Genomic DNA, 457,963 nt, shown 5'->3' with positions numbered 1-457,963 from the left:
CGGGAACTTCTCGGTCTTCGCCAACCACGTCACGATCATCCCGGCGATCAAGGCCATCCTCGACTCCCCCGACCTGCGGCTCGACGGCTTCATCGGCCCGGGCCACGTCTCGACGGTGATCGGCTGCCGGCCGTACGAGTTCATCGCGCGCGACTACGGCAAGCCCGTGGTCGTCGCCGGCTTCGAGCCGCTGGACATCCTGCAGTCGATCTACATGCTGATGGTGCAGCTGTCCGAGAAGCGGTCGGAAGTCGAGAACCAGTACTCGCGGGTCGTGCCGTGGAACGGGAACATGGTCGCGCTGAAGGCGATCAACGAGGTCATGGAGCTGCGGCCGTACTTCGAGTGGCGCGGCCTCGGGTTCATCTCGCACTCGGCGATGGCCGTCCGCGAGAAGTACGCGTCCTTCGACGCCGAGCGGATCTTCGAGATCCCCGGCCTGCGCGTCGCCGACCCGAAGGCGTGCCAGTGCGGCGAGGTGCTCAAGGGCGTGCTGAAACCGTGGGAGTGCAAGGTGTTCGGCACCGCGTGCACGCCGGAGACGCCGATCGGGACGTGCATGGTCTCGCCGGAAGGCGCCTGCGCGGCGTACTACAACTTCGGGCGGTTCAGCCGCACGCGCGTGCGGGAGGCGAGCCGGCATGAGCACGTCTGAGCGGCGCTCGACGATCCCGGTGCCGATGACGACGTCCGACCGCGAGCAGCAGGTGCTCGACCGGATCGACCGCGCCCGCCGCCGGCGCGCGAAGGTCCGTGAGGAGCGCATCACGCTGTCGCACGGCGCGGGCGGCAAGGCGACGCAGACGCTGATCGAGGCCGTCTTCCTCGACGCGTTCCGCAACCCGCTGCTGGAGCCCCTGGAAGACGCGGCGACGCTGGCCATCGGCGACGCCCGCCTCGCCCTGACGACGGATTCGTACGTCGTCTCGCCGCTGTTCTTCCCCGGCGGCAACATCGGTGACCTGGCGATCAACGGCACGGTGAACGACCTGGCCGTCTCCGGCGCGCGGCCGCTGTACCTGACCGCGGGGTTCATCCTCGAAGAGGGTTTCCCGGTCGAGGACCTGCTGAAGATCGTCGAGTCGATGAAGGCGGCGGCGCTCACGGCCGACGTCCAGATCGTCACCGGTGACACGAAGGTCGTCCAGCGCGGGAAGGCCGACGGCGTTTACATCAACACAGCGGGGGTCGGCGTGCTCACGCGCACCGGCCTCGGGGTGGCCACCGTGAGGCCCGGAGACGCCGTCCTCGTCTCCGGGCCGATCGGCGACCACGGCGTCACGATCATGCTGGCCCGCGGCGAGCTCGACATCGACGCCGACCTGGAGTCCGACACCGCGCCGGTGCACGACCTGGTCGCCGGCCTGTTGGCCGCGGTCCCGGGCGTGCGCGCGATGCGGGACGCGACCCGGGGCGGCGTCGCGACGATCCTCAACGAGATCGCCAAGGCGGCGGATGTCGCGGTGGTCGTCGACGAGAAGGCCGTCCCGGTCCGCACCGAGGTGCGCGGCGCGTCCGAGCTGCTCGGCATCGACCCGCTGTACGTCGCGTGCGAAGGCCGGATCGTGGTCGTCGTCGACGGCGCCCAGGCGTCGGACGCGCTGGCCGCGTTGCGCGCCCACCCGCTGGGCGCGGACGCGGCGATCATCGGGCGCGTCGCCGACGACCCGCCGGGCCTGGTGCTGCTGAACACCGCGTTCGGCGGCACCCGGATCGTGGACCTGCTGGTCGGCGACCCATTGCCGAGGATCTGCTGAATGCACGAAATGTCGATCACGCAGTCGGTCGTCGACGCGATCGTCGCCAAGCTGGGCGACACGACGGTGACCGGCGTGCGGCTGGAGATCGGGCGGCTGTCCGGCGTGGTGCCGGACAGCGTCCGCTTCTGCTTCGACGTCCTGTGCAGCGGGACGTCGCTCGACGGCGCCCGGCTGGAGATCGACGAGCCGTCCGGGCGGGCGCGGTGCCGCGACTGCGGCGCCGAGTTCACCCTGGACGACTTCATCCTGCTCTGCCCGTGCACCAGCGCGAACGTCGAAGTGCTGGCCGGGCGCGAACTGCGCATCACATCGGTAGAGGTGGTCTGAAATGTGCGACACCTGCGGCTGTTCCGACACCACTGACGTCCGGCTCACCGACCAGAGCCACACCGTGGTGCTGGAGCAGGACATCCTGGCGAAGAACGACGACCTCGCGGCCCACAACCGCACGCACCTGCAGGCGTCGGACGTCTTCGCGATCAACCTGATGAGTTCGCCGGGCGCCGGGAAGACGACGCTGCTGGAGCGCACCATCTCTTTCCTGGACACGCCGTGCGCGGTGGTCGAAGGCGATCAGGAGACGCTGCTCGACGCCGAGCGCATCAAGGCCACGGGCGCGCCGGTCGTCCAGATCAACACCGGCGCCGGCTGCCACCTGGACGCGTCGATGCTGCACCGGGCGCTGCACTCGCTGTCGCCCGCGCGGGGGTCGATGCTGTTCATCGAGAACGTCGGCAACCTGGTCTGCCCGGCGTTGTTCGACCTCGGCGAGGCGGCGCGCGTGGTGATCCTCTCGGTGACCGAGGGGCCGGGCAAGCCGCTGAAGTACCCGCACATGTTCGCCGCGACGGACCTGGTGTTGCTGAACAAGGTCGACCTGCTGCCGTACGTCGACTTCGACGTCGACGAGTTCACGCGCGATACGCGGCGGGTGAACCCGACGGCGTCGATTCTCCAGGTCAGCGCCACCCGCGGCGACGGCCTCACCGAGTGGTACGACTGGCTACGGCGACCTGGCCGAGGCTGATCCCGCCGTCGTTGGCCGGCACCTGCCGGTGGGTCAGCACGCGGAAGCCCAGCTGTTCCAGCTGTTCCACGGTCCGATCGAGCAGCAAGACGTTCTGGAACACCCCACCGGACAGCGCGACGGTGGTGCTGTGCTCGCGGAACCGGTCGCAGGTCCGGGCGATGACGTCGGCGACGCCGTTGTGGAACCGCGCGGCCCTCACCGCCTTGGTGCCGGGATCGTCCAGCAGAGCGGCGATGAGGTCTTCACCGTGAACGACGTCGTCGATGCGCGCCCGGTAGGCGGACGTTTCGGCCGGATCGGCCAGCTGTTCCAGCTCGATGGCGGCCTGGCCCTCGTAGTTGACGGTGTCCCGGACGCCGAGCAACGCGGCGGCCGCGTCGAAAAGGCGTCCCGCGCTGGACGTCAGCGGTGAGTTGAGGCCGCTGCGGATGAGCTTCACGACGTCTTCTCGCGCCGGCCGTCCGAGCGTGTCCACATAGGACGCGGCCATCCGCCAGGGCTGCCGGATGGCTTGCGCCCCACCGGGCATCGCCACTTGCTGCAGGTGCGTCAGCCGCTGGTAGGTCGTCAGATCGGCGAGGAGGAACTCCCCGCCCCAGATGGTGCCGTCGGGCCCGTACCCGGTGCCGTCGAAGGCGACGCCGAGCACGGGCCCGTCTTCGCCGTTGTCGGCCAGGCAGGAAGCGATGTGGGCGTGGTGGTGCTGGACGCCCAGCAGCTCGACGTCCTGTTCGAGGGCGTATTTCGTGGACAGGTATTCGGGGTGCAGGTCGTGCGCGACGAGCACCGGATCGACGGCGAAGAGCCGTTCGAAGTGCGTGATGCCTTCGGTGAAGGACTTGAGCGTCTCGTAGTTCTCGAGGTCGCCGATGTGGTGCGAGAGAAAAGCGTGCCGTCCCTTGGCGAGGCAGAAGGTGTTCTTGAGTTCGGCGCCACAGCCGAGGAGGTGCTGCTTCGCGGGCCGTTTCAGGGTGACCGGCTCGGGCGCATAACCGCGTGAACGCCGTTGCAGCTGCTCCCGGTTGCGCACGATCCGCACCACGGAGTCGTCGGTCCGGATGTGAATGGGGCGATCGTGGGTGAGCACAGCGTCGGCGATGGAGTCCAGCCGCTTGAGTTCTTCATCGCGGTAGACGATGGGCTCATCGGAGACGTTGGCGCTGGTCAGCACGATCGGCCCGGTCTCTTGGAGCAGGAGATGGTGCAGCGGGGTATAGGGCAGCATGACCCCGATCCGCCGATTCCCCGGCGCGACAGCCTGTGCCAGCTCCCCCCACTTGGGCAGCAGGACAATAGGCCTTTGCCGACCAGTCAACGCCGTTTCCGCGGCCTCGCTCACCTCGGCGAGTTCCCTGGCCTGCCCCAAATCGGCGACCATCACGGCAAAGGGCTTGTCCTCCCGATGTTTCCTCGCACGCAGCTTCCGAGCCGCCTCTTCATGCCGAGCGCCGACAGCGAGGTGATAACCCCCAAGCCCCTTCACAGCCAGAACGGCACCTTGCGCCAGTGCCGCGGCAGCTTTCTGGATCGCGTCACCGCCCCCGGGCTCGAACCGCAAAATGGGCCCACAAACCGGACAACAGACGGGCTGGGCGTGAAACCGCCGGTCGCCGGGGTCTTCGTACTCCCGCTTGCACTCGGCGCACATCTCGAACCCGGCCATGGTCGTGAACGGCCGGTCGTAGGGAACCCCGGTGACAATGGTGAACCGGGGTCCGCAGTTGGTGCAGTTGATGAACGGGTACCGGTAGCGCCGATCAGCCGGATCCCCCACCTCACGCAGGCAGTCTTCGCAGGTGGCAGAGTCGGCGGAGATCAGCGTGTCGGCAACACCCCCACCCGGGCTCTCGACGATGACGAACCCGACGTCACCCTTCGTCGCGATTTCCCGGACCTGCACCTCGTCGACAACAGCAAGTGGCGGCGCTTCGACCTTGAGCGCCGCCAGAAAAGCCTCGACGGCCTCCCCTTCGACCTCGGCGAAAACCCCGCAAACGTCGTTTCCGACAAAGCCGGAAAGCTCGAGCCGCGAGGCGAGCTGGTGCACGAAGGGCCGAAACCCCACCCCCTGCACAACCCCGAACACCCGGACGGCCACCCGCACGCGCTCAGTCTGCGCCTGCACCGGACCATTCGGCCAGCGCCGGGAGGTCCGGCTGCTGCCGCAGGGCGTCGAGCACCACGTTCACCGCCGCTCGCAGCGGCGACCCGCGGCGCACCGCCGCCACGATCGTGCGGTTCACCGGCGTTGTCAGCTCCCGCGTCGCCACCCGATAGCGCCGGTCCACCGCCAGGCCCGGGAGCAGGGCGATCGAGAGCCCGGCCTCGACGTGCTGCAGCGTCATCAGGTAGTTGGCGAAGCGGCACACCACCCGCGGCTCGAAACCGGACTCGCGGCACAGGCGCAGCGTCAGGTTCGCCATGTACGACTGCGGGACGTCCAGCGCCCACGGCTCGTCCGCGAACGCCGCCAAGGAGACGGGCGGGCCTCCCGAGGCCGTCACCAGCACGATCGGGTCGGTGGCCAGCGGGACGATGTCCAGGTCCGGGCCCAGGGGCAGCTCGACGAAGTCCGTCGTCGTGATGATCACGTCCGCGTCGCCGCCGCGCAGGGCGGGGATGCTCTCGTGCGGTTCCAGCTCCAGGAGCTCGACGTCCAGGTGCGGGTACGTCGCCGCGAGCCGAGTCACCGCCGGGACCGCCATCGTGTGGATCGCGCTCTGGAACGCGCCCAGCCGCACCAGGCCGACCGGCTCGTCGCCGAGGCCGCGCAGCTCCGCCTCGACCGTGTCCATGTGGTCGAGGATCGCCCGCGCGCGCCGCGCCAGCATCAGGCCCGCGGGCGTCAGCCGGACCCGGCGGCCGGTGCGTTCCAGCAGCTGGGTGCGGGTTTCCGCTTCGAGCACGGCCAGCTGCTGCGACACGCTCGACGCGCTGAGGTTCGCGTCCTGCGCGACCGCGCGGACCGTGCCCAGGGTGTCGAGCCGGCTCAGCAGCCGCAGGCGCCACGGGTTCAACATCAGCCCATTGTTGTTCGGCTGAGCCGAACAGGACAGCCGGAATTGTGAGATGGACGTGACGCTCGGACCGGACTTACCGTCGAGAGCATGGCTGCTCCGACTTACGAGACCACCTCCGCAGACGCCTTCTGGGCCGACGCCGACAAGCACCTGGTCCGCTACGGCGGCGCCTTCACCCACGAGATCATCGACCACGCCGAAGGCAGCTTCGTCTTCACCGAAGACGGCCGCCGGATCCTCGACTTCACCTCCGGCCAGATGAGCGCGATCCTCGGGCACTCGCACCCGGAGATCGTCGACACCGTCCGGCGGCAGGTCGGGAAGCTCGACCACCTGTTCAGCGGCATGCTGAGCCGCCCGGTCGTCGACCTCGCGCGCCGCCTCGCCGAGACGCTCCCGGCGCCGCTGGAGAAGGCCCTCCTCCTGACGACCGGGGCCGAGTCCAACGAGGCCGCGATCCGGCTGGCCAAGCTCGTCACCGGCAAGCACGAGATCGTCTCGTTCGCCCGGTCGTGGCACGGCATGACGCAGGCCGCGGCGAGCGCCACCTACAGCGCCGGCCGCAAGGGGTACGGCCCGGCCGCGCCCGGCAACTTCGCCATCCCGGCGCCCAACCGCTACCGGCCGGACTTCACCGGCACCGACGGCGAACTGGACTGGCGGCGGCAGCTCGACTTCGGCTTCGAGATGATCGACGCGCAGTCGGTCGGCAGCCTGGCCGCGTGCCTCGTCGAGCCGATCCTCAGCTCCGGCGGCATCATCGAGCCACCGCCGGGCTACTTCGCCGCGCTGCGGGAAAAGTGCCGCGAGCGCGGCATGCTGCTGATCGTCGACGAGGCCCAGACCGGCCTCTGCCGCACCGGCAACTGGTACGCCTTCGAGCGCGACGGCGTCGTCCCCGACATCCTCACGCTCTCCAAGACGCTCGGCGCCGGCCTGCCGCTGGCCGCGGTGCTGACCAGCGCCGAGATCGAGCAGGAGGCGCACGACCGCGGGTTCCTGTTCTTCACCACGCACGTCGCCGACCCGCTGCCCGCCGCCGTCGGCAACACCGTGCTCGACGTCCTGACCCGCGACCGCCTCGACGAGCGCGCGCTGCAGCTGGGCGGCCTGCTCCGGCACGGCCTCGAGCGCATCGCGCACCGGCACGAGGTCGTCGGCGACATCCGTGGCCGCGGGCTGCTGGCCGGGCTGGAACTGGTCGTGGACCGCGAAACCAAGCGCAGCTCGGACGAACTGGGCGCGCGCGTCACCAGCCGCTGCCTCGAACTGGGGCTGCACATGAACATCGTGCAGCTGCCCGGCATGGGCGGGGTGTTCCGGATCGCCCCGCCGCTGACGGCGTCCGAAGAGGAGATCTCCCTCGGCCTGGCCATCCTCGACGAGGCGATCGGAGACGCCGTCAAGACGCTTTGACCGGCCTGAAGAGGTTGACCAGCGTGCCGTCCGGGTCGCGGAGGAGCAGCGACCGGTTGCCCCAGGGCATCGTCGTGGGCTCGGTGACGAACTCGATCTCGCCCTGCTTGAGCCGGGCGTACTCGGCGTCGACGTCGTCGACGAGGAACTCGATGATCGCGCTGTGGTTGTCGGCCGGCCGCGCCGAGCCCGGGCTGAAGATCCCGACCGTCCGCGTGCTGCCGATGGCGAGGGTGAACGCCGGCGTCGCGACCTCGGCGAAGTCGGGCGTGGCCCAGGTGGCCGGCAGGCCGGTGACGTGCTCGTAGAAGCCGACGAGCCGGGCGACGTCGTCGGTGATGATGCGCAGCGAGGCGATCTGTGTGGTCATGCCGACGACGTTAGGACCGATACCGGACAGGATCCGCCCGGTATAGGACGCGGTATGAGAAAGGCCTCCTTGCCGGCCCGGGGAGCCGGCAAGGAGGCCTCTTTCAGGACAGCGTCAGAAGCCCGCCGTCACCCTGGTGAAGTCCCAGTCGTTCTGCGCGATGCCGCTGCACGCCGCCTGCACACCGCCACCGGGGCAACCGCGGTCGCGGTTGACCGACCAGAACGCCAGGCGGCCGATCTTGTTCGTCTTGGCCCAGTTCGTGATCTGGGTCCACGTCGAAAGATCGGTCAGCTCCTGCTGGTCGGACAGGCCGTTCATGCCCGAGATGCCGAGGTGGTTGTACGCCGTGGCGTCGTTCCACCCGAACGTCGACTTCAGCTTGTCCCGCAAGCCGTTCGCCGCGCCGGTCGTGCTGGCGTACATGTTGGCGCCGCCGCCGAAGTCGAACGGCATGATCGTGTAGATGTCGACCCCGGCGCCCAGCGCCTTCGACTGGTCGATGAGCCGGTTGCCGTAGTAGTTCGGGCCGGTCGTCGAGGTGCCGAAGGTCAGGATCGTCTGGATCCCGGGGTTGTTCTGCTTCACGATCTTCAGCGCGTTCAGGATGCGGTCCTGCACGGCCTCGTTCTCGAACTCGTCGGAGTTCTCGATGTCGATGTCGATCGCCTTGAGGCCGTACGCGTTGATGACCTGCTGGTAGGCGCCGGCCAGCGCGGCCGGCGTCGAGCAGTTCGGGCCGAGCTTGTTGCCGCTCCAGCCGCCGAACGACGGCACGACCTGGCCACCCGCCGCCTTGATCTGCGCGATCGCGGTGGCGTCCGCGCTGCCGCTCAGCGGACGGCTGCTGTCCCACGCCGGGTTGCAGCCACCGGAGGCGTTGACGAACGCCATGGTGAACCACTTGACGCCGGTCGCGTTCATCACCGTCTGCGGGTTCGGCGGGTTGCCCCAGCCCATGTAGAGGTACGGCGCGCCGCGGCCACCCGGCTGGTTCGGGGGCGTGGTGGTCGGCGGCGGTGTCGTCGTGGGCGGGGTGGTGGGCGTGGTCGTCGGGGTGGTGCCCCCGGCCGTGCACGCGCCGCCGTTGAGCTTGCAGTTCGCCGGAGCGGAGTACGCGCCCGAGTACGTCACGTTGAACCCGAAGCTCGCGCTACCGCCGTTGCCGACGTTGCCGTTCCACGTGTTCTTGACCGTGACGTGCTGGCCGGCCGCCGTGTAGCTGCCGTCCCAGAGCGACGCGATCTTCGCGCCGCCCGGCAGGTCGAACTCCACCGTCCAGGTCGGCAACGTCGAGCCCGAGCCGTTGGCGATCGTGTACTTGCCCTCGTAGCCGGTGCCCCAGTCGGAGCCCTTCGCGAAGGTCGCGCTCACGCCGCCCGCCGCGTTCGCCGGAGCGATCACGAACACGGCACCGACCGTGGCGGCCGCGGCCGCCAGCCCGAGTGCGGACAACCAGCGGCTTCTCACGAGAGGCCGTTCTTCATGGCGGTGATCAGCTCGCCGTTGCCGGTGTCACCGGTCAGCTCCCAGAAGAAGGCGCCGCCGAGGCCCTGCTGCTTGGCGTAGGACATCTTGCCGCCGATGGTCGCCGGGGTGTCGTAGCTCCACCAGTTGCTGCCGCACTTGGCGTACGCGGTGCCGGCGAACGTGCCGGTCGACGGGCAGCTGTTCTTCAGGACCTTGTAGTCCTCGATGCCCGCCTCGTACGTGCCGGGCGCGGCGCCGGTCGCGGTGCCACCCGGGGTGCTCTGCGTGACGCCGGTCCAGCCGCGGCCGTAGAACCCGATGCCCAGCAACAGCTTGCTCGACGGGACGCCCTTGCTCTTCAGCTTCTGGATCGCGGCGTCGGAGTAGAAGCCCGGCGTCGGGATGCCCGTGAAGTTGGTGAGCGGCGAGTGCGGCGCCGTCGGACCCTGCGGCGCCCAGGCGCCGAAGTAGTCGTAGGTCATGACGTTGAACCAGTCGACGGACGCCGCGGCACCGGCGTAGTCGGCGACGTCGAGCTTGCCGCCGTTGCTGCCGTCCGCCGAGATGGCCGAGGTGACCAGGAACGACGAGCCGAACTTCGACCGCAGCGCGGACAGCAGGTTCTTGTAGGCCGCGGCACCACTGGTGTCACAGCTCAGGCCGCAGGCGTTGGGGTACTCCCAGTCGATGTCGATGCCGTCCCAGATGTCGGCCCAGCGCGGGTCCTTCAGCAGGTTGTAGCAGGACTGCGCGAACGCGGCGGCGTTCTGCGCGGCCTGGCCGAAGCCACCGGAGTACGTCCAGCCGCCGAACGACCAGATCACCTTGAGCCCGGGGTGCAGCTTCTTCAGCTTGCGCAGCTGGTTGAAGTTGCCGGCCACCGGCTGGTCCCAGGTGTCGGCGACGCCGTCGACACTGCCCGCGGCGTCGTAGGTCTTCTGGTAGTCGGCGTACGGGTCGTCGTTGGCCGTGCACTGGCCGTTCTTGACGTTGCCGAACGAGTAGTTGATGTGGGTCAGCTTGCTCGCCGAACCCGAGGTCTCGATGTTCTTGACGTGGTAGTTGCGCCCGTAGACGCCCCACTGCACGAAGTAGCCGACGTTCTTCAGGCCACCGGGCGGAGGCGGCGTGGTCGTCGTCGGCGGGGTCGTCGTCGGCGGGGTCGTCGTCGGCGGCGTGGTCGGCGTGGTCGGCGTCGTGGTCGGCTGCGTCGGGGTCGTCGGCGTGGTGGTCGGGGTGCCACCGCCGGCGTCACAGGAGCCGCCGTTCAGCTTGCAGTTCGCCGGCGCCGAGTAGGTGCCGGAGTAGCTGACGTTGAAGCCGAAGCTGACGCTCGCGCCGTTGCCGACGTTGCCGTTCCAGGTGTTCTTGACGGTGACGTGCTGGCCGGCCGCGGTGTAGCTGCCGTCCCAGAGCGACGCGATCTTCGCGCCGGACGGGAGGTCGAACTCGACCGTCCACGCGGCCAGCGTCGAGCCGGAGCCGTTGGCGATCGTGTACTTGCCTTCGTAGCCGGTGCTCCAGTCGGAGCCCTTGGTGAAACTGGCGCCGACACCGCCGGCCGCGCTGGCCGGCACGGTGACCAGGCCGACCGCGATCGCGCCGACCGCGGTGAACAGACCGAGGAGGTGCCATCTCTTTCTGGACATTCGTCTCCCTTGACGCAGGTGCTTTGTGCGACGTTCCGGGCACGGCGTTCACGAACACCACCGACGGGGTCCAGTTGGTGTTTTTGTGCCGTTTGCGAAGACGGTACGTGGTCCAGACCAATTAGGGAAGCACGAGTACGGAGAGTGCCGAAGGGCGGCTGAACGGCTTAAACCTGTGATCGGCGTTGCCGGTTCGGTGGTCCAGTCCAGTTACGCAAAGCAGCTTTCGCACCATCGACATCCGCACGCACGGGCCACGCCACTCGGGATCGATTCCGAACCCGGGCACGCGCTCGCGACACGACTTCCCCACTGCGGGACAAGAAGAAAACCCGGTGCGCTGCGGCGGCGGGTGAACCATCGAAGTGCACGGACACACAAAAGAGCCCCCTCTTGCGAGGGGGCTCTAGTGCTGTCTCAACCAGACGTGCGCCCGAAGGGATTCGAACCCCTGACCTTCTGATCCGTAGTCAGATGCTCTATCCAGCTGAGCTACGGGCGCGTGTTCAGTTGTAACCTAGCACCCGGCGAACCGAGTACCAGCGGAGGCTCCGGGATTTGAACCCGGGAGGGGGGGTTACCCCCAACCGCATTAGCAGTGCGGCGCCATAGACCAGACTAGGCGAAGCCTCCTGGGCCCAACGACCACTGCTCAGATAGGTTACACACCCCCCGAACCCCCTCGGTAACCACCCCCCGTCACGCCCGGCGCAGCAGCCTGAGCAGGCGTGGAGATCGTCCGCCGAGGCCTTCCGCCTCGAACGTCGCGATGCCGACGCGCGGGAGTTCGCGCACGCCCGGGTAGACCAGATAGCGCGGGACCCAGCGCGGCTGGAACTTGGCGTTGAACTTGTAGAGCGTCTCGATCTGGATCCAGCGCGAGAAGAAGTGCAGCACCTTCGCCGCCGTCTTGGCGACCGGGCCGGCGCCGATGCGCTGGCCCTGCTCCATCAACGCCCGGAACGCCGCGAAGTTCAGCGACACCTGGCCGACGCCGTGGCGGGCCGCCGACAGCAGCAGTTCCGAGATCATCAGCTCGTTGACGCCGTTGTCGGCCGTGCGGTCGCGGCGCATGACGTCCAGCGACAGGCCCGTCGGTCCCCACGGGACGAACTGGAGGACGCCGCGCACCCGGCCGCCCTGCTCGGCCGTCACCAGGACCGATCCCCGGTCGCCCATGCGACCCAGCGCCATCGAGAAGCCGCGCTCGGTGTCCGTGCCGCGCCAGTTGGCGGCCAGCACCTCCAGCTCGGCCAGCTCGCCGGGGCGCAGGTCTTCCGTGCGCCGGACCAGGACCTTGTAGCCCGCGCGCTTCGTGCGGGCCGCCGCCTGGCGGACGCCGCGCATGACGCGGCCGTCCAGCGTGAAGCCGTCGACGTCGACGACCGCCTCGTCGCCGATCTCCAGGACCTCCAGGCCGAAGCGGGCCCAGACCGTCGCGCCCAGCTCCGAGACGCCCATCGCCGCCGGGACCCAGCCGCCCGTGCGGCAGACCTCCAGGTACTCCTCGATCGCGCCCGGCCACGCCTCGTGGTCGCCCAGCGGGTCGGCCGAGCAGAGCGCGACGCCGGCGATCACGCGGTAGGTGACCGCCGCCTTGCCCGTGCGGGAGAACACCGCGAACTTGTCGCGACGCAGCGCGAAGTAGCCCAGTGAGTCACGCTCGCCGTGCTCGTCGAGCAGCTTGCGCAGGCGGTCGACCTCGTCGTCGGTCAGCCGCGGCGCAGGCTCGGCCGAGCGCAGCAGGAAGTACGCCGACACCAGGACGGCCGCGATGCCGAACAGCAGGCCGACGGCCGCCGTCAGGTCCTCCAGCCACATGCCGCGGAACACCGCCGGCCCGCTGACGCCGACCAGCGCCAGCGCCGACTCCGCCAGCCGGTCCGGGAAGCTCATCGGCTCCAGGACCGCGTGCGAAGCGACCGACAGCAGGATGAGGTTGAGCACGAACCCGGCCAGCGCGAGCTCGACGAAGCTCCGCACCGCGCGCCAGCGCCCGACCACCGGATCCGGCTTCGCGACGAAGTACTTCCTGGTCGCGATCAGGCCGACCAGCAGCACCACCGCCACCAGGCCGGCGCCGAAGACGTGCTTGAGCCCGATGTGCGACACCGTGAGCAGCACCGTCGCGCCGACCGCCAGCTGCCACGCGCGCCGCTTGCGCCGTCGCAGCCCGGCGGCGAGCAGCACCAGCAGGACCCCCGTGACCAGCGCGACGGTCGCCGCGGCGACCGTCGCCTCCTGCGGCAGCTCCAGCCACTCCGACAGGTGCCCGCGCAGGTTCCGGCGCCCGGCCGGGACCAGGACCGCGACGAGCGTCATCAGTCCGGCCAACCGGGTCACCCAGGTGATCACCCCCACGGAAGTGGCCCCCGCCACCCGCCAGGTGGTCTGCGCGCGAGTCCCCGTCACCACCTGTACAACCCGTTGTGGACGATCATGCTTCCCCCATCTACCCCCCGGCGAGCTCCACGAACGGCGCCAGCGCCGCCGGGTTGGCCAGCGCGTCGCGGCTGACCGCCCGGTCAGGGGCCACACCGGCGAGGATCTTCTTGACCGGTACCTCACACTTCTTACCGTTCAAGGTACGAGGTATCTCGGAAACCACTACGAACCGATCGGGTACATGGCGCGGTGACAAGGCGCTACGGAGCTCTTTCCGCAGCGTGGGCTCGATGTCGTCGATCTCGACGCCGCTGGAGAGCACGACGAAGCAGAGCAGCTGGCCGTCCTCGTTGCCGGCCGCCGAGGTGTCCACGACCAGCGAGTCCGCGATCTCGTCGTAGCCCTCGACGACCCGGTAGAACTCCGCCGTGCCCATCCGGACGCCGCCGCGGTTGAGCGTCGAGTCGCTGCGGCCGTAGATGACCGCCGAGCCGCGGTTGGTGATCCGGATCCAGTCGCCGTGGCGCCACAGCCCCGGGTACATCTCGAAGTACGCCTCACGCAGCCGCGAGCCGTCCGGGTCGTTCCAGAAGAACACCGGCATCGACGGCATCGGCTTGGTGATGACCAGCTCGCCGACCTCTTCGACGACGGCGTTGCCGGCCTCGTCGAAGGCGTTGACCGCGGCCCCGAGCGCCGGGCAGGACAGCTCCCCCAGCCACACCGGGACGTCGGGCGCCGACGCGACGAACGCCGCGCACAGGTCGGTGCCGCCGGAGACCGAGCAGATCTGCACCCGCCCGCCGACCTCGTTCACGATCCACCGGAAGCCCTCGACGCTCAGCGGCGCGCCGGTGGAGCCGAGCGCGCGCAACGCCGTGAGGTCGTAACGCTCGGCGGGCTTGACGCCGGCCTTCAGGCAGCTCTGGATGAACGGCGCCGACGTGCCGAAGTACGTGACGCGGTGCTGCTCGGCCAGGTGCCAGAGCGCGTTGAGGTCCGGGTAGCCGGGGTTGCCGTCGTAGAGCACGATCGTCGTGCCGACGAGCAGGCCGGAGACGAGGAAGTTCCACATCATCCAGCCGGTGGTGCTGAACCAGAAGAACCGGTCGCCGGGGCCGAGGTCGGTCTGCAGGGCGAGGGCCTTGAGGTGCTCCAGCGTGATGCCGCCGTGGCCGTGGACGATGCCCTTCGGCAGGCCGGTGGTGCCCGAGGAGTAGAGCACCCACAGCGGGTGCGCGAACTCGACCGGCTCGAACACCAGCGGCGCGCCCTCGTGCTTCGCGAGCAGCTCGGCCCAGTCGTGCGTGCCTTCCAGCCGGCCGTCACCGACGTACTCGACGAGTACGGTCGCGGCCAGCGAAGGCAGCTTCTCCCGCAGATCGGCCACCGTGGTGCGGATGTCGAACTGACGGCCGCCGTACGCGTAGGCGTTGACGGCGAAGAACAGCTTCGGCTCGATCTGCACGAACCGGTCCGCGACGGCGCGGACGCCGAAGTCGGGCGAGCACGACGACCAGATCGCGCCGATGCTCGCCGCGGCGAGGAACGCGACCAGCGTCTGCGGGCAGTTCGGCGCCAGCGCGACGACGCGGTCGCCCTTGCCGACACCCAGTTCGACGAACGCCGCCCGCGCCGCGGCGACCTGCGCGCGAAGGTCGCCGTACGTCAGCTGATCCGCGAAGCCGTCTTCGCGGTGGAAGATCACCGCGGTCTCTTCGTCGCCCTTCGCGGCGCCGGCGACGCCGGGGGTGAGCGCGTGCTCGGCGTAGTTCAGCGTGCCGCCCGCGAACCAGACGGCGTCCGGCATCCCGCCGGAGAGCACCTCACCCGGCTGGTCGTGCCAGCGGACGCCGAGGAAGTCCGCGACCGCGGCCCAGAAGTCCGGTCCGCGCTCGACGGAGAACTCCCAGAGCGACTGGTAGTCGTCCACCTCGACGCCGCGTTCGGCGCCCAGCCACCGGCGGAACGCCTCGATCTTGGTGTCGGCAACGTGGCCCGGCTCGGGGCGCCACAGGACTTCGGGAGCGTCGGCGGTGTGCGTCACGCCCCGAGCCTAATCCCTCTGATCAGGAAGTCACCGTGGTCGGAACCGACATGGGACGGACACCAGGGGTGGTGCCGGCCCACACCTACCGCAGGTGGGCGTCGAACCAGTTGAGCGTGCGCTGCCAGGCCTCCGCGGCGGCGCCGGGGTCGGCGTCGAAGCGGTGGTTGGCGCCCGGGTAGTGGACGACGTTGGTGGCGACCTTCGCCGACGCGGCCGCGTCACGCAGGCGCTCGACCTCCGCGCCGCCCGCCTCGTCGCCGGAGTCGCCGTACATGCCGAGCCACGGGCTGGTGAGCTTGCCGGCGATCTCGACCAGCGCGGGCAGCTCCACGGCCTGCTGGCCGCCGACGCTGACCGCGGCGCCCAGCTTCCGGTGCGAGGCGACGACGAGCGCCGCCGTGCCGCCGAGGTCGAAGCCCATCACGCCGAGGAGGTCGCCCTGGACGCCGCGTTCGACGAGCCAGGCGAGTGTGATGTCCGTCGCGTCGAGCAGGTCCTGCTGGGTGAGGGGCTGCCCGTCGAGGTGCGGCGTGACGGTCAGCCAGCCCTCCGTGGCCAGGCTGGCCAGCAGCAGCTTCACGCCGTCGGTGACGCCGTCCGCTTCGTGCAGCACGACCAGGCCGCCGCGTAGCGCGCCTTCGGGTTCCGCGAAGGTGAGGCGGCGGCTGGGGCCGTCGGTGCGCTGGTAGTCCACGGTGCTGGTCGACGTCATTGCGTAACTCAATCACCTCGGGGTGAACAGAAGGAACCCCGAGGTCCCGCCAGAAGGGAGTCGCGGGACGGCGGCCGGGAAAGATACGGTGGACGGGCCGTCCCGCCGATTACCAGGAGCGCCGAAGATGTCGTCCGTGTCCCCGCGTGCCGATCTCGAATCGTTGCCGAAATACGTCCCTGGCCGGACGATCCAAGGCGCGATCAAGCTGGCGAGCAACGAGGTGCCCGGCGGCGCGCTGCCGAGCGTCGCGGCGGCGATCGCCGAGGCCGCGGCCGGTATCAACCGTTACCCGGACACCGGCTCGCAGCTGCTGCGCGAGCGGCTGGCGCGCGACCTGGGCGTGCCGATCGAGCGCGTCGCCATCGGCTGCGGCTCGGTTTCGCTGTGCCAGCAGACGATCCAGGCCCTCTGCGCGCCCGGCGACGAGGTCATCTTCCCCTGGCGCTCGTTCGAGGCGTACCCGATCGTCACGCAGGTCGCGAACGCCGTCTCGGTGAAGGTGCCGATCACCGAGGGCCAGGAGGTCGACCTCGACGCCATGCGCGCGGCGATCACCGACCGGACGCGCGTGGTCTTCGTCTGCAACCCGAACAACCCCACCGGGACGGCCATCCGCCGCGCCGAGCTGGAGCGGTTCATGGACGCCGTCCCCGAGCGCGTGCTGATCGTGCTCGACGAGGCGTACAAGGAGTTCGTCACCGACCCCGAGGTCCCGGACGGCGTCGAGTACACGCACGACCGGCCGAACGTCATGGTGCTGCGCACGTTCTCGAAGGCGTACGGCCTCGCCGGCCTCCGCGTCGGTTACGCCGTCGCGCCGGAGGCGATCGCGGACGCGCTGCGGCAGGTGTACGTGGCGTTCTCGGTGAACATGCTGGCCCAGGTGGCTGCGCTGGCGTCGCTCGACGCGGCGGACGAGCTGCTGGACCGGTGCAAGGACATCGTCGCCGAGCGCGGCCGGGTCCGGGACGCGCTGATCGCGGCCGGCTACCAGGTGCCGGAGACGCAGGCGAACTTCGTCTGGCTGCCGCTGGGTGCGCAGGCGGTGCCGTTCGCCGAGCACGCGCTGGACCGCAAGCTGATCGTGCGGCCGTTCGCGGGTGACGGCGTGCGCGTGACGATCGGGACGCCCGAGGAGAACGACCTGTTCCTGGCGGCGGCGCGCGAGTTCAGCCGCTGAGCTGCTTGACGACCAGCTGGATCACGGCCGCCGTGCCGACCACGACGATCACGCCGCGCAGCACCGCCGGCGGCAGCTTCCGGCCGATCTTCGCGCCGAGGAAGCCGCCGGCGGTGGAGCCGATCGCCAGCCAGAGCACGACGGGCCAGCTGATCGGCGCGACGAACGCGTAGATCAGCCCGGCGATGACGTTGACCACGGCAGCCAGGACGTTCTTCACGCCGTTGAGCTTCTGCAGCGGTTCCGACAGCAGCATCCCCATGACGGCCATCAGCATCACGCCCTGCGCGGCGGTGAAGTAACCGCCGTAGATGCCGATCAGGAAGATGAAGAACATCAGCAACGGGCCGGGTTTGTGCTCGGCGCCGTTCTCCTCGCGGCGCTTCGCGACCCACTTCGAGACGCGCGGCTGCACGATCACGAGGACCACGGCCAGCCCGACGAGGATCGGGACGACGGCCTCGAAGGCGTCCTTCGGCAGCGACAGCAGCAGGATCGTGCCGCCGATCGCGCCGAGGAACGACGCGACGGCGAACTTCGCGGTCTGCCGCCAGTAGCCCTTGAGCTCGTGCCGGTAACCCCAGGCACCGCTGAGGGTGCCGGGGGCGAGCCCGATCGCGTTGGAGGTCGTCGCCGTCACCGGCGGGTACCCCAGCGCGACCAGCACCGGGAACGTCACGAGCGTCCCCGACCCGACCACGGCGTTGATGGTCCCGGCCCAGATCCCGGCGACCAGGACGATCGCCGCGTGCCACCACGTCATGAAGCACTCACGTGCGGAGCCTAAGCAAGGTGACCGGGTCGCGCGACGCAGATGTGTCTGGTCAGACAGTCACGGCGTGGTCACTCAGGCGCGAAGACGCAGAACTCGTTGCCCTCCGGGTCGGCCAGGATGTCCCACCGGATGTCGTCGTCCTCCTCTCGCACCACGGTCGCGCCCAGGGCCAGCAGCTCCGCGCGGTCGCCCACGACGTCCAGGTGCATGCGGTTCTTGACCGTCTTCGGCTCGGTCACCGGGTTGAGCCAGATCAACGGCCCCTGGCCGGCGGGGTCGGCGATCGGGATCGGGTCGGTCGGCGGCCGCTCCGCCGCGGAGGCGTGGCGGACGTAGCCGATCGCCGAGCACCACCAGTCCGCCAGGGCCTGGTGGTCGTTCGCGTCGAGCGCGAGGTCCTTGAACCGTGCGGTCATGCCGCTTCCTCTTCCGGTACGTGAGCGGGGACGACCGAGGAGACCACGCGCCGGCCCAGCGCGCCGTACAGGCCGCGCCCGGCCTCGCCGGCCGGCAGCCACGCTCGACCGCGCGCCCGCCGACGTCACGACGACCTCCCAGGCCCGGGCAGGCCGACGTCGACGCGGTGGCCGTCCGGTTCCTCGACCGGTGGCGGTGCCGCCCGCGACACCGCCCAGCCCCGCGCCCACGCTTCCCACGTCTCGATGACGGACATGTCCGTGATCATGGCAGCCACCCCCGACAATTCCCGGCGTGCGGCAGGATGGGCCCGTGGGCGAGGACACCGAGCAGGTCTGGAGCGCGACCGTCGACCACCTGCGGGCGATGATCGACTCCGGCGAGCTGGCGCCGGGGTCGCGGCTGCCCGCCGAGCGCGTGCTGTGCGAGGAGCTGGGCATCAGCCGCGGGTCGTTGCGGCAGGCGCTGCGCGTGCTCGACTCCATCGGGTACGTCCAGATCCGCGCCGGTTCCGGCACCTACGTCGCCGAGGCGCGGGACCAGCCGCTGAGCACCTGGTTCACCGAGCACGACCAGCTCGTCGAGAAGCTGTTCGACCTGCGCGCGACCGTCGAGCCGACGCTCGCCGACCGGCTCGCGCGCCACGCCACGGCGAAGGTCGTGAGCCGCCTCGAGGACAACGTCGCCGAGATGGCGCGGGCCGCCGAAGACGGCGACATGCTGCGCGTGATCGCCACCGACGCCGAGTTCCACCGGGTCATCGCGCAGAACGCGGGCAACGACGACGTCGCCGGCCTGCTGCGGTCGGTACTGGCGCTGGTCGGCGAGGAGCGGCGGGCGGCGCTGCGGCTGCCGGGGCAGATCCGCAAGGCCGTCGACGACCACCGCGCGATCCTCGACGCGATCCGCCGCGCGGACCCGGCCGAGGCCCGCGAACGAACCCTCAAGCACCTGGTCGACGCGAAAACCTACGCGCACGACTACGCCGCGCACCCCGAAGAGCGCTAGCCTTTTCACAATGTTGTGAAACTTCTGGGGGTCATGATGGAGAAGGTCCACTTCACCGAAGAAAAGGCCACCATGCTGGCCACCCTCTACGGCCGCGCGCTCGACAGCCGCGAGGCCGACCCGGTGCTCGGCGACCACGCCGCCGACGAAGCCGTCCGCCAGATCGACTACGACTTCGCGAAGCTCGGCATGACCCGCGACGCCGCCGTGTCCGTCGTGCTGCGGGCGAAGCCGATCGACGACTGGGCCGCGGAGTACCTGGCCGCGCACCCGGACGCGATCGTGCTGCACCTCGGCTGCGGCATGGACACGCGGTTCCAGCGCCTGGCCCCGCCGGAGACCGTGCACTGGTACGACGTCGACTACCCCGAGGTCGTCGCCCTGCGCGAGAAGCTCTACGCGGCGGCGCCGAACCACACGAACATCGGCACGTCGGTCGTCGACTTCGGCTGGCTCGACCAGGTGCCGTCGGACCGGCCGGCACTGATCGTCGCCGAGGGCCTGACCATGTACCTGACGGCCGACGAGGGCACGGAGCTGGTCCGGCGGCTGGTCGCGAAGTTCCCGTCCGGCCAGCTGATCTGCGACCTGTTCAGCAAGCTGGGGATCAAGGCGCAGAAGCTCAACACGCCGGTCCGCAAGTCGGGCGCGACGCTGATCTGGGGCGTCGACAACCCACGCGAGCTGGAGCGCTACGGCCTGACGTACGTGTCCTCTTTGGACGCCGGGCACTGGACGACGCCGGCGGTCATGGCCCGGGTGCGACCGGTCACGCGGCTGCAGCTGCGGATGCTGAAGCTCGTCCCGCCGCTGGCGAAGATGGCGCACATCGCGCGGTACCGCTTCTAACGCGACTCGACCACCCGCGCGACGAACTTGTGCACCTTCTCCTCGAGCCGCGCGAGACGTTCGTCCAGCGTGAGCGTCTCGACCGGCTGGGGCACGTCGGACTTCAGCTCGCCGCGCACGTACTGGCAGCACCCGAGGTTGCCGCAGGCGTAGATGCCCAGCGTGTTGCCCTCGCGGCCGAGCTTCCCGGCGCGCTTGCCGGAGAACAGCGTGACGTCGGCCAGGCCGTGGGTCGTGGTGCAGAAGCCGCAGGTGTTGCTGCGCAGCCGTGACTTCGGCGACGGCGCGGCCCGCAGCGCGAGGCCGACGACCTCGCCGTCGTACGGCAGCACGAGGTAGGCGCGGCCGGGCGCCTTCGGGTCGCGCCAGCCGAGGAACTCGCGCCGGTCCCACGGGATTTCCTCGGGCCGGGCGGGCAGCGTGACGCCCTTGGCCTCGCCGCGGGTGCAGTTGACGAACGAGGCCCGGATCTCCTCCGGGCCGAGTGGCTCCATGATCGGCACGGTAACCGGCCGCCGAGGGGCGTGGCCACGCCTTTTCCCGGCGCACGCCATACGATCAACGCCGTGCGCGAGAACGCCGGGAGGTTTCGGGTCGTCCTGCGCACCAGCCTGGGCTTCGCCGGGCTGGGGCTCGGCTCCAGCGTCGCCGGCTCCGGTGTGGTCGCGTTGCTCCTGCTGCTGCAGGGCCTGCCCAACGACGTCGGCGACCGCGGCTGGATCCTCGGGATCGTCGCGGCCGGGATCGTCGCCGTTTCGCTGCTCGTCGGGACACTGTGGACGGCCTGGCTGCAGCGGCGCACGGCGATCTGGTTCGTGCTCGGCCGCCCGCCCGCCGAAAGCGAGGCCCGGCGGGCGCTGCGGCTGCCGGTCGACATGGCCGTGGTCAGCGGCACGCTCTGGCTGATCGGCACCACCGTCCTCGGCGTGCTCGCCGGGGTGCTCGGCTCGGCGGCGGACGCGGCCGCGATGGCCACGACCATCGGGCTCGGTGGCCTCACCACCGTCGGGCTCACCTACCTGGCCGCCGAGTGGGTGGCGCGGCCGGTGATGACGATCGCGCTGCACGTCGTCCCGCCGCGCGGGTCGCTGCCGGTGACCGTGCTGACGCGGCTGATCGTCACGTGGGCGCTGACCTGCGGGGTGCCGCTCGTCGGCGTGCTGCTCGTCGCGACGCCGCCGGACTTCGGCTCGGGCGACCACACCGCCAGCCTGATCATGCTGTCGGTGATCGGCCTGGTCGTCGGCGCGCTCGGCACGGCGCTGCTGGCCCGGGCCGTCGCCGCGCCGTTGCACCGGCTGCGCGTGGCGCTCGACAAGATCGCCCGCGGCGACAACGAGGTCGTCGTCGACGTCGACGACTCCAGCGAGATCGGCCTGCTCCAGACGTCGGTGAACCAGCTCGCCTCCGGGCTGCGGGAGCAGGCGCGGATGCGGGACCTGTTCGGCAGGCACGTCGGCGCCGAGGTCGCCCGGCACGCGCTGGAGTACGGCGCCTCGCTGTCGGGCGACGTCCGCGAGGTGACGGCGTTGTTCGTCGACGTCGTCGACTCGACCGCGCTCGCCTACCGGACGCCGCCGGAGGAGCTGGTCGGGAAGCTGAACCGGCTGTTCGCCGCCGTCGTCACCGCGGTGAACGCCCGCGGCGGGCTGGTCAACAAGTTCCAGGGGGACGCCGCGCTGTGCGTCTTCGGCGCGCCGACGCGGCTCTCGGACGCGCCGACCGCCGCCCTGGCCGCGGCCCGGGCGATCCGGGACGCGGTGCGCGAGACGGGCGAGCTCGACCTCGGCATCGGCGTCTCCAGCGGCCCGGTGTTCGCCGGGCAGCTCGGCAGCAGCAGCCGGTTCGAGTACACCGTGATCGGCGACGCCGTGAACGAGGCCGCGCGGCTCACCGAGCTGGCCAAGGCGGTGCCGTCACGGATCCTCGCGAGCGACGCTGCCGTGTCCGGCGCGCTGCGCGGCGAGCGCGCGTTCTGGACCGAGCACGGCGCGCTGGAGCTGCGCGGCCGCCAGGAGCCGACGCCGACCTGGACAGCCGGCCCGGAACCTCAGGACGGCTGACCCAGCTCCGGCCAGCGCAAGACCGTCGAACCCCAGGTCAGGCCCGCGCCGAACGCACTGAGCAGGACGCGGTTGCCGGGCGCGAGGGTGCCGTCGCGCCGGGCGTCGTCCAGCGCGAGCGGGATGGACGCGGCGCTGGTGTTGCCGACGCGGTCGATGTTGGCCACCACGGCGTCGGCGGGCATGCCGAGCTGCTTCGCCGTCGCCTGGAGGATCCGGATGTTGGCCTGGTGCCCGACGAAGCGGTCGACGTCGCCGACCATCCAGCCCGCGCGCTCCAGGACCGTCCGAGACGACTCGGCCATCCGCGCGCAGGCGTGCCGGAACACCGCGGTGCCCTGCATCGCGAGGAAGCGGTCGCCCGGGTCGTCCGACAGCCGGCGCCGCGAGCCGCCGGCCTCGACCCACAGCAGGTCGGCGTGCTCACCCTCGCTGTGCAGGTCGAACGGCCCGAACGCGCCGGGCTCGTCGGCGTCACCGGCGCGCAGGACGACCGCGCCGGCGCCGTCGCCGAAGATCGGGACGGTGGTGCGGTCCTCCGGGTCGATGAGCGTGGTGAAGGTGTCGGCGCCGATCACGAGCACGCGCTCGGCGATGCCGCCCGCGATGAACCCGGCCGCGGTGGCCAGCGCGTAGACGAAACCGCTGCACACGGCGTTGACGTCGAAGGCCGCGGCGGTGCCGAGCCCGAGCCGGGCGGCCACCTGCGGCGCGCTGGCCGGGCAGGGCTGGTCGGGCGTGGCGGTGGCGAGCACGACCACGTCGGCGCCGCCGTCGGTGGAGGCCAGCGCCTTGCGGCCCGCGCCGACGGCGAGGTCCACAGTGGACTCACCGGGCCCGGCGACGCGGCGCTCGCGGATTCCCGTGCGAGTGCGGATCCACTCGTCCGAGGTGTCGAGCCGGGCGGCGATCTCGTGGTTGGCCAGGACTTTCGTCGGCAGCCACGAGCCGAGTCCGGTCAACACGGCGGCAGGTGCGGGCACGGGAGAGCCTCCCCACGCCGGCGGGTTGGCGGAGAATCCGGCTGGTCTTCCACTTGTATGGGCTACCCCCTGGTAGACCGGTCAGTTGTGTTCGATGTCACTGAAAAAGTTGTTTCATCTTACCTGTGTACGGAGTAGTGAGCACGGTCACGAGCGAGTGAGGCGCCCGATAACTCCCGGCGGATCGTCGGTGCTCCCGGTTAGCCTGCTGGAGTGCAGACACCCGACCTCGACCAGCTGGACATCGCCATCCTCGCCTGCCTGCAGGCGGACGCCCGCACCATCGCCGAGACGATCGGCGCGAAGGTCGGCCTCTCGGCCGCGGCGGTGCAACGGCGGATCAAGCGGCTGCGCGAGGCGGGCGTCATCGAGCGCGAGGTGGCGGTGCTCTCGCCGCGGGCGCTCGGGCTCAGCATGACGTTCGTGGTCATGGTCGAGATGGAGCGGGAGAACCTCGCGGTCCTGGACGCCTTCCGCCGTCAGGTCCTCGGCGACGACTGCGTCCAGCAGTGCTACTACGTCACCGGCAACGCCGACTTCGTGCTGATCGTGACGTGCCCGGACATGGCGGGCTTCGAGGCCTTCACCCGGCGGATGTTCTTCGACAACCCGAACGTCCGGCACTTCACCACGAGCGTGGCGATGGACCGCGTGAAAGTGGGCCTCAACCTGCCACTCGGCCCGTAGGCGGGCGCCGCGGGCCGATATCCTGGAGCGCTGTCCACCTGGGGGGAAGCGTGCTTCGGAACCGTCGGATCTTCCTGGTCGCGACCCTGATCGACGCGCTCGGCAGCGGGCTCTGGGGTCCGTTCGCCCTGCTCTTCCTGGTGCACGCCCAGGGCCTCACCCTGCTCGACGCGGGCACGTCGCTCAGCACCGGCGCCCTGCTCGCGCTCGTCACCGGGCCGGCCGCCGGCGCCGCCATGGACCGGTTCGGCCCGCGCGCCCTGCTCATCACCGGCAACGTGGTGCGCATCGGTGCCTTCTGCGCCTACCCCCTCGTGCACAGCAGCTGGCAGGTGATCGTCGTGACGGTCGTCGCCGGGGTCGGCGACCGGCTCTTCTGGACGTGCAACGCGCCGATGACCGCCCGGCTCACCGAGGGCCGGGACACCGACCGCGTGCTCGCCACCCAGACCGCCGGCCGGTTCGCCGGCGCGGGGATCGGCGCCGGCGCGATCGCCGTGCTGCCCGCGATCACCAGCCCGTGGACCTTCCACCTGCTCGCCTACGTCAACGCGGCCAGCTTCGCCGTCGCCGCCGTCCTGATCCGGCTGCTGCCGTCACTTTCACGTGAAAGCGACCACCTGGGCGCGGCGGCACTTTCACGTGAAAGTGCCGCTCCGGGCAGCTGGCGCGCGGTGCTCGGCGACCGGCCGTTCACGGGCTTCTGCGTCACCCACATGGCTTTCACGCTCGCCAGCGCGAGCAAGTTCGCGGTGCTGCCGCTCGTCGTCCACGACCTGCTGCACGGTCCACAGTGGATCGCCGGGACGGCCATCGCGCTCGGCACCGTGGTCGTGGTGGCGGGGCAGCGCCCGATCGTCGCGCTGCTGGCCGGCCACAGCCGGACGGCCGGGCTGATCGGCGCCGCGACGATCTTCGCGGCCTGCTTCGGGTTGCTGATTCCCCTGGAAGCGGTTTCCCTGCCGGTGGCCACCGGCTTGATCCTCTTCACGAGCCTCGGCTTCTCGATCGCGGAGGCGATGTTCGGCCCGACCGGGACCGCGGCGGCGGCCGCGGCCGCTCCCCCGGGCGCCGAGGGACGCGCGAGTTCGATCTTCCAGCTCTCCTGGGGCCTGCCGGTGGCGCTCGCGCCCGGCCTGCTGTCCGCTCTGCTCAGCATCGGCAACGCCCTGACGTGGTCGGTACTGGCCCTGACCTGCGCGGCAGCCGTTCCAGCCCTGCTCGTACTGCGGAAGAAGCTGCCGATCGCACTGCGCGAACCGTCACCATCCGTCGCCGCCTGAGCGCAAGGGGTATGTGCCCGGCGTTACACCACAATGGACGGATGCAACCGATCAAGTGAACGTGAAGGTTTCTTCGTCATGACCGTCGGCCCTGGTCATCTCCTTGGCGAACAGTTCGCGCCGCGCGAACCGAAGCGAGACTCCAGGAGGGCCCGTGCACACCGAAGCCGTACACCAGAGCCAGTTCGTGGTGCTGAACGAGAGCACCACGCCCGTCCTGTCGCGCCTCTCCTACCACGCCGAGGAGCCGTTCGCGGTCACCGTGGCGTTCCGGACCGAGCGCGGCCGGTGGATCGAGTGGACGTTCGCCCGTGAGCTGCTCGTCGAAGGCCTGGACGAGCCGGCCGGCCTGGGCGACGTCCGCGTCCGCCCGGACCTGTCCGTGGACGAAGACTTCCTGACCCTCGAAATCGAGTCACCGGACGGCTATGCGTCGTTCGAGCTGGAGATCGAGGACGTCCGCACGTTCCTCGACGCGTCCTACGAGCTGGTGCCGCTCGGCGAAGAGGCCGCGTACTTCGACGTCGACGGGCTGATCGAGGAGATCAGCAACGTCTGACCCGCAAACCTCCCATTCCCGCGGCGAGGAACGGAAGGGCGGGTTTCGGGCGCGCTGGAGGCGCCCGAAACCCGCCCTTTCGCCGTTACCGGGGGAGGATCAGCCGAGGCGGAGCGTGGTGCCGGTCGCCGAGAGCGCGGCACCGATGGGGAAGAAGTACGTCACGGTCGTGTTGCCGCCGGACAGGATGCCCTGCGCCGAGTTGCCGGCGATGAAGCCGCCGCCCGAGTCACCCGCGGCCGAGCGGACGTTGGTCGCGGTCATGCCGTTGACCGTGCCTTCGGCGTAGCGGACGCTCTGGTTCTTGGCGCCGACCGTGCCGCAGGTCCAGCCGGTGGTCGAGCCGGCCTTGCAGACCGAGGTGCCGGTCGCCGCGTTCGACGAGCCGCGCACCGCGGTGCCGTTGTTCATCTGGCCGACCGGGGTCCAGCTGCTGTTCGTCCGGACCGAGGCGTAGTCGCTGCCCGGGAACCGGTAGGTGCCCCACGAGCCGAGCGCGGCGCCGTTGGACCCGGTCAGGGCGCCGCCGCCGGTGAGCGCGGCGCAGTGCCCGGCGGTGAGGAAGCCGGTGGTCGTCGAGAACCCGACCGAGCAGCGCGACGAGCCGCCGATGTAGTAGGCGTCACCACCCCGGATGTTGGCGTACAGCGACGGCTTCGCGGCCGTCTGGAGAACCGTCACCGCCGCCTTGTCCACACCGGACCGCGTGAGGAACGCGTCGGCCGCGCTCGTGTGTCCCTGCAGCACGGTCAGCGTGACGCGGTTGGTGGTGGAGTCCACGCCCCAGCCGGTGATCGACGCGGGCGCCGCCTTGTCGGCCGCGTTCAGGGTGTCCACAGTGGAGTCGAGCTGCCGGGAGCTGAACTTCACGAGCTCGGCCTCGGCGCCGGCTTCGCGGATCTTGCCGAGCAGCGCGGCGTTCGTCGTCTCGACGTGCGCCTTGCCCGTGGTGGCGTTGTAGGTGACGCCGCCGAGCGCGTCGCCGAGGGTCGCGGAAACGGCCGCGGAGACCTTGTTCGCGACGTCCTCGCTCTTCAGCCGGGCCACCGCCTGGTCGTGGGTCAGGCCGAGGTCGCGCTGCATCGCGGGCACGATGTCGGGGTTCAGCAGGTCCTGGCCGGACGCGGGAACGGCGATCGCGGCGAGCGCGCCCGTCGTCATCACGGCAACGGCAGCGGCACCGAAGAGTCTGGCGATCTTCATGCTTCTCCCTAGAGGTGGTTACGCGCGGCTCCCCACCGGCCACGCAGCGGAACTCCCCGGCAGAGCGTCCCCGTTATGGGCGTTACGGTGCAATCCGGGCACCCGGCGAATGGGTATACGCATTCCCCTCGGCCGTATCCGCTGCTCCAAGCGGCCTCAAGTGCGGAGCGTCACCCGGTCGGACAGGTCCGTAAGTAGGGTTTCCGTGCACTACTTTCCGTAGCCGACGCGATTCACCGAACGTGGTAAGCGCTGCCGGAACGGCTGAGACGCCGACGTTTCGCTCGCGCGGCGCCCGGGGAGCGGCGTTTCCCTCGGAAACCCGGTGACAGCCGGTAGGCGGACGTGCGTGTCCGGTGTCGGCCACCTATTCGGTGAAAGGTTTACGGACGGGTTGAGCGCTGCTTAGGCTCCCGCGCACAGCCCCCGGTGTGCGTCGAGGAGGTCAAATGTGGCTGACCGCGCCCCGCCCCACCTCCGTCTCCGTCCGGTCCGGACGGGCGCGGCTGACCGGCCGTGACACCGAGCTCGACGCCATCGTCGACGTCCTGCGGCTGCGCCCGGCCGCCGTGTTGATCGAAGGCGAGCCCGGGATGGGCCGCACCCGGCTGCTCACCGAGATCGCGCGGCGCCCCGAGTTCGACGGCGGCCGCGTGCTCACCGGGACCTGCCAGCCGCTGCGCGAACCCTTTCCCTACGGCCCGATCCTGGAGGCGCTGCGCTCCGCGGGCGACGCGCCGCTCGGCCCGCTCAGCCCGGTCGCCGGCGTGCTGCGGCCGTTGCTGCCCGAACTCGCGGAAGCGCTTCCTCCGCAGCCAGAGCCACTGGCCGACCCGGTCGCCGAACGCCACCGCGTGTTCCGCGCGGTGCGGGAGCTGCTGACCGCGTGCGGGCCCGCGCTCGTGCTGCTCGACGACCTGCAGTGGGCCGACGAGGACACCCTCGACCTGCTGCGGTTCCTCGCCGCGTCGATGCCGCCGGAGCTGGCCGTGGTCGCCGCGTCCCGCACCGGACCCGGCGCCCGCCCCGGCGCGCCGCTCCGGACCGGGGCGGCGGTGCACTCCGCGCGCGTCGCGCTGGGCGCGCTCGACGTCCCCGCGGTGCGCGCGCTCGCCGTCGAAATCCTCGACCTCCCGCGCGTCACCGACGACTTCGCCGCGAAGCTGCACGAGTGCACGGCCGGGATCCCGTTCGTCGTCGAGGAAACCCTGCGGGCCCTGCGCGACGCGGCCGAACGGCTGCCGGTCGGCGAAGTCCTCTCCGACCGGTTGCTGGAGAACCTCGAAGTGCCGGTGCTGCTGCGGGAAGCCGTCACCGAACGGCTTTCCGGGCTGCCCGGGCCGGCGGTGCGGCTGGCCGGCGCGGCCGCGGTGCTCGGCGTCGGCGCCGAAGCCGGGGTGCTCGGCGAGCTGGCCGGGCTGGCCGGCGACGACCTGCGCGCGGCGTTGCTCGCCACGCTGTCCGCCGGGGTGCTCGGCGAAGTCGGCGACAGCAAGTACGGCTTCCGGCACCCCTTGGCGCGCAAGGCCGTCTACGACACGGTGAGCGGACCCGAGCGCGCGCTGCTGCACGCGCAGGCGATCCGCGTGCTCGCCGCGCAGCCGGCACCCCCGCTCACGTTGCTGGCGCGGCACTCCCGCGCGGCGGGGCGCGTCGACCAGTGGCGCCACTACGCCGAAGCCGCGGCCGACGAGGCGATCGCCCGCGGCGAGACGTCGCGCGCGATCGACCTCCTGCAGTCGGTGCTCGCCGAACCCGGCCCGGCGCAGTCCGACGTCGGGCGGGTAGCGGGCAAGCTGAGCCAGGTCGCGCTGCGCGGGTTCCGCCCGGACGTCATCGGCACGCTGGAGCACGTCCTCGAAGAGGTGACGCTGCCGCCGTCGGTGCGCGGGTCGATCCGGCTGAGCCTCGGGATGCTGCTGGTCCGCACGATCGGGCAGCTGGGCCGCGGCCGGCTGGAGGTCGAGCGGGCGGTCGGCGAACTCGTCGACCGGCCCGACCTCGCCGCGCGCGGGATCACCCTGCTCGCCCAGCCGATCGACGGCCTGACGCCGTTGTCCTGGCACGAGGCCTGGCGCGCTCGCGCGGGCGAGGTCTACGACCGGCTCGACGACCCCGAGCTGCGGCTGGCGCTGACCGCCGACCGGATCGCGGCCGCGTCCCACGTCGGCGATCCTGCGTCGTGGGCGGAGTTCGAGGCGCTGTCGGACACCGTCGGCACGGTCGCCGAGCGCGTCCAGCTGGCCCGGCTGTGGTGCAACCTCGCCGACGGGCAGGCCTGGGCCGGCTACCTCGACCGCGCGCAGCGGCTGGTGACCGAAGGCGTCCGGCGCGCGACCGACGCGGGCGCGTTGTACGCGATCGGCCTGATCCAGGGCACCCGCGTCCGGCTGGACTGGGTGCGCGGGCAGTGGAGCGGGCTCGCCGAAACGGCCGAGCAGCTGCGCGACAGCTATCCGGAGCTGGGCCCGATCGTCATGGAGTCGTCACTGGTGCTGGGCGGGCTCGCCGCCGTGCGCGGGGAGTTCGCGACCGCGGCGCGGCACCTGACCGCGGCGAGCGTGCACGCGCCGGACCAGGGCCCGATCCCGGTGGTGCTGTCCGCCGCCGGCGTGCTGATCGGCGTCCGGCTGGCGACCGACGACGTCGACGGCGCGTGCGCGGTGGCCGACACCGCGATCGCCGCGGCCGGGCGCAAGGGCGTCTGGATCTGGGCGGCCGCGCTGGTCCCGGCGGCGGCCCAGGCGTACGCGCGGGCCGGGCGCTGGCCCGAGGCCGACAGCGTGGTGGAAGCGTTTGCGCGCGGCATCGAGGGCCGGGACGCGCCGGTGGCGACGGCCGCGCTGGTGGCCGGCCGGGCCGTGCTGCTCGAAGCACGCGGCAAGCACCTGGCCGCGGCGACGCTGTTCGACGAAGCCACCTCGGGCTACGGGGCGTTGCCGATGCCCTACCCGGCGACGGCCATGCGCGAGCGGGCCGCGCTGTGCCGGCTCGCCGCGGGCAACCGCGACGCCGTCGACGAGCTGTCCGCCGCGGCCGAGGCGTACGAGCACCTCGGCGCCACCCGCGACGCCGGACGCTGCCGCCACCAGCTACGTGAGCACGGCGCGTGGGCGCCTTCACAGCGTGGACGTCGTGGTTACGGCAGCGAGCTGTCGCCGCGGGAACGCGAGGTCGCGCGGATGCTCGCCGAAGGCCGGACGAACCGGGAGATCGCGGACGGGCTGTTCCTGTCGCCGCGGACGGTCGAGCAGCACGTCGCGAAGGTGCTGCGGAAGCTCGGCGCGCGGTCCCGGACCGACGTCGCGAACAAGATGCCGGCCGACGTCACGACCGCACCTGCGGGGTGATCGCCGCGGACGTACCGTGACCCGGTGACAGAAGAGGCACTTCCCGCGTGGCGCCGCCGGACCGCCGGTGAGACGCGCTGGCCCGCGATGGGCGTCGTCGTGGCCACGCTCGTGCTGCAGGTCGCCCTGCCCGACGACATGGCGCTGCACCCGCAGTGGCTCCTGCCCGCCGTCTCCGCGCTGCTCGTCGTCGCGCTGCTGCTGGTCAACCCGGGCCGGATGACGGAGTTCAGCGCGGTCGAACGGGTCGTCTCGCTGCTGCTCGTCGCCGCCGTGACGGCGGTGAACGCCGGGTCCGCGATCACGCTCGTCTACAGCATCGCGACCGGCACCATCGGCGACCGCGCCGGTGCCGTGCTCGTCACCGGCGGGATCGTCTACTGGACGAACATCGTCGCCTTCTCCCTCTGGTACTGGGAGTTCGACCGCGGCGGCCCCGGCAAGCGGGCTGCAGGCCGGGCGCCGTACCCCGACCTGCAGTTCCCGCAGATGGCCGACCCGGACCTGGCGCACCAGGACTGGGAACCGTCCTACCTGGACTACCTCTACTTCTCGTTCACCAACGCGGCCGCCTTCAGCCCCACCGACGTCATGCCCCTGCGGATCTGGGCGAAGATGACGATGATGCTGCAGGCCGCCATCTCACTCGTCCTCGCGGTGATGGTCGTCGCGTGGGCGATCAACAACCTGAAGTGACCGCTCGGTACCGGCTCAGTGGCGCGAGATGGTGAAGCTCTGGCCGTCCGAGCCGATGGCGCCCGGGGTCCAGGTGTTCGTGCCGCGGTCGTCGGCGCTCAGGCCGGACGGGCTGGTCGAGGCCAGGTTCGTCCCGTTGAACTTGACGCCGGTGAACTTGATGCCGCCGGAGATCGTCGGGTAGGAGTCGGTCGGGGACTCGATGATCGCCTCCGCCGACGCGTGCTTCGAGGTCAGCGACTTCGTGGTGGTCTTGGTCCAGCCCTTGGTGGAGTCGGTGAGGTCCAGCTTGTAGGTGTTGGTCGCGGTCCGCGTCACCGTCGCGGTGATCTTGTCGCCCGCGCCGACCGACACCGAGTAGTACACCGGCGCGGCCGGGTACATCTCGTACCAGGCCGAGTACACCGGGCGGCCGCTGGAGCAGTCCGTCTCGACGCCGGTCTGCTCCACTGTGGACGATCCGTCGCCGTCGATGCCGACCCACGGGGCGAACAGGTCGTTGCCGGAGCGGCAGGTCACGGTCGGTTCGGTCCAGCTCGCCGTGGCCGTGGTGAAGCTGCCGAAGCTGACGTAGCCGCCCCAGTTGCCCCCGGCGAACTGGTGCCCGTGGAAGTGAGACCCGTACTCGACCGCCGCGTGTGCCGGGCCGGCCATCGCCAGGCCGGCGGCCGCGGCGGCGGCGACCGTGAGCACGCGGACGGCACGAGAAGAAGCGATTCTGGTCATGACGGAGACTCCGTTCACAGGGTGGGGACCCGGGAAAACCGTGTGACCAGTGTTGAATCCGCGACAACCGGAAGGTAGCTACTTTCGAAGGGTCTTCACATTCCGGGAACGAATCACGATATTTGCCGTATTTGCTCCCGAATGGACGAAAAGACCCGTGAAGGCCTCCGCGGGGGAAGAGGCCTTCACGGGTCCCATGCTGCTCACCAACCGCCCGGTCAGGTGAGCGGGGTCACTGGACCGCCTGCGCCTTCGCCGCGTCGACGAACTTCGTCGTGTACGTCTTCGAAAGGTCGATCTTGTCCTTCTTCGGCTTGACGTTGCTGGACGAATCACCCAGCACCTTCAGCACGTTCTGCGCGCCCGCCGGGTCCATCCGGCCGTCCGCGGTGAACATCGGCAGACTGTCCTCGAGCGACTTCACGTAGAGCGCCTTGTCCCCGCCGGCGAACGACGGCGGCATGATCGCCGCCACCTCTTCCGGCGAGTGCTTCGAAAGCCAATTCAGCGACGCGACGTACGCGTTGGCCAGTTTCTGCACGACGTCGGGATAACGCTCGACAATGGTGCAGCTCATGTACAACGAGCTCGCCGGGTACAAACCGCCCAAAGCGGCCTTGGTGCCCTCGATCGTGCGCATGTCGTAAAGCACCTTGGCCTGGCCCGTGTTCGTGAGCTGCGCGATCGTCGGGTCGGTCGTCATCCCGGCGTCGATCGTGCCCTGGTTCAGCGCGGTGATGAACGTCTGCCCGGCGCCCGCCTTGTACGGCGTGTAGTCCTTCGAGCTGACACCGCCGCGCTGCGCGAGGGCCTTGGTCAGGAAGTCCGTCGACGAACCGAGCGACGTCACGCCGAGGGTGCGTCCCTTGAAGTCCTTGCCCGACTTGATCTCGCCCGCCTTGGCCGCGGCGACCATCTCCGCCTCGCCCGGCACGTTGGCGAACTGCACGACGCTCTGCATGCACTGCTCCTTGGCCTGCAGGTCGATCGTGTGGTCGTAGAACCCGACCACCCCCTGCACCTCACCGGCCAGCAGCGACGTCTCCGCGTTGGCGCCCGACGGCTGGTCGAACAGCTCGACGTCGATGCCCTGCTTCTTGTACTCGCCCAGCTGTTGCGCGAGCTGCGCCGGCAGGTAGATCACCTTGGACAGGCCGCCGACCATGATCTTGATGTGCGGCTGCCCGCCGTCGCCGAAGTCGATCGAGCGCGAGTCGCGGCACGCCGTGACCCCGCCGACGGTGACGGCCAGCGCGGCCGTGATCGCGAGTGTCCTCTTGAGACGCATGTCAGATCCCCTGCGCCGCGGAGCTGACGTTCGGCCGCCAGCGCAGCAAGCGACCTTCCAGAGTGCCGATGCCCCATTCGGCCAGCAGCGCGACGACGGTGATGATCAGCATCCCGGCGTAGACCCCGGCGGTGTCGAACGTGCCCTGCGCGTTGCTGATCAGGAAGCCCATGCCGGCCTTGGCGCCGGTGTACTCGCCGACGACCGCGCCGATCAGCGCGAACCCGAAGGCGACGTGCAGCGACGAGAGGATCCAGGACGTCGCGCTCGGCAGCACGATCGACTTCAGCACCTGGCCGCGCGTCGCACCGAGGATGCGGGCGTTGTCGATCAGGTTGCGGTCCACTTCGCGGGCGCCGGTGAAGGCGTTGAAGAACACCGCGAAGAACACCAGCACGACGACGGTCGCGACCTTCGACGACAGCCCGAGGCCGAACCAGATCACGAACAGCGCCGCGAGCACGATGCGGGGCAGGGCGTTGGCCGCCTTGATGAACGGCGCGAGAACCTGCGCGAGGTACTCACTGCGGCCCAGGACGACGCCGAGCACGACCCCGGCGATCGCACCGATCACGAAGCCCAGCAAGGCTTCCTCGACGGTGGTGAAGATGTTGTACCAGATGGACCCGAAGTCGGTGCCGGTGCTGAACCACTCGACCAGCCGCTGCCAGATGTTCGACGGCTTCGAGTAGAAGAACGGGTCGATCCAGTACGTCGCCGTCAGCTCCCAGCTGCCCAGCCAGACGACGACGATCGCCAGGCGCAGCAGCCAGATGTTGCGCTTGCGGCGCGCGGAGGCCTGCTTCGCGCGGGCCATGATGTCCTGCTCGGTCTCCAGAACCGGCAGCGGAGCGGCGGACGGGGCCGCCGGCGTCTCAAGCGACACTGGTCGCTCCCTTCTCGCGGGCCTTGTCGACCTCGCTGCGCAGCGATTCCCAGATGTCGGCGTAGAGCTTGCGGAAGTCCTCGGTGAGGCGCAGGTCCTCGACCTTCCGCGGCCGCTCCAGGGGGATCTCGAAGACGTCCTTGACGGTGGCCGGCGAGGACGTCAGCACGACGACCTTGTCCGACAGCGCGATCGCCTCGTCGAGGTCGTGCGTCACGAAGATCACCGCGGCACCGGAACCGGACCACAGCCGCAGCAGCTCGTCCTGCATGAGCGCGCGGGTCTGCACGTCCAGCGCCGAGAACGGCTCGTCCATCAGCAGGATCTTCGGCTTGGTGACGAGCGTTTGGGCCAGCGCGACGCGCTTGCGCATGCCGCCGGAGAGCTGGTGCGGGTAGTACTTCTCGAACCCGGCGAGCCCGACGCGGCCGATCCAGTCGACGGCCTGCGCGCGGGCCTCGGCCTTCGGCACGCCCCGGAAGCGCGGCCCGGACGCGACGTTGTCCAGCACCGAGCGCCACGGCATCACGGCGTCGGTCTGGAACATGTAGCCGACACCGTCCGGAATGGACTTCACGTCGGTGCCGTTCACCTGCACCCGCCCGGCGGACGGCGGCTGGAGCCCGGACACCAGCGAGAGCGTCGTCGACTTGCCGCAGCCGGTGGGGCCGACGACGGCGACGAACTCGCCGGGCTGGACGGTCATGGTCAGGTCGCGGACGGCCGTGTGCACGGAACCGGACCCGCTCGGGAACCGCTTGGTGGCTCCGGTGAGTTCGATCAGTGGGGGAACCATGGGGAGTGACTCCTTCGTCACGTGGTGCCTGTCACGTTGGAAGGCACGTTAAATACGCGTGGCGCCCAGGTGAAGCTTGTCGACGTTCTGCGTGCGAGCTGCGCGTTATGCATGTTTTGCTCATTTAGCGCACCCCCGTGAGCTGGGGGTATGTTCCCAGCCATGCCAAAGTGGGCGCTCTTCCCGCGGATGCGGTTCAGCAGGCAGGTGCTGCTGCTGCAGATCGGCGTGGTCGTCCTCGTCGTCGGGCTGGGTGTCGCGCTGGTCAGCGTCCTGCTGAGCCGCACGCTCACCGACCAGTACGGCCGCCGCGCGCTGGCCATCGCGAAGTCCGTGGCCGCCGACCCGGTGGTCGTCGCGAACGCGGCCGCGAAGCTCCCCGGCGGCCCGCTCGAGGACCGCGTCCTGGCGGTGACCGAGGTCAACGACGCGTTGTTCGTGGTGATCACCGACGACCAGGGCATCCGGCTCGCCCACCCGACGACGAGCCTGATCGGCCAGCGGGTGAGCACGTCCCCGGAGCTGGCGCTGGCCGGGCAGGACGAGATCAGCGCGGTGCAGAGCGGCACGCTCGGGCTGTCGGTCCGCAGCAAGACGCCGATCTGGCAGGGGCGGCGCGTGGTCGGCGAGGTGAGCGTCGGCTTCGAGGTCGGCGACCCGACCGGCGACTTCAACCGGCTGCTCGTCATCACGCTGCTGTTCGCCGGCGGCGCGCTGCTGCTCGGCGCGGGCGCGTCCGCGCTGCTCAACCGGCGCCTGCGGCGCGTCACCCACGGCCTCGAGCCGCACGAACTCACCGAGCTGCTCTACGAACGCGAAGCCGTGCTGCACGGGATCGGCGAAGGCGTGCTGGCCGTCGACGACGCGAACCGCGTCTCCGTCCGCAACGACGAGGCCGAGCGCCTGCTCGGCACGCAGCTCCCGATCGGCGCGGCGCTGGCCGAGCTGGAGCTGTCCCCGCGGCTGCACAAGGCCGTCGGTGAGGGCCGGCCGGTGGACAACCTGCTGGCCGTGGCCGGGAACCGCGTGCTGGTGATCAACTCCCGCGCGGTGCGGCTGGACGACCGGCCGATCGGCACCGTGCTGACCTTCCGCGACCGCACCGACCTCGACACGCTCACCCGCGAGCTGGACGGCATCCGCGCCCTGTCCGACGGCCTGCGCGCGCAGCGGCACGAGTTCGCGAACCGGCTGCACACGCTCTACGGGCTGCTCCAGCTCGGCCACCACACCGAAGCCGTCGAGTACCTGCAGACGCTCACGGACTCGCCGTCGGCGCACCCGACCGAGCTGGGCGACGCCGTCGCCGACCCGTACCTGCAGGCGCTGCTGGTCGCGAAAACCGAGCAGGCACAGGAAAAGGGCCTCACGCTCAAGCTCGCCGACGACACCTGGGTGCCGACGACGGTGACCGACCCGATCGCCGCGAACACCGTGATCGGCAACCTCGTCGACAACGCGCTGCACGCCGCGCGGATGGGACCGCGCCGCCCGGCGACCGTCGAGATCGGCCTGCTCACCGACGGCGCGACGCTCCATGTGTCCGTTGTGGACAGTGGCCCCGGCGTGCCGGCCGACCTGCGCCGGACGTTGTTCGACGAAGGCGTCTCGACGAAGATCGCGCCCGGGCACGGACTCGGGCTCGCCTTGGCCCGCCAGGCCGCGCGGGCGCGCGGCGGCGACGTCTGGCTCGCCGACCCCGGCGAAGGCGAGACCGGCGCCCTGTTCGTCGCCAAACTGCCCGGAATGCTGACGGAGGACGGATGATCCGCACGCTCATCGTGGACGACGACTTCCGGGTCGCCGGCGTGCACGCCGGGTTCGTCGAGGAGGTCGCGGGCTTCGCGGTGGTCGGCACCGCGCACACCGCGGCCGAGGCCCGGGCCCGGGTGCGCGAGCTGACGCCGGACCTGGTGCTGCTCGACGTCTACCTGCCCGACGAGTCCGGCCTCGCCGTGCTGCCGGAGCTGCAGACGGACACGATCGTCCTGTCCGCGGCGACCGACAGCGCGTCGGTGGCCGCGGCGATCCGGGCCGGCGCGCTGAACTACCTGATCAAGCCGTTCACCACGCGGCAGCTGGCCGAGCGGCTGACGTCGTACGCGCGCTTCCGCGGCCTGCTCGCCGACGGGCGCACCCTGGCCCAGGACGACGTCGACCGCGCGTACCGGGTGCTGCACGACCAGGACCGGACGTCCGCGCCGAAGGGCCAGTCGACGGCGACGTCCCGGCTGGTTTCGGAGCAGCTGCGGCGCGCGGGACGTCCGCTGTCGGCGGCGGAAGTCGCCGGTGAGCTGGGTATGGCGCGCGCGACGGCGCAGCGGTACCTGACGGCGCTGGCGGAGTCGGGCACGGTCCAGATGCGGCTGCGCTACGGCGCCACCGGCCGCCCGGAGCACGAATACCGCTGGTCCGGCGCCTGACTCAGCGCCCGGAGCGGTACTGGTACTGCTGCATCACGCTTTCCGCCGCGTCGACCCACTCCTGGACCGCGTTCGTGCTCGGCGGCGGGGTCGTCGCCGACGGCAGGTCGACGCGCGGCACGTCGGTGTCGTCCGCCGACGGCTTCTTCGGCTGGGCCTTCGCCTGCACCTGAACCTGCTTCGACGCCGGCTTCGACGCGGGCACCGGCACGTAGACGGTCGTCGGCGCCGGGACGACGACCGGGGGCTGCGGCTGGGGCAACGGCTGGGGCTGGGGCAGCGGCGCCGGGGCGGCCGCGACGGCGGGCCGCGGGTCGACCTGGGCGACGTCGTCCGCCGGTGCCGGCGCGAAGAGCCCGCCGCTCAGCAGTCCGCCGGCGACCCAGCCGACCGCGACGAGCAGCACCGCGGCGCCGCCGCCGAGCCACGTGCGGGCGCGGCGGCGGATCACCACGGACTTCGGGCGCAGGTCCTGGTCGCACACCGGCGGCCGGGTGTAGATCGGCTCGGTGAGCTCGGGCAGCTCGTCGTCGGTGCGGCGGCGCCGGGGCAGGCTGGCCGCGACGATGCCGGTGCGATCCGGCAGTTCCACCGCGGCGCGGTCACTGGACGGACGGGTCGCAACGCTCGGTGCGGTGCGCGGCATCGGGGACCTCCGGTACGGGGCTCACGGACCCCACGCATTCTGGACCATTTCGGACGGCCTTGTCAGAAACGCAACTCCATTGAGTGAAGCGTTCCGGAGCGGAGCAGGCCGGGAAGAGTGATCCACAGTGGCGCAGGTCCGCCGTCCCGGACCAGAGCGTTCGCCCGAAAGGCGCAGTAGCGAAAAGAGTTTCAGCTTTTCAGCTGTTTCAGGCCGAGCCGCGCGAGGACCGCGAGCGGCCGCTGGTAAGCGGAGCCGAGGACACGCGGGATGGCGTCGATCACGTAGGCGTCCGGTCCAATGAGGATCCGCGCCGACTTCCGCTCGATCCCCCGCAGGATCGTCAGCGCGGCCTTCTCCGGTGTGGTCTGCGCGATCCGGTCGAAGCCCACCGCGGCCTTCTCCTGATCGCCGTCGCCGCCTCGCGAGTTGCGCACGATGTTGGTTTTGATCCCACCCGGGTGCACGCAGCTGACCGCGACCGGGTGCCGCGCGATCAGCATTTCTTCGCGCAGTGCTTCGGTGAATCCGCGGACCGCGAACTTCGCCGCGTTGTACGCGCTCTGCGTCGGCACGCCGACGAAGCCGAACACGCTGGAAATGTTCACGACGTGCCCCTCGCCGGAGGCGATCAGGTGCGGCAGGAACGCCTTCGTGCCATTCACGACGCCGCCGAGGTTGACGCCCATCAGCCAGTCGTAGTCCTCGAACGCCATCTCCTCGACGGTCGCGCCGAGCGCGACACCGGCGTTGTTCACGACGACGTTCACACGCCCGAAGTCACGCACGACCTCGTCGGCGTGCGAGAGCACGGCGGCCCGGTCGGCGACGTCGAGCGGGTAGGCCCGCGCGTTCTCCCCGGCCAGCTTCGCCGTCTCCTCCGCGTTCGCGGCGTTGACGTCGGAGAGGGCCACCCGCGCGCCCCGCCGCGCGAACTCCAGCGCCGTCGCCCGGCCGATCCCCGACCCCGCCCCGGTGATCACCACGACCTTGTCCGCGAACTGCTTCATCGGCCCTCCCGCCCGTTAGGTGTTACTCCCGAGTTACGGATACTAGCGGCTGTGAGCTTGCTGTGGGTGTGCTGAAAGTGTCGGTGTGACGTCCTAAGGTGATCTGGTCGTGCCGGGGGCGACGGACGAGGAGGCGATGCACGTGCGGCGGCCCGCCGTTCTGCTGTCCCTCGCCGCCGTCCTGCTGCTCGGCGCGGTTTTTGTCGTGGTCGGCGTCGCCCGGCGGCCGCAGTCCGCGGACGCGACGACCCCGGCTCTCGACGCCACCCCGGCGTCGACGGCGGACCTGCCCGCGGTGTCCAGCCCGGCCGTCGGCGCGTTGTTCGTCGACGGCGCGCACTACTGCACCGCGAGCGTCATCCACAGCAGGCAGGGTGACGTGCTGCTGACCGCGGCCCACTGCATCCACGACGGCGAGGGCGGCGACTACGTCACCGGCGTCACCTTCGCGCCCGCCTACCACGACGGCCTCGCGCCCTTCGGCTACTGGACGGTGACCGACGAGCTCGTCGCCCCGGGCTGGACCGAGTCGTCGGACCCGGACCTCGACGTCGGCTTCGCCACCGCGCACCAAGAGGGCACCACGAAGACCCTGGAGAGCCTGGTCGGCGCGAACACCCTGGCCACCGGCAGCGCGTTCGAGCAGCCGATCACCCTGACCGGCTACCCGGACGACTCCGAGACCCCGGCCGTCTGCCGGAACACCACCAGCCGCCAGGACACCTTCCAGCTCAAGGTGGACTGCGCGGGCTTCCCGACCGGCACCAGCGGCGGGCCATGGGTGGTCGGCGAGGACCCGAAAACCCGGCTGGGCACGGTCATCGGCGTCATCGGCGGTTTCGAGTACGGCGGCGACGACCCGGACACGTCGTACTCGAGCTACTTCGACACGGACGTCCAAGGGCTCTACCGGCAGACGGACTCCCGCGCCTGACCCGGCATGATGCGCGTATGAGCGACCCCGTCGACGTACCCATCACCGGCGAGCCGATCCGGCTCGGCCAGTTCCTCAAACTCGCCGGCCTCGCCGAGGACGGCTCCCACGCGAAGGACCTGATCGACGCCGAGGAGGTCACGGTCAACGGCGAAGTGGAGACCCGCCGCGGCCGCCAGCTGACGAACGGCGACGTCGTGGCCGTCGGCCCCGACCGCGGCAAGGTCATCCTGGTCCACTAACCGACGTTGGTCAGCGGCGGCAATCCGAGCGACGCGGCGAGGCCGTCCAGTTCGCGCCGCACCGGGCCGGCCAGCGGGACGCCCAGCGCCCGGCACTGCTCGAGGTGCTGGGCCTCGCGCCAGCCGGGGTAGCGGATCGGGGCGCCGCCCTCCCAGCCGAGCATGCTGCCGAACAGCGCGCTCGCCGCGCGGTAGAAGCCGTCGGCGCTGCGCAGCGTCGTCGGCGCGATGGCCATCACCAGCAGGCCGGTGTCGTGTTCGTGGTCGGCGACGCCGGAAAGCACCCCGGCGAGGACCTCGACGAGCAGAGTGAACCCGGCGGCGGCCTCCTGCCCGGGGTGGTCCATGTCGAAGACGAACTCGGGGTACGCGCCACCGGGCGCGGCCATCCCCAGCGGGTTCATCGGCTGGCCGGGCTCCCCGCCCGCCGCCAGCACCAGCCCGATCATCGCGTGCGGCAACGCCCGCGCGGCGTGGTGCCCGGCCCGGCCGAACGGCCCGACCCCGCGCAGCGAGACGAGCCCGACGCCGAAGCGCCCGGCCCGCGTCACCGCGCGGTCCATCGCGTCGCCGACGGCCCAGAGGCCGGACGCGCGCCGGTAGTCGAGCAGCGCGGCGGCCCCGCGGTCGGCGATCATCAACGGCTCGGCGCGCGGCACGACGTGGCCGTTCTTCAGCAACGGCAGGTGGGTCCGGGTCAGCTCGGCGACGCCGGTGGCCGGCGATCCGGTCAGATCGCCGTGGCAGAGCGCTTCGGCCGCGATGCGGGCCCGCGCTTCGGGGAAACCGTGGGCGGCGAAGACGTGTGCCACGAGGGTGACCAGCTCGTCGGCCCGCACGCGGGGCCAAGCCTGTTCCGGGATCGGGGTTGCGGGTCGTTCTTCGAGAATGCCGGATTCGGGGCGGGTGGAGCGGAAGGGACGCGGTCTGAGGGGCACTACCCCGACATTGCCCAAGCGCAGGCAGCAGCGTCAACGAGGTCGGCGACAGCCAACCCGACCGTGTGATCCGGACCTCCGCAGCGTCGTACCCTGGACGGCATGTGCCGAAACATCACCACCCTGCGGGGACTCCAGCCGTCCGCGACGGACGAGGAGATCGAGGCCGCGGCCCGCCAGTACGTCCGCAAGGTGACGGGCGTGCAGTCCTTGTCGGACGCCACGCGCGAGCCGTTCGAGGCGGCCGTCGCGGAGATCACCGAGATCACCACGAGGCTGCTGGAGCAGCTGCCCGAACGCCGTCAGCCGCCGGCGACCGTGCCGCCGCTGCGCCGCCCCGAGGTGCGCGCCCGGATCGCCGCGAAGCAGCTGCGCCAGCCCTGAGCCGTACCGGAACTGTCGGTGGGGGCCGTTAGGGTGCCCGCATGAGCGGACAGGCGTTGGTGCTGGGTGGCGGCGGGGTCGCCGGGATCGCGTGGACGACGGGGTTGCTGGCCGGGCTCGCGGGTCACGGGCAGGACCTCACCGGCGCGGACCTGATCGTCGGCACGTCGGCGGGCGCGACGGTCGCCGCGCAGGTCACCAGCGGCGTCGCGCTGGCGGACCTGCTCGCGCGCCAGGCCGACCCGGCGCGGCAGACCCCGGAGATCCCGGCCGAGATCGACATGGAGAAGTTCGTCGCGGACTTCGGCGCCGCGTTCGAGGACGCCGGCTCACCCGCCGAGGTGCGGCAGCGCGTCGGCGAGCTGGCGCTGAGCGCCGAAACGGTGTCCGAAGCGGACCGCCGCGCGGTGATCGCCGCCCGCCTGCCGTCCCACGACTGGCCGGAGCAGCGCATCATCCTGGTGGCGGTCGACGCGGAAACGGGCGAGCCACGGCAGTTCGACCGCGCTTCAGGCGTCAGCCTGGTGGACGCGGTGGCGGCGAGCTGCGCGGTCCCGGGCATCTGGCCCCCGACCACGATCGAGGGCCGCCGCTACATCGACGGCGGCGTCCGTTCCGGCGAGAACGCGGACTACGCGGCGGGCGCCACCCGCGTCACGGTGGTCGCGCCGATGGGCCTGGAATCGCCGTTGCCCGGCGAGAAGGCCCTGCTCACCGTGCTGGAGGACCTGCGAAAGGCGGGCGCGGAGATCGCGGTGATCAGCCCGGACGAAGCCTCGGTCGCGGCGATCGGCCAGAACCCGCTGGACCCGTCGACCCGCACCCCGGCCGCGGAGGCGGGCCACGCCCAGGGCGCGGCTTTGACGCTCACCTGGAGCTAGGCCGCGGACGACGCCCATGACCCCGAGCACGTCCGGGACACGGCTGAGGTTGCCGCGAAAGGCCGTCGGCTACCCTCGTGACCAGAGGTAGCGTGTCCGAGCGGCCGAAGGATCATGTCTTGAAAACATGCGAGGGGGCAACCTCTCCGTGGGTTCGAATCCCACCGCTACCGCAAGCAGACCGGGTGCGCGGCTGACGCGAAACCGCGTCAGCCCTCCACCTGGGTCAGGTGGTCCAGCACCCGGCCGAACGCCGCGGCGATCGTCGCCTGTTCCTCGGGGCTCAGCAGGTCGATCAGGTGCTCGCGCACGCCCTCGACGTGTGTCGGGGCCGCGGACTCCAGCAGCCGCACGCCGTCGTCGGTCAGCTCCGTGATGACGCCGCGCTTGTCCTCCGGGTCGCGGACCCGGCGGACCATCCCCGCGTCCTCGAGGCGGCCGACCTGGTGGGACAGCCGGCTCTTCGTCGAGCCCATCAAGACGGCCAGCTCGGACATCCGCATCCGGCGTTCCGGCTGGATCTCCAGGCAGACGAGCACCTCGTAGTCGGTCAGCGAGACGTCGTGCCGGTCGGCCAGCTCGCGGTGCAGCCGCTGCCGCAACCGCAACGTCGCGACGATGTAGGAGCGCCACGCATCAGACTCGGCTTCGTCCAACCACCGCACAGGCCGCTCCTCGGTCATAAGGCAGCGTAGAACGTTGATCAAGGGACCGCGCGGTCCGAGTCCGAGTTGTCTGCGGGTAAAAATACCGTTGCAACATCGCCCGAAGGTGGGGTTACGAAAAGGTTGAGACTCGGCCGAAAAAGGCGCATTCTGCTTGTCGGCGGATGGTTGGCCGAGGTATAGGCGCGACGACGGCGACGTGCCGGCCCGGCTCCCCGCCAGAGAGGTCAGGTGGTTGCGTGACGGGTGATTCTCGCGGTTGACCGCCAGCTGCGTCCCCGCGACCGGAACGGACACCTACCGGGTCGGTCGTGATCGAGGCGAACCAGCCTCACTGCGAACAGCACCGTGCGGGCTTCCTGCGTTCACGCATTCGGCGTCGATCGGGCCTGTGTCAGGCCGCGATCTCAGCAATCGTGGCGACAGCGCCTGAACGCCGGTCCGTTCGCGGCCAACCGCTCTGTAGAGACAAACCTCGGTACAAGTCCTGGGCGTGGCCGCGAAGGCCGCGCCCAGGACCATGTCCGGCTACGATCTGCCGCGTGAGATTCGACGACGACGCGGGCTTGGACGCTTCCGAGGTCCAGGACATGCGCGGCAGCGGTGGTGGCGGCGGCGGGATCGGTGGCCGCGTGGCGCTCGGCGGTGGTGGGCTCGGTGTGGTCGGGCTGATCATCTACTTCGTGATCTCGCAGCTCGGCGGGATCAGCCCGGGGGCGGTGAACCTGGGCAGCGGCGGCGGGCTCGGCAGCGTCGGCTCCGGGCAGCAGGTCGACAACTCCCAGCTCGCGAGCACCTGCAAGACCGGCGCGGACGCGAACAAGAACCACGACTGCGCCATCGTCGCGATCGTCAACTCCGTCCAGGACTACTGGGCGCAGCAGTTCGCGCGCTCCGGCTCGACCTACCGGAAGGCGCCGACGAACTTCTTCAACGGCGGCGTCCGCACCGGGTGCGGCAGCGCCACCTCGGACACCGGGCCGTTCTACTGCCCGGCCGACTCCAAGGTCTACATCGACCTGAGCTTCTTCAACGAGCTGAAGACGCGCTTCGGCGCGCAGGGCGGCCAGTTCACCGAGGCGTACGTGCTCGCCCACGAGTACGGCCACCACGTGCAGAACCTGCTCGGCACGTCGAAGAAGGGCACCGGCACCGGCCCGACGTCGGGCTCGGTCCGGCTAGAGCTGCAGGCCGACTGCTACGCCGGCGTCTGGGGCAACCACGCGACGACGACGCCGACCGACACCGGCAAGCCGCTGATCCTCGACATCACGCAGGACGACATCGCGTCCGCGCTGGACACGGCGTCCCGGATCGGCGACGACTACATCCAGACCAAGCTCGGCGGCGGCCAGGTGGACAGCTCGCAGTTCACCCACGGCACGTCCGCGCAGCGCAAGAAGTGGTTCACCACCGGCTTCCAGACCGGTGACCCGGCCCGCTGCGACACCTTCGGCGCCAGCAACCTGGGCTAAGACACGACAGAAGGGGCCGTCCCGGGAGTTCGGGACGGCCCCTTCTGTCTGTCCTCAGGCGGTCAGCGCGTGCGGGTCACCGGCGACAGCGTGCGCGGAGAAGTTCCGCTGCCCGCTGCGTTCGGCGGCCTTCTGCTTGACGTTCTTCGCCTTGCCCGGCTTGACGCCGTTGATGCTCTCGGTGCTCGTCGCGTAGACGCCGAGGGCCCAGGCGACGCCGTCCGCGTTGCGGTCCAGCGCGACGCGGTCGATGTTGCCCAGGTTGTCGCAGGCCTGGTGGTAGCACGGGTCGAACGCGATGCCCGCCGTGCCGCCCCACTTCGCCGCCTGCGCCGGGGTCTTCAGGACCTCGGCGCCGGTGTCCAGGCCACCGGCCGGGATGCCGACGGCGATGAACTCGCCGTAGTCCGAGCGGCCGGTGAAGTCGGTGCCCTCGAGGGACACGCCCCGCGCGGCCTGCAGGTAGTCGACGAGGGTCTTCTCGATCTGCGCCGAGCCGTACGGGCCGGGGCCCGCGCCGACGCCGTCGGAGTCGTCACCGTCGTACGCGAAGTACCCGGCGTTCGGCGAGCCGATCATGTCGAAGTTCAGGTACAGCGCGATGTCGAGCTGCTGCTCGAAGCTCAGCGAGTCAACGTAGTAGGTCGAGCCGATCAGGCCGAACTCCTCCGCGCTCCAGAAGCCGAAGCGGACGGCGTTGTTGACCTTCGGGCTGCTCCCCAGCTGCAGCGCCGTCTCGAGCAGGGTCGCCGAGCCGGAGCCGTTGTCGTTGATGCCGGGGCCGGCCGGGACGCTGTCGAGGTGCGACCCGAGCATCACGACGTTGTCCTTGCGCCCGGACTTGGTCTCGGCGATGACGTTGTAGCTGGTCCGCGCCTCCTGGAAGGCGCGAAGCTCCAGCGTCACGGGCTGGCCGGCCAGGGTGGCCAGCTGCGCGCCCGCGGCCGCGGTCACGCCGCCGGTCGGGATCTTCGCGCCGGCCGGGTCCCCGAGCGTCCCGTTGAGGTCGCCGTCGGTGTTGTTGTAGACGATGGCGCCGATCGCGCCCGCCGCCGCGGCGGTGGCCTGCTTCTGCGCGAACGAGCAGCCGCCGCGCTTGATCAGCGCGATCTTGCCGGCGACGTCGGCGGTGTAGTCGGTCGCCTCGCAGCCGCTGGTGTCGTCGACCGCGACGACCGAGAGGGGCGCGGTGATGCCGCCGACCGGGGTCGACGGGGTGTACTCCATCGCGATGACCGGCACGTTCGCGCCGCCGGCGGTGAGCTTCTCGGCCAGCGTTTGCGAGAACGTGAAGGGGAACTCCTGGCGGGTCACCTGGAAGCCGGCCGCCTCGAGCTTGGTGGCGATGTACTCGGCGGACTTCTTGTGGCCGTCGGTGCTCGCCGCCCGGTTCCCGCCGTTGGTGTCGGCGATGCGCTGCAGCGCGATCAGGTGGCGGTTGACGCCGTCGACGCCGACCTTCTTGACGAGCTGTTTCGCCAGGGCAGGGCCGTCGGGGACCGTGTTCGCGGCGGCGGCCGGGGTGAGGCCGAGCGCGAGTGTCGCGCAGGCGGCCAGGGCCACCGGCGGGACGAATCTCTTTCGGAAGAGTGACATGGTTGCTCACTTTTGTGCGATATGGGAGGTACGTCAATGCGTCATTCGGCGGGACTCTCCCCCACCGGTATACGGTCGACGCATGTACGCGATCACCATCCGTGAACCAGGTGACCCGGACGTCCTCGAGTGGACGGAGATCGCGGATCCGCGGCCCGGACCCGGCGAAGTCCTCCTCGACGTCGCGGCGAGCGCGGTCAACCGGGCCGATCTGCTGCAGCGGCAGGGGCACTACCCCCCGCCGCCCGGCGCCAGCGAGACGATCGGCCTGGAGTGCTCGGGCACGATCGCCGAACTCGGTGAAGACGTCGAAGGGTGGAACATCGGCGACGAGGTCTGCGCGTTGCTCGCCGGTGGCGGTTACGCGCAGAAGGTCGTCGTCCCGGCCGGGCAGCTGCTGCCGGTGCCGGGCGAGGTCGACCTGATCGCCGCGGCCGGGCTGCCCGAGGTGGCCTGCACGGTGTGGGCGAACGTCGTGATGCACGCGAAGCTCACCGAGGGCGAGGTGCTGCTGGTCCACGGCGGCGCCGGCGGCATCGGCACGCACGCGATCCAGGTGGGCAAGGCGCTCGGCGCGACCGTCGTGGTCACCGCGGGCTCGGCGGAGCGGCTCGAAAGCTGCCGCCAGCTCGGCGCCGACCTCACGATCAACTACAAGGAAGAGGACTTCGTCGAGGTGCTCCGCAAGGAGACCGGCGGCGCCGACGTCATCCTCGACAACATGGGCGCGTCCTACCTGGGCCGCAACGTCGACGCCCTGAAGTCCGACGGGCGGCTCGTGATCATCGGCATGCAGGGCGGGGTGAAGGGCGAGCTGAACGTCGGCGCCATGCTCGGGAAGCGCGCCGAGGTGTTCGCCGCGGGGCTGCGGTTCCGGCCGCTGGACCAGAAGGCGGCGATCGTCGCCGACGTCCGGGAACGCCTGTGGCCGCTGGTTTCCGAAGGCGCCGTCAAGCCGATCGTCGGCCAGGTCATCCCGATGTCCGAAGCCGCGTCCGCGCACCGCGCGATGGAAGAGGGCAGCGTGTTCGGGAAGATCCTGCTGACCGCGACGTCTTAGCGCAGTTCTTCGAGGACCCGGACGAGCTGGTTGATCTCGAAGACGTTGGAGTAGTGGGCGAGCCCGATCCGCACGGCGCCGCCCACTTCTCCGACGCCGAGTGACGCGAAGACGCCGGCCGCGCCGTCGTCGGCGAACGCGCACAACCCTTGCGACGCAAGGTATTCGGCGACTTCGGGCGACTTCTTGCCGGCGACGGCGAAGGCGAGCGCGGGGATCCGGCGCATGGCGTTGCCGATGACCATGATGTGCCGCAGCGTCAGCAGTTCGGTGGACAGCTGCGCGAGCAGCCCGGCGTGGTAGGACTTCGCCGAGCCGAGCGAGGTGACGAGGCGCTCGCGCCGCGACCCGGAGGCCGCGTCGTCGAGGCCCGCGAGGTAGTCGATGGACGCGATCAGCCCGGCCAGCAGCGGGTAGGCGTGCGGGCCCAGTTCGAGCCGGGCCGCCCCGCGCGCACCCGGGTCGAGCGAGACGGACGAGATGCGTTCGATCAGTTCGGGGTCGCGGAACACCAGCGCACCCACCGAAGGGCCGCCCCAGGCCTGCGCGGACACGACCATGACGTCGGCGCCGAGGGCGTTGATGTCCAGCGGCAGGAACGGCGCGGCGTACGTGGCGTCGACGACGACGAGCGCGCCGACGCGCTTGGCGAACTCGATGATCGTCGGGACGTCCGGGCGGGTGCCGACCGAGCCGGACGCGAGTGTGACCGCGACGGCCTTGGTGCGCGCCGAAACGAGCTGCTCGTACTGCCACGCGGGCAGCTCGCACGTCTCGATGTCGATCTCGCCCCAGCGCACGACGGCGCCGACGCGCTTCGCGGCGCGCTGCCACGGCGCGAGGTTGGCCTGTTCGTCGAGCCGGGAGACGACGACCTCGTCGCCGATCGTCCAGCGTTCGGCGAGAGCGTCGCAGAGGCGGCGCAGCATCACCGGCGAACTGGGTCCGAGCACGACGGCGGCCGGGTCGGCACCGACCAGGTCGGCCACGGCCCTGCGGGCCGCGGTCACGATGCTTTCCGCGCGCTGTGAGGCCGGAAACGCTCCACCCGGCCCCGACACCGGGGCGCGCATCGCCGTCGAAACGGCCGAAGCGACCTGTTCCGGGACCAGCATTCCGGCGGCGCCGTCGAAGTGGATCCAGCCGTCACCCAGCGCGGGAAAGAGCCCACGGATACGAGCGACGTCGAACGCCATGGGGACACCGTACGGACGTGCGGTTTCGCCGTGCGTCCGGGGTTGGGTGGAGAGCCACCGGAACGCCGGAATGCCGCTACGCTCGGAGACGGACACCCCTCGGGTGTCGCAGAGCGTGTTGATGGCAAGCCAGGATGGAGCACATGACCGAGCCGAACTTCCGGGAATCGGGCACAGCGGGTGACGCCGGCCACGAATCTTCACCCCACGTGGTGGTAGTCGGACCGGACGGCTCTCCCCTCGAGGGCGCGGAGCACGCCGAGGCGGTGGGCGAGCTCATCGAAGAGCCGGCGAAGGTGATGCGGATCGGCACGATGATCAAGCAGCTCCTGGAGGAGGTCCGCGCCGCCCCGCTCGACGACGCGTCCCGCACGCGGGTGCGCGAGATCCACCAGACGTCGGTGAAGGAGCTGTCGAACTCGCTGGCGCCGGAGCTGCGCGACGAGCTGGAGCGCCTGGTCCACCCGTTCGCCGACGACTCGACGCCGTCGGACGCGGAGCTGCGGATCGCCCAGGCCCAGCTGGTCGGCTGGCTCGAGGGCTTGTTCAGCGGGATACAGACCGCGCTGTTCGCCCAGCAGATGGCGGCGCGGGTCCAGCTGGAGCAGATGCGCCGGGGCCTGCCGGCGGGTCCGTCGGCCACTGGCGGCAGCCTCGGTGTGCCGGGTGTCGAAGGGCACGGGCCCGGGATTTCGGGGACCGGGCAGTACCTCTAGGACTTGCGCCGGGGTTGTCCACAGTCTCACGGCCCTGTGGACAACCCCTGTGGACAACTCAGCGCAAGCTGCGGAAGAACGCCCGGATGTCGCCGATCAGCGCGTCCGGCTCCTCCAGCCCGGGGAAGTGACCGCCACGCGGGAACTCCGTCCAGCGGACGATCTTGTCCGTCCGCTCCGCCAGCGTCCGGATCGGCAGGCCGATGTCGTCCGGGAAGACGCCGAAGCCCGTCGGGACCGTGTTCGGCGGCGGCGGGGAGCCCCACGGCGCGGCCAAGGCCGCGTACAGCCGCGCCGAGGAGTTAGCCGTGCCGGTGAACCAGTAGATCGAGACGTCCGCCAGCAGGTCGTCGCGGTCGATGAGGTCTTCCGAAGTGTTCGAGAACGCGCGGAACTTCTCCGCGATCCACGCCAGCTGGCCCGCCGGCGAGTCGGTCAAGCCGTACGCCAGCGTTTGCGGCTTGGTCGACTGGATCATCGCGTAACCCGTGCCCAGGTACGAGAACTTCAGCCCCTTCTCCAGCGAGCGCCGGGCCGCCGCGAGCTCGTCGCCGGTCAGGCCCTCGAGGGCGGCCTCGCTCCGGACCACCGCCGACGGCAGCGTCGTCACGTGGATCCCCACGACCCGCTCGGGGAACTGCACCGCCAGTTCGCGTGAGATGGACGCGCCCCAATCACCGCCGTGGGCGCCGAACTTCTCGTAACCGAGGCGGGTCATCAGTTCCGCGAACGCCCGGGCGATCCGGTCCGGCCCCCAGTCCGCCTCCGGCGTCGGGCCGGAGAAGCCGTAACCCGGGATCGACGGCACCACCACGTGCAACGCGTCCGCGGGGTCACCGCCGTACGCCCGCGGATCGGTCAGCGGCCCGATCACGTCGAGGAATTCGACGACCGAGCCCGGCCAGCCGTGCGTGAGCAACACCGGCGTCGCACCCGGTTCCGGCGACTCCACGTGCAGGAAGTGCACGGTCGTCCCGTCGATGGCCGTCGTGAACTGCGGGAAGCCGTTGAGCCGCTCCTCCTGCGCGCGCCAGTCGAACTCCAGCCGCCAGTACTCGGCCAGCTCACGCACGTAGTCGACGGGCGCCCCGAGCCGCCACCCGGTGCCGGCGGGCTGGTCGGGCCAGCGGGTGTTCGCGAGCCGCGCCCGAAGGTCGTCGATCTCGGCTTGCGGGATGTCGATGCGGAACGGGGTGATCGTCATGCGGAAAACGCTAAGGGCGATCGAGGACAGTTGCGGTCCTCGATCGCCCCTGGCTCGGAGATCAGTCGAACTCGACGCCCCACCGCTGGTTGGCGGCGTACTGGCAGTCCCAGAGGACGAGCCTGGTGCCGTCGTCACCGCCGCCACCGATGGTGCTCAGGCAGCGGCCCGAGCCGGTGTTCTCGATCTGCCCGTCCGGCCGCTGGAACCACCGCTGGGAGTTGTTGTTGTAGCAATCCCACAGCTGGATCGGGGTGTTTCCGGCGGTCGCGCCGTTGGTGACGTCCATGCACCGGCTCTTCATCCGGATCGTGCCGTCCGCCTGCAGCTGGACCTGCTGGGCTCCGCTCCCGCTGCAGGTGAACAGCTGGATCGCCGTGCCGTTCGCGTCGACGTTCTGGTTGACGTCCACGCACTTGCCGAGCACGCCGACCAGCCGGCCCTTGTGCGGGTACAGCCGCTGGACCGTCCACACCCGGTTCGGCGAACCCGTGCAGGGCTGGATCGCCACCGAAGTCGCGCCCTGGGTGGAGTCCAGGCACTTGCCGGACTTCGGGTTGACCAGGCTGCCGTCCGCCCGCAGCTGCCAGAACTGCGCGGGATCACCCGTGCACTGGTACGACCACACCGGCGTCCCGTCCGCGATGGCGCCGCCCTTGACGTCGAGGCAGCGGCCGAGCGCCCGGATGCTGCCGTCCTTCGCCAGCGTCCAGGTGTCGGAGAGGGAGATCACGCAGCCGACCGTCCCGACGGTCGCCTGGTCGGCCACGACACGGCCGGTGACGTTGAGGCAACTGCCGTTGCCGTCGGTCAGCTGGCCGAAAGCCGCGTTGCGTTCGCTGGGCGTCCAGATCTGCTGGGCCTGGCCGTTGCAGTCCTGGAGCGTGACCGCGGCGCCGTTGGTCGATCCGGCGGCCGAAGCGCACCGGCCCGCGCCCAGGTTGAAGATGCGGCCGTCGGCGAAGACCTGCCACTCCTGGGTCGCCGAGGCCACGCACGCGACCGCGACCACCGCGGTGCCGGCGGTGGTGCCGCTGTTCTGGGTGTCCGCGCACTGCCCGAGCACGTGCAGCGCCAGATCACCGGTGGTCCACTGCTGTCCCGGCCCCGACGTGCACGACGACATGTTGACGACCGTGTTGTTCGGTGTGCCGCCGTTGAGGTTCAGGCAGGCACCGCCGACGCCGGTGATCGGACCGCTGCCGGCGATCCGGTTCGACCGCACCCGCAGGTTCCGGAACTTGACCTGGTCACCCGTTCCCTGCCCGTCGAGGCTCACCATGGTGCGCCGGGCGAACCCGGCGGGCGCGGTGTACTCGTTGACCTTTGTGCCGTTGAGCAGCACCGTGATCTTGGGGCCGGAGAGCGTGACCTCGAACGTGTTCCATTCGCCGACGGGCTTCGCGGCGGTCGTGGTCGGCGCCTTGAGGCCCTTGACGGCACCGGTGGCGTCCGTGCCCGTCGCCGCGGTCGGACCGATCACGATCTTCGCGGCGGCCGGGGCCCCCGCGATGCGCGACAACCCGACGTTGATCGCCGACTGCGAGTTCGCGCCGACGGCCTTCCAGTCCAGCCGGAGCGAGTAGTCGTTGTCGAAGAGGTCCGCGGGGTTCCACGGACCACCCGCGCCGGCGACCGTGCCGAACTCACAGCCGTCCTGAACGGCGGAGGTCGTGCCCCACCGCGCCAGCGACGTCTCGGCGCGGCCGTCCAGCAGCGGGAGGAATCCCGGCTCGTCCGCGGGGGTGACGCAGTTGCCCGCGGCCGTGGCCGCCGCGCCGCCGACGAAGTAACCGGCGACGTCAGCCGTCAGTTCGACCTTGCCGTTCTCGGTCGTGGCGGTGAGCTTGCCGCTCGAGCCCAACGGCACGAGCGCGCTCGCCGCCGCGGTCTGTCCCTGATCGGCCTGCAACGCCGGGAAGTTGGCCCAGCCGGTTTCCGGGGCGAAGAACGAAACTCCCGTGGGCAGCACCTTGTCCGCGGCGGCCGCCGTGACGAGGACGCCCGTGGCGTTCGACGGCACCCCGGCGATCCCGCCGACCTGAGCGGTCACCGGGACCCCGCGGTCGACGGGCGCGACGGCGACGCCGGTCCCGGCGCGCGTGTCGAGAACCCGGGCGGTACCGGCGGCCGGGACGAACTTCGCCCCGGTACCCGACGCGAACCAGCCCTGCAGGTCGACCGCGAGGTGGGTGAGACCGGCCGAGTTCCGCACGCGGATCTTGCCGTCGTCACCGATCCGGACGATCGCCAGGTTGGACCGGCGCTGCCCGACGTTGAGGTACAGGCTGCTGGTGTCCGGGGTGTAGCTCTGCGGGTACGCCGCGATGCTCGCCGGCGCGGTCGCCGCCATCGCGGTCAGGTTGACGGCGACGGCTGTCGCGTTCGTCGGAACACCGGCGGTGCCCCGCACCTGGATCGCGTACTCCTCGGCGGCGCCCAGCGCGCGCGGGTGCGCGCTCGCCGAGTCGCGTGTGTCGAGGAGCCGCGCACCGCCGCTCTTCGCGGTGTACAGACCCGGACCGTCCGAGCTGAAGTAACCGGCGAAGTCGACCGTCACCCCCGGCGTGCCGACGGTGTTGCGGATCCGCACCGCGCCGTCACCACCCAGCGGGACGACGACCGTCAGCGCCGCCTGCCTGCTCGTGTAGACGGGGAACCGGATCGGCTGCGCGGCGCCGGGGTTCTCGGCGGTGAACTGCAGCTCGGTCGGGCCGTCGGTCAGCCCGGCGGTGACGGTGAGCACGACCGCTTTCGCCCCGGCGGGAGCGCCGGGGACGGTCAGGGCGAACGTCTCCCCCGCGGTGAAGCGGCGCTGGTGGCCGCCGACCGCGGTGTTCGTGTCCAGGATCCGGACGGGGTTCGTCAGCGGGTTGTAGCCGGTCTGAGTCGGCGCGGCCGCGGCGCCCGGCGAGCCGAGCGCGAGGATCCCGACTCCCCAGTCGTTGGCCGCACCGCCCGGCACGGCCTTCGCGTTGGTCTTCAGGAGATATTCGAGCTGCGAGGCATCCAGCTGGAGGTTGGCGCCCTTGAACAGCGCCGCCGCCCCGGCGACGTGCGCCGCGGCCGCGGACGTCCCGCCGAACCCGGCCGGGCCGGAAGTGAACGTCGAAACCTGGTCGAACCCGGTGATGTCCGGCTTCACCCGGCCGTCGACGGTCGGGCCGTGACTGCTGTAGTCCTCGAGCACGCCGGAGTTCGGCTTGGTCGCGCCGACCGCGATCGCGTAGGGCGAGCTGGCCGGTTCGGCGATGCTGCCGGCGGGCGTCGGCCACTGCAGCGCGCCCCCGCCCAGCTTGGTCACGTAGAGGTCGAACGGCGTCGTGAACGGGGCGTTGTTGTTCTTGATCCAGATGTAGAAGGTGCCCGCGGAGCCGGTGTTGTTGGTGAACGACGTCTCCTCGACCGGTGCGGCCCCGCCGGTCGTGTCCCGCTGCGAAATCGTCGACCGGGCCAGGACGTGGGGATCGTTCACCCCGGTCGGGGCGATCGCCTGGTCGGTGACGTAGACGTCGAGGTCCTTCGTCGTGAGCGGCCAAGCGTCCCAGCGGAGGGTGACCGTCGCGGACTGTCCCGCGGGCAGTGCGAAGTTGTTGACCTCGGAAGCCCCGCTGAACTCGACCCAGCCGTTGCCGCCGCTGCGGTCGGCCGCCTGGCCGGCGAAGTGGAGCTTGCCGTAGTTGCCGGCCGCCGTCGACCAGAGGATCCCGGCCTGCCGAGACCGCTGGACGACCTGGGCCGGACTGTTCACATCCGGTCCGGTGCCATCACCGCGACCGGCACCCGGCACGGTGATCGCGGCGCTGATGACCTGGACCCCCTGCTGCTGCAACCAGTCGGCCGCAGGCGCGAAGCCCATGTCGTCCTGCACGCAGGACAGGTACAGCTGAGCGTCCGGCGCCATGTCGTGGACGACCTCGGCGACGTTGACGCCGTGGGTGTCGTCGACGGTCGCGTCGAGGCAGTTCGAACCGTTGGTGACCAGCTGGGTCCCGGTCGGCAGCTCACCGGCGGCCTGAGCGTCGGCGAGCCCGCCGAAACCGACGTCGAGGATCCCGATCTTGGTCCCGGCACCCTTGTAGCCGGCCTGGATCCAGGCGTCCGCACCGGACGGGCCGACGCCCTCGGAGGTGATGCTCGCGGGCAGGACGCGCGTCGGGCGTTTCACCTCGTGCACGCCGGGCTGATCGCCCAGGGCATCGATCTCGTCCTCCGGAACGGCGGCGCGAACCTGTCCTGTTTGGACAGCGGAGACGGTCCCGCCGACGTTCTTGACGGCCTGGCGCAACACGGTCTCGTTGTCGCCGCGGACGTAGAGGAGCACGTGGCCGGCCTTGTCCTTGGCCACCCGCTCCTTCGGTCTCGCCTTGGCCACCGACTCCGCAACGGGCGCATCCCCCGGAGCCGCCGCGTCGGCCGGCAACGTGAGACAGCTCACCGCCAGGGCTGTGGTGGCGGCAAGGATCGCCGCACGTCGCAAGATTTTCATTCGTTTCACACCAATCGAAAAAGGTCAGTTGCCCGGACGAGCGAATTCTTGGAATTCGGAGAAGAACTGACAGTCCACCCACTCGTCATAGAGAATTTCCGTCTCGAGTCGATCATTGAACAGCTCCACGAGAAACTCGGGGACACTTCCCGAGAATTCTCCCCATCCGGCACCATGCTTGTCGCAGTACAACACGACTTCGACATCCGGATCCGCAACGCCCGGCGCACGCCAAAAGTAGACGTGCTGGTCGCCGTGCCCCCAAGCGACGAGACCCGACTTCTCCGGGTGAAAATTATACGGAAATTCTTCGAAGTTCACCTGCCTCGCGTAACGGAGAGTCTCTCCAACCGATTTGAGGGTACCCATGAACATGGTCGAGGTTTGAACACTCTGAACCGGGTTGTAGAAGTTAATCCAATCACCGAAGGATCCCGCCGGGAATCGACTCGAGATTGCTTTCACGCCTAGGGGCACCGCGACTCCCAACTGCCCTTCGACATGCTCCCAGGTCAGCGCCGGCACCACCAATTCCTTTCGCCACTTCAGCAGTTCAACGAGTTGCTCAACAGGTTGTCCTTGGATCATTTCCCTCTTTCACGTTGTAGATCTGCACGTAACACTCGAAGCCGCCACTGCCGTACGCGGCGGCGTCGATCCGCCAGGGCACCGGATCCGATCCCTTGTACAGCACGCGGACCATGTAGAAAACACTTTGCGGCGCGCCGCTCTGCCGACCCGACGAAGTGTTGTTGCCGACGGCGTCCCTGGTACCGGTTTCAATCGAGTGGAGCATGTCTCTGATGTTGACCAGCTCGAACTGCGGAACGATATTCTCCTGGCCGTTGCTACCCCAGAAAATGGAAGCAATGATGTGCCCGCGGTGCATGCCACGCTCCCAACCGAACGGCTTGGTCGGCCGTCCCGTCCGGTTCCGGGTCTCCGTGAGACAGACCGAGCCGCCAGTCGCCCGCATGCCCTTGGTGCCGTCACCCAATTCCGCAGGCTCCATCGGTAAGTACTCCGGCTTGTTCGGCTCCATGTCGAGGCTGTCGCAGAACGTCTGGAAGTCGGCGTTGTCGGCAACAGGCGGCCGCCCAGTGCCGGGGGAACCTTGCTCCTGGGGTGCCTCGGTTGTCTCGTTGGCGTCCTCGTAGTAGTCACCCGTGGGATCCTCGACCGTCGTTGCGGGAGTCGTCGCGTTCGTGGCGTCGACCAAGTCCGCGACAGTGGCGCCAGGTGGCAACTGGTGGGCAGGGCGGATGGCATTGACCAACCAGGGAGGTGGCGGGGGCGGACTCGGGCGGACCGGACGGTGCGTCGATGTACCTCCGCTGGGACGACCACCTGGGCGTCCTCCGGGTCGGGGTCCGACAACCGACGGCCCTCGACTCGAACCGTTCGAACCTCGGACTTCTTGATGATGCCAAGCGCTATCGGTGGCGTCGTAGTGCCCGCAGTTGTAACAAATGGCCGAACACCGGTCTTTGATGCAATCCCGTCCGTCCGACATGGAACCCGGACATGCACCTGCACCGAAGAGGTCACCCACGATGTCCCCGAAAATCCCGAAGAACCATCCTCCCGCGGCCCCACCGATGATCGAGCACACGGGATTGTGGCCGCTCGGGTCGGTGTTCCCGACCGCGTCACCGTTGCCGTACGTGTAGCGGTTCGTCGCCGCCGATGGGTCCGGCGAAAGGTTCCAGTCGTCGCGGCTGACGAAGCCGCCCCGGTTCGGGTCGTACCAGCGGGCCGTCATGTTGACCAAGCCCGTGTCCGGTGTTGTCCAGTCCCCCTGGTAGCCCAGGTTCGACGTCTCACCCGACGACGACGTCACCGTGCCGAACGGGTCGTACGTGCGCTGGCCGTCGACCACCGCGCCCAGGTAGCGGCCCTCCACGTCTCCGTGGCGGTCGGCGAAAAGCGTTTTCCCGCCGGCCGCTCCCTTGTCGCCCAGCGCCGTCCCGTCCGGGAGGCGGGAGACCTTTCGCGTGCCGTCGGTCACCGTCTCGTTCGAGAGGCCGTCGTACGTCAGTGCCGTGCCGTTGCGGTTCACCACCCGGTCGTTGCTGTCGTACTGGTTCGTCGTCGTGCCCTCGCGGACCAAGCGATCGAAGGCGTCGAACCCGTTGGTCGTCGTCACGCTGCCGCGTGTGACCGACTGCAGCGTGCCGCGCTTCCGGTACGCGTACGTCGCGCCGCCGCCGGAGAGCAGCTGGTTGCGCTCGTTGTACGTGTATGCCGAGCCGTTGACCGACGTGCGGTTCCCGGCGTCGTCCCAGCCGTAGGTCGTGGTCTGGGACCCGGCCGTCCAGCTCGTCAGTCGGCCTGCTCCGTCGTAGCCGTAGCTGTTCGCCGTGGTGGCGCCCACCGAGCGCGTCGACGTCTTGGTCGTGACCTTGTCGTCGTTGTCGTACCCGTAGGTGTCGCCCAGCAAGACCCGCGAGCCGACGTCGGTGAGCTGGGTCAGGCTGTCGGATGACAGCCGGCCCAGGTTGTCGTAGCCGCTGGTGCGCATGATCCGGCCCGCGACCGCGCGGTCCTGGGTGACGGACAACCGGCCCACGGCGTCGTACTTGTAGTCCGTCGTGCGGCCGGTGAGCGGGTCCGCGGTCGACGACAGCCGGCCGGCGCCGTCGTAGGTGAACGTCGTGTTGCCGGCGGCGTCCGACCGCGTGGCCAGCGTGCCGTCACCGTTGTAGGTGTAGACGGCCGTGCCGGACGCGCCCTGGGACGTCCGCAGGTTGCCGCGGTCGTCGTAGCGGTAGTTCGTGTCACCGCCCGGGCTGCCGATCTTCGTCAGCCGTCCGGCCGAGTCGTAGCCGTAGGTCCGGTCGGTGGTGGCGTTCTCCGCGCCGGCCCCGTGTTCCGCGGCCAGCCGGTCCTGCTCGTCGTAGTCGCGGGTGCGGGTGACCCCGCCGGGCGCGGTGAGCTTCGCCGCACGGCCGGCCGCGTCGTACGACGTCGTCCAGGTGTGGTCCGCCGGCGCGGTCGCCCCGGCGACCGACGGCTCGACCACCGAATCCGGCATCCCCCACGGCGTGTAGGTGTAGTCGGTCGCGTGCCCGTTGCCGTCGATGAAGTGGCTCCGGTTGCCGAGCCGGTCGTAGCCCGTCCACGTCGTGATCGACTTGGCCGAGTCGACCTTTTCGACCTGCTTCACGAGCCGGTTGAGGAAGTCGTACCCGTAGTCGACGGTCCGTCCCTCGGGCGACTTCGTGTGCAGCACGTTGCCGTTGCCGTCGTAGTCGACGGTCGAGGCCCGCTGCTGCTGCCCGCCGAAGACCTGCGCCGACCCCGTCATCCGACCGGCGAGGTCGTACGTGTTCGTGCTGGTCAGGCCGGTCGCGTCGGTCGTACTCGCCTCGCGGCCGGCGTTGTCGTACCCGTACGTGACGGTCCGGTTCGTCGCGTCGGTCGAGCTGACCGGTTCGTCGGCGCCGTTGTACGCGGCGGTGCTGACGAAGTTCTGCGGCGACGTCGTCGACGTGACGTTCCCGGCGTCGTCGTAGCCGGTCTTGGCGGTGTAGTAGACCGGCTGACCGTCGTAGCGTTCGACCTGCGACGCGGTGATCTGCCGGCCGAAGTCGTCGTAGGTGAACTCCTGCCGCGCGCCGGCCGGATCGGTCGTGCTCGTCAGTTCGCCGTTGCCGTCGTAGCTGTTCTTCGCCACCGACGGCGTGTCGCCGACCTGCGGCAACGTCGTGGTCAGCACGTTGCCGTACGGGTCGTAGGTGCTGGCCGTCACGTGGTTGAGCGGGTCCGTGACGGTCAGGGCGTTGCCCGCGTAGTCGTACTCGGTGCGGGTGGTGGGCACGATCGGCGTCGTGGTGCCCGGCGGCGTGTACGCCGGGAGCGTGCCCGACGTCGCCCGGCCCATGCTGTCGCGTTCGGTCGTGGTGACGTTGCCGGACGCGTCCTTCGACTGTGTCACCTCACCGAAGGTGTTGCGCCCCAGCACCGAGCTCGTCGTCACCCCGGTGGTCTGGACACCGTTGACCCAGACGTCCACCGCGGGGTTGATCACCGAGACCTGCTGGCCCGTGGCGTCGTAGGTGTACTGCGTCTCGACCTGGCGCCGGTCCGACGTCTTGATCGCGAGACCGCGTTCGTCGTACGTGGTCGTCGACGAGAGGATCAGCCCGGACGCCGCGGTGGTGTCCTCTCGGCTGACCTGCCCGTCCGGGGCGTAGGTGTAGTCGGTCGTTTCCACCCGGGACGGGTCGGCCGCACCGGTCGCGGACATCCGGGTGACGTTCCCGGCGCCGTCCCGGACGAACGTCGCCTTCCGCTTCAACGCGTCCGGGTCCACTGTGGACTCGCTGACGTAACCCGCGGCGTCGTAGCTGCTGGCCGTCTTCCGGCCGCCCGCCGTGACGTCCAGGCTCACGTTGCCGGCCGGGTCGTACGTCCGCTCGTCGAGGACGACGTCCCGGGCCGGGCCGGTCGGCGGCCGGTAGTTCTCCAGCGTGGCCTTCCACAGCAGGCCGTCGCCGTAGTAGCTGTAGCGGGTGGAGCGGTCCATCGCGTCCTGGACGCGCTCGAGCCGTCCGGCCGGGTCGTAGCTGCGGTTCTCGACCCGCAGGATCCCGGGCTGCCCCGGCTTCGACGGATCGGCGCCGATCCCGTCGGTGACGCGCGACAGGAGCCGGTGCTGGTCGTCGTACTGGTCGGTCCACTTGACCCCGAGCACGTCGGTGGTGACGAGCTTCAGCAGGTCGGCGGAGTACTCGTAGGTCACCACCCCGCCGTCGGGGTACGAGACGCCGACCTGGTGGTCGAACTTGTCGTAGCTGAACACCGACTTCCGCGCGACGTCACCGCCGGTCGCATCGGTGACCTCGATCTGCAGGAGGTTGCCGTCGCCGTCGTAGGTGTTCGCCGTCACCGGCGTGTGCGTGACACCGGTGACCGGGTTGACGACGCCCGGCGCGGTCACCTTGGCGATCCGGGACTGCGGGGTGTACTCGAACGAAGTCGTGCCGTAGTTCGCACCGCCGGCGTTCCCCAGTCTCTGGGACGTCTTCCGGCCGATGCCGTCGTAAGCGAACGTCGTGACCAGGCCCTTGACGTCCGTGCCGGAGTAAAGGTCGCCGTTCGCGAGGTAGCTGTTGCGCGCGACCTGCCCGCGGCGATCGGTCACCTGGAGCAGCACCCCGGCCGGCACCTTGCCGTTGTTGTCCGCCGCGGCCTCGTTGCCCTGCGCGTAGACGCTGACCTCGGTCGGCGCGACCGTCTGCCCCGCCGGGATCGGGAACGTCGTGGTGGTCAGCCTGCCGGCCGTGTCGTAGGCGTAGGACGTCCGGTAGCGGGTGTCGGTCGCGCTCGACGACCGCGCGTCCGAGCTGGTCGCCGGTTTGTCCGCCCGTGGATCGAGCGGAGACGTCCCGGAGACGTAGGTGAAGTACGCGGTGTTGCAGCTGTCCACGGCCCGGCACGTCTTGCGGCTGAGCACGTTGCCGCGGTCGTCGGTCGTCTGCTCGACCCGGCCACCGGCCTCGTCCACGGTGGCTCGGACGAAGCCCTTTTCGTTGTACTCCCAGGACTTCGAGAATCCACTGTGGAGCGTCGAGGTGAGGCGGCCGCCCTGGTCGGCGTCGAACTTGTACGTCCAGTCGGGGTAGGGGCCGTGCAGCGTGACCGTCCGGTCCGCGTTGACGCGCACCGGCGCGTCGAGCGTCCAGTTGCGGCCGTCGTGGTCGGTCAGCGTCTTGACCCGGTCCGCGCGATCGTCGTAGGTGAGCTTCGCGAAGCTGCGGCTGTCCTGCGGGAGCGTGATGCCGGTCAGCTCGTCGACCGCCTGCGCGGCGTCGAAGTGCTGCTTGACCGCGAACGGGCTCAGCGTGTGCTGGTAGAGCGCGACTTCGTCGATCGCACCGGCGAAGTAGAAGTCGCCGCCGTTGGTGGACGGGTAGTTCTTGCCGACCCCGCCACCGACCGACAGTTTGCCGAGGGATCCCTGGTCGACGATGCCCGCGATCGTGCCGACGGCGGCGCCGTCGAGGTACAGGGTCTGGGTGTTCACTTCGGACGTCAGGACGGCGTGGTGCCAGGTGTTGTCGTTGACCTTGGCCGTGCTGACGACCTGGCTCGGACCCGTCACGTTCCGCGCGGTGAAGCCCCCGTAGAGGGAACCGTCGACGCCGACGTACAGCACCGGCCGCGCCTTGAGCGAAGTGGTGCCGGGGAAGGCCTCGTCGGCGTAACCGAGCAGCGTGCCGCTCGCGCTCGTCTTGAACCAGAGCTCCGCCGACGCGGACATGTTCTGCGACAGCAGGTCGTCCGGCAGCTTGAGGTAGCTGGCCATGCCGTCGAACACCGCGGCGGTGTCGCCGGTCCCGGCGAGCGCGCCGCCGGCGCCGAAGCCCAGGCCGTTCTGGGGCGCCGCGTCCGCACCCGGCGTCCGCGCCGCGACGTTCGCCGCGCTCGCACCGCTTTCCTCGTCGAGCCGCCAGTAGCCGCGCGGGCCGTCGTCGAGCACCGAGCTCCGGTAGTGCGAGCCGGTGGCGCGCCCGTAGTTCGTGCAGTTCGGCGCGGGTCCAGGGGCGCAGACGCTGGTCAGCGTGTCGCCGACGTAGGTGTAGGTCCAGCTCAGCGGCGCGTCCCCGGTCTTCGGCGCCGGCGTCTGCACCTGGGTCACGTGCGCCCCGGTCCAGGTGATGGTCAGCTTCCGGTGGGAGACGTCGTTGACGATCCCGTCGACCCGCCCGTTCGCGTCGTGCGTGAGGGTCTCGGTCAGGCCCGCCGGGTCGGTGATCGTGATCAGCTTGCCCGCGTTGTCGAACAGCCACCTGGTGCCGCTGACGTCGCGCAGGGTGTAGTAGCCCGTGCCGCTGTCGTAGACCAGGTCGACGTTCTGCCCCATCGGCGGTGCGAACGTGCCGTCCGGGTTGCGGCCGAAGCGGGCCTGCCTGCCGTTCGGGTAGGTCAGCAGGACATCGGTGACGACGTTCTGCGCGGAGCGGTTCGGCACCAGGCGCGTGTCGAGCCGGGACGCCCAGCCGACGCCGAACGCGGTGTCGCGCCGCGGGTCGAGGCTGTTGTACGTCCGGGTGATGGTGAGATCCGGTCCCACGGTGGCGACGCTCGCGTCGGTCACGACCGTGGAGTAGTTCCCGATCTGCGGGTCGAGGCCGGGGCCGTTCACCGTGTCCGGGCTGCCGGCCAGGTGTGAGGTGATCTCCGGCTGCGGCACCCGCGTGGTCAGGGCGAGCTTGGCCGCCCAGTCCGGTGACGGGCTGACCGTGTCGTGCGTCTTGATGCCCCAGTAGTAGGTCTTGCTCCAGGCCAGCGTGCCCGGCGGCGGCGTCCAGCTTTCCGGGCCCCAGCCCGATTCGGTGCAGTTCTGGGTCAGCGCGACGTCGGTGCAGATCCGGAAGAGGAACTTGAAGCCCTTGTTGGGCCAGCCGTCGTCGTCGACCGCGCGCGCGAACAGCGTCGGGGTAAGGGATTCGACGATGCCGCCGTTCCCCGGTTGCTGGTAGTTCGACCCCGGTGGCACGTTTTCGACCTTCAGCGGCGCCTGGCCGTAGGGGACGCCGTACACCGCGTTGAAGTCCTGGTTGGCCGGTGTCCACATGGTCAGGTTCAGGTCGTACGCGCCCGGCGTCAACGCGGTCAACGGCACCGTGATCGTGGTCTGCGCGCCTGGCGGCACCGCGGCCGCGGGTGCGACGCCCTGCGACGTCTTGACGACCGTGCCGCCCTGCTTGACGACGTAGCCCAAGCGGTACCCGACCCCGGCCGGCCAGGTCGAAGACCCCATGTTCGTCACGCGGGCGGTGAACGTGCCCTCGCGGTTGTTGGTGGGCAGCAGGACGTCGGTCAGCTCGTAGGTGGCGCCTTCGGGCGAGTAGCTGACGTCGATGTAGGGCTGGTTGACCGTATCCGCCGAGGCGAAGCGCTTGAACGCCGCGCTGTCACCTTCGTTGGTCGCCCGCAACGTGAAGCCGTTGCCGAGGGTCTGGCCGTGCGACCACTGCGCCGGCACCTCCTGCGGCAGCTGGAACCCGGCCCAGTACTGCCCGGAGCAACTCGGGCCCGTCAACGCGGGGATCTGCGTGGTGGCCAGGGCCCGGCCCGCGGCCGCGCCGGGCCAGGTCGTCTCGCGCCCCCAACCCTGAGTGGCCTCGAACAGCGTCGCCGGCCTGGCCTGGCACGAGTACGTGGCGAGCACGTTCACCGTCGCGCCGAGGATGTACTGGTTGCGCAGCCGGTTCAGTGCGTCGGTGAAGTGCAGGTAGGAGCGGGAAATCGTGGCACCACCGTTCGGCGAGCCCACTTCCAGCAGATCTTCCGTGGAGTGGTTCGCCGTGGTGCCGGAACGCACGTAGGTGTCGTCGGTGTCGCTGGAGAACTTGCCCAGGGTCGGGTCGACGACCACGGGGAAGACGCGCGCGGAATCGTGGAGCCAAGCCGGATCGACGTCGACCTGCAGGGTCCACGTCCGCGCGTCGACCTGGGAAAGCCCGTAGCTCACGCCGTCGCTGCGCATGCCTTGGCCGGTGGCCGGGTCGATCTTCGCGTCGGTCATGAACCCGGCGGGGACGGTCGCGCGGATCGCGCCGGCGGCGTCGGTCAGTTCGACCGCCCGTCCCGCGAGCCGGGGCTGCAGGCCGCCGGTGTGCAGGGTGAACGAGTAGCGCGTCTGCGCCCGTGCCGAGTGCAGGACGAGCTCTTCCTCGAGGCCGCCCGCGGTGGCCGTCAGCCGGAGGTCGGTGTCCGGCCGGACCGCCGGGTAGGTGACGGCGTCACCGTGCACCTGGCCTGCGGCCGGAGCCGCGTCTCGCAGGGCGTACCCGAGCGACAGCCCGTCGACCCCGAACGTCGCCACCGGGTCGGTGGCCGCGGAGGTGGCGAAACTGACGTCCGCGGCACTCGTCTTCGGCCGGATCCGCCCATCCGGCCCGGCGACCAGGTTCAGGTCGGCCCGCTGCCAGCTGCCGTCCGGCCGCCGGACGTTCGACGGCCCGCTGTGGACCCGAAGGGTCCGGGTGCCGTCCGGGTTGTCGAACGTTTCGGTGTTTTCCGTGCGGTCCTGCGGTCTTTCGACCGCCTTCGGATCGATCGAAGGCCGGTCGTTGCGCTGCACCACGGCCGGCTTGACGTGCTGCCGAGCGGCCATGGCGGCCGTCTGGGCGGGCGGCACGGCCCGTTCGTCCGCCACGGCACCAGGAGGCCGCGGGGTGTCCCTCGGTGACAGGGCCGGGTTGCCGTCGTCGCCGACGCCCGCTCCCGTGCCTGCGCGCTGCGCGGGGGAATCGAGTGACGCCCCGGCCGGCAACGGCGCACCGGGCTTGGCGTACTCCACCGCCGAGCCCGCGACGGGAAGCAGAATCACCAGGACAAGCGCGAAAATCGACCAAATCCGCGCAGAACTCAGCGCGCGTGAACGCACCACGAAGACGCCCCCTCGGACCACACCAAACGCAGCCGTCCCCCGACGCCAAGCGGAGACGCTATGCAAGAGTTGATCAGGAGGTCAATCTTCTTGACGCGGAGTTAACTCGAATGTTGTAACTCAGAGACAAGTCGACCTTACTCCGAGTGGTCTAGCGTCGGGGGCAGACCGTCAGCTCGCCCGCAGGAAGGGCGCGGTCGCAGTCGAACCGGCCGCGCAGCCGCGTCGCGACGTCCGGCGGGAGGCGGTCGACCGCCAGCCAAGAGGACTGGACCACCAGGTACTCGGCGGCGGTCCGCTCGATGCACGCCAGGTTCTCCCGGTAGCTCTCCAGGCCGCGCACCGCCGGGACGTAGGTACCGCGCTGCACGAACACCGGCGCCGGGTACCGGCAGTCGGCCGGGTTGCCGAAGAAGTACGCCATGTCGCCGAACGCCAGGTAGAGCACGGTGGCATCCGGGCCGATCCGCGCCCGGACCGGTTCGAACAGCCGCTCGTCGAGCCGCGCGGCCGCCACCCGTCCGGAATTCGTGTAGTCGGCGTGGATCGCGTCGAACGAGTAGGGCGCGCTCGGCCACACGGGCACGACGAGTACGGCGACCGCGCCGAGCACCGCCACCACCGGCCGGGTCCGCCGTCGATCCAGGAGCCCGATCAGCGCCACGGCGACCACCGACGCGACCAGCGCCGCGTAGACGACCGTCCCGTGCCCGAGGCGCCACTCCGTCGTCGCAGCCGAAACGATCGGCGCGCCGATCCCGAGCGCGACCGTCAGCAGCACGAGCGCGCGGGGCGGGCCGCCGTGCTCGGCGGACCAGCGCGCCACGGCGAGCCCCCACAGCGCCGCGGCGAACGGGACCAGCGCCGCGAGGTGGTACTGGAACCACTGCCCTTGGATCACCACAGCCGCCAGCACCACGCCCACGGCGACCGCCGGCAGGACAAGCCACGCCACGCGGGCACGACGTACCGTCGCCAGCCGCGCCAGCACCACGATGCTCACCGGGAGAAGCGCCAGCATCGGGACGGCCAACGCCTCGTTCAGCACGGTCCCGGCCAGTGCTCGCGCATCGCTCCACAGCAGGCCCCGGCTGAGCGGGCTCCCGCCGTTGAGGCTGGACAGCTCGCCGAACCACCGCCATTCCCGCGGCTCGACCAGCACGGTCAGGCCGAACAGGCCGAGACAGATCGGCAGGCCGAACGCGCCGGTCAGCAGCGCGCGCCGCCGGTCGAGGACGGCGAGCGCGCCGAGCGCCACCAGCGCGGTCGGCACCGTCGTGTACTTGACCAGCACAGTCAACGCCAGCAGCACGCCTCCGGCCGTGGCCGCGAGCAGTGGCCGGCGGATCCGGAGCGCAGCCCCGACGGCGCCGGCCGCGAACACCGCGGCCAGCCACTCCGGCTGCAGGAAGTCCCAGTTCGGGGCCAACGCGAGTGCGAGCCCCGTCATCGCGGCGACCGCCGTCGCCTCACCGGCCGGGCGGCACCGCGCCAGACCCGCACGCAACAGCACCGTCACCAGCAGCACGACGAGCAGGGCCAGCACCCGCACGACCGCTTCCCGCACGGGGATCGGCAGCGAACTGCCGACGTCCCCCAAGGCCAGCACCACCCGGTAGGCCATCGGCCGGTGCACGAAGACCTCGGCCGGCGAGAAGCCCGCGCGACCGGCCGTCTCGAGCGTGCCGAGGACGAACCGGACGTCGTGGTCGAGCCCGGTCCAGGCGATGGTCAGGGCGAGCGGGACCAGGAGCAACAGTCCCCAGGGAAGCAGCGCCCGGCGGGACCCGGTGGGCGCCGCGACGTCGTTTCGGCTCAGTTGCTCACCTCGGGCCGCGCGGTGAGGGACTCCTCCAGCCGCGCCAGCCGCTCTTCGTACTTCGAGATCGCCGACAGCCGCGCCCGGATCCTGGCGTGCTCGGCGCGAACCTGGTCGGCTTCGTCCGGCGCGTACTCGAGCTTGTCCGCCGGCCGGGCGGCCGAGCCCGGCCGCTCGACGGCCGCGACCCGCGCGTCGAGGGCCGCGAGGTGCGGCGCCAGGCGGCGCTGCTCGTCGTACAGCCACTTCACGTGACCATCGAGTTCTTTGGTGCACTTCTCGACGTCTTGGCGCAGTGCCGCGATGTCCCCGTGGAGCGCGTCGAGCTCGGGCCGGATCCGGTCGAGGGCGATGTTCTCGATCCGCGGCCGCACCTTCGCGACCACCGGCCGACCGACCGCCCGAGCGAGCTCTTTCGCCCGTGAGAGCGCCCCCTGCAAATCACTCACTGCACAATCTCGATTCTTCCGGAGTCACGCCAGGCACTCAGCAGCCGGGATTCCGCGTCGAGGCGGTGCTCGGCCGTCACGCCGACCTTGCTGCCCCAAGCGTGCTCGAAGTCGGTCTGGTCGGGTCGTTCGATGATCGACACGCCGGTGAGCCGCACCACCGCGTCGGGGAACAGCTCCTTGCACAGGTAGGTCACGAGGGTGCCTGTCGTGGCCCACACGTGCTGGTCCGTCGAGAGCCCGAGCAAGCGCGAAAGCGGCTGTACGAACCGCCGGTTGGAGATCGGCACGAACCCGAGGTCGGCGGGCCACCAGTCGGGCAGGGTCTCCGGCTCCCAGAAGAGCCGGCCCGGCTCCGCGAGCAAGTAGAGGCGCGAGGTGTAATCGGCGAAGGTGTACGGGGAGACGATGACCCCGCGGTGGACCACCACGACGTCGGTGCGGGTGCCGTAGGCCGGCTCGGCGTCCGGCTCGTCCAGCGCGAACGTCGTCATCCGGAAGACCAGGTCGCTGCCGTCGATCAGCGCGGCGCGCTCGGCGTCGGGTGCCATCGGCGCGTTCCCCACGACGGCGATGGTGCCGGCCTGCTGGCCTCGAGCGTAGGAAAGCAGCAGTTCTCGAAGCATGTGACCCGTATCACTCTCACCGAGCCGTCCGGACGTCTCATCTTTGAACTGAGTCCGATTCATTGCTTCCTCACCGACATGTCCGGAGCTGCCGACCCCGCCAGTAACCGGGCCGCCGTCAGGCGGCAGTTGAGCAGACGGACAATAGCCGACAGACCACCGTCGTCACCCGGAAGGGGTGCACTGTGACCGCGCTGGCCATCGTCCCGGCTAGGGGCGGCTCCGTCGGGCTGCCGGGCAAGAACCTGGCGCTCTTCCAGGGCCGTCCGCTGGTAGCGCACACGGTGCACACCGCCGTCGCGGCCGGGATCGCGGACGTCGTCGTCACGACCGACGACGCCGAGATCGCCGCCGCCGCGGCCGCCGAAGGCGCCCGGACCGTCGAACGCCCGGCCCGCCTCGCGGACTCGGCCAGCAGGACCCTCCCGGCGGTCCTCCACGCCCTCGACGCCCTCGACGTCCCGGACTCGACCCTGGTCCTGCTGCTCCAGCCCACGTCGCCGCTGCGGACGGCGGGCGACATCGCCGAGAGCCTCGACATCCACGCCGACCGGCCCACCGGCTCCGTCGTGCAGATGTGCCGGACGGCCGAGCACCACCCGCTGAAGGTGTGCCTGGAGACGCCGGACGGCGGCATCGCGCCGGTGCGGGACTGGTCCGACCTCGAGGCGCCACGGCAGACGCTGCCCGTTGTACTGCGCCCGACCGGCGGGATCTACCTGGTGCGGGCCGGGGACCTGCGGACGCACGAGCGGTTCTTCATCCCCGAGGTGCGACCGCAGTTCGTGCCGGTCGAACGTGCGATCGACATCGACTCCGCGGCCGACCTCGTGCTGGCCGAGGAACGGGCGGCCGCCCGCCGCTGACTCAGCGGTCGACGAAGGCCTTGTACAGCGAAGGCCGCCAGATCTCGTCGCCTTCGAGCAGTTCGACGATGCGCCGGTGGGCACCCGGTTCGCCGAACGCGGTGTCGGGCTCGCAGCGGCCCATCGCCCGGGCTTCGGCGATCCCGGCCGAGACGGCGTCCGCGGTCGGCTCGACCGTCAGCACGCTGGGCGCGACCGCGCGGTTGCGCTGCCGCGTACCGACGGTGACCGACGGCGTGCCCAGCACCGGCGCCTCCCGGACGCCGGCGCTCGAGTTCCCCAGCACGACCGCCGCGTTCTTCATCAGGGTGACGAAGTATTCGAAGCGCATCGACGGCAGCCGCACGAACCGCGGGCCGGCGAGGCGGTCGAGCTCGCTGCGGATTTCGCGGCAGCCCTCGTCGTTGTTCGGGTCGATGACGACCCAGTTGCCCTCGGCGAGGACCGCGTCGACCACGGCGGCCGCGTTCCGCCGGTTGAGGTCGCGTTCGGTGGTGACCGGGTGCAGCGCGAGCAACCCGTAGTCGGTGAACGGGATCTCGTAGTGCCGTCGCACCTCGTCGAGGTCGGGCAGCCGCGCGGACGTCAGGACGTCCACCTCGGGGCTGCCGACGACGAAGATCCGATCCTCTTCCTCGCCGAGTTGCAGCAGCCGCCGGCGGGCTTGCTCGTTGGCGACCAGGTGCACGTGGGCGTGCTTCGACAGCGAGTGCCGGATGACGTCGTCGATGGTGCCGCTGACCTCGCCACCTTCGATGTGCACGACCCGGACGTTGGCCAGGGACCCGACGATCGCGCCCGCAAGCGCCTCGACGCGGTCGCCGTGCACGACGATCGCGGCGGGCTGCTCCTCGTGCACCAGCCGGGCCAGCGCCTGGACGGTGTTCGCGAGCACGAGCGCCATCGGCTCGTCTTCGATCTGGTTCGGGATCAGGTGCAGCCGCTCCAGCCCGGCCAGCTCGATCTCGCGCACGGTGTAGCCGTAGCTGCGCAGCATGTGCATGCCCGTGACGACGATCCGGGCCGACAGCACCGAGCTCTTCTGCACGGCGAGCATGACGTCCCGGAGCTTCCCGAAGTCGGCGCGGGTCCCGGTGAGGAACAGGACCTCACGCCGCCCGGGCTCAGCCAAGGTCCGCCCAGCTCACCTGCGTGTTCGCGGGGAGCGCCCGCGTCGCGACCCGGCCGAGCAGGCTCTCGAAGTCCTTGGCCTTGATCTCGCCGGTGCCGGGCCGCTTGACCCAGATGTTCTCGGTGCTGAGCGACTCGCCTTCGGCGACGTCCTTCGTGGTGACCACGCAGGCGTAGGCGAAGTCGATCGTCGGCTGCTCCTCGGCGAGGATCTGCTTCGAGCCACCGCGCGCCGCGTGGATCAGCCGCGAGCCCACCACGAGCTCCTTGAACTCGGCCGGGGTCGAGGACACCGGGATGTCCGGACCCGGCCAGCTCATGTCGGACGTGAAGTGCCGCTCCAGCACCGAGGCGCCGAGCGCGACCGCGCCCAAGCAGGGGTAGATGGTGGTGGTGTGGTCGGAAAGCCCGAGTTCGGCGTCCGGGAACGCGGCGTGCAGCTCGGCGAGCGCGCCGAGGCGGACCTGCTCCGGCGGCGTCGGGTAGAGCGAAGTGCAGTGCAGCAGCGCGAACCCGACCCCGGCCGCGCGCAGGATCTCGACGGCGGGGGTGATGGACGCGACATCGTTCATCCCGGTCGACAGGATGACCGGCTTGCCGTACGAGGCGACGTGCCGGATCAGCGGGTAGTTGTTGCACTCCCCCGAGCCGATCTTGAAGCCGGCGACGTCCAGCTCGGCCAGCCTGTCCGCGGCCGCGCGGGAGAACGGCGTCGACAGGAAGACCAGCCCGCGCTCCTCGGCGTGCACCTTGATCTCGCGCTCGTCCTCGGCGGTGAGCGCGACCCGGTTCATCATGTCCCAGATCGGCTCGTCGGCGTTGCCGGGCACGACGTCGTTCGGGATCATCTCGTCGTCGACCACGTGGGTCTGGATCTTGACGACCTGGACGCCGGCGTCCGCGGCGTCGTCGACCATCTTGTGGGCCTTCTTGGGGTCACCCTCGTGGTTTATGCCGATCTCGGCGATCACGAGAGGCGGGTGGTCGGCACCGACCGGGTGCTCGCCGAGCATGAACATGAAAACCTCCGGGTCGCTGCGTGGCTGCGGTCCGTCCACGACCTTAGCCCGTGCCGTACCGGACCCCGGCGGCCCGACCCGAGTGCCCTACCAATGGGCCCGCTCATCCCATCGGTACCCTCGTCCACGTGCATGCCACCAGCACGGTTCAGGCCGCGGACTCACCCGTAGCGACGTCGGCACCGCCGAGGTCGGACAGCAAGACGTTCGCGCGAGCCATAGCCGACATCAAGGCCGGTTTCTCCGCCCGCGAGCTGTGGGGTCACCTCGGCTGGCAGGACATCAAGCAGCGCTACCGCCGGTCGGTGATCGGGCCCTTCTGGATCACGATCAGCCAAGCGGTCATCGCGCTCGGGCTCGGGCTGCTGTACTCGCAGCTGTTCCACTCGCCCATCGAGGTGTTCCTGCCCTACCTGAGCACCGGGTTCATCCTCTGGGGCTTCATCAGCGGCTGCCTGGCCGAGGGCATGGAGACGTTCATCGCCAACGAGGGGATGATCAAGCAGCTCCCGGCGCCGCTGAGCGTCTACATGCTGCGCACCGTGTGGCGCCAGACGCTGCTGCTCGCGCACAACATGATCGTCTACGTGGTCATCCTCGTGATCTTCTTCAGCGCGCTGGACGGCCCGTATTCACTGGGTTCCCCGGACGGCCTCTGCCACAACGGCCTCTACTGCCACCCGGGCCTGAGCTGGAACATCCTGCTGGCCATCCCCGGCTTCCTCCTGCTGGCGCTGAACGCGGCCTGGGTGACGCTGCTGCTGGGCATCATCTCGACCCGCTTCCGCGACATCCCGCAGGTCATCAACTCGCTGATCCAGCTGCTGTTCTACGGCACGCCGATCGTGTGGCCGGTCGACCAGCTGCTCGCCGGCGGCTCGCGGGCGGGTGTGGCCCAATGGGTGCTGCCGATCATCCAGCTGAACCCGCTGTACCACTTCATGCAGGTGGTCCGCGCACCGCTGCTCGGCCAGTCGTTCACGGCGGGCAACTGGATCGTGGTCGGCTCCATCACCATCGTCGGCTGGGCGCTCGCGCTCGTCGCGATGCGCAATTACCGTGCCCGCGTCTCCTACTGGGTGTGACACATGGTCTCCATTGATGTTCAGAACGCTTTCGTCGACTTCCCGATCTTCGACGCGAAGACCCGGTCGATGAAGAAGCGCGTCCTCGGCAAGGTCGGCGGCAAGATCGGCACCGACACCAAGGTGCCGATCATCGAGGCCCTCCACGACGTGACCCTCAACCTCCGCGAGGGCGACCGCGTCGGCCTGGTCGGCCACAACGGCGCGGGCAAGTCCACGCTGCTGCGGCTGCTCGCCGGGATCTACGAGCCCACCCGCGGCTCGTCGCGGATCACCGGCAAGATCGCGCCGGTCTTCGACCTCGGCATCGGCATGGACCCGGAGATCTCCGGCGAAGAGAACATCATCATCCGCGGCCTCTTCCTCGGGATGACGGCCAAGGAGATGGAGAAGCGGGTCGACGACATCGCCGAGTTCACCGAACTCGGCGACTACCTGCAGATGCCGCTGCGGACGTACTCCACAGGCATGCGCGTGCGGCTGGCGCTCGGCGTCGTCACCTCGATCGACCCCGAGATCCTGATCCTCGACGAGGGCATCGGCGCGGTCGACGCGGCGTTCCTCAACAAGGCACGCGACCGCCTCAAGGACCTGGTGAAGCGCTCGGGCATCCTGGTGTTCGCCAGCCACTCGGACGAGTTCCTGTTCGAGCTGTGCGACTCGGCCCTCTGGATGGACGAGGGGCACCTCAAGCAGCAGGGTTCGCTGCGGGACGTCCTCACCGGGTACAAGGGCCGCGACCCGTTCATGGACATGAGCCAGGAAACGCTGCAGCGCCTGGGCATCGAGCCGGTGGCGACGACGAACGGCGGGGAATGATGGCCAGCGAGACCCAGCAGCTGCCCGACGGCGCGGTCGTCGGCGTGGTCGTCACGCGGCACCGGCGCGAGCTGCTCGCGGACTCGCTGAAGGTCATCGCGGCCCAGACCCGCCCCGTCGACCACCTGGTCGTCGTCGACAACGGGCCGGACAACTCGGCCCGCGAGGTCGTCGAGAACTACCCGCTGCCGCACACGTACCTGCCGTCGCACCGGAACCTCGGTGGCGCCGGCGGGTTCGCGCTGGGCATGCTGCACGCGCTCTCGCTGGGCGCGGAGTGGGTCTGGCTGGCCGACGACGACGGCCGCCCGGCCGACGAGAACGTGCTGGCGATCCTGCTGGAGGAAGCGGAAAAGCGGGGCCTGGCCGAGATTTCCCCGGTGGTGTCGAACATCGACGCGCCGGAGAAGCTCGCGTTCCCGCTGCGCCGCGGCCTGACGTGGAAGCGGTCGCAGTCCGAGCTGGGCGTCGACTTCCTGCCGGGCATCGCGTCCCTGATGAACGGCGCCCTGTTCCGGGCGTCCACTTTGGACGTCGTCGGCGTGCCGGACCTGCGCCTGTTCTTCCGCGGCGACGAGGTCGAGCTGCACCGGCGGCTCGCCCGCTCGGGCCTGCCGTTCGGCACGTCGCTCAAGACGAAGTACCTGCACCCGGACGGCTCGGACGAGTTCAAGCCGATGCTGGGCGGCAAGTTCCACGCCCAGGACCCGGAGAACGAGGTCAAGCGCTACTACACGTACCGCAACCGCGGCTACCTGCTGTCCCAGCCGGGAATGCGCAAGATCGGCGCGCTGGAGGTGCTTCGCTTCGGCCTGTACTTCGTGGGCGTGAAGCGCGACCCGAAGGCGTTCCTGGCGTGGCTGAAGCTGGTCCGCCAGGGCCGGGCGGAGAAGTTCTACCGCTACTAGCTTTCAGCCGCGGTATGCGCCTTCGATCGGCACGGGCTCGGCTTCGGTCCGGACGTCGGTGAGCTCGGCGGCCGGCACGGTCTGGCGCCACACGCGGTAGTCCACCTCGACGAGCCCGAGGTCGCGGGCGAGCAGGTAGTCCTCGTCGACCAGGTGCAGGTCGGCGCTGTCCCGCCCGCGGCCGAGGACCTCGAAGGTGCCGCCGCGCCACCGGCACAGCGTCCGCACGAACGTCAGGTCGTCCAGTTCGACCTGCTCGACGACCTTCATCCGGAAGCCGTAGGTCTCGGTGAAGTCGGCCGGCGGCGCTGCACCCGGCAACGGGTGCAGCACGACCCGGCCGGCGCCGGCGAACTCGGCGTCGAAGTCGCTCCCGCGGTACCGGGCGGTGTAGCCGCGGCGCACCAACGGCGGTAGCGGCACGGGCGGCGGGAAGAACGCGGCTTCGCCGAAACCGTCCTTCTGGTCGGGGATCCAGCCGACCTTCCGGCTGTGGTACTGCGCCAGCCGCACGTCGCCTTCGTCGCGGCGGACGACCAGTTCCGCACCGGCCGGGATCTCGATGAGCCGCAGGACGTACTCGGGCAACGGGTGGTCGACCCCGGGGAAGTACCCGGTGCCGAGGAACGGCGGCGGGTACACCCGCGCCACCCCCAGCTCGGCCGCGATCTCCCGGTCCGACGAGCCGTAGGAGGTGCGGAACGGAAAGGTGTGGCCGGCCGCGAACTTGAGCAGGTAGAGGGCGTCGAGCGAGCCCCAGCCCGGGATCTTGGCCAGCCCGTAGTTCCGGAGAGCGGCGGCGGCATCGAGCTCGGCGACGTCCTCGGCGCGCCCGGCGAACCCCTGGATCCGGTGCGGTTCGAAGCGCCCGGGGACGATGACGTTCCCCAGGTAGAGCCCGACGAGCCCGGGCTTGACCGGCAGCTGGACGACGGTGCCGCCCGCGAGACCGGCGGGAGCGTCAGGACTCATCGGTTTCCTTCTGTCGTCGGATGGTCGGTGCGAACCTCATGGATGTCAGTCACCATGTGCTTCGGCACCAAGGCCTCGTAAGTGAACCGGTCCATCTGCTGGAAATGCACGTCGGGGTGTTCTTCCGGCTTGGCCCAGGTATCGGCGAGCCAGTGACCGTCGCCTTTTCCCACCACGCCGATGAAGAACTCGCCGTCCTCTTCGCTGTAGACCTCGAACCGGTGATCGAGAAAGGTGCCGTACGTGCGCACCGTGTACCACTCGTCCAGGTCCGCGATCGCCACTTCCTGGTCAGGAACCCCTTCGCGTCGCAGCATCACCCGGTCCGGAGGCCGCTCCGACACCGAAAAGACCGAACCCCGGTACACCCCGGACACCCGGGGGGAGATCCTCCTCGTCTCAGGCACCCGCCCCTCCTCGTCCACGTACGTCGAACCACCCTCGTCCGTCCAAGTACACCCCGGCCAAGGATTCCGTCCCGTCCGCGTGCACGAAGTACATCTCGGCACGGCCGCCGTAATCCGCCCGGGTGTGCAGCCATTCCGGTACGCCTCCGCCGGTGTAGCCCGTGCCGAGGAACGGTGGATCCCACGGGCGCGGCGCCGACTGTCCGGACAGGACCTGCATGTCGTGTGCGGACCCGGGATCCGTGCCGCCGTAGCTGATCTCCATCGCACCCGCGTCACGAGAAGCGGGGAACCTGAGCTGGTAGGCGTGGGGCGCATTGGCTTCGATCGGTGTCCACCCCGCCCCTTGGTCATCGAGCGCCAGCTTCGTCCGGAACTCCGCGGGCGTTCCGTACTGTGCGGTGTCGCTGCCCCGAGCGACGGAACCACCGACCTGCGCGGGGTCGAACACCTTGGTGTCGCCGGTGCTCAGCTCCACGTACCTGGTCTTGTTTTCCAACGTGGCTTCGCCCATTTCGGGCTTCACGACTTTCGTCATGATCTCGCCCGGGTTCGCGTGCAGCTCGTTGCGCACCGCGACGATCTCCGCGCGCTGGGCCGGGGTCAGGTTCGCCGTCGGTTGCAGGGTCATCGCCAGGTGGCGGTCCGGGTCGTAGCCCAATCTGCTTGCCGCGCCGCGGATCTGGTCGTCGGTGGACGTCGGGCGCGTTTGCATCGAGTCGCGGGTGTACTGGCCGCGCAGCTCGTCGTCGGTGGCGTGGTGGCCCTGGTTGTTGTGCATGCCGCCGGGATCGTCCGGCGGGTGGGGCGGGTTCGCACCGGGCGGTGGGGTTCCGCCGCCACCCGAACCGGCCGCCGCGGTCTTCTCCGCGGGCGCGTCGACGCGCTTGCCTGCGGCGGTCATCGTGTCCGCCGCGTTCGCCTCGGTGGTCTGGTAGTGCTCGCGGACCGCCTTGGTGCGGGTGCCGGCGTCCTCGACCGCCTTGCCCGCGCGGGTGACGTGCTCTTTGGCCGCCGAGACGGTGGTGTTGAGCGTGCCGGTCATCGTGGACCCGACCAGGCCCATCGACTGGGCGCCGAAGTTCGCGCCGGAGACGGTCCGGCCGACCGCGTGCACCTTGTCCTTCGTCCGGCCGAGGTGGCCTTCCATGGTGCCCAGGGACTCCGTGTGCAGGGCGTACCCGCCGCCGTGGCCGCCACCCGCCGTCGGACGTGGCTCGGTGGGGTGCGGGCTCGACGGCTCGTGGTGCGCCGGCGAGACGTCCGGGGTGTGGTGCGGCGTGCTCGTGTGGTGCGGGGTGCTGGTGTGGTGGGTCGCCATCACGCCTCCGCCGGCTGCTGGGTGTCGTACGGCTTGGCGGCCTGATACGCGCCTGTCGCGAGCCCGCCGACCGTGGAGAACCGGTCCAGGCCCGTGGTGAGCTTCTCCATGGCTTCGAGGAGCTTGGCCAGCCGGCCGCCCTGGCGCCCGAAGCCTTCGAGGAGCTTGCTGATCTTGCCGGCGATCTTCGACGCCGTCGCCGCGGCGCGGGCCGACGCGACCCCGCAGAACGCGGCGATCGAGCCGCCGAAGGTGCAGACCGCCGAGGCCGCCGCGATCAGCGCGTCCCGGATCAGCTCGGCGATCACCGACGAGATCAGCCCGAAGACGATGCCGCGCAACGTCGTGACGAGCATGCCGGAGATACCGGCCACCGCGGCCGTCCCGTCGAGCGTCTTGCCGAGCGACTCCAGCTCCTCGGCCATCTTCGTGAGGCTGTCGCGGTAGGCGTCGGCGGCCTGGCCGGTCCATTCGGCGACGCTGCGCAGGTCGTCCCGGTGTTCCTGGGCGAGCGTGTGCATCTCGGCCGCGGCGGACTTGAGCTGGTCGACGTTCGCGTTGATCTCGTCGGGGTTGCCGAGCAGGGCGTCCAGCGGCTCGCGCAGGAAGCTGATGTGCTCCAGCAGCCAGCCGACGCCGGCGTTGAGGACGGCGCCGAGCGGGTCGATGGCGGCGCCGACGGTGTCGACGACCGCGCCGGCCGCGCTGATGGAGACGTCGAGGACGCGCTGGCCCTCGGACTCCGAGTCGGCGGTGACGGAGTCGACGAGCCCGGCGTAGGTGTCGAAGACACCGGCCCCGGAAGTGGCGGTGGTCATGTCCGAAGTCCCCTCAGTCGCGGCGCATGATCGCGGAGCCGCCGAAGTCGTCATCGTCGTCGCGCGGCGGGCGCGTCGGACGGCGTGGCGGCGGCGGTGGCGTTTCCGGCTCTTCGTGCTGCCAGAGCTGTCGTTCCCGGATCGGATCGGGCGCCGGTGGCTCCTCGGGTTCCTCCGGCGGGACGTAGCCGGTGACCATGTGCATGGCCTCGGAGTCCCCGCCCAGCGGCGCGAACGCGGCCGCGACGTTGACGGCGGCGTCGCGCTGCGCCTTGCGGGCGAGCTTGAGGATCTCCTCGGCGAGCAGGGCCCCGGACTTGCCGGCGATCGCGGAGTCGGTGAGCCGCAAGTCGGTCAGCGAACCGTTGGGCGCGACCCCGACGTGGATCGTCCCGTCGGGCGAAGCGACGGTCGTGCCGGCGGCCTCGAGCCCGACGCGAAACTCTTCGGCCTTCTCGCGGACGTCGGCGATCTTCGTCTCGAAGTTCGCCAGCCATTCCTCAGGTGTCATCCCGGCCTCCCCGCAGTCCGACGCGCGGGGAAGGTTACTGGTTCCGTGACCAGCGTGGACGCAAAACGCCCCGCACCAGGTGCGGGGCGTTTCGCGTCGCTGTTATTCGCCGATGACCGGCGGGGCCGTGCGCATGTCGGTGCCGAAGACCTCGTCGGGGTCGCCCTCGACCAGGTACGTCGGGCGCGAGTGCTCCGTGTCCTCGTCGCCCTCGCCCTTCTGGCCGCGGCCCATGCCGCCCGCGCCCATCCCGCCGCGGCCCGCTGCGCCGCTGCCCGAGCCGAGGCCACCCATGCCGCGCCCCGCGGCCGCTTCGGCCGCGCCGATGCCACCCGGCCGGGCCGCACCCGAGGCGGCGCCCGCCCCGGTCGCGCTGCCGGAGCCCGAGCCACCGGGGCCGAAGCCGGAACCACCCCGGCCACCGCCGCCCGCGCCTCCGCCGAGCTTGGAGTTGTAGGCCTCGTCGCCGCCGAAGCCGCCACCCATGCCGCCGCCCATCGGCATCGGGCTCATCGGCATGCCACCCATGGACGTGTTCGCGTTGCCGGCCGACCCGGTGGGCACCCCGCCGGGCTGGAACCCGGACGGCGTGGTCGTGCCGGCGGGCAGGATCCCGGAACCGGTGGTCGAGCCGGGCCCGGAGAAGTGCGGCGTGACGTTGGGGCCGGGGACGTTGCCGCCGGTGAAGTTGCTGCCGGTCGAGTTGTTGCCGGTGGAGTTGTTGCCGTTGCTGCCGCCCGGCGTGTTCACCGAGCCGGAGCCGGGCATGTTGACGCCGGAGGGGTTGTTGATCCCGTCCTTGTCGCCACCGCCGGTCGGGTCACCGGTGCCGCCCCCGGTGCTGAAGCTGGGCGGCGGCGCGAAGGCGGGCTGCTTCGACGCGGCCTCGTAGAGGTTCTTGTCGTAGGTCGACATCACGCTGGCCGCCTGGTCGTGCGCCGCCTGGCTGTCCTTCTGCTTCTGCAACGACTTGTCGACGTTGTCCGGCAGGCTGAACGGGTTGGACGTCGCCCAGTTCTTCATCTCGTCGGTCCAGCTGAACGGGATGGGGGCGGGCATCGAGTTCTTGGCCGTGGAGGCGGCCTGGCCTTGGTCGTAGATGGTCTCCGAGGCCAGCTTCGCGTTCTGCGAGTTGGCGTCGGACCACTTGCCGAGACTGGTGAAGTAGGACTGCGCGTTCTCCGCGGCAGGCCCTTCCCACATCCCCTTCGACGAGTTGACCGCGGTGTTCATCGACGTGGCGAACTTGTCGAAAACCTGGTGGACCTGGTGGTACGCGGTCGAGACGTCGGAGACCTGCTCGACGTTCAGGTTGCTCTGCAGGTACGCCTGGAGCTGAGTGTGGTCGCTGCCCTTGTAGTCCGCGTTCGGCGCGTTCAGGCCGGAGACGTAGTCGACGTCGCGGCCCTTCGTGGCCTCCGCGACGTTCTTGTCGCCCATCTCCTGGGACTGGTTCTTGGCCTGCTGCTGGGCGATCCACTGCTGGAGCGGCCCGAAGAGCCAGTTGCCGGGGTCGACGCCTTCGTCGGCCTTCTGCTGGAGGTAGGCATCCCGGTCGGCGGGCGCCATGTCCTGGACCTGCTGCGGCGTCTTGTCCGGCGTCTTGGGCGCCGGAGGCTGCTGTCGCGTGCTCATCTGGGTCCCCTATCCCTTCGGCAACCGCGGCTCGACGATCTTCGTGGCCACGTCCTCGGCGAGCTGGCAGGCCCTCTCGACCGTGTTGACCGACGTGACGTTCACGTCCACTCGCGCCTTGTCCCCAACGCCGAGAGCGACCGTGCAGCCGAGCGGCGCGGTGCTGGACGCCTCTTTGGCCTTGCGGCCGTTCACCTGGAGGTCCTTGATGCCACCACCGGTGTCGACGACCGCGTCGAGCGGGACGTCGTCGCGGATGGCGGCGGTGATGGTCATGCCTTCTTCGCTCGCCGTGGTGGTCTTGTTCTCATAACCGCAGGTCCGCGCTCCGCCGAGCTTTTTCTCCTCGGCGTCGCCGAACGTGCTGTACGGGCTGACGTCGGCAGCCGTCAGCAAGGTGCACGGTTCAAGAGCGGTAGTCGTGGCGCTGCCGGGGTCCGCGGTGCTCGAACTGCCGGAGGTCGGCGCGGCCGACTCCGAATTCGCCGGCGTGGCCGTGCCGTTCTGGGCGCTGGTGCAGCCGGTCAGCAGGAAGGCGCCCGCGACGACGGGCAACGCAGCGCGTGCGAGGAGTTTCATCATTCCCTACGGCTTGGACTTCAGGCTGTCGAGAGCGGTGTTCTCAGCCTCGGTGTACTGACCCGCGGCCCGGGCCAGTGCCTCGTCGGCCTGCTTGGCCACCTCGCGGAGCTGGGACAGCGCGACGCCGGCCGAACCTTCCGCGTCCGCCGCACCCTTCTGGTCGTGACTCGCGACGGTGTGACCGTACGGGTGGTTCCCCAGCTGCGGCGTCTGGTTCAGGACCACGACGTCCTTGTCCAAGTGGCGCAGGTCGGTGACCAGGTCGTTCAGCGCGTCACGGATCGGCTTCACGCCTTCGGGGGTGATCTTGAAACCGCCGCCCTTGGCGGCGTCCACCAGCTTCTGGGTCTCCGCGGTGACGCCCTTGATCGCCTCGCTCATGCTGCCCGAGGAGAGCGGGTTGACTATGTCCGCGAACGAGCCGCCACCGCCGCCGTCGGCTATCAACATCGCTGTTCCACCCCGTATCGCTTCGCCCGTGCGTGTGCACCCGGGAGTCTACTAGCCGGGTACCCTGCGCAACTGCCGTTCACCGATCTTCACCTGTGACGCGTGGCCGCCGCCGGAGGTTCCGCAAGGGTCAGAACTGGCCTTCGAGCTGGGCGTACAGCTGCTGGGCCAGGCGGGCGTTGTCGGCCGGGGCGTAGGTGATCCAGCGCTGGCCGTCGTCGGATCGGCGGGAGGACATCAGCCAGCGGCCCTGTTCCGTGTCGAACCAGGCCAGCGGGGGGAACGTGCCGCCGCGGGTCTGGGCGGTGAACTGGCCGATGCGCTTCTTCGGCTCCTGGAAGACGCGCTCGATCATCCGGACCTGCGGGCCGCCGGCGCCGCTATGCGAGCGTGGGCCGCTGACGCCGGCGAAGGGGTCGTACGCGTCGTCGCGACGCTGCTGGCGGGGCTGCTCGGCCGGGCGGGAGATGGTGACCGACTGGCCGGGCGCGGCCGGGGTCAGCGGCAGCAGGTCGACGATCGCCGGGACGATGCCCGTCGGGCGGACCTCCTCGAAGACGATGAGGTTCTCGTCCTGCTTCGCGAGCACGGCGAACTGGCCGTCGGAGGCGACGCGGGCGAAGAGCTGCTTGCCGCCCAGCTCGGCGACCGCGCTGATGGTCAGGCTGCCGCGGACGAAGGTGGCCAGCGCCAGCTCGGCGTCCGCGTCGAGGCGGCCGCGCTGCCACAGCCCGCGCCCGGTGAGGTCGCGGACGACGGCGTCGCGGATCATCCCCCGCTGCTCGACGGTCGTGCCGACGTGCGGGACCTCGAACGGCGTCGGCGCGCGGCCGAGACCGAGGCGTTCGACCAGGATGTCCACCGCCGCCAGCGACAGCGAGAACGTGTGTGGCATCGCTTGCATCTCCCCCGCGGGTTTCAGATCTCCGGGAAACGGTAGTCCACCGCACACGATGACCGCAGCCGGACGCCGAAGCCGCTGCGCCCTCAGCGAACTCGCTTGCCGCGCGAAGATCGCCGCTGGTCCGATGGGTGCATGGCTGACCAGAAACCCGCACTCGTGCTGCACCTCGCCACCGGTGGCGAGCCGCTGCTGTTCGCACTGACCGCCGAAGAATCCGGGAAGCTGGCGGGCAAGCTCCCCCAGCTGGTGAAGTCCGCCGCGGTGGACACGGTGACCACCAAGAACGACGCCGAGGTGACGATCAACTTCGCCCACGTCGCCGCCGCCTACATCGACGATCTCAACCGGAAGACCAACATCTTCGGCATGCACACCTGACGCACGAAGGCCGCCTCACGACGCATCGTGAGACGGCCTTCGGGACACCTGGGTCAGAGCTTGTACAGGCGCTTCCAGTTCTCACGCGAGGTGAGTTCCGGCATGGCGCGCTTGTACTGCTCCTGCACTCCCGCGCCTTCCTTGCGCAGCCGCTGGACGACCTTCGCGCCGCGCTTGGCCAGGTCGAACATCTTGACCTTGTCGTAGGAGCGGACGCGGACGCCTTCCTGGTTCGCGTCGGTGACGACCGCCGTGTCGAACAGGGCGATGTGCCACCAGTTCGCCTCGTCGATCGGCACCGCGCCGAGCCCGAAGCGGCTGCGGCCGAGCACCCGGTCGAGCACGCGCTTGATCAGCACCAGGCGCTGCATGCTGGGCCGCGGCGCGCTGTTGATGATGCCGATGTCGTTGGACGCGATCCCCGGGACGTCGGTGGCCTTGTGGCGCTTGGTCTCCGGGTACTGGTCGCGGATCCGGCGGATCTCCTTCATCGCCTCCACGCCACCGTCGCGCAGGACCTCAGGGCCTTCGAGGAAGTCCTCCACGGCCTTGATCAGCGTCGCGGACAGGCCGTACTGCATGCCCAGCAGGTATCGCACGAGCTGGGCGAGCAGGACGCGGGAGAGGAGGTTCAGGTTGAACGGGGAGTGCAGGGCGGCGGTGATGATGGAGTTGCGCAGGTTGAAGTAGCGGTGCCACTCGTCCCAGTCCTTCATGTGGAAGTCCGCGTGCCACACCCCCGCACCCGGCAGCGTCACGGTGGGGAAGCCGTGGGCGCGGGCGCGGTAGGAGTACTCGGCGTCGTCCCATTGGAAGAAGAACGGCATCGGATACCCGGTGGCCTGCACGACCTCATACGGGATCAGGCAGGACCACCAGCCGTTGTAGCCGGCGTCGAGACGGCGTTCCTGCCGGTTCGGCTTCAACGTCTCCTCGTCCACCCCGAGCAGGTCCGCGGTGGTCAGCGAATGCTCGACCGGCTGGCCGGGTTCGAGGGTGTTCAACCGGGCGTATTCGGCGCCGACGTGGAGCTGGTTGGGGTGGAACAGGTTGAGCATCTGCCCGCCGACGATGATCGGGTTGGCGGCGCGGTTGGAGAACGCCGTCATCCGGATCACCAGGTCCGGCTCCAGCAGGACGTCGTCGTCCATGAACAGGACGTTGGCGTGGGCGGTGGCGGTGTGCCCGGCGACCTCGTAGAGGCCGCGGGTGAACCCGCCGGCGCCACCGAGGTTGGGTTGCTTGATGTAGTGCAGCTTCTCCCCGAGGTCCTTGACGACCTGGTCGAACCCGTCGCGGGATTCGACCAGGTCGGTGCCCTGGTCGGCGACGTAGATCGCGTCGAGGGTGTCGAGGGAGGAGACGTCGGCGGCGAGGGCCTGCAGGTTCTTCAGGCAGTCATCGGCGCGGTTCATGGTGCAGATGGTGACCGCGGTGGGGCGGATCGTTTCGGGGGCTTCGACGGTCCAGCGGACCTGCTCCACCCGCAGGGTCTGGCCGCCTTCGGTTTCCAGGTCGAGCCACAGCGCGCCACCGTCGTAGAACTTGTCCAGCTTCCCGGTCAACGCGACCTTGTGCTGGGTGACGTCGGTGACCTGCTCGGCCTCGATGACCCGCGGTTCACCTTCGACGTCGGAGGCACCCATGGACAGCAGCCCGGTGCCGGTGACGACCGCCTCGACCGACACCTCGGTCACGGTCGTCCAGCGCTGCCAGTAGGACGCCGGGAACCGCCCGAAGTACGTGTTGCCCGAGACCTTGGAGGCCGGCTCGAGGCTGATCGCCGCACGCTCCCGCACGGCCGAGCCCCACTCGAGCTCGGCGTAGAGGTCCTTGCTGACGATCGGCGCCGGGCCGGCGTAGAGCCCACGCTGCGCCGTCAGGCGACCCTGCGGAGTGTGCTCGGTGAACCGCGTCTCGGCGGCCGCGCCGGCAGTGGTGGTCGGCGCCGGGGTAGCTGTTTTACCGGGCATGAAGTTCCTCAGTTCTCCTCAGTCGACGGCTCGCGGAAGACGACCCACTTGAGCATCACGAAATTGATCACGGTGGCGGTGGCCTGCGACACGGCCCAGCACAGGGTGTGCTGCCACGCGGACTCCGGCAGCACCTGCAGCATCAGCTGGTTCACCCCGACCGCGACGAAGAACGTCACGGTGTAGAGCAGGACGAACGAGCCGACCTGCGTCTTCCCGTCGCGCCGCCCGCCGGAGAAGGTGAACTTGCGGTTCAGGAAGAACGCCGTGGTCGTGCCCACGATGAAACTGATAGCGCGCGCGATGTCGACCCACGGTGAAGCGGCCATCCCGGCCACCTGGGTCAGCAGCGTGTACGTACCCAGGTCGATCAGGGCGCAGAAGCCACCGATCAGGGCGAAGCGGATCAGCTGCCCGAGCAGTCCGATGGAGGACGGCTGCGCAGCTGCGATGTCGGCTTGCGGATCGGTCGCCACCACTGCATTACCTCGTTGCCTGAGTCATGGTCACCCGCGCGGGCGCTTGTGCCTTGATGCGCAAAGTGTAGAAGCGAGCACTTCAGGGTCACGTTCCGGGCATCGTTCGGCGTGGCTACTCCATCCATGCCCCCGCCGCCACCCTCAACGGAGACGCTGCGCGTCGCGCGTTTTAATGTACGGGTGACCCCAGGACTCGACACACAGCGTCGCACGCTCACGGGCTGGGCGCGGACGGCACCGACCACCGCCGACGTGCTGAGCACCGCAGACGTCGAAGTCATCGCGCGGGCCGTGACCCAGGCCGGTGAGCGCGGTGTCATCGCCCGCGGCCTCGGCCGCTCCTACGGCGACCCGGCGCAGAACGCGGGCGGCCTCGTCATCGACATGACGGCCCTGAACCGGATCCACTCGATCGACCCGGACAGCGCGCTCGTCGACCTCGACGCCGGCGTGAGCCTGGACCAGCTGATGCGCGAGGCGCTGCCGTACGGCCTGTGGGTCCCGGTGCTGCCGGGCACGCGCCAGGTGACGATCGGCGGCGCGATCGCCAACGACATCCACGGCAAGAACCACCACAGCGCGGGCAGCTTCGGCAACCACGTCGTGTCGATGGACCTGGTGACCGCGGACGGCAAGGTCCGCACGCTGACGCCGGAGGGCCCGGACGCCGAGCTGTTCTGGGCGACCGTGGCGGGCATCGGCCTGACCGGGATCATCGTCCGGGCCAAGATCCGGATGACCAAGACGGAGACGGCGTACTTCCTCGCCGACAACGAGCGCACGAACAACCTCGACGAGACGCTGGAGCTGGTCAGCAACGGCTCCGACGACAAGTACACGTACTCCTCGGCGTGGTTCGACACGATCTCCACCGGCTCGAAGCTGGGCCGCGCCGCCTTCGGCCGCGGCTCGCTCGCCAAGCTCGACGAACTGCCGCCGAAGCTGCGCGCGAACCCGCTGAAGTTCGACGCTCCGCAGCTCGCGACGCTGCCGGACGTCTTCCCGAACGGCCTGGCGAACAAGCTGACCTTCGGCACGATCGGCGAGCTGTACTACCGGAAGACGCCGAAGGAAGCCCACGGCGTCATCCAGAACCTGACCGCCTTCTACCACCCGCTGGACATGTTCGGCGAGTGGAACCGGGCCTACGGCTCCAAGGGTTTCCTGCAGTACCAGTTCTCGACGCCGCTGGGCGCGGCCGAGCCGCTCGAGAAGATCGTCAAGAAGATCGCCGAGTCGGGGCACGTCTCCTTCCTCAACGTGTTCAAGCGGATGGGTGAGGGCAACGCGGCGCCGCTGTCGTTCCCGCACCCCGGCTGGATGGTCTGCGTCGACTTCCCGATCAAGGACGGGCTCAGCCGGTTCTGCCAGGAGCTCGACGACGACGTCCTCGAACTCGGCGGGCGGTTGTACACCGCGAAGGACTCGCGCACCTCGCCCGAGACGTTCGCGAAGATGTACCCGCGGCTCGAAGAGTGGCGCAAGGTTCGCGCCGCCGTGGACCCCGAAGGCGTTTTCGCCTCTGACATGAGCCGGAGGCTCGCACTGTGATCGACGCCGTTGGCAACCCCCAGTCCCTGCTGCTGCTCGGCGGCACCTCCGACATCGCACTGGCGATCGCGGAGAAGTACCTGGCCGAGAAGCCGCTGCGGGTCGTGCTCGCGGCCCGGCCGTCGCCCCGGCTCGACGCGGCCGCGCAGCGCCTGAAGGACAAGGGCGCCGAGGTCGCGACCGTCGACTTCGACGCGAAGGACCTGGCGTCGCACCCGGGCGTGCTGGACAAGGCGTTCGAAGGCGGCGACATCGACGTCGCGGTCGTGGCGTTCGGCCTGCTCGGCGACGCCGAGGAGCTCTGGCAGGACCACGCGAAGGCCGTCGAGCTGGCGACCGTGAACTACTCGGCCGCGGTGTCGGTCGGCGTCGCGCTGTCGGAGAAGCTCAAGGTCCAGGGCCACGGCACGGTGATCGCGCTGTCGTCGGTGGCCGGTGAGCGCGTCCGGCGGTCCAACTTCGTCTACGGCTCGACCAAGGCCGGTTTCGACGGCTTCTACCTGGGCCTCGGCGAGGCCCTCGCGCCGCACGGCGCGAAGGTGACCGTCGTCCGCCCGGGCCACGTCAAGACGAAGATGACCGAGGGCATGAAGGACGCCCCGCTGGCGCAGACGGCCGAGCAGGTCGCTGACATCGCCGTGTCGGCCGCTCGCGCCGGCAAGGACCTGGTGTGGGCACCGGCGCCGTTCCGGCTGGTGATGTCGGCGCTGCGGCACGTCCCGCGGCCGATCTTCCGCAAGCTCCCCATCTGAGATCTCTCCTGGGGCCTCCACCCGCGGGTGGAGCCGGATTTCCATCCGGGCCCGACCCGCGAGCCGATGTGTCGTGACTCCCGTCGAAACAGACTGTCGTCATGACGAACACCTCGAGTGACCGCGCCCGGCTGACGATGCTCCTGCGCGACGTCGCGCTCCCGATGGCCCTGTTCTACGTCCTGCGCTCCTTCGACGTCGACGCGCTGTGGGCGCTGCTGGTCAGCGCGCTGCCGCCGGCGATCCGCTCCGGGTACGTCCTGGTGCGGCACCGCCGGATCGACCCGATCGGCGCGTTCGTGCTGGCCGTGCTCGTGGTCAACGGCGCGGTGGCGCTGATCTCCGGCGACCCGCGGCTGCTGCTGGTCCGCAGCGCCTGGGTCGGGCTGCTGCTGGGCGGGCTGATGCTGGGGAGCCTGGTCGTCGGACGGCGGCCGTTCCTGTTCCGGGCGATCTGCACGCTCCAGCCGGCCCGCGCCGCCGAACTCGAGGCCGGCTGGGCCGCCGACGAGGGCTTCCGGCAGCCGTGGCGCACGGTGACCCTCTGGTGGGGCGTGGGCGGCGTGCTGCTCGGCTGTGCCGTCGTGCTGATGGCGTTCACCCTGCCGGTCGACGTCGTGCCGTTCCTGGACACCGCGCTGACCGTCGGCTGCCTGCTGCTCGGCGTGAAGCTCACCCGGAAGCGGTTGATCGCCGGCATCAACCGGACGGTGGATGCGTAGGAGCCAGGTCGACGATGGCCCCGGTTCGGCCCGGCCGCGAAGCTCGGGGCATGGGGAAATCGCTCGTCGCGCTGTTCTGCGACATCGCCGCGCCGGTCGGCGGGTACTACCTGCTGCGGGCGTTCGACGTCGCGCCGATCTGGGCGCTGGCGTTCAGCGGCCTCCCGCCGGCGCTGCGGATGCTGTACCTGGCGCTGCGGCACCGGCGGGTCGACGGCATGGGCTTGTTCGTGCTGTTCGTCGTCGCGATCGGGCTGGTGACGTCGCTGCTGACCGGCGACGCGCGGCTGCAGCTGGTCCGGAGCGCGTGGTTCAGCATCCTGTTCAGCGTCTGGATGCTGGCGAGCCTGTGGGTGGGCCGCCGCCCGACGACGTACCAGGCCGTGCTGGCGCTGATTCCCCACCGCGCCGACACGCTGGAGGCGCGGTGGGCGGACACGCCGTCGTTCCGCCGGGTCTGGCGCGTGCTGACGGTGGTCTGGGGCGTCGGCGGGCTGGTGCACAGCGGGCTGAGCGTGGCGCTGGCGTACACGTTCCCGGTGGACAGCGTGCCCGGGCTCGATACGGTGCTGTCGATCGCGAGTTTCGTGGTGCTCCAGGTGGTCACCCAGGTGCTGCTCGCGCGGGAGGGCACGATGAACCGGATGTGGGCGCGCCGATGATCGAGATCCCGCCACCCGGCGAGTACCGGCTCGCCCCGGCGCGGTGCCGGGTCGGCGTGTCCGGCACGCACCTGTTCGGCATGTCGACGGTGACCGGCGAGTTCCCGCTGGCCGGCGGCACGGTGCTCGTCGGCGACCCGGTCACGGCGTCGCTGGTGACGGCGGAGATCGACGCGACGGGCCTCGCGACCGGCGACCGGCTGCGCGACACCGAACTGCAGTCCCGCCGCTTCCTGCACGGCCGCGAGCACCCGGTGATCACGTTCACCGAGGGCCACCCCCGCCAGGACGGCACGCGCTGGCTGCTGGACGGCATCGTGACGGTCCGCGGGACGGCGGGCCGAGTCCAGTGCGAGATCGACGCGGTCACATTGACACCGGACGGCTTCACGGCCCGCGCGGCAACGGTCGTCGACCGCTTCGCGTTCGGCCTCACGTACGGCAAGCGCATGGGCGGCCGCGAGTTCACGCTCACCCTCGACGTCACCGCGCTGCGGAGCTGACTCCCGGAGCGGGCCCCACCCACGCCCTCCTCCAGGGGGGCGTGCCCAGTTCCAGTCTATCGGCGCCGGGCGGTGAAACCGGCTTCAAAGCCGCCGGCGGGCCGAGTTGTCCACATCTGCCGTCGCTTGTGGACAAACGCCGGCAGGTCAGCTTCCGGGGGCCGGCGCGGGCATCAGGTAGAGGTTCTGCCGGCCCATCCACGGCGAGTCGATGCGCCAGCTCGCCAGCGCTGTCGACGGCGGGGCGTGGCGGGTCGTCGCCAGGACCAGCTGCGGGCTGATCGGGGCGACGCTGTGGTCGAAGTTGTGGAAGTTGGCCTCGAGCAGCGCGCGGCCCAGCTCGCCGCTGCGGCGTTTCGTCTCGGCGATCGCCGGGTCGACCGCGCCGCGGTCGGAGAACTCGTCCACCAGCTCGCAGTCGCACGCGTACGCCAGCGCGCCGACCTCGCCCGCCGTCTCGACCGTGCGGCCGTGGGCGATCGCCGCCAGTTCCTGGCCGATCTCGCGGTACTCCGTCGTCGACGCGTGGTTGCTGGTGATCGGCGCGAACTGGCGCGGGACGCCCGGCAGCACGTACACCGCGACGCTCGCGGCGAGCACCGCGCCGGCGCCGGTCCAGGCGGCCTGCTTCGCCCGGTGCGGCGCCGCCGTGACGCAGGCGCCCAGGAAGATCGTCGCGCCGATGATGCTCGGCGCGTAGTACCAGTGGTACGGCGGGACGCCCAGCTGGCTGTAGGCGAGGTAGTGCAACGCGCCCGCGACGGCGAGCATCGCGAACGGCCTCAGGCGGCGGGCCGTCGCCGAGCCACGGCGGAGCTGGACCAGCCAGAGCAGCCCGACCAGGCCGCCGAGCAGCAGCGGCAGGAACGACAGCGTGGCCGCGGCCGGGAAGTTGCGCCAGTAGAGGAGCGGGCCGTTGGTGAAGCTGAACGGGCCCCACGACTGCTGGCTGATCTTGATGACCAGCGTGTCCGGCACGGCCGAGCCGAGCACCAGCCAGCTGAAGCCGAACCACGGGAGCGTCACGGCGAGGGCGCCGAAGACCGTCCGCCAGATGCCGTCCCAGAACTCGCGGCGGGCCAGGAACACCACGAGCGCGATGAGCAGCAGGTCGATCCGGACCAGCGCGAGCAGCCCGATCACGAGCCCCAGCCGGCCCGGCCGGCGCTCCCCCGCGTAGACGAGCGTCCAGACGACGCCGGTGGCGCCGAGCGCCACCTCCAGGCCGACCGACGACAGCAGCAGCGGGTTGACCAGCAGCAAGGCGAACGTCAGGGGCGCGAACGCCGGCGGCAGGCCGGCGCGCCCGGCCAGCCGGCGCAGCCCGAGCACGAGCCCCACCTGCGCGGCGACGAACACGATCCCGGCGGCCACCACGGCGTCGCGCACGACGAACGTGACCGCGGCGAGGGCCAGCACGTTGAGCGGGGACGTCGCGGTGTTCGCCGTGCCCTGCTCGATCAGGCCCCAGTGCGCGTGGAAGGCGAGGTTCTTGGCGTAGGACAGCGTGATGTACGTGTCATCGATCAGATGGCGGCTGACCAGGGCGAACACCACGGCGGACGCCACCGCGGCACCCGCCGGGAGGATCCACGGACGGGTGACGGGCCGGGCCACCGGCAGCGCACCGGTGGCCTCGTCGAGTTCTGCGGAGGCGCTTCGCATCACGAACACCGTACTCTGCTCGTGACGCGAACGTGATCTGACCGGTATCAAGTGACACCAGAGCCGTCACTTTCACGGCGAAAGTGACGGCTCTGGGGTGGGTCAGATACCGGCTCCGGAGCCGTTCGTGCCGTTGGTGCTGCCGTTGAGGTTGCCCGGGTTGGTGTTGCCCGGGTTGGTGTTGCCGGAGTTGCCGCCGCCGCGGTTGCCGAAGCCGCCGCGGCCGTCCACGCCCGGGCCGGCGCCGGGGCCGGGGCCGGAGTACTGGCGGTGGATGCCCGGACGGCCGTCGCGGGGGCCGCCGCCGTGGCTCGTGGCCGCCGCGATCCCGCCGACGATGCCGCCGCCGATCAGGAGCCCGAGGATCCCGACGACGACGAGCTGGGTGGCGCGGTGCCCGACGAACCGGCGGAACCCGCCGGACTGCCGTGGTGCGGCCGCCGCCGTGGGGGCGCCCCAGGCGCCGTAGCCCGGGCCGGGAGCGCCGTAGGCCTGCCCGGGGCCGGGCTGGTTGAGCTGAGGGGTGGGCGGGCCCTGCTGGCCGTGGGCGGCGGTCTGGTCGGCCGCCGGAGCAGCGCCGGGCTGGGCCGCTGCACCGGGCTGGCCGGGCGCGGCCGTGGACGGTGGCCCAGCGGACGGCAGCGTCATGGTCGGCTGCCCGGATGACGGCTGCCCGGTGGCCGGTTGCCCAGCCGCCGGTTGCGCGGCGGACGGCTGCACGGCAGTCGGTTGCTCGGCTCCCGGCTGTCCGGCCGCAGACGCGGCGGAAGGCTGCACGGCGGTGGGCTGCTCGGCTGCCGGTTGCCCGGTCGCAGACGCGGCGGAAGGCTGCACAGCAGTCGGTTGCTCGGCCCCCGGCTGCCCGGCTGCAGCCGCGGCGGACGGCTGCGAGGCTGCGGGTTGCCCGGGCTGAGCCGTGGCCGGTTGCTCAGCCGCGCCGGCCTGGGCCGTGGGCTGTTCGGCGGCCGGTTGCTCCGCGCCCGCGTTCGGCGGGACCTGGTTCGGGTCGCGCGGCTGGTCGGTCATGGTCGCTCCTGTGGTCTACGGGGACGAGCGCGCTGCCCGCCCCCACCACCTCAGGGTGACCCCGTCAGCTGTGCTGAACCTGAAGCCAACCTGTCGATCGGCCATGAGACTTCACAGGTAGAACGACAGGAACAGCGTGGCCACCCAGGTCAGGCCGAGCACCTGGAGCACGCGGTCCTTGAGCGCGATCTCCTCGGGCTCGCCCGCGATGCCGCCGTCGACGTCCACCGCGTAGCGCAGCACCGCCACCACGAACGGCACCATCGAGATCAGCGCCCACACCGAGTTGTGCTCGGTCTGGCGGATCTCGAACGCCCACAGGCAGTACGACATGATCAGGATCGCCGCCGACGTCGCCCAGACGAACCGCAGGTAGCTGGCCGAGTACTTCTTCAGCGACGACCGGATCTTCGCCCCGGTGCGCTCGAACAGCATGATCTCCGCGTAGCGCTTGCCGGCCACCATGAACAGCGAGCCGAACGCCGTGACCAGCAGGAACCACTGCGAGAGCGCCAGGCCGCCCGCGACGCCACCGGCGATCGAGCGCATCAGGAAGCCCGAGCCGACGATGGCCAGGTCGACCACCGGCTGGTGCTTGAGGCCGAAGCAGTAGCCGAGCTGGACGGCTTCGTAGACCGCCAGCACGACCGCCAGCTGCCAGCTGGCGAGGAACGAGACGCCGAGGCCGGCGAGGAAGAACACGACCGCGGACCCGTACGCGACGGGCACCGGCACGATCCCGGCCGCGATCGGCCGGTTCCGCTTGGTCGGGTGCGCCTTGTCGGCCTCGACGTCGACCGCGTCGTTGATGAGGTAGACCGAGCTCGCCACCAGCGAGAAGGCCACGAAGGCGACGATCGCGTCGAGCAGCAGGCCCGTGCGGTCGGTCGATTTCGAGAAGGCGAAGAACGGCGCCGCGAAGACCAGCACGTTCTTCACCCACTGGCGCGGACGTGCGGTCTTGATCACGCCGCCGACCAGGCCGAACGGGCCGCGTGTCGCGGTCCCCGCTGTCGTCTCCGCCGTCACCGGTGTCTCCGGTGCCTCAGGAGTCACGGCCGCTTCGTCGCTGTTGCGCTGCTCGGTCGTCTCGCTCATGGGTTCTTCTTCAGCTTCCGTCGTATCAGACCACCGACGAGCCCCCCGAGGGCCGCACCGGCCAGAACGTCTGTCGGATAGTGAACGCCGAGCACGAGCCGCGAGGCGAGCATCGGCGGTACCAGGGCGGGCACCAGGTTACGCCCGGTCAATCCGGAGTAGAGCACCGCCGCCGCCGTCGTGGACGTCGCGTGCGACGACGGGAAGCTCAGCTTGCTCGGCGTGCCGACCAGAACCTCCACGCTCGGGTGGTCCGGACGCGGCCGCCTGACCACGCGTTTCACCGCGATCGACGCCGCGTGGGCGCCGACGACGCCCGCCGACGCGATCAGCCAGTCCTTGCGCCGCTTCTTGTCGACCGCGGCACCGATCAGGCCGATGCTGAACCAGCCGATGGCGTGCTCACCGAAGTGCGACATGCCGCGCGCGGCTTTCACCGAAACGTCACTCTTCAGAAAGCCCTGCGCCTTCGAGAGGACGGCGACCTCGCCCTTCGGGGCGCCCTTCTCAAGCATCGAGGGACCCGTCGAGCGGTGCGCCGTCGGTCAGGTGCGGGGCGATCTTGTTGTCGAACGCCGAGAGCGCCGACCCGATGGCCATGTGCATGTCGAGGTACTTGTACGTGCCCAGCCGGCCGCCGAACAGGACGTTCTTCTCGCGCGCCTCGGTCTTCGCCAGCTCGCGGTAGGCCTCGAGCTTCTCGCGGTTGTCCGGGGTGTTGATCGGGTAGTACGGCTCGTCCTCTTCCTTCGCGAAGCGGGAGAACTCGCGGAAGATGACCGTCTTGTCCTTGGGGTAGTCCCGCTCCGGGTGGAAGTGCCGGAACTCGATGATCCGGGTGTAGGGCACTTCCTGGTCGTTGTAGTTGACGACCGGGGCGCCCTGGAAGTCACCGGTCTCGGCGACCTCGGACTCGAAGTCGACGGTGCGCCAGGTGAACCGGCCCGCCGAGTAGCCGAAGTAGCGGTCCAGCGGCCCGGTGTAGACGGTCGGGGTGCCCGCCGGGATGTGCTCGCGGACGTCGAAGTAGTCGACGTTCAGCCGGATGTCGATGTTCTCGTGCTCGGCCATCTTCTCGAGCCACGCGGTGTACCCGTTGACGGGCAGGCCCTCATAGGTGTCGTTGAAGTACCGGTTGTCGTAGGTGTAGCGGACCGGCAGGCGCGTGATGATGTTCGCGCCGAGGTTCTTGGGGTCGTTCTCCCACTGCTTCGCGGTGTACCCGCGGATGAACGCCTCGTAGAGGGGCCGGCCGACCAGCGAGATGGCCTTCTCCTCGAGGTTCTCCGCCGTGTCGGTCTCGAACTCGGACGACTGCTTGGCGATGAGCTCGCGGGCCTCGTCCGGGGTGTGCGCCTTGCCGAAGAACTGGTTGATCAGCGCCAGGTTCATCGGGAACGAGTAGACCTGGTCCTTGACCCGGGCGAAGACGCGGTGCTGGTAGCCGGTGAACTCGGTGAACCGGTTCACGTACTCCCACACGCGCTTGTTCGACGTGTGGAACAGGTGCGCACCGTACTTGTGCACCTCGATGCCGGTCTCGGGCTCGGCCTCCGAGTAGGCGTTGCCGCCGATGTGGCTGCGCCGCTCGAGGATGAGGACCTTCTTGCCCAGCTCGGCCGCGGCCCGTTCGGCGACGGTCAGGCCGAAGAATCCGGACCCGACGACGACGAGGTCGTAACCTGCGAAATCGGCTTCAGTAATCTTGGCGGGGTTCGTGTGCGCGCTCACGGGCGTCGAGGGTACGCAGGTCGGTATCCCGGCCCGCACCCGACTATCACATTTCGGCCTACGACACACCTGGAAAGCAGTGCCTGCACCCGAGGACTTCTGGAGCTACTTCGCCGCCGTGGCCACCTACGTGGCCGTGCTGGCGGTCCCCGGCGGCGTCGTCGGGTGGGCCGCCGGCCTGCGCGGCTGGGCCCTCGCGGGCCTCGCGCCGCTGCTCAGCTACGCCATCACCGGCCTGGCCGGACCCTGGCTGGCGATCGCCCACGTGCCGTACGGCCCGCTCAGCGTCGCCGCGTGCACGCTGCTGCTCGCGGCCGTGCTGTACGGCCTGCGCCGGCTGGCCGTGGCCCGGGGGTGGATGACGCCGGGCGCCGAGGAGCCGCACCAGGCGTGGACCCGCCGGGCGCACCTCGCCGTCGCCGGCTGCGTCGGGATCGCGACGGCGGTGTCGATCGCCGTGGTGGTGTCCGGGCGCGGCGGCACGACCGCCGTCTTCCAGCGCTGGGACACCGTCTTCCACGCCAACGGCATCCGCTACATCGCCGACACCGGCGACGGCTCGCTGACCGGCATGGGCACCCTCAACTGGTACCCCGACGGCTCGTTCTACCCGAACGCCTACCACCTGGTCGGCGCGCTGGTCTACCAGCTGTCCGGGACGTCGATCCCGGTCACGCTGAACGCCGTCACGATGCCGATCGCCGGGCTGTTCGCGCTGGCCATGGTCGCGCTGGTGCGCCAGCTCGGCGGCCGCGCGGTGTTCGCGGGCTGCGCCGCGCTGGTCGCCGGCGGCGCCACCACCGGCGCGTACGAGTCGGTGTCGAGCGGGCTGCTGCCGTTCGCGCTGGGCATCGTCCTGACGCCGCTGGCCGCGGTCGCGCTGCAGCGGTTCGTCGTCCGGCCGGGCGTCGACACCGGCGCGGTGCTGGCCCTGAGCGCGGCGGGGCTGCTCGCCGCGCACTCGAGCGCGTTGTTCGGCGCGATCCTGTTCGCGTTGCCGCTGGTCGTGCAGCGCTGGTACCGGGCGGTGCGCGGCCGCCGCGTCGACGGCGTCCCCGACGGCAAGGCCGCCTGGCGCGTCGCGGGCGGCGACGTCCTGAAGATGATCCCGGTGATGGCCGGGGCGGGCCTGCTGGCCGCGCCGCACATCCTGGGCGCGATCACCTTCACGTCCGGGTCGTACCCGTACCACCCGTGGGGCTCGCACATGGCGGTGTGGAAGGCCCTGGCCATGCTGGCGACGTTCAAGCAGGTGCTGCCGGTGCCGCAGATCTGGCTCACGGTGTTCCTGGCGTTCGGCGCGCTCACGCTGGTGGCGCTGCGGCGGCTGCGCTGGGTGATGCTCTCGGCACTGGGCCTGTCGGCGCTGTTCGTCGTCGTCGCGTGCTTCGGCGGCGAAGACTGGGTGATCTCGCTCTCGCGGCCGTGGTGGAACGACCGGTTCCGGCTGATGGCGCTGGCGGCGATCCCGATGTGCCTGATCGCGGCGCACGGCATGAGCGAGGCCCAGCGGTGGCTGGCGAAGCTCGCCGACGGACGCGCCTGGGTGCGCGCGCGGCCGTGGCTGACCGGCCGGGTCGGGCTGGCGACGGCGGTGCTGATCGTGGTCGCGATGGGCGTGCTGACCGGCGGGTTCTACCGCGCGGCCAACGCCAAGACGGTGTCGCTGCTCTACTACAACGGCCTGCCCGGCGAGGTGGTCCCGCCGGTCAGCCAGGACGAGATCGACGCGATGGACCGGCTGGGCACGCTGGGCATCCCCGGCGACCAGAAGGTGCTCAACGACCGCCTCGACGGCACGGCCTGGATGTACGCGCTGACCGGCGTGCACCCGGTGGCCGCGCACTACGACGCCGGCGCGGTGAACCCCGACGCCGTCTACCTGGCGGCGCACTTCCGCGACTACGACACCGACCCCCGGGTCCGCGCGGTGGCGCGGCAGCTCAACGTGCACTACGTGCTGGTCGGCAGCGGCACGATCCGCCGGGACACGCCCATCTCGCCGGGCCTGCAGAAGCTGGACGGGCTGGACTTCGTGAGCGTCGTCTACCGGAACCCGGGCGCCGTCATCTACCGGATCACCAAGTAGACAAAGCCCTCGTGGCCGCGGCGCCCCGTGCCGCGGCCACGAGGGCCTCCCGTCCCCCAACCACCCCCGGGGTGATCCTTGACGTCTGCTCTGAAGGACGCCTGAGGGACGGCAATCGGTTTCCCGGCTACCCGGATGTCACCCGTTCGGCCCAGCGTGCAGCTCCGGCAGGACGTCGCTCGCCACCTGCTCCAGCACGGCTTCGTGGCCTTCGTACGGCGACGACGACCGCGGCCAGTGCGAGATGACGTCGGTGAAGCCCAGCTCGCCCGCGCGCCCGGCCGCGTCGCGGAACGCCTCCACGCTGCTCAGCGAGAACACCGGGCACGAGTCCAGGCTGAGGTGACGCTGGATGCCCGCCCGCTCCCGGCCGACGGCGTCGAGGCGCTCGTCGAAGACCTCGGTCAGTTCCTTGATCCCGCGCCACCAGGCGTCGACGGTCTCGCCGCCCTTGCCGGTGGTCACCCAGCCCGCGCCGAACCGGGCCGCGAGCGTCATCGTGCGCGGGCCGTTGGCCGCGACCACGAACGGCAGCCGCGGCCGCTGGACGGTGCCCGGCAGGTTCCGGGCGCCGCGGGCCTTGTAGTACTCGCCGTCGAAGTCGAACTTGTCGGTCATCAGCAGCCCGTCGAGCGACTCGACGAACTCCGTGAAGCGGTCGACGCGCTGCTTGGTCGTCAGCTCCGGCGCGGCGAGCACCTCGCCGTCGTAGTGCCGGTGGTCGACACCCGCGCCGACGCCGAGGACGAACCGGCCGTCGGAGACGTCGTCGAGGGTGGTCAGCTCGCGCGTGAACGGCACGGGGTGCCGCGCGACCGGCGACGCCACGAAGGTGCCGAGCCGGATGCGGGAGGTCACCATCGCCGCCGCGGTCAGGGTCGGGATCGCGGAGAACCACGGGCCGTCGACCAGGTTGCGCCAGCCCAGGTGGTCGTACGTCCACGCGTGGTCGAAGCCGTACTCCTCGGCCGCCCGCCACTTCGGCTCGGCGGCCCACCAACGATCTTCCGGGAGAATCACGATGCCTACTCGCACAGTGCGGAACGTAACAGTGAAGCGAAGCTTTTCCGTTGAGGGTGGCGGTGGGGAGGAAGGTCGGAAGTTATAGGCAACCACCGACATTCGCGCAGACGGGCGGAACCTCACCCGGACGTGTCAGGGACAATGACGGGGTGGAGAGACCCCTTCTGATCGCGTCCGACGTCGACGGCACCCTGCTCGGCCCGTCCGAAGCCCTCAGCGAGCGCACGATCGCGACCGTGCGCCGGGTGATCGAGGCCGGCGTGCCGTTCGTACTGGCCAGCGGCCGGCCGCCGCGCTGGATCGCGCCGATCGCGCGGCCGCTCGAGCTGACCGGGTACGCGGTGTGCGCCAACGGCGCCGTGCTCTACGACTGCGGCACCGAGGAGATCGTCGAGGTCCACGGCCTGCTCGAACCGTCGCTGCTGCACGACATCGCGAGCGCGCTGGACAAGGCGCTGCCCGGCTGCCGGCTGGCCTCGGAGCGCGTCGCTGTCGGCGCGGTGGACCACGACATGCGCAACTTCGTGATCGAGCCGGACTACCACAACCCGTGGGGCGACAACGAAGGCCGCACCGGGCCGCGCGCCGAGGTGCTCGGGCACCCGGCGATCAAGCTGCTGGTCAGCCACCGCGGCATGACGTCCGAGGAGATGGCCGAAGCCGTGAACTCGCTGTTCGACCGCGAGGTCGACGCCACCTACTCGTCGTCCGGCGGGCTGGTCGAGATCGCCGCCCACGGCATCACCAAGGCGACCGGCCTCGCCGACGTCGCCGCGCGGTTCGAGGTCCCGGCCGACCGGGTGATCGCCTTCGGCGACATGCCCAACGACCTCGAGATGCTCAGCTGGGCCGGCCACGGCGTGGCGATGGAGAACGGCCACCCGGCGGTGCTCGGCGTGGCCGACGAGGTCACCGGCCCGGCCGGGGACGACGGCGTCGCGCAGGTCCTCGAGCGCTGGTTCTGAGGCGTCAGGAGCGGTTGTCGAGCTCGGCCGCTTCTTCCGGCGTGGGCGCGGTCCCGCCCAGGTGGGCGGGCAGCCACCAGCGTTCCTCGTCGGACGCGGGGCGGTCCGGGTAGTCGGCCTGGGCGCGGTCGACGAGCGCGCTCATCCGGTCGCGCAGCTCCTTCGTCACGACGTCCCAGTCGTCGCCCTTCGCCGGGTGCATCGGCTCGCCGATGAGGATCGAGACCGGCACGTGCCGGCGCGTCAGGTCCTTCGGCCGGCCCTTCGTCCAGAGCCGCTGGGTGCCCCACAGCGCCATCGGCACGACCGGGACGTTCGCCGCCGCGGCCATCCGGACGGCGCCCGACTTGATCTCCTTGACGGTGAACGACCGGCTGATGGTCGCCTCCGGGAAGACGCCGACGACCTCGCCGTCCTTCAGCTTCTGGAGGGCCTCGCGGTAGGAGGCGATGCCCGCGGCGCGGTCGACGGGGATGTGGTGCATCCCGCGCATCAACGGCCCGGCGATCTTGTTGTCGAAGATCTCCTGCTTCGCCATGAACCGCGTCAGCCGCTTGGCCGGGCGCGCGCCGAGGCCGCAGAAGATGAAGTCCAGGTAGCTCACGTGGTTGCACGCGATGACCGCGCCGCCGGTGCGCGGGATGTGCTCCGCGCCCTCGATCCGGATGCGGTTGTCCAGTACCCGGAACATCGTCCGGGCCGCCGCGATCACGGGCGGGTACACGAAGTCAGCCATCCTGTCAGGTTACGGGACCGTAGGTTGGGGCCGTGGGTTCAGCGGGGAAGAACACAAACCGGGCGAACCTCACGCCGCCCGCACGCCGGCCCGCCGGCCGGGCACGGCGAGCACCAGGGCCAGCAGCAGCGTGAACAGCGCGACGGACTGGTGCTTGACGCCTTCGATGCCGTCGCCGAGCGCCGCCATGCCGAACTGCGTCACCGAGACGACCAGCAGGAAAGCCAGCACGACGCCCAGCGCGGCCCGGCGCTGACGCCACGCCCGGGCCGCCACCAGGAGCCACAGCGGCACCAGCGCGAACAGCCCGAGCGGCGCGATCAGCCGGGTCAGCCACGACACGACCGGCACCCGGTGCTCCTGCGCGTGCGGCGCGAAGCCCGCCGACTCGTCGAAGCTGCCGAGGTAGTCCGGCCGCGCGGTGAGCTGGTCGGTCGCGGCGCGGTTCAGCACCCCGAGCGTCCGGCCGGGGTGGCTCGCGAAGTAGGCGATGACGTTCGCGCGGTCCATCCGGTCGCGGTAGGCCGGGTAGAGCGGGTCGATCCGCGCCGGGTGCGGGTGCCACCAGCCGTTGCCCGCGTACTGCGCGAACGACGGCGGCAGCCCGAGGTCCGCCAGGTCGGCCTGGGTGTCGTGCCGGCCGTCGACGATGTTCAGGAAGATCGTGTTGAACATGTTGATCTCGCGCGAGTCGTCGCCGGGCAGTTCGGCGAGCGTGCCCTCGGGGGTGACGGCGGGCTCGACGCTCAGCTGCGCGGCGAGCGTCACGGCTCCGAGCGCGCCGATGACCAGCACCGCCGCCGCCCAGCGCCGGGCCCCGCGCAGCGTGCCCGGGCGGACCAGCAGGATCGCGACCACCAGGATCGGCAGGATGGTCAGCGTCTGGACCTTGGCGTTGACCGCCAGGACGCCACCGGCGAGCGTCACGGCCATGCCCGCGTAGCTCCACCGGCCGTCCCGCGCGGTGAGCAGCAGGCCGCCGGCGATCAGCAGCAGCCCGAGGAAGGCCGCGCCTTCACCGAGCACCGCCGCGAAGTACCCGAAGAACGCCGAATCGGCGACGACCAGCAGCAGCCCGGCCGCCACGGCGAGGCGCGCCCGCCGGCCGTAGGGCAGGCCGAGCACGATCGCGGCGACGGCCGCGGCGGCGATCAGGCTGCTGAGCAGGCCGAGGACGACCAGGCTCAGCGTCGCGTGGAAGCCGAAGAGGCCGCCGAGCCGGACGGCCAGGTCGGCCAGCCAGCTCTGCGTCAGCAGGTAGGTGGGCCGGCACGGCGCCGCGCCGGGCGGGGCGCTGTAGGCGAGGTGGATGAACGGCTCGGGCCCGCCGTGCCAGGTGATGCCGGCGCCGCAGAGCACGCGCAGGCCGTCGCCGTTGTTGGACATCGCGATCGGGCGCGGCACCAGGAACCGCACCACGAACAGGGTGAACGACGCCGCGAAGACCCCGATCCCGAGCGCGGCCTCGGAGGTCAGCCGCTGCTTCGGGACGTCGAGTTTCACGAAGGACAGGGTACGTAGCGGAAGTCCGGATCCTTGTCGAGGTCGTCGACCACGGACTTCGCCTGCTCGACCCGCGGGTAGACGGAGACCCAGTACGGCGTGCCGACCCGGCGGAACGTCGCGACCTCGTACTGGCCCGCGTAGACGGGGTCGATGGTGCAGTGCTGGCTGTCGGCGTAACCGCCGTCGGCGGGCACGGCGACGGTCGGCCGGCGGCCGTTGACGACGTAGTCGTAGTCCGTGGCGTACCCGCCGTCGTGCGTTCCGTCCCGCGCGATGTGGTCGTCGGTGCGGCCGAGGACGTCGACGATGAGCAGCTGCCCGCCGCGGGCCGAGAGCGCGCCGGGCGCGGCGGCGCTGACCACGGACCCCGGCGGCAGGTACGTGCCCAGCCAGCCGCCGATCTCGGTGAGCTCGGTGCCGTAGGTGTGCCAGTCGCGCACCCGGCCGAGCATCTCGGGGCTGAACACCGAGACGAGCACGGCGATCCCGGCCAGGCCGCAGGCGGTCACCGGGACCAGCCGGGTGCCGGCGGGCCAGGCGCGCGGCCGGGGTGACGGCTTCCCGTCGACGTCCGCCGTCAGCACGCCGTACGCCGCGACGGACCCGACCGAGAGCAGGGGCGGCACCGCGGCCAGCAGCCGCCACGACGGCCCCGCGTCGCCGCCCGACAGGACGGCCGCGGCGGCGAGGCCCGCCGTCATGGCGAACATCAGCCAGATCAGCGCCCGGGACTCCAGCGCGGCACCGGCCGCGCGACGCAGCAGCAGCGCGACCGCGGCGACCAGCGCGAGCAGCAGAAAACCCTGGTGCACCAAGGCGAACCCGGACAGGTACGGCCAGCCGCCCGCCACCTGCGCGCCGAACGGGCCGCCGAGTTTCGCGGCCAGCGGCGCGGGGACGTAGTGCTGGTAGAACGTCAGCCGCCAGGCCAGCCGGGGGATGAGGAACACGAGCGCGCCCAGCGTGTAGCCCGCGGGCGCCCACCAGCTGTGCTGCTTCTTCACGGCGGCACCGGCCAGCCAGAGACCGCCGAGGACGCCGACCACCAGGCCGGTCGGGCTGGTCATCACCGCGAACGCGACGAGCACCCCGGCCACGACCGGGCGGCGCGCGGCGAGCGAGTAGCAGACGGCGAGGACGAGGAGCACGAACAACGGCACCTCGGAGCCGGACGGCCCGTAGACGGCCAGCCCGCCGGCGGCCGCCGTCAGCACCGCGGCGGCGACCCCGATCGCCGGCCGCGGCTCGGTGCCCTCCGGCGTCGCGGCCGCGACCACCCGGTTGACGAGGAAGTAGGAAAGCAACACACAACCGAGGGCCGAGAGAACTCCGAACACGACGGCGGTGGTTTGCACGTCGGCGCCGAATGCGGCGCGCGGAAGGGCGATCAGCACCAGCCAGAAGAAGTTCGTATAACCCTCGACGCGTTCACCGGGGTTGAAGACCGGGCCGTTGCCGTCGGCGATGTTCATCGCGTACCGGAACGAAACGAGCGCGTCTTCCGTGACGGTCGCGAACAACAGCTGGTGCAGCAGCGAGAGACCCAGCGTGAGGGTGAGGACGACCCCGCGCAGCCCACGGTCGGTGCCCAGCCGGCCCCAGGTCAGCACCACGATCGCGGCGAGCACCAGCCACGCCACCACGACCGCGTAGACCACCCGGCCCCCTCACCTCGTCGCCCTGCCGGCCCCGCCAGGTTATCGGGCATCGGGAGGCGAACCCCGGGCCAATATAACCCGATCGGGTGGCAATTCCGACGATTCCCGCGACGCCTTCGAAATCACGCGCAAAAGCCCTGATCAGGGCCGTCCCCCGGGCTGTCCGGCCGGCCGTTGTCGGCTTAGTCTCCAGCGTGCTCTCCGTCTGCGTTGCCATTGCCGTCATCGCCGTCCCGGGCCTCCTGACCGGGTACGCGGCGGGCGTGCGCGGCTGGGCCCTGGCCGGGCTGACGCCGTTGCTGAGCTACGCCGTCGGCGGGCTGACCGGACCGTGGACCGCGGCGGCAGGCCTGTCGTTCACCCCGCTGACCTACGCCGTGTCGACCGTCGTGTTCGTCGCGATCGCTTCCGGGGTCCGGAAACTGACCGTGCGCCGCCGGCCGCCGGAGCCTGGACCGGGGCTGTGGGCGCGGCGCGGGCACCTCGCGGTGGGGGCGTGCCTGCTGTTCGCGGCGGTGATCGGCGGTTACGCGACGCTGCTCGGCCTGGGGCACCTCGGCGCGCTGCCGCAGGGGTTCGACGCGGTGTACCACGGCAACGCCGTCCGCTACATCGCCGACACCGGCGACGGCGGCCTGTTCGGCACCGGCCACGTGAACTGGTACGGCGACGCGGCACCGGTGTTCTACCCCAACGCCTACCACCTGCTGGCGGCCGTGACGTACCGGCTGAGCGGCGCGTCGATCCCGGAGGTGCTGGACGCGAACACCGTGCTGCTGCCGGGTTTGCTGGCGCTGTCACTGGTGACGCTGGTGCGTGAGTTCCGCGGCCGCGCGGTGCTGGCCGGCGCCGTCGCGCTGACGGCGGTGGCGCCGGTGATGGGCGTCTACGAGTCGATGGACCGCGGCCCGCTGCTGCCGTTCGCGCTGGGGCTGACGCTGACGCCGTTGAGCGCGGTCGCGCTGCGCCGGTACCTGGAGCGGGTCGCGCCGGACACCGGGCTGGTGCTGCTGCTGGCCGCGGTCGGGCTGCTGTGCGTCCACTCGTCGACGTTGTTCGGCGGGATCCTGTTCGCCGGCCCGCTGCTGGTCCAGCGCTGGCTCGGCGGGTGGCGCCGGATCGGCCGCGACCTGCTGGCCCTGCTGCCGATCGCGGTGGTGGCGCTGCTGGTGGCGTGGCTGCAGCTGTTCGGGGCGCTGGGCCTGGCCAACAGCGCGGTGCCGTACTACGGCTGGCCGAGCGAGTGGCGCGCGTCGACGGCGCTGGGCGCGCTGCTCGGGTTCCAGCACCAGGAGCCGCACCCGCAGATCTGGCTGTCGGTGGCGTTGTTCCTGGGCATCGTGTTCTTCGCCCGCGCGGGGGCGCTGCGCTGGATCGGCCTGACGGCGGCGGTGACGGGCCTGGCGTACATGGCGGTGGCGTCGTCGAACGCCCCGCTGGTGATGGCGCTGTCGCGGCCGTGGTGGGACGACCCGTACCGGTTCTTCGCGATGGCGGCGGTCCCCCTGTGCGTCCTGGCGGCGCACGGCTTGGCGGAGACGCAGGCGTGGCTGTCTTCGCGGTTCTCGCGGATACCGGCGGTCGCCGTGGCGGTGGTGGTGCTGCTGGGGTTCGTCCTGCTGTCGAACGGCCTGTACTTCCGGTCCAACGGCGCCCGGGTGGCCGCGGGCTACCAGGCCGCGGACGCGGCGAAGCTGCGGGTGACGCCGGGCGAGGCGGCGGCGATGGAGGAGCTCGGCAAGCTGGCCAAGCCGGGTGAGTGGGCGATGAACGACCGCTTCGACGGGACGGCGTGGACGTACGCGCTCTCGGGCGTCCGCACGGTGGCGGCGCACTACGACGAGACGCTCCCGCCGTCGGACGCCCTGCTGCTGGCCGACCGGTTCCGCGACTACGAGACGGACCCGGCGGTGCGGGCGGCGGTGCGGCGGTTGAACGTGCGCTGGGTGATCTTGGGGAAGCCGTCCACGGAGCCGGGCAAGCCGTACCAGCCGGGGCTGATCGGGCTGGCCGGGGAGCCGTTCCTGCAGGAGGTCTGGCGTGACTCGGACGCGGTGATTTATCGACTCCGGCCCTGAAGTTGTCCACAGGTACACAAGTGCCTGTGGACAACTTGGGTACAGGCCTGTGAGTAGCTGCCCGATCGTGCGGAAATCGGGGTGGAATGCTGTGACAGCACCGGAAAGCCCGCTTGCGTCACGGTGACGAAAGGCCCCAGTTACGGCTTCGAAGAAGGCTCCCGCGGGCTAGTTGTCCACAGGCCAAGAGCGAATCGGCAGGTCAGGCGGCTGCGGGGGTCTTGCCGCGCAGCGAGCGGGCCGCGAGGGCCGCGCCGCCCGCCGTCAGCAGGTCCGCGACCGTGAACATCACCCGGGAAGCCACCGCGAACGCCGTGGCCTGGCCGACCGTCAGGCCGCTCGCCGTGAGGACCGCGACCTGGGCCACTTCGCGGACGCCGACGCCGCTGGGCAGGATGAACGCGAACGTGCCCACCGTCATCGCCACGGCCATCGCGCCGACGCAGAGGATGAAGCCGCTGATGCCGGGGGTACCCACCGAGTTCGCCAGGAGCCACAGGTGGACGCCCTGCAGGCACCACGCCGCCGTCGAGGCGCCGAAGACCTTGCCGACGACCTTCCAGGTCAGCGGCTGCTGCAGCGGCGGCCGGCGCAGCACACGCAGCACCAGCGACGTGCCCCACGTCAGGATCTTCGGGTGCAGCATCGCCAGGCCGACCGGGATCAGCACGAACAGCCACAGCGCGCGCGGGCTGTTGCTGAACACCGCCGGCGCCGCCAGCAGCGACACGACCAGCGCCGACACGATGCCGACGCCGAGCTGGATCAGTGAACCGGTGAAGATGCGGGCGCGGGCCAGGCCGGCCTTGCGGCCCAGCTCCATCTGCAGCAGGTACGCCCAGACCGAGCCGGGCACGTACTTGCCGAGCGAGCCGACCAGGCAGATCTGCGCGCCGCGGGCGTAGCCGATTGGCTTGCCCAGGTCGTCGACCATCACCTGCCAGCCCCAGGTGGACACCATGATCGCCGCGACCAGGGCCACCAGGCTCAGCAGCGACGACTGCCAGGCCACGTCGTGCAGGGTGCGCCAGAACTCACCCCAGTTCGCCGCGAGCTGCTTGGCCGCGAAGCCGATGACCAGCAGCATCGCGACCCACCTGACGACGTCGAGGATCTTCGCCTTGGTGGACTTCGGCTGCTTTTTGGCAGCCGGCGTCTCCCACTCCGGCGACTCCAGTGTCGTCATCGACGCATCTCCTCAGGTCTGAGGCTTATTCTGGTCAGGCCGCCGCGGCCCGCCCGCATGGTGCTGATCACCGCAGAAGTCATGCGGCGGCCGACGGCTGAATAAGCCTCATTGCACGGTGACCAGGCGGCTGAACTCGGCCAGCAGATCGTAACCGTCCCAGACCGCCGAGAACGTCAGGGCCGAGCCGAACGGCACGATCCGGTCGACTCCGCGACCGGCCAGTTCGTACGCGAACGCCGTCAGCTCTTCCGTGGTAAAGCCGAACTGGCCGACCGTCTGGTCCTTGCGGAGGACGGTCGGGACCAAATCGGACAGAGACGCGACCCGCGCGTTCGCGAACGTGCCGGCGCCGAGCCACTCGCGCGGCATGGTCGCCGGGTCGGTCAGCTCCAGCGTGGCCAGCCCGTTGCCCGCGAAGGAGATGTCCTTGACCAGGCCGTCGACCGCCGCGCCGTACGCCGAGACGCGCTTCTGGACCGCCATCGCCGGCTCGGTGACGTGCTGCTTCGTCACGAGCACCTGCGCCAGCAGCGTGCGGAACTCCTGGCCCGCGACGCGGGCGCCGTCTTCGTCGCCGACCCAGAACACCGCGCGCGGTGACGAGCAGGCGGCCTGGTCGAACCAGTACGAGTCGTTGTAGAAGCCTTCGGCGGCCGCGCGGCGTTCCGCTTCGGACGCCCGCTGCCAGCCCGCCACCGACGCGACGGCGAACGACGAGCGGTCCGGGAACGTCAGGTCACGCGCGTGCGGCGCGAGCGGATACTTGCGCAGTGCGGCGACCGAACCGTCGCCGCCCCAGATGACGCGCAGGTCGGCGGCCAGCGACAGGGCGCCGCTCACCTCGTCGCTGCGGTCGTAGGTGACCATCCGCTGGGTGGCGGTGATCGCCGCCGCCGTAGCCGGGTCCACTTCGGACAGTGCGGCGTTCAGCGCCTCCAGCACCGCTTCCGCGGCCCCGGCCGAGCGCGACGACACCCGCACGACGTTGTGGTTGCCCGCCAGCGCGGACAGCGCCCACGAGTAGACGAAGATCGTGTCGACGTTCGCCGGCGGCACGTGGAACACGAGCCCGCGCGGGAACCGCAGTGCGCCACCCTTGGTGTCCAAAGTGGACAACGCCTTGGCGATCTCGCCCTTGCGCAGGAAGAACCCGAGCGACGCCAGCTCCGGGAACCGGCGCGCGGTGGCCGGCGCCAGCAGCTTGCGGGCGAACTTCGTGACGAACTCGACGACCCGCGGGTCACCGACGCGCAACCGGCCACCGGGCGGCTCGGCGCGCAGCTCGCCGACCAGGTCGGTCACGGAAACCGCGTCGGCCAACGGAAAACGCTGGGTAAGGGTGCTCACGCCGCCGCTCCCGAGAACGTGTCGGAGCAGCCGCGGGCCTCGGCCTTCGGCAGCCGCCCGAGGACGGAGAAGTGCTTGCCCGGCCAGTCGCCGTCGTCGATCCCGTTGTAGACGCCGAGGTCCTCGGTGAGCAGCACGTGCCCGGGGTAGGACCGCGGCAGCGTCGAGACGACCTCGATCACGCCCGGCTCCCCCACCGGCTGCTCTTCCCACGTCTCCGGGTCGCGGATCACGACGTCGGCGAAGTCCGGGCAGTACAGCGAGTTGCCGGACGGGCCTTCGAGGAACACGGTGCCGATCTGCTCGATCATCCCGTAGTAGTTGTGGATCCGGGTGAGCCCGGTGTCCTCCTTGAACCGGCGCCGGAACTCGGTGTTGTCGACCGCGCGGTCGATCAGCTTCTTCCAGCCACCGGAGTGGACGAGGATGCCGTTGGAGAGGTCGAGCCGGTGCTCCCGGGCGACCTCGTAGAGGTACTGCCAGACCATGAACGTGAAGCCGAAGATCAGGAACGGCTTGCCGCCGTACTCGGCCAGGAACTTCTTGACGGCTTCGACGTCCGGCTTGTCGTTTTCGTCGAGCACGTACGTGTGCTTGCGGCCGAAGTTCGCCATGCCCAGCACGCCCGCGCCGCGCGCGGAGAACGAGCGGCGGTTCTTGATGATGCCGATGGTGTCGACCATCAGCATCGGCAGCCGCTCGCCGCCGAGGACCTCCTGCAGGGTCGCGCCCAGCTGCTTGGTCTGCGCGCCCGCCGCTTCCTTGTCGAGGTAGATCCGCGACGCGCCGGCGCCGGTGGTGCCGGACGAGGTGAGGGTCTTGAACACCTCACTGTCCGGAACGGACTTCAGGTCGTGCGTCTTGAACATCCGCACCGGCAGCCACGGCAGGTCGGCGATCGACGCAAACTGGGCGCTCGGCGCGATTCCGAGCGACGAGAGGATCCGTTCGTAGCCCTCGGAATTCGCCCGGTGGTGTGCGGTCAGGGCGGCGAGTTCGGGCAGCAGCAACGCCTCCCGGTCAGCCTGCGACCGAGTGAACACACTCATACCTTCGCCTCCAACGACCGGTAGTCGATCTTGCCGCTGGCCAGCAGCGGCACGGTGTCGATCGGGCGCACGTCGAACCCGCTCGTGTGCAGGTGCAGCCGCTCGGACAGCGCCTTCGACGCGTCCTTGCAGATGTCCTTGCCGACGCCCTCGGCGAACAGCACGACCTTGTCGCCGGCGGGCACCGCCGCCACGACGTCGATCCCGACCGCCGCGGTGCGGACGGCCTGCTCGAGATCGTCGAGGCTGACGCGGTTGCCGAAGACCTTGCCGATGCGCTTGAGCCGGCCGGTGATGAACAGGAACCCGTCTTGGTCCAGGTACCCGAGGTCACCGGTGGCGAGCACGCCGCCGCATTCGTCACCCTTGGCCAGGCCGGACTCGTCGTCCGCGTAACCCAGCATCACATTGGGCCCACGGTAGACGACCTCACCGACAATTTTCGGGTGCGTGGTCTCCGACCCGTCGTCGCGGCGGACGGCGAACCGGCCGCCCGGCAGCGCCGGCCCGGCGGAACCGAGCTTTTCGGCCAGCCGCTCGGCGGGCACCGTCGTCATCCGCGGGGCCGCCTCGGTCTGGCCGTACATCACGTACATCCGGCCGCCGACGGCGATCATCTTGTCGTTGAACTCGGTGATCAGGTCGTCGCGCAGCTTCCCGCCGGCCTGCGTCAGGGTGCGCAGCGTCGGGTACTTCGCGGGGTCGAACTTGAGCCGCCGCAGCATTTCGTAGTGGTACGGGACGCCCGAGAGGGACGTCACGCCGTGGGTGTTCACCGCGTCCCAGAAGCCGCGGCCGAGCACGCCGGACGGCTCGATCACGACGGTCGCGTCGCGCACCAGGTGCGAGTTCAGCACCGACAGGCCGTAGCTGTAGTGCAGCGGCAGGCAGGTGGGCGCGACCTCGTCGGCGTCGATGTGGAGCACCTGCGCGATGGCGTCGGCGTTCGACAGGATCGCCTGGCGCGAGAGCCGGACGAGCTTCGGGTTGCCGGTGGACCCGCTGGTCGGGAGCAGCACGGCGAGGTCTGGGTGCGGCGCGACGCCGTCGGCCGACGAGCGGATCCAGTCGTCGCCGCGGGTCGTGTAGCCCGCGGGCGCGTCACCCGAAGCGGACAGCACGGCGGCCGGGCGGAAGCGTTCGACGAGCCCGGCGAGCACGTCCACGTCCAGCGCCGGGTCGATCAGCGCGATCGCGCGACCGGACTCGAACGCGCCCAGGTAGGTCAGCACGCTCGGCAGGTCGACGGACATCCGCGCGAACACCACGCCGACGGGCAGTTCCGCCAGGGCTTCCATCCGGCGGCCGACCTCGGCCGACAGTTCCGCACCCGCCAGCGTGCGGCCCCCGGCCACGTCCACCAGCCGAGCTCCCGCACCCAACAGCGTCACAACACCAAGCCTCCGTCGACGCCCAGCACCTGGCCGGTGATGAAGGACGCATCATCGCTTACCAGGAACCGGATCGCGTTCGCCACGTCTTCCGCCCGGCCGAGCCGCCCGAGCGGCGTCTTGCCGGCGTTCTCGGCCTTCGCGTCCTCGCTCAGGCCGGCGGTCAGGTCGGTTTCGATCACGCCGGGCGCGACCGCGTTGACCCGGATGCCGGACCGGCCGAGCTCCTTCGCCGCCGATCGCGCGATGTTCGCCACCGCCGCTTTCGACGCCGCGTACACCGTCTGGCCGGCACTTCCGTACACACCGACTATCGAGGCCAGAACCACGATCGAGCCGGTTTTCTTGCGCATCATCGCCCGCGCGGCCGCCTGCACGGTGTGCAGCGTGCCGGCGACGTTCGTGCTCAGCGTCGTGTCGACGAGCTCTTCGCGGATCATCCCGAGGAGCGCGTCCTCCATGATCCCGGCGTTCGCCACGACGATGTCGAGCCGGCCGTGCTCCTTCGCGACGCCCCTGACCAGCGAAGACACCGCCTTCGCGTCGGTGACGTCGAGCGCGAGCCCGGCCGCCGCGCCCGCGGCCGAAGCCGCTTCCTTGGCGCGGGCCTCGTCGCGGCCGGTGAGCACCACCGTCGCGCCCGCCGCGGCGAGCGCGCGGACGGTGGCCAGGCCGATCCCCCGCGTCCCGCCCGTGACGAGCGCGACGCGACCGGACAGGGACTCGTCAGTCATTCTTCGACTGGAGCTCGGTGACCATGTCCACGGCGACCTTGAAGCTCGACATGTCGATGACCTGGTCGGTGTCGAACTCGACGTCGAACTCGTCCTCGATGGCCGCGACCAGCGCCATGTGGCCGACCGAGTCCCACGCCTCGAGGTCGCGGTACTTCAGGTTCTCGACGTCCACGTCGCCGTCCAGGTCCAGCGCCTCGACGAAGACCTCGCGCAGCTTGGGGGCCACTTCAGACATGCTCACGACTCCTAGTGCTCTTCGCGCGGGCGGGCGTCCCACGCCTTTACCAAGGTAGAGAGGTCTCCGGGCAGGGTGGCGTCCGGGAGACCTTCCTTACCCTTCAGCCAGGGCCCGAGCGCCTCGATGGTCGCCTCGTCGAGGCCGCGGCGGGACAGGCCCACCACGTTGACGCCGGTGACCCGGGCCGGGTTGCCGACGGCGATGGTGAACGCGCCGATCTCGCGGCGGACCGCGGAGCCCATCCCGACCATCGCGCCGGGGCCGATCACGACCTTCTGGTGCAGCACGGCGCCCATGCCGAGGTTCGCGCCGTCCCAGATGTGGCAGTGGCCGCCGGTGACCACGTTGGACGCGATGGTCACGGCGTCGCCGACCAGGCAGTCGTGCGCGATGTGGGAGCCGCGCAGGTAGTAGCCGTCGCTGCCGAGCGTCGTCGTGCGCCAGGTGCCCTGGTGGACGCTCGCGTACTCGCGGATCTTGTTGCGGCTGCCGATGACGACGCCGTGGCCGTCGTGATCCGGGTCACCGGTCGGCGCGGTGTCCCAGGCGGCCGGGTGGGGGCGGCCGCGGTCCTCGCCGGGCGTGCCGATCGTCACGTGCGGGCCGATCCAGTTGCCGTCCCCGATCCGCGCCGGCCCGGCGATCACCGTGAACGGGCCGATCACGTTGTCGTCCCCGAGTTCGACGCCTTCGCCGAGGACGACGGTCGGGTGGATGCGGTTGGCCACGGGTCGGGTGTCCGTTCGTCGGCGGCTGGGTACTGGGCGTGCTACCGCGCCCGGTAACGTGTGGCCCGCGTTCATGCAGGGCGGCCGGGCGCAGAACCGGCGGCTCACTGTACCGGACGCGTCGAAATCGCCTGCCGAGAGAGACTGCCCATGATCCCCATCACCGTGGTCGACGTCCGCGACGCGGAGGACCTCGTCGTCGAGGTCCTGCGTTCCGGCGCCATCGCACAGGGACCGATGGTCAAGCGCTTCGAAGACGCCTTCGCGGCGGTCTCCGGGACGAAGCACGCGATCGCGGTCAACAACGGGACGACGGCACTGGTCGCCGCGCTCCAGGTCCTCGACCTGAAGCCGGGCGACGAGGTCGTCACGTCGCCGTTCACCTTCGTCGCGACGCTCAACGCGATCCTCGAGGCCGGCGCGACCGTCCGCTTCGCCGACATCCGGCGCGACGACTTCGCGATCGACCCCGACGCCGTCGTCAAGGCCGTCACCGACCGCACCAAGGTGCTCATGCCCGTGCACCTCTACGGCCAGACCGCGGACATGGGCAAGCTCGCCCCGCTCGCGGCCGAGCGCGGGCTGACGGTGATCGAGGACTCCGCGCAGGCCGTCGGCGCGTCCTTCGAGGGCAAGCAGGCCGGCTCGTTCGGCATCGGCTGCTTCTCGCTGTACGCGACGAAGAACATCACCACCGCCGAGGGCGGCGTCATCACGACGGACGACGACGCGCTGGCCGACAAGCTGCGGGTGCTGCGCAACCAGGGCATGCGGGCCCGGTACCAGTACGAGGTCGCCGGCCACAACTACCGGATGACCGACCTGCACGCCGCCGTCGGCATCCCGCAGCTGGCGAAGCTCGACCAGCTGACCGCCGCCCGCCAGGCGAACGCCAAGCGGCTCTCGGAGGGCCTCGCGGGCACGCCGGGCCTCGACGTCCCGCAGGTGCTGCCGGGCCGTGAGCACGTGTGGCACCAGTACACCGTGCTGGTCGGGCCGCACGCGTTCCTCTCGCGCGACGAGCTGGCCGCGGCGCTCACCGAGCGCGGCATCGGCAACGGCATCTACTACCCCAAGATCGTCTTCGACTACGACTGCTACCGCGGCCACGACCTGATCCCGGGCGCGCGCGTCGAAGACTTCCCGGTCGCGAAGTCGGTCGCCGACCAGGCGCTTTCGCTGCCGGTGCACCCGCACCTGACCGAGTCCCAGCTGGACACCATCATCGAAACCGTTCGCGAGGTACTGGGCGCATGACGCATCGGATCGCTGTTGTCGGGACGGGGAACATGGGTTCCCTGCACTCGCGCGTGCTCGCCGCCAACGAACGCGTGGAGCTGGTCCGCGTGATCGATCCGCGCGAAGAGGCCGGCAAGGCCGTCGCCGAGCGGTACGAGACGAAGTGGACGCCGGAGATCGGCTCACTGTCCGATGTGGACGCCGTCGTGCTCGCCTCGGCCACCGAGGTGCACTACGACCTGGCGCAGGAGATCCTCGGCCAGGGCAAGCCGATGCTGGTCGAAAAGCCGGTGTGCAACAGCTACGAGAAGTCGCAGGAGATCGTGGCGCTGTCGAAGAAGCAGGGCGTCGCGCTGATGTGCGGGCTGCTCGAGCGCTACAACCCGGCGGTGATGACCGCGCGGGCGCTGGTGCAGGAGCCGATCCACCTGATGGCCCGCCGCCACGGCCCGTACGCGCCGCGCATCAAGACCGGCGTCGCGTGGGACCTGCTGGTGCACGACGTCGACCTGGCGATCCAGTTCTTCGGCGGCGCGACGCCGGCGCGCGTGACGTCCGGCGCGGGCTACTTCCACCCGCAGTCGGTCGAGGGCGCCGAGGACACCATCGAGACGGTGCTGTCGTTCCCGACGGGCCTGGCCACGGTGTCGGCGTCCCGCTTGGGGCAGAAGAAGGTCCGGTCGCTGGTGGTGTCCGAACTGGACCGCCTGATCGAGATCGACCTGCTGCGCCGCGACGTCACCATCTACCGCCACATCTCGCACGACTCGGTCACCCCGGACGGCCTCGGCTACCGCCAGCAGACGGTCATCGAGATCCCGGAGCTGATCACCGCGCGGGAACCGCTGGCCACCCAGCTGGACCGCTTCTGCGACCTGCTGGAGGGCAAGATCGACGCCGACACCGAGCGCGACCTGATCCTGCCGTCGCACCACGTCGTCGAGCAGGTCCTCACCCAGGCCGCCGCCTGACGCTCCCCGGGGCCGCGTTGGCCGCTCCCGCCGCCGTGTTGGCCACTCCGGCCAGCACGGCGGTGGACAGCTGAGTTGTCCACGGCTGCATTGCGCTGGCGACCGCCGATGTGCACATGACCGTTCCGTATTCGCACTGGGCCAAGTTCTGTGCAGCCGCGGGCCGTGGCGTGCCCTCACCTGCTTCGACCAGGCGTTGATGGGACTCGGCGACCGGCAGGCCCGTGCATTTGTCGCGAAGATCGATCTCCGTCTCGCCGCCTGCGACGACCACCGAGGCACCCGGGTCGCCGAATCGTTGCTCTGCCTCAGATCCGGTAAGGCCGAGTCGCCACAGGAGGATGGCTCGTGATCCGGGCCCGCAAGGACGTGTTCACGGCCCCGGACAGACTTCTACAGAAGATCGAGGACGCGTTTCGAAGACGGCTTCGCTCAGTGCCTGACCGGAACCGCCAACACGGTGAGGTGGGCTACTTGGTGAGCCGGCTTCCCTTGCTGTCGTAGGCGATCAGCGGTGTCAGCGAAGCCGAGTCCGGGACCGCGACCGGGTCGAACCAGAAGATGACCACGTTCGGGTCCTTGCTCCACTTCGCCACGTTCGCCTGGATCGTCTTGCCGTGGACCGTCGTGGTGATGCTCGCGGCCGCGCCGGCGAAGTAGCCGAAGACCGGGATGGTCTGGTCCTGCAGGACCTCGCCGCCGTCGGTGGCGTGGAAGCCGAACGAGCGGTCGGAGCCGCGGAACTCGTTGGTGGCCAGGACCGGCTCCAGGTTCCCGCCGTCGCGGAATCCGGCGACCAGTCCGAAGTGGATGTCCGGCAGGATCTGCGGCTCGTCGACCGCCTTGGCGAAGATCACGATCTCCCCGGCCGCGGTGCGGATACCGGTGCCGACGACCTCGCCGAGCGGCTCGGCCGGGGGCGGCCCGGCGGTCGTCGGCGGCGGGACCGACGACGTCGGCGCGGGCGGGGCCGGCGGCTGCGCGACCGGCGCGGGCGCGGGCTGCCGCAGCTGGACGGCGAACACGACCACCAGCACGACGACGGCTGCGGCGGCGAGCCCGCCGGTGGTCGTCAGCACGCGGCGGCGACGCCGCAGGCGCGTGCCGTCGGCCATGATCCGGCTCAGGTCCGGCTCGGCGAAGGGCTCGGACGACGGCCGCCGGAGGGCGGCGCGGAAGTCGTCGAGGTCGTTCATCGCCCGCTCCCTCCGATCAGCGTGTCTTCGGTGCCCGCTTCGATCCGCAGCTTGGCCAGCGCCCGCGAATTCGTGCTCTTCACGGTACCCAGCGAAACGCCCAGTTCGCGCGCCACGTCGGCTTCGGGCAGGTCGAAGAAGTGCCGCAGCACGACGACGGCGCGCTCGCGGGCGGTCAGCGTCTTGAGCACCGCCGTGAGCCATTCCCGCTGGGTGACGGCCTGGTCGACGTCGACGCGGTCCGGCCGCTCGGGCATCTCCTCGGTGGCGTACTCGCGGATCGGGCGCCGCCAGCCGTCGATGACGTGGTTCATCAGGACGGTCCGGGCGTAGCCGTAGGCGTCCTTGTGGCGGACCCGCGACCACGCCGCGTACGTGCGGGTGAAGGCCGTCTGGGCGGCGTCTTCGGCCTGGTGCCGATCGCCCGTGAGCAGGAACGCGGCGTGCGTGAGGCGAGCCGAGGACGCGCGCACGAAGTCCGCGAACTCGTCGTCACCGCGCGCCATGCGTCACCCCTCTCGCCCCCCCAGCGACGGCCGGGCCCCGGAAAGGTTGCGCGGGCGCGTCTCAACCTTTCCGACCCTACGCCCGTAGTCACCGGCGGACGATCTTGCCGATCCGGGAGGAACCCGTGAAGAACCGCCTCGTCATCGCCGGTACCGTGGTCGCCGCTTGCGGCGCGCTGGTGGTTCCCGGCCTCCTGACCAGCGCGAACGCCGAGACGCCGCCGGCCGCTCCGGTGGCCGCCGCACCGGCCGCGCCCGCCGCGCCGGTTTCGCCGCCGCCGACCCGGGACGCCGCACCCGAGCACGAGGTGCTGGGCGACGTCATCGGCACGGGCCGCCGGGACAGCTCCGGCGAGCTGGTCTTCTACGGCGCCAAACTGCAGGAGCCGCAGTTGCCGAACACGACGTTCGGCATCATGGGCGGCATCCGCGACGCCGCGGGCGGCCTGCAGGACGTCATCGTCGCCAACGAGTTCGCGGGCAGCGACAAGGCCCCGGGCTTCCACGCGGTGACCGGCGGCGCGAACCTGGACGGCCACGACGTGCCGAGCTTCGGCTACTACGCCGGCCCGGCCGCGAAGATCACCGCCGCCGGCAACGTGGTCGCGCACCAGGCGAAGTGGAGCGCCGACCCGAACGTGGTGGTGTTCTGGTTCGACTCGGCCGCCGACCCGGGCCGCCTGCGCGCCTACGACGCCGCGGGCAACAACCTGCCGGCGGGCCACACCGGCGCCGGCCACGGCTGAAACGTTGCGTAACCGATATCCTGCGCTCGGTGACCGAGCGCTAGATTATCGTCCGTGCGCTTCGTAGGGGGAATCTTCGCCGCCGCATGCATGCTGACCTGCGTCACAGCGTGCACGGACGGCTCCACGACGGCGGCGCCGGCGACCACGCCGGCGCCGCTGTCATCCACTTCGGTGAGCAAGCCGAAGACCACGGCTCCGACCTTCACGCCGGCGGCCTCACCGGCCAAGCTGAGCGCGGCGTGCCCGTTCCTCGGCTCGGACGAGCTCATCAAGGCGATCGGCCACTCCGTCAGCGGCGGCGCGAAGGAGACTGAGCCGCTTCAGACGAAGGTCGGCACGGCGCTCGTGTGCGAATACGGCGGCGGCCAGACCGCTTCCTTGTTCGTCGGCCCGGACACCTCGGTGGCCCGGTTCGTCGCGGGGGTGAAGTCGGGGTGCAAGAACCCGGTGACGCTGCCGGGCACCGGTGAAGCCGCGCTGCACTGCGAGTCGACGGGTCAGGACGGCGGCACCGAACTGGCGGTCGCGAAGCACAGCCAGGGTGAGCTGCGGACCGCCGAGCTGAACCTCTACGTCTCGGTCGGCGAGGACACCTACGCCACCCTCGGAAAGCTCCTGGCGGACCGGCTCTAGGGGCGCTGGGCTCGCCGGGTGGTGAGTGCGTTCAGGTCGATGGTCAACGCGTGGCCGCCGAAGTCGAGCTCGGCGATGCCGGACTGTTCACCGAAGTTCTCGTAGTCCTCGTCGACCAGCCGGTAGGTGATCATGCTGATCGGCGGGTCGAGGTCGACGATCCAGTAGTGCTCGATCCCAGCTTCCGCGTACTCGGAGAACTTCGTGACCTGGTCGGTCCGCCTGGTGCCCTCGGACAGCACCTCGATCACCAGCTGCACATCAGCGACATCGAGCCGAGCCGGGTTCGTCGCCACCAGGGCGGCCGGGGCCACCAGCACATCGGGCACCCGGACGGTCAGCGGTGCCTCGGCGATGACTGCTTCGACTTCGCTCAGCGCACAGTACTCATCGGGGAGCTGCTCATTGATCAAGTAGCCCAGCCGGTTGACGGCTCGCTGGTGGAGGAACAATGGACGCGGCGACACGACAAGAACGCCTTCGACCGCTTCGACCTGGTGCTCCGGGGTTTCCGGCAGATCGATCCAGTCTTCAAGGGACAAGAGGTGGTGAGGCCACTCCATGACACTCATCGCCTTCTCCTCGCCGCAGTCACTGGACGTCATTTCGCACGTCAGCCTGCCGGAAAGCTACTGCTCCGAGTAGTCGCCCGATGGGGCTCCCCAGCCCGAAGTGTTCTGCCCGTGTGACTCCGCGATCTCGCGGCGGCGGGCGTTGTCCGCCCGGACACGGTCCACTTCGGACTGGATGTACTCCTCGTCGTAGCGCTGGAAGACCCGGGCCGGGTTGCCCGCGACCAGCGTGCGCGGCGGGACGTCCTTGGCCACCACCGAGTTCGGCTGGACCGTGGCGAAGTCGCCGATCGTCACGCCCGCCATGATGACCACCAGGCCGCCGATGAAACAGCCCTTGCCGATCTTCACCGGCTTGCGCTCGATCAGGTCGCTGCCCGAATGGTTCTGCAGCGTCATGTTGGCGAGCCAGCTGGAGTGCGTGAAGATCAGCGTGTTCAGCCCGATGCTGGTGTGCTCGCCGATCTCCAGGCCGCCGCTCGCGTCGAGCGCCGCGCCTTCGCCGACCCAGCAGTGGTCGCCCATCTTGAGGTTCTCGGGGCTGATGATCTTGACGCGCTCGCGGACGCGGCACGTCGAGGGCAGCCCGTAGAACTGCGCCCGCTCGGCGTCGTTCATGTACTGCGAGACGAGCTCGGTCAGGATCTGCGGGCGCAGCCGGTGGCTGCGCTCGTCATCGAAGAACATGGGCGTCCGACACCAGTTTCTCGAAGGTCCGCAGGTGCTCCTCGGCGACGACGTCGAGGCCGAAGTTCGACCGCACCATCTCGCTCGCCCGCTGCGCGATCTGCGCGCGCCGCTCGGGGTCGTCGAGCAGCTCGATCACCGTCGAGGCCACGGCTTCGGCGTCGTCCGGGCGCACCAGCAGGACGTTCTCGCCGTTGCGCAGCTCGATGCCCGGGTAGTTGTCCTCGGTGACCGACGCGATCGTCGCGGTGCCGGACAGCATCGCCTCCAGCGACGCCGTGCCGCAGCCGCCGTTGAGGTCGTGCGTCACGATGTCCGCCGCCGCGAAGTACGCCGGGACGTCCTCCTTCGGCACCGCGCCGGTGACGACCAGCGCCTCGGAGACGCCCAGTTCGGCGGCCCGCTTCAGGAACGCGTCGTGGTAGACGCGGCCGACGACGACCACCCGCACGCCAGGATGTTTGTCCAAAATGGACGGCAGGGCCTCGATGAGCGGCAGCCGGTTGCGCAGCGGGATGACGTGCCCGAGCGAGACGATCAGCGGCGCGTCGCCGATTTCGTGCTCCGCGCGGACGTCCTTCGTCACCGGCTTCGCGAAGTGGCCGGTGTCGACCGCGATCGGGAAGTACTCGGAGTTCGCGTCGCTGGTGCCGTAGCGCTCGACGCAGTAGTCGACGCCGAGCTTGTCGAGGATGACGTACCGCGGCCGGATGTAGCGCAGGATCGGCCGCACGAGCACCGCGTCGAGCACCCGGAACACGCCGCCGTACAGCTTGTTGTCGCTGATCAGCAGGGTGTGGATGGTCAGCAGCGCCGGGATGTGCCGCCGCCGCGCGTAGATCCCGGCCAGCCACGACAGGTCGAAGAACTGGCCGTGCAGGTGGATCGCGTCCGGCTTGAACTCGTCGAGCAGCTTCCACAGCCGCCGCCAGTTGCCCGGCCGCACCGACGCGAAGCTCATGTCGAAGTCGATCGACAGGCCGACCTGCGGCATCTTCGTCGACGGGAGGCGCACCACGCGGTAGCCGTCGCGCTCCTCCTCGGCCGGCGCGTCGGCGTAGGCGGCCGTGATCGCCAGGACCTGGTGGCCCTCCTCGACGAACTGCGCCGCGAGCGAGGCCGACATGTGCGCGCTCCCGCCCACCCGGGGCGGGAAGAAGTTGTTGACCACCGCGATGCGCATCGCACGTCCTCGGGCAGGGCCCGCGGCGGCACTCACTCGGAGTCCTTGACCAGCTGTCGCATGCCTTCTTCGACAGTGATCCGCGGCTCCCAGCCGAGCACGTCGCGGGCGCGGGTGATGTCGGCGGCGCGCCGCGAAACCAGCACGTCACGCTCGTTGAACAGCGGCTCGACGTCGACGCCGACGGCCTCGATCAGGATCTTGGCCAGCGCCGCGATCGAGGTGTCGATGCCGGTGCCGATGTTGATCGGCAGGTTCGCCTGCTCGGACTCCAGCGCGGCGACGACGGCCCGCGCCAGGTCGGTGACGTGCACGAAGTCCATCGACTGGTCGCCGCGGCCGTCGATGATCGGCGGCTGGCCGGCGCGCAGGCGCTGGATGAAGTGGTTGATCACCGAGGTGTAGTACGCCTCGATCTTCTGGCCGGGGCCGTACACGTTGAAGAAGCGCAACGCGTTCCAGGACAGGCCCTTCTGGCGCTCGTAGAAGCCGAGCATGTCCTCGCCGGCGCGCTTCGAGATGCAGTACGGCGTGAGCGGCTTGAGCTCGTCGTCCTCGTGCATCGGCAGCCGCTTCGGCTCGCCGTAGACCGACGCCGTCGACGCGAACACCAGGCGCTCGACGCCTTCGTCGGCGGCCGCGGCGAACACGTTGTGGTTGCCGGTCATGTTGATGTCGAACGACTCGTGCGGGTCGGCGATCGACTTGTTGATCGAGACCGTGGCGAAGTGGATGACGTGCGTGCAGCCGCGCATGGCCTCGCGCACCGCGCCGCCGTAGCGGACGTCCTTCTCTACCAGCTCGACCTTGCCGGTGGCGACGAACTCGTTGACGCGGGCGCGGTCGCCGCGGGTCATGTTGTCGAAGATGCGGACGGTGTAGCCGCCCTCGATGAGCAAGGGGATTACGTGTGCGGCGATGAAACCACCGGCCCCCGTGAACAGGACCTTCTTGTCGGACACCAAATTCTCCTCGGTCGGTGGCTTCAGGACAGGGACTGCACGGCGGCGCGCACGACCTCGCCGACGCGGGCCACTTCGGCGTCCGTCAGGTTGGCGTGCATGGGGATGGCGAGCTGACGCGCGAACGCGTCGGCCGACACGGGCAGCGGGGTCTGGGGGCCGTAGATCGGCTGGAGGTGGGAAGCGTAGGTGCCGAAGTTGCACTGGACGCCCTGCTCGCGGATGCGCAGGGCCAGCCGGTCGCGGCTGATCTCCGGCGCGACCGTGAGCAGGTAGGCCTGCCACGGGTGCTCGCGGTCGGGCAGCTCGACGGGGACGGTCAGCGCCCCTGTGCTCGCCACGTCATCAAAGGCCTCGTGGTAGCGCTTCGCCACCGAGCGGCGGGCGGCGAGGAGGTCGGGCAGGCGGTCGAGCTGGACGTTCATGATCGCGGCCTGGACGTCCGACATGCGGAAGTTGTAGCCGAGCTCGTGGAACTCCGGGATCGGCAGCGTGGTGGAGCCTTCGCGGCTGATCGCCGGTTCGATGCCGTACGTGTGGAGCTTGCGGGCGTGCGCGATGAGGTCTTCGCGGTCGGAGACCAGCGCGCCGCCTTCGCCCGCGGTGATGCCCTTGCGGCCGTGGAAGGAGAACGCGGCCAGGTCGGCGAGGCTGCCGGCCGGGCGCGTCTTGTACGTCGCGCCGGCGGCGCACGCGGCGTCCTCGAACAGCCAGAGGCCGTGCTTGTCGGCGATCGCGCGGTACTCGTCGAAGTCGCCCGGCTGGCCCGCGACGTCGACGGCGAGGATGCCGACCGTGCGCGGGGTGATCAGGGTTTCGATGTGCGCCGGGTCGGCGCTGAAGACGTCCGGGCGGATGTCGGCGAAGACCGGCTTCGCGCCGGCCTGGACGACGGCGTGGCCGGTCGCCGGGAAGGTGTAGTCGCCGACGATCACCTCGTCGCCCGGCTGGACGCCGAGCACCTTGAGACCGAGGAACAGCGCCGACCCGCAGTTCGCGGTGGTCAGCGCGTGCGCGGTGCCGGTGACCTGCGCGAACCGTTCCTCGAACCGGCGGCACGCGGGACCGGCCCCGGCCAGCCAGCCGGAGCGGAAGACTTCGGCGACGGCGGCGAGCTCTTCCTCGCCGACGGTCGGCTGACCTAGGGCAATGCTGTCGGGCGACATACCTCTCCCATTGCGTGGGGACCCGGCGAAGTGTATATACGTACGCTCAGCTGATTCACAGGCCCACGCCGAACCCCTCTTTCGAGTGACCCCCACCACGAGCCTGACCACGTCCTACGCTGGGCGCATGCGATTCGGGGTCCTGGGGGCCGTCACCGCGTGGCACCCGGACGGCGCACCAGCGGCGGTGGGCGGTCCGCGCTCGCGCGCGCTGCTGGCCCTGCTCGCCCTCGAAGCCGGGCGCTTCGTCCCGGCCGAGCGGCTGATCGACGGGATGTACGGCGAGGAGCCGCCGGACGGCGCGGCGAACGCCCTCCAGTCCCAGGTGTCACGGCTGCGGACGGCGTTGAAGGACCTGGCGCCGGTCGAGTTCACCGCCGCGGGCTACCGCTTGGTCGTCGAACCGGACGAAGTGGACGTCCACCGCTTCGAGCGGCTCGCACGCGAAGGCCGCGCGCTGCTGAAGGCCGGCTCGCCCGCCGCGGACGTCCTGGGCGAGGCCCTGGCGCTGTGGCGCGGACCCGCGTTCAGCGACCTGGCGGACGCGCCGTTCGCCGCCGCCCAGGCCGCCCGGCTCGACGAGCTGCGGGCCGAGGCGGCCGACGACCACGTCGAGGCCCGGCTGGCTCTGGGCCAAGCCGAAGACGTCCTCGCCGGCCTGCGCGAGACCGTCGCCGAGCGGCCCCTGCGGGAACGGCCGCGCGCGCAGCTCGTCCGGGCGCTGCACGCCGCGGGCCGGTCCGCCGACGCGCTGGCCGCGTTCGAGGACGCCCGCCGCACCCTGGCCGACGAGCTGGGCGCCGACCCCGGCGCGGAGCTCGCCGAAGCGCACCTCGCGGTGCTTCGCGGCGAAACCGAGAAGCCGGCGATCTCGGCGCTGCCCGCGCAGCTGACCAGCTTCGTCGGCCGTGACGACGAGCTGCGGCAGGTCTCGGAGCTGCTGGCGCGCGCCCGGCTCGTGACGCTCACCGGGCCCGGCGGCACCGGCAAGACACGCCTGGCCGTCGAGGTCGCGGCGACCGAGACGGGCCCGGTCGCCTTCGCCGAGCTGGCGCCGCACGGGCCCGCGGACGTCGTCGGCGCGGTGCTGACCGCGCTGGGCCTGCGGGACACCCCGCTGCGGCAACGCGAAGCTCAGGACCCAGCCGACCGGCTGATCGCGGCGCTGCGCGACCGCACGACGCTGCTGGTGCTCGACAACTGCGAGCACGTCGTCGACGTCGCGGCCCGGCTGGCCGGGCGGCTGCTCAGCGCGTGCCCCGGCCTGCGGGTGCTGGCCACCAGCCGCGAGCCGCTCGGCATCACCGGCGAGCAGCTGGCGCCGGTGCCGCGCCTGGCCGTGCCGCCGCCCGGGACGTCCGCCGCGCGAGCGGGCGAGTTCGCGGCGATCCGGCTGTTCGCCGACCGCGCGGCCGCGAGCGATCCCGCGTTCGCCGTCGACGAGTCGACGATCGGCGACGTCCAGCACATCTGCGCGGCGCTCGACGGCCTGCCGCTGGCCCTGGAGCTGGCCGCGGCCCGCGTCCGGCTGCTGCCGGCCGGCGAGATCGCGGCCCGGCTCGACGACCGGTTCCGGCTGCTCGCGCGCGGCAGCCGCACGGCCGAGCAGCGGCACCGGTCGCTGCGCGGCGTCGTCGAATGGAGCTGGGACCTGCTCGACGACGAGGAGCGGGAACTCGCGCGGCGGCTGACGGTGTTCCCCGGTGGCGCGACCGTCGCCGCGGCCGCCGAGGTGTGCGGCGCGGACGTCGACCTGCTGCCGGAGCTGGCCGACAAGTCGCTGGTCGAGGCCGTCGGCGGGCGGTTCCGGATGCTGGAGACGATCCGCGCGTTCTGCGCGGAGAAGCTCGACGAAGCGGGCGAGACGGACGCCCTGCACCGCGCGCACGCCGAGTACTTCCTGCGGTTCGCCGAGGAAGCCGACCCGATGCTGCGGACGGCGGCGCAGCTGGAGTGGCTGGCGCGCATCGACGCCGACTACGACAACATCCTCGCGGCCCTGCGCTGGGCGGCCGAGGCGGACGTCGTGATCGCGTTGCGCATGGTCACGCCGCTGGCGATGTACTGGTGGATGCGCGGCCGGCGGTTCGAGGGCGCGGTGGTGTCGCTGGAGGTCGTCAAGCGCTGCGGGCCGGAGGTGCGGGCGGAGTACCTCGAGGAGTTCCTGCTCTGCCTGCTCACCGCGCTGGCCGGCATGCCGAACGAGGAGGCGCTCGCGCCGCACGTGTCGATGGCGCAGCGGTACGCCCGGGACTCGATGTGGATGCCGCGGCACCCGATGCTGATCATGGTGCTGGCGGTGGTGGTCGGACCGCCCGCCGACGACGCGGAGCTGTACGGGCGCGGCGAGGCGATGCTGGCGCACGGCGACGCGTGGAGCTGGGCGCTGGTGCCGACCGGGCTCGGCCTGCGGTCGATGATGACCGGCGACCTCCGCCAGGCCGAGGAGGGCCTGCGCGAAGGCGCCGTGCAGTTCCGGGCGCTGGGCGAGCGGTGGGGCCTGTCGATGGCGCTGGACCACCTTTCCCAGCTGCTGAGCTGGCGGGGCGAGCACGCCGAGGCGCTGGTGAAGATGGACGAGTCGCTGGCCCTGATGCACGAACTGGGTGCGACGGACGACGTCGCGGACCTGATCACGCGCCGCGCCTGGACCCGGGTGCTGCAGGGCGACCACGACGGCGCGCGGGCGGACTACGAGCTGGCCGCGTCGACCGCCCGCCGCTCGGGCATGCCGGAGTCCCGGGCGGCGGCCTACGTCGGCCTGGCCGACCTGTCCCGCCTGGCCGGCGACCTGACCACGGCACGCGCCTTCTGCGAACGCGCGCTGGCGGAGTGCGAAGGCGGGTCGTTCGCGGCGGAGACGGCCCACGCGCGCGCGTTGATCTCGCTGGGCTGGCTGGCGCTGACGGAAGGCCGGGTCTCCGACGCGGCCGAGTCGCACCGGAAGGCGCTGCTGCTGGGCCGGCACTGGCACGCGGGCGACGTCGTGGCGTTCGCGCTGGAGGGCCTGGCCGGTGCGGCGACCCACCCGGACCAGGCGGCGGTGCTGCTGGGCGCCGCGGCGGCGGTCCGCGGCACGGCGATCAGCGGCGACCCGGACGCCTCGGCCGTCCGGGCCCGGGTGCGGGAGTCGTTGGGAGCGGCCGGTTTCGAGCGGGCCTACGGCACCGGGCTGGGGATGAGCGCGCAGAAGGCGCTCACGACGGCCGGGCTGGCGGACTGACCAGCGGGACCGCGTACCGGTCCCCCGACTTCACCATCGCCAGCAACGGCTTCGTCAGCACGCTCAGCACCCGCGCGGCCCACTGGCGGCCGTTGCGCCGGGCGATGTCCGGGCCGAACCGGTCCATCAACGCCACCAGCCCCGGCAACGTCCGCACGAACAACGTCACCTCTTCGATCAACCCGGCGGAGTTCAGCCGCAGCAACGCGGCCTCTTCGATCGGCTCGCCGCCGATGCGTGCGGTGTAGACGACCACGCGGGTCCGGTCGTCACCGACGTCCGTGTGGAAGCGGATCTCCGTCAGGTGGGTGTACGCCACCTCGATCAGCGCTCGCAGCTCCGCGTGCCCGGTGAAACGCACCCGCGAAGTCAGCGGTGAGTGCAGCACCGCGTCCGGGGCGAACGCCGTCATCGCCAAGTCGGCATCGCCGGTTTCCGCCGCGAGCCGGTACGTCTCGGTGCTCATCGCTCCCCCTTGGTCAGCGTGGCCAGGCCGCGCCACAGCAGGTCCACCGTCAGCGCCACGACCTCGTCGCGCGGGACTTCGCGGTGGCGCCACCACCACGTCGCCACCGCGTTCAGCGCGCTCTTGCTCGCGTCCGCCAGGACCTCGTCGGCCAGCTCGCGCGGGATGCGGGCGGTCAGGTCGAGGCTCGGGATGCCGCGGAACAACGCCGTCAGGTTGGCCGTCGCCCGGTCCTGGCCCGCCCGGTGCGTCGCCGCGACCGCCGGGTCCGACGGCGGCTCCGCGAAGATCATCCGCCAGCCGCGCTCGTGGGTTTCGATCCACGCGAAGATCGCCGACACGCGGCTGCGCAGCAACACTTCCGGGTCATCCGAGAGCGGCAGCTCGGCCCAGCCGGCCAGCAGATCGTCCACTTCGGACTCCAGCAGGGCCGCGTACAACTGGGCCTTCGCCGGGAAGTGGTCGTAGAGCACCGGCGTGCTGATTCCGGCCGCTGCCGCGACTTCGCGCATGCCGGCCGCGGCGTAGCCGGCCGAGGCGAACACCTCGGCGGCCGCGGCGACGATCAGCTCGCGCCGCGCTTCCCGGGTCAACCGCTTACCTGACATCGGTTAGGTACATTACCTGACGGACGTTAGGTAACGCCAGGGGGCGGCGCGTACGAGGGACTCGCGTAGCCTGGTCGATCGTGCGCAACGTGGTGGTCGTCGGGGGCGGGATCGTCGGTCTGGCTGTGGCCTGGGAGCTGACCAGGCGCGGGCTGGACGTCACCGTGCTGGAGAAGGAGCCGCGGTGGGCAGCGCACCAGACCGGGCACAACTCGAACGTCGTCCACGCCGGGCTCTACTACAAGCCCGGCTCCTTCAAGGCGCGGATGTCCGTCGCCGGCAACCGGTCCATCATGGACTTCGCGCGGCAGTACGGCGTGCCGGTCGAGGTGTGCGGGAAGCTCGTCGTCGCCACCGACGAGAAAGAGATCCCCGCGCTCGACACACTCGCCGAGCGGGCCGAGGCCAACGGCGTCCCGGCCAAGAAGATCTCGCCCGCCGAAGCGCGGGAGTACGAGCCCGAGGTGTCCTGCGTCGCCGCGCTGCGCGTCGAGTCGACCGGGATCATCGACTTCCCCGCGGTCTGCGCGGCGCTCGTGCGGCTGCTCGACGAAGCCGGCGTCGACCTCCGGCTGAACAGCCCCGCGATGGCCATCCGGGCCGGCGCGAACGGCGGCGTCGAGGTCGCGACCGGGTCCGACGTCATCGTCGCGGACGGGCTCGTCAACTGCGCCGGCCTGCACTCCGACCGCGTCGCGCGGCTGGCCGGGCTGACGCCGTCGGCGAAGATCGTGCCGTTCCGCGGTGAGTACTACGAGCTCAAGCCCGAACGCCGCGGCCTGGTCAAGGGCCTGATCTACCCGGTGCCGGACCCGACGCTGCCGTTCCTCGGCGTGCACCTGACCCGGATGCTCGACGGCAGCGTGCACGCCGGCCCCAACGCCGTGCTCGCGCTGCGCCGCGAGGGCTACCGCTGGGCCGACTTCTCCGCCAAGGACGTCGCCGAGGTCGCGGCCTTCCCCGGCGTCTGGCGGCTCGCGAAGAAGTACGCGTTGCCGACCGGGCTCGACGAGGTGCGGCGCTCGTTCTCGAAGAAGCGCTTCGCCGCCAGCCTCGCCCGGCTCGTCCCGGCCGTCACCGAGGACGACATCGTCCGCCACGGCTCGGGCGTCCGCGCGCAGGCGATGCGCCGCGACGGCTCGCTCGTCGACGACTTCCTCATCGAGACCGCGCGCGACCAGGTGCACGTCCTGAACGCGCCGTCGCCGGCCGCGACGAGCGCGCTGGAGATCGCGCGCCACATCGCGGACCAGGTCTCGGCCTGAGGTTCAGCCCGGCAGGTTCGCCGTCACCAGCGGCAGGCCCTGCTTGACGACGTCGCACGTCTTGGTGTCGTCGCCGATGAACCCGCTGACCACCTGCACCGACGACGTGTCCGTGATCGGCAGGGTCGCGCCGCAGGTCGCGCGCAGGCCGCCCATGTTCGGGAAGACGCCCCACTTCTTGCCGCCGACGTCGACGGTCTCGGTCGGCTGGACGTCCTGCGTGCCCGGCCATTCGGCCACCGGGGTGCTGGGGCCGACCCAGACCTCGAACGCCTTCTGGCCGTCGTCGCCGTCGGTGTCGTCCCACAGGCAGTAGGACGAGTTCGGCACCACGGTCGAGACGGTCTTCTCGCCGCTCGGCGAGATGTTCTTCAGCTGCGCCAGCTGTTCCGGCTTCATCAGCGTGCACGGGTCGACCGACAGCAGCGGTCCGCCCGGCTCGGGCTTCGCCGACGTCGACGGCGTGATCGAGGGCGCGTCCTGGCCGCCCGGCAGGTGCGAAGCGACCTGGGGGATCGCCGGTTTCGCCAGCGCGCAGGACTTGGCCAGGTCCGTGCCGGAGACGCTGACGTAGGCGAACGACTTCTCGCCCAGCACGGTGTAGAGCGAGCAGTCGCCGGCCAGGATCGACGCGTACTGCGTCCAGCTGAAGCCGCCGATCCGCTCCGGCGAGGACTTCGGGACGGCGCCGGCGAGGTACTCGTCGATGCTGATGTCCACCGCCATGCCGACGTTCAGCACCGACGACATCTCGGCGTCGTCCTTCGAGTTCCAGAGGCACATGGCCGCTTGGTTCCGCGATTTGTCGCTCGGCACCGACCGGCCCGCACCCTGGTAGCCGAGGGCGTCGACCTGCTCCGGGGTCAGCAGCGAACAAGCGTCGACGACCTTGGTCACCGGCCCCTGGCCCGGCACCGGCGACGCCGACCCGCCGACCGTCACCGTGCAGCCGGTCACCACGACCGCGGCCGCGATGGCCGCCACGGCCTGCCACTTCATGCGCATGCGTCCTCCCGTTCGGCCCGGACCTTACTGGGCCGAACGGGTGCGCACCTGGCATAACCCCAAATCAGCGGGGCGTGAGGACTTCCTTGCCGCCGACGAACGGGCGCAGCGCCTCGGGCACGCGCACGGAGCCGTCTTCCTGCTGGTGGTTCTCGACGATCGCGACGATCCAGCGGGTGGTGGCCAGCGTGCCGTTGAGCGTCGCGGCGATCAGCGGCTTGCCGTTCTCGCCGCGGTAGCGGACCGAGAGGCGGCGGGCCTGGAACGTCGTGCAGTTGGACGTCGAGGTCAGCTCGCGGTAGGCCTCCTGGCTCGGGACCCACGCCTCGCAGTCGAACTTGCGGTGCGCGGACGTGCCGAGGTCGCCGGTGGCGGTGTCGATGACCCGGTAGGGCACCTCGATCTTCGCCAGCATCTGCTCTTCCCAGTCCAGCAGCCGCGCGTGCTCGGCCTCGGCGTCCGCCGGCTTGGTGTAGACGAACATCTCGACCTTGTCGAACTGGTGCACGCGGATGATGCCGCGAGTGTCCTTGCCGTACGAGCCGGCCTCGCGGCGGTAGCAGGACGACCAGCCCGCGTAGCGCTTCGCGTCGTCGTTCAGGTCGAGGATCTCGTCGGCGTGGAAGCCGGCGAGCGGCACCTCCGACGTGCCGACGAGGTACAGGTCGTCGTCCTGGAGGTGGTAGATCTCGCTCGAGTGCTGACCGAGGAAGCCGGTGCCGGCCATGATCTCCGGGCGCACCAGCGACGGCGTGATCATCGGCGTGAAGCCGTTTTCGAGCGCCTGCGCGATGGCCATGTTGAGCAGGCCGAGCTGCAGCTGCGCGCCGACGCCGGTGAGGAAGTAGAACCGCGAGCCCGACACCTTCGCGCCACGCTCCATGTCGACGCCGCCGAGCGCTTCGAGCAGCTCGAGGTGGTCGCGCGGGGTGAAGCCGAGCTTCGTGGGCTCACCGACGTGCTTGACGACGGCGAAGTCGTCCTCGCCGCCGATCGGCGCGTCCGGGTGCACCAGGTTCGGCACGGTGCGGAAGAGCTGGTCGAACTCCTCCGACGACGTGTTCTGCTCCGCCTCGGCCGCCTTCACCTGGGCGGCGAGCTCCTTGGCCGTGGCCAGCAGCTGCTGCTTCTCCTCCGGCGGCGCCTTCGGGATCTGCTTGCCCAGGATCTTCTGCTCGTTGCGCAGCTTGTCCGCGGCCGCGATCGAAGAGCGGCGCCGGGAGTCGAGGGAGAGCAGCTTGTCGACCACTCCTTCGTCCTCGCCACGGGCGCGCTGCGACGCGCGCACGGCTTCCGGGTCATCGCGCAGAGTCCTGGGGTCAATCACGAAGACAGAGAGTAGTCCGTACAGACTGTGCGCCCGTCAGCGGTTGTCCCGACAGTCTGATCGTTGAAGCTCGGTTCGCGGGCTCCCCATACTCCAAGGAGACCCCGAGGAGGCGCCCCGATGACCGACGAGCTGCTCGCCCGCCACCGCGCTGTGATGCCGTCCTGGATGTCGCTGCTCTACGAGGAGCCGATCGAGATCGTGCACGCGCACGACCGGCGGATGACCGACTCGCAGGGCCGCACCTACCTCGACTTCTTCGCCGGCGTGCTGACGAACTCGATGGGCTACGACGTCGCCGAGATCGGTGACGCGGTCCGCAAGCAGCTCGACACCGGCATCCTGCACACCTCGACGCTGTACCTGATCCGCTCGCAGGTCGAGCTGGCCGAGCGGATCGCTTCGCTGTCCGGCATCCCGGACGCCAAGGTCTTCTTCACGAACTCCGGCAGCGAAGCCAACGACACGGCGTTGATGCTGGCGACGCAGTTCCGGCGCAGCAACCAGGTGCTGGCGATGCGGAACTCCTACCACGGCCGGTCCTTCGGGACGGTCGCGATCACCGGCAACCGCGGCTGGTCGGCGTCGGCGCTGAGCCCGGTCAAGGTCAACTACGTCCACGGCGGCTACCGCTACCGCAGCCCCTTCCGCGACCTGTCCGACGCGGCCTACATCGACGCCTGCGTCGCCGACCTGGTCGACGTCCTCGACACGGCGACCGCGGGCGACGTCGCCTGCCTGATCGCCGAGCCGATCCAGGGCGTCGGCGGGTTCAGCCTCCCGCCGGACGGCCTGTTCCGCGCCATGAAGGAGGTCCTCGACTCCTACGGCGTGCTGTTCATCTCGGACGAGGTCCAGACGGGCTGGGGCCGCACGGGCGAGCACTTCTGGGGCATCGACGCGCACGGCGTGACGCCGGACATGATGACGTTCGCGAAGGGCCTGGGCAACGGCCTCGCGGTCGGCGGCGTGGTCGCCCGCGGCGACGTGCTGGACTGTTTCCAGGCCCAGTCGTTCTCGACGTTCGGCGGCAACCCGGTCTCGATGGCCGGCGCGACGGCGGTGCTGGACTACATCAAGGACCACGACCTGCAGGCGAACTGCGCGGCCCGAGGCCGTCAGCTGCTCTCGGGGTTGCGGGCGGCTTCGTCACCGCTGGTGGCGGAGGTCCGCGGCAAGGGCTTGATGATCGGCATCGAGCTGATCAAGCCGGGCACGACCGAGCCCTTCGTCGCCGCGGCGGCCCGGATGCTGGAGGAGACGAAGAAGCGCGGCCTGCTGATCGGCAAGGGCGGCCTGCACGGAAACGTCCTGCGGCTCGGCCCGCCGATGACGTTGACGGCGGAGGAAGCCCAGGAGGGCCTGGACATCCTGGTGGACGCCTTGGCAGCCACCCAGACAGCGCTCGCCTGACCTGAGCAGCCCCCGATTCCAGCCTAGCGAGCACCCCCGACAACCCGGGGTCGGGAAAAGCCGTGAAGGCCTCCTTACCGGCTCTTATGGCCGGTAAGGAGGCCTTCACGGCTTTCGGGCGAGCGGAACTGTCGGCCCGTCCCGGTAGCGTGGAAATCGGGGGCTGCTCAGCTCCGGATGAAGCGCACCACGTGCTCGGCCAGCTCCTCGCCCGCGTCTTCCTGCAGGAAATGGCCCGCCCCGGCGATCACCGGGTGCGTCAGCCCCTGCGCGCCCTTCAACGACGCCTGCAGCACCGGGGCCAAGCCGCCCGTGATCGGGTCGCCGTCGGAGAAGGCCACCAGGAACGGGAGCTGCAGTTCGGTCAGGACCTCCCACGCGGCGCGGTTCGCCGCGGATGCCGGGTTGTCCGGGCGGAACGGGACCAGGCCCGGCATCGCCCGGGGCGCGGCCTTGTACATCTCGTTCGGGAACGGCGCGTCGTACGCCGCGCGCACCTCGTTCGACAGGGACGACTTGCAGCCGGACTGGACGAAGCGCGAGACGTCCAGCACCTGGGCCTTCTCGACGGCTTCGCGGAACGCGTGCCACACCGGCGGCATGTCGTGGTCGCCGGTCGGGAGGCCCGTGTTGGACGCCACGACGCGCGCGAACCGTGACGGGTGCTCGGCGACCAGGCGGAGGCCGATCAGGCCGCCCCAGTCCTGGCCGACGAGGGTGACGTCGTGCAGGTCGAGGGCGTCGAAGGCGAACCCGCGCATCCACTCGACGTGCCGGGCGTAGGTGTGGTCGACCATGTCGCCGGGCTTGTCGGACCGGCCGAAACCGACCAGGTCCGGCGCGATGGCGCGCAGCCCGGCGGCCGCCAGCACCGGCAGCATCTTGCGGTAGAGGTACGACCAGCTGGGCTCGCCGTGCAGCAGCAGCACCGGCGGGCCGTCCGCGGGGCCGGCCTCGACGTAACCCACTCTTATGACGCCGCCGTGCGGGTCGTCGAGCTCGACGTACCGCGGCTCGAAGGGGAAGTCGGGCAGGTCCGTGAACCGGTCGTCCGGTGTCCTCAGCAGGCGCACGAACTCCACGCTAGTGGGAACAAGAGAGCCGGGCCACGGACGTGGCCCGGCTCACCTGGATGCGCGAAAGGTCAGGAGATGCCGACCGCCACCACGAGACCAAGCCCGATGTGCGCGGCCGCGACGACGATGCTGACCGGGGCGAACTTCTCGCTCTCGATGGTCGACGCCACGTCGATGCGGGTCGCCCACTCCAGCAGCCGGACGGCGATCACCTGGACGGCGATCCCGAGCAGGCCGTAGACCAGCGAGGTGATGAGGCCCTCGGTGAGGTCGCTCGCCGAGTTGAAGATCGCCACGACGACGATGAACGCCATCGAGAGCAACCCGGACGCGGTCACGATCACCGCGTTCGGCAGGCCCTGCGTGACCAGCTTCGACAGCTTGCCGGGCGTGGTCCAGTCGATGGCGTAGAAGCCGGCGAACATCAGCAGCAGGCCGATGACGCCGTAGAGCAGGATCGCGCCGATCCCCCGCACGAGGTCGGAGCCGAACGTGTCGGACAGCGCAAGGGTCGTGTTCACGAGTTGTCTCCCAGAGAAAAGAGCTGATCAGCAGCGGTGTTGTATCACGACTCGGGGATGCGATGTGGGACGAATGCGGCACCGTCGTCGGTGACCAGGCCGCCGGTCTCCCGGATGCCCAGCCCCGCGGAGCTGTCGCCGACGATCCACGCGCCGAGCGCCGGCCGGTAGCCGTCGAACTCGGGCAGCGGGTCGAACGCCTGGTAGACGAAGCCTTCGGCGCCGTAGACGCCGTCGGTCTGGGTCTCGTAGCCGGGGGCGACGATCTGGACGTTCGCGCCCTCGCGGCCCAGTTTCGGCTTGCGCACGTACTCGGTGAGCAGGCCGGGGTCGTCGGCGAACGCGGGCAGCAGGTTCGGGTGGCCCGGGTAGTTCTCCCACAGGATCGCCAGCAGCGTCTTGTTGGAGAGGATCATCTTCCAGAGCGGCTCGACCCACAGCGTCCGCGGCAGCGACTCGACGGCGTTGCGGCCGAACTCCTCGTCGACCAGCCACTCCCACGGGTACAGCTTCAGCACGGTCGCCATCTGCTGCTCTTCGAGGTCGACGAACCGCTTGAGCACCGGGTCCCAGCCGACCTCTTCGATCGCCAGGCCCACGGTGTCGAGGCCGGCCTCGGCCGCCGTCTCCTGCAGGTACGCCGTGGTGACGTTGTCCTCGCCGCTCGGGTCGGCAGCCGACCAGGTGAAGTGCAGCTCGTTCGACGGCAGCTTCTCCTGCAGCGACGACCACCGCTCGACGAGCTTCTCGTGGATCGAGTTCCACTGGTCGTCGTCCGGGAAGACGTCGGTCTTCCAGTGCCACTGCAGCAGCGACGCCTCCAGCAGCGTGGTCGGCGTGTCCGCGTTGTACTCGAGCAGCTTCGCGGGCGAGCGGCCGTCGTAGCGCAGGTCGAACCGGCCGTAGACGTGCGGGTCCTGCCGCTTCCACGACTCGGCGATGTGCGGCCAGACCCACTCCGGGATGCCGAACCGCTGGTAGCCCTCGGTCGTCACGACGTTGTCGACGGCTTCCAGGCACATCGAGTGCAGCAGTTCGACGTCGGCTTCGAGCGAGAGCACCTCGTCCATCTCGAAGACGTAGTGCACGGACTCGTCCCAGTACGGCCGCACGCGGCCGCTGCTGTCACGGGCCGGCGTGCCGTAGACGAGCCCCTGCTCCTCGACGATCCGCTGCCAGTCGCGCCGCGGCTCACGCCGGTCCCGGTACACCTAGGATCCCCCGCTCTTGCCGCTGCCGCCGGTCCCGCCGGTGCTGCCGCTCTTGCCGCTGATGCCGAAGCCGCCGCGCTGGACGGACTTGCCCGACTTGGTGTTGACGTTGGTGCGCGACGACGGCGCGTCGAAGGAACCGCCGGACACGCGCTGCCCGATGGTGCCGGAGCCGCCGTAGTTGTAGCGGTAGCTGTTGTAACCGCCCCCGCCGATCGGCAGGAACAGGAAGCCACCGCTGGAGTACCCGCCGTGACTGGTCACGTAGTTCTCGTCGCAGTTGTCGTCGCCCTGGACGATGCCGTTCGAGTCGGTGCAGACGGCGGTGACGTCACCGGCCGGCTTCGCGACCGAGTAGAACGTCGCGACCAGGCCGACGAGCCCGACCGTGACGCCGCTGCCGATGAGGATCTTGCGCCGGGTGGCCGCCTTGGCGTCCGCCTGACGGGCCAGTTCCTCGTCGCGTTCTTCCTGGGCGACCGCCTGCTGGCGGGCCCGCTGTTCGGCGAGCGAAGGCTCGCGCCGTTGCGTGCTGGAGTCCTGGAACCTCATGGAACCGCGCTTCGGCGGCTCCGGGGGCGGCTGGTCCCCAGTGTTGTTGTCCTGCGTCATATACGCTCCGTAATCACCGGCCACCACGAAACCGTGACCACCCTAACCACCCGGATCGCGCACGTCGCGCGCGACGCGGGCATCATGGACTGCGATGTCTTCCAGCGCCGATCGGTTCCCTACCGCCACGCAGACGCTGCGCACCCGCGTCGTGATGGGCGGGATCTTCGCGGGCGCGCTCATCGCGCTCGCCCTCAGTGTCGTCTTCTCTTGGAGCGACGGCATCGCAGGCGGGGCCGGCGGTGGGGCCGGCAAGCTGTCGGCGGCCGCCGAAGAGGCCTTCCACTCGCCCCCTGGAAGCTGCCTGACCTGGGACAACCCGGATGCGAGCGACGCGCGCAAGGTCGTCTGCACCCAGCCACATCTGTTCGAAGTGACCACGCTCGTCGACATCGGCGCCCAGTTCCCGGAGGGCGCGCCGACCCCGACGCTGGACCAGTGGCAGCAGATCGCGCAGCAGAAGTGCACCGCCGACGTGAAGCCGTACCTCGGGCACAACCTCGATCCGTACGGAAAGCTCACGACGAACCTGCTGCGCCCGACGGCGTCGCAGTGGGACGACGGCGACCGCCAGCTGCGCTGCGGCCTGCAGTGGGCCGGCCCCGGCGGCAAGCTGCTGCCGACCACCAGCCCGGCGAAGGAGCAGGACCAGTCGCTGGTCTTCGAGCCCGGCGCCTGCCTCGGGCTGCTCGGCAAGGGCGTCGGCGACCCGGTCGAGTGCACGAAGCCGCACTCCTACGAGATCATCGCGACCCTCGACCTCAAGTCGAAGTTCAAGGACGGCTACCCGAAGCAGGACGACCAGAAGACCTGGCTCGACACCGAGTGCACCAAGTCGGCCGCGGACTACACCGGCGGCGCCGACCTCGACGCCAAGCACCTCATCCTGACCTGGGACCTGCGGGAGCAGGAGAGCTGGGACGCCGGCTCGAGCAAGGTCAACTGCAAGGTGGCGGCGAAGCTCCCCGACGGCAGCGGCCTGCAGGCCGTGACCGGCAGCATCAAGGCCGCGCCGGCGGGCACCGACGGCGGCCAGCCGGGTGACGGCCCGCCCGCCGACGGCCCGCCGTCCGACGGCGGTGGCGGCCCGGAGACGTCGAGCTCCGCGCCCCCGAGCTCGAGCGCGCCGCCGACCTCGAAGCAGAACGGCTGATGCCCGTCGAGATGAGCCGGGAGCGGTTCGAGGAGCTGGTCTCGGAGGCCCTGGACGAGGTACCCGCGGAGTTCGCGAAGGCGATGGACAACGTCGTCGTGCTGGTGGAGGAGTTCAACGACGAGGCGCCGGACATCCTCGGGCTCTACCACGGGATCGCGCTGACCGAGCGGACGTCGTCGTACGGCGGGGTGCTGCCCGACCGGATCTCGATCTACCGGCAGCCGATCCTGTCGATGTGCGAGGACGAGGACGAGGTCGTCGAGGAAGTCCTCATCACGGTCGTGCACGAACTGGGTCACCACTTCGGCATCGACGACGCCCGGCTCCACGAGCTCGGCTGGGGCTGACCCGCACCGCCTCGCCGGATGACGAATCGGCCTCAGCCGGGGCGCTTCCGCACCAGGATCCGCGAATGTGAGCTGGAATGTCTCATCACCCAGGTGGTGGGAGGCTGATATGCGCACCGTGGACCCCGGGACCGGCACCGACGCCGGTCCCGACTACGAAGAGATTTCGGCCGAACCCGGCGAGGTCGCGGCCCCCGCGCCGCCGTCGCGCCGGTTGCTGGTGCTCTGCGCCGTGGCCGGGTTCGTGCTGGGTGGCGGCGTGCTCGGCCTGCTCTGGGGGCTGTCCGGGGTGCACGCCGGGGCGCTGGACGACGCCCTCGCGGCGTGCCAGGCACTCGACCGCGTCGGCGACCTGCCCGACACGAGCCGTGACACCCAGCCGGCGCTGACGCCCGGGCTCACGCCCGAACGACTCCACCGGGTCACCGCCGCCCGCGAGCTCTCGGCGGCGGCCGCCCAGGTCAACGAGAACTACCAGCCGCTGGCCGACCACATCGACGGGGTCAGCCGGATGGTGCTGAGCCTGCACTTCAACGACATCTCCGGCCAGCGGCACCTGGTACAGGCGCGGGAGATCTGCGCCCGCATCTAGCGGCTCAGGACGGGTGGACCGTCTTCACCGCGAGCTGGTTGCCCGGGATCTTCGTGCTGGCGCAGCCGGTGCCCGGGGCCGGCACGAAGTTCGACGCCGTCTCCTGCGGCAGGTAGATCCGCAGGCCCTTGACCTCGGTCGGCTGGCAGGTGGCGGAGTCGAAGTTCCGCACGTTGACGAACTGGATGTCGGCCGCCGCGCTCTGGCCAGGGTTCAGCTTGACCGCGTTGCCCTTGGTGCCCTCGCGGAAGGCGTCCTTGCCGACCTGGTGCCCGTCGGTCCCGCCCACGTAGGAGACCCCGGGGAAGCCCTGGATCTCGCACGGCTTGCCGCTGGCGTTCGTGATGACCAGCGACCGGTACAGCGAGCCGGCGCCGGCGTCACCCTGGCCGAGCGCGAGCTTGACGTCCCCGGACTTGCAGAGGCCGTTGTCCACCGGCGCGGCGGTCGGCGACGTGGCCGGCGCCGGGTTGCTGGTGCTCGGCGTCGCCGTGGGGGCCGTCGAGGAGGTGGCGGACTCGGACGTCGAGGGGGTCGAGCTGCTCGCCGCCGGCGTCGTCCCGCCACCGCCGCAGGCGGAAAGCGCGAGGACGCCCGCCGACGCCGCGACGACCGGGAACAACCGTGAAAGCCTCGTGCGAACCATGTCACTCGCCTCCCTGGTACTGGGTGCTACTGGTGGGTGGACGCACGGGCACCCCACCAGGTTGTTTCCCGCCCGTGAATCACTCACGAACCCTATGCGGATCTTGTCCGAAGTACCCGGCGATGACCTGCGCCAACCCGCCGAACTCACCCGGGCGTGTCAGGGCGGGATGTCAGAGCGGCGTGTCGACCCAGGTGAGGCAGAACCACTGCGCGTCCGGCCGCGCCTGCAGCTCGACGATGCCCGTGTTCGGGATCAGGGCCGCGTTGGCGACGTCGGCGTGGACGTTGGGCGCCAGCCACTCGGCGCCGAGGCGGATCGCGCCACCGTGGCTGACCAGGGCGACGACGCCGTCCGGGTCGGCCTGCTCGTGCTTGGCGCGCAGGCGGCCGACGGCGTCGAGCATCCGGGTGCGGACGCTCGTGCCGTTCTCGCCGCCCGGCAGCGCCGGTTCGAGCTCGCCGAGCGTCCACTTCTTCACGGTGTCCATGTACGTCCGGATCGACGCGTGGTCGGTGGCGCCCTCCAGATCGCCGGCGCCGACCTCGTGCACGCCGTCGACGACCTGGACGTCCAGCCCGAACTGCGCGGCCAGCGGCGCGGCGGTCTGCTGGGCGCGGGTCGCCCGCGACGCGTACACCGCGACCAGCGGTTCCTCGGCCAGCTGGCCCGCGAGCGCCGCGGCCTGCGACTGCCCCAGCTCGGTCAGCGGCGGCCCGGGCAGGGCGGTGTCCAGCGCGCCGCGGACGTTCCCGTCGGTCTGGCCGTGGCGGATGAGCAGCAGCCTCACGCCAGGTCCCCCTTGCGGACGGCGTCGGCCCACCCGGCCGCGTCGACGAAGTCGTCGTTGCCGAAGCCCGGCTCGAGCGTGGTCCGGGTGCCGTCGGCCCGCGGGTGCGAGCCGAGGAACCGCAGGTTGCGGCAGTGCCGGCGCAACGCCGTGAGCGCGTCGAGGATCCGCGGCTCGGCCACGTGGCCCTCGAAGTCGATGAAGAAGCGGTACTCGCCGAAGTTGCTGCGCGTCGGCCGGGCGTCGAGGCGGGTCAGGTTGATCCCGCGGTCGGCCAGCGCGGTGAGCAGCTCGGCCAGCGTGCCGGTGCGGTTCACGGCCGCGGCCACCACCGACGTCCGGTCGGCGCCGGTCGGCTCGGGCAGGTCGCCCGGCGGGCGGACCAGCAGGAACCGGGTCGCCGCGTCGGTGACGTCGGCGACCTCGGTGGCCAGCACCTCGAGGTCGTAGTGCTCGACGGCGACGGGCGCGCAGACCGCGGCGTCGAAGTCGCCCTGGAGCACGCCGACCGCGGCCGCCGCCGTCGAGGACGCCGCCACCGGCTTCGCGTCCGGCAGGTTCGCCTCCAGCCAGTCACGGACCTGGGCGAGCGCGTGCGGGTGGCTGGCGACGGTCCGTATCTCGCGGTCACCCGGCCGGGTGAGCACGCTGAAGTGGACCGGCAGGATCGCTTCGGCGATCGCGACCAGCGGCGTCGACTCGCTGAGCGCGTCGAGGGTCGTGGGCACCACACCTTCGACGGAGTTCTCGATGGGGACGCACGCGGCGTCCGCCTGGCCCGTGCGGACGGCCGTCATCGCCAGCCGGACGGTCTCGACGGGAATCAGTTCCTCGCCGCCGGCGAGGACCCGCGCGGCCTGCTCGGTGAAGGTCCCCTGGGGGCCGAAGTATGCGATCCGTGACACAACACCCAGGTTACGGGGCCCGGGCGTGGCCACATTCACTCGGACAGCCGGTACGTGACCCGGTTACGCCGGGTGGCGTTTTTTGCGATGCTGGACGGGTGACCGCCGACTCGGGCACGCACGCCGGCCACGAGGGCGCCCACCCGCCGGTTTCCCCTCGGTCCCCGGAGCTGGTGCTGTGCGCCGTCGATGAACCGCTCGCCACCGCCTGGACCACCGCCACCCGCACGCTGGGCGGCCGGATCCGGGTGCACCGCGGGTCGGTGCTCGACGTCCTCGCCCAGGCCGTGGTCAGCCCGGCCAACTCCTACGGCCGGATGCGCGGCGGCATCGACGCCGTCTACGCGCGGGCGTTCCCCGGCGTGGAGCAGTCCGTCCGCAGCGCCGTGCTGGCGTTTCACGGCGGTGAGCTGCCGATCGGCGAGGCCGTGATCGTGCCGACGGGCGAGGCCGAGCCGGCCTGGCTGATCAGCGCGCCGACCATGCGGGAGCCCGGCGAGGTGCTGCCCGCCGACACCGTGCACCCCTACCTGGCGGCCCGCGCGGTCTTCCTGAAGTGGCGCGACGGCGTGCTCGACGACGGCCCGGTGCGCGAAGCCGTCGAGACGATCGCGATGCCCGGGCTCGGCACCGGCATCGGTGGCGTGGACCCCGCGACGTGCGCGCGTCAGGTCGCCGCCGCGTGGGACGACGTCTTCCGTCACTCCAGGTGAACACCACCCGGTGGGGTGGACATCACAGCGCGATCGGCGGCCGCAAGCCCTACCGTTGATGGACGCAGGTGAACGTCCGCCAGTGCAGGCGACGGCCGGAGGAGTGTGCGATGACCCGGGTCCGCGAACTCAGCCCCTATGTCGAGCTGCACCGGGAACAGTGGAAAGAACTGCGAAGTTCGACGCCGTTGCCGTTGACGGCGGAAGAGCTGCTGCGCCTGCGCGGCCTCGGTGAGCAGGTCGACCTGGCCGAGGTGGCCGACGTCTACCTCCCGCTCTCCCGCCTGATCAACCTGCAGGTCGCCGCGCGTCAGCGGCTCTACGAAGCGACCACGACGTTCCTCGGTGACGACTCCCGCGGCACGAAGGTCCCGTACGTCATCGGCATCGCCGGGAGCGTGGCGGTCGGCAAGTCGACCACCGCCCGCGTCCTGCGCACGCTGCTCGCCCGCTGGCCGGACCACCCGCGCGTCGACCTCGTCACCACCGACGGGTTCCTCTACCCCGGCGCCGAGCTGCAGCGCCGCGGGATCATGCACCGCAAGGGCTTCCCGGAGAGCTACGACCGCCGCGCGCTGCTGCGGTTCGTCACCGAGGTCAAGTCGGGCGCCGAGCGCGTCGCCGCGCCGGTGTACTCGCACCTCGCCTACGACATCCTGGCCGGCGAGGAGCAGGTCGTGCAGCGGCCGGACATCCTCATCCTCGAGGGCCTGAACGTGCTGCAGCCCGGCCCGCGGCTGACGGTGTCGGACCTGTTCGACTTCTCGATCTACGTCGACGCGCACACCGACGACATCCAGCGCTGGTACGTCGAGCGGTTCCTGAAGCTGCGGCACACGGCGTTCGCGGACCCGGCGTCGCACTTCCACCACTTCGCCGGCCTGCCCGACGACGAGGCCCGCGCCGAGGCGCGGCACCTGTGGCACTCCATCAACGAGCCCAACCTGATGGAGAACATCAAGCCGACCCGCCCCCGGGCGACGCTGGTGCTGCGCAAGGACGCCGACCACACCATCAACCGGGTGCGGCTCCGCAAACTCTGACGCTGTCACCGCGACCGTTCACCCACATGTCGTCTTTTCCACTGTGGGCGAACGGCCGGGCACGCGTGGTGGCTCTCAGCTCACGTTTGTCGGCCGATCGGCCGAGGCGACCCCCGCAGCCGTAACCGGTTGGCCGATACCGGCAACCGGTTCCGAAAGCGACCCTGAAGGAGTCAGGAAAACGGCTCTGAGCTGGGGAGGAGGCCCGCGATGTTCACGATGATCCTCACGTGGGTCGGTGCGGTGCTCGGTCTGGCCCTGCTGATCGCGATGGCCGCCGGGGCGTTCGTCGTCGACTTCGACGACAAGCTCCAGGAGCGGCACCACCGCACCAAGCCCGTCGAACCGGCGGGCCCCCTCCCCTGACTCACGCCAGCTCGGCCAGGGCCTCCAGGTAACCGTCGGCGTCGTACTCGAGCTCTTCCGATTCGAGCAGGGTGCCCGCCAGCGCGTCGATCAGCCGGTCGAAGATCTCGACGCGGTCGAGCTCGCCCTCCTGCAGGCGCTGCACGGCCTGCCAGGCCTCGACGGGCTCGTCGTCCCACAGCTGGTCGACGACGGTCGCGCGCAGCACCAGGCGCTCTTCTTCCTCGTCCTCGTCCGCCTCGGCGATGACGAGCGCGCGCCGCTGCTCGGGGTCGCCGGGGTCGAGGTCGACCTCCTCGTCGCCGATCTCCGCCGTCAGCGACGGTACGGCGAACATCCGGCGTTCCAGCGCGTCGGCCAGCTCGGACGGCGACAGGTCGCCGACGTCGCCGAAGTAGCGCTCGAGCGGGGAGTCGTCCTCGTCGTTGTACTCGCCCAGGTACTCGGCGACGGCCTCTTCGAGCGCCGCCGTCGCGGTCTCGGTCAGGCCGTCGCGCCCGGCCGCCCACTGCGCCCAGGCCAGCACCACCGGCTCGACGGCTTCCTCGTGCTCGGCGTCGAGCTCGTACTCCTCGCCCAGCAGGCCCTCGAGGAACCGCGCGAGCTTCTCCGGGCCGACGCGCAGCGGGTTCGCCGGGTCGGTGCGCAGGCCGTGCTCCAGCAGCAGGCCACCGATCGCGCGTGCCGATCCGGCCTCTTCGCCGCTCGCCACGACGAACTGCTCGACGACGGCGGCCCGCTCGGTGCCGGACCACTCGGCCACCTCGGGCACGAGCGACGGCTCCGGCAGCGCGCGGCACCAGGTGAGCGCGACGGCGTGGAAGCGCGCGTAGTCCTCGCTGACGTCGGCCTCGTCGAGGTGGTCGGTCGTGTCGAGGCCGTCGGCGATCATGCGGTGCGCGTCGGCGGGGTCGACCGCTTCCAGCACGACCAGCTCGGGGTCGGCCTCGGCCTGTTCCCGCATCTCCTTGAGGACCTCGCCGGGCTGGTCGATCACGACGAGGTCGCGCACCCGGCCGCCCTCGGTGAAGTCCAGCAGCGCGAGCAGGCCGTGCACCTGGTCGCCGTGGCCGAACACGATCAGCAGGGACGACTCGTCGCCGTAGACGTCGCCGGTGCGCCAGCACTCGCCCGCGGTGACGCGGCCCAGCCCGCCGGCCCACGGCGGCGCGGGGATGCCGCGGCCGAGGACGGTCTCCAGGCCGGCGTCGGCGGCCTTGCGCTCGACGTCGGTCTCCGCCACGACGGCCAGCGCGGCCAGCAGCGCGGCCGCGCCCGGCGTGATCTTGCGCTGCGCGAAGGCGATCAGCTCCAGGCCGAGCGGCTCTTCGCCGTCTTCGAGCGGGACGTCGTGGAACTGGCCGAGCACCTCGGAGGCGAGCAGTTCGACGTCCACCGGCGCCGGGTCGGCGCCCATCGCCGAAAAGTCGTTCAGGACGTCCTTGAACAGACCGGTCACGCTGTGCGTGACGGGTTGGGGGGCCTTCTTGCGGGCGCGACTCACCGGGCTCATGAGGTCATGTTTTCATGCACGCTCGGCGAGCAGGTCGCGGTGGCCCTGGCGCGGGTCCCACCGGCCGCTCGACGGGGAGGCGCCGAGCCGGACGGCGGAACAGGGCCACCGCGACATCACTGGCCAGAAGCGGTGTGACCGCCTTGGCGGGCTCGATGCCGGCGATGCACGTGCAAACCGGTTCAGCCGGTCAACGAGCCGCGCGCGGCGAGGTTACGGCTTTCGGCAGGGCGATGCGCGCGGCGCGGATTTCCGTGATCAGCCGCGTTTTCCGCTTGTGGGTTTCCACCAGCGTGCCGAGGTAAGCGGTGAATTCGTCCGGGGTCCCGGCGCGTTTGTGCAAGGTGCGCAACAGCTTCAGCCGGCGCGCGGCCTCCTGGTAGGACTGCGGGTCCTTGCGCTCGATGAGCTCGTCGACCGCCGCGCGGAACACCGGGATCGTCTCGGCCGGGTGCTCGGCCGACCGCAGCTCGGCCAGGTCGAGCCTGACCTGCGGCGATGCCTCGAACCGGACGCAGGCGCGCCAGGCCTCGTCGGGCCGGCCGTCCTCGAGCAGGACGCGCGCCAGCTCGTCGGCGCGCTCGACGCCGTCGGCGGCCAGCTCGCGCAGGCGGGCCAGCGCGGCCCGCCGCTGGACCGGCCACTTCCCTGCGTCCGTCGCGGCTTCGCGCAGCGCGGTGTAGGTCTCGCGGCCGGGCCGCTCGTCGAACTCCTTGCGGCGGCGCGAAACGTCGTCGTCCTCTTCGGGCTCTTGGGGTGGCGGCGGCTGGAGGTGCTTGTGCGGGGTGAGCGCGCGGGCGGCGTGCGCGATGGCCTCGCTGTGCCGGCCCGCGGCCCGCAGCACGCGCACGATCTTGAGGCTGACGTCGACGCGCGGCGGCTTGGCCGACAGGATCGCGACCAGCCCGTCGACGTCGCCGAGCACCTCGGCCAGCTGTTCCTGCAACCGCTCGGCCACGTCGCGCCGGTGGCCGGGCCCGCTCGCGGCGAGTACGTCGTCCACAGTGGACTTGATCCGGCGGAGGCCGGGTTCGCCCAGCGCCGTCGCGAACTCGGCGAGGTCGATCACCGGGCGGCCGGGGCCGTCGAACTCGACCTCGAGGATCCAGTCGGCCAGCTTCTCCGGGTCCGGCGGCCGGGCGGTGCACGCGCGGGCGTAGATCTCGACGGCCCGGTCCAGCCGGTCGCCGAGGTCGCCGGGGTGGTCACCGGCCTGCTCGTACATCGCGCTGATGTCGTCGACCGTGCGGCGGGCCAGCGGCGCGAGGTCGGCGCGGCTGCCGGCGTCGAGCATCCGCCGCAGGGTGTCGAGGACCGCGCCGACTTTCGCGGTGTATTCGACGTTCCCGTCGGACACCGCGGTGTCCAGGAGCCGGTGCGCCTCGCTGACGTCACCGGATTGGGTCGCGGCCCGCAGTTCGAGTGAATGGCGTAGCTCAGGGTCACGCTCGGCCTGGGCGTGCAACAGGTCCGCCAGCGTCTCCGCGTCCAAAGTGCGCAGGTAGGGGCGAAGATCCGAGGGGGGACTCACGCGCACCAGTCTGCCCCACGGTGACAAGGTGGCGTGTGGGCCAACCGCGTGCTCTTTTCGGAGTAGCCGATGACGTTCGGTGAGCGCCTCATCGGCGTCGCAGGCCTTCGAACACGGCTTTCATCGGCCACGGCTCGGGTTCCCGCGGCACCGGTGACCGTGTGTGGCGGGGCCGCGGGATCGCCGTGTGAGCCGCCGGGTGGATCGTCGGCACCATGATCGGCACGACCGGCACCGGCACCCGCGCCACCAGCCGCCGGACGACGAGCAGCAGGAGCACGGCGCCGAGCAGGATCCCGGTGCTCGCCGCGAGCGCGCCGGCGAGGGTCCGGCGGCCGTCGTCGAGGGTCAGCTGCACGGCGTACTGGCTCTGCCGGGTGTAGAGCTGGCCGAGCTGCAGCGAGACGGTGTAGGCGGCGCCGCGCCACGTGGATTCGGGGATGGGCAACGGTTCGGCGGCCGCGAGCGCGTCTTCGGCGGCGGCCAGCCTGCTCCAGTCGGCGCTGCGGGTGACGGCCTCGTAGGCCTCCCGGCCGGTCTCGGTGAGCTGCCCGGAGACCTGCGCGAGCTCGGCCCGGTAGGCGGCGACGGCCAGGACGAACGACCGCCGCGTCACGTCGTCGAGCCCCGCCAGCGCGAGGGAATCGGCGCGGTACATGCCTTCGGCCACGGAGAGCAGCTGGATCGCGGTGGTCTGCTGGTACCCGGATTCCGCGTCCGGCGCGCGGCGCGCGTAGTCGCGGAGCCCGGCGATCGCGGTGTCGATCCGCTGGGTGAAAATCGCGTACGCCGAGGACCGGTGGTCGGGCGTCGCCATCGCGGCCGCCCGCTGGCCCTGCAGGGAGACCACAGCCCGAGCCGTCCGATCGGCCGCGGCGGCCGTGTCCATCGCCTGCTCACGCGTCCGGACCGCTTGGTGGACCAGGAAACCCGCGATCACCAAAGCGACGACGACGAGAGCTGACCCGGGGATGAACGCGATGCCCAGCATGCGTCCACGCACGGATCGCAGGTACTTCAAGTACGTTCCCTTCCCAGCACCTGGCCCCGCAACCATCCCGACGGTGGTCAACCTATTGAGTGAGAGATTCACCGGTCAACGCCAGTCCGCCATACGGCCGTTAGCGGTCCGTGACCGCCCGAGGACAATCACCCCGGTGACCTTCGACGACGTGACCCAGCGCCTCCGCGACTTCGCGGCCGCCCGCTCTTGGGAGCCGTTCCACACCCCGAAGAACCTGGCGATGGCCTTGTCGGGCGAGGTGGGCGAGCTGACCTCGCTGTTCCAGTGGCTGACACCGGAGGAATCCGACGCGTGGCGCACGGATCCCGCGCTGGAGAAGAACGTCCTGGACGAGATCGCCGACGTCACGCTGTACCTGCTCCAGCTGGCGGACCGCCTGGGCATCGACCTCACGGAGGCGGCGCACGCGAAGATCGACCGCAACGAGCTGCGCTTCCCGCCGCCCTCGCCGAGCTAACCCCAGAAGATCCCGTTGGGATTGCGATCGATCTCGGCCAGCAACGGCGGCGGCGTACTGGCGACCGGCGCGTCCGGGTAGGTCAGCCACTTGCCGTTGCGATCGGCCCAGCGCACCGACCAGATCCCGTGCTCGTCGAGACGCAACTGCGCGATCTTCTGTTCGGTCCACTCAGGCCCGGCTTCCGGCGACCAGGGCGCGCGGCACTCCAGGATCGTGACCGTCCGGCCCCGGGTCCGGCACTCGACCCGGACCTGGTCCAGGACCCGCTCGGGTACCCGCTGAGCGCACCACCGTTCGATCTGCCGCAGGGCCAGTTCCGGAATCGCCGCCATGGACCCAGTGAACCCGACCCCGACTCAGAGCACGGCGACGACCTCGTCGTAGGTCTGGCCGGGAGCACACCCATCGGTCCGCACGACGACACAGCCGGGCCGCAACGGGAGGTAGGCCGCGAGCTGGTCGTGGATCCGCGCCACGACCGCGGCCCCACCCCGCCCCTGGACGACGTCGTCGACGCCACTGTTCGTCCCGCTCGCCACCCGCGCGGCGAACCGCTCCAGCGCAATGGGCTTTTCGGCGGTCAGCACGATTTCCCGGTACTCGCCCCCGGCCCGCGCGGCGGCGGCCTCGAAGGCCTCGACGTCACTGACGCGCGTGGCGAACTGCGGCATGACGACGTCGTGCCCGGTCCGCAGGTGCGCCTCCGCCATGGCGACGGTGAGCACCTGCGCGGCCTTGAACGTCTCGAAGAAGGTGTCCCGCCACCCACCGATCAGGCAGACAAGGCGATCGGTGTCGAGGTTCAGCACCCCCGGCCGCAGCTCGGCGTACCGCTTCGCGATCGTCGACTTCCCGATCCCGGACGGCCCGTTCAAGTGGATCAGTCTCGGCACCGGACCGAGGCTACCGAGTTTCCGGCTCCGTGAGCCACCAGCCACCGAGCAGGGCGCCGACGCCCAGCACAGCCAGCACGATCCCACCGGCCAACGCCTCGCCGCCGAACATCGCGATGACGACGATGAACATCAGCAGCAGTCCGACGCCCATCAGGACCCGTCCGCCGAGCCGCTTTCCCTGGACCGCCACGATCGGACGCGCCACCGGCGGCGGCTCGAACCCGAGCGCGACCGGCGCTTCCCGGACACCGAGCACCGCGACGCCCAGTTCACCGGCCCGCCCCAGCCGGGGCTCGTTCGACGCGACAGTCGTGTCCGCCACCAGGTGCGTGACGCTCCCCGTCAGCTTCTTCGCGAGCTGGACGCCTTCCGCGAGCACGCGGGCCCGCAGCTGGTCGGCCGCCGCGGTCGTGCCGAGCACGAGCACCCGCGTCGGCTTCCCGGCCGCCGTGGGTTGCAGGTCGCGGACGGTTTCCGCGACCCCGAGCGCCGTCGCGACCTGACGCAGTTCGCGTGCCTCCGCCGCGGTCACCACGCCGTCCCCTTCCGCGACCGCCCGCAACGCCGTCACGAACCGCTCGTGCGTCGCGCGCACGCTCTCGCCGTCCCAGCCCGCTTCGTCCGCCAGGGCGGCCAAGGCCGACACCTCGGTCGGCGACAGGTGCTGGTCGGCGACGACGCCGGCGAGCAGGTCCAGGTACGCGTCCTCGCCGGTCCGAGCGGCGACGACCCGCTCGACGGCTTCGGCCATCCAGCCCGGCTCGGCCGCCGGGACGTCTTCCCGTGGCCGCAACGGGCCCGCGGCGAACGTCGGCAGCGTGGGCAGCACCGGCCGCGCCGCGAAGGTGAAGCCGTGCCGTCCGAACAGGCCGGTCGCCAGCTGCGCGACGGTCCGCGCGCCGCTCAACGCGGACGGCCCGGGCCGCGGCACCCCGAACGCGGGAGCCACCGTCGCGAGCCGGTAGTTGGGCAGCCGGACGGCGGACCGCGCGGCCGTCAGCACCTCGACGCCCGGCAGCACCGGCACCCGGGCGCCGAGCCGCGCGGCCTCGCTGCCCAGGAACGCCGCGAGGAACGGCAGGTCGTGGGCCACGACGACGCTGCCGCGGCACAGGTTGAGCAGTGACCCCAGCACGGCGCCGAACGACGGCGCGGCGTCCAGCTCTTCCCGCGTGATGCCGTGCAGGACGACCGGGCCGGGCGGTACGCCGGGCCCCGGGTTCACCAGCGTCGTCAGCTCGCCGGCGAGCACGCCGTCGGCGCGGACCCGCACCGCGGCCAGCTCGACCACGCGCCCGGGGCGCAGGCCGGTCGTCCGGATCTCGAGGGCGGTGAAGTCGATGCCCTGCGCGGGGTAGCCGCCGGCCCCGAGCAGCGGGAGGGATTCGATCACGTCCGCCAGGTCGCTCGACCACGCGCCGTTGTGACGGTTTTTCGCGACGAAAAGGGTGTTCGTGACGCGATCGTGACGGTTACATTCCGCCGGATAACGACTGGTGGTCGATCACGGTCCGCGGCGTAACAACGGCGGGAGATTTCCCGAGTACACCGTCGGCACGTCGCGTCGAAGAGCAAGGAAATCCGTCATGAAGCGCCTACCGAATTGGCTGAAGATCGTCCTGGCCGCTTTCGGCGTCCTGTTCGTGCTCGGCGCCGTCTTCGGGAAGGCGCCCGAGCCGAAGCTCACGGCCGCCGCACCCACGACCACGGCTCCCACCAGCACGACCAGCGCGACGCCGACCCCCACGCCGGTCGCCGTGACCTACACGGTGGAGACCGTGACGGACGGCGCGAACGTGGTGGTGAACGGCAGCGACGGCACCCGGAAAACGGTGCGCGTGCTCGGTGTCATCGCCCCCGTCACCACCGTCGGCTGTTACGCGGCGGAATCGTTGGCCTGGGCCGCGACGACCCTTTCCGGGAAAACCGTCCAGCTCGGCGCGGAAACCGTCGACGGCATCACCGTGACGCTGGCCGGCGGGCAGGATTACGCGACACTGGCGCTCCAGAACGGCTATCTCAAGTACGCGACGAGTGCCGCGGCGCCGGCTCTGGCCGCCGCCGAAAACGCGGCGCACCAGGCCGTCAGCGGACTGTGGGCGGCGCCGTGCAACGGCACCATCGACGTCCCGGCGCCGACCCCCACACCGAGCCCGACGCCGATCCCGCAGCCGCCGGCCCCGGTGACCACCAAGGCGGCCCCGAAGCCGCCGCCTGCGCCGGTGACCACCGAAGACGCACCGGCGCCGGAGCAGGATTCCGCCGCGTACTACAAGAACTGCACCGCCGCCAAGGCCGCCGGCGCCACACCGCTGTACCGCGGTGAGCCCGGCTACCGGGCCGCGCTCGACCGTGACGGCGACGGCGTGGCCTGCGAACGGTGATCTAGCCTGGGCCGATGACCACCGCCGACGGATTGCTCGGGCGGCTCGCGGGGCTCGACCGGGGGCGCCTGGCGACGGTGCTGGCCCACCGGCCGGACGTGCTCGGGGAGCCGTGGCCGCGGCGGCTGGACGTCGTCGCCGCCCGGCTCGGCACCGCCGCCTCCCTGAACGAGGCCCTGCTCGGGTTGCCGACGCCGCACGCGCAGGTCGTGCGCGCCCTGCAGCTCTGTCACGCGCTGGGCACCGGACCCGCGTCGACCGACGACGTCGCGCGGCTGCTCGGCACCGATCCCGCCGTCGCCGAGTCCTTTGTGGACGAACTGGCGGACCGGGCGCTGGTCTGGCGCGAGCCCGGCGGCGTCACGCTGCCGGAGCTGCTGCACCGGACGAACTTCCGGGCGGACGGCCTCGGCGAACCGGCCGCGCACCTGCTCGGCGAGCTCGGCACGACGCGGCTCGCGCAGCTGTCGCGGGCCGTCGGCCTGCCGGACGACGTGCGGCGAACCGAGCTGCTGAGCGGTCTCGTGGAGTTCTTCCGGGACGCCGACGGCCTGCGTGAGCTGGCCGGCACCGCGCCGGAGCCCGTTCAGAAACTGTTGCGGGACATGGCCGACGGCGTTCCCGAGATCAACGCCGTGACGCCGCTGCCGGGCACGCCGGAGGCCTGGGCGTTCGAGCGCGGCTTCCTGTTCGGGACGTACTACGGCAGCGCCGCCATGCCCGTCGAGGTGTCGCTGGCCCTGCGCGGCCCGGACCACCCCCTGCCCTTCACGCCGGTGGAGCCCGAAACCCCCGTCGTCCACATCGGAGCCGAGTCGGCCGAAGCCGCGTCGTCGGCCGCCGCGTTGCGGCTGCTCGACCGCGTCTCGGCGGTGCTCGAGCTCGCCGCCGCCGAGCCGTTTCCGCTGCTCAAGGACGGCACGATCGGGTCGCGGCTGATCAAGAAGGTGGCCAAGGAGGTCCGCGCGACGCCCGAGGAGATCGAGCTGGCCATCGACCTCGCCGTGCAGACCGGGCTGCTGCTGGCCGAGGAGCCCAACCCGCCGCGCCGGGGCCAGAAGGCGCCGCCGCCCACGCTCGAACCGGACCCCGACGTCGTCCGCCCCGGCCCGGCGCTGCTCCACCGCCTGCTGCTGACGACCTGGTGGGAGCCCGCGCCGCCGGTGGAAGGCCCGGGCCACGGCGCGCAGGTGCGACGGCTGGTCGTGCGGTTGCTGGCCCGGCTGGCACCCGGCACCGGGATCACCGACGTCGACGCGCTGACGCGGCTCGCCGAGTGGCACGCGCCGATGGTGGCGGCCGAGGACTTCGCCGGGCACGTGCAGGCCGCGCTCGCCGAGGGCGAGCTGCTCGGCGCCGTCGCGCACGGCGCCGTCACCAAGGCCGGGCGCGCGCTGCTCGACCCGGGCAAGCTCGTGGCCGTCACCGAAGAACTGGTGGCCCACGCCCGCACGACGGCGTTGTTCGGCACCGACCTGACCGCGATCGTGCCCGGCTCCCCCGACGCCCGCCTCGCCGCGCAGCTGGACCGCGCCGCCGATCGCGAGACCCAGGGCACGGCGACGAGCTGGCGGTTCTCGCCGTCGACCGTCCGGCGGGCCTTCGACCAGGGCGCGACGGCGGCCGAGCTGCTCGGCGAACTGGGGGCGATCGCCGGCGGCGAGCTGCCGCAACCGTTGGTGTACCTGGTCAACGACGTCGCGCGGCGGCACGGCGAGGCGCAGGTGTTCGACGTCGCGAGCGTCGTCACCGGCGAACCCGCGGTGCTCGCCGAGATCGCCGCGCACCGCAAGCTCGTGAAACTCGGCCTGCGCTCAGTGGCCCCGACGGTGTTGACGTCCACAGTGGACGCCTTACGCACGCTCGAAGCGTTGCGCGAAGCCGGTTACGCGCCGACGCACCACGCCGCCGACGGGAGCATCGTGCTGCCGGCGCGGGAGCAGGGCGAGCCGAAGGTCGCCATCCGCGATCCCGAAGCCGCCGACCGGAAGCCCGACCCGCTGGACCACGCGGACCGGCTGCTGGCGGCCCCACCGAGCGGCCCGAGCCTGCTGCGCGGACAGCTCGCGCGGGCGATGAGCGACCGCTACGCGGGGCGGCTCACACCGAAGCAGCAGCAACTCTGCTGGCAGCTCGAAGCCGGCATCCCGGTGGACGTCGTCTACCGCGCGGACGGCGCCGAGCCCGCGCGGCTCGTCATCGCGTACCCGGAGCTGGACGACGACGTCCTCGACGTCTGGTCCCTCCACGATCGCGCCTACCGCCGGCTCGAGCTGGCGCGGATCGATCTGGCTTAGGCCTCGACGGCGGTGAGCTTCGCGAAGGCCACGACGTTGTCGAGGTAGTTCCCGCTCGACCGGTCGAACGCACCGCCGCAGGTGATGAGCCGCAGCTCGGGCTCGGTCGTGTCGCCGTAGACCTCGTCGGTGGGGAAGTCGGCCTTGGCGTAGCGGTCGACGCGGTAGACGGTGAAGACCGCCGTCCGGCCGTCGGTGCGGCCCACCCGCACCAGTTCGCCGGAGCGCAGGTCCTTCAGCTTGCTGAACGCGCCGGGCACGTGCTTGTAGTCGACGTGCGCGGCCAGCACCGCCGGCCCGACTTCGCCGGGCGACGGCGCTCCGGTGAACCAGCCGACGGTCGTCGCGTCGGGCGGGACCTGCAGCTCACCGCCGGGCGTGAGCCCGAGATCGGCGATCGACCCGGCGCGCACCCCGATCGCCGGGATGCTCAGCGACGCCGGTTTCGCCGCCGGGAGCCCGCCGTGCGGCGGGGTGGTCGTGGTGCCGGCGCTCCCCGCGGCGCTCGTGTAGGGCGGCGACGGCGGCGGCGCGACCTCGTCCGTCGCCGGTGAGGAGAAGGCCAGGACGAGTGCCACGACCACGACCACGCCGAGCGCGGCGGCCACCGCCGCGATCGCCGGCCACAGCGGCGGGTGCGGCCGCCTCAACTCGCGCGCCGGCGCAGGTAGAGCACCATCCCGCCGGACGTCGCCGCGGCCAGCAGCGCGCCGCTGAGCAGGAGGAACCCGGGGGTGCCCTCGTCGGGCTCGCCGCCGCCGGTGGCCACGCCGCCGACCGGCTTGACCTTGACCTGGCCGCCCGTCGTGGCCTTCTTGGTGGTCGTCGGCTTCGGGGTGGTGTGGGTCTTCGTCGAGGTCGACGAGGACGGCTTCGGCTGCTCGGTCGTCGGCGCGGTGGTGTCCGTCACCGGGCGGTGCGGCAGGTCTTCACAGGCCTTGCCGTCGTTGTCTTTTCCGTCCAGGCCGTTGGGGTCGGACGGGTCCTGGTCGTAGACGGCCTGCGCCTCCTCCTGGTATCGGAAGTCCGAGCAGTTCAGGTGGTCGACCGCGAGCGGCGTCGCGAGCTGCGCGGAGGCGAGGGAGACGGGGCCGAGGAGAGCGAGCCCGGCGACGGCTGCGGCCGTCGTCAGGGCACGACGAAATAAGGACAACGGAAGTCCTTCCGGGGAAGAATCGGAGTCGAACACGGCTCTGGCGCCGCGATGCGTGGTTAATATCGCGGCCACGTCGAGGCCGTTACGGACATTTCCGAAATTCGTACGGTTGCCGGTAAACGCCAGCACCCAACCAAAATCCGGGCGCCTCGTGATTCTTCGCCGGATTGATGATCGAATCGCGTTGACCAGCGTTTTCGGCCGTCCGGAAATTCGTTGTAATACGTACCGGTCGGAATGTCGGACGATCTCCGTCACCTCTTCGAGCGAATTGGCCGCCGACCCCGTAACCTGGGGGTATGCCGATCCAGGTACTGCTCGTCGACGACCACGAACTGGTCCGACGAGGGCTCCGCGACCTCCTCGGCGACGAGCCCGACATCGAGGTCGTCGCCGAAGCGGGCAGCGTCGAAGAGGCGCTGGCGGTCGCGATGCACGTCGAGCCGGAGGTCGCGGTGGTCGACGTCCGCCTCGGCGACGGCGACGGCATCACGCTCTGCCGCGAGCTGCGGTCGAAACCGAACCCGCCGGCGTGCCTGATGCTCACGGCGTTCGACGACGAAGAGGCCATGGTCGGCGCGATCATGGCCGGCGCGGCGGGCTACCTGCTGAAACAGGTGCGCGGGCAGGACGTGGTGAACGCGGTCCGCGAGGTCGCGGCCGGCCGGTCACTGCTGGACCCGGTGAGCACCGCGCGGGTGCTGGACAAGATGCGCCACCCGCCGACGGACGAGCTGGCCGCGCTGACCGAGCGCGAGCGGGACGTGCTCGAGCTGATCGGCCAGGGCCTGTCGAACCGGGAGATCGCGGAGCGGCTGTTCCTCGCCGAGAAGACGGTCAAGAACTACGTCACGTCGGTGCTGGCGAAGCTCGGCATGCAGCGCCGCACGCAGGCCGCCGCCTGGGTCGCGCGCCGGGAGAAGTAACCCGCCGCAGCCGGACTGTCCGCAAGCCGCCGTTCGCTGCGTACTTTTCACGGCCGTGTCACCGTGCGCCACGTCAAGCGGGGTTTGCGCACTCCGGATTCACTCGAACGTGAGTCGAATATATGTTCGAGAATTCGATAAGATCCTTCCTGAGGACGCGGGAAGGAGGCTTGGATGACCCGAGAAGGGTGAGGCCGAGTCTTGTCGGTCGTGTGTGCCGGTTTCAGTCGAGTGGCAGGTCGAACGCGACGAGCGTGCCGAGGCTGGGCGAGGAGTTCAGGAAGAACTTCCCGCCCGCGGCGTCCGCGCGTTCGGCGAGGTGGCGCAGGCCACGGGTGGCGACACCTTGGGGGACCCCGGAACCGTTGTCCCGGACGCGGAGCTTCACGCCGTGCGAGTCCCGGGCCAGGGTGACGCGGGTTTCGCTCGCACCCGAGTGTCTGACCACATTGGACAGTGCTTCACGCAGGGCGGCCCGGATGTGGTCGGCCCGTTCGGCGGGGACGTCGGCGAACTCACCCGACAGCTCCAGGGTCGGCGGGTAGCCGAGCAGCTCCCCCGCGATACGGACCTCGCCGCGCGCCGATTCGGCAAGATCGGCAGGCGTGCCGGTGTCGTGGCGAGGTTCCGCGGACCGCAGCGCGCGCACGGTCCCGCGGATCTCCTCGATGGTCTGGTCGAGCTGGTCGATCGCGTCGGACAGGCGAACACCGTCGGCCTGGGCGAACCGCTTGCGCATGTTGCGCCGCACCCGGTCGAGCTGCATCCCGGCACCGTAGAGCCGTTGGACGATGACGTCGTGGAGCTCGCGAGCAATCCGCTCTCGCTCCTCGTACAGCGCGACGCGGTGGCGAGCATTGGCGCCCTCGGCAAGCGCAAGCACGACCCCGGCCTGCGCGGCAAACGCGACGAGCATTTCGACGGTCCCCGCGGAGAAGGGCTCACGCCCTTGCTTCCGGTAGACGGTGAGAGCGCCGAGAACCCGCCCCCCAGACCCAAAGGGAGCGGCGGCGAAGGGCCCATAGCCGTGAAGCTCGGCCGGGACGTAGGGCGCGGTCCGCGGATCGACGGTGAAGTCATCGCTGGCGATGGGCTCACCACCCCGAGCCACCCGCCCGGCCGCGGAGTCGGCGGAGAGCGAAAGCCCACGAAGCGACTCACCGACGACCGGAGCAACGCCACCGCTGTCAGCGGCTGATCCCGGTTCGCTGGTGGGGGCGCCTGGTACCGGCGCGTCTTGCACCGTCGAGCCTGGCTGCGGAGCGCCTAGCGCTGATACGTCTGGCGCCGCGAGGGTGTCGCGAGCTGAGGTGTCCGGCCTGTCCGCGCGCACAGCCCCGGGGTCGCCTTCCGACTCTGAAGACTCGGGCGTCGCGTCGGCATTGCTGACCGCGGCTTCGCGTGGCTCGTCGGTCGGCGCGGCGAGCTCGCTCGGGTGCGGCGTTGCGTAGTGCGCGGCCTCCACGACGACGCGGCCGTCGTCGGCGCTGACCATGGCCAGGCCCAGGTCGGCGTCGGCGAGTTCGGCAGCGCGGGCGACGACCGTGTCCAGCACCGCGCCCGGGTCGTCGCCGGACAGGGCGGTGCTGGTGATCTCGGTGGCGGCGGACAGTGCCCGCGCGGCAAGCGTCGGATCCATGAGTTCCGTCATTATCGCGCGGCGTGGCGGCAGCGCGGCAAGGACACAGCGGGAATCGATCACGTCACCCTCGCCACCGGCACTCGCGTGACGACCCGGCCGTCCCGGACCTCGAGCACCACGTCCGCGTGTTCGGCCTCGTCGGCGCGGTGGGTCACGTGCACCACGGTCCGCCCCGCGAGCATCACACGCAGCTGTTCCCGCACGGCGCGCGCGGTCGGCTCGTCGAGGTGCGCGGTGGGCTCGTCGAGCAGGACGAGCCCCGCCGAAGACGCCCCGAGCAAGGCCCGCGCCAGTGCGACGCGCTGCGCCTGCCCACCGGAAAGCCCACTGCCCCCACTGCCGAGCACGGTCTCCGGCCCGACATCGTCGAGCGCGGCCTGGTGCAAGGCTTCCCGCAGTTCGTCCGCGGTGGCGGTCGGCCGCGCCAGCCGAAGGTTCTCGCCCACGGTGGTGGCGGCCAGCATCGGCTCCTGCGGCGCCCAGGCGACACCATCGGGCACGTTGACCACGCCTCGCGAAGGCGAGAGAAAGCCGAGAAGCGCGGCAACCAGCGTCGACTTGCCGGCCCCACTGGGCCCAACGACGGCGGCATAGGTCCCGGGAGCAAGAGCCAGATCAACCCCACGAAGCACGACGGGCCCATCCGGCCACCCGAGGTCAGCCCCACAAAGTTCGACGGACGGCCGCTCGCCACCCCCGAACTCACCCTGGTGCAACCCGGCGACCCGAGACCGAACGGCACCCTCAACGTCAACGGGTCGATGCTCGGCCGCAGTCGCGAGCGGTCCCACCAACTCGGCCTGAGGCTGAGCGGCGCCAACACTCTGCCCGGCGGCCCGGCGCAACCCACCGGCTGCCACGTCGACCCGAGGCTGAACGCCATCCCCGAAGTCGGCCGGTCGCTGCTCGGCAACAGCCGCGAGAGATCCCGCCGATTTGGCCCGAGACCCAGCGGCACCTACGACATCAGCCGGTCCCTGCTTGGTTGGTCGGCGCAACCCGGCGACCGCCACTTCGGCCGGAGGCCGAGTGACATCCTCGATATCGGCCGGGCGCTGTCCGGCCTGGCGTGGCCCTGCGGCCACCAACCCGACTCGCGGCCGAGCCGAGCCCGCTGGGCGCGGCTTGGTTGGCGTCAAGCTGGTGTGACCGGCCGTGGTTGGGATGTCGGCTAGGCGGTCGCGGGCCTGCTTCAGCGTGTCCCAGTGCTGGGCCACCGGTGGTAGCAGCGCCAGCACCTCCGCCAGCGCCAACGGCACCAGCGCCAGCAGCGGCGCCAGCACCGGGTCGAGACGGCCGGCCGCGACCGCCTGTGACGCGAACGCCGTGCTCATGATCGCCGCCGTGCCACAGGCCAATGTCACCAAGGCTTCCGCCGCGCCGGCTCCGAATGCCTGGCGGCGGGCCTGGGTCACCAGCCGGGTATCCGCCTCGGCCAGGGCGCGGCGGTGCTCCGCCGCGCGGCCGAAGGCTAGTAGTTCGGCTGCCGCGTCGAAGAGCACCAAGACCCGGGTAGCGACGTCGCGGCGGCCGGTCGCCAAGGCTGACGTTGCTCGGCGTTCGACTCGCAAGGCGACCAGTGGGGCGCACAACCCCAGGGCGACCGCCGCCGCAAGGGTCCAGCCTGCGGCGGGAAGGACCCACGCCTCCACGGCGATGGCTCCGGCCGCGACCAGTGCGACCACCAGTGGCGGCGACACCACCCGGGGCAGCAGGTCGCGCACCGTGTCGACGTCGGCGACCAAACGCTGCTGGCCTTCGCCCGCGCGCAGACTCCGGGCCGGGCCGAGGCGGACCAGGGACTTCCACAGCCTCACCCGGAGACGGCCCGCGATGCGGAACGCGGCGTCGTGCGTGACCAGGCGTTCCACGTACCTAAGACCGGCTCGGCCCAGGCCGAACGCGCGGACGCCGACCACCGCGACCGTCAGCGTCAGGATCGGTGGCTGCTGGGACGCCTTGGCGATCAGCCAGCCGGACGTCGCGGTCAGCGCGACGCCGGCCAGCAGGGCTACCGCTCCCAGGAAGGCGCCGCCGAAGAGACGTCCGTCCAGGAGGGCACGCCAGGGCAGGCGCGAACCAGAAGAGTCCAACGTGGACGCGTCAGAAACAACGGGCGAGACTGTCGACATATCGACCGCCGCCGTCCGTTCGTGGGCCGCGATGATCGCCGCGGCTCCGTGGTCGACGGCGCGCTGCACCGCGTCCAGCACCAGGCGCGCGCTGGCCTCGTCGAGGTGGGCCGTCGGCTCGTCCAGCAGGAGGAGCCACGCGCCATCGCGGACCCGCAGCAGTGCCCGCGCCACCGCGACGCGCTGTCGTTGGCCGAGGGAAAGCTTCGCCACCGGACGGTCCGCCAGCCCGGCCAGGCCGAGTTCGGCGAGGACGACGTCCGAGCCGACCTCTTCGCGGACCGTGCCGCCGGTGAACACCGGCGACTGTGGCACCCACGCGACCTGCTCCCGCCAGCGCGCGAGGTCGGCGTCGGCGAGGTTCGTCGTGCCGATGGTGATGCTTCCGTCGTGCGCGGGGACGAAGCCGAGGAGCGCCGAGAGCGTCGTCGACTTGCCGCCGCCGCTGGGGGCGCGCAACCAGACCGTCTCGCCGGGGCGGATCGCGAACGTCTCGCCGTCCGGGGCGAAACCGTCGCGCCGCGCCACCCGCAGAGCGGAAACCCGCAGGTCACGGCCGTCGATAAGTGCACTTCCGTTGGAAGGCGCGGGCACCGCCAGCAGGTCGACGACCCGGCGGACCGCTTCGATGCCGTCCTCGCTGGCGTGGAACGCCGCGCCGACCGCGCGCAGCGGCTGGTAGCACTCCGGCGCCAGGATCAGCACGCCCAGCCCGATGGCCAGCGGCAGGTGGCCGCCCGCGAGGCGGACGCCGATCACCACCGCGACGAGCGCGACCGACAGCGTCGCGATCAGTTCGAGCACGAACGCCGAGGAGAAGGCGACCTTCAACGTCTTGAGCGTCGCGCGGCGGTGGCGTTCGGAGAGCTTCCGGACCGTCTCGGCCTGGGCGTCCGCGCGGCGGAACGCGGTCAGCACCGGCAGCACGCGCACCAGCTCGAGGAGCCGCTCGGACATCCGGTGCGTCGCGTCCGTGGCGCCGGCGACGCGGCCGGCGGTGAACTTGCCGACCAGGATCGCGAACATCGGCAGCAGCGGCACGGTCAGCGCGACGATCACGCCCGACGGCCAGTCGGCGAACAGGATCGCCGCACCGGCGCCGAGCGGGACGACGGCCGCCGTCACCAGCGCTGGCAGGTACTCGCGGAAGTACGCGTCGAGCGCGTCGAGACCGCGGGTCGTCAACGCCGTCAGCTCGCCGTGGCCGCGGCGGGCGATCCACTCCGGGCCGAGGCGCAACGCGTGGTCGACGGCTTTCGCGCGCAGTTCGCGTTGCGCCGTCGCGGCCGCGCGGGCGGCGACCGTGCGCACCGCCCAGCCGGTCAGTGCGCGCGTCGCGACGAGCGCGAGCAGCGCGGCCAGCTGGGCGGTGCGTCCCCCGGACCCCGCTCCGACGATCGCCGCGAGGACGTCGGCGAGCAGGAATGCCTGGGCCACCAGCGCGGCGGCGTTGAAGAACGCGAGGAACCCCACCAGGGCCAACGCTCGGCGCACGGCCGGCACGAGGGCCGGCAGTGCGCCGAGCGGGCCCTTTCCCGGCCGCGCCGAGTCCACTGTGGACTCCGAGGCGGAATGGGGAGCGCGCCCGGGAAGCTGCGTCATGGTGCGTGGACCGCCGGGATGTGCTGGGTGCCGATGCGCTTGCGGAACACCCAGTACGTCCAGCCCTGGTAGATCAGCACGGCGGGGGCGCCGAAGACGGCGACCCAGGTCATCACCGTCAGCGTGTACGGGCTCGACGCCGTGTCGGCGATGGTCAGCGTGTTGGCGGCGTCGAGCGTCGAGGGCAGGACGTTCGGGAATAGCGAGCCGAACATCGTGACGGCGGCCCCGGCGATGACGACGCCGAGCGCGGCGAACGCCTGGCCGTCGCGGTCGGCGCGCAGCTTCAGCCAGGCGACGACGGCGGCGAGAGCACTGATCCCAAACGCGAGCAGTGTCCACAGCGTGCCTTCGCGCCACTGGACGACAGCCAGAAACGCGACGACCGGCACCATCGCGAGCGGCAACATGCGCAGCGCCAAGGTGCGGGCACGTTCCCGCAGGTCACCGGTGGTTTTGAGGGCGAGGAACGCGGCGCCGTGGGTGATCGAGAAGGCGGCGACGGCGACCGCGCCGAGCAGGGTGTCCCAGCGGAACGCGGCGAACGCGGAGCCGACGCGGTTGCCTTCGGCGTCGAGGGGCAGGCCGAGGACGGTCGTCGCGAGGATCAGCCCGACGCCGAGCGGTGGGATCCACGAGCCGGCCACGATCACGCGGTCCCACGCGCGGCGCCAGCGGTCGGAGTCGACCTTGCCGCGGTACTCGAAGGCGACGCCGCGCCCGATGAGGGCGAGCAGCAGGAGGAGAAGCGGCAGGTAGGCGGCGGAAAACAGGCTGGCGTACCACCCGGGGAAGGCGGCGAACATCGCCCCGCCGGCGACGATCACCCAGACCTCGTTGCCGTCCCAGACGGGCCCGATGGTGTTGACCATGACGCGGCGCTCGGTGTTGTCGCGCGCGAGCACGGGCAGCAGCATGCCGACGCCGAAGTCGAAGCCTTCGAGGAACAGGTAGCCGGCCCAGAAGAAGGCGATGACGCAGAACCAGATCGTCGGGAGGGTCATCGGACGCCGCCTAGCACGCCGGCCCGACGTTCGGCCGTGACCGAGCCTCGATCGCCGTGAGTTATCCACAAGTGGTCGAGTTGTCCACAGATTTGCTGTGGGTAACCCGTGAGAGTGACCAAGCCGATACGCTGGGTTCGGGGACGCCCCCCGGGACGGGTGGGGGCTGCGTTGCGGGAGGTTGGGCCCGCAGCAGGGGGTTTTGCCTGGTCAGCGGACTGGGGGTGGGTCAGGGTGCTCATCGTCGCCGCCTCAGTAGGCGAACGCGAGCGTGTCGCCCGGTTCGTTGTCGTCGTCTTGCTTCTTCGGGGGCATCACCGCGTCGACGCCGCCGCGGATGTACTTGCGCATCAGGTACAGCTCCACCACGCCCAGCACGGCGTACACCGTGGTCAGGGCGATGAGGGACGTCCAGACCTCGCCCGTCGACAACCGCGAGACCGCCTGGGCCGTGAACATCCAGACGCCGTCGACGCCCGACGGGTTCGGGGCCACCACGAACGGCTGACGGCCCATCTCCGTGAAGATCCAGCCCGCGCTGTTGCCCAGGAACGGGGTGGCTACGCCGGCCAGGACCAGCCACGGGAACCAGCGTGAGCCGGGGATTCGGTCGCGGCGGGTCAGCCACAGGGCCAGCAGGCCGATGCCCGCCGACACCGCGCCGAAGCCGATCATCATGCGGAAGCCCCAGTACGTCACCGGGAGGTTCGGGACGTAGTCGATCGGCTTTCCCGCGAGCGAACCCAGGTCCGGGTCGTCCGGGTAGTTCGTGCCGTACTTCGCCTGGTACTCCCCGATCAGGTCCTCGACGCCCTTGACCTCGGTCTTGAAGTCGTTGTGCGCCAAGAACGAGAGCAGCGCCGGCACGTTGAACGTCTTGACGTCTTCGCAGTTCGAGCCCGCGACGTCGCCGATCGCGATGATCGAGAAGCTCGCCGGTTGTTCCGTGTGGCACAACGCTTCCGCCGACGCCATCTTCATCGGCTGCTGCTCGAACATCAGCTTGCCCTGTGTGTCGCCGGTGACCGCGAGGACGGCGAACGCGGCGATACCGACCCAGCCGCCCAGGCGCAGCGACGACCGCCACACCTCAGCGTGGTCGCCGCGGCGCCAGAGGTGCCAGCCGGCGATGCCGACCAGGAAGGCCGCCGCCACCGAGAACGCGCCGGCCAGCGTGTGCGGGATCGCGGCCAGCGCCGTGTTGTTCGTCAGCACCGCCCAGATCGAGTTCATCGTCGGCTTGCCGTTCTCGAACGTGACGCCGACCGGGTGCTGCATCCACGAGTTCGCGGCCAGGATGAAGTACGCCGAAGCCATCGTGGCCAGCGAAAACGCCCACGCGCACGCCAGGTGCACCTTCTTCGGCAGCCGGTCCCAGCCGAAGATCCACAGGCCCAGGAACGTCGACTCGACGAAGAACGCGAGGAGCCCTTCCATGGCCAGCGGCGCGCCGAAGACGTCGCCGACGAAGCGGGAGTACGCGCTCCACGTCATCCCGAACTGGAACTCCTGCACGATGCCGGTCACCACGCCCATGGCGAAGTTGACCAGCAGCAGCTTGCCCCAGAACTTCGTCATCTTCAGGTGCCGCAGCTCGCCGGTGCGGACCCAGCGGGTCTGCATCGCCGCGACCAGGATCGACAGCCCGATGGTCAACGGGACCATCAGGAAGTGGTAGACGGTGGTGATGCCGAACTGCCACCGCGCTAGCTCAAGGACCTCCACGTAGCCCAGCGTGCTCCGGGCCCGGCGGCGCGACCAGTTCAACTGGTCCCGATGTGCCCAGGACCAACGTCCTGGGTGACTACATCCGGTCGAGTGCCGCCCGCGCTTCCTCGGCGACGGCCCGCCGCGGGCCGGTGTCGCCGAGGTCGAGCACGTGCTTCAGCGCCAGCGCGTACGCCGTGTCGAACGCCTCGTCCGCGTCGACCGGGATGTCCGGGCGGACGCCGGTGCCTTCCCAGTTGTCGCCGGTCACCGGGTGGAAACCGCGCGCGATCGAGACGGTCACGTCGAGGTGGGTGTCCACTTTGAACTGGTTGCGCGGGTGGGCGCCGCCCCGGGTCGCCGTGCCGACCGTCTTCGCGCGGCCCAGCCGCTGCAGCGAGAAGCTGACGTCCTCGCCGCCGGAGAACGTGTCCGGCCCGGTCAGCACCCACACCGGCTTGCCCGCGCCGAACAACGTGCCCGGCACGTACGGCCAGGTCCACATCTCGCTGGTCTTGCTGCCTTCGCGCTCGTAGATGCTCAGGTAGTGCGTCGGCTCGTCGACGAGGTAGCTGATCAGCATCGCGACCGTGCGCGGGTCGCCGCCGCGGTTGCGGCGGACGTCGAGCAGCAGCGCGTCGGTGCCGGAGAGCAGCGTCATCGCCCCCGCGACCGCGTCCCGCACGATCTCCGCCGGGTAGAACATCGTCGTGTCGAGGTAGCCGACGTTGCCCGCGAGCCGCCTCGCGGCCGCGAGGCCGTAGCCCGAGAGCTGGGCTTCGAGCCGGTACGCCTCCATGTCGAAGGCTTCGCCGTCGCCCTCGGCGTCCGGGACCGGGTCGACGTGGTGGCGCAGCCGCACGTGCTTGTCGCCGTTCACCGACTGCAGATCCACTGTGACGACCGTCGCGAACTCGACGTCGTCGAGGTCCGCGTACGCGCCTTCGTCGAGACGCCGGCGAAGCACCTCCGCCAGCTTCGCCGCGACGTCCGGGAAGACGTAGTGCGCGTCCAGCCGGCGGATGACCTCGTTGACCTGCGCAGTACGCGCTTCCGTCCCCATGACCGCAACCTACCGCAGGCCACAACCGGAAATTCGGCGTGCCGAAGAAAATTGTGCGACCGACCGCGATGACAAATTCATGGGTACCGATTCGGCAATTTCGCAGAAGCCATCAGCTTGCGACCCGCTGAACCGCCCCTTTATCGTTGCAGCGAAAGGGGCGAGAAATACTCATGACTACCGCGATGGTGGCGTTGATCAGCGCGTTCGGCCTGGTCCTCGCCGTGGAGCTGCCGGACAAGACGCTGGTCGCGACCTTGGTGCTGACCACCCGTTTCCGGGGCTGGCCGGTATTCGCCGGGGTGTGCGCCGCGTTCGCCGTGCAATGCGTCATCGCGGTCGCGTTCGGCAGTGTGTTGACGCTGTTGCCGGACGTCGTGCTTTCCCTGGTCGTCGCCACGATGTTCGGTCTCGGCTCTTTCATGCTCCTTCGCGAGGGATTCAGTGACGCGGACGAAGCGGGCGAAGACGCTTCGCGCACGGGCCCCTCGCCGGCGACCTTCTGGCGCTCCGCGCTGACGTCGTTCGGCGTGCTCTTCGCCGCCGAGTGGGGTGACGCCTCGCAGCTCGCGACGGCGAGCCTCGCCGCCCGGATCGGCAACCCGATCGCGGTCGGCGTCGGCTCGTTCGCCGCGCTCGTCGTGGTGGCCGGGCTCGCGGTGTTCATCGGCGGCAAGATCCGCGGCAAGATCCGGCCGAAGCTGATCCAGCGCGTCGCCGGGTTCGCGTTCGCCGGGTTCGCGGCGTTCGCCCTGCTCCAGCTGGCCTTCTGACCTGGACGTACGAGTTCTTCACAGGATCACGCGGTAACCTTTCGGGAACGAAAGGGTGAGGGCAAGGTGAACACCACCTTGCCCTTCTCCATGCCCTTCTCCATGCCTCGACCAGCAGGAGACCGCAGGTGACCGCTCCGAAGCCGCAGACCGCCGTCTCGCCGCTGCACGGCAGGCTCGCGCTGGGCGGCATCGGCCTGGCCGTGGCCATCTCGATCGACCTGCACCTGCGCCTGTCCGGCCAGGTCAGCCCGATCTGGCAGACGCTGTCGGAGTACGTCTACGGCAAGCTCGGCGGCTCGTCGGCCGCGCCGCTGTTCAGCGCGATGTGCCTGGCGCTGGCCCTCGGCTCGGTCGCGCTGCTCACCGGCATCGCCAAGGCGCGCCGCCCGGGCACCACCGCCGTCTGCGCGCTGCTCGGCGTCTGGTCGGCCGGGCTGCTGGTGTGCGGGCTCGTGCCCGTCGACCCGGACGGCGAAGCGCGTTCGCTGTCCGGACAGGTGCACAACATCGCCGCGCTGACGGCGTTCGTCGCGCTGCCCGCGGCCGCGTTCGTGCTGACCCGCAGGGGCCGCGAGCGCTGCCCGTGGGAGCCGCGCCGCACCACGATCCGGCGCCTGGCCACGGCGAGCTTCGCCAGTGTCGGCGTCGTGCTCGGCGGCTTCGTCGTCACGCTGGTCGTCGGCCCGGCGCACCAGGAGGTCACGCTCGGGTTGTTCGAGCGGCTCCTGTTCACCGTCGACGTCGCGCTGCTGCTGAGCATGGTCCGGCCGCTCGTGGCCGCGTCGCGGCGCTAGTTCGACTCCCCCGGCCCGACCAGGATCGGCTCGATGCCGTGCCCGGTCAGCCACCACGACTCGTACGCCGGATCCGGCCAGACGGACAGCTCGGCGCCGTTGTCGAACGTCAGCGCGAGACTGCCGGACCGCAGCCGGACGGCCGTCACCGTGTGGCCGAACAGGTCGAGCACGGGCGCCAGCGCGGCCCCGGTCGCCGGTCTGAGGTCGTGGCAGCGGCCGTCGGCGTCACGCAGCCGGAACGACGTCTCGACGACGAGTTCGGCGTCGACGCGCGGCTCGTCGTCCTCCGGCTCGTCGACGAGTTCGAGACGCACCTGGAAGTCGAACGCGGTCCGGCGGACCGCGCAGCCGACGAGCTCTTCGGGAATCTTCACCGCACCCCCGGCCGGGTCACGGCGGCTCCCCGCTGAGCCGCCTCTGACACCACGAGATCACATCCCGGCGCCGATGCGCCAACTACGCGTCCGTTCGGAGCACCTCGGTCAGCCGGGCGGCGGCCGCGACGACCTGTGGCCCGACCTCGGCGGCCTTGAGGGGTTCGAGGGAGACGACGCCGACGCTCGCCCGCAGCCCGGGCACCCCGCGCACCGGCGCGGCGACGCCGGACGCGCCCGCTTCCAGCTCACCGGCCGACGTCACCCAGCCGTCGCCACCGGGGCGCAGGGTCATCGCCTTGCCGGCCGCGCCCGAGTTGAGCGCGTGCCGGCTGCCGACGCGGTAGGCGACGTGGAAACTCGTCCAGGACGGCTCCACGACGGCCACCGCAAGCGCTTGCGCCCCCTGTTCGACCGACAGGTGCGCGGTCGCGCCGACCTTCTCGGCCAGCTCGCGCAGCACCGGGCCGGCCGCGTCCCGCAGCTGCGGCAGGACCTGCCCGGCCAGCCGGAGCAGGCCGACGCCGAGCCGGACCTTGGTGCCGTCGCGCCAGACCAGCCCGCGCTCGGACAGCGGCACGAGCAGCCGGTAGACGGCCGCGCGGCTGGCCCCGATGGACACGGCCAGCTCGGAGATGGTCGCCGCGTCGCCGCCGGCGTCGGCCACCGCTTGCAGCAGCGCCAAGCCCCGGTCGAGCGTCAGCGACCCCTCCCGGCCGGTCACAGCAAGCCGAGTTCGCCCATGTCGGCGACCGGCTCGTCGAACGAGGCCGCCGCGTACGACGCGAAGAGCTCTCGCACGGCCTTCGCGGCCGGCTCGGGCAGCGCGCGGGCCTCGTCGGCCAGCGCCTGGCCGTCGGTCTCCTCCAGGGCCGCCCGGACGTCCCCGCCGGACAGGCTGCGCGCGGACGCCACGAGCAGGTTGAGGAAGCCGTGGTGGACGAAGCCGGTGCCGGGGTCGGCGTGCCGGACCGCGCGGTGCAGGCTGTTCGTCGCCTTGAACGAGGCACCGGCGGACCCGCTGACGACGGCCAGGAAGTCCGCCACCTCGTCGACGCTCGGGAAGTTCTCACCCGCCTTGCCGCCGCAGCGGATCTTGGGCCAGCTGCCGTGCTCGATCACCTTGCGGACACCCTCGAGCCAGCCGACGCCGCGCCGCGGCTCGACGACCCGGATGACGTCCTCGGGGACGAACTCCGAGACGCGTTCCAGCCACACCTCGTCGACGTCCGACGGTGCCGGCATCTCGACCATCCGCAACGCGAGCAGCTCACTGCGCGACTCGACGATGGAGATCGCCTTCGGCACGCCGCCGAGCCCGGTGTCGATGATCAAGGAAAGCGGCAGCGGCTGCTTCGGCTTGATCTTGATCAACTCGGTGATCAGCTCGGGCAGACGGGACGCCTGGCAGAGAAAAACCCCCAGTACACCCGCGTGTTCGGACTCCCGGCTCGCGAAGTGCGCGCGCAGGGCTTCGGGCATGGCCGCATCGCCCGGCGGGAACAGCGCCGAGTCGTCGACGAGCCTCGCGAACAGGGGAGGGATCCCACGGGGGCCGGGGGGCGTGAGTTCCACAGCGCTTGACACGAATGACACGCTAGTAGCGTACGACATGAGGACAAAATCGTTCGCACAACGGACACGTCAGGAGGGGACATCGATGCCTTACTACCGGCGAGTAGGCGAGATCCCGCACAAGCGGCACACGGCCTTCCGCAAGCCGGACGGCGGGCTCTACGCCGAGGAGCTGATGGGCGTCGAAGGCTTCTCCGCCGACTCCGCGCTGCTCTACCACCGCGGGCTGCCGACGGCGATCGTCGACGCCGTGGCCGTCGAGGAGGATCGCGGGACGCTCACCCCGAACCACCCGCTCAAGCCGCGGGCCTACAAGACCGGCGAGCTCAAGTTCGGTGGTGACGCCGACGCGGTGACCGGCAGGCGGCGGCTGTTCGGCAACGCCGACGTCTCGATCGGGTTCGTCACGGCGACCGCGCCCAGCCCGCTGTACCGCAACGCGGCCGGCGACGAGCTGTTCTACGTCCAGGGCGGCTCCGCGACCGTCGAGACGATCTACGGCAGCCTCGAGATCGGCGACGGCGACTACCTGGTCATCCCGACGTCCTGCACCTACCGCGTCCTCCCCCACGGCGAGGTCGGCCTCTTCACGCTGGAGGCGCGCGGGCACATCGGGCCACCGAAGCGCTACCTGTCCGCGAAGGGCCAGTTCCTGGAGCACTCGCCGTACTGCGAGCGCGACGTCCGCGGGCCCAGCGAGCCGCTGCTGGCCGACGGCGAGGACGTCGAGGTGCTCGTGCGCCACCGCGCCGGGCTGACCCGCTACACGTACGCGACGCACCCCTTCGACGTCGTCGGCTGGGACGGCTGCCTGTACCCGTGGGTGTTCAACATCGACGACTTCGAGCCCATCACCGGCCGCGTGCACCAGCCGCCGCCCGTGCACCAGACGTTCGAGGGCCCGAACTTCGTCGTCTGCTCCTTCTGCCCGCGGAAGGTCGACTACCACCAGGACTCGATCCCGGTGCCGTACAACCACGCGAACGTCGACTCCGACGAGCTGATGTTCTACGTGCGCGGCAACTACGAGGCCCGCAAGGGCTCGGGGATCGGCGTCGGCTCGCTGTCGCTGCACCCGTCCGGTTTCACGCACGGCCCGCAGCCGGGCGCGGCGGAGGCGTCGATCGGCGCGGAGTTCTTCGACGAGACCGCCGTCATGGTCGACACTTTCGCCCCACTGGAACTGGGCGAAGCCGCCGACGCGTCCGAAGACCCCGGTTACGCGTGGACGTGGTCGCGCCGCGGCCCCAAGGGTTAGTCAAGTTTCGGCAACGCGCCCCCGGCGCTCCCCCGCCGACCGGATAATGGACTTTCCGGTCGGCGGAGGGGGCAATTTCGATGATCAATTCCCAGCCAGCGCGAAGAAAGCGGAAAATTCTTCCCTTCATCGCCGCGATTGTGGTTGCCGCGGGGTTGATCATCGGGATCCGGGCCTGGACCAGTAGCTCGGACGACACGGCCGACGCGCCGAAGTGCACCGGCTCGGACGCGATCGCGTTGCACGTCGCGTCGTCGCCGGAAAAGGTCGGCATCGTCCAGGAAGCCGCGAAGGCCTACTCCGGGCGGTCGGTGGCCGGGCATTGTGTCGACGTCGTCGTGCAGTCGAAGTCCTCGGGTGTCGCGATGCAGGCGCTGGCCAACGGCTGGAACGAAGCCACCGACGGCCCGCGCCCCGACGTCTGGACGCCGGCCGCGAGCGGCTGGGTCAACCTCCTGCGCGTCAACGCCAAGGGCGACAGCGCGTCGATCGTGCCGGACGGCGACACGCAGTCGGTCGCGAACTCGCCGCTGACCATCGCGATGCCGAAGCCGATGGCCGAGGCGCTCGGCTGGCCGGGCAAGCCGATCGGCTGGAAGGACCTGGCCGCGCTGGCCACGGACCCGGCGGGCTGGGCGAAGTTCGGGCACCCGGAGTGGGGCAAGTTCCGGCTGGGCAAGACGAACCCGAACATCTCCACGGCCGGCCTGAACGCCACGATCGGCGCGTACTACGCCGCGACCGGGACGTCGTCGGACCTCACCGCCGCCGCGCTCGAGAAGCCCCAGGCGAAGCAGTTCGTCACGAACATCGAGCAGGCGATCGTGCACTACGGCGACAACACGCTGACGTTCCTGACGAACCTGCAGAAGGCCGACGACAAGGGCGCGGCGCTGTCGTACATCTCGGCGGTGACCGTCGAGGAGAGCTCGCTGATCGGCTACAACCAGGGCAACCCGACGAACGACCCGGCCAAGGTCGGCCAGCACGCGCCGCCGAAGGTGCCGATCGTCGCGATCTACCCGTCGGACGGCACGCTCAACTCCGACCACCCGTTCGTCACGCTGAACTGGACCGACCCGGCGCGCAAGCAGATCGCCACGGACTTCCTCGGCTACCTGCGCGGGCCGGAGACGCAGCAGAAGTTCGCCGCGCTGGGGTTCCGCTCCTTCGACGGCAAGCCGGGCCCGCAGGTGACCACGGCCAACGGCGCGCAGCCGGACGCGAAGATCACCTTCCTGCAGCCGCCGTCGCCGTCGGTGCTCTCGAAGCTGCTGACGACGTGGACGGAGCTGCGCAAGAAGGCGAACGTGCTGCTGGTCGTGGACGTTTCCGGCTCGATGGGTGACGAGGTCAAGGGCACCGGCAAGAGCAAGATCGACCTGGCCAAGCAGGCCGCGATCGACGCGCTCGGCCAGTTCGTGCCGCGCGACCAGGTCGGGCTCTGGCAGTTCTCGACGCAGCTCGACGGCGACCGGGACTACCAGGAGCTGCTCCCGGTGCAGGCGCTCGGGAACAGCGGCAAGGAAACGCTGGCGCAGCGGCTGAGCGGGCTGACGCCGCAGGCGGGCACGGGGCTGTACGACTCGTCGCTGGCCGCCTACGAGTACATGAAGGCACACCTCGACCCGGCCGCGATCAACGCCGTGGTCGTGCTCACCGACGGCCGCAACGAGGACTCCGGCGGCGTCGACCTCGACCACCTGCTGCCGCAGCTGCGGCCCGAGGGCAACGCGGAGACGGTCCGGCTGTTCACCATCGCCTACGGCGGCGACGCCGACCAGGACGTGCTCAAGCAGATCGCCGAGTCGACCGAGGGGTCGGAATACGATTCGTCCAAACCGGACTCGATCAACCAGGTCTTCACGTCCGTGATCTCGAACTTCTGATGAGATTCGTCCGCGAGCTGGCCGAACCGTGGGGGCTGCTGCTCGGCGCCACTTCGGCCGGCGTGGCGTGGGCCGTGCAGCTGCCGGTGGTCGCCGCGCTCGGCGTCGGCGTCGCGGTACTGGCCGCCCGGGCCGGCGTCGCGCTCGCAACCCGCGAGAAGGAGCCTCAGCCGCGCGAAGCACGGGTCCTGGACGTCACGCCGGGGTCGGCGGAGGCCAACTGGCTGCAACGCGCCGAGCACGCCGCCGACGGGTTCGCTTCGCTGAGCGCCTCCCTCGGCGCGGGCCCGCTGGCCGACCGCGTGGCGGACATGGAACCGGTGGTCCGCGAGACACTGTCGACGCTGGAACGGTTGGCGGGCCGCGCCTCGGCGACGGGAAAGGCGCTGTCCCGCGTCGACCTCGAGGGCGTCGCGCGGGAAAAGCGCCGGCTGCAAGGGGAGTTGAAGTCGGCCCACGAGGACGTCCGGAGTGACCTGGAGTCGGCGTTGAGCGCGGTCCAGGCCCAGGCGGACGTCCACGCGCGGTTGTCGGGAGCGCGGGACAAGCTGCTGGCGCAGCTGCAGTCGGGCGCGCTGGGCCTGGACAGCCTGGTGGCACGGGTAGCGGAACTGACGGCGGCGACGACGGACTTCGCCGTGGACACGGGCGCGGTCCGCGAGCTGAGCGACCAGCTGGAGGGAATCCGCCAGGGAGTCCTGGAGACGGAACAGGCAACGCGCCGATCACTGGGCTGACCCGGATTTTGCCGCCTGCCCCGCCTAAGAGGGTCCAGACATCCCCCACCACTCCCAGGGGGGCGACCCCGGGACCAGTCTATCGGCGCCGGCTGACCGGAAGGCCGGAAATCGTTCTGGCCCACGGAGTTGTCCACAACCTGCGCCGGGTGTGGACAACTACGGCAGCCGTGTGAAACCGCGGTTGCGGTGCCCGGGACGGTGACGGTCTGCTCGGCCGGCGCGGTCACGATCGAGTCGATGAGCTTGTCGCCCACGCGAGGCGCGTGAACCTTCGCGATCGCGGTGAGTTGCGCCGCCCGGCCTTGGCGATCCCGGTGGGGCCGCCGCAACGGGAGAGGATCTCCGGCACGTCCGGTGGCTGACCCGCGAGCCGATGGCGTGGTCGAGGGCGTAGTGAATGCCGGTGAGCGGGCCGCGGATCCGGTTGGCGATGCGGCGCATCGCCAACCCGGCAGCGGCACCCACGCCACGACGGGACCTGCCTGGTGGTGGCGGCCGTGTTCCCAGTCTATCGGCGCCGACCGACCGGAAGGCCGGAAATCGTTCTGGCCCACGGAGTTGTCCACAACCGACGCCGGGTGTGGACAACTGTGGCAGCCGGGTGAGACCGCCGCCGAGCAGGCCCCGCGTGCTTGACCGGATCACCCGCTGGTGTGAACTTCCGTCCCATGAAGGCAGAGTCGCGAAGTCAGTGGGTCCTGGACGCGAAGGGCGTCGACGACGAGCCCGTGCCGCCGTCGGTGCTGGCCGAGTGGCGGCGTTACCAGCGGAACTCGTGGGCCGCGCGGCGCCGGCACTCCGTGGTCGAGATGTCGAGCCTGGTCGTCACCGCCACGATCCCCGTGCTGGCGGCCTTCGCCATCGACGCGCGGCTCATCGCCGCCGTCGGGTCGCTCGCGGTGCTGATCAACGGCGTCCGGGCGCTGGGCGGCTACAAGGAGAACTGGACCAGCCGGACGCGGGCGCGGTACGCGATCGAGAAGGAGATCGCGCTCTTCGCCGCCCACCACGGCACCTACGCCACCTCCGGTGCGGCCGCCGTCCTGGTGGAGACCGTCGAGGAGATCTGCGCCGGGGAGCGCGACGGCTGGGTCGCGCTCCGGCTGTCGTACGGCAGCTCCCGGGCGGCGAAGACGACCTAGCCGGCCCAGCTCGGCCGCCACGTCGTGGCGGCCCGGGCGCCCGGGCGCAGGTGCGCGCGCAGCCGGGCCAGCGCGGGGTGCGCGTTGTCGGCCCGCCAGATCAGCGAGTGCGGGTAGACCGGCGTCGGGTCTTCGAGCGGGACGCGGCGCAGGTCGAGGCCGGGCGGCCACGACAGCCGGATCTCCGCGCCGACCAGGGTGGCGACGTCGGGGGCGTCGGCGATGGTTTCGAGGAGGACCTCGGTGCCGAAGTTCGGGCCGAGCGCGTCGATCGAGAGGCCGAACGCGGTGGCCAGCTCGGCGTAGTAGGCGGTCCATTCGGCGCCGGGCACCAGGCCGGGCATCCAGATCCGGTGCCCGGCCAGCTGGTCGAGCCGCAGGACGGTGGCGTCCGCCAGCGGGTGCGCGGGGCCGGTGAGCAGCTGGAGCGGCTCGTCGAGGACCAGGGTCGCCTCGACGCCGTCGGGCAGCTCCCGGACGGCCACCGCGCGGAACGACGCGTCGATCGAACCGTCCCGGACCGCCGCGACCGCCGCGTCGGCGTCGGACAACGTCGCGACTTCGAGGGCGACGTCCGGGTGCGCGCGGTGGAAGCCGCGCAGCAGCGTCGCCGTCCCCAGCCGCCGGCCGATGACGTCGACGCGCAGCGCGCGGCGGCCGGACCGCACGGAAGCCACCGCCCGCGCCTCGGCGAGCAGCAGCTCGCGGGCGTGCGGCAGGAACGCCTCGCCGTCGCCGGTCAGCCGGGCGCCGCGCGCGGTGCGCGTGAACAGCCGCACACCAAGGGTTTTCTCCAGCGCGGCGATGCGTTTGGAGACGGCCTGCTGGGTGACCGCGAGGTCGGTCGCGGCGTCCTGGAAGCGGCCCGCGTCCGCGGCGGCGACGAACGTGCGCACGGCATCGAGGTCCACGACAGCCGACTCTAGAACCACAACGCGCCGTTGTGGCTCGCCGCCACGGCGGTTGTTTGCCCCGCGGACGTCTTCTTCGCTTTGCTCTCCGGGTGATGCGCAGGCGGTCGCTGGGACCGCGGTTCAGATGGCTGTGGACGGCTTACGCCGTCAGCACGCTCGGCACGTGGCTCGGGTTCGGCGCCTTTCCCCTGCTGGCGATCCTCGTGCTCCACAGCGGGCCGACGGCGGTTTCGGTGCTGGCCGCCGTCGGGCCCGCGGTGGGGGCGCTCGTGGCGGTGCCGCTGGGGCCGTGGATCGAGTTCCGGCCGAAGCGGCCGGTCATGGTGCTGATGGACGTGGTCCGGTTCGCGGCCCTGATGACCGTGCCGGTGGCCTACGCGCTCGGCTGGCTCGGTTTCACGCAGCTGCTTCTCGTGTCGGTCATCGTCGCCTCCGCCGACATCGCCTTCACCGCGGCGAGCGGCGCTTTCCTGAAGGCGCTGGTGCCGCCGGAAGACCTGCTCGTCGCGAACGGGCGGTTCGAGTCGACGACCTGGACGGCCACCGCGCTCGGCCCGCCACTCGGCGGCGCCGCGTTCGGGCTGCTCGGGCCGGTGACGACGGTGGTCGCCAACGCCGTCAGCTTCCTGCTTTCGGCGCTGGGGATCCGGGCGATCGGCGGGACGGAACCGCCACCCGCGCGCACGGCTTCGCGGCTGCGGGCGAGCGATCTGGCCGCGGGGTGGCGCTTCCTGCTGACGCACCCGGGCCTGCGGCCGCTGCTCCTCAACACGTTGCTGTTCAACGGCCTGATCATGGGGACCGAGCCGCTGCTGGCCGTGCTCATGCTCGGGCAGCTCGGGTTCACGCCGTGGCAGTACGGGCTCGCGTTCGCGGTGCCGTGCCTCGGCGGGCTCGTCGGCTCGCGGCTGACCCCGCGGCTCGTCGCGCGGTTCGGCCGGCACAAGGTGCTGTGGACGTCCGGGGTACTGCGCGCGTTCTGGCTGCTCGGGCTGGCTTTCCTGCCCGCGGGCCCCGGCGGGCTCGCCTTCGTGATGGCCATCGAGTTCGGCCTGATCTTCTTCTGCAGCGTCTACAACCCGGTCCTGGCCACCTACCGGCTCGACCAGATCCCCGCCGACCGCGTCGCGCGGGCGCTGTCGGCGTGGTCGGTCAGCACCCGGGCGAGCATCGCGGCGATGACCGCGCTCTGGGGTGTGCTCGCCGGCGTCATGGGCCCGCGCGTCGCGATCGGCGTCGCCGGCGTGCTGATCCTGGCGACGCCGTTCCTGCTGCCCCGCCGCGACCGCACGCCCGCTCAGCCGAGCCGGACCGTCCCCAGCACCGGGTAGCCGGGGACGCCGGTGGCGGCCCGGCCCGGGCGCGGGACGCCGGCGATCCACAGCCGGCCGGTCGTCGCGACGTTCGCGGCCATCGACGCGTCGACGTCGCGCAGCCGGAACGGGACGACCCGGCCGTCGGCGAGCATCGTCAGGCCGCTCACCCGGGCGGAGCCGTGCGCGCTCATCCGCACCGGGCCGTCCAGCACCGCGCGCAGCTCGGTCCAGTGCTCCGCCGGCTGCGGCCGGAGGTAGCCGACCGAGCGCGTCAGCACGGCGATCGCGCCCGCCAGCGCGACCACCGCGAACCCGGTGGCCGTCGAGACGGCGAACCCGGTCAGCCGGTCGTCCGCCGGGAAGTCGAGCCGCACCCAGGTCGCGAACCCGGCCAGGGCCAGCAGGAACGCGGCGGCTTCCCACAGCTCGCGGGCGAGCCGGCGCCGGTGCGCGGCGAGCACAGGGTCGAGCCGCGGCGAGCCGGACCACGCCGTGGGCGCGACGGCGACCGCGCCCGCGGGCGGCGCGTCGTGGATCCGGGCGCGGCGAACGCGCACGACGCCGGGGAAGCCCACGAACACCTTCGGGCCCGAGCCCAGCAGCCACACCCGCCGGTGCCCGGCCAGCAGCAGCCGGTACGCCTCGGTGAGCCGGATCCGCAGCCAGCGGCCGTCCGGCAGCCGGACGCCGACCGTCCGGCCGACGGCGACCAGGCCGTCCGCGGTGATGTCGACCGGCCGGAACGGCACGCGCTTCAGCCGCGTCTCGGGCACCCAGGCGCGGCCGCGGTAGATCCAGAACAGCTCGAAGACGCCGAAGAGCGCGACGATGGACACGGGCAGCGCGATGCCTGTCCCGGTGAAGAACTGGGTGACGCCGAGGAACACGAACGGCAGGCCGACCAGCCGCTGGTTCGCGGTGCTCCGGCCGATCCGGTCGAGGTACTCGCCGAAGATCGGCACCGCACCGGACGGCATGGCGGGGTCGAACTCGAACGCGCGCACGCGTTCGGGAACCGGGACGATCTGCACGCTGGGCCCCCACCGTGTCGGCACTGGTCACCGACCCTTTCGGTAAAGCGGTCATCGGCGTTACCGGATGCTCCGTTCAGCGGAGCGGCTCGTGACCGCCGCCGCGAACGAGCGACTACCCAGACCGGCGGATTCAGGTTAGGCTCACCTAAGTAGGAGGTGAGCCGTGACCGAAGCACCGACATCCATCCGCCGCCCGCCGGCCCCGAACCCCGCCGAGCGCGCGAAGACGATCGCGACTCGCAACGGCCCGGCGTCGCTGATGCCCACCTGCGAACGCGCCGGGCTGGAGTCCGAGCGCGTCGTCCCGGTCCTGCACCACGTGCACCACAGCGGCAGCGTGAGCGTGCTGCTGCCCGACGAGCACCCGATGGTCCGCGCGAGCAAGGAAACCCAGCGTGGCGAGCTGGCCGTGATGGTCGAGCTCGCCGACCAGGCGCCGGTCGAGCTGCGCGAGCCGATCCGCGGCCTGCTCTGGATCACCGGCTGGCTGCGGCCGCTGTCGCCGGTCTCGGCCCGCGCGCGGGCGGTGGCGATCGCCGAAAGCCGGCCGGACGAGCGGCTCCTCGACGTCGGCCACGGCCTGACGCTGCTGCGGCTCACTCCCGCGTCACTCGTGCTCGCCGACGCCGAAGGCACGCACTCGCTGCGGCCGCACATGTTCAGCGCCGCGCCGCCGGACCCGTTCCACGACTACGAGGCCCAGTGGCTGCGGCACCTGGAAAGCGACCACTCCGACGTCGTCGAGCAGCTGGCCAAGCACCTGCCCGCGGACCTGCGCGGCGGCCGGATCCGCCCGCTCGGGCTGGACCGGTTCGGCCTGCGGCTGCGCGTCGAGTCCGACGCCGGCGACCACGACGTGCGGCTGGCGTTCTCGAAGTCCGTGGACAGCCCGCCGCAGCTCGCGGTGGAGCTGCGACGGCTCGTCGGCTGCCCGTTCCTGCGGGGCGCGTCAGGCTAGTTCGGCGGGGAAGCCGCCCTTCGCGAGCGGGCCCCAGCTCTCGATCGTCACGCGGATGATGCTCTTGCCCTGCTTGACCATGGCTTCGCGGTATTCGTCCCAGTCCGGGTGTTCGCCCGAAATGCTGCGGAAGTAGTCGACGAGCGGCTCGACCGAGTCCGGGATGTCCAGCACCTCGGCGGTGCCGTTGAGCTGAACCCACCGGTCGTTCCACTCGTCGGACAGGATGCAGGCCGACACCTGCGGGTTCCGCTTGATGTTCACGATCTTCGCGCGCTTCGGGTAGGTCGAGATGACTAGCCGGCCCTCGGCGTCGACGCCGCAGGTGACGGGCGAGAGCTGCGCGCCGCCGTCGGCCTTCGTCGTCAGCAGGATCGCGCGGTGGCGAGTGGACAGGAACTCGACCAGCTCGGCGCGGTCGACGGTCTCGTTGGTGGCGATAGTCCTGGGCATACGTCGAAGGTAGCGTGCGCGCATGACCTTCACCGCGCGATCGTGGCTGGCCCCGGCCCGCCCGGACTTCCCGGACGCGATCGAGGACCCGCGCGAGCGCAAGGCGATCAAGATCGAGCTGCTGATCGTCTTCGGGATCACGCTGGGCCTGTCCGGGGTGCGCAGCCTGCTGTCCCTTGTGGACTCCCTGCTGCAGCCCGCACCGCTGGCGCAGCAGCAGGTGCAGCTCAACGTGCCGCAGGCCGCGGCGAGCCTGATCGACCTGCTCAAGCAGCTGCTCTCGGCCGCGCAGCTGGTCGGCTGGGGCGCGCTCGGGCTGTACCTGCTGTGGCGCGCGGGCGTGAAGATCACCCAGGTGGGGCTGGACCGCCGCTCCCCCGGCCGCGACGCGCTGCTGACCGTCGCGCTCGCCGCCGTCATCGGGATTCCCGGGCTGGCGCTGTACTTCATCTCCTACCACCTCGGCTTCAGCCTGGCGGTGCAACCGTCCACTTTGAACGACACGTGGTGGCGGCCGATCTCGCTGACGCTCTCGGCGTTCGGCAACGCCTTCGCCGAGGAAGTGCTGGTGATCGGGTACCTGCTGACCCGGCTGCGCCAGCTCGGCGTCCGCGAGAACAACGCGCTGTTCGGCGCGGCCGTGCTGCGCGGGTCGTACCACCTCTACCAAGGCTTCGGCGGGTTCGTCGGCAACCTGATCATGGGCCTGGTGTTCGGGCGGCTCTGGCAGAAGACCAACCGCCTGTGGCCGCTCGTCGCCGCGCACACGCTGTTCGACTTCGTGTCCTTCGTCGGGTATGCCCTGCTGAAGGGTCACGTTTCCTGGTTGCCTTGACTAAGCTCGGGTGGTGATCGACGAAACGACACCTCCCCGGGTGGACAGCGAAGTCGGACCTCTGCGCGCGGTGCTGCTGCACCGGCCCGGCAACGAGCTCAAAAGGCTGACGCCCCGCAACAACGACCAGCTCCTGTTCGACTCGATCCCCTGGGTCGACCGGGCCCAGGCGGAGCACGACGCGTTCGCCGAAGTGCTGCGCGGCCGCGACGTCGAAGTCCTGCTGCTGGCCGACGCGCTCCGCACGGCCCTCGAGGACACCCGCGCGCACGCGTCGGGCGTCCACGCGGCGGTCGACGACCGGCGTCTCGGCGGCGACCTGGCCGACTCACTGCGGTCGCACCTTTCGGGCGTCGACGCGGCCGGCCTCGCCGAGGTGCTGATGGCCGGGATGACGTTCGAGGAGCTGCCGTCGGCCGAAGGCGCGTCGCTGGTGCGGATGATGAACCACCCGCACGACTTCGCCGTCGACCCGCTGCCGAACCTGCTGTTCACGCGCGACTCGTCGGCGTGGATCGGCGACCGGGTGGCGATCTCGTCGCTGACCATGCCCGCACGGCGTCGCGAAACGGCCGTGCTGGACCTGATCTACGCCTACCACCCGTACTTCCGGCACGCCGCCCGCGCGTACGGCGCGCATTCGGCGCCCATCGAGGGCGGCGACGTCATGCTGCTGGCGCCGGGCGTGCTCGCCATCGGCGTCGGCGAGCGCACGACCGCGGCCGGCGCCGAGTCGCTGGCCCGCTCGGTGTTCGCCGACGGCATCGCGCACACCGTGCTGGCGGTGCCGATCGAGCAGTCCCGCGCGACCATGCACCTGGACACGGTCTGCACGATGGTCGACGCCGACGCGGTGGTGATGTACCCGCTGGCCCGCGACTCACTGATGGCGTTCACCATCCGCCCGACCGGCGACGGCGGCGTCAAGGTGGCCGGCCCGACGCCCTTCCTGGCCGCCGCGGCCGAGGCGATGGAGATCGACCGGCTGCGCGTCATCGACACCGGCCTCGACCCGGTCACGGCCGAGCGCGAGCAGTGGGACGACGGCAACAACACGCTGGCCCTGGCGCCGGGCGTGGTCGTCGGCTACGAACGGAACGTCGAGACGAACGAGCGTCTCGAGGCGGCCGGCATCGAGGTACTGCCGATCGCCGGGTCCGAGCTGGGCTCCGGCCGGGGTGGCCCGCGCTGCATGTCCTGCCCGGTGCGCCGCGACCCTCTGTGAATGAAAGTAAGCCTTCCCTAAATGGCGTCGACAATTTAGGGAAGGCTTACCAAAATTAGGTTCGTCTTTCTTTAGGAATGGTAACCTAATAGGGGATAGATCACCACTCTGAAGTGGCATTGAATCGCATTCTGACGTACCGTAAGAGGCATGGCCCTCATCAACAAGAAAGAACCGCGCTCCAAGTTCTACGAACTGCTGCAGGCGCAGATCCACAACGAGTTCAACGCGTCCCAGCAGTACATCGCGCTCGCGGTGTGGTTCGACGCCGAGGACCTGCCGCAGCTGGCGAAGCACTTCTACAAGCAGTCGGTCGAAGAGCGCAACCACGCGATGGCGCTCGTGCAGTTCATGCTCGACCGCGACCACCACGTCGACATCCCCGGCACCGGGGAGGTGCGCAACGACTTCTCCGGCGTCACCGAGCTCATCGAGCTCGCGCTTGAGCAGGAGAAGGAGGTCGCCACCGACATCTCCACGATGGCCAGGGCGGCGCGCGCCGAAGAGGACTACATCAGCGAGCAGTTCACGCAGTGGTTCCTCAAGGAGCAGGTCGAAGAGATCTCGCAGATGAACACGCTGCTGACGATCGTCAAGCGCGCGAACGGCAACCTGTTCGAGGTCGAGGCGCACCTGCACCGCGAATCCGTCGGCGACGCCGGCGCGGACGCGCAGATGCCGCCGGTGGCCGGCGGGGCGCTCTAGAAGACTTCCCACCACGAAGACCGGAAAACCCGGGCTCTCCCCCTGTGGACAGCCCGGGTTTTCCGTGTGCGGCGCCGGTCAGCCGGCGCAGTCCTGGTTGAGGCTCATCAGACTGGTCTGCACGACCCCGGTGTCGTCGAGCCGGAAGTGGTACTCCGAAGTGCTGCGGGCCGGGGCGACGATGCCGCCCGGCTCGGTTTTGGCCTCGGGGTAGGTGGCGAGCACCTGCTCCTTCGTGGACCCGGCGCCGACGCCCTCGGCGGTGTGCGCCGCCTGTTCCGGCGTGACGACGGTGAGCCCGACGGCCTTCGAGATGACGACGGTCGCCGCAGCCGGCACTCCGCTGCCCTGCGCCGTGTACGTGGAGCAGCTCGCGCCGGCCTGCTCGTCGCTGAACGTGACCCCCTGGGCCGTCAGCTCGGCCTCGGACATCCCCAGCTTGAGGGCGCCGAAGCCGTCCGAGGCGAGCAGTGGCCCGCTCAGGACGGCCGGGAGCTTCGAAGGCGGCTGGGCCGACGACGGCGGCACCGTCCGCGAGGGCGATGACCCCGCCGGCGGGGAGACGTCGATGTCCTGCGTGCTGGTCGGCTCGGGGGCCGGCGGCTGGGGCTGCCGGCCGGGCGTGAGGTTCTCCGGTGGTTTGACGCTGATCGAGGCGCCGTCGGCGGACATCACCGCGGTGCCTTCGTCCGTGTGGAGCCGCACCACGGTGAGCCCCCCGGCCACGAACACCACGGCGGCCGCGACGCCGACCGCGGTCAGCGCACCTTGACGACGGTGGCGACGGCGGCGCGCACCGACGACGATGACCGTGCCGGCGTCGGGTGGCGGGGGCAAGTCGAGCCGCTCATCGGCGAACAGGGCGCGCAGGCGCTGCTCCAGTTCGTCCTCGGAGATGTTCAACCCGCGTCACTCCCTTCGCCGTCGGCCGCCTTCAGTTTCATCCGCAGCGACGCGATCGCCTTGCTGGCCTGGCTCTTGACGGTGCCCTGCGTGACACCGAGCGCACCGGCGATCTCCGCTTCCGAGAGACCTTCGTAGTAACGCAGCACCATCACGGCGCGTTGCCGCGGCGGCAGCGTTCGTAACGCGCGCCACAGCGGCTCGTGCTCGAACGGGTCGTCCGGAACGTGCGGATCGGTGTCCGGCAGGTCGGCCACCAGGTTCTCGCGGCGCGTGCGGCGCCACCGGCTGACGTGCGCGTTCGCCATCGAGCGGCGGACGTAGGCCAGCGGGTCGCCGGTCTTCTCGTGCACGTAGGTCCAGCGTGAACCCATCTTCTCGAGCACGGTCTGGACCAGGTCCGCCGCGTCGTGCGGGTTGCCGGTCAGCGCGTGGCCGTAGCGCAGCAACCCCGGCAGCACGGCCTGCACGAAGTCCCCGAAGTCGGCGAGCTCACCCGGCAACGTCGCGGCCCTCCCTCGGCCTGCGCTGGTCACCCAGGTATCTCCCCCGGTGAAGACGGGTGCCGCAGCGGTCACCGTATCGCCTCCCATCGGGGTCGGGTAGCCAGAAGCCGAGTCACCTTCCTCCCCAACACGCATCACAACCCCCTCAGGTTGCCCGCGTCCCCGCACGAATGTCGGAGACGCTCTGACGTGCTCCGCGTCAGCGGAGCGCGAGCGACTCCGGCAGCCGGAAGCCGCCGTCCGCCACTTCGGTGAACTCGTGGACGTCCACGACGGCGGCACGCGGGATCGGGCCGTACACGTGCGGGAACCAGACCCCGGCCGGATGCGGCGGCTCGCCGTCCTCCCAGCGGACCGGGACGCCCAGCTTCGCCGGGTCGATCTCGAGCAGCACCAGGTCGGTCCGGCCCTGGTAGAGCGCGTTGGCCGGCAGGTGCGCCGTGCCGAAGTCGGAGCAGTGGATGAACCCGACGTCATCCAGCGACGGCGCCCGGTATTCACCGCCCTCGACGGCCTCGGCCCAGTCGGCCGCCCCGCAGATGTGGAGTATCACGCGGAGAATGGTCCCACCAGCGCGATCCGGCGGCGGTGTCTCGTGCGCCACATAATGCCTGGTTGAACGCTCATCGAGCATGTGGGAGAGCACCCGGTGAAACCGGCAGTCCGGTGCCGGATGACGAAGGGCCGCCCCGTGTGGGACGGCCCTTTCGTGGCTTTCGTGGCTCTCGGTCAGCGCAGGGTGAGCTGACGGCCGATCAGGCCGTCACGCGCCCGCCGCTCGGCGGCGTTCAGCGGCTCGGCGTCGAGGGACTTGAGCGCCGTGTCGAGACGGGCGCCCAGGGCGTCCTTCGCGTCCGCCCACTCGCGGGCGTGGGCCTCGGAGTCGAGGTCCCAGACCGGGACGAGCAGGCCGTGCGCCCGGAACGAACCCGCGTAGCGCGAGCCCTCACCGAGGCCCAGTTCACCGGCCGCGGACAGCCGCGCCAGGGCCTGGAGAAGCAGGTTCTCCGACTCCGGACGGACCCAGCGCAGGTGCGCCTTCTCGCCGGCGAGCACCCAGTAGGCGCCGAAGCCGAGCCGCTCGGTCGGCATGATCGCGGCGTTGGCGCGCTCGAGGGACACCGCGACGTCACCGGTGGCGTCCGCGTCCTCGGGCAGCCACCACGCGAAGTCGCTGTGCAGCGCGACGTCGAGCTCGGCGCCCGGGGTCAGCAGGTCCTGCAGCCGGGTGTGCTCGTCGGCCTCCGGCGGGGTGGTGGTGTCCGGCACGCCGAGGACGTCGCCCTCCTTGGCGTCCAGCAGCCACTTCAGCGAGCGGCCGAGGTCGCGGCTGATGTCGGAGGACCGGGTCTGCACCTGCAGGCCGAGGTAGCGCTCACCGTCGGAACGGACGAACGCGGCCGCGGCCATCGGCAGCACGGTGGCGATGGTGACGTCCCCGCCGTCGGCGAGGGTGAGTTTCGCCGTCGCGGACGGCACGAACTCACGCAGCGCGATCAGCTCGGGCTCCGCCGCCAGCCCTTCGAACGGCTGCCCGACGAAGACGTCGCGCACCTTCGGCTTGCGGTCCGACGCCTGCTTGGGACCCTTCTTGCGCGCGCCCTTGCCCACGGCTGCCTCCTCTGGCTCGGCCTGGAACGCTATCGAAGGGTTAGTCTCGCGACGTGTTCGACCCCCGCGATCCTGACTTCCTCGAAGACCCGTACCCCGCCTTCGCCGCTCTCCGCGCACAGGGCGACGTCCATTTCCACGAGGAGCTCGGCCTGGCGTTGGCGATGTCGCACGCCGCGTCGTCGGCCGTGTTGCGCCACCGCGGGCTGGGCCGGATCTGGCAGGACGCCCAGCCGCTCGAGCGGTTCGCCTCGTTCAACCTGCTGCACCGCAACTCCCTGCTGGAGAACGAGCCGCCGGCCCACACGCGGCTGCGCCGCCTGATCGCGGGCGCGTTCGGCCGCGGCCACGTGCAGCGCCTGCGCCCGATGGTCGCGACGCTCGCCGCCAAGATGGTCGACGACCTGGCCGCGGCCATCGCCACCGACGGCAGCGCGGATCTGCTGGAGCACCTCGCCCAGCCGCTGCCGGTCGCGGTGATCGCCGAGCTGCTCGGCGTCCCGGGCACCGACGGGCCGCGGATGGTGCAGCTGTCCAACGCGATCGTGAAGATGTACGAGTACGACCTGCCCGAAGAGGGCCGCGACGCCGCCGAGCAGGCCGCCGGCGAGTTCGTCTCGTACGTCCGCTCAGTCGCGGCTTCCCGGGCCGCCGCGCCCGGTGACGACATCATCAGTGACCTCCTGCGAAGTGAGTTGACGCCCGACGAGCTGGTCGCGACGGCGGTGCTGCTGCTGATGGCCGGCCACGAGGCGACGGTCAACGTGCTCGGCAACGGCATCACAGCCCTCCTCACCCATCGGGACCAATGGGATCGGCTGTTGGCGACGCCGACGCTGCTCGATCCGTGCGTCGAGGAGCTGATCCGGTTCGACGCACCCCTGCAGCTGTTCGAGCGGACGGCGACCGAGGACGTCTCGATCTCCGGCTTCGAGGTGAAGCGCGGCCAGAAGATCGGTGCGCTGCTGGGCGCCGCGGCTCGCGACCCGAAGGTGTTCGAGGAGCCGGACCGCCTCGACATCGGCCGGACCCCGAACGCGCACCTCGGCTTCGGCATGGGGATTCACTACTGCGTGGGCGCTCCTCTCGCTCGGGTGGAGATCGCGGCGGCGCTGACCGCGTTGACGGAAAAGTTGCCGGGGCTGCGGCTGGTGGAGGCGCCGCCGCGACGGCCGGAGTTCGTGATCCGCGGGTTGCGGGAGTTGCGGGTCACGGCCTGAGCTACGGACGCGGGGCTGGCGCTGGGTGAGCCGCATTGCGAGGGCCGCGGTAATTGGGCCCCGGGGGGCTCGTGTTGCCCGCGTCGCCAGTCCAGCCGATGGCTGACCTGCTGCGGTGGTCGCCATGGTCGGGGGCGTGAGCCGCGGCCTGCGTGGGCGGTCGTTGTAGCCAGGGTTGGGAGGCCCGCGGCCCGCGGGGCGAACACGGCGGCTCAGCTGAAAGACCCCCCGGCCTGTGTGGGCGGTCGCCGTAGCGGGTCGGAAACGCCTGCGGGGCGAATGCGGTGGCTCGGCTGGAGGAACCTTTGGCCTGCGTGGAGAGTCGCCGTCGTGGGGTGGGTGAGCCGCGGCAGGTGGGCGTGGGTGGCGGGTCATGGGGTGAGTCCTGCGAACAGGTCTGTCTCCAGCTCCGGGCCCGGAGCTGGGTGGGCTCGGTGGTAGTCCTCGAAGGGCCAGGTCTCTCGCTCGATTTCGCGGGAGTGGCTGAAGAACGGGTGCGCCGGGTCGACCTGGGTGGTGTGGGCCAGGAGTGCACGGTCTCGGGTTGCGAAGTGCTTCTCGCAGCGGATTTGGGTGGTGATCGGCAGCTTGTCCTCGGGCGGTAGTTCGTCCAGGACCGGGCCCATGGCCGATGTGAGGCCTGCAGCGAGGGTGGCTTTGTGGATGGCCTCGAACCACGCTCGGCTCAGGGTTGCTTGGTAGTACAGCTTTTGCGGTTGCCACGGGTTGCCGGGGTAGCGGGTGGGGTCGGCGGCCGCGGTGAGTGCCTCGATCGTCGCCTCGTGGGTGCGGATGTGGTCCGGGTGGGGGTAGCCGCCCGTTTCGTCGTACGTGATCACCACGTGCGGGCGGAACTTCCGGATCAGTGCGACCAGTGGGGCGGCCGCCTCTTCCAGTGGCAGGGCAGCGAACGAGCCTTCGGGTGGTGGCTCACCTTCGGCTGGAAGGCCGGAGTCCGTGTGGCCCAGGAACTGCTGGCGGACGCCCAGGATCTCGGCCGCCGCGGCCATTTCCCGGCGGCGGATGGCCGGGAGGTCGGCGTGGGTTTCGGGGGTGTCGAGGGCTGGGTTGAGGACGTCGCCGCGTTCGCCGCCGGTGCACGTTGCTACCAGGACGTCGACGCCTTCGGCGGCGTAGCGGGCGAGGGTTGCCGCGCCTTTGCTGGACTCGTCGTCGGGGTGGGCGTGGACGCTCAGGAGGCGGAAGGTCATGCCAGGCTCCTCTTCGGGCTTGAGGACTTCGGGAAGAACGCTGCGGGGACGAGGGTCAAGGCCGACAACGCCAAGGCCCACGTGAAGGTGGTGCCGAACGCCGTGGGGGCGGCGGTTCCGGCCAGTTCGTGGTGGAGGATCGCCGCCAGGAGCGCGGTGCCCAGGGAGCCGCCGATGCGGTTGACCACGTTGAACGCGCTCGCCGCTCGGGGGATGCGGGATCGCTCCAAGGAGCCGTAAAGCGTGGTCATGCCTGGGGTTGTCGCCGCGCCCAGGCCCGCGCCGCGGATCAGGAGGGACACGGTCAGCAGGACGCCGCCGGGAGACGAACCCAGCTGCGTGAACGCGATCGTGCCCAGCAGGGACAACGTGATCCCGGCCAGCATCATCGTGCGGGGGCCGAACCGGGCCAGCAGGCGGCCACCCATGAGCAGCACCGCTGCCGATCCCACCGCCTGGGGAGCCAGGAGCAGGGCCGCCTGCAACGCGCTCGCGTGGTCCACCTGCTGGTAGTACAGCGGGAGCAGCAACATCGAGCTGTACAGCGACGCGCCCAGCAGGAACGTGCTTGCGCTGGCGACCGCGAAACCCTTGTCCCGGAACAACTTCAGGTCCAGCACCGCCGATCGGGCCCGGGCCGCGTGGACGCCGTACGCGAGCAGCAACGCCGCTCCGGCGACCGCGGCTACGACGACGCCTTCGGCCAGGCCGTACACGAACGCGCCCAGACCCGGGGACAGCAGCGCGATCCCCCGGACGTCGAGTGGTTCGCGCACGCCACCCGGTTCCGGGGCCGGGAGCAGGCGGCGGGCGAACAAGAACGTCGCCACGCCCAGCGGGACGATGCCGAAGAACATCCAGCGCCAGCCGAAGCCGGCGACGAGGGCGCCGCCGAGCATCGGGCCGAGGGCCGGGGCGACCGTGGCCGGCAGCGTGATCACGCCGATCATCCGCCCCAGCGCCGGGCCCGCTTCCTGCGCGAACACCGCCTGGCCGACCGGCTGCATCAGGCCGCCGCCCAGGCCATGGAGCACCCGGAATCCGATCAGCGCGGGTGCCGACCACGCGAAGCCGCACAGCAGCGTGCCCGCTGTGAAGAGCGCGACCGCGGTCAGCCAGACCGCGCGGCCGCCGAACCGGTCGGTCAGCCAGCCCGACAGCGGGATCGCCGCCGAAGCCGCCAGCAGGTACGCACTGGCGACCCACTGCACGGTCGTCAGCGGGCTGCGCAGATCACGGGCGATCGAGTCGATCCCGACGGTCACGATCGTGGCGTCCAGGATCGACAGCACCGCGCCCATGATCAGCACACCGCCGAGGCGCCAGAGCGCCTTGTCCGGCCGGACTGCCGTGGTCATGCCCACCCCCCATTCGCTAGGTCCGACCTCAGATTAGGTCGAACCCACTCGATGGGTCAAGCACAAGTTTGGGTCCGACCCAGTAGAGTGACGGCATGAGCGAGGGACTCCGGGCCCAGAAGAAGCACGAGACCAGGAGGAACATCTCCGACGTCGCGACCGGCCTGTTCATCCGGAACGGCTTCGAGGACGTGACGATCGCGGAGATCGCCGCCGAGGCGCGGGTGGCCAAGATGACCGTGACGAACCACTTCCCGCGCAAGGAGGACCTGGTCTTCGACATCCGTGCGGACTTCGCGACTTGGCCCGCGTCACTGATCCACGACAGCGCCTTCCACGACACGCGCGAGATCTACTTCGAGGCCCTGGGCGCCGAACACGCGCTCGTCGGCTTTTCGGGCCGGGGGTTCGCGCGGATGATCAAGGAGAGCCAGGTCCTGACGAACGCGCTGCACGAGATGCACCGCGAGCGCGAGGAGGCGCTCACGCACCTCCTGATCGGCCGGCACCCCGAGCGGGAGCTCGGGCCGGTGCTGGCCGCCGCGCACCTCGCGACCGTGCTGCGGGTGCTCTTCCAGGAGGTCTTCGACCGGACGCTCGAAGACGAGCCCGCGAAGCAGATCGCCGCCGCCGTGTGGCCCCTCGCCGGACAGGCCTTCGACCAGCTGGAGCCGGTCTTCGGGACCTACTAGCGCGCCGCGCCGGCCGGGCGCTTGGTCCGCAGCTCGGGCTCGGGCGCGCCGTCGACCTTCAGCACGCGCAGCTCGCGCACGCCCATCGCGTCCGACGGCGCCAGCAACGCCGTGAACCGCCGCACGACCAGCGCCGTCACGACCGCGAGCGCGGCCGCCGCGAGGTCGGTCAGCGCGACCAGGACGACGCTGTCCGCCATCGACTGCACGTCGGTGCGGAAGCGCCAGACGATCGTCACGCCCAGCATGATCCAGTTCAGCAGCCAGGCACCCCACCAGACGAGCACCTGGCGGGACGGCTTCGGCCGGACGTCACGCGCGCGGCCCAGCACCGCGTGCTCCAGCTCGCCGACGATCGACAGCGCCATCGGCAGGTTCGCGATCGGCACCAGGATGCCGACCAGCACCTGCCACACCGGGCGCGGCGGGTCGTCGCCCGAGGCGTCCGCGGCCGCGTGCCGGGCGACCAGCAGCCACCAGACCGACAGCCCCGCCGGCAGCAGCGCGAGGATCGAGGCGAGCAGGCCCGCGGTGAGCACGAAGCCGTCGGAGAACGCGACGACCGAGCGGGTCAGCGCGGAGTCGCGGCCCTGGACGAGCAGCACGTACCGCCAGACCTCGGCGCTGGCGGCGACCACCGTGAGCACCGAGAACGCGAAGAGGATGCCGACCAGGCTGCGGCTGAGCACCCGCACGCGGTCGATCGGGCGGACGGCGTCGGAGGCCGTGCCCGGGACCGACGTTGGCCGGCGCCAGACCAGGTTCGGGAAGCCCCAGCGCGGCGGCACCGGGTAGGACGGCGGGCCGTAGTAGCGCTCGGGGGCCACCGCCCGACGGCGCGGCCAGGCACCGGGCGGCGGGGTGGCCACCCAGCGCAGCTTCGGCCGGTGGACCGGACGGCGGTGGTACGGGTACGGCTCCGGGTGCGCGGCCAGCGCCCGGCCCTGCAGCTGCTGCGGGTTCGGCGGCGGCACGGCCGGACGCGGCCAGTACCCGGGTGGGTACGGCTGTCCCGCCGGAGGCTGACCCGGGTGCAAGGCTAGATCACTTCGGGATCGATGCCGGGGTGCTCGCCGACCATCGGCCGCCCTTCGCGGTGCCACGCGCCCATGCCGCCGGCGACGTTCACCGCGTCCCAGCCGCTCTGGTTCAGCCACGCTGTGGCGCGGGCGGACCGGCCGCCGCTGCGGCAGATCACGTGGATCGGCTGGTCGTCGGGCAGGTCGGTCAGCTCGCCGACGCGGGCCGGGAGCTCCCCCATCGGGATGTGCACGGCGCCGGGCGCGTGCCCGGCGGCCCACTCGTCGTCCTCGCGGACGTCAAGCAGCACGAGACCGTCTTGGGGCAGGTCGCGGACCTCGGCGGTCGGCAGTTCAGCGGGGCTCACCACGTTGACCATGCTGCCATGTCAGGGCGTTGCCCGCGTGTGAGGTGTGCGTACGAACGGTCCGTTCGCGACGGAACAGGCACGAACGGACCGTTCGTGCCGGAAAGCGCACCCGGATCCGGGTGCCGGAACCCGGATCTCGCGTGATCAGAGACGGATCTCGCGTGATTGGGGGCGGATCTCGCGTGATTGGCGGGGCGACAGGGCGAAGGGGGCCTTCCGCACGCCCGTGCGGAAGGCCCCCTTCGTGACGTGGAGCTAGTGCGAGACGGCTTTTTCGGCGCCCGCGCCCGTCAAGGCCCGGACCTCCATCTCGGCGTACTTCTTCTTGTTGTGCTCCTTCGACAGGACCGTGCCCAGCCAGCCGAGGAAGAACGCGATCGGGATCGAGAACAGTCCCGGGTTGTCGAGCGGGAACCAGTGGAAGTCGACGCCCTGGATCATCGACGCGCTCTTGCCCGTCTTGGCGTCCACCGGCTTCCCGGAGACCGCCGGCGAGAACACGATCAGCACGATCGTCACCAGCAGGCCGCCGTAGATCGACCACAGCGCGCCCTGGGTGTTGAACCGCTTCCAGAACAGCGAGTAGAGGATCGTCGGCAGGTTCGCCGACGCCGCCACCGCGAACGCCAGGGCCACGAGGAACGCCACGTTCTGCGTCTTCGCCAGGATGCCGCCGACGATCGCGACCGCGCCGATCACCAGCGCGGTGATCCGCGCGACGCGCACCTCCGAGCCCGGCGACGGCTTGCCCCGCTTCACCACGCTGGCGTAGACGTCGTGCGCGAAGGACGCCGACGCCGTGATCGTCAGGCCCGCGACGACCGCGAGGATCGTGGCGAACGCGACCGCGGAGATGAACCCGAGCAGCACCGGGCCGCCCAGCTCCAGCGCCAGCAGCGGCGCCGCGGAGTTCGTCGTGCCCGGGGCCTTCGCGATCTTCTCCGGCCCGACGATCGCGCCGGCGCCGTAGCCCAGCACCAGCGTGAACAGGTAGAAGATGCCGATCAGCACGATGGCCCAGACCACCGAGCGCCGGGCGTCCTTGGCCGTGGGGACCGTGTAGAAGCGCATCAGGACGTGCGGCAGGCCGGCGGTGCCCAGCACCAGCGCGACGCCGAGCGACAGGAAGTCCAGCTTGGTCGTGCCGGTCTTGCCGTACTGCTTGCCCGGGTCGAGCAGCGCCGCGCCGCCCTTGCCGCCCTTGTCGACGGCGGCCTGGAACAGGTCGGACAGGTTGAAGCCGTACTTCCCCAGCACCCACAGCGTCATCGCGAACGCGCCGACGATCAGCAGCGCGGCCTTGATGATCTGCACCCAGGTGGTGCCCTTCATGCCGCCGATCAAGACGTACAGGATCATGATCACGCCGACCACGGCGATCACCAGGTCCTGCCCGAGCTCGCTGTCGATCCCGAGCAGCAGGTTGACCAGACCACCCGCGCCCGCCATCTGCGCGAGCAGGTAGAAGAACGAAACGGCCAGCGTCGAGACGGCCGCCGCGGCGCGCACCGGACGTTGTTTCATCCGGAACGCGAGCACGTCGCCCATCGTGAACTTGCCGGTGTTGCGCAGCAGTTCCGCGACCAGCAGCAGCGCGACGAGCCAAGCGACCAGGAAGCCGATCGAATAGAGGAAGCCGTCGTAGCCGTTGACCGCGATCGCGCCCGCGATGCCGAGGAACGACGCCGCCGAAAGATAGTCGCCGGAAATCGCGATGCCGTTCTGCGGGCCGGTGAACGCTCGCCCGGCGGCGTAGTAGTCGGACGCCGTCTTGGTGTTGCGGCTGGCCCGGAACACGATCACCAGCGTGATCGCGACGAAGACCAGGAAGATGATGATGTTGAGGGTGGAGTTGGAACCCTCCACGCCCGCGGCGAGGTTCATCGGCCGGGGTCTCCTTCGATGCTCGCGCGGATCTCGTCGGCCACCGGGTCGAGCTTCCGGTTGGCGTAGCGCACGTACAGCCCCGTGATGACGAACGTCGACACGAACTGCAGCAGGCCGAAGACCAGCCCGACGGTGATGTTGCCGGACAACCTGGTGCTCATGAACCCGTGCGCGTAGTCGGCGAGCAGGACGTAGAGCAGGTACCAGAGCAGGAACAACGCCGTCATCGGGAACACGAAGACGCGCAACCGCCGGCGCAGGCCGGTGAACTCGGGGCTTTCCTGGATCCTCTCCCACTCGGTCTGCGACTCCGCGCCACCGACGTCTTCCTCGGTGCTGCTCACAGAAGATCTCCACCTTTCCCGTTTTTTCGTACTGTCCGTACTGTTTGAAGCCAACGGACCGTAAAGAGTTAACGGCGTGGTTGGTAAGCCCCCAATCGGGCGCTTGACCTTCTGTAGAAAAACCGCTTGAGATTCGTGTGGGATGTCCGTTTAGCGGACGGGTGATCACTCGATCGGGTAATGCGTTCTCACGGCGAGTCAGCGAATTACTTGCGGTGCCGTCCCCGACCGGCGACCCGGGTCTTCTCCTCGGCTTGACCGAATCGGGCGACAGCGCGGTCGTGCATGAAGCCGAGCGGGTCCGGAGCGTGTAGGCGCAGCATGATGTCGTGCACGTGGTCCGGGCGGCCGTAGCCCGTGACGCGGCTGACGAGGTACGTCGTGACGAACGCGACCGGCACGGTGATCAGCGCCGGCTGGGTGGCGAACCACGGCGCCCAGCCCCCGGTGTAGCCGCTCACGATGTTGACGACCAGCGCGGCCAGCACCAGGCCGCCGCCGACGAACATCCCGGCCAGCGCACCGGGCCAGGACAGCTTGCGCCACCAGATGCCCAGTACCAGCAACGGGCTGAACGTCGACGCCGCGAGCGCGAACGTCATCCCCACCGACAGCGAGAGGTCCTCCGGCCGCAACAGCACGGCCAGGGCGACCGGGAACAGCGCGACCAGCACGGTCGCCACGCGGAAGTCGCGCACCCGGCCGGGCAGCAGGTCCGTCGACACCACGCCGGCCACGCTCACCAGCAGCCCGGACGTGCTGGACAGGAACGCCGCGAACGCGCCGGCCGCGGTGACCGCGCCGAGGATCTGGCCGCTGACGCCCGGCAGCATCGCCGAGGGCAGCCGCAGGATCGCCGCGTCCGTCTTGCCGGTGACCAGCAGCTCCGGCACGTACATCCGGGACAACGCGCCCAGCAGCGTCGGGAACAGGTAGAACAGGCCGAGCAGCAGCAGGACGTGCACGGTGGTCCGGCGCGCGGCCTTGCCGTCGGGGTTGGTGTAGAAGCGGACCAGCACGTGCGGCAGGCCCATGGTGCCGAGGAACGTCGCGAACATCAGCGAGTACGTCTGGAGCAGGTCGGTCAGGCTGCCCGACCCCGGGTGCAGCCAGTTCCCGTTGTCGGCGACGGCGTCGGCGACCACCGGCACCGGCGTGCCGGCCAGGAACTTCAGCTTGGTGCCTTCGGCGACCGTGTGCGGGGCCAGCGGGGTCCAGTGCGTCGGCCCGGCGGCCGGGCCGTTGTCCGCGAAGCCGTACGCGTAGAGGAACGTGTCGGAGGTGACGTGCAGGGTGACGTCGGTCTGGACGTCGACCGTGGTGTCGGTGGTGAACACCGGCGGGGCGGCCGTGCCGAGCGGGCGGAAGCCGTCCGGGCCGCCGCCGGAGAAGAACACCATGCACAGCACGAACGCGGGCACCGAGATCGCGAACAGCTTGAGCCAGTACTGGAACGCCTGGACGACGGTGATCGCCCGCATCCCGCCGGCGATCACGTTGAACGCCACCAGGACCATCACGACGACGGCGCCCGCCCAGGCCGGCACCGGCAGGATCGTCGCGAGCGTCAACCCGGCGCCCTGCAGCTGCGGGACCATGTAGAGGATCCCGATGAACACGACGAACGCCGTGGAGAACCGGCGCAGGCCGATCGAGCCGAGCCGCATCTCGAGGAAGTCCGGCAGCGTGTACGCGCCGGAGCGCCGCAGCGGCGCGGCGACGAAGAGCATCAGCGCGAGGTAACCGGCGGTGAAGCCGATCGGGAACCACAGCGCGTCGGCGCCCTCCTTGAGCACGATGCCGGCGATGCCGAGGAACGACGCCGCGGACAGGTACTCACCGGAGATGGCGGCCGCGTTGCGCCGCGACCGCACGGTGCGCCGCGCGACCAGGAAGTCGTGCGTGCTCGTGGCGGACCGCGAAGAGCGGTGACCGAGGTAGAACGTCACCACGGCGACCAGCACGATGCCGGTCAACGCCCACGGGTTCAGCTGCACGGAGGAATCCTCGCACGGGGAGGCGCGAAACTAGTTTTCGATCATGTCCACGAAGGCGCGCTCGTTGCGCTCGGCCAGCCGGTTGTACCAGAGGCCGACGCCGAACAGGAACGGGAACGGCAGCACGCCGAGGATCAGCCACGCCACCGGGATGCCGGCCAGGCTCAGCCGGGAGAACCCGGGGAGCAGGTAGAACAGCACCGGCAGCGAGCCGAACACCACGACCACCAGCAGGGACAGCAGCAACGCCGTCCGCAGCTGCACCTTCACCAAGTGGTCACGGACGAGCAGCTTCCCCCAGCTGGTCTGTTCCTCCAGCTCGACGCGGGCCCGCAGGGTGCCGGCGCCGCGCTTCGGGTCGCTGAGGATCACGCGTTCACGCTTGGGTTTCGCGTGCTGTTCGTGCTTCGCCGGCTCGTCCGGCGCGGGTGGCAACGGCTCGACGACGGCCTGCTCGGTCGGCTGCGGCAGCGGCCGCTGCGGGCGCCGGCCGAGCGTCGGATCGGGCTCGCGCACGCCGTTCGCGCGGCGGTCGTAGAAGTCTTCGGTCATGACCGGTCCCGGCTCAGCCGTTCCGGCCCGAACCGACCAGCCGGTCCTTCAGGGCCCGGGTGTGCCGCCGGCTGACCGGCAGCACCTTCTCCTCGTTGCCGATCACGACCTGGTAGCCGCCCTGGCCCATCCGCAGCTCGGTGATGAGCGGCAGCGCGACCAGGAACGACCGGTGGATCCGGACGAACCCGGCCTTCTCCCAGCGCTCCTCGAGCTGCGCCAGCGGGATGCGGACCAGGTGGCTGCCTTCGGTGGTGAACAGCCGCGCGTAGTCGCCCTGGGCCTCGACCCAGCGGACCGAGGAGCGCGGGATGAGCTTGGTGGTGCCGGCCAGCTCGACCGGGATGACTTCGTCGTCGTTCTTGACGCCGGGCTCGCCGCCGACGGCACCGGCGGCCGGCGCCGCGGCCGAGGCCAGCTTTTCGATGACGCGCGTGATCGCGCGGTCGAGGCGGTCCTGCTGGTACGGCTTGAGCACGTAGTCGAGCGCGCCGAGGTCGAAGGCGTTGACGGCCTCTTCGGCGTGCCCGGTGACGAACACCAGCGCGGGCGAGGGCCGGAGCGCGGCGAACACCCGCGACATCTCCATCCCGGACAACCCGGGCATGTCGATGTCCGCGAAGACGGCGTCGACGATCGGCAGGCCGCGCTCCTTGCGCTCGCGTAGCCTCGGGTCGTCGGTCGACAGCAGCCTCAGTGCCTCCGACGCGTCGATCGCCGGGAACACCTTCGCCACGTGCGGGCTGTTGCGCAGGCAGTGGACGAGTTCGTCCAGACCTCGAGGCTCGTCGTCCACAGCCAGGACCACGAGCTTCCGGGTGTCATCGTGAGCACTCACAGTGAAACGCATCCTGCCCATTGCCGAGTGCAATGTCCAGCCCCCGTCCGCCTGAAGTGAGAGGCTTATTCTGGTCAGGCCGCCGCGCCCCGCCTGCACGCCGCAGCTGCTCAGGGCAGCCATGCGGCGGCCGACGGCTGAATAAGCCTCTTAGGAGACCCGCGGACGGCAGCGCCGCCCGCGGGTCCCTCGTCTCAATGCACGAAGGTGAACCAGTTGAGGTTCACGAAGTCGGCGGGCTGGCCGCTCGTGAACGTCATGTACACGTTGTGCACGCCCGTCACGGCGCTGGTGTTCGCCGGCACCGTCCGCCAGGTCTGCCAACCGCCCGTGCTGCCGACAGCGAAGCTCCCGACCAGTGCGTTGGACAAGCTGTCCAGCCGGACTTCCACCAATCCGCTGACCCCGTTCGCGGCACCGGACGCCACGCGCGCCTGGAAGTTCGTCGCCGCGCTGCTCCCGAAGTCGACGCCCGGGTAGAGCGCCCAGTCGCCGTTGCCGGCCGGGCCGATGTTCTGGCCGCCGCCGGTGTCGGTGGTCGTCTGCTTGGCCAGGCCGTTCTGCTGGCTGTACGACTCGGCCTGGATGGTGCTGTACGCGCTGCTCCCACCGGACGGCGGCGTCGTGGTCGTGGTCGGCGGGGTCGTCGGGGTGGTGGTGCCGCCACCGCCGGAGCCGCGGGTGCTCACGGTGACGTAGTCGACGACCATCGGGTGTCCCGGCACGATCCCCGCGCCCGGCGTCGTGGTGCCGGAGTTGTTGTTGGGGAACGCGCCGCCGATGGCGACGTTCAGCAGCACGAAGTAGCCGGCGTGGCTCGTCATGTTGGCCCAGGTCGTGGCGTCGACCTGGTTCTGGCTGACCGAGTGGAACTGCTGCCCGTCGACGAACCAGCGGAACACCTGCGGGCTGACGCTCGCGTCCCATTCGAAGCGGTAGGTGTGGAAGCCGGCCTGGCAGGTCGCGCCCGGGCAGGCCCGGTTGTTGACGATGCCGGTGGTCTCGTTGCACGGGCCGCCGGGGTTGACGCCGCAGTGCATGACGCCCCAGACGGAGTTGATCCCGTTGACGTTCTCCATGATGTCGAACTCGCCGATGGCGGGCCAGTTCCACCAGTTGCCGCGGTAGGGCCCGCCGAGCGCCCAGAAGGCCGGCCAGTAGCCGAGCGCGGCGGCGCCGGTGACGTTGGGCATCTGGATGCGGCTCTCGATCCGCATCACCCCGCCCGCCGGCGGCTTGAAGTCGGTGCGCTGGGTTTCGATCCGCCCGGACGTCCAGTTGCCCGCGCCGTCGCGCAAGGGCGTGATGCGGAGGTTGCCGGAGCCGTCGAGCGCGAGGTTGGACGTGCTCGACGTGTAGTTCTGGATCTCACCCGTGCCCCAGTTGCCGGGGCCGCCGGGGTAGGCGTGGCCGGTGTCGATGATCCAGTTCGAACCGGATGGCAGGGCGCCGGAGCCGCCGGTGAAGTCGTCGGCGAACACCGTCGTCCAGCCGGACTCCGGTGGCGGGATGGACGCCGACGCGGGCAAGGTGAGCGGGATGGCGATGAGCGCGGCGCCGGCCAGGGCGCCGAGGGCCAACCGTGTCGAGGTGCGGGAGAGGTGGGGCATCGGGGGCGACCTCCTCGTCGAACCGGATTTGTTGCGGGTCACAACAAAGCCCGTGACGAGGAGACCTCCCCGGGCGGAGTGATCGCCAGGGGCGTTACGAAGCAAGAGTGATACAGGTCACAAAGTCTGCCCTGAAGTACTCGAAACGGACAGTTCCAACAGGGCCGATCCGACGACGCCGAGAGCGTCCTCGACCCCCGGCAGCGAGCGCAGGTGCGGTGTCCGGGCGACGTCGTTGACCACCGTGAGCGCGGCTTGGACCCGCACGCGCGCCGGGTCCGCGCCGAGGTCCGGGTGGACGTCGAGCAGCAGCCGGACCCACGCCTCGACGTACTCGCGCTGGGTGCGGCGCAGCTCGTGCCGCTCGGGTTCCGGCAGCAGCCCGACCTCGGTGATCAGCAGGTCGACGACGTCGTGGTGGGCCAGCGAGTACCCGGCGTACGACCGCAGCAGGGCGGGCAACGACGCCGTCCGCAAGCCGTCGCCGAGTGCGTCGGCCCCGGTGCGCAGGGCCGTCATCAGCAGCTCGGCCTTGCTCTCGAAGTGGTGGTAGACGCTCGGTCCGGTGATCCCGGCCGCCGCGCCGACCTCCTCGATGGCCACGCTGTGGAAGCCGCGCTCGGCGAAGAGCCGGGTCGCGGTCGTCAGCAGCAGCGCCCGCCGGTTCGCCGGCTCGACGACCGGGGCGGCCGTGCGTTTCCCCAGGTCCGGGAGATCGGCGGCGGCGACCGCGCCGGCCAGCGACGTCATCAGCTCGTCGTAGGCCGGGCGCGGCAGGTCGACGCGCTGGAAGGAGACGCTGACCAGCACCGCGAGCACCGACCAGGCCAGCAGCCCGGCCTGGTCGGCGGTCAGCTCCCGGCGCCGGTCGCGCAGCTGCCCGGTGAGCTGCCCGGCCAGCCGCCGCAAGGGCTCGCCGACGCGGTGGCGCTCGGCCGGTTCGAGGTGGCGGGACTCGCGTTGCCACAGGATGCCGACGTCGCGCCGGTCGAGCGCACCGGCCGCCAGGTCGGCGAAGTCGGTGACGGCGAGCGCGGTCAGCGCGTCTTCGACCACCGCGGCGAGCAGTTCCTGCTTGCCGCGGAAGTGCCGGTACAGCGCCGACGGGCCGATCGCGACGGCGTCGGCGATGTCGCCCATCGCGACGTGCGGGTAGCCGCGGCGGACGAACAGCTCGGCCGCCGCGGCCACGATCAGCGCGCGGCGGTTGCGCGGCCGGGTGCCGCGGGCGGGTGCGGACAACTCAGTGGACCCCGCGGTCGCCGTCGGTCCAGTGCCGCTTGCGCAGCTCGCGCTTGAGGATCTTGCCCGCGCCGGACATCGGCAGGGCGTCGGTGAACTCGAACGTGCGCGGCACCTTGTAGCCCGCAATGGCCTCGCGGCAGAAGTCACGCAGTTCGTCGCCGGTCGCCTCCCGGCCGTCGAGCAGCACGACGACGGCGTGCACCCGCTCGCCCCACCGCTCGTCCGGCACGCCGATCACCGCGCACGCGGCGACGGACGGGTGCTTCGCGAGCGCGTTCTCCACCTCGGCCGAGTACACGTTCTCGCCGCCGGACACGATCATGTCCTTGATCCGGTCGACGACGAAGACGTAACCGCGCTCGTCCATGTAGCCGCCGTCGCCGGTGTGCATCCAGCCGCCGCGCAACGCGGTCGCCGTCTCCTGCGGCCGGTTCCAGTAGCCGAGCATCACGTGGTCGCCGCGGCAGACGATCTCACCCACGCTGCCGCGCGGCACCTCGACGTCGTCGACGTCGACGATCCGGACCTCGGCGTGCGGCGCGGCCCGCCCGGCGGCCCGGCGCAGCGCCGGGTCGTCGTGGTCCTCGGCGGACAGCAGCGTCGCGACCGGCGAGAGCTCCGTCATGCCGTACGCCTGCACGAAACCCGCACCGGGAAAGGCTTTCCGGGCGCGGTCGAGCACGGCTTCGGAGATCGGCGAAGCGCCGTAAACGACGTGCTTCATCGACGTCAGGTCGTGCTTCGCGACGTCCGGGTGGTCGACGAGCAGCTGGATCATCGTCGGCACCAGCAGCGTGTCCGTGACGCCCCGGCCGCTGATCGCCTCGAGCACCCCGGCCGGGGTGAACATCGGGACGATCACGTGCGTGGCGCCGACGAGCTGCCCGGCAGCCCAGGCCGCGCCGTCGGCCAGGTGGAACATCGGCGCGGCGTGCAGCAGCTTCCCGCGGGCGGTGAGGAACCGGCCGGTGGCGAGGCTGCCCAGCGCCGACGTCAGCAGGTTGCGGTGGCTGAGCATGACGCCCTTGGGCGTGCCCGTGGTGCCGCCGGTGTAGTAGACGCCGAGCAGGTCGTCGCCTCCGCGGCGCGCGTCGTCGACCGGATCGGCGCCGGCGACGAGGTCCTCGTAGCCCAGCATCCCGTCCGGCGTCGGCGTCTCGCCGATGTGGACGACCGTGGTCACGCCGGCTTCGCGCAGCTTCGGCACCATCGGGACGAAGGCGTCATCGACGAGCAGCACGCGCGTGTCGGATTCGGTGAGCGAGTAGGCGATCTCCGCCGGGCTCCAGCGGATGTTGATCGGGTTGAGCACGGCGTTCGCCCACGGCGTCGCCAGGAGGTACTCGTGGTAGCGATCGGAGTTGAGAGCGAGGATCCCGACGCGGTCACCGGCGCCGACACCGAGCTCCTTGAGCGCCCCGGCGAACCGGGCCACGCGCCCGGCGACCTCGCCGACGGTCCGGACCCGCTCGCCGAACTCGGTCATCGGCCGGTCCGGCCCTTGCTGCACGGCCTGGTGAAGGGTCTGCGTGAGGTGCATCCGCCGCTCCTTTGCGGTCCGGTCCCCTAGCGCTGATTCACATAGCCTAGCGCCGATTCACTTAGGAGACCAGACCTCGACGGCCACGAGAGCCGTCGAGGGGAGGGGTCAGAGACCGAAGCGGGACCAGGCGGCCTTCTCACGCGTGGCGGAGGCACCCTTCGACTTGCGCCGGTGCGCCGGAATGTCCGGAGCGGTGGGCGTTCGGCGAGGCCGATCCATACCTGCCGCGTGGTGGACTTCGCGGACTGACAGAGGGTTTCCCAGCCTTCGCCGCCTAGGCATCGCTCAGACGTCCGTGAGGCCCGGGACGGGACCGAAGTCCTCCTCGATCGGGCCGCTGAGCTTGCCGGCGAGTACCGGATCGGCGTGAATGGCGGCGGTGCTGCGCCACTCCGTGATCGTCTGCGCGAGGACCGACCACTGCCCGAGCTCCGCGGAAGCCTGAAAGGCGCGCGCGAAGTCGTGGACGAACTGCGCCTGCTCCGCCTCGGGCAGGACGTCCACCCACGGAAACTCTTCGAGAAGAGCCATCGCCGCCACGTCGTGCGGCAGGTGCGCCAGCACGTTGCGCAGCGCGCACCGCGGCCACCGAGCCTTCCGACGCCCGAGACCGATGAGCTGAAGCTCGTTCAGAGACCGAAGCGGGACCAGGCCGCCTTCTGCGTCACGGCGTCCAGCACCGCGGATGCGGCGGCCGGGGCGCCGATGCCGAGGCGGGCCAGCAGGGGGCGCTTCGGTTCGGCTACCGAGATGTCGGCTTCCGGGTAGCGCTCGGTGATGATCTGGCGGAGGCTGCCGAGGCCGTCGATCAGGCCCAGCTCGACGGCCTTCGCGCCGAGCCAGACGTCACCGGTGAAAAGGTCCTCCGTGTCGGTCAGGCGGTCGCCGCGGCGGTCCTTCACCCAGTTGACGAACAGGTCGTGGAGCTGGGTGTGCATCTTCTTCAGCCACTCGACGTCTTCGGGCTTCTCCGGCGAGAACGGGTCGAGGCGCGACTTGTTCGCGCCCGCCGTGTGCAGCCGGCGCTCGATGCCGAAGCGTTCCAGCAGCCCGGTGAAGCCGAAGCCGCCGCTGATCACGCCGATCGAGCCGACCATCGACGTCCGGTGCGCGTAGATCTCGTCGGCCGCGCAGGCCAGCCAGTAGCCGCCGGACGCGGCGACATCCTCGCAGAACGCCAGGACCGGCACGCCCTTCTCGTCGGCCAGCTGCCGGATCCGCTCGGCGACCAGGCCGGACTGCGTCGGCGCGCCGCCCGGCGAGTTGATCAGCAGCGCGACGGCCTTGAGCCGCTCGTGGCCGAACGCCCTGGTCAGCGCGGACTCGACCGCGTTGAGGTTGATCGCGCCCCTGGCCAGCGGTGACGGCGACGGCGTGATCACCCCGTGCAGCTTCACCACGGCCACGACGTCCTTGCGCTCGACCCGGTCGGCCAGACCCGGAATCCGCGAAGCCAGCTTGTCCGTAACGCTCATAAGGCCAGGCTAGCCGGATTCAGCCCATGGGGAGGATGCCGGACCGGGTGCCGTTGACGCCGTTCGCCTCGGCGCCGTTGAGCTGCGCCGGAACGCCCTGCGACGGGACGTCGGCGCTGTCGTTGTCGGAGCTGTAGTCCGGCATGTTCGGGCGGACGCCGGGGACGAACTTCGGCACCCGCAGCGTCACCTTCATGCCGGCGCCGGGCGCCGTCTCGACCATCACCGCGTAGTCGCTGCCGAACACCTGCTGCATCCGCTGGCTGATGTTGCCGAGCCCGACGTGGGCGCCGGCGCTGTGCGCGTTCTTGACGTCCTTCAGCCGCCGCGGGTCCATGCCGATGCCGTCGTCCTCGACGCTGATCAGCGCCTCGGTGCCGTAGTCCTGCGCGATCACCGTGACGCAGCCGCCGCTGGGCTTGCTGGCCAGGCCGTGCTTGACCGCGTTCTCGACCAGCGGCTGGATGATCAGGAACGGCACGACCACGCTGAGCACCTCGGGCGCGATCTTCATCCGCACCTCGAGCCGGCCGCCGAAGCGGGCGTTCTCGATGGTCAGGTAGCGGTCGATGTTGCGCAGCTCCTCGGCGAGCGAGGTGAACATGCCCGACGACCGGAACGAGTAGCGCGTGAAGTCGGCGAAGTCCTGAAGCAGCTCTCGCGCCTCTTCGGGGTCCGTGCGGATCAACGCGGAGATGGTGTTCAGCGCGTTGTAGACGAAGTGCGGTGAGATCTGCGCGCGCAGCGCCTTGATCTCGGCCTGCTGCAGCTGCTGCTTCGACTCGTCGAGCCGGGACAGCTCGAACTGCGTGCAGACGAACTGCGCGACGGCGTCGGCCATCTGCACCAGCCGCCCGCGGGTCCGGCCGACGACGATCAGCGCCGCCTCGGTCTCGCCCTCCACCAGCAGCGGCACGATCACGGCGGTCTTCATCCGGCAGGTGCCGCGGTGGTTGCAGGGCATCCGGTCGTGCGCGACGACCTCCCGGCGGTGCTTGCGGATGGCCGCGCTGATCGCGTCGACGAGGTCGACGTAGTGCTCGTTCGCCTCGCCGTCCCACGACAGCAGCGTGCCCTCGCTGTCGGTGATGCCGACGGCGACGCAGTCGAGCATCTGCAGCAGCTGGGTGGTGATCTTGTCGGCGGCGTCCTCGTCCAGGCCCGAACGGAGGTTCGGCGCGGCTTTCGACATCCGGTGGACCGCCTGCAGCATGGCGTCCTCGACGACGCTGGCCGGCTTCCGCTGCTTGAACAGCAGCACGATCACCGCGATGCCGAGCAGCACCGCGAGGCCCCACGGAACGATCTGCGCAAGCGGAAACCCGGACACGGCGTCCATGCTCTGCGCTCGACCAACCGGGTGCAAGGCCTGATCCCACTTTCTGTTCAAACGTGACGACCGAGGGTGGGAACGACCCTACTAAGAGTCGGGCAACGGCCACCCCGGTCACCGTGCGCAACACGCGGACGTGGCGTCTTGTTCCACCACATCCGGGGATATGACCAGGAAGAACGCCCTTTCGGCGGGCACCGGCCGACGGGCGGCCGAGGTCGCACGCGTGGTGGCGCAGCACGTGCGGCCGAACGGGGGAATCCGGACCGTGACGCCGTGACCACACGTGTCACGCGCCGCCGGCGCTACTTCAGCAGGCGGGACATCCGGCGGTCGGCCAGCGGCTTGCCGCCGGTCTGGCAGGTCGGGCAGTACTGGAACGACTTGTCGGCGAAGGAGATCTCGCGGATCGTGTCGCCGCAGACCGGGCACGGCAGCCCGGTGCGGGCGTGCACGCGCAGGCCCGACCGCTTCTCGCCCTTGAGCCGCGCCGCCTTCTGGCCGACCGAGCGCTCGACGGCGTCGGACTCGATCTCGTGGATCGCCTCGGCGAGGACCTCCAGCGCGCCTTCGTCGAGCTTGCCGATCGTGGCATACGGCGAAAGCTTCGCGCGGTGCATGATCTCGTCGGAGTAGGCGTTGCCGATGCCGGCGAGCAGCGACTGGTCGGTCAGCGCCCACTTCAGCCGGGTGTTCCTCCCGGCGAACAGCTCCCGCAGCTGGGTGGCGTCCAGCGCCAGCGCGTCCGGGCCGAGGCGGGCGACGCTCGCGATCTCCTGCGGGTCCTTGACGATCCACACCGCGAGGCCCTTCTTCGTGCCGGCCTCGGTCAGGTCGAACCCCGGCCCGGTGGCGGCCTCGAGGTGCACGCGCAGCGAGATCGGGCCCTTGCCCGGCTTGAGCGGGGTCGCGGCCAGCCCGTCCGACCAGCGCAGCCAGCCCGCGCGGGCCAGGTGGACGACCAGGTGCAGGTCGCCGGCGACGACGTCGAGGTGCTTGCCGTGCCGGGTCGCGCCCGTGATCTCGCGGCCGTGCAGGTCGGTCCACGGCGGCGTGGCCGTCTTCAGCACGCTCAACGATGCGACATCGATCCGGAAGATCGTCCGGCCGACCGCGTTCTCCCGCAGGAAGTGGGCCAGCGCTTCGACCTCGGGTAGCTCGGGCATGCCCCCAGTCTCACCCTTTCGGCCGCAAACCGGTACCGGCTACTCGACCGGGTGCAGCGGCCCGTCGAAGTCCGGCAGCGAGTGCCGCTGGATGGTCTTGGAGATCTTCTTGACCTCGCCCTGCACGGTGAACATGCCGCGGATGGTGCCGACCCAGCGCTCGGACGGCCGGTCGCCGGTCATGTCGCCTTCGGTCTCCGCGACGACCGTCCACGGCCGGCGCAGGATCCACCGCAAGGGGAAGAACAGCATGATCAGCAGCAGTGCGAGCAGCACCCACGCCGGCACGCTGACCTGGTCAGGCGTCCAGACCACGAGGATCACGGCCAGCAGCGCGGTCACGACGATCATCGCGATGCCGGGGCCGTAGCTGCCCGCGACGTCGTGCTCGAAGTCGTCGGCCGTGGCCGGGGCCCGCCATTCCATCTGGGCACGGACCACCCAGTCGCGGCCGTCTTCGCCGCGCACCAGCCGGTTCATTCAGTAGCCTCCCGGGCCGCCCGCAAGATGAGCAGCACAACGGTACCTTGCGCGGCCGCACCCGCGCGAGAGCGGAATCGGACATCCCGCCACGCGGAGTTGATCACCGCTGTTCAGGAGCCCGACGACGTGAACGCCGTCGAATCCGACGATTCGCCCGAATCGGTGACTTCGGTGCTGCTGCTCGGGCACGGCTTCCCCGACGTCGGCGTCACCGAGGTCGAGGGTTCCGCGGTCGCGGAGTCGTCGCCGGAGGGCTCCGGCTTGGTCGTCACGGTCGGCGAACCCGTCGGGCGGCCGGTCGGCGACAGCTCGGGTACGTCGGCGCTCTCCGGCTCGTCGGGGTCACTCGACTCGGTGATGGTCATGTCCGGGCTCGGCGTCTCCGTGTCGAGCCGCGGCGACGTCGAGGAGTGGTCGGGCGCGCTGAACGTCGAGGGGGCTTCCTCGTCGTCGCGCGGGGCGACGAGCCCGCCGGTCCCGTTGCCGGTGTCCCCGGAGGTGGTGTCGCCCGGGGCGTCGCCGCCCGGGACGCTCGGCACCTCGTTCGCGCCGAGCTGCCGGTGCCCGGTGCTGCGGGCCGCCCGGCCCGGGACGGTGATCCCGGTACCGCGGCCGTTGAGCACGCCGATGCCGATCCGCGGGTCCTGCTGCGGCTGGGGTGGTGGCTGCTGGTGCGTCTCGCTCGGCGGCGCGACCACGAGCTCCGGCGCGCCGCCGGTCAGCCCGACGTCCTGCACCGGCGTCGAGCCGAACAGCACCGGCCCGGCGGCGACGCCGACGGCGCCCACGGCCGCGGTCGACGCCAGCGCGAGCCCGATCTTGACCTTCGAGCCGACCAGGACGCCCTTGACGGTGGCGCCGAGCCCGGCCAGCACGCCGCTGCCGCTGACCGCGGCGCCCGGCACCAGCAGCACCAGCACACCGGCGTGCGCGCGCAGCGACGAGCAGACGTCGCGCAGTTCGTCCTGGGTGGCGCGGCACGACGGGCAGCCGTGCAGGTGCGCCTTGATCCGCTCGGCCTCGGCCCCGGTGACGCTGCCCGCGGTGAAGCCGCCGAGCTTCTCGACGACCGCGCGGCACGAGTCCGGCCCGCGGTTCACCGAAAGGTGGGCCTGCAGGTAGGCCGCGCGCAGCCCCTGGCGGGCCCGGCGGGCCAGCGCCGCGGTGGCGTTGGCGCTCAGCCCGAAGTGGGTGGCGACCATGGCGGGCTGCTCGCCCTCGACCTCGGTCTGCCACAGCACGGTGCGCCAGCGCTCGGGCAGGCTGGTGAACGCCGTCGTGATCAGCGTGTGCTCGGCGGTGCGGGCGTGGGTGTCCGCCCCGGCGCCGGCGCGGAAGTTCAGCTCGTCGTCGGAGACCGGGACGTCGCGGCGGGCGCCGTGCCACTCCCACGACACCCGGCGGGCGACGGTGAGCAGGTAGGCGCGGACGTAGTCCCGGGGACCGGAGCCGCGGCGCAGGGCCTGCAGCACGCGGAAGAACGTCTCCGCGGTGATGTCCTCGGCCTCGGACCGGTCGGACGCCAGGCTCTGCGCGAGTCTCCGGACGGCGGCGGCGTGCAGCTCGAACAGCTCCCCGAACGCGGCGTCCTCGCCGTTTCGAAGTCGATGCAGCAGCGCTTGCTCGTCGGATTCCGAGGCCGCTGGTGGCGGCACAGTGCCCAGCTCGGTCATCCGGCCCGGCACCTCCTCCCCGAAGGTCTCCCCATTCGGTCGAATGGGGACACCATACGGAGGGAATCAGCCGTCGTCACCCCTTGTACGCCAGCTGTGACACCGAAGCACCGGGTCAGGGCACCGGGGGACCCGCTCATCGGAGCAGATTGGCGAGGGTATAGAGTTCTCCTCACAGCAACAACAACGCGGATGTAGCGCAGCTGGTAGCGCATCACCTTGCCAAGGTGAGGGTCGCGGGTTCGAATCCCGTCATCCGCTCGAGTGCGAGAGGGCTGTATCGGCAGAAAGCGCCGATGCAGCCCTCTCGCCGTTTCACCCGAGGGGCCGAGCCCCCCGGACCCCCCACGGTGCCTTTCTTGGGCTTCCGGGGCTGCCGCAGCTTCTCCGGGCTCGCCTGGCGCCGTGCTCGCCTGGTGCTGGTTCTCGGTGTTCCGGTGGGTGCTACTCCTTGCGTCTTTCGGTCCATTGTCTGGACCAATGGCACCAGTACCCGGCCCGCGAAGTTCGGCCGGACAGTGGTCTGAACCATTGCCGTGAATTCTTCACACTTCTGGGGTACCTGTTGTGAGAGGAGTCACATGGTCAAGAAGCTCGTCCTCGCCGTCGCAGCCGCTCTCGCCCTTCCACTCCTGTTCACCGGTGTCGCCTGGGGCCACGGCTACACCACCACCCCGCCCAGCCGGGCGTACAAGTGCAGCACCGGCGCCGTCACGAACTGCGGCGCCATCCAGTACGAACCGCAGAGCACCGAAGGCCCGAAGAACTTCCCCAGCGGCGGCCCCGCCGACGGGAAGCTCTGCTCCGCCGGCGTCTCGCGCTTCGCCGAACTCGACGACCAGCGCGGTGGCACCTGGCCGACCACGAAGCTCACCAGCGGGGCGACCTACACGTTCAAGTGGACGCTGACCGCGTCCCACGCGACGACGTCGTTCCGGTACTTCGTCACCAAGAACGGCTGGAACCCCTCGGCGCCGCTCACCCGGGCGCAGCTGGACACCACGCCGTTCCTGACCGTGCCCTTCAACGGCCAGCGGCCCGGCAGCTCGGTGTCGCACAGCGGCAAGCTGCCGTCCGGCAAGAGCGGGCGGCACATGATCCTCGCCGTCTGGGACATCGCCGACACGGCCAACGCGTTCTACCAGTGCTCGGACGTTGCTTTCTGACCTGGTTCGTACCGGTTCGGCAGCGGTTTTCACTTCGTGTTCCGCTCGCGTTCCCGGTTGCCACCTTTTCGGGTGACAACCGGGAAACGAAGGTGTCAGCCATGACCGAACTGACTCGTCGCCGTCTTCTCGGATCTGCTGCCGGGGTCGCCGCCACCGCGGCCGCGGCCACCCTGATGCCCCCGAACGTCCAGCGCGCGCTCGCCCAGGGCGCCCCGAAGCACGGCTCGCTGCGGGACATCGAGCACGTCGTGCTGCTGATGCAGGAGAACCGCTCGTTCGACCACTACTTCGGCACGCTGTCGGGCGTCCGCGGGTTCGGCGACCCGCACGCCGCGCGGCTGCCGAACGGCAAGCCGGTGTTCTACCAGCCGGACGCCGAGAACCCGGCGGGCTACGCGCTGCCGTTCCACCTCGACACGCACGCGACCAACGCGCAGAAGATCCCGTCGACGTCGCACGCCTGGCAGGTCCAGCACGACGCCTGGAACGGCGGCAAGATGGACAGCTGGCTGCCGGCGCACCGCAAGGCCGACGGCAAGAACGGCCCGTACGTGATGGGCTACCACACCCGCGCGGACCTGCCGTTCCAGTTCGCGCTGGCCGAGGCGTTCACCATCTGCGACAGCTACCACTGCTCGGTGTTCGGCCCGACCTGGCCGAACCGGATGATGTGGATGACCGGCACGATCGACCCGGACGGCGAGCACGGCGGCCCGATCCTCGACAACAAGGCGCCGGCCGGCGGCTACACCTGGACGACGTACGCGGAGCGGCTGCAGGCGGCCGGCGTCAGCTGGAAGGTGTACGAGCAGAGCGACACCTACGGCTGCAACATGCTGGAGAACTTCGCGAACTTCAAGAACGCGCCCGCCGATTCGCCGCTGGCGGTCAACGGCCTCACGCACCGGCCCGAAGGCCAGTTCGAGTACGACGCGCGCAACGACAAGCTCCCGACGGTCTCCTGGATCATCTGCACCTCGACGGCGTCGGAGCACCCGCAGTACACGCCGGCCGAGGGCGCGGCGTTCGTCGCGTCGAAGATCGACGCGATCGCGGCGAACCCGGAAGTCTGGGCCAAGACGGTCTTCATCCTCAACTACGACGAGAACGACGGCCTGTTCGACCACGTCGTCCCGCCGACGCCGCCCGCGGGCACGCCGGGCGAGTTCGTCACCAAGACCTCGCCCGGCGGCACCCCGGGCAACGGCCTCCCGGTCGGCGCGGGCTACCGCGTCCCGGCGATCGTCATCTCGCCCTGGACCGCGGGCGGCTGGGTGTGCAGCGAGAACTTCGACCACACGTCGACGCTGCAGTTCCTGGAGAAGGTGACGGGTGTGGCGGAGCCGAACATCTCGCAGTGGCGGCGTAGCACCTTCGGGGACATGACTTCGGCGTTCCGCTTCAACGACCACAAGGCCCAGCCGCCGGTGCTGCCGGACACGTCGGGCCCGCTGACGCTGTCGCGCTACGAGGCGGCGAACCTGCCGGCGCCGACGTTCCCGGGCACCGGCCAGAAGCCGCCGAAGCAGGAGCCGGGCGGCCGGCCGCGGGTGCCGCGCCACTGAGTTTGCGGACGGCCACCCTCTTTCGCGAGGGTGGCCGTTCCCCGTTACACGGTGGTTTCGATGCGGCTACACAACCCCCGCGCGCGTAAGCAGCCCCCACCCGCCCTGGGGGGCGGCCCCGCTTCCAGCGTATCGGGGGCCGCCGACAAAGCCGGGGGACGAAACGGAATCCGGCGGACTTGTCCACATTCGAGCGGGCCTGTGGACAACGGCGCTGTGCAAGCGGATCCGGCGGCGGCGCTGGTACCGGGGACGGCGCTGGTGCGGGGGATCGCGCTGGTGCCGAGGGCGGCGCTGGCCGGGGACGGCGGGGCTACAGCTCGTAGACGTCCAGGACTGTCGGGGCCACCGGGGTCAGATGTGGGTCTTCGCGCTCTGTTACCTGGCCTCGGGCCATGCGGTAGACGCGGAAGTCGTTGTCGTGCTCGGTGTCCTGGTCGTCCCAGACGTGGAGCAGGCCGTACGAGCCCGCGGCCAGTTCGCCGACCCTGGTGAACATCTCCAGGAGGTCCGGGGCGAGTTCGCCGCCGTGTTTGTCGAAGCCGCCGAAGTGGAGCATCGGCATGCCCGCGCTCCAGCGGAGGTCGACCAGGTCGAAGTCGCCCGCGTCGCGGATGGCGCGGTGCACGCGGTCGACCAGGCGCTCCAGGAGCGCCGCGTCGTCATCGCCGCTCGCGGTCGCCTGGATGGTCACCCAGCCGTGGTATTCGAACACCTGCACAACGGTAGCAAGAGATCAACCAGCGCAGATGCCGGGCTCAACGGGCCAGCGCGGACGGCTTCCCGTCGCGGCGCAGGACGTTGCCCAGCGCGCCTTCGCCGAGGCGCTCGAACGCCGAGACCAGGGGCTCGCCGAAGACGCAGAGCGTGCGCTCCCACGGGTGGCCGAGGGTGCCGTAGGAGAAGTCCGAGGCCAGGAACAGGTGGTAGTCCGCGCGCGGGAACACCGGCACCGGCCAGCGCGCGCCCGGGGTCATCCGGTGCGGGCGGACGCGGTAGGACTGGTGCTGCCAGTGCAGCGCCCACAGCCAGTCGTCCGGGCCGCAGACCTCGCGGAACGCGGCCAGCGCGATGCTCGCGACCTGGTGCTCGTCGACCGCGTACGGGCCGAGGCGGAACTCCGCCGACCCGCGGTCCAGGTCGCCGGGCGACAGGTCCCACGTGCGCGACGGCGCCGGCTCGCGGAACCCGGGCCAGGCGTGGGCGTAGGTGCTCGGCAAGAACGCCAGCTTGTCGTACACCCAGTACCAGGCGGGCTCGTCGGCGACGCGGGAGACGGCTTCCCAGGCTGCATTCACTTTTCGACCTCTGACTTGGCCAGGCACGAAAGAACACGCGAAAGCTTCGTGTTCGGCCTCCGGTTTGTCCAGTCCTCGTCCGCTCATCGCGAACTGTGTCACTCGACCGGGTGGGTTCTGTCAGGTTGTCACCACGCGGGCCGGCTTTGTGCAGGGGGCCTTCGTCCGCGACCGCCGACGTCCTCGCGGAGGACGGTTTGCGCAGCTCAGCGTCCGGGAGGAAGCAGCGCGAGCACGTGGTGCGCCGGCTCAGACGACGACGTAGCCCAGCAGGAATTCCTTCTTCTTGCCCTCGCAGCCGGCGTCCAGCGAGTCGAAGTGGCTCGCGCCCGCGTTGCAGCGGTAGAGCGCCCGCGAACCGGACCACGTCGGCGGGTCGGCGTAGACGTAGCCGAGCAGGCCGAGCGCCTGCTGGCCCTCGCACTTGCCGCTCTGGTCGGGCGAGGTGAACCAGTCCTTCTTGTCCTTCACCTTGCAGGCGAACAGCTTCCGCGTGCCGGGCTCGGCCGACGCGACCAGCTCCCCGAAGAGGCCTTCCTTGGTGAAGCCGGCCGGCGCGCCGACCTTTTTCGTCCCGCTGAAGTGGCCGCCTTCCGGGTGGTGGAAGCGGACCAGCGGCACCTTGACCGGCTCCGGCTTCCCCGCGGTCGACGACGGCGCGGTGGAACTCGCGGACGGCGTGGGTTTCTTGCTGCTGCTGTGTTTTGTGGTCGTCGGCGGCGCGGACGACGTCGGCGTGGGGCCCGGCGCGCCCGCGGCCACCGGCGTCGAGCTGTCCGGCTTGAGCAGGAAGATCGCGCCGAGCGCGGCGATCACCGCGACCGCCACCCCGGTCAGCACCAGCGGAAGCCGCCGCTTCCGGTCAGCGGTGGCCGGTACCGCCTGGAAGGCGGTCGTCGGCAGTTCGGCCGGCTCCACGACCCGGGTCTGCGCAACGACCCGGGTCTGCGTGCCGGTGCGCGCGGATTCCAGCAGGCGCCGCGTTCCGGCCGCGGTCAACCGGTCCGAAGTGGACTGGGTCAGCAGCCCGAGCACGGCGTCGGCGAGCGGGCCGCGGCAGCGTTCGAGCACCGGCCGGTCGTACATGATCGCGTGCAGCGTCGCGGCCGTCGTCGTGCGCTGGAACGGCGCCCGGCCTTCGGCGGCGTGGAACAGCGTCGCGCCGAGCGACCAGAGATCGGACGCCGGTGACGGGCCGGCGCCGGCGAACAGCTCGGGCGGCATGTAGCCGGGCGAGCCCATGATGCCGCCGGTCTGCGTCAGGCCCGGGTCGTCCGTCGCCCGCGCGATGCCGAAGTCGGCGAGCTTCACGCGGTCGCCGGGCCGCACCATGATGTTGCTGGGCTTGACGTCCCGGTGCACGATCCCGGCCGCGTGCGCGCTTTCCAGCGCGCTCAGCACCTGCAGGCCGAGCGCGGCGACGCGGTCGTTCCCCAGCGGCCCCTCGCGGCCGACGACGTCGGCCAGCGTCGGCGCGATCACCAGCTCCATCACGATGAACGTGGCGCCGTGTTCGCTGACGACGTCGTACACCGTGACGACGCCGGGGTGGTTCAGCCGCCCCGCCGTGCGGGCCTCGCGCAGGACGCGCTCGAGGTGCGTCGGCGACGCGCCCGGCGGCGTGGCCAGCTCCTTCAGCGCCACCGGCCGTCCGAGGAACTGGTCCTCGCCGCGCCAGACGACGCCCATTCCGCCCCGGCCCAGTTCGGCCGAAATCGCGTACCTGCCCGCGACAAGTCTCATTCGTCGCCCCCCTGAGCTCGGGGGCGATGCTAACGAGGGAGACGCGGGGCGACCCCAGCGCCTCCCCCGCTCTCAGGCGACGTCCCAGAGCGTCAGGAACGCCGAGGCCTCGCTGCGGGCCCAGGGCCGCAGCCGTTCGCGGTCGCGTGGGGTCAGCTGGAACTCCTTCGCCCGGCGGACGTCGATGACCAGTGCCTCACCGCCCGGCAGGATGTCCGGCATCGCCTGCTCCAGCACCCACAACGCGAGCTGGGCCGACGACTTGGTCAGCGGTTCCTCCTTGAAGTACAGCCAGGTCGCGTAGCGCCGGCCGTTGCTCTTGCGGAGCCCGATCTGCGGGCTGACGCCGATCTCGAGGTCGCCCAGCCGGCACCGGCCGCGGCCGACCTCGATGAGCCGGGGCGACTTGCGCCCGAGGTAGCGCAGCCAGCCCTCGGCGATCGCGCTGTAGTGCGGCTTCGTCCGTTCGTCCGCCGCGTTGACGAGCGCCCGGAGCGCCACTTCGTCCTGGTTCGCCGCGCGTCCCGACCGCACGGCGTTGGCCGCCCGCCGGTAGTAGTTGAACGCGGCTCGCGCCGGATCCTCGTACAACCGCCGCTGGCGCCGCACGAACGACGACCGCGACGGACCGGAACTGGCGCTGTAGCCCACGAATGTGGGCAGGGTGATGTAGGCCATGGCCCTGCCTTCCTCCATCACACCACCCGCGGTTGCGAGCGGCATCTCCCCTGTACAACGCCAATTTTAGAACATACGTACGACAGTTTCGGGGGCCTGACGGGTGACGCGGCCGGGTTGGTCCGCGGGACTCCCGAAATCCGGCGACTTGCGCTACGTTGCCGATCAACCTCAAACCGCAACCTCGCTGGTCGGCAGCCCGTGCCAGACTGATGCCCCGAATGGTGGATGGGGGTCCAAGGATGAGCTGGCAGGAAGAGCTTCGCCGCCTCGACGCGGAGCTTGCCGAAGGTCGGATAGAGCCCGCTGACCACCGCAAACAGCGGGACGAGCTGCTCGCACAGGCCTCCGGATCGACGGTTCCGTCACCGGTTCCGTCCCCGCTACGCCGTCCGGGTGAAGCCTGGCGGAGCACCAACCCCGCCGGCCACCCAGCACCGGTCCAGCAGGGCCCGCCGCCGCAGCGCATGGAGTCGCCGCGGCCGATGGTGCCGCACGCGCACGCGCACGCGCAGCGGCCGCACCCGCCGTGGCAGCGCACCGGGCTGCCGAAGGCGATGTCGACCAGCAGCGTGCCGGCCCTGCCGGACCACATGACCACCGCGCCGAGCCCGGCCGACATCACCCCGACCCGCTACCTGCGGGTCGACGGCCAGGTCGAGCAGCCCCCCGGCAGCCGGTTCCCGCCGATCACGCCGCCGGGCGGCGAAACCCAGCAGCACGAGACCGAGCCGGACGACGACGGCCCCGGGAAGCACCGGTGGGGCGTCGACGACGAGGAGTCGTCCGGGCGGACCTGGACGACGTGGCCGTTCATCGCCCTCGGTGTGCTGGTCGTGCTCGGCATGATCATCGGCGCGACGATGTGGCTCGGGCGGGACGACCCGGCGCCGAACGCGCTGACGACGTTCACGCCGAGCGTGACGCAGCCGCCGGCCGCCGCGGCCCAGCCGCAGCTGGAGGACCAGGTCCCGCCGCTGCCCGGCGTGCAGCACCCGGAGAGCTCGACGATGTCGCTGGCCAAGGGCCTCGACCTGAACCTCTACCCCAAGGAAACCGCGCAGGTCTTCTCGCAGCACGGCGTCACGCAGCTCGTCTACCGCGCGTCGAACTCCGGCGACACCGGGTTCCTCGCCTACGCGATCCCGACGGAGAACGAGGACGGCGCGAAGGCCGTCGTCGACTACCTCCGCGCCGCCGCCGACGCCGGCGGGTTCAAGCCGCTCGCCGCCGACGGGAAGATCGTCAGCGGCCGCAGCGGCGAGCAGCGGATGGACGGCACCTGGTACACCTCGGGCAAGATCGCCGTCGTGCTCTGGGCGTCCCTGCCGTTCGACCAGGACAAGGCCGGGCTGAAGACCAGCCTGGACAACGCGCTCGCCGTGTTCCAGAAGGCGTTGCCGCCCAGCTGATCACGACCCGTCGAGCACGCCTTCCAGGGTGCGGCGGGCGACGTCCGCGCCGAACAGGCGGTCCACCACGGTCTTGCCCTCTTCGGACAATCGCTGCCACAGCTTGTCGTCGTCGAGCAGGGTGACGATCTCCTCGGCGAGCTCCTCCGCCGTGCTGCCGACGAGGACGTCCCGGCCGTGCGTCAGGTGCATGCCCTCGGCGGCGAGCGGAGTGGCGACCACGGGAACGCCGTACCCGAGGCTCTCCCCCAGCTTTCCCTTGACGCCGGCGCCGAAGCGCAGCGGCGCGACGACGGCCCGGGCCTCGCGGTAGGCGCCGTCCAGGTGCTGCACCCAGCCGCGGACGACGACGCCGTCACGCTCGAGGTCGAACATCTCCTGCGGCGGGTTGCTGCCGACGATCTGCGCGACCGCGTCCGGCCGGCGGCGGCGCACGAGCGGCATGATCTCGGTCGCCAGCCAGCGCGCGGCGTCCCGGTTGGGCAGGTGGTCGAAGCTGCCGACGAACAGCACGCCCGACCGTCCTTCCGGGACGGCCACCGAGCCGTCGGCGTGGTGCACGTTGGACAGCACCTCGACGCGCGCCGAGGGCACGAGCTCGCCCAGCAGCGCACGCTCCACATCGGACACGACGAAGGTGACGTCGGTGGCGCGGGTCAGGCCCAGCTCGGACTCCCGCAGCACCTCGGCTCGGCGCCGCAGCGTCAGCTCCTCGCGGGTGTCACCGAGCCGCGCGGCCAGGTCGGCCTGCCGGTTGAGCCGGACGAAGTGCAGGTCGACGGTGTCGTAGGCGATGAGGCAGTCCGGCGCGTGCTCGCGGACCTGCTCCAGCAGCTGCCAGGCGACGTGCGGCCGCGACAGGATGGTCAGCTTCAGGTCGGCGCCGGCCTCGCGCAGGAACTCCTGCTGTTCGCCGAGCCCGGTGACGACTGTGACGCCCGCGCGGTACAGCGCGCCGGCGTACGGCTCGGGGAGCGCGTTGTTGAGCGGCATGAACACGACGCGGTGGCCGAGCCCGACGAGCAGCTCGAGGATCCGGAACATCCGCACCGAGCCGGAGTCCTTGTCCGGCATGGGCACCTGGTGGTCGGCGACGAGCACGGTGCCGCCGCGGTGGCCGTCCTTCGTGCGCTGCCGCCCGGCCCACACCGCGCGCGGGCTCGCCTCCGGGAAGTGGTCGCGCAGCTGGACGCTCCACTTGTCGACGAAGACGCCGCGGTTGAGCTCCTGGTGGCGCTTCACGCCGGAGGAGACGTCCGTGCCGTTGGTGATGCCTTCGTGGTGCACGACGACCGACGCGGGCTGGACCATCGTCCGGTACCCGGCCGCCCGCACCGCGAACGCGAGGTCGGTGTCCTCGTAGTAGGCGGGCGAGAAGCGCGTGTCGAAGCCGCCGACGCGCTCGAACAGGTCGCGGCGGACCAGCAGGGCCGCGCCCGAGCAGTAGTCGACGTCGCGCAGGGACTGGTACCAGGGCGCGTCCGGCGACTGCAGCCTGCCGTAGTTCCAGCCGGTGCCGTCGGCCCAGATGATGCCGCCGCACTCCTGCAGCCTGCCGTCCGGGTAGACGAGCTTCGAGCCGACGAGCCCGACGTCCGGGCGCGTCTCGACGACGCCGACGAGCTCGTCGAGCCAGCCCGCCGTGACCTCGGTGTCGTTGTTCAGGAAGAAGATGAAGTCGCCGCGGGCGTTTTCGGCACCGAGGTTGCAGGCGCCGACGAACCCGAGGTTCTTCGGCGCGCGGACCAGCCGGATCCCGGCGCAGCCGGCGACGCGGTCGGCGGAGTCGTCACGCGAGGCGTCGTCGACGACGATGACCTCGAACGGCGTCGAGGGCAGGTGCCGCTGGATCGAGTCGAGGCAGCCGCGGGTGAACGGCCAGTTGCCGTAGACCGGGATGACGACGCTGACGATCGGCTGGTCGCTGGTGGTCACCGCGACCGGGCCGGGCACCGCGGCGGCCTGGCCGGGCAGCACGCCGGCCGGCCGGCCGAGCGTCGTCTCGTAGAGGTCGCGACGGCGGGTGCCGCGGGGCGCGAACTTCTCGATCGAGCCGCGGTACTTGCCGATCGCGCGCTGCACGAGCGCGGACGTCTCGGAGCGCAGCTTCTCGTTCTCCGCGGCGAGCCGGCCGATGGTCTCGGAGAGGCCGGAGTTGTTGCTCGCCAGCCACTCCAGCCGTTCGCTGTCGTAACCGGCCTTGCGCTGCAGGCGGCTCAGCTCGCCGGCCGCGCGCTGCCGGTCTTCGCGGGCCCGCTCGGCCTGGCGCAGCGCCTCGTCGCGTTCGGTCGCGGTCTGCCGCTCGGCGGCGGTGACCTCCGACAGCCGGGCCGTCAGCTCGGCGACGGACGCGCTCGCCTGCGCGCGCTCGGCCTCGGTGCGGCCCAGCGCGTCACGCAGCCGGCCGGCTTCGGCGGCGGCGCGCGCGACGAGCGTCAGCTTCGGGTCGACCATGGCGGACGTCGAGGGCACGTCGATCGGCTTCGCGGAGGCGACCGAGACGAAGTAGGTGTGCGGCGCGCCGGTTTCGACGACCCAGCCGTCGGCGTCGTCCTGCTGGACGGTGAGGACCTCGGCGCCGGAGCCGGCCCCGCCGTCGTGGATCAGCGAGCCGACGGCGACGTTCTGGCGCAGCACCACGACGTGCTCGAAGCTGCCGGCGAGCAGCGAGCGGAACGCCGACTCGGTCAGCTCGTGCACGTGGTACGGGTTCTCGTTGCCGTGGTCGTGCGTGTAGACCTCGATGTCCGGCGTGCTGCAGAGGAAGACCCCGCCCGGCGCGAGCCGGGCCGTCACCAGCTCCATCAGCTTGTCCTGCGCGTCGACGTGCTCGATGGCCTCGAAGCAGGTGATGACGTCGAACGTCTCACCGTCGAGGGCCTTCGGATCGGTGATCGAGCCGACCTCGAAGCGCGAGCCCGGGTAGCGGGTCCGGGCGTGCTCGACGGTCCGCGGGTCGATCTCGAGGCCGACGACCTCGGCGGCCGTGCGCGCCAGCAGCGCGCCGCCGTAGCCCTCGCCGCTGGCCAGGTCGAGGACGCGCTTGCCGGCGACGAACCGGGCCGCGAACGCGTAGCGGTGGTAGTGCTCGTAGATCACCTGGAGGTCGTCGGTCCACGGCACGCACCGCTCGCCGGTCCAGTCGATCAGCCGCTCGGCGCCAGTCCCCTTGCCCATGCCGGGCAGATTAGCGGCCCGACCAGCACCGCCGGGCCGGACCTCAGTTTTCGATCCGTTCGAGCAGCGACAGCCCGACGAGGATGTAGGAGAGCGTCCGCCGGTCGCCGCCGAGCCCGGCGGTCAGCGACCAGTCGGCGTCGACGGACAGCCGCACCTGGCGGTGGGCGTCGAGCCGGACCGGCAGGACCTGCTCGACCAGCCCCGGTCCGACGTCGGCCTTCGCGACCGGGACGCCGTCCACGGAGACGGTGACGCCGCCGTACTCGGTGGCATCGTCCGGCAGGTAGGTGCGCAGTTCCAGGGCGCCGACGGCGGTGGTCGGCAGCAGCGGGAACTCGATCGACGGCGCCGCCCAGTCGTCGTGGTAGAGCCCGTTGATCCGGCCGGTGACGATCCCCGCGCCGCGCACGAGCCGCTCGCCGCCGGTGTCGCCGGGGCGGAACGACGCGCGACCCGCCGGATCGACGACGCGGGTGTCGCGAACGGACCGTTCGGGCGTCCGGGTGCCGTGCACGCGCAGCGGCTGCGGCGTCGGGTGGAACAGCGCGGTCAGCCGCGTGCCGGTGACGACCCCGAGGTCGAGCAGGGCGTCGTCGAGCACGCCGACCTGGTCGAGCAGCTCGACGTGGACCGGGTTGTCCAGGTCGACGTTGTGGCCGTAGATCCGGTCGACGAACGGGTCGATCACGTTGCCGTAGGGCAGGAACAGGCTCGGGTGCAGGTGGTCGAGCAGCACCGGCAGGACGTCCTGGGCGCGGATGCCCTCGAAGCCGTCGGCCGCGCAGTCGATGTCGACGAACTGCTCGTCGACCTGCCCGGTCAGCGCGTTGCGGCGCAGCTCCGGCGGCAGCGTCGCCCAGATCCGGTCGACGACCTCCAGGGCCTCCGGCCACCGGCGGTGCCCGTTGCGGCCGATCATGTCGTGCACGACCAGGACGCCGTCCGGCGTGAGGCTGCTCGTGATCTGCGCGTAGAGGTGTTCGAGGTCGAGCACGTGGTGCAGGGCCTGGAACCCGACGACGACGTCGTGCCCGGCGTCGGCCCGCCAGGTGTTGAAGTCCGCGGTGATCAGCTCGACGCGGTCGGCCACGCCCTGCTCGCGGGCGGCCGCCTCGGCGCGGGCCTGCATGTCCGGGTTCAGCTCCAGCAGCCGCAGCCGGACGTTGTCCAGCCCGGCCTCGGCCAGCCCGCGCAGCCAGCCGAGCTCCTGGTCGCCGTTGCCGCTGCCCAGCGACAGCACGACGGTGTCGCGGTCCAGCCGCGAAGCGCGTTCGGCGATCTGGCCGACGATCAGCTCGTCGATGCCCGGCACGCCGAGCGCGTCGAGCTTCGGCCGCACGTGCTTGTTGGACCAGCGGTGCGCCGACGGCGGCAGGTTGCCGTGGATGTCCTCCTGGTCGGCGAAGGTGTCCCGTTCCCGGGCCAGCCGCTGGTCGTAGCCCGGCCCTCGGCCACCGTTCATCGCACGTCCCCTCGCGTTCACCTGTTCGGGGCCGCCACGCTCCGGCCCGGCGCTAGGATACGGCCGTGTCCTCCCGTCCTCCGTCGCAGTTGCCCACCGACCCGGGCCTGCCGAGGACCCCGGAGTCCTGGCTGCCGAAGGAGCACAACCTCTACCGGCCCCGGCACAGCAAGCGCCAGCGCACGGCCCTCGCCTGCGCGGCCTTCTTCTTCGTGACGCCGCTGCTGCTCTCCGCGGTCGGCGTGCACCCCACCGCCTTCGAGAACCGGCCGCTGCGGGACTTCCCGAGCCTGGGCGACGGCTGGGGCTTCTTCACCGGCATGGCCGGCTGGGCCACCGACCACCTGCCGCTGCGCCAGGCCGGCGTCCAGGCCGCCGACGGCATCAGCACCGGCGTCTTCGGCGACCCGCCCGGGTCCGGCCAGGGCACCAGCCACGAGGGCGGCACCGTCGGCGTCGACCAGGGCCAGCCCAGCACCGGCGACGTCCCGGGTTACGTCTACCCGACCGTGCTCCCGGGCAAGGACGGCTGGATGTACCTCGGCGAGGACGTCAACGCCCGCTGCCGGCCGGTGATGGACACCGACCACGTCGTCGCGGCGCTGCGGAAGCTGCGCGCCGCCGTCGAGAACTCCGGGCGGAAGTTCGAGCTGGTCATCGCGCCCGACAAGTACAGCGAAGAGCCGTCGCACCTGCCGGACAACTACGTCGGCAAGCCGTGCGCCCAGGCCCGCACCGCCGAGTTCTGGAACCGCGTGCCCCGCGAGACGGGCGCGATCGACCTGCGGCCCGCCCTCGCCGACGCCGAGAAGCGCACCGGCCACTCGCTGTACGACCCCAACGACACGCACTGGTCGTTCGACGGCGGCTTGGTCATGACGTACGCGCTGGGGCAGTCCATCCAGCCGGGCAGCACGGTCCGCTGGCAGGCGGCGCCGAACGGCACCCGGCCGTGGCCGGCGGACCTGGCCCGGGTGCTCGGCCGCGACGAACAGCGGAAGCTGACGACCTACAGCCTCTCGACCGACGGTGGCGCCGACCGCACCCGCTACATCGCCAGCGACTTCAAGACGCCGCTGCACCTGACCCAGCCCGACGGCGCGAAACCGGCCGGTTCGATCGGGCAGAACACCGCCGTCGTGGCCGACTCGTTCACCCAGTTCGCGAGCCCGTTCCTGGCCGCGACCTGCCAGGACGTCACCATCGTGCACGCCGAGACGACGGCGCAGAGCAACGCGCAGGAACTCACCGGGTTGTTCGCCGACCGGGACGTGATCACGTTCGAACTGGTCGAACGGAGCGTGATCGGCGGATCGTCCCCACTGCTGCGGAACCAGACCATCGACCAGCTCGCCGCCGTGCTCGCGCAACACCCCAGGTGACCTGGGAAGCGGGATGCGCCACCCGAAGGTAACGACGGGGTGGTGGGCGACGAACAGGTGAGCACACCCGTGCACAATGACTCCGTGCGGTCACGCGGCTGCACCCATACACTCGCACGATTTCGCAGGCGATCTACCCGAAGGGGGTACCGGGGTGACCTGGCAGGAAGAGCTGCGCAGGCTTGACGAGGAGCTGGCGGCGGGAAACCTGACGGCCGACGAATACCGGACGCGGCGTGACCGGGTGCTGTCCATGGCCGTCACGACCGGCGACAGCCAGGCCGCCCCCGCTCAGCCCGCGCAGCAGCCGATGGGCGACAGCGCCTCCGAGACCCAGATCATCGCACCGGTGAGCCCGCCCGCGCCGCAGCAGCAGGCCGACGCGGCCGAGGCGACGCAGGTCGTCTCCGCCACCGACGCCGGGGGCGGCGAGCGGACCCAGGTCGTCCCGCAGTGGCAGCAGCAACAGCAGCCGCAGTACAGCCAGCAGTCCCCGGCCGGTGGTTTCCCCCAGCAGCAGTACGGCCAGCAGTCCCCGGCCGGTGGCTTCCAGCGCCCGCCGCAGCAGAGCCAGCAGAACCCGTGGGGCGCGCAGCAGCAGGACGTCAGCCCGCCGTGGGGCGGCTCGGACTTCCCGCCGATGTCCCAGTCGGGCAACGCGGACTGGATCAGCCAGGGCCCGGAGAGCTTCCAGACGCAGCCGTCGTCCGGCAAGGGCAAGAAGATCGCCTTCGCCGTGATCGCCGTCCTGGTCGTGGCCGGTCTCGGCTACGGCGTCTGGGCGCTGTTCATCAAGGACAACGGCACCACCCCGCCGGTCGCCCAGCAGAGCACCACCCAGCAGCCGCCGCCGGCCCCGACGGTGAAGCCGCTGCCGGAGCCGCCCGCGGCCAAGCCCGAGCCGAGCGACAATTCCGCCGCGCTGGTCACCCCGGCCGGCACGACCCGCGCCGGTGGTGGCGAGTTCGACCTGGACAAGCTGCAGTCGGCCAAGTACCTGCCGACCACGGTCATCGAGAAGCTCAAGTCCGGCGGCATGACCGACGGCCTGCTCAAGACGACCAAGGACGGCGACGTCACGCTCGGCCTGTTCGCGCTCGAGCTGCCGAACGCGCAGGCCGCGTCCGCGGTGGCGGCGGAGTACGCGAACGCCGAGCAGGAGGGCGGCCTGACCGCCAACCGCAACCTGTCCCTGCACGGGGTCCAGGTGTTCTCGGCGGCGGACAGCAGCCAGCAGGTCTACCGCGCGGTCTACGTCCTCTACAACCGCGTCGTCATCGTGGACTCGTTCGGCCCGTCCAAGGACGCGACGCTCGCCTCGTTCAAGACGCTGCTGACCGCCCAGGTCCAGAAGGCGCCGCCAACGGAGCGCACGAACAACTGAGCACGGCTTAGCGCTGCCGGAGTAAGTCTGCTCGATGGGCTTCGTGATCCAGGTGGTTCCTGGCGGTGCGGGCGGGTCGCCCTCGTACCGGGGTTGTACTCGGGCGGGCCGCCCGTGCCGTCAGGGGCCGCCTGGGCGCGAAGACCGCGAGCGTGACTTGCTCCGGTAGCGCTTAGCCCGAAGGTGTGACTTAGGCCGTGTCGATGAACCCCCTCCCCCTCCCGGACGCCCTCTGAACAGAGCATCGTCCGGGAGAGGAGGCGCCGTGATCTGGATCTGCCTGGTCGCCGTCCTCGCCGTCGTGTTCCTGGTGCGGGCGGTTCGCCTGGTCCGGCGGGTCAAGCGCGGCTGAGCTGTGGTTGGGTCGTCGGCGTGCCCAAGCTCGTGACGCGCCGGATCACCCCCGCCGGCTTCCTGCTCGCTTTGCTGCTCTTCCTGTTCCTGCCGTGCCTGGCCGCGTCCTGCGACGCGCCGGACGGCACCCGGGCCGCGGTGACCTACTCCGGCGCCGATCTGGCCTCCGGCCAGCAGAAGTTCACCGGGATCGACGGCCTCGGCCTGACCCCGGCGCAGCAGACGGCCGTGGCGGACAAGTTCGACATGCCGGGCCTGGTCCAGGTGCTGGCGATCGTCGTCGCGGTGCTGCTGGTCCTCGGCCTCGCGACGGCGTTGCCGCGGACGCCGAAGGTCCGCGCGCTGACGGCGGTCGTCGTCGCCGGCACGGCCGCCGCGCTGCTCGTGGTGACCGAGGTGTTCGCGCTGCGGAACCTCACCGACTACACCCGGACGATCGCGGCCACCGTCTCGACGCTGTCGACGAGCCAGGCCAACCTCGACGACGAAGCCACCGCCGCCGTCGACCTGCGGCTCGGGTTCTGGCTCTCCGCCGGCCTCGTGCTCGTCGTCTTCGTGCTGAACGTCTTCGTCGCGCTGCGCCGCTCCGGCGTCACGGCCGACGCGGAGTGACCAGGCCGGACTCGTAGGCGAGCACCACGAGCTGGGCGCGGTCGCGAGCACCGATCTTCGTCATGATGCGGCTGACGTGGGTGCGCGCGGTGGCCGTCGAGATCACCAGGTGGGCGGCGATCTCGTCGTTCGACATGCCGCCCGCGACCAGGCCGAGGACCTCGCGTTCGCGGTCGGTGATCTCCCGGACGGCGCTGGTGTCGATCCGCCGGTTCTCCGGGCGGCCGACGAACTCCTGGATCAGCCGGCGCGTGACGGTCGGTGCCAGCAGCGCCTCCCCGCTCGTGACGACGCGCAGCGCGCGCAGCAGCTCGACCGGCTCGGTGTCCTTCAGCAGGAACCCGCCGGCGCCGGCGCGCAACGCCTCGTAGACGTACTCGTCGATGTCGAAGGTGGTCAGGACCAGCACCTTCGTCCCGGCGAGCTCGGGGTTCGCGGAGATCCGGTGGGTGGCTTCGAGGCCGTCGACGCCCGGCATCCGGATGTCCATCACGACGATGTCCGGCTTGTGCTCGATGGCGAGCGCGACGGCCTGTTCGCCGTCACCCGCCTCGCCGCAGACGTCGAAACCGTCCTCGGTCTCCAGCAGCACCCGGAACCCGGCGCGGACCAGCACCTGGTCATCGGCCAGCAGGACGCGGATCATGCGTCTCCCTCGATCGGTAGCTCGACGAACACTTCGAAGCCGTCGCCGAGCGGCTGGGCCGTGAAGCGCCCGCCGAGCGCCGCGGCGCGTTCGGCCATGCCCCGCAGGCCGTGGCCCGGGGACGGCTGGGTGGTGCCGCGGCCGTCGTCGCGCACCCGGAGCGTGAAGGCGCCCGCCGGCCGGCCGAACCGGACGTCGACGTGGCGTGCCTGGTCGGCGTGCCGGACGACGTTGGTCAGCGACTCCTGCAGGATCCGGTACCCGGCCGCGTCGACCGGCGCCGGGAGCTCGCCGGCCTCGCCGTGGACGTCGACCGTGAGCCCGGCGTCGCGCGCGTGGGCCAGCAGCTCGGCGGCCTGGGCGAGGCTCGGCGCGGGCGCCTTGTCCTCCCCCGACCGCAGGACGGCGAGGGTGGCGCGCAGGTCCTTGAGGGCGGACGCGCTGGCCTCCTTGATGTTGAGCAGCGCCTCCTTCGCCTGCTCGGGCCGCCGGTCGGCGACGTGCGCGGCGACGCCGGCCTGGACGTTGATCATGGCGAGGCTGTGCGCGACGACGTCGTGCACCTCGCGCGCGATCCGCAGCCGCTCCTGCTCGGCGAGCCGGTGCCGGTGCTCGTCGGCCTGCTCGCGCCGGGCCGCCACGGCGGCGAACTGGTACCGGACGGCGGTGCCGATCCCGATCACGGCGACCAGCCAGACGACCAGGAACCCGGCGCCGACGGCCAGCACGAACGACCCCGACGTGACGATGTGGCCCAGGTAGAGCACGGCCAGCGCGCCGGCGCCGGCGATCCCGGCGACGAGCGGGCCGCGCTGCCGGGTGAGCACGAACAACGCGATGGTCGGCACGACGATGACCGGCCCGCCGGGAAAGCCCGAGGCGTAGTAGCCGAACGCGGACGCCGTCGTGATCAGGAAGAGCGTCAGCGGGAAGCGGTGGACGAGCAGCAGCGTCAGCGTGGTGGCGACGAGCCAGGCGCCGGCGACCGGCGTCATCGGCGGCGAACCGGGCTGCCAGCGCGACGCGCCACTGGTCGCGCCGAGCACGAAGACCGTGACGACGACCGTGCGCACCACCCGCCCCACCCACGGGGACAGGCTCGACTGCGGCGGCCGTCTCATACCGCGAAAGCTACCGGTCGGCGACGGCGGCCGCGTCCGTCCTGAAGCGACTCTCCGCGTACGTCGGGTGCCGTAGTCAGCCGGCCATGAGCGGCAGCTTCGCCGCCGTCTCCGCGTCGGCCGGGGTGTAGGTCGACACGGTGATCTCCGAGCGGCGGCCGAAGTAGAGGTAGGTGAAGTTGAAGCACAGCAGGCCGACGTCCGGGTGCAGGTAGCGCTTGGTGCGGATCGGCTCGGAGTTGACGTCGTGGTGCGGCCAGAGCTCGGCGAACAGCGGCGACTCGGCCTTCAGCCGCTTGACCAGCTGCTTCCACGCCGGCTCGGCGACGTGCTCGGCCATCGCCGCGCGGAACGAGGCGATGACGCGCGGGATGTTCGTGTCCCAGTCCAGCATCCGCTCGCGCCACTGCGGGTTGAGCAGGCACTGGACGAGGGTGTTGCGATCCTCGAAGGGGATGGCGTCGACGTCACCCATCAGCCAGCTGTAACCGCGGTTGTAGCCCAGCAGGTCGCAACGGGCGTTGCGCACCGCGACCGGGTACGGCTCGAGCTTCTTCAGCATCATTTCCAGCTGCGGCGAGAGGACCTGGCAGTCCTTTCCGCTCTCCGGCTCGGGCGCGCCGGCCAGCCGGAACAGGTGCGTGTGCTCGTGCGGGTCGAGGCGCAGCGTGCGCGCGATCGCCAGCAGAACCTGCTCGGACGCGTTGATGTCGCGGCCCTGTTCGAGCCACGTGTACCAGGTGACCCCGACGCCGGCGAGCTGCGCGACCTCTTCGCGGCGCAGCCCCGGCGTCCGGCGGCGGCCCATCAGCGGCAGGCCGACCTGCTCGGGCGTGATCCGCTCCCGCCGGCTGCGCAGGAACCGCGCCAGCTCCTGGCGGCGGAGTTCGGATTCGACGGCGGTGGTCATGGTGCCAGGATCGCATGCCACCGAAACTGGTACCAGGTAGTGGCGGTACCCGGATGAACAGCAACTGGTACCAGGTTAGCTAGAGGTCGATCGTAGTACCCATGACCACGACTGAACTCGCGCCGAGTACCCCCGGCGCCCCGGCCCGGCCGGGACTGACCCCCGCCGGCCTGGTCACCGTGCTGCTGGGGGCGGCACTCCCGATCATCGACTTCTTCATCGTCAATGTCGCTCTGCCGACCATCGACGCCGACCTCCACGCGTCCACGGCCACGCTGGAGCTGGTCGTCGCCGCCTACGGCATCGCGTACGCGGTGCTGCTGGTGGTCGGCGGCCGCCTCGGCGACTCGTTCGGCCGCCGTCGGCTGTTCTTCGCCGGCCTCTGGCTGTTCACGCTGACGTCCCTGGCCTGCGGAATCGCTCCGACGGCGACCACGCTGGTGATCGCCCGCGCCGCGCAGGGGGCGGCGTCGGCGTTGCTGCTGCCGCAGGTGCTCTCGATCATCCAGGCGACGACGTCCGGCGAAGAGCGGTCCCGCGCCCTCGGGTTGTTCGGGGCGACGGGCGGCCTCTCGACGGTCGTCGGCCAGCTCGCCGGCGGCGCCCTGGTGGCGGCGAACCTGTTCGGCACCGGCTGGCGCCCGATCTTCCTGGTGAACGTCCCGATCGGGCTGGTCGTGCTGCTGCTGGCGCGCCGCCTGCCGGAAAGCCGCGCGCACAACCCGCTGGGCGTCGACCGGCTCGGGACGACGTTGCTGGCCGTGACGCTCCTGTCGTTCCTGGTCCCGCTGATGGAAGGCCGCGCGCTGGGCTGGCCGGTGTGGACGATCGTGCTGCTGGCCCTGTCCCCGTTCGCCGCGGCCGCGTTCGTGCACGTCGAGCGACGTCTCGAGCGGCTCGGCGGGACGCCGTTGCTGCCGCCGTCGGTGATGCGGCTGCCGAGCGTGCGCCGCGGGCTGCTGGTGGGGGTCCCGTTCTTCTGCGCGTTCGGCTCCTTCATGTTCGTCTACGCGATGACGCTGCAGGAGGGCCTGCACTTCGGGCCGCTGGGCGCGGGCGCGGCGCTGACGCCGATGGCCGTCGCGTACTTCACGGTGTCGATGCTGAGCAGCCGCCTGGTGACGCGGTACGGCCAGAAGGTGGTCGCGGTCGGCGGCGCGATCAACGCGGTGGGCATGGTGGCGCTGCTCTGCACGTCGCTGGCGCAGTGGCCGGACCTGACGATCCTCGACCTGGCGCCGTCGATGGTGGCGATCGGCGTGGGCAACGCGCTCGCGATGACGACGTTGTTCCGGATCGTGCTGTCCCACGTCCCGACGGACCTGGCCGGCGTCGGCTCGGGCGTCATGACGACGACCCAGCAGACGTCGCTGGCGCTCGGCATCGCGACGCTCGGGAGCCTGTACGCGGCCCTGTCGGCGCCGGGCGTGCTGGGCGTCCGGGACGCGTTCGCGCTGGTCATCGGCTTGATCGCGGTGCTGGCGGTGGTCGTCGCGATCACCGCGAGGCGGCTGCCGGACCCGCGGACGTGATCAGCTGCCCGGCTGCTCCCAGAGCCAGAACTCGATGCCCTGGTTGTCGGTGCAGTCCGCCGTGAAGCCGTACGGGTGGTTCTCGACCTCGCCCGCCTGGCCGCCCTGGTCACGCACCCGGGTGAGCGCGGCTTCCAGGTTTTCCACCGCGAACATCAGCTTCCAGCCGACCTGGCGGCCGGGCCCGCCCCATAGGCCGCCCGGGCGGCCGTGGCCCTCGATGTTCCAGGCGCCTTCGACCGAGCCGGGCGCGAACTGCCAGCCGAGCACCGCGCCGTAGAACGTCTTCGCCGGCTCGGCGTCCGGGACCTGGAACGTGAAGTACATCGACTCGCCCGGCTTGGGCTGCGGCTCCGGTTTCGGCGTGCTCTGGGGGGCGGCCTGGGAGACCAGCCAGCGCTGGCCGAACGGGTCGCGGAACGAGCCGCCGCGGCCGTAGGGCGAGTCGCTCACCGCGCGGATCAGCGTCGCGCCGAGTTCGAGGGCGCGGGTGACGCTGACGTCCGGGTCCGGCACCTCGACCCGCACCGACGCGCCACCCTCGGCGGCGACGTGCCCGATCTCCGGGTACTCCTCGGCGAGCATCAGCACGGCGTCGCCGATGGCCAGCTCGGCGTGCCCGACGCGGCCGTCGTCCATCAGGATCGGCTCGCCGCGCCGGGTCGCGCCGAAGACGTCGACGTAGAAGTCGAGCGCCGCGCGGGCGTCGGACACGGCGAGGTAGGGCGTCAGCGACCGCAGCTCGGCGGTGGTGGCAGGGGCTTCCGTGGTGGTCATGTCGGCTCCGTTCAAGATCACGCGACGCAGGTTGTCGCGCAGTTCGGCGGCGAAGTCCGGGTCGGGGCCGACCCGGTCGGAGGGCCGGCGGAGCGCGTCGAACGGCTCAGGCATCGCGACCCCCCTTCTCGTAGGAACGCCGGAACGCGGCGCGGGCCCGCACGAGCAGCGCCTCGGTGGCGTGCACGCTGCGGCCCAGGTGGCCGGCGACTTCGGGGACGCCGAGGCCGTCGACGTAGCGCAGGGTCAGCGCCGCTTGGTGGTGCGGCCCGAGGGATGCGAGCACCTGTCTCGCGCGCAGGGCGTCGAGCTGCTCGTCCCAGGGATCCTCGACGTCCGGCTCACTGTCGTGAACCAGGCGCAGTCCGCGTTCCTCACGTTCTTTGCGCCGCCAGTGGTCGGCGAGCTTGTGCCGGGCGACGCCGATCAGCCACCCGGTGCTCACTGGAGGTGCGTACTCCTTGCGACAGGCGGCGACCGCCCCGAGGAAGGTCTCGGAAGTGAGCTCCTCGGCGAGCGTCCGGTCACCGCACCGGGACAGCAGGTACCCGTAGACCTCCGGCAGCGCGGTCTCGTAGAGCCCGAGCAGCGCGAAGGCCGGGTCCGGTTGCACCCGAGGTTCCGTCACACCCTCATCGTCGCTCGGGGGCGAGGTTTTCCGACGGGTGAATCCCGGATTTCTTCGATCGGCGCTACCGGCCCGCCGCGTACCCCTGCATGCCGCGGGCGTTGGCCCCCGCGCGGAGCACGCCTTCGGAGCGGGAGACCGCCGCGAGGCGGCCCAGCGCCCAGTCGCCGGCGTCGATCAGCTCGTGGCCGCGGTTTCGCAGGCCGGCCAGGGTGGCCGCGCCCAGGCGCGACTCGACCACCAGCTCGCGCGGGTTCCACGAGCGCGGGTAGAACGAGCTGGGGAACGCCGTCGTGTGCCAGGCGGGCGCGTCGATCGCCTCCTGGAGGTTCAGGCCGCCGTAGACGTGGGCGAGCCAGAAGCACAGCTGCCACTGGTCCTGCTGGTCACCACCCGGGGTGCCGAACGCCAGCGTCGGGACGCCGCCGCGCAGCGCCAGCGACGGCGACAGCGTGATGCGCGGGCGCTTGCCCGGGGCGAGAGAGTTCGGCAGGCCCTGCTCCAGCCAGAACATCTGGCCGCGCGAGTCGAGGCAGAAGCCCAGCTCGGGGATCGTCGGGCTGGACTGCAGCCAGCCGCCGGACGGCGTCAGCGACACCAGGTTGCCCGCCGCGTCGACGACGTCGAGGTGGACCGTGTCGCCGCGGGTCTGGCCCTGGGGGCCGACGGTCGGCTCGCCCGTCGCGCCGCCTTCCGCGCGCACGCCCTGCAGCGAGTCCAGGATCGCCGGGAGCCGGGCGGGCCCGCGGGCGTCGCCGGGCCGCAGGTCCGCGGACGCCGTGTCGGTGATCAACGCGCGCCGGGCGTCGGTGTACGACGCCGAGAGCAGCACGTCCAGCGGGACGTCGGTGTCGCCGTACCAGGCCTCGCGGTCCGCGAAGGCGAGCTTCGCCGCTTCGACCGACAGGTGCACCGTGCGCTCCGACGCCAATCCGTCCACAAAGGACAATTCGTCACGGAAACCGTGCATCAGCAACGCCTGCTGCAACAGCGTCGGCCCCTGCGTCCAGCCGCCCAGCTTCACCAGGCGCCAGTCGTCGACGTCCACCGAGACCGGGTCTTCGTAGCCCGCCGACCACGACGCGAGGTCTTCGCCGGTGAGCAGGCCCGCGTGGTCGCGGCCCGAGTCGTCGCGGAACGCCGTGCGGCTGAACGCGTCGATCGCTTCGGCGACAAAACCCTGTGACCAGGCACGACGGCCGGCGTCGATTTGCGCTTCGCGGCCGGAGACGGCTTCGGCCTCGCGCAGGAGACGCTCCCACGTGTCCGCCAGCGCGGGGTTCTTGTGCAGCCCGGCCGCGGGCTTGCCGTCCGGTAGCCAGAGCGCCGCCGACGTCGGCCAGTGCTCGACGAACAGCCCTTCGACGGCGCGGATCGTGTCGCCGACCCGCGAGACCAGCGGCGTGCCGTTGCGCGCGTAGCCGATCGCGTAGCGCAGCACCTCGCGAAGGGACTTCGTGCCGTAGTCGCGAAGCAGGAGGAGCCAGCCGTCCCAGGCACCCGGGACGGTCGCCGGGAGCAGGCCGCTGCCCGGGATCAGGTCCAACCCGAGCGAGGCGAAGTGCTCGGGCGTCGCGGCCGCGGGCGACGGGCCCTGGCTCGCGAGCGCGCGGGGTGTCGGATCGCCCGCCGTCACGAAGATGCCGGGCACCTGGCCCGCCGGCCCGCACAGGTGCGGCTCGGCGACCTGCAGGACGAACCCGGCGGCGACCGCCGCGTCGAACGCGTTGCCGCCGCCCTCCAGCACCGCCATCCCGGTGGCCGAAGCCAGCCAGTGCGTCGACGCGACCATCCCGAAGGTGCCGGCCAGCTCGGGCCTCGTCGTGAACATGCCCCGATAGTACGCATTGCTAAGGACCCCGCGCGCCCCTTGGGACGCACGGGGTCCGATCAGCTACCAGGAAGCCGGGCGTTGCCGCTCCGGCTCGTACGGCTGCGTGATGATTTCCATCCCGTTCCCGCCGGGATCGAGGAAATAAACGCCACGGCCGCCGTGGTTGTGGTTGATTTCGCCGACCTGCTTGCCCATCGGATCGGCGTGGTAGGTCACGCCGGTTTCGACGAGCCGCGCGAAGACGGCGTCGAAGTCGTCCTCCGGGATCAGGAAACAGTAGTGCTGCAGGCGGAGGTCCTGCTCGGGGACGGTCGCGAAGTCCAGGCGGACGCCGTTGCGGACCTCGACCGGGATGAACGGGCCCCATTCCTCCCCGACCTCGAGGCCGAGCAGGTGCGCCAGGAATTCGGCGGATTCCCGGTTGTTCCGGGACGGGACGATCAAGTGGTTCAATTCAACGGAAACTGATGCTGACACGGGTGAAATGCCTCCGGGGCACTCCCGCCACCTCCATGCCTCACCCAGCCGGTGACCGACACGCGATGCCGTGCCGACGATCTTAGCCAGCCGAAGGCACTCAGGAAACCTTGATTCGCGCCGCCGCCCGCGGCCGGCCGACCCCCTGCCAGGACAGCCCCGCGTCGACGATCACCCGCGGGTCCAGCAGGTTGCGCGTGTCGACGACGTCGACGCCGTCCATCAGCTCGGCCATCGCGGCCCAGTCGAGGCGCTTGAACTCGGCCCACTCGGTCAGCACGACGACGACGTCCGCGTCCTTCGCGACCTGGTAGGCGTCGTCGACGACGGTCATCCCGGGCAGCTCGCTGTCGACGGCCGGGTCGTAGGCGATCAGCTCGGCGCCGAGCGCGCCCAGCACCGAGCACACGGCGAGCGCGGGCGAGTCGCGCAGATCGTTCGTGCCCGCCTTGAAGGCCAGGCCCAGCACGCCGATCCGGGCGCCGGCGAGGGTGCCGCCGACCGCGCCGGCGATTTTCGCGACGATCCGGTCGCGCTGGGCGATGTTCTCGTCGATGGCCGACGTCAGCATCTTGAAGTCGTAGTTCACCGACTCGGCCACCTTGACCAGCGCGCTGGTGTCCTTCGGCAGGCACGAGCCGCCCCAGCCCGGGCCGGGCTTGAGGAACGTCCGCCCGATCCGCCGGTCGTGGCCCATGCCCTCGGTGACGAGGTCGATGTCCGCGCCGATGCGCTCGCACAGCTCGGCGATCGAGTTCACGTAGGACAGCTTGAGCGCGAGGTAGCAGTTCGCGGCGTACTTCACGAGCTCCGCGCTCGCCGCGTCGGAAACGACGACCGGCGCCGCGAGGTCGGCGTACAGCTCGCCGACCCAGCGCGCGGCGGCGAGGTCGTCCGAGCCCACGACGATCCGGTCCGGGCCCAGGAAGTCCGCGACGGCGGTGCCCTCGCGCAGGAACTCGGGGTTCGACACCACCGGGACGTCGGTGCGGCCCAACATCGCCTCGATCCGCTGCGCCGTGCCGACCGGCACGGTCGACTTGGTGACCAGCGCGCACCCGTCGGGCAGGACGTCGCCGATCTCGGCGACCACCGCCTCCACCGCGCGCAGGTCCGCGGAGCCGCCGGCACCCATCGGCGTCGGGACGCAGAGGAACACGGCTTCGGCGTCGCGGACGGCGTCCCGCGCGCCGACGACGAACTGGAGGCGCCCGGCCGCGACGCCGCGGCCGACCAGCTCGGCCAGGCCCGGTTCGAGGATGTCCACGCGCCCCGCGCGCAGTCTCGACACCTTCGCGCGGTCGACGTCCACGCACGTGACGTAATGCCCCAGGCTGGCCAGGCAAGCGCCCGTGGTCAGTCCGACGTAACCCGTTCCCACCACCACGATCCGAGCAGGCGTCATGGTGCTGAAGGTGACAGCCGGACGTGACCACCGCGCTAACGGAACCGGTCGCCTCCGGGAGCGGTGAGCGAAGACACGAATCGCGCCCATGCGAACGAGCGTTAACCTAGGGCCGGATCCAACGCAGCAGTCCGAAGGGAACGGCACAGATGCAGATCACCGACACCGCGGCGCTCGTCACCGGGGGTGCGTCCGGCCTCGGCGGGGCGACGGCGAAGGCCCTCGCGGCCAAGGGCGCGCGGGTGTTCGCGCTCGACCTCGCGTCCTCGATCGAGAAGGCCGAGCAGGTCGACGGCATCACCTACGTCGAGGCCGACGTCACCGACGTCGACCAGGTCGAGGCCGCCGTCGCGACCGCGTCCGGCTCGGGGGTGCCGCTGCGGACCGTGGTGAACTGCGCCGGCATCGGGCCGTCCGCGCGGATCCTGTCCAAGAAGGGCCGCCACGACCTCGCGCTCTACGCGAAGGTCGTCCAGATCAACCTGATCGGCAGCTTCAACGTGCTCACGATCGCGGCCGAGGCGATCGCGAAGACCGAGCCCCTCGAAGACGACGCCCGCGGCGTCATCATCAACACCGCGTCCATCGCCGCCTTCGACGGCCAGATCGGGCAGGTCGCCTACGCGTCGTCCAAGGGCGGCATCGTCGGCATGACCCTGCCCGCGGCCCGCGACCTGGCCTCGCAGGGCATCCGCGTGCTGACCATCGCGCCCGGCATCGTCGACACCCCGATGCTCGCCACCGTCAGCGACGACTTCCGCGCGTCGCTCGCCGCCGGCGTCCCGTTCCCGAAGCGCCTCGCGCGCCCGGACGAGTACGCGCAGCTCGCGCTCTCGCTGATCGACCACGACTACCTCAACGGCGAAGTCGTCCGCATGGACGGCTCGCTGCGCATGGCCCCGCGCTGACCCCAAGGGCGGCACTTTCACGTGAAAGTGCCGCCCCCAGGTGGTCACTTTCACGTGAAAGTGCCGCTTTGGTCAGCGGGTGAGACGGACCTCCAGGCCGATGCCGGCCTGGGTGACCGAGCAGCCGCCGAACTCGCTTTCGGTGGCCAGTTCCTCGAACTGCGCCGGGGTGAACGCGCGGCGCCGCAGCCAGCCGAGCGTCTGCCGCACGGTGAAGCCGCTGAGCACGCCGACGTCCATCGAGTCGACCTCACGCTGGATGTCCGCGCCGGTGGCCTGGTGGTTCAGGTCGTGGATCACCGCGAACCCGCCCGGCCGCAGCACCCGGTACATCTCGTTCAACGCCGTCACCGGCTGCCGGAAGTTCTTGAACGCGGCCTGGCAGACCAGCAGGTCGAACGACTCGTCGGCGAACGGCGCCGTCGTGACGTCGCCCTGCCGGAAGTCGACGGCCATCCCGGCGCGTGCGGCCTCTTCGAGCGCGATCTCGACCATCGTGTGACTGATGTCGAGACCGGTGACGCGGAAGCCGAGCTTCGCCAGTTCGATGGCGAAGAACCCGGGACCGGGCGCCACCTCCAGGATCTCGGCGCCGGCCGCCAGCCCGGCCACGACTTCCGCCGCCTGCCGCCGGTACTGCTTCAGCTGCGCCTCGGTCCCCCGGTTCTTGGCGTACCAGCGAGTCTGGCGGCCCTCCATCTCGGGCACTTTGTGCTTGCGGGTCGTTTCCATGGATCTCTCCTCTTCGGGTGAGCCGAACCGAAGAGCCGCCCGGTTATCCTTACCGGTGCCACCTCGTGACCGGGCGTGCTCGGTTCGGGGTCGAGGACCCCGGGCGGTGTGCCAGCACTGCCCGGGGTCCGTGCTACTTCTCTTTTTCCACGAGCTCCCCCAGGTCAGCAGGGAGTTCGCCGGTCTCGTAGTAACGCCGCCAGGCCTCGATGCCGGGCACGGCGCCACTGGTCAGCTCGCCCAGGAAGGCCCGGGTCCACTCCACTTCGGCGAGCGTCATCGCCAGGTCGTACTCGACCTCCACCAGGAACAGCCGCGGCATCATCGGACGCAGCTGCTCGAGCGACGTCCGTTGCGCCTCGACGTGGTCTTCGAGCTGCTCGATGCGCTGCCGCAGCAGGCTGATCGTCTGGTCCGGGCCGAGAACGCCCATCATCGACAGCCCGGACTGGAACCGCGGCGGCTCCCGTTCGACCGTGCCGACGAGCTCGCGGACCCAGTCCTCGAACTCCTCGTGCCCGGCCTTCGTGATCCGGTAGACGGTCCGCTCGGGCCGGCCGCCGTCCTTGACGCTGCCGACGGCTTCGAGGAAGCCGTGCTTCTGGAGATTCGCAACGACCGTGTAGAGCGAGCCCCACTTGATCGGCAGGTCGGCTTCCTTGCCGCGGTACTTGAGCACGGCCGCCATCTCGTAGGGGTGCATCGGGCGTTCCAGCACGACGGACAGCACGGCCAGCCCGAGCAGGTTGCCGACCTTCCGCCGCTTCATCCCGCACTCCTCGTAGCCGAATACTCGTGGACGAGTATACGCAAGACGCGTCAGCAGGCAAGTGTCTTAGCCGGTGAAACAATCAGAGGTCGAACATGTACGGGACCTCGACCTGGGCCCGTTCGCTGATCCAGCCACGCAGGGCGTGCGTCGCGAGGACGTCGTCCTCGTTGTAGCGCAGCAGCCGCTCGCGCTGGGTGTCGTCCGGCGTCTCGCCGTCCATCCCGACGGCGTCGCGGTACCAGCGCATCGACGCCTCGCCACCCGCCTCCGGGTCGCGCCAGGAGAAGCCGGCGGCCGGGGCGATCACCTTCAGGCCCTTGCCCTGGGAGCAGAGGAACTGGTCGGTGACGCTGCGGAAGAGGTCGACCCACTCCTCGGAGTCCACAAAGGACTGGACTTCCTTCTTCGTGGGGATGCCCGGGTGGTCGCCGAAGCGCTCGACCGAGCCGAAGAGCCAGCGGTTCTCGGCGAGCGCGTTGTAGCAGTAGGCGCGGAAGGTCAGCCCCGCCGCTTCGGTGCGCTCGCGGACGTCGGTCAGCCAGGCCCAGAACTCGGCGAACGAGCGGGCTTCGTCGCCGGTCGGCAGCGGGTCCCACGTCGCGAACGCGCGGTAGCCCGGCTCGAGGCCGATGTCGGCGCCGCTGAGCAGGCAGCCCCAGAGGTACGCGCCGGCGTCGCCGAAGCTCTCCATGTCGACGTCGACCTCGACGTCGCCGCGCGGCACGTCGACCCGGTCGACGCGGCGGACGAGCGTGAGGCCGGCCAGCCAGGCGCGGGCGAGCACGACGGCGTCCGGGAACGTCACGCCGGTCCAGTTGATCACCGGCGCCTCGCCCGCCGGGTCGAGCGCGGCCAGGTTGTCCACAGTGGACACGCCGGCGCGGCGCAGCTCCATCGCGTCTTCGCCACGCACCACGAGGCTGACGTCCCGGGTCTCGGTGAGCAGCGCTTCGCACGTCGGCCACCATGGACACCCGCGGCACTCCAGCACCCGCGACGGCTCGGCCAGCGGCTCCTCGCCGTTCGCGGCGGCGTTGGCGATGGCGAGCCGGTCGGCGAACCGGGCCTGGTACTCGGTGATCGCGCTGCGCCCGTTCGGCCAGGTGCCCGCGGTGAGGTCGTGCCAGACGACGACGTCGGCGTCGAGGCCGATCACGCCGCCGAGGACGAGGCCTTCGTCGGCCTGCCCGAGCGTCTGCAACATCCGGCGGATGTGCACCAGCCGGAGCTGGTCACGCGGCTGCGAACGGACCTTGCGGCCGCTGTCGGAGCCGCGGTTGGCCGGGTCGAGGTCGGTCATCTCGGTGACGATCGCGCCGGCGCCGCGGTCGGTGATGCGGTGGCGCACCACGAGCACCGGCACGTACCCGCGGCCGGTGCGGACGAGCAGGTCGATGCCGCCGCGCCGGTGCCCGGCCGGGTCGACCGGCAGCAACGCGCCCCAGATGTAGCGCGCTTCGGCGGCCAAGGCCTGCTCGGTGCGTTCGACGCGCTCGCCCGCCGGGAGGTCGCGGTCGATCTTCACCCACTGCTCCGGCCCGCCGGACGCGGCCATCAGCCGGGCGACGATGTCGTCCCGATGCGCTGCGGCGTCGGCGATCCGCTGCTGCGCCGTCGGATCCGGCGGTGACAGCGGGACCCCGCGCATGAGCGGATCGTGCTCGAGGTGCACCCGGCGGCGGCAGCGGCTGACCGCTCCCGCGTCGAGTACCACCTCGCCCTTCATGGAGATCACTCTAGAGGCCACCGCCGAGCCGCCATGCCCGCCACGGGCAAGACCAGTAAGTTCGGACTTCGACACGTCGCAGGAGGTGCCATGGCGCGCAAGGCCAAGGTCGAGGGTGAAGGCCGATTCACCCCCAAGAAGACGAAGAACGCGATCGCGGTGGCCAAGGTGCTCGGGCCCGTCGTGATTCCCGTGGTCGCGCCGTACGCGGTGCGCGCGGCGGGCGCCGCCCGGGAGGTGTACGACCGCTACCAGGCGCGGAAGCTCGGGGTCGAGGTCGACCAGCTCGGCAGCTACACCGGCCGCGGCGCGGCGCTGCACGCCCGGATCGCGGGCATCGCCGAAGGCTGCCGGGACCTGCAGAAGTCCGAGAAGGCGACGCCCGCCGACGTCGAGTTCGTGAAGGACTCGCTCGGGACGCTGGAGCAGCTGTCGGCGACGGTCCGCGCCGCCGAGCGGATGCCGGCGGCGCGCCGGAAGTCGGCGCACCGCGCGGTCGCCGGCGAGCTGGAGCGGTTGGAGGGTCAGCTGCTGCACCGCCTGGGCATCTAGCCTCAGCGCATCCCCACCTGCTGGCTGGTGGGCTCGATGAGCACGGCGAAACGCTCCTGCTCACGCGGGTACGGGCCGCCGGTGTACTTCTTCGCGATGGTGTCGACGATGTCCCAGCCGGCGTCGCCGTCGACCCGTTCGACGACCGTGCCGCGGATGATCACCGGCTGGTACGGGTTGTCGGCCGGCGTCAGGGAGATCGCGACGCGGGGGTCGCGTTCCCAGTTGCGGGCCTTGCGCGAGCCCGGGCCGGTGAAGACGGCGATGTGGTCGCCGTGGGTGCCGATCCAGACCGGGACGGCGTGCGGGCCGCCGTCGGGCAGCACGGTGGCGATGTGGGCGATCGGGGTGCCGGCGAGGATCTCGCGCAGGTCGTCGTTGATCATGGTGAGCTGCTCCTTCAGTTTTCGACTGCGTATCGAAGATGGGTGACACCGGGCGCCGGGACAACTTCGAGAAGGCGGAGGCGCACGTGCGCGGGCAGCGCCTGGAAGAACGGACGCCCGCCGCCGAGCAGGACCGGCACCTGGTGCAGGACGACTTCTTCGACGAGCCCCGCCTTCAGCCCCTCGGTCAGCGCACCGCCACCCATCAGGGTGACGTCCTTGTCGCCGGCGATCCCGCGTGCCGCCGCGATTGCGTCCTCGATCCCGGTGGTGACGAGCGTCTGCCAGTCGGTGATCCCGGGCGCCGGGTGGTGACTGAGCAGGACGAGCGGCGCCGTCGGGTGCGGGCTGCCGCCGCCGAAGCGGTCGGAGTCCTCGTAGGTGTTGCGGCCGACGACGACCGCGCCGACGCGGCCGGCGACGTCGTCGAAGACCCGCGCGCTCGGCTCGCTCAGCTTGAAGCCGTCGAACACCGCGCTGGGCGTGTCGCCGGCGAAGTACCAGTCGAAGAGCGAACCGCCGTCGCCGAGCCCGTGACCAGGGCCGGGTCCGGCGCCGGTGATGTACCCGTCGACCGACACCGCGTGTGCGCCGAAGACCTTGCCCATCTCGTCATCCTCCCAGAGTTCCTTCAAGAGACTCCAGAACCGTAGCAGCCAGAGTTCCCTGAGGGAACCCCGAGGCGTAGACTGGGTGCATGCAGCGGACGAACTTCGGCGAAATGGCGTGCTCGATCGCGCGCACGCTCGACGTCATCGGCGAGCCGTGGTCACCGCTGATCCTGCGGGACGTCTGGGTCGGCTTCACCCGGTTCGAGCAGCTCCAGGCGGACCTCGGCATCTCGCGCAAGGTCCTGACCGAGCGGCTGAACCACCTCGTCGAGCACGGCGTGCTCGACCGGCGGCCCTACGACCAGCGGCCGCGCTACGAGTACGTCCTGACGGAGAAGGGCACCGACCTCGTCGACCTGCTCATGGTGATGGCCGGCTGGGGTGACAAGTGGCTCGCCGGCGCGGCCGGGCCGCCGGTCCTCTACCGCCACCGCGGGTGCGGTGAGATCAGCGCGGCCGGCGTGCGGTGCACCTGCTGCGGCGAGCCGATGCACGCCCGCGACGTCGACCCGCTGCCCGGTCCCGGTGCGGCCGCCTGAGACAGCGAAACGGCCGGGCAGCGTGTGCTGCCCGGCCGTTCCCCGTCGTGGCGGGCTACTTCACGAAGCCCTTCTTGACCATCCAGTCGTGGGCCACCTTGCCCGCGTCCTGGCCGTCGACGTCGACCTGCTTGCAGAGCTGGACCATCTGCTCGTTGTCGATCGCCGCGCTGATCTTCTCCAGCGGGCCGCGGATGTCCGGGTGCGCCTTGACGAAGTCCGTGCGCAGCGTCGCGACCGCGTTGTACTGCGGGAACGCCTTCTTGTCGTCCTCGAGCACCCGCAGGTTGAGCCCGGAGATCCGGCCGTCGGTGGTGAACACCTCGCCGACCGGGCACGTGCCGCCCGCGACCGCCGAGTAGATCGTGCCGATGCCGAAGTTCTCGATCTTCGGGTTCTGGAAGCCGTAGGCCTTGACCGCGGCCGGGAACCCGTCCTGGCGGCTGGTGAACTCCGTCTCCAGGCAGAACACCGCCTGGTCCGGCTTCTGCTTGATGAACGCCGCGAGGTCCGACGTCGTCTTCAGGTTGTTCTGCGCGCCGTACGCCTCGGTGACGGCGAAGGCGTACTGGTCGTTGAGCGGCGAGTAGTTCAGCCAGGTGACGCCGAACTTCTCTTCGTCGGCCTTGGCCGTCGCCTCGTACTGGGCCTTCTCGCCGCCGGGCACCGGGAGCTCGTTGCCCTGGTAGTTGATCCAGCCCGTGCCGGTGTACTCCCAGGTGACGTCGGTCTGCCCGGAGAGCAGCGCCTGCCGCGACGAGTTGGACCCCTTGATGTCCGACAGGTCTACGACGTCCGCGCCCGACGCGGTCAGCGCCATCTCGGCCATGTACGCCAGGATGATGTTCTCGGTGAAGTCCTTCGACCCCACCGTCACCTTCAGGCCCTGCAGCGACGGGATCGGCTGGATCGTGCCCGGCTGGATGTCGTAGGGCACGGCCTGGTTGACCGTCAGCCCGCACGCCGAGAGCGTCGCGCCCAGCACCGCCGCGCCGAAGACTGCCGTTATGCGCCGGAATTTCATCGCAGCCCCTTCGGTCCGAAGAACTGTTCGGCGACCGCGCCGAGCCAGTCGACCAGCAGCGCGAGCGCCACGGCCAGCACCGAACCGGTGACCAGCACCGAGGTCAGGTTCAGCTTGTACCCGGTGTCGATGAGCAGCCCGAACCCGCCGGCGTTGACGAACATGCCGAACGTCGCGGTGCCGACCGCCAGCACCAGCGAGGTGCGCAGGCCGGCCAGGATCAGCGGGACGGCCAGCGGCATCTCGACGCGGAACAGCACCGCGGTCGCCGACATCCCGATGCCGCGGCCCGCGTCGATCAGCGACTCGTCGACCTGCTGGATGCCGACCATCGTGTTCCGCAGCACCGGCAGCAGCGAGTAGAAGGCCAGCGGCAGCGCCGCCACCCACAGCCCGCCGGTCGCGCCGGTGACGATGAACCACAGCACCAGCACGCCGAGCGCGGGCGCGGCCTGGCCGATGTTCGCGATCGCCAGGAAGATCGGCGCGAGGAACCGCGCCCACGGCCGCGTCACGATCACCCCGAGCGGCACCGCGACCAGTACGACGATCGCGGTCACCACCAGCGTCATCAGGACGTGGTCACCCAGCGCCGTGAACAACGAAGAGGCGTTGAGCGTCTCCTTCTCGGTCGCGGTCAGGCCGCTCGAGAACACCCAGATCAGGGTCACGGCGACGATCACCAGCACCACGGCGGGCTGCGCGAACAGCCGGACGCGTTCCGCGCGCTTGGAGCCGGACTCGGTGGAAAAACCGGTATCGACGGCAGCGGTCATGCGGACACCTCCTCGCCGTTCGTGTGCTCTTCACGCAGGTGCTGGATGGTCGCGATCACGGTGTCCAGCTGGATGGTGCCCGCGTACTCCCCGCGCGCACCGGTCACCGGCACCGAACCGCCCTCGGCGAGCATCGCCTCGAGCGCGTCCTGCAGCGTCGACTGCAGGCTGACGATGTCGCGCAGCGGCCGTCCGGCGGTCGCCAGTGACGACGCCGACGTCAGCTCGCGCACGTGCGCCCAGCGGATCGGCCGCTTGCGCTGGTCGAGGACCAGTGCGAAGTGCTTGCGCTGGTCTTCGAGCTTCTTGCGGACCTCGGCCGGGTCGTCGTCGACCGTCGCGGTCAGCGCGTCCTGCTGGAGCTCGACATCGCGGACCCGCAGCAGCGTCAGCTGCTTCAGCGACGCGCCCGCGCCGACGAAGCCGGCGACCGTGTCGTTGGCCGGGTTCGCCAGGATCGCCTCGGGCGTGTCGTACTGCAGGATCGACGACTGGTTGCCCAGCACCGCGATCTTGTCGCCGAGCTTCACGGCCTCGTCGAAGTCGTGCGTGACGAAGACGATGGTCTTCTTCAGCTCCGTCTGCAGCCGCAGGAGCTCGTCCTGCAGGTTGCCGCGGGTGATCGGGTCGACCGCGCCGAACGGCTCGTCCATCAGCAGCACCGGCGGGTCCGCCGCCAGCGCGCGGGCGACGCCGACACGCTGCTGCTGACCGCCGGAGAGCTGCCGCGGGAAGCGGTCGCGGAAGTCGGACGCGTCGAGGCCGACCAGGTCCATCATCTCCTCGACCCGGTCGTTGACCTTCTGCTTGTCCCAGCCGAGCAGGCCCGGCACGACCCCGATGTTCTGCGCGACGGTGAAGTGCGGGAAGAGCCCGGCCTGCTGGATTGCGTAGCCGATCCGGCGGCGCAGGGTGTCGACGTCCAGCTTGAGCGCGTCGTCGCCGCCGATGGTGATCCGGCCGGACGTCGGCTCGATCAGCCGGTTGATCATCCGCATCGTGGTGGTCTTGCCGCAGCCGGACGGGCCGACGAAGACGACGATCTTGCCGGCGGGCACGACCATGGAGAAGTCGTCGACGGCGGCTTCGCGGGTCCCGGCGTACTTCTTGGTGACGTGCTCCAGTTCGATCTCGACGCCGGAGACGCCGTTTTCTTCGGTCACAGCGTTCTCAGCCACGGACACCCCTCGAGATGGTGAAGCGCTTGATCAGGACGTAGACGCCGTCGAGGATCAGGGCGAGGATGACGACCCCGACCGTGCCGGTGACGGCTTGGTTCAGGGAGTTCGTGCTCCCCGCGTTCGTGAGCCCGGAGAAGACCTCGGCGCCGAGGCCGGGGCCCTTCGCGTAGGCCGAGATCACCGCGATGCCCATCAGCATCTGCGTGGAGACCCGCATCCCGGTGAGGATCGCCGGCCAGGCCAGCCGCAGCTCGACCCGGGTCAGCACGCCGAACCGGCTCATCCCGATGCCGCGCGCGGCGTCGGTGATCGCGGGGTCGACGCCGTCGAGTCCCACGATGGTGTTACGGACGATCGGCAGGAGGCCGTAGAGCACCAGCGCGATGACAGCGGTCGTCGGACCGAGCCCGGAGATCGGGATCAGCAGCCCCAAGAGGGCGAAGGACGGCACCGTCAGGATCGTGCTGGCCAGTGCGGTGGCGAGCGCCGAACCGATCGGGCTGCGGTAGACCGCCACCCCGATCAGCACGCCGAGCACCGCCGCGAGGATCGTGCACTGCACCACCAGGCTGGTGTGCAGGTAGGCCTCCAACCACAACTTGCTCGCCCGGTCCGAGATGTACTCGAAGAGATTCATCCGTGTCCGCACTCCCGCCCGCGTCCGTGAGGCTTCACCCGAACGGGCTAGCTCCTGACCGACGGCTCAGTACCCACCGTGCGCCGAAGCCAAACCCCCGTTCCAGGCCTCATTGATTCCGACACCGTTCCGTATCCGGACGTGATCGGCAACAAAAAGCCGATTTTTCAGGGTTTCGGGTGGCGGAGCCCCCGGCCCGGGGCGGAGACCCGGCGATGACAGCGTTGAACCGATGCCGATCGGGAGCCGTGAACTCCACGTGTGCTCAGTTGACGGGATCACCAAATCACCCGTCGGGGAGTCGCTTAGAGTGTTCGCCATGAGCACTTCAGGACGGCGTCCCGCCGTGCTGGGTGCTACTCGCGGCGTGTTGCTCGCGGTGACCGCGGGTGCGCTCACCGTCACCGCGCACCGGCTCGCCGACGGCGGGCTGCCGGATCCGGCGATGACCGTGCTGCTCAGCGGCCTGTTCGGCTGGACGGCGACCGCGCTGGCCCGCAAGGCCCGCGGCCCGCTCGCCACCATCGGCCTGCTGGGCGCGGCCCAGCTCGTGATGCACCTGCTGCTCACGACGCTCGCCGGGCACCACGACATGTACGCCATGCCGGGCACCGAGAGCCTCGGCATGGTCGCCGCGCACGCCGTCGCGACCGTGGTCACGGCGCTGCTGCTCGCTCGCGCGGACGAGACGCTGGTCGCCCTGCTGGCCGCGTTGCGCGCGATCCTGCCGCGGCTGCTCGGCCCGCTGCCGGTGCCGGTCGCGGCCGCCTCGCTCGTCCCGGCCCGCACCGCGGCGCCGAGCCACCTCGTCGGCGTCGACCTGCGCCGGATCCACGGGCGGCGCGGCCCGCCCGCCCACTCCTGAACCGAGCTTCTTCCCCCGCACCAGCGAACCCCCGAGTTCGCTGTCCCCTTTTGAGTTCATCAGGAGTGAACGCATGTCCCAGCACGTCTTCAAGCGCGCCGGTTTCCTCGCCGCCACCATCGGTGTCGCCGGCCTCCTCGGCACCGGCGTCGCCTCCGCGCACGTCACCGCCAACGTCTACGGCGCCCAGCCGACGAAGGGCGGTTACGCGGCGATCGTGTTCCGCGTGCCGAGCGAAGAGCCGACCACGATGACCACCAAGGTCGCCGTGGACTTCAAGGCGGACTACGGCATCGGCAGCGTGCGGACCAAGCCGATCCCCGGCTGGACCGCCGAAGTCACCAAGTCGAAGCTGCCGGCCCCGATCACCAAGGACAACGGCACGCAGATCACCGAGGCCGTCACCGCGGTGACGTGGACCGCGGCACCGGGCAGCGAGCTCAAGTCCACCAACTACCAGGAGTTCGAGGTCAGCTTCGGCCCGCTGCCGTCCAACGTGGACGAGGTCGAGTTCCCGGCCCACCAGACCTACAGCGACGGCAAGGTCGTCGACTGGAACCAGCCGACCCCGGCCGGTGGCGAAGAGCCGGAGCACCCGGCGCCGGCCGTCAAGCTGGCCGCGAAGGCCGCCGACGGCGACGAGCACGCCGGCATGGGCGCGAACACCGCGGCGACCACCGGCGAGCACACTGAAGCCGCGGCGTCGTCGACGTCGGACAGCACCGCGCGCTGGCTCGGCGGGGCCGGCCTGCTCGTGGGCGCGATCGGTCTCGGTGTCGGGGCCGGCGCGACGATCCGGGCCCGCAAGGCCACAGCGAAGCCGGGAGGCGCCAGCTAAATGCGGAAAGCCCTCGTGGCGCTGGCGTTGACGGTGGTGGCCGTGCTCGGCACGGCCACCCCGGCGCTGGCGCACAACGTGCTGATCTCCGCGGACCCGGCGAACGGCTCGTCCGTCGCCGCCGGGCCGCAGAAGGTCAGCCTGACGTTCGACCAGTACGTGCAGGGCGCGGACGTCAACCAGATCGCGGTGACCGGACCCGGCGGCGGCCAGTGGGCCGAGGGACCGATCAGCGTGGTGAACAACGTCATCAGCGCGCCACTGCGGCCGCTCGGACCGGCCGGGAAGTACACGATCGGCTACCGGGTGCTGTCCGCGGACGGCCACCCGGTGACCGGCGAGCTGACGTTCACCCTCACCGCCGCGGGCACCGGCACGCCGGCGACCGTGGACGCGGCGAAGTCGCCCGGCGGCTCCTCCTCGCAGGCGACGTCGCAGTCGTCGTCCACCGGGGTGCCGATCTGGGTGTGGATCGCCGGCGCGGTCGTCCTGCTGGCGATCGGGCTGGTCGTCGCGCTGCGGTCGGGCGGCAAAGCCGTGGAAGAGAACTGAGAAGATGACTCAGGCCGAGACCACCACCAAGCCCCGCTACGTCACGCTGCTCTGCATGGTGACGGCGGGGCTGCTCGGCGCCCTCATCGGCGTCGCGCTCACCGCCAGCACCCCGGTCCCCGGCGTGGTGGAGCCCAGCGCGGTGGTCTCGGCCGGCATCCCGATCGTCCGCGTGCTGCTCGACCTGTCCGCGGTCACGACGATCGGGCTCGCGCTGCTGTCGGTGCTCGTCGGGTACGACCGGCCGAAGCTCACCGAGCCGATCATGCGGCTGGCCCGGCCGGCCGGCGTCGCGGCCGCGCTCATCTGGGCCACGACCGCCGTCGTCACGCTGATCCTGCAGACCGCGGAGTACAAGCCGGGCTCCTCGACGCTCACGGCGTCCGACATCGGCAGCTACATCGCGAACGTCGGTGCCGGGAAGGCGCTCGTCATCGTCGCCGTGCTGGCCCTGGCGCACGCCGGGATCGGCGCGCTCGCCCTGCGGTACGGCGAGAAGATCCCCGCCGAGGTCCGCGTCGGGCTCGGCCTGTTCGCGCTGCTGCCGCTGCCGGTCACCGGGCACGCGTCGAACTGGAGCTACCACGACTACACGATGATCTCGATGGAGCTGCACGTGATGAGCGCCGTCGCCTGGACCGGCGGCCTCGGCGCGATGGCCGTGCTGCTCGTCGCGAACCGGACGCTGCTGGCGCACGCGATGCCCCGGTTCTCGAAGCTGGCGACGCTCTGCCTGATCATCTCGGCGGCGACCGGCCTGTTCAACGGCCTCATCGAGATCTCGCTCAACCCGACCATCGGGTTCTGGGCGGCGATCTTCACGACGCCGTACGGGCAGCTGCTCATCCTCAAGCTCGCCTGCACCGGGGTGATCGCGCTGCTCGGCGCGAACGTCCGCTGGCGGCTGATGCCCCAGATCGTCCGGCACAACCGGACGGCGCTCGCCTCGTGGGCGACGCTCGAGCTGACCGTCATGGGATTGGCGTTCGGCTTCGCCGTCGTGCTCACGCGCGCACCGGTCGTCGCGTCTTGAACGCGCGCCAATGCAGGTAGAACCGACGTGGCGTCACGGCGTGTAGCTGCAACTTGCGCATTGGAATGACTGGGCATCCATTGGAGGTGACCGGTCGGGCAGAACTTTCTACCGTGAGCAGACGACATTCCGTAAGCGACGAACGGTCATCCGAGGTCGTCGAATGCACGTGCAGGATGTGGCGCCGGTCACATGATGTGACAACGTCCGCTCAGCGGTAACGCGTCCACCGGACGTCCGTCCGGCCGTGCCGGAGATCGTCCAACCGGCGGAAGAGCTCCGGCCGCACCTGGGGCCGGCTGCGCAGGATGGGCAGCACGCTGGTCGTCAGCTTCAGTTCGCGGATCCCCCGCAACACGGCGAAACCGGGCCAGGACGTCACGTCGAAGCCGTAGGCCGCGGCGAACGTCCGGTACTGCACCGGCGGGTCCCCGAACCGCTCACGGCCGACGGCGAGCGGCGTCAGGTCCCATTCCGGCGGCCCGACGCACGACGAGTCGAAGTCGCAGAGCACCGGCCCGTCCGGGCCCGGGATGACGTTGCCGGGGTACGCGTCGCCGTGGACCAGGCCCCGGGGCAGCGGGAACTCCAGGCCGGCCAGCGCGGCCTCGAGCTCGGCGCAGCGGTCCAGCAGGAACGCGCGGTCGGCGGCGCTGATCTCCTCGGCGTCCGACACCCGGGCCCGCACCGCGGCGAACGGCGCCCACTCGGCGAGGCCGTCGGGCGCGGGGAGGGCGTGCACCTGGCTCAGCAGGCGGGCCAGGTCGGCCGGGGACGCCGGCCGGCCGATGCTCGGCACCTGGTGCCACACGGTCACGAGGTGCTCGCCGACCGCCATCGGCTGCTCGACGCCGCCGAGCAGCCGGATCGCCGGGACGCCGTGCTCTTCGAAGTGGCGGGCGACGCGGACCACGGTCCCGACGCGGTGCCGGAGCCGGGTCGAGCCGACGATCCGGACCACTACCGGGGCCGTGACCAGCGCGTACACCGCGTTGTTGGTGAACCGCAGCAGCCGCGCGCCGGTGGGGTCGAGGCCGAGCAGCGTGCAGGTCTCGGCCAGCACGCCGCGCAGCTTCTCCGGGGTGAACCGTCCGTCCAAGACGGTTCCGGCGTTACGCGGCGTAGAAAGCGTGGAGGCGATCGGCGAGGTCACGGGCGTCGGCGTTGTTGCGGCGGCGCTCGGCCTCTTCCTGCAGGGGCCGCATCCGGTCCTTCACGCGCTCGGACTTGATGCCCTCGGCGCAGTCGATGGCCTTGCCGCCGACCTTGGAACCGTGGTCGAGGTCGCCGTCCAGCAGGTGGTTGGTGGCCAGCGCGCTCAACATGAACGTCTTGGAGCGGGCCATCTCGTCGTCGTAGGAGTCGACGGCCCTGGTCAGCGCGGGGATCGCGAACTTGGTGTGCTCGGCGTTCTTCTGCGCGAGGACCGTGTGGACGGTGCCGACCATGGCGTAGACGTCGGTCTCGGTGAAGAACTTCACCCACGACTCGGCTTCGGCCAGGTTGGCGCGCTCGAACTCGTCCTTGCTCCGGCCGAGCAGCTTCACCGCCTGCTCCTCGTTGCCCATCATCGCGTAGGCCCAGGCCTCGTTCGCGCAGAGCACGGACACCGCCAGCTCGGAGCCCGATTCCTGGGCGGCGATCTGGCCGAGCTGGAACAGCTTCAGCGCGTCGTTCGGGGCGTCCTGGTGCAGGTAGACGCGGCCCATGCGGTAGAGCACGTTGGCCACCAGCGGGTGGTTCTCGCCCTGCTTGGCCAGGTCCAGCGCGTTCGCGAAGTGGCCGCGGGCGGAGTCCATCAGCCCGGTGTCGAACGACGTCCAGCCGGCCAGCGAGTGCAGATCGGCGAGCGCCACGTAGAGCCGGTTCTTGACCAGGTCGGTGCCGTTGGACTCCAGCATCTGCTGGCCCCAGGACAGCTGCGCCACGACGGCGTCGCGGCAGAACCCGCCGCCGTACTGGTAGTCCAGGGCGCGCAGCGCGCGCGTCGCGGCTTCCACCTGGCGCACGTCGGTCATCCCGATGCGCCCGGGAGCGGGCGTTCGCGCCGGTCCCGCCGACCACGTGCCCGATTCCGGACCGAACACCGCCGCACCCATCGTGACCTGGGCGGCGTGCGCGAGGAACCTCCGTCGCTTCACGGACTCGTCCTCCTCAGCCTGCTGGCCGTCGGCGGAGCCGACGACGCGTATCGCCGTGGCCTCGTCGTAGGCGAGGCCCATGTATCCACGCGGGACACCCAGGCCGTCGGCGATCCTGGTGAGGACGTCGTAGGCCATGACCTGGCGACCCTTGAGGATCTCCGACACCTCGGACTGGGACTGGCCGGTCATCGCGGCGATCTGGCGCTGCGAGACACCGTGCTTGCGAAGGAGCCGGTAGACGGCGCTGATCTCACGGGCGGCGAGCGCAGCTCTCATCTCGGGCTGCTCCCACGCGTCAGCGGGAACGGCGTGGCTCTGCCGGGCATCGGCACTGCCACCGTTACTGGCGTCCATCGCGCCCCCTCCACTGTCCGGTCGGGCGTCTGTGAATCAGCGTAAGCAAAGCTGCCGAACCTTGTGAACCAGGCGAACTGCGGCCTGATCGGTCCGGGCGAAGTCCGTTGACCGCTTACCGTGGAACCGAGTCCGGTCACCGCTATGACGCCATTTCGACCTTCTATCGCACCCGGTTTCACCTCACTGTAGTTGTCAGATCTCCGTCACCGCCCGGACACCGGTTGCGATCACGGAGAGCTACGAAAACCGCAGCGCTGTGACAACGCGAAGACGAAGCGATGTCGCAGAAGGCAGTTTCGAAGAGGACGACAGAGCGGAGAAGGGCGTGGAGTTCGTGGACTCGTTCGCAGGGGGACATGTCGGTACGGCCACTCGTGCCGTGCGGCCGGCGGTCTCTCCCATCTCCCCTGTCCGTCCGGTCACCCCCGCCGCCGCGGTGGACCCCCGCACCGCGGCCGTCCGCCACTACGAAGGCGGCCAGCTCGTGTGGCGGGTGCAGTGCGGAGACCTCATCGAGCGCGAACGCGCGGTGACGGTCTTCGTCGAGGACAACCAGGTGGTACTGGTCTCGCCCCCCGGCGAGACCGCGCGGTTGACGTCCGGCCAGCTCGGACAGCTGCGCGCCGCGCTCAACGAAGCCGCCAAGATGGCGGAAAGGTAACGGTGAGCTGATCATGGATCAGGTACTCGGGCAGGTCCTCCGCAATGCGGTCTGGGAGCGCCTCGACATGCTGACCGACCTGGCGAACCGCGCCGACGCCCAGTCGCTCGTCTCGGTCGCGCGCTCCGAACTCCCCCGCCTCACGGAGGCGTGGCGCGCGATGCTGAAGATGCACGAGCCCGACGAGCGCGGCGACTGCCCCACCTGCTCGACCCGGTGGCACCGCTGCAAGGCGCCGTGCTCGGTCTGGCAGGTCGCGCACGAGCACCTGGTGGCCGGCGGCCTCGCCCCGCAGCAGGCCTCGACGGCCCGTGGGCTGCAGGGCCGGCGCACGAGCCCGGTGCCGACGCAGGGCCGTCAGGTGCCCGCCCCGTCCCCGGCCGAGACCACCGGGCGACACGCCCTGGTGAACCCGCGCCGCGCGCTCACCGCCTGATCCACCCCGGTCCGGGAGCGCGGCCGGCCGATCGCCCCATCGGACCCGCGCCCGCTCTCGCCTTGGCCGGGGACTGTTTCGCCCGCACCCCCGAGCAGCGCGAACCAGTCCCCGGCCAACCTCCCGGTCCCCATCGCGATTAATCGAAAAAATTACGCGTTAGCCCTAGCCCGGGCGGTAATCGCCCGCTAGATTGATCATCAAGCGCAGCGTGATCATGGAGTTGGTCCGCAGCGCGCCCGCCCCACACGTGCGGCCCCGAATTCCGCGGGCCGGTGCCGTTGCACTCCCCTCCCCCGACCGGCACCGGCCCGCGGTTCCACGTCCGCGTCCGGTCGCTAACGGACCGCCTTCACCCGCAGGACCAGCACCGCGGCCAGCAGCGTCGCGACGGCCGAAGCGGCGAAGAGCCCGGAATAGCCACCCAGGTACGCGAGCACCAACGGCGTCAGCAGCGGGGCGACCACCTGCGGCAGCGAGTTCGCGATGTTGATGACGCCCAGGTCCTTCGCGCGGTCCTGCGCCGTCGGCAGCACCTGCGTCAGCATCGCGAGCGCGACGGCCATGTACGCACCGAAACCGACGCCCAGCAGCGGCGACGCGGCGAGCGCGACCGGCCAGCTCTGCCAGATCACCAGCAGCAAAGCGGCCAGCGCCATCACACCGGAGGCCGCAAGGACGTACGGCTTACGCCGTCCGGACTTGTCGGAGAAGTGCCCGGCGAGCACGGCACCGATCACGAGCGCCACGCCGTAGAGCCCCATCATGATCAACAGTCCCGTGTCGGGGTCCGGGTAGTGCACCGCGTCCTTGAGGAAGAACAGCAAGTAGAGCGTCCCGAACGCGTTGCCGAGGTTGATCATGAAGTGGCACGACCAGGCCCACGCGAAGTCCGGGTGCCGCCGCGGCGAGACCCAGAGGTTGCGCAGCACCTCACCGGCCGCCGACGACGGGCGGTGCTCGACCGGCAGCCGCGCGTCCGGCGTCCGGAGCACGAAGAACGCGGCCCCGACCAGGACGATCCCCGCGCAGACCGCGTAGGCCAGCGGGATCCCGGCGATGCCGAGCATCACGACGACCACCACCGCGCCCAGCACCGTGCCGAGCATCTGCGCGATGCCGACCAGCCCGCCGACCTGCGCGCGCTGCCCGACCGGCACCCGGTCGGCGATGGCGGACATCAGGGTGGCGAGCATGCCGTTGAGCCCGGCCTGCACCAGGCACCAGCCGGCGATCAGCAGCGCGACGTTCGGCGCGAACCCCAGCACCAGCAGGCCCACCGCGGCGACGACCGCGCCGACGACCGTCCACGGGTGGCGGCGGCCGAAGCGCGAGCACGTCCGGTCCGACAGCAGCCCGACCGCCGGGTTGACGATCAGGGCCACGACCGCGCCGGCACCCATCACGATGCCGAGCACGAACTCCTTGTTCACCTGGTCGAGCAGCTCCGCCTGCTGCGGCAGCAGCACCTGGATGGGCGCGTAGATCCCCAGCCAGAGCGCGATGTTCGCGAAGAACAGCAGGCTCATCCAGCCGGGCCGCACCCGCACGACGGGCTCGGCGAGGGCTTCGGGCAGGCCCGTGGCCTCGGTCGTCTCACTGCTCATCCCGCACCAGCTTCCGGTACCAGTGGAACGAGTCCTTCGGCGTGCGCCGGAGGGTCTCGTAGTCGACGTGCACCAGGCCGAAGCGCGGCGCGTAGCCCTTGGACCACTCGAAATTGTCCATCAGGGACCAGCAGAAGTACCCCCGGACGTCGACTCCGGCGTCCATCGCCTCGCGCACCGCGACGAGGTGACTGTGCAGGAAGTCGATCCGCTCGGGGTCGTGCACGCCGCCGTCCTCGGCGACGACGTCGGCGAAGCTGCAGCCGTTCTCGGTGATCTGGATCGGCGGCAGCTTGTCGCGGTAGCGCCGGTGGAAGTCCAGCAGCAGCTCACGCAGGGCGTGCGGGACGATCGGCGAGTCGTTGGTCGTCATCGGGTAGCCCTCGATCGGGCGGAGGTCGAACGGCAGCGGGTTGCCCGGGCTGGGCTTCGCGACGCCTTGGGGCTCGTAGTAGTTGACGCCGTAGAAGTCGAGCGGCTGCGCGATCGTCGGCAGGTCGCCGGCGAACCCGGCGGGCAGGTGCTCGTGGAGCTGCTCGGGGTAGGTGCCGAGCAGAACGGGATCCGCGAAGAGCCGGTTGAGCAGCGCGTCGAGCCACACCGCGGCTGCGTCGTCCTCCAGACTGTCTTCGACCGGCCAGATCGGCGAGTGGTTGTTGGCCGTGCCGATGTTCGTGGCGCCGGCCGCGCGCAGCGCCTGGACGGCGAGGCCGTGCGCGAGGTTCTGGTGGTGCGCGGTCGGGATGGCGTCGAGCAGGAGGGTCTTTCCGGGTGCGTACTCGCCGATCGCGTAACCGAAGATGGACATCACCATCGGCTCGTTCAACGGGATCCACAGCTTCACCCGATCGGCGAAACGTTCGCCGAGGATGTGGGCGTACTCGGCGAAGCGCCCAGCGGTCCCCCGGGCGAGCCAGCCGCCTTCGTCTTCGACGGCCTGCGGGGTGTCCCAGTGGTAGAGCGTGACCGCGGGCGCGATGCCGGCCTCGCACACGGCGTCGATGAGCTTGTCGTAGAACCCGAGCCCCTCGGCGTTGGGCGCGCCTTTCCCGTCGGGCTGGATCCGGGGCCAGGCGATGGACATCCGGTAGGCACCGACGCCGAGTTCCGCCATCAGCGCGATGTCTTCGGGGTAGCGGTGGTAGTGGTCGGCGGCTACGTTTGCCTCTTCACCGCGAGCGATCTTGCCTTCCGTCGCGGTGAACGTGTCCCAGATGGACGGACCGCGCCCGCCTTCGGTGGTGGCGCCTTCGATCTGGAACGCCGAAGTCGAAACACCCCAAAGGAAGTCTGGCGGGAAGTTCGGGTTCTGCACCGGCTGCTGACCCCTTCGTCAGGCCACCCGTACGGGTGAACATGAAAAGTTCTCATATACTAGGTCTTCACTCGTCCGTGGGGAAGCCCGTCGGCGCGATAAAGTCCCAGATCAGACGAGGAGGAGTGCCGTGTCCGACATCCAGGCCGCGAAGGTGCCGGCAGAAGCGACCCCCCTACGCCGGCAGCCGGTCCAGCAACGCAGCGCGAAACGGGTCGAGCAGATGCTCGACGCGAGCGCGGCGCTGATCGACGAGCTCGGCTACGACGCCCTGACGACCACCCTGATAGCCAAACGAGCAGGGGTCGCCGTCGGTTCGCTGTACCAGTTCTTCCCCGACAAGCGCGCGGTCGTGCAAGCGCTTACCGCCCGGAACCTCGAACGGTTCGTCGGCGCGGTCAACGAGCGCCTCAACCAGCTCGGCCCGGAGCACTGGTGGGACGTCGTCGACTCGATCCTCGACATCTACCTGGAGATGCACCGCTCGGTGCCCGGCTTCTCGAAGGTCCACTTCGGCGACATCATCGACCGCCAGCTGCTCGACGAGACCCGCGACAACAACGCGGTGATCGTGGACTCCCTGACGGACCTCCTGGCCTCCCAGGTCGACCGCCCGGTGGAGGACCTCCGCTTCGCGATCACGATCGCCAACGAGGTCGCGGACGCACTCCTGAAGCTGGCCTTCCGCAAGGAGCCGAGCGGCGACGAGAAGTTCGTGGCGGAGGCGAAGTACGTGGTGAAGGGGTACTTGGCGGCGCGGTTCGGGGAGAAGTCCTAGCTGTCCACAGAAGTTGTCCACAGGCTTCCCCAGTTGTGGACAACCCTGGGGTTTCGCCCGCTTTCGGCGGGGTTCGTCCGGGGGCGCCGATAGACTGGACGTGGGGACGCCCCCCTTGGGAGTGGTGGGGGCTGCTTTCCGGGCGGGGGTGCTGGCCGGGGACTTGGTTCGCCCGTCCGGGGTTGGGGACAACGCCCGGGGCGGGGGCGGTTCGGTGGGGAAATCGGTGTTCGTGTGCACGGACGTGGTGGGGGCTTGCTGCTGGTCGCGGGGCCGGTCGCCGGTAGTCCGCAGGGTTGGTTGCGGTTGTCGGTTGCGGCGACGGTTTGGCCGTCGGTCGCGGCAGTCTGATGCAGCGGCGGCTTGGCGGTCACCCCCGCGCAGCGGCCGGTCGCGGCGGCGGTTGGCGGTCACCCGCGGCAGTCCGATGCGGCGACGGTTTGGCGGTCACCCACGGCAGGCCGCTGCAGTCGCGGCTCGGCGGTCACTCGCAACGGTCGGGTCGCGGCGGTCGGGTCGCGGCGGTCGGGTCGCGGCGGTCGGGTCGCGGCGACGATTCGGCGGTCACCCCGCAGCGGTCGGTTGCGGGGATGGCGGCGTCCAGGGCCCGACCTCCGGTGGCTGTTCGTCGCGCGAAGCAGCCCGGGCTCCCGGAACCCGAGTGGCTCAGCCGAAGTTCTGGTGCTCGCCCCGGTATGTCGGGACCGTGCGCTCCACCCGGTCACCCAGTACCAGGTGGTAGTGCGTGAAGCGCTCCGCCAACTCGCCCGCCTTCGCGTGGCGCAGCCATACCCGGTCGCCCAGTTGCAGGGTTCGGGCGGCTCGGCCTGTCACCGGGGTCTGGACCTCTCCCGCGCCTTCGAAGCCGAGGAACTTCAAGCCCGTCGGGAGGTACGGCTTCGGCTGGCGCGACGGGCCCGTCGGCCCTGAGGCGATGTAGCCGCCGGAATACAGGGTGGCGATCTTGCGTGTGGGGCGGCGGACCACCGGGAGCGCGAACAGCGCCGCCGGGCGGGGGTGGAAGCGGGTGTACGCGTCGAACAGGGTCGGGCCGATCAGGCCCGAGCCCGCGGCGATCTCCGTGACCACGGCGTCCGCGCCCGTCGACTCGATGCTGCCGGTGCCGCCGCCGTTGACGAACTCCAGGTTCGCGACCTCGCGGACCGCGCGGACCACCGCGCCGCGGCGGCGGGCCAGTTCGGCCGCTGACCGGCGTTGCATCCAGCCGATCACCAGCTGGTTCGCGCGACGACCGGCCGCGTCGCCCAGGCCGGCGATCTGGCCTTCGTACGCCATGACGCCGACCAGCCGGAAGCCGGCGCGCGCCACGATCTGGCGGGCGAACGTCGAGGCCTGCTTCGGTGTGAAGATCGGGGACCGCCGGGTGCCGACGTGGAGCCCCGGGACCGGGCGCCACGACGCGTCCAGTTCGAGGCAGACGCGGATTTCCGGGTGGCCGTGGCCGAGGGCGGCGTCCACCAGGTCCAGGTGCTCGGGCGAGTCGACCATGATCGTGATCGCCGCGCGGGCACGCTCTGACGCGGCCAGGCGGCGGAGGGCGTCGTGGTCGGCTGTCGGGTAGGCGACGACGACGTCGTCGGTCGTGCCCTGCTCGACGTGCCAGATGGCCTCGGCCAGCGAGTAGCACATCAGGCCTTCGAAGCCCGGCATCGCGAGCACGCGCTCCAACAACGCCCGGCAGCGGACCGACTTGCTCACGACGCGGATGGGCTTGCCGCCCGCGCGTCGGTGGAGGTCGTCGGCGTTCGCGTCGAAGGCAGCCAAGTCGACGACGGCCAAGGGTGGATCGAGGTCCTTGGTCGCCAAGTCGTACACCGTCGCACTGGTCACGAGGTCTAAAGTACGACAACAAAGCTTGAAACGCGAATACTATTCACTTACTGTCTCGGACATTCGACCGATGGAGGGGGCGCACATGACCCGGTGGACCAACTGGGCGGGCACGGCGTCCGCCTCGCCGCAGCACGTTCACCAGCCGCGGAGCGCGGCGGAGATCGCGGCGACCGTCGCGAGCATCGCCGCGGCCGGCCGGACCGTGCGCGCCTGGGGCAGCGGCCACTCGTTCACCGCGATCGCCGTCGCCGACTCCGACGCGCTCGACCTGCGCGGCTGGACCGGCATCGAGCGCGCCGACCTCGAAACCGGCCACGTCACCGTCCGCGCGGGCACCACGATCAAGCAGCTCAACGCCGCACTCGACACGCTCGGGCTGGCCATGACCAACCTCGGTGACATCGACGCGCAGACCATCGCCGGCGCGATCTCCACCGGCACGCACGGCACCGGCGCCCGGCTCGGCGGCATCGCCACCCAGATCGTCGCCCTCGAGCTGGTCCTGGCGGACGGCTCGGTCGTCACCTGCTCGGCCGGCGAGCGCCCCGACCTCTTCGCCGCGGCCCGCGTCGGCCTCGGCGCGCTCGGCGTGATCACCACCGTGACCCTGCAGTGCGAGCCGTCGTTCGTGCTGCGCGCGCAGGAACGGCCGGAGCCGCTGGAGCAGGTCCTCGAAGGCTTCGACGACTCCGCCGCGAACAACGAGCACTTCGAGTTCTACTGGTTCCCCTACGGCAAGAGCGCGCTGGTCAAGCGCAACAACCGGTGCGAGACGGCCGAGCCGCTGAGCAAGGTCCGCGAGTTCGTCGACTACCAGGTGATGGAGAACGTCGCGTTCGGCGGCCTCTGCCGGACGGGCCGGCTGATGCCGCGGCTCGTGCCGTCGCTCAACAGCTTCGCGTCGAACATGCTCTCGGCGCGCGAGTACAGCGACCTCTCGCACCGCGTCTTCGTCACCGCCCGGAACGTCCGGTTCACCGAGACCGAGTACGCGGTTCCACGTGAATCACTGCACGACGTCCTCGCCGAGCTGCGCGCCCTGGTGCCCAAGCTGAAGGACCCGGTGATGTTCCCGGTCGAGGTCCGCGTCGCGGCCGCCGACGACATCTGGCTCTCGACCGCGCAGGGCCGCGACTCGGCCTACATCGCGATACACCAGTTCACCGGCATGCCGTACCGCGAGTACTTCAGCGCGTTCGAGAAGATCGCCGGCGCGGTCGGCGGCCGCCCGCACTGGGGCAAGATGCACGACCTCGACGCCGGCGTCCTCCGCTCGCGCTACCCGCACTTCGACGACTTCCTGCGCGTGCGCAAGGAAACCGACCCGAGCGGCGTGTTCACCAACACGTACCTGGACCGGGTGCTCGGGCCCGTCGGCTAGAAAAGCGCCGACACCGATTCGCCGTTGTGGATCCGGCGGATCGCCTCGGCCAGGGCCGGCGCGATCGAGAGGATCTTCAGCTTCTCGGTGCGTTCCTCTTCGGGGACCGGGACGGTGTTGGTGCAGACGATCTCCAGCACCTCCGGCCGGTCGCCGATGCGCTCGATGGCCTTCGCCGCGAACAGGCCGTGGGTGCAGGCGACGCGGATCGACCGCGGCTTCAGCTCGGCCAGCCTGTCGAGCAGCTCGAGGACCGTGCTGCCCTTGGCGATCTCGTCGTCGAGCACGATCACGTCGCGGCCGGTGACCTCGCCGATCACCGAGGTGATCTGGACGCGGTCGTCGGGGAAACGCTCCTTCGCGCCGGCCGCGACCTGGACGCCGAGCAGCCGCGCGAAGTGCGACGCCTCCTTCGCGTTGCCCAGGTCGGGCGAGACGACGGTGGTGCGCGAGAGGTCGTACTGCCGGAAGTGCTTGGCCAGCTCCTGCAGTGCGTGCAGGTGGTCGACCGGGACGCTGAAGAAGCCGTGCACCTGCGGCGAGTGCAGCGTCATCGCGAGCACGCGGCTCGCGCCGGCCGTCACCAGCAGGTCGGCGACCAGGCGGCCGCCGATGGAGATGCGCGGAGCGTCCTTCTTGTCCGAGCGCGCGTACGAGTAGTGCGGCATCACCGCGGTGATCCGGGACGCCGACGCGCCGCGGGCGGCGTCGAGCATCAGCAGCAGTTCGACGAGGTGTTCCTGCACCGGCTTCACCAGCGGCTGGATGATGAAGACGTCCCGCTCGCGGCAGTTCGCCTGCAGCTGGACCTCGAGGCAGTCGTTCGCGAAGCGCTGGATCTCGACGGGCCGCAGCGGCACGCCGAGATTGCTGCAGATCTCTTCGGCCAGCTCCGGGTGCGCGCTTCCGCTGAAGACGGCGATTTCCCTCGATGCCTCGTTCACAGCGCCGAGATCGCCGCGTCGATCGCCGTCTCGCCGGCGATCAGTTCCAGTGTCCGGCGCGTGGACGCGGGGGTGTCGAGCAGCGCGAGGAGCACCGCGGCGACGTCGTCACGCGGGATCGGGCCGCGGCCGGTCTTGTCGGCCAGCAGGACTTGGCCGGTGCCGGGGTCGTCGGTCAGCGCGCCGGGCCGCAGGATCGTCCAGTCGACGTCGCGGGCCTTGAGGTCGTCCTCGGCCGCGCGCTTGGCGCGCAGGTAGACGCGGAAGTCCTCGGTGGCGTCGGGGTTCTCCGGGTTGTCGGCACCCATGGAGCCGACCTGGATGTGGCGCCGCACGCCGGCCTGCACGGCCGCGTCGGCGAACAGGGCCGCGGCACCACGGTCCACAGTGTCCTTGCGGGCGGATCCGCTGCCCGGCCCGGCGCCCGCTGCGAATACCGCGGCGTCGGCGCCCTTCAGCGCCTCGGCGACGGTGTCCACATCGGAGCTCTCCAGGTCGAGCACGACGGCTTGGGCGCCGGCGGCTTCGAGGTCCGCCGTGTGGGCGGGATTCCGGATGATCCCGACCCCTTCGTCACCGCGCGCGGCGAGCAGCCGCTCGAGCCGCAACGCGATCTGACCGTGTCCACCAGCAATGACGACTCGCATGCCACCGACCCTAGTAGGGATCGATCAAGGCCGTCAGTCGAGTTCGGCGGGGACTTCGGCGGTGCGCAGCAGGTGGTCGTAGACGACCTCGTTCACCAGCCGCGAAACCGGGTCCTCCGCCAGCACAACGCGCTCGGTGCGGCCCTCGAGGTCGAGGTCGACGACCGCGTTCGGGTCGGCCGAGACGATCGCGAGGCCGTACGCGCGGGCCCGCGGCAGGCAGTTGCCGACGTAGTCCTCGGTCAGCACGGCCGGCGACGGCAGCACCATCGCGGCCTCGCCGTAGCGGGCGAACGGAACCGCGGAGGCCATCGCGGTGCGCCAGTGGCGCGCGACGGCCAGGACGCCGATGATCTCGGCGGCCGGGGCGGGGGCGGTTCCGGCCAGCTCCGGCCAGGTCCAGGTGTCGACAGTGGCCCGATCGGCCACCGGGCCGGCACCCATCGCGATGCGCTCGGCGTGCACGTCGGTGCGAAGCTTGGCGACGACGCAGACCTTGCGGCCCAGGATCGTGATCTCGGGGAGGACGACGCCGTTCCAGCCCAGCTGGGCGGCGGCGGTGCGGGCGAGTTCGTCGACGCTCGCGGGGAGCTCGATCGGCGGCACCACTCGGCTCGGCATCGACCGGCTGCGCTTCGCGCCACCGGCGACCGTCGAGCGCTCGGTGTTCTGAGGTGTAGCCGCCACGAGTCCGCCTCCTTCAAACCTGCACTGCTTCGTGACCGGGGAAAACCGGCACCTCACTTGTCTAACAGCGCGGCGGCGCGGCGTCGCCGGGTAGCGCGAGTGGCTGCGATCGGCGGCGGCCAGCGGTCGATGACCGGTCGGTAGGCGGTCATGGGACTTCGGTCGAACGGTGCGGCCAACCGAGTGATCGCGGGGTGAGTGGCACTACGGTCCGCCCGCGAACGATTACCCAGGGCGCGAATCCGGACTTGTGGATCACTCCGGCCCGACTAGCCCGTTCGGCGCAACCCGGGAAGAATCCACAGTGGACGCAGGCCGCTGAGCTGCGGTTGTCCGCCGTCACCCACATGGCGGTGAGCTGCACCGCAGCGCTCACGCGCGCCCGCGACTAAAGTTACCGACCAGTCACTTAGTCGTCGCCGTGGAGGACCGATGCGCTCCCCGAAGGACTTCTTCGCCCCGCTCGCCCTGGGCGCGCCCGCCCCCGTGCGGGAGATCCCGGTGACGCCGTCCCGGATGATCCACTTCTTCGACCCGAGCAACGAGAAGATGGCGGCCAAGGCGCCGGACATCGCCAAGAAAGTCGACGTCCTCCTGGGAAACCTCGAGGACGCCGTGCGCGCCGACCGCAAGGAGGCCGCGCGCGCCGGGCTCGTCGCCATCGCCAAGGCGAACGACTTCGGGAAGACGCAGCTGTGGACCCGGGTCAACAGCCTGGACTCGCCGTGGGTGCTCGACGACCTGGTGACGCTCGTCACCGAGATCGGCGACAAGCTCGACGTGATCATGGTGCCGAAGGTCGAGGGTGCGCAGGACATCCACTACGTCGACCGGCTGCTCGCCCAGCTCGAAGCGCGCGCCGGCCTGACGAAGCCGTTGCTGGTGCACGCGATCCTCGAGACGGCGAGCGGCGTGGCCAATGTGGAGGAGATCGCCGGCGCGAGCCCGCGGATGCAGGGCATCTCGCTCGGCCCGGCCGACCTGGCCGCGAGCCGCCGGATGAAGACCACCCGCGTCGGCGGCGGCCACCCCGGCTACCTGGTGCGCACCGACCCGACCGGCGACGACCTGATCGAAGGCCGGACGACCTACCAGCAGGACCTCTGGCACTACACGGTGGCGCGGATGGTCGACGCCTGCGCGATGCACGGGATCCTGCCGTACTACGGGCCGTTCGGGGACATCCGCGACGTCGTCGCGTGCGAGGACCAGTTCCGGAACGCGTTCCTGCTGGGTTGTGTGGGCGCGTGGAGCCTGCACCCCGTGCAGATCGACATCGCGAAGAAGGTGTTCTCGCCCGCGCCGTCCGATGTGGCCTGGGCGCGCAAGGTGATCGCCGAGATGGGCGACGGCACCGGCGCGGTGATGATCGACGGGAAGATGCAGGACGACGCGTCGGTGAAGCAGTGCCGCGTGGTCGCCGAACTGGCCGACGCCCTCGCGGCGGACGACCCCGAGCTCGCGGCCGCCTACGACGCCGCCACCAAGGAGGTTCTCGGATGACCGAGCTGAAGCCGAGACGCTCTGTTCTCTACATGCCCGGCGCCAACGAGCGCGCGCTGGAGAAGGCCAAGACCATCCCGGCCGACGCGCTGATCCTCGACCTCGAGGACGCCGTCGCGCCGGACGCCAAGGAGGCCGCCCGCGAACGCGTCTGCGTGGCCGCGTCGTCGGGCGACTACGGCGACCGCGAGGTGACGATCCGCGTCAACGGCCTGGACACCGAGTGGCACGACGCCGACCTGCGCGCGGCCGCGTCGGCCGGCCCGGCCGCGGTGGTCGTGCCGAAGGTGAACTCGGCGGCCGAGGTGCACAACATCGAGCGCGCGCTGGAGCTGGGCGGCGCCCCGGACCACACGAAGATCTGGGCGATGGTCGAGACGCCGGTCGCGATGCTGCACGCCGAGGAGATCGCGGCGGCGTCCGAGCGGCTGACCGTGCTGGTGATGGGCACGAACGACCTCGCCAAGGAGCTGCACGCGGAGTTCGTCCCGGGCCGCGGCCCGCTGCTGGGCGGGCTTTCGCTGTGCCTGCTGGCCGCGCGCGCGACCGGCAAGGTGATCCTCGACGGCGTCTACAACGACGTGAAGGACCTTTCCGGGTTCGAAGAGGAGTGCGTCCAGGGCCGCCAGTACGGCTTCGACGGCAAGACGCTCATCCACCCCGGCCAGGTCGAGCCGTGCAACCGGATCTTCGCGCCGTCCGAAGAGGAGATCGACCGGTCGCGCCGGATCATCGAGGCGTTCGAGAAGGCCGGCAGCGGCGTGGTCACTGTGGACGGTCGGATGATCGAGAACCTGCACGTCGACAACGCGCGCCGGGTGCTCGCGCTGGCCGAGGCGGTCAAGGCCTGACGCCGGTGGCCGGGCTACCCCACTGCCCGGCCACCGGACGGTTCACTGCGGCAGGCTGTTCGTCCACTCGGCACCGACCGTGATGGTTTCCGTGTCCTTGGTGCCGCTCATCACCGCGCCGTCCGGAGTCACGTACATCGATGTCCGGTTCACCCGGCCGGTCGCCGGGTCGACGACGAGCCGCTCGTTCCCCGGCAGCAGCAGGCCTTGGCCGCCCGGGACCGCGCCGAGCGCGCGCACCCCCGGGTACGCTGCGATCGCCCGGAACGCCGCCGCGCGGACCGCCGGGGGCGCCGGCAGGGTGGACACCAGCGAAACCAGGGCCTGGGGCAGCAGCTCCTGCCGCTCGCTCGAGCTCATGGGGCCCGCACTCGTCCGGACTTCGCTGCGCTCCAGCGCGTTCGAGATCCAGTCCCGCAACGCCGCCGGTTCGGTGGGCAACGCCAGGAGCTGGTCGAGGGTCACCTCGACGACGCTCAGATGGAAGGGCGAGTCCACAACCAGCCGGATGACCCGGCCCCCGGTCTTCGCGCCGCGGAACCACTGGTGGCCCTCGGCCGTGGTCCAGTACTCGTAGGTCTCCGACTCGGCGATCTTGAGGTGCCAGTACTTGCCCGTGCCCGCCGGTGCCTTCGCGGCCACGGTGGCCGCTGCGAGCAGGACCTCCTGGCCGGTGACGGCGACCGGCGCCGCGGCCTGCGGGGCCGGCGTCGGAGTCTGAGCCGGGGTTCCGGGCACGGTCGCCACCACGACGGCGGCCGCGGCCGCGACGGCGACCAGTCCGGTGCCGATCGCGAGCGGGCGGACGTGCCGGCGACGGCGGCCGGTGAGCATGTGGTTCTGCAGCCGGTGCCGGCTGCGGTCGACGACGTCCTGAGTGGGCTCGTCGGGGGTCAGTGCCGCGCGCAGCGTCTGCAGGTCATTCATCACGGGCCTCCTGGGCGAGAACGGGGGTGAGCTTCTTGCGGGCACGCGTCAGCCGGGAGCCGACCGTGCCCGGGGAGATGCCGAGGGCCTGAGCGACTTCCGCGTAGCCGAGGTCGGCCATGGCCACGAGCAGCAGCACGTCACGCTCACCCGAAGACAACCGCGACAACGCTTTTCCCAGTCGACCGGCGTCGAGGACGCGGTTTTCGTGGCCCTCGGCGGGCCGGGGCGACTCGAGCCGTGAGAGCGCCCGGTAGTGCCGGGCCTCCTTGCGGCGGTGCCGGGACACGAGGTTCGTCGCGATGCCGAAGAGCCAGGCCCGCAGGTCGCCGCGGGTGGCGTCGAACATCGTCCGGCGGTCGAAGGCGACGAGGAACGTCTCGGCGGCGACGTCCTCCGCCGCCTGGGCGCCGAGCCGGCCGGCGACGTACCGGTAGATGGCCGCGAAGTGCCGGTCGTGCACCTCGGTGAACAGCTCGGTGCCGAGCACCGGGGCCGCCGTCATGGGGCTGCCTCTGTCATGCGGATCCTTCCCGTCGGCGACAGCTTCACCACCACTTCGCCGCGGGCCCGGATCTTCTTCCCTCGTTCTTTAACCCACCGGCCAAGGCCGCTGCGGCGGGCGGACGCGCTCGTACGCCGCAGCGGCGCGCAGGACGCCGACGTCGTCGAAGCGGCGGCCGCTGATCTGGAGGCCGATCGGCCGGCCGTCGTCGGTGTACCCGCAGTTCAGGGACACCGCGGGCTGGCCGGACATGTTGTAGGGCACGGTGAAGCCGATGTGCTCGAACGGCCGGGCGGGGTCGTTCGTCGGGGACGCCCACTCCGCCGGCGGCGCCGCGACCGGGCAGGTCGGCGACAGGACGACGTCGAACCCCGAAGTCGCGCGGAGGGTCGCGACGCTGATCGCGTCGATCTGGGCGAAGCCGCGGTAGACGTCCACTCCGGACAGATCCGCGCCGCCCGCGGCCCACTCCGCGATGTACGGCAGCACCTTCGCGCGCCGGTCGAGTGGCAGCCCGGACATGTCCGACCAGGCGCGGGTGCGCCAGAAGACGTCCAGGCCGTCGAGCATGCTCCGGTCCAGGAACGGCGCGACCGGCTCGACGATCGCGCCCGCGGCTTCGAAGGCCCGGGCCGCCGCGGCGACGGCGTCACGCGTGGCCGGGTCCACCGGGAGGCCGGGGCCGGACTCGAGCTGCAGCCCGACGCGCAGGCCGTCGAGCGTGCCGTCGAGCGACGACCACTCCAGGTCGGCCGGTGGCAGGCTCAGGTGGTCACGCGGGTCGGGCGCGGACAGCACGCTCATCAGCAACGCCGTGTCGGCGACCGTGCGGGTCAGCGGGCCGGCGACGCGGCCGAGGAACGGCGGGTCGACCGGCACCCGGCCGAAGCTCGGCTTCAGCCCGACCAGGCCGCACCAGCCCGCGGGCAGCCGGATCGAGCCGCCGATGTCGGTGCCGACGTGCAGCGGGCCGTACCCGGCGGCGCCCGCGGCGCCGGCGCCCGCACTCGACCCGCCCGGCGACGCCGACGGCTGCCACGGGTTGCGCGCGGTGGTGTGGAAGCTCGACAGGCCGGACGTCAGCATCCCGTAGTCCGGCATGGTCGTCTTGGCCAGCAGGACGCCGCCGGACTCGCGGACGCGCGCCGCCGCCGGGGCGTCTTCGGCCGCCGGGACGAGCGCGGTCGCCGCGGTGCCCAGCGGGACCGGGGTGCCGCGGGTCGCGATGTTTTCCTTGAGCGTCAACGGGACGCCGTCGATCGGGCCCAGCGGTTCGCCCGCGTGCCACCGCGCTTCGGCCGCCTTCGCGTCGGCACGCGCGCTCGACGGGTCGTACGCGTACAACGCGTGCAGCTCGGGCTCCCGCGCGTCGATGCGTTCGAGGACGGCTTCGGTCACCTCGACCGGCGAGAGCGTCTTCGCGCGGTACTGCGCGACGAGTTCGACGGCGGTCAGGTCGGGCAGCTCGGTCATGAGCCCTCCTTCACGAAGCGGGCGGTTCGAAGCGGCCGTCGACGGCGGTCCAGCCACCGTCCACCGCCAGCACCGAGCCGGTGACGAACGTCGACGCGTCCGAAGCGAGGTAGACGACGGCGCCGGCGAGCTCGTCGGGACGCGCCCAGCGGCCCAGCGCGCCCTTCCGCGCGTAGGCGTCGTACCACTCCGGATTCGCCTTGATCTGCGCGGTCAGCGGGGTCTCGACGACGCCGGGGGCGATCGCGTTGACCCGGACACCGGCCGGGCCGAACTCCGCGGCGGCCGTCCGGAACAGCTGGACGAGCCCGGCTTTCGTTGCGGCATAAGGGCCCTGACCAGGCTCGACGGTCGTGCCGCGGATCGACGAGAAGCCGATGATGCTCCCCCGCCCGCGCGCGACCATGTCGGCGCCGAACGCGCGGACGACCTCGAACGTCACGCCGAGGTTGAGCGCGAGGACGCGGTCGAACTCGTCGCGGGTGTAATCGAGCAGGCGTTTGCGGACGTTGGTCGCGGCGGTCAGCACAACGACGTCGAGCGGCCCGAGGTCGGACGCCGCGCGGTCGACGGCACCCGGTTCCAGGAGGTCGATCTCGTAAGCCTCGCCGACGCCGGTTTCGCGGGCCGCTGCGATGTCGCGGTCCGCGACCACGACGTCGGCGCCGTGCGCGGACAGGGCTCGCGCGGCTTCGCGGCCGATCCCGCTGCCGCCGCCGAGCACGACGGCACGCCGTCCGTCCAGCCGGAACAGGTTCTCGTAGTTCACGGTCGCAGCACCGCCATCCTCGTCACGGTCAGCTCTTCGACGGCGAAGCGCGGGCCCTCGCGGCCGATGCCGGAGTCCTTCACACCGCCGTACGGCATGGTGTCCGAGCGGAACCCGGGCACTTCGTTGACGACGACCCCGCCGACGTCCAGCTCGTCCAGCGCCCGGAAAGCCGTGCGCAGGGACTGGCTGTAGACGCTGGCGTGGAGGCCGTAGCGCGACGCGTTGACCGCGGCGAAGGCTTCGTCCACATCGGACACCGTGCGCACGCAGACGACCGGGCCGAAGATCTCCTCGTCCCAGGCTTCGACGCCGTCCGGGACGTCGAGCAGGACGGTCGGGCGCAGCACCGTGCCCTCGATGCCACCGCCGACCTGGCGGGCACCGGACTTCTCGATCCACGCGGCGACGCGGTCGGTGGACGCGGGGTCGATCAAGGCCGAGACGCGGGTCTTCTCGTCGCGCGGATCGCCGACGACGACCTCGTCGAGCCGGGCCAGCAGCCGTTCGGTGAACTCCTGGGCGACCGACGCGACGACCAGCACGCGCTGCACCGAGATGCAGGCCTGGCCAGAGGCGTAGAAGCCACCGCGCAGGACGGCGTCCGCGGCCGCGTCGAGGTCCGCGTCTTCCGCGACGACCAGCGCCGCGTTCGAACCCAGCTCCAGCAACGTCTTCGTGGGCGCCGCGTCACGGGCGATGCGGTGGCCGACGGCGGCGGAGCCGGTGAACGACACCGCGCCGATCCGGCGATCGGTCGTCAGCGCGGCGCCGACGGACGCGTCCCCGGTGACCAGCTGGACCATGGCGGCGAGAGGGGCCATCGAACGCACGAGGTGGACCAGCCACAGCGTCGCGAGAGGCGTCTGCGGCGCGGGCTTGATGATCACCGGGCAGCCCGCGGCGATCGCGGGCGCGATCTTGTGCGACGCGAGCAGCAGCGGGTAGTTGAAGCCCGCGATGCCGACGACCACGCCGATCGGCTTGCGTTTCCAGAACCCGACCAGCCCGTCGCCCGAAGGCAGTAGATCCAGCGGGACGGTCTCGCCGTGCAGCCGCGACACCTCTTCGGCGGCGGCTTCCCACGTGACGATCGTGCGGGCGACCTCGACGCGGCAGTCGACCAGGGGCTTGCCGGTCTCCAGCACGAGCAGGTTCTCGAACTCCTCGCGGCGTTCGGTCAAGGCCGCGGCGACGTCGTTCAACAAAGAACGGCGAGTCCGCGAAGGCAGCGAGGCCACTTCGCGCGCGACGGCGACAGCCTCGTCGACCGCCCGACGTGCCAGCTCAGGCGTGCCGATGGGCGCGGTCCCGATGACACTCCCGTCGTACGGGAACACGACGTCCGATGTGTCCACAGTGGACATCCAGCCCGCGCCGATCGGCAGGCCGTCCGGGTGGTCAGGCATCCTCGCCTCCGCTCAACCGGGCCAGTTCCGCGCGCAGGTTCGGCGCGGCGGCCAGGAGTTCCCGGGTGTACTCGTGCTGCGGCGCGTCGTAGACCTGCTCGACGTCGCCGAGTTCGACGATCTCGCCGCGGCGCATCACCGCGACGCGGTCGCAGACGTGCCGGACGACGCCGAGGTCGTGCGACACGAAGATCAGCGTCAACGCGAACTGCTCCACGAGCGAGGCGAGCAGGTCGAGGATCTGGCCGCGCACGGAGACGTCCAACGCGCTGACGGGCTCGTCCGCGATGAGCACGCTGGGGTTCGGCGCGAGCGCACGCGCGATCGAGATCCGCTGCCGCTGGCCGCCGGAGAACTGGTGCGGGTACCGCCCGGCGGCGTCCTCGGGCAACCCGACGGCGGCGAGCAACTCCGCGACCCGGTCCGGATCGCGGTGGCCGAGCGGCTCGGAAATGATGTCCCGCACACACATCCGCGGGTCGAGCGAACCCATCGGGTCCTGGAAGACGATCTGCAGCTCCGACCGCAGGAAGCCGAGTTTCCGTTCCGGCAGGTTGTCGATACGCCGACCTTGGAATGACACTGTGCCCGCGGTCGGCTTGTCGAGCGCGGCCAGCAGCCGGACCAGCGTGGACTTGCCCGAGCCGGATTCGCCGACGATGCCGAACCGCTGGCCGGCCTCGACGTCGAAGCTGACGCCGCGCAGCGCGTGCACGTCCCGGCGGGCGTACCGGCGTTCCAGGTCGCGGACTTCGATGATCATCGGCGCGCCTCCAGGTCCGACGCGTCCAGGAGCTTGCGCGTGTACTCGTGCTTCGGCGACGTCAGCACTTCGCGCGTCGAGCCCGCTTCGACGATCTCGCCGTCGAGCATCACCAGCACGCGCTCGCACACCGACGCCACCACCGCGAGGTCGTGGGTGATGAACAGAAGGGCACTTTCACGTGAAAGTGACGCCTTGATGAGCGCGAGGATCTGGGCCTGGACGGTGACGTCGAGGGCGGTCGTCGGCTCGTCGCAGATCAGCAGCGACGGCTCGTTGGCCAGCGCCATCGCGAGCACGACGCGTTGCCGCTGGCCGCCGGACAGCTGGTGCGGGTACGCGCGAGCGGTGTCCGGCAGGCCGACGGCGGCGAGGAGTTCTTCGGCTCGGTGACGACGGCCGTGAACCCGGCCGGGCTCGGTGACCTGACGGCCGACGCGCATGGCCGGGTTCAACGCCGTCATCGGCTCCTGGAACACCATCGCCAGCTCGTCGCCGCGCAGCCGCGAAAGGTCCTTTTCGGACATTCCCAGCAGCTCGCGGTCGCCGAGGCGCACCGAGCCGGACGCGTGCAGCTCGTCGGGCAGCAGGCCCATGATCGCCAGCGCCGTCAACGACTTCCCGGAGCCGGACTCGCCGATCAGCCCGACGCGCTCACCGGCGCCGATGTCGAACGAGACGTCCCGGACCAGCGCGTTCACGCTGAGCCCCGTGACCGAGAGAGTCATACGCGGGCCGCCAATCGGGGGTCGAGGCGGTCGCGCAGGCCGTCGCCGAGGAGGTTGAACCCGAGGACGGCGACGGCGATCGCGATGCCCGGCACCAGCGCCAGCCGCGGCTGGACCGTCAGCAGCTCTTGGGATTCCTGCAGCATCCGGCCCCACGACGGCGTCGGCGGCCGGGTGCCGAACCCGAGGAACGACAGCGCCGCCTCCGCCAGCACGGCGATCGCGAACGACACCGACGCCTGCACGATCAGCAGGCCGGAGATGTTCGGCAGCACGTGCCGTACCGCGATGGTCAGCCGCGACCGGCCGCCGGCGCGGGCGGCGAGCACGAACTCGGTGCTCATCACCTGCAGCGTGCCGGACCGGGCGATCCGCGCGAACGACGGGATCGTGGCGATGCCGATCGCGACCATCGCCGTCAGCGTGTCCGCACCGAACACCGCGCCGAACATGATCGCCAGCAGCAACGCGGGAAACGCGAGCACGAGGTCGTTGACCCGCATGACGAACTCGCCGAGCCACCGCGGTGACATCCCGGCGAGGATCCCGAGCGGCGTCCCGATCACGGCGGCGATGCCGACCGCGACCACGCCGACGTACAGCGTCGTCCGCGCGCCGACCATGAGCTGGCTGAGCAGGTCACGCCCGAACTTGTCCGTGCCGAAGAGGTTCTCTCCCCCGAAGCCGAGCAGCCGGTGGGCCGCGTCGACCTTCACCGGGTCGAACGGCGTCCAGAAGAACGACAGCACGGCAGCCAGGACAACCAGGCCGACCAGTACCCCGCCGATCACAAGATTGCGCATCACGAACCTCGCAATCGCGGGTCGAGCACGGTGTAGAGGACATCGACGACGAAGTTGACGAGTAGAACTCCGACGACCAGGACGAGCACGATCCCCTGCACGGTCAGCAGGTCCCGCGACGCGACCGCGTCCAGCAGCATCGAGCCCAGCCCCGGCAGCACGAACACGCGCTCGACGACCACTGCGCCGATCAGCAACGTCGCGAGCTGCAGGCCCAGTACGGTGACGACTGGGACGGACGCGTTGCGCAGGCCGTGCCGCACCAGCGCCTGTCCGGGACGCAGGCCCTTGGACCGCGCGGTGCGCAGGTAGTCCTGGCCGAGCGTGTCCAGCACGGCCGTGCGCACATAACGCGTGAGCACCGCGCCCTGCACCAACCCGAGGGACAGCGCGGGCAGGACGAGCCCGCGGAGGAACTCGCCCGCGTCCTGGTCCGGCGGTGTCCAGCCACCCGAGGGCAGCCAGCGCAGCTGCACCGCGAAGATCTGCACCAGGATGATCCCGGCGAGGAACGCGGGTATCGCGACGCCGATCTGCGACAGCCCGGAAACACCCGCGCCGGCCGCCTTCCGGTGCTTCACCGCGGCGAACGTGCCCGCGGGGATGGCGATCACCAGCGCCACCAGCATCCCGGCGCCGACCAGCCAGAGCGTGACGCCGAGGCGGTCGAGCAGCTGCGGGCCGATGGTGTCGCGCGTGACGTAGGAACGGCCGAAGTCGCCGTGCAGCACGCCGCCGATCCAGTCGAAGTACTGCGTGACCAGCGGCCGGTCGATGCCGAACTCGGCGCGGGTCTTGGCGAGCAGCTCCGGCGTCGCGTTGACGCCGAGCGCGACCTGCGCCGGATCACCCGGCAGCACGGCCATGAAGAGGAACACGACGATCGACGCGACCAGCACGCTGACCACGAAGATCGCCACCCGGCGCAACACCTTGGCGGTCATCGCGGCACCAGCCCGGTCAGGTCGAACGACTCGCTGACCTGGTTGGCCGCGAACCCGCCGACCTTGGCCTTCGCCACGATCACGTTGGGGAACAGGAAGAGCCAGTCCGCGGCGGCGTCCGTGTTGAGCTGCTCGGCCACGAGTTTCATGTCCGCGACCTGCTGCTCCGGCGTCCCGCTGTCGGCTTCGGCGAGCAGCTGCTGGACACGCTTGTTGTCGTAGCCCCAGTAGTACGTCGGCTTGCCGAACGTCGTGATGTCACGGGCCTCGACGTGCTGGATGATCGACAGGTCGTAGTCGTGGTCGGTGAACACCTGCTTCAGCCAGACGGCCGGGAAGTCGAGCGGCTCGATGGTCGTCCGGACGCCGACGTCGGCCAGCTGCGACTGGACGACCTGCGCGGCCGACACGGCGTAGGGCAGGTTCGGGATCCGCATGCGCAGGTTCAGGTTCGTCGCGCCGGCCTCGCTCAGCAGCGCCTTCGCCTTCCCGGGGTCGAACGGGTGGACGTTCGCCAGGTCCTCGTACCAGGGGTCGGTCGGCGGGACCATGCTGCCGATCAACGTGCCGCGCCCGGCCCACGCCGTGTCCAGCAACGCCTTCCGGTCGATCGCGTACGTCAGCGCCTGGCGGACGCGCGGGTCGGTCAGCGGCGCGCGCTTGTTGTTGAACGCCAGCGTGACCTCGCTGTTCGACGTGCCCTGCACCACCTGGAACCGGTCGTCGGCCTGGAACTGCGGGATCGAGTCGGGCGCGGTGATCGCGGAGATGACGTCGATGCCGTTGCTGTACAGCGCGTTGTTCAGCGCGGTCGGGTCCTTGATGTACTTCAGTACAACTGTCCGATACGCCGGTTCCCGGCCCCAGTACGCGGGATTCGCCTTGAGCACGACGGAGTCGCCGCGCTTGCGGGCCGCCACGACGTACGGCCCGGTGCCGATCGGCTTGTTCGCCAGGTCGGCCACACCGGTGGGGCTGAACATCGCGCCGAGCCGGCTCGTGAGGCTGAACAGCCAGCCGTTCGACGGCTTCGACAGCACGACCCGCGCGTGGTCCGGCGCCACGACGTCGACGTGGTCGACGACGTCCATTGTGGACTTGATCGAGATCGTCCAGTCGGTCTTCACGCGCAGCAGCGAGAACTTGACGTCCTCGGCGGTGAACGGCGCGCCGTTGCTGAACTCGACCCCTTGCCGCAGCTGGAAGTCGTAGGTCTTCCGGTCCGGGCTGATGGTCCACGACTTCGCGAGCAACGGCACCACGCGACCCTGCGAATCGAGCTTCACCAGGCCTTCGTAGACGTTGTAGAGCAACGCCTGCGGGATCGCGGCACCGTCGGTCTTGGTGAAGTCGAAGTTGGCCGGCTCCGCCGTGAAACCGACGGAAAGTGTGTCCGGACCAGCGGAAACGCTCGCCGACGAGCCGGCCGAGCAGCCGGACACCACGAGCAGCAGCGCCGCCGCCAGCACGTGAATCCGGGCTTTCATCTGGCCTCCAGGTAGGTACACTGGTCTGACCAGTAGCCTGCACGCGACGGACGTCGAGGTCAAGGATGCGGTTCGAACCGGTGGCTCCGGTCCGCGCGTACGAGCGGGTCGTCGAGCAGATCGAGCAGGCCGTGGTCAGCGGGGCGCTCAAACCGGGAGAACGCCTGCCCAGCGAGCGCGAGCTGATGATCCAGTTCGGCGTCGGGCGCTCGACGATCCGCGAAGCCCTGCGGGTTTTGCAGGCCGCCGAAATGATCCGTTCGCGGCCCGGCGATCCGCGCGGGCCCGAGGTGCTGGCCGCGTCCCCGGTGGCGTTGCACCGCTCGATGCACCGGCTCGCGCGCGCCGACCACGTCGGGCTCGCCGAGCTGTTGCAGTTCCGGATGATCCTCGACGGCTCGGCGCACCTGCTCGCCGCGGAGCTGCGCACCGACGACGACCTGACCGGCCTGGCCGAAGCCCTCGACGCGATGCGCGAAGGCGTCTCACGCGGGTACGCCGAGTTCAGCCGCGCGGACGTCGCGTTCCACGAAGTCATCGCCCGGAGCTCGCGGAACCCGTTGCTGGTGGTCAGCGAGGAAGTCGTCCGCGGGGTCGTGCTGGAGCTGATCGAGGACAAGCTGGAGCACGCCAGCAACCGGACGTCGCTGATGCGCACCTGGCTCGCGCACCACGCCGAAGTCCTCGACGCGGTCCGCGCGGCCGACGGCGCCGGCGCGTCACAGCTGGCCAAACAGGCGTTGTACGACAACTACGCCGAATACGTCCCGGCCGGGCAACGCCCGCTGCTGACCCCCTTGCTGCGGTAATACACTCGGCCGGGTGGATTCCACGGAACGCAGCGGCGTCGGCTTGGCCCTGTCCGGCGGCGGCTACCGCGCGATGCTCTTCCACACCGGCGCGCTCTGGCGCCTCAACGAACTCGGCTGGCTGCCGAAGCTGACCACCGTCTCCAGCGTGTCCGGCGGCTCGATCGCGGCCGGCGTCCTGGCCCACGCGTGGCACCAGCTGTCCTTCGGCGACGACGGCATCGCGGACAACTTCGGCAAGTTCGTCGTGGAACCGATCCGGAAGCTGGCCCGGACGAACCTCGACGTCCCGGTGACGCTCAAGGCGATGTTCATCCCGTGGCGCAGTGCCGGCGAAGAACTCGCGCGCGTCTACGCGAAGCACCTCTTCGACGACTTCCGCCTCGACCAGCTCGACCCCTCGGGCCCGCACTTCGTGTTCACCGCGACCAGCCTGCAAGACGGCTCGCTGTGGTGGTTCTTCCGGCAGGACGGGCCGCACGGGCAGATCCCGCTGGCCACCGCCGTCGCCGCGTCGTCGGCGTTCCCGCCACTGCTCTCGCCGGTCGTGATCCCCGACCCGAACCAGGCGGACCGCAAGATCGTGCTCAGCGACGCGGGTGTGTACGACAACCTCGGCCTGGACCCGATCGAGAACCAGCGCGCGGTCGTCCTGGTCAGCGACGCCGGCAAGAAGATGCTGCACGAGGACAACCCGAAGCGGAACTGGCCGATGCAGCTGCTGCGCGTGCTGACCGTGATGGACAACCAGGTCCGCGAGCTGCGCACCGGCACGCTGCTGAAGTCGTACCAGGACAAGACGTACGCCGGGACGTACTGGGCGACCTACAGCGACATCGAGCACTTCGAGCTGCCGGACGCGCTGCCCGCGCCGGTCGAGCAGACCCACGCGCTGGCCGTGACGAGCACCCGGCTGACGCGCACGTCGGAGCGACTGCAGGACCAGCTGATCAACTGGGGCTACGCCGCCTGCGACGCGGGCATGCGCAAGTGGGTCGACCCGTCGGCGGTCGCGCCGAAGTCGTTCCCGTACAAGGGATCAGGCGTTGGCTAGGTTCGCGTAGACGACGATGTTGTCCTCGTAGCTGTGCGCGGCGTGGTCGAACACCCCGCCGCACGTGATCAGCCGCAGTTCCGGCTTGTCGCTGTTGCCGTACACCGCGTCCTTCGGGAACGTGTCCTTAGGGACCTGCGTGACGTGGTCCACGACGAACTTCAGCTTCTCGCCGTCGCTGCGGTCGACGTCCACCTCGTCGCCGGGCGCGAGGTCCTTGAGCTTGTAGAAGATGCCGGGCTTCTTGTCGCCGTCGACGTGGCCGAGCACGATCGCCGGGCCGACGTCGCCGGGCACCGGCGAGAGCTTGTACCAAGCCGCCTGCATCGGCGTGTGCACCGACGGGACGGAGATCGAGCCGTCCGTCTTGACGGCGACCGCGAGCAGGCTGGACTCCGCGCCGATCTTGGGGATCTTCACCGACGTCGGGCGCAGGCCCTTGAACGGCGCGGTCACCGGGACCGACGACGGCACCGGCGCGGGTGCCGCTTTCGGCGGCTCGCCGGAGCCGCAAGCGGCCAGCGTCAGCGCGAGGGCGACCGCGGCGACCGCCGCGACCGCCCGGCGGACGGTCACCAGGCCGTGCCGCCGAAGCCCGTCTCGACCCCGCCGTGGGGCGTGACCTTGACCTGGGCCTTCGGTGCGGCGTTGCCGGGGGTGCTGGTGGTGGTCGACGTGCTCGGCCCGCTCGACGTCGTGATCGGCGCGGTGATCGGCGCGGTGCTCGACGGCGCGCTGGTCGTGGTGCCGCTGGTCGTCGTCGGCGCGCTGGTCGTGGTGCTGGTCTCCGGCGGCGGCGCCTGCTCGAAGTCGACGACGCCTTCGCCGTCGACGCCGGCGCAGGTCCAGCTGAACTTGCCGGTGGTCGTGCCCGGGGGCAGGCCGTTGACGCGCACGGAGTAGTTCCAGGTCCGGCCGTCGGACTCGTCCTGGTCCGGGCCGCCGGTGACGTCGAGGTACTGGGTCGCCACGTTCCCGGGCGCGCCCGCCGCGCAGTTGATGACCAGGACGCCTTCACCGCCGACGCCGACGAAGCCGTGGCCGGTGTTGTCCTGGTAGCCGTCCGAGGGCGGCCCGGCCGTCGTGGTCGTGGTCTCCGGCGTCGTCGTCTTGGTGACGTCGGTGGTCGGGTCGGCCGGGGTCGTCCCGGTGGTCGTCACCGGGGTGGTCGGTGCCGTCGTGGTCTCCGAGGTGCTCGGGACCGTCGTCGTGGTGGTCGTCTCCGAGGTGGAGGTGGTCGTCTCCGTGGTCGACGGCGCGGTCGTCGTCTCGTCCGTCTGCGCGAATGCGGCCGGTGCGGCGGCGAAGGTGATCAGCGCGCCCGCGGAAACGATCCCCGCGACTCGGTTCAGCGTTCTACCCACGGTCAGACTCCCAACGGCATTGAACTGCGATGCCGCGACTATCGACGATTCCGCCGTTGGTGTTACTCCGCGAGGGCGATGGACAAATCGCGCCAGAGGTCTTCCGGATCTTCGAGGCCGACGCTGAACCGGACCAAACCGGCCGGCACCCGCTCCTCACCCGGCAGCCACGCCCGCCGCTCGACCAGGCTTTCCACGCCGCCGAGGCTCGTCGCGGGGCGGATCAGCCGGACCGTCGAACAGAGCTTGTCGGCGGCTTCGGCGTCGGCCAGTTCGAACGCGACCATCATCCCGAAACCCGGGTAGCGCACCCGCGTCACCGCCGGGTGCCCGTCGAGGCGCCCGGCCAGCAGCGCGGCCGTGCGGGACTGCTCGGCGAGCCGCACCGGCATCGTCCGCAGGCCCCGCAGCGCGAGCCACGCCTCCAGCGCGCCCGGCGTCGACCCGACGCGGGTCCGCGCGCCGCGCAGCTCGTCGGCCACCGCCGGGTCCTTGGCCACGGTGATCCCCAGCAGCAGGTCACTGTGCCCGCCGATGAGCTTGGTCGCGCTGTGCACGACGACGTCGGCGCCCAGTTCCAGCGGCCGCTGCTGCAACGGCGTGGCGAAGGTGTTGTCGACGACGACCCGGCCCCGCGCGGCGGCGGCGATGGTCTCGATCTCCATGACGTCGAGCGTCGGGTTGGTCGGCGACTCGAGCCAGACCAGGTCGGACGTCGCGGCCTCGGCCACCCAGGCGGCCGTGTCGGTCGGCTCGAGCTCGGTGACGGCGAGCTTGCCGAGCTTCTGCGCGTGGGCGAGCACCCCGCGCGTCACGGCGTAGCTGAACGTCGGGACGACCACCCGCGACCCGACCGGCAGCAGGTCCAGGACCGCCGACAGAGTGGCGACGCCGGACGCGAACGCCGTCGCGTAGCCGCCTTCGAGCGCCCCGATGGTCTCCTCGAGCGCGTGCCAGGTCGGCGTGCCGTCGCCGCGCGCGTAGACGAAATCGCCACCGGCCTGGTACGTGCTGGTGGCGACGAGCGGGGTGTTCAGCGGCTCACCGGGACCGTGCGGCCGGCCGGCGGCGATGGCCTTGGTGCGGGGCGTCCAGTCGTCCATGTGATCACCGTAACCGCAGGTCATCCGCTGGTCACTGTGACGAAGACGGCCGGCCCGCCCGCGCGTCCGCGGGCGAGCCGACCTGGTCTCAGTGGGCGTAGACCTCGAACTCGTAGAGCGAGTAGCCGTACTTCGTGCCGCGCTGGACGCCCTGCAGCTTCACGAACCGGGCCTGCGTCGGCGCGAAGGACACGTTGTCCTGCCCGCCGTTGCCGTCCGTGACGACCGCCGAGTCCGTCCAGTGCACGGCGTCCGGCGAGGTCTGGATCTTGTAACCCTTGCCGTACGCCGATTCCCAGCTGAGCTGCACCCGCGAGACCGGCTGCACCGACCCGAGGTCGACGGTGATCGCCTGGTCGTCGCTCCAGTCGCTGGCCCAGCGGGTCGAGGCGTTCCCGTCGATCGCGTTCGACGCCGGTGAGGGGTAGAAGCCGGTTTCGGCGCTGGTGGCGCTGACCGTCTTCCCCGGCGCGAGGTTGGCGATGTTGTCGCCGCGGTGCGCGGTGTACTCGACGACCTGCTGGAACGTCGGGCGGTTCTGCCAGCTGATCTTGTCCTGCGTGATGCCGCCCAGCGCGTTGTGCACGATGGTGTCGGCACACCACTGGTCACCCGCGGCGCAGCTCGCGTCACCGGGGTAGACGGTGTTCGCGGCCTGGCCCGCGGCGGTGGTCAGCGAGTCGACGAGCGCCTGGCGGCACGTGGTGACGTTGCCGCCGCCGCAGAACGTGCTGCCGAGCGGGCCGGCCACCGGCTGGCCGAGCACCTGCCGGATGTCCTTGCTGACGTACCCCCACCAGCCGAACTGGAACGACGAGCCCTTGTGCGGCTGGCCGGTGTGCTGGCCGTTGCCGTTCTGGAAACCGGACGGGCTCTCGTTGATGCCCAGCACGCCCGTCATCGCGTTGTAGGCGTTGTCGCCCATGCCCGGCTTGAACTCGGCCTGGACCAGCAGCGGCCACCACGCGTCGAAGATCCGGATCGCGTCGGCGTCGGCGTACGCCTTGCTGCCGGGCGTGGTTTCCGTCCGCTGGTGGCCGTTGGCCATCCACGCCTTCAGCTTCGCCTCGGCATCGGCGGCCGCACCGGTGGTCGGCGTCTTGTCGAGCACCTGCAGCAGCAGTGGCAGGACGCGCTCGGCACGCAGGTCGGCCAGCGCGGCGTCCTCCATCGCCTGGGTCAGGTTGAGCCGGGTGACCTTGGTGCCGGTGAGGATCATCGTCTTGACGCGCGTGTCGAGCAGGTCGACGCGGTGCACGGCGGACTTGTCGGCGCCGGCGGCCGCGTAGCCGTTGGCCTGCGCGTTGTTCCAGCTGACGTAGTAGTCCTGGTTGACCGACTGCGGGTGCTGCGACGCCGGGGTGTAGGTCGCGACGTTGCCCGCCGGGTTCCAGCCGGTCCAGTCGTGCCCCTGGTCACCCCACACCGGCATGTTCGGGTCCACATTGGACTGCCGGGCCGGGTTGGCGCCGGAGTTGAAGTACGCGACGTCCTTCGAGTCGGCGTAGAACCAGTTGAACGTGAAGTTGATGTCGGCCGCGGCCTTCTGGAAGTCCGCCGCGGACTTGACGTAGCCCGGGTCGTTCAGCTCCTGGAAGCCGATCAGCGAGTCGGCCTCGTGGAAGAGCGAGGACCGCAGCTGCGCGTACGCCACGGGCTTGCCGCCGACCGTCGCCCGGCTGAGCACCGGGCCGTACTTCGTGCGGTAGCTGCGCAACGTGTACGAGCCGGCCGCGGTGCCGTCGGCCACCGTCGGGTTCCAGGAGTTCTTGACCTCCACGGTGTCCATCGGGAGGCACTGGCCCTTGTAGGTGTAGTAGTTCGAGTCCTTCGTCGGCGCCTTGCCACTCGGGTCGCACAGGTTCAGCGCGTAGGTGTCGATGATGTCCTGCGCCGACGTCGTCGCGCTCCACGAGTAGTCCTGGCCGCGGCCCAGCAGCACGTACATGCTCAGCCCGGCGAAGGCCGCGCCGCGGGCGCTGATGCCCGGGCCCTGCAGTTCCTGCAGCATGAGCAGCTGCGGCGCGAAGTACCCGGTCTGCGGGCCGAAGACGGCGACCGGGTGGCCGCTGGCGGTCTTCGAGCCGGACACGACGAGCGCGTTCGACATGCCGTGCTTGTCGGTCAGCATGTCGCCCGGCAGCACGCCGTTGTCGAACATCCCGCGGGCGGGCTCCTGCGCGGCCGGGGCCGGGACGTCCACAGTGGACGGAGTCGCGGTCGACGCCGAGCCGGTCTGGTCGAACACCAGCTGCTGCGGCGTCACCGACCCCTTGTCCGGCAGGGCCTGGCCGACGGCGTTGGCCGGGGTCTTGCCGTACGGGAACGTCTGCCCGTCGTGCAGCGTCTTGACGGCCTCGGGATCGTCCTCGGACCGCAGGCTCTGCCAGACCTTCTCGCCCTGCACCGCGCCGTACTGCTCCTGCAGCGCCAGCTTCGCGACGGCGTTCTGCACCTCGCCGCCACCGCCGGCGCCGAACTCGGCGCCGACCAGCGAGGCGAGCGCGACCAGGTCGGTCAGCTTGAACGGGTCGATGGTGCCGGCGTTGGTGATCGCGTCGACGTGCCCGGTGAGCACGTACTCGCCCGGGAAGTAGCGGCCGCTGTGGGAGTCGGAGATGTACTTGTTGATGCCGTCGACGTACGCCTGCGCGTCGGCGAGGCCCTGCGCGCCGCGCGGGCCCTTCGCGGCGACGTTGTCGATCTGCTGCTGCAGCTCGGCTTCGGTGTAGGGCGCGTTGGCGAAGAAGCTCTGCTCCAGCTCCCGGTTGGCCGCGGCGCCGCCGGCGAACGACGTCACCTGGCCGCGGGCCGCGTGGCGCAGGACGTCCATCAGCCACAGCCGGTCCTGCCCGGCCGCGTACCCGGCGCCGAACTCGGTGCCGGCGCGGGTGGTGCCGGTGATGTGCGGGACGCCGAGTGCCTTGTCCCGCACGATCGTCACGTCGGAGCGCGGCTGGGTCGTGCTGGCGACCTGGTCGGCGGCGACGCCGAACGACGAGTCGTTGAAGTACTGGTTGATCGTCCCGGTGGTCAGCGTCTGGTAGCCGCCGGCCAGCGAGGAGTACTTGCCGAGCTGGTCGGCCGCGTGCGCCGGGCGGGTGCCGAGCACCTTGTGCGCCAGGATGTCCGCGAGGGTGGCGTTGCCGTTCTCACCGGGCGGCAGGATGTCGCTGCACTGCCCGCCGCAGTAGTCGTTGGGTGCCGCGGCCGCCTCGGCGGCCGGAGCGGTGACAGCGACCTGGGTGAGCCCGGCGACCAAGCCCGCCAAAGCCGTCAAGGTCAGGGTACGGATGCCGCGTCGCATCAGGGCTCCCTCGCAGGTCAAGGAGAGTGACGAAGCGCACGCTACCGAGCAGTAGCACACATGTGAAGAGTTTTCGCGTTTTTCAGCCCTTGGGCGTAGTCCGAACGGCGCAGCCTCGCGCGCGTGGGTACGGTGGCTGCCATGACCTTGGAAAAGCCCCAGATCGACCGCCCGGACGGCACCCCGCCGGCCGACCTCGAGATCACCGACATCACCGTCGGCGACGGCGTCGAGGCCACGCCCGGCAAGTCCGTCACCGTGCACTACGTCGGTGTCGCGCACTCGACCGGCGAAGAGTTCGACGCCTCTTGGAACCGCAACGAGCCCCTGCGCTTCGGCCTCGGCGCCGGCCAGGTCATCTCCGGCTGGGACCAGGGTGTCGCGGGGATGAAGATCGGCGGCCGGCGCAAGCTCGTCATCCCGCCGCACCTCGGCTACGGCGACCGCGGCGCGGGCGGCGTCATCAAGCCCGGCGAGACCCTCATCTTCGTCGTCGACCTGGTCGGCGTGAACTGATTTCCCCGGCGGTGGCGGGACTTCCCGCCACCGCCGCACCGGGTTTCGCTACCCTCGCCCCCATCGCCGGCCGGAAGCCGGCCCAACCAGGGGGTTGAGAATGCGCATCCGCGCTTTGCTTTCCGCAGGTCTGTTCGCGCTCGCCGCGGCCGTCGTCACCGCGGCACCGGCATCGGCCGTGGCCAACGGCGCCGACGTCTCGCAGGGGACGTTCAAGTTCGCCGCGAAGCTGACCATGACGGACATCCCGCGCACCGACGGCACGAAGTACAACAGCGCGTGCTCGGGTTCGCTGATCGCCAAGAAGTGGATCGTCACCGCCGGCCACTGCTTCCACGACGCGGCCCGCAACCCGGTCTCCGGTCCGGTCCCGTACCCGACGTCGGTGCTGCTGGGCACCACCACGGTCGACAAGCCGGGGATCACGCGCAACGTCGTGACGGTGTACCAGTCACCGAGCAACGACATCGCGATCGCCGAGCTGGACAAGCCGGTCTTCGGCATCGAGCCGCTTTCGGTCAGCCACAAGGCGCCGGTCGTGGGCCAGAAGGTCGTGCTCGCCGGCTGGGGCAGCCTGACGTCGGTCGACCCGACGCCGGGCACGAAGCTGCAGCAGGGCCTGATGAAGGTCGCGACGGTCGACCCGCTCTACACCGGCGTGACGGGCTTCGCCCCGACGTCGACGACGAGCGCGTGCACCTACGACTCGGGCGCCCCGTACTTCGTGCCCACAGGCAAGAGCGGTGGCCGCCTGGTCTCCATCGAGAGCGACGGCCCGGACTGCCCCCACGACCAGGCCGAGACCACCGCGCGCGTCGACGTCGTCGCGGACTGGATCGCCGCGCACATCGGCTGATTCCCGGCAAAACGGCCCCGACGCGAGGCGTCGGGGCCGTTTTCTTACTCCGTGCAGCGCATTCCGACCCCGCGCGCCGTCGCTACGCTCGAAGGTGATCACCGGCGCGAGCCGCCGGTGCGTGACAAGGGGGATCCACCGATGCGCGTCCGCGCTGTGCTTTCCGCTGCCCTGCTCACCCTCGCCGCCGGTCTCGCGACCGCGGGCCCGGCTTCGGCCGTGGCCAACGGATCCGACGTCCCGGCGGGCCAGTTCAAGTTCGCCGCGAAACTCACGATGACGAACATCCCGAAGCCCGACGGAACGAAGTACAACAGCGCCTGCTCGGGCGCGTTGATCGCGGCGAAGTGGATCATCACCGCCGGCCACTGCTTCCACGACGCGAACCGCGTCCGCGTCTCCGGCCCGGTGCTGTACCCGACGTCGGTGCTGCTCGGCACGGTCAACCAGAGCACGCCGGGCGTGACGCGCAACGTGGTGACCGTCTACCAGGCCGCCGCGAACGACATCGCCATCGCCACCCTCGACGCCGACGTCACCGGCATCACGCCGCTGACGGTCAACCGGCTCACGCCGTCGCTCGGCCAGCAGCTGACGCTCGCCGGCTGGGGCAGCCTCACCGCCACCAACCCGACGCCGTCGACGAAGCTGCAGCAGGGCACCGTGAAGGTCGGCCAGGTCGCCACCTCGACGCTGGGCGTGCAGGGCGTGGCTCCGACGTCGACGACGAGCGCCTGCGTGTACGACTCGGGCGCGCCGTACTTCGTCGCGGCCGGCACCGGCGGCCAGCTGGTGTCCGTGGAGTCGTCCGGCCCGGACTGCCCCCACAACCAGCTCGAGACGACGTCGCGGGTGGACGTCGTCGCGGATTGGATCTCTTCGCACACGGGCTGACTCCTTCCGGGCGTCACCCGGTGGGCCAACGGGTGACGCCCGGCCAGGGAATTCCCCCCAGCCCGGCGGCGGCAATAACCTCGAACGTCGATCATCGATTCGACGAAGGGGAAGAATGCGCCTGCGCGCCCTGCTAGCCGCTGTTGTCCTGACCATCACCACCGCCCCTGCCGCCTTGGCCGCGCCAGGGATCGCCAACGGTTCAGACGTCCCCCAGGGTCAGTTCGGGTTCGTCGCGAAGCTCGCGATGACGAAGATCCCCCGCCCGGACGGTTCGACGTACAGCAGCTACTGCACGGGCGCGCTGGTCGCGCCCGGATGGCTCCTCACCACAGGCCACTGCTTCCACGACGCGGCCCGCAACCGCGTCTCGGGCAAGGTCCCCTACCCGACGACGGCGACGCTGGGCCTCACGGACGAGGGCATCGAGTCCGGGGTGGCCCGCAAGGTGACCGAGGTGGTCCAGGCGAAGGAGAACGACGTCGCGCTGGCCCGCCTGGACACCCCGGTGAGCACGGTGAAGCCCCTGCCGCTCAACCGCGCGCTCCCCAAGGTGGGCGACCAGCTGACCTTGGCGGGCTGGGGCAGCCTGACCAGCACGAACCCCAAGCCGGCCACCCGGATGCAGCAGGGCACGGTAGCGGTGGCCACGGTGGCCCCGACCACCCTGGGAGTCCGCGGCGCGGCCCCGGCCATCACCACGAGCGCCTGCACGTACGACTCGGGAGCCCCGTACTTCACCCCGGCAGGCCTGGTGGCCCTGGAGGCAACGGGCCCCGGCTGCCCCCACGCGGGCATCGAAACAACATCCCGGACGGACGTCCTGGCGGACTGGATCACCAAGACAACAACCTGACCGAGCCATCAAGCCGACACCAGAGGCTCAGCCGAGGCACTCTGCTCGGCCAGCCGCAGCGCTGCAGATGCGCCTGTCGATAGCCCTGACCCCAGCCTGACAAGGGCCTAAATACACCCACACCTAAGCCCCAAGCGAACACCACGCAGAGCCAAACGGGTGATATTCACCACCAAACCAAACCCCAAAAACCCCCGCACCGAGCCCACAACGACCCCGCTCAGCCACGCTGGAAGGTGAGAGAAGGCACCGTGGGGGGTCCGGGGGGCTCGGCCCCCGGGAGACACAAGGACAACGGGAAGAGCCCCGGTCGCGCTAGCGACCGGGGCTCTGAACAGCGTGGGCGAGGAGGGAGTTGAACCCTCACGTCCTTTCGGACACACGGACCTGAACCGTGCGCGTCTGCCATTCCGCCACTCGCCCGAGTGCTTCCTTGCGGCAGCGAGGAGAACACTAGCAGGTCGTTCGCACCGGTTTCACCGGGGGCCGTGTCGAGGCTCGCTCACCCGGATAGGATCGGGGCGCAAGCACAAGTGTGAGGAGGTTTTCCCCGGTGGGCCGCGCTGAGAGATTCGACAGGCGACTCGAGAACCTGGTGGGGAACACTTTCGCGCGCATGTTCGGTGGCAACGTCGTCACGCAGGAAGTGGCGATCGCACTCGAGCGGGAGAGTGAGGAGAACGTTCGTGAGCTGGCAGGCGGTCGGCAGCTCGCCCCGAATCACTACATCGTGTCCTTGGGGACGGCTGACCACGAGCGCATGGCCGGTGACGAGCAACGCGTCACCCAGGTGCTGGCCAAGGCGGTGGCCGAACACCTCGCCGCCGAAGGCCTGGACACCTATGGTGACGTCGTCGTATCACTCGAGCGCAACGAGGCGCTGCATACTGGACAGTTCAAGACCCGTTCGTCCGTCGATCCCGACGCCCGCCCCGCAGGCGCCGGTTCACCGCGGTCGGCACGACCCAGCAACGCAGGAGACCCAGCAATGAGCCAGCCCCCCGGCTACGGCCAATACGACCAGGGTGACCCGTACGGCCAGCAGGGCCAGTACGGCTACGGACAGCAGGGTGGCCAGCAGCCCGGGTACGACCAGGGTTACGGCCAGCAGCAGGGCGGCTACGAGCAGGGCGGCTACGGTCAGCAGCCCCCGGCCGGTGGCTATGAGCAGGGCGGCTACGGTCAGCAGCCCCCAGCCGGTGGCTATGAGCAGGGCGGCTACCAGCAGGGTGGCTACGAGCAGGGCGGGTACGCCCAGCAGCCCCCGCAGGGTGGCTACGACCAGGGTTACGCCCAGCCCCCCCAGGGTGGCGGCTACGACCAGGGCGGTTACGCGCAGCCCCAGCAGGGCGGCGGGTACGACCAGGGCGGCTACCAGCAGGGTGGCTACGACCAGTACGGCGGCCAGCAGCAGCAGGGCGGCTACGACCAGTACGGCCAGCAGCAGGCGTACGGCCAGCCGGCCGGCGACCCGTACGCGCAGCAGCAGGGTGGCTACGGCGCCCCCGCGGCGGCGCGTCAGCTCGCGGCGAGCCTGCAGCTGGACGACGGCTCGAACCGGACGTACTCCCTGAAGCAGGGTGGCAACGTCGTGGGCCGTGGCCAGGACGCGGACTTCCGGCTCCCCGACACCGGTGTCTCGCGCCGTCACCTGGAGATCACCTGGGACGGCCAGAGCGCGACGCTCGCCGACATCGGGTCGACGAACGGCACGACCGTGAACGGCACCCCGGTGCAGACCTGGCAGCTCGCGGACGGTGACGTCATCCGAGTGGGGCATTCGTCCTTGGTGTTCCGTACACAGGGCTGACTCCGGGCGCGAAATACTGTTCCCGCAGAATTGACGTGCGGGGGGACCGCGGCGTACCCGCGTCGCGGCTGCACGGAAGAGTCGGGAGCGGACACACCAAGTGCCAGAGCTGGTCGTACAACTCACCAGGGTGGGCTTCCTCGTGCTGCTCTGGCTCTTCGTGTTCGCTGCGCTCAGAGTCGTCCGCTCGGACCTCTACGCGGCGTCGGGCATGCGTGTCCAGGTGCCGACGTTCGGGCGCAAGAAGGAGAAGAAGCCGCGCGGCGGGAAGTCGCCGCAGCAGCTGCTGGTGACCCATGGGGCGCTCGCCGGGACCCGCATCGCGCTGGACGGCAGGCCGATCCTGATCGGCCGCGCCGACGACTCCACGTTGGTGCTCGACGACGACTACGCGTCGACCCGGCACGCCCGGATCGCCCAGCGCGGTGAGGACTGGTACGTGGAAGATCTGGGCTCGACCAACGGCACTTATCTGGACCGGGCTAAGGTCACTGCACCCCTCCGGGTCCCGCTCGGAGTCCCCATCCGGATCGGCAAGACGGTGATCGAGCTTCGCCCATGACTCTCGTCCTCCGCTATGCAGCCCGCAGCGACCGGGGCCTGGTGCGTTCGAGCAACCAGGACTCCGTGTACGCCGGCCCTCGCCTGCTCGCGCTCGCCGACGGCATGGGTGGGCATGCGGCGGGCGAAGTGGCCAGCAAGGTCGTCATCGCCTCCCTCGCCCCGCTCGACGACGACGAGCCGGGTGACGACCTCCTCGCCCAGCTGCGCGAGGCGGTGGCGAACGGCAACGCCGCGATCGCCGAGCTCGTCTCGCAGGACCCGGACCTCGACGGGATGGGCACCACGCTCACCGCCGTGCTGTTCGCCGGGACCCGGCTGGGCCTCGTGCACGTCGGCGACTCGCGCGCCTACCTGTTCCGGGGCAGCCAGTTCGCGCAGATCACGCGCGACGACAGTTTCGTCAACGAACTGCTCGAACAAGGCCGGATCACGCCCGAAGAGGCGGCGGTGCACCCCCAGCGGTCGCTGCTGCTGAAGGCGCTGACCGGGCACGAGGTCGAGCCGAGCCTCACCGTGCGTGAAGCGCGCCCAGGCGATCGGTACCTGATCTGCTCGGACGGCTTGTCCGGCATGGTCAGCGACGAGACGCTCGCGGAGGCCGTGCAGATCCCGGACCCGCAGCAGTGCGCGGACCGGATGATCGAGCTGGCGCTCAAGGGCGGCGGCACCGACAACGTCACGGTGATCATCGCCGACGTCGTCGACGTCGACTTCGGGGAGGACGCGCCCATCGTGGGCGGCGCCGCCGGGGACGGCAGCGACGAGCGGCACCAGGGCGACTCGCCCGCGGCGCGCGCCCGGGCGCTGACCCAGCCCCCGCCGCAGCCGCGCCAGGAGCTGCCGCAGCCCACCGTGGACCCCAAGGCCAAGCGCCGGAAGCGGTTCCGCTGGCTGGCCGGCGCGCTGGTGGTGCTCGTGGTGCTCGCCGCGGCCGCCATCGCCACCCGCTACTTCGTGCTGAGTCAGTACTATGTCGGCGAAGGTGCGGACCAGGAGGTCGTGATCTACCGCGGCGTCCCCGGCAGCATCCTCGGCATCGACCTGCACACCTACGAGCAGGGCTCGTGCCCGCCGAACCAGGTGTGCACGGACAAGCTGCGCGTCAACCAGCTCCAGGAGGACGCTCGGCTGGCGGTGCAGAACGGCGTCAAGAAGGACAGCCTCGACGACGCCCGGAAGTACATCGACGACTTCCTGCAGCTGCACAAGCGCTTGAACAACTGCGCGCCGGCGGGGACCCAGCCGTCCCCGACGCCGACGCCTTCGGTCACGCCGACGACGACTCCGTCGGCACCGGCCGGTTCCACAGCTCCGTCGTCGGCGAACCAGCCTGCGGGGAGGGACTGCTCGACGCCGAGTTCGACGGCACCGACGACGGGAGGCGGTAACTGATGAGCCAGCCTGCCGCGAACACCGCCGAGCCGCTGGCGGCGCAGTTCCAGACGAACCCGCCGCGCGACGTGCCGACCCGGCGCAACACCGAACTGGTGCTGCTGGGGTTCGCGGCCTTCATCGTGACCATCGCGTTGGTCCTGGTGGAGGCGAACCAGGAGCAGGAACTCACCGCGTCGATCCTCTGGCTCGGGCTCGCCTACCTCGGCGTGCTGACCGGGGCGCACCTCGCGGTGCGCAAGTGGGCGCCGTACGCGGACCCGGTGCTGCTCCCCTGCGTCGCGCTGCTCAACGGCATCGGCCTGGTGATGATCCACCGGATCGACCTGGCCCAGGCCGAGAAGGCGCTGCAGAACGGCAAGGACTTCTCGCCGGACGTCACCAAGCAGGTGCTGTTCACGGTCGTCTCGCTGGCGTTGTTCATCGTGGTGCTGGTGGTCGTCAACGACCACCGCACGCTGACCCGCTACGGCTACACCGCCGGCCTGATCGGCATCGTCGCGCTCGCGCTGCCCGCGCTGCTGCCGTCGAGCCTGTCCGAGGTCAACGGCGCCAAGGTGTGGCTGAAGCTGCCGGGCTTCTCGATCCAGCCGGGCGAGTTCGCGAAGATCCTGCTGATGATCTTCTTCGCCTCGTTCCTGGTGTCGAAGCGCGACCTGTTCATGGTGGCGGGCAAGAAGTTCCTCGGCGTCGAGCTGCCGCGAGCCCGTGACCTGGGCCCGATCCTGATCTCCGCCGTCGTCTGCATCGGCGTCCTGGTGTTCGAGAAGGACCTCGGCACGTCGCTGCTGTTCTTCAGCGTCATCCTGGTGATGCTCTACGTGGCGACCGAGCGGGCCATCTGGGTCGTGCTCGGGCTGAGCTTCTTCGTCGTCGGCTGCGTGATCGCCTACAACCTCTTCGGGCACGTGCAGCAGCGCGTGGCCAACTGGCTGGACCCGCTGGCCACCTACGACGACGCCGGCGGCGGTTACCAGCTGGCGCAGGGCCTGTTCGGGCTCGGCACCGGTGGCGTCGGCGGCACCGGCCTCGGCGCGGGCCGGCCGGACATGGTGCCCGAGGCCGCCACCGACTTCATCACCGCGTCGATCGGCGAAGAGCTCGGCTTCATCGGGCTCGCCGCGGTCCTGATGCTGTACTTGCTGGTGGCGATGCGCGGCATGCGGAGCGCGCTCGCCGTGCGCGACACGTTCGGCAAGCTGCTCGGCGGCGGGCTGGCGTTCACCATGGTCATGCAGATCTTCGTCGTCGTCGGCGGCGTCACGAAACTCATCCCGGAGACCGGTATCACCGCCCCCTTCCTCTCCAAGGGTGGTTCGTCGCTGCTCGCGAACTACATCCTGGTCGCGCTGCTGCTGCGGATCTCCGACGCCGCCCGCAGGCCCGGCGCCCGGCCGAAGCCGCAGCAACCGCAGGCGCCGATCGCCGAAGCGCACACGGTGCTCGTGCAGCGCCCGCCGGCGAACGGGGGCGCGCAGGCATGAACACCCCGCTCCGCAAGGTCGGCATGGCGATGCTCGTGATGGTCGTCCTGCTGCTGGCCAACGCCACCTACATCCAGGTGGTGAAGGCCGACGACTACCGCACCGACTCCCGCAACGCCCGCGTGCTCTACGACGAGTTCGCGCGCCGGCGCGGCCAGATCGTGTCGCAGGCGAACGGCGAGGTGCTGGCGAAGGTCGACCCGTCGAACGACAAGTACAAGTACATCCGGTCCTACGTCGACGGCCCGATGTACGCGCCGGTCACCGGCTACTACTCGATCAACTACGGCTCCGGCGGCCTCGAGCGCGCCGAGGACGACGTGCTGAACGGCTCGGACCCGCGGCTGTTCGTCCGGCGGCTGTCGGACATGGTCACCGGCCGCGACCCGAGTGGCGGCAACGTCCGGCTGACCATCGACCCGGCCGTGCAGAAGGCCGCGTACGACCTGATGACGCAGCGGAACTACACCGGCGCCGTCGTCGCGCTGGAGCCCAGCACCGGCCGGATCCTGGCGATGGTCTCGACGCCGTCGTACGACCCGAACCAGCTCGCGTCCCACACGTCGAAGACGCAGATCGACGCCTGGAACGCGAACATCAAGAACGACAAGAACCCCATGCTGAACCGGGCGATCTCGGAGACCTACCCGCCGGGCTCGACGTTCAAGCTGGTCACCGCCGCGGCCGCGCTCGAAGACGGCAAGGGCCCGGACACCCCGGTCAACCCGGCGCCGAACACGAAGCTGCCCGGCACGACCATCACGCTGGAGAACTACGCCGGCGAGGCCTGCCCCGGCGCCACGTTCAAGGACGCGCTCGCGCACTCCTGCAACGTGCCGTTCGCGGAGTTCGCCGGTCAGCTCGGCGCGGACAAGATGAAGGAGACCGCGGCGAACTACGGCATCGGCCAGACGGACCTGACCGTGCCGATGAAGGTGGCGCCGTCCACGGTCGGGCCACTGGACTCCCAGGGCGCGCTGTACCAGAGTGGCATCGGCCAGCGCGACGTGCGGCTCACCCCGCTGCAGGACTGCCTGCTCGCCGCGACCGTGGCCAACAACGGGATGGCGATGAAACCGCAGCTGGTGCAGTCGGTGCTGGCACCGGACCTGTCCACCATCGAGGACTACAGCCCCACCGAGCTCACCGGCACACCGGCGCTGTCGTCGTCGAATGCCGCGATCCTCAAGGACATGATGATCGCTTCCGAGGGCTTCACCAAGGGCGGCGGCAAGCGCCCGGACATCCAGATCGCGTCGAAGACCGGCACCGCCGAGCACGGCACGGACTCCAAGAACACCTTCCCGCACGCCTGGTACACCGCGTTCGCCCCGGCGAACGACCCGAAGATCGCGGTCGCCGTGATCGTCGAGGACGGCGGTAACCGCGGGCTCGCGGCGACCGGCGGCTCGGTCGCCGCGGAAATCGGCCGCGCGGCGATCAACGCCAAACTCGGGGGTGGATAGCGCATGCTGTCCTCCGGTCAGCTACTGGCCGAGCGCTACAAGCTGACGAGCCGGATCGCCGTCGGCGGGATGGGCGAGGTCTGGCAGGCCAGCGACACCCGGCTGGACCGGACCGTGGCCGTCAAGATCCTCAAGGCCGAACTCTCCGGCGACGCCGAGTTCCTCCACCGCTTCCGCACCGAGGCGCGGATGACGGCGTCCTTGAACCACCCCGGCATCGCCGCGGTGCACGACTACGGCGAGACCCTCTTCGACGGCGACCTGTCGATCGCGTACCTGGTGATGGAGCTCGTCGACGGCGACCCGCTGGCCGGGTTGCTCGCCAAGCACGGCCGGCTGTCGGCGGAGTTCACGCTCGACATGCTGGAGCAGGCGGGCAACGCGCTGCAGGCCGCGCACGAGCGGGGCCTGGTCCACCGCGACGTCAAGCCGGGCAACATCCTGGTGACGCCGGCGGGCCAGGTGAAGATCACCGACTTCGGCGTGGCGAAGGCGGCCGACGCGGCGCCGGTCACCCGGTCCGGCATGGTCATGGGCACGGCGCACTACATCGCGCCGGAGCAGGCGCTCGGGCACCCGGCGGAACCGGCGTCCGACGTCTACTCGCTGGCGGTGTGCGGCTACGAATGCCTCGCCGGGCACCGGCCGTTCCTGTCCGAGAACGCCGTGACGGTCGCGATGATGCACATCCGCGACATCGCGCCGCCGCTGCCGCCGGACGTCCCGCCAGCCGCGCGCGCGGTGATCGAGGCGACGCTGGTGAAGGACCCGCGGCAGCGCTACAGCAGCGGCGGCGAGTTCGCGGCCGCCGTCGCCGCGGTGCGCGCCGGGATGCCGCTGCCGGCGCCGTCCGGGCTGGTCAACGCGTCCTACTCGACCGGTCAGCAACCGGTCCAGCAGCAGCCGGTTCAGCAGCAACAGCCGATTTCGCAGCAGATTCCGCAGCAGCAGCCGCACATGCCGATCGGGCCGCCGTCGCCCGCGATGAACCCGATGCCGGTCATCGGCCCGCTGTCCCGGCCCGCGATGCGTCCGCTGATGGTGCCGGCCGCCCGCAAGAAGTCCCAGTGGGGCTGGTGGGCGCTGCTGGCCGCGATCCTGCTCGTCGTCCTGGTGGCGGGCATCGTGCTGATCGCGAAGATGATCGGCGGCTCCGGCTCGCCGCCGCACGGTGGCCAGACGACGAGCCAGGTGGTCCCGGGCAGACAGCCGCCCGCGGAGGATCCGCCCGCGTCTTCGAGCGCCTACCCGGCGGACACTCCCGGCACGACCGACGATGGCCAGCAAGGCATCATGAACACACCTTGGACGGAATGGAACGGCACCCAGAGATGAGCACACCCAGACTGCTCTCCAACCGGTACGAGCTGGGCGAAACGCTCGGCTACGGAGGCATGTCCGAGGTCCATCACGGCCAGGACGTGCGTCTCGGCCGGGAAGTCGCGATCAAGATCCTCCGTGCCGACCTCGCCAGGGACCCGCAGTTCCAGGAGCGCTTCCGCCGGGAAGCGCAGAACTCCGCCGCGCTGAACCACCCGGCGATCGTCGCGGTCTACGACACCGGCGAAGCGAACACCGAGTTCGGTCAGCTGCCGTACATCGTCATGGAGTTCGTCGAGGGCCGGACGCTGCGCGACATCGTCAAGACCGAGGGCCCGATGTCCCAGAAGCGGGCGATGGAGGTCATGGCCGACGTCTGCGCGGCGCTCGACTTCTCGCACCGCCACGGCATCGTCCACCGCGACGTCAAGCCGGCCAACGTGATGATCACGAAGAACGGCGCCGTCAAGGTGATGGACTTCGGCATCGCGCGCGCGATGCACGACGGCCAGTCCGCGATGACCCAGACCGCCGCGGTGATCGGCACGGCGCAGTACCTGTCGCCGGAGCAGGCCCGCGGTGAGTCGGTCGACGCCCGGTCCGACGTCTACGCCGCCGGTTGCGTGCTGTACGAACTGATCACCGGCGAGCCGCCGTTCACCGGCGACTCCCCCGTCGCGGTGGCCTACCAGCACGTCCGGGAAGATCCGAACCCGCCGTCGTCGGTCAACCCGGCGGTCGCGCCCGAGCTGGACGCCGTCGTGCTGAAGGCGCTGGCGAAGGGCCCGGCGAACCGCTACCAGTCGGCCGCGGAGATGCGCTCGGACCTGGTCCGCACCCTGTCGGGTCAGCGCCCGGCCGCGCCGATGGTGATGTCCGAAGACGAGCGCACGCAGGTGATGAACAACGACCGGCGGCAGCCGCAGCGCTACGAGGAGTACGCCGAGCCGGACGACGAGGACCCGAAGGCCAAGCGCCGGCGGCGCACGATCCTGGCGGTGCTGGCGGCGGTGTTCGTGCTGGGCGCGGTGCTGCTGATCATGTGGCTGTCGGGCTCGTTCAAGAGCACGCCGGGCACGGTCGCGATCCCCGACGTGGTGCACCAGACGGTCCCGCAGGCGCGGGAAACCCTGACGGGCGCCGGGTTCAACTCGATCGGGACCAAGAACGTCACCTGCGGGGTGCAGCCGACCGACGGCAGCCCGCAGTGCGAGCAGGGCGACGTCAACCGGGTCATCAAGATCGACCCCGCGTCCGGGACGCCGGTGAGCACCGACGCGAAGATCACGCTGTACGTGGGGGTCGCGCCGGGCAAGGCCCGCGTACCGGACCTCAAGAACAAGACGCGCGACGCGGCACAGCAGGCGCTGACCGACGCGAAGCTGACGCTGGACACGAACGTCGCGGAGGTCGAGGTCGACGACCCGAACCAGGCCGGCCTGGTGCAGTCGCAGACCCCGACCGCGGATTCCGAGGTCGACGAGGGCACGAGCGTCAAGATCACGGTCGCGAAGTCCAAGGAACTGAAGCAGGTCCAGGACTTCACGGGCAAGCCGTACTCGCAGGCCGACCCGGCGCTGCGAGGCCAGGGCTTCAAGACGAAGCGCGTCGACCAGGCTTCGGACAGCGTCCCGAAGGACAGCGTCATCACCCAGAACCCGAACGGCGGTTCGGTGATCCCGGGCACCACGATCACCCTCACGGTGTCGACGGGTCCGGAGCAGACCGACAAGATCGAAATGCCGAACCTGTCCGGCATGACGACCGACGAAGCGCAGTCGAAGCTGCAGAGCATGGGCTGGACCGGAAACCTGCGGCAGCAGTCCGACAAGACGAGCAAGGAACCGGAAGGCACGATCACCAAGCAGAACGTGACGCCGGGCACCCAGATCGACAAGGACCAGGCGATCACCGTGGGCGTGTCGGAGGGCAACGGCGGCTTCCCGTTCCCGACGACCACACCGGGAACGCCCGGCGGCTGACGGATCCACGAGAAAGGCCCGCACGGTTCACACCGTGCGGGCCTTCTTCGTTTCAGGCTTTGTCGAGAAACCCTTGGACGGCGCCGAGAACCTGCTCGGCGTCGCTGCCGGCGCCGCAGTCGATGTCCAGCTCTTCGGCGGCCCCCGAGCGCTTGACCTTCAGGGAGACGCCGGACTGGCAACGGCGCAGCCACCCGAACAGCGAGCGGCAGAAGACGCCGGCGGAGTTGCTCGTCACGCCGACGAGGACGGCGTCGAAGAGCTGGACCCGGCCGCGGAGCTCGTCCTCGCCGCGCAACCACGCCGCGAGGTCCCGGAGCTCACCATCGGAGTTCGGGACGGTGATCGCTACGATCCCAGCCGTCACCCGGTCTCCCTTCACCCAGAACCGGAGAGGACCCGAACCTTAGTCGTGTTCGAGGACCGCCGGGAAGTCTCGCCGGGCAATTGAAGATTGCAAATTGCACTCAGGAACGGCGCTGCACGAGCCGGGAGACGACCACGAAGCTGACGGCCAGCGCCACCGCCGACGTCACCACCGCCAGCGCCAGCGGACCGCCGACCGGATCTTCGTTCGTCAAAGCCTGCAGCAACGGGTGGACCAGCGGGATCTTCGCCAGCAGCACGACGACCAGGGTGATCACGGCGGCGAGCACCGTCCAGCCGATCCGGTTCACCAGCAGCCGCGAGCACGGCAGCGCGATCGCGATCCCCAGCAACGCGCACGCGATGTGGGCCAGCAGCCCGATGCCCAGCGCGGCCGGCTGGACCTTGAACGACTTGAGCGCCGACCACGCCTCGGTGATCACCGTCAGGACCAGCGAGCAGCCCAGCACGGTCAGGACCGCGCCGGTGATCAGCCGCCGCCACTGCCGCGCGTGGCTCAGGGTCACCAGGCGCTGCACCGGATCCTCGATGTCGAGCAACGCGATCGTCAGCCAGCACGACACGACCAGCAGCCCGCCGGCGCTCACCCCGAACAACGGCAGCGGCGGCGAGTGCGGGTCGGCGTAGAGGATCACGCAGAGCGCGAGGTAGGCCAGCAGCGCGGGCAGGTACCGCTGCGAATGGCCCAGCAGCGCCAGGTAGTACCGCGTCAACGCGAGCACGGCGCGACCTCCCGGACCGACCAGCCGTCCTTCAACGCGCGCAGCAGCACGGCGTCGACGGAATCGACGTCGACGGTGAGCACGACCTGCGCGCCTTCGACGACCGCGTGCCGCACGCCGGGCTCGTCCGCCCAGTCGGCGCCGTGCCCGCGCAACACGATCCGGGTGGCCGGCGCGGCGGTTTCGGTGGGTTCTTCGGTGAGCCGGCCGGCGTCCATCAGGTGCACGACGTCGGCGTGGTCGTGCACCACCTGCGGCCGGTGGTCGGTGAACACGACGCTCGCGCCGCGCGCCCGCGTCTCGTCGACGAGCTCGCCGAGGATCGCGTGCGTGGCGACGTCGAGCCCGGACCACGGCTCGTCGAGGATCAGCAGGTCCGGCCGCACCAGCACGGCCTGGGCGAGTCCGACCTTCTGCGCGTTGCCCTTGGACAGCGTGCGCAGCGGCGCCGTCGGACCGCCGACGAGCGCGAGCCGCTCGAGCAGCGGGTCGATCGCCGACAGGTCGGTGAGACCGCGGATGCGGCCCATGTGCCGCAGGTAGGCCCGCGCGCCCATCCGCTGGCCGGCCGGGAAGCGGTCCGGCAGGTAGCCGATCCGGGGGCTGCCGGTGACGGTGCCGGTGGTGGCGTGCGAGACGCCGGCCATGATCCGCAGCAGCGTCGACTTGCCGGAGCCGTTGGTACCGAGGATGCCCACGACCCGTCCGGGTTCGACGCTCAGGTCGACGTCGTGGAGGACGAAGTCGCCGCGCCCGTACCGCTTACCGACGCCCTCGAGCCGGATCACGCAACGGCGGCCTTCTGCAGGGCCTTCGTCGCGCGCTCGAGCTCGGCCACGCGCTTCGGGTCGACGGGGTGCCCGGCCGTGGCCATCCAGTTGGCCAGCATCCGGTGGCCGCCTTCGGTGAGCACGGACTCGGGGTGGAACTGGACGCCTTCCAGCGGCAGCTCGCGGTGGCGCATGCCCATCACGATGCCGGTCGCGGTGCGGCCGGTGACCTCGAAGACGTCGTCCGGGATCGTCTCCGGGAGCACCGTCAAGGAGTGGTAGCGGGTGGCCGTGAATTCTTCCGGCAAGCCTTTCAGGACGCCGACGCCGGCGTGGCGCACCTGGCTCGTCTTGCCGTGCAGCAGTTCGGGAGCGCGGTCGACCGTCGCGCCGTAGACGACACCGAGCGCCTGGTGGCCGAGGCAGACGCCCAGCATCGGGGTCGACGTCTCGGCGCACTTGCGGATGACGTCCATGCTCTGACCAGCGCGTTCGGGGGTGCCGGGGCCGGGTGAGACGAGCACGGCGTCGAACTCGGAGACGCGGTCGAGGTCCACGACGTCGTTGCGCCAGACCGTGCAGTCCGCGCCGAGCTGGGCCAGGTACTGGACCAGGTTGTAGACGAAGCTGTCGTAGTTGTCGACGACCAAGACGCGCATGCGGCGAGCTTACCGGCTCCCACTGGCTGGACCGTACCGCAAATCACATTTTAGGTTAGGGCATCCTAACTTACCGTGGAGGGTGTGAGCCGATCCCTTCGCGTAGCCGTCGTGGGCGCTGGTCCCGCCGGCATCTACGCCGCCGACATCCTGGACAAGTCCGACGCCGACGTCACGATCGACCTGTTCGAGCGGATGCCCGCGCCCTTCGGGCTGATCCGCTACGGCGTCGCGCCCGACCACCCGCGCATCAAGGGCATCGTGACCGCGCTGCACAAGGTGCTGGACAAGCCGAACATCCGGCTGCTGGGCAACATCGACTACGGCACCGACATCAAGCTCGAAGAGCTGCGCGAGTTCTACGACGCGGTGATCTTCTCGACGGGCGCGTCCGCCGACCGCGCGCTGGACATCCCGGGCGTCGACCTCGACGGCAGCTACGGCGCCGCCGACTTCGTCTCCTGGTACGACGGCCACCCGGACGTCCCGCGCACCTGGCCGCTGAACGCGTCTTCGGTCGCGGTGCTGGGCGTCGGCAACGTCGCGCTGGACGTCGCCCGCATCCTCGCGAAGACGGCCGACGAGCTGCTGACCACGGACATCCCGGACAACGTCCACCAGGGCCTCAAGGCGAGCCCGGTGACGGACGTCCACGTGTTCGGCCGCCGCGGCCCGGCGCAGGCGAAGTTCACGCCGCTGGAGCTGCGCGAACTGGACCACTCGCCGAACGTCGAGGTCATCGTCCAGCCCGAGGACATCGAGTTCGACGAGGGCAGCATCACCGCGCTGCGGGCGTCGAAGCAGATCGACATGGTCGTGAAGACGTTGCAGGAGTGGGCGATCCGCGACCCGGGTTCCCGCCCTCGCCGCTTGCACCTGCACTTCTTCCACTCGCCGTCGGAGGTCTTGGGCGCCGACGGCCGCGTGACGGGCCTCCGCACGGAACGCACGGAACTGACGGGAGACGGAAACGTCCGCGGCACGGGCGAGTTCCACGACTGGGACGTCCAGGCGGTGTACCGCGCGGTGGGCTACCTGTCGTCGCACCTGCCGGAGCTGCCGTTCGACCACGTGAACGGCGTGGTCCCGAACCAGGCGGGCCGCGTGCTGGACCTGGACGAGAACCAGCTCCCGGGCGTCTACGTGACGGGCTGGATCAAGCGCGGCCCGATCGGCCTGATCGGCCACACGAAGGGCGACGCCGCGGAGACGATCACCAGCCTCCTGGCCGACGCCGACACGCTGACGGCCCCGAAGCACCAAGCACCGGAAGCGATCCTGGACTTCCTGGCCGCCCGCGGAATCCCGTTCACGACCTGGGAAGGCTGGGCCAAGCTCGACGCCCACGAGAAGTCCCTGGGCCTCGCGACCGGCCGAGAGCGGATCAAGGTGGTGGAGCGCGAGGAGATGACCCGGGTCTCGCGCGGCTGAGCTTCCTCAACGCCGTGGCGGCCACCCCCGGACAGGCCGGACCGGCCGCCACGGACCAGCCCCAACACCCCGATTTTCGGCCCACTCACCTCACAAGACAGCCCCCACCCATCCCTGGGGGGCGTCCCCTGTCCAGCGTATCGGCCCCCGGTCGCTCAAAAGGGTGACGCGGGGAATCTGTGGACAACTTGCGCCCTGTGGATGGTTTTGTTGCGCGTCAGCTCGCGCCGAGGTAGGCGAGGACCGCCAGGACGCGGCGGTTCGTGTCGTCCGAAGCCGTGATGGTCAGCTTGGCGAAGATGTTCGCCGTGTGTTTGCCGACCGCTCCTTCGCTGAAGTGCAGCCGTGCGGCGATCGCCGCGTTCGAACAGCCTTCCGCCATCAGGCCCAGGACTTCGCGTTCGCGTGCGGTCAGGGCCGCCAGTGGGTCGGATGGGTTGCCCGCCAACAGCTTGGCGATCACCTCCGGGTCCATCACCGTGCCGCCGGCGGCGACGCGGCGGACCGCGTCGATGAACTGGTCCGCGTTGAACACGCGGTCCTTCAACAGGTAGCCGATCGCGCCCGTGCCGTCGGCCAGCAGCTCGCGCGCGTACAGCTGCTCGACGTGCTGGGACAGCACCAAGATCGGCAACCCGGGGATTTCACGGCGGACCGCCAGCGCCACCTGGATGCCTTCGTCCGTGTTCGTCGGCGGCATCCGGACGTCCACAATGGACACGTCGGGTCGGTGGGAACGCAACGCCGACTCCAGTTCCGGGCCGGAGCCGACCGCCGCTACGACGTCGAAGCCGTGCGCGGCCAAGAGGTGCGTCAGGCCGTCTCGGAGGAGGTACTGGTCTTCGGCGATGACGGTCCGGGGTCGAGCTGGCACGGGATCTCCACGGTCGCCCTCGTCGGCCCGCCGGTCGGGCTGGTCAGCGTCAACCTACCGTCGAAGCCGCCGAGCCGGCGCTCGATCCCGCGCAGGCCCGAGCCCCGCGCCGGGTTCGCGCCGCCGGGGCCGTCGTCGGTCACCGTCAGCGTCAGCACGCCGTCCTCGAACGCGACGGCGATGGTCGCGCGGCGCGAGCCGTGCTTGGCCGCGTTGCCCAGCAGCTCCGACACCGCGAAGTACGCGCACGCCTCCACCGGCTCCTCGACGCGCCCGGGCAGCGAGCCCGTGACTTCCGCTTTGACCGGGCTGTCCAGCGCGATCGCGCGCACCGCGTCCAGCAGCCCGCGCTCGGACAGCACCGGCGGGTGGATGCCGCGGATCAGCACCCGCAGCTCGGCGAGCGCCTCCGCCGACGCCGACCGCAGCTCGGCCGCCAGCCGTTTCGCCGCCGCCGGGTCGTGGTCCACCAGCGCTTCGACCGCGCCGAGCTTCATCCCCATCGCGACCAGCCGCGACTGGATCCCGTCGTGCAGGTCGCGCTCGATCCGCCGCAGCTCCGCGGCCTGCGCGACCGTGACGTCCGAACGCGTCTGCTTCAGCCGTTCGACGCGCTGGGCGAGCCGGGACGCCTCGGTCGGCCCCAGCAGCAGGCGGACGAACTCGCCCGTGCGCCGCGCCAGGAACGTCGTCGGGACGAGCCCGAGGAAGAACGCGGCGAGCGCGAGCGGGGTCAAGGCCAGTGCGCCCGCGGTGTCCGACGGCTCCGGCAGGCCGACAATCGAGAACCAGGGCCAGGCCACGCCCCACGTCGCCATGATCGGCCGCCAGATCCACAGGTCGAGCAGGCCGAGGAAGCCCCCGAACACCAGCACGGCCGTCGGCAGCGCCAGCAGCGCCGAGCCCAGCGGCAGGACGACGGCCGCGAGCACGTCGCGCCAGGTCGCGCGGTCGCGCAGCACCCACCGCGTCCGCGAGAGCTGCATCGGCCACCACGGCTCTTCGTAGAGTTGCTGGCCCACCTGGAAAAGCCCGTCGGGCCGCGGCGTCGGCAAGGGCGGCGGTGGCAGGTACGGGGACAGGATCCGCACACCGGTCCAATTGCCGACTTCGCGGCGCAGGGTGTTCGCGATGTCCCGGCTCCACCGCACCATCCGCGCCGCCATCGGCGGGGCCACGAGGAACAGGGCCACCGGCCACACCGCGAACGCCGTGAGCACCAGCGAAAGCGCGAAGATCCCCAGCTGGTGCCCGAGCGAATCCAGCCGCCGGTGCATCCACCGCAGGGCGCCGATCTTCGACGCCGCACCGGGACGGCGGCCGAGCCACCAGCGCGTCCAGTGGCCGTAACCGCGCAGCGCCACCGGCCCGCCGAGCAGCGCGAACACCGGCAGCAGCAACGTGACCAGCGGGTTCACCAGCTGCCAGCTGAACTCGCGCTGCGCCGCCGGGTCTTCCATCACCCACGTGAGCCGGCGGCTCCAGCTGATCCAGAACGCGCGCTTGTAGAGCGTGTTGCCGTCGCGGTACCAGCCGTCGCGTTCCCGTTCCGGTGCCGGCGGCTCGGGTCGGTACGGCGGCTCGACCTCGACGCCGCACCAGCGCCCGGACAGCGTCCGGACCGTCGCCGAGCGGTGCCGGGCCCATTCGATCGCGGGGCCGAGGAAGAAGACCAGGCCGAGACACAGCAACGCGAAGGCGACCAGCTCGACCAGGACGTCGAACCAGCTCAGCAACGCGAACGCCGCGAGCGCGAACGCCCGGCCGACCGCACGCACGTAGGCCATCTCCCACCTCCTGTCCCGTGATCCTCGCCGATCGACGCGCACCCGCGCACTGCCCGCAGCTCCCCGGCCGGGGTGGGCCCAGCCCCACCCCGGCGTCAGCAAAACCCTACTTGAGCTGGGGATTCAGCAGGATTCTCCGGACGCTCCCGAGTTCGTAGCGTTCGAGCCATGCCCCTCATCGAAGTCACCGACCTCCACAAGCGCTACGGCGACCGGGTCGCGGTCGACGGCGTTTCGTTCACCGTCGACCGCGGCGAAATCTTCGGCATCCTCGGCACGAACGGCGCCGGCAAGACCACCACGGTCGAATGCCTCCAGGGCCTGCGCCAGGCCGACGCCGGCACGCTGTCGGTGCTCGGCCTCGACCCCGCGACCGACCGGGCGGCGCTGACCCGCCGCGTCGGCGTCCAGCTCCAGGAGAGCCGGCTGCCCGCGAAGCTGCGGGTGCGCGAGGCGCTGGAGCTGTTCGCCTCCTTCTACGCCGAGCCGGCCGACGTCGACGTCCTGCTCGACCAGCTTGACCTGCGGGCGCACGCCCGCAGCTACTTCGGCAAGCTCTCCGGCGGCCAGAAGCAGCGCGTCTCGATCGCGCTCGCGCTGGTCGGGAACCCGGAGCTGGCGATCCTCGACGAGCTGACCACCGGCCTCGACCCGCACGCCCGCCGCGACACCTGGAAGCTCGTCGAAGCCATCCGCGACGCCGGGGTCACGGTCCTGCTCGTCACGCACTTCATGGACGAAGCCGAACGCCTCTGCGACCGCGTCGCGATCTTCGACGCCGGGCGCGTGGTCGCCACCGGCACCCCCGCCGAACTCCGCGCCGCCGCCGGAGAATCCACTTTGGACGACGCGTTCGTGTCCCTGACCGGCCGCGCCTGAGGAGAACCAGATCATGCACACCTTCGCGAAGATCACCGCCACCGAAGCGAAACTGTTCCTGCGCACGCCGATGTGGGCCGTGACCGGGTTGCTGCTGCCGACGGGTGTCCTGCTCGCCGTCGGCCTCATCCCGGGCATGACCGAGCCGAGCGAGATCACCGGCGGGTACCGGTTCATCGACCTGTGGGTGCCGTCGCTGATCGTCATCAGCATCGGCATCCTGGCGCTGCAGTCCATCCCGGCCGCCGTCGCGACCTACCGCGAACAGGGCGTGCTGAGACGCCTGGCCACGACGCCGGTGCACCCGGCGTACCTGCTCGGCGCGCAACTGCTCGTCCACGTCGTGGTCGCGCTGGCCGGCATCGCGCTGACCCTGGGTCTCGCCGCCGCCGTGTTCGACGTCCCGCTGCCTAAGCACCCGCTGGCGTTCGCGGTGACCCTGCTCCTCGGCATCGTCTCGGTGTTCGCGCTCGGCCTGCTCGCCGCGGCGGTGGCCCGGACGGCGAAGAGCGCCGGCGGCATCGCGGCGATCGCGTTCCTGCCGATCATGTTCTTCGGCGGCGTCTACCTGCCGCGGCCGCTGCTGCCCGAGGTGCTGCGCCGGATCGGCGACTACCTCCCGCCGGGCGCCCAGCCGCTGCAGGACGCCTGGGTCGGCCCCGGCGTCCAGCCGCTGCAGCTGGTGGTGCTCGCGGCGTTCGCCGTAATCGGGACGGCATCGGCCGCACGGCTCTTCCGCTGGGAGTGACCTGCCCTTCCGCCATAATGGTGATGATCATCGTTTTCTCTTGTGGCCGGGCCACCCGGCCGGTAGCCAAGAGGGTGGCCCTGCTCAAACTGGAGGTTCGATGTCCCTGGACGTGTCACCCGCGCTGCTGGAGAAGGCCGAGCGCGGGGAGGTCTCCGACGCCGAGTTCGTCACCTGCGTCAAGGAATCCCTGCCCTACGCCTGGGAAGTCATCACCGGCGTCATCGCCGACGCCGAGGGCGCCGCGGACGGCTTCGCCGACAACGAGACGCCGCCGCCGAGCGAGGCCGCCCGCGGCCAGCTGCTGCGGGCGCTGGCGTCGGACGCGATCCGCGGCGGCCTGGAGCGGCACTTCGGCGTCAAGCTGGCGTTCCAGAACTGCCACCGGATCGCCGTGTTCAAGAACTCCGAGCTCGACGGAGACCGCTACCGCGCGTTCGTCTCGCCACGCGGGCAGCTGCTCAACCAGAGCCCGGAGCTGCGGGACTGCTAGCCCGCAGCGCGGGCAGCACCTCGGTGCCGATCCGCGCGCAAGTCCCCTTCGGCGCGCCGGCCGCCTCCACGAGCATCAGCACGTGGGCGACGCCGGTGCGCCGGAGGCTCGTTTCCCGCGTCCGCACGCAGTGCCCGCGTCGCCGACGGGGTGGATCGCGCAGAGCCGTTCGGTGTACTCCCCCGGGTCCCGCGCGGGGCCGGGCCGCCCGTCGACCGTGACGTGCGCGGCGAGCGTGATCGCCGACAGGCACACGCCGTAGGGCAGGAAGATCCCGAACCTCACGGAGCCAGCTCGTTCCCCAGGTACCGCAGGAACAGCTCGTTGTGCAGCACGCGCGGCGAATGGCGCGCCCGGACGAGCGCGATCGCTTCCGTCACCCCGAGCCCCAGCTCGACGAGCGTCCGCGCGACGACCAGGCCGGACCGGTTGTACCCGGCGTGGCAGCGCACGAGCGTCTTGCGGCCCCCTCGTACGGCCGCGGCGGCGAGCACGGCCAACCGCGCGACCTGCTCGAGCTGCTCCGGGGACAGCGGTCCGTCCGGGATCGGGACGCAGTGGTGCTCGACGCCGTCCGGGGGACCGTGCCCTTCGCGGCGGTAAAGGCTGATCACGACATCGAACTCGCGCGCGACGACCACCGGCACCTCACCCGTCGCGTCGAACCGGGTGTGCCCGCCGATCCAGAGGCCCGGCCGGACCTCACTCCAGACCGGGTCGTCCACGTACCAGCTCAGTTGACCGCGACCTCGTTGAACCACAGCCGCGGCTCGAGCCACGGGAACACGATGAACATCAGCAGGGCGACCACGCCGAGCGCGAGGACGACGGACACCGTCAGCTTCGCCGCGAACGGGCCCGGCAGCTTCCGCCAGAGCCAGCCGTACATCAGGCCTCCCCGATCTTCGAGAGCAGGTCGCCGTAGTCCTTGACCTGGTTCTTCGGCACCTGCTGCGTGAGCACCGAGGTGATGATGAGCCGCTGCTGGGCGGAGAACTGCGGGTGGCACGTCGTGAGCGTGAGCAGCGCGGCCTGCTGGGCCTTCGGCAGCGTCTCGGCGTCCTTGTACGGGACCGGGTTCACCGCGGTGCCCTGGCTGGGCAGCACGACCTTGCGGCCGAAGGTCTCGCTGTACGCGCCGCCCTCTTCGGCGTTCGTGTCACGCAGCGTCGAGACGCCCTTGCACCGCGGGTCGGCGCCCTTGCCGCCGGCCCAGTCCTTCATCTCGTCGTCGTACGGGAGGACCTTGTAGATGTAGAAGTCGGTCGAGGTCTCGATCACGATCTGGTCACAAGATGAGAGGTTGTCCAGATCGTTGAACGGGGCGCCCTTGCCGACGCGGTGGCCGGCGACGGCGAAGTTGCCGGGCTCGCCGGGCAGCGCCGTGCCCTTGTAGTGGCCGGGACCGACTTCGAGCGAGGCGTCGTCGGTGCCTTCCTGGATGGTGAAGTTGTAGTCGACGCCGAACGTCGGGATGTGGATCCGGGCGAACGCCTTGCCGTCGACCAGCTCGGGGTGCAGCGTCCGGTCGTGCTCCCACTCGCCGTTGAGCTGGTCGCTCGCCTCGGACTGCTTGCCGGCCGAGAACAGGTCGGTCACGTACAGCTCGTAGACCATGAACAGCAGCACGACCAGGCCGAGCGTGATGAGGATTTCGCCGGCCGTGCGGATGGCGACGCCGCCCTTGCCCAGCGGGGCCGGGGCGGGTTTCTCCTTGGTCGCGGTGCCGCCCTTGCCGACCGGGGCGAAGACGACGGTCTCCTCGGCCGAGCCCGGCGGCGGGACGGGGCCGGTGTAGCGGCGGGGCGGCGGGCCCTGCGGACGCCGTGGCGGGGGCCCCTGCGGGGCCTGGCCGCGCGGCGGCGTCGGGGGCTGGCGGCGTTGGGGCACCGGCCGCTGTCCGGGGTGTCTGCGCCGGTCGTCATCCGGTCCTTCGCGCGTAGCCACGCAAGCTCCTCTCAAGCCGCGTCGAACCCTGGGTGACGCATGCGTCACGGTCCGGGAAATCCGACCACTCCTGGACGCTGCTTTACTGCGGTCGTTTACGTTAACGTGTGCGGGTGGCGCTGGTTGCGCACCCTAAGCGGGACAGCGCCACCAGACGAGCCCGAAGAGCACCGCGAGGAACACACGATGCCCAAGTCCAAGGTCCGCAAGAAGACCGCTTACACCCCGCCTGCCGACCGGCGCACGCCGGTGAAGGTGCGGGCCGCAGGCCCTACCGGCCTCGCCTGGAAGATCCCGATGTTCGGGTTGATGATCCTGGGCCTGGTGTGGCTGCTGGTGAACTACATCGCCGGGGACAAGATCTCCTGGATGGCCGACCTCGGCAACTGGAACTTCGCCGGCGGGTTCGCGCTGATGATCGCGGGTCTGCTGATGACGATGCGCTGGCGCTGATTATTACTCCGAATGGCGGCTTGACGCCGAATTACACCGGTGTGACTCATCCCCAGTGTGGATAACCCCTGTGGATAACTACCCCACCTCGTGGGCGCCACGGCGAGCCCTTGTGGTATCCGCGTGGGCCGTCACGGCGTTGCTGGTGCTCGGCGTGGTCGTCGACGCCTTGACCGACGACCGCGGCGGCCTGGTGCTGTTCGCCCTGGCGGCGGTGGCTGTCGGCGCCTTCGCGACGCACGCCACGATCGTCCGGCCCCGGCTGGCCGCCGACGCCGACGGCCTGCTGACCAGGACGCTCGGCGGCACGCAGCGGCTGCCGTGGGCCCAGACCCGGACCCGGCTGCGCACCACGCGCCGGCTGGGCCGCGACGGCGTCACCCTCGAGATCGAGCACGACGACCAGCTGTACGTCTTCGGGTGGCTGGAGCTCGGCGAGGACCCGCGGGACGTCCTGGACGTCCTCAGCTCCCTGCGTGCGCGCGGCTAGACGCAGTTGTAGAGCTGCAACCCGCGGTACGGGACGAGGCCGCACGTCTGGGCGGCGAACTGGCTGTCCTTGTAGACCAGCAGGCCGACGATCGCGACGACGATGATCGCGAGCCCGGTGATCTGCCAGCGCCGCTGGTCGGCCTCCGGCGCGTAGAGCAGCGCTACGGCAACCAGCGCCCCGGTCACCAGGCCGCCGACGTGCGCGTAGATCGAGATGCCCGGGATGCCGAACGTGATGAAGGCGTTCAGGGCGAGGGTGATGATCAGCCCGGTCGGGTTCAGCCGCAGCTTCAGCACGATCACCGCGTACGCGCCCATCAGGCCGAACAGCGCGCCGGACGCGCCGGCGGTCGACTTCTGCGGGTCGTCGAACAGCAGCACCGCGGCGGACGCCCCGAGCATCGAGATGAAGTAGAGCGCCAGGTAGCGGCCGCGGCCGCAGACCTGCTCCAGGGACCGGCCCATCATCCAGAGCGAGAACATGTTGACCGCGACGTGGATCGGCCCGAAGTGCAGGAACCCGCTGGTCAGGACCCGCCACCACTCGCCGCCGCCGAGCGTCGCGCTACCGTAGAGCTCGCCGTACTGGAAGAAGCTCGAGTAGTCGTTGTTCGTGAGGCTCTTCGCCTGGAACGCCGTGAACAGGAAGACCAGGACGTTCACCGCGAGGATGACCTGCGTGACGAGCACCGACTGGGACAGCCGCGCGCCGAAGACGGTGCGCTGGCCGAAGCCGGCTTCCTGGTAGCCGCGTTGCTGCCGGCGCTGCTGCTGGCTGCCGGCGTGCACGCAGTCGGTGCACTGGAAGCCGACCGGGGCTTCCTGGAGGCAATCCGGGCATGCCGGACGCCCGCACCGGGAACAGCTCAGCCCGGTCGGGCGGTTCGGGTGCCACCAGCACCCGGGCAGTGCGGCCTGGGGATTTGCGGCGGGGTTCGGCGGTTGGCTCACGATAGGAACCAACCTACCGAAACTCCCCGCAGCTCAGCCCTCGTGGTCGATCGTGACCTTCTCGATGACGACGTCGGACAGCGGACGGTCCGCCGGCCCGGTCGAGGCACGGCCGATCGCGTCGACGACGTTGCGCGACTCCTGGTCGGCCACCTCGCCGAAGATCGTGTGCTTGAAGTTCAGGTGGGTGGTCGGCGCCACGGTGATGAAGAACTGCGAGCCGTTGGTGCCGGGCCCGGCGTTCGCCATGGCCAGCAGGTACGGCTTGCTGAACTGCAGCTCCGGGTGGAACTCGTCGCCGAACTTGTAGCCCGGGCCGCCGCGGCCGGTCCCGGTCGGGTCGCCGCCCTGCAGCATGAAGCCGTCGATGACGCGGTGGAAGATCGAGCCGTCGTAGAACGGGCCGGAGTTCGTGCCCGCCGCGTTCGGCTGGGTGTACTCCTTGGTGCCCTCCGCGAGACCGACGAAGTTCGCGACCGTCTTGGGCGCGTGGTCGGGGAGCAGGATCAGGTTGATGTCACCCTGGTTGGTGTGCAGCGTCGCTTTCACGCGCCTCATGGTGCCATCTGCGGCGGGCGCGCGGAAAAAGGGGCACGATAGGTTACGGGCAACAGAGCAGTGTCAAAACGATTGATGAGGTGAAGGCCATGTCCCGGGCGACAGCCCAGGCCGTCGATGCCGCCGACAAGCTTGTCTCCGAAGGAGCCAAGACCGGCCGCCGCGTGCAGAAGCAGCTCGCGAAAAAGACGGAACTGACCCGCAAGGAGCTCAAGAAGAGCTCGAAGGCCGCCCGCAAGGAGGCCCTCGCCCGGCTCTCCGAGCTGCGCAAGCCTGGTCGCAAGGCGAAGAGGGCCGCCATCAAGGCCGCGAAGGCGGCCGGTGACTCGAAGCGTCGCGGCAAGAAGGACTTCAAGTCCGCGAAGAAGGACTTCGCCGCTGCCGTCGTCGAGGCGAAGGCGGCTGCCAAGGGCACCCGCAGCCGTCGTCGCTGGCCGTGGCTGCTCGGGCTGGTCGTGGTCGGCGCCGGTGCCGCCTACGTGCTGCGCTCGAAGCAGGAGCCGCCGGTCGCCCCGGCGCCGCCGAAGGCCACTCCGCCTGCTCCGCCGAAGCCGGCTGAAGCAGTGAAGCCCGCCGCGGCTCCGGCTCCCAAGCCGGCTCCGCAGGCGAACGGCAAGGCGCCGTCCTCGTCGCCTGCCGAAAAGAAGAACTGAAGACGACGCGAAGAGGCCCCCGGGGGTGCACCGGGGGCCTCTTCAGTCGTGCTCAGGTGTTGCTCAGACCGCGGCGGCGTGCTTGTCGACCAGCTGGCCGAGACGGGGCAGCGCCTCTTCGACGTTCTTCTTGCCGTTCGGGCGGAGCTTGCCGTAGACCTTCTTGATGCTGTCGCGGCTGCTGCGCTCCGCGCGCGAGTCGGTGACGCTCAGCAGCGCGTCGGACGCCTCGTCCGAGCGGCTGGTCAGGTAGGCACCGAAGTCGCTGCCGCCCTTGGCGCGGAAGTCGCCGTAGAACGGCTCGAGCGCGCCGACGAAGTCGGGCAGCAGCGTGTCGACGGCCGAGGGGATGATGCCCGGCTTGATCTTCTTGACCGCGGCGAAGCCGGTCTTGACGACGGCACCCGAAACGCCGCCCTTGTCCGAGACCTCAGCGTCCACGAGGCCTTCGAAGTCGCTCACGACAGCCGGGCGACGGCTGGAGTCGAGCAGGATGTCCTTGAGGGTGTCAGCCACGAATCTAGTCCTTTGTCGTTGCAGAGTTGGTGCCCCGCCCCGGGGTGGGGATTCCCCGGCGGCTGCGGTGCGCGAGTCCACGAAGCCTGCGCGTGACGCACAGGGTAATACAAGATCAACTTCACTCACCCGTGTGGCTACGACTACCTAGAGCTTCAGGGCTGTGATGGCCTTCCTCACCACGGAGCGTGCCTTCACGCTCTGCTTCTGGTTGGTCGTCGCGACGATGGCCGCGGTCCCTTTCGAGACCGCGTAGACGGCGCCGTCGTCGGTCGACTGGTAGCCGCCCTTCCACCCCGTCGGGTCGTTGGCCGGGTTGGACGTCTCGACCGGCGCAGCCTTGTTGACCAGCGCCGTTGCGACGCTCGCCGCCCCGACGTACACCTGGACGGTCAGCTGGACCTTGCCGTCCGGGCGGTAGAAGAAGCACGCCGGATGGGGCTGGTCGGCGGACACGCGTACCTTCGAAACGTGCTGCCCGTTCGCGTCGGCCACGAACTGGCTGTCGAGGTACGGGCAGTCCTCGGTCGCCCCCGGCTGGGGATCCGGTGGCAGTTCGGTGCCCGCCGCCGCACCGGCGGACTTGGACGGCGGACTGGGAGTCGCGGTCCCGGACACGATGGTGGCGCTGCAGCCGGCGAGGAGAGCCACGGCGGGCGCGAGAAGTACGAGTCGTCGCATAGCGCGCTCAGTCAATCATGTCCAGTCACACGAGTGAGTGCGGTCGAAAGTTCAAGTACCGCTCAGTATTGGACCAATCACACATTGTGTTCCCTGGAGGCTTAGGGTCTCCTAACCTGGCTGTCACGTTTCTTTCCAACAGCCAGCCTGGGAGACGACGAAATGAAGCTGTTCGACAAGGGTCGAGACCACGTGATGGCGCTCTTCCGCATTGTGTTCGGTTTTCTGTTCCTGTGCCACGGCGCTTCACGGCTTTTCGGCCTCTTCGGGGCCAAAGCGGCGGAATTCGGGTCCTGGCCGACGTGGTGGGCCTCGCTGATCCAGGTGGCGGGCGGGGTGCTGGTGACGATCGGGGTCGCCACCCGGCCCGCCGCGGTGCTCTGCTCCGGCTCGATGGCGTTCGCGTACTTCACCGTGCACCAGAGCGGCGGCCTGCTGCCGGTCGAGAACGGCGGCGAAGCGGCCGTGCTGTTCTGCTGGGGCTTCCTGGTCATCGCGTTCGCCGACCGCGGCCTCTGGTCGGTCGCGGGCGCGTTCCGCCGGGCCCCCGCCCAGCTGGAACCCGCAGCTTGACGCGACCGGCCTGACGGCGTCGGCACCGCCCGGCATGGGAGCATGACCGGGCGGTGTCCGGCCGTGTCCGTCTTCGGCGAGGGAGGTCTCCCCGCGTGCTCACCTCCGAGCAGTACCTCGGTGCGGTGGCCGAGCGCATCCAGCGCTCCGGTGGCCGGCTGAACTCCGTGCAGTTCGGGCCCGCGGTCGCCGTGGTCGGCCTGTTCACCGAGTCGGTGATGCTCTCGACGATGAACTACTGCGTGGTCGCCTGCGCCGTCCCGGAGGTCACCGCCGCCGCGCTGTACGACTTCACCAGCCGCGCGACCCAGCACGCCCGCGCGAACGTCATGGGCACCGTCGGCTGGACGGCGGCTTCGGTCGTCATCGCCGGGCTGATCGGCCAGCGCGTCTACCCGGACGCCGCGCAGGCCGCGTCGGCGAAGTCGGGCAACCAGTTCGGCGGCGAGACGCGGATGGTCGCCGTCGACGTCTCGGCCGGGCAGATGTACGCGTTCGTGGGCGGGAAGTTCTGGGGCGCCGCGGTGCAGGGCTCGGTCAACGCGAAGCTGACGTACTGCTTCCCGCAGCCCGCCGAGGTCTACCAGCAGGTGCAGTGGCAAGCGCAGCAACAACAACAGCAGCAGCTGCCGCCCGTGCAGCCGGGTCAGCTGCCGCCGCCGGGCTGGCAGCAGCAACAGCCGCACCAGCCGCCGCAGCACCAGCCCCCGTACGGTTACTGACATGGTCGCGTTGCGCGGATGGCCGTCGTTCCCCGAAGAGCTCCCGGCGTTCACGCCGGAAACGGCGTCGCCGGAGCCCCAGGAGCTGTTCCTGGAGTGGCTGACCGAAGCCGGTGAGCACGTACTGGCGCCGCACGCCGTCACACTGTCCACTGTGGACGCCGACGGCGCGCCGGACGCCCGCGTGGTGATCCTCAAGGACGTCGGCCCCGGCGGCTGGGCGGTCGCCACCAGCTCGGAAAGCCCGAAAGGCCTGCAGCTGCGCAAGGATCCGCGCGCGGCGCTGACGTTCTTCTGGCCCGGCCGCGGCCGGCAGGTGCGGCTGCGCGGGCCGGTCTCCCCCGCCGCACCCGAGGTGTCCGCCGAGGACTTCCTGGCGCGGCCGCCGGCGTCGCGCGTCGAGGCGTTCATCGGGCACCAGTCGCAGGTGCTGCGCCACCCGGCCGAACTCGACACAGCGGCCGCGGAAGCCGAGCGTTGGGTGGCAGAAAACCCCGGCGTCGCCCCGGAAACCTGGACGCGCTACCTCGTCGACCCGGACGAAGTCGAGTTCTGGCAAGCGAGCCACGACCGCCGGCACGTGCGGTTGCGGTACCGGAAGGCCGACGGCGAATGGGTCCGCGAACGCCTCTGGCCTTGACGCACCGGGGGCGGCGCGGGTAGGCAGGAAATCCGACAAAACGGAGGCCCTGATGCGCCGAACCGTCGTCCTTGCCGCCACCGCCGCGTTGTCCGCCGGGCTGTTGTCCGGCGCGTCCGCCGGTGAAGTGCCCTCATCGCAGCGTCCCGCCGTCTTCGAGACGGTGTTCGCGTCGCCGCTCGGCCTCGAAGGCCTCACCACCGACGGCCGCGGAAACCTCTACACACCCGCGCGCGGCGCCGATCCCTGCCCGGTCTACCGCGTCGCGGCCACCGGCGGCCCGGCCGCGGTCGTCGGCACGATCCCCGCGCCGTGCGGCCCGGCCGGGCTGACCTTCGACCGCCGCGGGCGGCTGTACGTCGCGAACGCCGACACCGTCGTGTCGTTCGTGCCGGACGCCGCGAACCCGCCGGCCGCGACGGTGTTCGCCCGCGGTGTCCCCGGCGCGAACGGCCTGGCGTTCGACCGGGCCGGCGCGCTGTGGATCTCCGACGGCGGCACCGGCCAGGGCCGCGTGTGGCGGGCGGGCAGCGACGGCGTCGCCGCGGAGATGTTCCGCGTCCAGCCGCTGGTCAGCGACGTCATCGCGGGTGGCGTCGGCCGGGACGTGCGCGGCTTGCTGCCCGGCACCGTGACGATCACGCCGACCGGCCGGACCGCCGCGGACACCGCCGGCTCGCAGCACATCGTCGCGAACGGCCTGGCGTTCACCGAGGACGGCACGCTCCTGGTCGCGGACACCGCGCGCGGCGCGCTCTGGCGCGTCCCGATGGACCGCGCGGGCCGGCCGCGCGCGGCGACCGGCTGCGACGCCGCGTTCCCCGCGAACACGCTCTGCCTGGACGACCTCGACGTCCAGCACCCGTACCTCGAGGGCGCCGACGGGATCGTCCTCGACCGCGCGGGCAACGTCTGGACGGCGGCGAACGAGCGCAACGCGATCGTGCTGGCCCGGCGCGACGGCCGTGTCGTCGAGTACTTCCGCAACCCGGCCGACGCGGCGACGAAGCTGCGCAACGGCGGGCCGCTGGAGTTCCCGACCAGCCCGGTGCTGCTGCCGGACGGCCGCTTGTGCGTCACCCAGTCCGACGGCAACCGGCGGGACAACTCGCCGAACACGGCGGGCGAGGCCGGCCCCGGGAAAGCCGCGCTGGCGAAGGTTTCCTGCGTCAGCCGGTGAGACGGTCCGTTCGGGGGTTTACGGCGCCGGGGCCGGTGGGGCCATGATGGATCATGCGTTCGAAACTGCTGACCGCCGGGCTGGTCCTGGCGCTGACCGCCGCACTCGGGGGTGTGGCCGCGGCCGACACGCGTCCCGGGGGACGACCGACGCTGACGGACTCGCACCCGTGCCCGGGCCAACCGGGCTTCACGTGCTCGACCCTGACCGTCCCGCTCGACCACACCGGCCGCGTCCCGGGCACGCTGAAGCTGCCGATCGCGGCCGCGGACAACGTCGACGCGCCGAAGGGCGTGCTCCTGTTCCTCACCGGCGGCCCCGGCCAGGGCGGCGTCGGCACCATCACGCGGATCGCCACCCAGCGGCTGCCGGAGGTCGCGAAGGACTACCGGTTCGTCATGCTGGACCAGCGCGGCACCGGCCCGTCGGGGGCGCTCCTGTGCCCGGGCCTGCAGGCGCAGATGGGCAGTTCGGACATCGCGACGCCGACGCCGGACGCCGTCACCGAATGCGCCCGCATCCTCGGTGACACGGCACCGCTCTACTCGACGGACCAGACGGTCGCCGACTTCGACCAGCTGCGGCAGGCGCTGAACGTGCCGAAAATGGTCGTCGACGGCGTCTCGTACGGCTCCTTCACGGCGGCGCGGTACGCGATCGCGCACCCGGGCAACGTCAGCAAGGTCGTGCTGGACTCGGTGTTGCCGCACCACGCGACGGCGTCGGCCTCGCTGTACCTGACCGGCCTCCAGGCCGAGGCCCGTGTCCTGCGGCTGGCCTGCGCGACACCCCCGGCGTGCGGCTACGACCCGGCCGAGGACCTCGCGTGGGTGGTCCGCCACCGGAGCACAGCGGACGGCGTGAAGATCTTCGACACGATCGTCTCGTACGAGTTCAGCGACCCGTCGTACCGAAACCCGGCGGCTGGCGACATCATCGGCGCCCTCCACCAGGCCCGCAGCGGTTCGAGCGGGCAGCTGGACAACCTGCTGGAGGCGTACAAGTCGGGCGGCGACAACCCGGCGTCGTTCAGCGCGGGCCTCCACGCGGCAACGCTGTGCGCCGACCAGCGCTTCCCCTGGGGCTCGGCGGCGACGCCGGTCTCCTTGCGCCAGCCCCTGCTTTCGCTGACGGCGCGGGCGTTGCCACCGCAGGCGACGTGGCCGTACACCACGGCGGTGGCGACGCAGCAGGGGTTCATCCAGAGCTGCCTGCCGTGGCCGGCCGAACGTCCGGGCTCGAACCCGTCGTCAAGGCTGCCGAACGTCCCGATCCTGCTGCTGAACGGCGACCACGACCTGTCGACGCCGCTGGAGTGGGCGAAGGAGGAGGCTCGCCAGGCACCGCGGGGGAAGCTGGTGGTGGTCCCGGGAGCATCGCACTCGATCCAGAACCGCGAGCTGGGCCACGCGGGCCGCGACGCGGTGATCGCCTTCCTCGGCTGAACGACCTCAGGGCCAGGTCAACGGATGACCTGGCCCTGAGGGGTTGTGGAGCTGAGGGGAATCGAACCCCTGACCCCCGCCTTGCAAATGTCCGTCCGCAGATTCCGGCCGACCTGCTAAGGTCGCGCGACCCGTCGACCTGCGATTTTAGGACAACATTCCCCGTGAGTCCCCCACTTGCCCCTTCTGATCGGGCACGCCAAGGGCACGGCGGCAAGCCCTGTTAGCTGCGCTACGCCAGCCAGTAGCTCACCACAACGCAAGTTGCACCCACCACGGCGAGCACCATCGAGAGCTGAACCCGCCGATGCTTCTGCCAGGCAATTTTGCTCATCGTGACGATCTGGCGGGTCAGCATGGGGAGAAGGTCCAGGTCCCGTAGTCCGCTCGCTAAATCAACCGCGTCCCACTCCTTCAGGTGGCCAAAGTAGATGAAATTTCTACCGGCCTCTTCACGAACCTTGGCACGCCTGATCCGAGGAGTAACGACGGTTATTGCCGAGAGAATAGCAATTGCCAGAAAAGCAAAACCGAGGTCGCGAAATATCTCCGCCAGCCCGATTAGTCTACTTAATCCCCTACCGTCAGCAGAAATAGAAATAATCCCAGCCACAGCTGCCGACTCTACGGCAACACAAAAGGAAGCCTTCGCGTCAACCTTACCAGTCCAGTCAACTACCGCCGCGTGGATCTTCCAGGCCGTTTCAATCGGGTCGTGATCAGTCATAGGTTCCAGGTCCACGCCGATTTATAAACTGTCATCTTTTCTCCGCCAACTTCACGGCTTACCGATGTCCACATATTCGTCTTATCCGACATCTTGGACGAGTCCAGCATGTTCTTGTATACACTTTCAGTAATGTATGAGTGAAATTCACCGTTTCGCACATCGCTAAGCTTAGCTGCAACATTCGGCGCTCGACCGATCGATACGAGGTCGTTGCTGCCACGCACACCACCTCGAACGAGCATGGTTTTACCCCCCGCCACACCCACACAGTGACTAACAACGAATCCACTTTCTCGAATCGTGGAGAACCTGGCAGTCACAGCCGGACGTATGACCTTTTTTACAGCGTAATTGATCTGGAGTGCACACTTAGCTGCATTCGAGTTCTTCGTATCGCCCACGAAGATTGCCATGACGCGATCCCCGTCAAAGCTAGTAATAGTTCCACCGCGAGCACGGATTACACGGCAGGATGCATCCAGGAAGGACCTGATTACTTTTGCCGCAACCTTCACGTTAAAGTCACGCGCCAACCTTGTCGAATCCGCGAGGTCAGCATACAGGTAAACAGCATCAAGAAGAACGGCACCGTTCTTCAATGCAATATTATCGGTCCCAGGTACAACGGTTCCATTCCTGGTGTTCCAGTCCGAGTTGACTACCGTCCGAACTGCTGCCTCGATCTCGCTAGCTAAACTCACCAACTACCCCTCTCCATTTACACCACGAGGCCCGTCGTCGAATCTCGCGCGACCGAGTGAGGCGTACCGACCGCTACTAGCCGAGTAGCGACCGTAGAGACAGTTTGCGCGAGGCCGGCGAGACTACAGCTCAATCGCGACCGCCCAGCAGCTTATCTCGAAATCGCCACGCACGATCGAGGATGCACGCTCCCGGTGACGCCATCGGCTCGTCAGTCAGTAGCCGTCGCACCGTCTCCTCCGTGAACGGCAGCCCGTCCGTGACCTTCGTCGAGTCGGCCGCCGAAACCAGGGAGCCTTCGGCGTTGATGCTGACGGCGTCACCGAACAGCCGATCGAACACGTCGTCATCGAACACGACAACCGTCAGGATCGTGGCCGTCAAGGTGAGCGTGTCGAGCCCAACGCCCAGGCAATACGGGGCAACTTTCCCCGCCGCACGAGCCTTTTCCAGCTCTTTGTAGAACTCCCAGTTTTCGTAGTCGAGGGGTTCGGCTTGACTACCGTCGCGCTCCGGCTCCCCGAGGACTTCCTCGGAGTATTCTCGCACCATGTTGCGCCATAAATTGAAGTCGTTTTCTCGGTCATGCGTGGCAACGGTGGATGGCTGGAATTCGCCAGCCGGAATCAAACCGTAGATTCCCGCAGCAGTAGCCACCTTTTCCGGGTCGCGCCAATGCAAAAGGAATGTCGCGTCCCCGGTTTTAGTTTCACGCCGCAACGTAAGCGTCTCAATCGCGGGAATAAGTGCGCGACGGTGGAGATGGAACGGATCACCGATAAGGCTCCGGAGAGGCAGTTCCTCCCACTTCGCTTCAGCCTTTCGCCCCTGCGCCGACGGAGCAACCGCCAACTCGTGCGCGATGGCTTCGGAGAGATCGAGTTTGTCGAAGTAGGTGGCAAGCCCGAAGGTCATCGATCCCTTGGACTCGGTCAAATCGACGTCGAGCAGTCGATAGCTCGAACGGTTCTCGAAGAGCTTCGGAGGATCCAGGTAGCGAATGGCTGTCGTGTACCGGTCGAATCGGCGGCCGGCCGCGCGAAGGGGCAGCACCGGATCCGCCTCAGGCTCGGACCCGGTCACGGCCATGGCCTCGACGGAATCGGACCATTTGAGTTCGATGTTCTCAAGCGGCACCGGACCCGACGTAATCCAACGACTTTGCGCAATGAACGGAACCTTGCCAATTCGCGCTTCAGTCCGATACAGCTCCGACGCCGCTCGCGCCAGATCACCACGTCTGCGATTCAAATCGCGACGTGAACGCATCCATTCAGCCTGGCTCACCTGGACCGGGTCCACGTGCCCAACGAGCACCGAATTTTCAGGAGCCGAAACAGGCTGCAGGAGCGCGTTCGATATCCCCAAACGGCTCGGTGCAACGTCGAGCGTCGTAGCGATTCGCAACAGGACGTCAAGGTCTCGAACCTGGCGCTGCTCGTTCTCGATTTTCGAGACGTACGACTGGTCAAGGTTCAGCATCTGCGCCAAGTCGGCCTGGCTCATCTTTTTCGAGGCTCGGTACTCGCGCAAGACCTCAGCGAGCAGACCGGTGTTCAGCTCCATCTCCGCCGTTGCGCGCGAGGACAGCCAGGACTGTTGGTCTGTCTGCACTAGGTGCCACACCCTTTCGCAAGAGTTCTCCGGCCTGCGATTTTCGCGGCCGGCTGCTGAGTTGTACCCGCTCCGACCTGGCCCTATGCCAGGCGGTCATACGGGGCGCGCAATAGGACTAGCGGACCTTGGACGCACGCGCCCCGGCCGGGCGATCGTGAAGGGACAACAGCGATCACGGACGCCAGAGCCACCACCGGGTCCAGGGCCAAGACGGGAGACCTAGCCATGACTGCGCAACTGCTGCTCGACCACCGCGAGGCGTTCGCTCAGCTTCGCGATCTGCGTAAAGGCGTCCGCCAGCGTCGCGGCGGCTTCCGCTTGAGACTCCGCGGTCCGCTGCCGAACGTAGGTGCCCATCCCTTGCTTGGGCACGATCAGCTTCGCGTCCTGAAGCAGCGCATAGGCGCGCTTGACGGTGCCGACCGACACGCCGAACTCGTCGGCAACCTCCTGATGTGGCGGCAACTTGAGCCCCACTGCGTACGTGCCGTCCTCGATGCGATCCCGGATGGTGTCGGCCACCAACTGGTAGGACGCGCGAGGGTCGTCCGGATCGAATTTCTCCACGTCGAACAGCCTACGCGGTCAGCCAAGCTAGGCCATTCAGGTGATAACAGCTATGTCTGACTTGCCTAGGTATTCTGTTCTCCGTAGCGTCTCTGGTGTCGCACAGAGCGCACACAACGCAAGCGGCCCCGGCGGTGCTGGAACACCGGCCGGGGCCTACATCGAAACCTTGGGAGCCACGATGCGAGTTGAGGATAACGCCATCTTTCGCGTGAAGGCGCTGGCGGAACTGCTGGACGTCTCGCGCTCCACCGTCTACCGGGCCATCACCTCCGGCGAGCTGGACGCACTGAAGATCGGCACCGGCAAGGGCGCCGTGCGCATCCCGGGCCACTCCGTGAACGTCTGGCTCGACGCCTGCGCGGAACGCGGCTACGCGGACTTCGTGGAAGGCGGCCAGTCCCCGGAATCGGCCGACGACGAGACGGCGGAGGTGGCCTGATCATGACTTCTACACTCCCCACCACCTTGGCCAAGGTCAACGGCCACCGCGTCGAGTTCGCCCCGGCCCACCGCGAAGGCAACCAGTCCTGCGTCGTCACCACCATCACCATGGGCGTGCCGCTGTCCTTTGAGGACATCACGGCGGTGCTGATGTACGTCACCGACGGGTCCAGCCGCGAGGATTTGATCGACTGGCTCGCCGACCCGGCGCTGGTCCGGCGGACCGTGATCGAGTCCGCGTGGGCCATGGGCGGCTTCGCCATCGAGCAGGAACGCCTGAAGCTGGCCGGGATCGAGTCGGGCACCTGGGACAGCGAACGCCTTGACCTGGCCTGGACCTGCTCGGTTCGCGTGTTCGCCACGGACACCGACGTCCCGGCCCCGCGGCTGTCGCCGGAGATCGCGTGATGACCGCGCCCGGGTTCACCACCACCTCCGGCGTGGCGCTGGCCCCGGCCCCGCCGGAGCCCGGGCCCGACGGCACGCCCGTGACCCGGGTGGGGCTGTGGGCGGTCGACACCGGGCGCGGGCCGGTCGCCCTGGCCGCCGACGAGGTGGCGTTGGCCATCGCTCACGGCGGCCACGAGCCCAGCCAGTACACGCTGCTGGTGGACGAGTCCGCCCGCCAGGCGCTGGCCGGCCTGGCGACGCTGGGCCGGACGCAGCTGCGCGCACTCGCCGCCCGCCATCGCCACGGCGACAGCGACGTCTGGCCCGGCCACTCCCAGCGTTCGGCGCAGCGGTGCGCGGCCAAGGTCTGCAAGACCGCTCACCGCGACCGCTGAATCTGCTCGGTTCCTGTCGGGGGCGGGTGAGCCGAGTTAGCTGGAACCCGGCCCCCGCCAGGACCGCGAAAACGGGGGTTTTCGGGGCCTTCTAGAGGCCGCCTCACCCGCCTCACCCGAACTCACTTCCGCAGGCCAGGCCCCTGAAACGGCAACTCACCCGCAAGTGCGTTAACTCACCCGGTTTCAGCCGAACTCACCCACAAACTCACCCGACTCTCCGGCAAAACGGACACCCCCCGGCCCGCGTGGGCAGCCTCGCAGGCTCGCCCGGCCACCCTCACCGTTCTACCGCTCGAAAGGACTTCCGATGACCAAGCGTCACCGCGCCCGGCAGGCCCGCCCCAGCGGCGAGGCCCCCGGGACTCCGGCCGGCCAGCCGGTCGAGCTAACTGTCAACGTGCTCACCGACGGGCTGGGCCGCTTCTACGTCCCGGTGTTCCTCGCCCGCCCCGACGGCACCGCGGAACTGGTCGGCGTGGACGTCTACGACGAACTCGAAGCCGCCGTCCGCGACGGCGGAGCCACCCCCGACGCCTGACCGAGGGACAGACCACCGGGCCGCGTTTGCGCCCCGCTGTGTGCGAGTGCGCCCCCTTGTGTGCCTTACCCGTGCCCCCGCGTCGACGGCACGCTCGACACCAGCACGCCACCCCGCGAGGTGGCCCGATCCACCCGCACGACCCGCCGTGAGTCCAGGGCCGTGACCAGCACCAGTCCACACCCCCAGCCCTGGACCCGGGCAGCACAATCGGAGGTTCACCAGTGACCCAGCCAGACGCCTTCGGGCGACACCTGCGGGCCGTCACCACCACCCCCGGCGACACCGTTCACGAACCGTCCCCCGACCCGGTCCAGTCCGACCCGACCGGGCACGGTCCGGACCGGTCCGCACCCGCCGGGACCGGCGACGATGCGGCAGCGGAGGCGTTCACCGTCGCGGAGATCGGCCGGGCTCGCGCCGCGCTCCCGGCCATCGACCCGGCCGTGTTCGACTGCTACCTCGGCGGCCTGGTCGAGTCCGTCGCCGACTACACCGAGGGCGACCCCGTGAACGTCCTCGCCTCGCTGCTGTGCTTCGCCGGAGTCCACCTCGGGCAGGGTCCCCACGTGCGGGCCGGAGACGACCTGCACCCGCTGCTGGTCTGGCCACTGGTGATCGGACGGACCAACTCCGGCCGCAAGGGCGCCGGGTGGTCCAGCGCCCGGCGGCTGGCCGTCGCGGCAGCCCCGGACTTCATGGTCACCAACCAGCGGTCCGGACTCACCTCCGGCGAGGGCCTGGCCAACCTGTTCACCGACACCCCCGAGGAGTCCACAGAGAACGACGACCCGGCCGCGCGCGGCAAGCGCCGCGCAGGTGGCCGGCTGCCACCGGGAGATCGGCGGCTGCTGGTGGTCGAGCCCGAATGGGCCGGGGTGATGGAGCGGATGCGCCGCGAGGGCAACAGCCTGTCGGCGACGCTGCGAGCCGGGTGGGAGGGCGGTGATCTGTCCACATTGGCCGTGACCGCCCGGGTGGCGCCGGAGTCGCACGTGGGCATCCTCGGGCACATCACGCCGGAGGAGTTCCGCGCGAAGGTCAGCGCGTCGGACCTCGCGGGCGGGACGTACAACCGGTTCCTGCCGGTCATGGTGTCGCGCGCCCGATTCCTGCCCGGCGGGCAGGGCGCCCCGGACATGCTCGTGAAGGGCATCGGGGCGGAGCTGGCCGAACGGCTGGACCAGGGCGGCCAGCTGGGAGCGATCGGGTTCACCGCCGCGGGCAACGAGCTGTGGCGGCGGCTCTACGTTGAGTTCGGCACCGACACCGGTGACGTCCCGGCGGTCGAGCAATTCATCTCCCGCGCCGCGCCCTACTGCCTGCGCATCGCGGCGATCCACACCGCGTTGGACGGCGCCACGGCGATCGACACCCGCCACCTACTCTCCGCCGCCGCGCTGGTCCGGTACTCGATCGCGTCGGCCCGCACCGCGCTGAGCAACGACCAGGCCGCCGCGAAGCTGCTCCGTTGGATCGCCGACGCCGGAGCCGCCGGGCGGAGCCGGGACGAGATCCGGGAAGGCTTCTGCCACAAGCACAAACGCGCCAACGACGACGCGCGCCGCAACCTGGTCACGCTGGTCGAGGCCGGACGGCTGGTCGTCGGGAAGCGCCCGGCCGCCGGGAAGGGGCGCCCCACCGAGGTCTACACCGCCGTCCAAGTCCCGCGTGACGGCTGACCCCTGCGCGGTAAGCGCGGTAGCGCGGTAAGTCGCTGACCAGCGGAAACACTGGCGCGGTTTCCGACTTACCGCGCACGGTGCGCGGTAAGTCGCGCTCGCCCTGCCGCATAACCGCAGGTCAGGCAATTACCGCGCTACCGCGCTTACCGCGCACACCCCAATACCGCGCACCGCCACCGCTCCCTCGCGAAGGGGAGCACCACCCACCCGTCCCGACACCGCGAAAACCCTCGAAACCGGGGGGTCGCAGGAAGCTGTTCCCCTCGCTCCCCTCTTCCCCTACCGCACCGAAACCTCAGGTCGGGCTAGGGGAGGCGGGAGGGGAGCCGGCGAAGCAGATCCTTCCCCGGCGCGTCGGCTCCCCCGCCGGCTCCCTCCCGTTCCCCCCATCGCCCGCGCACCACCACCGACGGAGGATCGATGTCCGCGTTCGCAGCGCCCGACGCCCACCAGCGCGAGCACGCACAGCAACCGCGCAGGTTCGGGGTGCCGAGTGCCCGGATGAGTCGGCCCAGCCCGCGCCGACACCGGCGAAATGGGGGTCCCGGGGCGGCCAGTCGGGGCCGACTCATCCGGCTCATTCGCGGCAGACCGACTCATTCCCGCTGATTAAGCACCTGAACAGGCAGCTCATCCGCCGAATGAGACAGCTCATTTGCATTCGCACAACTCATCCGGCGACTCCATCCACAACTCATCCGCCCGGGAGACACCTCATGTCCGTGTTCGACGTCCTCGACTACTACGGACCGTGGCGACTGGCCGCGTTCGTCCTCGCCGTCGCGCTGTTCCTCACCCTGCACGTCGCGCGGCTCCCGCTCGTGGGCCTCGCGTGGCTGCTACACGCCGCGATGCGCGCCATCGACCACCAGCTGTCCACTCGCATCACCCCCGCCGGCCAGTCGCCCCGGCCCCGCACCGCCGGAGCCCCGACCTGATCTCAACACGCGGCGAATTACGGGCTGCGCGGGCCGCGCGCACCCGCGAAACCAGGCTCTCGAAGGCCTCTCCCGAACACCTCGCAAACCGTAATTCCTGTAACTTTCCGCAGGTCAGACGGGATTACGGGCCGCGGTAACCCCGAATTACAGCGGTAATCCGGCCGGCAGGTCCGTAATCCGGGCCGTAACTCGCCCGGGGCGCCCGGGTTAGGTCCCCGCACGTCGCCGCCGCCCCCCTGTTTGAGCCGCTTCCGGAGCCCCGACCTAACCCGCTCCTGCGACCTAACCCACCTAACCCACGCAGGTCAGAGCCGCATTCGGGCACCTAACCCGCCGGGTTACGGAACTAACCCGGCCAGCCCGACCTAACCCACGACCTAACCCGCCCGGCAGCACGCCGGACAGCCACAACAGGAAGGAGCTACGCCATGTTCAGCGCGTCGGCCGCCACCCGGATCACGTACTCGAGCGCGGCTCGCCTCCACCAGCTGGTCGCCCGCGCCCTCGACCGCCTCGACCGGTGCGAGGCCGCCCTCACCACCGCGGCGTGGGCCGCCGCGACCGGAGGGAGCCACGAGGGAATCGGCGAGGGAGCCGGCCGAACGGCAGGGAATTCTCCCTACCCGCCTCCCTCGCCCGATTCCCTACGGCTGAGCTGCGGAGATCACCCCAGCAGGGAGGCGAGGGAGCCTAGGGAATGAAGGGAATCCGGCCGCTCGACCCCCGGGATTCGCGGGGTTGGCGACCCTCGCCGCGGTTCCCTCCCTCGCCTCCCTGGTCTAGCCGCTCTAGACCGCAGAGGGTCTAGGTCTAGACCCCTCCCCTAGACCCCTCCGTACCCGCTGACCAGCCACCTAGGTACCTAGGCCCCTCGAACGGAGACACCCGTGAAACCGCCCCAGAGCCGCACTCAGCGCCACCGCCAGGGTCTAGGCCTAGCCGGGCGCGCGCCGCCTAGCGTCCGGCCGGCACCTAGCGTCCGCCGACGCTAGATCTAGCGTCCCCGCTAGCACCCGAACGGCCACCCGACCAGGCAGCTAGCACCCAGCGTCTACACGCGACACCGGCCCGGAAACCGTGCCACAGCGGCACTCCGGGACACCTACGCCACCACGACGCTAGGCGGATACGGCAGGGCACCCCAGGCCATCACCCTCCCTGCCAGCTTCCTCTCGCCAAGGCTGGCAGAGGGGCAGAACAGCAACCGAGCAGCTTCGCACCGCAGCGTGCGCCACCAGCTGGCCGCACGGCGATCCCGCACGCCCTTTCCCGGCCGCCGCCGGGCAGTGACCACACCCGAAGGAACCACCGATGACCGCACGCCTGTACCGCTTCCCGCACCACGCCAGCACCACCGACCCGGTGGCTGGCCACCCCGACAACGATGCGCCCTTCACCGGCCCCGTCCCGATCTTCGCTCCGGACGCGACCACCTACACCGTCGAGCAGGCCGCCTACCTGATCAGCCTGTCCGTCGACCTCACCCGCGGCTACGTCGAAGACGGCAGCATCCCCGCGGTCCAGACCGCGAACGGCTGGGAGATCCCGCGCAACCGGTTCACCGAATGGATCAACGCCCTGCCGGAGGGCTGAAGCACCACGACCACCTAACGCACCCGCCAAGTGACATCGCAGCGTGCGCCACCAGCTGGCCGCACGGCGACCCCACACGCCCAAATTCGCCCCGGCCGACCGGGGTGGGAGAGGACCCACCGCCATGACGAAGCGCGCCGTTCGCCGCCCACCGCGAGACCTGGAGACCACTGTGGACAGCACCACGCCACGACGAGAGCACTACCTGAAAGTCGAGGAAGTGGCCGAAATGCTCGGCACTTCCGTCCGGTTCCCGCGCCGCCTGATCGAGGAGAGGCGCATCGAGTTCGTGAAGGTCGGTCGTCACGTCCGCATAGCCGAAAGCGTCGTGACCGCCTACATCGAAGCCCGCACCGTCCGACCACGGCCGGAGTGGCGAAAGGAGGTGGCCTGATGGCTGACCGGCGCCGCGATTGGGGCCGTATTCGCCCCTTGAAGTCCGGCCGTTTCCAGGCTCGCTATCCCGGGCCGGACGGCCTGCTCCGGCCCGCGCCGGACACGTTCAAGACGCGTCGCGAGGCGTCCGAATGGCTCGCTGCGAAGCGCACGGAGATTGCCCAAGACGACTGGGTGAGCCCCGAGTCGGGAAAGGCCAGCTTCATCGAGTACGCCACAACGTGGGTAGCAGAACGGAAACTCAGCGACTCGACGCGCGAGCGCTACGAAGGGATCGTGCGCAACCACCTCGCGACAACGCGACTCGACGGCCTTTCGGTGGCCGCGATCAAGGAAGCCACGGTGCGGAAGTGGCGCAGCGAATTGCTGGCGCGGAAGGTCGGTGAGCCGACCGTGGCGAAGGCGTACCGCTTGCTGCGGGCGATCTTCAACACGGCCGTGGATGAGGACCGGATCGTGAAGCGCAACCCGTGTCGGATCAAGGGTGCAGGCGAGGACAACTCCGCTGAACGACCGGTGCTCACCATTGGGCAGGTGTACAAGCTCGCCGACGCGATGCAGCCGCGTTACCGGATGCTCGTGCTGCTGGCGACGTTCACGTCACCGCGTTTCGGCGAACTGGCTGCGCTGCGACGTCGCGACGTCGATTTGCAGCGTCGGGAAATTCGCGTCCTTCGCTCGCAAACCGAGGTCAAGGGCGGGCCGCGCGTGAAAGGGCCGAAGAGCGAGGCGGGAAAGCGTCGCATCGCGATTCCCCGGGCGATCGTGGCGGAGCTGCGCGAGCACGTCGAGCGGTACGCCGAACCGGGCGCGGACGGCCTGGTGTTCGTCGGCCCGCAGGGTGGCCGGCTACGTCGGCACAACTTCCGGCGGCTGTGGGTGAAGGCGAAGAAGGCCGCGGGGATCCCGGATGACGTGCACTTCCACGACCTCCGCCACAGCGGCAACGAGCTGGCCGCCGAAGGCGGCGCGACGACGCGTGAGCTGATGGCACGGATGGGCCACTCCACGACGCGGGCCGCGCTGCTCTACCAGCGGGCGCGGCGCGAGCGTGACCACACGATCGCGGACTCGATGAGCCGCAACATCGAGTCCGCACGCAAGCGGCCGGAGGGCAAACGCGCCCGCCGGCGGGCGCGTGGCCGGGGCGAAGGGCACGCAGGGGGCACGGCGGGAGGTACGGCCGCCTGATACGACGAAGGCCAGGCCGGAGGAAATGCCCTCTGACCTGGCCTTTGTCACGTCTACAGCGCTGTGGAGCTGAGGGGAATCGAACCCCTGACCCCCGCCTTGCAAAGGCGGTGCTCTACCAATTGAGCTACAGCCCCGGGTGCGGACGGCGGACCGCCCGCACGAAGACTCAGTTGTGGGACGCGCCCGCCGGCTTGGCCGGGGTGGTTCCGTTGTTGGAGGGGACCGGAGCGGTCGCCTCGCGCCAGAGGTCGGCCTCGGCCTTCGCCGCCTTGTTGCGCTTGACCACGAACAGGACGCCGCCCGCGATAACCGCGAGTGCCAGCAGCTTCTTCACCGAAGCCCCCTTCTCAGCTTGCTTCCCTTACCCCGCGATGTTACCGGACCGGCCGGGCACGAGATCGACCGGTGCCGCAGCGCCGTGTTCCACGTGGAACCACTGGAACCACCAGTAACCCACGTCACACCCGGCCGGAAATACCGCACCGAGCGCCGTCGTTGTACAAGGTGGTCGACCCCCAACTCAGCCCTGCCGGCACTTCTCTTCCCGGCAGGGCTGACCTGTACCCAGGATCGTGGCTCTCGCAGTACCTGGATCACCAGGATCTCCCAGCCGTCCAGAACGCCTGCCAACCTGGTCGAGCACTGCGGTTTCCCCGACAAAAGGAATGACGACCAATGGCGGACGGCCGATTCACCACTCACGCGGACCTTTTCGATCTGAGTGGGAAGTACGCACTTGTCACTGGCGGCACCAAGGGCATCGGGATGATGATCGCGCGCGGCCTTCTGCAGGCGGGCGCCCGCGTCGTCATCAGCTCACGCAATGCGGACACGTGCGCGGAGGCCCAGGATCTGCTGTCCGAATTCGGTGACGTCAAAGCAATCCCCGCCGACCTTTCCAGGCACGACGAGTGTCAACGCCTCGCCGATCTTGTCACGGCCGGCTCGGAGCGCTTGGACATCCTCGTCAACAACGCGGGAGCGATGTGGCGCGAGCCGCTGGAAACGTTCCCGGACGAGGCCTGGGACTCAGTGATCGACCTCAATCTCAAGTCGCCGTTCTGGCTGGTGCAGGCGCTGCTCCCCGCACTTCGCCGGGCGGGCACCGCCGACGATCCCGCGCGGGTCGTCAACATCGGCAGTATCGCCGCCATCCACGTCGCCGCGTCGCCCAACTACTCCTACGCCAGCAGCAAAGCGGGACTCCACCAACTGACCAGGGTGCTCGCCAGGGAACTGGGCCCGCAGCACGTCACGGTGAACGCAGTGGCCCCAGGACCGTTCCCGTCGCAGATGATGGCGTCCACGCTGGATGCCATCGGCGACACGATCGCGGCGAAGGCCCCGCTGCGCCGGCTCGGCCGCGACGACGACATGGCGGGTATCGCCGTGTTCCTCGCCAGCCGGGCCGCGTCCTACCTCACCGGCACCATCATCCCGGTCGACGGCGGCATCGCCACGACCGCAACGGGTACCTAGGCGTCGGGGGTACCAGCAGAACCTCCCTCCGCCTGCGGACTGGGCCTACCGTGACGAGGTGGCCACGATCGATCTGCGCACCGAGATCAAGGAATTCCTGAGCTCCCGTCGCGCGCGGATCACGCCCGAGCGAGCCGGACTGCCCGCCTACGGCGGCAACCGCCGGGTCAAAGGCCTGCGTCGCGAAGAGGTAGCTCTGCTGGCCGGAGTATCGGTCGACTACTACGTGCGCATGGAGCGCGGCGGCCTCGCCGGCACTTCCGACGGAGTGCTCGACGCGTTGGCCGCCGCCCTGCAGCTCGACGAGGCCGAGCGCGATCACCTGCTCCACCTCGCGCAGCAGTCCAGAGCCTCCAGCGTTCCACGCCGCCGGCGACCCGCCTTGACGGTGCGTCCGGCGCTTCACCAGGTGCTCGACGCCATCACCGATGCACCGGCGTGGATTTGCAACGGCCGTTATGACGTGCTGGCCGTGAATCACCTCGCCCGCGCGCTGTATTCACCGGTACTGGCCGACACGCGACGACCGGCGAACACCGCGCGGTTCTTGTACCTGGATCCCGAATCGGCGAGAAAGTTCTTCGTCGACTACGACCGAATCGCCCGCGATACGGCCGCGAAGCTCCGCATGGAAGCCGGCCGCAATCCGCACGACGAGGAGCTGATCGCCCTGGTCGGCGAATTGTCGACGCGCAGTGAACTATTCCGCCAGCGATGGGCTTCCCAGGACGTTCGACTCCACCGGTCCGGCCGCAAGCGTCTGCACCACCCGGTAGTGGGCCAGCTAGACCTGGACGTCGAGTCGATGGAGCTGCCAGCTGAACCCGGCTTGCACCTGACCGTCTACACCGCCCCCGCCGGCACGCCGACCGCGGACGGTCTGGCCCTGTTGGCATCGTGGGCGGCCAGCCAGGTTGCTCTGGAAGCCTGAGACGCAACCCACGCTGGGTCAGGAACGAAACGCACCGTGGGGGTCTGGGGGCTCGGCCCCCAGGGCAAAAAAACACCCGGTTGTGCGTAGGCTTTCTCTACGCGCAACCGGGCCAATCGGGTGGGCCTACCAGGACTTGAACCTGGGACCTCTTCGTTATCAGCGAAGCGCTCTAACCACCTGAGCTATAGGCCCTTGAACGAGGAGAACTTTACAGGACCCCCGAGGGGGCCCTGCAACCGGGTTACTCCCGTTCCGACAGCGTGACTTCCAGGCCTCCGGCGAGGTCGGCCGACACGTTGTAGATGAACGCGCTGACCGTGGCCAGTGCCGACACCAGGACGATGTTGATCGCGCCCAGGATGGCCGCGATGCCGAAGACGCGGCCCGCGCTGATCAGCGGTTCGGAGGACGCGTTCGCGCCTTCGCCGCCGACCAGGGAGGAGTACGTGCCGTTCAGCTTGTCCCAGACGCCCATGCCGTCGAGGACCGTGTAGAGGACGCCGACCGCGACCAGCCAGACGAAGAACATCGCGACGCCCAGCACCAGCGACAGTTTCAGCACCGACCACGGGTCGAACCGCTTGACCTGCAGGCTCGCCCGCCGCGGGCCTCGGCCCGGGCGGCGGAGGGCGCTGGGGCGGGCGCGCTGGGTCGACGCCGACGGGATGGCGGCCGCGGACGGCTCGCCTCCCGGCGGGGTGTCGCCGCCGCCGAAGAGGCGGGGGGCGGCGCTGCCGGTCACCACCGGGTGCTCGGCCGGCGAGACGGTTTGCGTCTCGCCGGCCGGGCGCACCTCGTCCGTGGCCAGCCCGACCGTCGCCTCGGCGTCGCCGCCGTCCTTGCCGACCCGCTGCCAGGGTGGGCTCGACGGAGTCCCGTTCGAACCCGCTGCCTCGGGATTCTCGGATGGTGTCACGAAGAGTCAGTCCTTACCCGTGCCGTGGTGGCGCCGTCTCACTGCTCCGGCGGCGCCGTCGTTTCTTCATCCGCGTCTGTGGTTTCGGCCACTGCTTCCGACACGGCTTCCGCAGTGTCGTCCACCGTGACGTCCGCTTCCACGGTGTCGTCACCGTTGGCGACGTCCGAGGGCTCGTCCGCGTTGCGTGCGACCGCGAGAAGAGTGGTGCCTTCGCCGAGATTCATCAGCCGCACCCCCTTCGTCTGCCGCCCCGCCTTGCGCACGTCGACCGCCGGCGTGCGGATCACGCCGCCGCTCGAGGTGATCGCGTACAGCTCGTCCTCGGCGTCGACGATGAGCGCCCCCACCAGCCTCCCACGTTTGCGGTCGTGCTGGATGGTGAGCACACCCTTGCCACCGCGGCCCTGCACCGGGTAGTCCTCGATCGGCGTGCGCTTCGAGTATCCGCCGTCGGTCGCGACCAGCAGGAACTTGTCCGGCTTGACCACACTGATGCCGAGCAGCTCGTCGCCGTCGTTGAACCGCATGCCGAGCACGCCGGACGTCGGGCGGCCCATCGGCCGCAGCGCCTCGTCGGTCGCGTGGAAGCGGATCGACTGGCCCTCGGCCGACACCAGGAGCAGATCGTCCTCGGCCGCCGCCAGGACCGCGCCGACCAGTTCGTCGCCCTCGCGCAGGTTGATCGCGATGAGGCCGCCGGAGCGGTTGGAGTCGAAGTCGGTGAGCTTGGTCTTCTTCACCAGGCCGCGCTTGGTGGCGAGCACCAGGTACGGCGCGACCTCGTAGTTCTTGATCTCGATGACCTGGGCGATCTTCTCGTCCGGCTGGAACGCCATGAGGTTCGCCACGTGCTGGCCGCGCGCGTTGCGGTTGGCCTCGGGCAGGTCGTACGTCTTGGTCCGGTAGACGCGGCCCTTGTTCGTGAAGAACAGGATCCAGTCGTGCGTCGAGCAGACGAAGAAGTGCTGGACGATGTCGTCCTGCTTCAGCGTCGCGCCCTGCACGCCCTTGCCGCCGCGCTTCTGCGAGCGGTACAGATCCGTCTTCGTCCGCTTCGCGTACCCCGTGCGGGTGATCGTGACGACGACGTCCTCGACCGCGATGAGCTCTTCGTCGGTGACGTCGCCGTTGAAGGCGATGATCTTCGTGCGCCGGTCGTCGCCGTACTTCTCGACGATCGCCATCAGCTCGTCGCGGATGATCGAGCGCTGGCGCTCGGGCTTCTCGAGGATGTCCTTGAGGTCGGCGATCTCCAGCTCGATCTCGGCCAGCTGGTCGATGATCCGCTGCCGCTCGAGGGCGGCCAGGCGCCGCAGCTGCATGTCGAGGATCGCGGTGGCCTGGATCTCGTCGACGTCCAGGAGCTCCATCAGGGCCGGCCGGGCCTCGTCCGCGGACGGCGACCGCCGGATCAGCGCGATGACCTCGTCGAGCGCGTCGAGCGCCTTGACGTAACCACGCAGGATGTGGGCCCGTTCCTCGGCCTTGCGCAGGCGGAAGCGGGTCCGCCGGACGATGACCTCGACCTGGTGCTTCACGTAGTGCCGGATGATCTGGTCGAGCCGCAGCGTGCGCGGCACGCCGTCGACCAGCGCCAGCATGTTGACGCCGAAGTTCTGCTGCAGCTGGGTGTGCTTGAACAGGTTGTTCAGCACGACCTTCGCGACGGCGTCCCGCTTGACCGTGACGACGATCCGCATGCCGGAGCGGCTGTTGGACTCGTCGGCGATGTCGGAGATGCCGGTGAGCTTGCCGTCGCGGACCAGGTTCGCGATGTTCTCGACCAGGTTGTCCGGGTTGACCTGGTACGGCAGCTCGGACACGACCAGGATCGTGCGGCCCTTGACGTCTTCCTCGACCTCGACGACCGCGCGCATCCGGACCGAGCCGCGGCCGGTGCGGTAGGCGTCCTCGATGCCGGACGTGCCGAGGATCATCGCCTTGGTCGGGAAGTCCGGGCCCTTGATCCGCACCAGGAGCGCGGCCAGCAGCTCGTCGTCGTCCGCCTCGGGGTTCTCGAGCGCCCAGACGACACCCTCGGACACCTCGCGCAGGTTGTGCGGCGGGATGTTCGTCGCCATCCCGACCGCGATCCCGGAACCGCCGTTGACCAGCAGGTTCGGGAAGCGCGACGGCAGGACGTCGGGCTCCTGCGTGCGGCCGTCGTAGTTGTCGCGGAAGTCGACGGTGTCTTCTTCGATGTCGGCCAGCATCTGCATGGCCAGCGGCGCGAGCCGGGACTCGGTGTACCGCATCGCGGCGGCGGGGTCGTTGCCCGACGAGCCGAAGTTGCCCTGGCCGTCGATCAGCGGGTACCGCAGCGACCACGGCTGGGCGAGCCGGACGAGCGCGTCGTAGATCGCCGAGTCGCCGTGCGGGTGGTAGTTGCCCATGACGTCGCCGACGACGCGGGAGCACTTGTTGTACCCGCGGTCCGGCCGGAAGCCGGAGTCGAACATCGAGTACAGGATCCGGCGGGCGACCGGCTTGAGGCCGTCGCGCACGTCCGGCAGCGCGCGCGACACGATCACGCTCATCGCGTAGTCGATGTACGAGCGCTGCATCTCCTGCTGGATGTCGACCGGTTCGATCCGGTCGTGGTCCGGAGCCGGCGGCAGAGTTTCCGTCATGGGTCCTTCTCGAGTGCGGGGGTCCTAGCGGGACAAACGAACGGGGGACGCCTACACGTCCAAGAAGCGCACGTCCTTGGCGTTGCGCGTGATGAACGAGCGGCGGGCCTCGACGTCCTCGCCCATCAGGACGGAGAACAGGTCGTCGGCCTGGGCGGCGTCGTCCATCGTGACGCGCCCCAGCAGCCGGTTGGCCGGGTCCATCGTGGTCTCCCACAGCTCTTCGGCGTTCATCTCGCCGAGACCCTTGTACCGCTGGATCGCGTCGTCCTTCGGCAGTCGCTTGCCGGCCTCGACGCCCGCGCGGATGACGGCGTCGCGCTCGTTGTCGGAGTACACGTACTCCGGTTCGGCCCGCGGCCACTTGATCTTGTACAGCGGCGGCCGCGACAGGAAGACGTGGCCGTGCTCGATCAGCGGCTTCATGAACCGGAACAGCAGGGTGAGCAGCAGCGTGGTGATGTGCTGGCCGTCGACGTCGGCGTCGGCCATCAGCACGATCTTGTGGTAGCGCAGCTTCTCGAGGTCGAACTCGTCGTGGATGCCGGTGCCCAGCGCGGTGATCAGCGACTGGACCTCGGTGTTCTTGAGGACGCGGTCGATGCGGGCCTTCTCGACGTTGATGATCTTGCCGCGGATCGGCAGGATCGCCTGGTACATCGAGTCCCGGCCCTCCTTGGCCGAGCCGCCGGCCGAGTCACCCTCGACGATGTAGAGCTCGCACTCCTCCGGCTTGGTGGAGCGGCAGTCCTTCAGCTTGCCGGGCAGGCCGCCGATGTCGAGCGCGCCCTTGCGGCGGACGAGGTCACGCGCCTTGCGCGCGGCCATCCGGGCCTGCGCCGAGGAGATCGACTTGTTGATGATCGTCTTCGCCTCGGCCGGGTTGCGCTCGAACCAGTCGGCCAGCCACTCGTTCGACTGCTGCTGCACGAACGTCTTCGCCTCGCTGTTGCCCAGCTTGGTCTTCGTCTGGCCCTCGAACTGCGGCTCGCTCAGCTTGATCGAGACGATCGCGGCGAGGCCCTCGCGCACGTCGTCACCGGTCAGGTTGGTGTCCTTCTCCTTGAGCAGCTTCTTGTCGCGCGCGTACGTGTTGACGACGCGGGTCAGCGCGGCGCGGAAGCCCTCTTCGTGGGTGCCGCCCTCGTGGGTGTTGATCGTGTTGGCGAACGTGTAGACCGACGGCGTGAACCCGGTGTTCCACTGCATCGCGACCTCGACCTCGAGGCCGGGGCCCTTGGCGTCGAAGGAGATCACGCTGGCGTGGATCGGGTCCTTGCTGCCGTTGATGTGCTTGACGAAGTCCTCGAGCCCGCCCGGGTAGCAGTAGACCTTCTCCTTGACCCGGGCGACCTTGCCTTCGGCGTCCGCCTCGGCTTCCTCGTCGGCGACGCGCTCGTCGCGCAGGGACAGCGTCAGTCCCTTGTTGAGGAACGCCATCTCCTGGAGGCGGCGCGAGATCGTCTCGAAGTTGAAGGTGGTGGTCTCGAAGATGCCGCCGTCGGGCCAGAAGGTGATCGTGGTGCCGGTCTCGGACGCCGGGCCGAGGTCGTCGAGCGAACCCGGGATCTGGTCCGTGTACAGCTGGCGCCAGTCGCGGCCGCCGTACTTGACCTCCGCCAGCAGCCGCGTCGACAGCGCGTTCACCACGGAGATGCCGACGCCGTGCAGGCCGCCGGACACCGCGTAGGAGTCGCTGTCGAACTTGCCGCCCGCGTGCAGCTGGGTGAGCACGACCTCGATGGTCGGCTTGTGCTCCTTGGGGTGCATGTCGACCGGGATGCCACGGCCGTCGTCGACTACCCGCACCCCACCGTCGGCGAGGAGGGTAACCTCGACCTTGGTGGCGTGGCCCGCCATCGCTTCGTCGACCGAGTTGTCGACGACCTCCTGGACGAGGTGGTGCAGCCCGCGCTCACCGGTGGAACCGATGTACATACCGGGGCGCTTGCGGACCGCTTCAAGGCCTTCGAGCACCGTGATCGATGACGCGTTGTACTCGCTCTTGTTCTCGGTCACAGGCCTTGTTTCTCCTCGTCTCGCCCGAGCGGACGCTCGCTCCCCTCCAGTGTACTTGGCCGTGTCCGCTGACATGCGGCAAGGACACCCCTGAACGCGTCACAGACGGACGAAATCGGTCCGAGTCGAGTCTTGACGTATTTCAGCGCGTCTGGATGCGTTCTCGGGGCATTCAACCGAGCAACGCGCAACCCGGGTCAGCCGTACGTGTCACGCGGGCCGCGACCCGACACGTGCCGGGGCCCTTTCCGCCAGCTCGGGGCCATCGGACCCTGGATCCGCATGCGCTTGACCACGCCGTTTCCGACTCCCGCCGCGATCTTGGCCAGCAGCTTTCCCTGCAGCAACCGCAGCTGGGTGGCCCACGCCGTGGAGCTGGCGCGGACCGTGAGCTCGCCGTCTTTCAGCGCGACCGGCTGGGCGTGTTCCGCGACGTCTTCGCCGACCAGGCGCGCCCACTGCGCGAAGACGCGGGCGCCGGAGACGCTCTCGTTCCAGCCGCGGTCGCTGACGAGCCGCGAGACGAGCCGGCCGAGGGGCTGGGGATCACGCGCGTCCGCACCCGGTCCCGACCAGCGGCGGCGCCGGGGGTTCTGTCCGCTACTGGCCACGCGGCGGCGCTGCCCCGGCGGCACGCCCCGCTCCTTGGCCTTGGCTTTCGCGGCCTCGAGTGCGGCGTGCGCGAGGTCCCGGCCCGTCATCGCCGCCCCGTTCGGAGCAGCGGGGTTCTCACTCTGCGTACTCGGCGTGGCGTTCCCGGCCGGGTTAACCCCCTTGAGGGGGGTGTCAAGCGGCCGATCCGGCCTTTTGGTCACGCGCGGCGATAACCCGGGTACGGGTTTATCCACACTGTCCACAGGTTTGTCCCCAGATCGGTGGGTAACTCTTGTGTCAGCGGTCACACCGGGTGGTCGAGTCGATCTTGGAGCGCCTTTTTTGCGCTGTTCAGCCACGCGTGACCTCACCATCCGCCACCACGAACCGGCTCCCCGCCAGCTCGCTGGGCACGTCTTCGTCGACGGCGGCCGTCACCAGCACCTGTTCGGCGCTCGCGGCCACCTCGGCCAGCCGGGCCCGGCGCTTGCGGTCCAGCTCGGCGAACACGTCGTCGAGCAGGAGCACCGGCTCACCCGCCTCCCCGCGCAGCAGCTCGTAGCTGCCGAGCCGGAGAGCGAGCGCGAACGACCACGACTCGCCGTGGCTCGCGTACCCCTTGGCCGGCGCCTCGCCCAGGATCAGCTCCAGCTCGTCCCGGTGCGGGCCGACCAAGCTGATCCCCCGCTCCAGCTCGGCTTTGCGAGATTCCCCGAGCGCTTTGAGCAAGACGTCCTTCAGGACATCGGGTTGCGCCCGCTCGCCGTCCGGTACGCCGTACGTCTCCGGCAGCCCTTCCCCCAGCGAAGACTTGTACGAGATCTTCGCCGGCCGGGAGTCCGGAGCGACGCCCATGTACGCCGCGGCCGCGTACGGCCCGAGGTCGGCGACGAGGTTCAGGCGCGCGGCCAGCAGCTCCGCGCCCGCCACCGCGAGGTGGTCGTCCCAGACTTCGAGCGTCGACAGCGCATACGGGTCCTCACGTCCGGTCCGGCGCTTGCCCGCCGTCTTGAGCAGGGCGTTGCGCTGCTTCAGCACCTTCTCGTAGTCCGCGCGAACCCCGGCGTACCGCGGCGCGCGCAGCACCAGCAGCTCGTCGAGGAACCGGCGTCGCTCGCCAGGGTCGCCCCGCACGAGCGCCAGGTCCTCCGGGGAGAACAGCACCGTGCGCAGGATGCCCAGCACGTCACGCGGCCGGCCGACCGCGCCGCGGTTGACCCGGGCGCGGTTCGCCCGGCCGGCGGTGATCTCAAGCTCGACGGTCAGCTCGCGGTCGTCGTTGACCACCGCGACCCGCACCAGCGCGCGCTCGCAGCCGTGCCGGATGAGCGGCGCGTCCGTCGCGACGCGGTGCGAGCCCAGCGTCGCGACGTACCCGATCGCTTCCAGCAGGTTGGTCTTGCCGCGACCGTTCTGGCCGACCAGCACGGTCGGCCCCGGTTCGAGGGCGAGATCGGCCTGGGGCCAGGAGCGGAAGTCGGTGACCTGCAGGTGGCGCAGATACACGTGGTTCCTTCCCGGACGGGACCTACCCGCCGACCTTCTTCACGGCGTGCCCGCCGAACTGGTTGCGCAACGCGGCGACCGCGCGCATCGCGGCCGAGTGCTCCTGGCGGGAGGCGAACCGGGCGAACAGCGCGGCCGAGATGACCGGCGCCGGCACCGCGTTGTTGATCGCCTCTTCGAGCGTCCACCGGCCTTCGCCGGAGTCCTCGACGTACCCCTCGAGGTCGTCGAGCTCCGGGTCCTCGTCGAGCGCGCGCACGAGCAGGTCGAGCAGCCAGGACCGGACGACGGTGCCGCGCTGCCAGCCCTTGATCACGGCGGGCACGTCGTCGACGACCTTCGCGGCCTCGAGCAGCTCGAAGCCTTCGGCGAAGGCCTGCATCATGCCGTACTCGATGCCGTTGTGGATCATCTTCGCGTAGTGGCCGGCGCCGACGCTGCCCGCGTGCGAGAAACCTTCCTCGCGCGGGCCTTCCGGGCGCAGCGCGTCGAAGATCGGCATCGCGCGCTCGACGTCGGCGGCCGTGCCGCCGACCATCAGGCCGTAGCCGTTTTCCTTGCCCCACACGCCACCGGAGACACCGCAGTCGGCGTAGCCGATCTTCTTCGCGGCGAGCAGCTCGGCGTTCAGCTTGTCGTCGGTGTACTTCGAGTTGCCGCCGTCGATGACCATGTCACCTTCGGCGAGCAGGTTGCCCAGCTCGGTGATGGTCTGCCGCGTGGGGTCGCCGGCCGGGACCATGATCCAGACGATCCGGGGAGCGTCCAGTTTGGACACCAGGTCCTCGAGCGACGTCGTGTCGCTGACGTCCGGGTTGCGGTCGTAGCCGACCACTTCGTGACCGGCCGCGCGCAGCCGCTCACGCATGTTGAAGCCCATCTTGCCCAGGCCGATCAGACCGAGCTGAACCATGAGATCCCCTTACGTGCGAACAAAAGTTGTGGGTCAGCCCGGCAAGCGGACGGGCATCAGGAGGTAGAGGTAGCCGGGGATGAGGTTGCCCTCGGCGTCGGCCGGCTTGATGAGGGCGGGGCGGTTCGGCGTGGTGAACGTCAGCTCCGCCCGGTCGCTGTGGAGGGCACCGAGACCGTCGACGAGGTATCCCGGGTTGAACGCGATCGTCACCGGCTCACCTTCGTAGTCGACCTGGAGCTCTTCCTCGGCGCTTCCCTCGTCGTCGCCGCCCGCGGACAGCCGCAGCGTGTTGTCCCCGAACTCCAGTCGTACCTGAGTCCCCCGCTCCGCGACCAGCGAAACTCGCTTGATCGACTCCGTGAGAGCCGACACCTCGATGACCGCGCGCGACGTGTGCGTCGCGGGCAGCAGCTGGCGGTAGGGCGGGAACTCGGCGTCGAGCAGCCGGGTCGTCGTGTAGCGCCCGGAGCCGGACAGGCCGAGCAGGCCCTCGCCGCTGGCGAGCGCGAGCCGGATCGTGGCGCCGCTCGCGCCGAGCGTCTTGGCCGCCTCGGCGAGCGTGCGCGCCGGGACGAGCACCGCGGCGTCGGCCAGGCCCTCGGCGGGCTGCCAGGTGAACTCGCGCATGGCGAGCCGGAACCGGTCGGTCGCGACGAGGGTCAGCGAGCTGCCGGAGATCTCGAGCCGCATGCCGGTCAGCATCGGCAGCGTGTCGTCCTTGCCCGCGGCGACGACGACCTGGGTGACGGCTTGGCCGAACGCGTCGCCGGCGAGCTCACCCGCGAAGGCGGGCTGGGACGGCAGCTGCGGGTAGTCCTCGACCGGCATGGTCGGCAGGGAGAAGCGCGCGCTGCCGCACGTGATCGTGGCGCGGGCACCGTCGACGGCGATCTCGACCGGCTGGTTCGGCAGGGACTTGGTGATGTCGGCGAGGAGCCTGCCGGACACCAGCAGGCGGCCGCCGTCGGCGATCGTCGCCGGGACGCCCACGGTCGCGGACACCTCGTAGTCGAAACCCGACACGGTCAGCGCGTCGGAGTCGCCGTCGGAACCGGCGTCGAGCAGGACTCCGCCCAGAACCGGCACGGGAGGCCGGGAGGGGAGGCTTCTCGCCACCCACGCGACGGCGTCGGCGAGCCCGTCACGCTCGACGCGGATCTTCATGCGCGCATCCTTTCGACGACCCGAGCCACTCGGCTCGGACAGGGCGACGGGGCCGGCCCGGCCTCGCTCTGGCTTGGGGCAGTGACCGGCTGCCCGCTCCGGCCGGTCCGCCCTCCGCGTCAGCGGCCGGAGCACGGACCAGGTGCAGACATCCACGGTAGGCCGTCGCGGGGGCAGCCGTCACTTCGGCCTCCCCTTGACTTTGTCGACTTGGCGACAGTCTCTCGCGGTTGTCCCCAGATTCGTCCTCCGCCTGTTTTTATCTTTTTCTCTCTTAGAAGAGATCTAAAAGGCAGTAGCAGTAGTAAGTCCTGTGGATTGTGTGGATTGAGGTCGTTCGCGCAGGTGGGAGTGCTCGCGGGCATGTGGAGAACCATGGTGGTGGATCTGGGGACAGATCGGGCCGTCCGTGGACAACTTCGAGCGGCCCCGGATCCGTCCACAGTTGTCCCCAGTTATCCCCACGGTTGTCCCCAGGTGTGGGGCCTTCTGTACCCAGGGTCTGGGGGTGCGCGGCACGGTCCGGATCGCTCTTCCGGGTGATCGGGCCCTCCTGTGCACACAATGTGGGCAACCTGTGGAATCAGCGTGGACAACGGTGTGGATTTCTTGTGGATCACCTGTGGGCGGGGTGTGGACGGATTCCGGGTCGTCGCTGGTGGGAGATCCGCGGACGCTGTGGGCAAACTGCCCACACCATGGGGAAACTTCCTTGTGTACAAACAATTTTCGCGACTTTGCGAAGCGCGCGTACGTGCGCTTCGCTGCTTCGCGGGCGTAGGCGTGCTCCAGGCAGTCCAAAGACGACTCAGGGGCGCCCACATCGCGTGGACGCCCCTGAGTCGTTGGGAGGTAAGGAAAGACGGGCTACTGGCGGGCGCGCTGCTTGATACGCGACGTCAGCTCCTGCACCTGGTCGTAGATGCGCCGGCGTTCGGCCATCTCCTTGCGGATCTTCTTGTCCGCGTGCATGACGGTCGTGTGGTCGCGGCCGCCGAACGTCTGCCCGATCTTCGGCAGCGACATGTCGGTCAGCTCGCGGCAGAGGTACATCGCGATCTGGCGGGACGTGGCGAGCGCCTTCGTCTTGCCCGGGCCGCAAAGGTCGTCGAGCGAGACGTCGAAGAACTCGGAGATGACGCCCATGATGGTGGGCGCGGTGATCTCCGGGGCGTGCGAGTCGGGGATGAGGTCGCGCAGCACGATCTCGGCCAGCCCGGCGTCGACCGGCTGCTGGTTCAGCGACGCGAACGCCGTGACCCGGATCAGCGCGCCTTCGAGCTCCCGGATGTTCGCCTCGACGCGCGAGGCGATGAACTCCAGGACGTCACCCGGCACCGCGAGCCGGTCCTGCGCCGCCTTCTTGCGGAGGATCGCGATGCGCGTCTCCAGCTCGGGCGGCTGGATGTCGGTGATCAGGCCCCACTCGAACCGCGTCCGCAGCCGGTCCTCCAGCGTTTCGAGGCGCTTGGGCGGGCGGTCGGAGCTGACGACGATCTGCTTGTTCGCGTTGTGCAGGGTGTTGAAGGTGTGGAAGAACTCTTCCTGCGTACCTTCTTTACCCTCCAGGAACTGGATGTCGTCGACGAGCAGGATGTCGATGTCGCGGTAGCGGCGCTGGAAAGCGACCTTGCGGTCGTCGCGCAGCGAGTTGATGAAGTCGTTCGTGAACTCTTCGGTCGAGACGTACCGCACGCGCATGCCCGGGAAGAGCCGTTGCGCGTAGTGGCCGACCGCGTGCAGCAGGTGCGTCTTGCCGAGCCCGGACTCGCCCCAGATGAAGAGCGGGTTGTACGCGCGGGCCGGTGCTTCGGCGACGGCGACCGCGGCCGCGTGCGCGAACCGGTTGGACGCGCCGATGACGAACGTGTCGAACGTGTACTTCTCGTTCAGCTTCGTCTTCGACGTCTGCGGCTGCGCCGGCGCGGTGTAGGGCTGGCCGGCGATCGGCTGCCCGGAGAACGTGGGCCAGATCTCGTGGACGGCAGCGAGCGCTTCGCCCTCTTCGTCGACTTCCTCGTCGGTGTCGTCACCGTCGTCGGGCTTCGGCCCGGCGGACTGGTGGGCCGGCATCGGCGGAGCAGGCTCGGGACGCTGCGGCGGCATCATCGGGCCGGGGCCCGGCATCGGCGCGGGGGCCGGCTCGGCGCTCACGCCGTTTTCCACCCGGGCGGGTGACGGGACGTAGCGCGGCGCGGCGACCGGGGCGAGGGTCTCGGCGGTGTCGACCTTCACGGCCAGCGAGATGGCGCGGCCGAGCCGGCGGGAGAGCGCGTCGGTGATCGCGCCGCGGAGGCCGCGCTCGATCGCTTCCTTCGCGAAGTCACTGGGGGCCGCGAGCAGCGCGGTGCCGTCGAGCAGACCGATGGGGCGGGTCACGCGCATCCAGGCACGCTGCTGGGGGGACAGGGTCCCGTCGGACAGTTCGCGTACCACCTGTTCCCAGATGACACCCAGGTTGTGCTGGTGCTCCGACACCTGGCTGGCTCCCCTCCCCTCGACGGCGCGTACGGCCGGATCGGCCCGGGAACGCCCCTGGTCACACCGCCCTATGACCCCCTGCGGACCTGACCGGGTACCGGCACAGCGAATATCCACATAGTTGTCCACAGCTGTGCACTAATGTACGGCGACCCGCGGCGACGCCACCTGCGGGCTCGTCGTAAGCCGGTGGGCACTCCACCACCCGGATACTCGTGCACCTCGACCGGTGACCCGAGAGAGGCACGCTAACAAGCCCCGCTCGCTGCCACAAGGCATCCTGGGCCGCCAGCATTTCATGGTGTACGGCGTGTTGCCATTCGATGCCGCGGCGTCGACGAACGGGCCTCGCGCGGCCCGTCACCGGCGGTGGCGGAGGGGGTGCTTATCGGGCTCCGGGCGGGGGTGCGTACCCTCGTAAGGTCTCCCGTATGCGACGGGCGCGTTTCGCGTGCCCTAGTTGTCGTCGCTCGTCGTGACGAGGCCACACGTTGGTAGGAGACACCAGAGACTGCCGTGCGCCCGCACGACACGCCAGGTGAGAGGGATGACCGTCCCTCTCCGGCGGGTGGGCAGACGACACAGCGACACACAGGAGAAGCAGTGAGCAAGGGTAAGCGGACCTTCCAGCCGAACAACCGCCGTCGCGCGAAGACCCACGGGTTCCGGCTGCGCATGCGGACCCGGGCAGGCCGGGGCATCCTGGCGGCTCGCCGTCGCAAGGGCCGCGAAGCGCTGTCGGCCTGATCCGGCACGTCGGGGCGCGCCGTGCTGCCGGCTGCCGCACGTTTGCGGCGGAGTGAGGATTTCCGCGTGGTCCTCCGTCGCGGATCCAAGGCAGGCAGGCGCCGCCTCGTCGTCCACGCGTTGACCACGGACCCGTCCATGGCCGCCGATGCTTCGTCGGCGACCAGGGCGGGTTTTGTGGTGAGCAAGGCCGTGGGGAACTCGGTGGTCCGCCACCGGGTGTCCCGCAAGTTGCGTCATCTCGTTTCGGCCCGGCTCGGAACCCTGCCCGCCGGCAGTGCGTTGGTCGTACGGGCATTGCCGCCGTCCGCGTCCGCGTCCAGCGCGGAGCTCGGGGCCGATCTCGACGCCGCGCTGCGGCGGCTCGGACTACTGTCGTCGCGCCGTCCGGCCGGGGATGTCCCCAGCCCGACGCGTCCCGCGGACGCGGCCCCCGACCACGGATCAGCGGTGTGACCGGTATGCGAGCCACCCCCGAGCACTCAGTGCACGACGAGCACGACCACGACGACGAGCCCGGGCCCACCCGGCCCGGCCCGGTCGCGTGGGTCCTGTTGCTCCCCATCAAGCTCTACCGCAAGGCGATTTCGCCCTTCCTGCCGCCGGCCTGCCGGTTCTACCCGAGCTGCAGCGCGTACGCGGTCGAAGCCCTGACCCAGCACGGCGCCGGCCGCGGCTCATACCTCGCGGCGCGCCGCCTGCTGCGTTGCGGCCCGTGGACCATGCCCGGCCGCGACCCCGTGCCCGAGACGTTCTCGTGGCGGCACCGACGACCTGAAACACCGATCGAGGAGTAGCAGCAGTGCTCGATTTCATCTACTACCCCGTGTCCTTCATCCTCTGGTGTTGGCACAAGGTCTTCGGGCTCGTCTTCGGGGAGTCGACGGCGATCGCCTGGATCCTCGGCATCATCTTCCTGACGTTCACGGTCCGCGGCATCATGTTCAAGCCGTTCGTGAACCAGGTCCGGTCGATGAAGAAGATGCAGGACTTCGCGCCGGAGATGAAGAAGCTCCAGAAGAAGTACGCGAACGACAAGCAGCGCCAGGCGCAGGAGATGCAGAAGCTCCAGAAGGAGCACGGCGTCAACCCGCTGGGCAGCTGCCTGCCGATGCTGCTGCAGATCCCGGTGTTCATCGGCCTGAACCACGTCCTGCGCGCGTTCTCGATCATGCCGGCGGACGGCAAGCCGAAGACCGAGAACTACTTCTTCACCCAGCACGACGTTCTCTCGTACACCAACGCCAAGCTCTTCGGCGTCAACCTCGGCGAGGCCGTCTACAACGGTGTCGGCGTCGTCAGCGGGGGCAACGCCGCGAACGTCGGCTTCCACTGGAGCGTGCTCCCGGTCGCCCTGCCGCTCATGATCATCGCGTCGATCGCCACGCACCTCACCGCGCGGCACTCGGTGGCCCGCCAGAACGCCGCGTCGGCCACCTCGCAGACCGCGATCATGAACAAGCTGACGATGTACATCTTCCCGCTCGGTGTCCTCGTCTTCGGTGCCCTGTTCCCGCTCGGCCTCCTCTTCTACTGGCTGGCGAACAACGGCTGGACCCTGATGCAGCAGCGCCTCGTCTACACGAAGATCGACAAGGAAGAGGCGGCTCGCAAGGTGGAGGCCGCGGAGAAGCGCGCGACGCTCGGCCCGAAGCCCGGGCAGAAGCCGACCGCGCCGAAGGTGGGCCAGAAGCCCGTCCAGCAGAAGAAGAACCAGCCCGCCCAGACCGGCTCGCAGAAGAAGGTCACCAAGGCCGGCTCGGCCCACGGCTTCGCGCAGACCACGCCGGCGGAGGCCGCCGCGGCCAAGGCCGCCGAGGCCGCCGAGGCCGCCGCGGCCAAGGCGGACGGCGCGACGGTGGCGGAGGCCACCCCGGTCGCCACGAACGGCCAGAACGGCTCATCGGAGAACGGCACGGGAGTGCCCGGGCTCCTCAAAGACTCGACCAGGAAGTCGGGCCGGAAGCGCCGCTGAGGCGCGACCGGTTCGGAGAGGAGACGAATGATGTCGGAGACGATCGACACGATCGACGCCGATCAGGACGACGCGGCCGCGGGCGCGACCACCGAAGAGGAGAGCGAGCAGAAGGCGGGAGGTGGCGACGACGTCCTGGTCCAAGAGGGCGACATCGCCGGCGACTACCTCGAGCGGCTGCTGGACCTGCTCGACTACGACGGTGACATCGACCTGGACGTGGAGGCCGGCCGCGCGATCGTGAGCATCGACGGCGGCGAGGACCTCGAAAAGCTCGTCGGCCCCCGCGGCACGGTGCTCGAAGCGCTGCAGGAACTGACCCGCCTGGCGGTCCAGCAGGAGACCGGCTCGCGCAGCCGCCTCATGCTGGACATCGCGGGCTGGCGCGCGGACCGCCGCGAGGAACTCCGCGAACTCGGCCGTTCGACGGCGGAGTCGGTCCTCTCGAGCGGCGAGCGGGTGCGGCTGCAGCCGATGAGCCCGTTCGAACGCAAGGTGGTCCACGACGCGGTGGCGACGGTCTCGGGCGTCACGAGCGAGAGCGAGGGCGAAGACCCCAAGCGTCGCGTGGTGATCTTCCCGGAGTCCTGACGGACTTCGTTTCAGCGGCCCGTCGGACTTCGGTCCGGCGGGCCGTTTTTGTGCCCTTGTGGAGGGGTAGGTCAGGGCGGATCTGTCGCGGTGGCGACCGCGGGTATGACGTGACGCTGCCCGGCTCGACATCGGCTGCGGTGGGACGCGGAGGCGGTCATCCCGTCGTGGATGGGGCACACCCCGGCTTCAACGGATCCGCCTCCTGGGGCCGCACCCGCGCTGACGTTCGGGGAGGCGCGGCGCCTTCGTCCTTCGGCACGACTCGCCCGCGGCCTCCGCCGGGCGGTCGACCGCCCGGCAGACGAGCCGACGAAGTCGGCGCTCGCCGGTGACACGCGATTACAGCCTTCCCGGACGGACAAAGAGGCCGGCCGTTCGGCCCTGCCTCACGGCTACCAGTCCTCTGGCCCCAGCCCAGCCCAGCCCAGCTCGGCCCAGCCCAGCTCGGCCCAGCTCGGCTCGGCCCAGCTCGGCCTGGCCTGGCCTGGCCCTGGCCTGGCCCTGGCCTGGCCATGGCCCGGCCCGGCCAGGCCCAGCTCGGCTCAACCCGGCTGAGCCGGCCCAGCACCGCCTGCCCCGCACCGCCCGCACCGCCCGCACCGCCCGCACCGCCCGCACCGCTGGAGCCGTACCGTCCTGCCCTACCGCCACTTGCTGCGGTGGCCTCCGCTCCACCTGCTGCGGCTGTCGCGGTCGCGGAAGGGCCGCCGTTCCGTTCTCCGTGCGCCCGCGGGCAAGCTGACCGGCGGACAACACGCCCAGCTGACCCTCGGCCTCGCGCTGGCACCGTTCCGCTGCCGCGCACCGCGACCACCACCGTGCACTTCGCCGCCCCCGCCTAACCACGACGGTCAGGCGCTGCCACTGTGGGGCGGCTCCCGCCTGCTTGGCGCGACCACCGCGGTCGCGGCGACCGCCGCGGGCCGTTACCGCGAGGCTGCGGGGCGCCGTGTGCCAGCAGCGGGCGCGACCACTACTCCCACCGGCTGCTGCCGCGGCAGCTATGACCGCCACCTCTGGCCGCGGCAGCCACGCCCTCCACCTCATGGCGCAGCCACGCTCGCCGCCTGCCGCGGCGACATCTCGCTCTGCCCGGTGCCGCCGTGGCGTCTCGCTCCGCCCTGCTGCCTCGGCAGCGACCGCCTCACCGTGCACCATGCGTCGGCACCGGCCGCCGCGATCGCCGCCCCGGCACCCTGAGGTCACGGTCTCCCGCTTCGCGTCACAGTCGCGCGAGCGACTGTGACCGTTCATGTGCCGGTCCCCTCCGCCGCTGCTGTTTGCCGTGACCATCGCTGGGACTCAATCACCCTGCCGCTGTGACCATCGCCGCGGCTGCAGTCGCACGCTGCCGTATGGGCTGCCGTTGCCGCAGCGGTAGGTCGCTGCGCGGCTGTCGTCGCCCCAGGATCGCCTTGCTTCGCCTCGCTCGTTGTGCCGTCGTGTCTGGACGCTCGACGTGGCTGGCCCACCAGTCGCACCCGCCAGACCGCGACGTCCCTGACCGGCTGCGCGCGACCGTCACATCTGCCGCGGCTGCCGCCGTGCCCTGGCACGTCACCCTGCCGCCACGTCGTCCCCTCTCGGTGGCCCTCCGCCTGCGTGGCCGCTGCCGCCGTGGCTGCCGCTGCTGTGGTGGAGCGCGGCCTTCGCCGGCCTTGGCCCGCCTGCCTTCACCACGGTGACTGGCCGTGTGACTGTCGCGTCTGCCGAGGCCTGCGGCCAGGCCACGCCGCCGCGTGGTTGCCGCCGCTGGGAGTGCAGTCAGCCGTCGCCACTACCCATCTCTATCGCCATGGCCGCACCCGATCGTGGCCGCAGCCGGCTTGCCTTGCCGGTTGCTCCGCTGCCCTGGCTGGTCGCTTGCGTGGTCGCGGCCGTCGCGGACGTGTGCTGCCGCGCAGCGGCTGCGGTCATCCCGCCACCGTGCGATCCATCGCCCAACACTGCCGCCGCCGTGGTGAGTGTGCAGACTGTCGGCCCTCGACGGTCGCGGCTGCGCCCTGACTGGTCGCGTGCTGCGGCGATCGCATCTGCTGTAGGCGCCGTGGTCGCCGCGCCACGGGCTGCCGTCCCACCGCTGTGGTGTGCCTCGCCATCCACGGCCGCACTGCCGCCGCTGCGGCGACACAGCTGTCGCCGGCGTGCCTCGCCAATCGCGCCTCTGCTCTGGCGGGCCGTGCGACGCGACCGCGGGCCCCGTCGCCGCAGTCTTGCCGCGGCGGCCGCCACTCCGCGGCCGCGCCTCAGTGTGGCTCGCCACCGCCTCGCTGCCACTGTCCTTCCGTCGTTGCCTCGGCTCCCGCTCCGCCCTGCCGCGGCGCACCCCGCCGAGCCAGACCGCGCCCCGCCCCGAGCCCGCGCCCCGCCCCGCCGCACCGCACGGCGTCCCGCCGCCCCGCGGCAGGGCGCGCGGCCACCGCCGCCACCGCTGCCGCTGCGGGGACGACCGCTGGCCCGCTCGCCTCGCCCCGCCGCCGCTTGGGCCGTCGACTGCTGTGGCTGACCGCCGTGACTCTGGCCGTGTGCTGTCGTGGCTGGCTGGGCGACGTTGCCGATGCTGTCGTGGTCGGTCACTGTCGCGGCTCCTGCGGGCCGGATGCTGCGCAGCCGCTATCCGCGGCTGGGCCCCTGCCGACGCTGGCGTCGGAGCGCAGCGTCGGTTGCCGCGCTGCCGTGGCTGGTCGTCGTCACGGGGTGATCGTTGAGACGGTCACCGTCCTGTCCTCGGTCGCTTGGCGCCTTGCTGGGTGCGGTTGCGGCGCGGTGGTGGCGCGGGGCGAATTACAGCCGTGATGTTTCACGTGGAACGCGCACCGGGGCCGGCGGTGGCGGTGTGGTGTTTCACGTGGAACGCGCCGCTGGGTGAGTGGAGTTGTCCACATCTGCGGTCTGTCGGCTCGTTTTCGCGTCGACATCAGGGACAATCGCTGGAGCGCCGTTTCACGTGAAACGCGCGGACTAGGAGTAGCCGGAGTGAGCTTGGAGCAGGCCGCGGGTGCGGTGCGGACCGCGGCGGAGCGAGTGTTCGGTGCTCACGTCGACCAAGCGGCTGGGTATGTCGAGCTCCTGGCGAGCCATGGGGTTGAGCGTGGGCTGATCGGTCCGCGGGAGGTCGAACGGCTTTGGGAACGGCACGTGCTCAACTCGGCGGTGATCGGCGAGCAGATGCCTGAGGGGGCTCGCGTCGTCGACGTCGGGTCCGGGGCGGGGCTTCCGGGTGTGCCGCTCGCCATCGCTCGGCCGGACCTCGATATCGTCTTGCTCGAACCTATGGCCCGCCGGGTGGACTGGCTGGCCGAGGTGGCCGAGAAGCTGGAACTCCCGATCACCATCGTCCGTGGACGCGCGGAGGAGCGGCCTGTGCGTGAGCAGCTCGGTGGCGCTGACATCGTCACCGCTCGCGCGGTTGCCCCCCTGGCCCGGCTTGCGGACTGGTGCTTGCCGCTGGTTCGTCCCGACGGCTTCCTGGTCGCTCTGAAGGGCGCCAGTGCGGCGGACGAGATCGAGCGGGACGGTGCCGCCATCAGGAAGGCGGGCGGCGCCGACGCGATGATCGTGGAGTGCGGTGTGGCAGTACTAGAGGTCCCCAGCACGGTCGTGAAGATCCGTCGCCAGTCGTCGAAGACGGCTCAGGCGCGGAGCAGGAAGCGCTAGCGCAGACAACGGGCCGCGGTGTTCCACGTGAAACGACGCGACTCGTCCATCGACCAGACGTCTATATGGAGGAGGTGTCGAGACCGGTGAATCCCCCGCCGTCCGACTCCACGGAGACCAGCCACGACGTGGGCTGGACGCCGATCGCCGAAGAAGCCACCCGCGCCGCTCGGCTGTTGCACCCGGATGGGTCGCTGCCCCGGCCCGGCCGTCGCCGCGTGATGACCGTGGCCAACCAGAAGGGCGGCGTCGGCAAGACCACCAGCACGGTCAACCTCGCCGCCGCGCTCGCCGTTCACGGGCTCAAGACGCTCGTCGTCGACCTCGACCCGCAGGGCAACGCGAGCACCGCGCTCGACGTCGACCACCGGTCCGGAACGCCCTCCATCTACGAAGTGCTCATCGGCGAGGTGACGCTCGCCGAGGCGGCGCAGCCGACCGAGCAGTCCCCCAACCTCTTCTGCGTCCCCGCCACGATCGACCTCGCCGGCGCCGAGATCGAGCTCGTCTCGATGGCGTCGCGCGAGTCGCGGCTCAAGGAGGCCATCTCCTCGGAGATCCTCGACGAGATCGGCGTCGACTACGTCTTCATCGACTGCCCGCCGTCGCTCGGCCTCCTGACGGTCAACGCGATGGTCGCCGCGCAGGAGGTGCTCATCCCGATCCAGTGCGAGTACTACGCGCTGGAAGGGCTCGGGCAGCTGCTGAGCAACATCGAGCTCGTGCAGCAGCACCTCAACCGCGAACTCCGCGTCACGACGATCCTGCTCACCATGTACGACGGCCGGACCAAGCTGGCCGACCAGGTGACGAACGAGGTGCGGAACCACTTCGGCGACACCGTCCTGAAGACCGTCATCCCCCGCAGCGTGAAGGTGTCGGAGGCGCCCGGGTACGGCCAGACCGTGCTCGCCTACGACCCCGGTTCGCGCGGGGCATTGAGCTACGTCGACGCGGCGAAGGAGATCGCCGAGCGAGGTGCACTCATGGAAAGGGGTAGTTCCACATGACCGAGCGCAGAGGAGGGCTGGGGCGCGGCCTCGCCGCCCTCATCCCCACCGGGCCCACCGGCGGCGCCCTCCCCGCGCCCAGTGACGGGTCGGCGGCGGACAAGAAGGCGGCCGACGAGAAGGGCTGGTTCGCGGCGAACGGCCAAGCGAAGCAGCACAGCGGCGAGGTCGCCGGGGCGGTCTACCGCGAGATCCCGGTCGGCTCGATCAAGCCCAACCCGAAGCAGCCGCGGCTGGCCTTCGACGAAGAGGCGCTCGCCGAACTCGAGCACTCGATCCGCGAGTTCGGGCTCATGCAACCCATCGTGGTTCGCGAGCTCGGGAACGACGAGTACGAGCTCGTCATGGGCGAGCGGCGGCTCCGGGCGTCACAGCAGGCGGAGCTCGAAGCGATCCCGGCGATCGTCCGGCAGACCGCCGACGAGTCGATGCTGCGCGACGCGCTCCTGGAGAACATCCACCGCGTCCAGCTGAACCCGCTCGAAGAGGCGGCGGCGTACCAGCAGCTGCTCGACGAGTTCGCGGTCACGCACGAGGAGCTGGCGAGCCGGATCGGCCGCAGCCGGCCGGTCATCACCAACACCATCCGGCTCCTCAAGCTCCCCCTGCCGGTGCAGCGCCGGGTCGCCGCGGGCGTCCTGTCCGCCGGGCACGCGCGTGCGTTGCTGTCCCTGGAGGACGCCGACAGCCAGGAAGAGCTCGCCGCGCGCATCATCGCGGAGGGCATGTCGGTCCGGGCGACCGAGGAAGCCGTCACGCTCAAGAAGAGCGAGAAGCCGGCCAAGCCGAAGCCCGCGCCGCGCAAGCCGATCCAGGCGCCCGGGCTCCAGGATCTCGCCAACCGGCTTTCGGACCGGTTCGACACCCGCGTGAAGGTCGACCTCGGCCGGCGCAAGGGGCGGATCGTGCTCGAGTTCGGCTCGGTCGACGATCTCGAGCGCATCGTCTCGATCATCGATGCGAATGGGGCGAATCAGACACCGGAAACCGATTAGGGATCACCCCAGGGTGTTTCGTCACGGTGATGATTGCTCCACGCGGTTGCGGCGACCACGTCCGGTGATGATCGCTCGCGACACCAAAAGGCTGTGACAGTCGGGGCTCCGCCACCCGGAGCCCCCGCGAAAAAGGCCACCACGGAAAATTCCGTAGTGGCCTTTCGCGTACGAGGAGTCAGCGGGAGATCGCGCGCCCGATCAAGTCGGCGAACACCGTGCCGAGCGACTTGCCCGCCGCGTCGATCGCCATCGGGACCGTCGACGTCTCGGTGAGCCCGGGCGACGGGTTCACCTCGAGGAAGTGGACCGTGCCGTCTTCGGCGACGATCGCGTCGGTCCGGGAGATGTCCCGCAGTCCGAGGACGCGGTGTGCGGCGACGGCGAGTTCGGCCGCCGCCTTGGCCGCGGCGTCGTCGAGGCGGGCCGGGGTGAAGAAGTCCGTCAGGCCGGCGGTGTAGCGGGCCGTGTAGTCGTAGACGCCGCTCTCCGGCACGATCTCGACGGCGGGCAGGGCCTCGGGACCGTTCTCACCCTCGATGACCGTCACGGCCACCTCGACGCCGGCCACGAACCGCTCGGCCAGAACCGTGTCGCCGTAGGCGAAGCAGCCGACCATCGCCGCGGGCAGTTCCGCCGCTTCGCGCACCACCTGCGTGCCGAGCGCCGAGCCACCCTGGTCCGGCTTGAGGATCAGCGGCAGGCCGAGCTGCTCCACCATCGCGTCGAGCACCGCCTGGGCGCCGAGCTCGCGGAACGTGCTGTGCGGCAACACGACCCAGCCCGGCGTCACGAAGCCGGCGTTCTCGATGAGCGCCTTGGCCGTCGGCTTGTCCCACGCGCGGCGGCAGCCCTGGGAACCGGTGCCGACGAACGGCACGTCCAGCATTTCCAGCACCGTCTGCACCGAGCCGTTTTCGCCTTCACCGCCGTGCAGCGCGACGACCACGGCGTCCGGGCGCTGCGTGCGCAGGCGCTCCAGCAACCCCGCGTCGGTGTCCCACTCCTCGATGCCGAGGCCTTCGGACTTGAGCGCCGCGGAGAGCCGTCGCCCGGACCTCAGCGAGACGTCGCGTTCGTGCGAAAGCCCGCCGGCGAGCACGGCAACGGTACGGTCGACCACCGTGGAAACTCCTTAGCTGGTAAAAGAAAGACTCAGATCGTGTCGGGGGACGGGTTCGGCGGCCCCTGGATCTGGCGCGCGCTCACGTTACCGAAGGTGCGCGCGAGGTCCATTTCGGACTCCAGCACGGCGGCCAGCCGCCGGACGCCTTCCCGGATGCGCTCCGGTGTCGGGTAGCAGTAGGACAACCGCATCTGGCGGCTGCCGAAACCGTCGGCGTAGAAGCCGGTTCCGGACGCGTACGCCACCCGCGCGGTCACCGCGCGCGGCAGCATCGCCTTGGTGTCGACGCCTTCCGGCACCGTCACCCAGACGTAGAACCCGCCGTCCGGCTTCGTCCACGAGCAGCCCGGGGGCAGGTACTGGTCGAGCGCGGACAGGATCGCGTCACGCCGCTCGCGGTAGTTCTCGCGGAACTTCTTGATCTGGCCCTTCCAGTCGTGCGTGGCCAGGTACCGCGACACGATCAGCTGGTTGAGGGTCGGCGGGCACAGCGTCGCCGACTCCGCGGCCAGCACGAGCTTTTCGCGGACGGCGTGCGGCGCCAGCACCCAGCCGACGCGCAGACCGGACGCGAACGTCTTCGAGAACGAGCCGAGGTACACGACGTTGTCCGGGTCCGTCGAGCGCAGCGCCGGGTAGGTCTGCCCGTCGAAACCGAGTAACCCGTACGGGTTGTCTTCGACGACCAGGACGCCGTGCTCGCGGCAGATCTCCAGGATCTCCGCGCGGCGCTCGACGGCCAGCGTGACACCGGCGGGGTTGTGGAAGTTCGGGATCGTGTAGAGGAACTTGACGCGCCGGCCGGCCTTCTCCGTCTGGCTCAGCGCCTCGCGCAGCAGTTCCGGCACCAGACCGTTTTCGTCCATCGCCACGTGCACGACCTGCGCCTGGTACGCGGCGAAGGAGCCCAGGGCACCGACGTAGGACGGGCCCTCGGCGATGACGACGTCACCCGGGTCGCAGAACAGCCGCGTGACCATGTCCAGGCCCATCTGGGAGCCGACGGTCACCACGACGTCGTCCGGGTGCGCCTTGATGCCCTCCAGCGCCATGATTTCGCAGATCTGCTCGCGCAGCGCCGGGACGCCGTGCGCCGAGCCGTACTGCAGGGCCACCAGGCCGTCTTCGGCGATGATCTCCGCCACCTGCGCCGAGAGCGTGTCGAGCGGGAGCGCGGCCAGGTTCGGCATGCCGCCGGCGAGGGAAACCACCTCGGGCCGGCTGGCGACCGCGAACAGGGCCCGGATCTCCGAGGCGGTCATCCCGGCGGTGCGCGCGGCATACCGCTCGAGGTGCGGGTCGAGGTTCTGACGGCCGCTGTGCGGCTTGCTGGGGCGGTTCTCGGTCATCGACGATTCACCCGGGGGTCGGTGGACACGGTCCGCTCCCGCGCGGGAGCGGTAGATCCATCGAGTGTAACCGGGGCCTGTCGAGGACCCCTGACCTTTCGGTGCTTCTCACATCGGCCTACCATCGACCATGGCTCCCGTGTTCGTGCTGTGGTTCCGCGCGGCTTGACGGCGGAGGAGCCCACCGGGAGCGCAGGTCAGGGAGGTCGCGGGTGTCGCGTCGCGTCGTGGGCGTCACACTGGACAACCTCGAGCATCTGCCGAAGAGCTGTCGCAGGTGCGTGTACTGGGAACTGGCTCCGCATCTGAAGAACCAGGCCGAGGAGTTCGGCGCCACCGAGGTCGAGAAGGAAGCCTGGGTTTCGAGCGTGCTGCTCGAGTGGGGTTCTTGCGGCCGCATCGTCTACAGCGACACGCTGCCGGTCGGGTTCGTGCTGTACGCCCCGCCGAACGCCGTCCCGCGCTCGCTGGCCTTCCCGACGTCCCCGCCGAGCGCGGACGCGGTGTTGCTGACGGCCTTCCAGATCCTCCCGGAGTTCCGCGGCGGCGGCCTCGGCCGGATGCTCGTCCAGGCGGTCGCGAAGGACCTCACCAAGCGCGGCGTCCGCGCCATCGAGGCGTTCGGCGACGCGCGTCCCGACGAGTCGGACCCGGACGGCGGCCACAGCTGCGTGCTGCCGTCGGCCTTCCTGCAGAGCGTCGGCTTCAAGACCGTCCGTCCCCACCAGAAGTGGCCGCGCCTGCGCCTCGAGCTGCGTTCGGCGATCACCTGGAAGGAAGACGTCGAGGCGGCGCTGGAGCGGCTGCTCGGCCAGGTCACGATCACCACGGCCGAGCCGATCCTCGGCCGCGCCTGACCTGCCGCAAACGTTTGCGCCGGAGCTCCGGCACGCCTGGAACACGGATTCCGTCGTGTGTGCACAGCTGTGGAAGAAGTGCCGAGTTATCCACAGAGCCCTGATAGGCGCGGTGGAAAAGCTGTGGATGACTGCACCGAAACCTGGGGACGGCGCATGCGCGTCCCCAGGTGTGGTGGAGCAGATGAAGATGAGCCGCTAGGGGTTGTGGTCGCCCTACTCGGCCTTCGCGAGTTCGTGCGCGAGGACGTCCGCGAACGTGAACGTGCCCGTCGGCTGGTCGCCCTCGCCGAGCAGGTACAGGCGCTTGACGGCGATCAGGATGCCCTCGGCGACGATGTCGCGGAAGGCCGGGTCGCCCAGCTTGCGGCTGTCGTCCGGGTTCGTCAGGTAGCCGATCTCGACCCGGACGGCCGGGCAGCGGGTGCGGGTGAAGATGTCCCACGACTTGTAGTGCGTGCGGTTGTCCTGCAGGCCCGTACGGGCCGCGACCTCGCGCTGGATGAAGCCGGCCAGCAGCTCGCCCACGGTCGACGTCGTGCCGTTGCCGTTGCCGAAGTGGAAGCTCGCGACACCCTGCGCGCGCGGCGACGGGTTCTTGTCGCTGTGCAGCGAGAGGAACAGGTCGGCGCCCGCGTCGTTCGCGAACTTCGCGCGCTCCAGCTCGGTGGGGCTGTGGTTCGGGCCGCGGGAGATCAGCGCCTCCATGCCGGTGGCCTTCATCCGGCCTTCCAGGCGGCGCGCGAGGTCCCACGCGATGTCGGCCTCGCGGAGCCCGCCGGCGACCACGCCGAGGTCGTCGCCGCCGTGGCCGGGGTCGATCACGATGCGCTTGCCGCGCAGCCGGGGACCGGCCTGGCGCACCTGCTCCTGCTCGCGCAGGAACACGGGGCGGCCGCCCCGGGCCCGCGGCGAGGACAGGCGGTGCAGCTCTCGGATGGTCGCGGGGCCGCACATGCCGTCCGGCGTCAGGCGCATGTCGCGCTGGAACGTCTTGAGGGCGCGCTCGGTCGCCGCGCCGAAGTAGCCGTCCGGGCGGCCGGCGTCGAAGCCGAGTTCGGTCAGCCGCTCCTGCAGCGTGAAGACGTCGTCACCCTGGATCGGGGCCGCGATCGTGTACGACAACAGCCGGCTGCCCAGGTGGTAGCTGGCGCCCTTGAGCGCCTGGAAGGTGGCCTGACCCACGATGCCGTCGGTCATCAGCCCACGGCTCTGCTGGAAGGCTCGTACGGCGTTCTCGACGGCGACATCGAACGTGTCGTAGGCGTCGGTACCGGTGACCGGCGGGAGCAGGTCCATCCCGGCCAGGATCGACCTGATCTCGGCGACGTCCGGACCGGCGTCACCGCGGCGGAGTACCCGCATGCACTCCTCGCTCTTCCTCAGGCACCGATTGGGGGTTCGGTGCGTGGCAAAACTTCGGGGAAAACCATCACTGGGACGGGCCCAGGTCCTCTATTGTGCCTTGCGAACTCTCGGTGACACCGCAGGCCCGGTCGGTTCGTCAAGAGCCCGTTCGTGGCGTCCCGGTGGTGGCCCTCGTCACCCAGGATTCACCCACACCGGTGAGATTCCCCCGAACGACGAGAACCCGGGGCCCACGGGAGGGTTCCCGCAGGCCCCGGGTTCGCCGGGCTTGTTCGGTTCAGAGAACGTCGGCGAGGTCCGACAGCAGCGCGGCCTTCGGCTTGGCGCCCACGATCTGCTTCACCGGCTTGCCGCCCTGGAACAGGATCAGCGTCGGGATGGACATCACCTGGTAGTCACGCGGCGTGTTCGGGTTCTCGTCGATGTCGATCTTGGCGATGGTCAGCTTCTCGCCGTTCTCCGCCGCGATCTCCTCGAGCACCGGGGCGACCATCTTGCACGGCCCGCACCAGGTGGCCCAGAAGTCGACCAGAACGGGCTTCTCGCTGGTCAGGACCTCGTCGACGAACGTCGCGTCGGTCACCTTCACGGTGTTGGACATGGTTTCTCCTTCAGGTGGGTGTTACGCCGGAAAGTCAGTTGGTGCCCGCGCCGTAGCCGCCGCCGACCAGCTCGGCCGCCTCGTGCGCGTCCGAATCGCCGTGCTCCGCGAGCCAGCGTTCCGCGTCGATCGCGGCGCTGCAGCCGGAGCCGGACGCGGTGATCGCCTGCCGGTAGGTGCGGTCCACCAGGTCACCAGCGGCGAAAACGCCGTCCAGGTTCGTGTAGGAGCTGCGGCCCTGGGTGATGACGTAGCCGTCCTCGTCCAGGTCGACCTGTCCGCGCACCAGCGCGCTGCGGGGGTCGTGCCCGATCGCGACGAAGAAGCCCGACACGTCCAGGGTCGACTCGGAGCCGTCCTGGGTGTCCTTCAGCTTCAGGCCCTCGACCTTGTTGTCCCCGACGACGCCGGTGATCTGCGAGTTCAGCTTCCACTTGATCTTCTCGTTCGCGCGGGCGCGCTCGAGCATGATCTTCGACGCGCGGAACTCCTCACGCCGGTGCACCACGGTGACGGACTTCGCGAACTTCGTCAGGAAGGTCGCTTCCTCCATCGCCGAGTCGCCACCGCCGGCGACCACGATGTCGTGATCGCGGAAGAAGAAACCGTCACAGGTCGCACAGGCCGACACCCCGCGCCCGAGCAGCTCCTGCTCACCGGGCACGTTGAGGTACCGCGCCGCGGCACCCATCGCGAGGACGACCGCGCGGGCGGCGTAGCGCTTGCCGTTCGCGGTCACGTACTTGACCTCGCCGGTCAGCTCGACCGACTCGACGTCCTCCGCGCGCAGCTCGGCGCCGAAGCGCTCGGCCTGCTTGCGCATCTCCTCCATCAGGTCCGGACCCATGATGCCGTCGCGGAAACCGGGGAAGTTCTCGACCTCGGTCGTCGTCATCAGCGCGCCACCGAACTGCGTGCCCTCGAACACCAGCGGTTCGAGTTGCGCCCGCGCCGCGTAAACGGCAGCGGTGTATCCGGCAGGACCCGATCCGACGATGATCAGGTTCCTGATGTCTTCGGCAGCCACCCGTGACCTCCGCTCGTAGTGACCCGTGTACCAGGCTCAACACGATCGTAGGTGGCCATGTTCCCGGCCGTGACGGCCGCTACTTCTCCCCGACGACCTTGTCGAACAGGACGGCCGGATTTCCCGGTCCGCAGTCCGCGCCGAAGGCGACCAAGCGGAACTGGGCCAGCTTGCCCGTGGTCAGGATGATCAGCACCCCGGCCTTGCCGCCGACGTTCACCGGGCGGATGCCTTCGGGCCGCACCTTGGGGTCCAGTCCGGCGGCCTCGACGCAGGCGTCGAGCCGGTCCTCGGTGCCCAGCGGGCCGAAGTCGCGGACGCCGACCGCCTTGCCGACCAGGGCCTGGGCGCCGCTGCCGTCGGCGCCGACCGTCGGGCCGGACGGTGCCGGGGCCGCGACGTTCGGGGTGCCGCTCTGCTGGGACGTGCTCGGGATCGCGACCGTCACCGCGACGACCGCCGCGGCGGCCGCGGTCAGGACGCCGGCGGCCCAGCCGAGCCGCTTGTTCCGGCGCCGCCGGGCGGCCGCGAGGTCCACCACTTGGGCGTCCCCGGCCCCGGTCTGCTCCGGTGCCGGCGCGGTCCGCTGCTTCGACTGTGCTTGTCCAAGAAATGCGGCGGCCACTTCCGCGGCCAGGGCCGCGTCGAGCCGTGCCGCGAACTCCGCCGGCATCGGCGGCGCGGGTGCCTCGGCGAGCGAGGCCAAGTCGGCCTGCGTCGCGTCGAGGGCGTCCAGGATCGCGCGGGCCTCCGGGTCGGCGTTGACGACCGGCCACAGCTGCGCGGCCCGGTCGTCGTCCAGCACGCCGGCGTGGAGATCGGCGAGCACGTCGACAGACCAGGGCGGACCGACGGTCCCCCCGATCCCCCGGCTTTCGTCCGTCATCGTCCCTCCCCGCTACCCGGCTGGCGCCCGGCCCGTTTGCTTTCGTGAGTTGGGACGTTCGCAATCGCATCGGGGTTCCGCAGGTGTCCGAGAACCTTCGCGAGTTTTCCGCGCCCCCGGGCACATCGGCTCTTCACCGTGCCCTCGGCGATGCCGAGCATCTTCGCCGTCTCGGCCACGGAATAGCCCTCGACGTCGACGAGCAGGATGGGCGCGCGCTGGTCTTCCGGCAGCTGGGCGAGCGCTTCGCGCACCAGCAAGCTGGTCTCGCGCTCGGCCATCGAATCGCGCGGGGTGGCCGGCTCGTTGAAGCCGGTTTCCGGCAGCGGGACGGTCGGGCGGGCCTGGCGGCGGCGGATCCGGTCGAGGCAGGCGTTCACCACGATCCGGTGCAGCCACGTCGTGACCTGCGACTCGGCGCGGAACTTGCCGGCGGCCCGGAACGCCGAGATGAACGCGTCCTGCAACGCGTCGGCGGCTTCCTCCGGGTCGCGGACCGTGCGCAGGGCGACCGCCCACATGCGGTCGCGATGTCGCTGGACGAGTTCGCTGAACGCATGAGGGTCCCCCGCGGCGTGAGCCGCTATCAGATCCGCATCCGTGGGAGCTGCAGCTGTCACCCGCGAGAGCCTACTGACCCTGTCGGGTGCGTCACCCCGCAGGCAGGAAGGACAGGTCCGCGATCTGGGTCAGGAACTGGCCGTCCTCGCCGCCCAGCTGGGTGATCCAGACGATGAAGTACTCACCCTGGGTGGGCTGAGCCAGCGGGATCGTCGTGTCGCCGTCCTGCAGGTCGCCGTTGCCGACCACCTTCGTGTCGGCCAGGTCCGGGTTCTTCTCGGTCGCCGAGCGGATCTCGACCTTGGTGCCCGCGGTGCCCCCGGAGACCTTGACCTGGCTCAGGTTGATCGGGTCCTTGAAGGTGACGACCAGCCCGACGCCCGACTTGATGACGGGGAACTGCTGCTTGTACTTCTCGGTCCGCCAGGCCGTCTCGGGCTTGCCGTCGGTCGCGTACCGCGCCCGGGCGGTGTTGTCGCCCTTGCCGTCGGGGTTGTAGACGGCGATCGCCTGCGGGGCCACCGCGGCACCGACCGCCGGCGACGGCGGGGGCGCGGGCTGGCTCGACGCCGGCGGCTGCCCGGCCGGCTGGCTCGACGCGGGCGGCGCCGCGACGTTGATCGTCGGCCCCGTCGCCTTGGAGTCGCCCTGGAAGACGTTGATCAGCATCAGCCCGCCCCAGGCGAGGATGACGACCGTGGCGACCACCAGCACGGTGACGCCGAGCGCGAGCTTGCGCCGCCGGGCGACGTCCTTGACCGGCTTCTTCGTGGTCCAGACGGTGCCCTCGGTCTCGGCGGCCGGGTCACCGCCGACGGCCTTGATCAGCTGGGTGCGCTCTTCCTCCTCGGCCACCTGCTCGAGCATGCGGAGGATGGCCGCGCTGGTGCGGATGCCGCCGTTGCCGCCGTCCTCGATCGTGCGGACGGCCAGCGACGACAGGTCGGCGGGCACGGTCGGGATGAGCTGGCGCGGTGGGACGATCCGGCCCTGCGGGTTCAGCGGTGCCGCCGGGATGGCGGGCGGGCCGCCGGGCAGCGCCCAGCGGCCGGTGAGCAGCAGGTACAGCACCGCGCCGAGCGCCTTGACGTCGTCGCGCAGCGTCGCCTCCGGCAGCGGGCCGGGGAACGCGAGCTTCAGCGCGCCGTTCGGCGTCAGCCGGAGCCGCTGGGGGTGGTCGAGGCCGAGGACCAGACCGTTCTGGTGGGCCTGCTCGACCGCTTCGGCCAGCGCCTGCACCATCCGGGCGGCCGCGCCGGGCGCCACCGGGCGCTGCGCGACGAGGTCGACCAGGTCGCTGCCCTTGGTCCATTCCGCGACGACGACGCCGAGCAGACCCTCGCTCGACGTGATGCCGCTGCCGAGCGCGAGCACGTCGAGCACGCGGGCGACGCCGCCGTGGCCGAACTTGGACGCGTGCGTCGCCCGTTCGAGGGTGCGGCGCGCGAGCCGCGCGGCTTCCGGGTCCGCCGGGTCGCCGACCAGCAGGGTCAGCGCGACGTCCCGCTTCAGCTGGCCGTCCCGCGCGCGCCACAGGTGCGCGTCACCCCGCTCGTCCACGCCGAACTGTGCGAGGAGGCGGTAGCGGCCGTCGCCGACCACACGTCCGGGGGCCAGCGATCCGACCTGGGCCTTGCCCACGTGGTTCGCACCCCCTGCCTGTTCGCTGCGCCTCGTATCCACCCGCACTCTCCCGTTAGCTCCCCGCGTCGAGGGTACCCAGAATACGACGCGGGAGTCGTAGGCAGCCGTACCGGAATCGTTACCCCCGCTTGATCAACCGGGTGAACCTGCTCGTGGCCGGCTGCAGCTCCTCCACCTTGAGCGCCATCAGGACGCCGAACGAGACCACGATGCCGACGACGCTTTGCAGCAGAAGCTTCACCCAGGCCCCGAAAGTCGGCCCGAACGAGTCCGGGACGACCTTGCCCACGACCCACGCCGCGGCCACCCCGAGCCCGCTCGCCACGACCGTGAACAGGATCACGCCGATGATGCGCTTGCTCCGCAGGTTGCCCAGCGTCACCCAGAGCCACACCTGGCCGAGGATCGCGCCGACGACGAACGTCAGCGCGTTGACCATCATGACGCCCAGCACGACGTTGTCCGGCGTCAGCAGCACCGGGCACAGGTACAGCAGCGGCACCTTGACCAGCGTCATCACGATCATGATCAGCGTCGGCGTCCGCGCGTCCTTCATCGCGTAGAACACCCGCATCTGGAGCATGACCAGCGCGTACGGCAGCAGCGCGAACGCCGAGATGGCCAGCGCGTCGCCGAGCCGCTCGGCGGTCTCGACCGTGCCCTTGCCGAACGTGAACAGCGCGATGCCGATCGAGCCGCCGACCACGGTCATCACCGCGGAGATCGGCACGAGCATCACCGTCGAGATCCGCGACGCGTAGGACAGGTCGCCGATCAGCTTCTTGTGGTCGCCGTCGGCGGCCGCGCGGCTCATCCGCGGCATGATCGCCGTCAGCAGCGAGACGCCGATGACGCCGTACGGCAGCTGGAAGAGCAGCCACGCGTTGCTGTACGCCGTCACACCGCCGGGAGAACCGCTGGTCAGGACGCGGGTGTTGATCGTGTAGCCGATCTGGCTGACCGCGACGTAGCCGAGGATCCAGAGCGCGAGACCGCCGAACTCCTTCATCTGCTTGTCGAAGCCCCAGCGCCACTTGAACCGGAAGCCCGACCGCAGCAGCGGCGGGACCAGCAGGATCGCCTGGGCGACGATGCCGGCGGTGACGCCGATGCCCAGCGTCAGCACCTTCGGGTCGGTGAGCGACGGGTGCGCGGTGTCGATGTCGCCCGGCATGACCCAGACGACCATGATCGTGAAGATGACCACCAGGTTGTTGATCACCGGTGCCCAGGCCGTCGGCCCGAAGATCTGCTTGGCGTTCAGCACCGCCGAGAGCAGCGCGAACACGCCGTAGAAGAAGATCTCCGGCAGCAGCAGGTAGGCGAACGCCGTGGTCAGCCCGGAGCTGGCCTTGCCGGAACCGTCGACGTAGAGGCTCGTGAACGCCGGCGCCGCGACGACCGCGACCGCCGTGCCGACCAGCAGCAGCGAGAACGCGACCGTGATCAGCCGCTGGGTGTAGGCCGCGCCGCCGTCGGGCTCGTCCTGCGCGCGCACCAGCAGCGGCACCACCACGCTGGCGAGCACGCCACCCATCAGCAGCTCGAAGATGATGTTCGGCATCGTGTTCGCGACGTTGAACGAGTCGTTCGCGATGCCCTGGCCGATCGCGCCGACCAGCAGCAGCTTCCACAGGAAGCCGGTGATCCGGCTGATCAGCGACGCGATGGCCATCCGGCCGGACGCCTTCGCGAGCGACGGCGCCTTCGCCGGGGCCGCGGCCTCCGTGCCGGGTTCGACCGGCTTGACGAGCGGCGTCTTGATCGCCGGCATGACCTGGGTGGCCAGCGCGTCGTAGGGCCGCATGACGTCGGGGTCGGCGACCGGCCAGCGGGAGGCCATCGGGACGCCGGCGGTGCGCGGGATGAACCGCGTCGCCTCCGGGTCGACGGGCCGCTGGGCCTCCTCCTGCCACGGCCGGACCGGCGCCGGACGGCGGGGCGCGCGGCCGCGCGGCGGCACCGGGATGCCCGGGGGCGGGGTGCCCATGGCCGGGTTGCCCGCGGCCGGCGTGCCTGGCGGCGGGGTCGCCGGCGGTGCGGCGACCGGCGGCGTCGCCGGCGGGGCCGGCTGCGGCAGCCGCCCCTGGTGCGACGGCGGGCCCTGCGGTGGTGGCGGGCCCGGCGGGTTCTGCGGCGGTAGCGGCGGCACCGGCTGGACGCGGGTGGGTGCCGGACCGGCGGCGGCGCGCGGCGGTTGCCCGCCACGCGGCGGCTGGGGCGGTGGCCCCTGCGGGGGCGGGCCCTGCGGCGGCGGGACGCGGCGCGGCGGCCGGTCGTCCCGCGGCGGCCGGTCGTCCCGCGGCGGGTGGTCGTCGCGCGGCGGACGCTCGCGGACCGGGCGCTCGTCGTGGACCGGCCGGTCGTCCCGTGGCGGGCGCTGGCGATCGTCCTGGACCGGCGGCTTGCCGCGGGCCGGGCGCCCCTCGCGCGGTTCCTCGCGCAGGGCGCGGTCGTCCCGGGGCGGACGGCCGTCGCGCGGTTCGTCACGCGGCGGACGGCCTTCGCGGACCGGCCGGTCGTCGCGCGGCGGACGCCCCTCGCGGACCGGCTGGTCCTCGCGGGGCATCTGGCGGGTCTGGCCGTTGCGGGGCGGCTGGCGGCGGCCGCGCTCCGGTGGCGGAGGCGGCTGCTGCTTCGGCGGGGGCTGGCGGCGGCCCGGTTGCGCCGCTCGTGGCGGCCCGTCTCCCCGCTGCGGGGGCGGGGCGCCTTCGCGCCGAGGACGACTCGCACGCTCGGGGGGTAAGCCCGGCTCTCTCTCCAACGCGTGCCCAATCCTCAGTGCTCGGTCCCCGGTGCCGCGGCCCGTTCGCCGCGCACGTGCGGACCCAGGGTAATCGGGAACCGCCCGGAACACTCGAAGGCCGAGAGATCAGTCCACTGCGTCCCGGCCGGCCTTCGCGTCCTTCACCCGCCGGTAGATGCGCCGGGAGGCGAGCAGAAGCAGGGCCGCACCTGCGGCGACGGTCGCGATGATGGTGATCGCGCCGTACTCCGTGGACGTCAGTTCGAACCGCGCGGATGACCCGAGCGGGGTATCCGTGGGGGTGCGCAACGACACATCCACGCTGAACCGGCCGGCCCGCAGCGCCTCGACGGGCAGGAAGTAGTTCTTGCCGCCGCCCGCCGGGAAGAACCAGGCCTTGGCGTCGTCGGAGCGCAGGCCGGTGTTGTTGGTCAGGACGAACCGGGCGTTGATCCCGACCGGCAGGTCGTTGCTGACGTACACCGGCAGCGGCGAGTTGCCCGAGGCCAGCGCGATCGTCTGCTTGGGCTGCGAGACGGACACCTGCTCGCTGATCGCGGCCAGGTCGGCGCGCGCGTTCGCGGTCGCCGCGTCGGCGGGCAGGCCCCGCCACGCGGTGGACGCGCCACGCAGCTCGGCCAGCCGGACCGGCGCGACGACGTCGTCCGGTTTCACCCGTTTGGTGGGATCCAGCTGCATCGCGGCGGCCAGGCCGGTGGTCTTGTCGTCGAGGGTCGACAGCGTCGAGACGAGGGCGGGGTCGGCCGCCGCGGCCGGGTCCTGGCCGCCGTCGCCGACCGGGCCGGAGCCCTCCGGGTCGGCGGCCAGCAGCGTCGGGAGCGAGGTCGCCGTGACGAGCCCGGCGTCGAGGTAGTTGCCGACCTGCTGCAGGTACGCGGTGAGCTCGGCGGCCGGGGCGGCCCAGCGGCGCGGCGGCGCGACCAGCAGGTGGTCCGGCCGCTGCTGGCCGGCGGGCAGGCCGAGGCCGGCGCGGAAGGCGAGCGCGCCGAGGCCGTTCTGGCTCGCGACGGCCGCCTCGGTGGTGGCCGGCATGGTGACCGAGTCGGGCACGGTCGGCACGCCCGTCATGGCCGAGGAGACGAGTGAGTCGGTCGGCTGCGCGCGGACGGTGCTGCCCTGCACGGTGACGCCGCCGCCGGCCGCGGCTGGCGCGAGCTTGCCGGCGTCGGTGAGCACCGTGCGGATCCCGGCCTGCGACAGCGCGGTGAGGACGGCGTCGCCCGGCGTGCCGTCCGGCCAGAGCACGCCGGTCTGCGGCGTGGCGCCGGTCAGCTGCTGGATCACGGCCGCGCCGGAAGCCGCCTTGGTGACCAGCGCGGGGTCGCCCGGGCGGATCCGCGAGACGGCGTTCAGGTCGGCGTCGGCGAAGGGCAGGGCCACCACGCACCGGCTGCCGACCAGCGAGCGCAGCGCGGCCAGCCACGTCTGCGCGGTCCCGGCACCCTTGCCGTCGACGTTCCCGGCGTCGGTGTGCACCTGGTAGCCGCGGCTCATCGCGTCGACGGTCGCCAGCAGGTCCGGGTCGAGTGCGAAACACATCGACCTGGCCAGGTTCGAGTAGCCCTGCACGGCCGTGTGCGCGGCCGTGACCAGCGCGTTCAGCCGGCCGTCCGGGCCGATCTCGTCGGCCAGGCGGTCGTCGGCCAGCACCGGCCTGCCGCCGAGCGGCGCCGCGTAGACGTGCGGGACGCTGCTGGTCAGCGGCCAGAGCAGCGTCATGCTCGGCGCGCCGGACGCGTGCGTCGCCTGCTTGCCCGGGCCGGCCAGCACCGGCATCAGCATGCTGACCGCGCCCAGCCGGGCCGGCCCGCCGAACTCGGGCGTGCCGTTGACGTTCACCAGCAGCGGGTAGACGCCGGGCTTGCCGAACAGCGCCGCGCGCTGGCCGGTCAGGGTCACCGAGATGTTCAGCGGCGCGGTCTGCCCGGGCTCCAGCGCGTCGGCGACGGCGGTGAAGTCCGTCAGCGGGCTGTCCTTGATGACCGCGCCCGACAGGACCTCGCCGATCCCGCGTTCGGTCGTCTGCCGCTCGCCGACCTGCAGCCGCACCTGCGGCCGGTTGACCTTGCGGTCGCCGGTGTTGGTGACGCTGCCGGCGACGGTCAGCGTCGTCGTCGAGCCGGTGATCACCCGCGGGTTGAGCTCGTCGAGCTCCACGCGCAGGCGGGCGCCCTCTTCCGCGTGGGCCACCGTGGCGCCGGCCAGGGCGGGGACGGCCAGGAAGAGGACGGAAAGGAAGGCTGCGGCGAACCGCTTCACTCGGGGGCTCCCTCAGGGGCGTGCTCGTCTCGTCCGTGGACGTCCGGGCGCGCTAAAAGTTCCTTGGCTTTCCGGACGAGCTTCCGCTCGTCGGAATACGCGAGTTTGGTCTCCAGCTCGGCCAGCGGGACCCAGGCCACCTCGGTGACCTCGACGTCTTCGTCGGACAGCTCACCGCCGAGCGCTTCGAGCAGGAAGTGGTGCACGGTCTTGTGGATCCGCCGCTTCTCGGCGACGAACCAGTAGTCGATGGTCCCCAGTGGCCGCAGGACCCGCGCGGAGATGCCGGTCTCCTCCTTCACCTCGCGCACGGCCGTCTGTTCCACTGTCTCACCGTCCTCGATGTGGCCCTTGGGCAGCGACCAGAGCAGTCTGCCGTGCCGGTCGAGCCGGCCGATCAGCGCCGCCTGTTCGCGCGCCGCGTCCAGCACGAGGCCACCGGCCGACGTCTCGTCGACCGTGGTCAGGCGCCTGCCGCGCTGCCGCCTCCGCCGCCTCCGCGGCTTCGAGGCGCCGGGGCGGCCGGCTGATCCAGACATGCTGCGATGCTAGAGCAAACGGTTGCCCCGGTAGGCTGGCTCTCCGTGTCCTGTCCGGTGGTGCCTGTAGTAATCGCACCCGAAAGTAGTGGGTTTTACGTGAACGACGTGGTCGCCAAGCAGAACGCGGTGGTGGAGCGGATGCAGGTCCCGCCCCTGGCGGAAGAGCTGGCGGAAAGGTTCGCCAGGTCCGGTCACCGGCTGTACCTCGTCGGTGGCAGCGTGCGCGACGCGCTGCTCGACCGGCCCTCAGGCGACCTCGACTTCACGACGGACGCGCGGCCGGACCGCGTGCTCAAGATCGTCAGCGACTGGGGCGACGCCGTCTGGGACGTCGGGATCGCGTTCGGCACGGTCGGCGTGACGAAGAAGGGCATGCAGCTCGAGATCACCACGTTCCGCGCGGACACCTACGACCGCGTCGGCCGCAACCCCGAGGTCACCTTCGGCGACACCATCGAGGGCGACCTCCTGCGCCGCGACTTCACGGTGAACGCGATGGCCATCGAGCTCGCGTCCAAGACGTTCATCGACCCGCACGACGGGCTGCACGCGCTGGCCGAGCGGGTGCTCGACACGCCCGCGACGCCGCAGGAGTCGTTCGCCGACGACCCGCTGCGGATGCTGCGGGCCGCGCGCTTCGCCGCCCAGCTCGGCTTCACCGCCGCGCCGCGGGTGGTCGACGCGATGACGTCGATGGCCGAGGAGATCGACCGGATCACCGCCGAGCGGGTGCAGGCCGAGCTGTCGAAGCTGCTTCTGGCGGCCGACCCGCAGCCGGGCCTGGAGCTGCTGGTCGACACCGGGCTGGCCGAGCGGGTGCTGCCCGAGGTGCCCGGGATGCGGCTGGCGATCGACGAGCACCACCAGCACAAGGACGTCTACCAGCACTCGCTGACCGTGCTGGCCCAGGCGATCGACCTGGAGTCCTCGCACGAGCCGACGTCGGAGCCCGACCTGATCCTGCGGCTGGCGGCGCTGCTGCACGACGTCGGCAAGCCGGCGACGCGGGAGTTCCAGGCCGGCGGCGGCGTGAGCTTCCACCACCACGAGGTGGTCGGCGCGCGGATGGCCCGCAAACGTTTGCGGGCGCTGAAGTTCTCCAAGGAGATCATCGACGACGTCTCCCAGCTCGTGTTCCTCCACCTGCGGTTCCACGGCTACGGCAAGGGCGAGTGGACGGACTCGGCGGTCCGCCGGTACGTCACCGACGCCGGCCCGCTGCTGAGCCGGCTGCACAAGCTCGTCCGCGCCGACTGCACCACGCGCAACCGCAAGAAGGCGGCCGCGCTGCAAGCGACCTACGACGACCTCGAGGCCCGCATCACCGCGCTCAAGGCCAAGGAGGACCTCGACCGCGTGCGGCCGGACCTCAACGGCGAGCAGATCATGGAACTGCTCGGCCTCCGGCCGGGGCCGGACGTCGGCAAGGCGTGGAAGTTCCTCAAGGAGCTGCGGCTGGACCGCGGGCCGCTGGAGCACGACGACGCCGTGGCGGAGTTGAAGAAGTGGGCGAGTGCGGAGGGAATCGGCAACTCCTGACCAAACTTCGGTGAATTCCGTAGAACGCTGGACCTCGGCGCCACGGATTGGGGATACTCCGGACCTCGGCTCACCGATGTGACCAGGGAGTTGTCTGCGCGATGTCCACTGAAGCGCCCGACTCGCCGAAAGCGGTGGGCGGCGGGAGCTTCTTCGTGGCGCTCCTGCGGCAGGGCGCGCCGGCCATCGCGACGGCCACCAGCGAGCTGTCGGAGGAGATCGGCGACCCGACCCCGATCCACGCGCTGAAGCGGATCTCGAAGATGGCCGGGCCGATCGACCCGGCCCAGCGCGACGGCCTGCTGCTGCGCGCCACCCGGTACGTCGTGCTCATCCCGCTCGCCTACCGGCTGCTCGCCGTGCCGGGCCAGTTCGGCGTCCACGTGCTCGAGCACGGGACGACCGGGTTGCTGCCGGTCGGCGTGTTCACGCTGCTCTCGGTCGTGCTGAACGTCGTCGGCTTCCGCTGGATGCTCCGCTCGGCGCCGTTCCACGGCCGCGACGCGGGCAAGCTGCTCGCCGTCGACATCGCGTTCACCGTGCTCTCGCCGCTGGTCCTCGCGCTGACCGTGCCGCGGGAGGCGTACTTCGACGCGCTCGCGGTCAGCAGCGTCCACCTCTTCGGCGAGGCCGGGCTGCTGACGCTCGCCCTCGGCGTCCCGGCCGGCCTGGTCTTCGCGCTGATCAGCTTCCCGCTGCGGATGCTGGCCAACTGGCTCAACACCGGCCAGTTCCACGTCGACGCCGCGTTCTCGACGTACTCCGCGCTGCTCGCGCTGATGTTCCTGGCCACCGCCGGGCTGGTGCTCACCGGGCTCGGCACCCGGCTGGCGCTGGCCTACGGCACCCGCAACGGCCGGCTCGCCGAGCGCGCCCAGCAGCACCGGATGCTGCACGACACCGTGCTGCAGACCCTCGAGGCGATGGCGCTGTCCGGCACCACGAACCCGGAGGAGCGGCTGGTCGAGATCCAGCGGCTCGCCCGGGCGCAGGCGATGGAGATCCGCCAGGAGATCGAGTCGGCGGCGTCGGAACGCGCCGAGGCCGGCGCGCGGCCGCTGGGCGAGAAGCTCGCCACGCTGGCCGCCGAGATGGCGCGTGACGGGCTGCGCGCCCAGCTCGTGGTGGCCGAGCTGGACGACGACACGCTGTCCGAGGTCCGGCAGATCGCCATCCGCGACGCCGTCCGCGAGGCCCTGCGGAACACGATGAAGCACTCCGGCACCGACCGGGTCGTCGTGCGCGTCGAGGCGCGCGACGGCGGGATCGCGGTCATCACCCGCGACCACGGCACCGGCTTCAGCCCGGCCGACCGCCCGGCGGGCTTCGGCATCAGCGAGTCGATCACCGCGCGGCTGGCCGAGGTCGGCGGGACGTCCCTGGTGGAATCCAGCCCCGGCGGGGGCACTCGGGTAACGCTCTGGGTCCCCTTCTGATATCTCCTTGGCATGACCTCGATCGAGCTGCTCGCCGACGCCCTCGCCGCCTACCGCGCCGGTGACCGCGAGCAGGCCACCGACCTCGCCGGCCAAGCCGGCCGCGACGGCTCCTCACTGGCCGACGAGCTGCGGACCTACCTCGCCGGCGACGGCTCCGCGCCGGTGTACGACGCGCCGAGCGCGTTCACGGCGTTCATCCGCGGCGGCGGCAACGTGGGCCTCTACCGGGCGCTGAGCGCCGAGCTCGCGGCCCGCTACGACGCCGGGAAGCCGGAGTCGCTGCTCGACCTCGGCTGCGGTGACGGCCTGGCCGTCGTGCCCGCGCTGGAGCAGGCGACGCACGTGCCGAGCCGGATCGACCTGGTCGAGCCGTCGGCCGCGCTGCTCGAAGGCGTCCACGAGCGGGTGCCGGCGGCCCAGTGCTGGCAGTCGACCGCGCAGGAGTTCCTGGCCCGCGACGACCTCGGCTGGGACTTCGTCCAGTCGACGTTCGCGCTGCAGTCCATCGAGCCGGAGCAGCGCGCGGAGGTGCTGCGCGCGATCCAGCTGCGCGCCGGGACGCTGGTGCTCGCCGAGTTCGACGTCCCGGAGTTCACCGAAGGATCGCCGGAGCACCTGCGCTCGCTCGTCGAGCGCTACGAGCGTGGTGTCGCGGAGTACGGCGAAGACGCTTCGCTCGTCGCGCAGGGTTTCCTGCTGCCGGTGCTGCTCGGCCTGGTCGCCGGGCCGGAGCGGACGAACTGGGAGCACCCGGCCGCGGCCTGGGTCGAGCAGCTGAAGACGGCGGGCTTCACCGACGTCGGCGTCGAACCGCTCGCCGACTACTGGTGGTCGCCCGCCGTCCTGATCACGGCTTCCTGATCACACCCGGCTCAGGGAGCCCGTCTCGAGGTGCTGGGCGATCGGCCGCGGCAGCAGGTACGCGACCGCACCGCCCGGCATCCCGCTCCACGGCGCGGTGACGCCGGTCAGCACCCGGATGGACCGCAGCACCCGGTACTGCCGCTTCTCCCGCTCGCGCTCGAACGCCAGCGACGTCTCGACGAACCGCGTCGCGTCGGCGTGCACCAGGTTGCCGGTCTCGTTGCCGAACCGGACGACCTGCGTGCCCGGCGGCAGGACGATCAGGCGCTTGCCGCGGTAGAAGTTCAACGGCGGTTCGCCGCGCATCGGCAGGATCGGCCAGTCGGCGGGCTGGTCGGACTCCTCCGCCGGGCGCGCCGGCAGCATCAGCAGCACGCCGAGCAGGAACCGGGCCGCGTCACCGAGCGAGGTGAACGCCACCGGCTCGTCGGCGGGCGGCCGGGAGACCTCCCAGCCGTTCTCGGCGCGCCGGAGCGTCCAGACGCCTTCGGCCGGCACCTCGTTCGCGCCGATCCGGTAGGTCGCGGCCGGCACGCCGTGCTCGGCGAGCCGCTGCTGGAGCAGCTCCAGCGTCTCCGCGCCCTTCAGGTTCCGCACCTGCTCGCCCTGGGCGACGCGGGTGAGCGCGCGGTCGTCGGGCAGGTCGGTGGCCGTCTGCGGCGGCCGCGGGTGCCCGGCGACCTCCGCCTCCGCCGTCGCCCGGACGAGCTCGCCGACGAACGGCGGCCGGAACCCGGCCGCCCGGACGTGCTCGACCAGCTCCGGCTCCGGCGGCACCCCGTACTTGCGCAGGTAGTGCGGCACGGCGGCGGGCCAGATCCAGGTGCCGTCGGTGTGGAACGCGTTCGGCACCTCCGGCTTCGCGCCCGGCACCCCGAAGATGTCCGGCAGCGGCGTCGGCCGGTGCAGCGCGACCGGCGCCCGGAACAGGTAGTCGAGCACGCCGCGGACCTGGTCCGGCGGCACCGGTGGCCGGTTGACGACCGGGCGTTCGCCCTCGGCGTGCGAGTCGGCCGCCCTGGCGAGCCGGAAGGTCAGGTCGAGCGGGAGCCCGGCGCGCGCGGTGAGCCACGACGGCAGGTGCTTCGCCGACCGCGGGAACGTCGCCAGCTCCAGCTCGTAGGCCGCGGTCGACGGCCGGCCGCCGTCGTTCGGCGGGACCCGCCACTCGGGCTCGCGGTCGGCGTCGAAGTCGAAGTCGAACTGCGAGGCCGAGTCGAGCGTGAACGTCCCCTGGAACCACGTCCCGGACTCGGGCTGGTACATCGACGCGCGCAGCCGCGCGAAGAGCCCGCCGAGACGCGGGACGGCGGGCAGCGAGACCGAAACCGGCCCGTCCTCGTCGCCGACCGCGCGCAGCTCGATCTCGGCGTAGTCGCCGACCTGCCGGAACTGCGCGCCGACGCGCGCCCAGCCGCCCGGCACCGTGTGCAGCAGTGTCCGCCCGATGGCCCGCAGCAGCGCGTTCTGGTCGCCCTCGCCCGGCTTCGGGCGCGCGTCCGGCGCTTCGGTGAAGTCCTGCCGCGCCTGCCAGATCGACTGGACGCGCTTCGCCGGCACGGTCACCGAGAAGTCGGTCAAGCCCAGCTGGGCCGCGCGCGCGGCGTCGTCGCGGACCCAGCGCAGCGTCAGCTCGGGCCGCTCGCCCGGAGCGACCTCGAAGACCTCGTCGTCGTACTCGCAGAAGGTGCGCAGCGTGAACGTCGACGGCACCTCGCTCGCCGGCACCACCCGCGCGGGACGGCCGTCCTGCTCCTTGTCGAAGCCGTCGGGTGCCTCGTCGTCCGGCAGCACGGACAGCAGCACCGTGCCGTCCGTGGTGGAGCGTTGCGCGCGGAAGGTCCCCTCACCCCACGCGGCGTACAGGCCGTCCGGGCGTTCGGCGACCTCGACCCGGTAACGCACGTTTCGTCCTCCCCTGACCCCAGTGACACCGGAAACCTAGTCGAGCGGGTACCGAGCGAACCACCGGTCTTCGTCCGGCGCATCCGCGCCGAACTCGGTGAGCGCGTCGTCCGCCAGCTCGACGATGACATCGCGCAGCTCGAGCTGGTCGAGCCAGCTCCGCCGCAGTGCTTGCTCGCCGTACATCGCGCCGACGAGGTTGCCGCAGACCGAACCGGTCGAATCGCTGTCCCCGCTGTGGTTGACGGACGCGAGCAGCGCCGTGTCGGCGTCCGTCGTGGTCAGCGCGACGTAGACGGACATCGACAGCGCCGTCTCACCGACGTTGCCCTGCCCGAGCGACTCCACCTTCTCCGGCGTCGGCGGCCCCTGCTCCGCCAACGCCAGCGCGGCGTCCAGCGCCGCGCTCTGCTCCTCGTGCGCCGGGTACTTCACCAGCTCGGCCCGCGCGGTCGCGACGGCGTCGAGGAGTGCCCTTCCGTGCAGCAGTTCGTGCACGATGACCGCGAAGCAGCCCGACGACAAGTACCCGCTCGGGTGACCGTGGGTCAGCGCCGCGCTCTCCGCGCCGAGCCGGAACACCTCGGCGAGGTCGTCCGACCAGAGCGCGATCGGCGCCGCGCGCATCACCCCGCCGCAGCCCTTCGAGTTGTTCACCGGCCGGTCCACGGTGCCGCGGACGCCGGAGCGGCCGTACGCCTCCAGCTCGCCGAAGCACGTCAGCCCCGGCGCGCGGCGGCTGAACAGCTCCTGGTGCGTGACGAGCCAGCCGTCCGGCGCCTCGACGTCGGACCGCGGCCCGCGCGCCCGGTCCCACGCGACGCCCTGGGTGTGCAGCCAGCGCTGGTAGGCCAGCTGCAGCGAGTGCACGACGTCGGCGGAGCCGGTGTGCCGCCGCTGGGCGTGCGCGCGGATCAGCGCTTCGAGCGTGAACAGCGTCATCTGCGTGTCGTCGGTGATCCGGCCGACGCCGCCGTACGCGGGGATGAAGTCGGTGATCCCGGCCGGCCCGGCGAGCTCGCGGATCCGGTCGATCGAGTCGAACTCCGTCTTCGCGCCGAGCGCGTCGCCGATCGCGCCGGCCAGCAGGCTGCCGCGCAGCCGTGAGCGCAAGTCCGGTCCGGCCGCGGCTGGCGGGGGCTTCGGGGTGAACCGGCCGCTCGGGTACCGGCGCTCCCACCGCGCGTGCTCGGCCGTCTCCGTCTGGAGGCCGTTGCGGTTGAAGTACCAGAAGACGTCGCTCGCGACGTCGTCGAGCAGCCCGAGGTCGGGCAGCGCCGCCACCCAGGCGGCGGGCAGGCCGGGCACGCCGAGCCGGGCGCCGACCATGGCGCCGGCCAGTGCCCCGGCGACCGGGCCGGACCGCGCGGCGAGCGTGATCGCCGCTTTCGGGTCGTAGCCGCGCTTGGCCGCGGCGAACAACGCGCGGCCCAGCACCGACCGGACGCTCCGGCCGTCACCGATGCTTTCCAGCTGCGTGACGTCGTCGGCGTCACGGTCTTCGCGCAGGGCCAGCGTCGACGTTGCGAGCTCGCCGCCGAGCTCCCCCAGCCGCAGGTGCACCGGCAGCGCGAACTCCTCCCGCGTGAGCAGCGCCTGGAACAGGGCCACCAGCAGCTCGACGCCTTCGGTGACCTCCGGCCCGGCCGCACTGCCGGTCAGCTCGCGGGCGACGTCCTTCGCGTACTGCTCGCCGTCGACATCCGCCAGCGCCACCGCGCCGGCCGGCGTCGCGGCCAGCGCCGTGGCCAGCAGCGCGGAGAACTCCGCGGGCGCGGGGCCCGCGTGCCGGGTCGCGACGGCCAGCCAGCCGACCGGGTCCGGCTCGGGCAGCGTTGCCGGCACCTCGCCGGTGGGAACGGGCGGCAGGCCGCGCAGCACGGCGTCGGTGTGGAACAGCAGGTGCCGCGTCAGACCGCCCAGCTCCAGCCGGCCCGGTTCGGCACCGCCGCCGAGCGCGTCACCGATCGCGAACCCGACGTACGCGCCGACGATCCGGTGCCACGCGAAGCGCCCGGCGAGCGTGCCCGTGGCGAAGAACTTGCCGGACGTCCACGGCACCGGCCGCGGACCGGCGTCCTCACTGACGTGCGCGATCAGCCCGTTCGCACCCAGGTCGGCCGGCCACTGCGGGTCCTGGCCCGCCCGGCGCCGGACGCCGTTGCGGTGCTGCCAGGCGAACCCGCGCAGGTACCGGACGCACTCCGCCGGCGTCAGCTCGACGCGGTGGTCACGGGCCTGGTCGACGGCGTAACGCAGGTGGCGGGTCAGCAGGTCCGGCGGCTCGATGCCGAACTCCCCGGCCAGCGCGGCCAGCGCCTCGGCGACCTCCGGCCCGGCTTCGGGCGCCGGCTCGTCGAGCCACGGCCGGGGGGTGGTGTCGTGCCCGGCGTCCGCCAGCTCGGCCGCGGCCAGGCTGCGGACGAGCCCGGTGCCCGGGTCGAGCGTCAGGCCGGTCCCCGGCTGGTGCCGCAGCAGTTCGCGGACGACCACGCGCCACCGCTGGGGGTAGCGGCCGGGCACCTTCGCCGACGAGCTGAAGGCGATGACCTCGTGGCCCGAGGTGCCGGGCACCGGCCGCAGCAGCGGCTCGCCGTCCGGCGTCGGCACGAGGACTTCGGTGTCGAGCAGCGCCTGCGCGAACTCGGCGCGGCTGATCCAGTTCGCGCCCAGGTAGTTCAGCAGCTTCTCGGCGTCGGTCGTCGGCTTCGGGAAGCCACGCCAGACCGGCCCCGGGGTGTAGCCCTCGTTGGCGCGGCGCGGGCCGGTCGGCTCCCCGAACAACGTGTACTGCGCCCAGCCGCGGATCGCGCGCACGGGGATGCCGAGGCCGGGGAACGCCGCTTCGTCGAACTCCGGGTCGACGTCCGGGCGCCACTCGACGAAGCCGTCGTCGACCGCCGCGGCCGCGCCGGGACGCGCGACAGCTTCCTCTTCGCTCATTCTCCCCATCCTCGCGCTAATGCCGCGGGTACCGCTCGATCCACCGGTCGCCGAGCGCGCTCAGCGCCGAGTGCCGGTCGAAGTGCCAGTAGGCGTCCGAAGCCACGTTCTCGACCAGGTAGCGCAGCTCCAGCTGGTCGACCCACTTCTGCGGCAGCCCGGGGATGCCGGTCCGCGCGCCGAGCAGGGCGCCGGCGATCGCGCCGGTGAGCGCGCTGCGGCCGGAGTGGTTGACCGCGCGCAGCAGCGCCTGCTCCGGGTAGTTCTCGAAGCCGGACAACGCCGCGAAAGCGCGTCCGAGCACCGAGAGCGTGCCCTTGCCGTCGCCGATCAGCTCCGGCATCCGCAGGTCGGGCAGGCCGTGCTCGCCGAAGAACGGCACCGACTCGGCGACCATCTCCTTGATCTCGGTCCACTCCGGACCCTGCTGGAACTGGTTGTCCGGGTTGAGGATCTCCCGGCCGAGGTTCCAGATCGGGAAGCTGAACGCGTCCTTGGTCAGCGCCTGCTCGAACAGCCAGGTCAGGTAGGTCGCCGCGGCCAGGTCGGGCTCGCCGGGGTGGGTGACGCCGGCCATCGCGCGCACGGCCTGGCGCGCGCCGCCGCTGAACCCGCTGCCGGGACCGGCCATGGTGAGCGCGGCGGGCAACGCGGGCAGCAGCGCGGCCGGGCCGGCCAGCGGCGTGCCCCCGGCCCCGGTGGCGAGCTGGTGGTAGGCGTTGAGCTCGGCGTCGTCGGCGTCGCGGCGGGCGTGCAGGTCGGTCACCTGCACGAGCCAGCCGTCCGGGTGATCCAGCGGCGCGCCCTGCGTCTTCAGCCAGCGCTGCAGCGCGCCGCGGGTGACGTCGGGGAGCAGCTGCTCGGCCTCGCGGGACTCCGGCTGCTCGCGGTGCGGGCTGCGGATCACGGCCTCGGTGTAGAACAGCAGCCGCTGCGTCAGCGAGCCGATCCGGCCCGGCTGGTCGAACGCCGGGAGCAGGTCGGAGACGCCCTCGATGCCGTACTTCGCGTGGATGTCGTGGAGCGGCATCCGGTCGACCGCGGCGCCGAGCGCCTCGCCGAGTGCGAAGCCGACGAACGCGCCGGTGACGCGCTGCCAGCCGTAGCGGAACCCGTCGAGGTCCCGCTCGAAGTACTTGCCGAACGTGTCCAGCCGCGGCACCGGGCGCCCGTCGTTGTCGTACGCCGGCGCCAGGCCGTTCGCACGCAGGTCGTTGGGCTTGCTGCGCGGCGGCTCGGGCATGGTCATCCGCTTCAGCCACGACTCGCCGAGCACGGTCTTCGCGCACTCCTCGGCGGTGAGCTCGTAGCCGCGCTTGCGGGCCCGCTCGGCCGCGGCGAGCGGCGGCTTGACCGGCGCCGGCAGCGCCATCCGCGACGCGGTGTCGGCGGCGACGCGGATCAGGTCCTCCTCGGCCTCCGGGCAGCGGCCGTGGACGTCGATGCGCGGCTCGTGCCGCGGGAACCGCTTGACGATCTGGGCCAGCTCGTTGCTGGAGACGTCTTCGATGGTCGTCGGGCCGCCGTTGATCACCAGGTTCGGCGGGTGCTCGAACTCGGCCAGCGTGGCGACGTCGACCCGCCACCAGCCGTGCTCGCGCGGGGGCAGGTGCCGCGTCGAGCTGAAGACCTTGAGCTCGTTGCGCTCCTCGGCGAAGTAGAACCGGTCCGTCTTGCCCGTCTCCAGGTCGAGCGGCACGAACACCTCGCACCGGATCAGCCCGATGAGCAGCAGCTCCCGCGTCAGCCAGCCGACGCTGGCGAACGACAGCAGCGTCTCGAGCGTGTTCTCCGGCTTCGGGTAGCCACGGCGGATCGGCCCGGCCTTGTACTCCGGGTTCTCGCGCTCTTCGCCGGTCTGGTTGCCGTCGGCGTCGACCTTCACCCAGCCGGCGACGGCCTGCAGCGGCACGCCCAGCTCGCCGAGCCCGGCCTTCACGTACTCGGGGTCGACGACCTCGCGCCAGTTCTCCTGCCCGGGGAACGCCACCGGGACCGAGAGCCCGCCGGGGTGCGGGTGCGCCTGGCGCAGCTCGCCGTCCGGCTCGCGGACCACCACCGACGGCGGCGGGAAGATCTCCTTGTCCGGCCGGCCCTCGTCGAGGAACGCGATCGTGTTGTAGGGCACCGACCAGCCTTCGGGGATGCGCAGCACCTTCTCGGTGTCCACCCGCAGCCCAGCGGGACCGGAGACGTCCGGGCCGTGCACCGCGCGCAGCCACTGGCCGACCTTGGCAATCGCTTCCGCCGCTTCCACCTACTCGATCCTCTCCAGGCTTCCGTCGGACTCGTGCTCGGCGATCGTCTTCGGCAGCACGTAGGCCACCGCGCCTCCCGGCAGGTTCGCCCACGGCACCGTGATGCCGGTGATCACGTGCACGGGGCGTCTCAGCCGGTAACTCCGCTGCACCCGTTCGCGTTCTAGCGGCAGCGACGTCGTGGCGAACCGTACCTCCCCGTGGTGAACGAGGTTGCCGGGTTCCTCGCCGAAGCGCAGCACGACCGTACCCGCCACCAGCCGGGTGATGCGCTTGTTGCGGAGCAGGGTGAGGGGAGGCTCACCCGGGGCCGGGTGCACCGGCCAGTCGGCCAGCTCCCGAGCCGTTTCCAACGGTGTTTCGTGGCCGGCCGTCATCCGGGCGGGGTGCAACAGCAACGCGCCCAGGAGCTGCTGCGCGGCGTCCTCGAGCCGGCCGAAGTGCTTCGGCTCGCGGGGCGCGCCGTCGGCGTACGCCGCGACCTCCCAGCCGTCCGGCGTGTAGTTGAGGCACCACGTGCCGTCCGCGCGGTCGCCGACGCGGTACGCCTCGGGCCAGACCCCGTGCTCGCCGAGCCGTTGCACCAGGACGGTCAGCAGCTCTTCGTCGTCCAGCGACGGGTCCGGCGTGGTCTCCAGCGCCGCGACGACGTCACCGCCGGTCGTCTTGCCGTCGGTGCGCCCCGGCTTCGGCCGCGGCTTCCCCAGCAGGTCCGCCTCGGCGGTCCGCCGGACCAGCGGCTCGACGTACGGCGGCTGGAAGTGGTGGCGCCGGATGTGCGCGACCAGGTCCGGCTCGGGTGGCAGGCCGAACTCGGCAAGCAGCCGTGGCACGGCTTCGGACCAGATCCAGGTGCCGTCGGAGTGGAAACCCTCGGTCACGACGGCCTCGCGCTCGAGGTACTGCAGCACGAGCGGCGCCTCGGTGTCGGTCAGCAGCGGCCGGTCGGTCTCCGGGCCGCCGACGTCCGCGATCCGGAAGACGACGCCCAGCGGTAGCTGCGCGCGGATCCGCCACCAGTCCGGGACGTGCTCGTCGGGCCGCGGGAACTCACCGAGCTCCTCGGGGAACGCCGTCGCCTCCGGCGGGTCCGTCCACACGGGCTCGTCGTCGAGCGCGAAGTCGAAGTCGAAGGTGCCGTCGGGCGCGAGCGTGAACCGCGCCTGCAGCCAGGTCCCGCGCTCCTCGGTGTACATCCCCTGCCGCAGCCGCCCGAAGAGGTCGGCCAGCCCGTCCGGCGTCGCGGCGTTGTGCCCCTCGACCTCGACGTGCTTCCCGACCTGCCGGAAGTCCACGACGGCCGGCCGTCCGGCGTCGGCCCGGTGCTCGCGCAGGAGCTTTCCCAGCTGCACCAGGAGGGCGCGCTGCTCATCGGGCGAAAGTCGTTGTTCCACGTGAATCATTGCCTCGGGTAACGCGGCTTGGCTTCGAACGTCGGCGCCTCACCGGCCGCACGACGGGTGGCTTCGTCTTCCCACATCTTGAAGGTCCGCTTGTAGATCGACTGGACCAGTGCGGACTCCTGCGGCTCCAACCGTCGGCTCTCCCGTTTCCTCGCCTGCTCGTAGAGCCCGCCCACCGTCTCGTAAAGCGCGAAGATCGGCCCGTCGCCGGTCAGGTGGAAGTCCCGTTCACGCTCGGTCTCCTGGACGAATCGTTCTTCCTTGAAGGGACCGTCGATGTTCGATTCGGTGGTCGACCAGATGACCTCGCGGATATGGCTGCTGTCCTGGACGAAGAAGCCGCTCTGCAGGTCGAGTAGGAAGCCGACCAGGCCGCCGTCGGGCGTGGCGTCGATCCGGTAGGTCCGGGAGTAGTACTTGTAGAACATCGGGGTCTGGAAGGCCATCAGCCGCTCTCCTCGGATGTCAGTCCCCGCCGGAACGCTTCTTCGAAACGGCCTCGGACCTGCTCGGTCAACGCCGCGTCGAGCGCCGCTTCTTCGGGCGACAGGATGCCGTCGCGCCCTTCCTTCCTGCTGAAGGTCTCGAAGTCACGACGCACCTCGTAGAGCGCGTGTTCGTACGACGCCACCTCGTCGATGTGCGTCAGGTGCAACCGCAGTTCGGCGACGTGCCCGTTCGGCAGCCGCACGTTGAGCTGCAGGTCCCGGTAGCCACTGCCCTTCGGCTCGGCCAGCCGGTCGGTGAAGTCGACGATCGTCAGCTCGGGGTCGTTGCGCACCGCGTCCAGCGCGCGGTACATGTCCGCCACCCGCTCGAACTGGATCTTCGCACCGACGAGGTCGTGCAGCTTCCCGCCGTTCCAACCGTGCTTCTCGATCTTGGCCAGAGCGCGTACGTCGTCCTTGGGCTCCGGCCGGAACCCCGCGTGACCGTCGGTCTCACCCGCGATCCGCTCGGTGATGCGGTTCAGCGTGCCCTGGGTTTCGGGCCAGCGCTCGCGTTCCTCGGCGACCCATTGCCGGCAGTACTCCGGATCTCCCGCCCTGCCGAGGTCGAAACTCTCGTGCAGCCGCAACCCCCGGTCGACATCCGTGGCGATCGCCGCGACGTCGGCAGAGATCTCCGCCTGCTCGGGAGTCGGGTCGAACGGCTCGACCCCCTGGTGCTCGACGTCGTCGACCACGCTGTACCCGCGCTCGTTCACCTCGTGGACGGCGTCTTCCAGGATCGGGATCGCCTCGGGGTGCTTGAGCAGGCTGGCCAGCGTCTTCGGGTTGTCGAGCAGCGAGCGCGTCAGGTAGTCGTTGGCCGGATCGGTGAGCACCCGCACCAGATCGGGGTGCTCGCCGAGGTGGGCGCGGATGTAGTCGGCGTCCGGGTGGCCGTCGAGCGCCGCGGCGACGTCGTCGCGGGCCAGGAAACCGTCTTCGGAAATGCCGTAGCCGCCGTGGGTTTCGGTGTGCACGTGCTCGGTCTGGACGTGTTCGGTGCCCGGCGTCCCGACGTGCAGCAGCTTGATGTCCTTCGGCGGGTGCGGCAGGTGCATCAGGTCGCCGGACTGCGGGTCGATGAACGCGACGCCCTCGCGGGTGTGCACGACCATCGCGACGTGCCCGTACTCGACGCCGTTGGGGCCCTCGTACTTCACCGCGACCACGGCGTGGTGGTCCACCGGCCGCTCGCGCATCTCGCGGATGACGTCGTCGTAGCTCGCGCGACCGGAGAACGTCTCGCCGAACCGGCTCTCGATGTGCTCGAGCGTGCCGCGGGTGCCCATCTCGTGCAGCGGGATCGGCTCGGCCGTCGCGTCGCCGCCGTGCAGCCGGTCCCAGTACGCCTCGGGGCCGCGGGTGCAGTTGGAGACGTAGCCGTTCTCCAGCGCGCCCGGCTCGTGGAAGCCCGGGTTGACTTCGCGCAGGTGCGGATGGCGGTCCTGGACGTAGGCCGCGCGCTCCGCCGGCGTCGCCGCGCCGGCGTGGATGGCCGGCTCTGCGGGCGGGTTCGTCGCGCGCGCCAGCGACGAGTAGTCGTGGACCGGCGCTGGCGTCGGCGGTGTCTCGGCCGGGCCGTCGAGAACGTCGCTGACCGAGGTCGGGTGGTGCTCCACGACCGGCTCGTTGAGGCCGCCCAGGCGTTCGGCGATCGACTCCTGCTTGCGCCGGTCGAACTCGGCCGCGTTGTGCTCGTTCTCGGCGCGCCGCTCGGCCATCTTCCGCTGCGCGGCCTCGGGGTCGAGGTAGCGCGGGTGGCCGGGCCCGATCTCCTCGGCCTCGACAACCCACTTGCGGCGCCCCTCTGGCGTGATCTCGAGCCGCTTGTCGTGCACCAGCAGCTGCGTCCCGGGCGGCGACAGCGACTCGCGCTCCCCCGGGTTCTCGGCGAGCTTCGAGATGTCGCGGACGTTGTCCGACCGGACGTGCAGCTCGACGTCGTCACCGAACTTCGACGTCGACAGCTCACCGGTCTTGATCGACGCGCTGGAGAACGCGGGCTCGACGACCACTGAACCCGGCTCGTACGGCCCGGCGACCAGCTCGGCCAGCCGCGGATCGCCGCCGACGTCGATGCCGCGGACGGTCTCGCCGGACGTCCGCGGCACCTGGCCGAGGCCGTCGACGATCGCGCGGGTGTTCTCCTGCGCGAGGTCGAACCCGGGGTGGCCGGGGCCGCGGCGCAGGGCGTCGTTGACGTCGTAGGCGTACTCGCCGCGGGTGTAGCCGTGGACCGCGACGGCGCCCTCGTCGGTCAGCGGCGTCCCGGCGGCGTCCCGGCGGGCGAGCGCGCGGTCGTGGACGTCCTGGTAGACGTCGTCGTCGCCGACGGCCCGGCGGATGCTCTCGTGGTCGGCCGGGGTGGCGTGGTGCTCGCCGTCGAAGAGGTAGCTCTCGTCGTGCGGCCCGCGCTCGGGCGTGGGGTTGAGCCGATCCGCGATCTCCGGCGCGTGGTGTGGCGCCGCGTCTCCGCCGCCCAGCGGCATCTCGTGGATCCCGGTGGCGTCGTGCGGCAGCTCGGCCAGACGGCCGGTGACCGGATCGGCGAAGACGACACCGTGCTCGGTGTGCACGCCGGCGACCAGGTGCGTCTCGCCGCCGGCTTCGAAGGCCACGGCCGTCCGCGCGCCGACCGGACGTTCGCCCAGGTCACGGGCGACGTCGCCAAAGCTGTCTCGGCCGCTCCACTGCCCGCCGAGCTGGTCACTGACGTGCGCGGGGCCCTGGTTCGTGCCCGGCCCGGCGCCGACGTCTTCGCCGTTCATCCGCCGTTCGAAGGCGACCATCGACTCGGCGGAGTTGGTCCGGAAGCCGCCTTCGAGCGCGTCCGGGCCGTAGTGGTTGCGCGTGTTGACCGCGGCGAGCTCGGGAACGGCGTCCCGGACGAGCCGCGCGTGCTGCTGCGGGCTCTCGACGGACCCGGCGTGCAGCACGGGCGCACCACCCGGCGTGAGCGGCTCGGCGAGCCGCGACCAGCCACCGTCGGGCTCCCGCGTCGCCGGCACCCGCCGTTCGGCCGCGGGCGGCTCGGCGTCGTCCCCGCCCAGCAGCTTGAACAGGTTGCCGCTCGGCTTGAGCTCGGGGTGTTCGGCGTAGAACTTCTCGGTCTCGGCGTCGGCCTCACGCTGGAACCGCTCGTCGTCGGCCCGCTCCTGCGCCCGCCGCTCGTCGACCGCGCGCTGGGCGTCGGCGTCCCCGAGGTGCCGCGGATCACCGGCGGTGACCTCCTCGGCGTGCACGACCCACTGCGGCTGGTCCATGGTGCCACCGGAGCCGTGGACGTAGTCGGGGTGCTCCGGGTGGCCCGGACCCTTCTCGATACTCGTGATCTCGAACTGCGACCCGGCCTTGAACAGCACCTCGCGTTCGCGCCCGATGCTGGCCATGGACTCGACGTCCCGGCCGGTCTTGGAGTCGATCCGCATCTCGACCTCGCCGGGGAAGATGCTCCGCGGGTGCTCGCCGTCGACCTTCGACGAGCTGAGGAACGACGGCTCGGTGATGTGCGCACCCTCGTGGAACCGCCCGAGGAAAGCCTGGACCCGCGCAGGATCGCCCTGGAAGTCGATCCGCCGAGAGACGGTCCCGACGTGCGGCGGCATCTCGTTCAGTCCAGAGACGAGCGCCCCGGCCTGCGGAGCGAGGTCCGCAAGCTCCGGGCTGCCGAACCGCAAGGCCCGGTTGAGCGGCCCGACCATCTCGTGCCGCGTGTAGGCGTGCACGGCGAAGGCCCCGTCATCGGACATGCCGGGATGGAACTCGTCGCGCTTGAGGAGCGCCTCGCGCCGGACCTGCTCGTGCCGCCACTCACCGGTCTCGGAGCTTTGACGCCCAGAGTCGATGAAGGTGTCCTCGATCCGCCGAACCCCGGCGGGATCATCGGTGTGGAACCGCTCATCGGTCAGGTAGGGCTCATCAGCGCGCCCCTGCTGCGGTCCCGGCACAGCCGAGTCGTCGCCATCACCGTGCTGTTCGGCAGGCGCCTGCTCAGCTGAGTGTTCGGCGAGCGGTCGCTCTGCGGGCTGTTCTGCATTCGGCTGCTCGGCGGGGTGTTCGGCGGGCAGTTGCTCCGCGGGTGCGTGCTCAGCAGTTGCCTGGTCAGTGGGCCTTTGCTCGGTGCGTGCCTGTTCGGCAACTGCCTGCTCAGCGGCATGCGATTGCTGGCCGGAGCGCTCAGCCGGTACCTGCTCGCCCGGCCGGTCCTCGGCGGTTGCCCGCTCACCACCGGGTTGCCCGGCCGCCTGCTCAGCAGGCCGTTCAGCCGCACGGTCCTGCTCAGCGGCCGACGGTTCGGCAGGCCGCTCGGCCGCAGGCGCGTGCTGCTCAGCTGCGTGGTTGGGGGTGGCCGATTGCTCGTCGCCGGGCTGCCGGACCGCCCGCTCGGCGGGCTCAGCCGCGTGGCCGCGCCCGACCGGCGCCGGCTCAGCCGCGTGTTCCCGGGCCGGCGCCTGTTCGCCCGGTCGCTGAGGAGCGGTCGGTTCCGCCGGACGCGCAGGTTGAGCCGGTCCGGCGAACCGCTCCGTCGCCGGCGCGACGGGCGGTCGCGAAGCTTGGTCAGCCGGACGATGCACCGGCGGCTGCTCCGGGGCGCGATCCACCGGCCGAGGCTGCTCGAAAGCCCTGGGCGGCTGATTGTGCGGACCGCGCGGAAGATTCTCCTGCGGCGGCCCGAAGCGCGGCGGCGGCACCACACGCGGATCATGCGGCGGCATCGGCGGCCGCCCACCAGTCGGCGGTGACGGCATCGAAGGCCGCCCACCCGGCCCCTGCGGCCCCCGCGGCTGGTTCGGATACCCCGCAGGACGCTGCCCACCCTGCGACGGCCACCCACCCGGCGGCATCCGCCGAGGATCATTCGGATGCGGCCCACCCTGCGACGGATGCCCCTGCGGAGGCGGCCCCCCATGAGACGGCGGCCCCGAACGCCCACCCTGCGCCGGCCCCCCAACCTGCGGACCCTGCGACGGCAGCCCACCTTGCCGCGGCAGCCCACCCTGCGTCGACGGCCCCCCATGCAACGGCTGTCCACCTTGCGGCGGCTGCCCACTATGCGGAGCCTGCCCGCCCTGTTGCGGCTGCCCGCCACGCGGCGCTTGCCCACTGCGCGACGACTGCTGACCCTGCGACGGCTGCCCGCCACCACTGTGCGGCGACTGCCCGCTCTGCTGCGGCTGCCCGCCGTGCGGCGCTTGCCCGCTGTGCGGCGGCTGTCCACCCTGCTGAGGTTGCCCGCTGTGCAGACCCTGCCCGCTGTGCGGCGGCAGCCCGCTCTGCTGCGCCCGCCCGCTGTGCGGAGCCTGCTCACCGTGGGAGGTCGGCCCACCCTGGATCGGCTGTCCACCGGGGCTGGCTTGTCCCCCGTGCTGCGCCGGTCCACCCTGCGTCGGCTGCCCACCGAGCGGTGCCTGTCCACTGTGCTGCGGCTGCCCGCCCTGCGGTGGCTGTCCACCCTGCTGGACCTGCCCAGCGTGAGGCTGTTGCCCACCGTGCGGTGCCTGCCCGATCTGCTGCGGCTGCCCTCCGTGGACTGGCTGCCCAGTCTGCGGTGATTGCCCACCATGAGGCGGTTGCCCACCATGAGGCGGCTGCCCACCTGGCTGCGGCTGTCCGCCGTGCGGGGCCTGTCCACCGTGTTGCGGTTGCCCACCCTGGGGCGACCGACCGCCCTGCGGCATTGGCGGCTGACCACCCGGCGGCATCCGGCGCGGGTCCTGCGGCGGTACTCGTCGCGGCTGCTCGTGCGGGGGTTGGCCACCTCGCGGGGGCATCGGCGGCGTCGGCCCGCCCGGGCGCGGACCCGGGCTACCCGCGCGTCCGCCCGGAGCACCGCCGCTCGGCATCCCGCCAGCCTGCGGCGTGAATCCGCCAGCCGGTGGGGGCGACATCTGCTGCGGCGCTCCACCGCCCTGGAACGGCGTTGGTCCCGCGTCCGCAGCGAGTGGCTGGCCCGGGCCGCCGGTGAACCCGGCTGCGCCGACGTTGTCCGTCGGACGTCCGCCGCTCTGCCGTCCCGGCTCGGGGCCGAATGCCGGCGGGGCCATGCCATAGCCGCTGCTCGACGAGCCGCCGGATGAACTCTCGCCGTGCGCCGAGCCGCCGGACGAGCCCCCGGCCTGCGACGGGCTCGGCGAGCCGCCACCGTACGACGGGCTGCCCGCCGAGCCACCGCCGTGCGACGGACTGCTCGGCGAGCCTCCGGCATGCGACGGGCCGCCAGAGGAATCCGCGCCGTGCGAACCGCCCGACGAGCTGCCACCGTGCGACACCCCACCCGACGAACTCGGCATTCCGCCGCCACTCATCGGGGGCGTTGATCCACCTGCGGGTGTCTGCTGCTGGGCAGCCGGACCATCCGACGCGACTCGCTGCGCCTCGGGCTGCTGCTGTGCGACGGGCTCAGCCGCCTGACGTGCAGGACCCTGCGCATCGGGCTCCGAACGGTGCGACGCGGATTCCGGCTCCCGCTGGGAAGCAGGTGCCTCACCTCGCGACTCAGGCTCTTGCCGCGACTCTGCCTCGGAAGACGCCTCACCCCGAGACTGCGGCTCAGACGCCGCCTCACTCCGCGACTCGGGCTCGGACGGCGCCTCGCTCCGCGTCTCCGGTTCTGACGACGACTCCGCCCGCGACGGCGGCTCTTCACTCCGAGACTCCGGTTCCGACGACGAATTCGGCTCCTCCGAGCCCCGCCGCGAATCCCCGGACTCGTCGGCACCCCGGGACTCACCCGGGCCGCTCGGGTCGCCGAATTCACCGGTGCTGCGCGAACCCCCGGACTCGCCCGATTCACCAGAGCTGCGGGACTCCCCAGAGCTGCCCGAGTCGGAATCTCCCGAGCCCGAGCCTCCGGACTCGCCGGTCCCACGAGACTCCCCGGAGCCGGAATCCCCCGACCCCGAGTCCCCGGAGCCAGAACCCGACTCCGAATCCCTCGAGCCAGAGCCAGATCCCGAGTCCCCGGCTCCCGGGTCACCGGCGCCAGTCCCAGACCCAGCGCCCCCATCCCCACCAGGCTCAGCCCGCGGAATGTTCGCCTCGTGCACCGAGTGCATCTGCTCCTTGGCGCCCCCAACAGCCCCACCGACGGCCCCACTCGACGCGCCCGTCAGCAGCTGCTCCGGCGTCAACGACCCGAGATCCCCAGTCACCGCGGCCTGACCGACCGTCTGCGCGACCCCTTCGGCCGCCCCCCGCGCCCCGGCGCGCATCGCCGCATCCGCGATCTGCCCACCAGCGCTGTGCGACAACCCCTCGGTCGCTCCACGCCCGATCGCGCCGCTGCCGGCTCCGACGACTCCGCCGACCGCGCCCGAGATCGCCGAATCCGAGGTCTTGGACCAGTCCCAGCTCTGGCGGTCGCCCTTCGCCATCTGCAGGCCTTGAATACCCGCGTCCATGCCGAGGTTGATGGCCTCGTTCTTGAGGACCTCCATGCCGATCTTCTTGAGGCCCTGCTTGAGCAGCTTCTCCAGCAGCTCCTTCGCGACCTGCTTGAACCCCTGCTGCGCCAGCTTCTCGAGCAGCTGCCGGAACAGCATCTGCACGGTCATCCGCGTCGCGATCTGGGCCGGCGCGATGCCCGCCGTCGAGCCGCCGAACGTCACCGCCGCGGCTGCGATCATCGCCGCGATCTGGGCGGCCAGCACGATCAGCGAGATGATGATCATGTACTTCGTGTACTCGACGTCCAGCGCCGTCTGGTCACACGAGTCGCCCAGCGCCTTCGTCGCGTCGGCCAGCTGCTTGAAGTACGCCTCGTCGCCCTCGACGAACTTCTTCCACTGCTCGACGAACGCGTCGGCGCCGTCACCCGTCCAGTTGTCGCGGATCCCGGACGCCGCCTGGTTGCCGGCGTCCGAAGCCGGGCCGATCGCGGACGACGCCGTGTGCCACGCGTCCCGCAGCGCGCGCAGCTTGGTCTCGTCGCCCTCCGGCCAGCTCTCGCCGACGACGATGGGCAGCAGCCACTTGACCGCGTCGGGCATTTCCATACCCACGGGTCATTGCCCCTTGCCGAGCTGGGACGTCACGTCTTGGTCGGCGCCCGTCAGGGCCTTCATCGACTTGTCGACGTTCTGCTGCATCCCGCGCAACCCCTGCACGAGGTTGGTGAAGCCCTCGACGGCGCCCTGCGCGCCCGGCACGTAGTCCTTCGCGAACTCCTTGCCGGAGTCGTCGTCGCCCCAGCACTCGCCCTGCGCGGACAGCGCGCCCTGCAACGCCTTCAGCGCGTTGTCGAGCCCGTCCGCAGCCGTGACCAGGCCGTTCGACGCGCGCAGCACCGCGTCCGGCTCCGCGGTGAAGCCGGCTCCCCCGTCCGGCATCAGTCGCCCCTCGTCATCCAGGACGACGGCGGCTCCTCGTCCTGGTCCGCGCGCGGCGGGCGGACGCGCTTGGGCGCCGGCGGGGCAGCGGGGGGCGCCGGCGGCTGGTCGTTGCGCAGGATCGAACCGTCGTCCTCGAAGGATTCGGGCCGCGGCGGCTCGGGAGCTTCCTCGGCGAAGTCCGGGATCGGCGGCACCAGCCCGGCCAGCGACGGCGCGCCGTCGACCAGGTCGGCGAGGTCGGGCAGGCCTTCGGTGATCGGCGCCATCAGGTCCGCGATCTTCTGCTTGACCTGCAGCGATCCCTGACGCACCAGGGTCTGGACGGTGTTCGCGAGCTGCGCGGGGGTCGTGCGCTCGAACGCGTTCGGCGAGAACTCGAGCTTCGCGAGGCTGCCGCCGGCGTCGATGGTCGCGCGGACCAGGCCGTCGGGGGACGTCACGTGCGCGGTCGTCTCTGCCGCCGCGGCCTGGGCGTCACGCAGCTGCGCCGTCTGCCGCTCGAAGTTCTCCAGGAGGGTGTCCATCTGGTCCTTCATCGCGGCATTGCGTGCCTGAAGGCGCGCACGGTCGTCGCCCGCGGTGGTCACAGGAGCCCCCGGTGTCCCTCGAACCTACTAATGACTTCCCGTCACCCTAATGCCAATGGAGCAGTCATCGGAGCCGGTTCGGGCTTTTGCCTCAGCGAATCGTCCGGCGCCGGGCGAGGAGGTACCCGGCCCCGCCGACCAGGTAACAAACGGTTGCGGCGATCAACAGGCCCGGCGACCGGCCGTCGTCCGGGATGACGAGCGCGCCCAGCGATACCGCCGCCACCTGGGTGATGTTGAAGAGCGTGTCGTAGAGCGCGAAGACGCGGCCGCGGGCTTCGTCGGCGACGTCGAGCTGGATCGACGAATCGACGGACAGCTTCAGCACCTGGCCCGCTCCGGTGATGAAGAACGACGCGAGCAGCGCGCACGGCAGCACCATCGGCAGCCCGAGCGCGGACTGCGCGATCGCGGCGACGACCAGCGCGCCCAGCACCGCGCGCACCCGTCCGGCGCGGCGGATCAGCCGGGCGGTCAGCAGGCCGGCGATGAGCAGCCCGGCCCCGGCCAGCGCGGCCATCTGCCCCAGCCCGGGCAGGCCGGCGCGCAGGAGGCCGTGGTCGGTGAAGTAGTTGCGCATCAGCAGCACGGTGACCAGCAGCGAGACGCCGAACGACGCCCGATGCGCGAAGAGCGCGATGAACCCGGCGGTGACGCTCGGCGCGCGCCAGGCGTGCTTCGCGCCGTCGGCCAGCCCTCGGGCGACCGCGACGAGCGGGTTCGTCGGCTCGTCGACCACGGACGGCCCGAGCAGCCCGCGCGCGAACCCGCGGGCGATGAACGCCGCGACCAGGGTGCCGAGCACCGCGAACGCCGTCGTGTACGCCGAGCCGGCGTCGTCGCTGCCGAACAGGGCGCGCAAGCCGATCGCGCAGCCGCCGCCGATCACGGCGATGACCGAGCCGATCGTCGTGGCGAACGCGTTCGCCGTCACCACACTCGGCGGCGGGACGACGTGCGGCAGCGACGCCGAGAGCCCGGAGCCGATGAAGCGGGAGATCCCTTCCGCGGCCAGGGCCAGCGAAAACAGGCCTATGCCGCCGAAGCCGAACCCGACGGCGGCGGCCGAGGCGAGGATCGCCAGGCCGCGCAGAAGGTTCGCGAAGATCAGGACCTTGCGCCGGTCCCAGCGGTCGAGCAGGGCGCCCGCGAAGGGCCCGACGACGGAGTACGGCAGCAGCAACGCGGCGAACCCGCCGGCGATGGCCAGCGGGTCGGCGGCGCGTTCGGGGTTGAAGAGCACGGCACCGGCGAGCCCGGCGCGGAAGACGCCGTCACCCCAGCTGGCGGCGAAGCGGGTGAAGAGCAGACGCCGGAAGGCCGGGTCCTTGAGCAGCGCTTTCGGCCCTACGCGCGGGGTTGCCGTCTGGGCGCTGATCGTCACGAACCCAGAGTAGAGGGTGGCCGACGCACTGAGGTCGCCTCTCGGCGGCTATGCGCAGTGTGGCTCCAGCCGGACTGGTATTCCACAAAGGCGGTTCTTCAGTGAGCCCGGGGGACACGGAGTGCGCCGACCACTGTTTCAAACGAGGCGGGTGGGGCGATTGTTCCCGAGCCGAAGTAATTCGCCGGGCCAGAGGTGAGATCATGGGTCGCGTGCCAGCGGACGCCGAGGTTGAGCCGGGAACGCTCCTGGTCGCCGCCCCCACCATGGTCGACCCCAATTTCCGGCGGACCGTGGTGTTCGTCATCGATCACCGCGACGAGGGCACGCTCGGCGTCGTCCTGAACCGGCCGAGCGACGTCGCCGTGCACGACGTGCTGCCCAACTGGGGTGGCCACGTCGCCGAGCCGCAGTCCGTGTTCGTCGGCGGGCCGGTGGAGAAGAAGACGGCGTTGTGCCTGGCCGCGCTGCGCACCGGCGAGACCGCGGCGAGCGTGCCGGGTGTGATCGCGGTCCGCGGGCCGGTCGCGCTGGTCGACCTGGACACCGATCCCGAGGTCCTGGTGCCGAAGGTGCGCGGCGTGCGCGTGTTCGCCGGATACGCGGGCTGGGACTCGGGCCAGCTGGCGGGCGAGATCGAGCGGGACGACTGGGTGATCGTGCCCGCGTTGCCGAGCGACATCCTGGCCTCGCCGAGCGGCGACCTGTGGAGCCAGGTGCTGCGCCGCCAGGGCGTGCCGATCGCGCTGCTGGCCACCCACCCGGGTGACCTCCAGCGCAACTAGGCCTTCTTGAAGACGCCGCAGCCGCCCTCGCCGCACGCGCAGCCGCTGCAGCCGGCGGGTGCCGCCGGAGCCGGCGCGGGGACGGTCAGCGCGGCCCGGTTGCCGAGCACACCACCGCCCACGACCAGCACGAACATCGCCACGATGCCCCCGAGCGCGGCGGCGATCAGGCCACCGGTCGACGGCATCGCGAGCCCGGCCAGCCCGGAGAGGATCGAGATCGCGCCACCGGCGGCCGTCGGCAGCCCGGCCACGCGGTTCGCGAGCTTGAACGCGTCTTCGCTGCGCAACGCGGCCTGGGTGCGCACGCCGGTGCCGCCTTCGCGCGTCAGTTTTTCGCGGACGCCGAGGACACCGCCCCAGCCGACGACGACACCGAGCAGGATCGGAACCAGCGCGATAGCGAACACGGGTCAAGGATAAGCGTGACGTCCTGGCAACCTGCCGGATACCCTGATCGACTGTGCTACAGGCCATGTCACCCCGCGTACTGCCCACCGTGTTGGCCCTTGCCCTGATCGGGGGATTGGCCGCCGCGGCGCCGGCCGATGCCACCGAGAGTCACCAGCGCCCGATCCGGCTGCTCGGCGAGAAGATCGTCCCGAACTCCCTGCAGTACCAGGGGACGACGGTCGGCGGCCTGTCCAGCATCGACTACGACCCCCGCACCGGCGGCTACGCCCTGATCTGCGACGACCGGTCGGCGATCAACCCGGCCCGGTTCTACACCGCGACCTTCCCGATCACGGCGAAGGGCGTCGGCGACGTCACCTTCACCGGCACGAAGCCGCTGCTGCGGCCGGACGGCACGCCGTACCCGCCGCTCACGCAGAACGACCCCGCCAAGCCGCAGAACGAGCAGACGATCGACCCCGAAGAGCTGCGCGTCGACCCGTGGACCGGCGACTACTACTGGTCGCAGGAGGGCGAGCGCACCGCGACGACGTTGATCGACCCGTCGATCCGCGAGGCGCGCCGTGACGGCAAGTACGTCCGTGACCTGCCGATCCCCGCGAACGAGAAGATGACGCCGACGGCAGGCCCGCGGCAGAACCTGGTGCTCGAGGGCATCACGTTCGCCGGCTTCGGCGCGTTGCTGGCCAGCGACGTCGAGGGGCCGCTCCTGCAGGACGGCCCGGAGTCGACGCTGACGACCGGCGGCGTCTCCCGGATCACGCTGCAGGGCCGCTACGGCCCGGTCCTCGCCCAGTACGCCTACCCGCAGGAGCCGATCTTCGCGTCACCGGTCCCGGCCGGCGCGTTCGCGACGACCGGCGTCTCGTCGATGCTGGCCGTCGACCAGGCCGACCCGACGAAGTTCCTGATGATGGAACGCTCGTTCGTCACCGGCGTCGGCAACAAGGTGCGCGTCTACGAAATCGACACGAAGGGCGCGACGAACGTCCTGAACGTGCCGTCACTGGGTGCGGCGAAGCACGTCACGCCGGTCAAGAAGCGCCTGCTCTTCGACGCGGCCGACCTCGGATTGTCCACTGTGGACAACATCGAGGGCATGACCTGGGGCCCGAAGCTGCCGAACGGCGAGCGCAGCCTGGTGATCGTCAGCGACAACAACTTCTCGCCCACCCAGGTCACGCAGTTCGTCGCACTGGCGGTCCCCTCCGAACGGCTTTGACCAGCAAGTTACGATGAACGTATGAACACGGCTCGGCTGCTCCTTAGCCTGCCGCGCTGACCGGGCCCCGGCCGGCGCGGCGACCCCTCATGCCCTCGAGGCTGAGGGGTCGAGTTGTTTCTGGAGTACCTCGCGACGAAGGAAGACGGCGATGACCGAGACAACAGGGACCGACGTCCCGGCGCACCGCTACACGGCCGCGCTGGCCGGTCAGATCGAGCGGCGCTGGCAGGACTTCTGGGCCGACCACGGCACGTTCCACGCGCCCAACCCCGTCGGGCCGCTGGCGGTCGAGGGGCAGCCGGTCCCCAGCGACAAGCTGTTCGTCCAGGACATGTTCCCGTACCCGTCGGGCTCCGGCCTGCACGTCGGGCACCCGCTGGGCTTCATCAGCACCGACGTCTTCGCCCGCTTCCACCGGATGATCGGGCGCAACGTGCTGCACACGATGGGCTTCGACGCGTTCGGCCTGCCGGCCGAGCAGTACGCGGTCCAGACCGGGCAGCACCCGCGCAAGACGACCGAGGAGAACATCCGGACCTACCTGCGCCAGATCCGGCGCCTGGGCCTGGGCCACGACGAACGCCGTCGCATCTCCACGATCGACCCCGAGTACTACCGCTGGACGCAGTGGATCTTCCTGCAGATCTTCAACTCCTGGTACGACGTCGAGGCGGGTGGCGCGCGGCCGATCGCCCAGCTGGAGGCCGCCTTCGCCGACGGCTCGCGCCCGACACCGGACGGCCGTGACTGGGCGTCCCTGAGCGCGGTCGAGCGCAAGACGATCATCGACGACCACCGTCTGGTCTACATCTCCGAAGCGCCGGTCAACTGGTGCCCGGGCCTGGGCACGGTGCTGTCGAACGAAGAGGTCACCGCCGACGGCCGCAGCGAGCGCGGCAACTTCCCGGTGTTCCGCCGCAACCTGCGCCAGTGGATGATGCGGATCACCTCCTACGCCGATCGCCTGGTCGACGACCTGGACCTGCTGGACTGGCCGGAGAAGGTCAAGTCCATGCAGCGGAACTGGATCGGCCGCTCGCACGGCGCCCGCGTCACGTTCAGGGCCGGCGAAGACGCCATCGAGGTCTTCACGACGCGGCCGGACACCCTGTTCGGCGCCACCTACATGGTGCTGGCGCCGGAGCACCCGCTGGTCGACAAGCTGACCGCGGCCACCTGGCCCGAAGGCGTCGACAAGCGCTGGACCGGCGACGCGGCGACGCCCGCCGATGCCATCAAGGAATACCGCGTCGCGGCGTCGCGGAAGTCCGAGCTGGACCGGCAGGAGAACAAGGAGAAGACCGGCGTCTTCACCGGCGCGTACGCGACGAACCCGGTCAACGGCAAGCAGATCCCGGTCTTCGTCGCCGACTACGTCCTGATGGGCTACGGCACCGGCGCGATCATGGCCGTCCCGGGCCAGGACGTCCGCGACTGGGAGTTCGCCGAGAAGTTCGGGCTGGAGATCATCCGGACCGTGCAGCCGTCCGACGGTTTCGACGGCAAGGCGTTCACCGGCGACGGCCCGGCGATCAACTCGGGCTTCTTGGACGGCATGGACGTCGCCGAAGCCAAGAAGACGATCATCGAGCGCCTGGCCGAGGACGGCACCGGCGTCGGCACCGTGCAGTTCAAGCTGCGCGACTGGCTGTTCTCGCGCCAGCGCTACTGGGGCGAGCCGTTCCCGGTCGTCTACGACGAGGACGGCCAAGTGCACGCCGTCCCGGAGTCGATGCTGCCGATCGAGCTGCCCGAGGTCGCCGACTACTCGCCGGTGACGTTCGACGCCGACGACCGCGACTCGATGCCGTCGTCCCCGCTGGCCCGCGCGACCGACTGGGTCGAGGTCGAGCTGGACCTGGGCGACGGCCCGAAGACCTACCGCCGCGACATCAACACGATGCCGAACTGGGCGGGTTCGTGCTGGTACCAGCTGCGCTACGTGGACCCGACGAACGCGGAGTCGTTCTGCGCGCCGGAGAACGAGGCGTACTGGATGGGCCCGCGCGCCGCCGAGCACGGCGCGGACGACACCGGCGGCGTCGACCTGTACGTCGGCGGCGTCGAGCACGCGGTGCTGCACCTGCTGTACTCGCGGTTCTGGCACAAGGTGCTGTTCGACCTGGGCCACGTGACGTCCAAGGAGCCGTACCGGAAGCTGTTCAACCAGGGCTACATCGAGGCGTACGCCTACACCGACGACCGCGGCGTCTACGTCGCGGCCGAGCAGGTCGAGGAGCGCGACGGCAAGTACTTCTTCGAGGATGAGGAAGTCAGCCAGGAGTACGGCAAGATGGGCAAGAGCCTGAAGAACGTCGTCACGCCGGACGAGATGGCCGAGAACTACGGCGCCGACACGTTCCGCTTCTACGAGATGGCGATGGGCCCGCTGGCCATGTCCCGCCCGTGGGCGACCAAGGACGTCGTGGGCTCGCACCGCTTCCTGCAACGGCTGTGGCGCCTGATCGTCGACGAGGCGAGCGGCGAGCTGCGAGTGTCCACAGAGGACGCATCGGAGGCGGACCGCAAGGTGCTGCACCGAACCGTGGCGGGTGTCCGCGAGGACTACGCGGAGATGCGCTTCAACACGGCCGGCGCCAAGCTGATCGAGCTGAACAACCACGTCACCAAGACGTACGGCGCGACCGCGTCGACACCGCGCGAGCTGGCCGAGCCGCTGGTGCTGATGCTGGCCCCGCTGGCCCCGCACATGGCGGAGGAACTGTGGCGCCGCCTGGGCCACGCGGATTCGCTGGTGCAGGGCCCGTTCCCAGTGGTGGACGAGAAGTACCTGGTCGAGGACTCGGTCGAGTACCCGATCCAGGTCAACGGCAAGGTCCGCTCCCGCATCACGGTCCCCGCGAACGCCGCACCGGACGCAGTCCAGGCGGCAGCACTGGCAGACGAGAAGGTCGCCGCCCTGGTCGGCGACGGCACGCCACGCAAGGTGATCGTTGTGCCGGGCAAGCTGGTCAACATCGTCCTGTAGGCCACGCTGGTGGCCACCCTTTGCGGGGGTGGCCACCATCCAGCCCGAGCCCGGCCACCGTCCGTTGGGGGCCTCGCCCGGGTCCAGCTGCGGTTGTCCGCCGTCGCCGACCGACCGTCACCGGTCCTCCGGCCAGTTGTCCACACCCACCGCCGAATGTGGATAACCGTTGCTGCACAACCGCTTTTCCGGCCCTCCGTCGTACCCCGCCGATAGACTGGACCTGGGGACGCCCCCCTGGGAGCGGTGGGGGGTGTCTTGGTCCCGTAGCGCGACGGCGGAAAGGTGCCAGTGCTCGCGAGGTGTTCTCGATTTGATTGAGCGGTCAAGGAAATCCGCTCGATCGAAGGAGAACCCGGCATGACCCTCGACGGCAAGGTGGCCCTGGTGACGGGCGGCAGCCGCGGCATCGGTGCGGCCACGGCACTGCGGCTCGCCGAGGACGGCGCGGACGTCGCCCTGACCTACCAGCACAACGCCGCACAGGCGGCTGACGTCGTCGACAAGATCAAGGCCCTCGGCCGGCGGGCCCTGGCGATCCAGGCGGACTCGGCGGACGCCGCCGCGGTGTCGGCGGCCGTGGAAACCACGGTCGCGGAGTTCGGCCGCCTCGACGTCCTGGTGAACAACGCCGGCGTCGGCTTCGTCGGGCCGCTGTCGGACACCGCGATCGAGGACGTCGACCGCGTGCTGGCGGTCAACGTCCGCGGCGTGCTCGCGGTGACCAAGGCAGCGGCCGCCCACCTGGGTGAAGGCGGCCGCGTGATCACGATCGGCAGCTGCGTGGCCGACCGCGTACCCGGCCCGGGCATGGTCCTGTACGCGACGAGCAAGGCGGCGATGACCGGCCTGACCAAGGCCCTGGCCCGCGAACTCGGCCCGCGCGGCATCACGGTCAACCTGGTCCACCCGGGCCCGACGGACACGGACATGAACCCGGCCGACGGACCGTACGCGGCCGACCAGCGCGCCCTGACAGCGTTCGACCGCTACGGAACGGCGGCCGAGGTGGCGTCGGCGGTGGCCTACTTCGCGGCCCCGGCCAACGCGTACGTCACGGCGTCGACCCTCTCGGTCGACGGCGGCCACGCGGCCTAGCTGCGGTCGAGCCCGATTTCCTTCGCGAGGTCGATCAGCATGGACTCGAACAGGACGTCCGGCTTGGACATCGGGATCGGGTAGTTGCCGAAGACCTCGAGCGTGACGTGCCCGTAGAGCCGGGCCCAGAACTGGATCATCAGGTACGTCACGCCGAGGTCGAGCCGCTCCGCCGGGATGTTCTGCCCGGACTCGGAGAGCACGTCGGCCAGCGACTGCTGGAACGTCATGAGGTCATCGCGCAGCTCGTCCGGCACCCCGCTGCTGGGCGGCGTGACCAGGTCGTGCATCGCGAGCACCCGCCCGGCGGCGGCCAGGAAGATCCGCCCGAACGGCTCGTCGACCCGGCTCAGCGCACTCCCGGCCGCGGACCCGACCCCACCGGTCGGCGACGCGAACACGAGCGTGAATTCCTTCGTGTGGGTGAGCGCCCACCGCCGGAAGCCCTTGCAGATGGCGAACAGCTGCAGCATCCCGTCGTCGGGGATCTCCGCGATGTCCTCGGCCAGCTCGTCGGCCAGGTCCGCGCAGACGTCCAGCCGCAGGTTCTCGACCAGGTCATCGCGCGATTCGTAGTACCGGTACAAGGCGGGCGCGGTGATCCCCAGCTCCCGCGCGATCGCGCGCAGGGTGACCGCCTCGGGCCCCTGCTCGACCAGGAGCCTCCGGGCGGTCCGCCGGATGTCCAGTTCGGTAGCCGCACGCGCGCGACCCCTCCGCGTGGGGTGGCTCATCCGAACAGTCTAGGCGCTTACGACAACAAGTCCCGAACCAACGCGGCGGCGAAGGTTACGGAAAGGTGCAGCTCAGGCCCTCGCCTTGAGGTTCGCCGTCGTCCGAGTTCGCGCAGACGACGGCGATTGCGCGAACTCCCTGGATCGGTTCGATCGGCTTCCACCGTGCGCCTTGCCGACAGAGCACTACGCCCGCGCCTTGATGTTGGTCATCACCGTGTCGGCGACCCCCCGCCCGAGCTGACAGGCGTCCTTGCCCTGCCGAACAGCCGAATCACCCAGACTCAACGAGACCGAAAACGACAGGTCGTCCGCGACGCCGACGACGACTACGCATGTCCGGTTGTCCGTGGTTCCGACATCGACGTAGCCGACTGCGGGGTAGCCCTGAACCGGGTCGAAGTCGTCGACCCAACGGGACGCCTTCGGCTTCTCGTTCTTGTACGTCAGGCTGATTCCCTCTTGGGTCTTCGTCTCGTAGCCGACCAAAATCCCCGCGGCGTTTCCTGACGTGCTGTGCCAGTCGCACGTCGGCCCCAAGGACGTGTCCTTCGGTTTGGGATCGCTCACGTTTCCCAGAAAGCCGGTCAGCTGCTCGCTGTTGAGGGCCGAGTCGCACGGGCTGCCATCCAGCACCTTCGCAGGCAGTGGGTTGTCCACCTTCGGGGCGCCGCTGTTCGGTAGCTCCGCGCTGCTGCTGCTTGCCGGCGCAGGTTCAGCCGTGCCGGAAGTCGGGTTCTTGCCAGTGCACGATGTCAGCAACGTGGCGCCGACGGCTGCTAGCGCAATGGTCGCGGCGACACGATGACTCATTCGAGCGTCCCCTTGATCGTCTTGGTCGAATCCGCCGCTTGCTGGTCCGCGGCCTCGGTTATGCCGAGTGCCTGGTGCAAGCGGGAAATCAGCTCCGAGTAGTAGTTGAACTGGTATTGCAGATGGCCCTGGTAGTACACGCCGGTCTCGTTGACCCCGTTCGGTCCGTTCACGGCGGCCTGACTGACTGGCTCCTCAGCCGGCGGGCGTGCCTTGGACAGGTTCTCGGCGGCTCGCATTTGCTCGATGAGGGTTTCGCGTTGCGCTTCGGCCTTCTTGAGCATTGCCCGCATCTCCGAGCTGCTCATCGCGAACCCCTGCCCACCGGCCGGCCGCGACGCTCCGCTGGGCATGTCCGTCGCCCAGAAGCCGATGCCGCTGAAGATCGCTCCTCCTGGCGCCGTCATCGCGCTCCTCCTCCCAGTCCGTTGAGCGTCGCGTACAGCACGTCGACCAGTGCCGCTCGGGTGCCCGGCTGGATGCTGACCATCCGTTCGCGCGCCGGGAACGCGTACGTCAGCACCCGTCCGACTCCCGCCGCGTCCACCGCGGTGATCGGGGCGCTGCGGGCACCGCCGTTGACCGCGTAGCACTGGTGCAGCCCCGTTCGCTTGGCCGCCATCAGCCGGCGGGCCCACGGCAGTGGGTCGCGGGTGGCGTCGGACGTCGGGTCGGCCAGGTCGTACGACTCTTCGTGGCCCGAGAACCGCGACTCCGGGATCGCCACCCGCTCGATCCGGGCGGGTGGGACCGGCGGCAGCACGTCCACCAGCGACTCGGCGATCCGCGACGGCTCCACGGCGTCGATCCGGATCGTGTCGGCCTTCCGGATCAGCCGAAACGCGCGCGGGCCGTCGGCCGAGACCAGGGCCGTGCCCGACTCGTCCGCCTCGATGTCGCCCAGCCACGCCGTGAACTGCCGTGGTCCGCGCGCCAGGACGCGCAGGACGTCGCGGAACTCGCGTGTCAGCGTGCCGCCGACGGCGAGGCGAAGCGACGCGAGGACGTCGAGCACCTTCTCGTCCAGCCGCTTGCGGGTCTCGTCGCCGAGCCAGAGGTTGTCCGGGCCGAGGACCGCCGGGGGTGGGCCGTGCCGCTCCCACTCCCAGGCCGTCAGCAGCGCGGACTTGGGCAGGTAAAGCACCGTCACAGCCCGATCACCGGGGGCACGGTCCTCTCGTCGGACGCCCCGAAGATGCTCTCCGGGTCGGCTTCCACCAGGTACGACGCCCGCTGGTGCTCTTCGTCCTCGGTCTTGCCGCCCTTGGCTCCCTGGCCCATGCCGCCCATCCCCGGCGAGCCCGGCTTGCCCGCCGCGCCGCCGCGGATCCCGCCGGGTGCGCCCGGACGTCCTTCGCCGGGAAGCCCCGCTCCGGTGGACGCGCCGGGAGCACGGGTTCCGGTGGCGCTGCCCGTTCCCGGCGACGAGCCCGGGCCGAACCCGCCGCTGCCGCCTGAGCCGAAGCCACCACCGGGCCCGAAACCGCCACCGCCGGGGCCGAAGCCCGGGCCGAAACCGCTGCCGGGTGACGAGGGCGAAGAAGGCTGGTAGCCCGGCGGGAACTGCGTCGACGGCGGGACGTAACCCTGCGCCCGGACGCTGTCATCTACGCCCGGGACCTGCGTGTACGAGCCCGGCGGTGTGACCTGACCCGGAGGCGGCGGCACGACCTGACCAGGAGGCGGCGGTGGCTGCACGCCCGGTGGGTGGACCGCCGGTGGCGGCTGCACCTGCGCGCCGATCGGCCGGTGGTCGTCGTCGCCACCGCCGACGCGGGGGCGCTTGGCGGGCGGCTCGACCGGCTCCTTCGGGTCCTTGACCTCGAATTCGCCGCCGCTGTACTCGCGCAGCTGGCCGTAGTCGATCGTCCGGCCCGCGGTGTTCGTGCTCGACTGCTGCGAGTACGAGGTGTACCGCTCGACGTTCTCCTGCGCCTTCTGGTTGTACTGGTTGATCTTGTCTTCGGTGTCGGTGTCCCACGGCGTCGCGACGTCCCAGGCGCTGCGCGTCGGCGGCTGGTCGGTGACGTCCGGGTGCAGCGAGTTCTTCAGCTGGTGGAACTGGTCGATCTGCGTCTGGGACAGCGTCGAGTTGCGGTCCAGCGTCGCCGACGCCGAGGTCGCCGACGCCGTCAGCGGCTGGAGCCGTTCTCGTGCCGCGTCCGCGGCGCCGCCGGTCCACGCGGATTCGAGGCCGGACGTCAGCTCGCGCGTCCCCTGCTCCAGCTGCAGCTGGTACTTCGACTGGTCCACGCCGGCCCGGTGCACGCTCTGCAGCGACTCGGTGCCGGGCCCGGTCAGCACGGCCTGCACCAGCTGCCCGGGTGACAACCCGGCGGCCTGCGGGTTGTCCGCGCCGGTGCCGGTCTGTGAAGCGATGTAGCCACCCGCTATCGCCCCGGGCAGCCCGCCCGCGAGCATGCCGATGCCGGCCCCGTTCAGGACCTTGCCGAGGCCATCGGCCCCCGACTCGACGGTGTGCGCGATCTCCGACCCGACGTGCTTGGCAGCGTCGAGCATGTCACCGAACAACCCCACCGAACTGCGCTCCCCTCGCGTTCGATCTCCCCTCTTGCGTTACGCACAATAGCGCACCGGTTACAGTTGGTGGGAGGAATCGACCTGGTCAGGGGCCCGGGTCTGCCACCGCGTCAGCGGCCGCAGCAGCCACATGCACGGAACGGCCATGCCCAGCGCGCAGAAGAAGTGCACGATCCAGGCCCCGGCCAGCGAGGGCCCACCCCACGACCCGGCCGCGTCGGCGTCGCTCCAGAAGAGCCCGTAGGTCGCGATCCGCCCGACGAGGTACCAGACCAGCAGCGCGACCGGGAACGCCGCGGCACTGGCGCCGACACCTCCCCGCCGGGTTTCGGCGCCCAGCAACCGCCGGGCCAGCCGTCGCCGCACCTCGGGGCCGCCCAGGTGCGCGGGGAGCGCGAGGAGGGCGTAGATCGTCCGCTTCCAGTCAGAAATGCTCATGACGCCGACGCTAGGACGCGCTGAGCAGTGCAAACACCCGGTTGACCGCCCACTCAGGTAGGGAAAGCCACCTCACAAAAAGCGGAACCGCCCGCGACTGTCGGTGCCCTATGCCACACTCGGTCGCCGTACGGTTACTGACGTGAACGGGGAGGTTCGCGTGACGAATCCTGAGCAGCTTTTCGCGGCCTTCGAGGCCAAGATGGCGCAGGCGCAGCAGAAGGCCGACCGGATGCGCGCCGAGATGGCGACGGTCTCCGTCGCCGAGCGCAGCAAAGACGGCCAGATCGCCGTCAAGGTCAACCACCTCGGCAACCTCGTCGGCCTCGAGATCGGCCACGCGGTCCGCGACAAGCCCGATCTGGCTGGGGAGATCCTCCGGACCGTCCAGGTGGCGCAGAGCAGGCTCGCCGCCGCGGTCGAGTCCGGTGTGCCTTCGATCGCGGGCACCGACACGATGAACGAGCTGGTCGGCCAGTTGCACCGCGAATACCCCGAACCCGAGCCCGACGGCTTCGTCGAAGGTGGCGGCGGTTACGGCGCTCGCGCCGACGACGGTTCCCGCTTCATCGCCGAAGAAGAACCACCGAAGCCGGCTCCGCCCGCGGTCCGCCCGCCGGCGAACGACGGCGTGGACGACGACTACTTCGGCGACGGCGACTACCTGCGCTGAGCGCAGGAAAAGAGGGGGAAGGTAGACGTGGCCGGACAAACTGGCCCCGGGTTCGACGAGAACCCCGAGGCGATCGACGAGCACGCCAAGCAGATGGAAGCGACGTTCGACGTCCTCAAACAGGCCTTGGACCTCAGCCGTGACGACCCGATCGGCCCGGACGCGTTCGGGCTGATCGGCCGGCTGTGCCAGCTCAGCACCTGGTGCGGTCACCTGGCGGGCCAGGCGACGGACACGCTCGAGTCGGTGGTCGCCGGAGCCGATTACCACGTACAAGCGGTGCAGGCCTGGGCGAAGGCACGCCGGGTGGACGAAGAATCGGCGTCGGCACTGGTGAACCGGGCCTCGGAGGTCAGCCGTGGCTGAAAGCCCGCTCATGGCGGAAGCCAAGCGCGAGACGGACTCCGAGAAGTACGGCGCCGACAGCCTCCTCGAAGGTGCCGGAGCCCTGCAGGACTACTACGGCGGCTTCGAGAAGATCCTGCACGGCGACTGGACCGAAGGCCTGTTCAGCCTCGCGAACGCCGGCCTCGGTGCCATGGACCTGGTCAAGGACGGGAATCCCCTCGAGACGCTGGTGAGCTGGGGTTTCGGCTGGCTGATCGAGCACCTCGACTTCCTGAAGGAACCGCTCGACTGGGTCACCGGTGACCAGGACGCCCTGGATCTCGAAGGCAAGAAGTGGGAGACGATCGGCGAGCACGTCCAGAAGACCGCCGAGGAACTGACCGTCGAAGTGCGGAAGAACTGCCTCGGCTGGAAGGGCAAGGTCGCCGACCAGTACCGGGTCTACGTCCAGCAGCAGCTGGACGCGTACGCGGCGCTGTCGGACGCGGCGACGAAGGTGGCGCAGGTCATCGGGATCTGCAAAGCGATCCTCGACGTCGTCCGCACGTTGATCCGTGACCTCATCACCGACACGCTCGCGAAAGTCGTCATGATCCTGCTCCGCTACCCGCCGCCCGGGTATCCCGCGGCGCTGGCCGCGGAAGGCGTGCCGTTCGCGGTGAAGCAGGGCGGGAAGATGGTCGAGGAGTGCAGCCGGCTCGCGCGAGCTTTCTCGCGGGCGAAAGAGTTTCTCGGCGCGCTCGGCGACTTCTTCCGCAGGGTCGTCTCCGCCGTCGGAACCGCGGGCAAGGAAATGTTCGACGGCTTCGCGAAAGCGGCAGCGCGGGAAACCGGCATGAAGGCGTTCGAGCAGCTGGCCACCGGACCCGGTCAATCCGCCGGGGAGTCGCAGCACGACCGTGACGCGACGTCGATCGTCCCGGAAGACCACTCGACCGCTTATCCGGTCGACAAGGTGCCTCGCTCCGGCCCGGTCACCGCCGACGACGGCCGGCCGTTTTCCGGGCAGCCGGGCGCTCAGCGGATCTCCGGGTCGATCTAGCCGCCGTGCCCTCGACATCGGAAGAGCTCGGGACCCGGAAGGCCGCCGCATGAACATTCCCACGGTCGGCCGACCGCAGTGGGTGCGAAGCGTCGTCATCGCGGTTCTCGCCGTGCTGTTCGTGGTGGGGTCGTGGACGGGGGTGGCGTGGGCGACCGCGAGCCACGGTCCGGACCGCGGCGGCACGCCCGTCGCTCTCGCTCGCGTCAAGTCGTGTGAGCGGCTCGGGCCGATCAGCCGCGGGGGTATCGGGTTCTACTGGATCTGCGTGGCCGACGTGACTCCCGTGGGCGACGCGACCAGGTCCGTGCGGTTCGGCCTGGACGAACTGACGCCGGACGACTTCGGGAAGGCCGTTCCCGTCGTGGGCTGGGAGACGGATTTCCAGCGTGATGTCGTGAAGCGGAAGATGCCGTCGTGGGTGCCGGCTCTGGTGGTCTTGCTTCTCGTCTTTTTGGGCTGGGCGGAACGTCGACGCCTCAGGCGGCTGCGGCGTCCGGTCGTGCACCACCCGGCCGACGTCCGGCTCACGGAGCCGGTCCGGGTGCCGAACCCGCCGGCTGCCGGCAGTCCCGACCGTGGTGCGTCGGTGATTTCGCCCGCCGAGTGGTCTCCGCGGAGGTACTGGCGCACGGCCGGTGCCTTGGTGGGGGTGGGGGGCGTGATCGCCGCGCTCGCGCTGCCGCTCGACGATCCTGAAAGCCGCAGAGCGCTCCTCACCCTCGCGGGGTTCGGGTTCGCCGCGCCGGTCTGGTTGATCTGCTGCACACCGCGCTGGTACCGGAAGAGCTCCTACTCCGCACAACTGACCATTTCGGCCGAAGGAATCAGCTGGAAGCGTCGCCGGCGTGAGGAGTTCTTCGCACTCGCCTGGCCGGACTTGGCCGAGGTCCGGGTCCTCACGGTCACCCACGACACGCTGACCCTGCGCGTGGTCGATCTGCTCCCCGTCGATCCGGAGGCGCCGGAACGGCGTCCTGAACTCCGCAGCTTCTGGCAGATCGGGGCGAAACTCGGCGTGTACTGGCTGCCCGGGGAGCCTCGGACCGTGCGGGTGCCCGAGGCGTTCAGCGACGCCGCGATCGGTCAGGTGCGGGCGGCGATGGCCGTCTTCCGGCCGGATCTCTTCCGGGAGTACGCCGCGGGCGTGGCGGCGGGGGCGCCGCCGACGCCGATCACTCGGGGGGCTACGTGATCGGCGCCGGCGACCCGATGCCCTGCCCGGCTCGCGCCGGTCGGGCAACGTCATCACGTCTCCGTGCTGACGCTCCAAGAGAGCGGAGCCGGTCTGTGAAGTGACGTCCGGGGGACATGCATCCCCCGAACGAGTGACAGACATCCGCTGCTCGCATGATTGTCGCACTCAGCCCCGGATAAGTTACAAAAACCTTCACTTTCTTCCGGGCCGACCCTGATGACCTGGTCGGACGGCGTTTCGTGGCAAAGTACGGAGATGAACTCCGACGTGCTCGTTGTGGGATCCGCCAACGCCGACCTCGTCGTCGCGGCGGATCGGCGGCCGGGTGGGGGTGAGACCGTGCTGGGCGGGGACACCGTGCTCTCCCCCGGCGGCAAGGGCGCCAACACGGCGGTCGCGGCGGGGCGGCTCGGGGCGGACGTCGCGCTGCTCGGCGCCGTCGGCGACGACACCTACGGCCGGCTGCTGCTCGGTTCGCTCCGCGCGGCGGGCGTCGACACCGGGCTGGTCCGGACCAGTGACCGGCCGACCGGCATCGCCTACATCACCGTCACCCCGGACGGCGAGAACTCGATCCTGGTCTCCCCGGGCGCCAACTCGAGCCTCGAACCGGCCGACGTCGAGGCCGTTTTCGACGGCGTGCGGGTCATGGTCGCCTCGCTCGAGGTGCCGCTGCCGACCGTCGAGCACGCCGTCGCGAAGGCCGCCGAACAGGGCGTCAAGGTCCTGCTGAACCTGTCGCCGGCGGCGAAGCTCTCCACCGGGACGCTGGCCAAGCTGGACGTCCTGCTGGTCAACGAGCACGAAGCCGCCTGGCTGACCGGACCCGGCGCGGACTTCCGGCAGCTCCTCGACCTCGGGCCGCGCGCCGCCGTCGTCACCCTCGGCGCGGCCGGTGCGGTCGTCGTCGAAGCCGGTTCCACCACCGAAGTCGCGTCGCCGAAGGTCGAAGCCGTCGACAGCACCGGGGCCGGGGACGCCTTCGCCGGCGCGCTCGCGGCGTCCCTCGCCGACGGCGCCGACCTGGTCTCCGCGGCGAAGCACGCGGTGCGCGTGGCGGCGTTCAGCGTGACCCGGCACGGCGCGCAGCCGTCCTACCCGACGGCCGCTGACCTGGGGGAATGATCGTCCGGACGCCCGTGTTGCACCTCACATGGGCGATTCATTCGGCTCGGCCTGGTGGCGTGGCTACGCGGCTCACCTGAGGGCGATTGCCGAAGCGAGACGCGCGGATCACCTCGCGATCATGCCGCTCGACGAGACGCTGAAGGCGCTCGGCAGGCAGTTCGAGATCGACGAAGGCGGCTACGACGTGCCGCTTGAGGACATCGTCGGCACCGTGGCCCGCGCCGGCGACTTCGACCGTGAGTTCCGGCCGCGCAACCGGGCGCTGCGCGAACGCTGGGAGAGCCTGACGCGGACGTCGGCCGAGCTCCCGCCGGTGCGGCTCGTGCGGCTCGAAGGCGTCACCGACATGTTCTTCGTCGACGACGGCCACCACCGCGTCGCCATCGAGCGGGCTCGCGGCGCCCGCACGATCCGCGCGCGGGTCCGGCGGATCTGCACGATCGCGTGCGCGATGCGCTGCCTGACGCTCGCGGACCTGCCGTCGAAGACCGCGGAGCGGCTGTTCCTGGAGCGCGTACCGCTGCCGGACGACGTCCGCTTCGGCCTGTGGCTCGACGATCCGGCCGACTGGTTCCGGCTCGCCGACTCGGCCGAGGCCTGGGGATTCCGCCGTATGCTGGCCGGACGGCCGGTGTCCAGCCGCGACGAGCTGGCCGAAGCCTGGTGGCACGAGGAGGTCCGGCCGGTACTCGAACAGGTACGCCGTCGCGGCTTGTGCCCGCCACCACGAGATATCCAGGTCTATCTGAGCTATGGTCTAGACCATGTCGTCTGAGCTTGATGCCGCCTCCGCTGCGGGACGCACGTCGGCGGGGCCTTTGTCCGGGGTCGCCGTCAGCCCCGGCCGCGCGAGTGGTCCCGTCGTCCGCGTCGCGGAGCCGCTGGGTGAGCCCGCCGCCACGCCGGCCCCGGCCGATCCGGCCGCCGAAGCCGCCCGGATCGTGCCCGCCGCCGAAGCCGTGGCCGCGCGCCTGGAGAAACAGGCCGAGACCGCGTCCGGCGAAGCGGCGACGATCCTGATCACGACCGCCGCGATGGCCGCCGACCCGGCGCTCGCCTCGCAGGCGGAACAGCTGGTCAAGACCCAGGGACTGCCCGCAACGCGCGCCGTCTACCAGTCTGCCGAGGGCTTCGCCGAGGCGCTGGCCGCCGCGGGCGGGTACATGGCGGAGCGCGTCCGCGACGTCCGCGACGTGCGTGACCGGCTGATCGCCGAGCTGCTCGGCATCGCGCCGCCCGGGGTGCCCGAGCTGGCGACCCCGAGCGTGCTGGTCGCCCGCGACCTCGCGCCCGCCGACACCGCCGGCCTCGACCCGGCGAAGGTGCTCGCCCTGGTCACCGAAGAGGGCGGCCCGACCAGCCACACCGCGATCCTGGCGCGCGCGCTCGGCATCCCGGCCGTCGTCGCGGTCCGCGGCCTGCTGGCGCTGGACGCGCAAGCGCTTGCGGTCGACGGCGACACGGGTGCCGTCGAGGTCGCCGACCCCGCGGCCCCGGTCGTCACCGCGACGGTGGCCCAGCTGGCCGACTGGAACGGCACCGGCGCGACGTCCGACGGCCACCGCGTGAAGGTCTACGGCAACGTCGGCTCCCCGGCCGACGCGCAGGCCGCGGCGGACGCGGGCGCCGAGGGCGTCGGCCTGTTCCGCACCGAGTTCTGCTACCTGGACGCGCCGGCCGAGCCGTCGGTGGCCGACCAGCGCGCGGCCTACACCGCGGTGCTGTCGCCGTTCCGCGGCAAGCCCGTGATCGTCCGGACCTTGGACGCGGGCGCCGACAAGCCGCTCGCCTTCCTGTCGCCGGAGGCCGAGCCGAACCCGGCGCTCGGGGTGCGCGGGCTGCGCGTGGCGTTCGACCGCCCGGAGATCCTGGACCGCCAGCTCGAAGCCATCGCGGGTGCGGCGGAGGACTCGGGCGCCGAGGTCTCGGTGATGGCGCCGATGGTCGCGACGGTCGAGGAAGCCGCCTGGTTCGCCGACCGCGTCCGCGCGGCGGGCATCGCCCGGGCCGGCGTGATGATCGAAATCCCGGCGGCGGCGCTGAGCGCCCGCGAAATCCTCGAGGCCGTCGACTTCGTCTCGGTCGGCACGAACGACCTGGCGCAGTACACGTTCGCGGCGGACCGCCAGCTGGGCGCGGTCGCGAAGCTGAACGACCCGTGGCAGCCGGCACTGCTACGCCTGCTCAAGCTGATCGGCGACGCGGCCAAGGCCACGGGCAAACCAGCAGGAGTCTGCGGCGAAGCGGCGGCCGACCCCCGGCTGGCGCTGGTCCTGGCGGGCCTCGGCCTGACGAGCCTCTCGATGAACGCCCCGGCAGTCCGCACGGTGGGCGCCGGCTTGGCGAGCGTCACGCTGGCGGAGTGCGAGGCCTTGGCGGAAGCGGCCTTGGCGACATCGAACCCGACGGCGGCACGAGCAGCTACCCGCCCCTGACCTGCGGATCGGCCTTCGGTGCCCGGTCGCGAGGCTGGGCACCGAGGCGGATCCCCCGGAGAATGGCGCGACCAAAGCCTCCCGAGGCGTCCGCACCCTCCCTATGCGGTGGTCGCAGCGTGGGCAGGAGCCGTTCGGGATGGCGGCAGTGGGTCCTGTTGCGCAGCATCGCCAACAGGACGTCGCAGCGACGGCGGGTCATGCGAGGCGGCGCGGGCGACCGTGACTGGCAGTGCCCCGACCCGGACCTGGTGGTGGCCGTGACCACAAATCCCGGATCAGGAGCCACGAAAGTACGACGGCCGCCCCCACGCTCAGTCTATCGGTCATCACCGACGGTCCGGGTTTGTGCGAACCTAGGACGCGGAGTTGTCCACAACGTTCGAGGGGTGTGGACAACGACGTCCCGTGAAGGCCACTTCGGACCCCGGTCCGAGGTGGCCTTCACGGCGTTCGGACGAAAAGAAGAAGGAAGAACTGTCGATTCCGGCCCGGCTCGCTCGACGCCTAGGTGAAGGAGAAAGCCGAGTCGGGAGGTAACGGTCATGGCCACAGGTACCCGGGCCGGGCGGCGGGAGTGGGTTGGGCTGGCCGTGCTTGCGCTGCCCACCCTTCTCGTGTCGCTCGATGTCTTCGTGCTCATCCTCGCGCTGCCGAAACTCGCCGTCAGCCTGCACGCCGATGGCACCGAACAGCTGTGGATCATGGACACCTACGGCTTCATGGTCGCCGGGTTCATGGTCACCATGGGGACCCTCGGGGACCGGATCGGGCGCCGGAAGCTGCTGCTCATCGGGGCCACCGCCTTCGGGCTCGCCTCCGTCGTCGCGGCCTTCTCCACCAGTGCCGCGATGCTCATCGGGGCGCGGGCCGTGCTCGGAATCGCCGGGGCGACGCTCGCTCCCTCTACCCTCGCGCTCATCGGGACGATGTTCACCGACCCTCGGCAACGCGCGTCGGCGATCGGGATCTGGGCCGGGTGCTTCTCCGTCGGCGCGATCATCGGGCCGGTGGTCGGTGGGTTCCTGCTCGAACACTTCTGGTGGGGCTCGGTCTTCCTGCTCGGCGTCCCGGCCATGGTCCTGCTGCTGGTCATCGGCCCGAAGCTGCTGCCCGAGTACCGCGACGAGACTGCCGGCCGCCTCGATCTGCCCAGTGTCGCGTTGTCGCTCGCCGCGATCCTGCCCGCCGTCTACGGCGTCAAGGAGCTCGCTCGCGACGGCGTCCACCCGCTGCCGGTCGCGGCCCTGGTCGCCGGGATCGCCGTCGGGTACGTCTTCGTGAAACGGCAGCGGACGCTCGACGAGCCGCTGCTCGACCTGCGGCTCTTCGCCGGGAAGGCGTTCCGCACCGCGCTCGGCGGGATGCTGCTGTTCAGCATGCTCGGCGGCACCACGATGCTGTTCGTCGCGCAGTTCTTCCAGCTCGCGCTGCACCTTTCGCCCATCGCCGCGGCGCTCGGGCTGCTGCCCGGGATGGTCACCTCGACCATCAGCTTCCTCGTCGCTCCCGTGCTGGCCCGGCGCGTGCCGACCGGCACGCTCATCGCGGGCGGGGTCGTCACCGCCGCGCTCGGCATGGTCGTGCTGGCCTTCGCGGACGCCAATCCCGTGTGGCCGGCGATCGGGTTCGCGGTGACGTCGCTGGGGGTCGGGCCGATGGTCACGCTCGGGACCGATCTCGTCGTCGGGTCCGTGCCGCCGCGCCGGGCCGGGGCCGCCGCGTCGCTCGCCCAGACCGCCAACGAGTTCGGTTACGCCCTCGGCATGGCGACCGTCGGCACCCTGGGCAACGCCATCGTCCGCGCCCACACCGAAGCTGACGGCCTCCACGCCGTCGCCGGGCTGAGCGCGGTCGCCTTCGCCGTTCTCGTCTACTTCGTCGCCCGGCACCTGCGGACCGCCCAGCCGATCGCCGCCCAGCCGGTCGCCGTCTAACGGGCGAAGGCCTCCCCCGCCCGATGCCTGGGCAGGGGAGGCCTTCTTGACGCCGGGGGCAGAGGGGCCCCGGGCTAGCCGAAGAGCCCGCGTCGCGGGTGGCGGATGACCAGCGAACCGCCGTGGACGCGGCCGCTCAGCACGTACCGCGGGTTGCCCATGCGGCCGTTGCTGTGGGTCTTGTCCTCCATCGAGCCGAACTTGACGTCGCTGATCGCGTTGACGTCGACCGCCGCGTGCTCGGGGATGACGATCTCGACCGAGCCCCACTTGGCGTCCAGCTCGATGTGCACCACCGGCGACTGGACCTGGGCTTCGGTGAAGTCCAGCTTGGTCGAGCCGTACTTGTTCCGCACGACCATCTCCGACGGCACCACCCACGGGCCGCCGCGGTGCAGGGACGAGTACTTCGCGTTGAGCTCGAAGCGCTGACCGGGCACGTAACCGCCGCTGAAGCCCACCGGGGGCGCGTACGACGGGGCCGCCGCACCGGCCGCGGCCGGGTGGTAGAGGCCGGCGAGGTCGGCCAGCACGGTGTTCAGCTCGCCCCGCGTCTTCGACGCGAGCGCGCGGTCCGTGCGCTCGGTGAACTCGTCCAGGTCGATCATCCCGCGGCCGATGGCCTTCTGGAGCACCCCGACGACGTGCTCGCGCTCGTCGTCGGACACCCGAAGATCGCGCTCGCTCAACGGCTTGGTCTCGGTAGCCGGCTGTACCGTCGTGGTCTCTTCCTCGCCCATGTCCACGATGGTAGAACCGGATTCCTCCAGGGAGATCGGGGGAAAACCCTGAACGGACCCGTACTTCGCGGTGCCGCGCTCGGCGCGGCGCTCTTCGTGCTGGCCGGGTGCACCGGCGACGAGCCCGCCCCGCCGCCGGCTCCGGCGCCGACCAGCGCGCCGCCGACCTCCGCGGCTGCCCTGCCGGAGGGCCTTCACGGCGTGGCCGCTTCCGGCGGGATCGGCGTCACCGCGTTGCTCCCCACCACCGGCCCGACCCTCTTCGACGCCGACCGCGGGCCCGCGGGCACTCCGCCCGGTTACCCCGGCGGTGGCGCCGGGATGAGCGTCGTGCGCGTCGGGAAGTCCGCCGTCCTGACCGCCCACCACGACAACGACCTGTTCGACGTCTTCGTCTACACGGGCCCGGCGAGCCCGCCGCGGTCGCTCGGCCGCGCCTGGTCGGTGGCGCCCGGCGTCGACGACGTGAGCGTGTGGGTGATCCGGCAGGACGCGCCGGACAGCTGCCGGCTCCAGCACGTGCGGCTCGACGGCGGCGAGGTCGGCCACGGCCAGTCCGCCAGCTGCCACACCCAGGTCCGCGCCGAGACGAAGAACGGTCTCCTGATCACCATCAACGCCGACGGCGCCGAGTCGACGGACGCGCTCATCGAGCCGGCGACCGGCCGCACCGTGCAGCAGGCGCCGCGCATCCTCGCCGTCGCCGGGGACCGGATGCTGCTCGACGGCCTGACCGATCTCACCCTGGTCGACCTGCGCGACAACAGCCGCAAGAAGCTCAGCCGGCCGACGATCGGGCCCGCGCCCACGGTGGTGCCCTCCCGCGAAGGCGCTTTGTTCGCCGCCGACTTCGCCGTCCACTCCTACCGGGCCACCAACACGCAGCTGCGTGACGTCTGGCTGCTCCGCCCGGACTCGCTGAGCTGGGAACACGCGCCGGGGATGCCGTTCGTCACCGAGCACCTCAACGACGGTGGCGGGATGGACTGGAGTGACTCGGGTGATCTGGTGCTCGCCGACGGCGTCCTCGCCGCGTGGCACCCGGGCGAGCCGGCCTGGCGGCTGGGCAAGGCCGCGCTGCCCGCGGGCGACTGGGGCGGCATCACCGTCCTGCCGTGACTACTCCTCGTCGAGGCCGTGCTCGATCGCGTACCGGGCCAGCTCGACGCGGTTGTGCAGCTGCAGCTTCCGCAGCGTCGACTGCACGTGGTTCTCGACGGTCCGGTGCGACAGCACGAGCCGCTCGGCGATCTGGCGCGCGGTGAGCCCCTTCGCGACCAGGCGCAGGACGTCGGTCTCGCGCTCGGTCAGCCGCGGCGGCTCGGCCCCTTCGGCGGGGGCGTCGGCCATCCGCCGGTACTCGCCGAGCACCAGGCCGGCCAGGCCCGCGGTGAACACCGGGTCGCCGACGGCGGTCCGGCGCACGGCGTCCACCAGCTCGGCCGCGGACGCCGACTTCACCAGGTAACCGGACGCGCCGGCCTTCACCGCCTCGAGGACGTCCTTGTGCTCCCCGCTCGCCGAGAGCACCAGCACCCGCGTCGACGGCAGGGCCGCCGTGATCTCGCGGGTGGCGTCGACGCCGGAGGTGGTGCCGAGGTTGAGGTCCATCAGCACGACGTCCGGCCGCACGGTCCGCGCGATCCGCAGCGCCGCGTCGGCGTCCGGGGCGGTCGCCCGCACGTCGAAGCCGTGTTCGGTGAGGTCGCGGGCCACCCCGTCCCGCCAGATCGGGTGGTCGTCGACCACCATCACCGAAATCCGTGGTTCGCTCATGACGCGCTCCTGGTGCTCGGCACCCTGACCTCCCACTCCGTGCCCCGGCCGGGACCGGTGTCGAGGGCCGCGCTCCCGCCGAGGTCGCGCACCCGGCCCCGGATGGATTCCACCACGCCGAGGTGCCCGTTCGCGGCCGCTCGCTCGAGAACGCCGTCCGGAATGCCCGGTCCGTCGTCGCGGACGCTCACCACCACCTCGGTGCCGAGGTCCTCCAGCAGCACCCACGCGTGCGCGCCCGCACCCGCGTGCTTCTCGACGTTGGCCAGCGCTTCCCTGGTGACGGCGACGAGCTCGTCCGTGACGTGCGCGGGCAGCTCGACGTCGTCGGCCGGGGTCGAGACCTGCACCGACGGCGTCGCGAGCAGCTGCAACGCCGTGCGCAGGCTCGTCGTCCCGGTCTCGCTCGGCTTCAGCGGTTCCGTCGTCACCAGCGACCGCAGCGCGATCTCCTGCTCACCCGCCAGCCGGGCCAGCTCGGCCGCCTCGCCGCCGACCTCGTTGCCGCGCTTGCGGACGCGGGCCAGGACCTGCAGCACGCTGTCGTGGATCGACCGGGCCAGCCGCTCGCGTTCGGCGGTCGCCGCTTCCTTCCGCAGCGCCTGCGCCAGCCGGGTCGCGGCCTGCCGGCTCAGCGTCGCCGCCATCCCGACCAGCAGCCCGGCGGCGGCGAGCAGGACGCCGTCCCGCGCGACGTCGAGGTCGAACTTCTCGCGCGCGAGACCGGTCGCCACCCCGACGACCAGGCCGGCGAGCACGCCGCCGACCGCGCCGAACCGCGCGCCCGCGGCCACCGGCGGCACCGCCGCCCACACCGTCGTGATGAGCGGGACGCTCAGCGCGAACTGCGCGTCGCTCAGCACAAAAGGCGAGGTGAGCAGCAGTCCGGTGCCGACCACGACGTCGGCGACGACCAGCCACGGCGGCCGCGTCCGCTCGCGCAGGTACAGCAGGCTGATCACGACCGACCAGACCGCCATCGCGCCCAGGAGTGTCCAGGCCAGCCACTCACGCCGGTACTGCTCGTGCTGCACGACGACCGTGCCGCAGGCGAACGCCCAGGTGAGCACGCGGAACGCGTTCACGCCGCGCCACAGCGGCGTGATCGGGTCCGGCGTCCGCGCGGTGGTCATTCCTTCTTGTCGTCCTTGTTCACGGCCGTCGCCGCGCGGGCGTTCTTCTCTTCGTCTTCTTCGTCGTCCTCACCGATCGTCGGCACCTCCGCGTCGGGTGTGCCGGGTTCGGCGTCGTTCGGCTGCGCGGCCTGGTCCTTGAGGACGTCGACCTCGGCCGGGTCCGGGTTCCGCTCGTGCAGCAGCGACCGGACGCCGGCGTTCAGCACGGCCAGCAGCGGCACGGCCAGCAGCGCGCCGGCGATCCCGCCCGCGACCAGGCCGGCGGTGATGGCCAGGACCACGGCCAGCGGGTGCAGCTTCACCGCCCGCCCGAGCAGCAGCGGCTGCAGGATGTGGCTCTCCAGCTGCATCACGCCGATCACGATGCCGAGCACGATGACCGCGCCGATGGGGCCGTTCGTCACCAGCGCGATCAGCACGGCGACACCACCGGTCAGCACGGCGCCGATGATCGGGATGAACGCGCCGATGAAGACCAGCGTCGCCAGCGGGATCACCAGCGGCACACCCATGATCCACAGGCCGACGCCGATGCCGACCGCGTCGACCACGGCGACCGCGGCCGTCGCGCGGACGTAGCTGACCAGCGAGGCGAACCCGCGGCGCCCGGCGACGTCGACCCGGTTGCGGACCCGGCCCGGCACGACGCGGACCAGGAACGTCCAGATGCCGTCGCCACCGCTGAGGAAGAAGATCGTGATGAACAGCGTCAGCAGGAAGCCGGTGAGGATCTCGCCGACGGTGCTCGCCGTGGTCAGCGCCGTCGTGGTGATGGACGCCTGGTTGTTCTGGATGAAGCCGATCGCCTGGTTGATGAAGTCCTGGATCTGTTCCTGCCGCAGGTGCGGCGGGCCGTTCAGCAGCCAGTTCTTGATCTGGTCGAGGCTCGCGTTCAGCTGTTGCTGCAGCTGCGGCAGGCCGGAGGAGAACTGCGTGATGACGAACGTCAGCAGCCCGCCCAGCACGGCCAGCCCGGCGATCACCACGATCGCGGTCGCCAGCCCGCGGGGGAACTTCAACGCCACCAGCTTCTGCACCGCCGGCGCGAGCAGCGCCGAAACCAGAAGGGCGATGGACAGCGGGATGACGACCACCGAGAGGTAGCCGATCACCCACACCACCGCGTACAGCGCGGCGACGATCACGATGAACCGCCACGCGAGCGCGGCGCTGATGCGCAGCCCCCGGGGGATCAGTCCCGTGATGTCCTCGTGCTCCGGCAGGAACGGGTCTTCTCCTCGCGCGTGGCTCACCGCCACACCGTACTGGCTGAGACGTCCGATTCGCCGGACTGCCAGCCGTGATCACTGATCGTCAGAACGAAATACACCGTGTGTTCTTCACACGATGGGGGCATCAAGTCGTTTCGAGGGTGCGCGTCACGCCGTGTGTTTGGTTAGGTCGCTACCGCAACGTTATGTGGCAACGGGTCGAGTGCGTCAGGAGACAACGAGTGGCGAACACCGCGACGAACGAGGGGCAGGGCGCCAAGCGCTCACGCCGTCTCGTGTCGCGTGCGCTGCTCGTCCTCGGTGGCGCCGTCGCCGGCACCGCCGCCGCGTGGCTCGTCTCCGGCGGCACCGCGTCCGCCGACACCGTCGAGGTGGGCACCACCCCGATCGCCGAAGCCGCCACCGGCAGCCTCGGCGACGTGAACGAAGGCGCGGCGAACGCGGCGACCGACGTCTCGGCCTCGAGCTGCCACCAGGACGCCACGGCGTGGAGCAAGCCGTGCGCCCGCACCCTCGAGCACGAGGTCTCCGAGCGCGTCAGCGACTCGGTCTCGGACCTGGCCGAGGACGCTGTGGTCAGCCCGGCGCACCGCACCCTGGGCGCGGTCGAGCACATCGCCCGCAAGCCGCAGGACACCCGCGAGGTCCTCGAGCAGACCTTCACCCCCGAGCCGGCGCACGATGTGCTGCAGCTGCTCGACCCCGCCGGCCAGGGCAACCTGGTTCCGCTCCCCCAGCTCCCGGGCCTCGCCCCGGTCGAGCAGCAGGAGCCGGTGACCGAGGAAATCGGTCAGGCCACGGACTCGGTCGCCGTCTCGGCCGTCCAGCTCCCCGCCGTGTCGCGAGCAGCGCTCGCGATGCCGACGGGTGTCCAGCAGAACGACGTCACCGGTGCCGCGGGCGAGTCCCGCGACTCGCACCGTGATCTGCCGTCGTCGCCGCTGGTCCCGGTGCAGCTTCCGGCCGCACCGTCTGTTCCCACCGCCCCGGGTGGCACCTCTGCCCCCGGTGGTCACCTCGACGGCTTGAACTTCGGCGTCCCCTCGTGGGTCTCCTCGGCCGTCAGCGATGCCGCCGCCAGCGCTTACCGCGGCGGCCTGCGGCACACGCCGCGCACCCCGGGCACGCAGCCCGGTGTCACTCCTGACTGAAACACCTCCCTCCACGGGTAGCTGACGCGCCCAAGTCCGTCTTCATCTGACGGCGCAGCGTCCGCACGAATCCCCGTGGCACGGCGGTGCGCTTTGTTGCGCCCGCAAGAAGTTCCTTCCCCTCCCGGTGCGGCTCGGACTCCATTTCGAATTCGACGAGCGCACCCCCATAAGCCCGTAAGGGAACCCGAAATAAAGGAGAAACACCCCATGCAGACGTGGGCAAAGCGCGGCCTCCAGACCGCGCTGGTCACGGGTGGTTTGCTGATGCTGGGCACCGGCATCGCCTCGGCTGACGAGAACGTCAACCCCGACTCCCCGGCCTCCCCGCTCGACCTGAACGTGACGGCTCCGATCTCGGAAGCCAACAACGCGGTCGGCACCCCGTTCGGCCAGCTGGACCTGCCCGCCGGGCAGACGGAGCTGAGCACCAAGCCGGCCACCAAGGCCGCGAACGAAGCGGTCAAGCAGCTCGACGAAGCGAGCCCGATCAGCCAGAGCACCCTCGGCGGTGCGACCAAGGCTGACGGCGCGGGCGCCTTCACCCCGGGTCACCGCAACCTCAAGGGCAACAAGGTCGCCGGCGACGTCGTCGTGCCGATCCAGATCGTGGACAACGCGGTCGGCGTCATCGGCGACGCGCAGGTCGACGGCACGGACCACTCGCAGACCTGGAGCCACAACCAGGACGTCGCGACCGACGGCTCCAAGTCCGGCCTCGCCGGCAACGCCGTCGTCCTCGACTGGGCGCTCCCGGTCCAGATCGCCGGCAACTCCGGCGGCGTGGCGGGCGGCAGTGGCGCGGTGCACGGCGGCTCGGCCAGCCAGAGCACCAGCGAGACCGGCAACATCGACACCGACGGCACCGGCTCCGGCCTGTCCGGCAACGTGGTGGCCGGCCAGTTCGCCACCCCGGTCCAGGTGACCGGCAACGCCGTGTCCTACCTCCTCGGCAACGCGTACAGCCAGTACGACGCCGACAGCGACGCCACCTCGGGTGGCTCCATCAAGTCCGCCGGTGACGGTGGCTCGGGCTCGGGCAACATCATCGGTGCGCCGATCGCCCTGCCGGTGAAGTTCAACGGCAACGCCGGTGGCGTGTGGGGCTCGGACGCGGACACGCTGTCGAACTCCTCCGCCGACGCCAAGGCCGGGGACACCCGCGAAGGCTCGCTGGGCATCCCGACCTACGAAGAGACGAGCGGCAACGACTCGTTCCTCGACGGCAACGCGGGCGCGGTTTCGCTCTCGCCGGTCGCCAACGTGGCGGGTGTCGCGGCGTCGTGGATCGGCAACGCGGCCACCGGCAACGCGACCGCGGGTCGCGACGGTGAAGAGACCCAGGGCGGCAGCTCCTCCAGCACTGTCGACTCGGGTGGCTTCGTCAAGACGGCCGGCGACGGCTCGGCGGCGGGCGGCAACGTCCTGAACCCGTCGGTCGCGCTCCCGGTCGAGGCGTTCGGCATCGGTGGCACGTACATCGGCAACTCGCACGCCAGCCACGACAACACCACCGACGTCAACGCCGGCAACGGGTCCTACACCAAGGGCAACGACGGCTTCCTCGGCGGCAACATCGTCAACACCCAGACCGCGGGCGCGCCCGAGGTCTACGGCATCGGCGCCAGCCACATCGGCAACGCGACCGGCCAGTCCACCGAGGACAAGACGGTCACCGCCGGGGCGTACGACGGCTCGCAGGGCGACGACTCGTCCGGCTCGGGCAACGTCGTCCAGGTGCCGGTCGCCGTCCCCGCCGAGGTCTTCGGCATCGGCGGCTCGTTCATCGGCCAGGGCTCCGGCTCGGCGGAGGAGACCAAGGTCGTCTCCGGCGGCGGCGGTGGCAGCACCAAGGACGACAACGGCTTCCTGAGCTCCAACCTGGGCACCGTCCCGGCGTCGCTCCCGGTGCAGGTCGCCAACATCGGTGGCGCCTTCATCGGCCAGGGCCACGGCAAGGGCTCGACCGACACGACGTCCAACGCGGGCGGCGACGTCAAGGCGAACGGCCCCGCGGGTGCGGGCGCCGGCAACATCGTCGAGGCCCCGGTCTCCCTGCCGGTGCTGGCCGCCGGCTCGGGTGCCGCCCTCGGCGGCATCGGCACCGGTGAGAACGACAACATCACCGACTCGTCGGCGGGTGGCGACGCCCTCACCGACGGGCAGGACGGCGCGATCGCCGGCAACATCGTCAAGGCCCCGATCGCGGGTGCCGCGCAGCTGTTCAGCGACGGCGTCGCGGGTGCGGCCCTGGGCCACGGCACCGGCACGAACGACACCGTGTCCACCGCGGGCGGCGACGCCACGACCAACGGTGACCGCGGCGCGATCGCCGGCGACATCGTCGGTGCGGACGCGCTGCCGGTCGTGCAGGTCTTCGGCGACGCGGTGAGCGCGGCCGGGGTCTCCAGCGGCAACGGCATGAACACCACCACCGTCACCAACGCGGGCGAAGACACCACCTCCGGTGTCGAAGGTGCCATCGCGGGCGACATCCTGGACATCCCGGTGACGGCGATCCCCCAGGTGTTCGGTGACGGCGTGGCCGTGGGTGGCGTCGCGCACGCCATCGGCGACAACTCGCTGACCACGGAGAACGGCGGCGAGCCGGTCACCGAGGGTGACGGGTCGAGCCTGTCGGGCTTCGACTTCTACCACGACCTCGTGGTGCCGGTGCAGATCTTCGGGGTCCCCCTGGAGCTGATCGGCAACGCGACCGCCGACGCGACCGACATGACCAGCGTCGACGGTGACGACGCGGACGCGGCCAACGCCATCTCCAACCCGGTCGAGGGTTCGGAGCTGGGCGCCGGCGAGCTGCCGTCGCTGACCGGTCTGGCCAGTGGCCTGCCGACCGCCGGGCTGCCCACCCAGGGCCTGCCCGCGCTGCCGACGGCCATCCCGACCCAGCGCGCCGACGTGCCGGTGAGCGGCCCGATGTCCGGGCTGCCCCACCTGCCGACCCCGGGCCTGCCCACCGCGGGTGGCCTCCCCGGCCTGAGCAGCCTGTCGGCGCTGGGCGGTGCCCTGCCCGGGCACGGCACCGAGCGTGCGGACCTGCCGACCGGTGGCCTGCCGGTGCACGTCCCGGCCCTCGGCGGCGGCCTGCTGCCCACCCTCCCGGCCGTCCCGGCCCTGGGTGGCGGCGTCCCGACGCTGCCCGTCGCGCTCCCGGTGACCCCGGCCCTGCCGGCGAACCCGCAGCTGCCCGCCGCCCCGACGACGCTGCCGGCCGCGCCGGCCGCGCTGCCGGTCAACGCGAAGCTGCCCGTGCTCGACGGTGCGGCCCCGGCCGCGCAGGTCCCGGCCATGTCGGGCCTGGACTCCACCAGCCTCCTCTCGAAGCTGCTGGGTTTCGTCAAGCGCAAGTAGTTCTGATTTCGCGCCAGTAGTACCTGCACTACCTGAATTGGTGTCGGGGGCTCCGGGTGGCGGAGCCCCCGGCCCGGGGCGAAGCCCCGGTTGTAACTGAATAGACTCTCCCTCCCTGGAGACGACGAGCCCCAGGAGCCAGCGCCGGCTCCTGGGGCTCGTTCGCGTCCCGGGTCAGGAGAACTGGAGAGACCGCTTCGCCAGGCCGTGCCAGAACCCGTCGATCACCGTGCGCCCTTCGGCGGAACTGGCGCCGAGCGAGACGAACAGCGGCGCGAAGTGCTCGATCCGCGGGTGCGCGAGGGCCGCCGCGGGCGCCTTGTGCCGGAAGTCGAGCAGCGTGTCGACGTCGCCGCTGCGCAGCACCTCGTCACCCCAGTGGTCGAACTCGGCCGACCACGCCGGCGGCGTCCCGTCGGTCGAGCGGGCCATGCCGCTCAGGTTGTGCGTGAAGAAGCCGCTGCCGATGATCAGCACGCCTTCGTCGCGCAACGGCGTCAGCTTGCGGCCGAGGTCGAAGAGCTCCTGCGGGTCGAGCGACGGCATCGAAACCTGCAGCACCGGGATGTCGGCGTCCGGGTACATCTCGACGAGCGGTACGTAGGCGCCGTGGTCGAGACCGCGGTCGGGCGCGTCGTGGACCGGCGTCTCGGTCGCGCGAAGCAGCTTCTTCACCTTCGCCGCGAGCTCCGGCGCGCCGGGCGACGCGTACTTCACCTGGTAGTAGCGGTCCGGGAAGCCCCAGAAGTCGTAGACCAGCGGCACGGTCGTCGTCGCCGAGAGGGTCAGCGGCGCTTCTTCCCAGTGCGCCGAGACGACCAGGATCGCGGTGGGTTTCGGCAGGCCGGCGGACCAGCCGGCGAGCTGACGGGTCCACGTGGCGTCGTCGGCGAGCGGCGGCGCACCGTGGCTGAGGTAGAGGACCGGGCTGCGGGTCATCGACGGCTCCAGTGCTTGAAAGTTCAACTACTAGAGTACTCGACGCCGCCGTGGTCGTGGTTATTCCTCAGGCGGCTTCGAGGTTCGCCGCGCAGCGCTCGAGGGTGCGGATCGTCGTGCGGTAGTCGTCGTCGCTGACGCCGTCGGTCACCGCCGTGCGGAACGCCTTGACGCGCGCTTCGACACGGGCGTGCGCTTCGCGGCCTTCGCCGGTGAGCTCGCCGGTGTCGGCGACCCAGCCGCGTTCGCGCAGGTCGGCGGCCTGCGTGGACGTCGAGCCGAACGGTGCCATGACGACGTCGATCTCCGCCTGCGTGCGGGCGCCGACGGTGATCGTGTTGAGGACCTGCCACTGCCGGCGGGTCAGCGACTCCGCGTCGAGAGCCTGGGCCATGGAAGTTTCGAGGAGCTCGTGGACGTGGCGAAGCCACCAGCCGAGGGGTTTCATGGATACTCCGAATGTTGTCGGACAACTACATGTAAAAGTACATGCAGTTTGGGAGTGGAGCAACCATGACGGACGCGGTGGCCGAGGTCGAGCGCGCGATGATCGCGATCCGCCGCAGCCAGCAGCGGCGGGCGCTGAGCCGGATCGCCAAGGAGCGCGGCCGCGGCGGGCACGACCCGGTGCACGAGCTCCTCGACGTCGTCGAGGAGCTCGCCGAGCGCGGCGAAGCCGGCACGGTGACGGCGCTGAGCACGGCGATGGGCGTCGACCAGCCGCGCGCGAGCCGGCTGGTCGCGCGCGCGGTCGAGCAGGGACTTCTCCGGCGCGAAGCCGATCAGCACGACGGACGGCGTGCGGTGCTCGTGCCGACGGAGGCCGGTCAGGCCCACCTCGACGAGCTGCACACCTTCCGCCGCGCGGTGTTCGCCGAGGTCATGGCCGGCTGGCCGGCCGACGACCGCGAGAACTTCGGCCGGCTGCTGACGGCGTTCGTCCGCGGGTACGGCGAACTCGGCCGCTAGCCGCTAGTCGTGGGACAGGTCGACGAAGCGGCTGTAGTGCAGCTGGTGCGCGACGACGATCGTCGCGGTCGGGCCGGCACGGTGCTTCGCGATGATCAGGTCGGCTTCGCCGGCGCGCGGGTCGTCCCGCTCCCAGGCGTCCGGCCGGTTGACCAGGATGACGAGGTCGGCGTCCTGCTCCAGTGAGCCGGACTCACGCAGGTCGGACAGCATCGGGCGCTTGTCGGTCCGCTGCTCGGGACCACGGTTCAGCTGGCTGATCGCGATCACCGGGACCTCGATCTCCTTCGCCAGCAGCTTCATCTGCCGCGAGAACTCCGAGACTTCCTGCTGCCGCGACTCGACGCGCTTGCCGGACGTCATCAGCTGCAGGTAGTCGAGGACCACGAGCTTGAGGTCGTGCCGCTGCTTCAGCCGGCGCGCCTTCGCGCGGATCTCCATCATCGTCATGTTCGGCGAGTCGTCGACGAACAGCGGTGCTTCGGAGACCTCGCTCATCCGGCGGGCCAGGCGCGTCCAGTCGTCGTCGGACATCTTGCCACCGCGCATGTCGGCGAGGCGGATCTTCGCCTCGGCTGAGAGCATGCGCATGACGATCTCGGTCCGGCTCATCTCCAGCGAGAAGATGACGCTGGTCAGGCCGTGGCGGATGGACGCCGAGCGCGCGAAGTCCAGCCCCAGCGTCGACTTGCCGACACCGGGGCGGGCCGCGACGATGATCATCTGGCCCGGGTGCAGGCCGTTCGTCAGCTCGTCGAAGTCGGTGAAGCCGGTCGGGATGCCCTGGGACTGCCCGCCGCGGGACGCGATCGCGTCGATCTCGTCCATCGTGGGCTGCAGCAGCTCTTCCAGCGCGACGTAGTCCTCGCTGGTCCGGCGCTCGGTGACGTCGTAGATCGCGGCCTGGGCGCGGTCGACGACCTCGTCGATGTTCGCGCCGTCCGCGGCCGCCGCGCCGTAGCCGTACTGCACGATCCGGGTGCCCGCCTCGACCAGCCGGCGCAGCACCGCCTTCTCCGCGACGATCTCCGCGTAGAAACCGGCGTTCGCCGCTGTCGGCACCGTCGCGATCAGGGTGTGCAGGTACGGCGCGCCGCCGATGCGGCCCAGCTCGCCCCGGCGCTCCAGCTCGGCGGAGATGGTGATCGGGTCGGCGGGCTCGCCACGGCCGTAGAGGTCGAGGATGCAGTCGTAGATCGCCTGGTGCGCCGGGCGGTAGAAGTCGTCGGGGCCGAGGGCCTCGATGACGTCGGCGACGGCGTCCTTGGACAGCAGCATGCCGCCGAGCACGGACTGCTCGGCCGTGATGTCCTGCGGCGGCTGGCGGTCGAACCCGCCACCGGAGCCGGGGTCGCTCGGACCCGGGTCGTTCTCCGCATACATCGGACCGCGGTCGTCGGTCAGCGCCACCGCTCCGGACACCTCCTCGTCATCATGCGAACACCCGTTCGATTATGCCGGAACTTCACTCTCGAAGCACGTGGCGCGAGCCGCGCCACCAGTCCTCTTCCGCCGTGTCCACCGATGATCGGCGAAGACGGGTCACGAGTGTCCGACCGCCACGCCGGACACCACGTTGAGTACCGGCTCGGCGGGGACGCTATGTCCCCCGGAAGGCCGAAAGCAATTCAGGGTGGGGACCCATCTGTGGACAACCTGTGGATGAATGGGGGCAACCAGTCACAGGTGCCGCGATAGCTGTGGACAAGTTGGGGACAAGGGTGATCGGCATCCGCGAATCCCCAGGTCAGGGCCTGTGAGTAAGGTGTGGAGAACTTCCGCAAAACTCGTGCGGCGTGTCGTGTGAAACCCGTCGCTCGGCGTGTCGTGGACCAGCTCGGGCCCATTGACCCCCACAGCCTGTGGATGAAAACTACGGACGGTAGAGGCGTAACCCGGTGGGCTGAACGGCCGTCGCGTCACGCCGCGGTGAGCCGGGCCTGTGCGCTGCGTAACCGATCGGCGAGAACGCGCTGGTCGGCCGGGGTGAAGGCGATCCGGCTCTCCCCACGCCCCGGAATCTCCTCGGTCAGCCAGCGGCCTTCCGAGGTATCGATGTAGTTCACCGGCCGTTCGATGCGATGCCACGATCCGGTACGGCTGCGGGCCGCGACGTACAGGCTGCCGCTCCCCATTCGGCGTAGCGCGAGGATCCGCCGGAGCTCGTCGGCCTCCTGCGAGCCGTCGGCCGGCCGGTCGTTGCGCATCAGCGCGAAGCCGTCGTCGTCGCGGCGGCCGTCGCCCTCGAGCTGGCTCTTCGGCACCGCGAGCGGCGTCCCGCGGCCCGGCGCGAGCTTCGGGATCTGGCCGAGGAAGTCGTCCAGCACCTCACCGGGCCGGGTCGACTCCAGCACGACGACGTCCAGCTGCTCGTGCTTGGCCAGCACGAACGCCTCGCCGCCGGCGCTCCCGGCCAGCAGCCGGTAGCTGACCGCCTTGCCCTGGAAACCGCCGTCCACCCAGCCGTAGTACTCCAGCTGCGGCCGCGCGACGGCTTCGATCGTCGCGACGAACCCCGGGTGCATGCCGCGCGGCCCGAACAGGCCCGCCTTGGTGAGCTCGGCGTTGACGCGCTCGTCTTCGGCGCGCTGCGCCTCGTCGCTGTACCAGGTCGGCGTCTCGGCCAGCACCGTGTGCGGCTCCCCGCCACGGCGCCGGATCAGGTTGATCACGGTGCCGGTCGAAAGGGTGACCTGCCTGTCCAGCACCGCTCTTCCCCCTAGTGAAGATCAGCTTTGATGAACCCGGAAAGCCGGGCGCGCCCATCTTGGCACGCGCCCGGTGGCCCCGCGTGCGTTACTCGCCGATGACCGGCGGCGCGGTCAGCTCGTCCGTGCCGAAGATGTCGTTCGGGTCGTCGCCGAGCAGGTACTTCGACGTGCGTTCCTCGTCGCCGCCGCCCTGGCCCTTCGCGCCGTGGCCCATGCCGCCCATGCCACCCATCCCGGTGGAGCCGCCGCGCCCGGCCGCCGCGCCGCCCGCGCCCATCGCGCCGCCGGCTCCGGCACCCATGCCGCCGCGGCCGGCGCCGGACGCGCCCGCACCGCCCGGCATCGCCGCGCCGGTCGAGCTGCCGGGCCCGAAGCCGCCGCTGCCGCCCGGCCCGAAGCCCGCCGTCGGGTCGCCGATCCCGCCGACTCCACCGACCCCGCTCGAGCCGCCCGGTCCGAAACCGCCGGCACCGCCGCCGCCCGAGAAGCTCGGCGAGCTACCCGGCCCGAACCCCGGCATGCCGGGCACGTCCGAAGGCGAGAAGCCCGAGGAGTGCGTGCCGTCGCTGTTGAAGTTCGGCGGGGTGTAGTTCCCCGTCGGGATCTTGGACGGGTCGTAGTTCCCGCCGGGGACCTGCGACGGGTCGAAGCCCGGCACCTTGGACGGGTCGTAGCTCCCGCCCGGCACCTTCGACGGGTCGAAGCTGCCGCCGGGGACGTTCGGGCTGCCGAAGGACGGGACGCTGCCCGGCCCCGGCATGTTCACGCCGCCGGGACCTCCGCCAGGACCGCCGCCCGGACCCCCACCGGGGCCGCCGCCCGGACCGCCGCCGGGTCCGGTCCCGTCGCCGTTGCCGTTCTTGTCGTCCTTCTTCTTGCCGTTCTTGCCCTGGTCGACGTTGACGTTCTCCTGCTGGCCCTGCAGCGCGGAGTACGTCGGCATCTTCTGGCCGTTGTCGTTGCTCGACTTGTAGTAGGTGTTGAAGGCGTCGACGTTGGCCTGGCCCTTGGTGTTGTAGTCGCGGATCGCCCGGTCGGTGTCGGTCGTCCACGGCGTCACCGCGTTGAGCAGGTTGTTCTTCGGCGGGTCCTTCGGGACCTCCTGCACCTGGGCGTGCACCGTGGTGAAGGCGTTGTTCTGCTCGCCGAGGTACTTGTCGGAGTCGGTCAGCTTGGTGCCCGAGTCCTCCATCCAGGTCCGCAGCGGGTGCGCGCCCGCGTTCTGCGCCGCCTCGGAACCGCCGCCGGTCCAGGCCGCGTCCATGTCCTTGGCCAGGCCGTCGATCGTGGTGAGCCGGTCCTGGTAAGCGCCCTTCAGCCGGCTCGCCGCCGCCTGGCCGTTCGAGATCGAGCCCGTGCCGGGGCCGGTGGTGATCTGGTTCCAGATGTCGTAGCAGTCGATCTTGCGATCACCCTGCACCGAGTTGTGGTCGTCCGAGTGCGTGGTCGCCATGTTGTACGCGGCGAACCCGCCGAGCAGGACCAGTTCGAGCATCTCAGCCCCCCATCAAGGTCTGGATCATCGACTCGCCGAACTTCTGCACCACCGCGCAGGGGTCCGTCGCGCCGGCGCCGTTGTCGTACTGCACCAGGATGTTGACCGCCAGCTGGTCGGTCACCCCGATGAAGACGCCGCACTTGCCGTCCTTGCGGTCGTCGACCGCGGCGGCGTAGACGGCGGGGTACCCGTAGGCCTGCGTCTCTTCGAAGTAGGCGTCGTTCGCCTTGGTGTCGTAGACGTCCTGCAGCCCGTTCTTGTTCGCCGTCACCGTGGTCACGTCGATCTGGTTGCCCGGATCGGCGGCCTCCTGGAAGGTGCAGCTCGGGCCGTTCGCCGTGGTGCGCGGGGTGCCGTCGCCGAGGGCGAGCTTGGCGCGGCCGGTCGCGTCGATCGTCGTGCAGGCGTCCGACGTGATGTTCGCGGTGTTCAGCGGGCTCGGCACCCGCGGCGCGGAGTCGGCCGCGGACCGCGACGTCTCGCTGCCGCCGGAGTCGGCGGTCGGCGCCGGGTTGGCGGTGCCCCCGGTCTTGCTGGAGCAGCCGGCGACCGCGAGCACGGCGAAGGCCACGGCCGGGACGGCGAGCAGTCGGCGGTTCACGTGGCCTGGTTCCCCGTCTTCGAGAGGTCGGCCTGCGTGTCCGACTCCTTGGTGGTGATCTTCTGCTTCGCGGCGGTCAGCGCCTCGATGTAGTTCTTGACGTACTCCTGCATCTTCTTGTTCTGCTCGAGGAACGCCTTGCCGGACGGGTTCGCGAGCTTCTCCCAGTCGCCGCTGGCGAACTCCTTGCCGGGCGCCTTGACGTTCGCCATCAGGTTGGCGTCGTCGTAGTCGCGCTTCAGGTCGGCCTGGAGGTCCTGCCACTGCTTGATGACGCCGTCGATCTTGGCGGCGTCGAACGTGAACCCGCCGCCACCGGCCGGCGCGGACATGTTGACCTCGTTACCCATCCGGATCCATCCCCTTCGCGTCCCCGCCCATTCTCCTACGACGTGGCCGTTGTGTCCGGGGTTCCCCCGAAACGCGTGAAGGCGGGCCGCCCACCAGGGGCGACCCGCCTTCAGCACGTGCTACTGGCTACTTGGCCTTGACCTCGAGCCGGACCTCGACCTTGACGTCGGGGTGCAGCCGGGCGCCGACCGAGTGCTTGCCGACCGTCTTGATGTGGTCGCGCAGCTCGATGACGCGCTTGTCGAGCAGCGGGCCACCGGCCGCCTTGATCGCGTCCACGATCTCGGCCGAGGTGATCGAGCCGAAGAGCTTCTTCGAGCCCTCGGCCGACTTGCCGGTGAGCTGGATGGCGCCGAGGCCCTCCAGCGTCGCCTTGATCTCCTTGGCGTGGTCGAGGTCGCGGATGCGACGGCTCTCCTGCGCGCGCTGGATCGTGCGGACGTTCTTCTCCGCGCCCTTGGTGGCCGCGATCGCGTAACCCCGCGGGAGCAGGTAGTTGCGCGCGTAACCGTCCTTGACCTCAACGATGTCGCCGGGGCCGCCGAGGTTGGCCACGTCGGTGGTGAGGATGATCTTCGCCATCTCCGGGCCTCCTTAGCGCGCGGTCGAGGTGTAGGGCAGCAGCGCCATTTCGCGGGAGTTCTTTACCGCGATGGCGATGTCACGCTGGTGCTGGCTGCAGTTGCCGGTGACGCGACGGGCACGGATCTTGCCGCGGTCGGAGATGTACTTCCGCAGCAGGTTGGTGTCCTTGTAGTCGATCAGTTCCGGACGGCCCTTTTTCTCGGCCTTGCAGAACACGCAGACCTTCTTCTTGGGCTTGCGAATGGGTGGCTTGGCCACTGGTTACTCCTGGAATTCAACTCTTGTGGATGTGTACGAGATCAGAAGGGAGGCTCGTCGGAGAAGCCGCCGCCACCGCCACCGCTGCTCGCGGCCGGGGCGGAGCCCCACGGGTCGTCGGCCGGCATTCCGCCGCCACCGCCGCCACCGCGGTTTCCGCCGCCACCGCCACCGCCGCCGCCGCCGAAGTCACCACCGCCGCCGCCACCGCGGCTGACCTTGTTGACCTTGGCCGTGGCGTACTTCAGCGAGGGGCCGATCTCGTCGACCTCGAGCTCGACGACGGTGCGCTTCTCGCCTTCCTTCGTCTCGAACGACCGCTGCTTCAGCCGGCCCTGTACGACGACGCGAGCGCCGCGCGTCAGCGACTCGGCGACGTTTTCCGCCGCCTGCCGCCAGATGTTGCAGCGCAGGAACAGCGCCTCGCCGTCCTTCCACTCGCCCGACTGCTTGTCGAGCGTGCGGGGCGTGGACGCGACGGTGAAGTTCGCGACCGCCGCACCGGACGGGGTGAAACGCAGTTCCGGGTCGGACGTCAGGTTGCCGATCACCGTGATGACGGTGTCTCCAGCCATCGGGAATACCCTTCGGCTCAGGCCTTGGCGGCGACGACGGGCGGCTTGGCCGCGGCGGCGCGCTTGATCTCGCGACGCATGACCTTGGTGCGGAGCACGGTCTCCTGAAGCGACAGCTGACGGTCCAGCTCCTTCACCGCGTCCGAGGACGAGTTCAGGTCCAGCAGGGCGTAGATGCCCTCGGCGTGCTTCTTGATCTCGTACGAAAGCCGGCGCCGGCCCCAGACGTCGACCTTCTCGACGCTTCCGCCCGAAGTGCGGATCACGTTGAGGAAGGTGTCCAGCGTCGGAGCGACAGTGCGCTCGTCGAGCGTGGGGTCCAGGATGACCATTACCTCGTAATGGCGTGACACAACCACTCACCTCCTATGGGCTCGCGGCCACGGACTGTCCGTAGCAGGAGGGTTTGTCCAGGTAAGGCTACCTGGGGGTGCCGATCGGGCCGGACGGCGGGGGTCGGCTGGGGCTCAGGCGGCCCGGCGCAGGACCCAGGTCCGCACGAGCGCCGCGGTGACGCCGGCGAGCACGATCACCGCGAGCAGCATCGGCAGCTGGACGTCGTCCGGGCCGACGGGCGAGGACATCGACTGCGCGTTGCCGGCGTCGCGGATGTCGGCGCCCTGGCCGGCCTGGTCGCCGGTGCCGACCTGCGGCGCGGAGGCGTCACCGGGCAGCGTGCCGTTGGCCGGGTAACGCACCCCCGGCGCGACGGCGGTGCCCGGGGTCGCGGTGGGGAGGCCGCTGTAGTCGCGCATCGGCGCGGTGCCGCCACTGCCGCCCGCGGTGCCCGGGTTCAGGTTCGAGAGGTTGCCGGTCGAGCCGCCGCCGGGGCTGGTCGCGGTCCCGCCGCCCTGCTGCGCACCGGTCCCGCCGGCACCGGGCTGGCCCGGGGCGACGTAGTTGGTGGCGATGGTGGTCAGGCCGCAGCTCTTGGCGACGCTCGCCGAGACCGCGCCGAGCACCTCGTTCTTGGTGCCGTCGAGCACGCCGAGACCGTTGGAGCCCTTGAGCGCGGTGGCGACCGCGCTGCCGACCGCGGAGCCCGCGATCGTGCCGCCCGCGGCGTTCGGCACCTGGCCGACGGCCAGTGCGCCCTTGCCCGCGATGGTGTCGGCGATCGTGTTCGGCCACACCGAGAGGGCGGTCCAGAGGTGGGAGTTCACGTAGTCCTGCGCGCCCTTGCGGACGATCTCCTTCACGGAGGTGCCCTGCACCGCGACCGTGTCGCCCATGCTGCCGTTCACCGAACCCGTGCAGGTGCCGGCCAGCGTCGTCGCGGCCGAGGCGGTGCCCGCCGACAAGAAGGCACCCCCGGTGACGAAGGTGGCGATGGCGGTGACGGTCAGTGCGCGGCGGGTCGTCTGCCAGGTGGGGATCTTCCGCACGAGCACTGACCTCCGGAGGTCTATCGGGGCGTCGTCCTGGGCAACAGCAACACCAGGTGTACCAGGATCAACGACGGGGGTACGTGAAAGATACTCGGCAGTCGGCTCAATTGGCAGCGGCCATCCGGCGGAGCACCCAAGTGCGGACCAGGCCCGCGCTGACTCCGGAGAGTGCCAGAACGGCGATCAGCAGGGGCAGGTTCGACCCGTTCGTGAAACCGTCCTGTGCGGACGGTAGCGCTTCGGCCCGTCCCGCGGTCTGGATCCCGGAGTTGCCGGCGGCCGCGTCGTTCGGTCCGGTGAGGCCGTACTGCGGGGCGTAACCCGGGATCTGGCTGCCGTACCGGATCGCCGGCGACGGCGTGAACAACCCGGCCGTCGCGAACGGGATGCCGCCGTAGTCGCGCATCGGCGCGTAACCGGAGCCGACGGAGAACGGGAAGCCGCCGAACACCGGGCTCGTCGCGAAGCCGGGCAGGAGCGGGCTGTTGGCGTCCGGGATCGGGGTGGTGCCCTGCGGGGTCCCACCCTGCGGCGCGCCCCCGGTCCCGCCCTGGGCGGGTGGTTGCTGCGGGTTGCCACCGGTGCCGGGCGCCGGGGACTGCTGCTTGGCGCCGCCGCCGTTGATGGTGTTGAGACCGCCGGTCGCGGCGGAGTTGAGGCCGTCGGCGCCTTGGTTGACCGCGCTCGCGAGCGGGGCGCCGACCACCGGGACCGGCGACACCACGGTGTTCACGACGTTGACGGTGACCTTGCAGAGCGTGTTGAGCAGGCCGCCGACGGTGGCCGTGAGCACGGTGGTCGCCTGGCCGACGATGCCCAGGTCGATCGGCGCCAGGCCGAGCAGGGTGCCGGTGATCTTGTCGCCGGGTTTCGCGGTCACGGTGCTGCCGCAGGGCACGGTCTTCGTCTCCGCGGCCGAGGCGGTGCCTGGCATCCCGAGCACAGCCGAACCCGCGAGGACGAACGCCGTCGCACCGACCGCCGTTGCTCTGCGTGCCCGGTTCTCCATGCTCGCCGCCCCTCGTCTCGTGCCCTCTGCCCAGGACAACGACGTTAAGGCAGACGAGTAACGCCCGCTCGCTCAGGAATGTCCGGCATTCGAGTGGAAGCGGGCGTCACGGTGGGTGAATCTCACGCGGGGCGGCGGCGGATCCAGGCCCGGACGAGGGCCGCCGCGACGATCGCGAGGGCCAGCACCGCGAGCAGCATCGGCAGTTTCGCCGGCGGCGTGACGCCGGGGAGCGCCACCGCGGAGCCGGACTTCTGCTCGTCGACCGTCGGGACCTGCGCGCCCGGGATGATCTGGGCGATCACCGGCACCTGCACCAGGCTGCCGGGCAGCAGCGCGGCGTTGGTGAAGACGCCCGAGATCGCGTCACCCGGCAGGCCCGCGCCGCCGGAACCGGGACCGGTGAGCACCGGGCCGAGGCTGTCGCCGGGCGGGGTCTGCCCGGGCGGCGTCTGCCCTGGCGGCGTCGTCGGTGGGGGCGGCTGCTGGGGCGGCGTCGTCGGCGGCGGCGTGCCGGGCGGCACGGGCAGCTGCGGCACGCCGACGTCTTGCAGGATGCTCTGTGTCGTGTTCCCGACGGCGTTGACCGTGCCCTGCGCGACGGGGCAGACGGCCTTCGCGGCGACGTCGCCGACCACCGGGACGTCACCGAGGCCGAGCGTCCGCACGGTGTCGCCGACCGGGAGGGTCAGCAGCGGTGCCGAGCCGTTCGTGTTCTTCGCGCTCGAGTCGAGGCCGACGGTCAGCCGGTCCGGGGAGTTGAGGGGCGCACCCGCGTCCAGCAGCAGGCCGTTCGGCCCGCTGCGGGCCTGGCCGTTCTGGAGGGTGGCCGCGCAGTCGCCGCCGAGGGTCGGACTGGAAGCGGCGCTCGCCACGCCCGGTGCCGCGAGGGCGGCGGAAGCGGCGAGCGTGAACCCCAGTGCGGTGATCCGGGCGACGTGCTTCCCCATCGATGCCCTCCGGCAGTCGGACCAATCTGGATCACGGAACGCGCTCACGGTACTCCACGAGCGTCACCATCCGGGTCCGCAGGCCGAAGTTCATCCGGGAGTAGCGTGCTCGGCATGCTGATTGGCGCCCATGTCCGTGACGACGACCCGTTGACCGCGGTCGCCGACCGCAAAGCCGACGTCGTCCAGTTCTTCCTCTCCGACCCCCAGGGCTGGAAAGCCCCGAAGCCGCACCCCCACGGCGAGGCCATCCTGGCCGACCCGGTCGAGGTGTTCATCCACTCGCCGTACCTCATCAACGTGGCGTCGCTGAACAACAAGATCCGGATCCCGTCCCGCAAGAACGTCACGCAGCACGCGGACGGGGCCGCCGCGGTCGGCGCGAAGGGCCTGATCGTGCACGGCGGGCACGTCGGCGCCAACGACGACGTCGAGGCCGGGCTCGACAACTGGCGCAAGCTCTTCGAGCGCGAGCAGGAGAAGGGCGGCTTCAAGGTCCCGATCCTGATCGAGAACACCGCCGGCGGCGAGAACGCGATCACCCGCGACCTCGACGTCATCGCCCGGTTGTGGGACAAGGTCGGCGAGTTCGGCGCCGGGTTCTGCCTGGACACCTGCCACGCCTACGCCGCCGGCTGGGACCTCGCGACCGCCGTCGAGAAGGTCAAGGCCATCACCGGCCGGATCGACCTGGTGCACCTCAACAACTCCCGCGACGAGTTCGGCTCGACGCGGGACCGGCACGCGAACGTCGTCGAGGGCGAGGGCACGATCGACCCCGAGGCCCTGGTCGCGGTCGCCCGCGAGGCCGGTGCCCCGGTGATCGTCGAAACCCCGGCCGACGGTCAGGCCGCCGACATCGCGTACCTGAAGGAACAGCTCGCCTAAACGGCCACGGCCCGCCGGCGGCGCCGGGTGGCGTTCGGGATGATCACGTCCCGGGCGCCGTCGAGGAAGCCGCCGGCCGGGTCGTCGTCGCCGGCGATCCGGACCAGGTCGGTCGCCGGGCGGTAGATCTCGCGGACCACCAGCACGCACAGGCCGACGACGGCCAGGTCGCGGAGCACGACCGTGCCCAGGAAGAAGCCTTCGGGCAGGCCTTTGTGGTCGACGCCGAGGTAGTAGAACATCCGCGGCACCCACACCAGCGCGTCGATCAGCATCCAGCCGAGCAGCAGCCGCCAGCGCGGGATGGCCAGCACGGCCAGCGGCACCAGCCACAGCGAGTACTGCGGGCTCCACACCTTGTTGGTCAGCAGGAACGCGGCCACGACGAGGAACGCCAGCTGCCCCAGCCGCGGCCGGCGCGGCGCCGCCAGCGCCACGTACGCGATGCCCGCGCAGCAGGCCAGGAACAGCACGGCGATCGTCCAGTTGAGGTAGGTCGGCGGCTGGTTCTTCTGCAGCACGCCGTCGAACCCGGCCCAGCCGGTCGTGTACGAGAAGACGTTGTAGAGCGAGTCCGGGTCCATCGGCCGCAGGGTGTTCAGCCGGAAGAACTCCCACCAGCCGCGGGTCGCGGTGAGGATGAACGGCGCGTTCACCGCCACCCACGTCACGACGGCGGCCGCGGCGGTGCGCCAGAACGGCGTCAGCTTCCCCGCACGCAGGCAGAGCACGAACAGCACGCCGAGCAGCAGCAGCGGGTAGAGCTTCGCCGTCGCGCCCAGGCCGAGCAGGAGCCCGGCGAGCAACGGCCGTTTCCGGGACCAGGCGAGCAGGCCGGTGGCCGTGAACGCGGTCGCGATCGCGTCGAAGTTGGTGAACGCGTGCACCAGGACCAGCGGTGACGCCGCCACCAGCACCATGTCCCACGGCCGGCGTTTCATCGTCCGGCCGGTGGCCCAGACGGTGATCAGCCAGGCCATCGACAAGAAGAACGCGGAGATGTTGAAGTAGATCGCCACGGGCAACGCGCCGGGCAGCCAGCCGGTCTCGGCGATGTTGAGCCAGCCCGCCGCGAGCTTCGCGTTCACCCACTGGAAGAGCCCGGTGAACACCGGGTACTCCATGTACCGGGTGTCGTTCTCCGCGGTCTGCGAGCTCTCCTTCCACGACGTGTAGTACGGGAAGGTGCTCGGCCGGTCGAGTCGCTCGGAGCTGTAGAGCGGCACGATGTCGGAGTAACACATCGCGACGAACGGGCGGCCCGCGCGCCAGTCGAGCTGGGTGGCGCCGCTGGAGTCCTGGTACTGCTGGATGCAGGAGCCCTTGCCGAACCAGCAGAGCATCAGGGCCAGCGTTGCCAGCAGCAGCCCGACGCGCTGCGGGGACCAGAACCAGTGCCTGCCGACCGCGGCGTGCTCGCCCAGCGGCCCGCCGACGGGTCTGGTGACCGCCGCCGCGAGTGGGTCGTTCCAGCTCGGGACGACCCGATCCGCCCTGCTCAGCGTCACGGGGCCGGGGTCCGGCTCGCGCGTGGTCTCCTCTGGCACGACCGGGATGTTATCGGTGATCGCCCGGCGGCGAGGTGAAGGCGACGATCATGCCGGATTCGCGTAGTACGAGGCCAGGACCTCGGCGGCCGCGCCACGCGTGACGATCTCCTCGCCGAAGGAGTCCTCGACGACCTCGATGCGCTGCCAGTGCGGCAGCGGCAGCAGTTCCTCGAGCCGCTCCGAAACGGCGTCACGGTAAGTGCCCGGTTCGTCCCGCACCGCGCGTCCGGCCAGCACGATCCGTTCCAGATCGAGCACCTGGACGAGGTCGGCGAGGCCGATCCCGAGGAAGCCGGCGGCGGTCCGCGTGTCGGGGGCCTGCTTGGCCATGATCTCGACGCAGCCGCGCCGCCCGCAGGCGCAGCGGGGGCCGTCGTAGGCGATCGTGGTGTGCCCGAACTCACCCGCGTTGGTCCGCGGGCCGCGGTAGAGGTGCCCGTCGATCAGCAGGCCGACGCCGATGCCGGTACCGACCAGCACGACGGCCGTCGCCGTCGGCTCGCCGTGCGGCCACAGCTGGGCGAACGCGGCGGCGTTGGTGTCCTTGTCCAGCACCACCGGCAGCCCGGTGCGCTTCTCGAGCAGGTCGCGCAGCGGGACGTCGTGCCAGCCGGGCATGCTCGTCGCGTCGCGGACCAGGCCGGCGAGGTGGTCCAGCGGGCCGACCGCGCCCAGGCCGAGGCCGAGCACTCCGAAGCCGTCCGCCAGTTCGAGCGCGGTGGTCCCGATGGCTTCGACGGCCTGGTCGGGGGTGAACCCGACCGGGAGCGGGCCGCCCGCCGTCTCCTCGACCTCGCCGATGAGGTTGGTCCGCAGCACGCGGTACTCGTCGCGGTCGAGGCGCGCGCCGAGCGCGTGGCGGGCGCCGGAGCGGACGGTCAGCTGCGTGCGGGGCTTGCCGACACCCGCGGACGGCTGCCGCTCTTCGTCCAGGAGGCCGGCGTCGAGCAGTTCGGGCACGATCTTGGACACGGCCTGCTGGGTGAGGCCGGTGCGTTCGGCGAGCTCGACCCGGCTGAGGCCACCGGCCCGCAGGATGTGCGTGAGCAGGAGGGCGCGGTTGTGCTCGCGCACGTTGCGCAGGTTCCGCCCGGTGGCCGCCATGGTCTAGATCTTCGCACGCCTGGTCAATTTCGCAACACTGTTGTTTAATGGGCGCCATGGTTGACGACTTGCGGGTGGGCATCCTCGGCTACGGCATCGGAGGACGCGTCTTCCACGCACCGCTGGTGGCGGCGACGCCCGGGCTGACCCCCGCGGTGATCACGACGTCGAGCAACGCCGTCCAGGCGCGCACCGACAACCCCGGCGCGGAGATCGTCCCGGACGCCGACGCGCTGTTCGAGCGCGCGGGCGAGCTCGACCTGATCGTGGTCAGCACGCCGAACCGCACGCACGTCCCGCTCGCGCTGCGGGCCATCGCGGCCGGCGTGCCGGTGGTCGTCGACAAGCCGTTCGCGCCGACCGCGGCCGAGGCCGAGCAGGTCGTCGCCGCGGCGAAGGCGGCGGGCGTCGGGCTCACCGTCTTCCAGAACCGCCGCCTCGACTCCGACTTCCTCACCGTGCGGCAGGTCCTCGACTCGGGCCGCCTCGGCGAGGTGTTCCGCTTCGAGTCCCGCTACGACCGCTGGGTGCCCAAGCCGAAGGACAACTGGCGCGAGTTCGGCGACCCGGCCGAGGCCGGCGGGCTGCTCTACGACCTCGGCGCGCACATCGTCGACCAGGCGCTGCAGCTGTTCGGCCCGGTCACCCGGGTCTACGCGGAGGTCGACCGCCGCCGGGCAGGCGTCCAGGTCGACGACGACGTCTTCGTCGCGCTGCACCACGCCAACGGCGTCCGCTCGCAGCTGTGGGCGTCGGCGCTCGCGGGCACCCAGAACCCGCGGTTCCGCGTGCTCGGCGACCAGGCGACGTTCACCAAGTACGGCCTCGACGTCCAGGAACCCCAGATCAAGACGGGCATGCGCCCCGGCGACGACGGCTGGGGCGTGGAACCGGCGGCGGACGCGGGCAAGATCGGCGTCGGCAACGACGTCAAGACCGTGCCCACCGAAACCGGTCGCTACGAGCAGTTCTACGCCCAGGTTCGCGACGCCCTGCGCGGCGAAGGCGAGTTCCCGGTCGACCCGGAGTCGTCGGTCGCGGCCCTGCGCGTGATCGAGGCGGCGCACCGCTCCGGCGTCGAAGGGATCGTCGTCGAGCTCTGACCCCCAGACCGGCCGTGACCTCGGTGTCCCCCAGCTCCGAGGTCACGGCCTTCTCTTTGTGAAACGCGGGTCAGCCGCCCGGATCCGGGTCGCCGCTCTGGCCGGAGTCGTTGCCCCCGTTGCCGTTCCCGTTGTTCCCGGTCGTGTTGTTCCCCGTGGTGTTGCCGTTGTTGCCGCCGCCGTTGCGGTTGCGCTGGCGGTCCTGCAGCTCCTGAAGCCGTTGCTGGAACTGGCGGAGCTGGTCCTGCTGTTGCTGCCGGTCGCCGGGCTGGGCCTGGTTCCGCTGGTCACGCGGCTGCTGCTGTTGCTGCTGTTGCGGTGGCGGGGGTAGCTGGACCTGCACCTGCTGCTGGTCCACCGGCGAGCTGATCGCCGCGACGCGGTCGAAGCGTTCGGCCGGTTTGCCCTGCAGGTACAGCTGCATGAAGCGGTCCCAGATCGGGCCCGCCAGCGTCGACCCGAACAGCGGGGCGCCGCCCGGGCCGTGCAGCGCCTTGTCGCCGTCGCTGCCCACCCAGACCGCCGCCGAGACCGACGGCGTGTAGCCGACCATCCACGTCTGGGCGTTCGCGTTGGCGGCCGACGCCGGTTCGTCGTTCTGCGGGGTGTGCTGCTGAGTGCCGGTCTTGCCCGCGCACTCGTGGCCGGCCGGGCAGGTCAGGTGCGAGAACTGGATGACCGGCGCCAGCGCCGCCGTCACGTTGCCCGCGATCTGCGCGCTCTTGGCCGCGTCGTTGTCGGCGAAGGCGTCCGTGGACCGATCCTGGGCTTCGTACGCCGTTTCGCCGTTCGCGTTGGTCACCTTCTGCACGAAGTGCCGCTGACGCTGGACGCCGCCCGCCGCGAACGTCGCGTAGCCCGAGGCCATGTCCGCCGGCGTCACCTGCGTCGCGCCGCCGCCGATCGAGATGTTGTTGTCACCGGTGAACAACGCGCTGCGGCCGCCGTTGTCCTTCGTTCGGATGCCCGCTTCCTGCGCGGCTTCCGCCACCCCGGACGGCTTCGTCACGTTCAGCACCATGTCGTAGAACACCGTGTTCGTGGACCGCTGCATCGCCTCCGCGACCGTGCACTCGTCGGAGCAGCTGCTGCTGTCACCCGCGTTGCGGATCGGCAGGTTGACGCCGGGGAACGTCCGCGGTGAGGTGCCGTCGAACCGCGCGTCGAGGCCGCGGCCGAGCTTGAGGAACGCCGCCAGGTCGAACGGCTTCATCGACGACCCGGGGTTGTGCGCCTCGTCGGCCCAGTCGCGGCCGGCCTGGTCTTCGCCGTTCGGGCCCTTCACCACCGGATCGCCGCCGTAGTAGGCGAGCACGCCGCCGGTCTTCGGGTCGACGGCGACCAGCGCGTCGAGGATCTGGGTGTCGGTCTGTTCGGCCATCTGCTCGGTCACGGCCTGCTCGGCCGACTGCTGCGCCTGCGAGTCGATCGTGGTGAACACCTGGAACCCGCCGCGGTAGTACTCCTGCTCGCTGATCCCCTGCGCCGCCAGCTCGGCCTTGACCTGCTTCTTGACGAACGGGTTCAGCGCGCCGGCCTGCTTGCTCTCCACCAGCGGGATCGGGGCCGGGAACTTCGCCGCGGCGCGCTGGGCCGGTGTCAGGTAACCGTTCTTGAGCATCCGGTCCAGCGCCGTCGTCCAGCGGGCCGTGGCGACGGCGGTGTTCTCCGAGCGGCCCGGCTGCTGGATCAGCCCGGCCAGCAACGCGGCCTGCGAGTAGTCGAGCTGGCCGACGTCCTGGCCGAAGTAGGCCTGCGCGGCGGCCTGGATGCCGTACGCGCCGCGGCCGAAGTAGATGATGTTGAGGTAGGCGGTGATGATGTCCGCCTTCTCGTAGGTCTGGTTCATCTTGAACGACTTCGCGAGCTCGGTCCACTTGCGCGTGAGCGTCGGATCGTCGTCGCCGGACGCGTTCTTGATGTACTGCTGGGAAATCGTCGAGCCACCACCGGACCCGCCGGTGACCTGGTTGTACGCCGCCCGCAGGATGCCGCCGACGTCGAAGCCCGAGTTCGTCTCGAACGACGCGTCCTCGGTCGCGATCACGGCTTTCTTGACGACGTCCGGGATCTGGTTCGCCGCCAGGATCTGCCGGTTGCCGCCGGTGGGCACGTCCTTGCCCATCTCGGTGCCGTCGCGGTAGAGGTACGTCACGGCCTGGCCCTGTGCCTGCGCGACGGTCTCCGGTGACGGGACGTCGACGGCCAGGTAGGTGATCGCGAACGCGATCCCGGGTACGACGACGAACAGTCCCGCCGCCACGTACCCGATCCGCCGGATCCGCCGCCAGCGCCGTTTCCGCACGTCCTGCTCGGTGCTCGGCCGGGGCCGCCGCGGCGGCTGACCCGGGCGGGGCAGCAGGATCGGCACCGTCGGCGGGTCGTCCGGCTCGGTGCCGTTGTGGACGTGGTGGGTGATCAGCTCCGGTTCGCTGCCCTGCAGCCCGGCGCGGGGCAGCGGCCGGGCGCCCGGCCGCCGGGGACGTCGGCGGGGATCGGGAGCGCGACCGCGCGAAGTGCGGGTTCGGTCGTTGGTCACGGGCCGGCCTCCACGGTGGGCTGCGGACGCAGTCCTCTCGGAGGGCACACGTACCGCGGCCCACCGTGGTTCAGGCCGTCAGTGGCCCGGATCGTCCCCCGTGGTCGGCGTCTCCTTCGACGACGTCGGCTTCGTGTGCTTCGGCGTGCTCTCCTGCGACGACGACTGGTCGCCGTCGTGGCCGTGGTCGCCGCTGTCGTTCCCGCCGTTGTCGCCCTGGTCGCCGCCCTGGTCGGGGTTCTCGCCCGTGGGCGTCGCGTCGGTCGTCGTCGCGACGTCCGACGACGGCGGCGGGGCGACCTCGCCGCCGATGCGATCCACCTTGTCGAACTTCTCGCCCGGCTTGCCCGCCAGGTAGAGCGACATGAACTTCTGCCACATCGGGCCGGCGATCGTCGAGCCGTAGATCGGCGAGTTGTTCTTGCCGTGCAGCGGCTTGTTGCCGTCGCCGCCGACCCAGGCCGCCACCGAGACGGACGGCGTGTAGCCGACCATCCACGTCTGCGAGTTCGCGTTCGCCGCCCACGACGGCTCACCCGCGGTCTTCGTGTGCTGCTGCGTCCCGGTCTTGCCGGCGCACTCGTGGCCGGCCGGGCACTTCAGGTGCGAGAAGTCGATGACCGGCTTCAGCGCTTCGGTGACGTTCCCGGCGATCTGGCGGCTCTTGTCCGAGTCGCTGTCGAACGCGGGCTTGGCGTCGGTCGGCGCTTCGTACGCGACCTCGTCCTGCCCGTTGACGACCTTCGTCACGAAGTGCCGCGCGCGCTGCTCGCCGTTGGCCGCGAAGGTCGCGTACGCCGAGGCCATGTCGACCGGCGTGATCTGCGTTTCGCCACCGCCGAGCGAGATGTTGTTGTCCTTGGTCGAAATGATCGACTGGCCACCGTCGTCCTTGGTCGTGACGCCGGCCTCCTGCGCGGCCTGCTTGACCGGGCCCTGCTTCGTGTCGTTGAGGACCATGTCGTAGAACACCGTGTTCGCCGAACGCATCATCGCCTCGGAGACGGTGCACTGCGTCGAGCAGCTGCTGCCCGGGCCGGCGTTGCGGACGACGCGGCCGTCGAACGTCCGGTTGTTGGAGCCGTCGAACGTCGAGTCGAGGCCCTTGCCCATCTTGAGGAACGCCGTGAGGTCGAACGCCTTCATCGACGAACCCGGGTTCTGCGGGGTGTCCGCCCAGTCGCGTCCGGCCTGGTCCTGCCCGTTGACCTGGATGATCGGCTTGCCGCCGTAGTAGGCGAGCACACCGCCGGTCTTCGGGTCGACCGCGACGAGCGCGTTGAGCAGCTGGTCGTCGACCTGGCCCTTCATCGCTTCGGTGGCCGCCTGTTCCGCGGCCTGCTGCGCCTTCGGGTCGATCGTCGTGTGCACCTGGAAGCCGCCGGAGTAGTAGCGGTCCTCCGGGATGTCGTGCGCGGCGAGCTCGTCCTTCACCTGCTGCACGACGAACGCGGGCGGCGCGCCGGCCTGCTGCTTGCTGTCCTCGAGCGGGATCGGCGTCGGGAACTGCGCCGACTGGCGCTCGGCCGCGCTGATGTAGTTGTTCTTCAGCATCCGGTCGAGCGCGGTGGTCCAGCGGTCGTGCGCGACCTTGTCGTTCTCCGACCGGCCCGGCTGCTGGATCAGGCCGGCGAGCAGTGCCGCTTCCGAGTAGGTCAGGTCCTTCGCGTCCTTGTGGAAGAAGGCCTGCGACGCCGCGCCCACCCCGTACGCCCCGCGCCCGAAGTAGATGATGTTCAGGTACGCGGTGATGATGTCCTTCTTCTCGTACGTCTGGTTCATCTTGAAGGACTTGGCCAGCTCGGTCCACTTGCGCGTCAACGTCGGGGCGTCGTTGTCGGTGGCCTTCTTGATGTACTGCTGGGAAATCGTCGAACCGCCACCGGTACCGGCGGTGGCCTGGTTGTACACCGCGCGCAGCAGGCCGCCGACGTCGAAGCCGGAGTTCGTCTCGAACGACGAGTCCTCGGTCGCGATCGCCGCGTGCTTCATGATGTCGGGGATCTGGTCCGGGCTGAGCAGCACGCGGTTGCCGCCGCGCGGCACGTCCTTGCCCATCGGCGAGCCGTCGGCGTAGAAGTACGACACCGCCTGGCTCTGGTTCTGCGCGACCTCCGTCGGCGACGGGACGTCGACCAGGAAGTACGTGATGACGAACGCGATCGCCGGGAGCACGACGAACACCCCGACGACGCCGTAGCCGACGCGCCGGATGATCTTCCAGCGCCGCTTCTTGCGTTGTTCCGGGGTGAGGACCGGTTTGCCGTCGCCGTCCGGCTCGACGTCGTCGTAGGCGTCCTGCTCCTCGTACGCGTGGTGCGTCATCAGCTCGGGCCCGCCGCTCATCGGCGGCGGCTCGGGCCGGTAGCCACGCGGCTGCTGCCACGGCTGTTGCGGCTGCGCCGGGGGTTGCTGCTGCGGCCGGCCCCCGGGCGGCGTCGGCGGGCGGCGCGGGCCCTGGCCGCGCGGTCCCTGTGGTCCGGACGGCCCCTGACGGCGCGGATCAGGACCCTGGCCGGGCCAGGAGCGGGATCGATCGTCGGGCACGGGGCAGTCCTCCAGTCAGTGTGGGCGGCAATGGTCGCCACCCCTGTTGGAAGGGACGCGCGTGAACCCCGTGGGTTGCCGGATGATCACCCCGGAAACGGTTCAGGGCCCTCCGCGCGATCGCGGAGGGCCCTGAACGTCGGCTAACCCGGGCCTGCGCCCGGTGGGGCAGCGATCCCGCCACCACCTCCGTTGCCGAACGTGTTGCCGATCCCGGGATCGGAGGTTCCCGGCGGGCCGGGTCGCGTCCGGCTCGTCTTCGTGGTCGACGTGTTCGTGTCGGTGTCCGTCGGCTCGGTGCTGGTGGTCGTCTCCGGGGTGCTCGGCGGCGGCGTCGTGGTGGTCGGCGTGTCCGGCGGCTTCGACTGCGTGGTCGTCACGTCGTTGACGTCCTTGCCGATCGCCTGCACCTTGTCGAACTTCTCCGCCGGTTTGCCCTTGAGGTAGAGCTTCATGAAGTTTTCCCACGTCGGACCAGCGACGGTGGCACCGAAGATCGGCTTGTTCTTCGGGTCGTGCAGCGGCTTGTTGCCGTCACCGCCGACCCAGACCGCGGCCGACACGGACGGCGTGTAACCCACCATCCACGTCTGCGCGTTGCGGTCCTTGTACGCGGCCGGGTCGCTGTCCTTCGCCGTGTACTGCTGCGTACCCGTCTTGCCGGCGCACTCGTGGCCGGTCGGGCACTTCAGGTTCGAGTGCGCGATGACCGGCTGCAGCGCCTCGGTGACGTTGCCCGCGATCTGCTGGCTCTTCGACGCGTCGTCGGCGAACGCCGGGTTGGTCTTGATGTTGTTCTCGTCGAACTCCACCTCGTCCTGCCCGTTCGTCAGCTTCCCGACGAAGTGCTGCTCGTGGTAGACGCCGCCGCTGGCGAACGACGCGTACGCCGCCGCCATGTCCTCCGGCGTCACGGCCGTGCCACCACCACCGAGCGAGATGTTGTTGTCGTCGGTGTAGAGGACGCTCTTGCCGTCCGGCGCGACCTTGACCCCGGCTTCCTTCGCCGCTTCCGCGACCCGCGACGGCTTCGTCACGTTCAGGACCATGTCGTAGAACACGGTGTTCGCCGAGATCTCCATCGCCTTCGCGACGGTGCAGTCCTTGCCGCAGCTGGCGCTGTCACCCGCGTTCCGGACGACACGGCCGCCCAGCGACCGGTTGTTCGAGCCGTCGAACGTCTCGCCGAGGCCCTTGCCCATCTTCAGGAACGCCGTGAGGTCGAACGCCTTCACCGACGAACCCGGGTTGCGGGCCTGGTTGGCGCGGTCCTGGGCGATCTGGTCCTTGCCGCTGGCGTCCTTCACCAGCTCCGGACCGCCGTAGTAGGCGATCACCCCGCCCGTTTTCGGGTTGACCGCGACCAGCGCGTTCAGCAGGTTCTCGTCCGTCTGGCCCTTCATGCCTTCCTGGGACGCCTGCTCCGCGGCCGCCTGGGCCGCCGGGTCGATCGTGGTGTAGATCTTCGCGCCGGTCGAAAACAGCTTGTTCTCGTCGTAGCCCTTGGCCGCCAGCTCGTCCTTGATCCGTTGCTGGAGCTGGTAGGTCATCTTCCCCGAGTCCTGCTCCTTGTTGGAGTTCTTCGCGATCGGGGTCGGGTACTGGAAGCCGGCGCGCTCGTCCGCGCGCAGCCACTTGTTGGCGACCATCTGGTCCATCACGTACGCCCAGCGCTTCTGGGCGTACGCCTCGTTCTCCGAGCGGCCGGGGCCCTGGATCAGGCCGGCCAGCAGGGAGGCTTCGGAGGCGTTGAGGTCCTTGGCGTCCTTGTTGAAGTAGGCCTTGGCGGCCGCCTGGATGCCGTTCGCCCCGCGTCCGAAGTAGACGATGTTCAGGTAGGAAGTGATGATCTCTTCCTTGGACTGCTGGTTGTTCATCTTGAACGACTTCGCCAGCTCGGTCCACTTGCGGGTCAGCGTCTGCTGGTCGTTCTGCGTCGCCTGCTTGATGTACTGCTGGGAGATCGTCGAACCACCGCCCTGGCCGCCGGTCACCTGGTTGAAGACCGCGCGCAGGATGCCGGTGACGTCGAAGCCCGAGTTGGTCTCGAACGTCGCGTCCTCCGCCGAGTAGACGGCGTGCTTGACGACCTCGGGCACCTCGCCCGGCTTCAGCAGCTGGCGGTCGCCGCCCGGGGGCAGCTCGCGGCCCAGCTGCTGGCCGTTGGCGTCGAAGTAGGTGATCGGCTGGCTCTGCAGCGCCTTGATGCTCTCCGGCGTCGGCACGTCGACCAGGAAGTAGGTGATGACGAACGCGATCGCGGGCACTACGACGAACAACCCGAAGAAGACGTACGCGCACCGGCGGATGATCTTCCAGCGGCGCTTCTTCTTCTGCGCCGGCGTCAGGACCCTCTTGCCCTTTTCGTCGAGCTCTTCCTGAGGCTCGACGTCGTCCGCGTACTCGTTGAAGGCGGCGTCTTCGTAGCCGTCGTCGTACGGGTCGCGGCCGATGTCGTCGGTGCCGTTGTGCGCGTGGTGGGTGATCAGGTCCGGCTCGCGCCCGGGCGGCGGCACCGGGCGGCGGCCGGGCGGTGGCTGGCGGAAGCCCTGCGGCGGCGACCCGGGCGGACCCTGCTGCGGCCGCTGGCCGGGCGGCGGCGGGACCGGCCGGCGCGCGGGCATGCCCTGCTGCCGGGGTCGCTGCGGACGGCGCGCGGGTTCGTCGGCGGGCCACTGGGGACCGCTTTCGTCGCCGGCCGGCCACTCGGGCGCGGCGCCACGGCCACTGGGGACACCGCGCGGCGGCGTGCCGCGCTGGGGTCGCCGGGGGGCTTCTTCGCCGGGCCAGGCCGGTGCGGGGTCTTCCCCCGGCCACGGGCCTGACTGGGCACGGCGAGGTGCATCTGGCTCCTGGCCGGGCCAGGAGCGGTTGCGATCGTCGTTCACGAATGGGCCTCCCAGACCGGCGCCCGGTAGTGCGCCGTTCTGCGCTCTTCAGCGGTAGTGATGCAGCTCACCGGCCCGCGGTCCTTCGCGGACCGTCGGCCGGCTCCCCCGTGCCGAGGACGTACGACCGGACCAGGTGGTTCCAGTGGCACGCTCGGCACACCTCGACGTCGTACACGGTGAACTCGGCGAACGAGCCGGCCATCCTGGCCAGCTCTTCGGGGGTCCTCGCCGAGCCCGCGACGTGCTTGAGTTCGTCACCGTAGACCCAGGACACCAGGGTCAACGGTTCCTGGCGGCAGATCGGGCAGGGCTGGTCACCGGCCCGGCCGTGGAACTTCGCCGCCCGCAGCAGGTACGGGCTCGCGTCGCACGCCTCATGGCTGCCGACGCGCCCGGAGCGGACTTCGGCCAGCAGCGCACGGCGCTGCAAGGCGAAGTCCACGACCTGCCGCTGGTTAATCACCAGGACAGAGTACGGGCTCTTCCTGTGTGGTCCACGCCCCCTAGCGTGACCTCTCTCGCGACCGGTGGGGACACGCCGGACGTTCGATAACTCTCCGGTGACTTTCGCCCACGATCTGCTGATCTCGCCTGTTGGCTTCGCCACTTCGATGTATCGGGGCGATATAGTGGCTGGGTAGGTTGAACCGAGGCGATCATTCGGAGCAACGCGGATCGCTGAGGTTTGTTCCCGGAAGGGGGTGCGGTGTGCTGGAGTTCGCGATCCTGGGTCTTCTGCACGAAGCGCCCATGCACGGGTACGTGCTGCGCAAGCGGCTGCACGACACGCTCGGCACGCTCCGGACGTTCTCGTACGGCTCGCTGTACCCGACCCTGCGGCGGCTGCTGCGGGCCGGGTACCTGGTCGAAGAGCTCGACGAAGCCGACGACCGAGCGTGGTCGAGGCGGGGAAAGCGGGTCTACAAGCTCACTGCGGAGGGCAAAGAGCGCTTCAGCGAGCTGCTCGGCGACGCCGGGCCGCAGACCTGGGACGACGAGGGGTTCGGCGTGCACCTGGCCTTCTTCTCGCGGACCCCGGCCGACGTGCGGATGCGGATCCTCGAAGGCCGGCGGCGGCGCGTCGAAGAGCGCCGCGAAGGTTTGCGCGCCGCGCTGGCCAGGACCGAGGAGAGGATCGATCGCTACACCCGCGAGCTGCACCGGCTGGGCCTGGAGACCAGCGAGCGGGAGGTGCGCTGGCTCAACGAGCTCATCGCGCACGAACAACACGAACAAGCCGAGCGGCAGGGTCCCGAGACCTGAGCCGGGCGGCCGCGCCGCAGCGTAGCGGCAGACCTACTGAACAGACACGGATTGAAGGAGAAACCCCCATGGGCGAGAACCGCCGCGTACGGGTGGCCATCGTGGGCGTCGGCAACTGCGCGGCGTCGCTGGTCCAGGGTGTCCAGTACTACCGCGACGCGGACCCGGCCACCCGCGTCCCCGGTCTGATGCACGTCGACTTCGGCGGCTACCACGTCCGCGACATCGACTTCGTCGCCGCGTTCGACGTGGACGCCAAGAAGGTCAGCCGCGACCTGTCGGAGGCGATCTTCGCGTCCGAGAACAACACCATCAAGATCGCCGACGTGCCGCCGCTCGGCGTCACCGTCCAGCGCGGTCACACCCACGACGGTCTCGGCCGCTTCTACCGCGAGACGATCGAGGAGTCCGACGAGACCCCGGTCGACATCGTCGCCGCGCTGCGCGAAGCGAAGGTCGACGTGCTCGTGTCGTACCTGCCGGTGGGCTCCGAGGTGGCCGACAAGTTCTACGCGCAGGCCTGCATCGACGCGGGCGTCGCCTTCGTCAACGCGCTGCCGGTGTTCATCGCCTCCGACCCGGAGTGGGCGAAGAAGTTCACCGACGCCGGCGTCCCGATCGTCGGTGACGACATCAAGTCCCAGGTCGGCGCCACCATCACGCACCGCGTGCTGGCGAAGCTGTTCGAGGACCGCGGCGTGCAGCTCGACCGGACGATGCAGCTCAACGTGGGCGGGAACATGGACTTCCTGAACATGAAGGAGCTGGAGCGCCTCGAGTCGAAGAAGATCTCGAAGACCCAGTCCGTCACCTCGCAGATCGACCGCGACCTCGGCAAGGCCAACATCCACATCGGCCCGTCCGACTACGTCCAGTGGCTCGACGACCGCAAGTGGGCCTACGTCCGGCTCGAGGGCCGCGCCTTCGGCGACGTCCCGCTGAACCTGGAGTACAAGCTCGAGGTGTGGGACTCGCCGAACTCGGCGGGCATCATCATCGACGCCGTCCGCGCCGCGAAGATCGCGCTCGACCGCGGCATCGGCGGCCCGATCCTGTCGGCCTCCTCCTACTTCATGAAGTCGCCGCCGGAGCAGTACGACGACTCCACCGCGCGCGACGCCGTCGAGAAGTTCATCCGCGGCGAGCTCGAGCGGTAGAGCAGTCCCCCCCGAAGGAGGCCGTCACCGCTGGTGGCGGCCTTCTTCGCGTGGTGCACTAAACCGGTGGGGTGGGGCGCGCGTGAGCGTGGTGTGAGTGCGAGCGTTGGGGAGAGCGTGCCGGGGGACCTGGGCGCGCCGACCTTCCACGCCCTGTTCCAGGAGTACTTCGCCCAGATGACCCGGCTCGCGCACCTGCTCGGCGCGGACGACGCGGAAAACGTCGCCCAGGAGGCTTTTGTCAAGCTCCACCAGCGCTGGGACACCCTGACCGACCACACCCGCGTGGCGGGTTACCTCCGCGCGACCGTGGTGAACATGTCGCGGTCGCGCACCCGGCACCTGCGGGTGGTCCGGCGGACGCCGCAGGAGCTGCCGCCGGACGAGCTGTCGGCGGAGGTCCGGGCGGTGGCCAACTGGGAACACCAGCGGATCCGCGCGGTTCTGGGCAAACTGTCCAGGAGGCAGCGCGAGGTGCTGGTGCTGCGCTACTGGCTGGACCTGAGCACGGCGGGCATCGCGGAGACGCTGGGGATCTCCCCGGGCACGGTCAAGGCGACCACGCACCACGCGATGGAGAATCTGCGCAAGCACCTGGGGGACGACCTGGGAGGTGAGCGATGACCGACCTCGAACGCAAACTGGCCGAGACACTGCGGGAGCAGGGCGGGGAGGTCACGCCCGACCTCGCCGGCGCGTGGGCGGAGCAGCTGCGCCGCCAGCGAAGGCCGCGAGCGGCCCGCCGCCGGCTGACGGTGCTGGTCGCCCCGCTGGCCGCGGTGCTGGTGGTGCTGACGAGCGTGCTGCTGGCCACCCAGCTGAACACGCCTTCAGACCCAATCCAGCCGGCGCTCCCCGGTGAGTCGTTCAGTCTGGCGCCGCCCGAATATCGAGACTTGATCGGCTTGCTGGTGACGGGCACTCCGGTCGCCCTCACTAACTTCGCTGGCCAGACCGACAGGTGGACGGCCTATGCTTTCTCGTCCACCCCGGACGGGCTCAAGGACAAGTTCGAGTTCTGCGTTGCCGCTGTGCCCCAAGGGAGCCCGGTAGAAAGAAGCACACCGCAGTACGGGACGAAAGGCTCTGCTTGTATGCCTCTTGCGGCAATCTCGACGGTGTGCGCGGGTTATGTCGGCGAGTTCGGTGGCCCATTACCGGTAGGCAAGGCGGTCTACCTGATCAAAACCACGGTTCAAGAGGTGAGGCTTTACGACGCGGAGGGTGATCTGAGCATTGGGCGAGCTGTCGGTGATGCGGGGCCAGGCCGCGTATTCGTCGCCGACGTGAAGCCGGGTTCGCCGCCGGTCCGCTTCGAGGTCAGCTCAAAGGAAGCGCGTCCGGCAAGTCGGTGATCTTCTCCACCACCGCCGTGGCCTGCTTCAGCACCTCGGGGTCCGGCGGGAAGTGCGGGTTCGGCACCGCATAAACCGCCATCCCGGCCGCCAGCGCCGACCGCAACCCGTTCGTCGTGTCCTCGACAGCCGCGCATTCCGCCGGCGCCACGCCCAGCAGCTCCGCCGCCCGCAGGTACACGTCCGGCGCCGGCTTGCCCGCGCCGACCTGCTCGGACGACACCGCCGCGCCCACCGGCAGGCCCGTGACGTCCAGGAAACCCTTGATCAGGATCACCGGCGACGAGCTGGCGATCGCCACCGGCCACTTCTTCGCCACCGCCCGCACGACGTCGACCGCGCCGTCGATCAGCGGCGGCCGCTCGGCGTACCGCGCGGCCATGCGCTTGACGACGATCGTCGCGATCTCGGGTGGCGTGAGCCGCGCGCCCAGCTCTTCGACCAGGTAGCGCGCCCATTCCGGGGTGCTCATCCCCTGCTGTGCGCGCGTCGCCTCCTCGCGCCAGGTCCCGCCGTTCTCCGCGACGACCGCGCGGCGGACCTCGTCCCAGATCCGCTCGGAGTCCACGAGTACGCCGTCGAGGTCGAAGATCACCGCGTCCATGCCCCGAGCGTAGCTTGTGAGCCGACTTACTTAGCCACCCTTAGTAATATTTGTTAGCATGGCTAAGTGACTTCCCCGATCGCCGATCTCGCCCACCGGCTGCGGCCGCTGGTCTTCCGGCTGTACCACCAGGTGCGCCGCCAGACCCCGCAGCTGACGCTGACCCTCACCCAGGGGTCGGTGCTGAGCGAGCTGGTCAACGGCGGGCCGCGGCGGATGAGCGCGCTGGCCGAGTTCGAGAAGGTGAAGCTGCCGTCGATGACCGACGTCGTCAGCCGCCTCGAACGGCTCGGGCTCGCCACCCGCGCGCCGGACCCCGCCGACCGGCGGGCGGTGCTCGTGGACGTCACCGACGAGGGTCGTCGCTTCTACGCCGAGATGGTCACCGCCCGCGAAGAGTTCCTTCGCGAACGCCTGATCGCGATGGACGACGCCGACCGCGCCGCGATCGAAGCCGCCCTGCCGGCTCTCGCCAAGCTACTCATCGACACGAAGAAAGAAGCACTGATCAGTGATGAGCGCTGAACACCACTCGAACCTGCTGGACGCGGTCAAGGGCCAGCCCAAGCAGGTGTGGATCACCGCGTTCGCCGCGGTCATCGCCTTCATGGGAATCGGTCTCGTCGACCCGATCCTGCTGTCCATCGCCAAGGGCCTGGACGCGACGCCGTCGCAGGTCACCCTGCTCTTCTCGTCCTACCTCGGCGTCCAGGTCATCGCGATGCTGGTCACCGGCGCGGCGAGCGCGAAGTTCGGGCCGAAGCGCACGGTGCTCGTCGGGCTGACGCTGATCGTCGCGGCCACCGCGCTGTGCGCGGCCGCCGGCTCGATCGAGCAGCTCGTCGGGCTGCGCGCGGTCTGGGGTCTCGGCAACGCGTTCTTCATCGCGACGGCGTTGTCGGTGATCGTCGGCGCTGCGACCGGCGGCCAGTCCGGCGCGATCCTGCTCTACGAAGCCGCGCTCGGTGTCGGCCTGTCGGTCGGCCCGCTGCTGGGCGCCCTGCTCGGCAGCATCTCCTGGCGCGGCCCGTTCGTCGGCACGTCGATCCTGATGGCCGGCGCGCTCGTGCTGTGCGCGATGTTCCTGAAGGGCGACAAGCACGAGAAGCGTGATCCGATCAAGCTGCTCGACCCGCTTCGCGCGTTGAAGCACACCGGCCTGCTGCGCACTTCGGTCGCTTCGGCGCTTTACACCGCCGCGTTCTTCACGGTGCTGGCCTGGTCGCCGTTCGTCCTCGGCTGGAGCGCCATCGCCGTCGGCCTGATCTTCTGCGGCTGGGGCCTGTGCGTCGCCGTCGCGGGTGTCGCGCTCGCGCCGCGGCTGGCCGCCAAGCTCGGTGAGCGTCACGCCGCGGCGGCCGCCGTGTTCGGGTACGCCGTGCTGATGCTCGTGCTGGCCGTGCCGAGCAAGCCGGTGCTGGTCGTCGGGATCATCGTCTCGGGGCTCGTGTCCGGGCTGCTGAACACGCTGTTCACCGGCACCGCGATGTCCATCAGCGACGCGCCGCGCCCGGTCGCCAGCGCGGGGTACAACTTCTGCCGCTGGCTCGGCGGTGCCGTCGCGGCGACGCTGGTCGGGCACGTGGCCGAGTGGTTCGGTTCGCCGCAGGCGCCGTTCGTCGCCGCCGCGGTGCTGTGCGTCGTCGCCGGTGGCCTGCTCTCGCTGCGGGAGAAGAAGGCGGACGCGCACGCCGTGCCGCAGGAAGCCGCGCTCGTCGGCGAAGAGTTCTGACGAAGGCCAGTCCGGCGTTCACTCGAATGTCTGTATTGACTGGTTTGGGAGACTTACGGTCGGTTCGTTCCCGAACTCCCACCATGGAGGCCTCGTGCCCGACCGTCTGCTCCCGCTCTTCCCCGCCCACCCCGGCGGCCGCTCCCCGGTCACCTGCGAATACCGCTGCGGCAACGCTTGCGCGCACCCCGAGCCGAACGAGTCCGGCAACGCGTACTTCGGTGACGTCGTCAAGGACATCTCCCGCCGCCGGGTCTTCAAGGCGGGCGCCGTGATGGCCGCCGCGGCGGGCGGGTTCGCCGCGCTCTCGGGGACGGCGTCAGCTTCGAAGCCGCGTCCGGCGCCCGGAACCGACTTCGACCCCGTCCCGCCGAACAAGCTCGACGCGGTCGTCGTCCCGGACGGTTACGCGCAGCGCGTCGTCATCCGCTGGGGCGACCCGGTGGTGCCGGGCGCGCCGAAGTTCGACTTCACCAAGCAGACGGCGGCCGCGCAGGCGAAGCAGTTCGGCTACAACAACGACTTCGTCGGCCTCATCCCGCAGGACGCGCTGGGCCTGAACAACTTGCTCGTCGTGAACCACGAGTACACCGCCGAGGTGCACCTGTTCCCGGCTGACCAGTACGACCCGGCGAACCCGACCGAGGAGCAGGTGAAGATCGCCTGGGCGGCACACGGTCTTTCGGTGCTGCAGGCCCGGCGCGACCCGGTCCGCGGCGGCCTCGAGGTCGTGCCGAGCCGGTTCGCCCGCCGGATCACGCTCGACACCGTCTTCGAGGTCCGCGGGCCGGCCGCCGGCTCGCAGTACCTGAAGACGTCGGCCGATCCGAGCGGGCGCAAGGTCCGCGGCACGCAGAACAACTGCTCCGGCGGCGTGACGCCGTGGGGCACCGTGCTTTCCGGCGAGGAGAACATCCACCAGTACTTCGCGAACTCCGAGACGGTCACCGACCCGGTGGCGGCCGCGAGGCTGAAGCGGTACGCCATCGGCACCGGCGCCAGCACCCGCAAGTGGGAGCGTTTCGACAAGCGCTGGGACGTCTCGCAGGAGCCGAACGAGCCGAACCGGTTCGGCTGGGTCGTCGAGATCGACCCGAACGACCCGCACTCGACGCCGGTCAAGCACACCGCACTGGGCCGCTTCAAGCACGAGGGCTCGAACATCAAGATCACCGCCGACGGCCGCGTCGCCGCGTACTCCGGGGACGACGAACGTTTCGAGTACATTTACAAGTTCGTCTCCAAGGGGAAGTACAAGCCGGGCAAGAGCGCGCACGCGCGGCGGCACAACTCGGCGCTGCTCGACGACGGCACCCTGTACGTCGCGCGCTTCACCGGCGACAGCCCGGCGTCCGAGATCGACGGCACCGGCAAGCTCCCGGCCGACGACGAATTCGACGGCACCGGCGAGTGGCTGCCGCTGGTGAGCGGCGACAAGTCCTTTGTGGACGGATTCACCGCCGAGGAGGTCTACGTCTTCACCCGGCAGGCCGCCGACAAGGTGGCCGCCACGAAGATGGACCGGCCCGAGGACATCGAGCCGAACCCGGTCACCGGCCGGATCTACGCGGCGCTGACCAACAACAGCGACCGCGGCGCGGCGGGCAAGGCGGGTGTCGACGAGGTGAACCCGCGCGTGGCCAACCGGAACGGGCAGGTGCTGGAGTGGGCGGAGGCCCGCGGCGACGCGGCGTCGACGACGTTCTCGTGGCGGCTGCTGCTCGTCTGCGGCGACCCGGTCGCCGCCGACACGTACTACGGCGGCTTCGACAAGAGCCAGGTCAGCCCGATCTCCTGCCCGGACAACGTGGCCTTCGACCGCCACGGCAACCTCTGGGTCTCGACCGACGGCAACGCGCTCGGCGCGAACGACGGCCTGTTCTCGGTGCCGGTGACCGGTCCGGAACGCGGCCACGTCAAGCAGTTCCTGTCGGTGCCGCCCGGCGCCGAGACGTGCGGCCCGAACGTCACCGACCACGTCGTCCTCGTCGCGGTGCAGCACCCGGGCGAGAACGCGCCCAGCTCGGCCACCCCGACGTCGCACTGGCCCGACGGCGGCACCGCGCAGCCGCGGCCGTCACTCGTCTCGGTGTGGAAGAAGGGCCGCTTCGGGCGGCCCGGCCGCATCGGCGAGCGCTGACGCGGCGGGTTCGCGCCGGCCGAGGTTCACCCTGAAGGGGACCGCTCTCGGCCGGTGCGGGCCCGGGCCCCGCGCCATAGTCGGGGGGTGATCTTCTCGGCGCGCGCGATGGCAGTGGCGATGGCGGTCGCGGGCGCGGCGGTGCCCGTGGCCGCGGCTTCCCCCGCGGACCCGCCCCCGGCCTGCGGCGGCGTCGCGGCGAACCCGAGCGTCGAAACGACGGCGGCGAACGGCGCGCCGGACGGCTACGTCTTCACCCCGGCCGCGCCGGTGCCACCCGGGACACCGGCCGCGAAGCAGCCGAAACTGCTGACCGACCAGGCGTACGCCGTCGACGGCCGGCGGTCCGCGGTGATCCAGACGCCGGACGGCAAGGCGAGCACCGCCTACCAGACCGAGAAGTTCGTGCCGGGCGGCGTTTACACGCTCAGCGTGTCGACCGGCGCCGCGCTGCCGAGCGCGAACCCGGCCACCGGCCTGCGGTTCTACGACGCGACCGGTGCCCAGGTGCTGGAGAACAAGCTCGTCGCCGACCACAACGCGAGCGACGGGCACCTCGCCAAGCAGGACTTCCCGGCGTCGACCGCGCCGGCCAAGGCGTCGGCGGTGAAGTTCTTCGCCACGACCAGCGCGGAACGGCTCCGCTGGGACTGCGTCGTCGTGCAGCTCGCGGCGTACTCGGTGAAGAAGGAGGTGCAGAACCCGGCGACCGGCGCGTGGGGCCCGTTCGCGACGGTCACGGCGGGCGAGACCGCGCACTACCGCGTCACCGTGACGAACGACGGCACGCAGGACCTGACCGGGATCACCGTCCAGGACCCGTGGTGCGCCACGCCGTTCGCGCCGTTCACGCTCGCCGCGGCCGCGAACAAGCAGCTGACCTGCGACCACCCGAACCTGACGGTGGCCGACACCGGGCACGTCAACACGGCGAAGGTCACCGGCGTGCACTACCCCGGCGGCACGCTGGGCGACAAGACGTCGTCCGCGACGATCACCGTGGTCCCGCCGCCGGCGATCGCCAAGATCGGCGACTTCGCCTGGAACGACCGCAACCGCGACGGGCTGCAGGACCCGGGCGAGCCCGGCGTCGCGGGCGTGAAGGTGACGTTGAAGGACGGAGCGGGCGGCACGGTCGGCACCGCGACGACGGATGCGAACGGCAAGTACGGCTTCGAGAAGCTGAAGGACGGCACCTACCAGGTCTGCTTCGCCGTCCCGGCGGACTTCACGGTGACGCGCGAGGACGCCGGCAACGACGACCAGGACTCCGACGCGGACCCGGACGGCTGCACCGCGCCACGCACCCTGGGCGGCCCGGAGCGCGAGGACTTCTCGGTGGACCTCGGCCTGGCCCCGCCGACGAACCGGATCGGCGACTTCGCCTGGACCGACACCGACGGCAACGGCCTCCAGGACGCGGGCGAGCCGGGGCTGGCCGGGGTGAAGGCGGTGCTGAAGAACGGCACGAGCGTCGTCACCGGCCCGGACGGCGCCTACGCCTTCACCGGCCTCGAAGACGGCACCTACGAGGTGTGCTTCACGGCCGACGGGCACACGCCGACGAAGAAGGACGCCGGTGACGACACTCGCGACTCGGACGTGGACCCCTCGGGCTGCGCCTCCCGGACACTCGGCCCGGGCAACCGCGACGACCGCACGGTGGACGCCGGGTTCGTCGTTACGGTGGGGGCATGACGGATCTTCCCTTGGCCCTCGTGACCGGAGCCTCGCGCGGAATCGGCGCGGCGGTCGCCCACCAGCTCGCCCCGACGCACCGCCTCCTCCTCGGCGGCCGCGACGAGGACGCGCTGGACGCACTGGCGAAGGAACTGCCGGGCGCGACCCCGTGGCCGGTGGACCTGACCGACCAGGCCTCCCTCGAACGGGCGGCCGCGGACATCGCGTCCCTGGACGTCCTGATCCACTCGGCCGGAGTGGCTCGCCTGGGCCGGGTCGAGGCCACACCCGCCGACGCGTGGCGGGAGAACTTCGAGGTCAACACCGTGGCGGTGGTCGAGCTGACCCGCCTCCTGCTCCCGGCCCTGCGAGCGGCCCACGGCCACGTCGTGGTGATCAACTCGGGAGCGGGCCTGAACGCCCGCCCGGGCTGGTCCCCGTACGCGGCGAGCAAGTTCGCAGTCCGCGCCTTCGCCGACGCCCTGCGCGAGGAGGAGCCGGACCTGCGCGTGACGTCGGTCTACCCGGGCCGCACGGACACGGAGATGCAGCAGAAGATCTTCAAGGGCGAAGGCCGCGAGTACGACAGGTCGCACCTGCTGAAGGCGGACTCGGTGGCCACGGCAGTGGTGACGGCGGTGTCAGCAACCCCGGACGCCCAGGTGACCGAGGTCATCCTCCGCTCCCGCTGACCAGGCGGCCCCCCACCCTCCCCAGGGGGGCTGCCCCGTGTCCAGTCTATCGGTGGCGGCCGACAGACCAGGCGTTTCGTGGCCTCACGGCCCGGGTTGTCCACATCCAGCGGGGGCTGTGGACAACCCCGCGCCAAGCCCGCGACGCGCGCGCGTCGGGCCTGCGACGCGCGCCAAGCCCGCAACGCGCGTGCGTCGGGTCAGCCTCGCGACGTGCGTCAGGCCCGCAGCCGGGCCGCGGTTTCGGCTACGCCGGCCTGCACCTTCGAGCGGTCCACCCGCAGCGACTCGCCGTCGGCCACCACCTGCTCGCCCGCTACCCACACGTCCCGGACCCGGCGGGAGCCCGCCGCCCAGACGAGGTTCGACAGCAGCTGGACGTCCGGGACGTCCAAGCCGCACGCGAACGCCGGGTCGTCCAGGTCGATGTGGACCAAGTCGGCCCAGCGGCCCGGTTCCAGTGCGCCGATGTCGTCACGGCCCAGGGCCGCGGCGCCGCCGCGAGTCGCGAGCAGGAACGCGTCCGCCGCCGTCAGTACCGTCGAGTCGCCCGTCGCGAGGCGGGCGAACATCGCCGAGAGCTGCAGTTCTTCCCACAGGTCGATGTCGTCGTTGGACGCCGGGCCGTCGGTGCCGAGGCCGACCGCGACGCCCGCCGCGCGCAGCTCGGCGATCCGCGCGATGCCTGATGCCAGCTTCGCGTTGGAGCCCGGGCAATGCGCCATGCCCACCCCAGAAGCGGCGAACAGCGCGATGTCCGCGTCCGACAGGTGGATCGCGTGCGCGGCCAGCACCCGGCCGTCCAGCATGCCGAGCTTGGCCAGGAACGCGGGCACCGAGCCGTGCACTTCGCGAACCGCGAGGTCCTCCGCCGCCGCCTCGGCGATGTGGATCTGGATCAGCGCGCCGCGAGCGGACGCCGACTCCGCCGTCGCGCGCAGGCCGTCCTCCGACAGCATGTACGCGGAGTGCGGGCCGTAGCCGAGCTCGATGCGGTCGCCCGGGCCGAAGCGCAGGCCGTCCGCGTCGATCCAGCGCTCGATCGCGGCCAGCTGGGCGCGCCAGTCGAGGCCCGGCAGCTCCATCACCGGCGGCGCGACCAGCACGCGCCCGCCCGTCGTGAGGACGGCGTCGACCAGCTGCTCGCCTTCGAAGTACATCTCGGCGCTGGTCGTGACGCCGTGGCGCAGCATCTCGACCGAGCCCAGCAGCATGCCGGTGCGGACGTCTTCGGGCCGCAGCTTCGCCTCGGCGGGCCAGATGATCTCGTTGAGCCACGGCAGCAGCGGCAGGTCGCCGCCCATGCCGCGCAGCAGCGTCATCGGGCTGTGCGCGTGCGTGTTGATCAGGCCGGGCAGCAGGATGCCGGTCAGGGTGGTGACCGGTGCGGCGGACCCGGGGGCGGTGGCCACCGGTCCGCAGTACGAAATTCGCCCATCGGTGTCGACATCGACGACCGCGTCGCGCAGGAGTGAACAGGACGGGTCGGCGGGGAGAACGACAGGAGCGTGGAAACGGCGTTGCATGTCGGGATACTACGCACCCGCAATTACGAGACGACTCCGCTCCGCCACGCCCAGGCCGCGATCTCCACCCGGTTCCGCGCGCCGATCTTCCCCTGCACCGACGCGAGGTGCGTCTTCACCGTCGAGAGCGACAGGTAGAGCTCCGACCCGATCTCGGTGTTCGTCAGCCCGCGCGCGGCCGCCTTCACGACGTCCATCTCGCGCGCGGTCAGCGGCTCGGAAGGCGGCTTGACCTGCGGTTTCGCCGGGCCGCTGCCGTCGAAGTGCTTGAGCAGCCGGACGGTGATCTGCGGCGACACCAGCGCGTCGCCGCGGTCGGCCGCGCGGACCGCCTCGATCAGCAGCGCCGGGCCGGCGTCCTTCAGCAGAAACCCGGACGCGCCGTTGCGCAACGCCGTGTGCACATACTCGTCGAGGTCGAAGGTGGTGACCACCACTACCTTCAGCGGGTCGGTGACGTCCGGGCCGGCCAGCTGCCGGGTGACTTCGAGGCCGTCGAGGCCGGGCATGCGGATGTCGAGCAGGCAGACGTCCGGGCGCAGTTCGCGGGCCTTCGAGACCGCCGAGACGCCGTCCGCGACGTCGGCGACGACCTCGATGTCGTCGTGGGAGTCCAGGATCATGCGGAACCCCATCCGCACCATCTCCTGGTCGTCGGCGATCAGTACCCGGATCACTCGTCCCCTTCCGCTTCTTCCGTGGCGGCCAGTGGCAGCCAAGCTTCGACGCGCCAGCCGCCGTCCGGGCCGCGCCCGGCCGAGAGCCGGCCCTTCAGCAGCGCGACGCGTTCGCGCATGCCGACCAGACCGTAGCCGCCCGAGCCGCCGGCGGGCCGGTGCGTGCGCTCGCGCCCGTTGTCCGTCACCCGCAGGTGCAGTTCCGTGCCGTTCGCCTCGGCGAGCACGAACGCGTCGGTCGCGTCCGCGGCGTGCTTGCCGACGTTCGTCAGGGACTCCTGCACCAGCCGCAGCGCCGAGCGGCCGACCTCGTGCGGCAGGTCCGGCGGCAGGTCGAGGTGCATCGACGTCGGCACGCCGTGGTTGGCGCCTTCGACCAGCTTCCGCAGGTCGGCGCCGAGATCGGTGGTGGCCTGCTCGCTGAACTCGCTCGACCCGGCGGGCGCGTCACCGCGCATCGAGCGGACCAGCCGCCGCATCGCCGCCAGCGCCTCGACGCCGGCGTTCTCGATCCGGCCCATCGCCTCGACGGCGATCTGCGGGTTCTTCTCGGCCATCATCCGCGCGGCCTGCGCCTGCACCACGATCCCGGTGACGTGGTGGGCGACGACGTCGTGCAGCTCGCGGGCCAGCGCCATCCGCTCGGCGGTCTGCGCCTCGGACACCGCGGACTGGACGACCGTGGTGCGCTCGGAGTCCCGCGACCGCAGCATCAGGCCGACGGCGATCGAGATGCCCAGCATCAGCGCCGCGGCGAAGGCCAGGATCGACAGCGTTTGCGGGTCGGTCTGCAGGTTGCCGGCGGGCTGGTTCGAGTTGACGATCGCCGCGAGCGCGACGACGGCCGACAGCACGGCCACCCGGGCCCACGAGGCGCTCAGCCCCCGGGCGCGGGTCAGGGTGACCACCACGCCCATCCCGGCGATGACCTGCACGAACGGCACTCCGCCGGGCATCGGGTAGGAACTGCGCAGCTGCAGCAACGGCGTGATGACCGCGGAGAGCAGCAGAACCCCGGCGATGGCGAGGACCGCGTCCGCGGGCCGCCGCGGCGACAGCACCGCGATGACGGCCGCGACGAGCGAGCAGAACAGGATCGGGAAGCCGCGGGCGGTGCTGGAGTACGTGTAACCGAACTCGAAGATGAGCGCGAACCCGAGCAGCCCGATCAGCGGCCACTGCCCCATCGCCAGCTCGTTGACCCGGCGCAGCTTGCGCGTGCGCGGATCGGCCTTCGGGCCGCGGTCGCGGATCGCGATGGCGGGCACCACCGCGCCGGCGAGCAGCAGCACGCCGAACAGCAGGGCCTGGTAGAGCGATCCGCCGTCCAGGTCGCCGACGCCCCGGTAGCGGCCGAAGACCGCGACCAGGCACCCGACGACCAGGGCGCTGACCACGCAGAACGCCACGCCCGCCCGCGCCCGGCGAGTCACGTAGTAGAGCATCAGCTCCCCCGCCACGATCTCGGTGATCGTCACCTTCGGCAGCACGCTCGAGTACGGCGGGATGTGGAACGCGTGGATGAAGAGGGTGGAGAACACCAGCACGGCGGCACCCGCCGCACCGGCGACGGCGGCCCGCTTCTGGGCCCAGAGGGCACAGGCCACCATCGCGAACATGCCGGGCAGCAGCCCGAAGTCGACGAAGCGCGAGCCGTGTTCGTCGAGTGCGGCCTGTGTTGTGTAGACGAGGTCGAAGAGCAGCGCGGCGAACAGCACGGCCGCGGGCACACCGATGCGCCGCACCAGGGCGGCGGTGCGGGTGTAGAGGGTGTTCGGCGGAGGCGCGGCGGTCACAACGTGACGTTAGAGGATCCGCGGGCGTCCGCACCTTGGCCGAGTGGCTCGCGCTCCCTCGGCCGATCGGCCGATGCGGGCGGGCCCGTGACTGGCCGTCTGCCCGAAGTGGACATCCCTTGCTCTCGGCGAAGCTCAGCGGCATCAAGATCCGACCGACAGGGAGAACCTCGTGGACCCGAACACTCCACAGTGGACCGATGGCCCGGTGTTGTCCGGCCGTGGGCTCGTCAAGCGCTACGGCGCGCAGTACGCCCTGGCCGGCATCGACATCGACATCCAGCCGCGGGACGCCGTCGCCATCGTCGGGCCGTCGGGCTCGGGCAAGACGTCGCTGCTGCACGTGCTGGCCGGCATCCTCCGGGCCGACGACGGGCAGATCTTCCTGGCGGGGCAGCGGATCGACCACCTCGGCGAGAAGAAGCGCAGCGAGCTGCGCCGCACCGAGTTCGGTTTCGTCTTCCAGTCCGGGATGCTCGTCGCCGAGCTGTCGGCCGAGGAGAACGTCGCGCTGCCGTCGCTGCTGGCCGGGCTCGGCCGCAAGGAGGCCATCGAGGCCGGGCGCCAGTGGCTCTCGCGGCTCGGCCTGGCCGGCAAGGAACGCCGCCGTCCCGGTGAGCTGTCCGGCGGCGAGGCCCAGCGCGTCGCCATCGCCCGCGCGCTCACCCACCGGCCGAAGGTGATCTTCGCCGACGAGCCGACCGGTGCCCTCGACACGCGCACCGGCCGGGACACGATGGACGCCCTGCTCGGCGCCGCCCACGAGACGGGCGCCGCGGTGATCGTCGTGACGCACGACCGCGAGCTGGCCGAGTCGATGCCGAAGACCGTCGCCATCCGGGACGGCCTGATCGCCACGAGGCTCGCGGCATGAACTCGCTGCAGATCGCCCTGCGGGTGCTGAAGGTCGACCGGCGGACCCGGACGTCGGCGATCCTCACCGCGGTCGGGGTGGCCGTCGCGACCGGGCTGGTGCTGCTGCTGGCGACGCTGCCGTTCGCCACGGTGCAGCGCGAGGAACGCGCCCTCTGGCAAGGCGACCACTTCTACAGCCGCGGTTCCGACGGCCCGGCGAAGCTGGTGTACTCCGCCTCGAAGGACTACTTCGACGGCAAGCAGATCATCCGCGTCGACGTCGCACTGGCGCCCGGCGCCACCGCGGCCGGGCTCGAGCTGCCGCCGGGGGTGCCGCAGCTGCCCGGACCGGGCGAGACCGTCGTGTCGCCCGCGCTCGGCCGGTTGCTGCAGGGCAACTCCGCCGCGCAGCTCGGCGACCGGTTCGGCAAGCCCGTCGGGGCGTTGAGTGACGACGCCTTGCGGTTCCCCGAACAGCTCGTCGCGCTCACCGGGCACACGGCGGACCAGATGCCGGAGGCCTCTTCGCATGTCGCCGGGTTCCCGAAGGGCGAAGCGCGTCCGGACGGCCTGCTGATGCTGCTGTCCTGGGTCGGCATCATCGTGCTGCTGGTGCCGAGCCTGGTGCTGGTCGCGTCGTCGGCGCGGCTGACCGCGGCCCGGCGCGAGCGGCGGCTGGCCGCGCTCCGGCTGGCCGGCGCGACGCCGGGGCAGGTCACGAACATGGTGGCCGCCGAGACGACGTTGTCCGCGGGCATCGGTGCCCTGCTCGGCCTGCTGCTCAGCCCGGCGTTGCGCGGCCTCGCGTCGTTCGTGCCCTGGGCGGGCGGCACCTGGCAGGCGGCCGACTTCGCGCTGCCGGTCGGCCTGACGGTGTTCATCGTCATGGCGATCCCGGTGCTCGTGGTGCTGGCCGGCGTCCTGGGCCTGCGGCGGGTGCTGAAGAACCCGCTGTTCGCCACCGGCGGCCACACGAAGAAGCCGTTGCGCTGGTGGCGGCTGCTGGCCCTGCCCGCGGCCGGGCTGTTCTTCCTCTACGCGGTGTCGACCTCGGGTGACTCCGGCGGCATCGGGATGGTCATGGTGGGGCTGTTCCTGCTGGTCGGCTCGGCCGCGATCGTCGGGCCGTGGGTGACGTCGGCGGTGGGCGGCACGTTCGTCCGGATCTGGCGGCGGCCGTCGTCGCTGCTCGCCGGCCGGCGCCTGCGTGACGACCCGAAGAGCGCCTACCGCGCGTCCGCCGGGATCGTGCTCGCGGTGTTCGCCGGGTCGATGGCGCTGACGCTGCTGCCGACGTTCGAGTCGATGGCGGGCGGCGGCCGGTCCTTCCAAGACTCCGTGCTCTACGTCGACACCGACGGTCAGCACGCGAGCAAGATCGTCGAGCAGGCCAACGGCTCGCTGCAGAAGTACGGCCAGTCCGAGAAGGCCGTCGCGGTCGGGCAGGTCTACCTGGTCCAGGGCGAGGGCTCGCACCGCACCGGCAACCGGGCGCTGGTGATGAGCTGCGCGGACGCGGTCAAGCTGACCCGCTTCGGGCTCACCGCGGAGAACTGCACGGGCGGTCCGGCCGTCTTCGGCGACTCGGCGCTCGACCTGGCGCAGTACAAGATCGCCGACGACTGGGACGGGACGGCCGTGGCCGTCAAGTCGGGCACGCGGACGGAAGCCGTCCACCTGCCGGACTCCGACCTGGCCGGCACGTCGATCATCGACCCGGCCGCGCTGCCGGACGGCCTGGCGCGGAAGTACGTCACCGTGGTCGCGCCGACCACCGACGCCAACCGCGAGATCGTCCGCACGGCGCTGGCCGCGCCGGCCGCCGGCGAGGAGATCGGCAGCCGCGACCAGTACCTGTTCAACCAGCAGACCGAGCTCGGTGACCTGCGCCGGGTGACGGTGATCGGGCTGCTCGCGGCCGGTGTCCTGGCCGGGTGCAGTGCCGCGGTCGCGACCGCCGGCTCGGTGATGGACCGCCGCCGCACCTTCGGCGCGCTGATGGCCGCCGGCACGCCGGTGCGGGTGCTGTCGAGGGCGTTGCGGATGGAGGCCGCGCTGCCCGCGCTGGTCGCCACCATCGGCGCGGGAATCGTCGGGGTACTCGTCGGTGTTGGGCTCTACAGCATGGTCGATCCACGCGGGATCGTGCTGAGTCCGTGGCTCCTGGCGCCGGTGGTGCTGGGGGTCGGTGTGGCCCTGCTCGGCGCGTCGGTCTGCACGCCCGCCCTCAAGCGGGTCCAGGCTGAGCCGCTGGCCGAGGAATAGGACGTTCGCCCTTCTGTCGGGGGAGGGGCGAGCACCGGGGGTAGTGAGCTGAAGGGGACCTTTCTCCGCGGGGATCCGGGGAGAGGTCCCCTTCAGCGTTTCTAGCGCTTCTCGAAGATGAGGTCGTGCGAGACGCGGCCGTCGACGTCGGCGCGCTGCTCGAACTTGGTCACCGGCCGCCACTCCGGGCGCGGCGCCCAGCCGTCGTACCGGTTCTTCAACGCCGGCTCGGCGGAGCAGACCTCGAGCATCTGCTCGGCGTAGTTCTCCCAGTCGGTCGCCATGTGGAACGTCCCGCCGGGCGCCAGCCGCGACGCCACGAGCGCGGCGAACGACGGCGACACGATCCGCCGCTTGTGGTGCTTCTTCTTCGGCCACGGGTCCGGGAAGAACAGCCGGACGCCGTGCAGCGTCCCGGGCTCGACGTGCTCGGTGAGCAGCACGACGGCGTCACCGTGCAGCAGCCGGAGGTTCTCGACGCCCAGCTTTTCGGCGCGCAGCATCAGCTGGCCGAGGCCCGGGTCGTAGACCTCGACGGCGACGTAGTTCAGCTCCGGCGCCGCGGCGGCCAGCTGCGACGTCGTCTCGCCCATGCCGGAGCCGATCTCGACCAGCACCGGCGCCTCACGGCCGAACCACGCGCCGAAGTCCAGCGTCCCGGCGGGCAGCTCGCCCACCGTGCGGCCGACTTCCGGCCACAGCTCGTCCCACGCGCGTTGCTGCCCGACGGTCATCCGGCCACCGCGCTTGACGTAGCTGACGACGCTGCGCAGCCGTCGACTGTCCTCGTTTTCCACCAAGCGAGGCTAACCGGTGGTCACCGAGCGGCTTCGAACTCCCCGAGCCGGGACCGCAGGCCGGCCAGTCCGGCGACCGGGATCGGGTCCGGCGTCGGCCCGGTGTGCGCCGGGAGGACGTCGATCCAGCCGCCGTGCCGATCCGTGTTCATCACCGTCGTGGGAATCGCGTGTCCCGATTTCCCGCGTTCGGACGGCATGAACTCCCAGTAGCCCGATTCGCCGTCCGCGGCCCAGGGGACGAATTCCCAGCCCGGCCGCCTGCCGAGCAGTTGCGCGATGCGGTCCTCGACGCGGAAACCCTGTTCCCGGGAATCGAGCTTGCCGTCCGCGACCGCGCGCAGCCACCACGGCGCGGGGATCGGCCCGGCCATCCCGGCCGACGCGCGGAACAGCGCCAGCACGCTGTCCTCGGGCGCGCGATGCACCCAAGCACGGCGAAGTTCCGCGGGCGTGCCCGCCGCCATGGCGTTCTGCGGGAGTTCGATGGCCCGCGACCATTCAAGATCCAACATGGGTTCGAGCCGCGGTGCGTCGTCTTCGACGCGGGCCCGGGGAATCGTGCTGCCCAATTCTTGACCGGTGTCCACCGCCAAGGATCACCTCCAGGGGAGCTCAGACGGGTCCGGTTCACTCACTTACGAATATTGCCTGGTCATAGCATTATGTCCGGCGCCTGTGAGAGAAGCCACAACGTTTTCATCTTCTCTTAACACAGTTTTGTGGAGTAGTGAGACGGCGATCACGCTCAGGCGTCACGCTTCGCCGTGACGACCACGCCGGCCACGAACAGGGCAACGCTGATGGCCGCGAAGTAACCGAGGTAGCCCCACGGGCTCAGCGGCGCGGCCGACAGCTGCAGCGGCCCGGCGGCGAAGCCACCCGCGCCGACGAACTCGTCCGCGGCGTGGAACGGCATCCACTGGTAGATGTGCCTGCCCGCGCCCGGGATGAAGACGACCAGGCCCTCCAGCAGCTGCGTCCACACGAGCACCGCGGCCAGCGCGAAGGCGACGTTGCGCAGCAGCAGCGCGACGCCGACGCCGGCCACCGCGGTGAACAGGAAGACGAGGCTCTGGCCGAGCACCGAGCGCCACTCCGCACCCGAGTGCAGCGCGAGATCGGCGTCCGGCTGCACCAGCGTCCCGACGCCCCAGGCGCCGAAGCCGACGACCAGCCCGAGCACGGCACCCACCGCGCCGATGATCGTCACCTTCGCCAGCAGCGCGGGCACCCGGCGCGGGACGGCCTGGAAGGTCAGCCGCATCGTGCCCCAGCCGAACTCCGACGCCGTCGCGAGCACGGCGAGCACGAGCAGCACGGTCCGGCCGTTGCCACTCGCGAGCTGCGTGTTGCCGACGGTCGCCGGGATCTCCGGCCCGGCCAGCGCGAAGAACAGCGCCGTGAAGCCGAGCGGCGCGACGAACGCGAGGGTCAGGCACCACCACGGCGCCCGGGTGCTGAAGAGCTTGATGCGCTCGGCGCGGAGCAGGTTCGACGTCGTCGTCACTTCGCGACCTCCGGAGCGGCGGAGAATTCGACGGCCTCGCGGGTGAGGTCGAGGTAGGCCTGCTCGAGCGAGCCGGTGATCGGGCTCAGCTCGTGCAGCGTCGCACCGGCGTCGAAGGCGAGCTGCCCGATCCGGTCACTGTCCACTCCGGACACCACGAAGGTGCCGTCGGCCTCGGTGAACTCCACCTGCCCGGTGAGCGCGGCCCGCAGCTCGTCGGCGTGCGGGGTGCGCACGCGCACGCCGTGGTGGCTCGTGCGGGCGACGAACTCGTCCATCGTGCCCTGGTAGATCAGCCGGCCCCGGCCGATGACGACCAGGTCCTGGGCGGTCTGCGCCATCTCCGGCAGCAGGTGGCTCGACACGAACACGGTCCGGCCCTCGGCGGCGAGCGAGTGCAGCAGCTGCCGGATCCAGGCCATGCCCTCGGGGTCGAGGCCGTTGACCGGCTCGTCGAACAGCAGCACACGCGGGTCGCCGAGCAGCGCGGCGGCGATCCCCAGCCGCTGCAGCATGCCGAGCGAGTACCGCCCGGCCCGCGTCTTCCCGACGCTCGTCAGCCCGACCAGCGCCAGCACCTGGTCGACGCGCTTGTCGGGGATGCCGTTGGTCGCGGCCAGCCAGCGCAGGTGATCACGCCCGCCGCGGCCGGGGTGGCGCCAGCCGGCGTCCAGCATCGCGCCGACCGTCGTCAGCGGGTCCTTCAGCTCGGGGTACGGGACGCCGTCGATGAGCACGGTCCCGGCGTCCGGCGTGTCGAGGCCGACGATGAGCCGCATCGTCGTGGACTTGCCGGCGCCGTTCGGGCCCAGGAACCCGGTGACGCGGCCGGAGCGCGCGGTGAAGGTCAGCTGGTCGACGGCGGTCGTGTCGCCGTACGCCTTGGTCAGTGCCGTCGCTTCGATCATCCGCCCACCCGTCCCGTCGCGGTGAGCCTAGCGAGAAACGAAAAATCCGGGTCGCCCCCCGACAGCGCGACCCGGATTTCCCGTTTTCCCCTGTTTCCCCTCAGGCGTCCCGCTTCTTCGCCACCCCGAGGGCGATGAGCAGGAACACGATCGAAACCCCGGCGAAGTAGGCCAGCGCCCAGCCCGGGCTCAGCGGCGAATCCGACGGTGCCGGGCCGTTCCCGGCCGGCGTCGAGCCGACGAGGAACTTGTTGGCCACGTTGAACGGCATCCACTCGTGGATGTGGTTGCCGATCTTCGGGATCAGCTGCACCAGGCTCTCGACGGCCAGTGCGTAGATGAGCAGCAGCGCTATCGCCCCGGCGCTGTGCCGGATCATGATGCCGATGGCGACGGCGAGCACCGCGCTGAAGGCGAAGATCAGGCCGAGCCCGGCGACGTTCGCCCAGTCCTGGCCGGTGGTCAGCGCGAGGTTGTCGTTCGGGCGCATCAGCTTGGCGAGGCCCCACGCGCCGAACCCGGCGATCTCGCCGAGGATCAGCGCCATCAGGCCGACGACGACGGCCTTGGCGACCAGCGCCGGCGAGCGGTGCGGCACCGCCTGGAACGTGGTGCGGATGGTGTTGAAGCGGTATTCGGTGGTCACCGCGAGGGCGGCGAGCACCATGACGACGGCGATGCCGAACTGCGAGCCACCGAACTGGGTGGCCGAGACGGTCAGCGAGTCGCCGGCTTCGGTGGCGCCGGCCAGGATGGCGGCGAAACCGACGGACAGGACGAGGGTGATGAGCGCGCACCACCACGGCGAGCGGGTGGTGAACAGCTTGATGCGTTCGACCGCGAGCAGGTTCATGATCTTTGGTTTCCCCGTGGAGGTTTCGGTTACTTGGCGGACTCGAGCACTTGGTGCGCCTCGGCTTCGAGACCGGTGTGGTACTCGACGGAGTCGCCGGTGATCTGCATGAAGGCCTGCTCGAGCGAGCCGGTCTGCGGGCTCAGCTCATGCAGCACGATCCGGTGCTCGGCGGCGATCTCGCCGATCTTGTCGCTGTCCATCCCGGACACGACGAGCGCCTTCTCGTCGCCGGTGACGCCGGCGCTCGCGCGCTGCAGGACGTCACGCAGCTCGGTCAGCTGCGGCGAGCGAACCTTGACCGTGTTCTCCGCGGCGCGGGAGACGAAGTCTTCGGTCGACGACTGCGAGATCAGCTGCCCGCGGCCGATCACCACGAGGTTGCTGGCGGTCAGCGCCATCTCCGAGAGCAGGTGGCTCGACACGAAGACCGTGCGGCCTTCCTCGGCCAGCCGGTGCATGAACTTCCGGATCCAGAGGATGCCCTCGGGGTCGAGGCCGTTCACCGGCTCGTCGAACAGCAGCACCTCGGGGTCGCCCAGCAGGGCGGCCGCGATGCCGAGCCGCTGCGACATGCCGAGGGAGAACCCGCCGGCGCGCTTGCTCGCGACGTTGCTCAGGCCGACGGTGTCGAGCACCTCGTCGACGCGGGCGGCCGGGATCTTGTTGGACTTCGCCATCCACTGCAGGTGGGCGCGCGCCGAGCGGTTGGGGTGCACCCACTTCGCGTCGAGCAGCGCTCCGACGGTCCGCAGCGGCTGCTTGAGGTCGTGGTACTTCTTGCCCCCGATGGTGACCTGGCCCCCGGTGGGGTTGTCCAGGCCGAGGATCATGCGCATGGTGGTCGACTTGCCCGCCCCGTTGGGACCGAGGAAGCCGGTGACCTGCCCCGCGGCCACGGAGAACGACAGGTTGTTCACCGCCAGCGTCTTTCCGTACCGTTTGGTGAGGCCCGTTGCCTCGATCATGGCTTGCTCCTCTTCGCCCCTCGCTTACGACGTACCTATCGTCGCGGGTGAGGACCTGTTCGCGCGTCACCCTGTAGACCGAACCGGGCCCCCTACCTGAGTAGTACCTTCCTGGCTTTTCGGCCGATGCGCGATCGGTGATGACCCTGACCCGACCCTGATGCCGACCCGGGTGACACCATTAATGAACTGTGGTTCAATAACGCCGTGGCCCGGCCGAGGAGCATCACCGACGAGCGGCTGCTGGCCGCGGCGGAGACCGTGATCGGCCGGTGCGGACCCGGCTTCACCCTGGCCCAGGTGGCCGCCGAGGCCGGGGTCGCGGTCGGCACGGCCGGGCAGCGCTTCGGGTCGAAGGCCGGTCTGCTGCAGGCGCTGAGCCGGCGCGCGACGACCCGCGCGGTCGAGCAGATGCGGGCGTGCGCGGATTCCTGGGATGACCCGATCGTGGGACTGCGCGAGGCGGCCGTGACGGTCTACGCGGTGCTCGGCGACGCCGAAGAGGCGGCCAACCACCTGGGCCAGCTCGGCGTGGACATCGGCGACCCGGTGCTGCGGGCGCTGCTGGGCGAGCACTACGCGGCGGTGGAGGCGGAGCTGGGCCGCCTCGTCCGCGCGGCGGCGGGAGAGCTGCCGCACGCGCCGAGCGTGCCCCGCGCCGCGCGGGCGTTGCTGGCGGTGATCAACGGGGTGTCGCTGGACTGGTCGATCCGGCCGCAGGGGCGGCTGGCCGACCGGCTGGCCGAGGACGTCGACGCGGTGTTGACCGCGTGGCGGGGACGGGAGAAGACATGAGTTTGCTGGGCAAGGTCGCGGTGGTCACGGGGGCGACCCGGGGCTGCGGCCGCGCGATCGCGGTGGAACTCGGCCGTGCGGGGGCGATGGTGTACGTCACCGGCCGGTCGACGCGCGAAACGACGTCACCGATGAAGCGTCCGGAGACGATCGAGGAGACGGCGGAACTCGTCGAAGCGGCGGGCGGCAAGGCTGTCGCGGTGCGCTGTGACTTCACGTCGGTGTCCGATGTGGACGCTCTGAAGGCGCGCATCGAGTCCGAAGTGGACGGAGTCGACATCCTGGTCGACGACGTCTGGGGCGGCGACATGTACTTCCACTTCGACGCGCCCTTCTGGGAAACGCCGCTGGAAGACGCGCTGAGCCTGACGCACAACGCGCTCGACACGCACCTCATCGCGCTGCACAAGCTGCTGCCACTGGTGGTCGCCCGCCGCGGGCTCGTGCTGGAGGTGACCGACGGCGACAACGACGACTACGTCGGCGCGGGCCTGCCGTACTACCTGGCCAAGTGCGGCATCCGCGCGCTCGGCCGCGCACTGGGCGTCGAGCTGAAGAAGAACGACTGCGTCGGCCTCGCCGTCACCCCGGGCTTCCTGCGCTCGGAGTCGATGCTGGACATCTTCGAGGTCACCGAGGCCACTTGGCGCGACGCGGTGGGCAAGCTCGCCCCGGTCGACTTCAAGATCTCCGAGACCCCCTACCTGCTGGCCCGCGGCGTCGCGGCCCTGGCCCAAGACACCGACGTCGCCCGTTTCGCAGGGCAAACGCTGGCGTCCTGGACCCTGATGCACGAATACGGCCACACGGACATCGACGGCGACCGCCCGGACTTCGGCCGCTGGCTCACCGAAGTCCGCAACACCGGCAAAGACCCGGCAACCACACCCCCGGACGACTACCGCTAGGCGAGGCCGGGGCGGGCGAGGCCGGTTTCGTAGGCCAGCACCACCGCCTGCACCCGGTCGCGCAGGTCCAGCTTCGCCAGGATCCGGCCGACGTGCGTCTTCACCGTCGCCTCCGAGAGGAACAGCGCCTCGGCGATCTCCAGGTTCGACATGCCCTTGGCGATCAGCACGAGCACCTCACGCTCGCGGTCAGTGAGCACGTCCAGCTCGGCCGTGTCGCGCATCGGCGTGCCGCCGGCGCCGACGAAGCGGTCCAGCAGCCGGCGCGTCACCGACGGTGAGACGACGGCGTCGCCCGAAGCCACCGCCCGCAACGCCGAGACCAGGTGGTCGGGCTGGGTGTCCTTCAGCAGGAACCCGCTCGCCCCGCCCTGCAGCGCCGCGTAGACGTACTCGTCGAGGTCGAACGTCGTCATCACGAGCACCCGCGCGGTGCCGTCGGCGACGATCTTCTTCGTCGCCTCGACGCCGTCGAGCACCGGCATCCGGACGTCCATCAGGACGACGTCGGGGCGCAGCTGTTCGGCCAGCCGGATGGCCTGGGCGCCGTCGCCGGCCTCGCCGACGACGTCGATGTCCTCCTGCGCGCCCAGCACCATCCGGAACCCGACACGCATCAGTTCCTGGTCGTCGACGACCACCACACGGATCACTGCGCCAACCTAACCGGCAGCGCCGCGCGGACCTGCCACCCACCACCCGGTGCCGGGCCGACTTCGAGCGTCCCGCCGTAGACGTGGGCGCGTTCGCGCATGCCGATCAGCCCGTTGCCGCCCGGCACGGCCAGCCGGGGCGTGGCGCGGCCCGCGGGGATCAGCTGCGGGAGGCGGCCGGCGCCGTCGTCCGACACCAGGACCTCGACCAGGTCGCCGGTCCGGTGCAGCCGCACGGACGCGGTCGCGCCGCGTCCGGCGTGCTTGAGCGTGTTGGTCAGCGACTCCTGCACGATCCGGTACGCCGCGAGCGACACCCCGGCGGGCAGGTCGCCGAGCTCGTCGGTCTCCAGCGTCACCGGCACACCCGCCGCGCGCATCCGCTCGGCCAGGTCGGCGATGGCGTGCGCGTCCGGCTGCGGGACCCGCGGCTCGCCTTCGGCACGGTCGTTGCGCAGGACGTCGAGCAGCGCGCGCAGCTCGCCGAGCGCGCCGCGGCCGGTCTCGGAAATCGTCTGGAGGGCTCGCTGGGCGAGCTCGGGGTTGCTGCGGATCGCGTACGAGGCGCCGTCGGCCTGCACCACCATCACGCTGACCGCGTGCGCGACGACGTCGTGCAGCTCGCGCGCGATGCGGCCGCGTTCCTCGGCCACCGCGATCCGGGTGGCCTGGTCGCGTTCGGTTTCGAGCAGGTGCAACCTCGCCTCCACTTCCACGTCGTAGGCGCGGCGCGCCCCGACGAACTCGCCGAGCGTCCAGCACAGCGCGATGCCGAACGCCAGGAACAGCACCGCGATGAGGATGTCCCCGGACTGCTCGATCAGCAGCTGGACGGCCGACGCGACCACGACCGCGCCGACGAACACCACGCCCTGGCGCCGCCCGGCGTAGACGACGACGGAGTAGATGCTCATCGCCAGCCCGGCCGCGCTGCCGATGCCGAGCATCAGCGCCGCGTGCACGATGCTGATCACGAGCACGACGTACGCCGACCACAGCGGCGACTTCCGCCGGAACACCAGCGGCGTCACCATCGCGATGATCACCGGGATCCCGACGTACCAGGGCGGCAGTTCGGGCACCTCGGCGAAGCCATCGGCGGCGAAGAGCATCAGGTCGAATAGCCCGAGCAGGACGGCCAGCACCGAGTCGCCCGCCATGGGGTGGGCACGCATCCAGAGACTCAGCCGTCGCACCAGGCAACACTAGGTCCCGGCCCGCGGAT

422 protein-coding genes, 7 tRNA genes and 2 pseudogenes (1 of these 431 cut by a window edge) are annotated in these 457,963 nt (G+C 70.7%); 170 read left to right on the top strand and 261 right to left on the bottom strand.

Features of this window, described 5'->3' with window-relative positions; translation table 11 throughout:
- The 4 genes in view from hypD to hypB are tightly spaced (at most 25 nt apart) and all read left to right on the top strand, a layout consistent with a single transcriptional unit that may run on beyond the window.
- Window positions 1-655 carry the 3' portion of a hydrogenase formation protein HypD gene (hypD, locus tag OG439_RS39980; protein WP_326945678.1) on the top strand. 482 nt of this gene lie to the left of the window's left edge, so 655 of the gene's 1,137 nt are visible here — the last part of the coding sequence; its start codon lies off the left edge, out of view; it ends in the stop codon at window positions 653-655.
- Between the two features lie 25 nt (window positions 656-680).
- The gene (hypE, locus tag OG439_RS39975; protein ID WP_326951736.1) at window positions 681-1,757 is read left to right on the top strand and encodes a hydrogenase expression/formation protein HypE; all 1,077 of its coding nucleotides are present in this window, start codon (window positions 681-683) and stop codon (window positions 1,755-1,757) included.
- On the top strand, window positions 1,758-2,087 hold the full coding sequence (locus tag OG439_RS39970) for a hydrogenase maturation nickel metallochaperone HypA/HybF (protein ID WP_326945677.1): 330 nt from the start codon (window positions 1,758-1,760) through the stop codon (window positions 2,085-2,087). It begins immediately after the preceding gene.
- A gap of 1 nt (window position 2,088) precedes the next feature.
- Window positions 2,089-2,787 carry a hydrogenase nickel incorporation protein HypB gene (gene hypB / locus OG439_RS39965; protein ID WP_326945676.1) on the top strand — a complete coding sequence of 233 codons (699 nt, stop codon included), beginning with the start codon at window positions 2,089-2,091 and terminating at the stop codon, window positions 2,785-2,787.
- Here hypB and hypF read toward each other — a convergent pair.
- Complete coding sequence (gene hypF, locus OG439_RS39960; RefSeq protein ID WP_326945675.1) at window positions 2,744-4,894, bottom strand: carbamoyltransferase HypF; 2,151 nt, start codon at window positions 4,892-4,894, stop codon at window positions 2,744-2,746. The genes hypB and hypF overlap by 44 nt on opposite strands.
- 4 nt (window positions 4,895-4,898) lie before the next feature.
- Entirely contained in the window at window positions 4,899-5,810 is a 912-nt protein-coding gene (locus tag OG439_RS39955) for a LysR family transcriptional regulator (protein ID WP_326945674.1), read from the bottom strand.
- 87 nt (window positions 5,811-5,897) lie between these two features.
- Here OG439_RS39955 and OG439_RS39950 point away from each other — a divergent pair, with 87 nt between their 5' ends.
- Entirely contained in the window at window positions 5,898-7,226 is a 1,329-nt protein-coding gene (locus OG439_RS39950) for an aspartate aminotransferase family protein (RefSeq protein WP_326945673.1), read from the top strand.
- On the opposite strand, the gene OG439_RS39945 is transcribed toward OG439_RS39950, so the two are convergent.
- The 8 genes from OG439_RS39945 to OG439_RS39910 form a co-directional block, all read right to left on the bottom strand.
- Window positions 7,213-7,596, bottom strand: coding sequence for a VOC family protein (locus OG439_RS39945; protein WP_247060037.1), 384 nt, complete (start codon window positions 7,594-7,596; stop codon window positions 7,213-7,215). The two genes, OG439_RS39950 and OG439_RS39945, sit on opposite strands and share 14 nt — an antisense overlap.
- Before the next feature lie 114 nt (window positions 7,597-7,710).
- Window positions 7,711-9,066 carry a cellulose binding domain-containing protein gene (locus OG439_RS39940; RefSeq protein ID WP_247060034.1) on the bottom strand — a complete coding sequence of 452 codons (1,356 nt, stop codon included), beginning with the start codon at window positions 9,064-9,066 and terminating at the stop codon, window positions 7,711-7,713.
- Entirely contained in the window at window positions 9,063-10,715 is a 1,653-nt protein-coding gene (locus tag OG439_RS39935; RefSeq protein WP_326945672.1) for a glycosyl hydrolase family 18 protein, read from the bottom strand. Before OG439_RS39935 ends, OG439_RS39940 begins: the two co-directional genes overlap by 4 nt.
- A 428-nt stretch (window positions 10,716-11,143) precedes the next feature.
- Window positions 11,144-11,217, bottom strand: a tRNA-Arg gene (locus OG439_RS39930).
- A 41-nt stretch (window positions 11,218-11,258) separates the two neighbouring features.
- Window positions 11,259-11,348, bottom strand: a tRNA-Ser gene (locus OG439_RS39925).
- Between the two features lie 66 nt (window positions 11,349-11,414).
- Window positions 11,415-13,130, bottom strand: a complete 1,716-nt coding sequence (locus tag OG439_RS39920) for a phosphatidylglycerol lysyltransferase domain-containing protein (RefSeq protein ID WP_326945671.1) — start codon at window positions 13,128-13,130, stop codon at window positions 11,415-11,417.
- 37 nt (window positions 13,131-13,167) lie between these two features.
- Window positions 13,168-15,147 carry an acetoacetate--CoA ligase gene (locus OG439_RS39915; protein WP_326945670.1) on the bottom strand — a complete coding sequence of 660 codons (1,980 nt, stop codon included), beginning with the start codon at window positions 15,145-15,147 and terminating at the stop codon, window positions 13,168-13,170.
- 85 nt (window positions 15,148-15,232) lie between these two features.
- Window positions 15,233-15,862, bottom strand: a complete 630-nt coding sequence (locus tag OG439_RS39910; RefSeq protein WP_326945669.1) for a dienelactone hydrolase family protein — start codon at window positions 15,860-15,862, stop codon at window positions 15,233-15,235.
- 127 nt (window positions 15,863-15,989) lie between these two features.
- Here OG439_RS39910 and hisC point away from each other — a divergent pair, with 127 nt between their 5' ends.
- Window positions 15,990-17,045, top strand: coding sequence for a histidinol-phosphate transaminase (gene hisC, locus OG439_RS39905; RefSeq protein ID WP_326945668.1), 1,056 nt, complete (start codon window positions 15,990-15,992; stop codon window positions 17,043-17,045).
- Here the strand turns inward: hisC and OG439_RS39900 are convergent.
- The 3 genes from OG439_RS39900 to OG439_RS39890 form a co-directional block, all read right to left on the bottom strand.
- On the bottom strand, window positions 17,035-17,808 hold the full coding sequence (locus OG439_RS39900; protein WP_326945667.1) for a sulfite exporter TauE/SafE family protein: 774 nt from the start codon (window positions 17,806-17,808) through the stop codon (window positions 17,035-17,037). The two genes, hisC and OG439_RS39900, sit on opposite strands and share 11 nt — an antisense overlap.
- An 80-nt stretch (window positions 17,809-17,888) precedes the next feature.
- The gene (locus OG439_RS39895; protein ID WP_326945666.1) at window positions 17,889-18,236 is read right to left on the bottom strand and encodes a VOC family protein; all 348 of its coding nucleotides are present in this window, start codon (window positions 18,234-18,236) and stop codon (window positions 17,889-17,891) included.
- A gap of 125 nt (window positions 18,237-18,361) precedes the next feature.
- Window positions 18,362-18,505, bottom strand: coding sequence for a hypothetical protein (locus OG439_RS39890; RefSeq protein WP_326945665.1), 144 nt, complete (start codon window positions 18,503-18,505; stop codon window positions 18,362-18,364).
- 44 nt (window positions 18,506-18,549) lie between these two features.
- Here OG439_RS39890 and OG439_RS39885 point away from each other — a divergent pair, with 44 nt between their 5' ends.
- Entirely contained in the window at window positions 18,550-19,245 is a 696-nt protein-coding gene (locus OG439_RS39885) for a FadR/GntR family transcriptional regulator (RefSeq protein WP_326945664.1), read from the top strand.
- Window positions 19,246-19,278: 33 nt separating this feature from the next.
- Window positions 19,279-20,094, top strand: coding sequence for a class I SAM-dependent methyltransferase (locus tag OG439_RS39880; protein WP_326945663.1), 816 nt, complete (start codon window positions 19,279-19,281; stop codon window positions 20,092-20,094).
- Here the strand turns inward: OG439_RS39880 and OG439_RS39875 are convergent.
- Window positions 20,091-20,588, bottom strand: coding sequence for an FBP domain-containing protein (locus OG439_RS39875; protein ID WP_326945662.1), 498 nt, complete (start codon window positions 20,586-20,588; stop codon window positions 20,091-20,093). The two genes, OG439_RS39880 and OG439_RS39875, sit on opposite strands and share 4 nt — an antisense overlap.
- A 72-nt stretch (window positions 20,589-20,660) precedes the next feature.
- Between OG439_RS39875 and OG439_RS39870 the strand changes: the two genes are divergently transcribed.
- On the top strand, window positions 20,661-22,157 hold the full coding sequence (locus OG439_RS39870; RefSeq protein ID WP_326945661.1) for an adenylate/guanylate cyclase domain-containing protein: 1,497 nt from the start codon (window positions 20,661-20,663) through the stop codon (window positions 22,155-22,157).
- Here OG439_RS39870 and OG439_RS39865 read toward each other — a convergent pair.
- The gene (locus tag OG439_RS39865; protein WP_326945660.1) at window positions 22,145-23,140 is read right to left on the bottom strand and encodes a beta-ketoacyl-ACP synthase III; all 996 of its coding nucleotides are present in this window, start codon (window positions 23,138-23,140) and stop codon (window positions 22,145-22,147) included. The two genes, OG439_RS39870 and OG439_RS39865, sit on opposite strands and share 13 nt — an antisense overlap.
- A gap of 213 nt (window positions 23,141-23,353) precedes the next feature.
- Between OG439_RS39865 and OG439_RS39860 the strand changes: the two genes are divergently transcribed.
- The 3 genes from OG439_RS39860 (at window position 23,354) to OG439_RS39850 (ending at window position 25,669) form a co-directional block, all read left to right on the top strand.
- Window positions 23,354-23,827, top strand: coding sequence for an Lrp/AsnC family transcriptional regulator (locus OG439_RS39860; RefSeq protein WP_326945659.1), 474 nt, complete (start codon window positions 23,354-23,356; stop codon window positions 23,825-23,827).
- Between the two features lie 50 nt (window positions 23,828-23,877).
- Window positions 23,878-25,110, top strand: coding sequence for an MFS transporter (locus OG439_RS39855; RefSeq protein ID WP_326945658.1), 1,233 nt, complete (start codon window positions 23,878-23,880; stop codon window positions 25,108-25,110).
- A gap of 154 nt (window positions 25,111-25,264) precedes the next feature.
- Window positions 25,265-25,669: an SsgA family sporulation/cell division regulator gene (locus OG439_RS39850; RefSeq protein WP_326945657.1), complete on the top strand. Its 405-nt coding sequence runs from the start codon at window positions 25,265-25,267 to the stop codon at window positions 25,667-25,669.
- A 99-nt stretch (window positions 25,670-25,768) separates the two neighbouring features.
- Here OG439_RS39850 and OG439_RS39845 read toward each other — a convergent pair whose 3' ends face one another.
- A complete protein-coding gene (locus OG439_RS39845) occupies window positions 25,769-26,872 on the bottom strand; it encodes a S1 family peptidase (protein ID WP_326945656.1) in 1,104 nt (367 codons plus the stop codon).
- A 449-nt stretch (window positions 26,873-27,321) separates the two neighbouring features.
- Here OG439_RS39845 and OG439_RS39840 point away from each other — a divergent pair, with 449 nt between their 5' ends.
- Window positions 27,322-30,222, top strand: a complete 2,901-nt coding sequence (locus tag OG439_RS39840) for an ATP-binding protein (protein WP_326945655.1) — start codon at window positions 27,322-27,324, stop codon at window positions 30,220-30,222.
- A gap of 87 nt (window positions 30,223-30,309) precedes the next feature.
- Complete coding sequence (locus OG439_RS39835; RefSeq protein ID WP_326951735.1) at window positions 30,310-30,918, top strand: hypothetical protein; 609 nt, start codon at window positions 30,310-30,312, stop codon at window positions 30,916-30,918.
- Between the two features lie 15 nt (window positions 30,919-30,933).
- Here the strand turns inward: OG439_RS39835 and OG439_RS39830 are convergent, their stop codons facing one another.
- From OG439_RS39830 to OG439_RS39815, 4 genes are all read right to left on the bottom strand, one after another.
- The gene (locus tag OG439_RS39830) at window positions 30,934-31,644 is read right to left on the bottom strand and encodes a G1 family glutamic endopeptidase (RefSeq protein WP_247060007.1); all 711 of its coding nucleotides are present in this window, start codon (window positions 31,642-31,644) and stop codon (window positions 30,934-30,936) included.
- 232 nt (window positions 31,645-31,876) lie between these two features.
- Window positions 31,877-32,932, bottom strand: a complete 1,056-nt coding sequence (locus tag OG439_RS39825) for an ABC transporter substrate-binding protein (RefSeq protein WP_326945654.1) — start codon at window positions 32,930-32,932, stop codon at window positions 31,877-31,879.
- Between the two features lies 1 nt (window position 32,933).
- Window positions 32,934-33,818: an ABC transporter permease gene (locus tag OG439_RS39820; protein WP_326945653.1), complete on the bottom strand. Its 885-nt coding sequence runs from the start codon at window positions 33,816-33,818 to the stop codon at window positions 32,934-32,936.
- Window positions 33,808-34,614, bottom strand: coding sequence for an ABC transporter ATP-binding protein (locus OG439_RS39815; protein ID WP_326945652.1), 807 nt, complete (start codon window positions 34,612-34,614; stop codon window positions 33,808-33,810). The genes OG439_RS39820 and OG439_RS39815 overlap by 11 nt, the downstream gene beginning before the upstream one ends.
- A gap of 189 nt (window positions 34,615-34,803) precedes the next feature.
- Here OG439_RS39815 and OG439_RS39810 point away from each other — a divergent pair, with 189 nt between their 5' ends.
- Window positions 34,804-36,381: a sensor histidine kinase gene (locus OG439_RS39810; protein ID WP_326951734.1), complete on the top strand. Its 1,578-nt coding sequence runs from the start codon at window positions 34,804-34,806 to the stop codon at window positions 36,379-36,381.
- A complete protein-coding gene (locus OG439_RS39805; RefSeq protein ID WP_326945651.1) occupies window positions 36,378-37,037 on the top strand; it encodes a response regulator in 660 nt (219 codons plus the stop codon). The genes OG439_RS39810 and OG439_RS39805 overlap by 4 nt, the downstream gene beginning before the upstream one ends.
- 1 nt (window position 37,038) lies before the next feature.
- Here the strand turns inward: OG439_RS39805 and OG439_RS39800 are convergent, their stop codons facing one another.
- On the bottom strand, window positions 37,039-37,629 hold the full coding sequence (locus OG439_RS39800; RefSeq protein ID WP_326945650.1) for a hypothetical protein: 591 nt from the start codon (window positions 37,627-37,629) through the stop codon (window positions 37,039-37,041).
- Between the two features lie 245 nt (window positions 37,630-37,874).
- Complete coding sequence (locus tag OG439_RS39795; RefSeq protein ID WP_326945649.1) at window positions 37,875-38,693, bottom strand: SDR family oxidoreductase; 819 nt, start codon at window positions 38,691-38,693, stop codon at window positions 37,875-37,877.
- Window positions 38,694-38,829: 136 nt separating this feature from the next.
- Between OG439_RS39795 and OG439_RS39790 the strand changes: the two genes are divergently transcribed.
- Both OG439_RS39790 and OG439_RS39785 read left to right on the top strand, forming a co-directional pair.
- Complete coding sequence (locus OG439_RS39790) at window positions 38,830-39,627, top strand: trypsin-like serine peptidase (protein WP_326951733.1); 798 nt, start codon at window positions 38,830-38,832, stop codon at window positions 39,625-39,627.
- A gap of 17 nt (window positions 39,628-39,644) precedes the next feature.
- Window positions 39,645-39,869, top strand: coding sequence for an RNA-binding S4 domain-containing protein (locus OG439_RS39785; RefSeq protein ID WP_247059994.1), 225 nt, complete (start codon window positions 39,645-39,647; stop codon window positions 39,867-39,869).
- On the opposite strand, the gene OG439_RS39780 is transcribed toward OG439_RS39785, so the two are convergent.
- The gene (locus OG439_RS39780) at window positions 39,866-40,807 is read right to left on the bottom strand and encodes an Ldh family oxidoreductase (RefSeq protein WP_326945648.1); all 942 of its coding nucleotides are present in this window, start codon (window positions 40,805-40,807) and stop codon (window positions 39,866-39,868) included. The two genes, OG439_RS39785 and OG439_RS39780, sit on opposite strands and share 4 nt — an antisense overlap.
- A gap of 102 nt (window positions 40,808-40,909) precedes the next feature.
- Between OG439_RS39780 and OG439_RS39775 the strand changes: the two genes are divergently transcribed.
- The 3 genes from OG439_RS39775 to OG439_RS39765 all read left to right on the top strand — a co-directional run bounded on the left by OG439_RS39775 (window position 40,910) and on the right by OG439_RS39765 (window position 42,245).
- Complete coding sequence (locus OG439_RS39775; protein ID WP_326945647.1) at window positions 40,910-41,191, top strand: DUF2277 domain-containing protein; 282 nt, start codon at window positions 40,910-40,912, stop codon at window positions 41,189-41,191.
- A 41-nt stretch (window positions 41,192-41,232) separates the two neighbouring features.
- Window positions 41,233-42,072, top strand: a complete 840-nt coding sequence (locus OG439_RS39770) for a patatin-like phospholipase family protein (RefSeq protein WP_326945646.1) — start codon at window positions 41,233-41,235, stop codon at window positions 42,070-42,072.
- A gap of 86 nt (window positions 42,073-42,158) precedes the next feature.
- A tRNA-Ser gene (locus tag OG439_RS39765) sits at window positions 42,159-42,245 on the top strand.
- Between the two features lie 36 nt (window positions 42,246-42,281).
- Here OG439_RS39765 and OG439_RS39760 read toward each other — a convergent pair.
- A complete protein-coding gene (locus OG439_RS39760; protein WP_326945645.1) occupies window positions 42,282-42,755 on the bottom strand; it encodes a MarR family winged helix-turn-helix transcriptional regulator in 474 nt (157 codons plus the stop codon).
- A 524-nt stretch (window positions 42,756-43,279) separates the two neighbouring features.
- On the opposite strand from OG439_RS39760, the gene ypfJ reads away from it, so the two are divergent.
- On the top strand, window positions 43,280-44,212 hold the full coding sequence (ypfJ, locus tag OG439_RS39755; protein WP_326945644.1) for a KPN_02809 family neutral zinc metallopeptidase: 933 nt from the start codon (window positions 43,280-43,282) through the stop codon (window positions 44,210-44,212).
- 54 nt (window positions 44,213-44,266) lie between these two features.
- Here ypfJ and OG439_RS39750 read toward each other — a convergent pair whose 3' ends face one another.
- Window positions 44,267-45,808, bottom strand: coding sequence for a M28 family metallopeptidase (locus OG439_RS39750; protein WP_326945643.1), 1,542 nt, complete (start codon window positions 45,806-45,808; stop codon window positions 44,267-44,269).
- Window positions 45,809-45,890: 82 nt separating this feature from the next.
- Between OG439_RS39750 and OG439_RS39745 the strand changes: the two genes are divergently transcribed.
- Window positions 45,891-46,868 carry an NAD(P)H-quinone oxidoreductase gene (locus tag OG439_RS39745; protein WP_326945642.1) on the top strand — a complete coding sequence of 326 codons (978 nt, stop codon included), beginning with the start codon at window positions 45,891-45,893 and terminating at the stop codon, window positions 46,866-46,868.
- On the opposite strand, the gene OG439_RS39740 is transcribed toward OG439_RS39745, so the two are convergent.
- Window positions 46,865-48,064, bottom strand: coding sequence for a cysteine desulfurase-like protein (locus OG439_RS39740; RefSeq protein WP_326945641.1), 1,200 nt, complete (start codon window positions 48,062-48,064; stop codon window positions 46,865-46,867). The genes OG439_RS39745 and OG439_RS39740 overlap by 4 nt on opposite strands.
- Window positions 48,065-48,198: 134 nt before the next feature.
- Here OG439_RS39740 and OG439_RS39735 point away from each other — a divergent pair, with 134 nt between their 5' ends.
- Entirely contained in the window at window positions 48,199-48,780 is a 582-nt protein-coding gene (locus OG439_RS39735) for a bacterial proteasome activator family protein (RefSeq protein ID WP_326945640.1), read from the top strand.
- A 58-nt stretch (window positions 48,781-48,838) separates the two neighbouring features.
- Here OG439_RS39735 and OG439_RS39730 read toward each other — a convergent pair whose 3' ends face one another.
- From OG439_RS39730 to OG439_RS39700, 7 genes are all read right to left on the bottom strand, one after another.
- Window positions 48,839-49,984 carry an epoxide hydrolase family protein gene (locus tag OG439_RS39730; RefSeq protein ID WP_326945639.1) on the bottom strand — a complete coding sequence of 382 codons (1,146 nt, stop codon included), beginning with the start codon at window positions 49,982-49,984 and terminating at the stop codon, window positions 48,839-48,841.
- Window positions 49,985-50,045: 61 nt separating this feature from the next.
- Window positions 50,046-54,359, bottom strand: a complete 4,314-nt coding sequence (locus tag OG439_RS39725) for a ricin-type beta-trefoil lectin domain protein (protein ID WP_326945638.1) — start codon at window positions 54,357-54,359, stop codon at window positions 50,046-50,048.
- 138 nt (window positions 54,360-54,497) lie between these two features.
- Window positions 54,498-55,061: a hypothetical protein gene (locus OG439_RS39720; protein ID WP_326945637.1), complete on the bottom strand. Its 564-nt coding sequence runs from the start codon at window positions 55,059-55,061 to the stop codon at window positions 54,498-54,500.
- On the bottom strand, window positions 55,039-63,816 hold the full coding sequence (locus OG439_RS39715; RefSeq protein ID WP_326945636.1) for a LamG-like jellyroll fold domain-containing protein: 8,778 nt from the start codon (window positions 63,814-63,816) through the stop codon (window positions 55,039-55,041). Before OG439_RS39715 ends, OG439_RS39720 begins: the two co-directional genes overlap by 23 nt.
- 211 nt (window positions 63,817-64,027) lie before the next feature.
- The gene (locus OG439_RS39710; protein ID WP_326945635.1) at window positions 64,028-65,632 is read right to left on the bottom strand and encodes a hypothetical protein; all 1,605 of its coding nucleotides are present in this window, start codon (window positions 65,630-65,632) and stop codon (window positions 64,028-64,030) included.
- Window positions 65,633-65,691: 59 nt separating this feature from the next.
- Window positions 65,692-66,081, bottom strand: coding sequence for a hypothetical protein (locus tag OG439_RS39705; RefSeq protein WP_326945634.1), 390 nt, complete (start codon window positions 66,079-66,081; stop codon window positions 65,692-65,694).
- Between the two features lie 59 nt (window positions 66,082-66,140).
- Window positions 66,141-66,770, bottom strand: a complete 630-nt coding sequence (locus OG439_RS39700) for a hypothetical protein (RefSeq protein WP_326945633.1) — start codon at window positions 66,768-66,770, stop codon at window positions 66,141-66,143.
- Window positions 66,771-66,955: 185 nt separating this feature from the next.
- Here OG439_RS39700 and OG439_RS39695 point away from each other — a divergent pair, with 185 nt between their 5' ends.
- Window positions 66,956-67,636 carry an acylneuraminate cytidylyltransferase family protein gene (locus OG439_RS39695; protein WP_326945632.1) on the top strand — a complete coding sequence of 227 codons (681 nt, stop codon included), beginning with the start codon at window positions 66,956-66,958 and terminating at the stop codon, window positions 67,634-67,636.
- A 1-nt stretch (window position 67,637) separates the two neighbouring features.
- Here OG439_RS39695 and neuC read toward each other — a convergent pair whose 3' ends face one another.
- Entirely contained in the window at window positions 67,638-68,768 is a 1,131-nt protein-coding gene (gene neuC, locus OG439_RS39690; protein ID WP_326945631.1) for a UDP-N-acetylglucosamine 2-epimerase, read from the bottom strand.
- Window positions 68,761-69,786, bottom strand: coding sequence for an N-acetylneuraminate synthase family protein (locus OG439_RS39685; RefSeq protein ID WP_326945630.1), 1,026 nt, complete (start codon window positions 69,784-69,786; stop codon window positions 68,761-68,763). Before OG439_RS39685 ends, neuC begins: the two co-directional genes overlap by 8 nt.
- 128 nt (window positions 69,787-69,914) lie before the next feature.
- On the opposite strand from OG439_RS39685, the gene wzm reads away from it, so the two are divergent.
- The 3 genes from wzm to glfT1 are packed head-to-tail and all read left to right on the top strand — an operon-like array spanning window position 69,915 to window position 72,598.
- Window positions 69,915-70,871 (top strand): galactan export ABC transporter permease subunit Wzm/RfbD, encoded by a 957-nt coding sequence (gene wzm, locus OG439_RS39680; protein WP_326945629.1) that lies wholly within the window; start codon window positions 69,915-69,917, stop codon window positions 70,869-70,871.
- Window positions 70,872-70,874: 3 nt separating this feature from the next.
- Complete coding sequence (gene wzt, locus OG439_RS39675) at window positions 70,875-71,690, top strand: galactan export ABC transporter ATP-binding subunit Wzt/RfbE (RefSeq protein ID WP_247059962.1); 816 nt, start codon at window positions 70,875-70,877, stop codon at window positions 71,688-71,690.
- On the top strand, window positions 71,690-72,598 hold the full coding sequence (gene glfT1, locus OG439_RS39670; RefSeq protein WP_326945628.1) for a galactofuranosyltransferase GlfT1: 909 nt from the start codon (window positions 71,690-71,692) through the stop codon (window positions 72,596-72,598). Before wzt ends, glfT1 begins: the two co-directional genes overlap by 1 nt.
- 3 nt (window positions 72,599-72,601) lie before the next feature.
- On the opposite strand, the gene OG439_RS39665 is transcribed toward glfT1, so the two are convergent.
- The 9 genes from OG439_RS39665 to OG439_RS39625 form a co-directional block, all read right to left on the bottom strand.
- On the bottom strand, window positions 72,602-73,570 hold the full coding sequence (locus tag OG439_RS39665; protein WP_326945627.1) for a hypothetical protein: 969 nt from the start codon (window positions 73,568-73,570) through the stop codon (window positions 72,602-72,604).
- A complete protein-coding gene (locus OG439_RS39660; protein WP_326945626.1) occupies window positions 73,567-73,947 on the bottom strand; it encodes a hypothetical protein in 381 nt (126 codons plus the stop codon). Before OG439_RS39660 ends, OG439_RS39665 begins: the two co-directional genes overlap by 4 nt.
- 22 nt (window positions 73,948-73,969) lie before the next feature.
- The gene (locus tag OG439_RS39655) at window positions 73,970-75,298 is read right to left on the bottom strand and encodes a hypothetical protein (RefSeq protein ID WP_326945625.1); all 1,329 of its coding nucleotides are present in this window, start codon (window positions 75,296-75,298) and stop codon (window positions 73,970-73,972) included.
- The gene (locus OG439_RS39650; RefSeq protein WP_326945624.1) at window positions 75,298-76,116 is read right to left on the bottom strand and encodes a WXG100 family type VII secretion target; all 819 of its coding nucleotides are present in this window, start codon (window positions 76,114-76,116) and stop codon (window positions 75,298-75,300) included. Before OG439_RS39650 ends, OG439_RS39655 begins: the two co-directional genes overlap by 1 nt.
- 13 nt (window positions 76,117-76,129) lie before the next feature.
- Window positions 76,130-76,627 (bottom strand): YbaB/EbfC family nucleoid-associated protein, encoded by a 498-nt coding sequence (locus tag OG439_RS39645; protein ID WP_326945623.1) that lies wholly within the window; start codon window positions 76,625-76,627, stop codon window positions 76,130-76,132.
- A gap of 102 nt (window positions 76,628-76,729) precedes the next feature.
- Window positions 76,730-78,262, bottom strand: coding sequence for a hypothetical protein (locus OG439_RS39640; RefSeq protein ID WP_326945621.1), 1,533 nt, complete (start codon window positions 78,260-78,262; stop codon window positions 76,730-76,732).
- 9 nt (window positions 78,263-78,271) lie between these two features.
- Window positions 78,272-78,841 (bottom strand): DUF3558 domain-containing protein, encoded by a 570-nt coding sequence (locus OG439_RS39635; RefSeq protein WP_326945620.1) that lies wholly within the window; start codon window positions 78,839-78,841, stop codon window positions 78,272-78,274.
- A gap of 6 nt (window positions 78,842-78,847) precedes the next feature.
- A complete protein-coding gene (locus OG439_RS39630; protein ID WP_326945619.1) occupies window positions 78,848-79,294 on the bottom strand; it encodes a hypothetical protein in 447 nt (148 codons plus the stop codon).
- Window positions 79,295-79,424: 130 nt separating this feature from the next.
- On the bottom strand, window positions 79,425-80,189 hold the full coding sequence (locus OG439_RS39625) for an ESX secretion-associated protein EspG (RefSeq protein ID WP_247059943.1): 765 nt from the start codon (window positions 80,187-80,189) through the stop codon (window positions 79,425-79,427).
- A gap of 141 nt (window positions 80,190-80,330) precedes the next feature.
- Here OG439_RS39625 and OG439_RS39620 point away from each other — a divergent pair, with 141 nt between their 5' ends.
- Complete coding sequence (locus tag OG439_RS39620; protein ID WP_326945618.1) at window positions 80,331-80,576, top strand: hypothetical protein; 246 nt, start codon at window positions 80,331-80,333, stop codon at window positions 80,574-80,576.
- 53 nt (window positions 80,577-80,629) lie between these two features.
- Here OG439_RS39620 and OG439_RS39615 read toward each other — a convergent pair whose 3' ends face one another.
- Together OG439_RS39615 and OG439_RS39610 are read right to left on the bottom strand one after the other, a co-directional pair.
- A complete protein-coding gene (locus OG439_RS39615; RefSeq protein ID WP_326945617.1) occupies window positions 80,630-82,549 on the bottom strand; it encodes a glycosyltransferase in 1,920 nt (639 codons plus the stop codon).
- A gap of 8 nt (window positions 82,550-82,557) precedes the next feature.
- Window positions 82,558-83,028 carry a GtrA family protein gene (locus OG439_RS39610; RefSeq protein WP_247059940.1) on the bottom strand — a complete coding sequence of 157 codons (471 nt, stop codon included), beginning with the start codon at window positions 83,026-83,028 and terminating at the stop codon, window positions 82,558-82,560.
- A gap of 180 nt (window positions 83,029-83,208) precedes the next feature.
- Between OG439_RS39610 and OG439_RS39605 the strand changes: the two genes are divergently transcribed.
- From OG439_RS39605 to OG439_RS39585, 5 genes are all read left to right on the top strand, one after another.
- Window positions 83,209-84,579: an FAD-binding oxidoreductase gene (locus OG439_RS39605; protein WP_326945615.1), complete on the top strand. Its 1,371-nt coding sequence runs from the start codon at window positions 83,209-83,211 to the stop codon at window positions 84,577-84,579.
- The gene (locus OG439_RS39600) at window positions 84,576-85,331 is read left to right on the top strand and encodes a decaprenylphospho-beta-D-erythro-pentofuranosid-2-ulose 2-reductase (RefSeq protein ID WP_247059937.1); all 756 of its coding nucleotides are present in this window, start codon (window positions 84,576-84,578) and stop codon (window positions 85,329-85,331) included. The genes OG439_RS39605 and OG439_RS39600 overlap by 4 nt, the downstream gene beginning before the upstream one ends.
- Window positions 85,332-85,432: 101 nt before the next feature.
- The gene (locus tag OG439_RS39595) at window positions 85,433-86,053 is read left to right on the top strand and encodes a VC0807 family protein (RefSeq protein WP_326945614.1); all 621 of its coding nucleotides are present in this window, start codon (window positions 85,433-85,435) and stop codon (window positions 86,051-86,053) included.
- A 50-nt stretch (window positions 86,054-86,103) separates the two neighbouring features.
- Window positions 86,104-86,715, top strand: a complete 612-nt coding sequence (locus OG439_RS39590) for a VC0807 family protein (RefSeq protein WP_326945613.1) — start codon at window positions 86,104-86,106, stop codon at window positions 86,713-86,715.
- Complete coding sequence (locus OG439_RS39585; RefSeq protein ID WP_326945612.1) at window positions 86,712-87,218, top strand: YceI family protein; 507 nt, start codon at window positions 86,712-86,714, stop codon at window positions 87,216-87,218. Before OG439_RS39590 ends, OG439_RS39585 begins: the two co-directional genes overlap by 4 nt.
- A gap of 147 nt (window positions 87,219-87,365) precedes the next feature.
- Here OG439_RS39585 and OG439_RS39580 read toward each other — a convergent pair whose 3' ends face one another.
- From OG439_RS39580 to glf, 5 genes are all read right to left on the bottom strand, one after another.
- On the bottom strand, window positions 87,366-88,883 hold the full coding sequence (locus tag OG439_RS39580) for a hypothetical protein (protein WP_326945611.1): 1,518 nt from the start codon (window positions 88,881-88,883) through the stop codon (window positions 87,366-87,368).
- A gap of 102 nt (window positions 88,884-88,985) precedes the next feature.
- Window positions 88,986-89,531, bottom strand: a complete 546-nt coding sequence (locus tag OG439_RS39575) for a hypothetical protein (RefSeq protein ID WP_326945610.1) — start codon at window positions 89,529-89,531, stop codon at window positions 88,986-88,988.
- Between the two features lie 489 nt (window positions 89,532-90,020).
- A complete protein-coding gene (locus tag OG439_RS39570) occupies window positions 90,021-91,007 on the bottom strand; it encodes a decaprenyl-phosphate phosphoribosyltransferase (protein ID WP_326945609.1) in 987 nt (328 codons plus the stop codon).
- Window positions 91,004-91,522: a phosphatase PAP2 family protein gene (locus OG439_RS39565; protein ID WP_247059930.1), complete on the bottom strand. Its 519-nt coding sequence runs from the start codon at window positions 91,520-91,522 to the stop codon at window positions 91,004-91,006. The genes OG439_RS39570 and OG439_RS39565 overlap by 4 nt, the downstream gene beginning before the upstream one ends.
- Window positions 91,515-92,738 carry a UDP-galactopyranose mutase gene (glf, locus tag OG439_RS39560; protein ID WP_247059928.1) on the bottom strand — a complete coding sequence of 408 codons (1,224 nt, stop codon included), beginning with the start codon at window positions 92,736-92,738 and terminating at the stop codon, window positions 91,515-91,517. The genes OG439_RS39565 and glf overlap by 8 nt, the downstream gene beginning before the upstream one ends.
- Before the next feature lie 79 nt (window positions 92,739-92,817).
- Between glf and OG439_RS39555 the strand changes: the two genes are divergently transcribed.
- Window positions 92,818-94,827: a DUF6541 family protein gene (locus OG439_RS39555; protein WP_326945608.1), complete on the top strand. Its 2,010-nt coding sequence runs from the start codon at window positions 92,818-92,820 to the stop codon at window positions 94,825-94,827.
- Window positions 94,828-94,965: 138 nt separating this feature from the next.
- Here OG439_RS39555 and OG439_RS39550 read toward each other — a convergent pair whose 3' ends face one another.
- Window positions 94,966-95,862, bottom strand: coding sequence for an LLM class flavin-dependent oxidoreductase (locus OG439_RS39550; RefSeq protein ID WP_326945607.1), 897 nt, complete (start codon window positions 95,860-95,862; stop codon window positions 94,966-94,968).
- Between the two features lie 152 nt (window positions 95,863-96,014).
- On the opposite strand from OG439_RS39550, the gene OG439_RS39545 reads away from it, so the two are divergent.
- Entirely contained in the window at window positions 96,015-96,815 is an 801-nt protein-coding gene (locus OG439_RS39545; RefSeq protein WP_326951732.1) for an HAD family hydrolase, read from the top strand.
- Between the two features lie 4 nt (window positions 96,816-96,819).
- Here the strand turns inward: OG439_RS39545 and OG439_RS39540 are convergent, their stop codons facing one another.
- The 3 genes from OG439_RS39540 to OG439_RS39530 form a co-directional block, all read right to left on the bottom strand.
- Window positions 96,820-97,551 carry a lysophospholipid acyltransferase family protein gene (locus OG439_RS39540; protein WP_326945606.1) on the bottom strand — a complete coding sequence of 244 codons (732 nt, stop codon included), beginning with the start codon at window positions 97,549-97,551 and terminating at the stop codon, window positions 96,820-96,822.
- Window positions 97,552-97,620: 69 nt separating this feature from the next.
- Window positions 97,621-99,054, bottom strand: coding sequence for a glycan biosynthesis hexose transferase WsfD (gene wsfD / locus OG439_RS39535; protein ID WP_326945605.1), 1,434 nt, complete (start codon window positions 99,052-99,054; stop codon window positions 97,621-97,623).
- The gene (locus tag OG439_RS39530) at window positions 99,051-100,715 is read right to left on the bottom strand and encodes a hypothetical protein (RefSeq protein ID WP_326945604.1); all 1,665 of its coding nucleotides are present in this window, start codon (window positions 100,713-100,715) and stop codon (window positions 99,051-99,053) included. Before OG439_RS39530 ends, wsfD begins: the two co-directional genes overlap by 4 nt.
- Before the next feature lie 194 nt (window positions 100,716-100,909).
- Here OG439_RS39530 and OG439_RS39525 point away from each other — a divergent pair, with 194 nt between their 5' ends.
- A complete protein-coding gene (locus OG439_RS39525) occupies window positions 100,910-102,793 on the top strand; it encodes a DUF6541 family protein (protein WP_326945603.1) in 1,884 nt (627 codons plus the stop codon).
- A gap of 202 nt (window positions 102,794-102,995) precedes the next feature.
- Here OG439_RS39525 and OG439_RS39520 read toward each other — a convergent pair whose 3' ends face one another.
- The 7 genes from OG439_RS39520 to OG439_RS39490 form a co-directional block, all read right to left on the bottom strand.
- Window positions 102,996-103,979, bottom strand: coding sequence for a lysylphosphatidylglycerol synthase transmembrane domain-containing protein (locus OG439_RS39520; RefSeq protein WP_326945602.1), 984 nt, complete (start codon window positions 103,977-103,979; stop codon window positions 102,996-102,998).
- A 108-nt stretch (window positions 103,980-104,087) separates the two neighbouring features.
- On the bottom strand, window positions 104,088-105,329 hold the full coding sequence (locus tag OG439_RS39515) for an acyl-CoA reductase (protein WP_326945601.1): 1,242 nt from the start codon (window positions 105,327-105,329) through the stop codon (window positions 104,088-104,090).
- On the bottom strand, window positions 105,326-106,378 hold the full coding sequence (locus OG439_RS39510; protein WP_326945600.1) for a LuxE/PaaK family acyltransferase: 1,053 nt from the start codon (window positions 106,376-106,378) through the stop codon (window positions 105,326-105,328). Before OG439_RS39510 ends, OG439_RS39515 begins: the two co-directional genes overlap by 4 nt.
- Entirely contained in the window at window positions 106,375-107,769 is a 1,395-nt protein-coding gene (locus OG439_RS39505) for an AMP-binding protein (RefSeq protein ID WP_326945599.1), read from the bottom strand. The genes OG439_RS39510 and OG439_RS39505 overlap by 4 nt, the downstream gene beginning before the upstream one ends.
- Entirely contained in the window at window positions 107,766-108,503 is a 738-nt protein-coding gene (locus tag OG439_RS39500; RefSeq protein WP_326945598.1) for a glucose 1-dehydrogenase, read from the bottom strand. The genes OG439_RS39505 and OG439_RS39500 overlap by 4 nt, the downstream gene beginning before the upstream one ends.
- On the bottom strand, window positions 108,496-108,741 hold the full coding sequence (locus OG439_RS39495) for an acyl carrier protein (RefSeq protein ID WP_326945597.1): 246 nt from the start codon (window positions 108,739-108,741) through the stop codon (window positions 108,496-108,498). Before OG439_RS39495 ends, OG439_RS39500 begins: the two co-directional genes overlap by 8 nt.
- Window positions 108,742-108,752: 11 nt before the next feature.
- Entirely contained in the window at window positions 108,753-109,472 is a 720-nt protein-coding gene (locus OG439_RS39490) for a UDP-N-acetylglucosamine acyltransferase (protein ID WP_247059909.1), read from the bottom strand.
- 150 nt (window positions 109,473-109,622) lie between these two features.
- Here OG439_RS39490 and OG439_RS39485 point away from each other — a divergent pair, with 150 nt between their 5' ends.
- Entirely contained in the window at window positions 109,623-110,729 is a 1,107-nt protein-coding gene (locus OG439_RS39485) for a DegT/DnrJ/EryC1/StrS family aminotransferase (protein ID WP_326945596.1), read from the top strand.
- Entirely contained in the window at window positions 110,726-111,682 is a 957-nt protein-coding gene (locus OG439_RS39480; RefSeq protein WP_326945595.1) for a Gfo/Idh/MocA family protein, read from the top strand. Before OG439_RS39485 ends, OG439_RS39480 begins: the two co-directional genes overlap by 4 nt.
- 470 nt (window positions 111,683-112,152) lie before the next feature.
- Here the strand turns inward: OG439_RS39480 and OG439_RS39475 are convergent, their stop codons facing one another.
- Together OG439_RS39475 and OG439_RS39470 are read right to left on the bottom strand one after the other, a co-directional pair.
- Window positions 112,153-112,878, bottom strand: a complete 726-nt coding sequence (locus OG439_RS39475; RefSeq protein ID WP_326945594.1) for a hypothetical protein — start codon at window positions 112,876-112,878, stop codon at window positions 112,153-112,155.
- A complete protein-coding gene (locus OG439_RS39470) occupies window positions 112,875-113,384 on the bottom strand; it encodes a SigE family RNA polymerase sigma factor (protein WP_326945593.1) in 510 nt (169 codons plus the stop codon). The genes OG439_RS39475 and OG439_RS39470 overlap by 4 nt, the downstream gene beginning before the upstream one ends.
- 125 nt (window positions 113,385-113,509) lie before the next feature.
- Here OG439_RS39470 and OG439_RS39465 point away from each other — a divergent pair, with 125 nt between their 5' ends.
- Together OG439_RS39465 and OG439_RS39460 are read left to right on the top strand one after the other, a co-directional pair.
- Window positions 113,510-114,130: a hypothetical protein gene (locus tag OG439_RS39465; protein ID WP_326945592.1), complete on the top strand. Its 621-nt coding sequence runs from the start codon at window positions 113,510-113,512 to the stop codon at window positions 114,128-114,130.
- Window positions 114,131-114,184: 54 nt separating this feature from the next.
- Window positions 114,185-114,766: a hypothetical protein gene (locus OG439_RS39460; RefSeq protein ID WP_326945591.1), complete on the top strand. Its 582-nt coding sequence runs from the start codon at window positions 114,185-114,187 to the stop codon at window positions 114,764-114,766.
- Here the strand turns inward: OG439_RS39460 and OG439_RS39455 are convergent.
- From OG439_RS39455 to OG439_RS39435, 5 genes are read right to left on the bottom strand one after another with little or no spacing between them, the layout of a single operon-like run.
- Window positions 114,763-115,338, bottom strand: a complete 576-nt coding sequence (locus OG439_RS39455) for a Uma2 family endonuclease (RefSeq protein ID WP_326945590.1) — start codon at window positions 115,336-115,338, stop codon at window positions 114,763-114,765. The genes OG439_RS39460 and OG439_RS39455 overlap by 4 nt on opposite strands.
- Before the next feature lie 57 nt (window positions 115,339-115,395).
- Complete coding sequence (locus OG439_RS39450) at window positions 115,396-116,025, bottom strand: acyltransferase (protein WP_247059897.1); 630 nt, start codon at window positions 116,023-116,025, stop codon at window positions 115,396-115,398.
- Window positions 116,012-117,208, bottom strand: a complete 1,197-nt coding sequence (locus tag OG439_RS39445; protein ID WP_326945589.1) for a glycosyltransferase family 4 protein — start codon at window positions 117,206-117,208, stop codon at window positions 116,012-116,014. Before OG439_RS39445 ends, OG439_RS39450 begins: the two co-directional genes overlap by 14 nt.
- Before the next feature lie 32 nt (window positions 117,209-117,240).
- The gene (locus OG439_RS39440) at window positions 117,241-118,170 is read right to left on the bottom strand and encodes an NAD-dependent epimerase/dehydratase family protein (protein ID WP_326945588.1); all 930 of its coding nucleotides are present in this window, start codon (window positions 118,168-118,170) and stop codon (window positions 117,241-117,243) included.
- Between the two features lie 23 nt (window positions 118,171-118,193).
- Window positions 118,194-119,336 (bottom strand): DegT/DnrJ/EryC1/StrS family aminotransferase, encoded by a 1,143-nt coding sequence (locus tag OG439_RS39435; protein WP_326945587.1) that lies wholly within the window; start codon window positions 119,334-119,336, stop codon window positions 118,194-118,196.
- Between the two features lie 127 nt (window positions 119,337-119,463).
- Here OG439_RS39435 and OG439_RS39430 point away from each other — a divergent pair, with 127 nt between their 5' ends.
- Window positions 119,464-122,559, top strand: a complete 3,096-nt coding sequence (locus OG439_RS39430; RefSeq protein ID WP_326945586.1) for a BTAD domain-containing putative transcriptional regulator — start codon at window positions 119,464-119,466, stop codon at window positions 122,557-122,559.
- Here the strand turns inward: OG439_RS39430 and OG439_RS39425 are convergent.
- Together OG439_RS39425 and OG439_RS39420 are read right to left on the bottom strand one after the other, a co-directional pair.
- A complete protein-coding gene (locus OG439_RS39425) occupies window positions 122,534-123,025 on the bottom strand; it encodes a nuclear transport factor 2 family protein (RefSeq protein WP_326945585.1) in 492 nt (163 codons plus the stop codon). The genes OG439_RS39430 and OG439_RS39425 overlap by 26 nt on opposite strands.
- The gene (locus OG439_RS39420; RefSeq protein ID WP_326945584.1) at window positions 123,022-123,618 is read right to left on the bottom strand and encodes a TetR/AcrR family transcriptional regulator; all 597 of its coding nucleotides are present in this window, start codon (window positions 123,616-123,618) and stop codon (window positions 123,022-123,024) included. Before OG439_RS39420 ends, OG439_RS39425 begins: the two co-directional genes overlap by 4 nt.
- A 95-nt stretch (window positions 123,619-123,713) precedes the next feature.
- Between OG439_RS39420 and lhgO the strand changes: the two genes are divergently transcribed.
- Entirely contained in the window at window positions 123,714-124,898 is a 1,185-nt protein-coding gene (lhgO, locus tag OG439_RS39415; protein WP_326945583.1) for an L-2-hydroxyglutarate oxidase, read from the top strand.
- A gap of 3 nt (window positions 124,899-124,901) precedes the next feature.
- Here the strand turns inward: lhgO and OG439_RS39410 are convergent, their stop codons facing one another.
- Complete coding sequence (locus OG439_RS39410; protein WP_326945582.1) at window positions 124,902-125,903, bottom strand: DUF3558 family protein; 1,002 nt, start codon at window positions 125,901-125,903, stop codon at window positions 124,902-124,904.
- Window positions 125,904-125,967: 64 nt separating this feature from the next.
- The gene (gene serS / locus OG439_RS39405; protein WP_326945581.1) at window positions 125,968-127,230 is read right to left on the bottom strand and encodes a serine--tRNA ligase; all 1,263 of its coding nucleotides are present in this window, start codon (window positions 127,228-127,230) and stop codon (window positions 125,968-125,970) included.
- Between the two features lie 120 nt (window positions 127,231-127,350).
- On the opposite strand from serS, the gene OG439_RS39400 reads away from it, so the two are divergent.
- A complete protein-coding gene (locus tag OG439_RS39400) occupies window positions 127,351-128,643 on the top strand; it encodes an aspartate aminotransferase family protein (RefSeq protein WP_326945580.1) in 1,293 nt (430 codons plus the stop codon).
- Window positions 128,644-128,810: 167 nt separating this feature from the next.
- Here the strand turns inward: OG439_RS39400 and OG439_RS39395 are convergent, their stop codons facing one another.
- From OG439_RS39395 to OG439_RS39380, 4 genes are all read right to left on the bottom strand, one after another.
- On the bottom strand, window positions 128,811-129,716 hold the full coding sequence (locus OG439_RS39395) for a haloalkane dehalogenase (RefSeq protein ID WP_326945579.1): 906 nt from the start codon (window positions 129,714-129,716) through the stop codon (window positions 128,811-128,813).
- Between the two features lie 71 nt (window positions 129,717-129,787).
- On the bottom strand, window positions 129,788-130,240 hold the full coding sequence (locus OG439_RS39390; protein WP_247059881.1) for a DUF350 domain-containing protein: 453 nt from the start codon (window positions 130,238-130,240) through the stop codon (window positions 129,788-129,790).
- Between the two features lie 44 nt (window positions 130,241-130,284).
- The gene (locus OG439_RS39385) at window positions 130,285-131,451 is read right to left on the bottom strand and encodes a glutathionylspermidine synthase family protein (RefSeq protein WP_326945578.1); all 1,167 of its coding nucleotides are present in this window, start codon (window positions 131,449-131,451) and stop codon (window positions 130,285-130,287) included.
- Window positions 131,452-132,003 carry a hypothetical protein gene (locus OG439_RS39380; protein WP_326945576.1) on the bottom strand — a complete coding sequence of 184 codons (552 nt, stop codon included), beginning with the start codon at window positions 132,001-132,003 and terminating at the stop codon, window positions 131,452-131,454. It abuts the gene before it with no gap.
- Window positions 132,004-132,157: 154 nt separating this feature from the next.
- On the opposite strand from OG439_RS39380, the gene OG439_RS39375 reads away from it, so the two are divergent.
- The 3 genes from OG439_RS39375 (at window position 132,158) to OG439_RS39365 (ending at window position 134,158) form a co-directional block, all read left to right on the top strand.
- Complete coding sequence (locus OG439_RS39375) at window positions 132,158-133,216, top strand: septum formation family protein (protein WP_247059878.1); 1,059 nt, start codon at window positions 132,158-132,160, stop codon at window positions 133,214-133,216.
- Window positions 133,216-133,566 (top strand): metallopeptidase family protein, encoded by a 351-nt coding sequence (locus tag OG439_RS39370; protein ID WP_155548455.1) that lies wholly within the window; start codon window positions 133,216-133,218, stop codon window positions 133,564-133,566. The genes OG439_RS39375 and OG439_RS39370 overlap by 1 nt, the downstream gene beginning before the upstream one ends.
- A 109-nt stretch (window positions 133,567-133,675) precedes the next feature.
- Entirely contained in the window at window positions 133,676-134,158 is a 483-nt protein-coding gene (locus tag OG439_RS39365; protein ID WP_326945575.1) for a hypothetical protein, read from the top strand.
- A 4-nt stretch (window positions 134,159-134,162) separates the two neighbouring features.
- On the opposite strand, the gene OG439_RS39360 is transcribed toward OG439_RS39365, so the two are convergent.
- From OG439_RS39360 to pheA, 3 genes are all read right to left on the bottom strand, one after another.
- Window positions 134,163-134,804, bottom strand: a complete 642-nt coding sequence (locus OG439_RS39360; RefSeq protein ID WP_326945574.1) for a DUF4232 domain-containing protein — start codon at window positions 134,802-134,804, stop codon at window positions 134,163-134,165.
- A gap of 172 nt (window positions 134,805-134,976) precedes the next feature.
- On the bottom strand, window positions 134,977-135,594 hold the full coding sequence (locus OG439_RS39355) for a histidine phosphatase family protein (protein ID WP_326945573.1): 618 nt from the start codon (window positions 135,592-135,594) through the stop codon (window positions 134,977-134,979).
- Window positions 135,591-136,499 (bottom strand): prephenate dehydratase, encoded by a 909-nt coding sequence (pheA, locus tag OG439_RS39350; protein ID WP_247059872.1) that lies wholly within the window; start codon window positions 136,497-136,499, stop codon window positions 135,591-135,593. The genes OG439_RS39355 and pheA overlap by 4 nt, the downstream gene beginning before the upstream one ends.
- Before the next feature lie 98 nt (window positions 136,500-136,597).
- On the opposite strand from pheA, the gene OG439_RS39345 reads away from it, so the two are divergent.
- The 3 genes from OG439_RS39345 (at window position 136,598) to OG439_RS39335 (ending at window position 138,621) form a co-directional block, all read left to right on the top strand.
- Complete coding sequence (locus OG439_RS39345; protein WP_326945572.1) at window positions 136,598-137,212, top strand: macro domain-containing protein; 615 nt, start codon at window positions 136,598-136,600, stop codon at window positions 137,210-137,212.
- Between the two features lie 110 nt (window positions 137,213-137,322).
- A complete protein-coding gene (gene coaA, locus OG439_RS39340; protein ID WP_247059870.1) occupies window positions 137,323-138,255 on the top strand; it encodes a type I pantothenate kinase in 933 nt (310 codons plus the stop codon).
- Between the two features lie 210 nt (window positions 138,256-138,465).
- On the top strand, window positions 138,466-138,621 hold the full coding sequence (locus OG439_RS39335; RefSeq protein WP_247059869.1) for a hypothetical protein: 156 nt from the start codon (window positions 138,466-138,468) through the stop codon (window positions 138,619-138,621).
- A 1-nt stretch (window position 138,622) separates the two neighbouring features.
- Here OG439_RS39335 and OG439_RS39330 read toward each other — a convergent pair whose 3' ends face one another.
- The 3 genes from OG439_RS39330 to OG439_RS39320 all read right to left on the bottom strand — a co-directional run bounded on the left by OG439_RS39330 (window position 138,623) and on the right by OG439_RS39320 (window position 142,686).
- Window positions 138,623-140,134 carry a hypothetical protein gene (locus OG439_RS39330; protein ID WP_326945571.1) on the bottom strand — a complete coding sequence of 504 codons (1,512 nt, stop codon included), beginning with the start codon at window positions 140,132-140,134 and terminating at the stop codon, window positions 138,623-138,625.
- A gap of 190 nt (window positions 140,135-140,324) precedes the next feature.
- Window positions 140,325-141,665 (bottom strand): DUF6880 family protein, encoded by a 1,341-nt coding sequence (locus OG439_RS39325; RefSeq protein ID WP_442792246.1) that lies wholly within the window; start codon window positions 141,663-141,665, stop codon window positions 140,325-140,327.
- A gap of 88 nt (window positions 141,666-141,753) precedes the next feature.
- Complete coding sequence (locus OG439_RS39320) at window positions 141,754-142,686, bottom strand: nitrate- and nitrite sensing domain-containing protein (protein ID WP_326945570.1); 933 nt, start codon at window positions 142,684-142,686, stop codon at window positions 141,754-141,756.
- 136 nt (window positions 142,687-142,822) lie between these two features.
- Here OG439_RS39320 and OG439_RS39315 point away from each other — a divergent pair, with 136 nt between their 5' ends.
- Complete coding sequence (locus tag OG439_RS39315) at window positions 142,823-143,146, top strand: nucleotide pyrophosphohydrolase (RefSeq protein WP_326945569.1); 324 nt, start codon at window positions 142,823-142,825, stop codon at window positions 143,144-143,146.
- Here the strand turns inward: OG439_RS39315 and OG439_RS39310 are convergent.
- The 3 genes from OG439_RS39310 to OG439_RS39300 are packed head-to-tail and all read right to left on the bottom strand — an operon-like array spanning window position 143,143 to window position 145,438.
- The gene (locus tag OG439_RS39310; protein ID WP_326945568.1) at window positions 143,143-143,481 is read right to left on the bottom strand and encodes a DUF3024 domain-containing protein; all 339 of its coding nucleotides are present in this window, start codon (window positions 143,479-143,481) and stop codon (window positions 143,143-143,145) included. The two genes, OG439_RS39315 and OG439_RS39310, sit on opposite strands and share 4 nt — an antisense overlap.
- A 24-nt stretch (window positions 143,482-143,505) precedes the next feature.
- Window positions 143,506-144,042: an AAA family ATPase gene (locus OG439_RS39305; protein ID WP_326945567.1), complete on the bottom strand. Its 537-nt coding sequence runs from the start codon at window positions 144,040-144,042 to the stop codon at window positions 143,506-143,508.
- A gap of 10 nt (window positions 144,043-144,052) precedes the next feature.
- Window positions 144,053-145,438 carry a 3'-5' exonuclease gene (locus OG439_RS39300; protein WP_326945566.1) on the bottom strand — a complete coding sequence of 462 codons (1,386 nt, stop codon included), beginning with the start codon at window positions 145,436-145,438 and terminating at the stop codon, window positions 144,053-144,055.
- A 193-nt stretch (window positions 145,439-145,631) separates the two neighbouring features.
- Between OG439_RS39300 and OG439_RS39295 the strand changes: the two genes are divergently transcribed.
- Together OG439_RS39295 and OG439_RS39290 are read left to right on the top strand one after the other, a co-directional pair.
- Window positions 145,632-146,429, top strand: coding sequence for an excalibur calcium-binding domain-containing protein (locus OG439_RS39295; protein WP_326945565.1), 798 nt, complete (start codon window positions 145,632-145,634; stop codon window positions 146,427-146,429).
- Window positions 146,430-146,443: 14 nt separating this feature from the next.
- Entirely contained in the window at window positions 146,444-148,726 is a 2,283-nt protein-coding gene (locus tag OG439_RS39290; protein ID WP_326945564.1) for a helicase-associated domain-containing protein, read from the top strand.
- Here the strand turns inward: OG439_RS39290 and OG439_RS39285 are convergent.
- On the bottom strand, window positions 148,723-149,376 hold the full coding sequence (locus OG439_RS39285) for a class F sortase (RefSeq protein ID WP_326945563.1): 654 nt from the start codon (window positions 149,374-149,376) through the stop codon (window positions 148,723-148,725). The two genes, OG439_RS39290 and OG439_RS39285, sit on opposite strands and share 4 nt — an antisense overlap.
- The gene (locus OG439_RS39280) at window positions 149,373-149,879 is read right to left on the bottom strand and encodes an excalibur calcium-binding domain-containing protein (RefSeq protein ID WP_326945562.1); all 507 of its coding nucleotides are present in this window, start codon (window positions 149,877-149,879) and stop codon (window positions 149,373-149,375) included. Before OG439_RS39280 ends, OG439_RS39285 begins: the two co-directional genes overlap by 4 nt.
- Before the next feature lie 302 nt (window positions 149,880-150,181).
- Here OG439_RS39280 and OG439_RS39275 point away from each other — a divergent pair, with 302 nt between their 5' ends.
- Entirely contained in the window at window positions 150,182-150,808 is a 627-nt protein-coding gene (locus tag OG439_RS39275; RefSeq protein ID WP_247059859.1) for a response regulator, read from the top strand.
- A gap of 223 nt (window positions 150,809-151,031) precedes the next feature.
- Here the strand turns inward: OG439_RS39275 and OG439_RS39270 are convergent, their stop codons facing one another.
- The 5 genes from OG439_RS39270 to OG439_RS39250 all read right to left on the bottom strand — a co-directional run bounded on the left by OG439_RS39270 (window position 151,032) and on the right by OG439_RS39250 (window position 159,958).
- Window positions 151,032-152,447 (bottom strand): GAF domain-containing protein, encoded by a 1,416-nt coding sequence (locus OG439_RS39270; protein ID WP_326951730.1) that lies wholly within the window; start codon window positions 152,445-152,447, stop codon window positions 151,032-151,034.
- A 59-nt stretch (window positions 152,448-152,506) separates the two neighbouring features.
- Complete coding sequence (cydD, locus tag OG439_RS39265) at window positions 152,507-156,184, bottom strand: thiol reductant ABC exporter subunit CydD (RefSeq protein ID WP_326945561.1); 3,678 nt, start codon at window positions 156,182-156,184, stop codon at window positions 152,507-152,509.
- Window positions 156,181-157,188 carry a cytochrome d ubiquinol oxidase subunit II gene (gene cydB, locus OG439_RS39260; protein WP_326945560.1) on the bottom strand — a complete coding sequence of 336 codons (1,008 nt, stop codon included), beginning with the start codon at window positions 157,186-157,188 and terminating at the stop codon, window positions 156,181-156,183. Before cydB ends, cydD begins: the two co-directional genes overlap by 4 nt.
- A 252-nt stretch (window positions 157,189-157,440) precedes the next feature.
- Entirely contained in the window at window positions 157,441-158,913 is a 1,473-nt protein-coding gene (locus OG439_RS39255; RefSeq protein WP_326945559.1) for a cytochrome ubiquinol oxidase subunit I, read from the bottom strand.
- 79 nt (window positions 158,914-158,992) lie between these two features.
- Window positions 158,993-159,958, bottom strand: coding sequence for a S41 family peptidase (locus OG439_RS39250; protein ID WP_326945558.1), 966 nt, complete (start codon window positions 159,956-159,958; stop codon window positions 158,993-158,995).
- Window positions 159,959-160,143: 185 nt separating this feature from the next.
- Between OG439_RS39250 and OG439_RS39245 the strand changes: the two genes are divergently transcribed.
- Window positions 160,144-160,731 (top strand): TMEM165/GDT1 family protein, encoded by a 588-nt coding sequence (locus tag OG439_RS39245; protein ID WP_247063852.1) that lies wholly within the window; start codon window positions 160,144-160,146, stop codon window positions 160,729-160,731.
- Window positions 160,732-160,859: 128 nt separating this feature from the next.
- On the top strand, window positions 160,860-161,528 hold the full coding sequence (locus OG439_RS39240) for a DUF998 domain-containing protein (protein WP_326945557.1): 669 nt from the start codon (window positions 160,860-160,862) through the stop codon (window positions 161,526-161,528).
- Here the strand turns inward: OG439_RS39240 and OG439_RS39235 are convergent.
- The 3 genes from OG439_RS39235 to OG439_RS39225 form a co-directional block, all read right to left on the bottom strand.
- Entirely contained in the window at window positions 161,525-161,905 is a 381-nt protein-coding gene (locus OG439_RS39235) for a DUF6188 family protein (protein WP_247059846.1), read from the bottom strand. The two genes, OG439_RS39240 and OG439_RS39235, sit on opposite strands and share 4 nt — an antisense overlap.
- 82 nt (window positions 161,906-161,987) lie before the next feature.
- The gene (locus OG439_RS39230) at window positions 161,988-162,629 is read right to left on the bottom strand and encodes an IclR family transcriptional regulator (RefSeq protein WP_247059844.1); all 642 of its coding nucleotides are present in this window, start codon (window positions 162,627-162,629) and stop codon (window positions 161,988-161,990) included.
- The gene (locus tag OG439_RS39225) at window positions 162,626-163,480 is read right to left on the bottom strand and encodes a hypothetical protein (protein ID WP_305879381.1); all 855 of its coding nucleotides are present in this window, start codon (window positions 163,478-163,480) and stop codon (window positions 162,626-162,628) included. The genes OG439_RS39230 and OG439_RS39225 overlap by 4 nt, the downstream gene beginning before the upstream one ends.
- 85 nt (window positions 163,481-163,565) lie before the next feature.
- On the opposite strand from OG439_RS39225, the gene OG439_RS39220 reads away from it, so the two are divergent.
- From OG439_RS39220 to OG439_RS39210, 3 genes are all read left to right on the top strand, one after another.
- The gene (locus OG439_RS39220; protein ID WP_326945556.1) at window positions 163,566-164,738 is read left to right on the top strand and encodes a homogentisate 1,2-dioxygenase; all 1,173 of its coding nucleotides are present in this window, start codon (window positions 163,566-163,568) and stop codon (window positions 164,736-164,738) included.
- 80 nt (window positions 164,739-164,818) lie between these two features.
- The gene (locus OG439_RS39215; protein ID WP_326945555.1) at window positions 164,819-166,627 is read left to right on the top strand and encodes a substrate-binding and VWA domain-containing protein; all 1,809 of its coding nucleotides are present in this window, start codon (window positions 164,819-164,821) and stop codon (window positions 166,625-166,627) included.
- Window positions 166,627-167,364: a hypothetical protein gene (locus OG439_RS39210; RefSeq protein WP_326945554.1), complete on the top strand. Its 738-nt coding sequence runs from the start codon at window positions 166,627-166,629 to the stop codon at window positions 167,362-167,364. The genes OG439_RS39215 and OG439_RS39210 overlap by 1 nt, the downstream gene beginning before the upstream one ends.
- Before the next feature lie 179 nt (window positions 167,365-167,543).
- Here OG439_RS39210 and OG439_RS39205 read toward each other — a convergent pair.
- Window positions 167,544-167,802 (bottom strand): annotated as a pseudogene (locus OG439_RS39205) (IS110 family transposase); the annotation flags it as partial.
- A gap of 233 nt (window positions 167,803-168,035) precedes the next feature.
- Between OG439_RS39205 and OG439_RS39200 the strand changes: the two are divergent.
- Window positions 168,036-168,509, top strand: coding sequence for a DUF4231 domain-containing protein (locus OG439_RS39200; RefSeq protein ID WP_247059836.1), 474 nt, complete (start codon window positions 168,036-168,038; stop codon window positions 168,507-168,509).
- On the opposite strand, the gene OG439_RS39195 is transcribed toward OG439_RS39200, so the two are convergent.
- On the bottom strand, window positions 168,506-169,420 hold the full coding sequence (locus tag OG439_RS39195) for a LysR family transcriptional regulator (RefSeq protein ID WP_326945553.1): 915 nt from the start codon (window positions 169,418-169,420) through the stop codon (window positions 168,506-168,508). The two genes, OG439_RS39200 and OG439_RS39195, sit on opposite strands and share 4 nt — an antisense overlap.
- 92 nt (window positions 169,421-169,512) lie before the next feature.
- Between OG439_RS39195 and OG439_RS39190 the strand changes: the two genes are divergently transcribed.
- Complete coding sequence (locus OG439_RS39190) at window positions 169,513-170,754, top strand: MFS transporter (RefSeq protein ID WP_326945552.1); 1,242 nt, start codon at window positions 169,513-169,515, stop codon at window positions 170,752-170,754.
- On the opposite strand, the gene OG439_RS39185 is transcribed toward OG439_RS39190, so the two are convergent.
- Window positions 170,721-171,770 (bottom strand): hypothetical protein, encoded by a 1,050-nt coding sequence (locus OG439_RS39185; RefSeq protein WP_326945551.1) that lies wholly within the window; start codon window positions 171,768-171,770, stop codon window positions 170,721-170,723. The genes OG439_RS39190 and OG439_RS39185 overlap by 34 nt on opposite strands.
- Before the next feature lie 166 nt (window positions 171,771-171,936).
- Here OG439_RS39185 and OG439_RS39180 point away from each other — a divergent pair, with 166 nt between their 5' ends.
- A complete protein-coding gene (locus tag OG439_RS39180; protein WP_326945550.1) occupies window positions 171,937-172,731 on the top strand; it encodes a DUF2470 domain-containing protein in 795 nt (264 codons plus the stop codon).
- Here OG439_RS39180 and OG439_RS39175 read toward each other — a convergent pair.
- On the bottom strand, window positions 172,723-173,184 hold the full coding sequence (locus OG439_RS39175) for a PPOX class F420-dependent oxidoreductase (RefSeq protein ID WP_326945549.1): 462 nt from the start codon (window positions 173,182-173,184) through the stop codon (window positions 172,723-172,725). The genes OG439_RS39180 and OG439_RS39175 overlap by 9 nt on opposite strands.
- A gap of 22 nt (window positions 173,185-173,206) precedes the next feature.
- Between OG439_RS39175 and OG439_RS39170 the strand changes: the two genes are divergently transcribed.
- The 3 genes from OG439_RS39170 (at window position 173,207) to OG439_RS39160 (ending at window position 175,949) form a co-directional block, all read left to right on the top strand.
- Window positions 173,207-174,019, top strand: a complete 813-nt coding sequence (locus tag OG439_RS39170; protein WP_326945548.1) for a CPBP family intramembrane glutamic endopeptidase — start codon at window positions 173,207-173,209, stop codon at window positions 174,017-174,019.
- A gap of 40 nt (window positions 174,020-174,059) precedes the next feature.
- Window positions 174,060-175,244, top strand: coding sequence for an arginine deiminase (locus OG439_RS39165; RefSeq protein ID WP_247063848.1), 1,185 nt, complete (start codon window positions 174,060-174,062; stop codon window positions 175,242-175,244).
- Window positions 175,245-175,394: 150 nt separating this feature from the next.
- Window positions 175,395-175,949 (top strand): ferritin, encoded by a 555-nt coding sequence (locus OG439_RS39160; protein ID WP_326945547.1) that lies wholly within the window; start codon window positions 175,395-175,397, stop codon window positions 175,947-175,949.
- Between the two features lie 78 nt (window positions 175,950-176,027).
- On the opposite strand, the gene OG439_RS39155 is transcribed toward OG439_RS39160, so the two are convergent.
- The 4 genes from OG439_RS39155 to OG439_RS39140 form a co-directional block, all read right to left on the bottom strand.
- A complete protein-coding gene (locus tag OG439_RS39155) occupies window positions 176,028-176,852 on the bottom strand; it encodes a hypothetical protein (RefSeq protein ID WP_326945546.1) in 825 nt (274 codons plus the stop codon).
- Window positions 176,849-177,355 carry a SigE family RNA polymerase sigma factor gene (locus OG439_RS39150; protein WP_326951729.1) on the bottom strand — a complete coding sequence of 169 codons (507 nt, stop codon included), beginning with the start codon at window positions 177,353-177,355 and terminating at the stop codon, window positions 176,849-176,851. Before OG439_RS39150 ends, OG439_RS39155 begins: the two co-directional genes overlap by 4 nt.
- Window positions 177,356-177,557: 202 nt before the next feature.
- Window positions 177,558-177,911 carry a DUF952 domain-containing protein gene (locus OG439_RS39145; RefSeq protein WP_247059826.1) on the bottom strand — a complete coding sequence of 118 codons (354 nt, stop codon included), beginning with the start codon at window positions 177,909-177,911 and terminating at the stop codon, window positions 177,558-177,560.
- Between the two features lie 176 nt (window positions 177,912-178,087).
- A complete protein-coding gene (locus OG439_RS39140; RefSeq protein ID WP_326945545.1) occupies window positions 178,088-178,969 on the bottom strand; it encodes a DUF5926 family protein in 882 nt (293 codons plus the stop codon).
- A gap of 53 nt (window positions 178,970-179,022) precedes the next feature.
- On the opposite strand from OG439_RS39140, the gene OG439_RS39135 reads away from it, so the two are divergent.
- Window positions 179,023-180,189 carry a cytochrome P450 gene (locus OG439_RS39135; protein ID WP_326945544.1) on the top strand — a complete coding sequence of 389 codons (1,167 nt, stop codon included), beginning with the start codon at window positions 179,023-179,025 and terminating at the stop codon, window positions 180,187-180,189.
- Window positions 180,190-180,560: 371 nt separating this feature from the next.
- Here the strand turns inward: OG439_RS39135 and mca are convergent, their stop codons facing one another.
- Window positions 180,561-181,400 carry a mycothiol conjugate amidase Mca gene (gene mca, locus OG439_RS39130; RefSeq protein ID WP_326945543.1) on the bottom strand — a complete coding sequence of 280 codons (840 nt, stop codon included), beginning with the start codon at window positions 181,398-181,400 and terminating at the stop codon, window positions 180,561-180,563.
- The gene (locus OG439_RS39125; protein WP_326945542.1) at window positions 181,397-182,758 is read right to left on the bottom strand and encodes a DHA2 family efflux MFS transporter permease subunit; all 1,362 of its coding nucleotides are present in this window, start codon (window positions 182,756-182,758) and stop codon (window positions 181,397-181,399) included. The genes mca and OG439_RS39125 overlap by 4 nt, the downstream gene beginning before the upstream one ends.
- Before the next feature lie 95 nt (window positions 182,759-182,853).
- Here OG439_RS39125 and OG439_RS39120 point away from each other — a divergent pair, with 95 nt between their 5' ends.
- Window positions 182,854-183,450 (top strand): TetR/AcrR family transcriptional regulator, encoded by a 597-nt coding sequence (locus OG439_RS39120; protein ID WP_326945541.1) that lies wholly within the window; start codon window positions 182,854-182,856, stop codon window positions 183,448-183,450.
- On the opposite strand, the gene OG439_RS39115 is transcribed toward OG439_RS39120, so the two are convergent.
- From OG439_RS39115 to OG439_RS39040, 16 genes are all read right to left on the bottom strand, one after another.
- Complete coding sequence (locus OG439_RS39115) at window positions 183,447-184,487, bottom strand: DUF4328 domain-containing protein (protein ID WP_326945540.1); 1,041 nt, start codon at window positions 184,485-184,487, stop codon at window positions 183,447-183,449. The genes OG439_RS39120 and OG439_RS39115 overlap by 4 nt on opposite strands.
- 2 nt (window positions 184,488-184,489) lie before the next feature.
- Window positions 184,490-184,849 carry a rhodanese-like domain-containing protein gene (locus OG439_RS39110; RefSeq protein ID WP_323325508.1) on the bottom strand — a complete coding sequence of 120 codons (360 nt, stop codon included), beginning with the start codon at window positions 184,847-184,849 and terminating at the stop codon, window positions 184,490-184,492.
- Window positions 184,850-185,095: 246 nt separating this feature from the next.
- Window positions 185,096-186,724 (bottom strand): solute symporter family protein, encoded by a 1,629-nt coding sequence (locus OG439_RS39105; RefSeq protein WP_326945539.1) that lies wholly within the window; start codon window positions 186,722-186,724, stop codon window positions 185,096-185,098.
- A complete protein-coding gene (locus tag OG439_RS39100; RefSeq protein WP_247059816.1) occupies window positions 186,721-187,071 on the bottom strand; it encodes a DUF485 domain-containing protein in 351 nt (116 codons plus the stop codon). The genes OG439_RS39105 and OG439_RS39100 overlap by 4 nt, the downstream gene beginning before the upstream one ends.
- Window positions 187,072-187,277: 206 nt before the next feature.
- Window positions 187,278-189,068 carry a sodium/solute symporter gene (locus OG439_RS39095; protein WP_326945538.1) on the bottom strand — a complete coding sequence of 597 codons (1,791 nt, stop codon included), beginning with the start codon at window positions 189,066-189,068 and terminating at the stop codon, window positions 187,278-187,280.
- A gap of 30 nt (window positions 189,069-189,098) precedes the next feature.
- The gene (locus OG439_RS39090) at window positions 189,099-189,620 is read right to left on the bottom strand and encodes a hypothetical protein (RefSeq protein ID WP_326945537.1); all 522 of its coding nucleotides are present in this window, start codon (window positions 189,618-189,620) and stop codon (window positions 189,099-189,101) included.
- Between the two features lie 13 nt (window positions 189,621-189,633).
- Window positions 189,634-190,470 carry a LytR/AlgR family response regulator transcription factor gene (locus OG439_RS39085; RefSeq protein WP_326945536.1) on the bottom strand — a complete coding sequence of 279 codons (837 nt, stop codon included), beginning with the start codon at window positions 190,468-190,470 and terminating at the stop codon, window positions 189,634-189,636.
- 182 nt (window positions 190,471-190,652) lie between these two features.
- Window positions 190,653-192,068, bottom strand: a complete 1,416-nt coding sequence (locus tag OG439_RS39080) for a glycoside hydrolase family 16 protein (RefSeq protein WP_326945535.1) — start codon at window positions 192,066-192,068, stop codon at window positions 190,653-190,655.
- A gap of 117 nt (window positions 192,069-192,185) precedes the next feature.
- On the bottom strand, window positions 192,186-193,310 hold the full coding sequence (locus OG439_RS39075) for a TetR/AcrR family transcriptional regulator (RefSeq protein WP_326945534.1): 1,125 nt from the start codon (window positions 193,308-193,310) through the stop codon (window positions 192,186-192,188).
- Window position 193,311: 1 nt separating this feature from the next.
- Window positions 193,312-194,910 (bottom strand): long-chain-fatty-acid--CoA ligase, encoded by a 1,599-nt coding sequence (locus OG439_RS39070; protein ID WP_326951728.1) that lies wholly within the window; start codon window positions 194,908-194,910, stop codon window positions 193,312-193,314.
- Window positions 194,911-195,141: 231 nt separating this feature from the next.
- The gene (locus OG439_RS39065; RefSeq protein ID WP_326945533.1) at window positions 195,142-195,420 is read right to left on the bottom strand and encodes a hypothetical protein; all 279 of its coding nucleotides are present in this window, start codon (window positions 195,418-195,420) and stop codon (window positions 195,142-195,144) included.
- Window positions 195,421-195,485: 65 nt separating this feature from the next.
- Window positions 195,486-196,331 (bottom strand): S49 family peptidase, encoded by an 846-nt coding sequence (locus OG439_RS39060; RefSeq protein WP_326945532.1) that lies wholly within the window; start codon window positions 196,329-196,331, stop codon window positions 195,486-195,488.
- Window positions 196,332-196,350: 19 nt separating this feature from the next.
- On the bottom strand, window positions 196,351-197,670 hold the full coding sequence (locus OG439_RS39055) for a histidine kinase (RefSeq protein ID WP_247059804.1): 1,320 nt from the start codon (window positions 197,668-197,670) through the stop codon (window positions 196,351-196,353).
- Between the two features lie 299 nt (window positions 197,671-197,969).
- On the bottom strand, window positions 197,970-198,830 hold the full coding sequence (locus OG439_RS39050) for an Fpg/Nei family DNA glycosylase (protein ID WP_326945531.1): 861 nt from the start codon (window positions 198,828-198,830) through the stop codon (window positions 197,970-197,972).
- A gap of 39 nt (window positions 198,831-198,869) precedes the next feature.
- Window positions 198,870-199,310: a DUF983 domain-containing protein gene (locus OG439_RS39045; protein ID WP_326945530.1), complete on the bottom strand. Its 441-nt coding sequence runs from the start codon at window positions 199,308-199,310 to the stop codon at window positions 198,870-198,872.
- Window positions 199,311-199,423: 113 nt separating this feature from the next.
- Complete coding sequence (locus OG439_RS39040; RefSeq protein ID WP_326945529.1) at window positions 199,424-200,986, bottom strand: sigma-70 family RNA polymerase sigma factor; 1,563 nt, start codon at window positions 200,984-200,986, stop codon at window positions 199,424-199,426.
- Between the two features lie 188 nt (window positions 200,987-201,174).
- Here OG439_RS39040 and OG439_RS39035 point away from each other — a divergent pair.
- The 3 genes from OG439_RS39035 to OG439_RS39025 all read left to right on the top strand — a co-directional run bounded on the left by OG439_RS39035 (window position 201,175) and on the right by OG439_RS39025 (window position 203,720).
- Window positions 201,175-201,247 (top strand) — tRNA-Gly (locus OG439_RS39035).
- 320 nt (window positions 201,248-201,567) lie between these two features.
- Window positions 201,568-202,152 (top strand): lytic polysaccharide monooxygenase auxiliary activity family 9 protein, encoded by a 585-nt coding sequence (locus OG439_RS39030; protein ID WP_326945528.1) that lies wholly within the window; start codon window positions 201,568-201,570, stop codon window positions 202,150-202,152.
- A 101-nt stretch (window positions 202,153-202,253) separates the two neighbouring features.
- A complete protein-coding gene (locus OG439_RS39025; protein ID WP_326945527.1) occupies window positions 202,254-203,720 on the top strand; it encodes a phosphocholine-specific phospholipase C in 1,467 nt (488 codons plus the stop codon).
- A 313-nt stretch (window positions 203,721-204,033) separates the two neighbouring features.
- Here OG439_RS39025 and OG439_RS39020 read toward each other — a convergent pair whose 3' ends face one another.
- From OG439_RS39020 to OG439_RS39005, 4 genes are all read right to left on the bottom strand, one after another.
- Window positions 204,034-204,435: an immunity 7 family protein gene (locus tag OG439_RS39020; protein ID WP_247059795.1), complete on the bottom strand. Its 402-nt coding sequence runs from the start codon at window positions 204,433-204,435 to the stop codon at window positions 204,034-204,036.
- Between the two features lie 43 nt (window positions 204,436-204,478).
- The gene (locus tag OG439_RS39015; protein ID WP_326945526.1) at window positions 204,479-205,018 is read right to left on the bottom strand and encodes a DUF2716 domain-containing protein; all 540 of its coding nucleotides are present in this window, start codon (window positions 205,016-205,018) and stop codon (window positions 204,479-204,481) included.
- A 249-nt stretch (window positions 205,019-205,267) separates the two neighbouring features.
- A complete protein-coding gene (locus OG439_RS39010; RefSeq protein ID WP_326945525.1) occupies window positions 205,268-206,761 on the bottom strand; it encodes a serine/threonine-protein kinase in 1,494 nt (497 codons plus the stop codon).
- Between the two features lie 72 nt (window positions 206,762-206,833).
- A complete protein-coding gene (locus OG439_RS39005) occupies window positions 206,834-207,457 on the bottom strand; it encodes a hypothetical protein (protein WP_442788262.1) in 624 nt (207 codons plus the stop codon).
- A gap of 194 nt (window positions 207,458-207,651) precedes the next feature.
- On the opposite strand from OG439_RS39005, the gene OG439_RS39000 reads away from it, so the two are divergent.
- Window positions 207,652-208,851: a hypothetical protein gene (locus tag OG439_RS39000; protein ID WP_442792245.1), complete on the top strand. Its 1,200-nt coding sequence runs from the start codon at window positions 207,652-207,654 to the stop codon at window positions 208,849-208,851.
- Here OG439_RS39000 and OG439_RS38995 read toward each other — a convergent pair whose 3' ends face one another.
- Window positions 208,852-212,028: a glycosyltransferase gene (locus tag OG439_RS38995; protein ID WP_326945523.1), complete on the bottom strand. Its 3,177-nt coding sequence runs from the start codon at window positions 212,026-212,028 to the stop codon at window positions 208,852-208,854.
- A gap of 43 nt (window positions 212,029-212,071) precedes the next feature.
- On the bottom strand, window positions 212,072-213,493 hold the full coding sequence (locus OG439_RS38990; RefSeq protein WP_326945522.1) for a class I SAM-dependent methyltransferase: 1,422 nt from the start codon (window positions 213,491-213,493) through the stop codon (window positions 212,072-212,074).
- Window positions 213,494-213,558: 65 nt separating this feature from the next.
- On the opposite strand from OG439_RS38990, the gene OG439_RS38985 reads away from it, so the two are divergent.
- The 3 genes from OG439_RS38985 (at window position 213,559) to OG439_RS38975 (ending at window position 217,225) form a co-directional block, all read left to right on the top strand.
- On the top strand, window positions 213,559-214,875 hold the full coding sequence (locus OG439_RS38985; RefSeq protein WP_326945521.1) for an alginate O-acetyltransferase AlgX-related protein: 1,317 nt from the start codon (window positions 213,559-213,561) through the stop codon (window positions 214,873-214,875).
- A gap of 154 nt (window positions 214,876-215,029) precedes the next feature.
- Window positions 215,030-216,259, top strand: a complete 1,230-nt coding sequence (locus OG439_RS38980) for a DUF1707 domain-containing protein (protein ID WP_247059787.1) — start codon at window positions 215,030-215,032, stop codon at window positions 216,257-216,259.
- Between the two features lie 372 nt (window positions 216,260-216,631).
- Window positions 216,632-217,225: a hypothetical protein gene (locus OG439_RS38975; RefSeq protein WP_326945520.1), complete on the top strand. Its 594-nt coding sequence runs from the start codon at window positions 216,632-216,634 to the stop codon at window positions 217,223-217,225.
- Here the strand turns inward: OG439_RS38975 and OG439_RS38970 are convergent.
- The 3 genes from OG439_RS38970 to OG439_RS38960 all read right to left on the bottom strand — a co-directional run bounded on the left by OG439_RS38970 (window position 217,206) and on the right by OG439_RS38960 (window position 219,902).
- Window positions 217,206-217,871, bottom strand: a complete 666-nt coding sequence (locus OG439_RS38970) for a response regulator transcription factor (protein WP_326945519.1) — start codon at window positions 217,869-217,871, stop codon at window positions 217,206-217,208. The two genes, OG439_RS38975 and OG439_RS38970, sit on opposite strands and share 20 nt — an antisense overlap.
- Window positions 217,868-218,992, bottom strand: coding sequence for a sensor histidine kinase (locus OG439_RS38965; RefSeq protein WP_326945518.1), 1,125 nt, complete (start codon window positions 218,990-218,992; stop codon window positions 217,868-217,870). Before OG439_RS38965 ends, OG439_RS38970 begins: the two co-directional genes overlap by 4 nt.
- A gap of 76 nt (window positions 218,993-219,068) precedes the next feature.
- Window positions 219,069-219,902 carry a helix-turn-helix transcriptional regulator gene (locus OG439_RS38960; RefSeq protein ID WP_326945517.1) on the bottom strand — a complete coding sequence of 278 codons (834 nt, stop codon included), beginning with the start codon at window positions 219,900-219,902 and terminating at the stop codon, window positions 219,069-219,071.
- Window positions 219,903-220,003: 101 nt separating this feature from the next.
- Here OG439_RS38960 and OG439_RS38955 point away from each other — a divergent pair, with 101 nt between their 5' ends.
- On the top strand, window positions 220,004-221,434 hold the full coding sequence (locus OG439_RS38955; protein WP_326945516.1) for an MFS transporter: 1,431 nt from the start codon (window positions 220,004-220,006) through the stop codon (window positions 221,432-221,434).
- On the opposite strand, the gene OG439_RS38950 is transcribed toward OG439_RS38955, so the two are convergent.
- The 5 genes from OG439_RS38950 to OG439_RS38930 form a co-directional block, all read right to left on the bottom strand.
- Window positions 221,435-222,325, bottom strand: a complete 891-nt coding sequence (locus OG439_RS38950; protein ID WP_326945515.1) for a VOC family protein — start codon at window positions 222,323-222,325, stop codon at window positions 221,435-221,437. It abuts the gene before it with no gap.
- On the bottom strand, window positions 222,318-222,839 hold the full coding sequence (locus OG439_RS38945; protein WP_326945514.1) for an RNA polymerase sigma factor: 522 nt from the start codon (window positions 222,837-222,839) through the stop codon (window positions 222,318-222,320). Before OG439_RS38945 ends, OG439_RS38950 begins: the two co-directional genes overlap by 8 nt.
- Before the next feature lie 64 nt (window positions 222,840-222,903).
- The gene (locus OG439_RS38940; protein WP_326945513.1) at window positions 222,904-224,670 is read right to left on the bottom strand and encodes a gamma-glutamyltransferase family protein; all 1,767 of its coding nucleotides are present in this window, start codon (window positions 224,668-224,670) and stop codon (window positions 222,904-222,906) included.
- A gap of 63 nt (window positions 224,671-224,733) precedes the next feature.
- Window positions 224,734-225,126: a VOC family protein gene (locus tag OG439_RS38935; RefSeq protein ID WP_326945512.1), complete on the bottom strand. Its 393-nt coding sequence runs from the start codon at window positions 225,124-225,126 to the stop codon at window positions 224,734-224,736.
- A 124-nt stretch (window positions 225,127-225,250) separates the two neighbouring features.
- The gene (locus OG439_RS38930) at window positions 225,251-226,555 is read right to left on the bottom strand and encodes a UDP-glucose dehydrogenase family protein (protein ID WP_326945511.1); all 1,305 of its coding nucleotides are present in this window, start codon (window positions 226,553-226,555) and stop codon (window positions 225,251-225,253) included.
- A 149-nt stretch (window positions 226,556-226,704) separates the two neighbouring features.
- Between OG439_RS38930 and OG439_RS38925 the strand changes: the two genes are divergently transcribed.
- The gene (locus OG439_RS38925) at window positions 226,705-227,463 is read left to right on the top strand and encodes an SDR family NAD(P)-dependent oxidoreductase (protein ID WP_326945510.1); all 759 of its coding nucleotides are present in this window, start codon (window positions 226,705-226,707) and stop codon (window positions 227,461-227,463) included.
- A gap of 72 nt (window positions 227,464-227,535) precedes the next feature.
- Here OG439_RS38925 and OG439_RS38920 read toward each other — a convergent pair whose 3' ends face one another.
- The 3 genes from OG439_RS38920 to OG439_RS38910 all read right to left on the bottom strand — a co-directional run bounded on the left by OG439_RS38920 (window position 227,536) and on the right by OG439_RS38910 (window position 230,693).
- On the bottom strand, window positions 227,536-228,195 hold the full coding sequence (locus OG439_RS38920) for a class I SAM-dependent methyltransferase (RefSeq protein ID WP_326945509.1): 660 nt from the start codon (window positions 228,193-228,195) through the stop codon (window positions 227,536-227,538).
- 133 nt (window positions 228,196-228,328) lie between these two features.
- On the bottom strand, window positions 228,329-228,964 hold the full coding sequence (locus tag OG439_RS38915; RefSeq protein WP_326945508.1) for a PadR family transcriptional regulator: 636 nt from the start codon (window positions 228,962-228,964) through the stop codon (window positions 228,329-228,331).
- 82 nt (window positions 228,965-229,046) lie between these two features.
- Window positions 229,047-230,693, bottom strand: a complete 1,647-nt coding sequence (locus tag OG439_RS38910) for a TM0106 family RecB-like putative nuclease (protein ID WP_326945507.1) — start codon at window positions 230,691-230,693, stop codon at window positions 229,047-229,049.
- 33 nt (window positions 230,694-230,726) lie between these two features.
- On the opposite strand from OG439_RS38910, the gene OG439_RS38905 reads away from it, so the two are divergent.
- The gene (locus tag OG439_RS38905; protein WP_256475888.1) at window positions 230,727-231,245 is read left to right on the top strand and encodes a DUF6474 family protein; all 519 of its coding nucleotides are present in this window, start codon (window positions 230,727-230,729) and stop codon (window positions 231,243-231,245) included.
- Window positions 231,246-231,247: 2 nt separating this feature from the next.
- On the opposite strand, the gene OG439_RS38900 is transcribed toward OG439_RS38905, so the two are convergent.
- Window positions 231,248-231,631: a PPOX class F420-dependent oxidoreductase gene (locus OG439_RS38900; RefSeq protein ID WP_326945506.1), complete on the bottom strand. Its 384-nt coding sequence runs from the start codon at window positions 231,629-231,631 to the stop codon at window positions 231,248-231,250.
- A 14-nt stretch (window positions 231,632-231,645) separates the two neighbouring features.
- On the bottom strand, window positions 231,646-232,239 hold the full coding sequence (locus OG439_RS38895) for a dihydrofolate reductase family protein (protein WP_326951726.1): 594 nt from the start codon (window positions 232,237-232,239) through the stop codon (window positions 231,646-231,648).
- Window positions 232,240-232,328: 89 nt separating this feature from the next.
- On the opposite strand from OG439_RS38895, the gene OG439_RS38890 reads away from it, so the two are divergent.
- Complete coding sequence (locus tag OG439_RS38890; protein WP_326945505.1) at window positions 232,329-232,781, top strand: winged helix-turn-helix transcriptional regulator; 453 nt, start codon at window positions 232,329-232,331, stop codon at window positions 232,779-232,781.
- Between the two features lie 55 nt (window positions 232,782-232,836).
- Here OG439_RS38890 and OG439_RS38885 read toward each other — a convergent pair whose 3' ends face one another.
- The 4 genes from OG439_RS38885 to OG439_RS38870 are packed head-to-tail and all read right to left on the bottom strand — an operon-like array spanning window position 232,837 to window position 236,399.
- Window positions 232,837-233,805 carry a glycine betaine ABC transporter substrate-binding protein gene (locus tag OG439_RS38885; RefSeq protein ID WP_326945504.1) on the bottom strand — a complete coding sequence of 323 codons (969 nt, stop codon included), beginning with the start codon at window positions 233,803-233,805 and terminating at the stop codon, window positions 232,837-232,839.
- Window positions 233,802-234,581 (bottom strand): ABC transporter permease, encoded by a 780-nt coding sequence (locus OG439_RS38880; RefSeq protein WP_326945503.1) that lies wholly within the window; start codon window positions 234,579-234,581, stop codon window positions 233,802-233,804. The genes OG439_RS38885 and OG439_RS38880 overlap by 4 nt, the downstream gene beginning before the upstream one ends.
- Window positions 234,578-235,765, bottom strand: a complete 1,188-nt coding sequence (locus tag OG439_RS38875; RefSeq protein WP_326945502.1) for an ABC transporter ATP-binding protein — start codon at window positions 235,763-235,765, stop codon at window positions 234,578-234,580. The genes OG439_RS38880 and OG439_RS38875 overlap by 4 nt, the downstream gene beginning before the upstream one ends.
- Entirely contained in the window at window positions 235,752-236,399 is a 648-nt protein-coding gene (locus OG439_RS38870; RefSeq protein ID WP_247059756.1) for an ABC transporter permease, read from the bottom strand. Before OG439_RS38870 ends, OG439_RS38875 begins: the two co-directional genes overlap by 14 nt.
- Window positions 236,400-236,769: 370 nt before the next feature.
- Here OG439_RS38870 and OG439_RS38865 point away from each other — a divergent pair, with 370 nt between their 5' ends.
- The 4 genes from OG439_RS38865 (at window position 236,770) to OG439_RS38850 (ending at window position 239,687) form a co-directional block, all read left to right on the top strand.
- Window positions 236,770-237,264: a hypothetical protein gene (locus OG439_RS38865; protein WP_326951725.1), complete on the top strand. Its 495-nt coding sequence runs from the start codon at window positions 236,770-236,772 to the stop codon at window positions 237,262-237,264.
- Window positions 237,265-237,337: 73 nt separating this feature from the next.
- Window positions 237,338-238,102, top strand: a complete 765-nt coding sequence (locus OG439_RS38860; RefSeq protein ID WP_326945501.1) for a YcnI family copper-binding membrane protein — start codon at window positions 237,338-237,340, stop codon at window positions 238,100-238,102.
- Complete coding sequence (locus OG439_RS38855; RefSeq protein WP_326945500.1) at window positions 238,103-238,654, top strand: copper resistance CopC family protein; 552 nt, start codon at window positions 238,103-238,105, stop codon at window positions 238,652-238,654.
- A 4-nt stretch (window positions 238,655-238,658) separates the two neighbouring features.
- Complete coding sequence (locus tag OG439_RS38850) at window positions 238,659-239,687, top strand: copper resistance D family protein (protein ID WP_326945499.1); 1,029 nt, start codon at window positions 238,659-238,661, stop codon at window positions 239,685-239,687.
- 211 nt (window positions 239,688-239,898) lie between these two features.
- Here the strand turns inward: OG439_RS38850 and OG439_RS38845 are convergent, their stop codons facing one another.
- Both OG439_RS38845 and OG439_RS38840 read right to left on the bottom strand, forming a co-directional pair.
- On the bottom strand, window positions 239,899-240,786 hold the full coding sequence (locus tag OG439_RS38845; protein ID WP_326945498.1) for a phosphotransferase family protein: 888 nt from the start codon (window positions 240,784-240,786) through the stop codon (window positions 239,899-239,901).
- A 13-nt stretch (window positions 240,787-240,799) separates the two neighbouring features.
- Window positions 240,800-242,185: a helix-turn-helix transcriptional regulator gene (locus OG439_RS38840; RefSeq protein ID WP_247059750.1), complete on the bottom strand. Its 1,386-nt coding sequence runs from the start codon at window positions 242,183-242,185 to the stop codon at window positions 240,800-240,802.
- 328 nt (window positions 242,186-242,513) lie between these two features.
- On the opposite strand from OG439_RS38840, the gene OG439_RS38835 reads away from it, so the two are divergent.
- Together OG439_RS38835 and OG439_RS38830 are read left to right on the top strand one after the other, a co-directional pair.
- A complete protein-coding gene (locus tag OG439_RS38835) occupies window positions 242,514-242,849 on the top strand; it encodes a hypothetical protein (protein ID WP_247059747.1) in 336 nt (111 codons plus the stop codon).
- A 13-nt stretch (window positions 242,850-242,862) separates the two neighbouring features.
- The gene (locus tag OG439_RS38830; protein WP_326945497.1) at window positions 242,863-243,285 is read left to right on the top strand and encodes a hypothetical protein; all 423 of its coding nucleotides are present in this window, start codon (window positions 242,863-242,865) and stop codon (window positions 243,283-243,285) included.
- 338 nt (window positions 243,286-243,623) lie between these two features.
- Here OG439_RS38830 and OG439_RS38825 read toward each other — a convergent pair whose 3' ends face one another.
- Window positions 243,624-244,892 carry an MFS transporter gene (locus OG439_RS38825; protein ID WP_326945496.1) on the bottom strand — a complete coding sequence of 423 codons (1,269 nt, stop codon included), beginning with the start codon at window positions 244,890-244,892 and terminating at the stop codon, window positions 243,624-243,626.
- A complete protein-coding gene (locus OG439_RS38820) occupies window positions 244,882-246,207 on the bottom strand; it encodes a GH1 family beta-glucosidase (RefSeq protein WP_326945495.1) in 1,326 nt (441 codons plus the stop codon). The genes OG439_RS38825 and OG439_RS38820 overlap by 11 nt, the downstream gene beginning before the upstream one ends.
- Window positions 246,208-246,337: 130 nt before the next feature.
- Between OG439_RS38820 and OG439_RS38815 the strand changes: the two genes are divergently transcribed.
- Window positions 246,338-246,985 carry a TetR/AcrR family transcriptional regulator gene (locus OG439_RS38815; RefSeq protein ID WP_247059740.1) on the top strand — a complete coding sequence of 216 codons (648 nt, stop codon included), beginning with the start codon at window positions 246,338-246,340 and terminating at the stop codon, window positions 246,983-246,985.
- Between the two features lie 666 nt (window positions 246,986-247,651).
- On the opposite strand, the gene OG439_RS38810 is transcribed toward OG439_RS38815, so the two are convergent.
- Window positions 247,652-248,836 (bottom strand): amino acid deaminase/aldolase, encoded by a 1,185-nt coding sequence (locus OG439_RS38810; protein ID WP_326945494.1) that lies wholly within the window; start codon window positions 248,834-248,836, stop codon window positions 247,652-247,654.
- 85 nt (window positions 248,837-248,921) lie between these two features.
- Between OG439_RS38810 and OG439_RS38805 the strand changes: the two genes are divergently transcribed.
- Window positions 248,922-250,220, top strand: coding sequence for a D-arabinono-1,4-lactone oxidase (locus tag OG439_RS38805; protein WP_326945493.1), 1,299 nt, complete (start codon window positions 248,922-248,924; stop codon window positions 250,218-250,220).
- Here OG439_RS38805 and OG439_RS38800 read toward each other — a convergent pair.
- From OG439_RS38800 to OG439_RS38790, 3 genes are read right to left on the bottom strand one after another with little or no spacing between them, the layout of a single operon-like run.
- A complete protein-coding gene (locus OG439_RS38800) occupies window positions 250,217-251,164 on the bottom strand; it encodes a ribose-phosphate diphosphokinase (RefSeq protein WP_247059737.1) in 948 nt (315 codons plus the stop codon). The genes OG439_RS38805 and OG439_RS38800 overlap by 4 nt on opposite strands.
- Window positions 251,161-251,811 (bottom strand): NAD(P)H-binding protein, encoded by a 651-nt coding sequence (locus OG439_RS38795; RefSeq protein ID WP_326945492.1) that lies wholly within the window; start codon window positions 251,809-251,811, stop codon window positions 251,161-251,163. The genes OG439_RS38800 and OG439_RS38795 overlap by 4 nt, the downstream gene beginning before the upstream one ends.
- Before the next feature lie 33 nt (window positions 251,812-251,844).
- Entirely contained in the window at window positions 251,845-252,498 is a 654-nt protein-coding gene (locus tag OG439_RS38790; RefSeq protein ID WP_247059735.1) for a hypothetical protein, read from the bottom strand.
- Between the two features lie 432 nt (window positions 252,499-252,930).
- Here OG439_RS38790 and OG439_RS38785 point away from each other — a divergent pair, with 432 nt between their 5' ends.
- Window positions 252,931-254,001: an HpcH/HpaI aldolase/citrate lyase family protein gene (locus OG439_RS38785; protein WP_326945491.1), complete on the top strand. Its 1,071-nt coding sequence runs from the start codon at window positions 252,931-252,933 to the stop codon at window positions 253,999-254,001.
- Window positions 253,998-254,852 (top strand): HpcH/HpaI aldolase/citrate lyase family protein, encoded by an 855-nt coding sequence (locus OG439_RS38780; RefSeq protein WP_326945490.1) that lies wholly within the window; start codon window positions 253,998-254,000, stop codon window positions 254,850-254,852. Before OG439_RS38785 ends, OG439_RS38780 begins: the two co-directional genes overlap by 4 nt.
- A 42-nt stretch (window positions 254,853-254,894) precedes the next feature.
- On the opposite strand, the gene OG439_RS38775 is transcribed toward OG439_RS38780, so the two are convergent.
- The 10 genes from OG439_RS38775 to OG439_RS38730 all read right to left on the bottom strand — a co-directional run bounded on the left by OG439_RS38775 (window position 254,895) and on the right by OG439_RS38730 (window position 264,660).
- Entirely contained in the window at window positions 254,895-255,779 is an 885-nt protein-coding gene (locus tag OG439_RS38775) for a CU044_5270 family protein (RefSeq protein ID WP_326945489.1), read from the bottom strand.
- A complete protein-coding gene (locus OG439_RS38770) occupies window positions 255,772-256,284 on the bottom strand; it encodes an RNA polymerase sigma factor (protein WP_326945488.1) in 513 nt (170 codons plus the stop codon). The genes OG439_RS38775 and OG439_RS38770 overlap by 8 nt, the downstream gene beginning before the upstream one ends.
- Window positions 256,285-256,371: 87 nt before the next feature.
- Window positions 256,372-257,757 carry an amidase gene (locus OG439_RS38765; protein ID WP_326945487.1) on the bottom strand — a complete coding sequence of 462 codons (1,386 nt, stop codon included), beginning with the start codon at window positions 257,755-257,757 and terminating at the stop codon, window positions 256,372-256,374.
- A 10-nt stretch (window positions 257,758-257,767) separates the two neighbouring features.
- On the bottom strand, window positions 257,768-258,526 hold the full coding sequence (locus OG439_RS38760) for an SDR family NAD(P)-dependent oxidoreductase (protein ID WP_326945486.1): 759 nt from the start codon (window positions 258,524-258,526) through the stop codon (window positions 257,768-257,770).
- Complete coding sequence (locus OG439_RS38755; protein WP_326945485.1) at window positions 258,523-259,935, bottom strand: aldehyde dehydrogenase family protein; 1,413 nt, start codon at window positions 259,933-259,935, stop codon at window positions 258,523-258,525. Before OG439_RS38755 ends, OG439_RS38760 begins: the two co-directional genes overlap by 4 nt.
- Complete coding sequence (locus OG439_RS38750) at window positions 259,928-260,698, bottom strand: ABC transporter ATP-binding protein (RefSeq protein ID WP_326945484.1); 771 nt, start codon at window positions 260,696-260,698, stop codon at window positions 259,928-259,930. The genes OG439_RS38755 and OG439_RS38750 overlap by 8 nt, the downstream gene beginning before the upstream one ends.
- Window positions 260,695-261,426 carry an ABC transporter ATP-binding protein gene (locus OG439_RS38745; protein WP_326945483.1) on the bottom strand — a complete coding sequence of 244 codons (732 nt, stop codon included), beginning with the start codon at window positions 261,424-261,426 and terminating at the stop codon, window positions 260,695-260,697. The genes OG439_RS38750 and OG439_RS38745 overlap by 4 nt, the downstream gene beginning before the upstream one ends.
- Entirely contained in the window at window positions 261,423-262,229 is an 807-nt protein-coding gene (locus tag OG439_RS38740) for an ABC transporter permease (RefSeq protein WP_326945481.1), read from the bottom strand. The genes OG439_RS38745 and OG439_RS38740 overlap by 4 nt, the downstream gene beginning before the upstream one ends.
- Window positions 262,229-263,173, bottom strand: a complete 945-nt coding sequence (locus tag OG439_RS38735; RefSeq protein WP_326945480.1) for an ABC transporter permease — start codon at window positions 263,171-263,173, stop codon at window positions 262,229-262,231. The genes OG439_RS38740 and OG439_RS38735 overlap by 1 nt, the downstream gene beginning before the upstream one ends.
- Window positions 263,170-264,660, bottom strand: a complete 1,491-nt coding sequence (locus OG439_RS38730; RefSeq protein WP_326945479.1) for an ABC transporter substrate-binding protein — start codon at window positions 264,658-264,660, stop codon at window positions 263,170-263,172. The genes OG439_RS38735 and OG439_RS38730 overlap by 4 nt, the downstream gene beginning before the upstream one ends.
- A 65-nt stretch (window positions 264,661-264,725) precedes the next feature.
- Between OG439_RS38730 and OG439_RS38725 the strand changes: the two genes are divergently transcribed.
- A complete protein-coding gene (locus OG439_RS38725) occupies window positions 264,726-265,469 on the top strand; it encodes a FadR/GntR family transcriptional regulator (protein WP_326945478.1) in 744 nt (247 codons plus the stop codon).
- A gap of 13 nt (window positions 265,470-265,482) precedes the next feature.
- Complete coding sequence (locus tag OG439_RS38720; protein ID WP_326945477.1) at window positions 265,483-266,523, top strand: patatin-like phospholipase family protein; 1,041 nt, start codon at window positions 265,483-265,485, stop codon at window positions 266,521-266,523.
- Here the strand turns inward: OG439_RS38720 and OG439_RS38715 are convergent.
- The 4 genes from OG439_RS38715 to OG439_RS38700 all read right to left on the bottom strand — a co-directional run bounded on the left by OG439_RS38715 (window position 266,509) and on the right by OG439_RS38700 (window position 272,297).
- Window positions 266,509-267,099: a class F sortase gene (locus tag OG439_RS38715; RefSeq protein WP_326945476.1), complete on the bottom strand. Its 591-nt coding sequence runs from the start codon at window positions 267,097-267,099 to the stop codon at window positions 266,509-266,511. The genes OG439_RS38720 and OG439_RS38715 overlap by 15 nt on opposite strands.
- The gene (locus tag OG439_RS38710) at window positions 267,096-267,887 is read right to left on the bottom strand and encodes a hypothetical protein (RefSeq protein ID WP_326945475.1); all 792 of its coding nucleotides are present in this window, start codon (window positions 267,885-267,887) and stop codon (window positions 267,096-267,098) included. The genes OG439_RS38715 and OG439_RS38710 overlap by 4 nt, the downstream gene beginning before the upstream one ends.
- Before the next feature lie 62 nt (window positions 267,888-267,949).
- Window positions 267,950-268,990 carry a trans-sulfuration enzyme family protein gene (locus OG439_RS38705; RefSeq protein WP_326945474.1) on the bottom strand — a complete coding sequence of 347 codons (1,041 nt, stop codon included), beginning with the start codon at window positions 268,988-268,990 and terminating at the stop codon, window positions 267,950-267,952.
- Window positions 268,991-269,078: 88 nt separating this feature from the next.
- Window positions 269,079-272,297: a penicillin acylase family protein gene (locus OG439_RS38700; protein WP_326945473.1), complete on the bottom strand. Its 3,219-nt coding sequence runs from the start codon at window positions 272,295-272,297 to the stop codon at window positions 269,079-269,081.
- A 141-nt stretch (window positions 272,298-272,438) separates the two neighbouring features.
- Between OG439_RS38700 and OG439_RS38695 the strand changes: the two genes are divergently transcribed.
- The 4 genes from OG439_RS38695 to OG439_RS38680 all read left to right on the top strand — a co-directional run bounded on the left by OG439_RS38695 (window position 272,439) and on the right by OG439_RS38680 (window position 275,419).
- On the top strand, window positions 272,439-272,813 hold the full coding sequence (locus OG439_RS38695) for an FKBP-type peptidyl-prolyl cis-trans isomerase (protein ID WP_247059714.1): 375 nt from the start codon (window positions 272,439-272,441) through the stop codon (window positions 272,811-272,813).
- Between the two features lie 100 nt (window positions 272,814-272,913).
- Window positions 272,914-273,669, top strand: a complete 756-nt coding sequence (locus OG439_RS38690; RefSeq protein WP_326945472.1) for a S1 family peptidase — start codon at window positions 272,914-272,916, stop codon at window positions 273,667-273,669.
- Between the two features lie 141 nt (window positions 273,670-273,810).
- Window positions 273,811-274,563: a S1 family peptidase gene (locus OG439_RS38685; protein WP_326945471.1), complete on the top strand. Its 753-nt coding sequence runs from the start codon at window positions 273,811-273,813 to the stop codon at window positions 274,561-274,563.
- Between the two features lie 115 nt (window positions 274,564-274,678).
- Window positions 274,679-275,419 carry a S1 family peptidase gene (locus tag OG439_RS38680; RefSeq protein WP_326945470.1) on the top strand — a complete coding sequence of 247 codons (741 nt, stop codon included), beginning with the start codon at window positions 274,679-274,681 and terminating at the stop codon, window positions 275,417-275,419.
- A 340-nt stretch (window positions 275,420-275,759) separates the two neighbouring features.
- Here OG439_RS38680 and OG439_RS38675 read toward each other — a convergent pair.
- Window positions 275,760-275,842 (bottom strand) — tRNA-Leu (locus OG439_RS38675).
- 130 nt (window positions 275,843-275,972) lie between these two features.
- Here OG439_RS38675 and OG439_RS38670 point away from each other — a divergent pair.
- The 7 genes from OG439_RS38670 (at window position 275,973) to pknB (ending at window position 285,437) form a co-directional block, all read left to right on the top strand.
- On the top strand, window positions 275,973-277,229 hold the full coding sequence (locus OG439_RS38670; RefSeq protein ID WP_326945469.1) for a DUF3662 and FHA domain-containing protein: 1,257 nt from the start codon (window positions 275,973-275,975) through the stop codon (window positions 277,227-277,229).
- Window positions 277,230-277,329: 100 nt separating this feature from the next.
- On the top strand, window positions 277,330-277,791 hold the full coding sequence (locus OG439_RS38665) for an FHA domain-containing protein FhaB/FipA (RefSeq protein ID WP_247059705.1): 462 nt from the start codon (window positions 277,330-277,332) through the stop codon (window positions 277,789-277,791).
- Window positions 277,788-279,185 (top strand): PP2C family protein-serine/threonine phosphatase, encoded by a 1,398-nt coding sequence (locus OG439_RS38660; RefSeq protein ID WP_326945468.1) that lies wholly within the window; start codon window positions 277,788-277,790, stop codon window positions 279,183-279,185. The genes OG439_RS38665 and OG439_RS38660 overlap by 4 nt, the downstream gene beginning before the upstream one ends.
- A complete protein-coding gene (locus OG439_RS38655) occupies window positions 279,185-280,669 on the top strand; it encodes an FtsW/RodA/SpoVE family cell cycle protein (RefSeq protein ID WP_247059701.1) in 1,485 nt (494 codons plus the stop codon). Before OG439_RS38660 ends, OG439_RS38655 begins: the two co-directional genes overlap by 1 nt.
- On the top strand, window positions 280,666-282,135 hold the full coding sequence (locus tag OG439_RS38650; RefSeq protein WP_326945467.1) for a peptidoglycan D,D-transpeptidase FtsI family protein: 1,470 nt from the start codon (window positions 280,666-280,668) through the stop codon (window positions 282,133-282,135). The genes OG439_RS38655 and OG439_RS38650 overlap by 4 nt, the downstream gene beginning before the upstream one ends.
- A 3-nt stretch (window positions 282,136-282,138) precedes the next feature.
- Window positions 282,139-283,470 carry a serine/threonine-protein kinase gene (locus tag OG439_RS38645; protein ID WP_326945466.1) on the top strand — a complete coding sequence of 444 codons (1,332 nt, stop codon included), beginning with the start codon at window positions 282,139-282,141 and terminating at the stop codon, window positions 283,468-283,470.
- The gene (gene pknB / locus OG439_RS38640; RefSeq protein ID WP_326945465.1) at window positions 283,467-285,437 is read left to right on the top strand and encodes a Stk1 family PASTA domain-containing Ser/Thr kinase; all 1,971 of its coding nucleotides are present in this window, start codon (window positions 283,467-283,469) and stop codon (window positions 285,435-285,437) included. Before OG439_RS38645 ends, pknB begins: the two co-directional genes overlap by 4 nt.
- A 52-nt stretch (window positions 285,438-285,489) precedes the next feature.
- Here pknB and OG439_RS38635 read toward each other — a convergent pair whose 3' ends face one another.
- The 4 genes from OG439_RS38635 to OG439_RS38620 form a co-directional block, all read right to left on the bottom strand.
- The gene (locus OG439_RS38635; RefSeq protein ID WP_326945464.1) at window positions 285,490-285,804 is read right to left on the bottom strand and encodes an effector-associated constant component EACC1; all 315 of its coding nucleotides are present in this window, start codon (window positions 285,802-285,804) and stop codon (window positions 285,490-285,492) included.
- 100 nt (window positions 285,805-285,904) lie between these two features.
- Complete coding sequence (locus OG439_RS38630) at window positions 285,905-286,546, bottom strand: hypothetical protein (RefSeq protein ID WP_326945463.1); 642 nt, start codon at window positions 286,544-286,546, stop codon at window positions 285,905-285,907.
- On the bottom strand, window positions 286,534-287,334 hold the full coding sequence (locus OG439_RS38625; protein WP_326945462.1) for an ABC transporter ATP-binding protein: 801 nt from the start codon (window positions 287,332-287,334) through the stop codon (window positions 286,534-286,536). Before OG439_RS38625 ends, OG439_RS38630 begins: the two co-directional genes overlap by 13 nt.
- Window positions 287,331-287,975, bottom strand: a complete 645-nt coding sequence (locus OG439_RS38620) for an aminodeoxychorismate/anthranilate synthase component II (protein ID WP_247059691.1) — start codon at window positions 287,973-287,975, stop codon at window positions 287,331-287,333. The genes OG439_RS38625 and OG439_RS38620 overlap by 4 nt, the downstream gene beginning before the upstream one ends.
- Window positions 287,976-288,086: 111 nt before the next feature.
- Between OG439_RS38620 and OG439_RS38615 the strand changes: the two genes are divergently transcribed.
- Window positions 288,087-289,406: an FAD-dependent oxidoreductase gene (locus tag OG439_RS38615; protein ID WP_326951724.1), complete on the top strand. Its 1,320-nt coding sequence runs from the start codon at window positions 288,087-288,089 to the stop codon at window positions 289,404-289,406.
- A gap of 217 nt (window positions 289,407-289,623) precedes the next feature.
- Here OG439_RS38615 and OG439_RS38610 read toward each other — a convergent pair whose 3' ends face one another.
- Both OG439_RS38610 and OG439_RS38605 read right to left on the bottom strand, forming a co-directional pair.
- The gene (locus OG439_RS38610; protein ID WP_326945461.1) at window positions 289,624-290,280 is read right to left on the bottom strand and encodes a response regulator transcription factor; all 657 of its coding nucleotides are present in this window, start codon (window positions 290,278-290,280) and stop codon (window positions 289,624-289,626) included.
- Entirely contained in the window at window positions 290,220-292,067 is a 1,848-nt protein-coding gene (locus OG439_RS38605; protein WP_326945460.1) for a sensor histidine kinase, read from the bottom strand. The genes OG439_RS38610 and OG439_RS38605 overlap by 61 nt, the downstream gene beginning before the upstream one ends.
- Before the next feature lie 168 nt (window positions 292,068-292,235).
- On the opposite strand from OG439_RS38605, the gene OG439_RS38600 reads away from it, so the two are divergent.
- The 3 genes from OG439_RS38600 (at window position 292,236) to OG439_RS38590 (ending at window position 294,187) form a co-directional block, all read left to right on the top strand.
- On the top strand, window positions 292,236-292,946 hold the full coding sequence (locus OG439_RS38600; protein ID WP_326945459.1) for an ABC transporter ATP-binding protein: 711 nt from the start codon (window positions 292,236-292,238) through the stop codon (window positions 292,944-292,946).
- A 13-nt stretch (window positions 292,947-292,959) separates the two neighbouring features.
- Complete coding sequence (locus tag OG439_RS38595; protein WP_326945458.1) at window positions 292,960-293,694, top strand: ABC transporter permease; 735 nt, start codon at window positions 292,960-292,962, stop codon at window positions 293,692-293,694.
- A gap of 100 nt (window positions 293,695-293,794) precedes the next feature.
- A complete protein-coding gene (locus tag OG439_RS38590; protein WP_247059684.1) occupies window positions 293,795-294,187 on the top strand; it encodes an SCO5389 family protein in 393 nt (130 codons plus the stop codon).
- A 75-nt stretch (window positions 294,188-294,262) separates the two neighbouring features.
- Here the strand turns inward: OG439_RS38590 and OG439_RS38585 are convergent, their stop codons facing one another.
- The 4 genes from OG439_RS38585 to OG439_RS38570 are packed head-to-tail and all read right to left on the bottom strand — an operon-like array spanning window position 294,263 to window position 296,134.
- Entirely contained in the window at window positions 294,263-294,472 is a 210-nt protein-coding gene (locus tag OG439_RS38585) for a hypothetical protein (protein ID WP_326945457.1), read from the bottom strand.
- Complete coding sequence (locus OG439_RS38580) at window positions 294,469-294,912, bottom strand: protein-tyrosine phosphatase family protein (protein ID WP_326945456.1); 444 nt, start codon at window positions 294,910-294,912, stop codon at window positions 294,469-294,471. Before OG439_RS38580 ends, OG439_RS38585 begins: the two co-directional genes overlap by 4 nt.
- Window positions 294,913-294,920: 8 nt before the next feature.
- Window positions 294,921-295,076, bottom strand: a complete 156-nt coding sequence (locus tag OG439_RS38575; protein WP_247059681.1) for a hypothetical protein — start codon at window positions 295,074-295,076, stop codon at window positions 294,921-294,923.
- Window positions 295,076-296,134, bottom strand: a complete 1,059-nt coding sequence (locus tag OG439_RS38570; RefSeq protein WP_328645564.1) for a class E sortase — start codon at window positions 296,132-296,134, stop codon at window positions 295,076-295,078. The genes OG439_RS38575 and OG439_RS38570 overlap by 1 nt, the downstream gene beginning before the upstream one ends.
- 186 nt (window positions 296,135-296,320) lie before the next feature.
- On the opposite strand from OG439_RS38570, the gene crgA reads away from it, so the two are divergent.
- Window positions 296,321-296,587, top strand: coding sequence for a cell division protein CrgA (crgA, locus tag OG439_RS38565; protein WP_176173814.1), 267 nt, complete (start codon window positions 296,321-296,323; stop codon window positions 296,585-296,587).
- A gap of 112 nt (window positions 296,588-296,699) precedes the next feature.
- Complete coding sequence (locus OG439_RS38560) at window positions 296,700-297,077, top strand: PH domain-containing protein (protein WP_326945455.1); 378 nt, start codon at window positions 296,700-296,702, stop codon at window positions 297,075-297,077.
- On the opposite strand, the gene OG439_RS38555 is transcribed toward OG439_RS38560, so the two are convergent.
- Window positions 297,074-297,868 (bottom strand): rhomboid family intramembrane serine protease, encoded by a 795-nt coding sequence (locus OG439_RS38555; RefSeq protein WP_326945454.1) that lies wholly within the window; start codon window positions 297,866-297,868, stop codon window positions 297,074-297,076. The genes OG439_RS38560 and OG439_RS38555 overlap by 4 nt on opposite strands.
- Window positions 297,869-298,063: 195 nt before the next feature.
- The gene (locus tag OG439_RS38550; RefSeq protein ID WP_326945453.1) at window positions 298,064-298,588 is read right to left on the bottom strand and encodes a peptidylprolyl isomerase; all 525 of its coding nucleotides are present in this window, start codon (window positions 298,586-298,588) and stop codon (window positions 298,064-298,066) included.
- An 89-nt stretch (window positions 298,589-298,677) separates the two neighbouring features.
- On the opposite strand from OG439_RS38550, the gene OG439_RS38545 reads away from it, so the two are divergent.
- Window positions 298,678-299,241: a hypothetical protein gene (locus OG439_RS38545; RefSeq protein ID WP_326951722.1), complete on the top strand. Its 564-nt coding sequence runs from the start codon at window positions 298,678-298,680 to the stop codon at window positions 299,239-299,241.
- 63 nt (window positions 299,242-299,304) lie between these two features.
- Here the strand turns inward: OG439_RS38545 and OG439_RS38540 are convergent, their stop codons facing one another.
- Both OG439_RS38540 and OG439_RS38535 read right to left on the bottom strand, forming a co-directional pair.
- Window positions 299,305-299,757, bottom strand: coding sequence for a DUF6918 family protein (locus OG439_RS38540; RefSeq protein WP_247059677.1), 453 nt, complete (start codon window positions 299,755-299,757; stop codon window positions 299,305-299,307).
- A gap of 147 nt (window positions 299,758-299,904) precedes the next feature.
- Window positions 299,905-300,438 (bottom strand): DUF2020 domain-containing protein, encoded by a 534-nt coding sequence (locus OG439_RS38535; protein ID WP_326945452.1) that lies wholly within the window; start codon window positions 300,436-300,438, stop codon window positions 299,905-299,907.
- Window positions 300,439-300,600: 162 nt separating this feature from the next.
- Here OG439_RS38535 and OG439_RS38530 point away from each other — a divergent pair, with 162 nt between their 5' ends.
- The 5 genes from OG439_RS38530 to OG439_RS38510 all read left to right on the top strand — a co-directional run bounded on the left by OG439_RS38530 (window position 300,601) and on the right by OG439_RS38510 (window position 304,998).
- On the top strand, window positions 300,601-301,011 hold the full coding sequence (locus tag OG439_RS38530; RefSeq protein WP_326945451.1) for a DoxX family protein: 411 nt from the start codon (window positions 300,601-300,603) through the stop codon (window positions 301,009-301,011).
- A gap of 95 nt (window positions 301,012-301,106) precedes the next feature.
- Entirely contained in the window at window positions 301,107-301,733 is a 627-nt protein-coding gene (locus OG439_RS38525; RefSeq protein WP_326945450.1) for a hypothetical protein, read from the top strand.
- Window position 301,734: 1 nt separating this feature from the next.
- A complete protein-coding gene (locus OG439_RS38520) occupies window positions 301,735-302,373 on the top strand; it encodes a pyridoxine/pyridoxamine 5'-phosphate oxidase (RefSeq protein WP_326945449.1) in 639 nt (212 codons plus the stop codon).
- 52 nt (window positions 302,374-302,425) lie between these two features.
- Window positions 302,426-303,553, top strand: a complete 1,128-nt coding sequence (locus OG439_RS38515) for an SMP-30/gluconolactonase/LRE family protein (protein WP_326945448.1) — start codon at window positions 302,426-302,428, stop codon at window positions 303,551-303,553.
- Between the two features lie 53 nt (window positions 303,554-303,606).
- Window positions 303,607-304,998 carry an alpha/beta fold hydrolase gene (locus OG439_RS38510; protein WP_326945447.1) on the top strand — a complete coding sequence of 464 codons (1,392 nt, stop codon included), beginning with the start codon at window positions 303,607-303,609 and terminating at the stop codon, window positions 304,996-304,998.
- A gap of 232 nt (window positions 304,999-305,230) precedes the next feature.
- Here OG439_RS38510 and OG439_RS38505 read toward each other — a convergent pair whose 3' ends face one another.
- From OG439_RS38505 to OG439_RS38490, 4 genes are all read right to left on the bottom strand, one after another.
- Window positions 305,231-305,725 (bottom strand): Pycsar system effector family protein, encoded by a 495-nt coding sequence (locus OG439_RS38505; protein WP_326945446.1) that lies wholly within the window; start codon window positions 305,723-305,725, stop codon window positions 305,231-305,233.
- Complete coding sequence (locus OG439_RS38500; protein WP_326945445.1) at window positions 305,722-306,327, bottom strand: adenylate/guanylate cyclase domain-containing protein; 606 nt, start codon at window positions 306,325-306,327, stop codon at window positions 305,722-305,724. Before OG439_RS38500 ends, OG439_RS38505 begins: the two co-directional genes overlap by 4 nt.
- Before the next feature lie 232 nt (window positions 306,328-306,559).
- Window positions 306,560-308,044, bottom strand: coding sequence for a helix-turn-helix domain-containing protein (locus tag OG439_RS38495; RefSeq protein ID WP_326945444.1), 1,485 nt, complete (start codon window positions 308,042-308,044; stop codon window positions 306,560-306,562).
- Window positions 308,045-308,266: 222 nt separating this feature from the next.
- On the bottom strand, window positions 308,267-308,614 hold the full coding sequence (locus tag OG439_RS38490) for a GntR family transcriptional regulator (RefSeq protein ID WP_326945443.1): 348 nt from the start codon (window positions 308,612-308,614) through the stop codon (window positions 308,267-308,269).
- Between the two features lie 181 nt (window positions 308,615-308,795).
- On the opposite strand from OG439_RS38490, the gene OG439_RS38485 reads away from it, so the two are divergent.
- The 9 genes from OG439_RS38485 (at window position 308,796) to OG439_RS38445 (ending at window position 316,190) form a co-directional block, all read left to right on the top strand.
- Window positions 308,796-309,056: a helix-turn-helix transcriptional regulator gene (locus OG439_RS38485; RefSeq protein ID WP_326945442.1), complete on the top strand. Its 261-nt coding sequence runs from the start codon at window positions 308,796-308,798 to the stop codon at window positions 309,054-309,056.
- Window positions 309,057-309,058: 2 nt separating this feature from the next.
- On the top strand, window positions 309,059-309,466 hold the full coding sequence (locus OG439_RS38480; protein WP_326945441.1) for a hypothetical protein: 408 nt from the start codon (window positions 309,059-309,061) through the stop codon (window positions 309,464-309,466).
- Window positions 309,466-309,843 carry a hypothetical protein gene (locus OG439_RS38475; RefSeq protein WP_326945440.1) on the top strand — a complete coding sequence of 126 codons (378 nt, stop codon included), beginning with the start codon at window positions 309,466-309,468 and terminating at the stop codon, window positions 309,841-309,843. The genes OG439_RS38480 and OG439_RS38475 overlap by 1 nt, the downstream gene beginning before the upstream one ends.
- A gap of 400 nt (window positions 309,844-310,243) precedes the next feature.
- Window positions 310,244-310,384, top strand: a complete 141-nt coding sequence (locus OG439_RS38470) for a hypothetical protein (RefSeq protein ID WP_326945439.1) — start codon at window positions 310,244-310,246, stop codon at window positions 310,382-310,384.
- Between the two features lie 224 nt (window positions 310,385-310,608).
- On the top strand, window positions 310,609-312,066 hold the full coding sequence (locus OG439_RS38465) for a DUF3987 domain-containing protein (protein ID WP_326945438.1): 1,458 nt from the start codon (window positions 310,609-310,611) through the stop codon (window positions 312,064-312,066).
- 719 nt (window positions 312,067-312,785) lie between these two features.
- Window positions 312,786-313,007, top strand: a complete 222-nt coding sequence (locus OG439_RS38460) for a hypothetical protein (RefSeq protein WP_326945437.1) — start codon at window positions 312,786-312,788, stop codon at window positions 313,005-313,007.
- A 1,314-nt stretch (window positions 313,008-314,321) separates the two neighbouring features.
- Window positions 314,322-314,603 carry a hypothetical protein gene (locus tag OG439_RS38455; protein WP_326945436.1) on the top strand — a complete coding sequence of 94 codons (282 nt, stop codon included), beginning with the start codon at window positions 314,322-314,324 and terminating at the stop codon, window positions 314,601-314,603.
- A gap of 124 nt (window positions 314,604-314,727) precedes the next feature.
- Window positions 314,728-314,997 (top strand): helix-turn-helix domain-containing protein, encoded by a 270-nt coding sequence (locus tag OG439_RS38450; RefSeq protein WP_326945435.1) that lies wholly within the window; start codon window positions 314,728-314,730, stop codon window positions 314,995-314,997.
- Entirely contained in the window at window positions 314,997-316,190 is a 1,194-nt protein-coding gene (locus tag OG439_RS38445; RefSeq protein WP_326945434.1) for a tyrosine-type recombinase/integrase, read from the top strand. Before OG439_RS38450 ends, OG439_RS38445 begins: the two co-directional genes overlap by 1 nt.
- 64 nt (window positions 316,191-316,254) lie before the next feature.
- Here the strand turns inward: OG439_RS38445 and OG439_RS38440 are convergent.
- Both OG439_RS38440 and OG439_RS38435 read right to left on the bottom strand, forming a co-directional pair.
- A tRNA-Ala gene (locus OG439_RS38440) sits at window positions 316,255-316,327 on the bottom strand.
- Window positions 316,328-316,359: 32 nt separating this feature from the next.
- Window positions 316,360-316,527, bottom strand: coding sequence for a DLW-39 family protein (locus OG439_RS38435; RefSeq protein WP_086679331.1), 168 nt, complete (start codon window positions 316,525-316,527; stop codon window positions 316,360-316,362).
- A 341-nt stretch (window positions 316,528-316,868) separates the two neighbouring features.
- Here OG439_RS38435 and OG439_RS38430 point away from each other — a divergent pair, with 341 nt between their 5' ends.
- Both OG439_RS38430 and OG439_RS38425 read left to right on the top strand, forming a co-directional pair.
- Complete coding sequence (locus OG439_RS38430) at window positions 316,869-317,672, top strand: SDR family oxidoreductase (protein WP_326945433.1); 804 nt, start codon at window positions 316,869-316,871, stop codon at window positions 317,670-317,672.
- 58 nt (window positions 317,673-317,730) lie between these two features.
- Window positions 317,731-318,603 carry an MmyB family transcriptional regulator gene (locus OG439_RS38425; RefSeq protein ID WP_326945432.1) on the top strand — a complete coding sequence of 291 codons (873 nt, stop codon included), beginning with the start codon at window positions 317,731-317,733 and terminating at the stop codon, window positions 318,601-318,603.
- Window positions 318,604-318,724: 121 nt separating this feature from the next.
- Here OG439_RS38425 and OG439_RS38420 read toward each other — a convergent pair.
- From OG439_RS38420 to dnaA, 9 genes are all read right to left on the bottom strand, one after another.
- Window positions 318,725-318,798 (bottom strand) — tRNA-Ile (locus OG439_RS38420).
- A 49-nt stretch (window positions 318,799-318,847) separates the two neighbouring features.
- Window positions 318,848-319,522, bottom strand: a complete 675-nt coding sequence (locus tag OG439_RS38415) for a DUF3566 domain-containing protein (protein ID WP_247059658.1) — start codon at window positions 319,520-319,522, stop codon at window positions 318,848-318,850.
- A 38-nt stretch (window positions 319,523-319,560) separates the two neighbouring features.
- Window positions 319,561-322,155 carry a DNA gyrase subunit A gene (gene gyrA / locus OG439_RS38410; RefSeq protein WP_326945431.1) on the bottom strand — a complete coding sequence of 865 codons (2,595 nt, stop codon included), beginning with the start codon at window positions 322,153-322,155 and terminating at the stop codon, window positions 319,561-319,563.
- Between the two features lie 51 nt (window positions 322,156-322,206).
- A complete protein-coding gene (gene gyrB, locus OG439_RS38405; protein ID WP_326945430.1) occupies window positions 322,207-324,174 on the bottom strand; it encodes a DNA topoisomerase (ATP-hydrolyzing) subunit B in 1,968 nt (655 codons plus the stop codon).
- 197 nt (window positions 324,175-324,371) lie between these two features.
- Window positions 324,372-324,875 (bottom strand): DciA family protein, encoded by a 504-nt coding sequence (locus OG439_RS38400; RefSeq protein WP_247059652.1) that lies wholly within the window; start codon window positions 324,873-324,875, stop codon window positions 324,372-324,374.
- 244 nt (window positions 324,876-325,119) lie between these two features.
- Window positions 325,120-326,274: a DNA replication/repair protein RecF gene (gene recF / locus OG439_RS38395; RefSeq protein WP_326945429.1), complete on the bottom strand. Its 1,155-nt coding sequence runs from the start codon at window positions 326,272-326,274 to the stop codon at window positions 325,120-325,122.
- A gap of 22 nt (window positions 326,275-326,296) precedes the next feature.
- A complete protein-coding gene (gnd, locus tag OG439_RS38390; protein WP_247059649.1) occupies window positions 326,297-327,187 on the bottom strand; it encodes a phosphogluconate dehydrogenase (NAD(+)-dependent, decarboxylating) in 891 nt (296 codons plus the stop codon).
- 33 nt (window positions 327,188-327,220) lie between these two features.
- Window positions 327,221-328,354, bottom strand: a complete 1,134-nt coding sequence (gene dnaN, locus OG439_RS38385; protein ID WP_247059647.1) for a DNA polymerase III subunit beta — start codon at window positions 328,352-328,354, stop codon at window positions 327,221-327,223.
- An 867-nt stretch (window positions 328,355-329,221) separates the two neighbouring features.
- A complete protein-coding gene (gene dnaA / locus OG439_RS38380; protein ID WP_247059645.1) occupies window positions 329,222-330,832 on the bottom strand; it encodes a chromosomal replication initiator protein DnaA in 1,611 nt (536 codons plus the stop codon).
- A 606-nt stretch (window positions 330,833-331,438) separates the two neighbouring features.
- On the opposite strand from dnaA, the gene rpmH reads away from it, so the two are divergent.
- From rpmH to OG439_RS38340, 8 genes are all read left to right on the top strand, one after another.
- The gene (rpmH, locus tag OG439_RS38375; protein ID WP_247059643.1) at window positions 331,439-331,582 is read left to right on the top strand and encodes a 50S ribosomal protein L34; all 144 of its coding nucleotides are present in this window, start codon (window positions 331,439-331,441) and stop codon (window positions 331,580-331,582) included.
- Between the two features lie 21 nt (window positions 331,583-331,603).
- The gene (rnpA, locus tag OG439_RS38370; protein WP_247059642.1) at window positions 331,604-332,038 is read left to right on the top strand and encodes a ribonuclease P protein component; all 435 of its coding nucleotides are present in this window, start codon (window positions 331,604-331,606) and stop codon (window positions 332,036-332,038) included.
- 5 nt (window positions 332,039-332,043) lie between these two features.
- Window positions 332,044-332,379, top strand: a complete 336-nt coding sequence (yidD, locus tag OG439_RS38365) for a membrane protein insertion efficiency factor YidD (RefSeq protein ID WP_326945428.1) — start codon at window positions 332,044-332,046, stop codon at window positions 332,377-332,379.
- A gap of 5 nt (window positions 332,380-332,384) precedes the next feature.
- Window positions 332,385-333,557: a membrane protein insertase YidC gene (gene yidC, locus OG439_RS38360; RefSeq protein ID WP_326945427.1), complete on the top strand. Its 1,173-nt coding sequence runs from the start codon at window positions 332,385-332,387 to the stop codon at window positions 333,555-333,557.
- 30 nt (window positions 333,558-333,587) lie between these two features.
- Complete coding sequence (locus OG439_RS38355) at window positions 333,588-334,148, top strand: Jag family protein (RefSeq protein WP_247059639.1); 561 nt, start codon at window positions 333,588-333,590, stop codon at window positions 334,146-334,148.
- Between the two features lie 2,979 nt (window positions 334,149-337,127).
- Window positions 337,128-337,808, top strand: coding sequence for a 16S rRNA (guanine(527)-N(7))-methyltransferase RsmG (rsmG, locus tag OG439_RS38350; protein ID WP_326945426.1), 681 nt, complete (start codon window positions 337,128-337,130; stop codon window positions 337,806-337,808).
- An 86-nt stretch (window positions 337,809-337,894) separates the two neighbouring features.
- The gene (locus OG439_RS38345) at window positions 337,895-338,818 is read left to right on the top strand and encodes a ParA family protein (protein WP_442788264.1); all 924 of its coding nucleotides are present in this window, start codon (window positions 337,895-337,897) and stop codon (window positions 338,816-338,818) included.
- On the top strand, window positions 338,815-339,813 hold the full coding sequence (locus OG439_RS38340) for a ParB/RepB/Spo0J family partition protein (RefSeq protein ID WP_326945424.1): 999 nt from the start codon (window positions 338,815-338,817) through the stop codon (window positions 339,811-339,813). The genes OG439_RS38345 and OG439_RS38340 overlap by 4 nt, the downstream gene beginning before the upstream one ends.
- A gap of 178 nt (window positions 339,814-339,991) precedes the next feature.
- Here OG439_RS38340 and OG439_RS38335 read toward each other — a convergent pair whose 3' ends face one another.
- Window positions 339,992-340,936, bottom strand: a complete 945-nt coding sequence (locus OG439_RS38335) for a D-alanine--D-alanine ligase family protein (protein ID WP_247059635.1) — start codon at window positions 340,934-340,936, stop codon at window positions 339,992-339,994.
- A 32-nt stretch (window positions 340,937-340,968) separates the two neighbouring features.
- On the bottom strand, window positions 340,969-342,288 hold the full coding sequence (locus tag OG439_RS38330; protein WP_326945423.1) for an aminotransferase-like domain-containing protein: 1,320 nt from the start codon (window positions 342,286-342,288) through the stop codon (window positions 340,969-340,971).
- Window positions 342,289-342,500: 212 nt separating this feature from the next.
- Between OG439_RS38330 and OG439_RS38325 the strand changes: the two genes are divergently transcribed.
- Window positions 342,501-343,145 (top strand): GNAT family N-acetyltransferase, encoded by a 645-nt coding sequence (locus OG439_RS38325; protein WP_326945422.1) that lies wholly within the window; start codon window positions 342,501-342,503, stop codon window positions 343,143-343,145.
- A gap of 216 nt (window positions 343,146-343,361) precedes the next feature.
- On the opposite strand, the gene OG439_RS38320 is transcribed toward OG439_RS38325, so the two are convergent.
- The 9 genes from OG439_RS38320 to OG439_RS38280 all read right to left on the bottom strand — a co-directional run bounded on the left by OG439_RS38320 (window position 343,362) and on the right by OG439_RS38280 (window position 354,797).
- A complete protein-coding gene (locus tag OG439_RS38320; RefSeq protein WP_247059629.1) occupies window positions 343,362-344,510 on the bottom strand; it encodes an N-acetylmuramoyl-L-alanine amidase in 1,149 nt (382 codons plus the stop codon).
- Between the two features lie 280 nt (window positions 344,511-344,790).
- A complete protein-coding gene (gene trxA / locus OG439_RS38315) occupies window positions 344,791-345,114 on the bottom strand; it encodes a thioredoxin (protein ID WP_020642536.1) in 324 nt (107 codons plus the stop codon).
- Between the two features lie 34 nt (window positions 345,115-345,148).
- Window positions 345,149-346,141 (bottom strand): thioredoxin-disulfide reductase, encoded by a 993-nt coding sequence (trxB, locus tag OG439_RS38310; protein ID WP_247059627.1) that lies wholly within the window; start codon window positions 346,139-346,141, stop codon window positions 345,149-345,151.
- 79 nt (window positions 346,142-346,220) lie between these two features.
- Window positions 346,221-347,027: a hypothetical protein gene (locus OG439_RS38305; RefSeq protein ID WP_326945421.1), complete on the bottom strand. Its 807-nt coding sequence runs from the start codon at window positions 347,025-347,027 to the stop codon at window positions 346,221-346,223.
- Window positions 347,024-347,647, bottom strand: a complete 624-nt coding sequence (gene sigM / locus OG439_RS38300) for an RNA polymerase sigma factor SigM (protein WP_247059624.1) — start codon at window positions 347,645-347,647, stop codon at window positions 347,024-347,026. Before sigM ends, OG439_RS38305 begins: the two co-directional genes overlap by 4 nt.
- Before the next feature lie 31 nt (window positions 347,648-347,678).
- Entirely contained in the window at window positions 347,679-349,271 is a 1,593-nt protein-coding gene (locus tag OG439_RS38295) for a protein kinase family protein (protein ID WP_442792244.1), read from the bottom strand.
- A 79-nt stretch (window positions 349,272-349,350) separates the two neighbouring features.
- Window positions 349,351-351,222: a murein biosynthesis integral membrane protein MurJ gene (gene murJ / locus OG439_RS38290; protein WP_326951721.1), complete on the bottom strand. Its 1,872-nt coding sequence runs from the start codon at window positions 351,220-351,222 to the stop codon at window positions 349,351-349,353.
- Window positions 351,223-352,104: 882 nt separating this feature from the next.
- The gene (locus OG439_RS38285) at window positions 352,105-354,258 is read right to left on the bottom strand and encodes a DUF6049 family protein (protein WP_326945419.1); all 2,154 of its coding nucleotides are present in this window, start codon (window positions 354,256-354,258) and stop codon (window positions 352,105-352,107) included.
- Window positions 354,255-354,797, bottom strand: a complete 543-nt coding sequence (locus tag OG439_RS38280) for an NUDIX hydrolase (RefSeq protein WP_247059621.1) — start codon at window positions 354,795-354,797, stop codon at window positions 354,255-354,257. The genes OG439_RS38285 and OG439_RS38280 overlap by 4 nt, the downstream gene beginning before the upstream one ends.
- A 99-nt stretch (window positions 354,798-354,896) precedes the next feature.
- On the opposite strand from OG439_RS38280, the gene OG439_RS38275 reads away from it, so the two are divergent.
- The 3 genes from OG439_RS38275 (at window position 354,897) to OG439_RS38265 (ending at window position 358,639) form a co-directional block, all read left to right on the top strand.
- Entirely contained in the window at window positions 354,897-356,339 is a 1,443-nt protein-coding gene (locus OG439_RS38275) for a CCA tRNA nucleotidyltransferase (RefSeq protein WP_326945418.1), read from the top strand.
- Between the two features lie 101 nt (window positions 356,340-356,440).
- Window positions 356,441-357,775: a sensor histidine kinase gene (locus tag OG439_RS38270; protein ID WP_326945417.1), complete on the top strand. Its 1,335-nt coding sequence runs from the start codon at window positions 356,441-356,443 to the stop codon at window positions 357,773-357,775.
- 12 nt (window positions 357,776-357,787) lie between these two features.
- Entirely contained in the window at window positions 357,788-358,639 is an 852-nt protein-coding gene (locus tag OG439_RS38265) for a class I SAM-dependent methyltransferase (protein WP_326945416.1), read from the top strand.
- On the opposite strand, the gene OG439_RS38260 is transcribed toward OG439_RS38265, so the two are convergent.
- The 6 genes from OG439_RS38260 to OG439_RS38235 are packed head-to-tail and all read right to left on the bottom strand — an operon-like array spanning window position 358,640 to window position 371,391.
- Window positions 358,640-360,547 carry a TNT domain-containing protein gene (locus OG439_RS38260; protein ID WP_326945415.1) on the bottom strand — a complete coding sequence of 636 codons (1,908 nt, stop codon included), beginning with the start codon at window positions 360,545-360,547 and terminating at the stop codon, window positions 358,640-358,642.
- A gap of 36 nt (window positions 360,548-360,583) precedes the next feature.
- The gene (locus tag OG439_RS38255) at window positions 360,584-363,490 is read right to left on the bottom strand and encodes an ADP-ribosylglycohydrolase family protein (RefSeq protein WP_326945414.1); all 2,907 of its coding nucleotides are present in this window, start codon (window positions 363,488-363,490) and stop codon (window positions 360,584-360,586) included.
- A gap of 16 nt (window positions 363,491-363,506) precedes the next feature.
- Window positions 363,507-365,747, bottom strand: coding sequence for an ADP-ribosylglycohydrolase family protein (locus OG439_RS38250; protein WP_326945412.1), 2,241 nt, complete (start codon window positions 365,745-365,747; stop codon window positions 363,507-363,509).
- The gene (locus tag OG439_RS38245) at window positions 365,748-367,151 is read right to left on the bottom strand and encodes a TNT domain-containing protein (protein WP_326945411.1); all 1,404 of its coding nucleotides are present in this window, start codon (window positions 367,149-367,151) and stop codon (window positions 365,748-365,750) included.
- The gene (locus OG439_RS38240) at window positions 367,148-367,597 is read right to left on the bottom strand and encodes a hypothetical protein (protein WP_326945409.1); all 450 of its coding nucleotides are present in this window, start codon (window positions 367,595-367,597) and stop codon (window positions 367,148-367,150) included. The genes OG439_RS38245 and OG439_RS38240 overlap by 4 nt, the downstream gene beginning before the upstream one ends.
- Window positions 367,597-371,391, bottom strand: a complete 3,795-nt coding sequence (locus tag OG439_RS38235; protein WP_326945408.1) for a toxin glutamine deamidase domain-containing protein — start codon at window positions 371,389-371,391, stop codon at window positions 367,597-367,599. Before OG439_RS38235 ends, OG439_RS38240 begins: the two co-directional genes overlap by 1 nt.
- Window positions 371,392-371,397: 6 nt before the next feature.
- Between OG439_RS38235 and OG439_RS38230 the strand changes: the two genes are divergently transcribed.
- From OG439_RS38230 to OG439_RS38220, 3 genes are all read left to right on the top strand, one after another.
- Window positions 371,398-371,640, top strand: a complete 243-nt coding sequence (locus OG439_RS38230) for a hypothetical protein (protein ID WP_326945407.1) — start codon at window positions 371,398-371,400, stop codon at window positions 371,638-371,640.
- Window positions 371,641-372,384 carry a hypothetical protein gene (locus tag OG439_RS38225; RefSeq protein WP_326945406.1) on the top strand — a complete coding sequence of 248 codons (744 nt, stop codon included), beginning with the start codon at window positions 371,641-371,643 and terminating at the stop codon, window positions 372,382-372,384.
- 354 nt (window positions 372,385-372,738) lie between these two features.
- On the top strand, window positions 372,739-373,194 hold the full coding sequence (locus OG439_RS38220; protein WP_326945405.1) for a hypothetical protein: 456 nt from the start codon (window positions 372,739-372,741) through the stop codon (window positions 373,192-373,194).
- 2,010 nt (window positions 373,195-375,204) lie between these two features.
- On the opposite strand, the pseudogene OG439_RS50475 reads toward OG439_RS38220, so the two are convergent.
- The 4 genes and pseudogenes from OG439_RS50475 to OG439_RS38205 all read right to left on the bottom strand — a co-directional run.
- Window positions 375,205-375,630, bottom strand: a pseudogene (locus OG439_RS50475) (WXG100 family type VII secretion target); the annotation flags it as partial.
- A 15-nt stretch (window positions 375,631-375,645) separates the two neighbouring features.
- On the bottom strand, window positions 375,646-375,969 hold the full coding sequence (locus OG439_RS38215; RefSeq protein ID WP_326945404.1) for a WXG100 family type VII secretion target: 324 nt from the start codon (window positions 375,967-375,969) through the stop codon (window positions 375,646-375,648).
- The gene (locus tag OG439_RS38210) at window positions 375,969-376,508 is read right to left on the bottom strand and encodes a YbaB/EbfC family nucleoid-associated protein (protein ID WP_326945403.1); all 540 of its coding nucleotides are present in this window, start codon (window positions 376,506-376,508) and stop codon (window positions 375,969-375,971) included. Before OG439_RS38210 ends, OG439_RS38215 begins: the two co-directional genes overlap by 1 nt.
- 142 nt (window positions 376,509-376,650) lie before the next feature.
- On the bottom strand, window positions 376,651-377,943 hold the full coding sequence (locus OG439_RS38205) for an MFS transporter (protein WP_326945402.1): 1,293 nt from the start codon (window positions 377,941-377,943) through the stop codon (window positions 376,651-376,653).
- Window positions 377,944-378,146: 203 nt separating this feature from the next.
- Here OG439_RS38205 and OG439_RS38200 point away from each other — a divergent pair, with 203 nt between their 5' ends.
- Window positions 378,147-378,728, top strand: coding sequence for a YqgE/AlgH family protein (locus OG439_RS38200; RefSeq protein ID WP_247059601.1), 582 nt, complete (start codon window positions 378,147-378,149; stop codon window positions 378,726-378,728).
- Here the strand turns inward: OG439_RS38200 and OG439_RS38195 are convergent.
- On the bottom strand, window positions 378,725-379,138 hold the full coding sequence (locus tag OG439_RS38195; protein WP_326945401.1) for an SdpI family protein: 414 nt from the start codon (window positions 379,136-379,138) through the stop codon (window positions 378,725-378,727). The genes OG439_RS38200 and OG439_RS38195 overlap by 4 nt on opposite strands.
- Window positions 379,139-379,203: 65 nt before the next feature.
- Between OG439_RS38195 and OG439_RS38190 the strand changes: the two genes are divergently transcribed.
- The 3 genes from OG439_RS38190 to OG439_RS38180 all read left to right on the top strand — a co-directional run bounded on the left by OG439_RS38190 (window position 379,204) and on the right by OG439_RS38180 (window position 384,454).
- Window positions 379,204-380,364, top strand: a complete 1,161-nt coding sequence (locus OG439_RS38190; RefSeq protein ID WP_326945400.1) for an esterase-like activity of phytase family protein — start codon at window positions 379,204-379,206, stop codon at window positions 380,362-380,364.
- A gap of 151 nt (window positions 380,365-380,515) precedes the next feature.
- Window positions 380,516-383,356: a leucine--tRNA ligase gene (gene leuS, locus OG439_RS38185; RefSeq protein WP_326945399.1), complete on the top strand. Its 2,841-nt coding sequence runs from the start codon at window positions 380,516-380,518 to the stop codon at window positions 383,354-383,356.
- Window positions 383,357-383,716: 360 nt separating this feature from the next.
- Window positions 383,717-384,454, top strand: a complete 738-nt coding sequence (locus OG439_RS38180; protein ID WP_326945398.1) for an SDR family oxidoreductase — start codon at window positions 383,717-383,719, stop codon at window positions 384,452-384,454.
- On the opposite strand, the gene OG439_RS38175 is transcribed toward OG439_RS38180, so the two are convergent.
- From OG439_RS38175 to OG439_RS38150, 6 genes are all read right to left on the bottom strand, one after another.
- Complete coding sequence (locus OG439_RS38175; protein ID WP_326945397.1) at window positions 384,451-385,188, bottom strand: TetR/AcrR family transcriptional regulator; 738 nt, start codon at window positions 385,186-385,188, stop codon at window positions 384,451-384,453. The genes OG439_RS38180 and OG439_RS38175 overlap by 4 nt on opposite strands.
- Window positions 385,189-385,374: 186 nt before the next feature.
- Window positions 385,375-386,001, bottom strand: coding sequence for a DUF3558 domain-containing protein (locus OG439_RS38170; RefSeq protein ID WP_326945396.1), 627 nt, complete (start codon window positions 385,999-386,001; stop codon window positions 385,375-385,377).
- Entirely contained in the window at window positions 385,998-386,408 is a 411-nt protein-coding gene (locus tag OG439_RS38165; protein WP_326945395.1) for a hypothetical protein, read from the bottom strand. The genes OG439_RS38170 and OG439_RS38165 overlap by 4 nt, the downstream gene beginning before the upstream one ends.
- Window positions 386,405-387,151 carry an ESX secretion-associated protein EspG gene (locus tag OG439_RS38160; protein ID WP_326945394.1) on the bottom strand — a complete coding sequence of 249 codons (747 nt, stop codon included), beginning with the start codon at window positions 387,149-387,151 and terminating at the stop codon, window positions 386,405-386,407. Before OG439_RS38160 ends, OG439_RS38165 begins: the two co-directional genes overlap by 4 nt.
- Window positions 387,148-388,521 (bottom strand): hypothetical protein, encoded by a 1,374-nt coding sequence (locus tag OG439_RS38155; RefSeq protein ID WP_326945393.1) that lies wholly within the window; start codon window positions 388,519-388,521, stop codon window positions 387,148-387,150. Before OG439_RS38155 ends, OG439_RS38160 begins: the two co-directional genes overlap by 4 nt.
- Window positions 388,522-388,599: 78 nt before the next feature.
- Window positions 388,600-388,980 (bottom strand): hypothetical protein, encoded by a 381-nt coding sequence (locus tag OG439_RS38150; RefSeq protein WP_326945392.1) that lies wholly within the window; start codon window positions 388,978-388,980, stop codon window positions 388,600-388,602.
- Between the two features lie 160 nt (window positions 388,981-389,140).
- Here OG439_RS38150 and OG439_RS38145 point away from each other — a divergent pair, with 160 nt between their 5' ends.
- The 8 genes from OG439_RS38145 to OG439_RS38110 all read left to right on the top strand — a co-directional run bounded on the left by OG439_RS38145 (window position 389,141) and on the right by OG439_RS38110 (window position 397,741).
- Window positions 389,141-389,653 carry a YbaB/EbfC family nucleoid-associated protein gene (locus OG439_RS38145; protein WP_326945391.1) on the top strand — a complete coding sequence of 171 codons (513 nt, stop codon included), beginning with the start codon at window positions 389,141-389,143 and terminating at the stop codon, window positions 389,651-389,653.
- A gap of 27 nt (window positions 389,654-389,680) precedes the next feature.
- Window positions 389,681-390,019, top strand: coding sequence for a hypothetical protein (locus OG439_RS38140; protein ID WP_326945390.1), 339 nt, complete (start codon window positions 389,681-389,683; stop codon window positions 390,017-390,019).
- Window positions 390,012-391,043: a hypothetical protein gene (locus tag OG439_RS38135; RefSeq protein ID WP_326945389.1), complete on the top strand. Its 1,032-nt coding sequence runs from the start codon at window positions 390,012-390,014 to the stop codon at window positions 391,041-391,043. Before OG439_RS38140 ends, OG439_RS38135 begins: the two co-directional genes overlap by 8 nt.
- A 49-nt stretch (window positions 391,044-391,092) precedes the next feature.
- Window positions 391,093-392,238: a DUF6346 domain-containing protein gene (locus OG439_RS38130; RefSeq protein ID WP_326945388.1), complete on the top strand. Its 1,146-nt coding sequence runs from the start codon at window positions 391,093-391,095 to the stop codon at window positions 392,236-392,238.
- Window positions 392,239-392,496: 258 nt separating this feature from the next.
- Window positions 392,497-393,366, top strand: a complete 870-nt coding sequence (locus OG439_RS38125) for a ribokinase (protein WP_326945387.1) — start codon at window positions 392,497-392,499, stop codon at window positions 393,364-393,366.
- 121 nt (window positions 393,367-393,487) lie between these two features.
- Complete coding sequence (locus OG439_RS38120; protein WP_247059581.1) at window positions 393,488-394,144, top strand: hypothetical protein; 657 nt, start codon at window positions 393,488-393,490, stop codon at window positions 394,142-394,144.
- Window positions 394,134-395,804 carry a phosphoenolpyruvate--protein phosphotransferase gene (gene ptsP / locus OG439_RS38115; RefSeq protein ID WP_326945386.1) on the top strand — a complete coding sequence of 557 codons (1,671 nt, stop codon included), beginning with the start codon at window positions 394,134-394,136 and terminating at the stop codon, window positions 395,802-395,804. The genes OG439_RS38120 and ptsP overlap by 11 nt, the downstream gene beginning before the upstream one ends.
- Before the next feature lie 545 nt (window positions 395,805-396,349).
- A complete protein-coding gene (locus tag OG439_RS38110; protein WP_326945385.1) occupies window positions 396,350-397,741 on the top strand; it encodes an MFS transporter in 1,392 nt (463 codons plus the stop codon).
- 74 nt (window positions 397,742-397,815) lie between these two features.
- Here the strand turns inward: OG439_RS38110 and OG439_RS38105 are convergent, their stop codons facing one another.
- The gene (locus tag OG439_RS38105) at window positions 397,816-398,481 is read right to left on the bottom strand and encodes a DUF1707 SHOCT-like domain-containing protein (RefSeq protein WP_326945384.1); all 666 of its coding nucleotides are present in this window, start codon (window positions 398,479-398,481) and stop codon (window positions 397,816-397,818) included.
- A 201-nt stretch (window positions 398,482-398,682) separates the two neighbouring features.
- Between OG439_RS38105 and OG439_RS38100 the strand changes: the two genes are divergently transcribed.
- Complete coding sequence (locus OG439_RS38100) at window positions 398,683-399,600, top strand: hypothetical protein (RefSeq protein WP_326945383.1); 918 nt, start codon at window positions 398,683-398,685, stop codon at window positions 399,598-399,600.
- Here OG439_RS38100 and OG439_RS38095 read toward each other — a convergent pair whose 3' ends face one another.
- The 3 genes from OG439_RS38095 to OG439_RS38085 are packed head-to-tail and all read right to left on the bottom strand — an operon-like array spanning window position 399,601 to window position 402,646.
- Window positions 399,601-400,257: a response regulator gene (locus tag OG439_RS38095; RefSeq protein WP_247059576.1), complete on the bottom strand. Its 657-nt coding sequence runs from the start codon at window positions 400,255-400,257 to the stop codon at window positions 399,601-399,603.
- Window positions 400,254-401,390 carry a MacS family sensor histidine kinase gene (gene macS / locus OG439_RS38090; protein ID WP_326945382.1) on the bottom strand — a complete coding sequence of 379 codons (1,137 nt, stop codon included), beginning with the start codon at window positions 401,388-401,390 and terminating at the stop codon, window positions 400,254-400,256. The genes OG439_RS38095 and macS overlap by 4 nt, the downstream gene beginning before the upstream one ends.
- Window positions 401,387-402,646 carry an AI-2E family transporter gene (locus tag OG439_RS38085; RefSeq protein ID WP_247059573.1) on the bottom strand — a complete coding sequence of 420 codons (1,260 nt, stop codon included), beginning with the start codon at window positions 402,644-402,646 and terminating at the stop codon, window positions 401,387-401,389. Before OG439_RS38085 ends, macS begins: the two co-directional genes overlap by 4 nt.
- 200 nt (window positions 402,647-402,846) lie before the next feature.
- Here OG439_RS38085 and OG439_RS38080 point away from each other — a divergent pair, with 200 nt between their 5' ends.
- Both OG439_RS38080 and OG439_RS38075 read left to right on the top strand, forming a co-directional pair.
- The gene (locus tag OG439_RS38080) at window positions 402,847-403,776 is read left to right on the top strand and encodes a hypothetical protein (RefSeq protein ID WP_326945381.1); all 930 of its coding nucleotides are present in this window, start codon (window positions 402,847-402,849) and stop codon (window positions 403,774-403,776) included.
- A gap of 210 nt (window positions 403,777-403,986) precedes the next feature.
- Complete coding sequence (locus tag OG439_RS38075; RefSeq protein ID WP_326945380.1) at window positions 403,987-407,148, top strand: beta strand repeat-containing protein; 3,162 nt, start codon at window positions 403,987-403,989, stop codon at window positions 407,146-407,148.
- A gap of 174 nt (window positions 407,149-407,322) precedes the next feature.
- Here OG439_RS38075 and OG439_RS38070 read toward each other — a convergent pair whose 3' ends face one another.
- Complete coding sequence (locus OG439_RS38070; protein ID WP_326945379.1) at window positions 407,323-408,087, bottom strand: dioxygenase family protein; 765 nt, start codon at window positions 408,085-408,087, stop codon at window positions 407,323-407,325.
- Window positions 408,088-408,154: 67 nt separating this feature from the next.
- Entirely contained in the window at window positions 408,155-408,535 is a 381-nt protein-coding gene (locus OG439_RS38065) for a MarR family winged helix-turn-helix transcriptional regulator (RefSeq protein WP_326945378.1), read from the bottom strand.
- 65 nt (window positions 408,536-408,600) lie between these two features.
- Here OG439_RS38065 and OG439_RS38060 point away from each other — a divergent pair, with 65 nt between their 5' ends.
- The gene (locus OG439_RS38060; RefSeq protein WP_247059568.1) at window positions 408,601-409,056 is read left to right on the top strand and encodes a MarR family winged helix-turn-helix transcriptional regulator; all 456 of its coding nucleotides are present in this window, start codon (window positions 408,601-408,603) and stop codon (window positions 409,054-409,056) included.
- 3 nt (window positions 409,057-409,059) lie between these two features.
- Here OG439_RS38060 and dnaB read toward each other — a convergent pair whose 3' ends face one another.
- The 12 genes from dnaB to OG439_RS38000 form a co-directional block, all read right to left on the bottom strand.
- Window positions 409,060-410,466, bottom strand: coding sequence for a replicative DNA helicase (gene dnaB, locus OG439_RS38055; RefSeq protein ID WP_247059567.1), 1,407 nt, complete (start codon window positions 410,464-410,466; stop codon window positions 409,060-409,062).
- A gap of 509 nt (window positions 410,467-410,975) precedes the next feature.
- Window positions 410,976-411,764 carry an ESX secretion-associated protein EspG gene (locus OG439_RS38050; RefSeq protein ID WP_326945377.1) on the bottom strand — a complete coding sequence of 263 codons (789 nt, stop codon included), beginning with the start codon at window positions 411,762-411,764 and terminating at the stop codon, window positions 410,976-410,978.
- An 88-nt stretch (window positions 411,765-411,852) separates the two neighbouring features.
- A complete protein-coding gene (locus OG439_RS38045; RefSeq protein ID WP_326945376.1) occupies window positions 411,853-413,262 on the bottom strand; it encodes a hypothetical protein in 1,410 nt (469 codons plus the stop codon).
- Between the two features lies 1 nt (window position 413,263).
- Window positions 413,264-413,866: a DUF3558 domain-containing protein gene (locus tag OG439_RS38040; protein ID WP_247059563.1), complete on the bottom strand. Its 603-nt coding sequence runs from the start codon at window positions 413,864-413,866 to the stop codon at window positions 413,264-413,266.
- Window positions 413,863-414,216 carry a hypothetical protein gene (locus OG439_RS38035; RefSeq protein WP_326945375.1) on the bottom strand — a complete coding sequence of 118 codons (354 nt, stop codon included), beginning with the start codon at window positions 414,214-414,216 and terminating at the stop codon, window positions 413,863-413,865. Before OG439_RS38035 ends, OG439_RS38040 begins: the two co-directional genes overlap by 4 nt.
- 127 nt (window positions 414,217-414,343) lie before the next feature.
- Window positions 414,344-414,799 (bottom strand): 50S ribosomal protein L9, encoded by a 456-nt coding sequence (gene rplI / locus OG439_RS38030; RefSeq protein WP_247059561.1) that lies wholly within the window; start codon window positions 414,797-414,799, stop codon window positions 414,344-414,346.
- 12 nt (window positions 414,800-414,811) lie between these two features.
- The gene (gene rpsR / locus OG439_RS38025; RefSeq protein WP_003098744.1) at window positions 414,812-415,060 is read right to left on the bottom strand and encodes a 30S ribosomal protein S18; all 249 of its coding nucleotides are present in this window, start codon (window positions 415,058-415,060) and stop codon (window positions 414,812-414,814) included.
- Between the two features lie 41 nt (window positions 415,061-415,101).
- Complete coding sequence (locus OG439_RS38020; protein WP_326945374.1) at window positions 415,102-415,635, bottom strand: single-stranded DNA-binding protein; 534 nt, start codon at window positions 415,633-415,635, stop codon at window positions 415,102-415,104.
- A 17-nt stretch (window positions 415,636-415,652) separates the two neighbouring features.
- Window positions 415,653-415,988, bottom strand: coding sequence for a 30S ribosomal protein S6 (gene rpsF / locus OG439_RS38015; RefSeq protein WP_247059559.1), 336 nt, complete (start codon window positions 415,986-415,988; stop codon window positions 415,653-415,655).
- A gap of 114 nt (window positions 415,989-416,102) precedes the next feature.
- Window positions 416,103-417,026, bottom strand: coding sequence for a hypothetical protein (locus OG439_RS38010; protein WP_326945373.1), 924 nt, complete (start codon window positions 417,024-417,026; stop codon window positions 416,103-416,105).
- A 100-nt stretch (window positions 417,027-417,126) separates the two neighbouring features.
- Window positions 417,127-417,966: a hypothetical protein gene (locus tag OG439_RS38005; protein ID WP_326951720.1), complete on the bottom strand. Its 840-nt coding sequence runs from the start codon at window positions 417,964-417,966 to the stop codon at window positions 417,127-417,129.
- A gap of 188 nt (window positions 417,967-418,154) precedes the next feature.
- Complete coding sequence (locus OG439_RS38000) at window positions 418,155-418,982, bottom strand: hypothetical protein (RefSeq protein WP_326945372.1); 828 nt, start codon at window positions 418,980-418,982, stop codon at window positions 418,155-418,157.
- A gap of 114 nt (window positions 418,983-419,096) precedes the next feature.
- Here OG439_RS38000 and OG439_RS37995 point away from each other — a divergent pair, with 114 nt between their 5' ends.
- Window positions 419,097-419,870, top strand: coding sequence for a deoxyribonuclease IV (locus tag OG439_RS37995; RefSeq protein WP_326945371.1), 774 nt, complete (start codon window positions 419,097-419,099; stop codon window positions 419,868-419,870).
- Here OG439_RS37995 and OG439_RS37990 read toward each other — a convergent pair.
- Both OG439_RS37990 and OG439_RS37985 read right to left on the bottom strand, forming a co-directional pair.
- Complete coding sequence (locus tag OG439_RS37990) at window positions 419,867-421,417, bottom strand: glycosyltransferase family 87 protein (RefSeq protein ID WP_326945370.1); 1,551 nt, start codon at window positions 421,415-421,417, stop codon at window positions 419,867-419,869. The genes OG439_RS37995 and OG439_RS37990 overlap by 4 nt on opposite strands.
- 48 nt (window positions 421,418-421,465) lie before the next feature.
- Entirely contained in the window at window positions 421,466-422,524 is a 1,059-nt protein-coding gene (locus OG439_RS37985) for an ROK family transcriptional regulator (RefSeq protein WP_326945369.1), read from the bottom strand.
- A 56-nt stretch (window positions 422,525-422,580) separates the two neighbouring features.
- Between OG439_RS37985 and OG439_RS37980 the strand changes: the two genes are divergently transcribed.
- Window positions 422,581-423,627 carry a Gfo/Idh/MocA family oxidoreductase gene (locus OG439_RS37980; RefSeq protein WP_247059547.1) on the top strand — a complete coding sequence of 349 codons (1,047 nt, stop codon included), beginning with the start codon at window positions 422,581-422,583 and terminating at the stop codon, window positions 423,625-423,627.
- Between the two features lie 70 nt (window positions 423,628-423,697).
- Here the strand turns inward: OG439_RS37980 and OG439_RS37975 are convergent, their stop codons facing one another.
- From OG439_RS37975 to OG439_RS37960, 4 genes are all read right to left on the bottom strand, one after another.
- Window positions 423,698-426,166: a transglycosylase domain-containing protein gene (locus OG439_RS37975; protein ID WP_326945368.1), complete on the bottom strand. Its 2,469-nt coding sequence runs from the start codon at window positions 426,164-426,166 to the stop codon at window positions 423,698-423,700.
- Window positions 426,167-426,244: 78 nt separating this feature from the next.
- Window positions 426,245-428,512: a transglycosylase domain-containing protein gene (locus OG439_RS37970; RefSeq protein ID WP_326951719.1), complete on the bottom strand. Its 2,268-nt coding sequence runs from the start codon at window positions 428,510-428,512 to the stop codon at window positions 426,245-426,247.
- A 344-nt stretch (window positions 428,513-428,856) separates the two neighbouring features.
- On the bottom strand, window positions 428,857-431,337 hold the full coding sequence (locus tag OG439_RS37965) for a transglycosylase domain-containing protein (RefSeq protein WP_326945367.1): 2,481 nt from the start codon (window positions 431,335-431,337) through the stop codon (window positions 428,857-428,859).
- 331 nt (window positions 431,338-431,668) lie between these two features.
- The gene (locus tag OG439_RS37960; RefSeq protein WP_247059540.1) at window positions 431,669-432,067 is read right to left on the bottom strand and encodes a DUF5318 domain-containing protein; all 399 of its coding nucleotides are present in this window, start codon (window positions 432,065-432,067) and stop codon (window positions 431,669-431,671) included.
- 245 nt (window positions 432,068-432,312) lie between these two features.
- On the opposite strand from OG439_RS37960, the gene OG439_RS37955 reads away from it, so the two are divergent.
- The 4 genes from OG439_RS37955 to OG439_RS37940 all read left to right on the top strand — a co-directional run bounded on the left by OG439_RS37955 (window position 432,313) and on the right by OG439_RS37940 (window position 435,379).
- The gene (locus OG439_RS37955; RefSeq protein ID WP_247059539.1) at window positions 432,313-432,867 is read left to right on the top strand and encodes a PadR family transcriptional regulator; all 555 of its coding nucleotides are present in this window, start codon (window positions 432,313-432,315) and stop codon (window positions 432,865-432,867) included.
- 68 nt (window positions 432,868-432,935) lie between these two features.
- The gene (locus tag OG439_RS37950) at window positions 432,936-434,024 is read left to right on the top strand and encodes an inositol-3-phosphate synthase (protein ID WP_247059538.1); all 1,089 of its coding nucleotides are present in this window, start codon (window positions 432,936-432,938) and stop codon (window positions 434,022-434,024) included.
- Window positions 434,025-434,117: 93 nt separating this feature from the next.
- Window positions 434,118-434,648, top strand: coding sequence for an RNA polymerase sigma factor (locus OG439_RS37945; protein ID WP_247059537.1), 531 nt, complete (start codon window positions 434,118-434,120; stop codon window positions 434,646-434,648).
- On the top strand, window positions 434,645-435,379 hold the full coding sequence (locus OG439_RS37940) for a hypothetical protein (protein WP_326945366.1): 735 nt from the start codon (window positions 434,645-434,647) through the stop codon (window positions 435,377-435,379). Before OG439_RS37945 ends, OG439_RS37940 begins: the two co-directional genes overlap by 4 nt.
- Here the strand turns inward: OG439_RS37940 and OG439_RS37935 are convergent.
- A complete protein-coding gene (locus tag OG439_RS37935; protein WP_326945365.1) occupies window positions 435,345-435,983 on the bottom strand; it encodes an HAD family hydrolase in 639 nt (212 codons plus the stop codon). The genes OG439_RS37940 and OG439_RS37935 overlap by 35 nt on opposite strands.
- A gap of 66 nt (window positions 435,984-436,049) precedes the next feature.
- On the opposite strand from OG439_RS37935, the gene OG439_RS37930 reads away from it, so the two are divergent.
- The 5 genes from OG439_RS37930 (at window position 436,050) to OG439_RS37910 (ending at window position 442,227) form a co-directional block, all read left to right on the top strand.
- Window positions 436,050-436,508 (top strand): MarR family winged helix-turn-helix transcriptional regulator, encoded by a 459-nt coding sequence (locus tag OG439_RS37930; RefSeq protein WP_326945364.1) that lies wholly within the window; start codon window positions 436,050-436,052, stop codon window positions 436,506-436,508.
- Window positions 436,498-437,715, top strand: coding sequence for an MFS transporter (locus OG439_RS37925; protein ID WP_326945363.1), 1,218 nt, complete (start codon window positions 436,498-436,500; stop codon window positions 437,713-437,715). Before OG439_RS37930 ends, OG439_RS37925 begins: the two co-directional genes overlap by 11 nt.
- Before the next feature lie 94 nt (window positions 437,716-437,809).
- The gene (locus OG439_RS37920) at window positions 437,810-439,855 is read left to right on the top strand and encodes a PhoX family protein (RefSeq protein WP_326945362.1); all 2,046 of its coding nucleotides are present in this window, start codon (window positions 437,810-437,812) and stop codon (window positions 439,853-439,855) included.
- Window positions 439,856-439,942: 87 nt separating this feature from the next.
- Window positions 439,943-441,553, top strand: coding sequence for a DUF7850 domain-containing protein (locus tag OG439_RS37915; protein WP_326945361.1), 1,611 nt, complete (start codon window positions 439,943-439,945; stop codon window positions 441,551-441,553).
- A complete protein-coding gene (locus OG439_RS37910; protein WP_326945360.1) occupies window positions 441,550-442,227 on the top strand; it encodes an SDR family oxidoreductase in 678 nt (225 codons plus the stop codon). Before OG439_RS37915 ends, OG439_RS37910 begins: the two co-directional genes overlap by 4 nt.
- Before the next feature lie 218 nt (window positions 442,228-442,445).
- On the opposite strand, the gene OG439_RS37905 is transcribed toward OG439_RS37910, so the two are convergent.
- From OG439_RS37905 to OG439_RS37895, 3 genes are read right to left on the bottom strand one after another with little or no spacing between them, the layout of a single operon-like run.
- Window positions 442,446-443,753: an amidohydrolase family protein gene (locus OG439_RS37905; RefSeq protein WP_326945359.1), complete on the bottom strand. Its 1,308-nt coding sequence runs from the start codon at window positions 443,751-443,753 to the stop codon at window positions 442,446-442,448.
- 23 nt (window positions 443,754-443,776) lie between these two features.
- Window positions 443,777-444,430 (bottom strand): response regulator transcription factor, encoded by a 654-nt coding sequence (locus OG439_RS37900; RefSeq protein ID WP_326945358.1) that lies wholly within the window; start codon window positions 444,428-444,430, stop codon window positions 443,777-443,779.
- Complete coding sequence (locus OG439_RS37895) at window positions 444,427-446,226, bottom strand: sensor histidine kinase (protein ID WP_326945357.1); 1,800 nt, start codon at window positions 446,224-446,226, stop codon at window positions 444,427-444,429. Before OG439_RS37895 ends, OG439_RS37900 begins: the two co-directional genes overlap by 4 nt.
- A gap of 172 nt (window positions 446,227-446,398) precedes the next feature.
- On the opposite strand from OG439_RS37895, the gene OG439_RS37890 reads away from it, so the two are divergent.
- The gene (locus tag OG439_RS37890; protein ID WP_326945356.1) at window positions 446,399-447,100 is read left to right on the top strand and encodes an ABC transporter ATP-binding protein; all 702 of its coding nucleotides are present in this window, start codon (window positions 446,399-446,401) and stop codon (window positions 447,098-447,100) included.
- Window positions 447,097-449,346, top strand: coding sequence for an FtsX-like permease family protein (locus OG439_RS37885; RefSeq protein WP_326945355.1), 2,250 nt, complete (start codon window positions 447,097-447,099; stop codon window positions 449,344-449,346). Before OG439_RS37890 ends, OG439_RS37885 begins: the two co-directional genes overlap by 4 nt.
- A gap of 101 nt (window positions 449,347-449,447) precedes the next feature.
- On the opposite strand, the gene trmB is transcribed toward OG439_RS37885, so the two are convergent.
- From trmB to OG439_RS37855, 6 genes are all read right to left on the bottom strand, one after another.
- The gene (gene trmB / locus OG439_RS37880; protein WP_442788312.1) at window positions 449,448-450,119 is read right to left on the bottom strand and encodes a tRNA (guanosine(46)-N7)-methyltransferase TrmB; all 672 of its coding nucleotides are present in this window, start codon (window positions 450,117-450,119) and stop codon (window positions 449,448-449,450) included.
- A gap of 44 nt (window positions 450,120-450,163) precedes the next feature.
- Entirely contained in the window at window positions 450,164-450,715 is a 552-nt protein-coding gene (locus OG439_RS37875; RefSeq protein ID WP_247063827.1) for a hypothetical protein, read from the bottom strand.
- A 176-nt stretch (window positions 450,716-450,891) separates the two neighbouring features.
- Window positions 450,892-451,653, bottom strand: coding sequence for a hypothetical protein (locus tag OG439_RS37870; protein ID WP_326945353.1), 762 nt, complete (start codon window positions 451,651-451,653; stop codon window positions 450,892-450,894).
- On the bottom strand, window positions 451,650-452,561 hold the full coding sequence (locus OG439_RS37865; RefSeq protein ID WP_326945352.1) for an ATP-binding cassette domain-containing protein: 912 nt from the start codon (window positions 452,559-452,561) through the stop codon (window positions 451,650-451,652). The genes OG439_RS37870 and OG439_RS37865 overlap by 4 nt, the downstream gene beginning before the upstream one ends.
- A gap of 100 nt (window positions 452,562-452,661) precedes the next feature.
- A complete protein-coding gene (locus OG439_RS37860; protein WP_326945351.1) occupies window positions 452,662-453,414 on the bottom strand; it encodes a hypothetical protein in 753 nt (250 codons plus the stop codon).
- A gap of 29 nt (window positions 453,415-453,443) precedes the next feature.
- Window positions 453,444-454,382: an ABC transporter ATP-binding protein gene (locus OG439_RS37855; protein ID WP_326945350.1), complete on the bottom strand. Its 939-nt coding sequence runs from the start codon at window positions 454,380-454,382 to the stop codon at window positions 453,444-453,446.
- A gap of 207 nt (window positions 454,383-454,589) precedes the next feature.
- On the opposite strand from OG439_RS37855, the gene OG439_RS37850 reads away from it, so the two are divergent.
- Together OG439_RS37850 and OG439_RS37845 are read left to right on the top strand one after the other, a co-directional pair.
- Window positions 454,590-455,177, top strand: coding sequence for a TetR/AcrR family transcriptional regulator (locus OG439_RS37850; protein ID WP_326945349.1), 588 nt, complete (start codon window positions 454,590-454,592; stop codon window positions 455,175-455,177).
- A complete protein-coding gene (locus OG439_RS37845) occupies window positions 455,174-456,085 on the top strand; it encodes an SDR family NAD(P)-dependent oxidoreductase (RefSeq protein WP_326945348.1) in 912 nt (303 codons plus the stop codon). Before OG439_RS37850 ends, OG439_RS37845 begins: the two co-directional genes overlap by 4 nt.
- On the opposite strand, the gene OG439_RS37840 is transcribed toward OG439_RS37845, so the two are convergent.
- Both OG439_RS37840 and OG439_RS37835 read right to left on the bottom strand, forming a co-directional pair.
- The gene (locus OG439_RS37840; protein WP_247059510.1) at window positions 456,082-456,738 is read right to left on the bottom strand and encodes a response regulator; all 657 of its coding nucleotides are present in this window, start codon (window positions 456,736-456,738) and stop codon (window positions 456,082-456,084) included. The two genes, OG439_RS37845 and OG439_RS37840, sit on opposite strands and share 4 nt — an antisense overlap.
- On the bottom strand, window positions 456,735-457,913 hold the full coding sequence (locus OG439_RS37835; protein ID WP_442788313.1) for a sensor histidine kinase: 1,179 nt from the start codon (window positions 457,911-457,913) through the stop codon (window positions 456,735-456,737). Before OG439_RS37835 ends, OG439_RS37840 begins: the two co-directional genes overlap by 4 nt.
- Window positions 457,914-457,963 lie beyond the last annotated feature (50 nt).

Origin of the sequence: Amycolatopsis sp. NBC_01307 (assembly GCF_035975215.1) — a bacterium.
Classification (GTDB): domain Bacteria; phylum Actinomycetota; class Actinomycetes; order Mycobacteriales; family Pseudonocardiaceae; genus Amycolatopsis.
The sequence above is the reverse complement of the archived record's forward strand: the minus strand, read 5'-3'. Positions and strand labels throughout refer to the sequence as shown.

Coding starts and splice junctions, on each gene's coding strand:
- hypE (WP_326951736.1), top strand. CDS start 681: ATGACGACGTCCGACCGCGAGCAGCAGGTGCTCGACCGGATCGACCGC.
- OG439_RS39970 (WP_326945677.1), top strand. CDS start 1,758: ATGCACGAAATGTCGATCACGCAGTCGGTCGTCGACGCGATCGTCGCC.
- hypB (WP_326945676.1), top strand. CDS start 2,089: ATGTGCGACACCTGCGGCTGTTCCGACACCACTGACGTCCGGCTCACC.
- OG439_RS39955 (WP_326945674.1), bottom strand. CDS start 5,810: ATGTTGAACCCGTGGCGCCTGCGGCTGCTGAGCCGGCTCGACACCCTG.
- OG439_RS39950 (WP_326945673.1), top strand. CDS start 5,898: ATGGCTGCTCCGACTTACGAGACCACCTCCGCAGACGCCTTCTGGGCC.
- OG439_RS39945 (WP_247060037.1), bottom strand. CDS start 7,596: ATGACCACACAGATCGCCTCGCTGCGCATCATCACCGACGACGTCGCC.
- OG439_RS39935 (WP_326945672.1), bottom strand. CDS start 10,715: ATGTCCAGAAAGAGATGGCACCTCCTCGGTCTGTTCACCGCGGTCGGC.
- OG439_RS39910 (WP_326945669.1), bottom strand. CDS start 15,862: ATGACGTCGACCAGCACCGTGGACTACCAGCGCACCGACGGCCCCAGC.
- hisC (WP_326945668.1), top strand. CDS start 15,990: ATGTCGTCCGTGTCCCCGCGTGCCGATCTCGAATCGTTGCCGAAATAC.
- OG439_RS39900 (WP_326945667.1), bottom strand. CDS start 17,808: ATGACGTGGTGGCACGCGGCGATCGTCCTGGTCGCCGGGATCTGGGCC.
- OG439_RS39895 (WP_326945666.1), bottom strand. CDS start 18,236: ATGACCGCACGGTTCAAGGACCTCGCGCTCGACGCGAACGACCACCAG.
- OG439_RS39890 (WP_326945665.1), bottom strand. CDS start 18,505: ATGATCACGGACATGTCCGTCATCGAGACGTGGGAAGCGTGGGCGCGG.
- OG439_RS39880 (WP_326945663.1), top strand. CDS start 19,279: ATGATGGAGAAGGTCCACTTCACCGAAGAAAAGGCCACCATGCTGGCC.
- OG439_RS39875 (WP_326945662.1), bottom strand. CDS start 20,588: ATGGAGCCACTCGGCCCGGAGGAGATCCGGGCCTCGTTCGTCAACTGC.
- OG439_RS39845 (WP_326945656.1), bottom strand. CDS start 26,872: ATGAAGATCGCCAGACTCTTCGGTGCCGCTGCCGTTGCCGTGATGACG.
- OG439_RS39840 (WP_326945655.1), top strand. CDS start 27,322: ATGTGGCTGACCGCGCCCCGCCCCACCTCCGTCTCCGTCCGGTCCGGA.
- OG439_RS39835 (WP_326951735.1), top strand. CDS start 30,310: ATGGGCGTCGTCGTGGCCACGCTCGTGCTGCAGGTCGCCCTGCCCGAC.
- OG439_RS39830 (WP_247060007.1), bottom strand. CDS start 31,644: ATGACCAGAATCGCTTCTTCTCGTGCCGTCCGCGTGCTCACGGTCGCC.
- OG439_RS39825 (WP_326945654.1), bottom strand. CDS start 32,932: ATGCGTCTCAAGAGGACACTCGCGATCACGGCCGCGCTGGCCGTCACC.
- OG439_RS39815 (WP_326945652.1), bottom strand. CDS start 34,614: ATGGTTCCCCCACTGATCGAACTCACCGGAGCCACCAAGCGGTTCCCG.
- OG439_RS39810 (WP_326951734.1), top strand. CDS start 34,804: ATGCGGTTCAGCAGGCAGGTGCTGCTGCTGCAGATCGGCGTGGTCGTC.
- OG439_RS39805 (WP_326945651.1), top strand. CDS start 36,378: ATGATCCGCACGCTCATCGTGGACGACGACTTCCGGGTCGCCGGCGTG.
- OG439_RS39795 (WP_326945649.1), bottom strand. CDS start 38,693: ATGAAGCAGTTCGCGGACAAGGTCGTGGTGATCACCGGGGCGGGGTCG.
- OG439_RS39790 (WP_326951733.1), top strand. CDS start 38,830: ATGCACGTGCGGCGGCCCGCCGTTCTGCTGTCCCTCGCCGCCGTCCTG.
- OG439_RS39785 (WP_247059994.1), top strand. CDS start 39,645: ATGAGCGACCCCGTCGACGTACCCATCACCGGCGAGCCGATCCGGCTC.
- OG439_RS39775 (WP_326945647.1), top strand. CDS start 40,910: ATGTGCCGAAACATCACCACCCTGCGGGGACTCCAGCCGTCCGCGACG.
- OG439_RS39770 (WP_326945646.1), top strand. CDS start 41,233: ATGAGCGGACAGGCGTTGGTGCTGGGTGGCGGCGGGGTCGCCGGGATC.
- OG439_RS39760 (WP_326945645.1), bottom strand. CDS start 42,755: ATGACCGAGGAGCGGCCTGTGCGGTGGTTGGACGAAGCCGAGTCTGAT.
- OG439_RS39750 (WP_326945643.1), bottom strand. CDS start 45,808: ATGTCACTCTTCCGAAAGAGATTCGTCCCGCCGGTGGCCCTGGCCGCC.
- OG439_RS39745 (WP_326945642.1), top strand. CDS start 45,891: ATGTACGCGATCACCATCCGTGAACCAGGTGACCCGGACGTCCTCGAG.
- OG439_RS39740 (WP_326945641.1), bottom strand. CDS start 48,064: ATGGCGTTCGACGTCGCTCGTATCCGTGGGCTCTTTCCCGCGCTGGGT.
- OG439_RS39735 (WP_326945640.1), top strand. CDS start 48,199: ATGGAGCACATGACCGAGCCGAACTTCCGGGAATCGGGCACAGCGGGT.
- OG439_RS39730 (WP_326945639.1), bottom strand. CDS start 49,984: ATGACGATCACCCCGTTCCGCATCGACATCCCGCAAGCCGAGATCGAC.
- OG439_RS39720 (WP_326945637.1), bottom strand. CDS start 55,061: ATGATCCAAGGACAACCTGTTGAGCAACTCGTTGAACTGCTGAAGTGG.
- OG439_RS39700 (WP_326945633.1), bottom strand. CDS start 66,770: ATGCTTCGAGAACTGCTGCTTTCCTACGCTCGAGGCCAGCAGGCCGGC.
- OG439_RS39685 (WP_326945630.1), bottom strand. CDS start 69,786: ATGTTCATGCTCGGCGAGCACCCGGTCGGTGCCGACCACCCGCCTCTC.
- wzt (WP_247059962.1), top strand. CDS start 70,875: ATGGTCTCCATTGATGTTCAGAACGCTTTCGTCGACTTCCCGATCTTC.
- glfT1 (WP_326945628.1), top strand. CDS start 71,690: ATGGCCAGCGAGACCCAGCAGCTGCCCGACGGCGCGGTCGTCGGCGTG.
- OG439_RS39665 (WP_326945627.1), bottom strand. CDS start 73,570: ATGAGTCCTGACGCTCCCGCCGGTCTCGCGGGCGGCACCGTCGTCCAG.
- OG439_RS39655 (WP_326945625.1), bottom strand. CDS start 75,298: ATGGCGACCCACCACACCAGCACCCCGCACCACACGAGCACGCCGCAC.
- OG439_RS39650 (WP_326945624.1), bottom strand. CDS start 76,116: ATGACCACCGCCACTTCCGGGGCCGGTGTCTTCGACACCTACGCCGGG.
- OG439_RS39645 (WP_326945623.1), bottom strand. CDS start 76,627: ATGACACCTGAGGAATGGCTGGCGAACTTCGAGACGAAGATCGCCGAC.
- OG439_RS39640 (WP_326945621.1), bottom strand. CDS start 78,262: ATGAGCACGCGACAGCAGCCTCCGGCGCCCAAGACGCCGGACAAGACG.
- OG439_RS39635 (WP_326945620.1), bottom strand. CDS start 78,841: ATGAAACTCCTCGCACGCGCTGCGTTGCCCGTCGTCGCGGGCGCCTTC.
- OG439_RS39630 (WP_326945619.1), bottom strand. CDS start 79,294: ATGTTGATAGCCGACGGCGGCGGTGGCGGCTCGTTCGCGGACATAGTC.
- OG439_RS39625 (WP_247059943.1), bottom strand. CDS start 80,189: ATGCCACACACGTTCTCGCTGTCGCTGGCGGCGGTGGACATCCTGGTC.
- OG439_RS39620 (WP_326945618.1), top strand. CDS start 80,331: ATGGCTGACCAGAAACCCGCACTCGTGCTGCACCTCGCCACCGGTGGC.
- OG439_RS39615 (WP_326945617.1), bottom strand. CDS start 82,549: ATGCCCGGTAAAACAGCTACCCCGGCGCCGACCACCACTGCCGGCGCG.
- OG439_RS39595 (WP_326945614.1), top strand. CDS start 85,433: ATGACGAACACCTCGAGTGACCGCGCCCGGCTGACGATGCTCCTGCGC.
- OG439_RS39590 (WP_326945613.1), top strand. CDS start 86,104: ATGGGGAAATCGCTCGTCGCGCTGTTCTGCGACATCGCCGCGCCGGTC.
- OG439_RS39585 (WP_326945612.1), top strand. CDS start 86,712: ATGATCGAGATCCCGCCACCCGGCGAGTACCGGCTCGCCCCGGCGCGG.
- OG439_RS39580 (WP_326945611.1), bottom strand. CDS start 88,883: ATGCGAAGCGCCTCCGCAGAACTCGACGAGGCCACCGGTGCGCTGCCG.
- OG439_RS39575 (WP_326945610.1), bottom strand. CDS start 89,531: ATGACGCTGCCGTCCGCTGGGCCACCGTCCACGGCCGCGCCCGGCCAG.
- OG439_RS39570 (WP_326945609.1), bottom strand. CDS start 91,007: ATGAGCGAGACGACCGAGCAGCGCAACAGCGACGAAGCGGCCGTGACT.
- OG439_RS39565 (WP_247059930.1), bottom strand. CDS start 91,522: ATGCTTGAGAAGGGCGCCCCGAAGGGCGAGGTCGCCGTCCTCTCGAAG.
- OG439_RS39540 (WP_326945606.1), bottom strand. CDS start 97,551: ATGGCTGACTTCGTGTACCCGCCCGTGATCGCGGCGGCCCGGACGATG.
- OG439_RS39520 (WP_326945602.1), bottom strand. CDS start 103,979: ATGACGACACTGGAGTCGCCGGAGTGGGAGACGCCGGCTGCCAAAAAG.
- OG439_RS39510 (WP_326945600.1), bottom strand. CDS start 106,378: ATGAGTGTGTTCACTCGGTCGCAGGCTGACCGGGAGGCGTTGCTGCTG.
- OG439_RS39500 (WP_326945598.1), bottom strand. CDS start 108,503: ATGACTGACGAGTCCCTGTCCGGTCGCGTCGCGCTCGTCACGGGCGGG.
- OG439_RS39495 (WP_326945597.1), bottom strand. CDS start 108,741: ATGTCTGAAGTGGCCCCCAAGCTGCGCGAGGTCTTCGTCGAGGCGCTG.
- OG439_RS39485 (WP_326945596.1), top strand. CDS start 109,623: ATGATCCCCATCACCGTGGTCGACGTCCGCGACGCGGAGGACCTCGTC.
- OG439_RS39480 (WP_326945595.1), top strand. CDS start 110,726: ATGACGCATCGGATCGCTGTTGTCGGGACGGGGAACATGGGTTCCCTG.
- OG439_RS39475 (WP_326945594.1), bottom strand. CDS start 112,878: ATGAACGACCTCGACGACTTCCGCGCCGCCCTCCGGCGGCCGTCGTCC.
- OG439_RS39470 (WP_326945593.1), bottom strand. CDS start 113,384: ATGGCGCGCGGTGACGACGAGTTCGCGGACTTCGTGCGCGCGTCCTCG.
- OG439_RS39455 (WP_326945590.1), bottom strand. CDS start 115,338: ATGAGTGTCATGGAGTGGCCTCACCACCTCTTGTCCCTTGAAGACTGG.
- OG439_RS39450 (WP_247059897.1), bottom strand. CDS start 116,025: ATGTTCTTCGATGACGAGCGCAGCCACCGGCTGCGCCCGCAGATCCTG.
- OG439_RS39445 (WP_326945589.1), bottom strand. CDS start 117,208: ATGCGCATCGCGGTGGTCAACAACTTCTTCCCGCCCCGGGTGGGCGGG.
- OG439_RS39435 (WP_326945587.1), bottom strand. CDS start 119,336: ATGTCGCCCGACAGCATTGCCCTAGGTCAGCCGACCGTCGGCGAGGAA.
- OG439_RS39430 (WP_326945586.1), top strand. CDS start 119,464: ATGCGATTCGGGGTCCTGGGGGCCGTCACCGCGTGGCACCCGGACGGC.
- OG439_RS39425 (WP_326945585.1), bottom strand. CDS start 123,025: ATGAGCACCGAGACGTACCGGCTCGCGGCGGAAACCGGCGATGCCGAC.
- OG439_RS39410 (WP_326945582.1), bottom strand. CDS start 125,903: ATGCGCATGAAGTGGCAGGCCGTGGCGGCCATCGCGGCCGCGGTCGTG.
- OG439_RS39400 (WP_326945580.1), top strand. CDS start 127,351: ATGACCGACGAGCTGCTCGCCCGCCACCGCGCTGTGATGCCGTCCTGG.
- OG439_RS39380 (WP_326945576.1), bottom strand. CDS start 132,003: ATGAGGTTCCAGGACTCCAGCACGCAACGGCGCGAGCCTTCGCTCGCC.
- OG439_RS39375 (WP_247059878.1), top strand. CDS start 132,158: ATGTCTTCCAGCGCCGATCGGTTCCCTACCGCCACGCAGACGCTGCGC.
- OG439_RS39370 (WP_155548455.1), top strand. CDS start 133,216: ATGCCCGTCGAGATGAGCCGGGAGCGGTTCGAGGAGCTGGTCTCGGAG.
- OG439_RS39365 (WP_326945575.1), top strand. CDS start 133,676: ATGCGCACCGTGGACCCCGGGACCGGCACCGACGCCGGTCCCGACTAC.
- OG439_RS39360 (WP_326945574.1), bottom strand. CDS start 134,804: ATGGTTCGCACGAGGCTTTCACGGTTGTTCCCGGTCGTCGCGGCGTCG.
- coaA (WP_247059870.1), top strand. CDS start 137,323: ATGACCCGGGTCCGCGAACTCAGCCCCTATGTCGAGCTGCACCGGGAA.
- OG439_RS39335 (WP_247059869.1), top strand. CDS start 138,466: ATGTTCACGATGATCCTCACGTGGGTCGGTGCGGTGCTCGGTCTGGCC.
- OG439_RS39330 (WP_326945571.1), bottom strand. CDS start 140,134: ATGAGCCCGGTGAGTCGCGCCCGCAAGAAGGCCCCCCAACCCGTCACG.
- OG439_RS39310 (WP_326945568.1), bottom strand. CDS start 143,481: ATGGCGGCGATTCCGGAACTGGCCCTGCGGCAGATCGAACGGTGGTGC.
- OG439_RS39295 (WP_326945565.1), top strand. CDS start 145,632: ATGAAGCGCCTACCGAATTGGCTGAAGATCGTCCTGGCCGCTTTCGGC.
- OG439_RS39290 (WP_326945564.1), top strand. CDS start 146,444: ATGACCACCGCCGACGGATTGCTCGGGCGGCTCGCGGGGCTCGACCGG.
- OG439_RS39275 (WP_247059859.1), top strand. CDS start 150,182: ATGCCGATCCAGGTACTGCTCGTCGACGACCACGAACTGGTCCGACGA.
- OG439_RS39270 (WP_326951730.1), bottom strand. CDS start 152,447: ATGGATCCGACGCTTGCCGCGCGGGCACTGTCCGCCGCCACCGAGATC.
- cydD (WP_326945561.1), bottom strand. CDS start 156,184: ATGACGCAGCTTCCCGGGCGCGCTCCCCATTCCGCCTCGGAGTCCACA.
- cydB (WP_326945560.1), bottom strand. CDS start 157,188: ATGACCCTCCCGACGATCTGGTTCTGCGTCATCGCCTTCTTCTGGGCC.
- OG439_RS39250 (WP_326945558.1), bottom strand. CDS start 159,958: ATGGGGACGGAAGCGCGTACTGCGCAGGTCAACGAGGTCATCCGCCGG.
- OG439_RS39245 (WP_247063852.1), top strand. CDS start 160,144: ATGGTGGCGTTGATCAGCGCGTTCGGCCTGGTCCTCGCCGTGGAGCTG.
- OG439_RS39220 (WP_326945556.1), top strand. CDS start 163,566: ATGCCTTACTACCGGCGAGTAGGCGAGATCCCGCACAAGCGGCACACG.
- OG439_RS39215 (WP_326945555.1), top strand. CDS start 164,819: ATGATCAATTCCCAGCCAGCGCGAAGAAAGCGGAAAATTCTTCCCTTC.
- OG439_RS39210 (WP_326945554.1), top strand. CDS start 166,627: ATGAGATTCGTCCGCGAGCTGGCCGAACCGTGGGGGCTGCTGCTCGGC.
- OG439_RS39200 (WP_247059836.1), top strand. CDS start 168,036: ATGAAGGCAGAGTCGCGAAGTCAGTGGGTCCTGGACGCGAAGGGCGTC.
- OG439_RS39175 (WP_326945549.1), bottom strand. CDS start 173,184: ATGCCCAGGACTATCGCCACCAACGAGACCGTCGACCGCGCCGAGCTG.
- OG439_RS39170 (WP_326945548.1), top strand. CDS start 173,207: ATGACCTTCACCGCGCGATCGTGGCTGGCCCCGGCCCGCCCGGACTTC.
- OG439_RS39160 (WP_326945547.1), top strand. CDS start 175,395: ATGGCCCTCATCAACAAGAAAGAACCGCGCTCCAAGTTCTACGAACTG.
- mca (WP_326945543.1), bottom strand. CDS start 181,400: ATGACCTTCCGCCTCCTGAGCGTCCACGCCCACCCCGACGACGAGTCC.
- OG439_RS39125 (WP_326945542.1), bottom strand. CDS start 182,758: ATGACCACGGCAGTCCGGCCGGACAAGGCGCTCTGGCGCCTCGGCGGT.
- OG439_RS39120 (WP_326945541.1), top strand. CDS start 182,854: ATGAGCGAGGGACTCCGGGCCCAGAAGAAGCACGAGACCAGGAGGAAC.
- OG439_RS39110 (WP_323325508.1), bottom strand. CDS start 184,849: ATGGTCAACGTGGTGAGCCCCGCTGAACTGCCGACCGCCGAGGTCCGC.
- OG439_RS39105 (WP_326945539.1), bottom strand. CDS start 186,724: ATGAACCTCGCCGCGGGCGTGGAGGGTTCCAACTCCACCCTCAACATC.
- OG439_RS39090 (WP_326945537.1), bottom strand. CDS start 189,620: ATGACCGAAGACTTCTACGACCGCCGCGCGAACGGCGTGCGCGAGCCC.
- OG439_RS39085 (WP_326945536.1), bottom strand. CDS start 190,470: ATGCGTTTCACTGTGAGTGCTCACGATGACACCCGGAAGCTCGTGGTC.
- OG439_RS39080 (WP_326945535.1), bottom strand. CDS start 192,068: ATGCCCCACCTCTCCCGCACCTCGACACGGTTGGCCCTCGGCGCCCTG.
- OG439_RS39060 (WP_326945532.1), bottom strand. CDS start 196,331: ATGAGCGTTACGGACAAGCTGGCTTCGCGGATTCCGGGTCTGGCCGAC.
- OG439_RS39055 (WP_247059804.1), bottom strand. CDS start 197,670: ATGGACGCCGTGTCCGGGTTTCCGCTTGCGCAGATCGTTCCGTGGGGC.
- OG439_RS39050 (WP_326945531.1), bottom strand. CDS start 198,830: ATGCCCGAGCTACCCGAGGTCGAAGCGCTGGCCCACTTCCTGCGGGAG.
- OG439_RS39045 (WP_326945530.1), bottom strand. CDS start 199,310: ATGAACCGGCTGGTGCGCGGCGAAGACGGCCGCGACTGGGTGGTCCGT.
- OG439_RS39040 (WP_326945529.1), bottom strand. CDS start 200,986: ATGACCGAGCTGGGCACTGTGCCGCCACCAGCGGCCTCGGAATCCGAC.
- OG439_RS39030 (WP_326945528.1), top strand. CDS start 201,568: ATGGTCAAGAAGCTCGTCCTCGCCGTCGCAGCCGCTCTCGCCCTTCCA.
- OG439_RS39025 (WP_326945527.1), top strand. CDS start 202,254: ATGACCGAACTGACTCGTCGCCGTCTTCTCGGATCTGCTGCCGGGGTC.
- OG439_RS39010 (WP_326945525.1), bottom strand. CDS start 206,761: ATGAGACTTGTCGCGGGCAGGTACGCGATTTCGGCCGAACTGGGCCGG.
- OG439_RS39005 (WP_442788262.1), bottom strand. CDS start 207,457: ATGGAGGAAGGCAGGGCCATGGCCTACATCACCCTGCCCACATTCGTG.
- OG439_RS39000 (WP_442792245.1), top strand. CDS start 207,652: ATGCCCCGAATGGTGGATGGGGGTCCAAGGATGAGCTGGCAGGAAGAG.
- OG439_RS38995 (WP_326945523.1), bottom strand. CDS start 212,028: ATGGGCAAGGGGACTGGCGCCGAGCGGCTGATCGACTGGACCGGCGAG.
- OG439_RS38990 (WP_326945522.1), bottom strand. CDS start 213,493: ATGAACGGTGGCCGAGGGCCGGGCTACGACCAGCGGCTGGCCCGGGAA.
- OG439_RS38970 (WP_326945519.1), bottom strand. CDS start 217,871: ATGATCCGCGTCCTGCTGGCCGATGACCAGGTGCTGGTCCGCGCCGGG.
- OG439_RS38965 (WP_326945518.1), bottom strand. CDS start 218,992: ATGAGACGGCCGCCGCAGTCGAGCCTGTCCCCGTGGGTGGGGCGGGTG.
- OG439_RS38960 (WP_326945517.1), bottom strand. CDS start 219,902: ATGACCACCGCCGTCGAATCCGAACTCCGCCGCCAGGAGCTGGCGCGG.
- OG439_RS38955 (WP_326945516.1), top strand. CDS start 220,004: ATGACCACGACTGAACTCGCGCCGAGTACCCCCGGCGCCCCGGCCCGG.
- OG439_RS38950 (WP_326945515.1), bottom strand. CDS start 222,325: ATGCCTGAGCCGTTCGACGCGCTCCGCCGGCCCTCCGACCGGGTCGGC.
- OG439_RS38940 (WP_326945513.1), bottom strand. CDS start 224,670: ATGTTCACGACGAGGCCCGAGCTGGCCGGCACCTTCGGGATGGTCGCG.
- OG439_RS38930 (WP_326945511.1), bottom strand. CDS start 226,555: ATGACGCCTGCTCGGATCGTGGTGGTGGGAACGGGTTACGTCGGACTG.
- OG439_RS38925 (WP_326945510.1), top strand. CDS start 226,705: ATGCAGATCACCGACACCGCGGCGCTCGTCACCGGGGGTGCGTCCGGC.
- OG439_RS38920 (WP_326945509.1), bottom strand. CDS start 228,195: ATGGAAACGACCCGCAAGCACAAAGTGCCCGAGATGGAGGGCCGCCAG.
- OG439_RS38915 (WP_326945508.1), bottom strand. CDS start 228,964: ATGAAGCGGCGGAAGGTCGGCAACCTGCTCGGGCTGGCCGTGCTGTCC.
- OG439_RS38910 (WP_326945507.1), bottom strand. CDS start 230,693: ATGAAGGGCGAGGTGGTACTCGACGCGGGAGCGGTCAGCCGCTGCCGC.
- OG439_RS38905 (WP_256475888.1), top strand. CDS start 230,727: ATGCCCGCCACGGGCAAGACCAGTAAGTTCGGACTTCGACACGTCGCA.
- OG439_RS38900 (WP_326945506.1), bottom strand. CDS start 231,631: ATGATCAACGACGACCTGCGCGAGATCCTCGCCGGCACCCCGATCGCC.
- OG439_RS38895 (WP_326951726.1), bottom strand. CDS start 232,239: ATGGGCAAGGTCTTCGGCGCACACGCGGTGTCGGTCGACGGGTACATC.
- OG439_RS38890 (WP_326945505.1), top strand. CDS start 232,329: ATGCAGCGGACGAACTTCGGCGAAATGGCGTGCTCGATCGCGCGCACG.
- OG439_RS38885 (WP_326945504.1), bottom strand. CDS start 233,805: ATGAAATTCCGGCGCATAACGGCAGTCTTCGGCGCGGCGGTGCTGGGC.
- OG439_RS38880 (WP_326945503.1), bottom strand. CDS start 234,581: ATGACCGCTGCCGTCGATACCGGTTTTTCCACCGAGTCCGGCTCCAAG.
- OG439_RS38870 (WP_247059756.1), bottom strand. CDS start 236,399: ATGAATCTCTTCGAGTACATCTCGGACCGGGCGAGCAAGTTGTGGTTG.
- OG439_RS38860 (WP_326945501.1), top strand. CDS start 237,338: ATGTCCCAGCACGTCTTCAAGCGCGCCGGTTTCCTCGCCGCCACCATC.
- OG439_RS38855 (WP_326945500.1), top strand. CDS start 238,103: ATGCGGAAAGCCCTCGTGGCGCTGGCGTTGACGGTGGTGGCCGTGCTC.
- OG439_RS38850 (WP_326945499.1), top strand. CDS start 238,659: ATGACTCAGGCCGAGACCACCACCAAGCCCCGCTACGTCACGCTGCTC.
- OG439_RS38840 (WP_247059750.1), bottom strand. CDS start 242,185: ATGGACGCCAGTAACGGTGGCAGTGCCGATGCCCGGCAGAGCCACGCC.
- OG439_RS38830 (WP_326945497.1), top strand. CDS start 242,863: ATGGATCAGGTACTCGGGCAGGTCCTCCGCAATGCGGTCTGGGAGCGC.
- OG439_RS38825 (WP_326945496.1), bottom strand. CDS start 244,892: ATGAGCAGTGAGACGACCGAGGCCACGGGCCTGCCCGAAGCCCTCGCC.
- OG439_RS38805 (WP_326945493.1), top strand. CDS start 248,922: ATGACCCGGTGGACCAACTGGGCGGGCACGGCGTCCGCCTCGCCGCAG.
- OG439_RS38795 (WP_326945492.1), bottom strand. CDS start 251,811: ATGCGAGTCGTCATTGCTGGTGGACACGGTCAGATCGCGTTGCGGCTC.
- OG439_RS38785 (WP_326945491.1), top strand. CDS start 252,931: ATGCGCTCCCCGAAGGACTTCTTCGCCCCGCTCGCCCTGGGCGCGCCC.
- OG439_RS38780 (WP_326945490.1), top strand. CDS start 253,998: ATGACCGAGCTGAAGCCGAGACGCTCTGTTCTCTACATGCCCGGCGCC.
- OG439_RS38775 (WP_326945489.1), bottom strand. CDS start 255,779: ATGAATGACCTGCAGACGCTGCGCGCGGCACTGACCCCCGACGAGCCC.
- OG439_RS38770 (WP_326945488.1), bottom strand. CDS start 256,284: ATGACGGCGGCCCCGGTGCTCGGCACCGAGCTGTTCACCGAGGTGCAC.
- OG439_RS38765 (WP_326945487.1), bottom strand. CDS start 257,757: ATGACCGAGCTGCCCGACCTGACCGCCGTCGAACTCGTCGCGCAGTAC.
- OG439_RS38755 (WP_326945485.1), bottom strand. CDS start 259,935: ATGCCTGACCACCCGGACGGCCTGCCGATCGGCGCGGGCTGGATGTCC.
- OG439_RS38750 (WP_326945484.1), bottom strand. CDS start 260,698: ATGATCATCGAAGTCCGCGACCTGGAACGCCGGTACGCCCGCCGGGAC.
- OG439_RS38745 (WP_326945483.1), bottom strand. CDS start 261,426: ATGACTCTCTCGGTCACGGGGCTCAGCGTGAACGCGCTGGTCCGGGAC.
- OG439_RS38740 (WP_326945481.1), bottom strand. CDS start 262,229: ATGCGCAATCTTGTGATCGGCGGGGTACTGGTCGGCCTGGTTGTCCTG.
- OG439_RS38735 (WP_326945480.1), bottom strand. CDS start 263,173: ATGACCGCCAAGGTGTTGCGCCGGGTGGCGATCTTCGTGGTCAGCGTG.
- OG439_RS38730 (WP_326945479.1), bottom strand. CDS start 264,660: ATGAAAGCCCGGATTCACGTGCTGGCGGCGGCGCTGCTGCTCGTGGTG.
- OG439_RS38725 (WP_326945478.1), top strand. CDS start 264,726: ATGCGGTTCGAACCGGTGGCTCCGGTCCGCGCGTACGAGCGGGTCGTC.
- OG439_RS38705 (WP_326945474.1), bottom strand. CDS start 268,990: ATGGACGACTGGACGCCCCGCACCAAGGCCATCGCCGCCGGCCGGCCG.
- OG439_RS38700 (WP_326945473.1), bottom strand. CDS start 272,297: ATGCGACGCGGCATCCGTACCCTGACCTTGACGGCTTTGGCGGGCTTG.
- OG439_RS38695 (WP_247059714.1), top strand. CDS start 272,439: ATGACCTTGGAAAAGCCCCAGATCGACCGCCCGGACGGCACCCCGCCG.
- OG439_RS38690 (WP_326945472.1), top strand. CDS start 272,914: ATGCGCATCCGCGCTTTGCTTTCCGCAGGTCTGTTCGCGCTCGCCGCG.
- OG439_RS38685 (WP_326945471.1), top strand. CDS start 273,811: ATGCGCGTCCGCGCTGTGCTTTCCGCTGCCCTGCTCACCCTCGCCGCC.
- OG439_RS38680 (WP_326945470.1), top strand. CDS start 274,679: ATGCGCCTGCGCGCCCTGCTAGCCGCTGTTGTCCTGACCATCACCACC.
- OG439_RS38660 (WP_326945468.1), top strand. CDS start 277,788: ATGACTCTCGTCCTCCGCTATGCAGCCCGCAGCGACCGGGGCCTGGTG.
- OG439_RS38655 (WP_247059701.1), top strand. CDS start 279,185: ATGAGCCAGCCTGCCGCGAACACCGCCGAGCCGCTGGCGGCGCAGTTC.
- OG439_RS38650 (WP_326945467.1), top strand. CDS start 280,666: ATGAACACCCCGCTCCGCAAGGTCGGCATGGCGATGCTCGTGATGGTC.
- OG439_RS38645 (WP_326945466.1), top strand. CDS start 282,139: ATGCTGTCCTCCGGTCAGCTACTGGCCGAGCGCTACAAGCTGACGAGC.
- pknB (WP_326945465.1), top strand. CDS start 283,467: ATGAGCACACCCAGACTGCTCTCCAACCGGTACGAGCTGGGCGAAACG.
- OG439_RS38620 (WP_247059691.1), bottom strand. CDS start 287,975: ATGCGCGTCTTGGTCGTCGACAACTACGACAGCTTCGTCTACAACCTG.
- OG439_RS38605 (WP_326945460.1), bottom strand. CDS start 292,067: ATGGCCTACGTGCGTGCGGTCGGCCGGGCGTTCGCGCTCGCGGCGTTC.
- OG439_RS38600 (WP_326945459.1), top strand. CDS start 292,236: ATGCCCCTCATCGAAGTCACCGACCTCCACAAGCGCTACGGCGACCGG.
- OG439_RS38595 (WP_326945458.1), top strand. CDS start 292,960: ATGCACACCTTCGCGAAGATCACCGCCACCGAAGCGAAACTGTTCCTG.
- OG439_RS38590 (WP_247059684.1), top strand. CDS start 293,795: ATGTCCCTGGACGTGTCACCCGCGCTGCTGGAGAAGGCCGAGCGCGGG.
- OG439_RS38575 (WP_247059681.1), bottom strand. CDS start 295,076: ATGTACGGCTGGCTCTGGCGGAAGCTGCCGGGCCCGTTCGCGGCGAAG.
- crgA (WP_176173814.1), top strand. CDS start 296,321: ATGCCCAAGTCCAAGGTCCGCAAGAAGACCGCTTACACCCCGCCTGCC.
- OG439_RS38550 (WP_326945453.1), bottom strand. CDS start 298,588: ATGAGGCGCGTGAAAGCGACGCTGCACACCAACCAGGGTGACATCAAC.
- OG439_RS38545 (WP_326951722.1), top strand. CDS start 298,678: ATGTCCCGGGCGACAGCCCAGGCCGTCGATGCCGCCGACAAGCTTGTC.
- OG439_RS38535 (WP_326945452.1), bottom strand. CDS start 300,438: ATGCGACGACTCGTACTTCTCGCGCCCGCCGTGGCTCTCCTCGCCGGC.
- OG439_RS38530 (WP_326945451.1), top strand. CDS start 300,601: ATGAAGCTGTTCGACAAGGGTCGAGACCACGTGATGGCGCTCTTCCGC.
- OG439_RS38520 (WP_326945449.1), top strand. CDS start 301,735: ATGGTCGCGTTGCGCGGATGGCCGTCGTTCCCCGAAGAGCTCCCGGCG.
- OG439_RS38515 (WP_326945448.1), top strand. CDS start 302,426: ATGCGCCGAACCGTCGTCCTTGCCGCCACCGCCGCGTTGTCCGCCGGG.
- OG439_RS38510 (WP_326945447.1), top strand. CDS start 303,607: ATGCGTTCGAAACTGCTGACCGCCGGGCTGGTCCTGGCGCTGACCGCC.
- OG439_RS38505 (WP_326945446.1), bottom strand. CDS start 305,725: ATGACTGATCACGACCCGATTGAAACGGCCTGGAAGATCCACGCGGCG.
- OG439_RS38485 (WP_326945442.1), top strand. CDS start 308,796: ATGCGAGTTGAGGATAACGCCATCTTTCGCGTGAAGGCGCTGGCGGAA.
- OG439_RS38480 (WP_326945441.1), top strand. CDS start 309,059: ATGACTTCTACACTCCCCACCACCTTGGCCAAGGTCAACGGCCACCGC.
- OG439_RS38475 (WP_326945440.1), top strand. CDS start 309,466: ATGACCGCGCCCGGGTTCACCACCACCTCCGGCGTGGCGCTGGCCCCG.
- OG439_RS38460 (WP_326945437.1), top strand. CDS start 312,786: ATGTCCGTGTTCGACGTCCTCGACTACTACGGACCGTGGCGACTGGCC.
- OG439_RS38455 (WP_326945436.1), top strand. CDS start 314,322: ATGACCGCACGCCTGTACCGCTTCCCGCACCACGCCAGCACCACCGAC.
- OG439_RS38450 (WP_326945435.1), top strand. CDS start 314,728: ATGACGAAGCGCGCCGTTCGCCGCCCACCGCGAGACCTGGAGACCACT.
- OG439_RS38445 (WP_326945434.1), top strand. CDS start 314,997: ATGGCTGACCGGCGCCGCGATTGGGGCCGTATTCGCCCCTTGAAGTCC.
- OG439_RS38430 (WP_326945433.1), top strand. CDS start 316,869: ATGGCGGACGGCCGATTCACCACTCACGCGGACCTTTTCGATCTGAGT.
- gyrA (WP_326945431.1), bottom strand. CDS start 322,155: ATGACGGAAACTCTGCCGCCGGCTCCGGACCACGACCGGATCGAACCG.
- OG439_RS38400 (WP_247059652.1), bottom strand. CDS start 324,875: ATGACGGGCCGGGACCTCGCGCACGCCGCACTCGAGGCCGCGAAAGCC.
- gnd (WP_247059649.1), bottom strand. CDS start 327,187: ATGGTTCAGCTCGGTCTGATCGGCCTGGGCAAGATGGGCTTCAACATG.
- dnaN (WP_247059647.1), bottom strand. CDS start 328,354: ATGAAGATCCGCGTCGAGCGTGACGGGCTCGCCGACGCCGTCGCGTGG.
- yidD (WP_326945428.1), top strand. CDS start 332,044: ATGCGAGCCACCCCCGAGCACTCAGTGCACGACGAGCACGACCACGAC.
- OG439_RS38355 (WP_247059639.1), top strand. CDS start 333,588: ATGTCGGAGACGATCGACACGATCGACGCCGATCAGGACGACGCGGCC.
- OG439_RS38340 (WP_326945424.1), top strand. CDS start 338,815: ATGACCGAGCGCAGAGGAGGGCTGGGGCGCGGCCTCGCCGCCCTCATC.
- OG439_RS38330 (WP_326945423.1), bottom strand. CDS start 342,288: ATGACCGAGAACCGCCCCAGCAAGCCGCACAGCGGCCGTCAGAACCTC.
- OG439_RS38320 (WP_247059629.1), bottom strand. CDS start 344,510: ATGCGGGTACTCCGCCGCGGTGACGCCGGTCCGGACGTCGCCGAGATC.
- trxA (WP_020642536.1), bottom strand. CDS start 345,114: ATGTCCAACACCGTGAAGGTGACCGACGCGACGTTCGTCGACGAGGTC.
- OG439_RS38305 (WP_326945421.1), bottom strand. CDS start 347,027: ATGACGGACGAAAGCCGGGGGATCGGGGGGACCGTCGGTCCGCCCTGG.
- murJ (WP_326951721.1), bottom strand. CDS start 351,222: ATGGGCACCCCGCCCCCGGGCATCCCGGTGCCGCCGCGCGGCCGCGCG.
- OG439_RS38280 (WP_247059621.1), bottom strand. CDS start 354,797: ATGTCTGGATCAGCCGGCCGCCCCGGCGCCTCGAAGCCGCGGAGGCGG.
- OG439_RS38270 (WP_326945417.1), top strand. CDS start 356,441: ATGTCCACTGAAGCGCCCGACTCGCCGAAAGCGGTGGGCGGCGGGAGC.
- OG439_RS38265 (WP_326945416.1), top strand. CDS start 357,788: ATGACCTCGATCGAGCTGCTCGCCGACGCCCTCGCCGCCTACCGCGCC.
- OG439_RS38255 (WP_326945414.1), bottom strand. CDS start 363,490: ATGAGCGAAGAGGAAGCTGTCGCGCGTCCCGGCGCGGCCGCGGCGGTC.
- OG439_RS38245 (WP_326945411.1), bottom strand. CDS start 367,151: ATGATTCACGTGGAACAACGACTTTCGCCCGATGAGCAGCGCGCCCTC.
- OG439_RS38240 (WP_326945409.1), bottom strand. CDS start 367,597: ATGGCCTTCCAGACCCCGATGTTCTACAAGTACTACTCCCGGACCTAC.
- OG439_RS38235 (WP_326945408.1), bottom strand. CDS start 371,391: ATGTCCGATGACGGGGCCTTCGCCGTGCACGCCTACACGCGGCACGAG.
- OG439_RS38230 (WP_326945407.1), top strand. CDS start 371,398: ATGGAACTCGTCGCGCTTGAGGAGCGCCTCGCGCCGGACCTGCTCGTG.
- OG439_RS38215 (WP_326945404.1), bottom strand. CDS start 375,969: ATGCCGGACGGGGGAGCCGGCTTCACCGCGGAGCCGGACGCGGTGCTG.
- OG439_RS38210 (WP_326945403.1), bottom strand. CDS start 376,508: ATGAAGGACCAGATGGACACCCTCCTGGAGAACTTCGAGCGGCAGACG.
- OG439_RS38200 (WP_247059601.1), top strand. CDS start 378,147: ATGGGTCGCGTGCCAGCGGACGCCGAGGTTGAGCCGGGAACGCTCCTG.
- OG439_RS38190 (WP_326945400.1), top strand. CDS start 379,204: ATGTCACCCCGCGTACTGCCCACCGTGTTGGCCCTTGCCCTGATCGGG.
- leuS (WP_326945399.1), top strand. CDS start 380,516: ATGACCGAGACAACAGGGACCGACGTCCCGGCGCACCGCTACACGGCC.
- OG439_RS38180 (WP_326945398.1), top strand. CDS start 383,717: ATGACCCTCGACGGCAAGGTGGCCCTGGTGACGGGCGGCAGCCGCGGC.
- OG439_RS38175 (WP_326945397.1), bottom strand. CDS start 385,188: ATGAGCCACCCCACGCGGAGGGGTCGCGCGCGTGCGGCTACCGAACTG.
- OG439_RS38170 (WP_326945396.1), bottom strand. CDS start 386,001: ATGAGTCATCGTGTCGCCGCGACCATTGCGCTAGCAGCCGTCGGCGCC.
- OG439_RS38165 (WP_326945395.1), bottom strand. CDS start 386,408: ATGACGGCGCCAGGAGGAGCGATCTTCAGCGGCATCGGCTTCTGGGCG.
- OG439_RS38155 (WP_326945393.1), bottom strand. CDS start 388,521: ATGCTCGACGCTGCCAAGCACGTCGGGTCGGAGATCGCGCACACCGTC.
- OG439_RS38150 (WP_326945392.1), bottom strand. CDS start 388,980: ATGAGCATTTCTGACTGGAAGCGGACGATCTACGCCCTCCTCGCGCTC.
- OG439_RS38130 (WP_326945388.1), top strand. CDS start 391,093: ATGAACATTCCCACGGTCGGCCGACCGCAGTGGGTGCGAAGCGTCGTC.
- OG439_RS38125 (WP_326945387.1), top strand. CDS start 392,497: ATGAACTCCGACGTGCTCGTTGTGGGATCCGCCAACGCCGACCTCGTC.
- OG439_RS38120 (WP_247059581.1), top strand. CDS start 393,488: ATGCCGCTCGACGAGACGCTGAAGGCGCTCGGCAGGCAGTTCGAGATC.
- ptsP (WP_326945386.1), top strand. CDS start 394,134: ATGTCGTCTGAGCTTGATGCCGCCTCCGCTGCGGGACGCACGTCGGCG.
- OG439_RS38110 (WP_326945385.1), top strand. CDS start 396,350: ATGGCCACAGGTACCCGGGCCGGGCGGCGGGAGTGGGTTGGGCTGGCC.
- OG439_RS38105 (WP_326945384.1), bottom strand. CDS start 398,481: ATGGGCGAGGAAGAGACCACGACGGTACAGCCGGCTACCGAGACCAAG.
- OG439_RS38095 (WP_247059576.1), bottom strand. CDS start 400,257: ATGAGCGAACCACGGATTTCGGTGATGGTGGTCGACGACCACCCGATC.
- macS (WP_326945382.1), bottom strand. CDS start 401,390: ATGACCACCGCGCGGACGCCGGACCCGATCACGCCGCTGTGGCGCGGC.
- OG439_RS38075 (WP_326945380.1), top strand. CDS start 403,987: ATGCAGACGTGGGCAAAGCGCGGCCTCCAGACCGCGCTGGTCACGGGT.
- OG439_RS38070 (WP_326945379.1), bottom strand. CDS start 408,087: ATGACCCGCAGCCCGGTCCTCTACCTCAGCCACGGTGCGCCGCCGCTC.
- OG439_RS38065 (WP_326945378.1), bottom strand. CDS start 408,535: ATGAAACCCCTCGGCTGGTGGCTTCGCCACGTCCACGAGCTCCTCGAA.
- OG439_RS38060 (WP_247059568.1), top strand. CDS start 408,601: ATGACGGACGCGGTGGCCGAGGTCGAGCGCGCGATGATCGCGATCCGC.
- OG439_RS38045 (WP_326945376.1), bottom strand. CDS start 413,262: ATGCTCGAACTGGTCCTGCTCGGCGGGTTCGCCGCGTACAACATGGCG.
- OG439_RS38035 (WP_326945375.1), bottom strand. CDS start 414,216: ATGGGTAACGAGGTCAACATGTCCGCGCCGGCCGGTGGCGGCGGGTTC.
- rplI (WP_247059561.1), bottom strand. CDS start 414,799: ATGGCGAAGATCATCCTCACCACCGACGTGGCCAACCTCGGCGGCCCC.
- OG439_RS38020 (WP_326945374.1), bottom strand. CDS start 415,635: ATGGCTGGAGACACCGTCATCACGGTGATCGGCAACCTGACGTCCGAC.
- OG439_RS38000 (WP_326945372.1), bottom strand. CDS start 418,982: ATGGGGAAGCACGTCGCCCGGATCACCGCACTGGGGTTCACGCTCGCC.
- OG439_RS37995 (WP_326945371.1), top strand. CDS start 419,097: ATGCTGATTGGCGCCCATGTCCGTGACGACGACCCGTTGACCGCGGTC.
- OG439_RS37985 (WP_326945369.1), bottom strand. CDS start 422,524: ATGGCGGCCACCGGGCGGAACCTGCGCAACGTGCGCGAGCACAACCGC.
- OG439_RS37980 (WP_247059547.1), top strand. CDS start 422,581: ATGGTTGACGACTTGCGGGTGGGCATCCTCGGCTACGGCATCGGAGGA.
- OG439_RS37970 (WP_326951719.1), bottom strand. CDS start 428,512: ATGAGCGGCGGGCCCGAGCTGATGACGCACCACGCGTACGAGGAGCAG.
- OG439_RS37965 (WP_326945367.1), bottom strand. CDS start 431,337: ATGCCCGCGCGCCGGCCGGTCCCGCCGCCGCCCGGCCAGCGGCCGCAG.
- OG439_RS37950 (WP_247059538.1), top strand. CDS start 432,936: ATGGGCGAGAACCGCCGCGTACGGGTGGCCATCGTGGGCGTCGGCAAC.
- OG439_RS37940 (WP_326945366.1), top strand. CDS start 434,645: ATGACCGACCTCGAACGCAAACTGGCCGAGACACTGCGGGAGCAGGGC.
- OG439_RS37935 (WP_326945365.1), bottom strand. CDS start 435,983: ATGGACGCGGTGATCTTCGACCTCGACGGCGTACTCGTGGACTCCGAG.
- OG439_RS37925 (WP_326945363.1), top strand. CDS start 436,498: ATGAGCGCTGAACACCACTCGAACCTGCTGGACGCGGTCAAGGGCCAG.
- OG439_RS37910 (WP_326945360.1), top strand. CDS start 441,550: ATGACGGATCTTCCCTTGGCCCTCGTGACCGGAGCCTCGCGCGGAATC.
- OG439_RS37905 (WP_326945359.1), bottom strand. CDS start 443,753: ATGCAACGCCGTTTCCACGCTCCTGTCGTTCTCCCCGCCGACCCGTCC.
- OG439_RS37885 (WP_326945355.1), top strand. CDS start 447,097: ATGAACTCGCTGCAGATCGCCCTGCGGGTGCTGAAGGTCGACCGGCGG.
- OG439_RS37865 (WP_326945352.1), bottom strand. CDS start 452,561: ATGATCGAAGCGACGGCACTGACCAAGGCGTACGGCGACACGACCGCC.
- OG439_RS37860 (WP_326945351.1), bottom strand. CDS start 453,414: ATGAACCTGCTCGCGGTCGAACGCATCAAGCTGTTCACCACCCGCTCG.
- OG439_RS37855 (WP_326945350.1), bottom strand. CDS start 454,382: ATGATCGAGGCAACGGGCCTCACCAAACGGTACGGAAAGACGCTGGCG.
- OG439_RS37845 (WP_326945348.1), top strand. CDS start 455,174: ATGAGTTTGCTGGGCAAGGTCGCGGTGGTCACGGGGGCGACCCGGGGC.
- OG439_RS37835 (WP_442788313.1), bottom strand. CDS start 457,913: ATGCGTGCCCACCCCATGGCGGGCGACTCGGTGCTGGCCGTCCTGCTC.